The organism is Geothrix mesophila (genome assembly GCF_022808835.1).
Lineage (GTDB): Bacteria > Acidobacteriota > Holophagae > Holophagales > Holophagaceae > Geothrix > Geothrix paludis.
The window spans coordinates 52,038-499,085 of sequence record NZ_JAKZLD010000001.1 but is presented as its reverse complement, the minus strand read 5'-3'; the positions used below and the strand labels follow the sequence as shown (position 1 = coordinate 499,085).

Sequence of the window (447,048 nt, the reverse complement as noted above, 5' to 3'; positions counted from 1 at the left end):
ATCCCCGGTTCGTCACGCGGTTCGCCATGATCCACCGGCGCTTCAGCACCAACACCCGGACCTCCTGGGACAAGGCCCAGCCCTTCCGCCTCATCGCCCACAACGGCGAGATCAACACCATCGCGGGCAACCGGTCCCGGGCCATCTCCCGCGAGATGTCCATCGGCCTCAAGGCCGATCAGCTCGTGACCCACGGCTCCATCAGCGATTCCGGAAGCCTGAACGAAATCGCCGAGGCCCTGCACTACCGCAGCAGCATCCCGCACATGGAGGACATCCTCGCGATCATGATGCCTCCCGCCGAGGGGCAGAGCGCCTTCTACACGTTCTGGAGCCGCGCCATGGAGCCCTGGGACGGCCCGGCCTTCCTGGTCTTCTCCGACGGCAGCAGCGTGGGGGCGCGGCTGGACCGCAACGGCTTCCGCCCGGCCCGCTGGGCCATGACCGATGACCGCTTCTACCTGGCCTCCGAAGCCGGCTCCTTCCCCATCGACGAGGGTGCCGTGCGCCGCAAGGGCATCCTCTACGCGGGCACCGGCGTATCGCTCGACCTGGCCAGCGGCAGGGTCCACTTCCGCGACCCGGGCCGCTCCCGCGAGCACCGGGACGCCACCTTCGACGCCCGCACCCGGCCCATCGGGTCGCTCCCGGGAACCGACGCGCCCGGCCCTGTCAGCGCCTTCAAGAAGACCCTGTTCACCTGCTCCCGCGAGGAGCTGGAGAAGATCCTCTATCCCATGGCCGTCACCGGAAAGGAGGCCATCGGCTCCATGGGCGACACCGCCCGGCCCAACGTGTTCTCCTCCGAGCCGCGTCCCTTCTTCGACTACTTCTACCAGCACTTCGCGCAGGTCACGAACCCGCCCCTGGACTACATCCGGGAGGGCAACATCACCGACCTCCGGGTGTTCCTCGGCCGGGCGCCGAACATCTTCTTCCCCAAGGACCTGGTGCCCCTGAACGAGGCACTGGAGCTGCCGCGGCCCATCCTCGACCTGGGGCAGATGCGCTTCCTGGAGCGGATGCAGAGCCTGCGCCCCTCGGAATCCCACATCATCCCCCGCACCTTCCCCATGGTCTTCCGGCGGGAGGACGGCGTGGCCGGCTTCCATGCGGCCGTCGAGCAGCTGGCGGTGGACGTGCGGAAGGCCGTCGAACAGGGGACCAGCGTCATCATCCTCAGCGACCGGGAGGCCAGCGTCGAGCGGCCACCCATCCCGGGTCTCATCGCCCTGCGGGCCGTCGTGCACACCCTCAACGAATCGGGGCTGCGCCTCAACGCCGCCATCGTGATGCACACCGGCGAGGCCCGCACCTCCCACCACCTGGCCGCCCTCATCAGCTTCGGCGCCTCGGCGGTCTGCCCCTACCTGGCCCTGGAGATCGCCCGCCAGGACCAGCACCCCAGCTTCGGGACCCTGACGCCGGACCAGCGCGAGAAGCATTTCGTCGGAGCCCTGGAATCGGGCCTCCTGAAGATCATGGCCAAGAGCGGGATCTCGGTGGTGCAGAGCTACATGAGCGCCAAGCTCTTCACCGCCGTTGGCCTGGGGCCCGAGCTGATGGAGACCTTCTTCCCGGGCCACGCGAGCCCGCTGGGCGGCATCGGCTACGAAGAGCTGGCCGGCGACGTGCTTCGGAAGACCAGCCTGGCGGCCCAGGCCGGCTTCATGGATCGCCTGCTCCACACCCACCAGTTCCGCGAATCGCCCCGGGCCGGCGAGGGCGAGCACCACGGGCTCACCTCCGCGCGCGCAAGGCTCCTCCATCGCCTGGTACAACTCGATCCCGGGACGGACGAAGCCAGGAAGCTCTACAGCGAGTACCTCGCCTCCCTGAAGGCCGACGAACCCATCAACCCGAGGCACCTGCTGGCCTTCCGGACCGCTGCATCGCCCCTGCCCCTGGAGGCTGTGGAGGACGTGTCGGCCATCCTCCACCGCTTCGGCGCCGGCGCCATGTCCTTCGGGGCCGTGAGCGCAGAGAGCCAACGCGACCTGATCCTGGCCATGGAGGCCGTCGGCGGCCGCAGCAACAGCGGCGAGGGCGGCGAGAACCCCTTCTACTGGACCGACGGCATCACCGCCTCCACCAAGCAGGTGGCCTCGGCCCGCTTCGGCGTCACGGCGGAGTACCTCGTCTCCGGCGAGGAGATCCAGATCAAGGTGGCCCAGGGCGCCAAGCCCGGCGAGGGCGGCCAGCTCATGCGCGTGAAGGTGGACGCCACCATCGCGAAGGCCCGGTTCTCTCTGCCCGACGTGGACCTGATCTCCCCGCCGCCCCTGCACGACATCTACAGCATCGAGGACCTGAAGGAACTCATCCACGAGCTGCGGCAGGTCCATCCCGGCGCGAAGATCAGCGTGAAGCTGGTGTCCGGCACGGGCATCGGCACCATCGCCGTGGGCGTTGCCAAGGCCGGTGCGGACATCATCTACATCGCCGGCGGCGACGGCGGCACGGGCGCAGCCACGCTGGGCTCCATGAAGCATGCGGGCCTCCCCTGGGAGTTCGGCCTCATCGAGGCCCACCAGGCCCTGCGGGAGAACCAGCTCCGCGGCCAGGTGGAGCTGCGCGTGGACGGCGGCCTCCTCACGGGCAAGGACCTGGTGACCGCGGCCATCCTGGGGGCCGAGGGGTTCGAGTTCGGCAAGCTCCTGCTGGTGGCCGAAGGCTGCATGATGGCCCGCATCTGCGAGAAGAACACCTGCCCCGCGGGCATCGCCACCCACGACCCGAAGTTCAAGGCCCGCTACACGGGAAGCCCCGAGGCGATCCAGCGCATGCTCGTCCACCTGGCGGAGGATGCGCGCCGCCACCTCGCCTCCCTGGGCGTCCGCTCCCTTTCCGAGCTGCAGGACCGCGTGGAGCTGTTCCAGGTGGCCCCCGAGCATGCGACCTTCGTCAGGGATCGCAAGCTGGACCTGTCGGGCTTCCTGGAGCCCCGTCCCGCGGCGAACGGAGCCTCCCCGATCCCCTTCAACCAGGAGGGAGTCGCCCCTCTGAACCAGCAGATCCTGGCAGCTGCGGAGCCCTTCCTCGCCGGAGGGGGCGCCCATCACCACATCTACGCCATCACCACCGGCGATCGGGGCATCCTGGCCACCCTGGCTGGAGCCATCGCCCGCAAGGTGCGCGAGCGGCGCCGGCAGGGCGAGGATCCGACGGTTCCCGGCCAGCTGCGGCTCGACTTCACCGGCAGCGCAGGCCAGGGATTCGGCGCCTTCCTCACGGAGGGGCTCGACGTCCGCCTGCAGGGCGAGGCCAACGATTCCGTCTGCAAGTCCATGTCCGGCGGCCGGGTCATTCTCGTGCCTCATCCGGAAGCCTCCTATACCCCCGAGACCAACGCCATCGTGGGCAACGGCGCCCTGTACGGCGCCACGGGCGGAACGCTGCTGGTGCTCGGCCTGGCCGGCGACCGCTTCGCCGTCCGCAACAGCGGCGCCTCGGCCGTGGTCGAAGGCGCGGGCCACCACGCCTGCGAGTACATGACCCGCGGGGCCGTGGCCATCCTCGGCCCCGCCCTCACCAACGCCGGAGCCGGCATGACCGGCGGCTGCCTGTTCCTGCGGCGGGAGCGCGGCGACCAGGTGAACCGCGACTACCTCGCCCCCATCGCCTGGCGGCCCGAAGACGAGGCTCTCTTCCGCGACCTCCTCGAGGCCCATGCCGCTGGCACCGGGAGCCGCACCGCCGCGGCCCTGCTGGAAGACTGGCCCGCGGCCCTTGCCGCCTTCGCGCCCTTCGTGCCCGTGGCCGTGGCGAAGGCCGCCAGCCCCCAGGCCCAGGTTCTCTAGAGGGTCGCATTGGAAGGGAGGTTCTCCCTCTGTCCGCCCCTACACCGCCCTAGCCCACCCGGTCGAACAGGCCGGGCTGGCGGATGGGCGGCGGCGGGGGTGGCGCAGGCTTCACGGGCCGCTCCCGAACGCGCCGCCTCGCCGGGAACGCGGTCCCGAACGCCTCCCGGATGCCCTCCGCATAGGTGGGATCCAGCACCTTCAGCCAGCCATGGTCCGCCAGCACCTTGTAGAAAGGATCCTGCTTCAGGAGCCGGAGGCCGCCCACCCAGGCGCCGGAAGCTCCGCTGGCCTTGGCCCGTCGGGCGAAGGCCTGGGCGTCATGCACGGCCATGAGGGGGGTCACGGCCACGGTCACCCTGATGCCGGCGGCGGCCAGGCGCTCGACGGCGGCCCATCGGCTCGGGATGGCGGGAGCATGGGGCTCCACCGCCTGACGCACGGTGTCGTCATCCGTGGGGATGGACAGGCCCACGGACAGCCGGTCACCAAAAGCCCGCAGCAGGTCGAGATCCTGGAGCACCAGGGGCGACCGGGTGTGGACGATCACATCGGTGGTGGGGCAGAGCAGCAGCACCTCCAGGCAGCGGCGGCTGAGGCGGTACTGCCGTTCCAGCGGCTGGTAGGGATCCGTGGCCGAGGCCATGAAGACCCGCTCGCCATGCAGTCGGTGCCGCTGGGACCAGAGCAGCTCCGGGGCGTTCAGCTTGGGCGTCACCCAGTTGCCCCAGTCCTCGGGTCGGTGCAGGGCATTGGGGTATTCACGGACGTAGCAGTAGCGGCATCCGTGGCTGCAGCCGCGGTAGGGGCTGAGGGCGAAACCGAAACCGTAGCGTTCGTCCTTCTGGGGCCGCAGGATGGACCGCGCTTCTTCAGGCTCCACCAGCAGGCCCTGGAAGAGGGGGGGCGGTTCTGAAGGCAGCGGCAGCGGCGTCATGCCTCTAGTTTTCGCTTTTTATTCGTCAAGTCAAGGGGTGGCTGGCGGTTTGGGGATCACGTTGATGCGGCCGTTGGTCTCGAGGATGGCCACCCGCACATCCGCGAGATCCGCCACGCCCGCCTGCCGGACCGCCGCCATGAGCTCATGGTGGGTGATCCGCTCGGCCGCGAGCATGGCCTCGTCCGGGACGCCGTGATGCACGAGGATCTGGGGCCTCCCTTCCAGGAAGGTCTCCGCCCGCTTGCTGCGCCATGTGAGCCAGGCCATCAGGGCGTTCAGCACCAGGAGGGTGCCCACCAGGATGAAGCCCGCGGACACCGTGTTGTCGCCAGCGTTCATGCTGTTCTGGACGGCGTTGCTCAGGACCAGCAGCATCACGAAGTCGAAGGGGGCCAGCTGGCCCACCTGGCGCTTGCCCGTGAGGCGCAGCATCACCATCAGGAACCCGTAGACCAGCAGGGCCCGGAGGACGAACTCCCACCAAGGCTGCGCGAGGCGCCACATGGAAGAGCCCACAGGCAGGGCGTCGAGGAGCGCGGCGACGGGCATGGGCCCTCCCACACGAAGGGACGGTGCCGGTCGCGGCACCGCCCTTCTCGGACATCAGGATCGAGCCTGGCTTCCTACTGGATCTCGACGGTGAAATCCGCCTTGCCCAGTTCCGTTCCGTCCGCGCCCAGCACCTTCACCGTCCAATCGCCGGCATCGCCGGCCCGGAACGTGCGATAGGCGTTGGTGCGATAGGGCGAGCGGGGCACCTTCAGTTCCTGCTTCGAGGTGCGCTCGCCCTTGCTGAACACCACCGTGACCGTGCTGTCGGCGGCGCCGGCGACCTTCGTCCAGGCATAGATCTTCGTGCCGGCGGGTACCTTGAACGAGGTGGATTCGCCCTGGATCTCCATCTTCTCCACGCCGGTGCCGACCTTGACCTCGGCGCTGGCCTTGGCTTCGGCCCTGGTTTCGGCCTTGGGCGCGGGCGCCTGGGCGATCAGGGCCGCACAGGCAAGCAGGGGGAGGAGGACCTTGCGCATGGGAAAGCTCCTTGGAAAGGAAAGACGCCCCATTCTGCTCCCGGCCGCCCCGGATGTCATCAGAAGGTGATGACCAGGGAGGTGGTGAACACGGTGTCGGTCTTCTTCAACTGGAACGGTGCGTCGCCCAGGATCACCGGCGGCGTGGACACCGGTGTCTGGGCCACGGGCACCCCCACGAAGGCCGGCTTGTTCTTGTAGGTCACGTCGTAGCCCACTTTCAGGGCCAGCCTCGTAGAGAGGCTGGTGGTCAGGGCGTTCCGCCACACCCCGAGGTAGTTCTGCGAGTCCTTGAAGCTGTCGGAAATGTTCAGTTCGGAGGTGAACACCGAGGTGTCGAAGAGTTTCTTCTCGAACTTCGCCCCCACTCGGAACGTGGCGAAGCGGTCATCGGTGCCGGCCGGGCGGAACACCAGGTTCTCCTTGGTGTAGCCCACGCCCGCGTCCGTGAAGAACTTCGTCCGGTCCGCTTTGATCCACCAGTAGCCGAGCCCGCCCAGCCCGGTCATGCGGGCCTCCAGCCCGGCGGGGATGTTCCGCTCCCAGCCCGCGGCTCCGAACCACTGAAGCCGGTCCGTGATGTTGTGGTCGTAGCGGAGGTTCGCGTAGTAGGTCTCGGTGCTGGTCTTGGTGGTGCGGGTCTCGACGACCGTGGCGGCGTCGAGGTTGGGACCCGAGGCCGTGCGGTCGATGGTGGTGGTGGACACGCGGACGCCTCCCGCGTTGAAGGCGAAGGTCGCGTCCGTCCAGGTGTACTTGTACTCGTTCGAGAATCCCAGGCTCTGGCTGGAGGCGTTGCCGCCCACGGCCACGTAGCTCAGGGCCGCCTTATCCGACCAGGGCCGCTTGGGAGCTGCCTCCTGGGCCCAGGAAGGGACGAGAAGGCTCGAAGCCAGAAAGACCTGGAGACAGGCATGGCGCATACTTCCTCCTGGAAATAAGCGACCATATCACCCTTCTGGATCTCTCAGCCGATCCAGGCCTCCAGCCCCTCCAGGATGTCGCGCACCCCGGGCCCGAAGCGGGCGTTGCTCAGCCAGTCCACGCCAGCGGGCAGGCCCTCCAGGGCCGTCCGGACCCGGGCGCGGTGGCCCAGCTCGGGGCGCGGGATGGCCCGCTCGGCGCGCTCGTGGCGCACGGCCGCAGGGTCGCTGAGCGAGGGCACCCAATGTTTGAGGCGGGCGTACACGCCCTCCCAGGCCTCCAGGTCCGCTGGCTTTCCGAAGGCTCCGCCGATGAAGCTGCGGAGCTGCATGGCGCCCTCCGGCGCGCTCTGGGGATCCATCCAGGAGGGCACCAGAGAACCCAGGTAGCCACGCCCTTCGGGGGGATGGATGAGGAAGCCGAAGCTGTCCTTCAGCGCGGGCAGCGGCGCGTGGCGGCTGTGCCAGAGATCCACGGAGGTGTAGGGGATGGCCGCCAGAGCCTCGGCGCTCGTCGGCGCCACAGGCCCGAGGAGGGCCGCCGCCTCGTAGGCCGGCAGCGCCAGCACCACGCGATCCGCCTCGCGCACCTCGCCCCCGCCGCTCACGCGCCAGCGGCCGCCCGGCAGGGCCTCCAGGCGCTCGGCCCGCAGGCCCGCGCGCACGGCGGCGAGCTTCGAAGCCAGGCGGATGGGCAGCTGTCCCATGCCGCCCTCAGGCACCACCATGTGGCTCACGCCGCCCTTGCGGATGCCGTTCACCAGGCTGCCGGTGGCCTCCCACTGGCGAAGCTTGGGGATGGCGTCCACAGAGAGGATCTCCGCCGGAGCCGCCAGGACGCCCGCGATCATGGAGGGCAGCAGCTCCGTGGCCACGCCCTTGCCCAGGCGCCGCTCGATGAAGGCGCTGAGGCCCTCCTCGGGTTCCGCGGCGCGCACGGGCTGGAAAGGTTCCAGCATCATCCGGAGTTTCGCGCCGACAGACATCAGCGGCGAGGTCATCAGGCCCACGGGCGACGCGGGGACAGGAACCAGACGCCCGCCCTTCCCCACCCAGCGGGCGCCGGTGCCCGGCGACTTGAAGGGCAGCTCGATGGCGCTGAAGAGACGGTCCACCGCCGTGCCCTTCTGCCACAGCACGCCCTGGGGGCCCGTCTCGAAGTGGCCGCCTTCCCAGGGCAGGGTCTTCATCCAGCCGCCCACGGAGGTCGCGGCTTCCCACACTTCGACGGGTTCGCCCTTCCGCTGCAGGTGCCAGGCCGCGGCCAGGCCCGTCACGCCGCCGCCGAGAATGAGGGTGCTCATGGGAGGATCTCCAGGACGCGCCGCGTCAGGCAGCGGATGTAGGCCGGATCGGTGCCGGGGGTGGGCACGCGGCGGTAGGTCCGGATGCCCGCCTGGTCGGCCACGTGGCGGTATTCGATATCGAGTTCGTGCAGGGTCTCGATGTGCTCGCTCACGAAGCTCATGGGCACGACGATCACGTCCTTGCCGCCCATGGACTCCAGCACCGACTTCAGGGGCGGCTCCAGCCAGCGCACCGGGCCCGTGCGGCTCTGGTAGGCCTGGAGGTAACCCCCGGGGATGGGCCCGATGCGGGCGATCAGGGCTTCGCGGGTGGCCACGATCTCCTTCTCGTAGGGATCGCCGGCTTCGATCTGGCGCACGGGAAGGCTGTGGGCGCTGAAGATCACCGTGGCCTCGGGCAGGTCCTCCAGCGCCGCGCGCAGGGGGCGTTCCAGAGCGTCCAGGTAGTCGGGGTCCGTGGCGTAGTGCTCAATCCCCGGCAGGATCTCGATCCCCGCCTTCGCGGCTTCCACGACCAGCTCGCGCAGGCTGGAACCCGTGGTGGCGCGACAGTCGTGGGGATACAGGGTCACGGGCACCAGCTTGCGGACACCGTCGCGCTTCAGGGCCTTCAGCAGGCCCTCAGCCCGCGGGGCGGCATAGCGGAAGCACAGCTTCACCAACTCGGGACGGCCGGCGGCGCGAAGGGCGGCACGCAGCTCCGCGGCCTGGAGGGCGCTCTCCCGAAGCAGGGGTGAGCCGCCCCCGATCTGCCCGTAGCGGACCTTCGCGCCGGGAGCCCGGAGCCGGGCAATGAGCCGCGACAAAGGGCCCTGGAGCCAGGCGGGCCCGGGCAGCCGGATCAGGTCCCGGTCGCCGAACAGGGCTGCGAGAAAGGGTTCGACCTGGTCCAGGTTCACTGGACCGCCGAGGTTCAGGAGCAGGATCGCCGTATCTCGCATCACCTTCCACCTTACGCGAGACATGGCGGAACTTTCGTCACGGAAACCCGGACTCGGCATGACGCCGGAATGACCGGCATCCCATAAACTGTTCTGACACTGGAGTCCGCCATGGCCATCCCCGCCTCCCTGTCCGCCTTCGCCGCGCTGCCCGACGAGGCCCGACTCTGGCTCGTGGCCTTCGACCGGCCGGTGGACGCGGCGCTCCTGGCCCCGGACCTGGACGCGCTCATGGGCCGCTGGCGCCACAAGGGCGTCCAGTACCAGGGAACCTGGACCCTGCTGGAGGATCGCATCCTGGCCATCGCGGAGCCCACCCTGGCTTCCAACCCCTCGGGTTGCGCCATCGACGGCATGCTCCGGAGCGTGGGACAGGCGGCCGGGCGCCTGGGCCTCGTCCTCCTCGATCCGCAAGTGGTGGTGGCCCGCCTGTCCGGGGCCCTGCGGACCTTCACCCGCCCGGAACTCGAGTCCCGCCTTGCGGATGGCACGCTGGACGCGGGAACGCCCATCCTCGACCTCGCCCTGCTCACCCTCGGCGACCTCCGGAACGGCCGCTTCGAGCGCCCCCTCTCAGCCACCTGGATCGGCCGGAAATTCCTTCGGCCCGCCCCCCTGGCTTGAGGCTGCGGGACTTCGCCCCGCATCACGAAAACGAGGCGGCAGAGCCGCCTCGTTTTGCATGAATGGATTGAGGCTAGAAGATCGATTCGCCCGGCTTGCGGCGCCAGGCTTCGGAGCGCTTGGGACTGTCGGTCTTGGGCTTGGCGTCCTTGGCGGCAGCCAGGGTCTGCAGCAGGGAGCCGCCCACCTTGGAGGCCACGCTCTTGGCCAGGGCCGGGGCGGCGGGGACCGCCGGGGCGCTCACCGGGCCAGCGGCGGGGGCTTCAGGAGCGGCGGCCTTCGCCGTGATCTCCTTCAGGCGCTTCTCGTACCAGACCTTCCGCTTGGGATCGATGGTCCGAGTGTTCGCGGCCTTCTCTCCCTTCTTGAGAACCTTGGGCTTGGGCTTCTCGCGGTCTTCACGCAATACGGAATCGGGCTTTGCTGCTTCTTCGAGGATTTTCGCCAGGTTTCCAAGGCCACGCAGGTTCATCATGTGCGGTTGCTTCTCCTAATGGGGCCACGGGCCACCGTGCATCAGAATAACGGCAACGCATTTGCTTACATAGTGATTTCAGACACGAGGTGCGGTTTTTTGCCGCCGACGCCCGCCTGCTGGGACACTGGACGGGATGGGAAACTCGCGCACCACCCTGAAATCCCGCCTCGATGGTCTGTGCGAACGATACGACACGGCCGGAGCTCTGGCCAAGGATCCCCTCTCTGTGGCTTTGGCCTATGACGCGCCGCTGGACCAGGAGGTGGCCGCGTTCGTGGCGGCCCATCTCGCCTACGGCCGGGTCGACCCCATGATCCGGGCCGTACGGGCCGCGTTGGCGCCCCTTGGCCGCGCGCCGGCCGCCTGGCTCCGCGAGCGGACCGAGGCGGAACTCAGGCGGAACCTGACCCGAGCGCTGGCCGGCTGGGCCTGGCGGTTCCACACGGCCGACGATGTCGCCGCCTGGCTGCTGGCCTGGAAACGGCTGGACGCGCAGAGCGGGAGCGGCCTGGAGGCCCATCTCCAGCCCCGGCCCACCGAAGATCCCGACCTCGCGCTCTCCCGGCTGGTGCAGCGCCTCCGGACCGAGCTGCCGGATTCCTACGGATCCCGCTTCTCCCTGCCCGATCCATTGGAAGGCGCCGCCTGCAAGCGCTGGCGCATGTTCCTGCGCTGGATGGTCCGCCCGGGCTGGCCCGACCTCGGCCTCTGGACCCGCTACCCGGCCCATCAGCTGGTCATACCCCTGGATACTCACGTGGCCCGCGTCTCGCGGTTCATCGGCCTCACCCGCCGTGCCACCCCCGACGGCAAGATGGCGCGGGAGATCACCGAGGCCCTGCGCCGCCTCGATCCCGCCGATCCCCTCCGCTACGACTTCGCCCTCAGCCACCTTGGCATCCTGGGCGATTGCCCCGGGGTGCGTCACCGGAGCACGTGCGCGGCGTGTCCGCTATATTCCGTCTGCCGCGCCGGCTCGGAATCCGCCATGCGGATTCCGAGATGAGAAAAACATAAGTCATCTTTTTATACGCTCTTGCGATCATTGGAACCGAAGGCCGGGCTTGCCATGTGCGCGACCTAAGTGGGTCGCGGAGCAGAGCCCGGGGGGCTCTGCGGAGCGGGGACCCACTGGGAGCGTAGGCCAGTGCCGACCCGTGAGCGCAAGCCGCAGGCGCCGCGCGAACGGATGGCAGGTCGGGTCCCGCCTGGCCTGGCCTGCCACGGCACGCGACCGCCGGGTGGCAGAGCAGGCTCCGGTGGAGCCGCGACCGCCGGCCCCCCGGTGAGGGGCCCATGCCAGTGCCGATTCGCGAAGGCGCAGCCTGAGCGATGGCAAGCCCGGCCCTTTTGCGCAGGCGCAAAAGGGCCGGGCTTGCCATGTGGGCGACCGCCGGGTGATGGAGCAGGCTCCCGCGGAGCCTGCGGAATCGGGACCCGGCGAGGAGCGTAGGCCAGTGCCGATTCGCAAAGCCAAGCCGAAGGCGCAGGCTGCGCGATGGTCAGCCTGGCCCCGAAAGGGGCCGGGCTGACCACGGCACTCGGGGGAACGACTTAGGGCTGCTTCTTCCGACCTGACCCGGTTCATCGCACCCCGATGCATGGGGCCCGGCTTGGGTACAGGGTAGTCCGGAAGGGGTAGGTCGCGCCAGGGAAAGGGGCCGTCGCGGAGGCGCACCGGCCCTCGAAGTGACGGATTTCATGGGCTTTTTTAATTGCTGGAAAAATCCGGTGGGGCGCCCTTGACACCCCCACATGTTGGGGCCATCCTTTTCTCCCGGCACAACCCATAGAGGTCACCCCCCAAAGCGCCCCGGAACAGGGGATGGCTCTGCGCGCCTCCGGGAAAGCCTTCTCCTCGAACCCTCCCCCCACCCCGACCCCCAGGACCGACCATGAAGATCTCCCGCCATTTCACCAAGGCAGGCCACGACCCCCTGGAAGGCTTCCGCTTCGTCCCCCGGACCAGCCGGATCTCCAAGCTCGACGGCACCGTGGTCTTCGAGGCCAAGGACGTGATGGTGCCGGAGGCCTGGTCCCAGGTGGCCGTGGACATCCTGGCCCAGAAGTACTTCCGCCGGAAGGGCATCGACGCCCAGAACGGCGGGGAGAAGGACGCGCGCCAGGTCTTCCACCGGCTGGCGGGCTGCTGGCGCCACTGGGGCGAGACCCACGGCTACTTCGATTCCGCTGACGACGCCCAGGCCTTCTACGACGAGCTGACCTACATGCTCGCCGACCAGATGTGCGCCCCCAACTCCCCGCAGTGGTTCAACACGGGCCTGCACTACGCCTACGGCATCGCGGGCCCGGCCCAGGGCCACAGCTATGTGGATCCGCGGACCGGCGAGATGACGCGATCCACCTCGGCCTACGAGCGCCCCCAGCCCCATGCCTGCTTCATCCAGAGCGTGGCCGACGACCTCGTGAACGAGGGTGGCATCATGGACCTGTGGACCCGCGAGGCCCGCATCTTCAAGTACGGCTCGGGGACGGGCACCAACTTCTCCAAGGTGCGCGGCTCAGAGGAGCCCCTCTCCGGCGGCGGCCGCAGCTCCGGCCTCATGAGCTTCCTGGCCGTGGGCGACCGCGCCGCGGGCGCCATCAAGAGCGGTGGCACCACCCGTCGTGCCGCCAAGATGGTCTGCCTCGACCTGGACCACCCCGACATCGAGGCCTTCATCGACTGGAAGGTGACCGAAGAGCGCAAGGTCGCCATGCTGGCCGCCGGCAGCGCCGTCGTGCGCCGCCACTGGGATGCCCTCTGCCAGTCCGTGGAGGGCTCCACCAGCAAGGATGCCGACCCCAAGACCAACGAGGCTCTGCGCAAGGCCCTGGCCCGCGCCAAGCGCGAGGGCGTGCCGCCGGCCTTCCTCACCCAGTGCCTGGGCCGCCTGGCCGACGGCGACTTCGACCGCGACCTCAAGGGCTATGACACCTCCTGGGATGGCGACGCTTACTACACCGTGGGCGGCATGAACTCCAACAACTCCGTCCGCGTGCCCGACGCCTTCATGCGCGCCATGGAGATCGATGGCGACTGGGACCTGAAGCGGCGCATCGACGGCAAGACCAGCAAGAAGCTCCGGGCCAGGGACCTCTGGGAGAAGGTGAACAAGGCCGCCTGGGCCTGCGCCGACCCCGGCATCCAGTTCAACACCACCATCAACGACTGGCACACCTGCCCCGAGGACGGGCCCATCAACGCGAGCAACCCCTGCTCCGAGTACATGTTCCTGGATGACACCGCCTGCAACCTGGCCTCCCTGAACCTGTGCACCTTCCTCACGGACGACGGCGGCTTCGACCTGGCGGGCTACCGCCACGCCATCCGCCTCTGGACCGTGGTCCTCGAGATCAGCGTGCTCATGGCCCAGTTCCCCAGCGAAGCCATTGCCCAGCGCAGCTACGACTTCCGCACCCTGGGCCTCGGCTACGCCAACCTGGGCGCCATGCTCATGCGCATGGGCATCCCCTACGACAGCGCCGAAGGCACCCAGTGGTGCGCGGCCCTGACGGCCATCCTCACGGGCGACGCCTACGCCGCCAGCGCGGAGATGTCCCGGGAGCTGGGCCCCTTCCCCAGCTACCAGAAGAACGCCCAGCACATGCTGCGCGTCGTCCGCAACCACCGCCGCGCCGCCTATAACGCCCCGGACTCCGAGTACGAGCAGCTCTCCATCGTGCCCCAGGGCCTCACCGGCACCGGCGTGCCCAAGAGCCTCGTCGAGGCCGCCCGCGAAAGCTGGGACACCGCCCTCGCCTACGGCGAGCAGTGGGGCTACCGCAACGCCCAGGTGACCGTGCTGGCGCCCACGGGCACCATCGGCCTGCTCATGGACTGCGACACCACCGGCGTCGAGCCCGACTTCGCCCTCGTGAAGTTCAAGAAGCTGGCCGGCGGCGGCTACTTCAAGCTGGTGAACCGCGCCATTCCCGAGGCCCTGGCCCGCCTCGGCTATGCGCCCGCACAGATCCAGGAGATCGAGCGCCACGTGGTGGGCTGGCTCCAGATCACCGACGAGACTCCCGGTATCACCCGCTCCATGCTGAAGGGGGCCGGCTGGGCGGAGGAGGAGATCGCCGTCGTGGAGCAGAAGCTCCCCACAGCCTTCGATCCCGCCTACGCCATCGACGTCGAACGCCTGAAGAAGGACTTCAGCGCCGAGCAGGTGGAAACCTTCCTGCTGGCCCTGGCGGGCACCATGACCGTGGAAGGCGCGCCCCACCTCAAGGATGAGCACCTGCCCATCTTCGACTGCGCCAACCGCTGCGGCCGCACCGGCAAGCGCTACATCGCCCCCATGGGCCACCTGAAGATGATGGGCGCTGCCCAGCCCTTCCTCAGCGGCGCCATCAGCAAGACCATCAACCTGCCCGCCGAGGCCACCGTGGCCGAGATCGGGAAGATCTACGAGGCCAGCTGGCAGCTCATGCTCAAGGCCGTGGCGCTCTACCGCGACGGCTCCAAGATGAGCCAGGCCATGGCCACCAACCTCGACCTGCTGGACGGCGCCGACACGCTGCTGGACGAGCAGGCCACCGCCACCGAGAAGGCCCCCGCCGTCGCCCAGGCGCTCACGCAGCAGCTGGTGCGCACCTACCGGCGCCGCATGCCCAACCGCCGGGGCGGCTACACCCAGGCGGCCACCGTGGGCGGCACCAAGCTCTACCTCCGCACCGGGGAATACGAGGACGGCAGCCTCGGCGAGATCTTCCTCGACATCCACAAGGAGGGCGCCGCCTTCCGCGCCGTGCTCAACTGCTTCGCCATCGCCGTGAGCATGGGCCTCCAGCACGGTGTGCCCCTGGAAGAGTTCTGCGACGCCTTCCTGTTCACCCGCTTCGAGCCCGGTGGCATGGTCATGGGCAGCGACACGATCAAGATGAGCACCAGCATCATCGACTTCGTGTTCCGCGAGCTGGCCATCAGCTACCTGGGCCGCTACGACCTGGCCCATGTGGAGCCCGAGCAGATCGTGAACGCCGCCACGGGCCTGCGCCCCGGCAGCCAGGCGCCAGGCCTGGCCGGCGCCCTGCCCAGCCTGCCCACGGGCACGCCCCTGCCCTTCCCCGAGGCCGGGGCCGAACCCGCCGCCGCTGCGCCCGCCCCTGCGCCGCAGCCGGTCCTCCAGCCCGTGCTCGTGGGCGCAGCCAAGGCCGTCTCCGCGGCGCAGGCTGCCCGCGAGAAGGGCTACACCGGCGACCCCTGCCCCGAGTGCGGCCACCTCACCCTCGTCAGAAACGGCGCCTGCATGAAGTGCCAGACCTGTGGAGCCACCACCGGGTGCAGCTAGAGGACGCCAACCGCAGAGAACGCGGAGAACGTAGAGGAAGACGGAAGGGCGGGAGCGATCCCGCCCTTTGTTTTCATCCGTGTGAATCCGTGTTCATCCGTGGCTGATCCGTCTTCCCCGCCACAGCGGCATCCAGCATCCATCTCGCGATGCTGAGGGGGGCGGGCAGGTCGGGGAGGGCGTCGAGGCGGAACCAGCGGGCGTCCTCCAGTTCGGCGGGATCGGGCCGCAGCTCGCCGTCGAGGTGGTCGGCCAGGAAGGCCACCATGAGGCCGTTGGGGAAGGGCCAGGGCTGGCTGCCGAAGTAGCGCAGATGATGGACGCGGATGCCCAGCTCCTCGGCCACCTCGCGGTGGACGGCCTGCTCCAGGGATTCCCCGGGCTCGGTGAAGCCGGCGATGGCGCTGTACACGCCGGGCTTGAAGTGGGGCGAGCGCGCCAGGGCCAGCTCCCGCTCCGCCCCTGCCCCGCGCTGGATGAGCACGATGATGGCCGTGGCGTTGGAGGGGAACACCGTCCGCCCGCAGGCCGGGCAGCGGCGACCATGCCCTGCCTCGGGCCCTTCGCAGGGCTCCAGGGCCGTGGCGCAGCTCCCGCAGAAGCGGTGTCCCGCCGCCCACTCCAGCCACTGGCTGGCCCGGCCCGCCCTGGCCCATGCCTCCGGGTCCATGCGGGGGAAGGCATCGCGCAGGCCCACGGCCTCCACGCCCTCGGGCACCGGATGATCCTCGGCCACCCTCAGCGCCAGATGTCCCTCGGGCAGGCGCAGCCGAAGCTCCGCCTCCACCTCGGGTAAGGACGCCTCCGGCGCGAGCCAGAGGCGGTTTCCCTGGAAGATGATCCGCTGTTCGCTCATGCCGCCTCGCCCAGGGGCCGGATCCTAGTGCCGGTCATGCCCCTTGCGCTCCCGGCCCTCACGCTCCCGACCCGCGCGCTTCTCCTGGCCCTTGTGCCTGCCGTGGTCCCGCTCCCGGCTGGGCTTCCGCTCGGCTCGGCGGCCATCCCGGCTCGGCGCAGGGCTCTTGGAGAGGCCCAGGGGATCCGGCAGGCCCAGCGGGTTGGGGAGCTGTGCCATCAGCAGGGTGCCACCGAACATCAGGGCAGCCAGGGTGCGGGCCATGCGGGTCACGAATCCTCCGGGAAGCGGCGGGCGGAGGGTCCGCCGCGCCAGTCGTCCATGGTACCCGGTCGCTACACGAACAGCACCGCATGCACCGGTGGCAGGTGCTCCGCGAGGGTGATCCAGTCGTCGCCGCTGTTCTCGCTGATCCACACGGAACCCGTGGTGGAGCCGAAGGCCAGGCGCTCGCCGCTGTCGTCGAGATCCAGTCCGTGGCGGTAGACCAGATCGTAGGCCCAGGACTCGGGCAGACCGCGACCCAGCGTCTCGAAGGTGCGGCCGCCGTCGCGGGTGCGGTTCACCACCACGCGGCCTTCCACGGGGATGCGGCGTTCGTCCTTGATCGCAGGCACGAACCAGGCCGTGTCGGGATCCTTCGGATGCACCACCACGGGGAAGCCGAAGACCGAGGGCTTCACGTTCTTGATCTCGGTCCAGGTCATGGCGTCGTCGGTGCTGCGGAAGATGCCGTTGTGGTGCTGGATCCACCAGACGTTCGGCGCCCCGGGGCACTGCACCATGCGATGCGGGTCCTGGGATTCCGGCGCCTCCACCAGCTCCGGCGGCGCGTAGTCGGCGCGCATGCCCTTGGTGTGGGCGCTCCAGGTCTTCCCCAGGTCCTTCGTGTGCCACACGCCGCCGCTGGAGACGGCCACCACCACGCGGTTCCCATCCCGGGGATCCACGCAGACGGAGTGGATGCCGGGCGAGTCGGCGCCTCCGCCGGCCCACTTGCGGCGCTCCGGCATGTGCCAGAGCGATTCCACCAGGTGCCAGGTGGCGCCGGAATCCTCGCTCCAGAAAAGGCCGCCCGGCAGCGTGCCCGCCCAGAGCAGGCCTGGTTGCGAGGCCAGCCCCGGCGTGAGGCACCAGAAGCGGATGAGACGCCAGGGAATCTCCCGGCCCAGGAAGTCCTTCTCCACATGGCCCTCGGGCGGGGTGGGATAGGCGGGCACGCCGAGCTCCTCCCAGGTGGCGCCGCGATCCTTCGAGCGGTGCAGCTTGGCCCCGAAGTGGCCGTGGTCCAGGGCCGCGTACCAGGCGCCGTCGCGGGGATCCTGCATGGCCAGAGAGACGTTGTCGCCCAGGAAGGACACCGACTCCAGGTCCCAGACACCCCGCTGGGTGCGGCGGGCGGAGAAGAGCCCCTTGCGGGTGGAAATCAGCAGCTGGTCCATCTCAGCCTCCGGAAAGGGCCTGCATGACGTAGATCTCGCTGGCCGTAGACACGGGATCGCTGAGCCCCCGGCGATCCGCGATGGGCACGCCGTCCACGAAGACGGCCATGTGGAACCTCAGGGCGCCATGCTCGTCCAGCACGTAGCCCCGCAGCCTCGGGTACAGGGTGAAGGCGGCCTCCAGACTCTCCCGCACCGTGCCGCCCGCCACCGCGCAGGGCGGGCAGGCCACGTGGCGCTGGAGGTTGCGGGTGAAGGCGACGTGGGCCATGGGCATCCTGGAAGCCCGGCCACTGTCCTCCAGGGACTTCTACCTGTCAAGACACGAAAGATCTAGTCGAACCAGTCCGGGTCATCCTTCGGTTCGCCTTTCCTGGCGGCCTTTCTCCTGGCCGCCTCGAGTTCGGCTTGGGCGGCCACGAACTCCTCGTCCTCCAGCCGCGTGGGGTCCGGCAGGGGATGTCCGGCCAGATCGTGCAGCGGCGCCGCCCGCCGCTCCACGCCGACGATCCGGCTCCAGGGCTTCTTGCGCCGTTCGACCTGTTCGATCATGGTCCACCTCCGGCTCAAACCAAGCATAGGTTCCAGGCCCCGGCCCGCCATTGTAAAAAAGCGCAAGGGGATCGCTCCCCCTGCGCTTCCACTTGGTTTCCCCGTTGGCGGGGATTCCTACTTGACCAGGCCCAGGTCCCTCACCGCCTGGCGCTCCTCTTCGAGTTCCTTGGCGGTGGCGTCCATCTTGGCGCGGCTGAAGGCGTTGATCTCCAGACCCTTCACGATCTCCACCTGGCCGTTCTTCACGGTGACGGGGTAGCCGTAGACCAGACCCTGGGGCACGCCGTAGCTGCCGTCGGAGGGGAAGGCCATGCTGGTCCAGTCGCCCTCGGGGGTGCCCAGCGCCCAGGAGCGCATGTGGGCGATGGCGGCGCTGGCGGCACTGGCGGCGCTGCTGAGGCCGCGGGCCTCGATGATGGCCGCGCCGCGCTTGGCGACGGTGGGGATGAAGGTCTTCTCGTACCACTCGTGGTCATTGACCAGGTCGTAGGCGTTCTTGCCGTCGACGGTGGCGTGGTAGAGGTCGGGGAACTGGGTGGTGCTGTGGTTGCCCCAGATGGTCATCTTCTGGATGGCGGTGACGGGCTTGCCGGTCTTCTCGGCGAGCTGGGAGATGGCGCGGTTGTGGTCCAGGCGCACCATGGCGTGGAACTGGCTGGGCTTCAGCTTGGGCGCGTTGGAAAGCGCGATCAGGGCGTTGGTGTTGGCCGGGTTGCCCACCACCAGCACCTTCACGTTGCGGCTGGCCACTTCGCTCAGGGCCTCGCCCTGGGGCTTGAAGATGCCGCCGTTGGCGCTCAGCAGGTCGCTGCGCTCCATGCCGGCCTTGCGCGGCAGGGCGCCCACGAGCAGCGCGTAATCCGCATCCTTGAAGGCGACCTTGGGATCATCGGAGGTGACGACGCCCGCCAGCAGGGGGAAAGCACAATCCTTGAGTTCCATGACCACGCCGTTCAGCGCCTTCAGGGCCGGGGTGATCTCCAGGAGCTGCAGGATCACCGGCTGGTCCTCGCCCAGCATCGCGCCACTGGCGATGCGGAAGAGGATGCTGTATCCGATCTGGCCGGCTGCGCCGGTGACGGCCACGCGAACGGGGGGCTTCATGAGATTCCTCCTGGAAGATGGTTCATTCTATACCTCGCGCTGACACTGAAAACCGGCAGGTCGGGAATCCGTGATCTAGATCCTCCCACTGCTCAGTCCCATGGAAAGATTCGGCCAACCCACCAATAGGAAAGATCCGGCGTCGATCATCCGATAGGATGGAATCTGACCGGTCCATGCGCCTCCTCCTCCACCTCGCCCGCCTCCTCCTGCTCGCCAGTCTCGCGCTGGGCGCCCCGGCTGCAGGCCTTCCCGTCTCCGGGCGCATGGTCTTCCGCAGCTACGGCCCCGCGGAAGGCCTGGAGCACACGAGCCTCAGCGCCATCGCCCAGGACGCGGAAGGCTTTCTCTGGGTGGGGACCGAAGGTGGCGCCTACCGCTTCGACGGGGCGGGCTTCCGCTTGTGGAGTCTCCCCGAAGGCCTGCCCTCGGCCTGGGTCCGCGCGTTCGGCCCCAACGAGGACGGCAGCCTCTGGATCGGCACCCGGGCAGGCCTCTGCCTGCTGCGCCAGGGCCAGATCCAGCCCCTCGACCCCACGGATCCCCTGGCCAGGGCGCAGATCCACCAGATCCTGCGCGACACCCAGGGCAACGTCTGGGTCGCCGCGGAGTCGGGCCTGTTCGAGAGCGAGGATGGCGGGCCCCGTTTCAAGCCGGCCGCGGGCTGGCCGGGAGGCCCGGCCTATTCGCTGGGCCTGGACGGCGAGACCCTCTGGGTGGGCGGGTCATCCATCCTCCACCAGCGCGGCGGAGATGGCACCTGGAAGGCCTGGTCGGCTCGCGAAGGGGTGCCCGCTGAGCAGGTGAAGGCCCTGCTGAAGACCCGCTCGGGCACCCTCTGGGTACGGACTCCCAGCCAGCTGCGCGTGCTCGCCCCCAAGGGCACGCGCCTGACCCTTCCGGCCCTGGGCCTCCCGCCCCTGGGCGTCAGCTTCTACGAGGAGTCCCTCTGCCCCGACGGCGACGGCGGCGTGTTCGTCCCCACCGCCAAGGGCCTGCTCCACTTCACCGACCGCTCCTGGAGGATCCTGGACGAAACCCGCGGGCTGCCCTCGGGTTGGGCCAACCAGGCCTTCGTCGACGCGGCGGGCAACCTCTGGGTGGCCAGCCTGGGCCTGCACCGCCTCCTCGGCCGCGGCGCCTGGGAGAACTTCACGCGGCTGGACGGCCTGCCCGCGGACAACATCTGGGGCCTGCTGCGGGACCGCTCCGGCGTGCTCTGGATCGACACCAGCGGCGGCCTCGCCCGCATGGAGGCCAAGGGCCCGGTGCCCTTTCCCGCCGCCACAGGGCTGGTGCTCTACGCGCTCCGGGAAAGCGCCGATGGCTCCATCTGGGGCGCCGGCGAACATCCCTTCCTGATCCGCATCAGCCCGGACCGGTCGCGGCTGACGCAGATCCCGCTGCCCCCCTCGAAAGCCTTGGCGATCCCCGTGGCATTGACCTTCGATCGGCACGGCGATCTGTGGGTGGGGACCAGCCATGACGGCCTGTGGCGCGTCTCGGATCCCGCCGGGCATCCCGAATTCCACCGGGCGGAGATCCCCGGAACCACCGCCGAGGACGCCATCACCGCCCTTCACGAGGACGCCCAGGGCCGCCTCTGGGCAGCCACGGGACAAGGACTGGCCCGCCGGGATGGCGACACCTGGCGGAGCTGGGGGCGGGACATCGGCCTCCGGCCAGCCCCTCTCGCGGCCCTGGCGCCCCTGCCCGATGGAACCGCCTGGGTGGCGTACCGGGAACCCATGGGGCTCACGCTCGTGGACCTCCGGGGCGAGGCACCCAGGGTGGTGCGGCACTGGACCCGCAAGGAAGGTCTCGCCAGCGATTCGGTCTACAGCCTGGCGGCGGATGCCGCGGGCCGCCTGTGGGTGGGGGGTCCCCGCGGCGTCCAATGGGTGGATGGGACGGAGCACCGCCTGTTCAGGCGGGAGGACGGCCTGACGAGCACGGATTGCAATCCCTTCTCCACCTGGGTGGACGCGGATGGCGGCGTCTGGTTCGGCTCCACGGCGGGGCTTCTCCACCACAGCCCCGAGCGGCGGTTCCAGGCCCAGAATCCGCCTTCGACCCTCTTTGTTTCCTTCCGGCTGGGGGACCGCCAATGGAGCCACCCCTTCGCTGGCCCGGTGGACCTGGGACCCGTGTCCTACGGGAACCGCACGCTGGCCGCCCACTTCACCTCCCTGACCTTCGAACACGAAGGGCGGATCCGCTTCCAGTCCCGCCTGACCGGTCTCGACGAGGGCTGGGTGGACATCCCCACCCAGGACCTCCGCTACCAGGCCCTTCCGCCCGGTCCCTACCGGCTGGAAGTCCGGGCCCTGCTGGATGACGGCACGGCCGGCCCGGTGGCCGCCGTGACCTTCCTGGTGCTGCACCCCTGGTGGCTGCGCTGGTGGGCCTGGCCCGTCTGGGGCGGCCTTGCCGTGTGCGCCGGGTTGATGGCCTTCCGGTGGCGGCTGCGTCTCCTGGAGAAGCGCAACGAGGAGCTGAAGGTCCTGGTCTACCAGCGCACCGAAGCCCTGGAGCTGAGCAACCTGGCCCTGGCCACCATCTCCACGACGGATCCCCTCACGGGCCTGCGCAACCGGCGCTACCTGGAAGAGGAACTGCCGCCGGTCATCGCCCTCGTCCTGCGCGCCCAGCGCGACCACCTGGCCGCGGAGCACAGCCCCAGCGAGACCTGCCTCGTCTTCGCCATGATCGACCTGGACCACTTCAAGCGCGTGAACGACACCTGGAGCCACGCCGCGGGCGACCTGGCCCTGAAGCAGGTGGCGGACGTCCTCCGCCACGAGGCCCGCGAGTCCGACTTCCTCATCCGGTGGGGCGGCGAGGAGATCCTCTTCGTGGGCCACACCGCCGATCTCGATGGCGCCGCCACGGTGGTGGCGCGCCTCCACCAGGCCATCCGGGAGCACGCCTTCAACCTGGGCCTGCCGCAACCGATCCAGATCACCTGCTCCATCGGCTTCTCGCTCTTCCCCTTCCAGTCGGACCACCTCGAGGCCGCCTCCTGGGAGGACCAGGTGCGCGTGGCCGACCGCTGTCTCTACGCCGCCAAGCGCTCTGGCCGGGACGGCTGGGTGGGCGTCGCGGCGCATCCCGGCCTGCCGGAGGGCCTGGCCCAGCGCTTCGATCAGGGCCCCGCCCTCTGCGCCCAGGCCGGCGCCGTCGAGCTGCGCCACAGCCCCCGCGAGGGGGATCTGGTCTGGCACTAGGTCAGAGCTTCGCCTCCATCTCCTTCACCATCTGCTCGCCGCCCAGCTGCCGCATCTGGTTCAGGATCCAGGCCTGGCGGCCCCGGACATAGTCGCTGGGGGCATTCGCGCGGAACTTGCGGGGGTTGGGGAGCACGGCCGCCAGCAGGGCCGCCTCGCCGGGCGTGAGGCGCTTGGCGGGCTTGCCGAAATAGGTGCGGGCCGCGGCCTCGGCCCCGTAGACGCCATCCCCGAACTCCACGATGTTCAGGTAGACCTCCAGGATCCGCTTCTTCGACCAGCCCAGCTCGATCATCAGCGTGAACCAGGCTTCCGCGCCCTTTCGCGTCCAGGAGCGGGTGTTCCACAGGAAGAGGTTCTTGGCCGTCTGCTGGGACACCGTGGAGGCGCCGCGCTTCTTGCGGCTGTGCTCGTTGTGCTGGACGGCCTTCTCGATGGCGTCCCAGTCGAAGCCGAAGTGGTCCGGGAAGTTCTGGTCCTCGGCGGCGATCACCGCCGCGCCCAGGCTGGGCGAGATGTCCTCCAGGGGCACCCAGCGATGATGGGAGACATAGGGCTTGCCGCTGGACCAGGATTCCACCCGGCGCTGCACCATGAGGGCCGACACGGGCACGGGCACAAAGCGGAACACCGCCACCAGCACCACGCTGATCCCCAGAAACAGGCCCAGCATCCAGCCCAGGACCACCAGGATCCGTCCGCCCCACCCGCGCTTCTTCTTCGCCATCCCTCCAGGATGCCAGCCCAGTCGCCCTGTGGCATCCTCGCAGGCGGAGGAAGGCATGAGCGAAGCCCTGACGGGACCCGAACTGGTGGCGCTGGTGCAGCGGGTGTTTCAGCCGCGGCCGGAGGACAAGGCCCTGGCCATCCTGGTGGACCTGCCGGACCTGCACGTGCCGGACGACGCCGGCTGGATCGAGCGCCGAGCGATCGCCCAGGCCTGGGCTGACTCGCTGAACGCCCACCGCCGTGAACTGGGACTGGAGACCCGGCTGGTGGTCTACCCCAACGTCCACACCAACAACGGCGACCTGCCCGAGCGCGCCTGGATCCACGCCGGCGGTCCCCTGCCCTCCGCCGATTCGCTGGACTCCGCGGCCTCCGTGAGCTTCGCCGAGCTCTACGCCGGCCACCCCATCCTCATCGCCCTCACGAAGTTCTCTGCCACGGCGCCCCTCAAGCTGGCCGCGAAGACCCACCCCATCCGCGCCGCCACCATGCCCGGCTTCCGCTCGGACATGATCCCCGCCCTGCGCCTGGATTACACGGAGGTGAACCGCCGCGTGAACCTCCTGAAGGATCTGCTGGACCGGGCCGAGGGCGCGAGCTTCCGTTTCGGCACCCCCGACGGCCCCTGCGAGCTCTTCGTGGACCTGCGCCACCGCACGGGTCACGCCTCCGGCGGCCTGCTGCCCGCGCCGGGTGTGGCGGGGAACCTGCCCTCGGGCGAGGCCTACATCGTGCCCTACGAGGGCGAGCGCGATGGCGACCCCAGCCGCACGGCGGGCGTCATGCCCGTGCAGTTCGGATCAGAAGTGGTGCGCTACCGCATCGAAGGCAACAAGGCGCTGGAGGTGATCAGCCAAGGCCCCAAGTCCCGGGAGGAAGCCGCCCACCTCGCCCAGGAGCCCGCCTACGGCAACCTGGCGGAGCTGGGCCTGGGGGTGCTCGCGGCCTTCGGCGTGAAGCCCATCGGCGAGATCCTCCTGGACGAGAAGCTGGGCCTCCACCTCGCCTTCGGCCGCAGCGACCACTTCGGCGGCCAGGTGGGACCGAAGGATTTCAGCGGCCCCGAGGCCGTCATCCACATCGATCGCGTCTACGTCCCCGAGACCCAGCCCGACGTGAAGGTGTTGGTGGTGGACCTCGCGATGGCCGACGGCAGCGCCGCGCCGCTCATGCGGGATGGAGCCTACACCGTGGGGTTCTGATCCCGGCAGCCTTCAGTCCCGAAGGAACAACTGATTCACCACCAAGACACCAAGGCACCAAGAACTGCAAAAGCGATTCTTGGCGTCTTGGCGGTGCTCTTTGTGACTTGGTTATTGGCTTCTGTCTGCCTGGAATGATCGAACCGCGAAAGACGCGAATCGCCCTGCGGGCGCGCGAACGGCGAACGATGCCGCTTCCGTCTCCACGCGCGGGGCGGGCCTGACGGTCTTCAGGAGCCGACGTTCCCGCCCCGCGTGTGGCCAGTCGCGCATTGCGCGCCTGGGGGCCGAAGGCCTGGGCGGCCCATCCCCGCCGCATTTCGCGCCCTTTCGCGTCATTCGCGGTTCCTTGCTTTCCTGCCTGGGTCAGGCCGAAAACAAGACTTTGTTATTTCAGCCGATCAGCCACGGTGCTCTGTCGGCGGCGCCTCGGCGCAGCGGCGGCAGAGACAGACCACGTTCCGGAGCTCCTCGGGGACCAATGCCAGCGAAGCCGGGTTGAAGGTGACGGTGGTGCACCAGCAGGGCGCATCCAGACGGCCACAGGCGGCGGGGGCGCACCCGTTCGGCCCGCCGCAGAGGGGGCAGGTCTGTCTCTGGGCGGCGGTCAGGCTCTGGTAGTCGAGGGGCATGGTCGGAACTCGGAACGGCGGTTCAGGAACGCAGGGTGGCGATGGTGGCCTGCATGAGGGCCACCACCTTTTACTGGCGCAAGATCTTGTCCATGGATTTGCCCTTCGCGAGCTCGTCGATGAGCTTGTCGAGATACCGGATCTTCTGCGTGATGGGGTCCTGGATGTCCTCGACGCGAACGCCACACACGACACCCTTGATCTTGGAGCTGTTCGGGTGGATCGCCGGGGCCTGATCGAAGAAATCCTGGAAATCAATGTTCACCGCGGTGTGGCGGCGGAGCTGCTCGCGGCTGTAGCCCGTCAGCCAGCAGATGATGGTGTCCACCTCCTCCTTCGTCCGGTTCTTGCGTTCGGCCTTCTGCACGTACAGCGGATAGACCGTCGTGAAGAGCAGCTTGGAGATTTCGCGTGGGGGCATGGTGGCGTCTCTTGGCTTGATCGTTTCAGAGATGGCTAACGGATAATACCGGCCCCGCATGCGGAGAGGTGATGAGCGGAGCCGTGGAACCGGGACGCTGAGAGGGGGCGGAAGGAAAGCAAGTGGGATCCGGGTTGAGCGCAGGGTTGGGCCTTGTTTGCATGCAGTAAGACCGATTGCGTCATGGATGGGGCTTTCCGCCATCACTTAGCATTTCAATGAATTGAGTGATCTTCTTCGCACGTGTCTCGGCCTTCTTGACGTTTTGAATTCGGAACAAGATGGCATACCTATTTTGGCTGTTGAGCGTTGCAAAAAACGCTTTTGCTTTTAGGTTTGCATCAAGAGCTTGCTGCAAGTCGTCAGGGACGGTCGAAGCGCTCGCTGATGAGTACGCCGCATCCCATCTTCCATCCAGCTTTGCGCGTTCTATTGCGACCAGACCCGCTGGCCGCATCCTTCCCGCTGTGATGAGTGCCTCCGCCTTTTCCTTGTTGATCTTCGACCAGATGCTCTTGGCAGTTCTCGGTGTAAATCGCTGAAGCCAATAGTGCTGATCTTCTAATTGCTTTTGGCCATCAATCCAACCATGGCAAAGAGCACTTTCCAGCGCTTCTGCATAAGTGACCGTTGGTTGCTCGGCAGACTTCTTTGCCAAGCGAAGCCATACGCCGGTCGAAGTGCCGCCATTGCCCTCAAGCCAAGCTTCCCACTCTGATTGCGTTGCGAATGTAAGTCTTGATTCGCTCATGGTGCTTTCACGAAAAGCCTAGCCACATTTAGACACCGATGAACGAAGAGGACGGTAATGGGACCACTTTCCCACCACCGTCCGTCCGTCGTCTATCAGCAGCTTGCTTTGTCTTTTCTTGGTGCCTTGCTGGTGGACCTTATTTCAGTGAGAACGAGTCATCGCTTTGGATACGCCGGCACCGCCGGAAAGCTCGGTGTCGGGTTCTCCTTGAGCTGCTTCAGCAGGGTCTCGATGCCCACTTCGAGCTGGCGGTCGTGGCCCTGCAGGAGGCTGGCGGGGTCGTTCTCCACGGTGAGGTCGGGGTCGGCGCCGTGGTTCTCCACCCACCACTTCCCTTCCTTGCCGTAGAAGCCGTTGTTGCTCTGCTCGACGCGGCCGCCGTCCAGGGTGAACTGGGTGTTGATGATGCCCACCAGGCCGCCCCAGCTGGGCACGCCCACGATGGTGCCGAGCTTCCGCGCCTTCACATGCTCGAGGAAGGCCTCGCCGTCGCTGCCGTTCTGCTCATTCGTGAGGAAGACGTAGCGGCCGTCGCTGGCGGTGCCGGGGTAGCGGAAGGGCCCCATGCCGCGCAGCACGTTGAAGCCCACCTGCTTGCGCTCCAGCTTGTCGATCATGAAGAACTCGGTCCAGCCGCCGCCGTTGCCGCGCACGTCCACCACGATGCCCTTCTTGTAGCGGAAGGCGCGCCAGTACTTGTCGAACTGGCCGATGTTCTGGTCGCCCATGGCCGTGATGTGCATGTAGCCGAGCTGGCCGTTGGAGGCCTTGTCCACGGCGGCGATGTTGCCGGCCACCCAGTGCTCGTAGCGCAGGGACCCGTCATTGGGGACGGGTTCGACCTCGATGGTGCGGGCGCCATCCATGGTGGGCTTCGCGTTCACCGTCAGCGTGACCTTCTGGCCCTTGATGACCTGGAGGCGCGACTCGATGGCCTCGGGGGCCTTGAGGGGTTTGCCATCGATGGCCAGCAGGTAGTCGCCCTCCTTCACCTTGGGCGCGGGGTCAGCCAGGGGCGCCTTGAGGTCGCGGGCGTAGGCCGTGGGGCCATACACCTTGGCGAAGCGGTAGACGCCGTTCACGACCTTGAAATCGGCGCCGAGGAACCCCGGATAGACCGGGCTCGGAGCCAACTTGGCCGGGCCCAGGTCGCCGCCGGACACATAGGTGTGGCTCACGCACAGCTCGCCCACCATCTGGCTCAGCAGCCAGTTCAGTTCCTGCCGCGAGTTCAGCTCGGGGAGCCAGGCGCGGTACTTGGCGCCGATGGCGGCCCAGTCGTTGCCGTTCATGGCCGTGTCGTAGAAGAAGTCCCGGTACCAGCGCCAGGTGTCCTCGAAGATCTGCTTCCACTCGGCCCGGGGATCGGCGGTCATGATCATCCGCTCCAGGTCCAGCTTCTCGGGCAGGGCCTTGGAGGTGAACACGGCCGCGGCCTCGCCCACATGGAAGTTCGGCCCCTTGCGGAGGAGCAGGCGCCGGCCCTCGGCATCGAAAGTCCAGTCGCTGATGGCGTCGGTCAGCACCACCTCCTTGTCCTTCTTGGCGGAGGCGTCATAGAGGTGCAGCTTCCACTTGTCGGCGCCGCGGGGCGCGTAGAACTCCTCCACCACGTTGTCATCCCAGCCCTCGACCTCGTCCCAGCCGACGATGCCGCGGCCGGCCTTGAGGTGGAAGAGGTTGCCGGGCTTCACGGGCAGGGGCGCGATGCGGTCGGACAGCCCCGCCACATCGATGCGGAAGGCGCCGGATGCGGAGGAAGAGGAGCCGGCCTTCTCCTCGCCGGCCCGCAGCTTCACCGCCATGACCTGCACGGGCGTGGACTGGATGTGGTTGTCCTGGCTGGGGTCGAGCCTCGTGTGGAAGTTGCTGTAGCTCAGGAAGTAGAGGGTGCTGCCGTCCTGGTCGAAGGTGGGGTTCACGCAGTCGTAGAACCCGTCCGTCAGAGCCACCTTTTGCTTCGTGGCGAGGTTGAAGAGAACGATCCGACCGTTGCGGCTGGGCTCCACCACCGAGTAGGCCACCCACTGGGAGTCCGGCGCCCAGGCGTAGTCGCTCACCTCCCAGGAGAACTGGTCGTTCTTCAGGTCGTGGAACTCGTCCACCTTGGTGAGCTTCTTCGTAGCCACGTCCATGACATAGATGGCAAAGCTCTTGTCGCCGAAGAGGACCTTCGTGCCGTCCGGGCTCCACTCCAGGTGGTAGAGGGCGGTCTTGAGGCCCGTGGGGATGCGCTCTGCCGCGCCGCCGTCCGCGGGCTGCACGTAGAGGTCGTAGTCGCCGCTGGCGTCGCTGAAGTAGGCCACGCGCTTGCCGTCCGGCGACAGGCGCGGGAACCGCTCGCGCACGCCCGGCGTCTGGGTGAGGTTCTTCGCGGGCTTCGCCGCGTCCGTGGGCAGGAGGAAGACTTCTCCCCGGGCCTCGAAGACGGCGGTCTGGCCCGTCAGGCTCATGGCCTGGATCCACTCCTTGGGGTTCACAGGATGGGGCGCCACCTTCCAGCCGTCGCTGGCGGTGATGACGGGGACAGCATGGACGGCCTTCGTGGCTAGATCGAGAGCCTGGAGGCGGCCGCCCTGCACGAAGACGACCGTGCGGCCGTCCGTGCTGGGCTGCTGCACGTCGAAGTCCTTCAGGTCCGTGAGCTGCTCCACGGCCTTGGTGGCGGGATCGACAGCATAGAGGTTGGTGATGCCGTTGGCGCCGCGGTCGGACTCGAAGAGCACTTTGCCGTTCGCCCAGATGGGGGCGCCGTTGCGGCCCACGTAGTCCGTCAGCTTCGTGAAGCCGCCAGTCTTCAGGTCCGCCAGCCAGAGGTCCTGGTGCAGGCCGCCCTTGTAGCGCTTCCAGTAGTACTCGACATGTCCCTTGGAGCTGTAGGCCAGGCGCTGGCCATCCGGCGACAGGGTGCCCTGGACCGCCCGCGGGACCGCGAGGGCGGCGGGCTCGTGGCCTTCCAGATCGACGGTGAAGAGTCGTTCGATGGGGCGGCGGTCGTACCCGCCGAGGGCCTTGACCACCACCTGGAGGCTGTCCGGCGTCCACCCCTGCACGGAGGCGTACCCGCTCCAGGTGAGGCGCTTCGGCATGCCGCCTTCGGCGGGCATGACGTAGGCCTCGGTGGCCCCGTCGTACTGGGCGGTGAAGGCAATCCACTTGCCATCGGGGCTGAAGCGGGCCGCGGTCTCCAGGCCGGGATGCGACGTCAGGCGACGGGCCATGCCGCCCTTGAGGGAGCCCAGCCAGAGGTCGCTTTCCCAGGTGAACACCACGCGATCGCCATGCACATCCGGCGAGCTGACGAAGCGGGGAGCGCGATCCTGGGCCACGAGGGCGCAGGCCACGAGAAGCACGGCGGAAGCACGGAAGCGCAGCATCAAAGACTCCGGTGAGCGGTGGACCACTATACATCGCTTCACGAGGAAGGAGCGAGTCCCTCGTGGACGAACCCCTGAATCGCCTTGTGGCGCCTGGGAATCGGTGCTAGTTTGACCTTCCAACAGGCTTTCCATGTCCCACGCCGGTTCCGCCATCATTTGCGCCGCCATCGCGATTATTCCGTCGCGCGAGGGGGCATAGGCCGGATCCGATCCACGATTCCAAGCCCCCCGCACCGCAAGGTCGGGGGGTTCTTCTTTATCCCGGAGTGCCCATGAGCCCGGACCCAGTCCAACTTCCCCAGGATCTCCTCGAGCGGATCCTCACGGCCCTCGTCTACGACGTGGCCATCGAGTCGCCCTTGGAGGCGGCGCCCCGCCTGTCCAGCCGGGTGGGCTGCCCCGTGTGGCTGAAGCGCGAGGACCTCCAGCCGGTGTTTTCCTTCAAGCTCCGGGGTGCCTACAACAAGATCGCCCGGCTCGACCCCGCAGAGCGGGCGAAGGGCGTCATCGCCGCCTCCGCCGGCAACCATGCGCAGGGCGTGGCCCTGTCCGCCCGGAAGCTGGGCTGCGAGGCGGTGATCGTCATGCCAGTGACCACGCCCCGCATCAAGGTGGACGCCGTGCGCCGCCTGGGCGCTGAGGTGGTCCTCCACGGGGACTCCTTTGACGAGGCCTATGCGCACTCCCAGGCTCTCATGGCCGCCGGGGGCAAGGTCTACATCCACCCCTATGACGATCCCGACGTGATCGCGGGTCAGGGCACCATCGGCCTGGAGCTGCTGCGCCAGATGCCCCGGGGCCTGCGAGCGGTCTTCGTGCCCGTGGGCGGCGGCGGCCTCATCGCGGGCATCGCCGCCTACCTGAAGCGGCTCCGGCCGGAGATCCGGATCGTCGGCGTGGAGCCGGTGGATGCCGACGCCATGACCCGCTCCCTGGCGGCGGGCCACCGGGTGAAGCTGGAGCGGGTGGGCCTCTTCGCGGACGGCGTGGCCGTCAGCCAAGTGGGCGCCCTGCCCTTTGAGCTCTGCCGGCGGCACGTGGACGAGATGGTGAGGGTGGACACGGACGAGATCTGCGCCGCCATCAAGGATGTCTTCGAGGAGAACCGCTCCATCCTGGAGCCCTCCGGGGCCCTGGCCCTGGCGGGACTCAAGGCCTGGGTGGCCTGCCAGGGCGCGGACCCGGCCGACGGCAACCTGGTGGCCATCCTCTCCGGCGCCAACGCCAACTTCGACAACCTGCGCTTCGTGGCGGAACAGGCGGAGCTGGGCGAGAAGCGGGAGGCCATCCTCGCCGTCACCATCCCCGAGCGGCCGGGCAGCTTCAAGGCCTTCTGCGAGCTCATCGGCGCCCGCGCCATCACCGAGTTCAACTACCGCTTGGCGGACCCGGACCGGGCTCATATCTTCGTGGGCCTGCAGATGGCGGACCGTTCGGAACTCGAACCGCTGCTGGCGCGCCTGCGGGCCAAGGGGCTCGAGGCTCAGGATCTGAGCGAGAACGAGATGGCCAAGCTCCACGTCCGCCACCTGGTGGGCGGTCGGGCCCCCGCGGCCACCCACGAGCGGCTCTACCGCTTCGAGTTCCCCGAGCGTCCCGGCGCCCTGCTCCGGTTCCTGGAGCGCATGAGCCGCGGCTGGAACATCTCCCTCTTCCACTACCGCAACCACGGCGCCGACTACGGCCGCGTCCTGGCCGGCATCCAGGTCCCCCCCGAGGACCAAGCTCCCTTTCAGGCCTTCCTGGACGGCCTGGGCTACCGGTTCGTGGATGAAGGCGACAACCCGGCGTACAAGCTGTTCCTGGGTTGAATGTTTGAACCCGCGAAACACGCGAAAGAACACGAAAATAGACCTGTCAACTTTTCGCGCGCCCGAAGGGCGATTCGCATCTTTCGCGATTCTAGGTGCTTCTCTAGAACAGCTTCCCCACCAGCGCCGCCAGGGCAGTCTCGGTGCGGAGGATGCGGGGGCCGAGATCGAGGGGGTGCAGGCCTGCCTTGAGGAGGCTCTGCACTTCGGCCTCCACCCAGCCGCCCTCGGGGCCGATGGCCAGGGTGACGGGAGCGGCCAGGACCTTCGGGGCCCCGGCGCCGGTGCCGGGGTGGGCCATGAGGCCCGTGCCGCCCGCCAGCAGGCCGGGCAGCTCGTCCTCCACGAAGGGCCGGAAGAGCCGCGCCAGGCGAAGGTCCGGCAGCACCGTGTCCTTGGCCTGCTCCAGGCCCAGGATCAACTGCTCGCGCAGGTTCCCGGGCTTCATCCTCGGGCTGGCCCAGTAGGCCTTCTCCACCTTCCAGGCGTTCAGCAGGACGATGCGGGCGGCGCCCAGGCTGGCGGCCGCGGCCACCACGCGGTTCAGGACCTTGGGTCGCGGCACGGCGATCAGGAGCGTCAGCGGCAGCTTGGGCGGCGGCGTCTGGTCCAGCGTCAGCTCCAGCTCAAGGGCCTTGTCGTCCAGGCGCAGCACCCGGCCCCGGCCCATCTTCCCGTTTAGCAGGCCCACGACCAGCTCATCGCCCACCGTGGCGCGATGGACCTCGCGGACATGGGCCAGGCGCCGACCCGTGAGGCGGGCCCGGGCCGGCGCCACCAGGTCCTCCGGCAGCAGCAGCACCAGGTTCAAGGCAGGTCCCGGGCCAGGAGCAGGTCGCGGTCGGTCTGGTTCCCCACCTGGAAGATGTGCTCGCCCACCTCGCGGAAGCCCGTCCGGCCGTAGAAGGCCAGGGCCTTGAGGTTGTTCTCCCACACGCCCAGCCAGAGGACGTCCGCGCCCCAGGTCCGCGCCATCTCCACCGCCTCCGCCATCAGGGCCGCGCCCCGGCCGCCGCCCTGGGCCGCGCGCAGCACGTAGATGCGCTGCAGCTCGACCGGGCGCTCGCCGGGGACGCCCGGCTCCCGATGGCCCAGGCGCAGCTGGAGGAAGCCCACAGGCACCCCATCGACCTCCAGGATCCGCGCGGGCCGGGAGGGATCCTCCAGCTCGGCGCGCTGGATGGCCTCGCCATAGGCGGTGGCCAGGAAAGCCTCCAGGTCCGGACCGGAGATGTACTGCTCGAAGGTCTCGTGGAAGGTGCGGGCGCCGAGATCCGCGAGGATGGCGGCGTCCTCCGGGGTGGCGGGTCGGATGGCGATGGCGGGCATGGACGCTACTTTCACTTGGGGTTGGAGCGGGGCTTCGTCTTGGCGCGGACGGCCACGGCGATGGCCTTGGCCATCCAGACCGCGAGCTGGTCCGGGTCCTCCAGCACCTCGACAGGCAGCTCGTAGTACTGCATCGGCCGCGCGGGATCGCCGAAGGGCATGAAGGGTCCCATGCCGGCGGCCTCGAAGTCGGGGCGGTTCGTGTCGTCCGCCTTGAAGTAGAGCGTGTCCTCCGCGGCCAGGGCGAAGGCGCGTCCGTCGGCGAAGAAGCAGAGACCGCCGAACATCCGCCGGGAGTCCACGGGGCGGATCTGCCCCATCTGCTCCAGGAGGTATGTGCGGTAGCTCACGGAAACGGCCATGGCGCCATGGTACTCTCCTCGCGGCACTGCCGGGACGCCCGGCGTTTTCACAGGATCCCCCATGCGGATCAACACCCTAGACGATCTCCTCCGCGCCGTGAAGGACCGCCCCCGCAAGCGCCTGGTGGTGGCCTGGGCCAACGACGCCCACACCCTGGAAGCCGTGAACGCCGCCGTGGAGGCCGGTCTGGTGGAGGCCATCCTCGTGGGCGACGAACCCGTCATGGTGAAGGTCTGTGGCGAACAGGGCATGGCGAAGGAGCGCTTCCGCATGGTCCACGCCGCCACGGACACCGAGGCCGCGGACAAGGCTGTGGCCATGGTGCGCTTCGGCGAGGCGGACCTCCTGATGAAGGGCCTGCTCAGCACCGAGAAGTACATGAAGGCCATCCTGAACAAGGACCAGGGCCTGCTGGACCCCGGCGCCATCCTCAGCCACGTGACCGTGATGGAGCACCCGGGCCATCCCAAGCTGCTCATCGCGGGCGACGTGGCCGTGATCCCCGAGCCGGAGTTCAAGGAGAAGGTGGCCATCCTCGGCTACCTGGTGCGGACCGCGAAGGCCCTGGGCGTCGAGACCCCCAAGGTGGCCGTGCTGGCCGCCTCCGAGCAGGTGCAGCCGAAGATGCGCGCCAGCGCCGAGGCCGCCCTGCTCTCCAAGATGGCTGACCGCGGCCAGATCAAAGGGACCCTCGTCGACGGGCCCATGGCCCTGGACGGCGCCATCGACCCTGAATCCGCGCGCATCAAGGGCATGACCGGCCCCGTGGCGGGCGACGCCGACTGCCTGCTCTTCCCCAACCTGGAGGCCGGCAACACCTTCTACAAGGCCGGCACCAAGCTGGGTGGCGCCGAGATCGCCGCCGTGGTGGCCGGAGCCAGGGTCCCCTGCGTGCTCAGCAGCCGGGGCGACACCGCCAAGACCAAGCTCAGTTCCATCGCCCTGGCGGCCCTGCTGGCTTAAAGCATCTACTTCTTCTCGACGTTCAGCTCCGAGAAGGTCATGAGGATCTGCTGCCTGTTCGCGCTCCCCATCCAGACGCTGAGATCGAGCGCCACAGGAAGCGGAAGCTCCTGGATGGCCTTGTTCTTGATCTGGACCTTCAGGCGTAGGGAGGATGCAGTGGACAGATACTCGGCGTCGTAGCCGGCCAGCACCAGCCCTCCCGGCTGGCGCTCGAAGGCGGGCCGGATGGTGGAGTCGAAGGCCGGGCTCTTCACCTTCATCTCGGTGATGGTGAAGGTCCGGTCCATCTGGAGGTGGACCTTGATGTCCCCCGTCTCCTCCCAGTCCACCAGGTAGTGGGAGCCTGCGTCCTCCAGCCGGGCGGAGGTGCCCGCGGGCGGGAACGGAGTGTTCACCATGAAGGGGGCCCAGGTCTGGAAGAAGCCCGTGAGGGTCTGCTCCATGCCGTTGTAGACCTGGTTCAGCCCGGCCGTGGTCTGGGGATTCGGGCTGTCCACGGTGTTGTGCGAGACCTGGGCGTCGCCCTGGGGGCCCACCAGCACGTCGAAGCGGACCTTCGCGAAGAGGTCCAGGGCCGCCCGGTACCCCTCCGGGTTCGTCTTCGCCTGCTCCGCCAGCATGGCGGCCCAATCCGGCGTCGCGACAAAGCGGTAGCGGTTGAAGCCCTTCCCGGCCAGGTTCACATAGGCCGCACGGGCCTTCTGGAGCACCGCTTCGGGGTCGGCCACGACCTTAGGCGCCGTGGCTTTCGGCGCGGCCTTGGGGGGCGCCGCCTGGAGTGCGGGTCCCCAGGCCGTCAGGCCGAGTCCGGCCGAGGCGAGGAGGAGGATCGGGGCAAGGCGGCGGCGGTGGCTCAAGGGGCCCTCCGGGAGGTCAGGTTTCGACGATGGATGGCCCCAGTCTAAGGGCGTTCTCAGGCTGGTGGGTAATCCTTGGCCATTTCCCGGCCGGAGAGGACGCGCAGGGCGCCCTTGGCGAGGGCGGCCATCTCGTTCTCGCCGGGATAGACCTTCACGGGGCAGCCGAGGGCGGCGGTCAGGCGAGTCAGCTCCGCCACCAGCTTCGGGGAGCGGGCCATGCCTCCCGTGAGGAGGATGGCGTCGATGGAAGCGCCCTCGAAGGCGGGTGCCAGCGCCGTGATGGCCTTGGCGATCTGGTAGATCATGGCGTCATAGACCAGCGTGGCTTCGACGTCCCCGGCCTCCACCCGGCGCTCCACCTCGCGCATGTCCGAGGTGCCCAGCAGGTCGATCATGCCGCCCCGGCCCTTGTTCTTGAGCTTCAACTCGGCCTTGGTGTACTTGCCGGAGAAGCAGAGGTCGATGAGCTGGCCCGCGGGCAGGGTGCCCGTGCGCTGGGGCGAGAAGGGCCCTTCCCCGTCCAGGCCGTTGTTCACGTCGATGTAGCGGCCCTTGCGGTGGGCGCCCACGGTGATGCCGCCTCCCATGTGGGCCACGATGACATTCACGCGCTCGTAGAAGGTCTCGTGCTCCTCTGCGTAGCGCCTGGCCGTGGCGATCTGGTTCAGGGCATGGCTGATCACGCGGCGGGGCAACTCCTTCAGGCCGGATACCTTCACCTTCGGATCGGCCTCGTCCACCACCACCGGATCCACGATGTAGGCCGGGGTACCCGTGCCGGCCACCAGCTCGGCGGCGATGAGGGCTCCCAGGTTCGAGGCGTGCTCTCCGCGCGACCCTTGTTTCAGGTCCTCCAGCATGGGAGCTCCCACCCGCCAGGTGCCGTGGGGGATGGGCCGCAGGAGGCCCCCCCGCCCGGCCACGGCGTCGAGGTCCGCAGGGGTGAAGCCCCGGTCCCGCAGGAAGCACAGGACCGCATCCTTGCGGAAGGCGAACTGCTCGGTGATGGGGTGGCCCTCGAAGGGCTTCAGCTCTTCGGCGGGATGCTGGAGCTCCTCCGTGAACCGCTCCTCATCGCCTTCGAAGATCGAGGTCTTGGTGGACGTCGATCCGGGGTTCAGCACCAGCACGCGATGGCGCCGGAAGAAGGTGTCCTTGGGCGTCCGCTTCCACTCGCCGTAGGCGTGCAGGCGCATGACGGAGGCCTTGATGGCCAGGCGGATGTCCTCGGGCGTGCAGTCCATGGGCAGGTCCACGCCCTGGAACCAGAGGCCGAACATGACGGGGAACTTCTTCGCCTCCGGGAACCGCGTGGCGTAGAGGTGGTAGAGCAGGTTCCCCATGTCCAGGTTGGGGCAAACGATCACATTGGGGACGCCTTCCCAGGGCAGGCCGTCCGCATGGTACAGGTCCGCGGAGCGGCGCGAGAGGGCCACGCTGACCTTCACCTCCCCACGGATGTGGATGCTGGCGTAGCGCGTGTGGTGGGCGATGCGTTCCGCGAGGATCTCCGGCACCAGCTCGGCGGCCTGCCGCACCAGCTCGGGCGATGGTCCCTCGTCGCTGCCGCGGTTGGAGTAGGACACCATGGCACAGCGGATCTCCGGCAGCACCTCCTCGGGGATGAGGTCGCGGGCCACCGCGCAGGTGCCCACAGCCACTTCCGCCAGCGTGCGCGGCGTCATCGTCGCGTTCACGCCCACGTCGCCGAACACCACGATGTTGCGGGGGTAGACCTCCTCGGGATGCTCGTCCGGCAGCACGAACACGCCCGCCTCGCAGGCGACGCTGCGCTGGGACAGGATGTCCACCATGGGGCGGAAGAAGGCCTTGGGCTCGTGGATGGCACCGCCCACCACCAGGTCGGCGTGCCCGAGCTTCACCGCCCAGATGCCGAAGCGGCCGGGCTCCCGGACCAGGTCCCGGGCCTCCGCGATCCCGATGGGCCGCTGGTGGGTTCTTCCGAACTCCACGCAGGCTGCGGCGAAGGACTCCACCAGGTCCGGCCGGGAGGCGGGATCCACGAAGGCGCTCTCGGAGAGGGTGTAGGCCACCCGGTCCGCACCCAGGTGCGCCAGCCGCTGGGCGGCCACGGCCCGGACCTCGGCCTCGGGCGCGAGGAAGACCGGGCGGATGAAGCGCCCGAGGAAACAGGCGGCTTCGAGTGTGCGGGGATCCAGGGCCTCCGGGAACATCACCGTGGGACGGTTCCGGGGCACGGCCAGGAGACGACTGTCGAGGGACGCTTCGATGTCAAACATGGGGCTCCGCATCGCTTGAAAAGCCTTGCAGCGCAGAGTCTAGCAGGCAGCGGATTCTATTTTGCCGATCCCGTGGTCACATATCCGGCGACCGGTCTGCGACTTGGGCCGACTCCACCCAGATCACCTCGCAGGACCCGTCCCCGGTATCCGTCCGGCTCAGGCTGCTCATCCAGTGCCAGCCGTCCTTCCCGTCCGCCCGCACGAGCTGGCCCTTCAGGTGGACCAGCTGTCCGACCCGGGCCGCTTTCAGGCGCCGGGCGACACCCCCGTTCGCGGGGATCATGTGCATGTTGGCGCTGTGGCTGACGACCTGGGTTTCCAGTATGGGCATGCGCGCCGATCGCCAGAAGTACCAGCGGTCCCGCTGGTCGATGGTGAAGGCCTCCAGGACGCGCGAATCGGACATGGGGCCCCATCCCAGGGCCAAGTCCACGGGCGACAGCTCCGCCGCCCGATCGAAGCGGTAGCGTTCCTTGCCAAGGATGCGCGCATGGATGTCGAAGGCGGCGAGTGGCGTGATGGTGTGGTTCTTGAAGGTCCACGTGGCCGTCGATTCCAGGGGTTCCTGGATCGGTTCCTCCGGCGCGAGGGCGCCTGCAGGCTGGGATACGGCCCGCTGGTCCCACCACAGGAACGCGGCGATCAGGACCAGACCCGCCATGATCAGGCTTCCTCGGCGCTCACGCCATCCCTCGAGCCATTCATCCATGGCCCAAGGCTACCCTGACCGGAGGCCCGGGCCCCGGATCAGAACTTCACGACATCCGTGGCGACGAACTGGTGGTGCTCCGTGCCCGGCTCCCGGACCAGCGGGTAGGCGATGGTCAGCAGGAACACCCGCCCGACCGAACTCTTCAGGTTGCCGAGGCGCAGGCCACCCCCCACGTCCACGTAGGTGCGGCTCCATCGCCCGGTATCGGTCCGATGGATGGCGCCGGCGTCCGCGTAGGCCACGAACCCGAGCCGCAGGATGCCGAGCCAGTCGTAGGAGGTGTTGACGCGCTCCTCGAGGGAGGCCATCCATCGGCGATCCCCCAGCAGCAGGTGGTTCCCGTATCCCCGCATCCCGTCCATCCCGCCCAGGTAGAGGTAGGACTCGGGCTCCGGCCGGCGGACCGCGTCCAGCTGCACATAGGCCGCCTGGGTCTGCGCCCGGAAACCCTGGTAGTAGGTGGTCAGGCTGAGCGTCGCGAAGGCGTCCCGCCAGCCGTCGGGTTCATGCCGGGCCGCCCCCTTGGTTCGGAGCAGGATGAGGGAACTGTCCCCCGGCGCCCACCCCTTGGAGGCGCTGATCCGGACAAAGGGCGAGTCGAGGTCACTCCCCAGGCTCTTCAGATGGGAGCCCACGCTGACGCTCGCCGCCCACCCGAGGTTGTAGTCCTCGGAATGGGTCATGCCCGCGAGGTCCCGGAACGTCCGGAACTGGTCCTCGAACAGGCTCCACGAGACGTGGAGGCCCCGCAGCCGACGATTCGTCAACGAGGGGACGGGGAGGCTCCCGGCATCCAGGGTCTGGATCGGGCCGTGCTCGGATCGGCTCAGGTCCAGCCCCCCGCCCAGCCGCACAGCCCGGCCGTCCAGCACCGCCGTGGCCATGGAGCCTTCGGCCAGGAGGCCCTCCTGCCGGGAGGCGAAGGCGTAGGCGGTGAGCTCCTGGTTGTAGACCGACTGGATGGCGTCCGAGGAGGAGGCCCTGAATGTCATGGACCAGGGCGTTTCCAGCCCCCGATACGGCTTCGAGAGCTCGAGGTAGCGGGTCTTCCCGTCCGAGAGCACCTGGTAGCGCGAATCCAGCGTCCATTGGGTGCCCAGGATCTGCCGGTCCAGGTACTGCATCGTCTCGATGGAGCGCTCGGGCGTGCGCTCGTGGGACAGGATCAGGTCTTTCCCGTAGCCCAGGAAGTTGGCCTCGTGAAGGGAGAACCCGAAATTCCGCTGGCCGCCCACCTGGGTGAAGCCCGCGCTGCCCTTCAAGGTCCAGGCATCCCGGGTGCGGACCACCGCCCTGACCGCCCCGGTCTCGTCCACCTGGGGGTCGATCTGGGCGTCCTTGAAGAACCGGAAGGTCCGCAGGTTCCGCTCAGCCTCGTGGATCAGCCGGGCATTCACGGGATCCCCAGGCTTGAAGGGGATCTCCCGGCGCACCACCTGCTCCCGCGTCTGGATGTGCAGGAAGTTGGCGGTGCGTCCGATCCAATGGTTCTCGTGGGGAAGGGAGAGATCGAAGACATCTCCCACGCGGATGTCGATGTCCGCGATACGCGCCTGCCGGGCCTCCAGCTCCTCCCAGGTGGGCGGCGCCTGGGCGCCGAGCATGGCTCCGACCAGGACCCCCGCCAGGGCAGCCTTCCGGCAGAAGCGATCCGGACGTCGGCCCCTCCCCTGCGCGATGGACATGCCCAAGCCTAGGCGAAATGGTGACGGCCGTCACGGCGGATAGGGGGGATCCGCCTATGATTCGTGCCTTCGTATGGTTCTTTCCGCGCAGGATCCCAGTCATCCGCTCCTCCCGGAGCCGGGACGCAGGACCGCGGAAAGTTCCCTGAATCCGGGCGGGACGGCGCGCCGGGTCGGTACACTCCCAGAAACCCGTCCTTTGGAGTCCTCATGGACCTCACCTGGCTTTCCGCCAACCCCGGCCCGACCCTGCTGGCCCTGCTCGCCATCACCTTCGTGGTGGTGCTCCTCAGCAAGTGGATCCGCTACATCCCCAACAACCGCGTGGGCATCGTCGAGAAACTCATCAGCCGGAAGGGCTCGGTCAAGACCGGCCTCATCGCCCTCAGCGGCGAGGCCGGCTACCAGCCCCAGCTCCTGCGTGGCGGCTGGCACCTGCTCACACCCTTCCAGTACCGCATCCACAAGATGCCCCTGGTGACCATCCCCCAAGGCAAGATCGGCTACATCTTCGCCCGGGACGGCCATGACCTGCCGCCCTCCCAGGCCCTCGCCAGCAATGCCCACGGCGCCGACTTCCAGGATGTGGTGGCCTTCATCCAAAGCGGTGGCGAGAAAGGCCCTCAGCGCCAGATCCTGCGCGAGGGCATCTATGCCATCAACCTGGTGCAGTTCGTCGTGCTCACCGAGGACCGGCTCTTCTACCTGCCCCTGGATCCCGGCGAGCTGGACACCTTCCAGAAGATGAGCGCCATTATCACCGAGCGTGGCGGCTGGCGCCCCGTGATCATCAAGGGCACGGACGACGCTGTGGGCATCGTCACCGTCCATGACGGTCCCAGCCTGGCCAGCGGCGAGATCATCGCGCCCACCGTGGGCGAGGATCCCCACCAGGCGGCGACCTACCACAACAACTTCCAGGACGCCGACAAGTTCCTGGTGGCGGGTGGCCAGCGCGGGCGCCAGTACCAGGTGCTGGTGGAGGGCACCTACTACATCAACCGTCTCTTCGCCACGGTGGAGCTGATCCCGAAGACCGTGGTGGAAGTGGGCACCGTGGGCGTGGTGGTGAGCTACACGGGCGCCATCGGCGCCGACATCAGCGGCCAGGAGTACCGCCACGGCGAGCTGGTGGCCAAAGGCAGCCGTGGCGTGTGGAGCGAGCCCCTGCTGCCCGGCAAGTACGCCTTCAACACCTACGCCGGCAAGGTGCTCATGGTGCCTACCACCAACTTCATCCTGAAGTGGTCGAAGGGCGAGGTGGGCAGCCACAAGTTCGACGAGAACCTGGCGGAGGTGAGCCTCATCACCAAGGACGCCTTCGAGCCCAGCCTGCCACTCTCCGTGGTGGTCCACATCGACTACCGCAAGGCGCCCCTCGTCATCCAGCGCTTCGGCGACATCAAGAAGCTGGTGGAGCAGACGCTGGATCCCATGGTCAGCGCCTACTTCAAGAACATCGGCCAGACGCGCACCCTCATCCAGCTCATCCAGGACCGCAGCGCCATCCAGGAGCAGAGCGGCACCCAGATGAAGGAGAAGTTCGCCCAGTACAACCTCGAGCTGCAGGAGGTACTCATCGGCACGCCCACCAGCGGCGCGCCCGGCGGGCAGATCGAGCAGATCCTCGTCCAGCTCCGCAGCCGCCAGATCGCCGATGAACAGGTGGAGACCTACGGCCGCCAGCAGAGCGCCGCGGTGAAGGAGCGGGAGCTGCGCGAGGCCGAGGCCCGGGCCAAGCAGCAGACCCTGCTGACGGAATCCGCCATCGGCATCGAGGTGCAGAGCAACCAGGGCAAGGCCGACTACGCCAAGGCCCAGCAGCAGGCGGCGCAGATCCAGACGCTGGCCGGCGCCGAGGCGGAGAAGGTGCGCCTCATGGGCGAGGGCGAGGCCAAGCGCATCAAGGTCATGGCCGAAGCCCAGGCCGAGCAGGCCGCCCGCGTGGGCATCGCCCAGGCCATGGCCATCGAGGAGCAGGTCCGCGCCTACGGCGGCCCCCAATTCCAGCTGGTGCAGCAGGTCATGAGCCGCTTCGCCGAGGCCATCGAGAAGTCCCAGGTGGATGTCGTGCCCAAGATCCACATGGGCGGCGACAAGGGCGGCGGCAGCCTCATCGAGAGCCTGCTTGGCCTCCTCCTCAGCGAGAAGGCCGGCCAGCTGGCGGGCGTGGTGCCCACCGCGGCCAATCCCGAGGCCGAGGCCCTGAAGGCAGCCCTGAGGCAGAACCTCACGAAGTAGGCCCGGATCGTCCTCCGGCAAGGGGCGGCATCAGCCGCCCCTTGCTCTGTGCTAGCTTGGGGGTCTCATCCCGGACGACCGCCCATGCTGCCTCTGCTGCCTCCGTTTCTCATGGCCCAGGTCCAATCCCAAGGGCTCATCATGCCCCTGCCCCCTCCGGCGGAGGCCCTTCTCAAGGCCCAGGACTGGGGAGGGCTCGCCGACTGGTTCGAGACGGTTTCGCCAGCCCTGCGCGGAACCCACTACGAACTCTGGATGCGCTGCCTCAACCGCAGCCAGCGGTGGAGCCGCCTGCTGGAAGTGTGCGAGGCCGTGCAGCCCCAGCTCGAGGCGAAATCCGGCCCCCGGCTTGGCACCTGCCGCCTCTACCGCGCCCAGGCCCTGAGCCAGCTCGGCCGCCATCGCGAGGCGGCCGCGGCCCATGCAGAAAACGGAAAGCTCGGCCATCCGGACGGGTACCCCAACGCCTGCGCCGAGGACCGGATGGCTCAGGACTGGCCCGCGCTGCTCACCCACGCGGAGGCCCTGCTGGCCCTGCGGCCGGGGGGCGCCACGGCCACCGCCTGGAAGGGCGAGGCCCTGGCCCGCATGGACCGCTTCACCGAGGCCGAGCCCTTCCTGAAGGAGGCGGTGGCGAAGGATCCCGGGATCGCGTACGCCTGGAACAACCTGGGCCGCTGTCTGAACGAACGGCAAGCCTGGACCGAGGCCGACGATGCGTTGAACCGTGCCCTGGCCCTGGAGCCGAACCAGCTCGAGGCGCTCTTCAACCGGGGCCGGGCCCGGTTCGAGCTGAAGCGCTACCAGGAGAGCCGGGACGACTTCCGTGCGGCCCTGGCCCTCCACCCGGATGATCCGGTGATCGCCGAGAACCTGCGGCAGGCCGAGCGCTACGCCGCCCTCCCGGCGCCGAAGATGAAGCGGCGCTGAGAGGGCGGCTGGGCCCTCGCGGTCGGATCAGTCTTGCCGGGTCAGCATGGCCATGGATTTCTTGAGGCTCACACGCATCCGCTCGAAGGCGCGGATGAGCAGGCCGATCTCGTCTTCACGGTCCGTCTCGAGCTTCAGCTCCACATTGCCCATGCTGATCTCTTTGGCCTGTCCGGCGAGCTGGACCAGGGGACCGACGATCTCGGCCCGGAGGTACGCCGCGCCCAGCACGAAGCTGCCCGCGAACACCAGGACCGTGATGAGGATCAAGGTCCACAGCGCCGTGCGCTCGTTCCGGACCTGGTCGGTCACGTCGTTGAGGGTGAGCACCACGCCCACCTGCTTGCCGGAGGAATCCTTGAGCGGGAAGGCCCCCTTGGCGAGGCTGGCCCCGCTCCGGTCCAGGGTTCCGAAGTACTCGGGCGCCGCCGTCTTGCGGAAGTCGTCCTCGGAGACCAGGGCTGCCGCGGTCTTGGCATCCGGCAGAGTGGTGCTGACCATGACGAAGCCCTTGAACTGGTTCCAGGTGTCGGGCTTGCCCGAGGCCTTCATGGTCTTGTGGTACTGCTCCTCGTCCAGGAAGCGCTTGTCGACCATCACGGCCACGTCCACGCCGGTCTCGCGCTTCACCAGCTGGTCGAAGTGGTCGATCTCCTCGCCGAATTCCAGGAACCCGATCAGGTTCCCAACGTGGAGGTACGGCATGACCACGCGCAGGGCGAAGGCGGTCTTCCCCAGCTCGATCCCGCTGATGGTCTTCCCCGCCGCCCGGGACTGGAGGAAGGTGTCCCGCTGGATCGAGTCGCCGAAGTTCCCCGGGTCATGGGCCCTCAGGAAGCAGGTGCCGTCCTTGTCGATGAAGTAGAGGTGCGTGATCCCGTAGCGGGACTTGTTCGTCCGGTAGACGTCCTGCACTGCATCCAGGAGCTTCTGGCGATCCTGGTGATCCGCGTAGATCTGCCGCACGGCCGCGTTGGTGGCGAAGCTGTCCATGCCCGCGGCCAGCATCTTGGCGTCGCCCTGGAGGATGAGGTTGTAGGCGCCCTGGGACCGTTCCACCGCCTTCGTGGCGTTCAAGGCCAGGTCCTTGCGCGCGGACACCAGGAGGACCCCTGAGAAGACCGCCACCATCAGCAGTTCCAGAATGAGGATTCCGCCCAGCATCTTGAAACGGATGCTTCGCTTGAGGGCTCCAAAGTCCATGCATGACCTCCAGGTGTCGGGTTCAGCCGAGGATGGCGCGGGCTTCCTGCAGGAAGGCCTTCTGGTCGGCGGGGTCGTCGAGCTCCTTCGCCAGGCGGGCCGCGAACTCACTTGGGTCCCCCGCTCCGGGGCCGGAGGACCAGTCGGCCTGGATCCTCGTGAAGAGGAGGTCGCCGATGGGACCGATGCGGACCATGAAGGCCTCCTTCAGCGCACCCAGGGCCGAGTACTTCGGGGGGGCTGACGGGGGCAGGGATCGTGATGGGGCCGCCTCCACCTTCTCGAGCCGGTGCGCGGCCTGGACCAGGGCCAGGCTCACGAGCTGGACATTGGTGGCGCCACCGCACAGAGCGAGGATCGCCCCCTTCGAAAAGGGGCGGAGAACCAGGCGTCCCCCGTTGTACCGGAGGTCCAGGCCGCCCTCGTCGCCCTGGAGGGCCTGCCGGACCATGAAGTCCTCCGCGAGGAGCTGGGCCATTCCCCGGAGGCTCTCCATGGGATAGCTGGCGGGAAAATCAGCGGCCAGGACCGCGCCTTCCGGACTGTAGGCCATGGCCCCGACCGCTCCGGGGATGCTGAGGACCTGATGGAGGATCTCGTGGGCGTCGGTCATCGACCGGTCCTGTGCGGCGCCAGGGCCTGCCGGATCCCGGCCTCCACGGTCTCAGGGGCGGCTCCTTCCGCCAGGCTGACCGCGAGGCTCGTCTCCTTGGACCGGAACAGCAGCATCCGCTCCGGCCCCCCGTGCGTCGCGGCAACCTGGAATTCGCCCAGGCCGAAGGCCTCTCCGAGGGGCGCCGCCACCATGCTCGCGAGATACGCCCCACGGGCAGCCAGCCCTTCGACGTCGGAGCCCGCGCGGCCGCGAGGCGACCCGTGGCGGTCCATGAAGATGCCGAGGGCGACGCCGCTGACGCGTTCGACGGCCTTCAGGGGATCGTTGGAATGGGCAGAGGGGGAATGGTCGTGAGGCACCCCGGCCCTGGGCTCGACCAGGCCACGGCGGCTCTCGTCAAGCCACTGGTGCGCCGACAGGAGCAGGTGCTCCCGGCGCTTCTGGATGGACCGGCGCAGGCTCGTCACATTGGGCTGCAGCCGGAAGTTCCCTCCGGGCCAACCCATGATGTGGTTGAAGGCCTCCTCACCGCTGAGGCTGCCCACCTCGGCATGCACCACCTCGCCCTGCTGGAAGAAGATCTGCCCCTCCCGCTCCTGGTAGGTGACGAGGATGGAGCCCGAGAACAGGTTCTGCCCCTCCAGCTGGATCACGTCCGCCAGGGCGAGGTGCGAGATGGCCCCTTCGAACCCGGCCCGATCCTGGTCTCCGGGCGCCTCGACCAGGCCGGTCGAAGGCTCGGGATGGGTGGGAAACATGTCCTTCGCCGCCATCGCCATGGGAATGCCTCAAGAGGAAGTTTTCGAGAGAGGCCCATCCAGGATCTGCTTCTCCCCAGCGGGAGGGCAGCCATATTCTTTACCCTAAGGTATTGTATTTTTCACCCCTCCGGGTGAACTGTGCCCAAAATCACGCCCTTTCATGCTTCGGTCGGCCCGGAACGGCGCTGCCTCGAGGCGGGCGCCCTACACTGGATCCCATGTCCGACGCCCTCCTCACCGACCTCCTCGACGGCTGCCGCCGGCTCCATGCGGGCGGTCTCCTGGCGGCCTCGGACGGCAACCTCTCGGTGCGCCTGCCCAACGGCCTCATCGCCATGACGCCCAGCGGCGTGCCCAAGGCCAAGGTGCGCCGGGAGGATCTGGCCCACCTCACGCTGGAGGGCGAGGTCCTCTCCGGCCGTCCCAGCAGCGAGCGGGCCATGCACCTGGCCATCTACCGGGCGGTGCCGGAAGCGAAGGCGGTGGTTCACGCCCACCCGCCCACGGCCATCGCCTGGAGTCTCGCCCGACCCGAGTTGGCCGAGCTCCCCTCGGACGGCCTGCCCGAGGTGATCCTCGCCGCGGGCCGCATCCCCATCGTGCCCATGGCCATCCCCGGCACCGAGGCCATGGGGACGAACCTCCTGCCCTTTCTGCCCGCCCACCGCCTCATGATCCTGGCCCGCCACGGCGGCCTCTGCTGGGGCGAGCACCTGGACGAGGCCGTGGGCGGCCTCGAGCGCCTGGAGCAGGTGGCCCAGATCCTGTGGAAGGCCGAGGCCCTGGGCGGCGCCAAGCCCCTGCCCGACTCCGACCTCGCGGACCTGCGAGCCCTGCGCGCGAAGATCGGGCCCCGGATCATCTGAATGAATGCAACCGAGAAAACACCCGCGGAGATCGCTGAGATCAAGGAGGCCGCGGAGGGAATCTGGATTCCTCTTGATGGCGTCCTACCATGCTTTCCTCTGCGATCCTCCGCCCCCTCTGCGATCTCCGCGTGTGTCTTTGCCGTTGGCTCGATCATTCATGGATAGGAATCCAGCATGAACCCCTTTGAATCCCTCGGACTGAAACACGACGGCCGCACGCTCTGGGTGCTCGACCAGACGCAGCTTCCGGATGCGGAGGTCTGGCTGGACGGCAGCGAGCCGGCGGTCATGGTGGGTCTCATCAAGCGCCTGGCCGTTCGCGGCGCGCCGCTCATCGGCGTGGCGGCGGCGGCGAGCCTCGCCACTTTCGCGCACCGGGGAGCCTCCGCCACTGGGTACGCCACGGCCTGCACGGCCCTGCGCGCCGCCCGGCCCACGGCCGTGAACCTCATGTGGGCCATGGACCGCATGAAGGATGCGGCCGATCCCGTGGCCGAAGCCCAGGCCATCTTCGAGGAGGACGTGCGCCTCTGCGAAGGCATGGCCCAGCACGGCGCGGCACTCATCCAGGATGGTGAAGGGATCCTCACCCACTGCAACACCGGTGGCCTCGCCACCGCGGGCATCGGCACGGCACTGGGCGTCATCCGGCGGGCGCATGAGCAGGGCAAGCGCATCCACGTCTATGCCGACGAGACCAGGCCCCTGCTCCAGGGCGGCCGGCTCACCGCCTGGGAGCTGCGCAAGCTGGGCATCCCCTCGACCCTCATCACCGACAGCATGGCGGCCCTGCTCTTGCGCGACGGCAAGGTGCAGCGCGTACTGGTGGGCTCGGATCGTGTGGCCGCCAACGGCGACTTCGCCAACAAGGTGGGCACCTACGGCGTGGCCGTGCAGGCCCGGCACCACGGTGTCCCCTTCCATCCCGTGGCCCCGTCCAGCACCGTGGATCTCGCCTGCCCCAACGGAGCCGCCATCCCCATCGAGCTTCGGGACGAGGCCGAAGTGCGAGGCTACGGAGCCTGGCGCTGGGCCCCGGAGGGCATGCCCACCTGGAACCCCAGCTTCGACGTCACCCCCGTGGACCTCGTCACCAGCCTCGTCCTCGACCACGGCGTGTATCCCCGCGCCGAACTCCAACGCGGCGTGCTTTCTGAAGCTCTGGGGAAGAAAAGAATCAGATAAGCAGAGGAAAGCAGAGCGACGGAGGAAAGCGGAGAAAGATCCATTTTCTTCTCCGCTTTCCTCCGCTTCTCCGTTGTCCTCCGCTTCAAGACTTCTTTTCTCAAAACCCTACCGCGCCTCCGGCGTGTTGGTCTTCGCTCTGAACCCCTCGGGCGGGTAGATGTAGTCCAGGTCGAAGCAGGCGGTGCAGAACTCCTGGCGACGGCCCGGCAGCAGGCCCTCGAAGTCGGCGACGTCCAGCCAGCGCAGGCTGTCGGCGCCCAGGTACTCGCAGATCTCCGCCTCGGACATGCGGTTGGCGATGAGCTCTTCGCGGGTGGGAGTGTCGATGCCGTAGAAGCAGGGGCCGATGACCTTGGGGGAGCCGATGCGGACGTGGATCTCCTTCGCGCCGGCGGACCTCACCATCCGCACGATCTTGCGCAGGCTGGTGCCCCGGACGATGGAGTCGTCGATGAGCACCACCCGCTTGCCCGGAAAGAAATCCGGCAGCGGGTTGAACTTCTGCTTCACGCCCTCGTCCCGGCTGGCCTGGGTGGGCTTGATGAAGGTGCGGCCCACATAGTGGTTCCGCAGCAGCCCCATGCCGAACTCGGCCTTCTTGGTCCTGGCGTACCCCAGGGCGATGAAGTTGGAGGAGTCCGGGACGGGCATCACCACCAGGTCCTCGCCGTTGGCCAAGGCCCCATCTTTGGCGGCCATGCAGGCTCCGATGCGCTCCCGGGCCTGGTAGACCGATTCCCCGAAGATGGTGCTGTCGGGGCGGGAGAAGTAGATGAGCTCGAAGACGCAATGCCGGGCCCGAAGTGGGGCGGAGGCCACGGACACCACGGGTCGGCCCTTCTCCAGGCGCAGGATCTCGCCGGGCTTCACCTCCCGCAGGCGGCGGGATCCGATGATGCCGAAGCCGCAGCACTCCGACGCGAAGACCGTGCCCTCGCTGGCGGGCTCGCCCTCCCCATCGTGCCCCAGGTGGCCCATGACGAAGGGGCGGAAGCCATGGGGATCGCGGAAGGCATAGAGGCGGTCCTTGTACATCAGCACCGTGGAGAACGCACCCTTCAGCTCGCCCTGGACCCGGGCGATGGCCTGCTCGATGCTCATCCCGTCCCGCACGTGGTAGAGGGCGATGAGCCGGCCGATCAGCTCGGCGTCGTTGTCGCTCTTGAAGACCACGCCGTCCCGCTCCATGCCCGCCCGCAGCTCTCCGTAGTTGATGAGGTCGCCGTTGGAGGCGATGGCCATGACCGGCCCCTCCGCCAGTTCGATGGCGTGGGGCTGGGCGTTCGCCACGTCGCTGCAGCCCGCGGTGGGATACCGGACATGCCCGATGGCGGTCGCGCCTGAGAGGCGGGCCTGGGCCTCCTCGTCGAGCACCTGCTTCACGAGCCCCATGCCCTTGTGGGCCACGATGCGGCCTGCGGCGTCCCTGGCGGCGGCGCCGCAGCTCTCCTGCCCCCGGTGCTGGATGGCGAAGAGGATGGAGGAGACGATCGACGTGGCTCCCTCGGCTTCAAACACACCTGCGATGCCACACACGCTCAGCCTCCCGGAACAGATCCTCCAGGATACCAAGCGATCCGCGGCCTCCAGAGACCGCGGCGGCTATTGTCCCCGGCCGCTCAGGGCCTGGAGGCCCACGCCGATGACGATGATCGTGAGGGCCACCCAGCGCATGGGCGTCATGGCCTCGCCGAGGAAGGTCCGGGCCATGAGCGCGTTGGCGACGAACCCGAGCGCCAGGAAGGGATAGGCGTAGTTCACCTGCACCATGGACAGGGCGCCAAGCCACACGACCACGCTCACCGCGTAGCAGGCGAGGCCGGCCAGCACCCAGGGTTCGAGCATCAGCCTGAACAGAGGGCCCACGGCCAGCTGCATGCCGCCAGCGGCCTGGAGGCCTTTCTTGAGGCAGATCTGCGCGGCCGCATTCAGCAGCACACCCAGCACGATCAGGGGAATGGCCTTCAAGTTGGGGCTCACGGGGTCTCCGGGACAGAGGCGGCGAGGTGGGCTTCCAGGGCGTCCCAGATGATGCCGGCGGGCACCTGGGTCATGCAGGGGTGGTCCGGCAGCGGGCAGTGCCACTTCTGGCACTCGAGGCAGGCAAGGTCCTCCTTGCGCACCACAGTCACCTTCGGCCCCCGGGGCGCCGTATGCCGCGGGATGGTGGGCCCGAACACCACCACCACCGGGGTGCCGACGACCGCCGCCAGGTGGGCCAGCCCGGAATCGTTGGCCAGCACCGCCTGGGCGCCCGCCAGCCATGCGGCACTCTGGGACCAAGGGATCCGCGCCGTCAGGTCCAGCGCCTCGGGCACGCGCTGGCGGAAGGCCTCGGCCCTGGTCACGTCGTCTCCGGGACCGCCCAGCACCACGATGCGCAGGCCCGCCGCCAGCGTGCGATGGGCGAGGTCCACCAGGAGGTCCAGGCCCAGGCGCTTGGCCCCCGCCGCCGCGCCCATGGCGAAGGCCACGTAGGGATCCCGATCGAGGCCATGGTCCCTGCGGACGGCCTCCACGAAGGCGAGGCTCTCCTCCCTGGGACGGAACGGGAGGAAGGCCGGAGCGCCCAGCTCGGGGTAGCCGAGCCGCACGATGTCGCGGTACCGGTCGAGGGAATGGTCATCCCGCTTCCAGTACTTGAGGCTGGACGTGAGCAGCAGGGAGGCCCCCCCGTCTCCGCAGCCCACCCGCCGCGGCACCCTCGCCACGAAGGCGGCGGCCGGGGCGCGCAGGCTCTTGGCCAGGGCCAGCAGGGAGGCCGGCTGGTGATTCCGCAGCAACCGGGCTCCTTCCAGCAGGCCCGCCTTCTTCGGGGGATCGGGCACAACGCCGACGTAGCCCGGGGATCCTTCGAACAGCTCCACCGTGGCCGCCGGGCCCCAGGCCACCAGGGGCTGGCCCGCGGCCAGAAGGGGCGCGGCAGCCTGGTGCATCAGGATGGCGTCGCCCACGAAGCGGGGCATGCGGATCCAGTGGGCGCCGGCCGGAATCACGGCCTCCTCCTGAGGAGCAGGATCTCGCCGCCGCCCGTGGGCACGGCCAGCAGCACCTCGAACCGGGCTCGCAGGGCGGGCGTCATGCCCCAGGCGTCCTGCTCCCACTCGCCGCGCTGGGCCACCAGCCGGGCCTCCGGGTCGAGAGTCTCCAGGGCTTCGGCCCGCCGCAGCTCGGGCATGAGGTGGTCCGTGTAGACCATGACCCCGCTGCGGATGGTCTGCCAGTAGAAGACCTGCCGCCCGGCGATCAGGGGCTGGACAGCCACGGTCCAGCGGCGGTAGCTCTTCTGCGGATTCAGCAGCCGGAAGCCCCAGGTGCCGCCCACCAGGTAGAGCAGGCCGAGGGCCAGAGCCGCTGTCGGAACGAGGTGCCTGGACCGCTGCCTCCAGGCCAGGACCGCCACGGCGACCGTCCCCGCCCCCAGGACCAGGGCCATGAGGCGGATGGGTCCCTGGAAGGCCGCCAACTGAGTCTGCACCTTCGCTCCGCCCGCTCCCGTCGCGACGGCAGCCAGGGCGAAGGCCGGCAGCGCGAGGCCGACCGTGAGCAGAAGGCCCAGCCGCCGGGCGCGGGAGTCCTCCAACCGCCGGAACAGATCGCCGACGAGCAGGGCCAGGAAGGGGTAGCCCATGAGCAGATACTTGCCCTGCTTGCTCTGCACGGCGCTGAGGAAGACGAAGGGCACCAGGAAGGCCAGCAGGGCGAAGCGCTTCGCGGGATCTCCCAGGGACCGCTCCCGGCGCAGGTGCAGGGCCAGGGCCGGCAGCAGGAGCACCCAGGGGAAGAAGTCGCCCAGAAGATACTCGAAGTACCGCCACCAGGGCTGGATGTGATCCCAGGCATGCGTGGCGCGCTGGAAGTTCTGGAAGATGATCAGCTCATAGGCATAGTGGGCTCCGCCCTTGAGGCCCGCGGCCACGTACCAGGGCGCCACCAGCAGCAGGGTGAGGCAGAGGCCCGCGACGATGCCGGCGCGCCGCAGCACCGCAAGGTCCTTCTGCCAGGCCAGGAAGGCCGCCAGCACCAGGACGGACAGCACCGGCGCCAGCGGCCCCTTGGCCAGGAAGGCCAGGGCCAGCCAGAAATAGGCCTTGAGGAACCAGCGGCGGTGTTCGCCGGGCGTGGCCTCGGCGCTGTGGCCGCGCAGGAGGAGGTAGCCCCCCAGCCAGGCCAGCCAGCTCCAGGCCAGCAGGGCGGAGAAGAGCATGTCGATCTGGATGAACTGGGCCTGCCAGAACCAGAGGGGCGTGGTGGCGAGCACCAGGGCCGCGGACTCCGCCGTCCCCGGTTCCAGGAAGCGGACGGCCCAGCGCCTGAAGGCGGACAGGAAGGCCACCGCGGCGATCACGGAGGGCAGGCGGAGGGCCCAGGCGGCCACGTCCTGGGTGAACCCGAACCCGCCGGTGAGCGCGTCCAGCAGCACCGAGGAACCCTTCATCACCCAGTAGTAGAGGATGGGCTTCTCGCTGTAGGGGACCCCGTTCAGGTAGGGCAGCAGCCAATCGCCGCGGAGGCGCATCTCCTTCACGCACTGGGCGAAGTCCGGCTCGTCCGGGGCCCAGAGATCGCGCATGGGCAGCACCGCCAGCAGCAGCAAGGCGAAGAGCAGCTCAGGCGCGTGGGCCCGCAGCCATTCCGCGAGGCGGCCCCCGGAGGGCGAGGCGTTCGGATGTCCGTCCATCCCTCCATCTTCCCCCATCGTGGGGAGATCCCCAAAGGGCTTACAATGAAGGCATGGCGCCCGCCCTCCTCAGCCTCCTGCTCCTGGCCGCCCCCGTTCCCGCGGACGGCGTGAAGGAAGACATCAAGCAGGCCGCCCGGCAGATCGGCCAGGGCTTCAAGAAGGGCGGCAAGGCGGTGGGCCACGCGGCCAAGGAAGGCGGCAAGGCCGTCGGCCGCGGCGCCAAGACCGCCGGCAAGGGCGTGGCCAAGGGCGCCAAGGAAGCCGGACACGGGGTCAAAGAGGCCGTGAAGTAGGCGCTCTTCCCACCAGAGCCGGAGTGAGAAGCAACCGACCCGCGAGGGGGACGGTGCGGACTTAGAGGTCGTAACAAAACCCCACGACGCGGGGCGAGGGGTTTTGTTACGACCTCTCAGCGCCGCCTGGCCACCACCGCCGCCTGGCTCTGGCCCACCACCTCCCAGCGCGCCCTTTCCGCCGGGGAGAGTCCCTTCCAGTTGGCAGCCTTGGCCATGAGGAACACGGGACGCTCCGGCGCCTCGGCCCTCAGGAGGTCGGCCATGGCGCCCAGGGCATCAGGGTTTTCATTGAACCAGCGGGGCGCCGCCAAGCCCAGGTGGTCCCGGCCGTAGGCCAGCTCACCGGTGCCCGCCACCACCACCGCCCGGGTGCGGGCGTAGAAGGGGAGGCCCTGGAAGTAGTTGCCGTAGCTGATCCACTGGGCTCCCGGCGGCGCAGAGCGGGCCAGATCGGCCACGGACTTGCCGGGACCGACGGCCACCTGGGCGGCGGCCGTCAGCAGCCACAGGGCGATCCCCATGGAGACCATGAGGCGCGGCCCGGTGAGGACCTTGAGGTGACGGGCCCAGAGGCCCAGCCCGATGAAGGCCAGACCCGGCAGCGCCAACCACCAGGATCCGTTCATTCCGGTGCGGAGGGCGGCGGCGGCCAGGAGGAAGAGGGCGCCGAGCCCCATCAGTTCCCAGCCCATGCGGCGCAAGGCCGCAGGCGCTTCGCCCTCGCGCTCGAAGGCGCAGGCCAGGGCGGCCAGGGGCACGAGGACGGGCAGGATGTAGGGCGGCAGCTTGGAACCGGACAGGCTGAAGAAGACCAGAGGCCAGAGGAACCCCACGAAGGTGGCGCCGACGATCCACCGGGCCAGAGGGTCCTGGCCCTGCGGTCCCCTGCCCTTCAGGAAGGTCCAGGCGCGCTTGAGGCCGACCATCGAGATCGACAGCCAGGGCAGCAACCCCACCGCGAGGACCCCGATGAAATAGAGCTTGTCCAGCAGCCAGTTGTTCGAGCCCTGGCGGGCATGTTCATGGGTCAGGAAGCGGGTGAAGTGCTCGTGGATGAAGAAGAAGTGCGCGTGGCCGGGATTGGCCCGGTCCACGAACCAGAACCAGGGCGACACCAGCACCAGGTAGAGCAGCCATCCCAGGGGATCGAAGGCCGTCCGCAGGATGGCCCGGCGGAGGGCGGCGTCCTTCCAGCCGAAGGGCAGCGAGAACACCAGGATGCCCCCCACGAGGATCACCTGGGCCAGCCCCTTGGTGAGCATGGCCCCGGCCATGAGCGTGAAGGCCAACAGCGTCCAGCCGAGACCGCCCTTCCCCTCTCGGCGCTGGGCCACGGCCTCGACCAGGGCCGCCAGGGCCGCCACCAGGAAGGCGCTGAACAGGGCATCCAGCGTGAGGAGCTGCCCCACGAGGAACGCCAGCAGTCCAGTCGCGGCCATGAAGGGTGCCCAGCGGGCATCCCGGGCGCCCAGGCGCCTGGCCAGCCGCCAGGCCGCCCAGATCATGAGGCCCGAGGCCAGGGCCAGAGGCAGCCGGGCCGCGGCGCCGTTCTGCCCGAAGAGCTTCATGCCGAGGGCGGACAGCCAGTACTGCAGCGGCGGCTTCTCGAAGTAGAGCACCCCGTTGAGGCGCGGCGTCAGCCAGTCGCCCGTGGCCAGCATCTCGCGCGGGATCTCCGCGTAGCGACCCTCGTCCGGCTCCCACAGCGGCCGCACGAGCAGCGGCAACAGCCCCAGGAAGAACCAGAGGGCGAGGAGGGTGTTCCGTTCGCGGCGCGTCATGGGCGCGGGTCGGGCCTAGTTCTCGGTCTCGACGACCTTTTCCAGCGCCTTGTGCTCTTCCACGAAGAAGTCGATGGCCTTCTTCAGGGAGTCCTTCATGGAGACCTTGGGCTGGAAGCCGAAGGTCTGTTGCATGCGCTTGATGCTGGGCGTGCGGCGGGCCACGTCCTGATAGCCCTTGCCGTAGAAGTCGCCACTGCCGGTCTCCACCATCGTCCCCTCGGGGATGCCGCGCTCGATGCGGAAGGGGTGGTCCTTCCAGATGGCGATCATCATCTCGGCGATCTCGCGCACACTGTAGTCGTTGGCGGGGTTGCCGATGTTGAAGATCTGGCCGTCAGCCTTGCCGCCTTCGTTCCGCAGCACGGCCATGAGGCCGTCCAGGGCGTCGGCCACATCGATGAAGCAGCGACGCGCCGTGCCTCCGTCCACCAGCTGCAAGGGCTCGCCGTTGAACAGGTTCCAGCTGAACTGCGTCACCAGGCGGCTGCTGCCCTCCTTGGCGGTGTTCAGGCTGTCGAGCTTGGGGCCCATCCAGTTGAAGGGGCGGAAGAGCGTGAATTTCAGCCCCTGCTGGAAGCCGTAGGCCCAGATGACGCGGTCCAGCAGCTGCTTGCTCGTGCTGTAGATCCAGCGGTTCATGGGGATGGGGCCCGTCACCAGGGGCGATTCGTGCTCGTCGAACTCCGCGTCGGGGCACATGCCGTAGACCTCGGAGGTGCTGGGGAACACCACGCGCTTCTTGTACTTCACGCACTGGCGCACCACCCGGAGGTTCTCCTCGAAGTCCAGCTCGAAGACCCGCAGGGGATCGGTCACGTAGACCTTGGGCGTCGCGATGGCCACCAGGGGCAGCACCACGTCGCACTTCTTGATGTGGTACTCGATCCACTCCTTGGAGATGGTGACGTCGCCCTCCACGAAGTGAAAGCGGGGGTTGGCCAGGTGGTCGGACACCTTGTGCGTGCCCAGATCCAGGCCGTACACCTCCCAGTCTGTGTCCTGCATGATGCGGTCCACCAGATGGGATCCGATGAATCCATTGACACCGAGGATGAGGACCTTCACGGGAGCTCCTTGCGCAAACGTTTCAGTCTAGCCGCTTGCCCGGACCGGCGCAGCAGGCGCCTATTTCAGCCAGCCCTTCCGGCGGAACCAGGCCCAGATGGCCAAGGCGGTGAGGAGCATGGCGCCGATGACCAGGGGGTACCCGAAGCGGTGTTCCAGCTCGGGCATCCGCTTGAAGTTCATCCCATAGACTCCTGCGATGAACGTGAGAGGCAGGAAAAAGGCGCTGAAGACCGTGAGCACCCGCATGACCTCGTTCGTCCGCTGGCTGGCCAGGCTGATCTCCAGGTTCATGAGGTGGGTGGCGCTCTCCAGCAGCTCGTCGGCCCAGGTGTGCAGGCGATCGGCCTCCTCCACCACGTCCGCCAGCAGGCCCTGGTCGTCCCGGGCCTGCTCCTTGAGCGGGCCCAGGGCCGTCGTGATGCGCCCGAGGGTCCGCTTGATGACCGCGCAGCGGCGCTTGAGCCCGTAGACCTGCCGGACCCCCTGGTGGGGGATCTTGCGGTTGAAGAGGGCGGCCTCGATCTGGTCCAGCTTCTCCTCGCTCTCGCGCAGGGGCTCGTCGAAGGAGGCCACGGCCTTGGCGCAGAGGGCCAGCACCAGCTGTTCCGGGCGGAGGGCCTGGCCCGTCGCCGCCCGCTCGGCGGCCTGGGCGAAGAAGGGCTGCTCCCGACGGTGGACGGTGATGACGGCTCCCTCCATCATCAGCACCACCAGGCGACGGGTCATGGCCTGGATGGTGTCGCCGCGCTTGGCCACTTCGTCGTAGGCCCGCAGGATGAGCAATTGCTGCCCAGGAAGCCGCTCGAATTTGGGCAGGTGGGGCTGGTTGAGCAGGTCCCGCACCGCCGCGGGGTGGAGCCCGTAGCGTCCAGCCACCTCGGCCATTTCAGCGGTCGTGGGGTCCACCAGATCCACCCAGGTGAAGGTCGAGCCTTCCGGAAGCGGCAGGTTCCTCAGCATCAGGGCACCCGGCACACCACCTTGCCGAAGCCCTGGCCGGCCTCGAGATGGCGCTGGGCCTCGGGATATTCCGCCAGGTCGAAGGTGCGGTCGATGACGGGCCGGAAGGGCGGGTTGGTGGGGTTCTTCTTCAGCAGGGACAGCAGGGTCCACAGGTGCTCGCGCCGGCCCATGTACGAGCCGCGGATCTGGATCTGCTTGGCGAAGAGGGCTCGCAGATCGAAGGACGTCTCGCGCCCCGTGGTGGCCCCGCAGGTGACGATGCGCCCCCCGCGCGCGCAGACGCTGAGGCTGGTGGCCCACGTGGCGGCCCCGGTGTGCTCGAACACCACGTCCACCCCCCGCTTGCCCGTCAGGTCGCGCACCTTGGAAGCCAGGGCCTTCAGATCGCCCCGGACGAGGACATGCTCGGCGCCCAGGTCCCAGCACTTCATGGCCTTGGCCTCGCTGCCCACCACGGCGATGGCGGTGCCGCCCAGGGCCTTCACGAGCTGGATGGCCGCACTGCCTACCCCGCTGCCCCCGCCCCACACGAGGGCGGTCTCTCCAGGCCGGAAATCGACTTTGTGGACCAGCATCTCCCAGGCCGTGAGGAAGACCAGGGGAAAGGCCGCGGCCTGGTCGAAGTCCCAGTTCGGGGGGATGGGCAGCAGGTTGGCGGCGGGCACCAGCACATGGGTGGCGGCCGTGCCGTCGCAGACATGGCCCAGGACGCCGTAGGAAGGGCAGAGCATGTCGTCGCCCCGCAGGCAGGCCGGACACACGCCGCAGCTCAGGCCGGGCGCGATCATGGCGCTGCCGCCCACCTCCACGCCCGGGGGCAGGACCGTCCCGTCGCCCGCGGCCGCCACCACGCCCGCGCCATCGCAGCCGGGCGTGAGGGGAAGCGGCAGGGGAAACCCCGGCAGGCCGAAGGTGGTCCAGAGATCCAGGTGGTTGAGCGCCATGGCCTTCAGTTCCAGACGGACCCAGCCCGGTTTCGGCTCCGCGGGGGTGAAGGCTTCGCGGACGGGCGAGCCCGCGGGACCGTGCTGGAGGATGCGGAAACGGAACGGATCGGCCATGGGTGCCCCTCAAGACCAGAAAAATACACTCGCAGAGGATGCAGAGACAGCAGAGAACGCGGAGGAATCAAGCCGACCCGGATCTTTTCTCAGCGAACCTCAGCCCCCTCCGCGACCTCTGCGTGAGTTTTTCAGGTCTGCCTTCATTCCGATTTCAGAGACCTCGTCATCAATCGCCGCACGGCCTCCTCGGGGCGCTCGCCGTTGAGGAGACGGTGGACCTCGGCGGCGATGGGCAGGTCCAGGCCGTGCTCCTTGGCCAGGGCCAGGGCCGCGTCCGTGGTGAACATGCCCTCGATGATCTGGCCGCCCAGGGCGTCCCGGGCCGCCTCCACGCTGTTCCCCTTCCCCACCAGTTCGCCGAAGGTGCGGTTGCGGCTCTGGGGGCCCGTGGCCGTAAGCAGCAGGTCGCCCATGCCCGCCAGGCCCATCACCGTGGACGGCTGGCCGCCCAGCACCTCCACCAGGCGGGCCATCTCGGCCAGGCCCCGGGTGATGAGGGCCGCCCGGGCGTTGTAGCCCAGCTTGAGGCCGTCCACCAGGCCCGCCGCGATGGCGAGGACGTTCTTGAGGGCGCCGCAGAGCTCCGTGCCCACCACGTCCCGGCTGAGGTAGATGCGCAGCTTCTCGGAGGAGAGCTGCGCCTGGAGCGCCATGGCCCGCGCGTCGCTCACGGTGGGCGGCAGGGCCATCACGATGGCCGAGGGCACCCCCCGGCTGACCTCGTCGGCGAAGGTGGGGCCGGAGAGAACGCCCACGGGGATGTCCAGCACTCCCGTCAGTGCCTGGGACAGGGTCTGGTGGGTGCTCTGGAGGATGCCCTTGCTGACGTGGATCACGAGCTCGGCCGCCTGTGGCGCCTTCGGACGCAGCATCCTCCAGGCCTCCGGCGTCACCTGCGTCGGCATGGCCGAGATCCACAGCGGGGCGCGGAAGGCTTCGGTCGGGTCGTCCGACGTCTGAAGGTTCTCGGGGAAGGCCACGTCCTTCAGGCGGAGGTGCCTGCGCGTGGCGGCCATCTGGGCCATCTCGTCGGGGAAATTGCCCCAGAGCGCCACCTTCGCGCCCGCGCGGGCCCAGGTGATGGCCAGGGCCGTGCCCCAGGCGCCGGAGCCGAAGACGCCGATGTCAGCCCTGGACATTCGCGTCCTCCTTCTTCGCGCCCCACAGCTTGGATTCGGTGCCCGCCTGCAGGCGCAGGATGTTCTCGCGGTGCTTCCAGATCACCAGGACGGCCAGGGCGGCCCAGGGAAGGACCGGCGCCGGCCCCTGGCCGAGCAGCTCCGCCACGGGGCTGTGGGTACCGCGATTCAGGAGGAGCTGCACGGGCACCATGGCCGCCGCCAGGATGCTTCCCAGGCTCACATGGCGGGTGAGCCAGAGGGCGAAGATGAAGATGCCCAGCGGCAGGAGGACCATGGCGGCGTCCGCGGCCAGGATCACACCCAGGGCCGTGGCCACGCCTTTTCCGCCCTGGAACTTCAGCCAGGGCGTGAACACGTGGCCCAGCACGGCGGCCAGGGCCATGAGGGCCAGCAGGTCGACGCCCACGCCCGCCTTCTTCGCCAGGAACACGGGCAGGAAGCCCTTGGCGATGTCCAGCAGCAGGGTGATGGCGCCCAGGGCCTTCCCGCCGACGCGACTGACGTTCGTGGCGCCGATGTTGCCGCTGCCGTGGGCCCGCACATCCCCCTTCCCCGCCAGCTTCACCAGCAGGAGGCCGAAGGGGATGCTTCCGCACAGGAAGGCGGCAAGGCACCAAATGAGCGGAGTGGAGGAGTGGATCGCAGGCATCCACTCAGGTTATCAGCAGTGGTCTCCCGCCTGAAATGCGCCGGAACCCGTCACCTCGGCCCTAGCCGCTCACCACCACCAGGGAGGCATAGGCTTGCCCGGCCGCGTTGATCTTCGTGCTGAGCGCGTGGATTTCCACTGTGACTCCCACCGTCACGGCACCGAACGAGGCCGGAGCCTCCCCCTTCACAAACAGGGTGGTACTGTCGGTCCAGAAGGTGGTGCTGCCCAGGCTGATGGTCCCTGCGGCAGCGTCGACGGCCGTGACCGTGCCCACCGTCTCCGTGTCGCTCGTCCCGCTGCCGCCCAAAGGAAAGCGCACCGTCACCTCCCGGGCCTTGAGGGTACTGGTCCCGGTCGGACCGGCGGTTCCCTCCACCTCCACCTGGGCGCCCTCCGCGAGGGTTCCTTCCACCTCGGCCGCGCTGTAGTCCACCTTGTAGGACATCAACAGGAAGGTCTTGGCAGTGGAGTCCAGACCGCTGATGGGCCCGGCCAGCTCCACCTCGGAATCGGATTCGGCCAGTTCGACCTTCACCCAGACCGCCGCGAAGGCGGCCCCGGAGGCGGTGCCGCGAACCTCGACCCTCACGCCGTTGGCGAGGGTGCCCGACACGGTGGCCGAACCGTACGAGACGAGGAACCCGCCAGCCTGGAAGGTCTGGGCTGCCGGGTCGAGGGCGCTGACGGTCCCATGGAAGGTGTCCGTGGCTTCGGTCCCGATAGTCTCCCGCTCAACCCGGGTGGCCAGGACAGTCCCGTCCGCTTTCTCCGATCCGTAGACCTCCACCTGGTCCCCGGTCTTGAGGTCGGCGAGGGTCAGGCTGGCCTGGGCGTCTCCGGGCCCTTCCTGGATGATGCGGGTGAGGGCGTCCACCAGCACCGTCTTCCCCAGAACCACGAAGCTGGATCCGGCCAGATCGATGCTGGTGATGGCCCCCTCCAGGTCATGGTGCAGGTTGACAGACACCAGCTGGAGCCCCTGGGACGTGCGTGTGGCGGTCCCCTGGATCACCGCGCCGGGCTGGATCTGGGCCGTGGTGCCGGGCTGGCTGTTGACCGTGACCGCGGCTCCCCCGGTGAGCAGGGGCTGCTGGTTGAAGGACAGCGCCCCGGTGGTTCCGGACACCAGGCCTGCGACCTTGACGGACGCCGACGGCGTGGGCTGGGACGAGGCGCTGGAAGCGGAACCGCTGCTGCACGCCACCGCGAGGGTGGCCAGTCCGGCGATGAGGATCTGCTGGATGACTTTCGACATGGTGCTCCTCCTTGGCTGGCGAAGACCCGCTGGCCAGAAGGATGACGCCCATTCATTTCATTTTTTGCAACAATGCTGTAACTTCTGTATCCAAAAATTGATATAAATAAACTAATGCTTTAGGTCTAGTTCGATTCCCGTCGCAGAAAATCCAGCGCCCAAGCCGTGCCCCGCAGCTGCACGTCCACCCGGTCACCGGGGATGGTCAGGGTCTTCGCGACCGTTCCCTCTGGTCCAGCCAAGGCGATGAACAGGGCTCCCACCGGCGCGCCTCCTTCGGCACCCGGGCCGGCATTGCCGGTGATCCCCAGGCCCCAGGTGGCACCCAGCGTAGCCCGAACCCGCTCGGCCAGCTCGCGGCTGGTGGCTTCGGACACGGGGCCATCCTGGGCCAGCTGGGTCGCATCCAGCCCCAGCAGGGCCACCTTGGCTTTCGCCGAGTAGACCGTGACGCCCCCCAGGAACACCTCGCTGGCGCCGGGAATCGCCGTGAGGCGGGAGGCCAGCAGGCCACCCGTCACGCTCTCGGCCAGGGCCAGCGTCTCCCCACGAGCCTTCAGGCCCGCCAACACCGCATCTTCGAGGTTGCCCGCCCCCACGCCCACCAGGTCCTCGCCCAGCACGGGCTGGAAGTCGGCCCGGGCAGCCTCCAGGGCCGCGGGATCGGAGCCGCGGGCCAGCAGCTCGACCTGGGTGAGGCTGGCGAGGATGGTCCAATCCAGGTGGCCGTGCCGCTCTCGGACCGGGCGGATGCGCTCGTCCAGGGCGCTCTCGGGCACCCCCGCCACCACCATGCGCAGCGTGTGCGTGGGGGTCCCCGCCAGGGCACGCAGGCGGGGCTCCACCTGGTCCTCCCACATGCGCTTCATCTCGCGGGGCACCCCCGGCATCATCACGACGCGCACGCCGGGATGCCCCTTCGGCCCCTCCCACCACACGCCAGGAGCCGTCCCCACAGGATTGCGCAGCGCCTCCGCCCCTTCCGGAAGCAGGGCCTGCTTGAAGTTGGAGGCCGGGGGCACCCGCTTGCGGGCGGCATAGAAGGCCAGCATGTCCTCGCGGCTCTGGGCGTCCTCGCGCAGCTCCGCGCCCAGTACCTCCGCGAAGCACTCCTTGGTGAAGTCGTCAAAGGTGGGCCCCAGCCCGCCAGTCGTAAGGATGAGGTCGGAACGCGTCAGGGCCTCGCGGAAGAGCGTGGCCAAGTCCTGATGGCTGTCTCCCACGGCGGTCTTGCGGTGGAAGGCCAGGCCCAGGGAGGCCAGGCGCTCCCCCAGCCACACGGAATTCGTATCCAGGCGGCGGGTGGTGAGCAGTTCGGTGCCGATGGCGATGCATTCGATGCGCATGCCTGATGGAACCATGGCCGCGGTGAAAGCTCAAAGGCCCGTCAGGACTCCAGCCACCGCTGCGCGGCCCAGCGCCCTGCCCAGATGCCGGCGCCCGTGCCCACCATGCTGAGCACCACTGCGGTCGTGATCCCGACGAGGTCACCCAGGTACCAGCCGACGAGGCTGCCCAGGGTGGCGCCGACGAACCCCATGAGCTTCTCCACGAAGCGGCCTCCAGGGAACTAGGATGAAGGAACTGAGCGAGGTGTTCCCATGATCATTCCGGATCTCGACGACCTGGTGCTGGAATCCGACGAGGAGTCCGGCATCCAGGAGCTGGGCCGGCGCTTCCTGGCCCGCGGGCCCTGGACCACGGTGGCGTTCCTCGTGAAGACGAAGACCGATCCCGAAGGCGACTGGGAAGGCCCTTCCCTCTGGCTGCACCGGTACCAGAAGGTGGCCCAGGGCTGGAAGCTGGTGAGCCGCTTCCGCACCACGGAGCCCGCCCAGCTCGAGAAACTGGCGGACGCCCTGGACGGCTGGAGAGGCTACTTCAGCACGGGCAGGTAGCGCTCGCGGATCACCGTCAGGTGGTGGGCCGCGTGGCCGAGGGTGATGTAGGGGATGCAGCGCGCCGTGATGGCCCGGTTGTTGGTGGTGCCCTGGTTCCCCCATGCGGCGTCCGGCAGGCTGCGGAACAGCGCGAGGCTGGCGGTCCGCAGGGCGCGCCATTCCGCGATCAGGTCGACCATGGTGCGCGCGTCGGCCTGGGCGGCGATGGCATAGGGATCTTCGTCGAAGCCCGGCATGGGAGTGGCGTCCCCCCGCCCGATGCGCAGGCAGCGGTAGGTGAAGATGCGCTCGGCATCGATGATGTGCTGGAGCAGGTCCTTCAGACTCCACTTGCCGGGGGCGTAGCGGAATCCGCCCTGGGCGTCGGACAGTCCCCCGAACAGGGCCGCTACCTCCTCCTGTTGCGCCTGGAGGGTGGCCAGCACATCGCCCTCGCCGGCCTCGGCGATGTAGATGGCGTAGCCTTCGGCGTATTCGCCGGGGAGCGGACGGGTGAGGCTCATGGGCCCTCCTTCAGAAGGTCATCACCTTCATGGTGTTCGTGCTGCCGGTCTTCCACAAGGGCAGGCCCATGGTCATGACGACGCGGTCGAGGCTCCCCAGCTCGTGCTTGGCCACCAGCAGCTCGCGCACCACGGACACCATCTCGTCCGTGCTGCTCACCCGGGGGATGAGCAGGGCCGTGACGCCCCGCAGGAGGCCCATGCGCCTGGCGGTGACTTCGTCCACCGTGGCGCCCAGTACCGGCGTACGGCCCGCTAGGCGGCTCACCATGCGGGCCGTGCCGCCACCCTCGGTGAAGGCCACGATCCAGCGGGCGTTGATCTCGTCCGCCGTGCGGCAGGCGGCGAAGGCCACGGAGATGTCCGTGCGGGAGAGCACCTTCTCGGCCAGCTCGTCGGGCAGCGTGGGGGTGCGCTGCTTCACGTTGCTGTCCGCCTCGGCGGCGATGCGGGCCAGCCACTGGACGGCTTCCACGGGATGGGCCCCCGTGGCGCTCTCGGCGCTGAGCATGACGGCGTCCGTCCCATCCCAGATGGCGTTCGCCACATCGCTGGCCTCGGCGCGGGTGGGCTGGGCGTGCTCGATCATGCTCTCCAGCATCTGGGTGGCGGTGATCACCGGCTTCAGGGCCTTGCGGGCGGCCCGGATGATCTCCTTCTGCAGGCCGGGAACCCGCTCTACGCCGAGCTCCACGCCCAGGTCGCCGCGGGCCACCATCACGCCCCAGGAGACGTCGAGGATCTCGCCCAGGTGGGCCAGGGCCGTGGGGTGCTCGATCTTGGCGATGATGGGCTGGGTTCCGCCCAGGTGCTGGATGATGGCCTGGAGCTGCTGCACGTCGGAGGCCCGGCGGACGAAGCTCTGCGCGAAGAGATCCACCTCGTGCTCCACGCCCCACCGGATGTCGGCGTGATCCTTTTCGGTCAAGGGGTCCACATTGATGTCCATGCCGATCGGATGGACGCCCTTCCGCGCCTTGAGGGGGCCGCCGATGACCACCTGGGCCTTCAGCAGGTCCGCGCTCTTCGCGAGGATCCTCACCGTGATGGCGCCGTCGTCCAGGAGCCAAAGCTGGCCAGGTTCCGCTCCCTCGAAGAGCTCGGGATGCGGCAGGGGCGCGGCCCAGGCCACGCCGGAGGGAACAGTGGCGCCGGGCGCGTGGAAGACCCCTTCGCTTCCCTCGGCCAGGTCCACGAGCGTTTCCAGCAGGCCCACCCGCCATTTCGGGCCCTGGAGGTCCAGGAACACGGGAATGGAGCGGCCGAGTTCCGCGGCCAGGGTCCGGACTTTCTGGAGGGCCTCCAGGCGCGTCGCGGGATCTCCATGGCTGGCATTCAGCCGGACCGCATCCGCCTCGCGAAGGGATTCCCGCAACCGGTCGCCTTGCATCAGGGCGGGTCCCAAGGTCATCACGAGTTTGGTCTTGCGCACATCAGCTCCCATTCCATGCACAGGCATTCCACACACTTTTCCACAGTCTGCGCCTGCGTTTTGAGGTTGTCACGGGGCTTTCACTCTTTTCATCGCGGTGCTACCTTCTTGGTCCCGAAACGGATGATGGAGAAGACGGAATGCGCGAGAAGCTGCGTATCCTCGTGGCGGAGATGGTGCGTGGCGGTGTGCCTCTGGAGCTGGCACGCCGCGAATTCGAGCGGGTGTACCTGGAGGAAGTGCTGGCGACCCACGAGGGGAACCACAGCGCCGCGGCCCGGGAATTGGGCATCCATCGGAACACGCTCGCCAAGAAGCTGGAGGCTCCGACGAGCCGGCTCAAGCGCGTCAGCCTCGCCAGCTGACCCCTGCTCCACCCGGGGACGAAAACCCGGCTCCGCCGGGTTTTTCATTTCGTAGACTGCGCCGGGTTTTCCTTCGACAGGACCGCCCCGGATCGGTACAACTGGGAATCGGAGGGCGCCATGAAGAAGGTGGCCATCAACGGGTTGGGACGGATCGGGAGGCTGGTGCTGAGGCACCTCATGAAGGTGCCCCATGTGCGCGTGGTCGCGGTGAACGACCTCACGGACGCCGCCACCCTGGCCCACCTGATGAAGTACGACTCCGTGCATGGCCCCGCGGACTTCCCGGTGGCCTCCGACGGGAACTACCTGGTGCTGGACGGGCGCCGCATCCGGGTCTACGCGGAGAAGGATCCCCAGCTCATCCCCTTCGGGGCCCAGGGAGCCCAGGTGGTCCTGGAATGCACCGGGAAGTTCACCAAGCGGGCCCAGGCCGCCGTCCATCTCCAGGGCAGCGTCAGCCACGTGATCATCAGCGCGCCTTCCGGCGACGCGGATCGCACCATCGTGATGGGCGTGAACGAAGCGACGCTGGATCCCGCGAACGAGCACGTGATCTCCAACGCGAGCTGCACGACCAACTGCCTCGGCCCCCTGGTGAAGGTGATGGACGAGGCCTTCGGCATCGACTACGGCTTCATGACCACGGTGCACAGCTACACCAACGACCAGCGGGTCCTCGACCTCCCCCACAAGGATCTCCGCCGGGCGCGGGCCGCGGCCCTCAGCATGATTCCCACCAGCACCGGCGCGGCCAAAGCCATCGGCCTGGTGCTGCCCCACCTCAAGGGCCGCATGGACGGCCTGGCGGTGCGCGTCCCCACCCCCGACGTGAGCATCGTCGACCTCACCGCCACCCTCAAGTCCGACGCCACCCTGGAAGCCGTGCAGGAGGCCTACCGCCAGGCCGCCGAGACCGGCCCCCTGGCGCCCTACCTGGAGGTGCTCGACGCGGAGCTGGTGAGCGCGGACCTGCGGGGACGGACCGCCAGCACCCTGTACGACCCCTACCTCACGAAGGTGCTGGGACCTCGGCTGGTCAAGGTCTTCGCCTGGTATGACAACGAGTTCGGCTACGCCGCCCGCCTGAAGGACCTCTGCGTCCACCTGCTGGAGCGCCTCTAGCCGATGACCGCCCTAGCCCTGAATGGCCTCGGCCGCATCGGCCGTTTGCTGGTGCGTCGCCTGACGGCGACCCAGCCCGGCGCCCTGGGCGCCGTGAACGACCCCGCCCCCATGGACCAGCTGGTCCACCTGCTCCGCTACGACTCCGTCCACGGCCCCAGCCTCGAGCCCATCGAAGGCCTCACGGAGGGCGGGCAGGATTTCCTGCTGCTGGGCGGGCGCCGGGTGCCCCTCTTCCACGCCGCGGATCCGGCCCTGATCCCCTTCCCCGCCGGCACCCGCCTCGTGGTGGAGGCCAGCGGTCGCTTCACCCGGAAAGTCGACGCCACCCGGCATCTCAAAAATGGCGTGTCGCACGTCGTGATCAGCGCCCCCAGCCCCGACGCGGACTACACCGTCATCGCCCCCGTGAACGGATCCGGACTCGACCTGACCCGCCACCGGGTGATCTCCAACGCGAGCTGCACCGCCCACGCCACGGCCCCCATGCTGAGGATCCTGGACGACGCCTTCGGTCTCGACCACGCGGGCATGAGCACCGTCCACGTGGTCACCAACGACCAGCGTCTCATGGATCTGCCCCACAAGGACCTGCGCCGCGCCCGGGCGGCCTTCCTGAGCATCATCCCCACCACCTCGAGCGCCTTCGGAGCCCTGCACCGGGTTATGCCGGATCTGCCGCCCGCGTTTGACGGCGTGGCCCTCCGGGTTCCGACCTTGAACGTCAACCTGGTGGACGTCGTGGCCACCCTCCACCGCGAGGCCGATGCCGCCGCCCTGAACGCGGCCTACGCCTCCGCCGTGGCCGGGCCCTGGAAGGGCCTCGTGGATCTGGCCCCGCCCCACGCGGTCAGCAGCGACATCACCGGCCGGGCGGAAAGCGTGCTGATGGACCTGGATCTCACCATGACCCTCGGCCCGCGCTTCGTGAAGGTCTTCGGCTGGCACGACAACGAGACGGGCTATGCGGCCCGGCTCTGCGAGCTGGTCCTGGATCTGGCCAAACAGGTCTAGATCGTCCCCGCCGCGTACCCGGTGCTGAACGCAGCCTGGAGGTTGTAGCCGCCCACGGGACCGTCGAGGTCCAGCAGCTCGCCGCAGACCCGCAAGTTCTCCCAACCGCGCAGCGCCATGGTGCGCGGGTCCACGGCGACCAGGTTCACGCCCCCCGCCGCCACCTCGCCCCGGGCCAGGGGGACGGGCTGAGGCGCGCCCAGCGGAAGGGCCGTGACGAGGCCCACCAGCACCCGCCGTCCGACCTTGGAGAGATCCTTGAGCATGAGGTCGCGACCGATCTCCGCCTCCCCCAGAAGATCTTCCACGAGCCGCTCCGGCAGGTGCCGCTGCAACCAGGTGGCCGCGCGCAGGCGCGGGTTGGCGCGGGCCTCAGCCTGGAGCGCGGCGTCCACCGCCTCCGGCGCCTCCAGGCGGCTGGCATGCGCCAGCCAGGCCGCGCCCTCTCGGCGGGCACGCTCCACGGCCTGGCTCAGTTCCAGGGCGGCGGGACCACTGATGCCGGTCCTGGTGAAGAGGACATCCCCCGCGAAGGCGGCCAGCCGGCGTCCGGCGGGCCCCGCGCACAGGCGCAGCTCGCCGTTCCTCAGGGCCACGCCCTCCCAGGCGGGGTGCGGACGTGCCAGCGGGATGGGCGCCAGCGCCGGGAACCAGGGCTTCACGGGGATGCCCAACGCTCTCAGCCACCCCAGCACCTCTCCCCGCGTGCCGGTCTCGGGATAGCTCGCTCCACCGGTGGCGAGGATGACATGATCCGCCTCCATCCGGGCCTCGCCCACGCGCAGGGCTGCCAGGCGTGGCGCGCGGCCTTCCAGCGCGGTCACGCGGGCCCCTGTGCGCACGGCCACGCCCACCCGGCGCACGAGGGTCTCGAAGGCGGCCACCACGGCCGCGGCGCTGCCGGGGCGGTCCTGGGGGAACACCCGGCCGTTCTCCCGAATGTAGGTTTCCACACCCTCCCGGCGCAGCAGGTCCAGCACGGCCCCATTGCCGAAGGCATGGAGAGAGGGGCGAAGGAAGCGGGCCTGATCCTTGGGAAAGGCCGCCAGCAGGGCCTTCGGTGGGCCGTCGTGGGTGATGTTGCACTTGCCGCCGCCGCTGATGCGGAGCTTCACGCCCAGCCGGCCGTTGGCCTCCAGCAGCGTCACGGCGTGCCCCTGCGAAGCGGCCCGCCAGGCCGCCACCAGCCCCGCCGCACCGCCGCCCACCACGATCACGCTCGCCATGGGTCCATGATGACGGAAGTGGTGGTCAGCTATCAGCTGTCGGCCAAAGATGCGGCGGCCCTCGGGCCGCCGTGCCGTTACTGATAGCTGACAGCTGAACGCTGACAACTCCCTACTGGAAGATCCCCTTGAAGAACTTCCGGATCTTTCCGTCACCGGCGCCCTTCTTCCCCCGGTGCTTCTGGAGCTGGATGGGATCCGGCAGCGACCGGTGCCGCTCCGGGACCGCGATCCAGGGCTGGTACCCCTCCAGCTCAAGCCGAAGCTGGTGGCTGCCTTCTCCGGGAATCTCGATGGCGGCGGGCGTCTTCCCCTTGGGCTCTCCGTCCAGCAGGATCGCGGCGCCCGCCGGCTCGGTGGCCACCTGGATCTGGAAAGGCGCCGGCTGAAGCCGGAGGGTCAGATCCTTGTCCTCGGCCTTCAGCCGATAGGCCAAGGGCAGATAGTCCGGCTTCTCCAGGCGGAGCAGGTTCGCCTTTCCCTTCACCACCACCTGGCGCAGCGGCGTCCGCCCCAGAGACGTCCCGTCGAGGAACACCTCGGCGCCCCCGGGCTTCGATTCGATGGACAGGACACGGCTGGGCTCGGGCCGAAGCACCAGGAACCCGAGCGCGAGCGCCGCCAGGAGGGCGCCCCCCGCCCAGAGCCATCGGCGCTGCGGAGAGGCGGCGGCCGGGTGCTCAAGCCTCAGCGTGCCCGTGGCCTTCACCGGAGCCGTGGAGGCCAGCTGGGCCAGGTGGGCCGCGCGGCGCTCCGGGGGCAGGGGCAGCGCCTCGATGAGAGCCGCCAAGAAGGAGGAGAGGTCCGGGTACCGCTTCTCCGGGTTCTTGTCCAGGGCCTTCCCGAAGACTTCGGCCAGGCGGGAAGGGAAATCCGGCGGCCAGACCGGGGCCTCATGCACGATCCGGTAGAGGGTTGCCCCCACACTGTCTCCCGCGAACGGAAGCGTGCCCGTCAGCATCTCGAAGGCCGTGAGCGCCAGGGCCCAGCGGTCCGCGGCCGGAGTGGCCCTCTCGCCGTTCAGCACCTCCGGGGCCGCGTAGGCCGGGGTGCCCAGGAAAGTCGACGTGGTGGTCAGCCGCCCCGTCTGGTCGCCCCGGGCGATGCCGAAGTCCATGAGTTTCAGGCGTCCGTCCTTGGCCACCATGAAGTTGTCGGGCTTGATGTCCCGGTGGAGGATCCCCAGGGCATGCACGGCGACCAGGGCATCCGCGGCCTGGATCAGCAGACCCGCCGTTTCGTCGGGATCCAGCGGGCCGCGCCGGATCCGGTCCGACAGGGATTCTCCCTCCACGTACTCCATGACGAGGTAGGGCCCGAGATCCTGCGCTTCCCCCACGTCATAGACCGTGATGGCGTTGGGGTGGTTCAGCCGGGCCGAGATCTCCGCCTCGCGCTTGAAGCGGAGCAGCACCTCCGCGTCCCCGGTGCCTTCCCGGACCACCTTGATGGCCAGGGCCCGCTTGAGCAGGGGGTCCTCCGCCAGATACACCGTTCCCATCGCGCCAGAACCAAGCGTGCCGAGGACCTTGAAGCGGCCAATGTTGGAAGGATCCAGACTCATCCTTCCAACGATCATGCCAGAGGCGGGGCCGGCCCGTCGCCCCGGCTACACTCGAGGCATGTCCGAAGTCGGCTTCTCCAATCCCCGTCCCGCCCAGCTCCGCCGGTTCGGACGGGTGTTCTATCCCGCGGGCCTCCGCATGCAGAAGGCCCTGGCCGCCCATGTGAGCGAGCCGGGAAATCCCGACCAGCTTGTGCTCCTGGAACACGATCCCGTCTTCACGCTGGGCAGGAACGCCACGCCTGCCGACATCCACATGAGCGACGATTTCCTGGCCGCCCAGGGCGTGAGCGTCCACCGCACCGATCGGGGCGGCGAGGTCACCTACCATGGCCCCGGTCAGATCGTGGCCTACCCCATCTGCAACCTCCGGGGCGGCCGGGAGGATGTGGGCCGCCTGGTGCGCGGGCTGGAGGAGGCCATGATCCGCACCGCAGCGGACTTCGGCGTGGTGGCGGACCGCCTCAAGGGCGCCCCGGGCATCTGGGTCGAAACTCCGCGGGGCCTGGAGAAGCTGGGCGCCATCGGCCTCCACCTCAGCCGCTGGATCACCACCCACGGCATCGCCTTCAACGTGCGCCCCAACCTCGACCACTTCCGCTGGATCACGCCCTGCGGCTTCACCGACAAGGGCGTCTGCAGCCTCCAGTCGCTGCTGGGCGAGGACGCGCCCAGCTGGGAAGTCGCGGCGGACCGCCTCCAGGCCCACCTCGTCGCCTGCCTCGCCATGGACCTGCAGCCGGTCCGCGAACCCAGCCGCAGCGTCTCCGCCATGACCTGGCGGCGCGGCGCGGCGGGCCCCGAGATCCTGATGATGCTTCGCGTCCCGGCGCACGGGCTCTGGTGGCAGAGTGTCACCGGCATGATGGAACCCGGCGAGATGCCCGAGCAGACCGCCCACCGGGAGCTGATGGAGGAGACGGGCCTCACCGGCACGCTGCGGCCCCTGGGCCTCTCCCACAGCTTCTGGGTGGACCCCGCCATCGTGCGCTTCCCGGACGCGGAGCCCAGGTTCAACACGGAGACCTGCTTCTCCATGGAGGTGTCCGCCGAGGCCCCCGTTCGCCTGGAGCCTCTGGAACACAGCGAGTTCAAGTGGTGCGCGCCCGATGAGGCCCTGGCCCTCATGAAATGGGAGGGATCCAAAGCCGCGCTGGGACTTCTGAAGAAGGACCTCGGCTGCTGAACATATCCCCCTCCCGGAAAGCTTGAGGTTCCCAAGGCCGGGGCGTGGGCGGTCTGTGGTTCCGACCCCGGTGGGGTGCGGCGCCAAAGCCGCCGGTTCCCGCCTTGCTAACCTGGGATATCCAACCGGAGCCGCCCATGTTCCCCCAGTTCACCGAGGATCAGACCGCCATCCGCGACGCCGCGCGGGACTTCGCGATGTCCGAGATCGAACCCGGAGCTTCGGCGCGGGACGCCAGCGGCGAGTTCCCCAGCGACATCGTGAAGCAGCTCGGGGAGATGGGCTTCATGGGCATGGTCGTGCCCGAAGCCTACGGCGGCGCCGGCGTGGACTTCCTCAGCTACATCCTGGCCCTGGAGCAGGTGGCCTATGCCGACGCCTCCGTGGCCGTGACCATGAGCGTGAACAACTCCGTGGCCTGCGGGCCGATCCTGGCCTTCGGCACCGAAGCCCAGAAGCAGAAGTACCTCAAGCCCATGGCGAACGGCGAGATGATCGGCGGCTTCATGCTCACGGAGCCCGACGCGGGTTCCGACGCCGCGGCCCTCAAGACTCGCGCCACCCGGGTGGACGGAGGCTGGAAGCTGAACGGCGCGAAGGCGTGGATCACCAACGGCGGCGTGGGCCGCTACTTCGTCACCATGGCGCGCACTGACCCGGACAAGGGCAAGAAGGGCATCAGCGCCTTCATCCTCGACGCGGATCAGCCGGGCGTGGTCATGGGCCGGCCCGAGGCCAAGATGGGTCTCCGCTCCAGCAAGACCGTGATGGTGGCCCTGGAGGATGCCTTCGTGCCCGAGGACGCCATGCTGGGCAAGCCCGGCGACGGCCTGAAGGTGGCCTTCGGCGGCCTCGACGGCGGACGCGTGGGCATCGCGGCCCAAGCCTTGGGCATCGCCCAGCGGGCCATGGACGAGAGCGTGGCCTACGCCAGGGCCCGCATGTCCTTCGGAAAGCCCATCGGCGAGCACCAGATGATCCAGACCTACCTGGCGGAGATGGAGGCGCGCCTCCAGGCCGCCCGCCTGCTCGTCTACCGTGCCGCCGCCCTCAAGGGGGCCGGCAAGCCCTGCACCGTGGAGGCCGCCACCGCCAAGCTCTTCACCACGGAAAGCGCGGTGTGGATCTGCGATCGGGCCGTCCAGATCCATGGCGGCTACGGGTACTCCCGGGAATACACCGTCGAGCGGCTCTATCGGGATGTCCGGGTGACCACCATCTACGAAGGCACCAGCGAAATCCAGCGCATGGTCATCGCCCGGGAGATTTTGAAGTAGGCGCTCTTTTCAACGCACGATGAAATAACACTTGCCCTCATCTTGCGAGGGAGGCATCCTGCTTGTGCGGGGCTACCTAAACGGGCCTGCAAGCTGGTCCGTAGGCACCTTGTCCCCGTGGCGGCTCTTTTTGTTCTTCTAAGGAGTGGTGATGACGCGTCCCCTGATCCTCCCGGCCCTGTTGGTGGCCTTCTCCCTGGTGGCGCAAGAAGCTCCCAAGGCGGACGCGGGCGCGCCCGCCCCCGCGAAGCTGACCCTCCAGGCCGCCATCGAGACCTCCCTGAAGAACAACCTACAGGTGCAGATCGCCGTCGAGACGCGCGACTACACGCGGGCTGGCCTGATGATCGAGCAGGGCGCCTTCGACTGGAACCTCACCAGCGGCCTGAGCGTGAGCAAGACCCGGGACGGCTTCCGCTATCCCAACGGCGACGGCACCTTCGGAACCCTGGAGGGCACGGCGTTCAACCGGAGCCTGACCGTGGGTTCCACCAAGGCCTTCGGCTGGGGCGGCAACCTGAGCCTCAGCTACGCGCCCCTCTACAGCTTCCACACCGGCAGCCTCTACACCGGCTCCACGACCAATCCCTATGACGGCAGCTTCTCGGCCACCTACTCCCAGAGTCTGCTCCGCAACTTCGGGCGTGCGACCACCGAGAGCCGCCTGATCGTGGCGCGCAAGAGCGCCCAGGCCGCGGACCTCAACTTCCAGAAGGCCATCATCGACCTGGTGGCCAGCACCGAATCCCTCTACTGGGATGTGGTGTTCGCCCAGCGGAACCTGGAGAACAAGCAGCAGGCCCTGGCCCTGGCCCAGAAGCAGCTCAAGGAGAACCAGATCCGCGTGCAGGTGGGCACCCTGGCCCCCATCGAGGTGACCTCTTCCGAAGCCTCCGTGGCCCAGCGCGAGCAGGACATCATCTCGGCGGAAGCCCAGGTTCTGAACGCCAAGGACGCCCTCATCCGCGCCCTCTATCCCTCGTCCGAGCGCCCCCCGGCGGGTCTGGAGCCGGCCGACTCGCCCAGCATCCAGCCCCTGGAGCTGAACGAGACCACCGCCGAGAAGCAGGCTCTCGCCAACCGCATCGAACTCAAGACCGCCCGCCTCGACCTGGAATCCAAGCAGGCCCTCGAGACCGCGGCCGACAACCGCATTCTTCCCCAGCTGGACGCCTTCGCCACCTACACCGGCAATGCTGCCTCCCAGATCCCGTCGGAAGGCCTCGCCGCCGTCAACAAGGACCTCACGAAGGGCACCTACCCCGGCTACACGGTGGGCCTCCAGTTCTCCATGCCCATCCAGAACCGGGCGGCCCGGGGCAACCAGGCCCAGGCCCGCGCCAACCGGCGCCAGAGCGAGCTGACCCTCCGCGATCTGGAGCTGGGCATCACCCTTGAAGTGCGCCAGGCCTTCCGCAACCTGGACGCCTCCGCCAAGGGCGTGGCCGCCGCCGAGAAGACGCGGATCTTCCGCGAGAAGGATCTCGAGGCCGAGCAGAAGAAGTTCGAGAACGGCATGAGCACGAATTTCCTGGTGCTCTCCAAGCAGAATGACCTGGACACCGCCAAGAGCAGCGAGCTCCAGGCCCAGATCACCTACGCCAAGGCCGTCACCTCGCTGGAGAAGGCCCTGGGGCACCTGCTGGAAGCGCGGAAGCTGGAAGTGAAGTAGGCTTCTTCTTCTGCTGAAAAGCGGGCCCCGGACGGGGCCCGCTTTTCAGCATGCTCCGCCGCACAGCGGCGAAGCCGAAAAGGGGGTCAATCCATTCGCAGGCTGAGGTCCACAGCCGGGGCGCTGTGGGTGAGGGCCCCCACGCTGAGGAAGTCCACGCCGGTCTCCGCGACGAGGCGGGCCCGGTCGAGGGTGATGTTGCCGCTGGCCTCCAGGAAGAGGCGCCGGCCGCTGCGGTCCCGCAGGGCCACCGCCTCACGCATCTGGTCGGTGGGCATGTTGTCCAGCAGCACGCCGTCCACGTCCGGCAGGTCCAGACAGGCCTTGAGCTGCCCCAGGTTCTCGACCTCCACTTCAATCTTCACCAGGTTCGGGGCCCCCCGGCGGGCCGCCTCCACGGCGGCACGAACCCCGCCCGCCGCGGCCAGGTGGTTCTCCTTGAGCAGCACGCCATCCCCCAGGGTCAGCCGGTGGTTCACGCCGCCACCGCAGCGCACGGCATACTTCTCGAGCAGCTTGAGGCCGGGCGTGGTCTTACGGGTGTCGAGGATGCGCGCGCCGGTGCCTTCCACCGCCTCCACGAACTTCCGGGTGAGGGTGGCCGTCCCCGACAGCCGCTGGAGGAGGTTCAGCATCACCCGCTCCGCCAGCAGGATGCCGTGGCTGGATCCGCGCAGGCGCATCACCTCGGTGCCCGGACCAACCCGCTGGCCATCGTTCCGCGCCAGGTCCGCGTTCAGCATCGGGCAGGTGAGGCGAAGGGCCTCCACCGCCATGGGGAGTCCCGCCAGCACCAGGTCGGCCTTGGCCACCACCCGGGCGGTCATGGGACGGTCGGGCACGGCGGCCGTGCTCCAGTCCTGGGTGCCCCAGTCCTCCCGCAGGAAAGCGCGCAGCTGGTCGCGGTAGGTCTCGGGGTGCGGGGGATGGAACATCGGTCACTCCGGCCCCAGCGTACAATGCTCGACACCGATCCCAAACCAGGAGCCTCCCATGCCCTTCGTCCTCGTCGAGAAAACCGACCGCATCGCCTGGGTCACCCTCAACCGGCCCGAGAAGCTCAATGCCCTCAACAACGAGGTATTGAAGCAGCTGGAGCTGGCCTTCGCGGACCTGGAGCAGGACGCCGAGGTGGGTGCCGTGGTGGTCACGGGCGCAGGGGAGAAGGCCTTCGTGGCCGGCGCCGATATCGCGGAACTGAAGACCCTCGACACCGCCAGCGCCCGGGTCCAGGCCCTGCGCGGCCAGGCGGTCTTCCAGCGCATCGAATCCATGCCCAAGCCCGTCATCGCCGCCGTGAACGGCTTCGCCCTGGGCGGCGGCTGCGAGCTGGCCCTGTCCTGCCACATCCGCATCGCCAGCGAGAATGCCAAATTCGGCCTGCCCGAGGTGAGCCTGGGCATCATCCCCGGCTACGGCGGCACCCAGCGCCTGCCCCGCCTCGTGGGCAAGGGCGTGGCCCTCGACATGATCCTCAGCGCCGAGATGACCGCCGCCGCCGACGCCCTGCGCATGGGCCTCGTGAGCCGCGTGGTCGCGCTGGCGGATCTCAAGGCCACCGCGGAGAAGCTGGCCAGGACCATCCTCTCCCGGGGCCCCCTGGCCCTCCGCAGCGCGCTGGCCGCCGTGAACGAAGGCATCGAGATGCCCCAGGACCAGGGTCTCCAGTACGAGGCCGCTCTTTTCGGCCTGCTCGCCGCCTCCCAGGACATGCAGGAGGGCATGGGTGCCTTCCTGGAGAAGCGCGCCGCGCAGTTCAAGGGGTTGTAGCTTTTCGCTCACTCCAAAAAACAGGCGGGCCATCCGGCCCGCCCGTTTTTTTGGAGCATGAAGCGGCTAGCGCTTGGCGCCCACCGCGCCAAGCGTGACCGCAGCAGTCTGTTCGTTGTTGTTCTGGTCCGCGACCTTCACGAGAACACGGTCGCCGCGGACGGCATCGCGGGGCACGACCACGTCGAAACGCTCGTCCTTCTGATCGAAGACCCGGTCCTCCGGCACGATCTGGAGCCAGTGCTCCCCATCGGCGCTGACGGCGGCCTCCTTCAGGGTGGAGGTCTCGTCCCGGGCCACGAAGCGGATCCGGACGCCCTCGCCTTCGGGCGCGGCACTCAGCTCGGAGATGACCGGCGGCGTGTGGTCGATGATGAAGGGAGCGGTGCGCCAGAGGCTGGTGAGGGCGGCGTTGAAGGCCGCCGTGGGGGCGTCCGAAGCGGTCACTTCGAGGCGGTACCGGCCATCGGGAACGGGCAGCGTGTCGAAGCTGAAGAACTTCTCCTTCCAGGCCTTTTCCAGGAGGATCGGCGCGCCCCGCTCGGGCACAAGCCGGATGGCGAACTGGAGGGTGTCGGCGTTGGGGTCGTTCACGCGGAACACGAAGCTCTGGGCGCCCCGGCGGAAGCTGCGCTTCTCGGCGCCCATGTAGCCCATGGCCGGGATGAGCTTCTGCGTCTCCAGGGGCACCCGTTCGATGCCGATGTCATCCGGAGGCGCCGTGCGCGTGATGACCAGGCCCGGCGGCATGGTGTCCACGCCCTCCCAGATCGGAGCCAGGTTGCGGTGAGCCCAGTGGACGGTCACGGTCTCCACCACCGGCGTGGCACCGCCCCGGGTGCTGCTGAGGCGCAGACGGAATTGGGCGAACCGTGAGGACGGCAGGGCCGGACGCTCGCCGCTACGCAGGGGAGGCGTCCATGGGCTCCAGGTGGCATCCGGCGTTTCCGTGCTCCCCGTACGGAACTGGAATTCCACGTTGGTGCCCGATGGCGTGTCTGCATCGAGGTAGGCTCGTCCCCAGTCAGCCAGGGGCGCGCCCTTGAGGATCCGGGATTCGACGGTGCCCTCCGTGGCCTGGGCTTCGGACAACAGGTGCAGCTCGGCGGGATTCGAGCCCACCACGAGAAGGTCCCCGCCCGAGGGCAGGAAGGCCGTGGCCTGCGCCGTGCCCAGCTCCTGCACCACGGCGAAGGGATCCGTATCGCGGACCTTGCCGAGGGGCAGAGAGAAGAGGCGGGACCGGTTGCCCGTGCCCACCAGCAGCTGGCCCTTCCATGGGGTCAGCGCGTAGACCTGGCTCTGGGCGCTCTGCCACAGGGTCTCGGGCACCCGATCGCGGTCCAGACGGATGACGGCCGACCGCGTAGCCGCGGCGGTATCCGCCTGCAGATAACCTTCGCGCCGCTCCAGTTGGCCGGTGCTGAACTTCGGCGTGAGGCCATTGTCCGCGCCGACGTACAGCAGCCCATCGGCCACGGCCAGGGCGCGAACCTCTTCAAAGGGGGTATCCATCAATGTCTCGAGGCGATCGCCCTGGCGGCTGTAGCGGAGCACCAGGCCCCGCCCGTGGCTGCCGAGGTACCAGCCCCCCTGCCCGTCCGGCGTCAGGGCTGTGAACGCCGTCTCGTCCGCCAGCTCCGCCAGGCGGCGGCTCGACCCGCTCCGGGCCTGGACCAGCACGGCGCCCTTCTCCGAACCGCCGGCGGCGATGACCGCATCCCCATCCACCGCCAGGGCCCAGACAATGCGGGCCTCGATGTCCGCGAAAGGCTTCACGTCGCCGGAGGGAGACACGCGGAAGAGCTTCCCCTCCCCTGTGGGCGCCACGATCAGATCCTGGCCCAGGCGCGCCAGGGCGAACACGATGCCGCCCTTCACCTGGCCCAGGGGCGTCACCTGGCCACCGGAGTAGTGGAAGAGCTTGCCGTCCGTGCCGGCGGAGAGGTAAGCGCCCCCGGAGCCATCCGGAACGGCCGCCCAGATCACGCCCTCGGGCAGCTGGCCCACGCGACGAAGGTTCGGCGCCAGGCGCAGCCGGCCGTCAGCCCCGATGCGGACACCGTGGGTCTCGGACCCCAGCCAGTCGTTGAACCCGGAGAAGGTGGCCACGGGCTGATCCGCCAGGGCTGCCACGCCCACGACCGCGGAGAGAAGAAACGTCATCCAGCGCATAGAGCCCTTTCGATTCATGTCCATCACTCGATTTCCACGTCCAGCTGGCTCAGCCCCCGCACCTCGCGGTCGAGCGGCAGGACGGCACGGCCCACGATCCGCCGCTGGAGCTTGTTGTCGCTGCTGGCGCCGTCGCCGCTGACCAGGGTCGCCACCGTGGGTGGGATGCCCTCGATGCGGCTGCCGCGAAGCCCCGCACCGGGCTGGCTCTGCACCAGCAGCGCGTAGGCGTGGTTGTTCCGGAGGGCCCCGTTCAGGAGCCGCACCACATCCCCCAGGTTGGCCACCTCGATCATGCGCTCATCCGGATCGGCCGCCATGAGGCTGAAGCCATCGCCAACCATCAGGGTCGCCTTGCCCTTGGCCGCGGAGGAGGGCACCTGGATGTTGAAGGTGGCGGTCTCGCGCACGCCCTGGATGTTCTGGAGGGTGACCAGCACCGGAAGAATCTCTCCTCGCTTGGCCCGGGCCTTGAGGAGGCGGACGCCCGCGATGGCCGAGAGATCCAGCCGCTCCTCCGCCTTGATGGTGAGGGAGATGCCCTCGAACACCGGCTTCTCGAAGGGATTGAGCGTGATGGCTTGGAGCATGGCGCCCACGTACTGGGAGATGCGCGAGGGGTTCAGGTCTGCGATGACGTTCTCGATCAGGATGGCCGGATGCCCGACCAGCTTGATGTTGCCCTGCATGGACAGGCTCTGGAGCCCCAGGCCACGGGTGTGGGCGTCCAGGGTCTGGGCCACGGCCGTGGCCACCAGGGCTGGCGTGGCCACGGGGTGGTCCATCAATTCGAACCGGAAATTCAGCGTGCGCTTGCCCCCCAGGTTCAGGCCGATCCGGAGCGGGACCATCCGCGCCTCGGCCCCCAGCAGGCCCGCGACGCCGGAGCTGCGGTCCAGCCGCAGGGCGCCGATGGGCGCCACGGGCATGGCCATCTTGAAGGAGCTCTGGTAGCTGGCCACGGTACTCGCCACCGTGGCGGACCAGAGGGGCAGGTCCACGGACCCCAGGTTGAACAGCTGGTGCCCGAAGAGCAGCACCCGCTTGCCCGAGACGTAGGTGATGGTGCCCGCGGCCGCCAGATCCAGGTCTCCCTGCATGAGCGTGACGGCCGCCATGCCGCCGGGCTCGAGGGGGCTGGCCTCCTCCCGCGCGCCTCCGGACAGGACCGGCGCGGCGGCAAAAGCGACCGGGAACCCGGCCCAGAGACGGCGGGCTTCAGGTCCAAGTGCGCTGCCGACGATGGACATGGGCATGGCCTGGGGATCCGGCTCACCCATCAGCGTCCGGAAATCCAGCATCTGTCCCGAGAGGGCCGCCTTGAGGACCTTGGGCGGCTCCAGCTTGGGCAGGATCAGGGGCGTGCGGCTGGGCGGGGTTTCCGGGATATCCCGGAGCTGATCCAGCATCTCGGCGATGGGGGTGATGCCGCCAATGGCCTCCTTTTCGAAGAGGATGCCCGTGCTCAACGCGCCGATGAGCTTCCCGTCGATGTAGCAGGGGCTGCCGCTCATGCCCGCCAGGATCCCCGTGTCCGTCAGGGGTCCTCCGGAGGCCCTGACCATGATGCGGCTTTTGCCCGGGGCGGCGTTCCGCTGCACCCCCAGCACTTCGAAATCGAAGCGCTCGATTTTGCCGCCCTGGAATACCGTCCGGCCGTACCCCTTCATGCCCGCCCGGATCTCCGCGACCGGGAGGGTGGCGGGCCCTTGGCCTGCCAGGGGCACCAGAGAAAAGAGGGCGAAGGCGAGGGCGACCAGTTTCATTGATATCTCAAGGAATGTATGAAGCCTAGCAGGACAGTCCCGGTGACCGGGACGGCCGCCGGCCGGGCGCCCCTGTGAATTTCAGATGCGGCATGTGACTTTTTCGTTCCTTGACCAACAGATCCCTTTTATTGCGATGCCCCCCTTGGCTATTCTTTGGGGAACACGGAGGAACTTCTCATGCGCTCAAGGCATTTCGCCGGCTCATCCCTTGTGGCCCTGCTCGTGGCGGCGGCCCCCATCATGGCCCAGGGTGTTTCCACCCAGCTGGGCGGTCGCGTGCTCGATAATCAGGGCGCCGGCGTCGCCGGAGCCACGGTGGTCATCCGGAACGCCGAGACCGGTCTCACCCGCACCCTGCAGACCAGCGCCGAAGGCCGCTATCTGGCCACCCTTCTGCCGGTCGGCCCCTACACCGTGACCGTCACCAAGGCCGGCTTCCAGACCGCGAGCAACGTCAAGGTGAACCTGAACCTCGGTGATGCCGCCCCCCTGACCATCAAGCTCGCCCCCGAGACCGGTGCCACCGTGGAAGTGGTCGCTGCCACGGCCCAGGTGGACACGGAGCGGGCCAGCGCCGCCGCCATCATCTCCCCCGACAACCTCACCAACCTGCCGGTCTTCAACCGCAACTTCACGAACTTGGCGACCCTGGCTCCCCAGGTCGTGGTGGACAGCAGCCGCGGCAACCTCGCCATCGCAGGCCAGCGCGGCGTGAACACCTCCATCAACATCGACGGAGGCGACAACAACGAGCCCTTCTTCGGCGGCGCCACCGGCGCGGCCGAGGGCAAGACGCCCTTCACCATCTCCATCGAGGCCATCCGCGAGTACCAGGTGATCACCGACGGTGCTTCCGCCGAGTTCGGCCGCATGGGCGGCGGCTACGTGAACGCCATCACCAAGAACGGCACCAACGACATGAGCGGCAGCCTCTTCTACTACATGCGCCCCCGGGGCTGGGTGGAAGCTGGTCCGACCCTGCGTCAGCCCAACGGTTCCACCACGGCCAATCCAGTGGGAGACTTCCAGCAGGAGCAGTTCGGCTTCAGCCTCGGCGGCCCCATCGTCAAGGACAAGCTCTTCTACTTTGTCGCCTACGACGCCCAGCGCCGAAAGGATCCCATCAATCAGATCTGGGGCCCGATCAGCAATCCCGCGGTCCTGAATCCCGCGACCTACCCCAATGATGCGGTCCTTATTGCCAAGAGCGGGAACTACTCGGCGAAGTCCGATTCAGACGTCTACTTCCTCCGTTTCGACTACAACCCCACCGTCGACCACAACATCCAGTTTCGGGTGAACCACTCCAGCTTCAAAGGCGTGACCGGGGCATCCCGGACGGCCGCCTACGAGAACCTGGCCTCCGACGACGTAACGACCAATGCCTATGTCCTCCAGTGGAACTGGGTGATCAGCGGGAACTGGATGAACGAGTTCCGAGTCAGCCATACCAAGGACGACATGCCGCGCTCGACCTACTCCCATTCGCCCGAAGTGGCCATCGGGAGCGGGAGCAGCACGGTCGGCTACTACGGCGCCTATCCCTTCGACCGTACCTACAACACCAAGCGCACGCAGATCCAGGAGAACATCAGCTACGTGACCCCCACCTTCCAGGTGAAGGCGGGTGTGGACTACAACGACATCAAGGTATCGGAGTTCTTCGCCGGCAACTGGCAGGGCGTCTACCAGTTCAGCTCCCTCGCGAACTTCCGGGCGGGCAACTGGTCCTACTACCGGCAGAACTTCGGCCTGAGTGGAGATGTCCACCAGGCGGGCCTCTTCGACACCAGCTACAAGCAGATGGCTGCCTTCATCCAGACCGAGTGGCGCCTCACCGACACGTTCAAGCTCGGTGCCGGTGTCCGCTGGGACCGCCAGGAGAACCCTGACTACCCGATCCTGGACATGACGACCAACCCCATGGCCAGCCCCATGCCCATCACGGCCAAGATCCCCTCGGACAGTCAGTTCTCGCCCCGCGTGTCCTTCACCTGGACCCCGGCCTTCGACCACGGCAAGACCGTGATCCGCGGCAGCGTCGGCCGCTACGTGAGTACCACGCCGGCCGTGTTCTTCTACCAGGCCTATGCCGCCAACGGCGTCCGGACCGGGTCCAAGGACTTCCAGCCTTCCGAAGCGGCCACCTACGGCATCCCCATCGGCGCTGCTTTCAACGCGGCGAATCCCTTCTGGCTCGCCTCGACGCCCACGGGCTTCTCCACCTTCAACATCTGGACCTTCAACCCGGACTTCAAGAACCCCTACACCGACCGCGTGAACATCGGCGCGGAGCGCCCCTTCTTCAACGACCTGGTCCTGGGCCTGTCCGCCACCTACGCCAAAGGCAAGCAGCTCGAGCGCACCGCCGACCTCAACCTCGGAACCCCGACCGCGAACGCCTATGGCCGCCTGATCTACCCGAGCACCATCGACGCTCAGGGCCGCTATACGGTCACCCGGCCCAATACGACCTACGGCACCATGGGCATGTATTTCTCGGATGCCACCAGCCTCTACCATGCCTATACGGCCAGCCTGAAGTACCACAAGGAAGGCAGCGCTTTCGACGCCCAGCTGTACTACACCTACGCCATCAACAAGGACACCGACTCCAACGAGCGCAACTACTCGGGCGTCAGCATCCAGGACAACGGCAACCTGGGCGGCCAGTGGGGCTACGCTGACACGGACCGTCGCCAGGTGCTGACCGGGTATTTCAGCTTCCTGGACAAAAATGTGACCGGCATCCTAGCGTCCGTGTCCGTCCGCTACCAGACCGGCACACCCTACACTCTGACCTATGGGGCGGATGTGAACGGCGATGGCAACAGCAGCAACGATCGCTACTTCGCCAGCGGCGTGGACTCGGGCCGGAATACCCAGCGTGCCGGATCCACCCTGACCTTCGACCTGGGCCTCCGCCGCGACTTCGCCTTCACGAAGCGCATCAAGATGACCCTGTCGGCCGACGTGTTCAACCTGCTGAATCGACAGGACACCTACCTCTCCAACCGGGTCTCCTACTCCAGCCCGGTCACTCCGGCCACAGTGGACGCCAACTCCGCCAGTAACCTCCAGCAGCAGCAGAACTGGATCGGCTCTGCCCGCCAGATCCAGATCGGCGCGCGCTTCGCCTTCTAGTCCCACTCGCACCACGAAAGGGCGGCGCTCCGGCGCTGCCCTTTTTCGTTAGGCTGGAAGCATGAAGATCCTGGCGTTGGGCGATGTCGTGGGGGAACCGGGGCGGAGGCTGGTGGAGGCGTTCGTGCCCGAGCTGCGCCGGGAGACCGGGGCTGACCTCGTGATCGTGAACGGCGAGAACGCCGCTCACGGCCACGGCATCACCGACACCATCGCCCGGGAATGGTTCGACCGCTTCGGGGTGGACGTCATCACCACGGGCAACCATGCCTTCGACGTGAAGGGGATCGAAAGCTACTTCCGCCTGGAACCCCGCCTGCTGCGACCCGCCAACCACCCCCCCGATACACCGGGGAACGGGTGGGTGAAGCTGCACACCCCCTCGGGGGCCGAGGTCCTCGTCATCAACCTCATGGGGAGGGTGCACATGCCTGCCTGCGACTGCCCCTTCCGGGGCGTGGACGGCATCCTCCAGAAGGAGCGGGCCGACCTCGTCATCGTGGACATGCACGCCGAGGCCACCAGCGAGGCCCAGGCCATGGGCTTCCACCTGGAGGGCCGGGCCGCTGCCGTCCTGGGCACCCACACCCACGTCCCCACCCTGGACGCCAAGGTGCTGCCCGGCGGCACGGCCTACGTCACCGACATCGGCATGACGGGCCCCTACGACGGCGTCATCGGCATGAAGAAGGAAGCCAGCATCGGCCGCTTCCTCAGGGTCCAGCGCCCCAAGTACGAGGTTGCCGAGGGCGACCTCCAGCTCCACGCCGTGCTGGTCACCACCGAAGGCCGGAAGGCGACCAGCATCGAGCGGATCCTGAGAAAGCTGTAGGGACCTTCGAGGGGTTCAGTCCTCGAGCTTGGGGAAGAGCCAGCCGGCAATGGCGGCACCGAGGAGGGGCGCCACCCAGAAGAGCCAGAGCTGGCCGAGGGCCCAGCCGCCCACGAACAGGGCCGGTCCCGTGCTGCGGGCGGGATTCACGGAGGTGTTCGTGACCGGGATGCTGATGAGGTGGATGAGGGTGAGGCAGAGGCCGATGGCAATGGGCGCGAAGCCGGGGGCCGCCTTCTTGGCAGTGCTGCCCAGGATCACCACGAGGAAGAAGAAGGTCATCACGACCTCGGTCAGGAATGCCGCACCCAGCCCGTACTTGCCCGGAGAGTGGTCCGCATAGCCGTTGGCCGCGAAACCGCCGATGGCGGACCCGTTGCCGGTGGCGATGACATAGAGGATGGCCGAGGCGGCCACGGCTCCCAGCACCTGGGCCAGCCAATAGCCGGCCACATCCTTGTAGGGGAAGCGCCCGCCCACGGCCAGACCCAGGGTCACGGCGGGGTTCAGGTGACAGCCCGAGATGGGGCCGATGGCGAAGGCCATGGTCAGCACCGTGAGGCCGAAGGCCATGGCCACACCATGGAGGCCGATGCCCACGCCCGGGAAGGCCGCGGCCAGCACCGCGCTGCCGCACCCACCCAGTACCAGCCACAGGGTCCCGAAGAATTCCGCCGCAAGCCGCTTGTTCACACATCCTCCATGGAAGAAAAAGCGTGATGGCTGGAAAGCTGGGGTCAGTCTATCCATCCGCCGGAAGGATGCCTACTCTTTCGGTCTTCAGAAGCCAAAGAGCACCGCCAAGACACCAAGAGAAGCCAAACCTGGTGATCGGCTTGCCTCAGCCCGGCATGATCGAACCGCGAATGACGCGAATCGCCCCTGCGGGCGCGCGAATGGTGAACAATCCTGCATCCGCCGCGTTTCACGCCCTTTCGCGTTATTCGCGGTTGCTTGCTTTTATGGCTGAGTCAAGCCAGCCGGGCCCATCCCTCCAGGTAGAGGTTGAAGGCCGGATCCACCTCAGCCTTCTGCTGGACCAGCGCGCGGATCTGGGCCTCCTCGGCCTCCATCTGCTCAGGCGTCAGGTGGCCCGAGAGCGTCATGGCCCGCAGCCACACCAGGAAGGTGGTGAGGGCGTCGAACTGGTTGTAGCGGACGATGCCGGCGATGTCCCCCGACCGCCAGAGGTCGATGACGCTCTTGCCGTCGGTGCCCAGCTTGCCCGGGATTCCGCAGGCCGTGGCCAACTCGTGGAGGGTGGAGGAGGCCTTGCCCCAGCTGCCCGTCACTTCGCGGAGGTCGATGTGCTGGTTCCCGTAGCGGTCGAAGAAGTCGCCCGCCGCCCACTTCTCCGCGCTGCGGCCCAAGCCCGGGATGGAGAGCCGGTGCACCATGGCCCGCTGGACCAGGATGGGCAGGTCCGCGTCCCGCGAGTTGAAGCCCACCAGCTGGGGCTTCTTGTCCCCCAGCGCCACCAGGAAGCGGCGCAGCAGGTCGTCCTCGGCCAGGGCCTCCGGCCCCTCCGGCAGCGCGAAGAGCTTGTGCTGGACGTCACCGTGCCGCACCGTGCGGATCACCGCGGCGATGGACACCACGCGGCAGAGGATGGTCTTCAGGTAGGGTCTCGGATCCGCCTCCGTGGCGCCGCCGTAGGCCCAGAGGCGCTCCGTCACCTCCTCGTCAGGCATCTCCTTCGGGAGGTCCAGCACCCGCCTCCCCGTGGCGGGATCCGGCACCCACTCGGCATCGAAGGCGAAGATCTGGTGGTGCGGGGGACGCAGCATGGGAACCCTCCTGGAATGCCTTCAAGTCTGGGTAATGCTCAAAAGCCTCCACGAAGGGTACGAAGGGAAAAGCCAGATCACGAAGGCGAATTCGTGGTTTTTAGATTCACCTGAAGGGTTTCTTCGTGTCCTTCGTGGAGATCCTTTGACGGCCGGGTTACTTCTCCAAAGCCCACTTGCCCCCGCCACCCACCGCGCAGGCCAGGCCCACGAGCAGGCGGAAGAGGGCGGGCAGGTTCGACAGGGGCCCGGCGCCGTGCATCCAGCCATGTACCAGGGGCCAGCCCAGGACGGCCACGAGGATGCCGCCCGCCAGGGCCACCCACACACCGAGCAGAATCAGAGCCCCGCATACCAGCTCGCCCAGGGCAAAGCCCCAGGTGGAGGCCTGGGTGAAGGTGATGGCCCCGTGGGCTCGGCGGAGGATTTCGAAGCCGTGCATCACGGCCATGCCGCCCACGGCGAGGCGCAGGAGGAAAAGGGCCCAGTCGGTGCGAGTCTTGGAAGCGGCCATGACTACCTCGGGAAACATCCATTGTAGGCTGGGGACTCTCCACGGAAACTGCCATGCGCCCCACGCTCGCCTTCGACGCCGACGACACCCTCTGGCACAACGAGACCCTCTACGCCGAAACCCAGGGGGCCTTCCGGGCCCTCCTGCACCCCTTCCACGACGACGCCTGGATCGACGCCCGTCTCCACGACACGGAGATGCGCAACCTCCGCCGGTACGGCTACGGCATCAAGGGCTTCACCCTGTCCATGATCGAGACGGCCCTGGAACTCACCGAGGACCGGGTCGACGGCCGGGGCATCCGCCAGGTGCTGGAGCTGGGGCAGGCCATGCTCGACAAGCCGGTGGAGCCCCTCCCCGGCGTGGCCGAGGTCCTGACGAAGCTGGCCGGGACCTTCGACCTGATGCTCATCACCAAGGGTGACCTCTTCGACCAGGAGACCAAGCTGGCCAAGTCTGGCCTCGGGCACCACTTCTCACGGGTGGAGATCGTCTCGGAGAAGGACGAGCCCACCTATGCCGCCCTTCTCGGGCGCCACGGCCTCCAACCCCGAGCCTTCACCATGGTGGGCAACTCGGTGAAGTCCGACATCCTGCCGGTCCTGGCCCTGGGCGCCCGGGCGATCCACATCCCCTACCACCTGACCTGGGCCCATGAAGTGGTCGCCACCCCGGTGGAATCCCCCTTTCCCGTGCTCGATTCCATCCGCGACCTGCCCGCCCTGCTCGCAGGCTGGTGACCCCGTCCTCCGCTATGCTGGGGAGACGGAGGGATTTCATATGAGCATCCAGAACATCGGCGTCATCGGTGCGGGCCAGATGGGCAACGGCATCGCCCATGTCTTCGCCCAGGCGGGCTTCAGCGTGCTGATGCAGGACATCACCGACGCCTTCGCCGCCAAGGGCGTGGCCACCATCGACAAGAACCTCCAGCGCGGCGTGGACAAGGGCAAGATGACCGCCGAGGAAAAGACCGCCGTCCTGGGACGCATCCGCACCACCACGAAGCTCGAGGATCTGGCCGGCTGCGACATTGTCATCGAGGCCGCCACCGAGAAGTGGGAGGTCAAGAAGCAGATCTTCGAGACGCTCGACAAGGTCTGCAAGCCCGGCGCCATCCTCGCCTCCAACACCAGCAGCATCTCGATCACCAAGCTGGCCGCCGTCACCAAGCGCCCCGAGGCCTTCATCGGCATGCACTTCATGAACCCCGTGCCCGTGATGCAGCTCATCGAGGTCATCCGCGGCCTGGCCACCAGCGACGCCACTTTCGAGGCGGTGATGGACCTCTCGAAGAAGCTGGGCAAGACCCCCATCCACTGCAACGACTTCCCGGGCTTCGTGAGCAACCGCGTGCTGCTGCCCATGATCAACGAGGCCATCTACGCCCTCTATGAAGGCGTGGCCAGCGTGGAGAGCATCGACGGCATCATGAAGCTCGGCATGAACCATCCCATGGGCCCGCTCACCCTGGCGGACTTCATCGGCCTGGACACCTGCCTCTTCATCCTCAACGTGCTGCACGAGGGCCTGGGCGATCCCAAGTACCGCCCCTGCCCCCTGCTCATCAAGTATGTGGACGCCGGCTGGCTCGGCAAGAAGAGCGGCCGCGGCTTCTACGACTACAGCAAGGCCTGATCTCCGCGGGCCATGCGACGCCGCGCGGCGCTTGCCCTCGTGGCTTTCCTGGGACTGGCTGCGGAGGAGCCCCTCCACGAGATGGGCCCCTTCCCCACCCGGGAGATGTTCCCCCTCTACCTGCCCACCATGGCCTACCAGCCGGTGGACCCCGTTCCCCTCGGGCGGGGCCGCTGGCGGTGGGCCCTGCACTGGATCGAGGCCAACACCTTCCAGTTCTCGGACATCTTCGAGCAGTATGCCCCGCGGGACGCCTCCGGCCGCGTGGCAGTGACCGAGGCGGTGTTCGCCTCGGCCGCCGCCGCTTTCCCCGATCTCCCGACCCTGTACTACTTCGACGAGGAGATTGCCCGGTTCGAGCTGGAGGGAAGGTACGGACTGTCGGACACGACCGACCTGTGGTTCCGGCTGCCGGTCCAGAACCACACCGGGGGCTTCCTCGATCCTCTCATCGAGGGGTTCCACAAGATCGGATTCGAACAGCCCGGGCGGGATCGCGTCATGAAGAATCAGGTGGCCCTTGCGGTGGCCCAGTACGGCAAGGTCGCCTTCTACAACGATGAACGCATCCTCGGAAAGACCCAGGATCCGGTCCTGGGGCTCACCCACCGCCTGCTGGCGACGCCCACATGGACACTTTCCGCCGCGGTCAGCCTCAAGCCCCCGCTCACCCATACCTACGACGCCTACCGATCCGGCTGGGACCAGACCTACGGGATCACAGGCGCCTGGAGGCCGGGGGGGCGGCATGCCTTCTATTTCGGCGGGGGTTTCGTCCGCCGGCCCCACGGAAGCCCGGAGTACACAGCCATCGGATTCCGGAACGGCGCCGGCGCCCATGCCACCTGGGAATACCGCCGCTGGCGGCGAGTTCAGCCCTTTCTCCAGCTCTATTGGCAGAGCGGCTACCTGCCGCGGCGGCCCTCCCAGCACTTCGACCAGCCCAGCCTCCAGCACGACCTGGGGGTGCACTGGCACTGGACGCCCCACACCACCCTGACCTTCCGCTACCTGAACAACATCTCCCACTGGGGGAACACCGCGGACATGGGCCTTGGCGCGAGCCTGACGACGCATTTCTAGGTAGAATGGCCGTTTGAATCCATGCGAGGTGCCCCATGGCCACGGCCAAAGTCCGCGAGATCCTGTCCTGGTACAGCTCTGAAAACCCCGGCGTGAAGGCCAATCTGGCCCGCATGATGAACACGGGCCGCCTGGCCGGCACTGGCAAGTTCGTGATCCTGCCCGTGGACCAGGGCTTCGAGCACGGCCCCGCCCGCAGCTTCGCGCCCAACCCGGCCGGCTACGATCCCCGCTACCACGTGGAGCTGGCCATCGAGGCCGGCTGCAATGCCTACGCCGCGCCCCTGGGCTTCATCGAACACGTGGCCTCCGACTACGCCGGCGACATCCCGCTCATCCTCAAGCTCAACAACAGCGACATCCTCAGCAAGGGCCACGAACCCTGCAGCGCCATCACGGGCAGTGTGGAAGACGCCCTGCGCCTGGGCTGCGCCGCCATCGGCTACACCATCTACCCCGGCAGCGGTGACCGCAACATCCAGTACGAGAGCCTGCGCGAGCTGATCCTCGAGGCCAAGGCGGTGGGCCTGCCCACCGTCGTCTGGTCCTATCCCCGGGGCGCGGGCCTGACCAAGGAGGGCGAGACCGCCGTGGACGTGGCCGGCTACGCCGCCCAGATCGCCGCCCAGCTCGGCGCCCACATCATCAAGGTGAAGCCCCCCAAGCAGCACCTCGAGGTGAAGGAAGCCGCCGCGGCTTTCGAGAAAGCCCAGATCCCCACCGAGACCATGGCCGACCGGGTGAAGGAAGTGGTCCGCAGCGCCTTCAACGGCCGCCGCATCATCATCTTCAGCGGCGGCGAGGCCAAGGGCACCGAGGCCGTGCTCCAGGAAGTGGCCGAGCTCGCCAAGGGCGGCGCCTTCGGCAGCATCATGGGCCGCAACGCCTTCCAGCGCCCCAAGGCCGAAGCCATCCAGCTGCTGCATGCGGTGATGGATATCTTCGCGAAGGCGTGAAGTAGAAAACCGCGAAAGACGCGAACAAAGCCGAAAAGAAACCGCCACTCGAACCGGAGGTGGCGGTTTTTTTTCGCGAGATTCGCGTCTTTCGCGGTTCCTATCCTTACTTCGGCGGATGTTCCAGGAAGGTCAGCCCGGGGCTCTTCTCCGCGGTGGTCCGTCGCTGCCAGTCATTCTCGAAGAGGATGGCGGGGTTGCCCTCGGCGTCTTCCACCAGGTCCCCCCAGAAGCGGCTGGGCTCGGGCCAGCCGCCTTCGATCCAGCGGGCCATCTGGAAGCCGCGGGGCTCCAGCAGCACGGGGCAGGCGTACTCATCCTTGAGGCGGTGCTGGAGCACCTCGAACTGCAGGCGGCCGATGGCGCCCAGGATGGGCAGGGGCGCGCCGCCCTTGGGCCAGAAGACCTGCACCACGCCTTCCTCGGCGATCTGGTTCAGACCCTTCAGGAAGCCCTTGCGGGCGCCGGGATCCGCCAGGCGGACCGACGCGAACTGCTCCGGGGAGAACCGGGGCACGGCATGGAACTCGATGGGACCTGCGGCGCTCAGGACGTCGCCGATCCGGAACAGGCCGGGGTTGATGAGGCCCAGGATGTCGCCGGGATAGGCCTCGTCCACGATCTGCCGCTCGCGGCCGAAGAACATGTGGGGGTAGTTCAGCTTGATGGACTTCTTCTCGCGCACGTGGAGGGCGTCCATGCCCCGGTCGAACTTCCCGGACACGATGCGGGCGAAGGCCACGCGGTCCCGGTGGGCCTTGTTCATGTTGGCCTGCACCTTGAACACGAAGGCCGTGAAGGGCTGCTCCGGAGCGATCTCGCCCCCGTTCATGAGGGGTCGCGCGCCCGGCGCCGGCGCCAGCTCCAGGAACTCCTCCAGGAACTCGGCCACGCCGAAGTTGTTCACGGCCGAGCCAAAGAACATCGGGGACTGCTCGCCGCGGAGGAAGGCCTCCCGGTCGAAGGCCGGGAGCACATGGTCCATGAGGTCCACATCGTCCTTGAGCTGCTGGAGCTCGGCGGGCGTCAGCAAGGCGGCGATCTCGGGATCGTCCAGCCCGCCCTTGCCCGCCACGCGGGCCTTCTGGCCCGCCTTGGCCCGCTCGAAGACCTGGATCTGGCCCGTGGCGCGGACGTAGACGCCCTTGAAGTCCGTGCCGGAGCCGATGGGCCAGGTCATGGGCACGGCGTGGAGGCCGAAGAGCTCCTCCACCTCGTCGATGAGCTCCACGGGCTCGCGGCCCGGGCGGTCCAGCTTGTTGACGAAGGTGAAGATGGGGAGCTTGCGCTCATTGGCTACGCGGAAGAGCTTCTTGGTCTGCTCCTCCACGCCCTTGGCGCAGTCCAGGAGCATCACGACGGCATCCGCGGCCGTAAGGGCCCGGTAGGTGTCCTCACTGAAGTCCTGGTGGCCCGGCGTGTCCAGCAGGTTGATGGCCCGGCCGTGGTACTCGAACTGCATGGCCGCCGAGGTGACGCTGATGCCGCGCTCCTGCTCGATGCTCATCCAGTCGGAATGGGCCGCAGCCCCGCCCTCGCGGGCCTTCACGCTGCCGGCCCGATCGATGGCGCCGCCGTAGAGCAGCAGCTTCTCGGTCAGCGTGGTCTTGCCGGCGTCGGGGTGGCTGATGATGGCGAAAGTTCGCCGCCGCTGGATCTCTTCGGAGAGGGACATGGGGTTCCGGAGCAAAGAAAGGCGCGGCGGATGCCGCGCCTTTCCATTGTCCCGCGACGGGAGGAGAGACTCAACCCCGGGCCGCCATCCGGCGCTGGACCTCGGCCTCGTCCACATCCTCGATGTGGGTGGCGATCCACCACTGGTTGCCCCAGGGGTCCTGCACGCCGGCATTGCGGTCGCCGTAGAACTGGTCGGAGGGCTCCATAAGTGAGACTCCTCCAGCTGCCAAGGCGGCCTGATACACCGCATCGGTGTCGGGGACATAGAGGTAGAACCCCGTGGGCATGGGCTTCCAGGGGTCCCGGGCCTGGGCCAGCATCACCATGGAGTCTCCGATGCGGACTTCGGCATTGGCGATGGCCCCGTCCGGGCGAACCACCCGGCTGCGTTCCTCCGCCTGGAAAGCGGCCCGGAGAAAGGCGATGAAGCCCTCCCCGTCCGGCACGATCACGTAGGGCGTGACCGTGTGGTACCCCGTCGGAACCGGCTGGACCATGGCCTCCTCCTTCTTTTCGTTCTCCAGAAGGGCGAGGATGCGCCCTTCTGGGGCATCGAGCGGCTATTTGGTGATGCCGACCTGCTGGAGCAGCCAGGCCGTCTCGAAGGCCTTGTCCTTCAGGGCGTCGTAGCGGCCCGAGGCGCCCCCGTGGCCGGCGGGGTCCATCTTGATCTTCAGCAGCAGCGGGTTGGCGTCCGTCTTGAGCGTGCGGAGCTTGGCCACGTACTTGGCGGGCTCCCAGTACATCACCTGACTGTCGTTGAAGCTGGTGGTGACGAGGATGGCCGGGTAGGCCTTCTTCGCCAGGTTGTCGTAGGGGCTGTAGGCCCGCATGTAGTCGAAGGCGGCCTTCTCGTTGGGATTGCCCCATTCCAGGTACTCGCCCACGGTCAGGGGCAGGCTGGCGTCCATCATGGTGTTCATCACATCCACGAAGGGCACGGCGCTGTGCACGGCCTTGAAGAGGTCAGGCCGCAGGTTGGTGACGGCACCCATGAGCAGGCCGCCGGCGCTGCCACCCTCGATCACCAGGCGGTCCTTGCTCGTCCACTTCTCCTTCACCAGGAACTCGGCGGAGTCGATGAAGTCGGTGAAGGTGTTCATCTTCTTCATGAGCATGCCATCGTCGTGCCAGGCCTCGCCCATCTCGTTCCCGCCGCGGATGTGGGCGATGACGTAGACCATGCCCCGATCCAGCAGGCTGAGGCGGGGAATGGAGAAGGTCGCGGACATGCCGAAACCGTAGGAGCCGTAGGCATACAGGAAGAGCGGCGCCGACCCGTCGAGCTTCACACCCTTCTTGTAGACCACGGACAGGGGCACCTTCGCGCCATCGCGGGCCGTGGCCCAGAGGCGTTCGGTGGCGTAACGGGACTTGTCGTAGCCGCCCAGCACCTCCGTCTCCTTCAGAAGGGTCTGCTTCCCCGAAGCCATGTCGCAGTCGTAGATGCTCTGGGGCGTGATCATGGACTGGTAGGCGAAACGGAAGGCCCTGGCGGTGTATTCGGGCGTCCCACCGGGGAAGGCGGCGTACACCCGTTCGGGGAACGCCACATCCTTCCAGGCGCCGGTCTTGACGTCCTGGATCCTGAAGCGGTCCAGGCCTTCGTGCTTCTCGGCCACCACCAGGAAGTCGCGGAAAGGCTCGAGGCCCTCGATCAGCACATCCGCGCGATGGGGGATGAAGGTCTTCCAGTACTTGGGATCCGGCGTCGCCACCGGGGCGGTGACCACGCGGAAGTTCTTCGCGCCCTTGTTGGTGCGGATGTAGAAGGTTCCTTCCCGGTGCTCCACGTCGTACTTGTGGCCCTTCTCCCGGGGCAGGAGAACCTTGAAGGCAGCGACGGGCTTAGATGCTGTTAGGTACCGGGTCTCCCAGGTATCCGTGGACTGGCTTTCCATTAGGAGGAACTTCCGGTCCTTCGTCCGCCCCACTCCGATGCGGTACAGCTCGTCCTTCTCTTCGTAGATCAGTTCAGGCTTGCCACCCTTGAGGTCCAGCCGCCAGAGCTGATTGGAGCGCTTGGTGACATCGTCCTCCGTGACGAAGAAGAGGTGCCGGGAACCTGCCGCCCAGGTGAAGGAGGTCACCCGCTCTGCGAGGGGGCCGCTGACCTTGCCCGAGGCCAGGTCCTTCGTGAAGAGCTTGTACTGGCGGAAGCCCGTGGCATCGGTGCTGTACAGCAAGGTGCGGTCGTCGTCGCTCACGGACATGCCGCCCAGGCCCAGGAACTTCAGCCCCTTTGCCAGTTCGTTCTGATCCAGCAGGACCTCCTCGGCGGCCTTCTCGTCGTAGGCCCCATCCTTCCCGGCCTTCCGGCGGCACTGGATGGGGTACTGCTTCCCCTCCTCGGTGCGTGCGTAGTAGTAGAAGGCGCCGCGGCGGACAGGGACGCTGAGATCCGTCTGCTTGATGCGGCCCAGCATCTCCTTGTAGAGAGCCTCGGAGAAGGGCTGGAGATCCTTGGTCATGGCCTCGGTGTAGGTATTCTCGGCATTCAGGTAGGCCACTACCTCGGGATTGGCCTTCTCCCGCAGCCAGAACCAGGGATCGTTCACCGTCTCCCCGTGCCAGAGGCTTGTGTGGGCCTTCTGGGGCGCGACGGGAGGCTTGGGGGCAGGATCGGCAGCCATGAGCAATCCACAGGCGAGCAGGGTAGCGGGAATATGAAATAATCGGTGCATGAAAATACCCTCACGACACAAGGTATCACACAAGAAGGGGCCCCGCAGGGCCCCTTCTTGTGTTCGTCCGCCTCGACGGCGGAGGTCCTACTTCGCTTCCACGACGGGGATGCGCATGCCGTAGAAGGAGCGCCACACGAACACGGCCGAGATCAGGAAGAAGATCAGGGCGGCGACGTGGGCCGTGGCGGGGTTGAGGGTGATGGCCAGTTCCACGGCCAGGAGACCGAAGAGGGTCGTGAACTTGATGACCGGGTTCATGGCCACCGAGGAGGTGTCCTTGAAGGGATCGCCCACGGTGTCACCCACGACGCAGGCATCGTGGAGCTCGGTGCCCTTGGCCTTCAGCTCGGTCTCCACGAGCTTCTTCGCGTTGTCCCAGGCGCCGCCGGCGTTGGCCATGAAGATGGCCTGGTAGAGGCCGAAGACGGCGATGGAGATCAGGTAGCCGATGAAGAAGTAGTGGTTCACGCAGGCGAAGGCCAGCGTGGAGAAGAACACGGCCAGGAAGATGTTGAACATGCCCTTCTGGGCGTACTGGGTGCAGATCTCCACGACCTTCTTGGAGTCCTCCACCGAGGCCTTCTCGGCGCCGGCGTCCAGGTTGATGTTCTGCTTGATGAACTCCACCGCGCGGTAGGCGCCCGTGGCCACGGCCTGGCAGGCCGCGCCGGAGAACCAGAAGATGACCGCGCCGCCGGTGACGATGCCCAGCAAGAACAGGGGGTTCAGCAGGGACAGGCCCTCCTGCACCGCCATCTGGCCCGGCAGGGTCGGCAGCACGGAGCCGTACTTCGCGGAGAGCACCTGGATGATCGAGAAGATCAGGGTGGTGGCGCCCACGACGGCGGTGCCGATGAGCACGGGCTTGGCAGTGGCCTTGAAGGTGTTGCCGGCGCCGTCGTTCTCCTCGAGGAACATCTTGGCTTCCTCGAAGTCGGGCTTGAAGCCGAAGTCCTTCTGGATCTCCGCCTCGATGCCGGGAAGGGTCTCGATGGTGGAGAGCTCATAGACGGACTGGGCGTTGTCGGTCACAGGGCCGTAGGAATCCACCGCGATGGTCACGGGGCCCATGCCCAGGAAGCCGAAGGCCACGAGGCCGAAGGCGAAGATGGCGGGGGCGGCCATGAAGGCGCCCAGGCCGAAGGTGGACACGTAGTAGGCGGCGCCCATGAGGAGGACGATCGTGAGGCCCATCCAGTAGGCAGAGAAGTAGCCCGCCACCAGGCCGCCGATGATGTTGAGCGACGCGCCGCCTTCCTTGGAGGCCGTGACGACCTCACGAACGTGGCCGGAGTTGGTGGAGGTGAAGGCCTTCACGAGCTCGGGGATCAGCGCGCCGGCCAGGGTGCCGCAGGTGATGATGGTGGAAAGCTTCCACCAGAGGCCGCCGGGCAGGTCGCTGATGAGGACCTTCGAGAGGGCGTAGGTCATCACGATGGAGACGATGGAGGTCAGCCACACCAGGGAGGTGAGGGGCACTTCGAAGTCGAACTTCTTGGCGCTGGCGAACTTGGCCTTGGCCCACAGGTTGTTGATCCAGTAGGAGACCGCGGAGGTCACGATCATGCCCACGCGCATGACGAAGATCCACACCAGCAGCGCCACCTGGATGGCCTGGTAGTTGGGCCCGGCGGTGGTGGGGTTGACGGCGAGCAGAATGAAGGTGATGAGCGCGACGCCCGTGACGCCGTAGGTCTCGAAGCCGTCCGCCGTGGGGCCGACGGAATCGCCCGCGTTGTCGCCGGTGCAGTCGGCGATGACGCCGGGGTTGCGGGCGTCGTCTTCCTTGATCTTGAAGACGATCTTCATGAGGTCGGAGCCGATGTCGGCGATCTTGGTGAAGATGCCGCCCGCGATGCGGAGGGCGGCGGCGCCCAGGGACTCGCCGATGGCGAAGCCGATGAAGCACGGGCCCGCGGCGTCACCGGGGATGAAGAGCAGGATGGCCAGCATGAGGACCAGCTCCACCGAGATGAGCAGCATGCCGATGGACATGCCGGCCTTGAGCGGAATGGCCATGGTGGGGAAGGGCTTGCCGCCCAGGCTGGCGAAGGCCGTGCGGCTGTTGGCGAAGGTGTTGATGCGGATGCCGAACCAGGCCACTGCAACTGAACCGAGGATGCCGACGATCGAGAACAGAAGGACCACGATCACCTGCGGCCAGGTCATGGCCGGGTGGGCCAGGAACCGGAAGTAGGCCACCATGATCACCGCGATGAAGGACCAGAGGATCGCGATGAACTTGATCTGGGTCATCAGGTACGTCTTGCAGGTCTCATAGATCAGTTCGGAGATCTCGAGCATGGACTTGTGGACCGGGAGGTTGCGGATCTGGGAGTACTGCACCAGGCCGAACCCGATGCCGAGCAGGCAGATGAAGAGGCCGATGAGCAGCAGGTTGTGGCCCGTCATGCCCATGAAGCTGCCCTGCAGCGCCGGGATCTTCAGTTCCGCCTCGCCGCCCGCGAAGGCCGGGGTGGAGAGCAGAAGGGCGAAGAGCGCCGTCATCCCCCCCTTGAAGAGTCTGGTCGATGCCAGAGAGTCAAGGAGACGTTTCATCGTCGCCATGGTTGTTCCTCCAGATGGGTTAAGGAGAGGGAGAATGGAAAGCTGGATCGGCTGGAAGCAGGACGGACATGATGGCCTGTGCGCAAGCTGCACGAGCCCCACGCGGGGGCGATCCACCAAAGATCGTGTCTAGATCGGGCTTGATTTTAGCGGACCGGGGATTGCAAACGCAAGACTTCAGGCCGGCCTCCAAACCAAGGTCCCATCGGGGTGGGACCGGGCGATGCCCATTGTCACAGCTTGCCTTGCTCCAGCATTAGCGCTTGGGAATCGAGGATCGTCCGAAGATAATCGGGTCAGATATGGCCCCGCCATTGAAAGAGGGCCCCGCCGCCAAACGCGGGCGCTCCGACCCACCTCCCCGTTTTTCAAAGGAGTCACCCTATGTCCGTTGCTGAACAGAGCATCGCGGGCGCGGAAGCACGCGGCCACGGTTTCCTGGCCTCGTCGGTCGGCCGCAAGGTCGTCATGGCGGCCACCGGCGTCATCCTCTTCGGATTCGTCACGGTCCACATGCTGGGCAACCTGACGTCCTACATGGGTGCCGAGGCGATGAACCACTACGCCGAGTTCCTGCACACCATGATCCACGGCATGGGCATCTGGGTGTTCCGGGCCGTGCTGCTCACCGCGGTCGGTCTCCACATCTGGGCCGCCACGACCCTCACGCTGGACAACATGGCCGCCCGTCCCGTCGGCTACCGCAACCAGAAGAACATCGCCTCCACCTGGGCTTCCCGCACCATGCGCTGGAGCGGCGTCATCCTCGCCGCGTTCATCGTCTACCACCTCCTGCACCTCACCACCGGCACTGTCCATCCCAACTTCGACCGCGCGAACCCCTACGCCAACTTCGTGAACGGCTTCAAGGTTCCCGCCGCGGCCGCCTTCTACATCGTGGCCCAGCTCTGCCTGGGCCTGCACATGTGGCACGGCGTGTGGAGCTGCACCCAGAGCTTCGGCCTGGCCCATCCCCGCTACGACAGCCTGCGGCGCAACTTCGCCACCGGCCTGACCGTCCTCGTGGTGGGCGTGAACATCTCCTATCCCATCGCCGTCCTGACCGGCTTCATCCACTGATCCCAGGGAGCGCTCCATGGAACTCAATTCCCGAATCCCAGACGGCCCGATCGACAAGAAATGGGAAAAGCACAAGTTTGACCTCAAGCTCGTGAACCCGGCCAACAAGCGCAAGTACAAGGTGCTGGTGGTGGGCTCCGGCCTGGCCGGCGGCGCCGCCGCGGCCTCCCTGGCCGAGCTCGGCTACGAGGTCGAGTGCTTCTGCTATCAGGACAGCCCCCGCCGCGCCCACTCCATCGCGGCCCAGGGCGGCATCAACGCGGCCAAGAACTACCAGAATGACGGCGACAGCGTGTACCGCCTGTTCTACGACACGGTGAAGGGCGGCGACTTCCGCGCCCGCGAGGCCAACGTGCATCGCCTGGCCGAGGTCAGCAACAACATCATCGACCAGTGCGTGGCCCAGGGCGTGCCTTTCGCCCGGGAATACGGCGGCCTGCTGGACAACCGCTCCTTCGGCGGCGCCCAGGTGAGCCGCACCTTCTATGCCCGCGGGCAGACCGGCCAGCAGCTGCTCATCGGTGCCTACCAGGCCCTGGAGCGGCAGATCGGGCTGGGCAAGGTGAAGATGTTCCCCCGCCACGAAATGCTGGAAGTGATCGTGGTGGACGGCGTGGCCAAGGGCATCGTCGTGCGCGACATGGTGACCGGTGAGGTCACCTCCCATGTCGCGGATGCGGTCTGTCTCGCGACGGGCGGCTACGGCAACGTGTTCTACCTGTCCACCAACGCCAAGGGCTGCAACGGCACGGCCGTCTGGCGCGCCTACAAGAAGGGGGCCGCCTTCGCGAACCCCTGCTTCACGCAGATCCACCCCACCTGCATCCCCGTGACCGGCGACCATCAGAGCAAGCTCACGCTCATGTCCGAGTCGCTGCGCAACGACGGCCGCATCTGGGTGCCCAAGCGCAAGGAGGACTGCGGCAAGCCCGCCTCCCAGATCCCTGAGGAGGACCGCGACTACTACCTGGAGCGCAAGTACCCCTCCTTCGGCAACCTCGCTCCCCGCGACGTCTCCAGCCGCGCCGCCAAGCAGGTCTGCGACGAGGGCCGCGGCGTCGGTCCCACCCGCCTGGGCGTCTACCTCGACTTCAGCGATGCCATCAAGCGCCTGGGCGCCGCCAAGATCGAAGAGAAGTACGGCAACCTCTTCGAGATGTATGAGCGCATCACGGATGAGAACCCCTACCAGACGCCCATGCGCATCTTCCCGGCCAGCCACTACACCATGGGCGGCCTGTGGGTGGATTACAACCTCATGAGCACCATCCCCGGCCTCTTCGTGCTGGGCGAGGCCAACTTCTCGGACCACGGCGCGAACCGCCTGGGCGCCTCGGCGCTCATGCAGGGCCTGGCCGACGGCTACTTCGTGATCCCCTACACCATCGGCGGCTACCTGGCCGGCATCAAGCCCGGCACCCGCATCAAGGCCGACGATCCCGCCGTGAAGGCCGCGGAGCAGGCGGTCACCGACCGCACGGACAAGCTCATGTCCATCGGCGGGAAGGAGACCCCGACCCACTTCCACCGCGAATTGGGCAAGGTTATGTGGGAGATGTGCGGCATGGGCCGCAACGAGGCCGGGCTCAAGAAGGCCCTGGAACTCATTCCGCAGATCCGCGAGGAGTTCTGGAAGAACCTCCGCATCCCCGGAACCGGGAACGACGTGAACCAGTCCCTCGAAGCCGCCGGCCGCGTGGCCGACTTCCTGGAGATCGGCGAGCTGATGTGCCTGGACGCCCTCGAGCGCCGCGAGTCCTGCGGCGGCCACTTCCGCGAGGAGTGGCAGACCGAGGAAGGGGAGGCCCTCCGCGACGACGAGAACTTCGCCCATGTGGCCGCCTGGGAGTACAAGGGCGAAGGACAGGCTCCGGTGCGTCACACCGAGCAGCTCACCTTCGAGAACGTCCACCTCGCGACCCGCAGCTACAAGTGAGGACCTGAGCCATGACCAAGAACCTCAATCTCACCCTCCACGTGTGGCGGCAGAAGAATGCCAAGTGCGACGGCAAGTTCGTCGAATACCCCGCCGCGGACATCAGCCCCGACATGTCCTTCCTGGAAATGCTCGACGTCGTGAACGAAGGCCTCATCCGCAAGGGTGAGGAACCCATCACCTTCGACCACGACTGCCGCGAGGGCATTTGTGGCACCTGCAGCATGGTGATCAACGGGCGTCCCCACGGACCCCGCGAGCGCACCACCACCTGCCAGCTGCACATGCGCAGCTTCAAGGATGGGGACAGCATCACCCTCGAGCCCTGGCGCGCCGAGGCCTTCCCGGTCATCAAGGACCTGATGGTGGACCGCGGCGCCTTCGATCGCATCATCGCGGCGGGCGGCTTCATCAGCGTGCCCACCGGCTCGCCCCAGGACGCCAACGCCCTGCCCATCCCCAAGCAGAGCGCCGACCTCTCCATGGATGCCGCCGCCTGCATCGGCTGCGGCGCCTGCGTGGCCGCCTGCCCCAACGCCAGCGCCATGCTCTTCGTCTCCGCGAAGATCAGCCACCTGGGCCACCTGCCCCAGGGCCAGCCCGAGCGCCACCTCCGCGTCCGCGACATGATCGCCCAGATGGACGCCGAGGAGTTCGGCACCTGCACCAACCATGGCGAGTGTGAAGCCGCCTGCCCCAAGGGCATCAAGATGGAGAATATCGCGCGCATGAACCGCGACTTCATCAAGGCCAGCCTCACCTACCGTCCCGCCACCAGCGGCGGCGGCGTGGGCTGAGCTAGCCTTGCACCGAAGGAAACGCCCGGCGACTGCCGGGCGTTTCCTTTGTGAGAGGACTTTACCGAATCGAAACGAGGGATGGCGGTCCCGTGCCAAGCCGAGATCTGTCCGAAGGTTCCGCAGTTTCACCCTTCCTTGATCGGATGCCCGCCGAATTCCTGACGCATCGCCGCCACCAGCCGGTCCGAGAACGACTCGGCATCGCGCGAGCGCAGCCGCTGGATCAGCGCCTGGGTGATCACGGGGGCGGGTACGTCCAGGTCGATCGCCTCGTCCACGGCCCACCGGCCCTCTCCCGAATCCGCGACGTAGGGGGCGATGCCGGCCAGGCCGCCCGGCTTCGCCAGCGCGCTGACGGTCAGGTCCAGCAGCCAGGAGCGCACCACGCTCCCGTGCCGCCAGAGCTCGGCGATCTGGCCCACATCCAACCCGAACGCCTCCTTGTGGCGGAGGATGGAGAAACCTTCCGCGTACGCCTGCATCAGCCCGTATTCGATGCCGTTGTGGATCATCTTGGCGAAGTGGCCCGCGCCGCTCGGGCCGACCCGACCCCAGCCGCCACCTTCTGCGGGGGCCAGGCTCCCGAAGACCGGACGCAGGCGCTCGATCACCGCCGGATCGCCCCCCACCATCAGGCAGTAGCCCTCGGTGAGTCCCCAGACGCCCCCGCTCGTCCCGCAGTCCAGGTAGTGGACCCGCCTTTCCGCCACCGTCGCCGCCCGACGCAGCGTGTCCTTGTAATGGGAATTGCCCCCGTCGATGATCACGTCCTCCGCCGACAGCAGCGGCAGCAGGGCGTCGATCGTCTGGTCCACCTTCTCCCCGGCGGGCACCATCAGCCAGAGGACCCGCGGCCCCGGCAGGCCGCCCGCCAGCGCCTCTAGGGACCCGGCGACGTCGAGCCCATGACCTTGCAGGCGTCCGCGGGCCCCGTCGTCCGGGTCGAAGCCCACCACGCGGTGGCCGGCTCCCGTCAGGCGCCGGGCCATGCCCGCGCCCATCCTGCCCAATCCGATCATGCCGATGTCCATGGTGGCGCTCCTTGGGTTCCGATTCCGGCTCCATGAATGTTGGGCCAAACGTGCAACGGTGTTGCCACAACCTTCCTGCGCGAGCTATGCTTCTCAATTGTATGGGATCCCAAACAAAAATACCCCCTGGCAGTGATCCGACGACCCACCGGGTCTTCCAGGCCCTGCGCGCCATCGTCAGGGACCTGCGTCTGGCCTCGACCTCCTGTGAGAAGCAGTTCGGTCTGAGCGCCGCCCAGCTGTTCGTCCTCCAGGCCCTCCGCGACCAGCCGGGCATGAGCTTGGGCGAGGTGGCGGCCCGAACGGTCACGGACCAGAGCTCCGTATCGGTCGTCGTCCGGAAGCTCGAGGAGAAGGGCCTGGTCCAGAAGCATGTCTCCGCCGAGGATGGGCGCCGGCTGGAACTGTCCCTGACGGCCGCCGGGCAGCGCCTTTCCGGGCAGGCCCCTCCGACAGTGCAGGACCTGCTGATCCGGCGCATCGCCGGCCTGGAGACCGGGGACCGGGCCCGGCTGGCCGAACTGCTCGAGCACCTGGTTCCCCCGAGCCTGGAGGCCCGGCCGATGTTCTTCGAGGACCCGCCACGCTCGATACGAACCAGGAGGAAGCCATGACGGGCGCAAGGTCACCGTTCCAGCAACCCGGAGACGGCCTCCCCGTGGCCCCGAGTCTCGCGCCGACCCTGGAGAATGCCCGGGTCCCCCTCGAGCGCGCCATCGTCGATGGCCGGGTCGCCCTCATCAGCCTGCTCGCCCTCGCCCTGGGCGTGGCCGCGGGTTACCTGGCGGAACTGCTCGTCCGGCTCATCGGGCTCGTCACCAACCTCGCCTACCACCATCGCTTCTCCACTGAGTTCGCCTCGCCGGCCGGACACCACCTCGGCTGGCCGGCCATCTTCATCCCGGTCGCGGGAGGGATCCTCGTCGGCCTGATGGCCCGGTACGGGTCCCGCGCCATCCGCGGGCATGGCATCCCCGAGGCGATGGAACAGGTCCTGCTCAACGAGAGCCGCATCCCGGCCCGCATCACCTTCCTCAAGCCCCTCTCCGCCGCCATCGCCATCGGCACCGGCGGCCCCTTCGGCGCGGAGGGCCCCATCATCGCCACCGGCGGCGCCCTCGGCTCCCTCCTCGGGCAGGTCCTATCGACCACCGCGCTGGAGCGCAAGACCCTGCTGGCGGCGGGGGCGGCGGCCGGCATGGCGGCCACCTTCGGGTCCCCGGTCTCCGCGGTGCTGCTCGCCGTGGAGTTGCTGCTCTTCGAGATGCGTCCGCGCTCCATCATCCCCGTGGCGCTGGCCAGCGCGGCCGCCACCGGCGTCCGTTTCTCGCTCGTCGGCATCCGGCCGGTCTTCCCCATGCCCACGCTCGCCACTCCCGGCGGCTCCGCCCTGGCCGTCTACATCGCGCTGGGCGCCCTGGTAGGCCTGGCCTCGGTCTACGTGACCCGCGCCATCTACTGGATCGAGGACGGCTTCGAGCATCTGCCCATCCACTGGATGTGGTGGCCCGCTCTGGGCGGGCTCGCCGTCGGCGGCATCGGCTACTTTGTCCCCCACACCATGGGCGTGGGCTACGACAACATCCAGGCCATCCTTTCGGCGAACCTCCTGGGGACCGGCCTGCTGGTCCTGTGCCTGGCCAAGTTCCTGTCCTGGTCTATCGCCTTGGGCAGCGGCACCTCCGGCGGAACGCTGGCCCCCCTCTTCACCCTGGGCGGCGCCCTGGGCGCGCTCCTGGGGGGCCTGATCGCCGCGGCCTTCCCGGCTGCGGGTGTGGACCCCCGGATTTGCGCGCTGGTCGGCATGGCCGCCATCTTCGCGGGCGCCTCCCGGGCCATGCTGGCCTCCGCCGTGTTCGCTTTCGAGACGACCCTGCAGCCGCTGGGCCTGCTGCCCCTGCTGGGCGGATGCTCCGCCGCCTACCTGATCTCGGCCCTGATGATGCGGAACAGCATCATGACGGAGAAGCTCGCCCGGCGCGGCATCCGGGTCCCGGAGGAGTACTCCGCGGATTTCCTGGATCAGGTCCTGGTCCAGGATGCGGCCTCGAGCCCCGTGGTGACCCTGGAGGCGAGGCAGCCGCTCGGCGAAGTGAGGAGTTGGATCGAGGGCGGCGCCGACGGCGCCTCCCACCACGGGTTCCCGGTGGTCGAGGAAGAAGGCTCTGTGATCGGCGTGCTCACGCGGCGGGACCTGCTGGAGGCCTCCCATCCTCCGGAGACGCCCATCCGGGACCTGATCCATCGGGATCTGGCCGTGGCCTTCGAGGGAAACTCGCTCCGCCAGGCGGCCGATCACATGGTCCGCGAGGCCGTCGGACGCCTTCCGGTCCTGGATGCGGAATCCCGGCTGATCGGCATCCTCACGCGGAGCGACCTGCTGGAGGCCCACACGGCCAGGCTGGCTTCCTCGGAGGTTCCGAAGCGCACCTTCCGGGCCGGATAGTCACTCCACCAGTGGCTCCACGTGGTAGGGGATGGAGATGACGATGGTCTTGGGTTTCAGCAGAAGGGTGCCCTTGATGCGCCAGGCCGTCTGGTTATGGAGCAGGTTCGCCCACCAGTGGCCGGTCACGAACTCGGGGAGGATGACGGTGATCGTGTACTCCGGTTCCGCCTGCCGCATGCGGTCCAGCTCGTTCACGATGGGTTCGACGATCTTCCGGTAGGGGCTGCGGATGGACCGGAGCGGAATCCCCTCGCAATACCGCGGCCAGTCGGAGCGCAGCTTCTCCAGGGCCGCGCTGTCCCGGCCGTGCTCGTCGGGAAAGTCGATGGTCAGGGCCTCCACCTCGCCATGTCCGGCGATGACCTTCGCGTAGTTCAGGGCCTGCACCACGCCGGCATGGATCCCCGACACCAGGACCACCACGCGGTTCCGGCGGGGCCCGATGAAGTCCACACGGCTGGCCGCGAGGATGGACTTCACCCGGATGTAGTGCCGGTGGATGTTGAAGAACGTGGTGACCATCACCGGCACGAGCACGATCACGATCCACGCCCCGTGGGTGAACCGCGTCACGGCGATAACCAGCATCACGATCAGGGTGGTCACCGCGCCCAGGCCATTGACCAGCGCCTTGAGCCGCCAGTGGGGGCCCCTCAGCCGGAACCAGCGGCGCACCATGCCCGTTTGGCTGATGGTGAAGCCGAGGAAGACGCCCACCGCATAGAGCGGCAGCAGGTGGTCCTCCTTCGCGCCGAAGAGCAGGACCAGGAACCCGGCCGCCAGGGACAGGATGAAGATCCCATTGGAGAAGACAAGGCGATCCCCCTGGCTGGTGAACTGGCGGGGCAGGAAGCCGTCCCGGGCATGAAGCGCCGCCAGCCGGGGGAAATCCGCATAGGCCGTGTTCGCCGCCAAGGCCAGGATGGCCATGGTGAAGCCTGTGGTGGTGAGGTAGACCAGCTTCGGAAACCCGTGTTCCGCGCCGCCCAGGATGATCCGGGTGAGCTGGGACAGAAGGGTCTCGGGCGAGTCTGGATGGTAGGTCAGCCAGTAGTGGTTCGTCAGGTAGGTGATGCCCAGGAACATGGAGCCGAGGATCACCACCATCCAGGTCATGGTCTTGGAGGCATTCTTCGACACGGGATCCTTGAAGGCCGTGACGCCGTTGCTGATGGCCTCCACTCCCGTCAGGGCGGTGCAGCCGGCGCTGTAGGCCCGGGCCAGAAGCCAGACGGCGGCCAATCGGGAGGTCCCTTCGAGATGGGCCGCGGCCACGTGAGCGGCGGCCGCCCCATGCCCCGTGGCCACGTTCCAGAAGCCCTTGAGCAGCAGGCCCACGATGCAGACCACGAAGCCATAGGTCGGCAGGGAGAAGACCAGGCCGCTTTCCTTCACCCCGCGAAGGTTCATCAGGGCGATGAAGGCGATGATTCCCTCGGCCAGCAGCACCCGGTGGGCCTCCAGCCCGGGGAAGGCGGAAACGATGGCCGAGACGCCCGCGGATACCGATACGGCCACGGTGAGGATGTAGTCGATCAGCAGCGAAGCGCCCGCCGTCTGGGCCGCGGCCTCGCCGAGGTTGTCCTTAGCCACCAAGTAGGCGCCGCCGCCGCTGGGATAGGCGTGGATGGTCTGGCGGTAGCTCACGTTGAGGACCAGCAGCAGGCCCACGATGCCGAGAGCCACCCACCAAGACCACCCCAGCACTCCCGCGCCGAACACGGCCACGGCCGCCGTGAGGGGCGCCATGATCTCCTGGGTGCCATAGGCCACGGACGATAGCGCGTCCGAGCTGAACACCGCCAGGGCGATGGGATTGCTGATCCGGGTCTCGTGGCTTTCCTCGCTGGCCAGACGCCGGCCCAGGAGAAGGGTTCTGTAATTGGGCATGACCGGGGTTCCTGGGATGGCGGGTCCAGACAGGATGACGATGAGACCGGCCCGGTCCGCCTGCTCCGGGGTCGGGCCAACCGACAAGAATGGCCAGGAACGGCGTTAAGAATGCGTTAGGAATCCAGCCTGGAACGCCTGCCCCGACGACACCTCGATCGGTCCGCCTCAACTCCTAACAGCGTCTTAACGGGGCTCGAACCATGCTGTCGGACCGGGTGCCCCCCCACGGACCAGGCCGCCCGCAGGAGTCTCTGTGCACCTCGTGATGCCTTGGTTCTTCCCATTCGCCGCGTTGGCAGCCTGGCTGGGCCTCCGGGCCGCGCGCGCACTCTGGAGCGAGGGGGAGGGCGGACGCACCAGCGGCTGGTGGATGCTGATCCTGATGCTTCTTCCCTTCTTCTTCTGGTTGATCGCCCAGATCCAACCCCGGGAAGGAATGCTCCGATGAACCTCACCCTCCTGCTGGCCTCTCTCCTGGCCCTGGGCCTTCTGGGCTACCTCACCTTCGCTCTGCTGAAGCCGGAGACGTTCCAATGAGCCATGCCTGGTCCCAGAACCTGCTGTACCTGGCCCTGCTCCTGAGTCTGGCCCATCCCCTGGGAACCCACATGGCCAGGGTCCTGGAGGGTGGGCGAACCTTCCTTCACCCGATCCTATGGCCCCTCGAACGAGGCCTCTATCGCCTGATGGGCACCCACGAGGACGAGGACATGGGTTGGAAAGCCTATGCCTGGTCCATCACCCTCATCAAGCTCCTCGGCCTGGCGGCTGTGTTCCTCCTGATGAAGACCCAGGCGACCCTGCCTCTCAATCCTGAGCATCAGGGCAATGTGGCGACAGGCCTTTCCTTGAACACGGCCGTGAGCTTCATCACCAACACCAACTGGCAGGCCTACGGCGGTGAAGCGACGCTGAGCTACCTCACCCAAATGCTGGGCCTCACGGTGCAGAACTTCATCTCCGCCGCGACCGGCATCGCGGTGCTGGCCGCGCTCGTCAGGGGCATCACGCGCCGCAGCGCCGCGGGCCTCGGGAATGCCTGGGTAGACCTGGTGCGCAGCACCCTCTATATCCTCCTACCCCTGTCCTTCGCCCTCGCCCTTTTCCTGGTCTCCCAGGGCGTCATCCAGAACCTGTCGGCCTACCTCCACACGGCAGGCGGTCAGGTGCTCGCCATGGGGCCTGCCGCCTCCCAGGTCGCGATCAAGATGCTCGGCACCAACGGAGGCGGGTTCTTCGGTGCCAACGCCGCTCATCCCTTCGAGAACAGCTCGCCGCTCTCGAATTTCGTCCAGATGTTGAGCATCCTCCTCATCCCCGCGGCCCTCTGCGTGACCTTCGGGCACATGGTGAAGGACCGCCGCCAGGGCTGGGCGTTGCTGGCGACCATGACCGTGATGTTCGTCGGGGCCCTGGCCGTCTGCACGCGGGCCGAGGTGAAGGGCAACCCCGCCCTGGACGGCCTGGGGGTGACCCAGGTGGCCAGCCTCGATCAGCCCGGCGGGAACATGGAGGGCAAGGAACTGCGGTTCGGGCCCGGCGGATCTGCCCTCTGGGCCACAGCCACCACGGCTGCCTCCAACGGCTCCGTGAACGCCATGCACGACTCCTTCACGCCCCTGGGCGGCCTGGTCCCCCTATGGCTCATGCAACTGGGCGAAGTGGTCTTCGGCGGCGTCGGATCGGGGCTCTACGGCATGCTCATGTTCGCCCTGGTCGCCGTCTTCATTGGCGGCCTCATGGTGGGCCGCACCCCCGAATACCTAGGCAAGAAGGTGGAGGCCTTCGAGATGAAGATGGCCTCCATCGCCATCCTCCTGCCTTGCGCCGCTGTGCTGATCGGGACGGCCATCTCCGTGCTCGTTCCGGCGGCCGTGGCCTCCGTGAGCAATCCCGGACCCCACGGCTTCAGCCAGATCCTCTACGCCTGGAGCAGCGCCTCCAACAACAACGGCAGCGCCTTCGCCGGGCTCAACGCCAACACCTCGTTCTACAACTACGGCCTGAGCATCGCAATGCTCCTGGGCCGCTTCGGCGTGATCTGGCCCGTGCTGGCCCTCGCCGGTTCCCTGGTGAAGAAGAAGCACACGCCCGAGGGTCTGGGCACCTTGCCCACGCATACGCCCCTTTTTGTCGGCGTGCTCGTCGGAGTCGTGCTCCTGGTGGGCGCACTCACGTTCATCCCCGCCCTGGCCCTCGGCCCCGTCGCGGAGCACCTGACCCTGAGGAGCATCCGATGACCTCCCACTCGCGGCAGGACAGGCCTCTCTTCGAATCCGCCATCGTGCGGCGCGCCGTGCTGGACTCCATCCGGAAGCTGAACCCCCTTCACCAGATCCGGAGTCCCGTGATGTTCACCGTCTGGATCTGCAGTGCCTTCGCCACGGGCCTCTGGATCCAGGCCCTGACGGGCCGCGGAGAGGGACGCCCCGGGTTCATCCTGGCCATCTCCCTCTGGCTCTGGTTCACCCTCCTCTTCGCGAATTTCGCCGAAGCCATGGCGGAGGGTCGGGGCAAGGCCCAGGCGGATTCCCTGCGCCGGTCCAAGCGCGGCGTGAAGGCCAGGCGGCTACTCGGGGCCGACAGGATGGGGCCGCACGAGGTGGTCGATGCGCCGGTCCTGCGCGTCAACGATCTCGTGCTCGTGGAAGCGGGCGAGACCATCCCCGGTGATGGAGAAGTCATCGAAGGCGTGGCGTCGGTGAATGAAAGCGCCATCACTGGCGAGAGCGCCCCGGTCATCCGGGAGAGCGGGGGCGACCGCTCCGCCGTCACCGGGGGAACGCTCGTGCTCTCCGACTGGCTGGTAATCCGCATCTCGTCCAACCCGGGCGAGAGTTTCCTGGACCGCATGATCGCCATGGTGGAGGGCGCCAAGCGCCAGAAGACGCCTAACGAGATCGCCCTCGACATCCTCCTGGCGGGGCTCACCATCGTCTTCCTGCTGGCCACGGCCACCCTGCTGCCCTACTCCGTCTTCTCTACCAGAGCGGCCGGACAGGGGCACCCGGTGACACTGACCGTGCTGGTTTCGCTGCTCGTCTGCCTCATTCCCACCACCATCGGCGGCCTGCTCAGCGCCATCGGCATCGCGGGCATGGATCGCATGATCCAGGCCAACGTCATCGCCACCTCCGGGCGGGCCGTGGAGGCGGCGGGTGACGTGGATGTGCTGTTGCTGGACAAGACCGGCACCATCACCCTGGGCAACCGGCAGGCCGTGGCCTTCCTGCCCGCCGATGCCGTGGACTTGAAGCGGCTGGCGGATGCGGCCCAGCTCTCCTCGCTGGCCGATGAGACCCCGGAAGGACGCAGCATCGTGGTGCTGGCCAAGGACCAGCACGGCCTCCGCGAGCGGGACCTCCACGCCCTGGACGCCCACTTCGTGCCTTTCACGGCCCAGACCCGCATGAGCGGCGTGAACCTCGGCGCGCGCCAGATCCGCAAGGGTGCCGCCTCGGCCATCGAGGCCTACGTCCAGTCCCATGGCGGCACCTTCCCGGACGACCTGCGCCGGACCGTGGACCAGATCTCCATGGCAGGCGGCACCCCGCTCGTGGTGGCCGAAGGACCCCGCGCCCTGGGCGTCATCCAGCTCAAGGACATCGTGAAGGGCGGCATCAAGGAGCGCTTCGCCGAGCTGCGGGGCATGGGCATCAAGACGGTGATGATCACCGGCGACAACCCCCTCACCGCCGCCGCCATCGCCGCCGAGGCCGGCGTGGACGACTTCCTGGCCCAGGCCACGCCGGAAGCCAAGCTCAAGCTCATCCGTGAGTACCAGGCCGGCGGGCGCCTGGTGGCCATGACAGGAGACGGAACCAACGACGCGCCGGCCCTGGCTCAGGCCGATGTCGCCGTGGCCATGAACAGCGGCACCCAGGCCGCGAAAGAGGCAGGGAACATGGTGGACCTGGACTCCAACCCCACCAAGCTCATCGAGATCGTGGAGATCGGCAAGCAGATGCTCATGACCCGCGGTTCGCTGGCCACCTTCAGCATCGCCAACGACGTGGCCAAGTACTTCGCCATCCTGCCTGCGGCCTTCGTGGCCACCTACCCGGCCCTGGGCGCACTCAACGTCATGCGGCTCCACAGCCCCGAAAGCGCCATCCTCTCGGCGGTGATCTTCAACGCCCTCATCATCGTCGCCCTCATCCCCCTGGCCCTGCGGGGCGTCGCTTACCGGCCGGTGGGGGCGGCGCAACTGCTGAAGCGGAATCTGCTGCTCTACGGGGCCGGCGGCCTGGTGGTGCCCTTCATCGGCATCAAGGCCATCGACTGGCTGCTCGCCGCGCTCCACCTCGTCGCCTAGAGGAGCTCCCATGGACTCGCAATTCCGCCCCGCCCTCGTCCTCTTCATCGCGCTGTCCGCCCTCACGGGTCTGGCCTACCCCCTCGGGGTCGCCGGGCTGGCCCAGGCGGTCTTCCCCCATCAGGCCGAAGGCAGCCTGATCCGCAGGGACGGCCAGATCATCGGCTCCGAGTGGATCGGCCAGTCCTTCACGGCCCCGCGCGACTTCTGGGGCCGCCCTTCCGCCACTGTCGACACCCAAGGCAGGCCCCTGCCCTACAACGGTGCCAACAGCGGCGGGTCCAACCTGGCGCCCAGCAACCCGGATCTCCGCAGAGCGGTCCAGGACCGGGTCGCCGCCCTCCGGGCCGCGGACCCGGAGGCCAGCGGCCCGGTTCCTGTCGACCTCGTTACCGCGTCGGGCAGTGGCCTGGATCCACACATCAGCCCGGCTTCCGCGCTCTTCCAGGCTCACCGGGTGGCCTTGGCGAGAGGGCTGGACGAGGCCAGGGTACGCGGCCTCGTGGCTGCCCATGTCGAAGGCCCGCAATGGGGCATCCTCGGCGAGCCCAGGGTGAATGTCCTGAAACTCAACTTGGCCCTCGACGACCCGTTTGGGGCAAAGAGCCACAAATCCAGATAGCGTAAGGGCATGGCCTTCCAACGCCCTGACCCTGATGCCCTGCTCCGCAAGGTCCAGGCAGAAGAAGCCCGGGAGAGTCGGGCGAAACTCAAGGTCTTCTTCGGCGCGGCCCCGGGTGTCGGCAAGACCTACGCCATGCTGTCCGAGGCCCGGGAGCGGAGAGCCGAGGGTGCCGACCTGGTCATCGGAGTCGTCGAGACCCATGACCGGAGCGAGACGGCCGCCCTGACGGAGGGGCTGGAGACGCTGCCCCGAAAGGAGCTGGCCTACGCCGGTCAGTTCTTTCCTGAGTTCGACCTCGACGCCGCCCTGGCCCGCAGGCCGGCGCTGATTCTCGTGGACGAGCTGGCTCACACCAACGTGATGGGGTCCCGCCACGCCAAGCGTTGGCAGGACGTCATGGAACTGCTGGACGCGGGCATCGACGTCTACACCACGATGAACGTCCAGCACCTGGAAAGCCTCAAGGACGTCATCGCCCAGATCACCGGCGTCACGGTTCGAGAGAATGTCCCGGACACCGTCATGGAACGGGCGGACGAAGTCGAGCTGGTGGACCTGGCCCCGGAGGATCTGCTCGTCCGGCTCAGGGAGGGCAAGGTCTATCTTCCAGAGCAAGCCCGTCATGCCCGCGATCACTTCTTCCGCAAAGGCAACCTTCTCGCCCTTCGCGAGCTGGCCCTGCGCCACACGGCGGAGAACGTCGATGCCCAGATGCGACGGTACATGGAGTCCGAGGGCATCCGGAAGACCTGGGCTGCCGGTGACCGGCTCCTGGTCTGTGTCGGTCCGGACGGGCTCTCCGAGCGACTCATCCGCGCCACGCGCCGCATGGCGGGTTCCCTGGGGGCCTCATGGGTGGCCCTCTACATCGAATCACCCCGGCACTTCAAATTCAGCGAGGAGGAGCGGAATCGCGTCGAGGAGAATCTCCGGCTGGCCGAGAAGCTGGGTGGGGAAACGGTCGTCATCGAAGGCGGCGGCCGGACGGACGAGGACATCCTCGCATTCGCCCAGGATCGAAACATCACCAAGATCGTGGTGGGCAAGCCTTCGCGCCCAAGATGGCTCGACGCCTTCGCGGGTTCGCCGGTAGATGACCTCATCCGCCACAGCGGGAACATCGACATCTACGTCATCACGGGCGAGACGGCGGAACAGGCGGGCCCATCGGCCCTCCGGCCCCGCATCACGAGCCCCCTGCGGAACTACCTCTTCAGCCTCATCACCGTGACCCTCGCGACGGCCGTCGCCGGTCTGGTCTTCCGGCGCACCGAGCTGGCGGACATCGTGATGGTCTACCTGCTGGGGATCCTGGTGGTCGCCACCCGCTTCGGCCGCGGCCCCTCGCTCCTGGCTTCGATCCTGAGCGTGGCGGCCTTCGATTTCATCTTCGTGCCCCCCTATTTCACCTTCGTGGTATCCGACTTCCGCCACGTAGGCACCTTCTCGGTGATGCTTCTGGTGGGGGTGGTCATCGGCAATCTCACCGAGCGGATCCGGGCCCAGGCCCGTCTGGCCCGTGGCCGGGAACAACGGACACAGGCCCTCTTCCGACTGGGGCAGGGACTGGCCCGCAGCGCGGGGTCCACAGCGCTGGTGGCCGCCGCGATCCAGAACGTCGCGGCCCAGTTCCAGAGTCATGCAGTGGTTTTGCTTCCGGACGGTTCCGGACACCTGGAGGCACCGGCTCATCACTTCGCCTTCCCGCTGAACGACCAGGAACGGGGTGTGGCCCAGTGGGTCTTCGAGCATGACGAGCCTGCCGGACTGGGCACGGGCACCCTGCCCGGGGCCCGGGCCACCTACCTGCCACTCAAGGGGTCCAAGGGTCCCCTGGGTGTGATGGGTGTGCTCCCGGAGGGTGCCCCCCGGTGGGTGGAACCGGACCAGCGCCAGCTGCTGGAGGCCTTCGCCACCCAGACCGCGCTCGCCCTGGAGCGCGCCCTCCTGGCCGAGCAGAGCGCTGCGGACCGCCAGCGGGCCGAGGAGGAGCGTCTGCGGAACGCTCTGCTCAGTTCCGTGTCCCACGACCTGCGGACGCCGCTGGGCGTCATCACCGGCGCCGTGAGCACGGTCCTGGAGACGCCCGACCTCTCGGACGCCACCCGACGCGACCTCCTGACCTCGGCCCAGGAAGAGGCTCAGCGGCTGCATCGCCTGGTGAGCAACCTGCTGGACATCACGCGCCTCGAGGCCGGGGCCCTGGAGCTCCGCACCGAGTGGATCCCCGTGGAGGAGGTGGTGGGCGCCGCCCTGGATCGCCGAGAGCTGGGAGCGGAGTCTGCGCGAGTGAAAGCCCACCTGCCCGATGATCTGCCGCTGGTGGCCATGGATCCCGTCCTCATGGAGCAGGTGCTGGTGAACCTCCTCGACAACGCACTGAAGTACTCGCCGCCGGGTTCCCAGGTGGACATCAAGGCCTGGGCTGCGGGGAAGTCCCTCACTCTGTCCGTGACAGACCGGGGCCCCGGAATCGCTCCCGGAGAGGAAGTGCGGATCTTTGAGAAGCTGGCCCGAGGCGGCGCCGCCGTGGGCCATCCTGGCGCGGGACTGGGTTTGGCCATCTGCAGGGGTATCGTGGCGGCCCACGGGGGCCGGATCCAGGCGGTCAACCATCCCCAAGGCGGCGCGCAGTTCCTCGTGAGCCTCCCCCTGGGCACGCCTCCGCCCATGCCCGAGGAGGGCGCATGACTTCCGAGGCCTCGCAGGTCCTCCTGGTGGAGGACGAACCCCAGATGCGCCGGTTCCTCCGGGTGGCCCTGGAGGGTGGCGGCTACCGCTACCTGGAGGCCGCTTCGGGCCGGGAGGGCCTTGCCCTGGCCGTGCAGCACCGACCGGACGTGATCCTGCTGGACCTCGGTCTCCCCGACATGGATGGTCTGGACCTCATGACCCGGCTGCGGGAGTGGAGCCGCACCCCGGTCATCGTCATCTCCGCCCGGGGGCGGGAGACGGACAAGATCGGCGCCCTGGACGTGGGCGCGGACGACTACCTCACCAAACCCTTCGGCACCGGCGAACTCCTGGCCCGCATCCGGGTGGCGCTCCGCCATGCGGACCCCGGGGCGGTGGAAGACCCGCTGTTCACCCTCGGGCGCTGGCGCGTGGACCTGGCCCGGCGCCAGGTCCTGGTGGCGGGCCAGGAAGTCCACCTCACCCCGCTCGAATACAGGCTCTTCACCACCCTGATCCGGCATGCAGGGAGGGTGGTCACCCACCGGCAGCTCCTGAAGGAGGTCTGGGGCGGCGTGGCAGGGGCCCAGCCCCTCTACCTCCGCGTCTATATGGCCCAGCTCCGGCACAAGCTGGAGGAGGACCCCTCCCGCCCCCGCTACCTCCAGACCGAGCCCGGCGTGGGCTATCGGCTGCGGACGGAGGATTAGGCCAACTGCCCCCCCAAGACAACGGCCCCGATTCGCTGGATCATGTCTTCAATGGACAGCACGACGCTCCCCCCTGAACAGCCCACCGGATCCGACCCGACTGGAACGGACCTGCCCGAGCCAGAGGCTGGGGAGCCTTCAGCACAGCCGGCCGAGCCATCGGCTGGGCGAGGCGGTTCCTCCTTCAGGCACTTGATGGAACTGCTCGACATGATCAAGTTCGAGCACACGGTCTTCGCCCTCCCTTTCGCCTTCCTGGGGGCGCTGGGAGCCGCCCAGGGGATTCCCCCGTTGCGGACCATCCTGTGGATCCTGGCGGCCATGGTGGGGGCGCGCACGGCGGCCATGACCTTCAACCGCCTGGTGGACGTGGACGTAGATGCGGAGAACCCCCGCACGGCGGGTCGGGCCCTGCCCGCGGGCCGAGTCTCCAGGGGCGGCGCCATGCTTCTGATGGGGGCGGGCATCGTCCTCTTCGGCCTGGCGGCCGGGGCCCTGGGACCTCTCACCTGGGTCCTGTCGCCCCTGGCCCTCGTGATCATCCTGGGCTACTCGCTCTGCAAGCGCTTCACCTCCTGGGCCCACGTGGTGCTGGGTCTCTCCCTCTCCGGAGCGCCGCTGGGGGCCTGGATTGCCGTGTCGGGACGCATCGAGGCCCCTGCCCTGTGGCTCTCCGGGGGCGTCCTGGCCTGGACCGCGGGCTTCGACATCCTCTATTCCCTCCAGGACCAGAGCTACGACCGCGGCAGGGGGCTGCATTCCATGCCCGTCAGGCTGGGCACCGGCGGCGCCCTGGCCCTTTCCCGCGCCTTCCATCTCCTGGCGCTGACTGCCTGGGCCATGTTCAACCTCCACATGGGCAGCCACCTGATTTCCTGGGCTGGATGGGCCACTGTGGCGATCATGCTCGCGAAGGAGCAGTGGCTGGTCCGGGGTGGCGACCTGTCCCGCATCGACCAGGCTTTCTTCACGTTGAACAGTCTTGTGGGACTCGTGTTTTTCCTCGCCCACGCCTTGGAGTGGTGGCTATCATGCTCGCTTCTGGCGCCGGTCTAGATCGTTCGTTGTAAGAAGGCGAGTCGATCCATCGCGGATTCCCAGGTATGCTGAGAGGCCATGTCCACTCACCAGCCCGAACGCCGACTCGCCGTGCGCTCCAGCCGCCCCGATCCCGTGGGGTGGCTCACCGTGATGGTCGTCTTCAGCCATCGCACCCTCCGCTGGTCTCTCACGCGCCGGATGCTGCTCTGGGGGATCGGCCTGGTGGCCGGCTTTTCAGCCCTGGCGATGATCGGTTCCGGCTACGGGTTCTGGGCCACCAAGAAGATCATGAGCTTCAGCCGGCTCCAGAAGGAGACGGTGGAGCAGCAGGAGCAGCTCCGATCCTCCCTGGATCAGGCCCAGGCCCTCGAGGCCGAAGTGACAACCCTCCGGCAGCAGCAGACGGAACTGCTTAAGCTCCTGGATCCGAAGGCCTCCACCACTTCGCCCCTGCCCCCGCCGCCCGGGCAACCTGTGCAGCCCGCCGCCCCGCCGCCTCCCGGAACCCAGGAGAAGCTGTCCCGCCTCAAGCAGGACCTCGACTACACCACCAAGCAGGCAGCCGTCGTGCGGGCCAGGATGGAGCCAGTGCTCCGGGCCTGGGCGCACACGCCCTCCATCCCGCCCACGGCCGGCTACCTCAGCTCGGGTTTCGGGGTGCGCGTCAATCCCTTCTCCCGACCCAACGAGGAAGGGGATGGCCTGCTGGGCTACCACACGGGCATCGATATCAGCAACGCCCTCGACACACCGATCCAGGTCACCGCTGACGGCGAGGTGGAAGAAGCCGGCTGGATGGACCGCTACGGCTGGGGCGTCCGCGTGCGGCACAACAACGAACAGGAGACCTTGTACGCCCACATGAACCACGTGAACGTCAAGGCCGGGCAGAAAGTGTCCCGCGGGGATATCCTGGGCACGATGGGACGCTCGGGAAACGCCACCGGGGTCCATCTCCATTACGAAGTGCGGCTGAACGGCAAGCCCACGAATCCCCAGCCTTACCTGCGTCTCCAGCGCCAGTGGATCCGGGCGCTGCGCAAATCGTCCTGACCCCCCGAAGGAGCAACCCATGGCCGTATTCCGCACCAACAAGCCCAAGCCCGATTCCGCCCCCGCCATCCACTCGATCCTCGGCAAGGACGTGATTCTCACCGGAGAGATCCACACGGGCTCCCAGAGCCTGCGCATCGAAGGCACCGTGGAGGGGATCATCCAATCCACCGGCGAGATCTCCATCGCCCCGGGCGGCATGGTGAAGGGGACCATCTACGCCAAGCACCTCGTGGTGACCGGCCGCGCCGAAGGGACCATGAAGATCACCGAGTGCCTGGAGATCCATGGCACGGGCTACGTGGAGGGGGACGTCGAGGTCGGCTCCCTGGTGGTCGACGAGGGCGGCACCCTCCAGGGCGTCTGCGTCCGCCGGGACCAGACCCGCACCCTGGAGCTCGCGAACGCCGCCAAGGGCGGAACCCTCGCCATGTCCTCCACCGGGTCGCAGGCCCAGGACACGATCGACGCCAAGTTCTGATCAGCGGAACAGCGGTCCCGGATCGGACTTCACCCCCAGGTAGGCGTAGGCAGCATCGGTGGCCTTCCGGCCTTGGTGGAGGGACCCGTGTCCGCAAGCGCAGGCCCGCAGGGCCAAACGAGCGGGAGGACAGCGCGGTGCGCTGTCCGATCCACGGGAGCGGAGTACGCCCCTATCGGAACAGCGGCCCCGGATCGGACTTCACCCCCAAGTAGGCGTAGGCGGCATCGGTGGCCTTCCGGCCTTGGTGGAGGGACCCGTGTCCGCAAGCGCGGGCCCGCAGGGCCAAGCGAGCGGGAGGACAGCGCGGTGCGCTGTCCGATCCACGGGAGCGGAGCACGCCCCTATCGGAACAGCGGCCCCGGATCGGACTTCACCCCCAGGTAGGCGTAGGCCGCGTCGGTGGCCTTCCGGCCCTGGGGCGTGCGATCCAGGAAGCCCACCTGCATGAGGTAGGGCTCCACCAGATCCTCGAGCGCCCCCTCATCCTCGCCCAGCGCGGCGGCCAGGGTCCGCAGGCCCACGGGGCCGCCACGATGCTTGTGGCAGATGGCCTGGAGATACTCCCGGTCCAGGCCGTCCAGGCCCAGGTCGTCCACCTCGTGAAGCTTCAGGCAGGCCTCGGCGGATTCCACGGTGATGGTCCCGTCGCCCTTCACCTCGGCGTAGTCCCGGCAGCGCCGGAGCAGGCGGTTGCAGATGCGCGGCGTCCCCCGGCTCCGGCGGGCGATGGCCTCGGCGCCCTCCGGGGCCAGGTGGATGCCCAGGAGGTCCGCCGACCGGCGAGCGATGATGGCCAGGTCCGCCCGGGTGTAGAACTCCAGGCGATGGACCATGCCGAAGCGATCGTGCAGGGGTTTCGAGATGAGTCCGGCGCGCGTGGTGGCGCCCACCAGGGTGAAGGGCCGCAGATCCACCTTCAGGGTCTGGGCGCTGGGTCCCTGGCCGATGAGGATGTCCAGCTTGCGGTCCTCCATGGCCGAGTAGAGCATCTCCTCGATGGGCGCCGACAGGCGGTGGACCTCATCGATGAAGAGGAACTCCCCCGCCTCCAGGTTCGTGAGGATGGCCGCCAGATCCCCCTTCTTCTCCAGCGCCGGGGCCTGAATGACCTTGCAGGGCGCGCCCATCTCGTTGGCGAGCACGTGCGCGAGGGTGGTCTTGCCCAGCCCCGGCGGGCCGAACAGGAGCACATGATCCATCACCTCCCCGCGCTTCGAGGCGGCCTGGAGGGCGATCTCCAGCCGGGCTTTCACCTTGGCCTGGCCGATATATTCCTGGAGGCGTTGGGGCCTCAGCGAGTATTCAACGGGGTCCTCCAGGTTCGTGGAGGGATCGAGGTCAGGATGCCGGTGCATGACTTCTATTCCCTCACGGGTCTTCCACTTGTGTCCAGCCGATGGCCGGATAATCTTGGGTTCGCAGTCCTAAGCCCCCCTTATCCCATGACGCCTGCCCGGGAGATGCCGTGGCCCAGCGCTACCAGCTCCTGATTCGAGACCGGCACGGGTTCGAGCGTTCCGTGCCCCTCGCCCGCTCGGTCACCGTGGGACGGCAGAGCCTCTGCGACGTGGTGCTGTCCGACAACATGATCAGCCGCAGCCACTTGCGCCTGGAGTTGCAGGACGACACCTGGTGGATCGAGGATCTCAAGACCACCCATGGCAGCTTTTACATGGGTCAGCCACTGACGGAGCGCCAGGCCTGGGAGCCCGGGACTCCCCTGCTCCTGGCGGACAGCGCCTACACGCTGACCCTGGTCCGCACGGACCACAGCAGCTCGGAGATCCACCTCCAGGCCATCCTCGATGCGGCCCAGCTCCTGGCCCAGGAATCCGATCTCGAGGACATGCTCGAGCAGTCCCTGGACCGCCTGCTCAGCATCTCCGGGACGGACCGGGGCTTCCTCATGCTCCTGGAGGATGGCGAGCTGGCCTGCCGGGTCCAGCGCAACCTGGGCCAGGAGCTCGAGGGCCAGATCCAGCTGTCCATGTCCAGCGTCCACAAGGTGTTCGAGACCGGGGACCCCATCTGGATCCTCAACGTCGCCGAGGACGGCCAGCTGCTCAGCCAGCACTCGATCCAGCGGCTGGAGCTGAAGACCATCCTCTGCCTTCCCCTGCTGCTCCAGGGGCGGCGCATCGGCGTGGTCTACCTCGACAGCCGACGTCCCATCATCGAGCCGCCGGACCGGCCGACCTTCGAGGCCATCGTCTCACTCTGCGCCATCGCCATCGAGCGTTCGAGGCTGTCCGAGGAGAACCTGCGCAGCCACGTGCTCGCCACGGTGGGACAGGTGGCCAGCTCCATCGTTCACGACTTCAAGAACGGCCTCTTCGTGCTTCGCGGCCACGCGGACCTGCTGGAGCTGTCCACCGAGGACACCAAGGTCCGCCACCACTGCCGCAAGATCCTGGAATGCGTGGATCGCCTCACGCACCTGAGCCAGGACGTGCTCGATTTCGCCAAGGTGCGCGAGCCCCGGAGGGAGACGGTGGACCTCCGACCCTTCCTGGAGGCGGTCATCGAGCCCCTGGTACCCCGCGCCGCCGAGATGGGCGTGACCCTCCAGGCCGAAGGCCCGCCCTGCCTGATCAAGCTGGATCCCGCCCGGTTCACCCGGGTCATGGAGAACCTCCTGGCCAACGCCATGGATGCCACCGTCGGCATGAGCGGCGAGATTCTCGTGAACTGGATCCAGACCACGGGCGGGGTTCAGATCCGGGTGAAGGATCAGGGCCGCGGCATCCCCAAGCGCGTGGTCAAGCGGATCTTCGAGCCTTTCTTCAGCTACGGGAAGAAGAAGGGGACGGGTCTCGGCATGGCCACCGTGAAGAAGATCGTCGAGGAGCACGGGGGCACCCTGGAGTTCCTCAGCGAGGAGGGCCAGGGGACCGAGGTCATCATCCTCCTGCCGGACCACCCCATCACGGAGGATCACCGGCTTCCGGACGAGTCCACGGGAGAGCACCGCAACCTGGGAGCAGAGCGGGTATGAACGCCTTCCGCACAGGCATGGGGTTCGACGTCCACCGCTTCGCAGCGCCTGAGGAAGGCCGCCCGCTGATGCTCATGGGCTGCCACATTCCGCATGACCGGGGCCTGGCGGGTCACAGCGACGCGGATGTCATGCTGCACGCCCTCATGGACGCGCTCCTGGGCGCCGCGGGCCTGGGCGACATCGGCCAGCATTTCCCCGACACGGACCCCGCCTATCGGGGCGCCGACTCGGCGGACCTGCTGGAGCGGGTGATGGGCGATCTCGCCGAGCGGGGCTGGCGGGTGGTGAACGCCGATGTCTGCCTCATCGGCGAGCGACCCAAGATCGGCCCCCACCGCCAGGGCATGCGGGATCGCATCGCCCCTGTGCTGGGCATCCACAGCGAGGCCCTGAACGTGAAGGCGACCACCACGGAGAAGCTGGGCTTCACCGGACGGGGCGAAGGTCTCGCGGCCCAGGCCGTGGTGCTGATCGAGAGGCGTTAGGGCTTTTCGAGCCTTCGGCGGGCCAGGCCCGCGAGGGCGTCCGGCGTATTGAGCGACGGGTCCTCCAGCACGGCCTCCAGCAGATCCCGCTGGAGCGCTCCCAGCCAGGGACCGCCCCCGCGTCCGGCCAGCGCCATGAGCGCCGCTCCGTCCAGGGCCAGGGCCTTCACCGAGAGAGGTGGAGCAGCGGCGGCCATGGCTTCAAGACGGGCCAGGATGGCGGCGTGCTCCTGCTCCCGGGCCTCCACCTCCAGGCCCTTGGCCCGTTGATCGGCCAGACGGAACGCCCCCCAGCGCGCCAGGGTCAGCCCATCTTCCCCGAGCCGACGCAGGAAGCGCCGGCAGGCCGTGTCGCTCCACTCGGCGGTGGGATGGATGCCATGGTGGCGGACCAGGGCCAGGACGTCGCGCCGGAGCGCGTGAGCGGCCTTGAGCCGTTCCAGGAGGACGCCCGCGAGCTCCAGGGACCGGGCCTCGTGCCCATGGAACCGTGCTTCACCGTCGTCTCCGAAGGTGCGGGCGCCGGGCTTCCCGACATCGTGCAGCAGGGCGGCCCAGCGCAGTCCAGGCTCGGCCGGGACCAGCCGCACCACCTCCAGCGTGTGGTCCCACACGTCCCATCGGTGATGCCGGTTCTGGCCGCAGCCGATCATGGGACGCAGCTCCGCCAGCCAGAGGTCCAGCAGCCCCGTTCTCGCCAGGAGGTCCAGTCCGCGGTGGGGCTCCAGGCCGCAGAGCAGCTTGGTGAGCTCCGCGAGGACCCGCTCCGCGGCCACCTTGCGGGCCACCTCCAGCCGCTCGGGAATGGCCGCCAGGGTCCCGGCTTCCACCTCGAAGCCCAGTTGGGCCGCGAAGCGGCAGGCCCGCAGGGTTCGGAGGCCATCCTCGGCGAAGCGGTGCAGCGGATCGCCCACGGCCCGGAGGGTCCGCGTCTCCAGGTCGGCCCTGCCGCCAAAGGGGTCCACAAGCTCGCCTCCGCCCACGGGAAGGGCCATGGCGTTGATGGTGAAGTCGCGGCGGGACAGGTCTTCCTCCAGGCTGACGCCCAGTCGCACCGTCTCGGGATGCCGCCCGTCCAGATAATCCCCATCGCTCCGGAATGTGGTGATTTCGATGGGCCGGTCCTCCAGCAGCACGGTGACCGTGCCGTGCTGCAGCCCCGTGGGAATCGCCTTCAGGCCCGCGGCCCGGGCCCGGTCCATCACGGCCTTCGGCATCAGCTTCGTGGCCAGGTCCCAGTCCGCGTGGGGACGTCCCAGCAGCTCATCGCGGACGGCGCCGCCGACCACCACCAGCTCCGCCTCGGGCCCCAGGGCCTCCTCGAGGCGGCGCAGCGGGGCCCACATCAATCCGCGCCCTGCGCCAGCCGGGCCAGGGCCTCGCCCTCCACGCGGCAGGTGAGCCAGGGCCGCATGACCTTGGCGCCATGGGCCTCGTAGAACTCGATGGCCGGCGTGTTCCAATCCAGCACCTGCCAGACGAAGCGGGTCCAGCCCTCCTTCACCGCCAGGGCCGCCAGATGCTGGAGCAGGGCCTTGCCAATACCCTTGCCCCGGAAGGCCGGCCGCACGAACAGGTCCTCGAGGTAGATGCCCGGCTTGCCTTCCCAGGTGCTGAAGTTCAGGAACCAGAGGGCGAAGCCCGCAGGCTGGCCGTCCCATTCCGCCATGGTCACCTTCACCAGGGGATGCTCCGAAAAGGCGTAACGATGGATGTCCGCCTCCGTGGCGACCGCCGCTTCCGGCTCCCGCTCGTAGTCCGCCAATTCGCGGATGTACTGCAGGATCAGCGGGGCGTCGGAAGGAACGGCAGGGCGCAGGTTCAGCATGGGTCTATGCTAACCGGATGGACCGCGACACCGCCCTCCGCCTTCACGAGGCCATGCTCCTGACCCGGCTCACGGAAGAGCGCCTGGTGAAGCTTTTCCGCCAGGGCAGGACCCTCGGCAGCATCTATCGCAGCCTGGGCCAGGAGGCCACCTCCTGCGCCACGGCCATGGCCCTCGGGCCCAACGACGTGATCGGCCCCATGATCCGCAACCTGGGTTCCATGCTGGTCCGGGGCGCCACGCCCCTCGAGATCTTCCTCCAGTACCTGGGCCGCGCCACCGGCCCCACCGCGGGCCGGGAGCACAACAACCACTTCGGCGCGGTGGAAAGGGGCATCCTGGCCCCCACCTCCATGCTGGGCGCCCTCATCCCCGTGATGGCGGGCGTGGCCCTCAGCTTCCGCCAGAAGGGCGAGCGGCGCGTGGCCATGACCTGGATCGGCGATGGCGGCAGCTCCACCGGGGCCTTCTACGAGGGGCTCAACTTCGCGGTGGTGCAGCAGCTTCCCCTGATCGTCGTCGGGGAGTCCAACGGCTACGCATTCTCCACACCCCCGGAGCGCCAGATGGCCGGGCGGATGTCGGCCCGGTCCCAGGGGGCCTTCACCCTCACGGTGGACGGCAACGACGCCGCGGAGGTGTACGCCGCCAGCCTGCAGGCCCGCCAGCACTGCCTCGAGGGCAAGGGCCCCGTCTTCCTCGTCTGCGAGACCTTCCGCATGAAAGGCCACGCCGAGCATGACGACCAGCGTTACGTGGATCCCAAGCTCCTGGCCCAGTGGGCCGCCAAGGACCCCCTGCCCCGCTTCGAGGCCTGGCTCGCCCGGAAGCGCTGGACCCCGGACCCCGATCTGCGCGCCCGGCTGGAAGGCCAGCTCCTGGAGGACGCGGAGACCGCCCTGGCGGCCCCCTGGCCCGACCCCGCCGCCTTGAATGCAGGGGTCTTCTCCGCCTGAAGGCCGACCCTCCCCGGGTTTATGCCTTTTTTGCCAGACTGGCATGACGACCCATCCATCCACAATGCGCCTTTGGTCACGTGATTTGGGCGCTAGACTTTCCCTGTTATGGGGGATGACGTGTACGTACTCGTTCTGAATGCAGGCTCTTCCAGCCTCAAGTTCAATCTCTTCGACATGGTGAAGGAGGTCTCCATCGCCGAGGGCATGGCGGAGCGCATCGGCCTGGCCGAAGCCAACCTGATCACCACCCTCGACGGAGAGAAGCGGAAGGAGACCCTTCCCCTTCCCAGCCACAAGGAGGCCCTCGAGGCCATCCTGGAGCGGCTCCACGCCAACGTGCTCCACGACACGCCCGTCCACGCCGTGGGCCACCGGGTGGTCCACGGGGGACCGAAGTACGGCGACTCCGTGCTCGTGACGGACGAGGTTCTCCAGGACATCGAAGCCTTCGCCATCTACGCGCCACTGCACAACCCGGCCAATGCCCTGGGCATCCGCGTCGCCAAATCGGCCTTCCCCGACATCCCTCACGTGGCGGTCTTCGACACGGCCTTCCACCACAACATCCCCGACCATGCCCGCACCTACGGCATCCCCTACGAGCTGAGCCAGAAGTACGGCATCCGGCGCTACGGCTTCCACGGCACCAGCCACGCCTATGTGGCCGCCCGCACGGCCATCCTGCTCTGCCGGCCCCTGCGCTCCCTGAAGGTCATCACCTGCCACATCGGCAACGGCACCAGCATCTGCGCCGTGGGCCAGGGCAAGAGCATGGACACCAGCATGGGCATGACGCCGCTCCAGGGCGTGATCATGGGCACCCGCTGCGGCACCATCGATCCCAGCGTGGTGGAGATGCTCATGGAGCACGAGCACCTGGACTACTCGGCCATCACGGACCTGCTGAACAAGAAGTCGGGCCTGCTGGGCATCTCCGGCGTGTCCTCGGACTTCCGCGAGATCGAGCTGGCCGCGGACAGCGGCAACGACCGCGCCCGTCTGGCCCGGGACCTCCTGACCTACAACGTGCGCCAGTTCATCGGCTCCTATGCCACGGTCCTGGACGGCGTGGACGCCATCACCTTCACCGCAGGCATCGGTACCCACAGCACCTACGTGCGGGCCAAGGTCTGCAGCAAGCTGGGTTTCCTGGGCGTGAAGCTGGACCCGGAGGCCAACGAGCACGGCACCGGCGAGCGAATCATCAGCACGCCGGATTCCCGCGTGGTGGTGACCGTCGTGCCCACCAACGAGGAACTGATGATCGCGCGGGAGACGGTGCGGTAACGTTCCTTCTGGCTCACGAAAGCGGCCCCCGCCCGGGGGCCGCTTTCGTGAGGGACGGAAAGACCTTACTTGCCCTGGGCTTCCATGTGCTCGCCCTTGCGCTCGATGCGCGTCCCGCGGCGCTCCTTGCGCTCGCCCCGGCGCTCATTCCGGGCCCCGCGGTGCTCCTGGCGCTCACCCTTGACCGCCTGGGCCGCACCCGCGGTCTCGCGGCGCTCGCCCTTGCGCTCCAGCGCCTGGCCGGCCTTCCCGTCGCCCTTGGCCTCAAGGGCCTCCCCACGCTTCTCCATCCGGGCCCCCTGGGCCATCTTGCGGTCGCCCTGGCGCTCGTTTCGAGCGCCCCGGCGCTCCTGGCGTTCGCCCTTACGCTCCTGGGCCTCGCCCCGACGCTCGACGCGCTCGCCCTTCTTCTCCACCTGCTGGCCAGTGGGAGGCGGGGGCACGGGGGCCTGGGCCATGAGGGAGGCGCCGATGAGACCCGCCGCCACGATGAGGGCCATGCGCTTCTGAAGGTTGGACATGGTGTGCTCCTGGTGCGGCAGGGCCGCGAAGGGGAATCGTCCCGGGATGGCCTGATGCCGCCCTCGTGCCAATTCACAACCTGGTTAGGCCCGAGCCATTTGGAGAAGGTTTAACCGGTTCGGCGTGGATCGTTGCCTCAAGCCCTGTGGCGGGATGCCACAGGGAGGTTCCCCCCGCCGACCGGTCCGTTGACCGGCCCCGGTCCACCGGCCGCCGGTTCCCGAAGGAGCCCCTCCCTAAACGACCCCAGACTCTGCTGCGTAGGCCATCCATCAATCCGGCAGGTCCGGCATCTTTCCCATCAAGGGGGTTCCATGCGAAAGCGATGGGTCATCGTCTCCGTGGCCGGAGTGGCTTTGGCGGCGGGCATGTTCTTCACCCTCAAGGGCGGCGACGGCAAGGGCAAGAAGGCGGAAGCCTCCACCCCCTTCCGCCTGGGCAAGGTCCAGGCCGAGGACCTCCAGGTGAGCGTCCGCGAGGTGGGCGTGGTGGACCCCCTGACCAAGGTGGACGTGAAGTCCACGGTCTCGGGCCGCATCGTGGGCCTCAAGGTGCGCGAAGGCGCGACCGTGAAGGCCGGCGAGGTGCTGGCCGAGGTGGAACCCGACGTGAACCAGGCCCAGACCCTCTCCGACGTGCAGGGCAGCGTGTCCCAGGCCCGGGTGAGCTTCCGCAACGCCGAGCGGGACTTCACCCAGCAGGCGGAGCTCTACAAGTCGGGGCTGATCTCGGATCAGGCCTACCGCAGCGCCAAGACCACCCGCGACCTGGCCGAAGAGGCCTTCAAGAGCGCCCAGACCCGCTACCAGATCGTGGAGGACCGAGGTATCCCCATCAGCGGCAACGCCTCCACCCAGAAGGCCCGGGTCACGGCCCCCATGAACGGCGTGGTCATCAAGAAGGGCGTGGAGCTGGGCGACACCATCACCTCAGGCGTGAGTTCCTTCAACGCGGGCACGGTGGTTTTCACCGTGGCCGACCTCCAGTCCCTCATCGTGAAGGTGAACCTCAACGAGGTGGACATCGCCAAGGTGAAGGTAGGCCAGCTCGTCCGCATCACCCTGGACGCCTATCCTCAGAAGGCCTTCACCGGCAAGGTGCGCTTCGTGGCCCCGGCCGCGGAGCTGGTGGAGAAGATCAAGGTCTTCAAGGTGGAGGTGGCCCTCGATGAGCTCACGGAGGCCTTCAAGACCGGCATGAGCGCCAACGTGGAGATCCTCGGCGAGAAGCGGGACAAGGCCGTGAGTGTGCCCCTGGAGGCCCTCCAGCGTCGTGACGGCCAGACCGTGGTCTACCGCCTGAAGGAGAACCTCCCGCCCCAGGACCTCACCAAGGCCAAGGAGGGGCTCAATGGTCGCGGCAAGTTCATCTGGCTCTCGGACCACTGGAAGGAGTACTTCGACGTAGTGCCCGTGAAGGCTGGCATCGCCACCCTGGAACGCGTGGAGATCCTCTCCGGCCTCAAGGCCAACGACCAGGTGAGCCTGGAGGATCCCAGCAAGAAGAAGGTCGAGAAGGACGATGAAAACAATTAGCTCTCGGCCATCAGCTGTCAGCTCTCAGTCACTGATAGCTGACAGCCGATAGCTGACGGCCTCGCGGAGCGACCATGTCCAGCATCATCCAGACCCAGGGCCTGACGAAGGTCTACGGCAACAACGGGACGGCAGTCCACGCCCTGCGAGGCATCGACCTGACCGTGACGAAGGGCGAGTTCGTGGCCCTCATCGGGCCCTCGGGCTCCGGCAAGTCCACCCTCATGGCCATCCTCGGCTGCCTGGACCTGCCCACCGAGGGCACGTACACGCTGGACGGTCGCCAGGTCCAGGGTCTCTCCGGCGGCGAGCTGGCGCGGATCCGCAACGAGAAAGTGGGCTTCGTCTTCCAGAGCTACAACCTGCTCCCCAAGGCCAGCATCGCCCGCAACGTGGAGCTGCCCATGCTCTACGCGGGCGTGGGCCGTAAGGAGCGCCGCGAGCGGGCCCTGGCCCTGCTCGAGAAGGTGGGCATCGCCGACAAGGCCGACAAGCTCCCGGGCACCCTGTCCGGCGGCCAGCGGCAGCGCGTGGCCGTGGCCCGGGCCCTGGCCAACGAACCTGCCCTCCTGCTGGCGGACGAGCCCACCGGCGCCCTGGACTCCAAGACCGGCGCCGAGGTGCTGGGCCTCTTCCGCGAGCTGCACCAGCAGGGCAATACCCTGCTGCTGGTGACCCATGATCCCTCCATCGCCGCCCAGGCGGAGCGGCAGGTCGAAATCAGGGATGGCAAAGTCGTGATGGGTGGCTCGGAAGAGGACTCGATGTCCTCTTCCGAGCCGGGCACCCATCCGGCTGAGCATCATGTCGGTGTGGGTCGATGATCACCTCCGGCGCCTTCCGCGAGCGGCTGCTCGGGGCCTGGGTGGAGATCCGCGAGAACCTGGGCCGCTCGGTGCTCCAGGCCCTCGGCGTGCTCCTGGGCGTGGCCTCCGTGCTGGGCGGCTTCTCCATCTCCGACAGCCAGCGCAAGCGGGCGGACGAGATGTTCGTGAAGATGGGCGGCCTGGACAAGCTCAACGTCCAGCCCAAGGCCGCCGTGCGCGACGGTCGTCCCACGGCCCTGCAGCAGGCCAACCTGGGTCTGCGCGACGAGGATGCCGTGGGCGGCGAGGCCCTGAAGGCCGATGCCATCCACGGCGTGAGCCGCCAGAAGTTCGCCCGGGCCCGGGTGGTGTCGGCCTACGGAGACCAGGACCGACAGATCAGCGGCATCGGCGGGGACTTCATCCCGGCCAACGGCTACGGCGTGACCCGGGGCCGGGCCTTCTCCGCCACGGAAATGGACACCGGGGCCCCGGTCGTCATCCTCGGCACCGAGGCCGCCCAGGTCTTCTTCCCCAAGGGCGATGCCCTGGGGCAGACGCTGCGCATCGGGAATGTCCCCGTCACCGTCATCGGCCTCTTCGAGGAGCGGGTCTTCCGCTTCCGCGAGGGGCAGCGCAACCAGTTCTGGTGGCGCAACCGCATCATCGCCGTGCCCGCCAACCTGGTGCAGCGCCGCATGAACGGCGACGCCTACCGCCGGGTGGACCGGGTCACCTTCCGCATCCCGGACCTGGGCGCCATGGGCGGCTTCGCCAAGCAGCTCTCGGACCTCCTCAAGTCCAACCACCGCCTCCAGGAGGACTTCCGGCTGGACGACGTGGCGGCCCGCATCCGCCGGCGCAACAGCCAGGGCGACGTCTACGACATCATCTTCCTGCTCTCCGGTGTGCTGGCCCTGGTGGGTGGCGGCATCGTCAACGTGAACATCCAGATGGCCGGCCTCAAAGAGCGTGTCCGCGAGGTGGGCGTGAAGATGGCTATCGGCGCTTCGGGTCGGGAGATCTTCAAGGGCTTCATGACCGAGGCCCTGCTGCTCACGGCCCTGGGCAGCCTGGCGGGTCTGGCGCTGGGCGTGGGCTTCTCCTGGATCATCACCAAGAGCCTGGGCATCCCCCTCTACGTGACGCCCGCCAGCTTCCTCTGGGCCTACGGCCTGGCCGCGGCCTTCGGCTTCCTCTTCGCTCTCTATCCGGCTTGGAAGGCGAGCAGGCTGTCTCCGATGGAGGCCTTGCGCTATGAGTGACGGCACCTTCCTCCTCCGCTCTCCTGGTCCATCTCTCCTGGATGGCGAAGCGCCCGCGCCCGCACCGAAGGTGCGCGGTTTCAGCCTCGGCATGCTCTGGGAGGTGGTCCGCACGGGCCTGGTGGAGCTGTGGGCCCACAAGGTGCGCAGCCTCCTCACCCTCACCCTGCTCATGCTGGGCGTCTTCGCCCTGGTGGTCATGACCTCGGTGCTGGACGGCGTCATGGACAAGATCAGCACCGGCTTCGCCGGCATGAGCTGGGACGGCACCGTGCGCGTGGCCCCGAAGACGGCTGAGACCGCCGAGGAGCGCAACCGCTTCGTCATGAGCCCCGGCCTGCGCTCCCAGGATCTCTCCCGCCTCACCGCTCCCCACCCAAAGGTGCTGGCCTTCCTGCCCCGGGCCCAGCGCACCTCCTCGGTTCGCATCACCGGGGACACCGAACGAATCTTCGTCACCGGCGTCACGCCGGACTACGCCGTCTGGATGAACCGGCCCATCGGCCTGGGCCGCAACCTCACGGAGGACGACCAGCGGCGGCGCTCCACCGTGGCGGTCGTGGGAGCCACCCTGGCCTCCAAGCTCTTCGGCGGCGCCGATCCCGTGGGCCGCGACCTGGTGGTGGAGGGCGTGCCCTTCCGCATCGTGGGTGTCCAGGCACCCGGCCAGATCTTCAACGAGGAGAACTACACGGACGCCAACGGCATCCTCATTCCGCTGGAGGCCTACATGGACCGCATGGACCCAGCCCACAAGCTGGCCCAGGTGACCGTGAAGCTGCGCCGGACCGAGGATGCGGGCGAGGTCTCGGCCATGCTCCTCAGCCGCGTGCGGCAGGCCCACCACGGCATCGAGGACGCCGAGATCGTGGACCTGGATGCCGAGGCGGCCAAGGCCTACCAGAACTTCCTGGAGCAGATGCACGGCTGGACGGTGGTGCTGCTGAGCCTGGCCGGAACCGTGCTGCTGGTGGGCGGCGTGGGCGTGCTGTCCGTCATGCTCATCAGCTTCAGCGACCGCCGCTTCGAGATCGGCCTGCGCAAGGCTCTGGGCGCCTCGGACCACGAGATCTTCATCCAGTTCCTGCTGGAGGCCGTGGTGCTGGCGGCCATCGGCGCCCTGCTGGGCACGGTGTCCGGCGGCCTGCTCTGCCAGGCCCTCTCCGCCAGCTTCCCCTACGGCCTGGTGGTGAACCCCATCGGCCTCGTCACCGCCTGGATCGTGGCTCTGGCGCTGGCGCTGGTGTTCGGCCTCTACCCCGCCTTCCGCGCCATGAGGCTCAGTCCCATGGAAGCCATGCGCTGAAAGGGGCGGTAGGATCGCCTCATGGCCGATCCCATCCCCGTCACCGCCACCGTCCGCATCCCCGGCGACGCCATCCGCTTCAAAGCGGTGCGGGCCGGGGGCGCCGGCGGGCAGAACGTGAACAAGGTCTCTTCCAAGGTGGAGCTGCGCATCGACCTCGGCGCCATCGAGGGCCTGCCGGAAGATGCGCTGGTCCGCCTGCGCCTGGCCCAGCGGAACCGCCTGGACGCCGAGGGTCTCTGGATCGTCGTCAGCGACCGCACTCGGGACCAGCTCAAGAACCTGGAGGACGCCCGGGAGAAGGCCGCCGCGGCCGTCCGCGCTGCCCTGGTGCGGCCCGTGGCCCGCCATGCCACGCGGCCCACGCGCGCCTCGAAGGAGCGCCGCCTTGAGACCAAGAAGCGGGCCTCGGCGCTCAAGCGGCGGCGAAGCGGACCTCTGGAGTAACCTGGAAGCCTTCCGGGAGATGACATGTCCGCGCCTCAGACCTACGCGACCCACCGCCGCTTCGATCCGCTGTACCACTTCGTCCTGCTCCCCTTCTTCCTGGTGACGGTGATCGCCACCATCACCACCTTTGTCCGGCGTCCGGCCCTGGCCACCTTCTGGATCGCCCTCCTGGCCCTGGCTGTGACCTTCCTCGCCCTGAAGGTCCGCGTCTACGCCCTCCGAGTGCAGGACCGCCTCATCCGCCTGGAGGAGCAGCTGCGCCTCGCCCGCCTTCTGCCCGAGGACCTGAAGGCCCGCATTCCCGAACTGAGCGTCAGGCAGCTCGTGAGCCTCCGCTTCGCGTCTGACGCGGAGGTGGCCGATCGCGTGCGGGAGGCCCTCCAGGAAAACCTCGACGGCGAGGCCATCAAGAAGCGGATCCAGACCTGGCGGGCTGACGAATACAGAGTCTGAGCCAGCCTCAGCGTGGACGGGGCGCTGGGAGCCTACGGGAGCTAGACGACCGCGCCTTCCTGCTGGCCCTTCAGGAGCTCGCGGCGCATGGCCTCGGCGATGAGGGCTGCGGCGTCCGATCCGGCCTCATCGCCGGAGACGAGGCGGGCCTGCTGGACCCGCTGGGCGATGGCGATGCAGGCCTCGACGGTCACCTTCTCGACCACCTTGGCGGGTGCTTTGGCGTGCGTGTTTCCGGGCGGCATGGTTCCTCCGGATTTTTTGGGCTGTTTGAACCGAAGATAACACGCACGCCAAAACAATCAATGCATCTATTTTCCTATTTCTCGTCCAACCTACGATCTATCGTGGAGGCAGAACCAGGCTCACCGGCAGCCGGAATTCCGTGCCGGAGCGTTCCCTAGGCCTTCAGTGGTCGCCGTAGTCCTTCTCGCCGGCCCGGACCGGCAGACGGAGTTCGTTCCGCTTCGGCGGAAGCGGACAGGTGGCGAAGTGCGAGAAGGCGCAGGGCGGGTTGTAGGCCCGGTTGAAATCCAGCACCACCTTCCCGTCCTTCGGCATGGCGGCGGCCAGGAAGCGCCCGGCGGGATAGGTCGCCTTCCCGCTGGTGGCATCGCGGAAGATGATGAACAGCTCGGGGTGGGCCGGGTCCTCGATAACGGGCTCCAGCGTGTAGATCCGGCCCTTGACCTTGAAGCGCAGCAGGCCCGGCGCCGTCATGGGCTCGGAGGTGCCCAGCACCGTGGGGATGGCCCGCGTCTGCGGCGTGGCGTAGGGCAGGAAGTCCGCCTCGATACGCCAGGCGGGATCCACGGGGAAGCGCGCCACGCCGTGGAAGGCCTTGCGCGCGGGAGCCTCGGGATCCTTCATCCGGATCCCAAACCGGTCTCCCCGGCGGATGACGTAGAAGGTGATGTGTCCCGCCCGCAGCAGGTCCGGCTTGCCGTCCGCATCCGCCTTCAGCGCGGCTTCAGCCACGACCTGCCCGTTGACGAGGATCCCGCTGCCCGCCGCGAGGCGGATCCGTACCTGGCCGCCTTCGAGCACGAACGTGCCCGCCTGGGCGGGGGCGGTCCCCTCCGGCAGCAGCACCGTCGACCCCGGTGCCGTGCCCAGGGTGTTCTCACCCGGCTTGAGCCAGTCGAGGCCCACCAGGGTCAGCCAGCCGTCTTCCGCCGCCAGCCGGGCCGTGCGTTCCGCATGCCAGGCATCCACCGTCTTCACGTAGGTCGCCGGCGGCGGAGCCGCGCCCAGCATGAGGCAGAGGGTGGCGAGGACCAGTGCGCGGCGCATGGGACCATCGTACCAGTGACGGGGTAGGATGGTGGGCACCCCATCCCACCGGAGTTCCCATGCGTCTGTTCGCCGCCGCCCTCCTGTCGCTCGCGCTTCCCGCCCACGCGGGCGAGGTCCCCCGCCGCCCGGTACATACCTACTCCATCGTGGCGCGGGACGTGACCACGGGAGACCTGGGCGTGGCCGTCCAGAGCCACTGGTTCTCCGTCGGGTCGTCCGTGCCCTGGGCGGAGGCCGGCGTGGGAGCGGTGGCGACGCAGAGCTTCACGGATCCCACCTACGGCGCCCTGGGCCTGGCCCTCATGAAGGCCGGCAAGCCCGCTCCGGAGGCCTTGAAGGCCTTGCTTGCAGCCGACCCGGATCGCGAGGTGCGCCAGGTGGCCATGGTGGACGCCCAGGGCCGGGTGGCCGCCCACACGGGCGCCAAGTGCATCCAGGCCGCAGGCCACGAGGTGGGTGAAGGCTTCACCGTGGAGGCCAACCTCATGGACAAAGCCTCGGTCTGGCCGGCCATGGCCAAGGCCTTCCGCGCCGCCAAGGGCGACCTCGCGGACCGCCTGCTGGCGGCCCTCCGCGCGGCCCAGGTCGAGGGCGGCGATATCCGCGGCCAGCAGAGCGCCGCCATCCTCATCGTGAAAGGCAAGGCCTCGGGCCAACCCTGGAACGACCGGCTCTTCGACCTGCGCGTGGAGGACAACCCCGATCCCCTGAAGGAGCTGGAGCGTCTCATCCAGCTGCGTCGCGCCTACCGCCTCATGGACGAAGGCGACGGCTACGTCACCGCCGCCAAGTGGCCCGAGGCCAAGGCCGCCTACGCCGCCGCCGCGAAGCTCGCCCCCGGCGTCTGGGAGATGCCCTTCTGGCAGGCGGTGGCCCTGGCCTCCAGCGGCAAGCGCGAGGAGGCCCTCCCCATCTTCAAGCAGGTCTTCACCGCCGAGCCCTTCTGGAAGCGCCTCGTGCCCCGCCTCGCCGACGTGGACCAGCTCCCCAGAGATCCCGTCCTGCTCAAGGCCATCGAGGCCCAGTAGCTTCTCAGCCACAGATGGACACGGATGGACACAGATGAACCCGATCCGTGTTCATCCGTGGCTAATTCTCCGTGGGCCAGTGTTCGGTCTTGGGCGCCAGGAGCATCCGGACGCCGTAGATCACGGCCCCCACGAGGATGAAGCTGTCGGCCACGTTGAAGGTCCAGTAGTGCCATGTGCCGAAAATGAAGTCGAGGAAATCGACCACGGCGCCCCTCACCAGCCGGTCGACGCCATTGCCCAGGGCGCCGCCGAGGATGAAACCCAGGGCCACGCGATCCCAGGTGGACGTCGCCTCCGCCAGGAAGTGCTTGCCGAAATAGACCAGGGCCGCCACACCCGCGAGGGCGAACACCGCGAACCGGGCGGGTTCCGGCATCCAGGTCAGGCTGCCGAAGATGGCACCCCGGTTGAAGTTAAGCGTCAGGTAGAAGAACCCCTTGATGACCGGCAGGGACTCGCCTTCCTTCAGGAGGCCCAGGATCCAGGCCTTGGACCCCAGGTCCGCGGCGAGAACCGAAGCGGGAAGCAGCAGCCAGAGCAGGCGGCGCATCAGGCCCCCACCACGGTGGCACAGCGCGCGCAGAGGGCCGAATCCTCGCCCTTGCCATGTCCGCCCTTGCGGTTCCAGCAGCGGGGGCACTTCTCGCCGTCATGGGGGGTGACCGTGACGAGCGGGGTGGCGGCGCTCGCATCGGCGATCCGGGTGAGGGAAGACACGACGAGGAGGTCGTCGAGCGACTCGCCGAGACCCTCCAGGAGGTCCCAGTCCGCCTGGCTGCCCAGGGTGATCGCCACCGCGGCATCCAGGCTGGTGCCGACGGTCTTGGCCGCGCGGTGGGGTTCCATGGCGGCCTGCACGGCCTCCCGCACCACCCAGAGCTTCTCCCACTTGGGATCAGCGGCGCGGCCGTCGACCTCCGGGAACCGCTGCTCGTGCACGCTGCCTTCGCACCCGGGGATCTGCTCCCAGGCTTCGTCGGCGGTGAAACTCATGACGGGGGCGAGGAGGGCGCAGAGGCCCTGCGCCAGCTCCCAGCAGGCCCGGCGGCAGCTGCGGCGTCGGGGGGAATCCGGCGCGTCGCAGTAGAGGCGGTCCTTGATGATCTCGAAGTAGCGGCCGGAGAGCTCCAGCTGGCAGAAGCCCAGGAGGGCCTGGGTGGCGCGGTGGAACTCGAAGCGGGTGTAGGCGTCGCGGACCTCGCGGGCCATGCGGCCGAAAGCGGCCAGCACCCAGCGGTCCAGGGAGGCGAGCTCCGCGTCCGGCACCGCGTCCCTGGCGGGGTCGAAGTCCGCCAGCGCCCCCAGGAGGAAGCGCAGGGTGTTGCGGGTCTTGCGGTAGGCATCGGCGCTGCGGTCGAGGATCTCCTTGGAGATGCGGATATCCTCGCTGTAGTCGCTGCTGGCGGCCCACCAACGGAGGATGTCGGCGCCCAGGGTCTTCAGGATCTCCTCGGGCGTGATGACGTTGCCCAGGCTCTTGGACATCTTCTGGCCCTTGCCGTCCAGCACGAAGCCGTGGGTGACCACCTGCTTGTAGGGCTTGGTGCCCGTGGCAGCCAGGTTGAACAGCAGGGAGCTGTGGAACCAGCCCCGGTGCTGGTCCGAGCCCTCGAGGTAGATGAAGTCCCCGTAGTCGGCGCGGTTCAGCTCCGGATGGGATTCGCACACCACCGAGGCGCTGACGCCGGAATCGATCCAGACATCCAGGATGTCCGTTTCCTTCTGGAAGGCCGTGGATCCGCACTTGCAGGTGCTTCCCGCAGGCACGAGCCCTTCCACGGGCAGGTTGGCCCAGGCCTCGATGCCGCCCTGTTCGATGGCGGCGGCTGCGGCCTCGAAGATGCTGTCGGCCACCAGCGGCTCGCCGCAGGCCTCGCAGCGCAGGACAGTGATGGGCGTGCCCCAGGCGCGCTGCCGGCTGATGCACCAGTCGGGACGGCCGGAGATCATGGCATGGATGCGGTTCTGCCCCTGGGCGGGCACCCACTGGGTCTGCTCCACGCCTTCGAGGCCCAGTTCCCGCAGGCTGCGGCCCTTCCCGTTGAGCTCGGAGTCCATGGTGATGAACCACTGCTCCGTGGCCCGGAACAGGATGGGCGTCCGGGTGCGCCAGCAGTGCGGGTAGCTGTGGGTCAGCGTCTCTTCGTGGATCAGCGCCCCGATGCGGCGGAGCTTCTCCACCACCAGGGGGTTGCAGTCGAAGATGTTCTTCCCCTCCAGCTCGGGATCGTTCACCGCGGGCAGGAACTTGCCATCGGGGCCCACGAGCTGGAGCAGGCCCAGGTGATGGGCCAGGTTGAAGTCGTCCACGCCATGGTCCGGCGCCGTGTGGACCAGGCCCGTGCCGGTGTCCGCGGTGACGTGGTCGCCCAGCAGGACGGGGCTGTCCCGGTCGATCCAGGGATGGCGCGCCACCAGGGTCTGGAATTCCTTCCCCTTGCGGATCTCCACCGTGTGCAGCGGCATCCCGAGCTTCTTGGCGAAGTCCTCGCGCAGGGTCACCGCCACGATGTAGTGGCGGTCGTCGGCGCGGACCACGGCGTACTCCAGGTCCGGGTGCATGGCCACCGCGAGGTTGCTGGGCAGGGTCCAGGGCGTGGTGGTCCAGATGGGCAGGAAGAGCGGAGTGGGCAGCTCCATGTGCTTTGCCGCGGCGTCCGTCACCGGGAAAGCGACAGTGATGGCGGGGCTGGTCTTGTCCGCGTACTCGACTTCGGCTTCGGCCAGGGCCGTGCGGGCGCCGTAGCTCCAGTGGACCACCTTCAGCTTGCGCGTCACCGAGCCGCTCTCGAAGAGCTTGGCCAGGTGGCGCACCGTCTCCGCCTCGTAGCGCGGATCCATGGTCACGTAGGGCTGCTCCCACGCGCCCAGCACGCCCAGACGCTGGAAGGCCGTTCGCTGGGTGTCGATCCACTTCTGGGCGTAGGCGCGGCACTTCTGGAGGAACTCCGCGCGGCTCAGCTCCCGGCGCTTCGGTCCCAGGTCCTTCTCGACGGCATGCTCGATGGGCAGGCCGTGGCAATCCCAGCCCGGCACGTAGGGCGACTCGTAGCCCTCCATCCACCGGGACTTCACCACCACGTCCTTGAGGATCTTGTTCAGGGCGTGGCCCATGTGGATGGCGCCGTTGGCGTAGGGCGGGCCGTCATGGAGGATCTCGCGCCCCCTGCCCTTCCCGGCCGCGTTGTCGGCCTTGCGCCTGGCCTCGATGCGGGCGTACAGGCCCTCGGCCTTCCAGCGCTCCAGGCGCTTCGGCTCGCGCTGCGGCAGGTCCGCCTTCATCGGAAAATCGGTCTTGGGAAGGAAGACCGAGTACTTTTTTACCGGAGCCTGCTCGCTCATCGGCGCCCTCGTGCGTCGGAGGGGCACACCCGAGCGCCCCTGAGGTTGAACCCCCAGTTCACCACGGGAACCCCTGCGGTTACAAGGGAAAGGGCCCGGAAACCGGGCCCTTTGGAATGGCTGGGTGGCGATCGGTCAGAGCTGGCTGGTGCAGTGCTTGCAGCGGGTGGCCTTGAGGGGCACCTGCTCCAGGCAGGCCGGGCATTCCTTGGTGGTGGGAGCGGCCGGGGCCTCCTCCTTCTTCATGAACTTGCCCAGGAACTTGACCAGGACGAGGAAGACCACCAGGGCGATGATCAGGAAGTTGATGGTGGCGCCGAGCACCGATCCGATGCGGAACTTGCCGAGGATCCACTCCTCCCATTTGATGTTGGCGGGCAGTACATAGCTCACCAGGGGCATGACCAGTCCGTCCACGAAGGCGGTGACGATCTTGCCGAAGGCACCGCCCACGACCACGGCGATGGCCAGGTCGACCACGTTCCCCTTCATGATGAAGGCCTTGAATTCGTCTTTCAGGGACATCGCGTTCCTCCAAGACAAAAAGGGGCGGGGGCCCCAAGGCCCCCGCCCTTCAACGGCTACTTCTTAGGGGCGGACTCCACGGTCTCCGTGGTGATCTGACGGACCTCGGCCTTGGCGCCCTTCACCTTCACGTCGATCTCGACGCGGCGGTTCTTGGCCTGGCCTTCCTTGGTCTTGTTGTCGGCGATGGGCTTGTCGGGGCCCACGCCCACGGTGGTGACCTTGGCGGCAGGGATGCCGGAATCCACCAGGACCTTGGCCACGGCGTCGGCCCGGCGCTTGGCCAGGGCCTTGTTCACGGCCTTGCTGCCCGTGGAGGAGGTGTGCCCGCTGACTTCCAGGGTGTAGTCGCCCGGATAGGCCTTCAGGCTGTCGGCCACCTTGCGGATGGCGGCGGTGGCGTCAGGGCCCAGGTCGGCCTTGCCGTTGGCGAAGTGCAGCACGGCCTCGTCGAGGACGATCTTGGCCGGCGGAGGCGGCACGGGCTTGACCACTTCCTTGGGCGGCTCGGGAGCTGGTGGCGGCGGCGGAGGGGCCACGGGTTCAGGCTTGGGCTCGGGCTTCGGTTCGGGCGCCGGCGGCGGGGGGGGCGGAGGCGGCACGGGAGCGGCCTTCTTGGCGCCGCCCCAGGTGTAGCCGAGGCCCAGGGTCGCCAGGTACTCGGTGCGGGACTTGGGCAGCTCCACGCGAACCGCCTTGGCGCTGATATCCATCATGAAGTGCTCGGCCAGCTTGCCCATCACGCCGAGGCCGCCGTGATAGTTGAAGCGGGTCGTGGCTTCACCCTTGCCGGAGTAGGGAGATTCGACGTTGGTTCCGCCGATGCCCAGGGCCGCGTAGGGATACCAGTTCTCCGCGCCGGGACGGAAGTTGAAGAGGCCCGAGGCCAGCAGGTGGGTCTGCTTGGCCGAACCGATGCCGAAGGGGTTCGGGTCCGGCTGCAGGTCATTCTGGAGCGCCCGAAGGTCGAGGCCCCACCGGTTGGTGTACCAGTGGCCCACGCCAAGCCCGTAGTGCATCTTGTCCTTGAGGTTGGCGTCATTCTCGAAGATCGTCTGGCCCAGGTGGCCCATGACCCAGGCCTGACCCTCTTGGGCCGACAAGGTGATTGCCGACCCAGCCAGCAAGAAAAGGAGCGTTTTTTTCATGCTACCTCCGCTAATGGTGATTCGCATCACGCCATAAACCTAGTCTTGAAGTCTCCTTTACATCAACAAAAAAAGAACCTAGATCCATTTTTATAGGTGTTCGGACCACCATTGACGTATCACATCACGATATGAAATAACCGTTTCCAGGCACTTGTCCCTAGCGAGCCGGTCGGCCAAATATGCCTTAAGGCTCAAGCAGGCAGGCCGAATCGGCCGCCCTTGTCACCCCGGGGTAGGCCCCAAGGTGAAGACCGGCCTCACGGCCTCGTGTTCTCGGTTATGACCCTGGACGGGGCGAGCCCCGCTGTCACCCCTCCGGCGCCACGGTGATGAGCGATGCTCCCGTCTCCACGGTGGCGCCCTCCTGCACATGAACCGTCGCGACGGTCCCGCTTGTGCTGGCCTTCAGCTCGTTCTGCATCTTCATCGCTTCCATGACGAGGAGGGTCTGGCCTTCCTGAACGAGATCACCCGGGTTTACGAGAAGCTTCACGATCTTGCCGGGCATGGGGGCTACCAGCAGGCCACCCGCGGCCCCTGCGCCGCCGCTGCCGGACAGGAGGGCCCGCCGGGGATCCACGAGCGCGAACTCGTAGGCCCCGTCGTAGAGCATGGCCCGATAGGCGTGGGTGTCCGGGTCCGGCGCTTTGGCATGGTCCAGGCGGACCTCCACGGAGCGGCCTTCCAGGATGATTGAGTAGCAGCCGGGCTCGAGCTCGATGATGTCGATGGGATGGCTCTGGCCTTCCCAGACCAGCGTGGTGGCGCCGTCCTGGTGGATGAGTTCCACGTCGTGGGAGTCCTTGCCGATGTGAAGGGTGCGTTTCATCTCATCCTCCCTACAACCGGTTGAACCGGCCCCAATGCTTCCAGGCGTCGGGTTTCCCGTCGGCGCAGGCGGCGGGCTGGGCCGCGCGGCGTTGCTCGGTTTCAAGTTCCTGGAGCAGGGCGGCCGCCACGGCGAACTTCAGGTCGGGCCCCTGCCCCTTCCGCTTCCAGAAGGGCTTGTCGAGCATCCCGGTGTGCAGGGCGCCCTGCCGGAACGGCTCGTGCTCCATGAGGGTCTCGTGGAAGGCGATGTTGTGGCGGATGCCGCCGATGCGGTACTCGCCCAGGGCCGCCCGCATGCGCTCGATGGCCTCCAGGCGCGTGGGGCCCCAGGTGCTCAGCTTGCTGATCATGGGGTCGTAGAACATGGGCACCTCGGCGCCCTCGTACACGCCCCCGTCGTCGCGCACGTTGCGGCCGCTGGGAGTGCGCAGGAAGGTGATCCTCCCGGGGCTCGGCATGAAGTTCTTGTCGGGATCCTCCGCGTAGACGCGGCACTCGATAGCCCATCCGTTGAGGGGGATCTCCTCCTGGGTCATGGGCAGCTTCTCACCCCGGGCCACGAGGATCTGCCACTTCACCAGGTCGAGGCCCGTGATCCATTCCGTGACCGGATGCTCCACCTGGAGGCGGGTGTTCATCTCCAGGAAGTAGAAGTTGCGGTCGGCGTCCGCCAGGAACTCCACGGTGCCGGCGCCCACGTAGTTCACGGCCCGGGCCACTTTCAGGGCCGCCTCGCCCATGGCCTTGCGCATCTCCGGCGTCACATGGGGACTGGGCGCCTCCTCGATGACCTTCTGGTGGCGGCGCTGCACGGAACATTCCCGCTCGTGCAGGTAGACGTGGTTGCCGTGCTTGTCCGAGAACACCTGGATCTCGATGTGCCGCGGCTGGACGATGGCCTTCTCCACGTACACGCTGTCGTCGCCGAAGCTGGATAGCGCCTCGCCCCGGGCCCGGGCCAGGGAGCTGGCGAACTCCTCGGGCTTGTGGACCAGGCGCATGCCCTTGCCCCCGCCGCCCATGGCGGCCTTGAGCATCACCGGGAAGCCGATCTTCTGGGCCGCGGCGAGTAGTTCCTCGTCAGCCATGGTCTCCTGGATGCCTGGCACCACGGGGCAGCCCGCGGCGATGGCCACCTCGCGGGCAGCGGTCTTGGAGCCCATGCTCACGATGCACTCGGGGCGGGGCCCGATGAAGGTGATGCCGGCGGCCTCGAAGGCCCGGGCAGCCTCGGCGTTCTCGGACAGGAACCCGTAGCCCGGATGCACCGCGTCGGCGCCGCTGCGCCTGCAGACGTCCAGGATCTTCTCCAGCACTAGGTAGCTCTCCCGGGCCGCGGCGGGGCCGATGAAGTAGGCCTCATCCGCCATGCGCACGTGCAGGGCGCCCCGGTCGGCTTCGGAATACACGGCCACCGTGGGAATGCCCATCTCGCGGCAGGTGCGGATCACTCTCACGGCGATTTCCCCGCGGTTCGCAATCAGGATCTTGGTCACGGACATCGGCTCAACCTCGCTTATTGGAATCGAATCGCAGGCCTGCGCGGGGACCTGACCCCGATCGCTCCGCTCTCGCTCCCTCGCTCCGCTCGATCGCGGAGGGGTCATCGTCCCCTCTGTTGGCAATGAGGATCTTGGTCACGGGCATGGATGGGCCTCGTCTTCGGGCATGATGGTGGGCGATGCGATTCTTCAGACTAGCAAACCCGCTGCTTGCCATCACGCTCGGACTCCTGACAGTCCGGTGCGGACGCAAGGGCGATCCCGTTCCCAGACCGCGGGCCTCGGCCCAGGCCATGGAGGTGCGCCTGGAGGGGCTCCGGAAGATCCGGCTGGTGCTGCCTTCCGCCGACGTGAACGGCGTTCCGCTGGCGGGCGTGGAGTCCTTGCGGGTGATCTACCTGCCCCTCGGCCTGACCAAGCCCACCGCCGAAGAGGTCTTCAACCGGGGCGAGGTGGTGCTGGAGCGCCGGCGCCCGGACCTGCCCGGACCTGGCGAAGCGCTGACCATGGATTTGAGATCCCTCCACCGGCCCCCTGGATGGATCGTGATTGTGGCTGTACGGCTGGGCGAGGTCGCCGGACGGCCCAGCGAGGTGCTTCCCTGGATGGATCCGGCCCTCTGAGGGAGGACCAGGTCAGGCCGATTGAACGGTTCCCCGGCCCTCGATCTGGAGGCCCCACCACTGCACCACGGCCCGGGCCAAGGCATCCTTGGACAGGGGACCGAGGGGCGCCTGGGGGCCCTGGGTGGTGACGGGGGTCAGGGTGTTGACCTGATCCCCGAAGGCCCGCCCTCCCTGGACATCGTTCACCAGCACACCATCCAACTGCTTCTTCTGCAGTTTGGCCGCGGCATGGGAGAGGTGGTTTTCGCTCTCGGCGGCGAACCCGAGGATCCACTGGCCGGGCCGCCGGGTGGCCGACAGGGTGGCCAGGATGTCCGGCGTGCGGACCAGGACCAGGTTTTCAGGCCCATCCCCCTTCTTCACCTTTTCGGGCGCGAAGGTCTCCGGGCGTTGATCGGCCACCGCCGCGGCCCCCACCAGCCCATCCGCCTCGGGCCAGCGAGCCTGGCAGGCCTCCAGCATGTCCTGCGCACTGCGGACGCGGGCCGTCTCCACCCCCCAGGGCGCCGGCAGATCCCCGCCCAGCACCAGCTGGACCTGCGCGCCCGCATCGCGGAAGGCCCTGGCCAGCTCGATCCCCATGGCGCCGGTGCTGCGGTTGGTCAGGGTTCGCACCGGATCCAGATCTTCGCGGGTCGGCCCGGCGGTGATGAGGACTCTCTTCCCGTTCAGGCTGCTGAGCTTGGCAGCGCCGTGCATCAGGATGGCTTCCGCGATGGCGTCCACCTGGGCGAGCTTGCCCGATCCCTCTTCGCCGCAGGCCAGGAGGCCATCGTCCGGGTCCACGACCGCGTGGCCGAAGGAGCGCAGGCGGGAGAGGTTGGCCTGGACGGCGGGGTGGGACCACATGCCCGTGTTCATGGCCGGGGCCCAGAGGACGGGCGCCCTCGTGGCCAGCAGCACCGTGCTGAGCAGATCCGAGGCCAGTCCGTTGGCCGTCTTTCCGATGAGGTCGGCCGTGGCCGGCACCACGGCCACGATGTCCGCCCAGCGGGCCAGCTCGATGTGCTCGATGATCGGATTGGCGCGCCACTCGCCCTGGTCGGGGTTCGCCCCATAGCAGGGCTCGCCCGTGAGGCTGCTGAGGGTCAGCGGCGTGATGAACCGGGCGCCGGCCTCGGTGAGGATGCAGCGGACCCGGTGACCCTGGTTGGTCAGCAACCGCGCCAGATCAGCGGACTTGTAGGCGGCGATGCCGCCCGGGATGCCGAGGATGATCTGCATCGGGGCTCCTGGAACGCTCCATGCTACTCCACGCTCGTTGATCCATGGCGCCACAGGTGTTATGCTTCCTGGTTCGGAGTGGCCCATGACCCAGCGCACCATCGTCCGTGTCCCGGAAGAAATCGGTAACAAGTACCGCTTCGTCGTCGTAGCGGGCAAGCGCTGCGACCAGCTCCAGCGCGGCGCCTTCCCCAAGGTCGAGGTGGTCGTGCCCGTGAACAAGCACGGTCAGGCCCAGGACGCTCCCAAGCTCGCGTCGTTCTGGGGCCAGGTGGCCATGGCCGAGGTCGAAGAGAACCGCATCGCCTTCGAGGAGCCCGAGATCATCACCATCGAGGACACCACGGTGGTTCCCATCTCCGGCGAATAGCTACCAGAGCTCACGTTCAAGCCCCCGGGTCCCCTGGGGGCTTGATCATGTACCATCCTGATTTCCACATTCGATGAAATAAGTCTTGCCAGATCCTGACCGCGGATCGCATGATTCAACATTCGTTGAATTGGATCCCCATGCCCCATGCCCCTCGCCCCCGCGGACCCAAACCCATCCGGATGGACCCGGACCGGATCCTGGATGCGGCTCAGGAGGTCTTCGCCCGGGACGGCCTCCGGGCAGCCAGCCTGCGGGCCATCGCCAAGCAGGCCGGTTGCGATCCGGCCCTGATCTACTACCACTTCGACAGCAAGGAGGCCATGTTCACCGCCCTGCTGGCCCGTCGCTTCCCCCCCATCCTCCAGGAGCTCGAGGTGGTGGCAGAGCCGGGGGATCCGCGCTCCACGGCCCTCAGGCTCTGGGAGGTCGTCCGGATCTACCACCGGCACCTCAAGGCCGACCCGGCGATCCGGTCCCTCATCCGGGGGGAGATCGTGCGTGGCGCCGAAGGGCTCTCCGACCTCATCGAGGTGCGGATCCGTCCCATCGTGATGGCCATCCGGGGCATCCTCGACCAGGGCATCGCGCGGGGGGACCTGCGGGCGGACCTCCATACCCTGCTGGGCACCTTCTTTTTCGCGAGGATGCACCTCGAGATCCTCGACCTGCTTCCCACCGTGCTTCCCCGCCTCATGGGGCTGCCCCGTGAACAAGCCGTGGAGACCGGACTGCACGTCTGGTTCGACCTGTATTGGCGGGGCATCTCCCGGGACCCGCTCGCCCCCATGCCGCCCCTGCCCGAGCTTGCGGCAGACCCCATCGCCATCAAGGAGACCCGTCCATGAGACCGACAGACCGGCATCTTCCCATCGCCATGATGGTTCTCCTCGGCGGAGCGGCCTTCCTGGCCACCGGCTGCGGGAACCATCCTGAGAGCCGCCTCAAGCTCTCGGGAAACATCGAAGTCATCCAGGTGGAGGCCAGCTTCCGGGTGGCGGGGAAGGTGATCGAGCGCCCCGTGGATGAAGGCCAGATGGTTCAGGCCGGCCAGCTGCTGGCCCGGCTCGACGCCCGGGACCTGGAGCAGCAGGTGGCCATGCGCCGGGCGGATGCGGCCACGACCAGGGCGGCCCTGGACGCGCTGCTGGCCGGATCCCGCAAGGAGGAGATCGCCGCGTCCAAGGCCGCCCTGGAGCAGGCCCAGGCGGATCTCAAGAGGCTGGAGCCCGACGAGGCGCGCATCCGCGACCTCCAGCAGAAAGGCATCCTCTCGGTGCGTGACTACGAGGCCAGTCGGGCCGCCCTCGAGGCCGCCCGGGGCAAGGTCCAGCAGGCCGACCAGCAGTACACCCTCGTCCGGAAGGGCCCCCGGAAGGAAGACATCGACCAGGCCCGCGCCCGCTACGACCAGGCCCAGCAGGCCCTGGCGCTGGCCCAGACCCAGCTGGGCTACGCCACCCTCACCGCCCCGAGCGCGGGCGTGATTCTCTCCAAGAACGTCGAACCCATGGAATACGTCTCACCGGGTACCGCCGTGGTGACCATGGCGGACCTGGGGCAGGTCTGGCTGCGCGCCTACGTGGAGGAGACCGACCTGGGCCGCGTGAAGGTGGGCCAGAAGGCGTTCGTCACGTCCGACTCCTTCCCCGGGAAGCGCTACGAGGGTCGGGTGGCCTTCATCGCCTCCGAAGCCGAGTTCACGCCCAAGACCGTCCAGACCCGCAAGGAGCGCACGAAGCTGGTCTACCGCATCAAGATCGACATCCCCAACCCGGCGATGGAGCTCAAGCCCGGCATGCCCGTGGACGCCGAGATCGCCCTGGACGGCCGGTGATGGAGACCGTCCGGACCCAGGCGCTCACGCGCCGATTCGGGGACCTCGTGGCCCTCGACCAGCTGAGCCTGGCCGTGGAGGAGGGGGAGATCTTCGGGCTAGTCGGACCGGATGGCGCGGGCAAGACCACCACCATGCGCCTGCTGACCGGGATCCTCGAGCCCAGCTCGGGCGAGGCCTGGGTCGACGGGCTGCACGCAGTCCGGGATGCCGAGGCCATCAAGGACCGCATCGGCTACATGGCCCAGCGCTTCGGCCTGTACCCGGACCTGACGGTGCAGGAGAACATCGACTTCTACGCCGATCTCTATGAAGTCCCCAAGGCCGGCCGGAGCGAGCGCCTCGAGCGGCTCCTGGCCTTCAGCAACCTCACCCCCTTCCGGCGGCGCCTGGCGGGAAACCTCTCCGGGGGCATGAAGCAGAAGCTCGGGCTCGCCTGCGCCCTCATCCACACACCCAGGGTGCTCTTCCTGGACGAACCGACGAACGGTGTGGACCCGGTCTCCCGCCGCGACTTCTGGCGAATTCTCTACCAGCTCCAGCAGGAGCGCGTGACCATCTTCGTCTCCACGGCCTACCTGGACGAGGCGGAGCGCTGCAACCGCATCGGCCTGCTCCACCAGGGCCGACTCATGGCCTGCGACACCGTGGACGGCGTGAAGGGTCTCCTGAAGGGCTCGCTCCTCGAGGTCCGTTGCGAGTCTCCCCGGCGGGCCGCGGTCCTCCTGCGTGCCGGGCAGGTCGGAAGTGTGGCCCTCTTCGGGGACCGCATCCATGTCCTGGCCGAAGATGCGGATCGCGGGCGCGCTACCGTGGAGGCGATCCTGCACACGGAGGGGCTCGCCTGCCACAGCGTGGACGTGATCGAGCCAACCCTCGAGGACATCTTCACCTCGGCCCTGCCCAGCGGTGCCGCATGAGCGCCGAACTGGGCACGTTCGCCGTCACGCTGCGCGACCTGGAGCGGCGCTTCGGAGACTTCGTGGCCGTCAACCGCGTCAGCCTCGACGTGCGCCAGGGGGAGATCTTCGGCTTCCTGGGGCCCAATGGTGCCGGCAAGTCCACCACCATCCGCATGCTCTGCGGTCTCCTGGAGCCCTCCGGTGGCCAGGGCACCGTGGCGGGTTTCGACATCCGCACACAGCGCGAGGAGATCAAGCGCAGCATCGGCTACATGAGCCAGAAGTTCAGCCTGTACGACGACCTCACCGTGGAGGAGAACATCGACTTCTTCAGCGGCATCTACCGGGTGCCCGCGGGGAAGAAGGCCGAGCGGAAGGCCTGGGTCCTGGACATGGCCCACCTTCAGGATCACCGCCGCACCCGGACGGGCCTCCTGCCGGGCGGCTGGAAGCAGCGCCTGTCCCTCGGCTGCGCCCTGCTCCACGAACCCCGGGTCCTCTTCCTGGACGAGCCCACGTCGGGCGTGGACCCCCTGAGCCGGCGATCCTTCTGGGACCTCATCTACCAGATGGCCAGCGAGGGGGTCACGGTCTTCGTCACCACCCACTACATGGAGGAGGCCGAGTACTGCGATCGCCTCGCCCTCATCTACCGGGGCGAGCTCGTGGCCCTGGGGACGCCGGGCGAGATGAAGGGCGGCCTCATGGCCGACCAGGTGCTGCGCGTCTCCTGCGACCGCTCCCACGAGGCCCTGGGCGTGGCCGCGACCGTGGCGGGCGTCCGGGACGCGGCCCTGTTCGGGCGGGACATCCACCTCATGGCGGAAGACGCCGAGGCCCTCGCGCCCCGCCTCCGTCAAGCCCTCGAAGAGAGTGGCTTCCAGGTGGGCACCGTGGAGCGCATCACGCCCTCCCTGGAGGATGTCTTCGTGTCCCTCATCGAGGCCCGCGACCGCGCGGACGGCGCGCAGAAGGAGTTCAAGGCATGAGCGGCCTCAACTTCCGCCGTCTCGGCGCCGTGGCACGCAAGGAGTTCATCCACGTCCTCCGGGATCCGCGCGCCCTCGGTATCGCCATCGTGCTGCCCATGATCATGCTGATGATCTTCGGGTACGCCCTGACCATGGACCTGGACCGGGTGCCCCTCGCGGTCTGGGACCAGAGCCGCACGCCCCAGAGCCGGGAGCTGGTGGCCCGTTTCGAGGGATCGCGCTACTTCTCCGTCGTGGCGCGACCGGGTTCCTACGGGGAAGTGGAGGGCGACCTCGCCCGGGGGCGGACGATGATGGCCGTGGTTCTCCCCGTCGAGTTCGGGCGGCGGGTCGCCTCCGGCCGGAAGGTCCAGGTCCAGGTGCTGACCGACGGCAGCGACGCCAACACCACAACCCTGGCCATCTCCTACGCCGAAGCCATCGTACGCAACTACTCCCAGGAAATCCTGGTGGAGAAGACCCGCCGCATCACGGGACGCCCCCCCGCCCTGCCGCTGGATCTCCGGTTCCGCGCCTGGTTCAATACGGACATGGAGTCCCGGATCTTCATCGTGCCGGGGCTCATCGCCGTGATCATGATGCTCATCGCGGCGCTCCTCACCTCGCTCACGGTGGCGCGGGAGTGGGAGACGGGCACCATGGAGCAGCTCATCTCCACGCCGCTCCGCGGAAGCGAGCTGATCCTGGGCAAGCTCGCGCCCTACTTCGCCATCGGCATGGTGGACATGCTGCTCTCCGTCCTGGCCGGCCGCTTCCTGTTCGAGGTGCCCATCCGGGGCAGCCTGCTTCTCCTGTTCGCCGTGTCCGCGATCTACCTGGTGGGAGCGCTCGCCCTCGGCATCCTCATCAGCGCCAAGGCCAAGACTCAGCTCCTGGCCAGCCAGTTCGCCTTCGTGGCCACCTTCCTCCCGGCCTTCCTGCTCTCGGGCTTCATGTTCGACATCGCCAACATGCCCAAGGCCCTTCAGGTGGTGACCTACCTCATCCCCGCCCGCTATTTCGTGACCTTCCTCCGGGGCCTCTACCTCAAAGGGACCGGGCTTGCGCAGCTGTGGCCCGAGTGTCTGTTGATGGTCGCCTTCGGCACGCTGATGCTCCTCTCCGCCATCCGCAGCTTCAAGAAGCGCCTGGCCTAGGAATCGCCCATGCTCGAACGCCTCTACCACATGCTCGTCAAGGAGTTCATCCAGGTCCTCAGGAATCCGAGGATGCGGGCCGTCCTGTTCGTCATGCCCGTGGCCCAGATCATCATCATCGGCTACGCGGTGAACACGGACGTGCGGCACGTGCCCATGGCCGTCTATGACCTGGACCGCACCCCCGCCACCCGCGACCTCATCGCCCGCTTCGAGGGCTCGGGATGCTTCGATGTCGTCCGGCGGATCACTTCGGAACCGGAGATCCAGAAGGTCCTGGATTCGGGGGAGGCCAAGGCCGTGCTGCGGCTCAACCGGGGCTTCGCCGAGGCCCTTTCCGGTGGCGACAGCGCCCAGGCCCAGTTCCTCCTCGACGGCTCGGACTCGAACACGGCCAGCGTGGCGCTGACCTATGCGTCCAGGATCTCGGCCGACTTCAACCGGTCGCTCCTGGAGCAGCGCTTCGCCCGGTCGGCCGGCGTGCGCCTGGACGCTGAACCCGTCACCCTGGCCACCCGCGCCTGGTTCAACGCCAACCTGGACAGCCGAAACTACTTCGTACCCGGCGTCCTGGCCATGCTCGTGGCCGTCCTCTCGATCATCCTCTCCAGCATGTCCATCGTGCGTGAGCGGGAAGTCGGCACCATGGAGCAGATCATGGTCACGCCCATCGGGCGGCTGGAGTTCATCCTGGGCAAGACCATCCCCTTCGCGGTCATCGGCTTCGCCGACGTCGCCCTCATCGCTCTCATCACCGTCTTCTGGTTCCGCGTTCCCATGCTCGGCTTCCCGCCGATCCTGTTCCTCGGCACGGGCTTGTACCTGCTGAGCACCCTCGGCGTGGGCCTCTTCATCTCCACGGTGAGCTCCACCCAGCAGCAGGCCATGATGACGGCGTTCTTCTTCATGCTGCCGGCCTTCATGCTCTCGGGCTTCGTCTATCCCATCGCCAACATGCCCAAGGTGGTGCAGCTGCTCACCTACCTGAATCCCCTGCGGTACTACCTCGTGATCATCCGGGGCGTGTTCCTGAAGGGGCTGGGTCTGGAAGTGCTCTGGCCCCAGATGCTGGCCCTGACCGCCCTCGGAACCATCATGCTGCTGCTGGCCGCTGGGCGCTTCAGGAAGACCATGGGCTGAGGTCTGCCGCAGCCTTCAGGCGAACAGGTAGCTCTCCAGGCTGAGGCTTCCCAGCTGCCAGCCTTCGAAGACCGGCTCGGGCGTGGACCGGGCCGCGCCAACGGCCACGAACATGGGATCCAGATGCTCGGAGGTGGGCACGGATTCCGCCGCTCCGGGCGCCTTCCGCCAGTCCGCGAGGGCCTCGAGATCCCCGGTTTCCAGGCGGCCGCGCACCCAGGCCTGGAAGGCCAGGCCCCAGGGCTGCGGGGCGGAAGCATCCTGCCAATCCAGGCGGCGCAGGTTGTGCACCACGCCCCCGCTGCCCAGGATCAGCACGCCGGATCGCCGCAGGGGAGCCAGGGCCCGGCCCGCGGCCAGAAGCCCTTCCGGGGTCCGGGGCCGAGGCAGCGAGAGCTGCACCACGGGAACTTTCGCGCCGGGAGCCAGGTAGCGCAGGGGCACCCAGGCGCCGTGATCCAGGGGACGGTGGTCGTCGAGCTCCGCCTCCAGGCCCGCGGCGTTCAGGAGGCCGACGGCCTCGGCGGCCAATTCGGGGGATCCCGGCGCTGGATAGTCGAGGGTGTAGAGTTCCTCCGCGAAGCCGCCGAAATCATGCATGACGCCCGGCCTCTTCGAAGAGGAGAGCCGCATCGGCCCCGCCGCCTCCCAGTGGGCGGAGCAGACGAGAATGCCCCTCAAGGGCGGCAGCCGGAGGCCAAGGCCGGACACGGCCCTGCCCCAGGCGCCGCCTTCCAGGGCCAGCATGGGTGATCCGTGGGCGAGGAACAGGGTGGGGAGAAGCGGGGAGTCTGCCATGAAACAAGCATGGTCTCCGAATTGAATGTTTCAACTCCTTTTTTTGAAATTCACGCTCGGCCTTTCTGCAGCCGATTGGAGGGTAAGCTAAGAGGCATCAGCTACTGGAGCCCGCATTGAACCTCAGGCTTGGCGTGAATATCGACCATGTGGCCACCCTCAGGCAGGCCCGCGGCGGCCACGAACCCGAACCCGTGGCAGCGGCTCTGCTGGCCCAGAGCGCCGGAGCCCACGGCATCACCGTGCATCTCCGAAGCGATCGCCGCCACATCCAGGACCGTGACCTCCGCGTCCTGAAGGAGGTTCTCGCCATCCCCCTGAACGTGGAATGCGCCGCGACACCGGAGACCCTGGAAGCGGTGGTCCCGTTCCGGCCCTCCTGGATGACGCTGGTGCCCGAAAGCCGCGAGGAACTCACCACCCAGGGAGGCCTGGACGCCATTTTCCTCCAGGGCATGCTGCGCCCGGTCATGCGGGAGCTCCACAGCGCGGGGATCCATGTGAGCCTGTTCGTGGATCCCGTGCTGGACCAGGTGAAGATGGCCGCCAAGCTGGAGGCCGACGCGGTGGAGCTGAACACGGGGATCTACAGCGACCTGCCCATGGATTCCGACCCGACGCTGGAACTGGGCCGGATCCGCGACGCCGCTCGTCTGGGCAGCCGGCTGGGCCTGCGCATCCTCGCCGGGCACGGCCTGACCCTCCAGAACGTGGGGCCCATCGCCGCGATCCCCGAGATCGAGGAACTGAACATCGGCCACAGCCTCATCGGACGGGCGGTGCTCGTGGGCCTGGAACGGTCCGTGGAGGAGATGCTGGCCGCCATGGCGGAGGCCAGGCCTTGAGCAATCTCCGCGGTACCCTGGAGAGCATTTCCCTCACCGACGTGGCGCAGCTCCTGCACGCCAACCGGAAGACGGGCATGCTCCAGGTCACCTCGGGGAAGGTCAGCGGCGTGCTCTACTTCTCCGGTGGCGAGGTGATCCACGCCGAGACCGTGGCGGCGCGGGGCGAGACAGCCGCCTTCGAGATCCTGGAATGGGTGTCCGGCCACTTCGAGTTCCTAGCCACCCAGATCCAGACCCCGGCCTCGATCCGCCGCACGGTGCCGGATCTGCTCATGGACTCCGCGCGTCTCCAGGACAGCCGCCGGCGCCTGCATGGCATCTTCCCCAGGCTCACGGCGGTGCCCTGGCCCACCCTGCGTCCGCCCCAGCTCCTGGAGGGCATCAAGGTGTTCGCCGAGGATCGGCGGGTCATGCCCTTCTTTGACGGCTACCGCGACTTCCAGGACATCATGGCCGCCACGGGACAGAACGATGTGACCGTGCTGCAGGCGGCCTCCCTGCTCAAGGAGGCCGGCCGCCTCGAAGTGCTGGAGCCGGACGCCCATGTCACCGTCGCCGAGCTGAAGACCGGCCTGTTCAAGAAAGGCGACCACCTCGGCCTTCCCGCCGCCATGGAAGGCTGGTGGACCGTGCTCGGCCCCTACCGCCACGGTGTCAGCAACCTGAGAGTCATCTGGCCCAAGGGGCCCGCCGTGGAGCGGGTGGAGTTCATGTCCGGGCTCGCCGAGAAGCACGTGGCCATTCCCCGGGAGCTGATGCAGGCCTGGGGGCTCTCCGAAGGCGCCCACGTGAAGGTGCGGCCGGCACCCTGATTCGAAATCAGATCAGGGTGATCGCCAGGTCGCCGATGCCGTCGATGCCGCAGGTCACGCGGTTCCCGCGCACCAGCGCCCCCACGCCCGAAGGCGTGCCCGTGAAGATGAGATCGCCGGGCGCCAGGGCCACGTAGGCGGAGAGGTGGGCGATCACCTCCGCCACGTTCCAGGTCATCTGGGAGAGATCGCCCCGCTGGCGATCCGCGCCGTCCACGGCCAGCCAGATGGCTCCGGTGGCCGGATGGCCGCAGCGCGCCGCCGGCATCACCGCGGACACGGGCGCCGACTGGTCGAAGCCCTTGGCCATCTCCCAGGGCTGGCCCTTGTCCTTGAACCTGGCCTGGAGGTCCCGGCGGGTGAGGTCGATGCCCACGGCGTAGCCGTAGACGCAAGCCAGGGCCTTCTCCGCGGGGATGTCCCGTCCGCCGCCGCCCAGAGCCACCACCAGTTCCACCTCGTGATGCAGGTTGGAGGTGAGGGGCGGGTAGGTGATGTCACCGCCGCGCGGCACCACCGTATCCGACGGTTTCCCGAAGAAGAACGGAGGCTCCCGGTCCGGATTCCCGCCCATCTCCCGCGCGTGGTCCGCGTAGTTCCGACCCACGCAGTAGACCCTGCGCACGGGAAACTGGCCGTCGGTATCCACGACCGGAAGCGTCGGTGCTGTGGGGGCGGGAATGACAAATGTCATGGTGGAACTCCTAGCCTTTCGCCCGGGGGTGGGCCTTTTCGTAGGTTCGGGCCAGCTCGTCCAGGCCCAGATGAGTGTAGCGCTGGGTGGTGCTCAGGCTCGCGTGGCCCAGCAGTTCCTGGATGGCACGCAGGTCCATCCCGCGGTTCAGCAGGTGCGTGGCGAAGCTGTGCCGAAGAGCATGGGGACTCACCCGCGATCGCACCGCCGCCGCCTCAAGGGCGGACCGCAGCAGGGCCCGCACGCTGGTGGGCGTGAGCCTGCCGCCCCGCTGGTTGAGGAAGAGGGCCGGGCTCGGGGGCAGCTCCTTCTGCGCTAGGAAGGCGGACCTTAACCCCAGGTAGGCATCCAGGGTGGCTGCCGCCTGCGCGTGGTAGGGCACCAGGCGCTCCTTGCGACCCTTGCCCAGCACCCGCAGCGTCCGCTGCTCCATGAGCAGATCCTGCAGGTCCAGGCCCACCAGCTCGGAGACGCGCAGGCCCGAGGCGTAGAGCAGCTCCAGCAGGCACGCCAGCCGCGCCGAGGGGAAGTCCACGGCGGGCGGAAGGTCCAGCAGGGCCTGACTCTCGCCCTCCGTGAGGAAGGCGGGCAGCCGCTTGGGCTGCTTGGGATTCCGCAGGCCCGAGGCGGGGTTCTTCGAGATGCGCCGGGTCTCCCACAGCCAGCGGAAGAAGGTCCGGGCCGTCGAGAGGATGCGGGCCTGGCTGGCGGCATCCAGCCCCCGGTCCCCCAGCTCCAGCGCGAAGCCCCGCACCGTGCGCGGGCTCACCTCCCAGCCATCCCACTGGCAGCGGACGGCGTGGTCCAGCAGCTTGTCCAGATCACCCGTCTGGGCGCGAGCAGTGTGCGGCGACACGCCTCGGGCGCGCTGTTCCAGGTGGAAGGCCTGGATGCCCTCTCCCAGTGGTGCTGCGCCCTTCCCTGCTACCATGTCCACACATCCCCAAGTGTCTGGAGTCATTGTGGCGCAGCCAGTAGAGACCATTGCCCAGCTTTTCTATGCCGCGGCGGAGAGGAACCTCCCGGATGCCTTGGCGTCCAAGCAGAACGGGGTCTACGTGCCCATCTCCCATGCGGAGGTGGTGGCCCGGGTCGAGCGGCTGGCGCTGGCCATGGCGGCCCATGGGCTCAAGGCCGGAGACCGGGTGGCCTTCATGTCGGAGAACCGCCCGGAGTGGGCCATCGCGGACTTCGCATGCGCCATCCAGGGCATCCCGGACGTCACCATCTACGCCACCCTGAACGCCGAACAGGCCGCCTACATCCTCAAGGACAGCGAGGCCCGCTGGGCCCTCTGCTCCACCCGCGAACAGCTGGACAAGGTGCTGGGCCGCTGGGGCGAGCTTCCCCGCCTCGAGGCCGCGGTCCTGATCGACGGCGAGCTGCCCGTGGACACGGGCCGCACCCTGTTCCTGTGGTCCGACCTCCTGCGCGAAGGAGAGGCCATGGATGCCCGCCGCTCCGAGGTCCGCGCATGGGGCGAGCAGCGGAAGCCTTCGGACATCCTCACCCTGATCTACACCTCGGGGACCACGGGCGATCCGAAGGGCGCCATGCTCACCCACGGCAACCTGGTGTCCAACGTCCTCGCCTCCCGCGCTACCGTGAGCAACATCGGGGAGGGCGAGCGGGCCCTGAGCTTCCTGCCCCTCACCCACATCTTCGAGCGCATGGCCGGCCACTTCCTGTGGTTTCATGCCGGCGCCTCCATCTACTACGCCGAAAGCGTCGCCACCGTGGCGGCCGACATGCTCGAGGTCCGCCCCACCCTCATGGCTTCGGTTCCGCGCATCTACGAGAAGATCTTCGCGAAGATCTACGACACGGTGTCGGCGGGCAGCTTCATCAAGCGCCTGATCTTCCACTGGGCCATGCTGGCGGGCCGCCAGGCCGTGCCCTACCTGATGAAGGGCCAGGAACCGCCTTCCTGGAAGGGCATGTGGTATCGCACCGCCAAGGCCGTGGTCTTCGAGAAGATCCGCCAGCGCACCGGCGGACGCCTGAAGATCGCCATCAGCGGCGGCGCGCCCCTGGGCGGCAAGATCATGGAGTTCTTCTGGATCATCGGACTGCCCATCCTCGAAGGATACGGGCTGACCGAGACCAGCCCCGTCATCACCGTGAACCGCCTGGGCGACGTGATTCCCGGTTGCGTGGGAAGGCCGCTCTACCAGGACTGGGAAGGGCGTCCCTTCGTGAAGATCGCGGAGGACGGCGAGATCCTGTGCCAGGGGCCGAACATCATGGTGGGCTACTGGAACAACGAAGCCGCTACGCGGGAGGCCATCGACGCGGACGGCTATTTCCACACAGGCGACATCGGCCACCTCGACGACCAGGGGCGCCTCTACATCACCGACCGCAAGAAGGAGCTCATCGTCACCAGCGGCGGCAAGAAGGTGGCGCCTCAGCCCATCGAGAACATGCTCAAGGTGGACAAATACATCTCCCAGGCCGTGCTCATCGGCGACAAGCGGAACTTCATCAGCGTCCTCATCGTGCCGAACTTCGACAGCCTAGTCCGCTGGGCCGGCTACAAGAAGATCACCTTCAAGAGCCACGCCGACCTCATCCAGAACCCCCTGGTGTACGCCAAGGTCGGCAGCCGCGTCGAGCGGATCAACGAGCGCCTCTCGAACTACGAGCGCATCAAGAAGATGACCCTCCTCTCCGAGGAGATGACCCTCGAAGGCGGTCAGCTCACCCCTTCCCTGAAGGTGAAGCGCCGCGTCATCAATGAGATGTACGCCAAGCAGATCGAGGCGATGTACCAGGAGCCCAGGATCTGAACCAGCTCAGGTCCGGCCCTGACGGGCCAGATACCGCCGCACGGCCTCCTGGGTTTCGGGGGCCTTCATGCCGGCCTCGGTGGTGATCCGCATCGCCTCGGCCACGGGCATGCCCTTATCCAGCACCAGCCACGGGCAGACGGCCGCGGCGGCACGGTTGCCATTGCTGCAATGGACGACGACCTTCGAGCCCTTGGGCATGTCCCTCAGCACCGACCTCAGGAAATCGAAGTCCGCGGCGGGGGGCGTCTTGCTGATGGCGTACCGCAGGTAGTGGATGCCCAGATCCTGCAGGCGGGAGGATTCGGACTCGCAGTCCAGATCAGGCTCGTCGTCCCGGCGGAGGTCGATGACGTGGGTGATGTGCTCCTTCTTCATGGCCACGCAGGTCGCCGGATTGGGCGGTCCCTTCAGGACGAAGACGCCGGAGCGCACTTCCACCGAGTTGGGGATGGCCGGCTCCTCAGCCTGGAGCACGAGCGCCGGGAGCAGGAGAAGCATGGTCCGGAACATGGAACCCTCCGCGAGATCGCCTGGATGTCCAGGCCGGTTCGCGGAGACCACCGGAGGAGCCTTCGGCTGCGGAGCCAAGGCCCGGGCGGGCGGGTCTCCACAGTCATTAATGTAGGCCTTGTGGTCAGCTATTCAATGCCGGACGTCACACCGTCCTGGAAAAAGGCGTCTTGGCGCTGAGCTTGGCCAGATAGGCGTCGAAGGGCTGCACCAGGTTCCGGACGAAGCGTCGGCCGAGCTGGGTGATGAAGACGCCCTCGGGCCGGACCTCCACGGTGCCCTGGGAAACCTCCTCCTCCAGTTGGGCCACGGCGTCGGCGAACAGGACGGGACCGTCCACGCCGAACCTGGCCTTCAGGTCGTCCCACTTCAGCTCGAAATGGCCCATGAGGTGGTGGATCACCCAACGGCGCAGCTCGTCGTCCCCGGACAGCCGGTGGCCCTTGTGGACCGCCAGGTGGCCGTCCGTGATGCTGCGCTCCCACTTGGCGAGGATCTTCTCGTTCTGGGAGTAGACGCCCGCCACGTTGGAGATGGCGCTGGGGCCGAAGCCCACCAGGTCCGTGCCGGCAGCCACGGCGTAGCCCATGAAGTTGCGGATGAGGCGGCCTTCGTTCACGGCCTTGGCCATGGGGTCGTTCGGGTGGGCGAAGTGGTCCATGCCGATGGCCACGTAGCCCGCCTTCTCCAGGATGTCCGAGGCCAGGAGGAGCAGGTCCAGGCGCAGGTCCGGCGAGGGCAGTGTCTCGGCAGGGATGCTCCGCTGGAAGGGCATGATGCTGGGCAGGTAGGCGAAGCCGTAGATGGCCATGCGGTCCGGCGACAGCTCCAGGGTGGACTCCAGGGTGCGGCGGAAGGTGTCCATGGTCTGGCCCGGCAGGCCGTAGACCAGGTCCAAGTTCACGCCTTCGAAGCCCAGGTCCCGGCACTGCTTCATGGCAGTCAGGGTGTGGTCCCAGGTCTGGCCGCGGGTGATGAGGGCCTGCACGTTCTCGTCCAGGTCCTGCACGCCGAAGGACACCCGGTTGAAGCCCAGCTTGCGGAGCGTCGGCAGCTGATCAGGCTCCAGGAAGGTGGGATCAACCTCGATGGCGATCTCGGCCCCGGGCTGGAACTCGAAGCGCTCCTTGAACAGGTTGAAGGTGCGCGTGAGATCCGCCGCCTTCAGGTAGGTGGGCGTGCCGCCGCCCCAGTGCAGCTGGAGGGCCTTGCGGCGGTCCTTCAGGCGGGCGCAGACGAGATCTAGCTCCTTCGTCACCGCGGTGAGGTAAGCCTCCACGGGATCGTACTGGGGGCTCACCACCACGTTGCAGCCGCAGTAGGCGCAGCGACGCGGGCAGAAGGGGATGTGCAGGTAGAGCGACAGGGCCTCGTCCTTGCGGGCGTCGGCGCGCTCCAGGGCCGAGAGCACCTCGGGCTCCGGGAAGTCGTCGGACCAGGCCGGCGGCATGGGGTAGCCCGTGTAGCGCGGCCCGGGGCGGTCGTAGCGGCGAATGAGATCGGCGAGCTGGTTCATGCCTTCACCTCGTCAAGGACGGCGGCCACCACGGCGGGATCGGTCTCGGGCACGAGTCCGTGACCGAGGTTGAAGATGTGGGGATGGCCCTTCATCGCGTCCACGATGGCCCGGGCCTTCCGCTTGGCGGTGTCCGCCCCGGCCAGCAGCGCGATGGGGTCGAGGTTGCCCTGGAGCACCATCTTCGGGAAGCGGCGGCGGGCCTCGGTGATGGGCACCTGCCAGGGCACAGCCAGGCCCTTGCAGGGCAGCTGGTTGAGGCTGTCCGGCAGGTAGCCGGTGCGAGCGAAGAACAGCGTGGGGGCGGCGCTCACCTGGGAGAGTGTGCGCTCCACGGACGGCAGGGCGAAGGTGGCGTAGTCGTCCGCGTCCAGCTCCCCGGCCCAGGTGTCGAAGAGCTGCACGCCCTGAGCACCAGCCTCGATATGCAGGTTCAACAGACGGGCGGCGGCGTCCGCCAGCTTGTCCAACCACTTGCGGGCCAGCACCGGCTCCTGGTGCAGGAAGGCCTTGGCCCTCGCCCAGGACCTGCTCCCCCTCCCTTCGATACCGTAGGCCAACAGGGTCCAGGGCGCGCCGGCGAAGCCGAGCATGGTCACCTTGGCGGGCAGATCCTTCTTCACCTTGCGGATGGCCTCGCAGACCGGCTCGAACACCGTCTCGTCCAGGGGCCGGTCGAGGTCGATCTGGTCCAGCGTCTTGCCGATGCGGGGCCCACCCTCGGGGATGGTCACCTCGCAACCCAGGGCGTCGAGGATCACCAGGATGTCGCTGAAGATGATGGCGCCATCGATCTGGGGGAAGCGGCGAATGGGCTGCAGCGTCACTTCCGCCGCCAAGTCCGAGTCGTTGAGCAGCTGCTCGAAGGTGGCTTTGGCCCGTACGGCGCGGTACTCGGGCAGGAAGCGCCCGGCCTGGCGCATGAACCACACCGGGGGTTTGTCGAGGGCTTCGCCGTTCAGGACGCGGAGGAGGGGCTGGGTCATCACATCACCAAGAACATGTCATCACAGAAACCAGAGAAGGCGCGCGGGGAAGTGACCGGCGCCTTGGATCATCAGGCGAATTCCTTGGCCACGGCGGCCACGGCCTGCTTGAAGTGGGCCAGCTCGGCCTCGCCGTGGGCGGCGCCCAGGAAGGCCACCTCGTAGCCGCTGGGCGGCAGGTAGACGCCCTGGCCCAGCAAGGCCTTGTGCAGGCGGTTGAAGCTGCTGATGGCCTCGCCCTTCACCGCGTCGCTGCGGCGCACGCCGTCCTGGAAGAGCGGCCAGAGCAGGCTGCCGTAGCGGGGGCAGTGGAGGCCGGGGATGGCCTCGAAGGCCGCGGCCCACTGCTCGGCGTTGGCCTCCAGCTTGGCGTAGAAGGCCGGGGTCAGCTTCTCCATGGTGGCGAGGCCCGCGGCCATGGCCACGGGGTTGCCCGACAGCGTGCCCGCCTGGTAGACCGGGCCGTCCGGCGCCACGACGCCCATGATGTCCTTGCGACCGCCGTAGAGGCCCACGGGCATGCCGCCGCCGATGATCTTGCCGTAGGTGGCCAGGTCGGGCGTGATGCCCAGACGCTCCGCCGCGCCGCCGGGGGCCACGCGGAAGCCACTGATGACCTCGTCGAAGATGAGGACCACGCCGTGCTTCGTGCAGAGCTCGCGCAGCCGCTTGAGGAACTCGGGGCGCTGCAGCAGGAGGCCGTTGTTGGCGGGGATGGGCTCGATGATGGCCGCCGCCAGCTCGTCGCCGATCTCGGCGAAGGTGCGCTCGAGGGTGTCCAGGTCGTCGAGCGTGACCACGGAGGTCAGCTCGGCGATGCCCTTGGGCACGCCGGCGCTGGTGGGGGCGCCGAAGGTGATGAGGCCGGATCCCGCCTTCACCAGCAGGCCGTCGCTGTGGCCGTGGTAGCAGCCCTCGAACTTCAGGATGCGGTCCCGGCCCGTGAAACCGCGGGCGGCCCGCAGCGCGGACATGACGGCTTCCGTGCCCGAGGAGACGAAGCGCATCTTCTCCACGAAGGGCACCATCTCCTTGATCTTGCGGGCCAGGGCCAGCTCGCGGCGGCTGGGGGCGCCGAAGGTGAGGCCCTCCTGCATGGACTCGGTCACGGCCGCCAGGATGTCCGGGTGGGCGTGGCCCAGGATCAGCGGGCCCCAGGACATGCAGAGGTCGAGGAACTTCTGGCCGTCCTCGTCCTCGAACCAGGCGCCACTGGCCTTCTTGAAGAACTTGGGCGTGCCGCCCACGGCCCGGAAGGCCCGCACGGGGCTGGAGACGCCGCCGGGGAAGTGGGTCAGGGCTTCCTGGAAGAGGGTGTCGTTGCTCACGAGATCCAGCCTTTCTCCACGGCCTCACGGCCGGCGTAGGTGACGATCATGTCGGCGCCGGCGCGCCGGATGGCGATGAGATGCTCGTACATCAGCTGGTCGCCGTTCACCCAGCCCAGGCGGTCGGCGGCCTTCACGCTGCTGAACTCGCTGGACACGTGGTAGGCGCAGATGGGCGCCAGGGTGGCCTGGCGCAGGCGCCAGATGAGGTCCAGGTTCGGCAGGGCGGGCTTGACCATGAGCATGTCGGCGCCCTCGTCGATGTCGAGCAGCGCGTCCCGCAGGCCTTCACGGGCGTTGCGGGGGTCCATCTGGTAGGTCTTGCGGTCGCCGAACTTGGGGCTGCTGTGGGCGGCCTCGCGGAAGGGGCCGTAGTAGGCGCCGGAGTGCTTGATGGCGTAGCTGAGGATGCTGGTCCGGGTGAAGCCGTGCTGGTCCAGCAACGCGCGGATGGCCGTGACACGGCCGTCCATCATGTCGCTGGGGGCCACCACGTCCGCACCGGCCTCGGCGTGGCGCAGGGCCATCTCCGCCAGAATCGGCAACGTGGGGTCGTTCACCACCACGCCCTCATCGTCCACCAGGCCGCAATGGCCGTGGCTGGTGGCGCCGCAGAGGCAGACGTCCGTCATGACGATGAGGTCCGCGCCGAAAGCCTGCTTCAAGGCCCTGACGGTCTTCGGCACCACGCCCTGGGCGTCCTTCACATAGGCCGCGTCGGCGCTCTTGAGCGCATCCTCGGGCACACCGAAGAGCAGCACGTTCGTGAGGCCCAGCTTCAGGTCCTTCTCCACTTGGCGCAGGGTCTCCTCCACGCCAGCGTTGAAGATGCCCGGCATGCTGGAGATCTCGGACAGGCCTGGCTGGGGCTGCACGAAGTGGCCCTGGATGAGGTGGCGCGGACGCAGGTCGGTCTCGGCCACCAGGTTGCGCATGGCGGCGCTGGTGCGGAGGCGGCGGGAGCGGTTCAACATGGGGACTCCTCCTTGTTCAGATGTTGGGCGAGCATGGCCCAGAGCAGGCTGGGCTTGGGCTCACAGTGGGCGTGCGCGGGCGCACCCGCCCGCGCGAAGGCCTCTGCGGTGGCTTCACCCCAGGCGAAGCGCTGCACGCCGAGGGCGATGGGCGCGAGGATCTCCGCCTGGAAGGGGCTCAGGGCCAGCACGCCTTCCACATCCGGCAGCGGCGGGAAGGGTTCGCGGACCACCTCGCGGTGGGTGATCCAGGGATGGATCCGCCAGGCGCTCCCCCGGGTCGCCGCCTCTAGGTACTCGCGGCTCCGCTCCCCACGGGCCAGGATGAAGTCGCCGCCCTCGGGGAACCGGGTGCGAAGGAGGTCCCACAGGGCCTCGGCCCGGGCCTCCGCGGGGAGGTGGATCTCCAGGTCCTCCCGCCCCAGGGCCTCGGCCGTGCCGGCTCCCTGGAGGAGGCAGACTGTTCCGGCCGGAAGGACCGCGGAAGCGACCTTGGCACCGGCGGGGCTCAGGGCCACGAAGGCCTGGGCCGCTTCGAACGGCATTGGAAGGGCCTGGGCCATGACCTTCAGGCTGGTGAAGGCATAGGGTACGGGATCCCAGCCAGCCTTGCGCACCGTATCCGCCAGCGGATGCTGGGCGGGCCTGGCCAGAGCCAGGCGGGGCGCGGCTGTGGAAGTCATGACAGGCCGATGCCCTGGAGGACGGTCTTCAGCAGGATGGCGTCATCCGAGCCACGCGCCTCGGCGCGGCGGAGCTCCCCGGCCGGCGCGTAGGCCGCGCGAAGCAGCAGGGTGCCGTCCGCCTGCGGGGTGGCCAGGGCGCCCAGGGGCTGCTGGCAGCCACCGCCGATGCCCGCCAGCACCTGGCGCTCCAGCGTGACGCAGCGGGCGGTCAGGGCATCGTGGACCTCGGCCAGGACCTCCACGAGATCAGGGCGGTCCGCCCGGGCCTCGGCCAGGAGGGCCCCCTGCCCCGGCGCCGAAGGCAGCTCGTCGGGCGTCAGCGGACGTACGGTGAGGCCGGACAGGTCGAGCCCCAGGCGCTTCAGGCCGGCGGCGGCCAGCAGCGTGGCGTGGATCGGCGCGTCCCGCAGGACGCCGTCCCGCACGCGCTGGAGGCGGGTCTGGACGTTGCCGCGGATCCAGGTGAACCGCGCCTTGGGGAAGAGCTGGCTGAGGACACGCTCGCGCCGCACGGCGCTGGTACCGATGGTGAGATCCTCGGGCGCGTCCGGTCGCATCACCAGCCAGTCGGAGGGGTCCTCGCGCTTGGGGATGCAGGCGGAGACGATGCCCACGGGGCGCTCGAGCGAGACGTCCTTCAGGCTGTGGATGAGGAGGTCGGCCGCGCCGGCGGCCATGGCGTCCTCCAGTTCCTTGGTGAAGAAGCCTCCGCCCACCTGCTTGTCCAGGGGGCCCTGGAGCCACTGGTCGCCGGAGGTGGAGAACTTCCGCCAAGACACTTCGTAGCCCTTCGATTCGAGAAACCTCACCAGAGGCTCGGCCTGGCCCACAGCCAGGGCGGATCCGCGGGTGGCGACGGTGACGTGCTTCATGGTTTGGTTGCCTCTCCGTTCGGGTCCGGTTTGGGCTGGGTCTGGATGAGGGCGCGGAAGGCCAGCGTGCGCCCCCGGGTCAGGATCTCCTTGAGGGCCTCGCGCTGGGCTTCGTCCAGCCCCTGCATGGAATCTTCCAGGGCCTTCACCTCGGCCTCCAGGGCGCCCCAGGCGGAATCCAGACGTTCCTGGGCGGAGGCGAGGTGGCGCTTGTGGCCCCGCGCATGGGCACGATGACGCAGGCGACCGGCGGCCCCCACCAGGAAGGCTTCGGCCTTGGTGGCCGCCTCGGCCCGCTGGGCCCGCGCCGTGGCGGTCTGGGCCAGGAAGGCCGAGAGGTCCACGCGGTGGACCCAGGGCAGCTGCTCCAGGCCGGGCTCGGAATCCGGCGGCAGAGCCAGGTCAAGGATGCGGAGGAGCGGACGCTTGAGGGTCTGCCAGGCGTCCAGCGTGAAGATCGGCTCGGGCGCGGCCGTGGCGCTCACGATGGCCTGGAATCCAGCGGGGTCGCGCTGAAGGAGGGGCAGGTCCACCACCGCCAAGCCCAGGGGGTCCGCCAGGTCGTGGGCCTTGCTCTTGGTGCGATTGGCGACGGACACCTTGAAGCCGCGCTCCGGCAGGCGCTCGGCCAGATACTGGGTCATGGGGCCCACGCCCACCAAGGCGATGGCCGAGCCCTCGGGCAGCCCCTCGCAGAGGTGCTTGAGGGCCACCGTGGCCACGCTGACGTTGCCATCGGCCAGGCCGAGGCGGGACCGCAGGCGCTGGCCTTCGCGGATCACGTCCTCGAACACCGCCTGGGCCTCGTCGCCGGCCACACCCACCTGGCGAGCCTGCTCGAGGGCGTCCTTCATCTGGCCGGGGATTTCGCGATCACCCAGGTTGGCGGACTCCAGCCCCGCGGACATGGCCAGGAGATGCACCCAGGCCTCTTCGCCTTCATAGCGGCGCACGCCCGGCCCCGGATCCAGCGCGGCGGGATCGCCACCCCACACCATCCAGAGCACCCGCTGGCAGGTGGCCAGGTACACCAGTTCCCGGGCACCGGTGGCACGCTGCCAGTCCCGCAGGCGGGCCGGCACGCCATCCCGCACCACATGCTGGGCCACCTGCTCCAGATCATGGATGGGAGCGTGGAAACTGAGGAGGACGGGTTCCATATCGGATCCGATTGTCAATTGGCCCTGGGCGGGCAAGGTCATCAGTTCGTCATGGCGCCATGAACGTGGCAGTCATCACAACGATCATCCCCGGAACAGTTCCTCGATGGCCTGCCAGTCCCATTCCGCCAGCGGCGCCGCCGAGCCCTCCCGAAGCGCCTGCTGGGTGAGCCAGGCATCGTAGACCACCAGGGCGCACATGGCTTCCGCCACCGGCACGATGCGCGGTGCGATGCAGGGGTCGTGACGTCCCTTGGTCGAAATGTCCGCGGCATGACCGTCGCGGTCGATGGTCTTCTGGGTCTTCGAAATCGAGCTAGTGGGCTTCACGGCCAGGCGCACCACCACCGGGGCGCCGGTGCTGATGCCGCCCAGGGTGCCGCCGGCATCGTTCTTGAGGGGCCCCTCAGGGCCCAGCGGGTCGTTGTTCTCGCTGCCGCGGCGGCGGGCGCTCTCGAAGCCGGCGCCCAGCTCCACGCCCTTCACGGCGCCGATGGACATGCAGGCCAGGGCCAGCAAGCCGTCCAGCTTGCCGAAGGCGGGATCGCCCAGCCCCACGGGCAGTCCCTCGATCCACACCTCGCAGACGCCCCCCACGCTGTCGCCGTCGGCGAGGGCGGACTCCACGGCGGCCCGCTGGGCCGGAAAGGTTGCGGGATCGGCCACCCGGAGGGGGTTCGATTCCACGAAGGCCCAATCCACCGCGGTCCCGGCGATGCCTGCGATCTCGCGGTTGAAGCCGCGCACCGTCACGCCCACGCCCGCGAGCTGCTGCCTGGCCCAGGCCCCGGCGGCCACGCGGGCCAGCGTCTCGCGGCCGCTGCTGCGCCCGCCGCCGCGGGGGTCGCGGATCCCGTACTTGCGGTCGTAGGTGAGATCCGCGTGGCCGGGCCGGAACAGGTCCGAGATGGCCTTGTAGTCTCCGCTCCGCTGGTTCTCGTTGAACACCACCAGCGCGATGGGATGGCCTGTGGTGCGCCCCTCGAAGACGCCACTGAGCACCTGCACGCGATCCGCTTCATTCCGGGGCGTCACCAGGTCCGACTGGCCCGGGCGGCGCCGATCCAGCTCCTTCTGGATGGCCTCCAGGTCGAACGGCAGCCCCGGCTTCACGCCATCCATCACCACCCCGACCGCCGCACCGTGGCTTTCCCCGAAGGTGAGGATGCGGAAGGTTCGGCCGAAGGAAGAAGGGGAATCGAAGAGCATCCCCCAGTCTAATTCACGCGGCCGGGATCAGGCTTCCGATAAAAGCGCCATGAGCTGGGGTCCCACAGCCTCGATGCCGTACCGGACCCGGCAGGCCTGGTCGGCGGCTTCCCGGCGCCGGTCCGCTTCGGCGTCGTCGAGGCGCCACACCTGCGCCAGAGCCTCCGCCAGCGCCTCCGGCGAGAAGGCGTCGACCACCCACCCGAGCCTGCCCCCGTCCAGGATCTCCAGCGGGCCGCCATGATCCGGGCCCACCATGAGGAGTCCCTTGGCCGCAGCCTCCGGATAGACCATGCCGAACGGCTCATCCAGCGTCAGCAGGGCCAAGACGTCGCAGGCTTCGTAGACGCGGCGGAGATCCGCGTCCGGGAGGTAGCCGTGAAACCGGACTGACCCTGCCCTGCAGCTCGCGGCCGCCAGCTGTTCCAGCCGCTCCTTGAGGGGACCCGTCCCCACCACGTGAAGCTCGCAGGAAACCGGGCTGGCGGCCTGGAAGAGGGCGAATCCCCGGATGACGGTATCGATGTTCTTCAACACCTCCAGGCGCGAATGGACCAGCACCCGGCGCACAGAGCGTTCCAGGCCCGCGCGGTTCCGACCACCTTCGGGGAACCGCACGATGGGATAGATCACTTCCTCCCGGCAACGGCCGTAGATGCGGCGGGCATTGTCCCGGCTGAACTCGCTGATGGCATAGATGAGGTCGAGGCCCTTCACCACCTCCAGGTCGTAGTCGTGACGGGCCCGCAGGCCAGTGTTCCCCGCCATGGCCCGATCATGCGCCTCCAGATCCTTCGCGAAGGCGATGGTGGCTTCTTCCGGGCCTCGCCCCCCCGAGGCCAGGACCCTGGCCACCAGGGCCGGGTTCGCCTCACGGCGGTGAATTCCGCGCGGGGGCTCGTTGCATTGCCAGATCTTCCGGGCGCGGATGGGAGCCGCCCCCAGCATGGCGCTGGACGGGAAGTTGTGGGCGATCACCAGGTCGTACGGCTTCAGGGCCGCGGCGGCACGAAGCCCGCGGCGCCGCAGCTTGGCCATCCGGGACCATCCGTAGAGGGCGTCGGTCCAATGCCGCTTCTCCACCGTATGTACCGGGATTCCCTTCAGGCGCTCCCCCCAGCGGTCGGCATCGAACCCAAGGGTGATGATCTCGGGTGCGGCGCCCTGACTCCGGAAGTGCTGGGCCTGGGCCGCCACCAGAAGCTCGGCGCCACCGACCGTCTCGAAAGCTGGGTGGAACACGCCAAGGCGCATCGAATTCCCCTCCGTGATCCGCCCACGCCTTGGGCCGAAAGACCTTGATGTTAGCATTTCCCCACCTTTTCGAATGGCGCGGTGCAGGACGGATTCCCGCCGCCTTGAACTCGTTTCTGCATGGATGGAGCCACACGCATGAAAGTTCTGGTGGTCGGAGGATCCGGATTCGTGGGGCGGGCCCTCATTTCGCGCCTCCTGGAAGCCGGCCATGAGGTCGAATCCTGGGATCGGGCCCGGGGCGAGGAGGCGCCTGGACTTTGCTGCAGGGCCGTGGACCTCCTGGGCCACGACCCGTTGCCGCGGCCTGGCGATCATCCCTGGGAGGCGGCCTTCCACCTGGCGGCCTACTCCGTTCCCGGCATGACCTGGACCCAGGACCTGGTCTTCGCCAACCTGCGCATGACCGCCCGGGTCTTCGACCACCTGGCGGCGGTCGCGCCGGGGTGTCGCGCGATCTTCGCCTCCAGCGCCTTCGTCTATGCCCCGAGCGACCATCCTCTCAAGGAGACGGATCCGCTGGGATCCACCCACCCCTACGCCCTCTCCAAGCACCTGGGGGAAACGTGGGCGCTGAGCCACCGGAAGGTCCTGAAGGTGTTCATCGTGCGTCCCTTCAACCAGCTCGGCCCAGGGATGGCCCCTGGCCTGCTGGTACCCGAACTCCTGGACCGCATCCGCCGCGGTGAGAATCCCGTTCGCATGCTGGGCCGCGACGACATCCGCGATTTCCTTGATTGGCGTGACGCCATGGACGCCTATCTGAGGCTACTGGAAGTCGATGCCCCCAGCGGCTCCATCTGGAACCTTTGCTCTGGCCGGCCCACCAAAGTGTCTGAGCTGGTGCATGGCCTGTTGAAGGCCTGCGGCCAGGATCGCCCAGCCTTGTTCGCGAAACATGAGGTGGAGACCTTGATCGGCGACCCCTCGCGGCTCATGGCGGATACGGGCTGGGCTTCCCGTCGCAGCCTCGAAGACACGCTTCAGGCCATCGCCCACGCCCGGTGAACCTCCGGCGATCGCCATTTCTCCATTCCCCCCCGGCAAGGTAGAGTGAACGTTTCCGCTTCGAGGACCCCATGCAGAAGACCGCACTCATCACCGGCGTGACTGGCCAGGATGGCAGCTACCTGGCCGAGCTGCTGCTGTCGAAGGGCTACCAGGTCCACGGCGTGGTGCGCCGGGCCAGCCTCTTCAACACGGACCGCATCGACCACCTGCACGTGGGCGAGACGCCGGATCCCGCGTTCTTCCTGCACTACGGCGACCTGTCCGACGCCGGGGCCCTGCGGAACCTGCTGGACGAGATCCAGCCCGACGAGGTCTACAACCTGGGGGCCCAGAGCCACGTGCGCGTGAGCTTCGACCAGCCCGAATACACCGTGGATGTGGTGGGTGTGGGCGTCATCCGGCTGCTGGAGGCCATCCGCAGCTACATGAAGCACACCAAGAAACAGATCCGCTTCTACCAGGCCGGCAGCTCCGAGATGTTCGGCAGCGCCAAGCCGCGGCAGCACGAGGGCACCCGCTTCGAGCCCCGCAGCCCCTACGCCTGCGCCAAGGTCTACGCCCACTACCAGGTGATCAACCACCGCGAGAGCTACGGGCTCTTCGCCTGCAACGGCATCCTGTTCAACCACGAGAGCCCGCGGCGCGGCGAGACCTTCGTGACCCGCAAGATCACCCGGGCCGCCACGCGCATCAAGCTGGGGCTCCAGGACAAGCTGTTCCTGGGCAACCTGGACGCAAAGCGGGACTGGGGCTTTGCGGGGGACTACGTGGAGGCCATGTGGCGCATGCTCCAGCAGGACGCGCCGGACGACTACGTGGTGGCCACGGGCGAGAGCATCAGCATCCGTGACTTCCTCGGACTCACGTTCGGACGCCTGGACCTCGACTGGCAGAAGCACGTGGAGATCGATCCCCGCTACTTCCGGCCCGCCGAGGTGGACCACCTGGAAGGTGATCCGTCGAAGGGCCGCCGCATCCTGGGCTGGGAGCCGAAGACCGACATCCGGGCCCTGGCGGCCATGATGGTGGATTCGGACCTCAAGCTGGCGCAAAAGGAGCAGGTGCTCCGCGAAGCCGGCCACGCCGAGGCGCCCCGCGCCGGGTACCGCTGACAGAATTCAGACCAGGGGACGAACCGCCACCAGGGCATAGTCCCTGGGCCCGAACAGGCCCTCAGCGACCTTCATGAGGGCCTTGTTCCCCAGCCATGCGCGCTTCGCCCTCGCCAAGTCGCGCTCGTCCGCCTGCAGCCTGAGGATATCTCCCTGCCTCCACCCGACCTGGGCGGCCAGGAAGGCCAGGAAGGCCGGCGGCACCGGGCTGCGATGGGTCGGGTCAAGGTAGAAGGTGTGGGCTCCCACCTGCAGATTCTCGGGGTTGGGCGTCTCCAGGATGAGGAGGCCGCCGGGCCTCACCACCCGCAGTCCCTCCTGGAGCAGCTCGACGAGCAGATCCAAGGGCAGGTGCTCGACGACGTGGAAGGCGCTGAGCCCGTCCACGCTCCCCGCCTCGCAGCCGCGGAGATGGTCCATCAGGTCCCCGACCTGGACCTCCAGGCCGGAGGCCCGGGCAGCCTCGGCCATGCCCGCATTGCCGTCCACGCCCACACCTCGGACGCCGGCCCCGGCCAGGACCCGGAGCCATTCCCCGCGACCGCAGCCGAGGTCGAGCCACAGAGGATCCCGGAGCCCCGAGAAGGCCTTCCGGACACGGGGAAGGTAGACCTCCAGCCGGGACTCGATCACCGCTTCGCTTCCGCGGAAAGCATCCTCGAAGGCCCGGTAGTACGGGTCGAACCGCTGTCCTTCCGGCCGGCTCTCTCCCACAACAGGGCTGACCGAAGGCATCCGCTGCTGGATCGCGCGGAGATCCTCCCGGAGGGTGCGGAGCGTCTCCTGCATCCCCTGGGGATGATCCGGCTGCCGAAGGGCCGTCTGGTGCAGGGAGACGAGCTCATCCATGGTGGCCGACAACTGCCGGAGTCCTTCCACCAGGGCGGCGTTGAACCGGGGCTGGTCCCCGTAGAGATCCTGTCCGCCACGCATGGCCGCGCGGGCCACCAGTCGGGAGATCCAGCGCCCCAGACCAGAACCCTTCTTGGAAGGTGGCCTGGAGGCCGCCTCCAGCTCCTTCAACCAGGCCGGAGCCTCCCCCTGAACCTTCTCGGTACGGGCCATCGGGGCAGCGTGGGACATGCGGAAACTCCGGATCTGGATGGGGCATGGGTGAGAATCCCCCAGGATAACCTGGACATCGGCAATGGCTATTCCGGGGTTCGCATAGACTTAGAGCCACCGACAACATCCCGACGAGACCACGAGGATTCATCCATGCCCCTTGCTTTCCCCCTCCCCCGGCTGGCAGCCAGTCTGCTCGCGGTGTCGCCCCTCTTTGCTCAGGGGCTCCGCTTCACCACCCGCGACGCCATCCGGGCCGAATGGGCTCGGCAACCTCTGGCTCTCACGGATGCCCAGAAGGCGGCCCTGGCGCCAGCGGACCGGGCCCGCCTGGAACGGGCGATCCGACGCATCGGAGCTCCCGGCGCGCCCGCTTTGCTGACGCCGGAGCTTGACCAGCCCACGGAGGCACTATGGCTGGCGAAGGCTGCCGAGGCGCGGACACCCCGCGAGCGCTTCGACGCCCTGTTCTTCCTGAACCGCTTCAAGAGTCCGAAGGCCCTCATGGCCCTCGATGGCCTCGTCGCCGCGGATGCCGCCACCTGGCCCGGACACCTGCACCTGGAGGCGTCCCTCGCCACGGCGCGTCTGAACGGCGCGGAGGTCTCCCCCGGCCTCCAGGCCTTCCTCGACGCCCTCCAGAAGGTCGGCAAGGTCGATCCCGTCCGCGCCCAGGCGGCCCGGCTGCGGCTGGTGATGGCGGGAAAGGAGAAGGAGCTCCTGCCGCCGGTGCCTGCCACGCCCGGGAGCATTCTGGCGCTGATGGATGCGTGGAACCGTGCGCCCTGGCCCCAGCGCCGGGGCCTGGCGCTGACGGCGTTCGCGTCGCTCTCGCCAGAATCCCCAGCCTGGGCCAGGCTCGGCCTTGTCCGTCCCGATCAGGCGACGCTGGACGTGGCCTGCGTGGGCATCCTCTCCAGGCTGGCCGAGGGCGTACCCAGGCCTGCGCCTGCGGAGGCTTTCAATGTGGAAGGTGGCCCCTGGCCCCGTGCGACCCATCCCCTGGCCCGGTGGTACGGCTTCCAGGCCCTGGCCAAGCTCGATTCCCCCCTGCCCGGCCTGCGGACGCTCATGGACCAGGAGGCTCCCTTCGGCGCCAGCACCCCCCTGATGAGGGGCGCCCTTCTTCCCGCCCTTCGGATCCAGAACCCGGTCCGGGCGGATCTTGTCCGGGCGCGTCTCCTCGCAGGAAGGGACGCCACCGCCCGCGCCGCCGGCATCGAGGACCTGCCATCGCCCCCCGCCGATCTGGAGGCCCTCACCAGGCGCGTCTGGAGCGACACCCAGTTCGAGTCCCAGCAGACGCTGATCCAGAGCTATGCCCGCTGGAAGCTGCCCCTGGAAGAACAGAAAGCCCAGCTCCGCCCCTGGCTGCAGCATCCCAACTGGACCTGCCGCCGGGAGGCCTATCAGGCCCTCGTGAAGCTGGATCCCGCCACACCGTGGCCCAGAGCCCCGAAACCCACCGCGACCGACGCGGCGATCCTCAGGGAAGCCGCCCGTCTCACCGAGCGTGGCAAGCCCCTCCGGCTCCGCATTTCCCTGAGCGGAAAGCGCCACATCACGCTCCGCCTCGACCCTGCCGTCGCCCCCATGAACATCGCCAACCTCGTCCTGCTGGCCAGGAAGGGCTACTTCAACGGCAGGCTGGTGCCCCGGGTGGTCCCGGACTTCGTGGTGCAGATGGGCTCGCCCTTCGACACCATGGACGGCGGACCCGGGTACACCATCCGCTGCGAGGACAGCCTTGATTGGTACGGCCCCGGCAGCGTGGGCATGGCGCTCGCGGGCAAGGACACGGGCGGCAGCCAGTTCTTCATCACCACCAACGCCACGCCCCATCTCACGGGGAAATACACGCGGATGGGCGAGGTGGAGGACCTGGACGCCGCCATGAAGATCCTCGATGACCTCGAGCTGGGCGCGAGGATCCTGTCCGTCAAGGTGCTGGAGCCGTGAGGCACTGGCCATCCCTCCTCGCCGTGATGGGCCTGGCGACAGGACTGTGCGCCCAGGCCCCCATGCTGCAGGATGGCGCGGCCGCTCTGAGACAGGCCCAGCGAACCTGGACCACCGGCGAGGAGCCCCTTCCGCCGCTGGCCTTCCCGTCCCTGGAAGTGGGCCTGGGAGGGGCGGGATCGGAGGGCCGATACGTGCCGCTGGTCGGGAGTGAGGGTCTGGGTCAGGCGGTGCAGGGCTGGGGGCTGGGCCTGCAGGGTCGCTACGTCAGCGGAGGTTGGTCCGTGGCCGCCACGGCCCTGGGCCTGCAGGACGGCGGGATGACCCGCGGCTATCTTCTCCGCGCCGAGGTCGCCTACCGGTGGGAATCCGGATGGCGGCTGGCCCTGGAACAGCAGCCGCTGGCCTGGGGAGCGGGGTTCGATGGCGGCGACCTGCTGGGCGATGCCGCGCGCCCCTTCCCCCGCCTCTCATGGAGCACCCCCGAGGCTTCGCTGCCCTTCGGGCGCTGGCGGGCAGAAGGCTTCGCCGGCCGACTGGAAGCCGATCGCCCCATCCCCGATTGGATCGCTGATCGCGAGGCCCGTCTCGCCGCCCAGGCCGGCGGGCTGAATCTGCGCCGGCCGTGGCTCTACGGAGGCATGCTCCGGGCGGCCTTCGGCCCCGTGCTGGAAGCCAGCCTCGGATCCGTCCGGATGGAAGGCGGCGAGGATTCTGTCGGTCGGGCGGCCCCCGCCTCGTCCGCCCGGACCTGGAGCCTGATGGAAGTGAAGGTGCGGATCCCCGCCCTGGCCCGCTTCGCCGGGGCCCGGGGCGCAGCCCTTCATCTATCCCGGAGCGCCGCCCCGGACAGCCGGGCCCTCACGCTGACCCCGGCCCGCACCCTCAGCGGGTTCCAGCTGGTCTGGGACCGCTGGGATGTCGGAGTCGAGTACGCCGGGGCCGCCCCGTCGGCCCCTTCTGGAACCTTCAGCCGGCCGACCTACCTCGCGGGCTCCTCCACCTTTGGCGACTCCCTGGGCGCCGCCTTCGGCCGCGAGGCCATCACCCGGACGGTGGAGCTCGGCATGCCCCTCTTCCTCGAAGGTCAAGGGCGCCTGCGCGGTGTGCGGGGCACATCGGCCTCTCCCCTCGCCCCGGGGTTCTGGTTCCTCCAGGGTGAGGCCCAATGGCGCACGCCCACGGGCCGGATCGGAGCCTCCCTGGCCTCGCGGCGGGACGAAATCCCAGGCTCCACCGTCCGCTGGGGCTGGACATTCAGCCTCTTCCAGAGCTTCCGCGTCTTCTGAGGCCCCGGCCGCCTGCGCTATCCTGGTTCCCCTTTTCGAGGTCCGCATGGCGTTGTCCCGCGATCAGCTCGTCCGCCGCGCGGCGCAGGAACTGCGCGACGGCTACTACGTGAACCTGGGCATCGGCATCCCCACCCTCATCGCCAACGCGATCCCGGAGGGCATGGAGGTCATCCTCCAGAGCGAGAACGGCCTGCTGGGCATCGGCCCCTTCCCCACGCCGGAGGAGGTGGATCCGGATCTCATCAACGCGGGCAAGCAGACCGTGACGACGGCGCCGGGCGCCAGCTTCTTCAGCAGCGCCGACAGCTTCGCCATGATCCGCGGCGGCAAGATCGACCTCAGCATCCTCGGCGCCATGCAGGTGGACATGGAGGGCAACCTCGCCAACTGGATGATCCCCGGAAAGATGGTCAAGGGCATGGGCGGCGCCATGGACCTCGTTGCCTCCGCCAAGCGGGTGGTCGTCGTGATGGAGCACACCAGCAAGGACGGCGAGCCCAAGATCCTCCGCAAGTGCAGCCTGCCCCTCACGGGCCAGCGCTGCGTCCATCGCATCATCACCGACCTGGCCGTCATCGACGTGGTGCCGGGCCGCGAGGGTCTGCGGCTGGTGGAGGTGGCCCCTGGGGTCACCCGGGAGGAGGTCCAGGCCCGGACAGAGCCTCCCCTGGTGATGGACCACGTGACCGACATGACCGGTGTGTGAGGTTTCCATGCTGATGCGCGCCCTGCCCTTCGCTCCCATCCTGCTGGCCCTCGCCTGCACCGCCCCGGGGGACACCGTGCCCGCCAAGCCCAAAGAGCCCTTCAAGCCTTCCCTGAGCCTCCGCCCCGTGGCCGTCAGTCTGGCCCGCGGCGCCACCCAGGTCTTCCAGGCGGAGATCAACTACCCCGAGGGCGTCCGCTACATGCGCCAGCCCGTCGGGTGGCGCGTGGTGGAACCCGAGGGGGGAACCATCACGGGCGCCGGCCTCTACACCGCCCCCGCCACGGCCGGAACCTACCACGTGGAGGTCCACCGCGAGGACTTCCCGGAGATCACCGCCACGGCCACCGTCTCGGTGAAGTGATGGATCTGTACGCCGCCCTGCGGCCCCTGCTCTTCCGCCTCGACCCCGAAACCGCGCACAACCTGGCCTTCCGCCTGGGAGCGGTGGCCTGCGCCTTGCCGGGCCTGCCCAAGCCGACGCATCCCGCGGCGCTGGGCCGGCGCGCCTTCGGCCTGGACTTTCCCACGCCCCTGGGCTTGGCGGCGGGCCTGGACAAGGGCGCGACCCTGCTGCCCCTGTGGCAGAGCCTCGGCTTCGGCCACGTGGAGATCGGCACCGTCACCCCGCGTCCCCAGCCCGGGAACCCCAAGCCCCGGCTGTTCCGCTTCCCCCAGGCGGGCCTGATCCTCAACCGCATGGGCTTCAACAGTGAGGGGGCAGAGGTGGTGGCCGCCCGGCTGAAGCAGCGTCCCGCCGGCCTGATCGTGGGCGGCAACCTGGGCAAGAACAAGGAGACGCCCGAGGTGCAGGCCCTGGACGACTACCGCGCGGCCTACCGGCTCATCGCGCCGCAGGTGGACTACATCGCGCTCAACGTGAGCAGCCCCAATACGCCGGGCCTGCGGAACCTCCAGGCGCCCGAGGCCCTGAAGCCCCTGCTGGCGGGCATGTTGGATCTGCGCAAGGAGATGGGCCTGGAGCGCCAGCCCCTGCTGCTGAAGCTGGCGCCGGATCTAGCGCCGGAGGACCTGGACGCCATCGTGGAAGTGGCCGTGGCCTCGGGCATCTCCGGCCTCATCGCCACCAACACCACGCTGGATCGCGGCGTGGTGGCCGAGCCCCTCAGGGCTCTCGTCGAATCCAAGGGCCCCGGCGGCCTCAGCGGCGCGCCCTTGAAGCCCAAAGCCAGGGAGGTGCGGAAGCGCATCCTGTCCGCCCTGCGCGGCCGGCTGCCCCTGGTGGCCTGCGGCGGCCTGGGATCCGCGGAGGACGTGCAGGGCGCCCTCGACGATGGCGCCGCCCTGGCCCAGATCTACAGCGCCCTCATCTTCGAGGGCCCCAGCCTCGTGCGCCGCATCCACCAAGGGTTGGAATAGGTCAAAAGAAGACGGAAATTGAAAAGCGGAGGAAAGTGGAGAAACGGAGGAGAGCGGAGGAAGGCGTGATCCTGGTGCCTCGGCTGCTTTTCTCTGCTTTCCTCAGCCCTTCCGCTTTCCTCCGCTTTCCCATGGTTCCTTTTCAGAAGGAGACCGATTCCTTGCCGGGGCGCTAAACTGATGGATCGAGGTTTCGATGTTGTCACTCCATTCGAAGATCCGTGACCCGCGCCTGCTGCCCCTGGCAGACAAGGTGCTGCGCGGCGAACGCCTGACCTATGACGACGGCCTGCTACTCTACGAGACCCCGGACCTGACGGGCGTCGGCGCCATGGCCCACCACGTGCGCCTCCAGAAGAACGGCCGGGCCGCCTACTACGTGATGAGCCGCCGACTGTCCTACACCAACGTCTGCTTCACCCACTGCCAATTCTGCGCCTTCCAGGCCAAGCCCGGCGACCCCCGGGCCTACGCTCTTTCGGCCGAGCAGATCATCGCCGAGCTGGAGAAGCCGGAGAACGCCGGCGTCCGCGAGCTGCACATGACCTCGGGCCACAACCCGAAGCTGAAGATCGACTACTTCGAGGACCTGTTCACGAAGATCAAGGCCCGCTTCCCGTCCATCCACCTCAAGGTCTTCACCATGATCGAGATGGACTACTACGCCCGCATCTCGGGCCTGAGCACCGAGGCCTTCCTGGACCGCTGCATGGCCGCGGGCCTGGAGAGCTGCCCTGGCGGCGGCGCGGAGATCTTCGACGAGCAGCTCCGCGAGCAGATCTGCATCGGGAAGAAAGACGCCCAGGTCTACCTGGACACCGCGGCCCTCTGCCACCGCAAGGGCCTGCCCACGAACTGCACCATGCTCTACGGCCACATCGAGGAGGCGCGCCACCGGGTGGACCACCTGCTGCGCCTGCGCGACCTCCAGGACCGCTCCCAGGCCGCGGGCTACCAGGGCTTCCTGGCCTTCATCCCCCTGGCCTACCAGAACGAGGACAACGAGCTGAGCGCCACCCATGTGATCCACGAAACGACGGGCACGCAGGACCTGCGTGAGATCGCCGTGGCCCGGCTGCTGCTCGACAACATCCCGCACATCAAGGCCTACTGGGTGATGATCTCGCCGGGCCTGGCCCAGACGGGCCTGAGCTACGGCGCGGACGACGTGGACGGCACCGTCATCGCGGAAGAGATCGCCCACGACGCCGGCGCCAAGACCCCCCAGGGCCTGAAACGGGACGAGCTGGTGCGGCTCATCGAAGACGCCGGCTTCGAGGCGCTGGAGCGGGACAATCTCTACAACGTCTATGCCCAGGTCTAGGTTGACCGCCTAGTCCACCTTCCGCTTTTCATAAACCTTCGCCGGGTCCAGCGGGAAGGCGTAGGAGCTGTTCCAGAGGCGGTCGTGGATGCGCACCGCCTGGGCGGCCAGCGGCGAGTCCCGGAAGATGAGCTCGACGTTCCGCGAATCCGTGAAGTAGCTCTCCTCCCAGTTGCTGGTGCCCAGGGCCAGGTGCATGCCGTCCACCACCAGGTACTTGCTGTGGATGGTGCGGGCGAAGGGAATGTGGCCGTCCTTGGCCTCGGGAATGGAGACCACCCTCACCTCCAGGTTGGGGATCAGCGTCAAGGCCTTGAGGTGCGGCAGGGCACGGCCGCCCAGCACCCAGTCGGACACCATCAGGCGCACATGGACCCCCCGCACCGCGGCGGCCCGCAGGGCATCGTCCAGCACCGGCCAGAAGCGGTCCTGTCCCGCGATGGGCGAATAGGTCAGCAGCTGCACCCGCACGCTCTGCCTCGCCTGGCCGATCAGCTCCACCAGGGCGTCGATGGCGGGCCGGATGTCCTTCGGCGTGAGGAAAGGCGGGCTGGCCACCAGCTCCGTGTCGGGCCGAAGGACGGGGACGGACCGGCCCGGAAGGTCCGGCAGTTTCCGGCTTCCGGCGAAGGCCCAGTCGAGGGTGAACAGCTCCGTGAGCCGGGTGACGATCCGGGGATCCGTGGTCCGGACGCCCAGCTCATGGATCTGCTCCAGGGCCCGCCAGTCGAAGTTCTGGCTGCCCAGGGCCGCCTCGCGGCCATCCACCACGAAGTATTTGGCGTGGAGGATGCCCCGGGAGACGCCGGTCAGGTCGAAGCTCCGCACCTCCGCGCCGGGAATGTGCCGGATCCGGGCCACCGAGGCGGGGTCCTGGTCGAGCATCTTCGCCGAGAGCAGGAAGCGGACCTTCACCCCGCGGGCCCCGGCCTTCTCCAGCTCCGCCAGCACGGGTTCCAGGGCGCTGCCGGGACGGTTGGTGACGTAGAATTCCGCCGCATCCACGCTGACCTTCGCCTCTCGGATCATCGCCACCCAGGCATCCTTGGCGAACGCCAGGGTGGGATCCGCCAGGCCGGTTTCGGCCGGAACGGACTGCACCAGAGAAGTGGTGGGGACCTGGTTCTGGTCCACGGGTTGCGCCCGGGCGGGCTGGAAGGCGCCGAGGGCCAAGCCGGCGGCGAGGGTCAGCAGCAGGGAACGTGAGGTCATGGCGGCGTCGCTCCAGGTGCGAGGATACTCCGTTGACGGGGCAGGCGCCGGTCTGGTGAGGTGAAGGCGTGGAAACCAAAGCCGAGTACCGCGCCCACCTCAAGGCCCGCCGGGACGCGCTGCCGGCGGCATCCCGCGCCGACTGGTCCGCGGCCATCGCCACCCACCTCGACCGCTTCTGCCGCGACCGCCGCCTGACCCGCGTGGGAGCCTTCTGGCCCTTCGGCTCCGAGATCGACCTGCGCCCCGCGGTGGCGGCCCATCCCGGCTGGCTCTGGTTCTTCCCGCGGGTGGCCTCGACCCAGCCTCCCCGGCTGGTCTGGGGTACGGAACCCCTGGAGAAAGGCCACTGGGGCCTCCTCGAGCCGGCCCTGGCCCAGCACTTCCTTCCGCCCGTGCAGCTGCTGCTCGTCCCGGGCCTCGCGTTCGACGACGAGGGCTACCGCATGGGCTACGGGCGCGGCTTCTACGACGCCCTTCTCGCAAAGCTACCGGAAGATATTCTGACCGTGGGCGTGGGCTTCGAGGCCCAGATGCACCTGCCCGTCCCTGTGGACCCCCACGACTGGCCTGTGCAGGCCCTCCTCAGCGAGCGCGGCTTCCGACAGCTGACAGCCGAGAGCTGAGAGCTCCCCTACCCCAGCTTCAGGATGCTCGACCCGTCCGCGTAGCCCTCCGTGGGCGCCTCCCGCATCTTCTGCAGCACCTGCACCAGGCTCTGGATGCGGTCGACCATCTCGCCGATCTTGGCGAGCTTGGCCTCCTCGGGGTATTTCCGCTGGAGCATCTCCACCTGCATCGAGATGACCGCCAGGGGATTGTTGATCTCGTGCTTGAGGGTGCCGGCCATCTGCCGGAACGATTCCAGGCGCTCGGCCGCCAGGGCCCTCTGCCTCAGCTCCGTGTGGCCCCGCAAAACCCGGAGGCGCTGGTGCAGCGTCTCCCACCGGAATCCGTCGGCGAGCCAATCCGTGGCGCCGGCTTCCATGAGGCGCTGCGTGTCCTCGTCCGAGCAGCGGACCACCAGGATGGGCGTGGTGGCGAATGATGGATGGCGCCGGTAGGCGCGGATGGTGTCTTCGGGTTCCTGGTCGCCCTTGGCGTCGATCACCAGGAACCGGTACATCGGCTGGGGCGGGGCGGGCGGCTCGGCCTCCAGGGGGTGGAGGGTCAGGTCCCCCGCTTCGGCCACCGTCTGGAACAGGCTCACCAGGCCCAGGTCTTCACTGACCAGGCCCAGGAGGGGTCGAGCGGGCTCCTCCGGCATGTCCTCGGGCCCTTCGGGCAGGAGCACCTCCAGCGCCCGGTCCGCCCAGCGCCACCGGAGGCCCGATTCCCTCAGGATCCGCTGGCTCCAGCCGTCGGCGGCGCCGCGCCCCGCGGTGGGGAGGCCGATCCGGAGCACGTGGTACCCCGGCTCGCGCTCCCACTGGAGGGCGACTTCGGCCCCGCGGGGCACGTGCATGATCAGGGGCTCGACCAGGCCGTCCAGGGCCTGGAGAAGCGGTCCTTCCGGCCACCATGCGGCACCGTCCGGCGGCGGGGCGGCCCTCCACTCGACCTGGCGGAGGGACAGGAGCGAGGCCCAGCGCCTGGCCAGCTCCTCCTGCAGAGCGGCGAGGGCGAAGGGATGGCCGCCCACTGCGCCGATCGGGTCATCGCATGGACTTTGGTCCAGCAGGGTGAACAGCCGCTCGAGCTGGAACCGGATGACCCCGCCGGCCGCCTCGGGCAGCTCCTGCACGCAGCTCTGGATGCGCCGGAAGGACGCCGCCATGGCCGCGAACAGTTCGCCTCGGCACTCTTCGGCACGCTGCGCCTGGCTCCGGAGGCGCAGCAGTTCTCCCTGCTGTTCCGCCTGGTCGATGGCCCGCCGCTGGAGCCGGGCCTGGTGGATCACCAGGGCCCCGCGGCGGGAGAAGGCCTGGAGGGTGGCCAGTTCGAGGCGGCTGAAGGGCCGCCCGCCGGGTTCGCGCTCCAGGTACAGGGCGCAGATGCCTTGGCCCTCCACCCTCAAGGGCGCGCAGAGAAAGGGACCGGGTCCCGTCTCCAGCGGATCCGCCCATTCAAACCTCGGGTCCGCGGGAGGCTGGTTGGACAGGACCGCTGTGTGTTCCCTCGCCACGTAGTCCAGGACGGAAGGCGGCGGCACGGTTCCCGCCCCGGCGGCGCCCACCTCATGAACGCTGCGCCAGCCGCCAGGTTCGTGCCGCATGGCCAGGGATCCACGCTCGCTTGCCGTCAGGCGCAGGGATTCCTCCAGGAGCGCCCTCTCCAGATCGCCCGAATCCACCTCCGCCAGCAGCCTCTCGGTGGCGCGGTAGAGTTGCTGCAGGTCGGCGAAGCACCAGTCGCCCCGTTCCGGATGGAGCCGGATCTCGTCGAAGAGGTCTCCCACCCGTTCCGCGAAGGTGACCCCATCCAGCCCCGGGAATCCCTCCGTATAGGATATCCGCCAGGAGCCGAGAACCAGCTCGTCCCCGTCCTTCAGGGGGTGGGCCTGGGAAGGGTCCACCGGAACCCCGTTCAGCATGGTGCCATTGGCCGATTCCAGATCCCTCACATGCCACACGCCACCCAAGAGGGTCAGGGCCGCATGGGCCGGCGACACGGTGCCGAGGGCCGGCTGTGCCACGGCGCTGGCCAGGGAATCGCGCCCCAGGACGCAGGGATCCTCCACCACGGCATGCCGGAAGGGCTGGTTCCCCTCCATCCATGACAAGTAGGGCATCGGAACTCCTCGGGCGGGCTCCTGGGGTGGATGGGCGTCGGACTCGGATCAGATGGGCAAAGGATACCGCGTGTCGCGGGTGCGGCTGGGCCGGAAGAACAGCATGGTGTGGCCGATGGTCCAGACATGTTCCAGCCCCGGCACGGCGGCGCACAGGGCCGCGGCGGCCGAGGCCTCGTCCTCGAAGCTGTTCTGGTTGATCTTGATCTTCACCAGCTCGAGGCTGTCCACCATCACGTCCAGCTCCGCGGCCTGGGCCGCCGACACCCCGCCCTTGCCCACATGCATGACGGGCTTCAGGTGATGGGCCTCGGCCTTGAGGAACTGGCGCTGTTTCGAGGTGAGCATTCGTGACTCCAGGGGACCAGTCTATCCTCGAAGGCGAGGAGCCCCCATGATCCGTCGCCTGCTGCTCTCCCTCACGGCCCTGGCCTGCCTGGCCGCCCCGCCCCGCACCCTGCGGGTGGACTACGGCCACACCGGCGACGCGGCCTCGGAACGCTTCGGAGTGGACCGCGTGGTGCTGGAGCCCCTGCCCTGGCCCGGTGACCTCGCCAAGGCCGTCGACGACAGCAACCTCGGGAAGTACTGCTTCGAGGTGGCCGACAAGGCGACGGGGAAGCTCCTCTATTCACGTGGCTTCGCCAGCATCTTCGGCGAATGGGAGACCACGGACGAGGCCAAGGCCCTCAGCCGGAGCTTCTCCGAATCCCTGCGCTTCCCGCAACCCGAAGCCCCGGTGCGCATCCAGGTGAAGAAGCGGGACGCCAAGAACGCCTTCCGCACCCTCTGGACCTTCGACCTCGATCCGAAGGACCCCCTCATCGAGCGGGCCCCGGCTCCGGAGGCCGGTGCCCTCATCGCCCTCCAGAAGGCTGGCGATCCGGCGGACAAGGTGGACTTCCTCATTCTGGGCGACGGCTACACGGCCGCGGAGCGCGGCAAGTTCGAGCAGCAGGCGCGCAAGGTCATGGAGCTGCTGTTCCAGCAGACGCCCTTCAAGGAGCATCGCAACGGCTTCAACGTGTGGGCCCTCTGCCCGCCCGCGAAGGAGAGCGGCATCTCCCGGCCTTCCACCGGCGTCCACAAGCGCTCTCCGCTCGGCGCCACCTACGACGCCTTCGGCAGCGAGCGCTACGTCCTGACCTTCGACAACCGCACCTGGCGCGACGTCGCCGCCCAGGCGCCCTACGAGTTCGTGGAGATCCTCGTCAATGCCGAGACCTACGGCGGCGGCGGCATCCACAACCTCTACAGCACAGCCTCCGCGGGCAACAGCACCATCGGCTACCTGTTCGTGCACGAGTTCGGCCATCACTTCGCGGGCCTGGCGGACGAGTACTACACCTCCGATGTGGCCGTCACCAACAGCCCTGATCGGCCCGAGCCCTGGGAGCCCAACGTCACCGCCAACCCGAAGCAGCCCAAGTGGGGCGCCCTCCTCAGCCCCGGGGTGCCCCTGCCCTCCCCCTGGAAGAAGGACGAGTTCGAAGCGCACAGCCACGCCTACCAGAAGGAGCGCCGCGCCATTCGCGCCGCGAACAAGCCCGAGTCTGAGATGGACGCCCTCTTCGCACGGGAGAAGGTCTTCGAGACGAAGCTCCTGGGCACCGACGCCCACAGCGGGAAGGTGGGCGCCTTCGAAGGCGCCAACTACGAGGCTAAGGGCTACTTCCGCAGCCAGGAGGACTGCCTCATGTTCACGCGCGACGAGGTCGGGTTCTGCGCCGCGTGCCGAGCCGCCATCGAGCGGGTCATCCGGCAGTACGCAAAATAGCGGGCAGGGGTCCGGAAGTTCGACTTGGATTTCTCTTTAATCAAAGCCACAATCTTCCCACTCCCATGCTCCCGCCCGGAACCCGGCTCGGCCCTTATGAGATCCAGTCTCCCCTTGGTTTGGGCGGCATGGGGCAGGTCTACCGTGCCCTGGATACCCGGACCCAGCTCCCCGTGGCCCTCAAGGTCCTGGGGCACGCCTCGGCCCAGGCCGACGAGCGGCTGGCCCGCTTCCAGCAGGAGGCGCGGACCCTGGCGGCCATCGAGCACCCCGCCCTGCCGGCGATCTACGGCTGGGACACGGATGGTGCGACACCCTACATCGCCATGGAGCTCCTCGAGGGCGAGACCCTCCATGAGCGACTGCTGCGCGGGGCCCTTCCCCCCGATGAGGCCATGGACCTGGCCCACCAGCTGGCCCTTGGCTTGGCCGCCACCCACGAGCGGGGGATCATCCACCGCGACCTGAAGCCGGGGAACCTGTTCATCACCACGGAGGGCCGCCTCAAGATCCTGGACTTCGGCCTGTCGAAGGCGCTCCCGACCCTGCTGGATGAGCAGACCCTGATCCAGCGCCCCGAGACGAGCCACCAGACGCAGGTCGGGACCATGATGGGCACCGTGGGCTACATGGCTCCGGAGCAGATCCGGGGGCGGGAGGTGGATCCCAGGGCCGACCTCTTCGTCTGCGGCATTCTGCTGTACGAAATGCTGTTCGGCCGCCGCGCCTTCTCGGGAGAGTCGCCCGTGGAAGTGCTCAACGCCATCCTCAAGGATGAGCCGCCGATGCGGACCGCATCCCCCAGCCCCTATTCGCCCGAGCTCATCAACCTCCTGAAGCATTGCCTGGAGAAGAACCCGGAAGACCGCATCCCCACGGCCCAGCAGCTGGCGTCGCGCCTGGCGGCGCTCCAGCGCAAGGGTGTGACGCTCCAGGGGCTGGCCCGGATCTTCCAGGGCCGGGTAGGCTGGGTGGCTCTCGCGCTGATCCTGGGAGGCCTGGGCTTCGGACTCGGCCATCATCTGGACCACCGGGAACCGCCCACGTTCAAGCGGCTCACCTTCCGGCAGGGGCTGATCAGGAACGCGCGGCTGAGCCCCGATGGCCAGGAGGTGCTCTACAGCGCCGCCTGGTCCGGCGGCCCGCTCAAGGTCCACTCCACCCGTCCCGACAGCCCCGAGAGCCGCACCCTTGAGCTGCCCGAAGCGGATCTCCTGGGCCTCTCCCGCACCGGAGAGCTCGCCATCGCCCTGGGCAGCCGCCCCATCCAGAGCTGGATGTGGCGGGGCACCCTGGGGGTGGTCCCCCTTGCCGGAGGCGCCCCGAGGGCCCTGATGGAGCAGGTGGTGGCCGCGGACTGGAGCCCGGACGGATCCGAGCTTCTGGTGGTCCGCAACGCGGACGGCAAGGCCCGCCTCGAGTTCCCGCTGGGACACCCCATCGCCGAATCCTCCGGCTGGATCAGCCATCCCAGGGTCTCGCCCAAGGGCGATCGGGTCGCCTACCTGGAGCATCCGGTGTCCGGCGACGATGCGGGCTATCCGGTCGTGGTGGACCGGCAGGGAAACCGCCATCCCCTGACCGGGGCCTGGCCCAGCATCCAGGGGCTGGCCTGGAAGGGGAACGAGGTCTGGTTCACGGCCGCCACGCACGGCGTGGCCAGGGGCCTTTATGCCGTCGGGTCAGGGGAACCAAGGCTCGTCCTGAATGTGCCCGCCCCCCTCACGCTCCATGACATCTCCCGCGACGGACGACGGGTGCTCCTCGCCAAGGAGGTGATGCGCACGGGCATCCAAAGCCTGCGGCCCGGTGCCGACCGCGAACGCGAGCTTTCCTGGCTGGACTGGTCCCTGGTGCAGGATCTCTCCGCGGACGGGTCCACCCTCATCTTCAACGAGCAGGGTGAAGGTTCGGGAATCCAGTACGACATCTACCTGAGGAAGACGGATGGAAGCCCGGCGGTGCGGCTGGCCAAGGGCGCCTACCCCATCCTCAGTCCCGATGGAGGCCGGGTGGCGGCGCTCGCTCCCGGAACCCGCAACAAGATCCAGATTTTCCCGACGGGGGCCGGGGAGGTCCTGACCCTAGCCTCCTCCGGCCTGGAGACCATCCACCGCCTGCGCTGGTTCCCGGATGGCCGCCGCCTGCTCGTGCAGGCCAACCGCCCCGGCGAGGGAACCCGGCTCTTCGCCATCCCCCTGGACGGACGGACGGCGGAGTCCCTGACCGCGCCGGGGTACCAGTTCTTCGGGCAGCCCATCAGCCCCGACGGGCGCCGCATCACCACCCGCCTCAGCGAGCAGGAGGACCGGATCCTCTCTCTGGAGGACGGCAAGTCCCAACCCATTCCGGGCCTCCACCCCCTGGAACGGGTGGTCCGTTGGGCACCCGATGGCAAGGGGCTATGGGTGGTGGATCTCCACGAGATGCCCTGCACCGTGACGCACCTCGACCTCACCACCGGCGCCCGGAAGAAGCTTCTGGAGATCGCCCCGGAAGACCTCGCGGGGATGACCGTCAGCAACTTCCTCCTCACGCCGGACGCCAGGGGCTACGCCTACGCCTACCGCCGCGTGCTGTCCGAGCTTTACCTCTATGAAGGGCTGCGCTAGGCCCGCCTTCCCACGAGGGAGCGGCCCCGGTCAGCGGAGCAGGCGCCGGAACAGCAGGCCCAGCAGGGCGGCACCCGCTGCCAGACCGAAGGCGAAAGCGCCCGTGAGGACCACCTCGAAGGGCCACAGGTTGTGCGAGGTCGGATCCTTCACGGTGTCCACGATCACCCGGACCATCACCGCCGCCGGCACCGCCGCGCCCGCGGCCAGGACGGTGCGGCTGAAGCCCAGCTCCGTCCCTCCGGCGAACCAGGCCGCCAGCACCACGAAGGCCAGGAAGCCGAGGATGGCCGCGGGATGAGAGAAAGTGAAGCGATTGTAGGGCGCCAGCCACCAGGGGATCCCCGAGGCCAGGAAGGCCCCTGCCATGCACGTTGCGAAGGTCCTGGACGGCAGGAGGTTGCGGTCCATCACTCCACCACCGGCCCGGAAGCCATGGCCAAGGGCGAATCGCCGGCGCCCAACAGCCGCTCCCGTCGGGCATGCAGGATGCGGTCGCGGAGCTCCGCGGCGTCCTCGAACTTCATCTGCGAGGCCAGCTCCTTCATGCGTTTCTCCAGCTTGGCCACCTCGCGCTCGAAGGCCTTGTCCTCCAGGTAGAGCAGCGGCTCCTCGGCGGCCCGCTCCTCCTTCGTGACGTTGATGAACTCCCGGGCCAGGGCCTCGCCCATGACGTCGTCCAGGTTGCGCTTCACGGTCTCGGGCGTGATGCCGTGGGCGGCGTTGTGGGCCAGCTGCTTCTGGCGGCGGCGCTCGGTCTCGCCGATGGCCTGCGTCATGGAGCCCGTCATCACATCGGCATAGAGGATGGCCTTGCCGTTCACATGGCGAGCCGCGCGGCCAATGGTCTGGATGAGGCTGCGGGTGTTGCGGAGGAAGCCCTCCTTGTCCGCGTCCAGGATGGCCACCAGGCTGACTTCCGGCAGGTCCAGGCCCTCCCGCAGCAGGTTGATGCCCACCAGCACATCGAAGACGCCGCGCCGGAGGTTCTTCAGCAGCTCCACCCGCTCCAGGGTGTCGATCTCGCTGTGCAGATACTCGGCCTTGATGCCCAGCTCCTGGTAGTAGGCCGTGAGCTGCTCTGCCAGCTTCTTGGTGAGCACCGTCACGAGCACGCGCTCGTCCCGGGCCACGGTCTTGCGGATCTCCTCCAGCAGATCGTCCACCTGGCTGCCCACGGGACGCACCTCGACGATGGGATCGACGAGACCCGTGGGGCGCACCACCTGCTCCACGAAGGCCCCGCCGCTCTGCTGCAGCTCGTAGTCGCCGGGGGTCGCGGAGACGTAGACCACTTGTTTGACCCGGCTCTCAAATTCTTCGAATTTGAGAGGACGGTTGTCGAGGGCGGATGGAAGGCGGAAGCCGTAGTCCACGAGGGTGGTTTTGCGGGAGCGGTCGCCGTTGTACATGCCGTGGAGCTGGCCCGTGGCCACGTGGCTCTCGTCCATGAAGACGATGAAGTCCTCGGGGAAGTAGTCCAACAGCGTGTGGGGCGGCTGGCCGGGCTGGCGGCCGTCCAGGAAGCGGCTGTAGTTCTCGATGCCGCTGCAGTGGCCCATTTCCTTCATCATCTCCACGTCGTAGATGACGCGCTGGTGGAGGCGCTGCAGCTCCACGATCTTGCCCGCGGCGCGGAATTCCTCCTCCCGGGCCTCCAGCTCGTCCTTGATGTCGCGGATGGCGGCCTTGAGCTTGTCTTCGGGCGTCACGTAGTGGGTCTTGGGCCAGATGGTGAGCTCGTCCAGCTTCTCGATCACCACCCCGCGCAGGGGGTCGATCTTCGAGAGGCGCTCCACCTCGTCGCCCCAGAGCTCGATGCGGTAGGCGACATCCTCGTAGGCCGGATAGACCTCCACCACATCGCCCCGGACGCGGAAGATCCCGGGCTCGAAGCTGAGGTGGTTGCGCTGGTACTGGATGGCCACCAGGTCCCTCAGCAGCATGGCGCGGTCGATGCTCTGGCCGGTCTTCAAGGTCACCGACAGGTTCAGGTACGAGCTGGGATCGCCCAGGCCGTAGATGCAGCTGACGGAGGCCACCACGATGGTGTCCCGGCGCTCCAGCAGGCAGCGGGTGGCGCTGAGGCGCAGCTTCTCCAGCTCCTCGTTGATCTTCGCGTCCTTGTCGATGAACAGGTCCCGCTCGGGCACGTAGGCCTCGGGCTGGTAGTAGTCGTAGTAGCTGACGAAGTACTCGACAGCGTTCTCGGGGAAGAACTGCTTGAACTCGCTGAAGAGCTGGGCGGCCAGCGTCTTGTTGGGCGCGAAGATGAGCGCCGGACGGCCGGCTCGGGCGATGGTCGAGGCCATCGTATAGGTCTTCCCCGAGCCCGTCACGCCCAGCAGCGTCTGGGCCTTGTCGCCCCGCTCCAGCCCCGCCACCAGCTGGGCGATGGCCTCGGGCTGGTCCCCGGCGGGCTGGTAGGGCGACACGAGCTTGAAGGGGATTGCCTTGGCCATGGGAAGAAAAGGAAAGCACGAAGACGCGAATAAAAAAAGAAAGAATAACCACTCAGGCAGAGGACCGCGGAGAGGGCGGAGACTGCGGAGAAAAGGCAGGCTTTCCTCTTCCGCGATCTCCGCTCATCTCCTCTTTTCTCTGCGAGTGTCTTCGTCCGTTCTGCTTTCGGTCTTCTTGGCGAATCGGCCTGCCGTTCAGACCTTCCGCAGGATCAGGCACCCGTTGGTGCCGCCGAAGCCGAAGCCGTTGTTCATGACGTATTCGGAATCCAGCTTGCCCGCCACGTTCGCGGTCACGTCAAGGTCGCATTCGGGGTCCTGGTGGTCCACGTTGATGGTGGGGGGGATCTTCCCGGTCTTGACGGCCATGACGGCGACAATGGTCTCCAGTCCGCCGGCGGCGCCCAGCAGGTGCCCGTGCATGGACTTGGTACTGCTCACCTTGATCTTCTTCGCATGGTCGCCGAAGACTTTCTGGATGGCCATGCACTCCAGCTTGTCGCCCACGGGGGTGCTGGTGCCGTGCATGTTCACGTAGCCCACTTCCTCGGGCGCGATGTCCGCGTCCTTGATGGCGGCGCGCATGACGCGCTGGCCCCCCTCGCCCTCGGGGGCCGGGCTGGTGATGTGGTTGGCGTCGCCGCTCATGCCGTAGCCGGCGACCTCGGCGTAGATCTTGGCGCCCCGGGCCTTGGCCAGCTCGTACTCCTCGAGGATGACAATGCCGGCGCCCTCGGCCATGACGAAGCCGTCACGGTCCACGTCGAAGGGCCGGGAGGCGCGCTCGGGCTCGTCGTTGCGGGTGCTGAGGGCCCGCATGGCGGCGAAGCCGCCCACACCGAGCTGGTTCACCACGGAGTCGCTGCCGCCGGCCATCATGCGATCCGCATAGCCGAAGGCGATGAGGCGGGCCGCGTCGCCGATGGCATGGGCGCCCGTGGCGCAAGCGGTGGCCACCGCGCTGTTGGGCCCCTGCAGGCCGTACTTGATGCTGGCCTGGCCGCTGGCCATGTTCACGATGAGGCTGGGAATGAAGAAGGGGCTGGTGCGGCGGGGGCCGCGGTAACCGTTGGCCTCGTCCCAGATGGTGCTGAGGCCGCCGATGCCGCTGCCGATGTAGGCCCCGAACACCTCCCGCTCGGCCTTGATGAGCTCCACCTGGTCGAAGCCCGCATCCACCCACGCCTCATGGGCCGCGCCCAGGGCGTACTGGATGAAGATGTCCATCTTCTTCTGTTCCTTCTTGTCGATGAAGGGGTCGGGGTTGAAGCCCTTCACCTGCCCCGCGATCTTGCAGGCGAAGTCCGTGGCGTCGAAGCGGTCGATGGGGCCGATGCCGCTTCTCCCCGCCAACAGGTTGTCCCAGGTTTCGGGCACGGTGAGGCCGCAGGGGTTGATGGTCCCCATGCCGGTGATGACGACGCGGCGACGCTGGACGGTCCTGGTCATGGATTCACCTCTTGGAACGGAAAACAAACGTGCCGCAGGGCCGTGGGGGCGCTGCGGCACGTCACGATCGCGATGGATCAGGCCTTCGCGTGCTTCTCGATGTAGGCGATGGCATCGCCCACCGTGCGGATCTTCTCCTGCTCGCTCTCGGGGATCTCGAGGCTGAAGGCCTCTTCGATGGCCATGATGATCTCGACGGTGTCGAGGCTGTCGGCGCCGAGGTCGTCCACGAAGTGGCTGGATTCGGAGATGGAATCTTCGGGCTTGGCCAGCTGCTCAGCAATGATCGCAATGACCTTCTTACGCACATCAGCCATCGTGGGCTCCTCCAAACGAACCTGGAAACCCTAACACACCCCCGACCCGTTGTCCAAACCCGGAGTAAAGACACCCGTCTCCCTCCCCGACGCGGCAGAAGGATTGCGCCGGGACCGGGGCCGTGGAGGATGGACCCATGCCCCGCCCCAAGACCCTTGAAGAACCCGAACATGGATGGCCCCTGGGATGGGGTGCCAGCCTGCGGGAGTTCCGCACGTTCCTGGCGGTGGAGCGGGGGCTTTCGCCCCACACGGCCTCGGGCTACCTCTCGGACCTGAACCATCTGGCCGCCTGGGCCTGCGGCCGGGAGGTCTCCCCCACAGATCTCACGCGGGACCACCTCACGACCTTCCTGGTGGCCCAGCAGTCCGAGGGCAAGGCTCCGCGCAGCCTGGCCCGGCTGAGTTCGAGTCTGCGCGCCTTCCTGTCCTTCCTGCGCATGGAAGGCGGCGAGGGGGCCGGTCCCGAGGCGGTGGTCAAGCCGCCGCGCCCCCCCCGCATCCTCCCCCGCACCCTGGGCGAAAGCCAGGTGGAGGCCCTGCTTCAGGCGCCGGACACCACCACCCCTCTGGGTGTGCGGGACCGCGCCTGGCTGGAGCTGCTCTACGCCTCGGGCTTGCGCGTGTCCGAGCTGGCCGAGCTCCCGGCCCTGTCCGTGTTCCTGGACGAGGGCTTCCTCAAGGTCATGGGCAAGGGCCGCAAGGAGCGCCTGATCCCCTTCGGGGCGGGCGCCGAGCACTGGATCCGCGCCTGGCTGGCGCTGCGCCCCGGCTTCAAGCCGAAAGGCGTGGAACTGTTCGTGGGCCAGCGGGGCGAGGGCCTCACGCGCCAGCACCTCTGGCGCCTGCTGAAGGGCTACGCGCGCACCGCGGGCCTTCGCCCGGAGGCCGTGAGTCCGCACGTGCTCCGCCATGCGTTCGCCACGCACCTCCTCGACCACGGCGCCGACCTGCGTGCCGTCCAGGCCATGCTCGGCCATGCCGACATCAGCACGACCCAGATCTACACCCACGTCCATCAGGCGAGGCTCCGCGCTCTCTATGACCAGATGCACCCAAGGTCAGCGCCCTGACCAAGAACGATCTGGGTCGGGCGAACAGGACTACCCCCCGATCGGGCGCGCCATCTAGGCGCGCCCTCCCGCTCCCGCTGCGCCTCCGGCTTGCGATCGCGGAGGGGGCCCCGTTGCCACGCACCTCCTCGACCACGGCGCCGACCTGCGTGCCGTCCAGGCCATGCTCGGCCATGCCGACATCAGCACGACCCAGATCTACACCCACGTCCACCAGGCGAGGCTGAGGGCACTTTACGATCAGATGCACCCGAGGTCGGCACCCTGACCAGGAACGATCTGGGTCGGACGAACTGGACTAACCCCCGATCCAGTGGATGAGAGGCCTCAGAGTTGCGTCAGCAACACGCCTCCCAGCACCAGCACGGCACCCACCGCGAAGGCCGGGGTGATGGCCTGCCCGTAGACGATCCAGGCAAGGATGGCCGTGGCCACGGGCTGGCCGTTGGTGGCGATGGCCACCCGGCTCGGTTCCTTGATGGAGAGGGCGTGGAACCAGAGCAGGTAGGACACCACGCTGGTCATCAGGCCCAGGTAGACCAGACCCACCCAGGCCACGGGAGGAACGGCGGCCACCTTCAGGCCCCGGAGGCCCAGGGCGCCGAGGGGCGCGAAGATCGCGAGACCGAAGAGGATGGACAAGGTGGTGGCCCGCTGGGCTCCATGCCTCTGCACCAGGGGCCGGCTCATCACGGTGTAGCCCGCCCAGGCGACCACCGCCACCAGCACCAGCAGGTCGCCCACGATCCACCGGGGCGGCAGGGCGCCGCCCGCCTTGCCGGAGAAGAGCACCAGCACACCGGAGAAGGCCAAGGCCAGCCCACCCAGCTTCCGCGGGCCCGGCCGCTCCTGGCCCCGGGCCCAGGCCAGCAGGAGCACCACGGTGGGTGTCAGCGCGTAGAGCAGGGCCGCATGGGAAGGCAGGGTGAAGGCCAATCCCCCGAGGAAGGCCAGCTGGTTCAGCGTCACACCCAGGAACCCCGCCCACAGGTAGGTCCGCCATTCCGACCGGGCCACGGACCACAGCTCCAGGTGTCGCAGCCACGCCAGGATCAGGAACCCCGCGCCGGCGATGAGGAAGCGCAACAGGCCCAGGGCGAGGGTCGGGATCGCGTCCGCGGCGGGCTTCCCCAACAGGTACGTGCCTGCGGAGATGAACGTGTGGAGCCCCATGACGGCGGCGAAGCGGAGGTTGCGATGGCCCATCCCTCCAGCATGGCCGCGGACGGGCAGGATGGCCGCCGAGGATTTGTGCATGGACCGCCCCTGGCGGAATGGGCGATGATGGGCCAGGAGCCGCGAACCCATGGCCGTCACCAAGACCCCCCGCAAGAAGCCCACCGCTGCAGCCGTCGGAGTGGAGAAACCCGCCCCCAAGGCGAAGGCCGCCCCCGCGAAGAAGGCCCCCGCCAAGAAGGTTGAGGCCACCGAACCCAAAGCCAAGAAGACCACCAAGGCCCCGGCGAAGGCCAAGGATGTGAAGGCTGTCGAGGTCGTGCCGGCGCCGGAACCCATCGCGCCTGCGGCTCCGGCCCCGAAGCCGGCCGCGAAGAAGGCCGCGCCCGCCGCGGCGCCGTCGGCCCTGGTGGATGCCCTCCTCGCCGCCATCCGCGAGGGGCGCGCCGTGGAGTTCATCTTCGCCGACGCGGATGCCAACGCGCCGCGCACCTTCGAACCCCGGCAGCTCACCTTCGACGCCCTCAGCCAGGCCTGGTACGTGTGGGGCTGGGACCGCCGCTACAACGCAGAGCGCCACCACCGGGTGGACCTCTTGGCTGAGGTGAACGAGGTGGAGGGCGTGGGCCGGGCGGCCCAGGGCCCCTACGCCGAAGGCACCCCCGCCAACCAGATCGGCGGCTGGCTGGGCGGTGAGCCCATCGCCGTGAAGGCCAGCCTGCTCAAGCAGTGGGTCTTCGCTGTGAAGCAGGCGCCTCCGGCCTTCCCCCGCTTCAAGATCGAGGAGCAGGGCGACGGCCAGGCCCTCGTGGCCTTCACGGCCACGGACCTCCGCGCCATCGCCCGCTGGGCCATGCAGTTCGGCGACGGCATCCAGGTGCTGGAACCCGCCCGGCTGGTGGACCGCATCAAGCAAGTGGGCGCCGTGTGGGCCGGCCGGGACCGTCAGGCCTCCGCGCCGGCGCCGAAGCCCGCGCCTCGGCCCGAGCCCGAGCCTCGCCGGCACGAGCCCAAGCATCACGCCGAAGCGAAGGCCGAAACGCGGCCCGAGCCCAGACCCCATCGCGAACCCCGCCCCGAGCGGGAGCGAGAGGAAACCCCCAAGGGCAAGCCCGGCAAGGTCGAGGTCATCCACTTCGACCGGCTGTAGGCCCGGTCAAGGCTGGGCGTCCTCCAGCTTCCAGCCTCGCTTGCCGGGCCAGAAGCCGTAGGCCTGTCCCAGCACATTGAAGGACACCCCGCGCAGCCGGGCGTCGGCCAGCACCCTCACCAGGATGTAGTTGAGGGGGATCACGGGCTTGTCCCGCCAGATGATCTCGGAGAGCTTCAGGTAGATCTTCCGGCGGGAGACCCGGTCCAGGGTGTAGCGCCCCTCCTCGAACAGTCGGTCCACCTCCGGATTCAGGTAGCTGCTCACGTTCGCCTTGGTGCGATAGCCCTCCTTGGTGAACAGGGGGGCATCCACGTCGGGATCCAGGGAGGTCGTCCAGCCGTACGACCAGATGTCCCCGTCGTGATTCGTGGACTTCTCCGTGAGCGCCTCGAAGGTCAGCCGCCGGACCTCGATGCGCATGCCCACCTTCGCAGCTTCCTCCGCGAGGAGGCGCGCCGTGCTGCGGCTGACGGAGGTGTTCTGCTCGTAGGCCACCAGGCTGAGGGGCCGGCCGTGCGCGTCATGCCGGATCCCATCGGCGCCCATCCGCCACCCGGCGGCCTCCAGGATCGCCTCGGCCCGCCCGATCTGGGGCAGCGGTCGCGGGGTGTCGTCGTGGGCCCAGTTCTCGGGGGGCCAGAAGGCGGAGGCGAGCCGGGCCGGGAAGAAGCGCCGGGCGCGCGCCAGCTCCTGCCAGGGCACCAGCTCCGCCAGGGCCTGGCGCAACGCGACATCGCCCAGCAGGCTCAGCTTGGGATCGCAGTTGAGGAAGAAGGCCCCGAAGGCCGCCTGGGGCACCGAGAAGGCCTGGAGGCGTCCCCCGCCCTGGGCGCCCTTCCGGACCAGGTAGTGCGGCAGGGCTCTCACCAGGGCGTAGTGGTACCGGCGCTCCAGAAGGGCCTGGACGAGGTTCGTCTCCTCTGACGAATCGATGAACTCGAAGGCGGGCCAGACACCAGGATGGGCCCCGCGATAGCCCGGCCAGAGCTCCAGCCTCAGGTGCGTGGTGGTGGCTTTGCCGACGACCCGGTAGGGCCCCGAACCCACCGGCTGGAAGTTCACGGGGTTGGACTGGGGCTTCGGGCCGACCTGGTAGTGGCGCCGGGGCACGGGAATGAAGTTGTAGAGATCGGAGAGGAGCGTGCCGCGAGGCCGGGCCAGGCGGATGCGCACCCGCAGGGGCCCCTCGGCCTCCAGGCGATCCAGGGAGGCCACCCCGCCGGCCGTATCGGCGATGGCCCGTACCTGGGGCATGCGGAGGGCCTTCCAGGTGAAGACGAGATCCTCGGCCTCGATGGGGGTCCCATCCTGCCAGGTCATGCCGGGGCGCAGGTCGAGGACGACCTCCCGCCCGTCCTTGAGGACCGTCCACCCCTGCAGCAGCCCGGGGATGAACGTCCCCTCGGCGTTCATGGTCACCAAGCGGTCGAAGACGAGATCCACCGCCTCGCCATCCGTGTCCCGGGTCATGAGGAGGGGGTTCAGCGTGGTCCAGCCGTCCACCGCCACCCGGATGGGCTCAACGGCGCCCAGGCCCCAGAAGAGGCAGACGGTCAGGAGGAGGGAACGCCATGGCATCGTGCCCCTTCCATCGGTCGAATCGCGATGGGACTGAAATCTACTCCTTGGCGGCGGTTTCCACCAACTCCACCAGGGCCTCCGCCATGCGCTCGCCGGCCCGGGGCGGATTCTCCACCACGGTCCCTACCAGCTTCTGCCCGCCTCCCGGCTGGGTGGCGAACAGGTAGAAGGTCGGCACGCGGACCACCGGCTGGGGGGCGCAGCCCTTGGGCCACTGGGCCTCCGTGAGCAGCTTGTCCCGATAGACGCCCAGGTAGTGGACCTCGATGAAGGAACTGGGCTCTGCTTCCAGGGCCAGCAGGTCCGGCAGCTGGTACTGGCTGTCCCCGCACCAGGACCCGAAGACGGCGACCAGCGTGAGGGGCCGGCGCACGGCCTTCCATCGAGCCGTCAGCTCGGTCGCCAGTTGGGTCCGGGCCAGGGTCTCCCGGAAGACGGCCCGGTGGGCCAGGATCTCCTTCGCGGTCGTGGGCCCCAGCAGCAGGGGCTGGTGGTCCCTCGCATCGCAGGGCAGGCCGCCCGGCGTGGTGGCGGGGATCGGGGGTGGCACCGCGGGCGGCTCCGCCTGCAATCCCAGGGTTCCTAGGGCCAGGAAGACAGCTTTCATGGGAATCTCCGGATGCCAGTCTAGCCTTGCGATAAACTTGACTCAATCACTCAAGAATACTAGCCTGGAACCTGGAGACGGTTTCGTGAAGATCTCGGCCCGAGGCAGGTACAGCATGCAGGCCCTGTTCGACTTGGCCCACCACAGCCACGGCCAGCCGGTGCCCCTGCATGTGATCGCCGAGCGCCAGAAGCTCTCCCTGCCCTTCCTGGAGCAGATCTTCAACAAGCTCAAGAAGGCCGGTGTCGTCGCCAGCGTCCGCGGCCCCAAGGGCGGCTACATCCTCACGCGGCCCTGCAACCAGGTGAGCGTGGGCGAGATCCTGCGCCTCACGGACAGCGGCTTCTATGCCGTGGCCAAGGAGGATCCCCAGGCGGCCGGCCAAGCCCTGGCGGCCGATGAGCGCATGAGCCTCATGCTCTGGAACCGCCTCTCCGACCACATCTCCGCCTTCATGGAGAAGGTGACCTTCGCGGACCTCTGCTCCGAGACCTCCAGCAACACCTGCCCCGACTGCACATGCCCCGAGTATGTGAAGGATGTCCAGGGCCAGATGATCCGAGGCGAGCGCAAAGCCTGCGGCGTCATCTGAGCCCACCGCAGGCAGTGCTGCTTCACCCCTTCCCCTTCACGCACAGGCACGAGGTCTCAGCCCGCACCTGCGCCCGGACCTGGGCGCGCCGGAGGTCCTCCCCCGCGGCGGAGGCCTCGGCCTCGCGGCCCTGGGCTGCCAGCGCCTTCTGGAGTCCCAGCAGGGACCAGTAGTTGGCTGGATAGGCGCGGAGATCGGCCCGGTAGACGGATTCAGCATCCTTGGCACGGCCCGCAGACAGGAGCACGGCCCCCAGGGCGTGGCGGGCGGGAACGACACAGGCGGGAGGCTCGTCGTACTTCAGGGCGTCCTCCAGGCGGACCGCCTCCTGCAGGCGCTGGACGGCCTCCTCCACCCGGCCCTGGCCGAAGGCGATCTCGCCCGCCAGGAAGGCGCGGGACACCTGCATCACCTGGCGGGCGTTGTTGGAACCCCAGAGGTGGCTCTCCGGAATGTGCGGGAGGGCCGCCTCGAAGGCCGCCTGCGCCTTCAGTGCCTCCTCATTTCGTCCCGTCGCGGCGAAGGCCGTGCCCCGCAACGCGTGCCAGCTGGCGGTGGCCAGAGGCAGCCGGGCGTCCGGCGCGGGCTCCGCCAGCAGCTCGTCCCAGAGGCCGAACCGCTTCAGGGCCTCCCAGTGCCGGGTGGCGAAGGCCTCGGCAAAGGTGGCGTTGGCCACCACCCAGTCCAGGGGAAAAGCCGTCACCACGGCCTTGGTCTGGGCCAGGGCCACCTCCTTGCGGCCTTCCATGAGGGCCGTGTAGGCCAGGAAGTCCGCGTTGTGCACCATGTAGATCCCGTAGAAGCCGATCTCCGGCTGCCGGGTCCGGTAGCGGCCATCGGCTTCCATGGCGCGCTCGTTGGCCTCGGCCGCCCCGCCCCAGTCGCCGATCCGCGCGTAGATGTGGCCGGGCATGTGGATCAGGTGCCCCGCGTCGGGCACCAACCGGCGCAGGCGGTCGGCCGCGGCCTTGGCCCGCTCGGGATGCGGCGAGCCCTCATAGGCGTGGATGGTGAGGTGGAGGGCCAGGGGATGGTTCGGAGCCAGGGCCAGGGCCCGGCGGAGGGCGGCCAGGATCTCGGTGGTGCCGGGCTGGGGCTCGCCGGCCCGGGTCCACTGGTCCCAAGGACGCACGTCCATGAGGGCCTCCGCGTAGAGGGCCGCCACATCGGCATCCTTGGGGAAGCGCGCGGCCACCCGGCCCATGGCCTGCGCGTAGGCCGCGTCCAGGGTGCTGCGGTCCGCGGGGTTGGGCATGGCGTAGCGGGCTCCCAAGGCCTCGATGAGGGCCCGCTCCACGGGCGGCGCCCCGCCCACACCCTTGCGAGCCTGGCCGAGGGCCTCCCAGGCGGCCTTGGCCTGGGCCTCGTCCATGACGGGGTTGTTGATGTGGGGGCCGTTCACCAGGGCCAGGCCCCACCAGGCCATGGCGCAGCCGGGATCCAGGCGCAGCGCTTCCTGGAAGGCCCGGGCCGCGGCCTCGTGGTTGAAGGCGTAAGCCCAGACCAGCCCCTGGTCGAAGGCCGCCTGGGTGCCCTGCACCTGAGTGGCGATGCGCCGGTGGTGCCGGCCCAGATCGTAGGGTCGCCAGGGGGCCGGGGCCGTCCTGGGTTCGGGAGGGGCGGCGGTGCCCAGAGTGCAGGCAAGGAGGAGCGCACAGAGGATGAAGCCCATGGTTTACCTCTCGAAACAGATCGGTGCCAACCATAGTTTGATAGGAGGAATAAGGCAATATTATCGTTTTCGGAATCAATAAGGACGCCTCGTTGCAATGGTATCGTTTTCATTTGGATGTACCCCGCATGAGCAACCCCTGCGCCCTCCCCAGCCTGGCCCTGCCACCCACAGAGGCTGAGCTGAAGACCCTGCCCCGGCTCGAGAAGAAGATCGCCCGCCGCCTGGGTGAGACCAACGCCGCCTACCGCCTCATCGAGGACGGCGACCGCATCCTCGTGGCCGTCAGCGGCGGGAAGGATTCCTGGGCCCTGCTCGACGTGTTGGAGCGGCTGCGGAAGCGGGCGCCCGTCACTTTCCAGGTGGAGGCCGTCACGGTGGATCCGGGTTTCCCCCAGTTCAACCCCGATCCCATCGCCGAGGTGTGCGAGCGTCTCGGCGTGCCCCACCACATCATTCCGGCCCCCATCGACAAGATGGTGCGCAGCAAGCCCGAGGAGCTGCCCTGCATCATCTGCTCCCGGCTGCGGCGCGGCGTGCTCTACTCCTTCGCCAAGCAGCGCGGCTTCTCGAAGATCGCCCTGGGCCACCACCTGGACGACCTGCTGGAGACCCTGCTCATCAACCTCTTCTTCGAGGGCCGACTCAGCACCATGCCCCTGCGGCTGGAGAGCGACGATGGCGCCAACACGGTCATCCGCCCCCTGGGCACCTGCGAGGAGAAAGACCTGCAGCGCTACGCGTGGCTGCGCGGCTTCCCCATCGTGCCCTGCGGCTGCCCCCTCTGCGGCTGCTCCAGCCTGGAGAGCCGCCGCAAGCAGGTGAAGGAGCTCATTGCGTCCATGGAGGGTGGCATCCCGCGCCTCAAAGCCTCGATGCTCGGCGCCATGGGCAACGTGAAGCTGAGCCACCTGCTGGATCTGAGCCAGGGGGCGCTGAGCGCGAAAGGCGTGGACGAGGCTGTGGAGCGGCTGGGGTAGACGCCTCGGAACCGGATCAGAACATGCCGGGCCGGGCCTGCCGGATGGCCTGCATGATGGTGTCCCCGGCGAACCAGAAGGCCAGGCCGAGGCAGGAGCCGAGGCAGAACAGGAAGATGAGGCCGGGGATCCAGGCGCCGGCCACTCCGCGCCAGGTCTCCACCCGATGGGTCCGCGCCAGCATGATCCCCTGGTAGGTCGTGGGCAGGATGAACAGCAGCAGCCCCGCCAGCGCCTGGAAGACCTGGCCCGCGAAGCCCGGAAGCGACTTCCCGAGGTTGAAGGGGAAGAGGATCCAGGCGAGCACACCGGCGGTGTACAGCGTGGACCGGAGGGATGAGCTCAGCCCGTGGCCATGCCTCGTGCCCCGCGCCATCCAGAGCCCCGCGTGGTTGAGGAGGCCTCCTACGAGGCCGCCGATCAGCAGACCCACGGGTGCGAACACCAGGACAGACACGACGGCCATGACCAGCAGGAATCCTTGGGCCGGGCGGCCGGGCGGCAGGTTCAGCCAGGCCATCCAGAACGGCGTCCGGGGCAGGAACACGGCCAGAAGGCCCGGGATCACGGCCGGCAGATATCCCAGGAGGCACATGAACCAGAGGGGCGATCCGAGGCCATCCGTCCCCCGAAGCGCCTCGCCCGCCCGCTCCCGGTCCCGGAGGATCCAGCGGAAGGTCTCCAGGATCCGCGTCCCCAGGTCCGGATAGGCAACCTTGTCTTCGAAGGGCACGAGCGGACCCGCGGATGGGGAAGGGACATCCTCCAGGAACGCCTGGGGGGGTGCGTAGTGATCGTGGTCCATGGAAGCCTCGGGGGGTGTCACTCCACCCTAAGCCACAGCCCCTTGAGATAGAACCCCTCCGGGTGGTTCAGCGCGTAGGGATGATCCGCGGGCTGCCCCAGATGGGCCAGGACGCGGGCCTCGCGGCCGCTCTCCAGCAGGGCCGTCCACACGGCCTCCTGGAAGCGCATGCGGTCCAGGTGCTGGCTGCAGGAAAAGACCCACAGGAAGCCCCCGGGGGCCGTGGCGCGAGCGCCCAGGCGGAAGACGTCCTTGTAGGCCTTGAAGGCCTTGTCCACGTCCTTGCGTTGCTTGGCGAAGGCGGGCGGATCCACGATGACGCGGTCCCAGCCCCCGGGTTCGAGTTGGCGCATGAGCTCGAAGGCATCGCCCTCCATGCGGACATGCACCGCGGGATCCAGACCATTCGCCACCCAGTCCCGCTCGGCCTGGTCCAGCGCCGGGGCGCTGATGTCGAGGGTGGCCACCTGCGAGGCGCCGCCCAGACCCGCGTGGATGCTGAAGCCGCCGGTGTAGCCGAAGGCGTTGAGCACCCGGCAGCCCTCAGCGTGGGCGCCCACCTGCAGCCGGTGCACTCGCTGGTCCAGGAAGAAGCCCGTCTTCTGGCCCCGCAGGAGGTCCACGCTCAGTTTCGCGGCGCCCTCGTGCACCGTCACGGGCCCGCCCAGGCTGCCCTTGAGCAGGCGGTTCACCGGCTCCAGCCCCTCTTCCTTCCGGCCGGACTGGCTGCGTTCCACGAAGGCGGTGATGCCCTCGCGCTTGCCGAGCTCGAAGAGAATGGGCCACCAGATGTCGCGCAGGGCCTCCAGGCCCGCTGTGCCCACCTGGAGCACCAGCGCCTGGGCATAGCGATCCACCACCAGGCCCGGCAGGCCGTCGCCCTCGCCGAACACCCAGCGGCAGCCGCCTTCGGGGCTCCACAGTCCCAGATCCTTGCGCAGCCTCAGGGCGGATTCGAACCTCGACCGGAAGAAGGCCTCGTCCAGGGGCGCGTCCTCGAAGCGGAAGATCCTCGCCGCCAGCGGGTTCGCAGGGTTCGCCGTGCCCACGCCCAGCACCTGGCCGGAGTCATCAGCCAAGCGCACCAGGGTCGATTCCGAGGGCCGCGCCAGGGCACCGGAGAACACCCAGGGGTGGCGCTTGGAGATCAGCCCCTCCTTGCCGGGCTTGAGGCGGAGCAGCGGGTAGGGCCAGCGGGGCGCGTTCATGGCTCCAGGGTACTTGATAGTCTTGAGGGATGCGCCGCTTCGCCCTGCTTGCCCTCCTCCTCGCCCTCCTGCCCCTGAGGGCCGATGCTCCGAAGCCCGAGGCGGGCCCCGTCCTGCTCATCAGCGAAGACGGCCTGGGCGCCGACCAGTTCCGCCCCGATACCATGCCGCTGCTCTGGGCCCTCGCGCAGGGTGGCCGACGCGGAGCGGTGCTCCCGCCCTTCCCCGCCACCACCTTCAATGGGCACGTCACCCTGGCCACGGGCTGCTGGCCCGAGCACCACGGCGTGGTGGCCAACGGCTACCTGCGGCCGGGGGATCGGCAGCGCGTCCCCGCCGCCAATCGGGTGGAGGACATCCTGCGGGAACCGCTGTGGGTGGCGGCCACGCGCAGCGGCATCCGTACCGCCGTCTTCCACTGGGTGGGCGCCTCGGGCCCATGGGAGGGCGTGGCCCCCTGGCGCATGCAGCCCTTCAAGCTCGGCGTGCCGGATGCCGAGGGTCTGGCCTTCTGCGAAGCGGCCCTGGCGGACGGCGCTCGGCTGGTGATGGCCTACCTCTCCGGCAGCGACGAAGAGGGTCACCTGAAGGGTCCCCAAAGCCCCGAGGCCGTCGCCAAGCTGCGGGCCATCGACGCCGAGCTTGCCCCCTGGCTGGCGCGCATGCGGGCCGCCCATCCGGACCTGCGGGTGATCCTCACGGCGGACCACGGCATGGTCCCCATGAAGCGGCGCGTGCACCTGCCCACTGTCCTAGACGGCATTCCTGTGGACCTCATCACCCACGGCGGCAGCGCCTACGTCTACCTGAAGCAGCCCGGGGACCGGGCCCGCGCCCTGGCCAGCCTCCGCAAAGCCGGCTTGAAGGCCTGGCCCCGCGAAGCGGTGCCCGCCCGCTACCACCTGGGCGGCAGCCCGCGGGTGGGCGATGTGGTCGTCCTGGCGCCCCTGGGCACCTGGCTATCGCAGGCCCGCAGCAGCCGCGAGGATGAATCCGAGCGCCACGGTCGCGCCGGCGCCCACGCCTACGGCCCCGAGTCCGCGCCCATGCGCTCCTGGCTGGTGGTGCTGGGCGCGGGTCAGGGCCTCCTGGCGGACGTGCCCGCCTGGGACATCGCCCCCACCGCGGCCGCATGGCTGGGCGTGACGTGGGCGCAAGTCCCGGACGGCAAGCCCGTGGCGGCGCTGGTCCGCTGATCGGCCTCTCCAACGGCAACCGAGGAACGCGAAGAGCGCGAAAACGCCCTAAGGGGCGTGCGAAGAGCGCAAAAAGAATCCGATCGAATTGGAGGTGCCCTTTCGCGTCCTCCTGCGTATGTCTTCGCGTCCTTCGCGTTCGTCTTTTCCAGCGGGAACGCTGAGTCAGCGGATGAGCGCCAACAGCACCTGCGCCAGGACGATCTTGAGAATGGTGGCCAGGGGGTAGACCGTGGCGAAACCCACGTTGGGCATCTCGTTGCCCGTCTGGTGGTTCGCGTAGCCCAGCACCACCGGCTGGGTGTGCGTGCCTGCCACGATGCCGAACATCACGTTGAGGGGGATGCCGAAGCCCTTGTGTCCGATGAGCATGGTGAGCGAATCGGCCATCAGGCAGACCAGGAAGGCGGCGCCCAGGAAGAGGGGCAGCACGCCGGCGTTGCCGGCCACGATGGCCCGGAAGCCCTCGCCGGAGATCACGCCGATGCCCGCCGCGAACAGCACCAGCCCGAACTGGCGGATGGTGTGGTTGGCGCTGTAGGGGAAGTTCCAGACCAGGGGCCCGATGCGGTGGAAGCGGCCGAGGATCAGCGCCACGGCCAGGGGCCCGCCCGCGAAGCCCAGCTTGAAGACGATGCCGTGGCCCAGCGGGATGGGCAGCTGGCCCAGGGCCAGGCCCGCCGCCAAGCCCATGGCGAAGGTGAGGAAGCTCACCTCGCTGAGGGCGCGGTAGCTGTCTCCGAAGAAAGTTTCGATGGCCTCGATGTTGTCTCGGCGCGTCGTAACGCGCACCCGATCGCCCAACTCCAGCACCGTGTCGCCGGCCGGCACGAACCAGAGATCCCCGCGCCGCACGCGGGTGATGATGGCCTGGCGCTTGTTCACCAGGTCCAGCTTGCCGAGGGGCACGCCCACCACCTCCCAGTTGGAGACGAAAACGCGGGTGGCATCCAGCGCGCTCTGGTCCCGGTCCAGTTCCACATGGCTGCGCTCGCCGATGAGCGCCGCCACCTGGACGAGATCGTCCGGCGAACCCACCACCGTCACCAGGTCGTCCAGCTTTAGCCGGAAGTCCGGCCCCGGCAGGAGCAGCTCCGCGTTGCGAAGCACCCGGCCGAAGACCACCTGGAAGCGGCCGGCGGCACGGATCTCCCGCTTCGTCAGGGACTCTGCCCCGGGTCGCGTCACCCTCAGGGTCCAGACCTCCAGCTTGTGGTGGCCTGTCTGGTAGTCCTTGAGGCCGTCCGCCTCCTCCCGCAGGTTCACGCGGAAGAGCCTCGGGCTCACGAGGATGACCAGCATGGGCACTAGGACGCCGATGGGGTAGGCGATGGCGGAAGCCACCGTGGGCTGGGCCAGTTCCAGGGGGCCCGCGCCCATGGACTTCACTCGCTCGATGACGCCCGCCAGGGCGGGCATGTTGGTGAAGCTGCCCGTGAGCAGGCCCGCCGCGTAGCGGGCGTTGAAGCCCATCAGGCGGGCCAGCAGCACCACGAAGGCCATGGAGGCCGCCATCACCAGGACGACCACGGCATTCTTCTTCATGCCCTCGCGGCTGAAGGCAGCCCAGAAACTGTGCGAGATGGAGAGCCCCATGGCGTAGACGAAGACGGCCAGGCCCAGCTCGTAGACCAGTTTCATCTCCCGGGAGATGTCCTTCTTGAGGCCCGGATCCAGGCCCGGCGCCATCACGAGCGCACCCAGGGCTATGCCCGCGAAGAGGATGCTGGCGATGCCGAAGGAGGCTCCTGCGATCCGGATCTTGCTGATGGGGTACCCGAGCGCTACCACCGCGAACAGCATCAAGAGCGGGTTGTGCGCGAAGAAGAAGAGGGTCTGCTCGATCATGGCCGCCCCGCTCAGGATCACCTGGGGATCATGTCAACCGCCGGATGGCCGCCGCCAGGGCCTCCACCTCGCCGGGTCGCGCATCCGGGAGCATCGAGAACCGAAGCACCGAGCGCGCGTCGTCCGAACTATACCCCAAGGTCATGATTGCGTGGCTGGGCTTCACGGCCCCGCTGTGGCAGGCGCTCCCCGTGCTGACGGCGAAACCCGCCAGATCCAGGGAGGCATGCAGAGCCTCGCCGTTGCGGCCCCGGAACAGGAGGCAGCTGGTATTGGGCAGGCGTGGCTGCCCCTGGCCGATGACCTCGATGCCCCGGTTCCAGGATGTGATTTCGGTCTCGAAGGCATCCCGGATCGGTGCCAGGACAGCGTTCATGGCTTGACGCTCCGTCAAGTGCCGGACGGCCGCCGCCAGGCCCAGGATGGCCGGCAGGTCCTCGGTGCCGCCACGTCGGCGGCGCTCCTGGGGTCCTTCCATGACGGCCTCCCAGGGCAGGCCCGGCCGCATCCACAGCAGGGCCGCGCCCCGGGGCCCGCCCATCTTGTGCCCACTGAACACGGCGGCATCGCAGTCCGACAAGTCCACCGGAACCTTGCCCCAGGCCTGACAGCAATCCTTGATGCGGACGGCATCCAGGACCGAAGGCATGGCGTAGAGAATCCCCGTCTCGTTGCTGGCGGCCATCTGCACCACCGTGGCGCAATCCGCCGGCACTTCCGGTAGCCAGGCCACCCGAGACCAGTCCCGCAGGGGGTTCAGGCAGGCGCTGTGCTCGCCGGGAAAGACCGCTGCCGGACGGTCGCCCAGGGCGCCGTGGAGCCCCCGGATGAGCAGATGCAGGGTCTCGGTGGCGCTGGCGCAGAACACCAGCTCCCCCGGCGCCACTCCCAGGGAGGCCGCGAGCTCCCGGCGGGCCTCCTCGAGATGGAACCGCGCCCGCTGGCCCTCCCGGTGCGTGCTGGTGGGGTTGGCCCAGTCTTCCGCCATGGCCCGCCGCACCGCCTCCACCGCGTCCGGATGGGGCGGTGTCGTGGCGTTGGCGTCGAAGTAGAGCCTGGACATGACATCAATGTACCCTGGGCCCATGCCCAAATCCCTGGAAGGCAAGCTCGTCGTCGCCATCTCAAGCAGGGCCCTCTTCGATTTCGAGGAGGAGAACCGGGTCTTCGAGGAATCCGACGACCGGGCCTACATGGAACTCCAGCTCTCCCGCCTCGACGTGCCCGCGCAACCCGGTGTGGCCTACCCGCTGGTGAAGAAGCTGTTGGCCTTCAATGTCGGGAACGAGGGCCGGGTGGCCGTGGTGATCCTCTCCCGAAACGACCCCGTGAGCGGCCTGCGCGTGTTCCGCAGCGCCCAGGAGGCCAACCTTCAGCTGGAGCGCGGTGTCTTCACCCGGGGCCGCAACCCCTACCCCTACCTGACCTCGCTAGGGGCGAACCTGTTCCTGTCAGCCAAGGAGGAGGATGTCCGCGCCGCCCTCAACGCCGGCTTCGCCGCCGCGCGGGTCTATCCCGACAGCGCCCTGGCCGCGGACCGGCACCCGGACGAGATCCGCATCGCCTTCGATGGTGACGCCGTGCTCTTCAGCGATGAGGCGGAGCGCGTCTACGCCGAGAGTGGCCTGGCAGCCTTCCAGGCCCATGAGATCAAGCACGCGGCCACCCCCCTGCCCCCGGGGCCCTTCAAGCCCCTCCTGGAAGCCCTGCAGCCCCTGCAGGCGGCGGTCCCCGACGCGCCCATGCGCATCCGCACCGCCCTCGTCACCGCGCGCAGCGCCCCCGCCCACGAGCGCGCCATCCGCACCCTCATGGCCTGGAACATCCAGGTAGATGAGGCCATGTTCCTGGGCGGCCTGGAGAAGGCCGACTTCCTGCGGGAGTTCGAGCCCGACTTCTTCTTCGACGACCAGACGGGCTACTGCGACACCGCCGCCAAGGTGGGGCCCACGGGGCATGTGATTAGCGGCGTGAAGAACGAGACCGGAAAAGGCTGAGACACCTCAGACACCTTCCGCGGCCTTCGCCAGGGCCGCGTGGAACTCGGCCTTGCCCATGAGCTTCCGGACAGCGCCCGGCAGGGCCTGCTCGTAGGCCTGCTTCACGTTGCCTCCCCCGAACACGCCGGCGGCGTGCTTGAAGGAGTCCATGACGGTGTCGGTGTACACCTCCCGTCCCTGGGCGTCCCGGATGCGCACCAGGAAGCTCACCTCGGCCAGGCTGTCGCCGGAGAAGAACCCTGAGTTGTACCGGTGGATGAAGGTCAGCAACTCGATCTGAAGGGGCACCTTCCCGCCTTCAAGGTCGTATCCCCGGGCCCGCAGTTCCATCTCGACCGCGCGCTTCAGCAGCGGGAGCACCTCCTCGTCGTTGAAGATGGGGGCGGTCTCGGCACCGAAGGCGTTGATCTTCTTGGCCACCTCCCGCGTCGGGTTGGGCCGCAGATCCTTGACCTCTACCTTGACCTTGATGGACTCGGCGCCCTTCACCTTCTCGACCGAGACGGGTCCCGGGTAGGCGATGTGGATGGTCTCCGTGGTGAAGGCGCAGCCCAGGCCCATCGCCAGGCAGATCCCCGCGCCAGTGCTTCTGAGGAACATGCCCGCGTCCATGGCTCCTCCTGGTATAAAACTGACTTCATTTTACACCTTGTCGTCAAATACGCCGGCTGCGGTGCGATTCAAACCCGCGCCACTGCTAGACTCGGACCATCCGGAGGATCCATGTCCCGCAAGCTGGTGGAGTGCGTGCCGAACATCTCGGAAGGTCGGGATGCCGCGAAGATCAAGCAGGTGACGGACGCCATCGCGGCCGTGCCGGGCGTGCAGATCCTCGACGTGGATCCGGGGGCGGACACCAACCGCACGGTCATCACCTTCGTGGGCGAGCCCGAGGCCGTGCTGGACGGCGCCTTCGCCTGCATCCGGGAGGCGGCCAAGGCCATCGACATGCGCCAGCACCACGGGGCCCACCCCCGCATGGGCGCCACGGACGTGACCCCCTTCGTGCCCGTGGAGGGCGTGACCATGGAGGACTGCGCGGAGCTGGCGCGGCGGCTTGGGAAGCGCGTCGCCGCCGAGCTGGCCATCCCCGTCTACCTCTATGAATCCGCCGCATCCCGGCCCGAGCGCCGCAACCTGGCCGAGGTGCGCCGGGGCGAGTACGAGGGCCTGGAGAAGAAGCTCCAGGATCCGGCCTGGCAGCCCGACTTCGCCGCCCCGCACAACCCCCAGGCCGGGGCCTGCATCATCGGCGCCCGGGAGTTCCTCGTGGCCTACAATGTCACGCTGAATTCCAACGACAAGGCTCATGCCACGGACATAGCCTTCGAGCTGCGCGAGAAGGGCCGCGTGGCCCGCCGCGGCCGCGTGAAGCCCTACTACCAGGCCGGCGAGCTGATCTTCTACGCCGAGGGAAGCTTCCCCTGCGGCAACTGCGACTTCACCGGCGCCACCTGGCAGGAGACCGTGGACCACTGCGCCGCCGCCCACGGCTACGACCTTCCGGCCCTCATGCGCCTGAACGACGCGGATCCCGCCAATCCCGTGGGCCAGAAGGTCCGCCGCCGGGGCCTCTACGATCACTGCAAGGCCATCGGCTGGTATGTGGACACCTACCGCCGCGCCCAGATCAGCATCAACCTCACGAATTACAAGGAGACGGCGCCCCACACCGTGCTGGAGGCGGCCCGCCGCCTTGCCGCCGAGCGCGGGCTCGTCGTCACCGGCAGCGAGATCGTGGGCCTCGTGCCCTTCCAGTGCCTGCTGGCCTCGGGCCGCCACTACCTGAAGGCCATGGGCAAGTCCACAGGGGTGCCCACCTCCGACATCCTCCAGACGGCTGTGTTCTCCATGGGCCTCGGCGACGTCGCGCCCTTCGAGGTGGAGAAGAAGGTGCTGGGCCTGCCCACCTACGATGCGAAGGCCCTCGTCTCCATGCCCGTCCACGCCTTCACGGACGAGGTCAGCCGCGACACCCCGGCCCCCGGCGGTGGCTCCATCGCGGCCCTGGCCGGCAGCCTGGGCGCGGCCCTGGCCAGCATGGTGGCCAACCTGGCCCAGGGTGGTCCCGATGCCGAGAAGGACGCCAAGCTCATCACCCTTGCCGAAAAGGCCCAGGCCCTCAAGGACCGCCTCATGGTGGCCGTGGACGCCGACACCAACGCCTTCAACGCCTTCATGGACGCCCGCCGCCTTCCCGACGCCACGCCCGAGCAGAAGGCCGCCCGGCACGAGGCCATGCAGGCCGGTCTCAAGGTGGCCATCGAGGTTCCCCTGGATACGGCGAAGGCCAGCTTCGAGGCCCTGGAACTGGCCGGCGAGGCCGCCCGCCTGGGCAAGGTGGCCTCCATCACGGACGCGGCCGTGGGCGCACAGATGGCCCATGCCGGCGTGCGCGGCGGCATCTGGAATGTCGTGATCAACCTCAAGGACATCACGGACGCCGCCTATGTGTCCGACATGCAGGCCCAGTGCTCGGATCTGCTCGCCCGGTCCACGGAGAAGCTGGCCGAGGTCGCGGCCTTCGTGGACCAGAAGCTGCTGGACCGACTGCAGAAGGCCAAGAAATAGCCAGGTCCACCCCCGAAGGCCTTCTCAAATCCCCGCCAGCGCCCGGCTCACGGCCTTCCCTCTGCCGGCCGCCCTTCCTGGAGTGATCAAGCATGAAGTTCATCATCGTGGGCGGAACCTCGGGAATCGGTCTGGCCACGGCCAGGATGGCCGTGGAAGCCGGCCATTCGGTGATCGCGGCGGGCCGCGATCCTGAAAAATTCGCCGCGGCCCAAGCCGTCGGGGCCAGCACGGCGCAGCTCGATGCAGGCGACCCGACGGCATGCAGCCGCCTGTTCTCGGCAGCGGGGCCCTTCGACCACCTGGTGCTCTGCCCTTCGGGCTCGGCCGGGGCCGGTCCCTTCCGCGACCTGGCTCTCGACGACCTCCGGAAAGGCTTCGAGGGCAAGTTCTGGCCGCAAGTGACCTGCGCCCAGGCGGCACTGCAGACGCTGAAGGTCGGAGGATCGATCACCTTCGTCGGCGCCATCTCCGCGCGCGCGCAGAAACCCGGGACCTCGGGGCTCGCCGCCATCAACGCGGCCCTGGAGGCAATGGTCCCCATCCTGGCTTCCGAGCTCCGGCCCACGCGGGTGAATGCGATCGTCCCCGGGGTGGTCGACACGCCCTGGTGGTCGCGTGTCTCCGAGGCGGCCCGGAAGGACCTGTTCGAGCAGCTCGCCCGCGAGGTCGCCGTGGGCCGGGTCGGAACCCCGGAGGATCTGGCCAGCGGGATCCTGTTCCTGGCGACCAACACCTTCATCACCGGCACCATCCTCGATTGCGATGGTGGATGGAAGCTGAAGAACGTCTGAGCCCGGGCGGCACCCTGCGGCTCGCCTCCGATTCAGTCCGCCATCCAGAAGAACAGGGCCGTCATGCGCTTGGTGGCGAGGTCATGGCCGAAGTAGCCGCTGGCGGAGTGCACCAGGTCGGCCCGGTAGAGCAGCAGGCGGTTGAACGCGTTCGGCACGGAGACATCCGGATGCCAGGCCTGCAGCGGCAGGCCGGTCACGCCCAGGGCCTCTCGCAGGTTGGCGTGCGGCGGCGGGCAGAGGTTCCCACCCAGGGCGCCGTTGGGATAGCGCAGGCGGAAGAAGGTCGTGCCCGCGGCCGCCGGCGCCTTCGGTGTCAGGTAGATCACGGCGGCGTAGCGGCAGAGCCGCCGGGAGTCCGTATGGGGCCGGGGCCCGGATTCCCGGGCGCCCACCACCTGCACCACGTTGTGGTTGAGGAAGGCCCCGTCCGGCGCGGTCTCCGACCACAGGCGCCGGGCGCCGGTCAGCTCCCGGACCTTGGCTTCGACCCGGGCCAGTTCCTCCGGGGCCAGGGCGTCCCGCGAGCGCATGCCCGGCCAGGTCTCCTGGGTGTACGGGAAGCCCATCTCCCAGGCTTCCAGGGCCCGGAAGCGCTCCACCAGGGCCATCGGATCCGGCAGGATGCCGTCCACGATCCAGTAGTCCCGCCCTTCGCTGGGCTTGCGGTAGGGAAGCCGCGGCGGAGCCGGCGGAGGCATGGTCATGGATCTCGCTCCAGTGCGGAAAACCCACAGCCTACCCTGGCCACAAAAAAAGGGGGGCTTTCACCCCCCCCACTCCCCCCCCCCGGGGAGAGTTTCTAGGAACCCTTGCGGCCAACCCCTGGACGTGGCGCTTCCTACCCTACGGCTTTAGAGTGGCGCAACTTGAGTAAAGGTGTCAGAAAAAAACGTGTTGTCATTTGCAATATTTAATCCCTATCCCAACACCTTTTCCGGGCTTAGCGATACCAAGGCATCATGGAAATCCGGCGAGTCCGGAGGGGCGGACCACCGCATGGGGCTCAACCAGGGCTACATCCACCGAGAGCAATTGGGTGCCGCGGCAGCCGGACAGACCTTGCTGGCCCACCTGGCCGCCCGGTACCCTCTGGCGGGCCCGGACCTGTGGCAGACCCGGATCCTGGAAGGCCAGGTGCGCCTCGATGGAGCCTCAGCGTTTCCCGATGCGGTCCTCCGGGCCGGCCAATGGATCACCTGGGCCCGCCCCCCCTGGGCGGAGCCTGAGGTTCCCCTCGCCACGGCGGTGCTCTACGAGGATGAGGACCTGCTCGCCGTGGCCAAACCCAGCGGCCTGCCCACCCTGCCCGGGGGCGGCGAATTCCTGGAGCACACCCTCCTGGCCCTGGTGCGCCGCCGGGCCCCGGAGGCCAGCCCCATGCACCGGCTGGGCCGGGGTACCTCGGGGCTGGTGCTCTTCGCGCGCACCGCGGCCGCCCGCGGCCCGCTCCAGGCCGCCTTCCAGGATGGACGGACCCGCAAGGTCTACCGGGCCCTCTGCCAGGGCCGTCCCGCCCAAGAAGCCTTCGAGATCGCCACGCCCATCGGGGAAGTGCCCTACGGCCCCCTGGGCACCCTCCACGCCGCCACCCCGGACGGACGTCCCTCTCTGAGCCGGGTCGCCGTCCTGGAGCGGCGGGCGGATGTTTCCCTGCTGGACGTGGAGATCCTCACGGGCCGGCCGCACCAGATTCGCATCCACCTGGCCTCAGCCGGGCATCCCCTGGTGGGAGACCCGCTCTACGGTCCCGGTGGAGGTCCGCTCCCGGGCACCGAGGCCCTGCCCGGCGACCCGGGCTACCTGCTGCATGCCCACCGGCTGGAGCTGAGACACCCCCACACCGGCGCCCGGCTCACCCTCGAATGCCCGCCGCCACCAGAGTTGCGGGTGCTTGATTTCAGCGAAAAGAGATCTGGAAGCGGAGAAGAACGGAGGAGCTGAGGAAAGCGGAAAAAAGAAGGGAAGTGAACCGCAGTCCCTCAGCTCTCCTCCGCATTTCAGCTCTCCTCCGCTTTCAAAATTCCTTATCCCTCACAGGCTCGGCGTGAAGGGTCAGGAAGCCTCAGTTGTGCACGCCCGGCGCCTCGCGGCCGGTGCGCTCCACGTACTCGGCGTAGGTGCCCGGGAAGAGCATCGGGCCCTCGTGCTCCTCGCCCGCCAGCTCCAGCACGCGGTTGGCGAGGCCGCGCAGGAAGGTGCGGTCGTGGGACACGAAGAGCATGGTGCCCTCGAAGTCCTTCAGGGCCTCGATGAGCATCTCCTTGGTGGCCAGGTCCAGGTGGTTGGTGGGCTCGTCCAGCACCAGGAAGTTGGGCGGATTGAAGAGCATGCGGGCCATCACCAGCCGTGACTTCTCGCCGCCGGAGAGCGCGCGGATGCGCTTGTCGACGTCGTCGCCGGAAAACTGGAAGGCGCCCAGCAGGTTGCGCAGCACGCCCAGGCCTTCCATGGGGAAGTCCTTCTGCATCTGCTCGAGCACGGTGAGCTCGGGATCCAGCAGGTCCAGGGCCTGCTGGGAGAAGTAGCCCAGGCTGAGGCTGGCCCCCAGCTTCACGGTGCCCGCGTCCAGCGGGACGGCCCCGGCCACCATCTTCAGCAGGGTGGACTTGCCGGCGCCGTTCCGGCCCATGACGCACCAGCGCTCGCCGCGGCGGATGTGGAGGGCGAACTGGTCGTAGAGCTTCTTCGGGCCGTAGGCCTTGCAGACGCCCTCCAGCATGGCCACGTCGTCGCCGGAGCGGCCGGGGATGCGGAAGTCCCACTTCACGATGCGGCGCCGCTTGGGCGGCTCCACGCGCTCGATCTTGTCCAGGGCCTTGATGCGGCTCTGCACCTGGGCCGCCTTGGCGGCGTGGGCGCTGAACCGCTCGATGAAGCGCTGCTCCTTGGCCAGCTTGGCCTGCTGGCGGGCGTAGGCGGCCTCCTGGTTGGCCTCGCGCTGCTCCCGCTCCCGCACGTAGAAGTCGTAGTCGCCGGAGTAGGTGACGATGTCGCCGCCGTCGATCTCCAGCACCTTGGTCACCACCCGGTTCATGAAGTCGCGGTCATGGCTGGTCATCAGCAGCGTGGCCGGCACGGACTTCAGGAAGGCCTCCAGCCAGAGGATGGACTCGATGTCCAGGTGGTTGGTGGGCTCGTCCATGAGCAGGACGTCGAAGTTGCCGAGCAGCACCTTGGCCATGGAGACGCGCATCTTCCAGCCGCCGGAGAGCGCGCCCACGTCGCCGTCGATCTGGGCGTCCTCGAAGCCGAGGCCGTGCAGGTAGGCCCGCGCCTTGGCTTCCAGCTCGTAGCCGCCCAGGTGCTGGTATTCCTCCTGCACGTGGCCGAAGCGCTCCAGGATGGCCTCCAGTTCCTCCGCCTTGTCCGGATCGGACATGGCATGTTCCAGGTCCAGCAGCTCGTGGTGCAGGTCGCCCAGGCGACCGCTGCCGGCGATCGCCTCGTCCAGCACGGGGCGTCCCGACATTTCGTCCACCTCCTGCCGGAAGTAGCCGAGAGTGAGCTTCTTGGGAAGCGTCACCGTGCCGTCGTCCGGCGCCTCCTCGCCCATGATCATGCGGAAGAGCGTGGACTTCCCCGCCCCGTTGGGCCCCACCAGGCCCACCTTTTCGCCGGGGTTCAGCTGGAAGTCCGCCTCGATGAACAGGACCTGCTTGCCGTACTGCTTGCTGACGCTGGAGAACGAGATCATGGGAATCCGATGCGCAGAATGGGTCGCCCGGCAGGCCTGGGCGGCGGAAGATCCAGAGACAGGGGATCGAGGTCGCGGAAAGCAGGATCCTCAAGCCTACGGTTCTTCCAGGGTACCACAGGGGCCCCGCCACGCCTGGACCCGCAACAACAGGCAGGAACACGGTGGAAGGGGGGTGCGAATCCCATCCAGGGTCAGGCCGGGGCGCCCCCGCGCGGTCCATGCATGAGCTCAACCACGGCCTGATTCAGGCGCAGGCGGGTCTCGTGGCGCTCGAAGGCGCGGGTGATGTAGCGGGCGCGGATCTCCACGCCGTTCAAGGTGGGCACCACGTTCAGACCCGGGGCGGCGGAGAAAGCCTGCACGCGATAGCGGGCTGTGGCGCGCTTCCACTCCTGCTCGGCCAGACGGGCGTTGGCCTCGGTCTGCTGCTCCACCAGCTTCTGGACGCCATCGATGACGGGATAGGGATCCTGGCCGGGCGGGATCAGCACCCGCAGCTCGTCCCACATCCACTGCCCCGAGGTGGAGAAATTGAAGAAGTGGCCCTCGATGGCGAAGTTGTTCACGAAGGCCACACGACGCCCCGTGGGGTGCCCGGCGTCGCTCCAGCTGCCCGTTTCCAGCACCACCGTGCGCAGCAGGCCGATCTCCACGACCTCGCCGCCCACGCCGCGGATCTCCACCCAGTCGCCCACGCGGATGCCGTTGCGGCCCATGAGGATGAACCAGCCGAAGAAGGCCACGATGAAGTCCTTGAGTGCCACCGTGAGGCCCGCGCCTGCCAGACCCAGCACGGTCGTGATCTGCCCCGGCATGCCGAAGATCACGAAACCGATGGCCAGGGCGCACAGCACCTGGACGCCGAGCTTCACCACGGTCCGCAGGGTTCCGGAACCCTTCTTGTCGCCCGCGGCCGCGCGGTGGAAAAGCTGGTCGATGGCCAATCCCGCCAGGTAGGCGGCCACCACCAGGCCCAGCACCCACAGGAGGCGCGAGAGCAGCGTGTGGAGGGCGGCATTCCGCTGGACATCGGCAATGCCCATCCAGTTGGCGTACACCTCCGCCAGCTCCTGCTGATCGAGGATGCGCCGGTTCATGCTGGCAAGCCGCTGCTGTACATCGCCATAGCGCCGCAGGTAGGAGACTGCTTCCTTCGCCTGTTCGCGTCCGGCGTCCGCCCCTCCTCCGGCCGCCCCCTTCACCAGGTTGGCCGCCCAGAACTTGGCGGCCTCCCGATCTTCTTTCTCCTTGTTGGCCTGGGCCTCGATGGTGGCGCGGCGCTGCGACAGGGCCTGGGCCTTGGCCTGGGCGGCCTGACGGGCCTGGACCAGACGGGCCAGCTTGCCACGCTGCACCCGCCATTCGCTCAGGCGGGCCAGGAGGCTCCCGGCCGGGAAGGCGGAGGCGGGGCGCCCCGCCGCGACGATCTGGGCGGATTCCTTGTCGCCGGCTTCGAACGCTTCCTTCAGCCGGCGGATCCGCGCCTGGGGATCGCCCCCGGCCCGGGCCAGGTCGTCGGAAGCCGCCTCCAGCTCGTCACGGTCCAGCTCCAGCTGGGCCTTGGCGACGTCCAGCTGATCCTCCAAGGGTCCCTTCTGGGATTCCCGGGCGGCAGCAAGCTGCTTGGTCAGCCGATCGATGGTCTGCTGGTCAGCCTCGAAGGTGGCCAGGGCCTTGGCTTTGAGGTCAGTCAGCTCTTTGAGCTCGGGCGTCTGCTGGATCTGGACGGTGGCCACCCGACGAAGCGCAGCGGCGAAGGCCAGATCCACCTCGTGATTGGCAAGCCGCTCGGCCTGCCGGGCCAGCTGCTGCTCCTCCGGCGTCGTGGCCAGGGTCAGGAGCATCCTCGCCGTGAGAAGGGGGCTCTGGTCCACCACCCACTCGCGCACGGGGGCCGCGCGGCGCGATCCCTTCTTCTTCGCGGCTGCTCCCTCCTCGGACTGCACCACCGGAGGCTGTTCGCGGGTCCACATCCAGCCGGCGACAGCCGCCCCACAAAGGAGCAGCAGGATGGCCGCGGGGACGAATGGACGGAGTTTCATCCCCTCCAGACAACCATGAACCGGGATGGAACGCAAAAACCCCGGAGGTCATCTCCGGGGTTTCTGCATCTCGGCCAAGGAATGGCGCAGCAGCGAGGGCTCAGCCCTTCTTCGGCGCGGGGGCCTTCTCCTTGGCACAGTCGGGGCAGCCCTTGCAGGAAGCGGCCTTGTTCTTTTCGCAGCAGGCCATCCCGCAGCCCTTCTTGGGCTCGGGCTTCTTCTCCTCGGCGGCGTAGCCCGCCAGGGCGAAGGAGCTCATCAGGACCAGCGCCAGCATCTTCTTCATGGAATTCTCCGTGGTCGTGGGACACGGCCCCACCGGAGCACCATAGCCGCACCCGGGGCTTTGTCCAAATGAATTGGGATCAGTGGCCGAACAGGTTCTTCAGCACCATGGCCGCCATGGCCGGATTGGCGCCCAGCCGGCGCTTCATGTAGGCGATGGCGAACTTCCAGTCCTCGGCGAAGGGCACGTAGAGGCGCATGATCTGTCCGCGCTTCACGATCTCCTGCTGGATCTCCGAGCGGGGAACGCCCATCAGCATCTGGAATTCGTAGGCATCCTTCGCCACGCCCTTCTTGTCCAGGTGATCGATGCAGCGCCGGATCAAGGGCTCGTCGTGGGTGGCGATCTCGGGGTAGTGGCCGTGGTCCAGCAGCAGCTGCACGTATTCGAAGAGCTTCTCCTTCATGTCGCGCTTGTCCTGCAGGGCCACCTCGGCAGGCTCCCGGTAGATGCCGATGCAGATGCGGACCTTGCAGGGCTTGAGGTGGAGGGCCTTGATGTCCTCGCCCGTGCGGAAGAGGCGGCTCTGCAGCACGATCCCGAAGTTGTCGAACTCGTTCCGGATGGCCTTGAACATCCGCAGGGTGACATCCGTGAAGTGCCGGTCCTCCATGTCCAGCGTGATATGGACGCCATGCACGGCCGCGGCGGCCACGATGCGGCGGAGGTTCTCCTGGCAGTAGGCCTCGCTCTCGTTGATGCCGAGCTGCGTGGGCTTGAGGCTGATGCTGGCGTTGGGACGGTCCTTCACCGCCTCGATCATTCGGAAATACACCTGGACCGTGGCTTCCACGTCCTCGCGCTTGAACACCTCCTCGCCCAGCAGGTCCAGGGTCGAGTAGAGTCCGGCCTTGGTGTGGATCTCGTCGACCTTGGCGATGCCACTGGCGATGCCCTTGCCCGCGCAGTACGGCGCGGCGAAGGTGCGAACCAGGCCACCCGGCATGAGGTCCAGAACGATGCGTTTCAGATCCACGGTGTTCCTCCCGTCATTCCTGCGTTTCCCGGTCCTTCGACACGACCGGACAGCCCTACAAATATACCGGCCTCCGTCCACGGCAGGGCGCCCCGCGCCGCGACATGTGACCGGGGAGACAGCACGAAAAAGCCCGCGGACTTTGGATCCGCGGGCTTCTGGTCTGGTGGTCCCTCCCGGACTCGAACCGGGGACCCTCTGATTAAGAGTCAGATGCTCTAACCAACTGAGCTAAGGGACCACGAGCAAAAGAAAGTCTACCAGGATGGGAACGGAACGCAAGCGCTCGTTCCCCGCCCCATTCCTAGAGGCTGGGCATCTTCATGGCCTGGCGGACTTCCACCATGGTCTCGGCAGCCACGGCGCGGGCCCGGGCGCTGCCGTCCTGCAGCACGGCTTCCAGGTCCGCCGGGTGGGCCAGGGAGGTCTCGATCTTCTCCCGCAGGGGCTCGATGCGCTGGATCATGGCCTCGGCCACCCGCTTCTTGCAGTCGAAGCAGCCGATGCCCGCGCGACGGCACTCGGTGTTCACCATCTGCACGGTGGCATCGTCGCTGAAGAGCTTGTGGAACTCGAAGACGGGGCAGATGTCCGGGTTGCCCGGATCGGTCTTGCGGACGCGGGCGGGATCCGAGGCCATCTGGCGGGTGCACTTCTCGAGGATGGTGGCGTTGGTGTCCCGCAGGTAGATGCAGTTCCCGTAGCTCTTGGACATCTTCCGCCCATCGAGGCCGGGCACCTTGGGCGTCGGGGTGAGCACGGCCTCGGGCTCCGGGAAGACATCCTCCTTGTAGAGGAAGTTGAAGCGGCGGAGTACCTCGCGGGCCAGCTCGATGTGGAAGAGCTGGTCTTCGCCCACGGGCACCTTGCGGGCCTTGTAGAGGATGATGTCGGCGGTCATCAGCAGGGGGTAGCCCAGGAAGCCGTAGCTGCCGAGATCCGCCACGGCGTTCTGCAGCTTCTCCTTGTAGGTGGGCACCCGCTCCAGCCAGGAGAGCGGCGTCACCATGGACAGCAGCAGGTGCAGCTCCGCATGCTCCTTCACCAGGCTCTGAACGAAGATCGTGGCCTTCTGCGGATCAAGTCCCGCCGCGAGGTAGGTGGCCGTCAGCTCCAGCGTGGCGGGCCAGATCTCCTCCACCGCTTCGTACTTCGAGGTCAGCGCATGCCAGTCCGCGATCATGTAGAAGGCCTCGCCCTGGCCCTGGAGCCGCGTGAAGTTGTCCAGGGCTCCCACCAGGTGGCCGATATGCTGGGAGCCCGAAGGCTGGATGCCGGAAAGGATGCGTTGCATGACGACTCCGAGGGTGCGCGTGGATCAGAAATGGAGGACGAGGCGGGCGACGAGTTCGATGCCGTAGAACACCAGTCCGAACACGGGGCCCAGGACGTAGCCCAGGAGGCCCGTGAGGGCCAGCACGATGAGGATGCCGCCCATCCAGGGCTGGACTCGGTCGAACTTCGGCAGCCAGCGCCAGGGCAGGAAGCCCCGCAGGATGCCGGCTCCATCCAGTGGTCCCATGGGCAGCAGGTTGAAGAGGGCCAGGCCGATGTTGATGAGCACCAGGCGGCCCAGGAGGGCCAGGAAGAGTGTGGTGGTCGTGCCCAGCTGAAGCACCTGGAGGCTCTCCACCTTGCCGGCCAGGAGCGACCGGGCGAAGACCCGGAATTCCTGCTCGGGGACGGGCGCCACGCCCTTCACCACCAGGAGCATGATCCCCAGGAAGACCACGGCCTGGACCAGGTTGGAGGCCGGCCCGGCGCTGGCCACGAAGGCGTAGCCCACGCGCTGGGTGAAGCGGCGGGTCAGCTTGCGGGGATCCACGGGCACGGGCTTGGCCCAGCCGATGAAGGGGAAGCCGGTGGCCATGCCCAGCAGGGGGAACACGAAGGTGCCCAGCAGGTCCATGTGGGCCAGGGGGTTCAGGGTCATCCGGCCCAGCCGCGCCGCCGTGTCGTCCTCCAGCAGGTAGGCCGCCGTGGCGTGGCTGGCTTCGTGCACGCTCAGGCTGAAGAGGAGGGCCACATAGCTGACGAGGATGGTGGGGATGGAAAGGCTGTCGAACACCTGGGCTCCGGCAATCCCTCAGTGTACAAGCTGCGGCTCAGAGCCCCAAAGCGGCCATGGCCGACCCCAGGTCCCCGGCGGCGCCGGCCAGCCCCAGCCGCAGGAGGAACTCCGTGTTGCCCTCCCCGCCCTTGATGGGGCTTTCGGCCAGGTCCAGGGGATGCAGGTCCGTGCCCTCGAAGAAGGCCCAGGTCTCCACCAGCACGCGCCGGTGGACGGCGGGATCGCGCACGATGCCGCCCGCGCCCACGTCCTCCCGGCCCGCCTCGAACTGGGGCTTCACCAGCAGCACCGCCTCGGCGCCGGGTTCCAGGCTCGGCAGCACCGGCGGGATGGCCAGCCGCAGCGAGATGAAGCTCAGGTCCGCCACCAGCAGGCTGCAGCGCTCGGGGATGGCGGCCGGGTCCCAGGTGCGGAGGTTCACCTGCTCCATGGACACCACTCGCGGATCGCTCCGCAGCTTCCAGTGGAGCTGGTTGGTGCCCACGTCCACCGCATAGACCTTCGCCGCGCCGCGCTGGAGCAGGCAGTCCGTGAAGCCGCCCGTGCTGGCGCCGGCATCGAAGCAGATCCTCCCGGCGGGGTCGATGCCCCAGCGGTCCAGGGCCCCGGCCAGCTTGAGCCCGCCCCGGCTCACGAAGGGGAGCGCATCGCCCCGCAGCCGGATGGGCGCGGCCTCGTCCACGGCGGTGCCCGCCTTGGTGACAGGGCGGTCGCCCACCAGCACATCGCCCGCGAGGATGCGCGCCTGGGCCTTGGCGCGGGTTTCGCACAGGCCGCGCTGCACGAGGAGCTGGTCCAGCCGGACCTTAACCACGAATCGCCTTCTTCTGCCGGGCCAGCTCCTTGCGGTAGGTCCCCACGTTCCGGTTGTGGTCGCGCAGGTTCGCCGCGAAGCTGTGGCCGCCCCGGCCCGTGGCCACGAAGTAGAGGTCCTTGCCGGAGAGCGGCTCCTTCGCCGCCGCGATGGCCGAGGGGCTGGGAACGGCGATGGGCGTGGGCGGCAGGCCCTTCACGGTATAGGTGTTGAAGCGGCTGGGCCGCCGGATGTCCTCCGGCGTGGGCGCCGTGAAGCGCAGGTCGCCGGTTACCCACCGGGCATAGAGGCTGGTGGGATCGCACTGGAGGCGCATGCCGATCTTCAGCCGCTTCAGGTAGACGCCCGCTACCTTGGGCTGCTCCTCGGGCAGCTTCGTCTCCTTCTCCACCAGGCTCGCCAGGATCAGGGTCTCGTAGGGCGGCAGCGCGCCCCCCTCGAGCCTGGGCCGGACCTGGTTCCGGAAGGCCTCCACGAGCATGAGCATGATCTCCTCGGGCTCCATGGCGTGGTGCAGCTTGTAGGTGGCCGGCGCCACCAGGCCTTCCAGGCTTTCCGCATCCTCGAACCCGGCGGTGCGGGCCAGTCGGGGGCTCTTCCACAGGGTCCAGAAGACATCCTCGGGCACGAAGTCCTTGAGGCGCTTCTGCACGGCCCAGGCGTGGGCCCCTTCGGGGATGGACACCTGGGTGAAGTGGATCTCCGCCCGGCGCAGCTTCCCCGTGACGTCCGACAGGCTGGCCCGGGGCTCGAACGTGTACTCACCGCGGATGAGCTGGAGCTTCCGGGCCCGGGCCCAGAGCTTGAAGAGCGAGGCGGATCGGATCACCCCATCCCGCTCCAGCTGGTCGGCGATCTGGTTGATGTTGGCGCCCTTCTTCACCAGGACGGTGGCCTCCTGGCGCAGGGGCCCCCGCCCTTTCCAGGCCCACCAGCCGCCCGCCGCCGGAGCCGCGGCCAGGATGAGGATGGCCAGGAAGAGCCTGAGGGACATGGAAGAACGCGCCATGCCTCCAGAATGCCGTGATAGCGTGGATCCATCCACCCAAGGAACCCAATGAGCGCCCCCGGCTACCGCCGCCACGTCGGATTGTTCTCGGCCACCATGCTCATCGCCGGCTCGATGATCGGCTCGGGCGTGTTCATCGTCGCCGCGGACATGGTGCGGACGGGGGGCTCGGGGGGCTTCCTGCTGGTGGCCTGGGGCCTCACGGCGGTGCTCACACTCTTCGCGGCCCTCAGCTACGGGGAGCTGGCGGGGATGTTCCCCCAGGCGGGCGGCCAGTACACCTACCTCCGGGAGACCTACGGCCCGGCCGTGGGCTTCCTCTACGGCTGGACCTTCTTCGTGGTCATCGAGTGCGGCACCATCGCCGCCGTGGCCGTGGGCTTCGGGAAGTACCTGGGCAGCTTCCTGCCGGCGGTCACGGATTCGGCCTGGATGGGCCCCCACCTGGACGTGCCCCTGATGAAGGTCACCCACGCCATCGCCGTGGGGCCCTACCACCTGGGCCTCACGCCCTCCCGCCTGTCCGGCATCGCGGTCGTGCTGCTGCTGAGCGCCGTGAACCTCTACGGCGTGAAGCTGGGCTCCCGCATCCAGGATCTCTTCACCGTGGCCAAGATCGGCGGCCTCGCGGCGCTGGTGCTGCTGGGCCTGCTGCTGAAGCCCACCGTGGCCCCTTCCCAGGCCCCCTTCGTCGCCGGCGACAGCGCCGCCCTGCCTTTCCTCACGGCCCTGCTGGTGGTGCAGACCGGAAGCCTCTTCTCGGCGGACGCCTGGAACGCCATCACCTTCATCGCCGGGGAGGTGAAGGAGCCGAGGCGGACCATCCCCTACGCCCTGCTCGTGGGCACCACGCTGGTCTGCGGCCTCTACATCCTGGCCAACGCCGCCTACCTGAAGGTGCTGGGCCCCACGGGCATCGCCCACGCCCCCCAGGACCGGGTGGGCAGCGCGGCCCTCCAGGCCCTGCTGGGCAGCGGCGGCGGCCTCATCATGGCCGGCAGCATCCTGATCTCGATGTTCGGCTGCCTCAACGGGCTCATCCTCTCCGGCGCCCGCGTCTACCAGCGCATGGCGGAGGACGGCCTGTTCTATCCGAAGGCGGCCACCCTCAACGAGCACGGGGTTCCGGGCTTCGGCCTGTGGATCCAGGCGCTCTGGACCTGCGCGCTCACCCTCACGGGCACCTACGGCCAGCTGCTGGACTTCGTGATGCTGCCCACGATCCTCTTCTACGTCCTGGCCGTGGGCGGGATCTTCCTCCTGCGCTGGCGGCGGCCCGACCTCGAGCGCCCGGTGAAGGTCTGGGGCTACCCCTTCGTCCCGGGGCTGTACCTCTTCGGCGCCATCGCCATCATCGGCGCCCTGTTCATCCACCGTCCCAGCTATTCCTGGCCCGGCCTGGCCCTGGTGGCCCTGGGCTGGCCGGTCTACCTCGCCGTGAAGCCCCGCGCCGCGGCCCCTGAAGGGAGTCTCCCATGACACATGTCGTCGTTCTCGGAGCGGGCCGCGTCGGCGGCGCCATGGCCAAGGATCTCGCCCCGGATTTCAAAGTCACCGTCGCCGACCGCTCCGAAGCCGCCCTGGCCCGCATGAGGGGCGCGGGCCTGGCCACGCGTCCCGGGGATCTGGCCACGCCGGATGGCGTAAAGGCCGCCGTGGCGGATGCTGACCTGGTGGTGGGGGCCGTGCCCGGCTTCATGGGCTTCGCCACGGCCAGGGCCGTCCTGGAGGCCGGCAAGCCGCTGGTGGACATCTCCTTCTTCGACGAGGACTGCTTCGAGCTGGACGCCCTGGCCAAGGCCCAGGGCCTCACCGCCATCGTGGACTGCGGCGTGGCGCCCGGCTGCGGCAACATCATCCTGGGCGACACCGCGCGGCAGTGGGACCACGTGGACACCTTCGAGTGCCTGGTGGGCGGCCTGCCCGCGGTGCGGACCTGGCCCTACGAATACAAAGCCGGCTTCAGCCCCATCGACGTCATCGAGGAGTACACCCGGCCCGCCCGCTACGTGAAGGACGGCCGCATGGTGACACTGCCCGCGCTTTCGGAGCCTGAGCTGCTGGATTTCGAGGGCCTGGGCACCCTGGAGTCCTTCAACACCGACGGGCTCCGCAGCCTCATCCGGAGCTTCCCCCAGGTGCCGGACATGAAGGAGAAGACGCTCCGTTACCCCGGCCACATCGAAAAGATGCGCATGCTGCGGGAATCCGGCTTCTTCCGGAAGGAGAAGCTGCAGTTGGCCGGCGTGGAGATCAGCCCGCTGGACCTCACCACCGCCCTGCTCTTCCCCATGTGGTTCATGGAGGAGGGCGACGAGGACTTCACGGTCATGCGGGTCACCGTATCCGGCCTCAAGGACGGCCAGCGCATGCGCCGGGAGCTGAACCTGCTCGACCGCTACGATCCCGCCACGAAGACCACCTCCATGGCCCGGACCACCGGCTACACCTGCACGGCCGCGGTGCGGCTCCTCGCCCGGGGCGGCTATTCACACCAGGGCGTCAACCCGCCGGAATTCCTGGGCCAGGAGCCCGGCGCCTGGGACTTCATCCGGGGGGAGCTCGCCAAGCGCGGCGTGGTGTTCACCGAATCCTGATCAGCCGTTCAGCTCCCGGTGGCGCACCGTGAGGGCGGCCACGTCGTTCCGGAGCCGGTGGGCGAGCAGCTCCACCAGGGCCACGGAGCGGTGCTGGCCGCCGGTGCAGCCGATGGCAAGGGTGTGGTAGGCGCGGCCCTCCTGGCGCACCAGGGGCAGGGACCAGCGCAGCCAAGACTCCGCCCGCTCCAGAAACTCCCGGAAGTCCGGGGATTCCAGCAGGTACTCCTGCACGGGGGAATCGCACCCCGTGAGCGGCTTGAGGGCTTCGACGTAGTAGGGATTGGGCAGGAAGCGGGCATCCAGCACCACGTCCGCATCCGCCGGCACGCCCTTCTTGAACCCGAAGCTGAGGAGGCGGACCGCCGTGCCCCGAGTCGGCAGCTGCGGCACCAGGGTCGCGATGCGCTGGCGCAGGTCTGCCAGGCTCAGGCCCGTGGTATCGAGAATGGTGGTGGCCAGGGCGCGGATCGGGGCGAGCAGCTCCCGCTCCCGCTGGATGCCTTCCCCCGCGGAGCCCAGCAGGGCCAGGTGATGCGGACGCCGGGTTTCGGAATACCGGCGCAGCAGCACGCTGTCGTCCGCCTCCACGAAGACCACCTGCACCGGAACCTGGCTGGCGGCCAGCCGCTCCAGTAGGGGGCCGAACGCCTGCGCGAAGTCCGCCTGGCGGCTGTCCATCCCCACCACCAGGCGCTCCCGGCCCGGCCGGAGCTTCGACTCCAGCTCGATCAGGGGCTCCAGGAGCCGGGGCGGGACGTTGTCCAGGGCCGTGCAGCCGCTGTCCTCCAGCGCGCCCAGCACCGAGTGGCGGCCGGCGCCGGAGAGTCCCGTGACGACGATGAGTTCCATGGACTAGAAGCTATCAGCTGTCAGCTGTCAGCCATCAGCAAAAACAGCGGGCCCCAGCCGGGGCCCGCCGCAATGCGTAACTGAGAGCTGACAGCCAGGAATTCAGTCTTCCAATCCGCCGGCCGTGAAGCGCAGCACCCGCTGGATGCCGTCGGGGGCGTTGCCCTGCTCGTCGGGACCCAGCTCGATGGTGTCGCCGGGACCCCGGAAAAGATCCTCGTCCGGCGTGTAGGCCGGCTGGGGCTCCACGCGGTAGAGGTAGGAGATGATCTCGTCCTCGTAGCCGAAGCGCATCTGCTCGAAGTACTCGTAGCTCTCGCGCTTGTACTCCACGAGGGGATCCTTCTGGCCGTAGCCGCGGAAGCCGATGGCCTCCTTCAGGTGGTCCATGACCAGCAGGTGGCGCTTCCAGGCCGCGTCGATGATCTGGAGGATGGACCAGCGCTCGTAGCTGCGCATGCCCTCGCCGCCCAGCCGCTCGTCCTTGCCCTCGTAGTACTTCTGCACCAGCGCGATCAGCGCCTCGGTAGCCTGGGCCTGGGGCATGTGGCCGACAGCGTCCACTTCCTCGCCGGAGAGGGTGAATAGCTGCTCCACGCGCTCGCGGAAACCGGCGAGATCGCGCTCCCCCTTGTCCTGCAGGAAGTCGTTGGCGAGCCCTTCGGCGATCTCCCCGGCCACGCGCAGCACGTAGTCCTTGGTGTTGCCCTTGAGGATCTCCGTGCGCAGGCCGTAGAAGAAGATGCGCTGCTTGTTCATCACGTCGTCGTACTCGAGCAGGTGCTTGCGGATCTCGAAGTGGTGGGCTTCCACGCGCTTCTGGCTCCGCTCGATGGCCCGGGTGACCATGCCGGCCTCGATGGGCTCGTCATCGTTCATGCCCATGGCGCCCATGAGGTTCTTGATCCGGTCGCCGCCGAAAATCCGCATCAGGTCGTCCTCGAGGGACAGGTAGAAGCGGCTGCTGCCGGGGTCGCCCTGGCGGCCGGCGCGGCCGCGGAGCTGGTTGTCGATGCGGCGGCTCTCGTGGCGCTCCGTGCCGAGGATATGCAGGCCGCCCAGGCCCACCACCTCTTCGTGCTCCGCCGCGGTCTGCTGGCGCATCTGCTCCACAAGGGCGGAGAACTCGGCGGTCTCGAGTCCCTCCTCGTCGTAGAGGGCGATGCCCTGCTTCTTGGCTTCCAGCCGGGCCATGCCCTCGGGATTGCCGCCCAGGATGATGTCCGTGCCGCGGCCGGCCATGTTGGTGGCGATGGTGACCGCGCCTTTGCGGCCCGCCTGGGCCACGATCTCAGCCTCGCGCTCATGGTGCTTGGCGTTGAGCACCACGTGGGGGATGCGGGCCGTCTTGAGCGCGTCGGCGAGGTCCTCGCTGCTCTCGATGCTGGCGGTGCCCACCAGGACCGGCTGCCCCTTGGTGTGGAGTTCCCGGATCTCCTCGACGATGGCCTTCTTCTTCCCCTTGCGGGTCGAGTACACCGTGTCCGCGAAGTCCTTGCGGATCATGGGCATGTTCGTGGGGACGATGATGACGTCGAGCTTGTAGATGGAGTGCAGTTCCGTGGCCTCGGTCTCGGCCGTGCCGGTCATGCCGGCGAGCTTGCCATACATGCGGAAGAAGTTCTGGAAGGTCACGGTGGCAAGGGTCTGGTTCTCCGCGTTGACCTCCACGCCCTCCTTGGCCTCGATGGCCTGGTGCAGGCCGTTGGACCAGCGGCGGCCCGGCATGAGGCGGCCCGTGAACTCGTCCACAATGACCACTTCCATGCCCTTGCCGTCCTCCTTGGGACGCACCATGTAATCCACGTCCAGCTTGTAGAGGTTGTGGGCCAGCAGGGCCTGGTTGAGGCCGTGCAGGGTCTCGATGCTGCCGGGATCGTAGAGGTTGGCCACGCCCAGCAGCTGCTCCGCGCGGTGGATGCCGTCATCCGTGAGCATCACCTGGCGGTCCTTCTCGTCCACCTTGTAGTCGGCCTCGAGTTTGAGCTTGGGGACGATGGCATCGATGCGGAAGTACTTGGAGGTGTCCTCCTCGCTGCTGCCGGCGATGATGAGCGGCGTGCGGGCCTCGTCGATGAGGATGGAGTCCACCTCGTCGACGATGGCGTAGTGGAAACCGCGCTGGGTGAATTCCTCCAGGTCCCACTTCATGTTGTCGCGGAGGTAGTCGAAGCCCAGCTCGTTGTTGGTGGCGTAGGTGATGTCGCAGGCGTAGGCGTCGCGACGCTCCTGGTCGTCGAGGCCGTGCTGGATGACACCGATGGTGAGGCCCAGCCAGGAGTAGAGGCGGCCCATCCACTCAGCGTCGCGCCGGGCCAGGTAGTCGTTCACGGTGACCAGGTGGGCGCCCTTGCCCGCCAGGGCGTTGAGGTAGAGGGGGAGCGTGGCGGTGAGGGTCTTGCCCTCGCCCGTCCTCATCTCGGCCACCTTGCCTTCGTGGAGCACCATGCCGCCCACGAGCTGCACATCAAAGTGCCGCATCTTGAGGACGCGCTTGCTGGCCTCCCGGGCCACGGCGAAGGCCTCGGGCAGGATGTCCTCCAGGGTGGCGCCGCTCGCCAGCTTCTCCCTGAGGTAGGGCGTCTTGGCCTTCAGGGCCTCGTCGCTCAGCGCCGAAATCTCAGGTTCCAGGGCGTTGATGGTCTGGACCTTGGCCCACAACCGCTTCAGCTCTCGGTCGTTCTTGGAACCGATGAGTTTCTTCAGGAGATTGTCGATCATGGACCCGTCCAGTCGCGTAAACCATTGATTGTAGCGTGACAGGTGGCCCATGCCCAGTGGAGGTGCGGCATCCCAAGCCTCCTTGGTTGCCGAAGTTACCCTGTCCAGGCAAACTGATCGTTTGGAAAATGGAGAAACCATGGCCCTCGAACGCACCTTTGCCATCGTCAAGCCCGACGCCGTCAAGGACGGCCACATGGGCGAGATCCTCACCGCCATCGAGCAGAGCGGCCTGAAGATCGTGGGCCTGAAGCTGACCCGCCTCACGCCCGCCATCTGCCAGGGCTTCTACCACGAGCACGTGGGCAAGGGCTTCTACGCCGAGCTGGAGGCTTTCATGACCGAGGGGCCCGTGGCCATCATGGTGCTCGAAGGCGAGAACGCCATCCTCCGCTGGCGCGACCTCATGGGCGCCACCAACCCCGCCAACGCCGCCGAGGGCACCCTGCGCAAGCGCTTCGGCGCCAGCATCGGCCGCAACGCCACCCACGGCAGCGACAAGCCCGAGAGCGCCAAGTTCGAGGTCAGCTACTTCTTCAACGCCTTCGAACAGTTCTGATCGTTTCGGGGCAGAGCCCCTTGCGAAAATCGGCGCCGAACGGCGCCGATTTTCGTATGAACGGAAGGTGGACGGAACCTCACCCCTCCATCACCGCCTGCAGGGCGGCCTGGCAGAGGCGCCGCACGCCCGTCTGCAGGTCCGCGCTCTGGAGGGTCTTCTCGCTGAGCCACTGGCCGCCGGTGGGCGGTGGAGGCACCAGATCCTCGGGCGCCTTGGTGCGGAGCAGGTGGCTCAGGTAGAGGCGCTGCTGCCCTTCGAGCCCTTCCAGGCGGAGCAGCCAGGGCGTGGGCAGACGGCTGGTGCGTTCGTCGAACACCACGGGAAGCTTGGAAGTGTCCACGAACCGATAGGGCATGCCCCAGCCGGCTTCGATCTGCGCGCTCAGCAAGGCCGTGGGCAGGAAGCCCGGCGACCATGGAATCTGGACCGGCATGAGCAGGCCCCGGTTCGGCGCGTGGGGCGAGGGCACGAGCAGCACGTAGGGCGTCCGTCGGCCGTGGACCAGCACCCCCTCGATGAAGGTGGTGAGATGGACCGGGCCTTCGGCCATCAGGGCCTCCCTTCAAATTGGATGCGAGCCGCGACGCCGGCCAGCCACGCCCCTGGCAAGGCGCCGGCCGCAGGGCGATGCGGGACATCGTTCAAGGCTGGCAACACCGCCAGAGGTGTGGCTGGCCACGTCCCGGAGGGCAAGGGGCGGCGCCCTGCGCGATACCGCGTCGAACTCCTCGCCGATAGTGCCGCTATCGTCATCGTCGTTCTCCTTGTCTCGCTTGGGCGGCGCCCCTTGCGCGACCGCACCCCAATTTGAAGGGAGGCCCTAACGTCCCCCCGCGGTTTCCAGTTCCTGCATGATGCGGTCGCGGGCGGCGGCAACCTCCGCGGCGGCGGCCTCGGGCTTGAGCTTGAGGACCTCCTTGGTGCGTCGGTCGCGCAGCTCCACGATGCCGTCCTTCAGGCCCTTGGCGCCCACCGTGAGGCGCAGGGGGAAGCCCAGCAGGTCCGCGTCCTTGAACTTGGCGCCGGGGCTCATGCCCTCGCGGTCGTCGTGCAGCACCTCGAAGCCGGCCTTCTCCAGATCCTGCTCGACCTGGGAGGCCACGCCAGACACCTCGGAATTGGCCGGATCCAGGCACACGATGTGCACCTGGTAAGGCGCGATGGGCCAGGGCCAGATGATGCCGTCCGCGTCGTAGTTCTGCTCGACGGCGGCGGCCACGGTGCGGGTGATGCCGATCCCGTAGCAGCCCATCACCATGGGGTTCTCCTTGCCCTGCTCGTCCAGGAAGGTGCAGCCCATGCTCTTGGAATACTTCAGCCCGAGCTTGAAGACCTGGCCCACCTCGATGCCGCGGAAAGCCTGGTACGTCCCCTTCCCGCAGCGGGTGCAGGTGTCGCCCTCGGCGGCCATGCGCAGGTCCGTGTAGGTGCAACCCGGCAGATCGCGCACGGGGTCCAGCCCGAAGTGGTGGTAGTCCGTGTGGTTCGCGCCGCAGGTGAGGTTCACCGCGCCTTCCAGGCTGCGGTCGATCAGGAACTGGACATCCTTCAGGCCCACGGGCCCCATGAACCCGCTCTTGGCCCCGGTGAAGGCCTCGGCCTCCTCCAGGGGCATCATCTCCATCTCGGCCGCCCCGATGGCGTTCTTCACCTTGACAGGATTGACCTCGTGGTCGCCCCGCAGCACCGCGCCCACCAGCTTCGTGGTTCCGTCCGCGAAGGTGGCCCGGTAGAGGAAGAACTTGCTGGTCTGGGTGATGGGCATGCCCTGGGGATGATCGGCGTCGATCATGCCCGCCGCCTGTTCCACCTGACCGACGACACCCGGCGTGCGGAAGTGGTCCTTCTTCAGTTCGAATGCTTTCCCATGATCGCCAGCGTGAAGCGCTGGCGCTTCCGTCTTCTCGATGTTGGAGGTGTAGTCGCAGGCATCGCAGCTGAGGATGGCGTCCTCGCCGCTGCCCGCCAGCACGTGGAACTCGTGGGTGAAGCTGCCGCCGATGGCGCCGCTGTCGGCCTCCACCGGGCGGAACTTCACGCCCAGGCGGCCGAAGATCCGCTTGTAGGCGTTGAACATGGCCCAGTACTCGCGGTCGGCGCAGGCATCGTCCGGATGGAAGGAGTAGCCGTCCTTCATGGTGAACTCGCGGCCTCGCATGAGGCCGAAGCGGGGCCGGCGCTCGTCGCGGAACTTGGTCTGGATCTGGAAGAGGTTCATGGGCAGCTGCTTGTAGCTGCGGACGTTCTTCCGGACGATGTCGGTGATCACCTCTTCGTGCGTGGGGCCGAGGCAGAAGTTGTAGAACTCCCGCTCGTCGGGCTTCTCGCCCCGGGCGCGGCGCTCGGCCATCTCGGCCTTGGCCTTGCGGTCGCAGAAGCGCAGCAGCTCGTCGCCGTAGAACTTCCAGCGGCCGCTCTCCTGCCACAGCTCCGCGGGCAGCACCGCGGGCATGAGCAGCTCCTGGCAGCCATCCTTGGCCAGCTCCTCGCGGACGATCTCCTCGAACTTGCGGATGCTCCGGAAGGCCAGCGGCAGGTAGCTGTAGATACCGGCGGCCACTTTCTGGATCATGCCGGCGCGCATCATGAGCTGCTGGCTCACCACGTCGGCATCGCGCGGCGTCTCGCGCAGGGTCTGGATCAGGAGCTTCGACTGCTTCATCAGGGGCCTCGAATCTCCAAGTCTAACCCAGGCAGCGGCCACATCCGGGCCAGGAATGCCGGACCGCGAAAGGCGCGATAGGCCCTGCGGGCCTATGCGGAAGCACCTTAGCGAAAAAGAACCAGGTCGCTTCCGGAGGTCAGAGATGGAAGCCCGGGCCAAGAGCCCGGCCCCCTTTCGCACCTTTTCGCGTGCTTCGCGGTTTCAATTCAAAAGGCTCTGCACCAGGGCGCTGGCGGCCTTGCCGTCGAAGGCGCCGCCGTGGGCGGCCTGGAGGGCCTTCATGACCAGGCCCATGTCTTTCTTCGTGGCGGCGCCGGTCTGGGCGATGGCGGCCTTCACGGCAATCTCCAGGGCCGGCCCCTCCAGCATGGCGGGCAGGTAGGGCTTCAACAGCTCGATCTCGGCCCGCTCCTGCGCCGCCCGCTCGGCCTGGCCCACCTTCTCGAACTGCGCGATGCTGTCCTCCCGGGACTTCACCAGGCGCTTGAGGACGGCCAGGGCGTCGGCCTCCTCCAGGGTCCCCTGCGGGCCCAGCCCCTTGGCCACCGCCTCGTTCTTGTAGGCGGCGAGCGCCATGCGGAGCACCTGGGTCCGGGCGGCATCCCTGGCCAGCATGGCGGTTTTCAGATCGGCCTGCAGACGGTTGAGCATGGGAACCTCCGGGGACTTCCATGGTGACGCAGTTGCATCTCGAAGTACAAAACGGGCGCCGATTGGCGCCCGTTCTCATCTGAAACGGCGAAGCCGTTTCAGCCTTAGGCCTTCTCGAACTTGATGACTTCCACGGGGCAGCCGGCCGCGGCGGCCTCGATGCTGGCCTCCAGGTCGGTGCCGAAGCTGCCGGAGAGGGGGCTCTGCTCGTCCCGGTTCTCGGAATCGATGCCGTCCTCGCGCACGGAGCCGTTGATGTTGCAGCTGGTGTCGGTGACGTGGAACACGTCGGGGCACTCGGCCTCGCAGGCATTGCACACGATGCAGCCTTCGTCGATCCAGACTTTGGTGATGGCCATGGTCGTCTCCTCGAGATTCAATGGGGGCCCTGGCAGGGGCGAACCCAATCAACCTAGCATCGCGCGGGCCTCTGACCAAGCATCGCCTGGCCTCCAGGGGCGTGGGAGACTGGAGTTGTGACGGAGGTCCGCCCATGCGCCTGAAGGAAACGGGAATTCTTGCCCGTATCCGGGAGCTTCTGCCCGGCGGCGGCACGCTCGCGGACGATTGCGGCGCCCTGCCCCCAACCCCGCCGGGTCAGACCCTGCTGGTCACCACGGACCTCATGGAATCCGGCCAGCACTTCCGGCTGGACTGGCACCCCCCAGACCTTCTGGCCCGGAAGCTGTTGATGGTCAATCTCTCCGACCTGGATGCCTCCGGTGCCCGTCCATTCGGCTACACCCTCACGCTGGCCCTGGGCCCGGAGATCGACGGGGACTGGCTGGAGACCTTCCTTGCGGGCCTGGCCGGGGCCTCCCACGAGGCGGGTGTCCAGGTGCTGGGCGGCGACACCGTGGGCCGGCCCGCGGGGCTGGGCCTGGGTCTCACGGCCTTTGGCTTCGCCGCCCGCTGGCTGCGGCGGGACGGCCTGCGGCCCGGTGACCGGATCTTCGTGGACCAGCACCCCGGTGCCAGCCTGCGGGGCCTGCGGAAGCTCCAGTCGGGTCAGCGCTGGAACCCGGCGAAGCCCGACGCAGATCTGGAGGCCCATCTGGCGCCCCACCCGCGTCTGGGCCTGGGCCCACGCCTGGCGGAGATCCCCGAGGTCCATGCCTGTCTCGACCTGTCGGATGGCCTCAGTCGGGACCTTCGCAACCTGGCGGAGGCCTCGGGACTCAGCATCGCCGTGGAACCCGGCCTGGACGAGGATGCGCTACGCGGCGGCGAGGACTACGCTCGCTGCTTCGGCGCCGCCCTGCCTCCGGCGGAATTGGAGAAGCGCCTCGGCCTGCCACTGATTCCCGTGGGCGCGGTCCTGCCCCGCGGGGAATCACCCCTCCTGGCCTATGATGGAGGATCGCTCCGCCCCCTGCCCGACCTCAGCTTCGACCACTTCGGACCTTCATGACGCACCACGACAAGACGCACATCTGGGCCCGAACCAAGCGGTTCCTGGCAGATCCCGACCTGGAGCCGCACCACCTGGCCTGGAGCTTCGCCCTGGGGTTCGCCATCGCCTGGAATCCGCTGCTGGGCACACACACTGGTCTGGTCGTCCTGTTCTGCGCCCTGGTGAAGAAACTGCACCGGCCCCTCGCCTTCCTGGGCGCCTTCACCAACAACCCCTGGACCATGGTGCCCATGGCCACGGGCTCGGCCCTGTTCGGCAACGTGCTGCTGGGACGCGGCCTGCACCTCGATCTCAGCGGCGTGGACTGGAAGAGCTTCGGCTGGCAGAGCTTCACCACCCGCGAGGGCTTCGAGGCTGCGGCCGCCATGCTCAAGCCCATCCTGGTGCCCTATCTGCTGGGCGGTTTCGTGTTGAGCGCGCTGGCCATCCCCGTGGGATATTTTCTGATGCTGCGGCTGGCGCACCGCCTGCGCGGCCCGAAACCGGTACCGACCCCTCTTTCCGGAGACTGACATGGACATGCGCTTCCTGATGAAACAGGCTCAGCAGATGCAGGCGAAGCTCGCCGAGGCCCAGGCCAACCTGCGCATCGAGGGCACCGCCGGCGGCGAGCTGGTGAAGGTCACCCTGAACGGCTCCAAGGAACTCATGGGTCTCTCCATCGCCAAGGACGCCATGGACCCCGAGGATCCCTCCATGCTCGAAGACCTCCTCATGGCCGCTTTCCGCGACGCCACCGCCAAGGTCGACGAGGCCATGAAGAAGCAGATGGGCGGCATGGGCGCGGGCCTGGGCATCCCCGGGCTGGGGCTCTGATGGCCATCAGCTGTCAGCTCTCAGCTGTCAGCTGTCAGTCCGCGGCTGGCATCGAGAAGCAGGGAGGTTCTTTGTGAAGCTTCCGCCGCCCCTCGAGGCCGTGGTGGAGAGCCTCCAGAAACTGCCGGGCGTGGGGGCGAAGTCCGCCCAGCGCATGGCCCTGCACCTGCTGAAGGAGGGGCCCGAGGCCATGGCCCACCTGGCCCATCAGCTCCAGCAGGCCGCCGACAAGGTTGGCTTCTGCCAGGTCTGCGGCGCCTTCACGGACCAGCCCACCTGCCCCATCTGCCTGGATCCGCGGCGAGACCCCTCCAGCCTCGTCATCGTGGCCGAGGCTTCCAACGTGCTGAGCTTCGAGCGCAGCGGCCACTTCCGGGGCCGCTACCACGTGCTGGGCGGCCTCATCTCGCCCCTGCGCGGCGTGGGCCCCGACCAGCTGCGCGTGCGCGAGCTGCTGAAGCGCCTGGAGGACGGCGCGATCCAGGAGATCATCCTGGCCACCAACCCCACCGTGGACGGCGAGGCCACCGCCAGCTGGCTGGCTCGCATCCTCGAGCCCATCGGTGTGCGCACCACCCGCATCGGCCTGGGTCTGCCGATCGGCAGCGACCTCGAATACGCCGATGAGCTCACCCTGGATCGCGCCATGGAGGGTCGCCGGCCCGTCGGGTAGCCTTCCCTTCCTGGCAGACGGAAATTACCTTCGAAGGAAGAACGCGAAGAGCACCAAGAGGAGCTTCGCTCCTGGCGAAGGGCACGAGGATAGCCCATCGCCTCGGCGGAGGACATCCAGGCCTTCGGCCTCAGGTCGTGTGCAGCGCGACCTGCTTCGAGGGCGGCGGATCGAGGCGGCCCCCGAAACCGCCCACATCCGACACCCTCGAAAGGATGTCCGGGATGGGTCGAGGCCCCATTCGCGCTCTTCGCTCGCCCAAAGGGCGTCTTGGCGCGCTTAGCGTTCTGCTTTTCGAAAACGATCCGGGTCAGTACTTCACGGAGACGTCGCCCCGGGCCCAGGCTTGGCAGGCGAGGCGCTGGTCGGGCCCGGCCTTGAGGACTTCGAGCACGCGGCTCTCGGCGTTGCCCTTCTCGCTCAGGTGCTCCGCGCCCTCGATGACGGTGACGACGCAGGTGCCGCAGCGGGCGTGGCCGCCGCAGCGGTGGTTCAGGGGCACGCCGGCCCGGGTGCTGGCCGCCAGCAGGGCGGTCTCCTGTTCGCACTCGGCGCTGCCGGGTTTCTTGCCGTCGAATCGGATGGTGTGCATCGGATACCCATAAGTCAATAAAGCAGAAGGGATAGCGGCGGACCGCTGCCTCCACTCTATCAGGGCGCCCCGGGCCCCAGATGCCCTTTCGCAGTGGCCAGGAAGCGCTCCCGGGCGAAGGCGTGATCCACGATGGGCTCGGGGTAGTCGAGGCGCTGGCGGACCGCCTGCGGCGCCTTCCAGGGCTCGTGGATGAAGGCGGTGGGGCAGTCGGCCAGCTCGGGCACCCAGCGCCTGACGTAGGCGCCCTCCGGATCGAACTTCAGTCCCTGCGAGGTGGGATTGAAGACGCGGAACCAGGGCTGGGCGTCGCAGCCGCAGCCGGCGCACCACTGCCAACCCGCGTTGTTCGCGGCCCAGTCACCGTCCGTGAGCCAGCGAAGGTAGTGGGCCTCGCCGCGCCGGTAGTCGAGCAGCAGGTGCTTCGTGAGGAAGCTCGCGGCCACCATTCGCGCACGGTTGTGGACGAAGCCTTCGGACTTCAGTTGCCGGGCCGCCGCGTCCACCACCGGATAGCCCGTGCGGCCCTCCGTCCAGGCCTCCCAGGCGGCCTCGTCCTCGCGCCAGGGAAAGCCCTCGAACGCGGGACGGAACGGGCGCTCCAGCACCTCCGGCCACTCCCACAGCAGGTGGTGGCTGAACTCGCGCCAGAGCAGCTCGTTGAGGTAGCGGCGCCCGGACTCCCCTGCTCCGGCTGCCGCCACGGCCTGCCAGAGCGCACGCACGGACAGGGTGCCGAACTTCAGATCGGCGCTGAGCCGAGAGGTGCCGGGCAGGTCCATGCGGTCCCGGCCCACCCCGTAGTCCGCCAGAGCCGCTTCCAGGAAGGCTTTCAGACGCTGGTGGGCTGCCCGCTCCCCACCGGCCTGGAGGCGGGGATTGGGTACGAGCCCCAGGGCCTGCGGCGAAGGGATCGACACCGTGTCGGCCCGGATGTCCCCGGGAACCGGCGGGAGCGACCGCGGGGCCGGCAGCGCCGGTTCCAGATCCAGCTTCGCCCCGCAGGCCCGGGCGAAGGGCGTGAACACCCGGAACATGCCGCCCTGCCCGTTCCGCACCGAGCCTGGCGGCAGCAGCGTTTCGCCTTCGAACAGGCGGAAGGCGATGCCCGCGCGGGCCAGGGCTTCGTCCACCCGGCGGTCGCGCTCCCGCGCGAAGGGCTCCACCCAGCGGTGGGCCAGCACCTGTTCCGCTTTCCAGGCCGTGGCCAGGCGGGGCACCACCTCCACGCTGCGGCCCGGCACCACCAGCAGGCGCGAACCCAGGTGCGCCAGGTTGGCCTCCAGGGACACGAGCGACGCCAGCAGGAACTGCATGCGGTGGGGCAGGCCCTGGGCCCGCTCCGTCGAGAAGAAGAAGGGATCCAGCACGAAGAGCGGGATCACCTCGCCCACGGCGGCGGCCGACGCGAGCGGCCCGTGGTCCGCCACGCGGAGGTCCTTGCCCCGGAACCAGACGATGCTGCGCATGCAGAAAGCCTAGCCCGGAAGCCGAGGATTCAGATGGCCTGGCCGCCCCGCTCGCCGGTGCGGATGCGGATGCACTCCTTCAGATCCTGGACGAAGATCTTGCCGTCGCCCACCGCGCCCGCCCCATGGCGGGCCGTGCGGATGATGGTCTCCACGGTGATGTCCTCGAACTCGTCGTTGCAGGCGATGGTGATCTGGACCTTGGGGATCAGGTTGGGCACGATCTTCTTGCCGCGCTGGACCATGATCTCCTGCTGCCGGCCGTGGCCGCTGACCCGGGAGACGGTGATGCGTTCGATCTCGGCCTCGATGAGGGCCTCGCGGACCTCGTCGAGCTTCTCCTCGGGGATGATGGCGGTGATGAGCTTCATCAGAGCCTCCTAATTCAGGTTGTTCAAGCCGTAGGCTCGCTCGCCATGGATCTCATGGTCGAGGCCGGTCTTCTCCACGCCCTCGGCCACGCGGAAACCGACCACCTTCTCCACCAGCCAGGCGATGAGCAGCGTCATGGCCACCGAGAAGACGATGGTGGTCGCCACCGCGAAGGCCTGGACCTTCAGCTGGGAGAGCAGGCCCCAGCCGGGGTGCTTGGCCGCGGCCTCGGCCCACCAGGAGCCGCGGATGAAGAAGGTGAGGCCCAGGGCCCCGACGATGCCGCCGGTGCCGTGGATGCCGAAGGCGTCCAGGGAGTCGTCGTAGCCCAGGCGGTTCTTCAGCATGATCATGCCGTAGCAGGTGCAGGAGGCGATGGCGCCCATGGCGATGGCCCCGCCCACCTGGACCACCCCCGCGGCCGGCGTGATGACCACCAGGCCGGCCAGGATGCCCGAGGCCATGCCCAGGCTGGTGGGCTTGTCCTCGCGGATGATCTCGATGAGCACCCAGGTGAGGGCGCCCGCGGCCGCGGCCACCTGGGTGACCGTGAGGGCCCGGGCGGTCTCCAGGTTCGAGGCGATGGACGAGCCCGCGTTGAAGCCGAACCAGCCCACCCACAGCAGGCCCGCGCCGATGAGGGTGAAGGTGAGGTTGTTCGGGGCCATGGCGGTCTTGGGGTAGCCGTGGCGGGCCCCCAGGAACAGCGCCAGGGCCAGGCCGGCCACGCCCGATGAGATGTGCACCACGGTGCCGCCAGCGAAGTCGATGGCCCCCTTGGCGCCGAGGTTGTAGAAATAGCCGTCCGAGGCCCAGACCCAGTGGCAGAGCGGGCAATAGACGAACAGCACCCAGAGCGTGATGAAGGCGACCCAACCCCGGAAGGAGATGCGCTCGGCCACGGCTCCGGCGATCAGGGCCGGCGTGATGATGGCGAACTTGCCCTGGAACATGGCGAAGGCGTACTCGGGCACGCCGGCCGGCCGGATGGTGTGGTCGATGCCCCGCAGGAGCACCAGGTCCCGGCTCCAGCCCACCAGGCCGCCGAGGGCGTTGGGTCCGAAGCTCAGCGCGTAGCCCACCACCGTCCAGAGCACGCCCACCACGGCCATGGCCGAGAACGAATGCATCATCGTCCCCAGCACGTTCTTGGTGCGGACCAGGCCGCCGTAGAACATGGCCAGGCCTGGCACCATCAGCAGCACTAGGGTGGTGGAGGTCAGCATCCACGCCGTGGTTCCGGTGTCGTTCACCGGGGCGGTCCCGGTGGCGGCCAGGGGGAGCCCCGCGCCCAGGATGGCGGCGAAACAAAGGGATCGCATCCAGGTCATCGGTTCCTCCGGGGAAGCGGGGTGGGCCTGCCGGTGAAATTGAAGATGGAAAGTCTACCTTTGAATCAATCCGTTTAATGGATTGAGCGCCAATCATTAAAATAATTGATACACGTATAACCGGCCCTCCGGGGACCACAGCGAGAAGCGGCCCCGTTCAGCTCCTGTTCAGCCCCTGCTCAGCCGTTGGCGCCGCTGGCCAGGGCCACCTGCCAGAGCCCTGTGGGATCCGGATGCATGAGCCATTCGGAGACCACGGGACGCCGCGTCCACGCGCCCACCTCCAATTCGTGGTCGAGCTGCCCCGGGCTCCACCCGGAGTAGCCCAGGAAGAGGCGGTAGCGCGCCGAGGGATCTGCCAGCAGGGACTCCAGCAGATCCTTGCGGTGGCTCACGAAATGGGTGAGGTCGACCACCGTGTCCTCCTCCGCCGGCAGGCCGCCCTGCACCAGGAGGATGCCCCGCTGGGGATCGACGGGGCCGCCGCGCCAGGCGGTGGCATCCTCGGAGCCTTCATAGGCCAGGCCGCCCTCCTCGCCGACCTGGGCCAACGCGAGGGGCAGAGGTCGGTTGAGGATGATCCCCAGCGCGCCCTCCTCGTCGTGTTCCACCACCAGCACCACCGTGTGCAGGAAGTTGGGGTCCAGGAGAGAAGGACTGGCCACCAGGAGGCAGGGGGCTTCAGGCGTCATGATGCCGAGAATGATAGCCCACGGGGCGCGCCCGGATAGCCTGGAGGGATGCGCACGCCTGCACCATCCCACCTCGGCGCCCTGGGCGAGGGTCTCGCCCTGCTCCGCCGCCACCCCCTGCTCTGCCTGGGGCTGGCGCTGCTGGCCATGGGCCTCTCCCAGCTGGGGCCGGCCCTGGAGCTTGCGGCCGGTGCCGGTCCCAGCCTGCCGGTCCAGGCCCTCTTCGGTCTGGCGGGCCTGCTGCCGTTGGAGATGTACTTCATCCCCAGGCTGACTGCGCGACTGGATGCGGAGCTCCGCAACCACCCGGCCAACCCCGTCGCTGCCTGGCACGACGCCTTCGAAGGCCGCTGGCTGCGCACCTTCCTGCTCCGCCTCGGCCTGAGCGTGGCCATCGGCCTGGGCCTGCTGTGCTTCCTGCTGCCCGGCATCCTCATCCTCACTCTCTTCGGCTGGGCGCCCCTGCGGATGCTGCTCCGCGGGGATTCCGTGCCGGCTGCCCTGCGCTGGAGCCAGGCCGCCATGGCGCGGCATTGGCCGCGGGTCGTCCAGGCGGTGCTCGCCCTGCTGCTGGTGGCCCTGCTCTACCAGATCGTCGCGGGCTGGGCCCTGGATCGCCTGCTGCCGCCCACGGACCCCGATCTGGGCCCAGGGGCGTTGCTTCGCCTGAAGCACCCGGCATTCTGGATCTTCAACCTGCTGGGCGGCGCCATGAACCTCTGGCTCAGCTGCTCCCTGCTGGCGCTGTACCACCGGCTGGAAGCCGCGGTAGCCACGCCTGCGGCCTGATCACTCCTCGTCGTCGAAGAAGCCCGGATCCTCGATCTCGACCAGGTCCCCGGCCTCCAGGGACCGCCGCTGCGCCGAGGTGAGAGGGGCTTCCGCCCAGCGCGGGTCCGTCTTGCCGTGGAGGAAGTGGGCCGAGGGCTCGGCTTCCTCGAAAGCCTCCCGGGTGCGCCAGAGGTGCACCCAGCCCACGTGGTTGATGCGAGCCCAGACCTTCACGTGCAGGGCCCTCCGGCGGATCCTTCCTTCCGCAGCACGGAGACGGCATGCAGGAGCAATGGCCAGGCCAGCTGGATCTGCTCCAGGGCCGCCGCGGGACGGCCGGAGAGGTTGAGGATCACCGTCCGCCCAGCGATGCCGCAGACGGCGCGGCTGGCGAAGGCCAGGGGATGGCCGCCCTTGGCGCGGATCAGCTCGCAGATGCCCGGTGCCTCACGCTCCATCACCCGGCGCGTGGCCTCGGGCGTGGTGTCCCGGGGCCCAAAGCCCGTGCCCCCGCAGGTCAGCACCAGGGGCGCACCCGCGGCGACCGCGGCCCGGAGGTCCGCCTCCAGGGCCGCGGGATCATCCGGCATCAGCGAGGATGTCACCGCCTTCACCCCTTGTCCCTGGAGCCAGGAAGTCAACATCGGTGTCGACTGATCCTGGTACTCCCCGCGCGAAGCGCGGTCCGAGAGGGTGATGAGGTGGACGCGGTCCATGTCAGGGCATCACGAGGTTGTCGTCCGCCAGGGCCTTCTCGGTCTGCGCCTGCCGGTAGGCCAGGTAGCGGTCGCGGATGCCGGCATCCGTGAGCGACAGGATCGAGGTGGCCAGCAGGGCGGCGTTGATGGCGCCGGCCTTGCCGATGGCGAGGGTGCCAACGGGGATGCCCGCAGGCATCTGCGCCGTGGAGAGCAGCGCGTCCATGCCCTCGGTGGCCCAGCCCTTCATGGGCACACCCAGCACCGGCAGGTGCGTCTTGCTGGCGCAGACGCCCGCAAGGTGCGCCGCCCCGCCCGCCGCCGCGATGATCACTTTCATGCCGCGGCCTTCGGCGCCCTTGCAGAACTCGACCACCTTCTCCGGCGTGCGGTGCGCGCTGGCCACATGGGCCTCGAAGGGAATCCCCAGCGCCTTGAACGTCAGCGCCGTGTGCTGCATGGTCTCCCAGTCGTTCTTGGAGCCCATCAGGATGCCCACCAGGGGAGTCGTCGTCATGGTCGCCTCTCAATCACCAGGGGCCAGGAGGGCCGCCTTGGGAAGGGCCATTCTAGCGGAGCCCGAGGACACCTCCTACCACCTCGACCATCCCAGCGCCCAGAGGATGCCCAGGAAGGCCAGGGCTTCCTGGTCCTCGGGATCCATGCGCTGGTTCCGTTCGCGGAGTTCCTCGGGGCCAGGACCGCGCATGACGACGCGGTGGGTGTCCTGGGCAGGATCCTCCAGCAGCACCCAGTCGGGGGCCGTGCGGCCCACCACGGCGGCGCCGATACGCGGGACGGCGCCCTGGGCGCCGGGCTTCCAGCGCACTTCCAGGGACTCCCACTGTCCCGCGTTCATCACGCGCCAGGAGCCTTCGGCCGGTACCGAGGCAAGGTCCAGCACCGCGTCGCGGTCCAGGAACCGCACGATGAGCCGCGCCTGCGGCGCCGCCAGGGCCTCCGGCTTCCGGCAGCCGAGGCCGGCCAGCAGCAGGCACATCACGAGCAGCAGTCGCATCCGGCCCTCCGCCCTCATTTTCGCGCTTTTCCCACGTCACAAAGGGCACCTTTGTGCCTCTTTACCACCACCGTGGTGGAGCCGTCATTTCCTGTAGTACGCCCGGATCGCGTTCACCACCGCCACGGCGTAGCGCTCGCGGAAGCCGGGGTCGCGCAGGTTGGCGGCGTCGTCCTCGTTGGTGAGGTTGGCCACTTCGATGAGGGCCTTGGTGGCGCCGGTGCTGTAGCGGATGACGGCGGGGATCCACTTGCCGCCGCCGCGGTGGATGACGTTGCGGATGGGGCGGTTGGCGTGGACGGGGATGCTGTCCTTCTGGAGGGCCGTCAGGAGGGCTTCCGAGAACTGGCGGGACCGGGCCTCGCCCTGAAGCTTCTCCCGGCCCGTGAAGGCCACGTGGCTGGAACGCCTCGCCTCGGCCACGCGGCCGGTCTTGGCGCCGCCCAGGGCGAAGGTCGAAGGCACCAGGGCGGCCCCGGGCACGTAGATCATCGATCCCCGCGCCGAAGGGTGCAGGCTGTCCGCGTGGAAGCTGAGGAAGAGCGTCTTCTGGGCATCGCCCCGGGTCTTCCGGAAGTCGGCGAAGAGGTCGTTGGCCAGCACCCAGCGCAGGTGGACGCTCACCGCGGAGGGGCTTTCGCCATCCACGGCGAAGGGCGGGCTGGTGAGGATCTCCGCGGCGCGGCTGGGCGTGCGGATCGTTTCGCGGCTCCTGAAACCCAGGCCGGGGTAGCGGATGGTGCTGCTCACCTGGGCCTCGGTCTCCTGCTCCAGGAGCCGGCGCACCCGCATGGTGATGTCGTAGACGAAGTCCGATTCCCACAGACCGTTTGCCCGGGCGCCGGGGTCTACGCCGCCGTGGCCGGCGTCCAGGATGATCCGCACGCCCTTGAGCTTGGGACCAGCCTCCACGCGGGCCGTGCGGCGCACCTCGGCGCGGACCTCGCGCTCCTCCGCCAGGCCCGAGCTGCCCTCGGACTGGAAGGGATCCGCCAGGTAGGCCACGGGAATCTTGACGAGCTGGCCGGGCTGGATGCCACGCACGTCGGCGATGCCGCTGCGCCGGGCGATGAGGTCCGCCAGTTCGTTCACGCCCTTGGGGTCCACCCGGTCCGTGTAGCGGATGACCAGGCTCGAATACAGCGCCTCGCCCTTGCGCATGCGGTAGGCGGCGTACTTGCCCTGGGCGTCCTCGCCGAAGGAGAGCAGCGCGCGATAGGCCGCCACACGGGCCTCGTCGTCCAGCTCGTCCTCGGGCTGGGACCGGTCGGGGCCGCGGCCCGCGCCGCCGAGGTCCGCCGACAGCAGGTTGCGGGGAATGCGCCAGACGTCGCCCTCCCGCAGCTTCTCCGGCAGGTCGGGGTTCTCGGTCATGAGCCGATCGTAGTTCTGGCCGTGACCTGTGAAGAGGGCCGCCAGGGTCCAGACGGATTCCACCTCGGGGTGGCGGACGGTGTGCCGCACCTCCTCCTGCCGCCACTGGTCATCCGGGAACAGCGCCGACAAGGCCCAGCGCTTGCCCTGGGGACTGAGTCCCTCGAAGGCCACCCAGCCCGTGGGATCTGCACCCTTGGCCAGGAAGGCCTTCGGCAGGACCTTCCCTTCGACGCTGAGGCCCTTGCGGAACTGGAGGCGGAGGAGGATGGCCCGGCCTTCCGGCGTGCGGGCCTGCGCAAGCACCGGCGCGGGCTCCTGCGCCACGGCGATCACCGCGGGCAGGAGCAGAACCGCCGCGCGCCCCAGGCCTGTCGGCATGCGGAGGCTCACGCCTGCCGGCATGCGGAGGCTCACGCCTCCCACGGGGCCTCGCCCGTGGGCAGCGCCTCGCCGGAGCGCCCCGCCCGCACCCAGGCGCGGAAGGATTCCTGGAGGCCCTCGGGATCCTCCGAGCGGGCGCGGAGGAAGATCGCCAGGCGGCGCTCCAGGTGGCCGGCGCCCTCCTCCAGCAGGAAGAGCCGGTCGTGGAGCCGCTCGTGGGGGGCCTTGCCGGTGCTGGGCGGCAGCTTGAGCGTGCCCATGTCCAGGGTGGCGGCGTTGAGGGTGAACACCCACTCCAGGTCGCCGGAGAGGATGCGCAGCTTCATCTTCGCGGGGCGCATGCCCCGGCCGAGCGCCTCGAAGGCCTCGCGGCTTTCCGAGGGGTTGCCCTTGCGGAGGCTGATTTCCTTCACCTCGCCGCGCTCGGAGGCCAGCTGGATGGCATCGTCCACGAAGCAGCCGGAGCCGTCGCCGTCTTCGCCGCTGGCGCCGCCCTCGGTCATGCTCTTCATCCACAACCAGAGCAGGAACTCTTCGCCGAGAAAGCGGCCCTGCTCCATCAGTTCAAGCGGCTTCACCTAGGCCTCCTCGACTTCGAGATCCAGCGGATCCAGGGCCATCAGGCCCTCCACGGGCAGTTCGGGGCACAGCCGTCCGGCCAGCACCAGGGGCGCCAGGGGATGGACCTCGCACCCGAAGGACTTGATGAAGAGGCTCGTGAGCGCGCCCTGGGCCTTGCTGGAGGAGGCCGTGGTCCAGAGGATGCCGCCCTTCAGGTCCCAGGCCACCTCCACCACCTTGGGCGTGGGCAGCACCTTGCGCAGCAGCTCGGCCTTCACCTCGTCCTGCAGGGAGATGCGGGCCTCCTTGCCGATGAAGGCCAGGTCCTTCTCCTTCTGGATGGTCTGCAGGCGGAGCTCCACATGGGCCTTCAGCAGCGTGGCCGGGACCCGGCGCGTATCGATGCGGAGGCCGAAGACGGCGAAGCGCTCCTGGCTGACCCAGTTCTCGTCAGGCGGGGTGATGAGCGGGTTGCGCCAGTCGCACCAGCCGATGCGCTCCTCTTCCGAGCCATCCTGGAAGGGGCGGAACTGGTCCTGTTCCAGGCCCGCCTGGAGGTCCTTGGGATCGGGCACGGGACCCAGCACCAGGAAGCGTTTGAGGGACACGGTCCCTTGAAGCATGCTCATGAGGCGCCGCCTCCGAAAAGTCCCCGCAGGCGGCCCCAGATACCGCTGGCGTGATCCCGGGCATCCGGGCGCAGCAGGTCGAGGGGCTCCCCGCTCGCGGGCAGGGGAAGGGAGGGATCGTTGAGGACCAGGACCACGCCGGTGACGTTGTCCCGCCCACCCCGCGCGATGGCCTCTTCCACCAGCAGCTCCAGGCTGCGCCGGGGGCTGAGGCTCTGATCCAGCACCGCCCGGATGTGGCCGTCACTCACCTCGCCGTGGAGCCCGTCGGAGCAGCAGAGGAGCCGGTCCCCCCGGCGCAGGGTGAGCCGGGAGAGGGCCACCTTCAGCGGCTGGGGCGAGCCCAGGGCCTGGGTGATCATGTTGCGCTGGGGATGGGTGCGCGCCTGCTCCCGGGTGAGGGTGCCCTGGGCGACCATGTCGTTCACGAGGGTCTGGTCCTCCGTGATCTGGTGGAGGGCGCCCTGGCGTAGCAGATAGGCCCTGGAATCGCCGATCTGGGCCACGTAGGCGCAACCGCCCCAGATGACCGCAGCCGTGAGCGTGGAGCCCATGCCCCGGGCCGTGCGATCGTCATCGGAGTAGCGCAGGACGGCATCGCTGGCCTCCCGCACCGCGGCCTCCAGGGCCTTGACCAGGTCCGCCTCGCGGCCCTGGCCCGGCGCAAGGCGCCCCCAATGCCCGAACAGGTAGAGGGAGATCGCCGCCAACCCCTCCCGGCTGGCCACCTCGCCGGCGGCGGCTCCGCCCATGCCGTCGGCCACAGCCACCAGCAGCCCCGGCTCGCCCACCTTCAACGAGCTGGCGGGTGCATTGATGATGGGCTCTTCGCCATCCAATGCGCTCAGCAGGTAGGCATCTTCGTTGTTCCTCCGGACTTTGCCCGGATGGGTGATCGCGGCGAAATCGATGAGCATGAGGAATGACAACCCTGGCGAGCGGCGGGTTCGGGGAGGTACGGAGGGCCCTTTCCGTTCATCATAGCGGGTGGAGGAGCGAATCTAATGGCTGAAGGCCCCACGGGAACGGATCTTCTGGACTTGTTGATCATCGGGGCGGGCCCCGCGGGCATCGCCACTGCCGTGGAGGCGCGCCGGGCCGGCATCCAGCGCCTGCTGCTGCTGGAAAAGGGGCCCAGCCACAGTTTTTCCATCGAGAAGCTCTACACCCCCGGCAAGCGGGTGGACAAGGTCTACCTGGGCCAGGACGTGGATTGCGAAGGCGCGGTCTGCATCGTCGACGGCACCCGGGAGACCGTGCTGGCGACCCTGGACGACTTTGTGCGCCAGTACGGCCTGGAGATCCGCAGCCACACGGAAGTCAGCCGCATCACCCCGCTGGAGGGAGGCGGGTTCGAGGCCGCGGACGCGCAAGGGACCCTCTACCGGGCGAAGACCGTGGTCATCGCCATCGGCGTGTTCGGCCGCCCCAACAAGCCGGACTACCCCATTCCGGCCAGCCTCAAGGGCCACGTCCGCTTCGACCTCACCGAGGCGATTCCCGAGGGGGAGCGCGTGCTGGTGGTGGGAGGCGGCAACACGGCGCTGGAGTACGTGGAATACCTCTATGCGAGGCGTTCCGTGACCCTGGCCTACCGCGGGGCAGAATTCACCAAGGCCAACGAGGTGAACCGCCGGATTCTCCAGGAACTGGAGGCCTCGCGCCAGGCCGCGGTCTGGCGGAACGCGGACATCACCTCGCTCAGGGACACCGGGGAAACCCCGCGAGTCGAGGTTCTCTTCAAGGACGGACGGATGGCCCGGTTCGACCGGCTGGTCTACGCCCTGGGCGGCGCCACACCGGAAGGATTCCTGCGCCAGGCCGGGGTGGAACTGGACGGCAGGCACCCCCAGGTGGACCACCGGTACCACTCCACGGTCCATGGCCTCTTCCTGGCGGGCGATCTGGTTGCGGGCGGGAAAGGCTCCATCGTGAAAGCCTTCAATACCGGCCGGGCGGTGGTCTGGGAGGGGCTCTGCCAGGGGCACCTGGAATGCCGGATTCCGGGGTCCGAGGCCCGGCTTTGACAGACTGCCTCGCCATCCTCGGCCCGGGCGCCCTCGGCCTGTCCACGGCCCAGTGGGCGGCCGAGTGCGGGCTGGAAGTGCGGCTTCTGGGCCGGGATCTGGCGCATGCCCGCCACGGGCTGCAAGAGGTGGAACGACGCTGGAAGCTGGCCCTGGAGAGAGACACCCTTTCGCCCGAGGTCCACGGGCAGGTCCGGAGCAGGATCCAGGCGGCCCCTTTCGGGCCGGAGGCCATGGAGGACGTGAGCATCTTTCTGGAGGCCCTGCCCGAAGACCCCGCCGTGAAAGCCCCGGCCCTGGCCGAGGCCGCCCGCTGGGGCGCCGTAAACCTGCTGCTGCTGTCTGGCACCTCAGCCCTGCCCATCTCCGGCCTGGCGGAAATCGCCCGGATCCCCGGTCGCCTCCTGGGCTTCCACCTCTTCGTGCCCGTGCCCCGCATGGCGGTGGTGGAAATCGCGGTGCCAGCTGGGACGACGTCGGATCTGCTGACCCGCGCCCGGACCCTCGGCCTGGTTCTACGCAAGCGGGTGGTGGTCGTGAGGGACCAGCCCGGATTCGCAGCGGCCCGCATGGCTCTGGCCCAGGGGCTGGAGGCCATGCGGCTGCTGGAGGCCGGCGTAGCCATCGCGGAGGACCTGGATGCGCTCATGACCCTGGGCTACGGTCACCCCACCGGGCCCCTGGAGCTGTCGGACCGTGTGGGCCTGGACCTGCGCCTGCGGATCGCGGAGGGGCTCTTCCAGAGCTCTGGAGACCCCCGTTACGAACCGCCGGCCCTGCTTCGGCAGCTGGTGGCTCGGGGAGAGACCGGACGGAAAGCAGGAAAGGGTTTCTACAGCTGGGGCCCAGACGGGAGGCGCCTATGAGCCCCACCATCCTCGTGGTTGGAGGCCTGATCTTCCTGTTCGTGATCTACGTCGCATATCGGATCGGCAAGGTGCTGCTGCGGGTCTTCGTGGGCCTGGCCGCGCTGGCTCTGCTAAGCTGGGGGCTCTGGAAACTGTTCCATTCCTGAATCTCCAGCCTTCCCGAGGAGCAAGCATGGCCGCCATCTCCTGCACCCACTGCGGCGCCGATCTGACCGCCCCCCAAAGCGTGCGCATCGCCGAATACCACTTCGGTCGCCTGGAGAAGGTCTCGGAAGATCCCGGGTTCAAGTACCACTTCGAGCAGGCGGACAACTTCACCATCCTCTGCAACAGCTGCAAGCGCCTCGTCCGCACCCTCCCCATCACCAAGTAGTTTCTTCCCCCCAAAAGGAAACGGCCCCGTTCGGGGCCGTTTCCTTTTGGGGGGCGCCGGACTACTGGCGCAGCACCCGTGGGGTGATGAAGATCAGCAGCTCGCTGTTCGACTCGGATTTCGTGTCCTTCCGGAAGAGGAAGCCCAGAAGGGGGATCTTCGACAGGAATGGGACACCCACCCGGCCGGCGGTATGGTTCGTGATATAGACGCCACCCAGCACCGCCGTTCCACCATCCCGCACGAGCATCTGGGTCTCCAGGGCCTTGCGGAGGATGGTGGGCGTGCCGTTCACAGTGCGGGTGAAATCCGCCTCGGCCTTCTCCAGCTTGATGTCCATGATGATGGTGCCTTCGTTGGTGATCTGGGGCGTGACATCCAACTGCAGGTTCGCATCCACAAAGGCCACCGTGATCGCGCCACCCTGGGCACCGCCCTGCTGGGTGGGATAGGGGATCTTCTCGCCGCTGAGGATGGTGGCCTTCTTGTTGTTCTGGGTCACCACCTTCGGGGAGGACACGATCTTCACGGTGCCGTCGGATTCCAGCGCCTGCAGGACCGCATTGATGCTCAAGCGGTTGCTGAGGAAGGAAAGCCACAGTTCACCCGCGGGAGCGGTGATAGAAGTCACTCCGGTCACGCCGGGTGCCCAGGCCACGGCGGCGTGTTGGCCTGAAGCTGTGCGGTTGAAGCCTTGGATGCCGTTCCAGAAAGGTGCCTGGGAACCTACCCAAGGTGTTCCAGAGGTGCCAGTTCCACCAGTGATGCTGGCAGTGGTACCGTTCGCCTGGGGCCACTTGACGCCGAACTGGCGCTGCCAATCCTTGTTGGCTTCCACCACGCGGGCTTCGATCTGCACCTGCTGGATCTGGACATCCAGGGTGTCCAGCAGTTCAGAGATGACGGGAATGCGGGAAGGCAGGTCCGTGATGATGAGGGTGTTGGTGCGGTCATCCAGGATGGCCGAACCGCGCTTGGTCATCATCTCCTTGAGGATCTTCTGGACATCGCTCACCTTCGCGTAGGAGAGGGGGCGAGTGATGGTCTGGAGCTCACCCGCCAGGGCCTTCGTCTCCTCCAGCCGCTTGCGTTCCTCCTCCTCCTTCTGGAGCTTCTCGATCTTGGCGACGCGCAGGACGCCGTTCTGGATCTCCTTGCCCAGGCTGGCGTTCTTGAGCACCACATCGAGAACCTGGTCCCAGGGGGTCTCGTTGAACTTGAACCCGTAGTTGCCCTGCACATCGGGGTCCATCACCAGGTTCAGCTTGCCGGTGTCCGCCAGGATGCGGAGGAAGTCCCGGATATCCGTGTTCTGGAGGTCGATGGTGATCTTGGCACCGGTGTACTTGGCGGTGGCCTCTCCCAGGGTCCGGCCCGTGTATCGGCTGTGGGTCGGAGCCTGGACCTTCTCGGCTTCGGGCAGCTGCACGGCTTCAGGACTCGCCACCGGAAGGGCAGTAGAGGCAGCCAGCTGAGGCAGAAGCTGGAAGGAACCACCCATGGCCGGGAGGCTGGCCAAGGGCTTGGGGGCGGCAGGAGATGTTCCAGGATTGAGCGAGGTCACCGGGACGGAGGCGACGACCGCAGGAGCCGAGGCCCTGACGACCGTCGGAAGCGGCAGGACCTCAGGGCGGTAGATGCCCTCAAGATGAGCCTGGACGGGACCCGCGCCCGGATTCAGCATCAGCTGGACCCCCTCGGGATTGCTGCCCACCACCACCTGGGTGCCGGGAGCCACCTCGAGCACGAGCCGTGTCACCGGCTTGGGCGCCATCGAGAACTGACCGAGACGGGCCTTCTGGACCAGCGGATGGGTCAGCAGGGCCAAGTCCTTCTTGGTGACAGCGGTTCCCCGCTCGACACCCGGAAGATCCAGGACCACCCGGAGGGGGCTGGAGAGCACCTGGATGGCGGGCTGCCCCGCCATGCCCGGAATCCGGAGCAGGACCTTGGCACCCGCTCCGGCGGGTTCCAGGGTGGCTGCGGCCAGCACGGCCTTCGCGGCAGCGGTTTCCACGGTCGGCGAGGCGTGGAGGGACCCCGTGTGGATCCCCGCCAGGACCACGCCCCCTGCGACCAGCAAGGAACTCAGGCGAGCATTCATCGTTTACCCTCCTCACGCTTGAACGGCTTCGTGATGGTGCGGAATACAGAACGGTTGGTGGTGTTCATGTCCCATTGGTGGAACGTCACGGCCTTGTCGGTGATGCTGGCGATCTCGCCATCCTTGAACCGGTGGCCGACTGGCAGCCAGCGGACAGTCCCGCGGCTGTCGGAGACGATGGCAAAATTCTTGCCGTCTTTTCGGATCATGCCCTTGACGGAGATATCGTCGATGAGGTCGAGCGCATCGGCGGGGCGGTCATCTCGGGGAGTGGAGAAGGGGTCCCGCTGGATGGTGGGCTTGTAGGGTGTGATCTTGATGACAGCCACGTCCTGGGCAGGTGCTTCGGGCGCCACCGTCGCTGTGGCGGGAGCCTCGGCGGGCTTGGCCGCTGGACCGATCTGGGCGGCCAGCGAAAGGCCGGCGAGCAAGGGGAGGGGCAGGAGTCGATGGATCATGGTGAGTTCCTCAATCCTCCTTGGCCCGGCCCTTGGCTGCTGGCGACGGGACGGGTTTCTTGGCGGGTGCAGCCGGGGGGGGCTCCGGGCTGTAGATGAAGGCGCTGATAGTGCACTTCACCGTGGCCGGGTAAAAGGTGCTGCCTTTCTCGACCTTGCGGCTGAACTCGATATTCGAGACGTTGATGATCTTGTCGTAGCCGGAAACCAGCGAGGTGAACTGGCCGAAGGTGTGGTACCCCGCCCGAAACTCGAATTCCACGGGCTTTTCGGTGTAGTAGGTGTCGCGCCGTTCGGGCTTGAGGACGAAAGAGACCTGGTCGATGCCGGCGTCATCCGCGAGCTTCTTGATGCGGTAGGGGATCTCGCCGTAGTCCGCCTCGGAGGGCATGATCTTGATCAGCTCTTCGATGCGTTTGTCCTGCTTGGCGACCTCGTCGCGCAGCTTCTCGTAGCTGGCCTTGAGAAGACGGCCCTTGTCCACTTCTGCCTGGAGGGTCTTCACCTCGGCCTGGACCGTTTCCAGCTCGCTCCGCTTCCCGCCGAGCAGGAAGTAGACCAAGCCGGCCACGACGATGCCCGCCACCGCGCCGACGCCGATCTGTTTCTGAAGCTGGGGATTCATGGCCTACCTCAGACAGCGTTCTGGAGTTCGAAGGAGATCGTGAAGTCGAAGGAGCCGGTGGTCCCGCGCTTCGCGCTCGGATAGTTGATCTTCTTGAACCAGCGGGTGCGGGACTGGAGGTTGCCGTAGAAGGCATTGATGGCCTCGAAATTCCGGCCTTCACCCTCGATGGTGATGAGGGCCCCCTTCTGGCTGATCTTCTTGAACCACACATCGTCCGGCAGGCTGTTGGCGAGCTCCTCCATGAGGTGCACCGGAAGCGACTGCTGCCGCTTGAGGGTGGTCATCACCTCTTCCTTCTTCTGGAGGGCGGCCTTCTTCTCTCGGAAAGTCTTCTCCAGGGCGATGTAAGGCTCGTACTGCTTCTTGTCGCGCTCCAGGTCGGCCTTCTGCTTCTCGGCCTTGGTGAGGAGGCTGTTCAGCCAGACGTAGTAGACGCCGCCGCAGGCCGCGATTGCCAGGCCCACCACCACGCCGGCGATCGGCAGGCTCGAGCGGCTTCCGCCTTCACCCGTGTAGACCTGGACGGGTTCGGCGGCCGCCTTGCTGGCCCCCTTCTTTCCCCCGACCTGAGCCAGAGCGTCACCCAGCAGGTTGATCTTGATCATCGGTCCCCCACTTGGCGCAAAGCCAGCCCGACCACGACGGTGGCACCGCCGCCGATCTCGCGAACCGTCATGGGATCCTCGGTCCGACCATCGATCTCAACGAGCTGGAAGGGATTGAAGCGGTCCACGGAAACCCGCAGCCGATCGCCCAGCACATCCATCAGTCCATGGATCATGGAACCGCCGCCGCTGACGAGCACCCGGTCGAGGCGGTCCACCTTGAAACTGCTCTTGAAGAAGTCAAGGGTCCGGCTGAGTTCATCCGCGAAGGCGTCCGATACGGCATTGATCGACGGCTGGACCTCGTCCGGCTGGTGCCCTTCGGCAGCCTGGTTGCGCTTCAACCGCTCGGCCCCCTCCCGGGTTACCCCCCAGTCCTCCATGAGCTTCTCGGAGTAGCGGCTGCTGCCCCAGGCCATGTCACGCCAGAACACCGATTTGCCTCCCACCATCATGGTGAGATTGGTGAAGGTGGCGCCCAGGTTGACCAGGGCGACGACCTCGTCGCGGCCACCTCCCATGGTGTTGGCTTCATAGGCGTTCTGGATGGCGAACACGTCGACGTCCACCACCTTGGGGCTGTACCCGGCCTGGGCCACGCAGCTGACGTAGGCTTCCAGCTTGTCCTTGCGGCAGGCCACCAACACCACATCCATGTTGCCGTCCGCCGCCCGCTCCTCGATGAGGTAGTAATCCAGGGCGTAGGAATCCAAACCTTGGCCCGCCGGGAAGAAGCTCTCAGCTTCCCAGCGGACGGATTCTGCCAATTCCGCCTGACTCATGAGTGGGAATGTCACTTTTTTGACCATCACCTGCTGACCTGACACGGAGATGGCCACATCCTTGGCTTTGATTTTCTGTTCCGCCATGACCTGACGGATAGCGGAAGCCACGGCATTACTATCCATGATGTCGCCGTCCACGATGGCATCGGGGGGCAGGGCGACCCGGCCCAGCTTCTGGAGGCGGTAGCGAGACTGGCCACCCTTTCCAATCTGCTGGAGCTCACAGACTTTCACCGAGCTGGATCCGATATCCAAGCCAACAAGACTTTTGGGTTTGCTTCCGAAGAGACCCACCGGATGCCTCACTTGGAGAATATAGGTATTGGAGATGGTACCGCTGGAATGGATTAGGTCAAGGTTAACTATTTTTGCGTCAGGTCGATTCAGGGCCAAGACCGACCAGGATGGCAGTGATATTGTCCTCGCCACCCTGCTCTCGGGCAGCCAGAACAAGTGATTCCACAGCCTCTTGAAGGTTCGAGGACTGCGTCACGATGTCCCAGATCTGTCTATCGCCGATCATTCCTGACAGGCCATCAGAGCAAAGCAAAAGTCGCTCCGTTTTGCCCAGCTCCAGGTTCTGGACTTCAATATCCAGGTCCCCCCCGTTGCCCAGCGCCTGGGTGATGACGTTCCGGAAGGGGTGAACCCGGGCTTCGGAAGGCGTCAGGATGCCGCTTGCCACCTGCTCGGCCACCCAGCTGTGATCCCGCGTCACCTGCCGGATGCCGTCGGGCCCCAGCAGGTAGGCCCGGCTGTCCCCCACATGGGCCAGGGTGACCTGCGAGTCATGGAGCAGACCGGCCACCACGGTGGAACCCATGGTCTCCCGCTCGGGGTTGCGGCGGATATCTTCGGCGATCGCGCGATCCGACAGAAGCAGTGCCGCCCTGAGTCGGTTCCCGTCGTAGGAGAGGTTGGGGTCGTACTCCATGGGCCAGGTGCGGTCCTTCTCCCGGGTGTCGCCCACGAACTTGGCCACGGTGTCCACGACGATCTGGCTGGCCACCTCACCGGCAGCATGTCCGCCGAGCCCGTCCGCCACGACGAAAAGCCCCAGGTCCGCGTCGGCCAGGTAGCTGTCCTCGTTGTGCTTCCGGACACAACCGACATCGGTCTTGCCCGCGGCGTGGATCCTCATGGTCAACCCTTTCCCGTCAATCGGCCCCAGAGGTCCTTCAGTTGATCCACGAGACCCGGTTGGCCGGCCGGGGTGGTTTGGGCCTTCCCCTTCTGGCCCGCGGCGCCAGGAGCCCCCTTCCCGCCCCTCGGGGCGGTCTGCCGCAGTTTCGGATGGTTGGGTGCGATCTCGCGAGCGGTCTGGAGGTGGCGCTGCGCGCGGGCCACCATCCCCAGCGTCTGGAAGTGGGTGGCCAGGCGGAGGTGGCTGTCCACATCCCGCGGGGCCAACAGGACCGCAGCCTCCAGCGCCCTCACCACGGTGCGGAGGTCGCCGCCGCTCTGCTCCAGGATGGTGGCCAGCAACGCGTGGTACTGCGGCTTCTTGCCGTCCATCCGGATCGCGTACTGGATGAGGGCCTGCGCCTGATCGACCCGGCCCCCCTCGAAAGCCTCCTTGGCGAGCGTCGCCCAGTCCTCGGCGGTGCGCTCCGATGCGGCCTCGGCATCCTTTTCCCTCCCGGATGGTGTGGAGGGCGCCACCGGAGTCCTGGGCAGCTGCTGCATCACGGCGAGGCGTTTTCCTGGATCCTTCAGAATGCTGAAGGCCTCCGCCAGGTCCCGGAACCTCGCTTCGGCCTCGACTTTTGCGGCGCCAGTGTACCGATCGGGGTGCCACTGCTTGGCCAGCCGGTGGTACGCGGCCTTGATGTCCTCAGGAGAGGCATCGGGAGGGATTTCCAGCACATCGAAAGGATTCATGGGGGTCCACAGGGCACCCTGCGCCAGCGCATCGCATGGGGATGGAAGAACAGGGCTTGAGCAGAGGATGGTAGCCTATTTCCAGCCCGCGTGCAGGCTTTTGGACCACGAAACATGGCGGAATCTCACCAGGACGCGGTGGTGGCCAGGCCCGTCCAGACTGGAAGAAGCTCCAGCGTGATGGCACAGTAGAAGGTTCCACGGGAGCGCGCATGGCGTTGGGCAAGGCAATGGATTGGCGCGAAGGCCTGGATGCCGGCGACCTGTCCTCCGAAAGCCTGGTGCTTGCCGCCTTCGATCGCATCCGGGACCTGGACGGAACCCTCCACGCCATCCTGGCCGTCGATGAACCGCGCAGCCTCGCATTGGCCCGGGAGGCCGACCGACGGCTTCGGACCGGCGAGCGGACTCCGGTACTGGGGTTTCCGATCATCCTCAAGGACAACCTCCACTGGTCCGGGCTCCCCATGACCTGCGGCTCCAGGGCGCTCGAAGGTTACGTGGCCCCATACGACGCCACCGTGGTTCGCCGATTGGTCCAAGCGGGGGCGGTTCCCATCGCCAAGGCCAATCTGGATGAGTTCGCCATGGGCTCCAGCGGCGAATACAGCGCCTTCGCTCCCGCCCGGAACCCCTGGGACACCTCCCGGGTACCCGGCGGCAGCAGCAGCGGCTCCGTCGTGGCCGTGGCCGCCGGCTACGCCCCCCTGGCCCTGGGCAGCGACACGGGGGGGTCGGTGCGCCTGCCCGCCAGCTTCTGCAACGTGACGGCCCTGCGGCCCACCTATGGTGTCCTCAGCCGCTACGGGCTCACGGCCATGGCTTCCAGCCTGGATCAGGTGGGACCCATCGCCGCCACCGCCGCAAACCTGGCGTTGGCCTTCGGCGTCATGGCCGGCGCCGATCCCCTGGACAGCACATCGATGGACCTGCCGGGCGTAGAGCGCCTGGCCAACCTCCATCCCCTGGACCTGAAAGGCCTCCGCATCGGCCTTCCGAGGGAGTACTTCGCGGATGGCCTGGAGCCCGGCGTCCGGACTCTCCTGGACGCCGCCCTCCAGGTCTTCGAAAACCAGGGCGCGAAGCTGGTGGAGGTGGACCTCCCCCATACCCGCTACGCCATCGATACCTACTACCTGCTCTGCACCAGCGAAGTCTCCAGCAACCTCAGCCGGTTCGATGGCGTGCGATACGGCCTCCGGGAACCTTCAGCCGAGGGCGGCCTGCCGGGGATGATCGCCCGAACCCGGGACGCGGGCCTGGGCGATGAAGTCAAGCGCCGGATCCTCCTGGGGACCTTCTGCCTATCGAAGGGCTATTATGACGCCTTCTACATGAAGGCCCTCAAGGCGAGGGCCCTCATCGCCGCCGATTTCCATGCCGCCTTCGCCGAGGCCGATGTCCTGGCCTCCCCCGTCAGCCCGGGCACCGCGTTCCCCTTCGGCGACAAGACGGACGACCCCATGTCCATGTATCTGGCCGATGTCTTCACCGTACCCACCGCCCTGGCGGGACTTCCCTGCCTGTCCATGCCGGCGGGCTTCTCCAACGGCCTTCCGGCCGGCATCCAACTCATCGGGCCGGCCCTTTCGGATGTCCGCCTGCTGGAGGCGGCCCACGCTTTCCAGTCCCTGACCCGCCACCACCTCGAAACCCCGACCCTGTCCGCATAGGAGCGAACCATGGCCTTTGATGTCGTCATGCCCCAGATGGGCGAGAGCATTGCGGAAGCCACCGTGCTGAAGTGGCACAAGAAGGCCGGCGACGTGATCGCCAAGGACGAGACCCTCTACGAGATCAGCACCGACAAAGTGGACGCGGAGATTCCCGCCCCCGCCGCCGGCACGCTGCTGGAGATCCTCGTGGAAGTCAACGCCACCGTTCCGGTCGGCACCGTGGTGGCCCGCATCGGCGATGCCTCGGAGAAGCCCTCCGGCGCAGCCGCGCCGGCCGCGACCACTCCCGCCGCGGCTCAAGCCCCTGTCGCCGCGCCCCCCGCCCCGCTGGCCGAGGAGGACGACAACAGCCTGGAAGGCCGCCTGCGCACCAAGAGCAGCCCCCTCGTCCGCGAGATGGCCAAGCAGCACGGCATCGACCTCGCCAAGGTCTCCGGAAGCGGCCAGGCCGGCCGCGTCACCAAGGAGGACCTGGAGACCTACCTGGCCAAGGGCCCGGCGGCCACCACCGCCGCCCCTGCCCTCTCCATCGCGCCATCCATCGCGCCGGCCCTGCCCGCGGTGCATGATCCTTCGGCGCCGACCATGGGCCTGGCGCCCAGCATGTCCATCGCCTCTGCCCCCGCCATGCCCGCCTTCGCTCCGGGCGAGCGGGTGAAGGTGGAGCCCATGAGCCGCATGCGCAAGATCATCGCGGACAACATGGTGGCCAGCCGCCGCACCTCGGCCCACGTCTACACGGTCTTCGAGATCGACATGACCCACGTGGCCCAGCTGCGCAACAAGCACAAGAAGGCCTTCGAAGCCCAGTTCGGCACCAAGCTGAGCTTCATGCCCTTCGTGATGATGGCGGCCTGCAAGGCCCTCCGCGCCTATCCCATCGTCAACGCCTCCGTGGACGGCGATAACATCGTCTACAAGCAGGACATCAACCTGGGCATCGCCGTGAGCCTGGACTGGGGCCTCATCGTCCCGGTGGTGAAGAACGCCGACATGATGAACCTCGGCGGCCTGGCCCGCAGCCTCAACGACCTGGCGGAGCGCGCCCGCGGCAAGCAGCTCAAGCCTGACGAGATCAGTGGCGGCACCTTCACCATCACCAACCCCGGGGTCTACGGCGACACCTTCGGCCTGCCCGTCATCAACCAGCCCCAGGTGGCCATCCAGGGCGTAGGCGCCATCGTCAAACGCCCCGTCGTCATCACCGGCCCCGACGGTACTGACTTCATCGCCATCCGCCAGGTGATGTTCAGCAGCCTCGGCTTCGACCATCGGATCATCGATGGCGCCATGGGCGACCTCTTCATGGCCTTCGTGAAAAAGGAGCTGGAGAACTCCACCTTCGGGTTGGAGTAGATCCTTCGTCGAGCCATACGAAAAAGCGGCCGGATGGCCGCTTTTTCGTATGGGAAGAGATGGAAGGAACCGTTTCCTTATGCGTAGGAGGAGGTCTCCCGCACCATCTCCCGATACATGGCGTACTCGCCCTGGAAGTGCAGCTGGATGATGGCGGTGGGGCCGTTGCGGTGCTTGGCCACGATGAGCTCGGCGGAGTTGTCGGGTTCCTCGTTGGCTGAGGGCATCAGCTTGCGGTGAATGAAGGCCACCATGTCGGCGTCCTGCTCGATCGCACCGGAATCTCTGAGATCGCTGAGCTGGGGCCGGCCGCCCTGGCGGTGCTCCACCTCGCGGTTGAGCTGGGAGAGCACCACCACGGGAATCCCGAAGTCCTTGGCCATGAGCTTGAGGCCGCGGCTGATCTCGCCGATGCGGACGGCCTCGTTCTGCTTGGCGCCCCGGCTGTTCTCGGGGCTGCTGAGCAGCTGGAGATAGTCGATGATGACAAACTCCACCCGCCGATTACTCTGGCTGCCCTGCTTCACGATCATGTTCTGGATCTGAGGGACGGTGATGGAGGCCTGGTCGCAGATGAACAGCGGCATCTGCACCAGCTCGTCCCGGGACCGCATCACGTGATCCAGCCGTCCGGTGGCGCGGCCGGACTGGAGGTCCTTCATGTTGGTCTGACTCTGGGCGGCGAGCAGGCGCATGAACACCTCCTCGTGGCTCATCTCGAGGCTGAAGAAGGCTCCGCATTGGCCCGGACGGCCGTCCCGCTCCTGGGCGGCCCGCAGGATCCAGTTGAGGGCCAGGGCGGTCTTGCCGACGCCGGGGCGGGCAGCCAGGACAATGAGGTTGCCGGGCTGGAAACCCTGGGTGAGCTCGTCGAAACGCTGGAAACCGACCCGCACGCCGGGCGACAAGCGTCCCTCCAGGCGATCGTGGAGACGCTCCATGGCATCGTCCGCCACCGATTGGATGGTGAGCAGGCCCTTGGCCTTGGCATCTCCCTGCGCCAGGTGGAAGAGGCTCTGGGCAGTCTGGTCCACCAGCACTTCCGGGGGTTCGTCTTCCTCCGCGGCCTGGCGCACCAGCTGGGCCCCCAGATGGACGAGGCGGCGCAGCTTGGCCTTGCGCCGGATGAGGTCCGCCAGCACCTGGGGGCGCTCCACGTCCTCGCCCGCCAGCAGCTCCACCAGGCCCGGGTAGCCCCCCACCTTGTTCAGGCTGTCGTCCTGGTCCAGGGCGTCCTTCAGGGTGAGGGAGTTGACCTCGACCTGGGCCTCGATGAGGGTGCGCAGGGCCCGGAACACGGCCCGGTGGGCCGGGTGGACGAAGTCCTCCTCGGCCAGGGCGAAGACGGCCTCGCTGGCCACGAACCCCGCGCCCGGGGCGCAGCAGGTGGCCAGGAAGGACCGTTCCGCATCGATATCCTCCGGAAGGCGCTCCGGAAGCCAATCCGCCATCACATCACCCCTGCCGACTAGAGTCCGGGAGGAGTGTACCCCCCGCCGTCCACATCCACAAAGATCGGGTTGGTGACGGCGAGGGGATAGATGCCCTTCATGATCTTGTTCCAGGGCGTTCCGGCCTGATAGGCCCCGGTGGTGGCCAGGGGCACACCCGCTTCGACCACCAGCCAGGCATCCTTGCCCGTGGGCATGGCCACGCCATTCAGGGTCGCCGTGCGGAGGCGGAAGTCCGTGGAGGAGGCGGTGAAGCTGCTCATGGGTACCACCTGGGCCACGCCATTCACGACCACGCGCACCTCATCCACCGGCACCCAGTCCGCCGCATAGAGCGAGATGGTGATGGATACGGTGGGGGCGGGCCCGGCCACCAGTCCCCCGGGGCCTACGCCGTTGACCGCCACGTCGAGCAGAGGTCCGGTGGAGGCCACGGCCGCGCCGCTGCGAAGCGCGGCCAGCAGAGGATCGAGGGTGTCCTGGGTCAAGGTTCCGGAACCGAGCTTCAGGTAGGTACGGGCCAGACCCACAGGCGTGTCGTAGCTGAACTTCGAGGCGGAGAGCCCCAGTGCCTTGGTAAAGGCCGTCGGAGCCTGCTGGCTGAGCAGGGAGAACCAGTCGCTCCGGACCGCCTTGAACTCGGCGAACCAGGCGGTGGGATCCGCGGGATCGCACCCTTCGGCCCGGATCAGCTCCAGGGCATCGAAATCCCCCTGATGCGCGCCGAGGGAAACAGGGCCGGTCTGGGTCCACCAGGCATTCGCTCCCGATCCGAGGGGAACGGCGGGATCGAACCCGCGGACGGTGAACAATCCCTGCGGCCCCCGGGGCCGGTGGACGATGTTGTAGCGTCCCTCTGCCTGGGTGATGAAGTCCGCCAGGGTCCAGCCCTTGGAGGGCCTGGCTCCGCCGTTGCGATCCCCGTTGGGAACGGGCGTGAACAGGGCCGTCGCGAACCCGTCCGCCAGCGTGGAGCTGCGGGCGCCGACCACCAGCGGGTCGATGCCGATGGGGATGCGCTGGGCGTCCGTGACCGCCGCGCTCTCGATCTCCGTCCGGAACTCGGTCCTGAGGGCCGTCGGATCCGTCAGGTGATCCTCTTCCGTGCGGGTCACCGCATCCACCCCCTCCGCGAGGGCGGAGCTGAGCATCTCGCCGGGGTTCAGGCCGCCGGTGGTCGCCTGGGTGGGGCTCGGAACATCGAAGGCCTTCCAGCCGGTCGGCAGGGTCGGGGGGAGGGTCACGAAGGTATGGCTCAAATCCGTCTGGCCGTCATAGGACTTCACGGGCAGCGCTTCCAGGTGGGACAGCGGACCGCGGGTGCCGTAGGCCAGGTAGTCTCCCGGAGGGAGGAAGACCGAAACCCCTCCGCCGGAATACCGGAAGGACGTCCCGAAAACCTGGTTCCCGGCGATGTACTGGTAGTCCGCCACGCTCGCGCTTGAGATCACCTTGGCCTTGTAGACCCGGTCGTAATATCCGGCCAGGCGGCGGGACCGTTTCATGGAGGGATCGGGCGCTCCTCCCTGGCCTGCCAGGGTGATGCGGAGGGGATTCAGGCCATCCATCTCCAGGGTTCCGGCCTGCCGGGCCACGAAGGAGTGCCGCTGCTGCTTGCTGCGGACCACGTTCCCGGACGCGTCCGTGACCTCGGCCCGCTCGGGACTCAGGTTCTCCGCCAAGGTCCAGATCTGGCTTTTGGACGGCGTGATGGGGGTGGGCAGGTAGGGCCGGTCGGCGTTGGACGTATTGGTGCCGAGATACAGCGTGTTGCTCTGGAAAGCGTTGCGCGCGGTCACCCGGTACGGCTGGCTGAGGCCCGTGCCGCGGGCATCCGCGACGGCCGGAAGGAAGACGCCGATGGCTCCGCTGGAGGAAGGGATGTCGCTGGGTTCGCGCCACTCCACGCGTTCGGTGACCCAATGGGAGGGATCGGCGTCGGTGGAGGGATCCGCGCTCGAGCCGGTGTAGCGATCGAACCGGAACTCGGTCTGGAGCGGACCCGTGCGGGCGGCCGTACCGAACGAGTCGAACGTGAGGATGCCGTATTCGCCGCTGTGGAACCCCAGCCGGGCCTGGACCATCTCGTTGAAGACCGCGGTCGCCTGGGCCGGCTGGGTGCCTGAGATGCTGGCATTCCCGACCTCTCCGCCCAGGACGTACAACCGGCGCCGGTAGGTCATGGGTTGTCCTGCCGGCAGGCTGGTCGCAGCGGGGCTCCCCACGACCAGTCGGCCCGGGAAGCGGGGACGGAGCTCGGTGAGCGCGGGTTGAGGATCCGAGGCCACCAGCACCTGATCCACGTCCAGCGGCAGAATGCCCAGGGTGGAGTGGGCATCCAGCGTGTCTCCGGAGGATTCCGAGCCCATGAGCGCCACCATGGGCGTCACCACGCTCGTCGTCAGAGGTGCCGTGAAGTCCGATCCCGGAATCTCAACCCCCCAGCTGCTGATCGGGGTCCCATCGAATGTCGTCACGGCGGGGACCACGAACCGGAATCCACCGCCATGCTGCGAAAGGAAATCCCCTAGGTTCCGGATGGGGAGGGCCGACGTTCCCTCGTTGGTGATCGTGGTCTCCAGGGTGAAGTAGGTATTGGCCTTGTTCAGGGTGATCCGGTGGGCGACGCTGACTCCCAGCACCCTCCCCTGGGCATCCGTGGCCACTCCGAGCTTCCCCTTGGGATCCAGGAGGTAGCCCTGCATGTCCAGGTACACCTCGTTCACACCCGTCCCGGGCGAGTACCGGTCGAAAACCAGCGGCAGGTCGGGGTCCTGGTTCACCACGGGACCCAGGCGCTCGACCATGTCCGTGGGCAGGGACACGCGCTTGTAGTTCTGGTCGAGGGCGACGTTGCCCACATCGAGGATGGCGCCACCGGAGGGCGCGCCGAACTGGCCCTCCCGGTTCCCGAACGCCGCGCCGTCCACGGCGATCTGGACCGCATCGTTGCCGAGGTAGAAGTCCCCGGGTCCCGAGGTCGCCTTCAGGCCGTGCAGGCGATCGCCTCCGGAAGCGGGGATTTCCTCCACCGCCACCGTGGGTCGGCCCACGCCCGTGGCCCGGAAGCAGCCCGTGACGCCCCCGGCCAGGACCAGGGCCAGCGGGGCCAGGGCCAACGGGAAACGCGGGGACAGACGAGGGGAACGGACTGCGGGATCAAGGCTCATGTTCATCAAGGCGTCTCGTTCAGGCGGGAGGTCCATGGGGCTGGGGCGTACGGAAGGTCTATGCTAACTCACGATGCCGATCTCCGCCTTTCTTCATCGCTTCAGGCCGCACCGGCGGACCCTGCTTCTGGCCCTGGCGCTTCTCCTCCTGGGAGACTTGCTCTGGACCCTGGGAAGGTTCCCGGCCATGCACCACCAGCAAATCTACCGGGCTGAGGAGCTTCCGCCGGTGAGCGGCCCGGTGCTCGTGCTGGGTGCCGGCGTCTACGGCGATGGAGAGCCCACCGAGCTCCTCCAGGGCCGCCTCCGCACGGCCCTGAGCCTGTATCAGAGCGGGAAGGTCCGCTGGTTCCTGGTGTCCGGCGACAACCGCCACCCCTCCTACAACGAACCCCAGGCCATGCGACGCTGGCTGGTCAAGCAGGGCGTTCCCCCCACCCGCATCATCAGCGACTATGCGGGCTTCCGCACCTGGGACAGCCTCAAGCGCGCGCAGGCCGTCTTCGGCCAGCAGAAGGTGGTCATCGTCACCTCGGATTTCCACCTGCCCCGGGCCCTCTATCTGGCCGATCACCTCGGACTGCAGGCATGGGGCGTCCCCGCCTCCACCGAGAGCCGCCCGCCCGTGAATCGGATCCGCTACTGGGCCCGTGAGTACATCGCCAGGCACCTGGCCCTCTGGGATGTCTGGTTCCCGCCGGATGCGCGGCTGGGCCCCCGGGAGCCCACACCAGATGATTGGGATCCGGCCTCATGAATGAAGCCCACGACCTGCTGATCCTCGCCGCGGGGAGGCTCCCGCAGGGTCGCTACGGTGGCAGCCTGGCGGGCCAGGGCGCCGTGGCCCTCGGACGCGCCGCCGTGGAGGGCCTCCTGGCCCGGCCGGACCTGCCCCGACCCGGCAGCCTGATCTGGGGCATGGCGCGGAGCCACACCCAGGGCATGAACCCGGCCCGCACCCTGGCCCTGCAGGCGGGCCTGCCCTTCGGCGTCCCGGCGTTCACCGTGAACATGGCCTGCGGCTCCAGCCTCCAGGCCCTCCTCCTTGCCGCCCAGCGCCTGAAAGACGGCGCGGAGGCCCCGGTGCTCATCGGCGGCAGCGAAGCCATGTCGGATACGCCCCATCTGGTTCCGGGCCTGCGCTGGGGGTTTCGCATGGGCCACCGCCAGCTGCCGGATGTCATGCACCACGACGGTCTGCGCTGCCCGGTGACCGGGCTTCTCATGGGGGAGACCATCGAGCGGCTGGCCGCCAAGCGCGGCATCACCCGGATCGAGGCGGACACCTGGGCGGCCGGGAGTCATCGGCGGGCCTCCCGGGCGGACTTCCGGGCGGAGCTCCTACCCCATCCGGCGCTGGATCACGACGAATGCGTGCGCCAGGAGATCGCGGTGGAGGACCTGGGCCGCCTGGCCCCGGTGTTCGATCCCCACGGCCAGGTCACGGCGGGGAATGCGTCGGCCCTGTCCGATGGCGCGGCGGGGCTCCTCATCGGCCGGCGCGAGCAGGCCGGCGGCGCCGTTCCCCTGGCCCGGATCCTGGGGTGGAGCGAGGCGGGCGTGGACCCGCTGGACATGGGCGAGGCGCCCGTTCCCGCCGTGCGGCGTCTGCTGGCGGCCCATGGACTGACCGTGGCGGACATCGACCTGTGGGAGCTGAACGAGGCCTTTTCGGCCCAGCTCCTGGTCTGTCAGCGACAGCTGGGTCTGCCGGAGGACCGCCTCAACGTCGCCGGTGGTGGCGTGGCCCTGGGCCACCCCATCGGTGCTTCCGGAGCGCGCATCGTGGTGACCCTCGTCCATCAGCTCCGCCAGCGGGGCGGAGGCCTGGGGGTGGCCACCCTCGGCATCGGCGGGGGGCTGGGGTCGGCCCTGCTCCTGGAGGTTCCGACTTAGGCCCCGGCCTCTTCCAGCATGGCCTTCAGGGCCCGGTAATCCGTCTTCCCCGTGCCCAGGGTCGGGATCTGGTCGATCTGCCGGACCACGCGGATGTTGTGCAACGAGGAAAGTCCCGCGGCACGGATGGCTGCGTTGGCGTCATCCCGGCCGATGCCCGCCACGGAGAAGAGGATCAGGTCGGGGTTGAGATCCTCCGGGGTGGCTTCCACCGCCAGCAGCGGCTCGATCTCGTCCTCCCCCTGGAAACGTTTGGCCAAGGCCTCCTCGATGGCCGGCAGGGAGACCATCTCACCGCCCAGCTTCACGAACCGCTTGAGGCGCCCCGCGAACACCAGCACGCCCCGCTCCTGGCGCACCAGGTCCCCCGTGCGATACCAGTCCCGACCTTCGAAGGACTCGAAGGGCGATTCCACATCGGGGTTGAGGTAGCCGGAAAAAATGCTCGGTCCGCGCACCAGGAGCATGCCGGCCTGGCCCGGCTCCACCCGGCGCCCCGCCTCCAGGTCCACGATGGCCCATTCCACGGACACCAGCGGCTTCCCGATGGTCCCGTTCCGGGGATCCTCCTCCCGGTTCACGGACACCACCGGCGAGCACTCGGTGATGCCGTAGCCCTCCAGCACGGTGGTCTTGGGCCAGCGCCGGGCCAGGGTGGCGTACACCTGATCCGGGCATTTCTCGGCGCCGGACACCACGATCCGCAGGGATTCCAGGTGGCGGTCCTCGGCCGTGCGGAGGATGCCGCCCAGGAAGGTGGGCGTCCCCACCAGCAAGGTGGCGTGATAGGCCTCAATGAGGCGGGCCAGCATCCGTCCCTCGGTGGGATTGGGATGGTAGACCACCCGCAGGCCCAGCAGCAGAGGCAGGATGGTGGTGGTGGTGAGGCCGAAGGCGTGGAAGGGCGGCAGGCATCCCAGCACCCGCTCATCCTCGTGGAAATGGATGGCCTGGGTGATGTCCCGGATGTTGGCCAGGATGTTCCCGTGGCTCAGGGGAACGGCCTTGGGGTGGCTTTCGCTGCCGCTGGTGAAGAGCAGGGCCGCCGTGGGAGGGACTTTCGCCGGATCGAGGGAGAACCGGCCGAGGCGCGCGCGGAGCGCGGCGGCTACCTTGGTCCGCAGGGTGATGCCTTTCCCGACCTCGTCCAGCAGCAGCAGACGGTCCTTCACGGCGGAGAGGTCCACGCCCTGGGCCTGGAGCCGATTCACCAGCGTGGACACGGTGACCACGTGCTTCACGCCCACCAGGTCCAGACCATAGGCCGTGCTGCGGGCCCCGGCGGTCCAGTTCACCAGCACGGGGGTCTTCCCCGCGAAGAGCAAGGCCAGGTAGAGGATGCTGGCGCCTCCCGAGGCGGGCAGCATCAGGCCCACATGGGTTCCTTCCAGGCGCTCGAAGATGGGCTTCAGGACCAGCACCGCCGTGATGACATCCCGGTAGGTCTTCACGCCGCCGAGCTGGTCCGCCAGGACCACACGGCCCGGGTCGCGCCGTGCCTGCTTGAGGAAGACCTCGGGGATGGTGTCGCCTTCGGGCATCTCGATGGGCAGGTCCGTGCGCGAATGGAACCAGGCATGCGGCACCGCCTTCAGTTCCCCCTGGCGCAGGGAGACGGCTGCTCCTGTGGCCGCCAGCAGCAGATCACCCACCGTCTGAAGGGAGGCCGGGTCGCTGCAGGGATAGCCGAAGGCCTGCTCGAGCCAGATCTCCAGCTCGCGATGACCCAGGACATCCAGGCCCAGGTCTTTCACCAGGTGATGGTGCTCCTGGATGTCCGGATGGCCCGTCACGGCCTGCAAGTGGCGCTTCACCGTATCCCTGACCTGGGGCGGCACGCTGCGGGGATTGCCTTCCACCCTGGGCCGGGGCGGCTCGGGGAGGGTGCGGGGCGCCTGATCCCGCCAGACCAGGTAGGGCACGAAGATGCGCGGCGTGGCGCCTTCGTTCAGGCGGGATTCCAGCACGTGGTTGATGGCCTCGCGCCCGGCCTGCGCGGGCAGGCCATGGAGCTCCTCGAAGGCCACCTGGACCTCCCGCCGCGGCATGAAGAACAGGGCATTGGCCAGCAGGTAGCCCAGCCCCTTCAACAATTCGGGCCCGACGGAGGGACGCCTTCCCGACGCGGCGCTGAAGCGGCTGCCCCAGAGCCCGTGCAGCCGCACCACCACCACCCGGGCGTCCGGGGCCAGGCGGAGGATCTCCGCGACGGCGCTGTTGTCGGCGAGATCCTGGGTCTTCTGCCGGGCCAGCCGGGCGCCCGGGAACATCAGGATGTTGCGCCCGGAGGCCAGGCGACCTGCCAGCGCCGCCAGTTCCCTGTCCAGGGCTTCCCGGGTGCGGTCCCCATGGTCCACGGGGTCCGGAAGGGGCCTGGCGCCCAGGACCCGGGCCAGCCAGCGCATGGGCGCGGAGGCGGCATGGTCGCGGCCCATCACCAGGGTGGGCGAGAACCGTCTGTGCAGTTCCGACCCCAGGATGAAGGGATCCACCAGGCTCGGGTGGGAGGCCAGGAAGAGGATCCCCGGCTTGGCACTCGGGGGAACGGCCTCCAGACCCTCGGTGTGGATTCGGTAGCGCAGCCGCAACAGCGGCTGACCCAGGGCTCGGATCAGGGAATCGATCATCGTGGCGGAACCTAACGGCAGGATGTAGGCGGATCAAGGATTGTAGCGGGAATCCAGGGAGGGCTCCCAGCGAGGCGTCCTGGGGTTTTGCCGGGAGCCCTAAACCTGGCCCGGGGCTTCTGCGAAGATGGACCAGGGCCTTCGGAGGCCCCTCGAGGATCCCATGACCGACGCGCCCCTGATCCGGCTCACCGACATCACCAAGGTCTATCAGATGGGCGACATGGAAGTTCGGGCCCTGGACGGCGTGTCCATGGAGATCCGGCGAGGCGAATACGTGGCCATCATGGGCCCCTCCGGATCCGGCAAGTCCACCATGATGAACGTCATCGGCTGCCTGGACACACCCACCAGCGGCACCTACGAACTGAACGGCAAGCTGGCCTCGGCCATGACGGATGACGACCTGGCCCAGATCCGCAACGAGGAGATCGGCTTCGTCTTCCAGACCTTCAACCTGCTCGCCCGCACCACCTCCCTCCAGAACGTCGAGCTCCCCCTGATCTACGCGGGGAAGACGCCCGCCGAGCGGCACCAGATGGCCATCAAGGCCCTGGAGAATGTCGGCCTGGGCACCCGCAGCGACCACATGCCCAACCAGCTCTCCGGCGGCCAGCGTCAGCGCGTGGCCATCGCCCGGGCCCTGGTGAACGACCCCTCCATCCTGCTGGCGGACGAGCCCACCGGCGCCCTGGATTCCAAGACCAGCGTGGAGATCATGGCCCTCTTCGAGGACCTCTACCAGAAGGGCAACACCATCATCCTCGTCACCCACGAGGAGGACATCGCCCGCCACGCCCACCGCATCATCAAGCTGCGCGACGGCAAGATCATCCACGACGAGCCGAACACCCCCATCAGCTCCGAGGAGCACCTGGCGCACCTGAATCTCTAGCCTACCTCCGGTAGACTGGAGGCATGCAGAAGCTCGTCCACGGCATCCACCAGTTCCAGACCCAGATCTTCAAGTCGCACAAGGACCTCTTCGAACGCCTGGGCAGGGATCAGGCGCCGGAGACCTTGTTCATCACCTGCTCGGACTCGCGCATCAGCCCGAACCTGATCACCCAGACCCAGCCCGGCGAACTGTTCATCCTGCGCAACGTCGGGAACCTGGTGCCCCCCTACGAGAGCCTGGGCAGCACAGCCGCGGGCATCGAGTTCGCGGTCGCCGTCCTCCAGGTCAAGGACATCATCGTCTGCGGCCATTCCAACTGCGGCGCCATGAAGGCCCTGCTGGAGCCCGAGCAGCTGGGGCAGCTTCCCGCCACCAGGTCCTGGCTGGCCCATGCCCGCAAGACCGAGCGGATCATGTGGGAGAGCTACGGGCACCTCAAGGGCCACGAGCTGTTGCATGCCACTGTCGAGGAGAACGCGCTCGTGCAGCTGGAGAACCTCCGCAGCCATCCGGCGGTGGCCAAGGCCATGGCCAATGGCGCACTGCACCTGCACGCCTGGGTCTACAAGATCGAGACCGGCGAGGTGTTCGCGTTCGATCCGGACCGGGGCCAGTACACCTCGGTCACGGGCACCGCGGGTCTCGCGCCGCTCGATACGGAGCACCGGGCCACGGACCTGTCGATTTGACCTAGAGGTCCAGGCGGTCCAGGCGATCGGGCCGGTCCCGCCAGCCTTCGTCCACCTTCACGAACAGCTCCAGGCGCACCGGGCGCTGGAGGAGCTTCCTCAACTCGCGCTGGGCGCTCTGGCGGATGTCCTTGATCATGTCGCCCTGGCTGCCCAGCAGGATCTTGCGGTGGCCGTCGCGGTCCACCAGGATGCGCGCAGCGATGAAGACGCCCTCGGGTCCCAGATCCTCCGGATAGTCCGCGTGGCCGGGCTCGACCCACTGCTCGATGAGCACCGCCACGCCGTGGGGAACCTCTTCGCGGGTCTTACGGAGGACCTTCTCGCGGATGAACTCCGCGGCCAGGGAGCGCTCGGTCTGATCCGTGAAGGTCTCCTCGTCGTGCAGCCAGCCGGGCTGGGCCGCATCACGCTCCAGCAGGGTCCACAGGGGATCCAGGTTCAGGCCCATCTTGGCGCCGATGGGCACGATCTCCTTGAAGGGGAGCAGGTCCTTGTAGGTGGCCACCTTCTCCAGGAGGCGCCCCTTGGAGAGCAGATCGATCTTGTTCAGCAGCAGGTAGGTCGGCCGCCCCATCTTGCGCAGGCGCTTGGCCAGGGCGTGCTCGCCGGTGCCCAGGTAGTCGTCCGCGTCCACCACCCAGAGCAGCAGGTCGGCCGCTTCCAGCGCCTGCTCCACATGGGCCATCATGCGCTCGTTGAGGGCGTGCTTGGGCAGGTGGATGCCCGGCGTGTCCAGGAAGGCCAGCTGCACGTCGCCGCGGTTCACCACGCCCAGAACCCGGGTGCGGGTGGTCTGGGGAACCTGGCTGGTGGCGGCGAGCTTCTGGCCCAGCAGGGCGTTCAGCAGGGTGGACTTGCCGGCGTTGGGCAAGCCGATGATGGCGATGGTCGCGTGACGCCGCTGCGCGTCCGTGCCGGGCTGGTCAGCCACGATGCACGCCCCGCTTGGCTTCCCGGATGAACTGCAGCAGGTATGCCACCTCGGCCACGTGCCCCACTTCCTTCTCGGTCTGGGCCATGGCCTCCTCGCGGAGCAGCCCGGCATGGAAGAGCAGGCGGTGGGCCTTCTTCAGGGCCTCGACGACCTCCACGGGGAAGCCCTTGCGCTGGAGGCCGATGGTGTTCACGCCGTAGCTCTTGGTGTCGCGGGCGCCGGCGGTCTTCATGAAGGGCAGCACGTCCTGGGTGGCCACGGTGAACCCGCCCATGAAGGCATGGTGGCCCACGCGGCAGAACTGGTGGACGGCGGAGAAGGCGCCGATGTTGCAGCCATCCCCCACTTCCACGTGGCCGGCCAGCGTGGCGCAGTTGGCGAAGATGTTCTTGTTTCCGACGTGGCAGTCGTGGGCCACGTGGGAACCCGTCATCAGGAAGTTGTCATCGCCCAGGGTGGTCAGCCCGCCACCGCCCTCGGTGCCGCGATGGAGGGTGCAGCCCTCCCGGATCACGTTGCGGTTCTCCACTTTCAGGCGGGTGGGCGCACCCTTGAACTTGAGGTCCTGGGGCCCCATGCCCAGGGTGGCGTGGGGATAGATGTCGTTGTCTTCGCCGATCTCGGTATGGGGGCCGATGACGACATGGCTGCGCAGCAGGGTGCGGGCGCCGATGACGGCGTTGCCCTCGATGACGCAGAAGGGCCCCACGACCACGCCCTCGCCCAGCCGGGCCTCCGGGCTCACCACGCTGCTCGGATGGATCTGCGTGCTCATCGTCCTTCTCCCTCGGCCAGGTCCATCAGCATGGACATGAATTCGGCTTCCGCGACCTTCTGGCCGTCCACGAAGGCCTCGCCGCGCATCTTGCAGATCCGGCCCTTGAGCTGGACCACCTTGACTTCCATCACCAGCTGGTCGCCGGGCAGCACCGGCTTCCGGAACTTCGCCCCGTCGATGCCCATGAAGTAGATCACCTTGCGGGCCCGGTCCTCGATGTCCTGGAGGAGCAGGCAGCCGCCGGTCTGCGCCATGGCCTCGAGGATGTAGACGCCGGGGAACACGGGGCGGCTGGGGAAGTGGCCCTGGAAGACCTGCTCGCTGAAACTGATGTTCTTGAGCCCCCGGATCCACTGCCCGGGCTCGAAATCGAGGATGCGATCCACCAGGAGGATCGGATACCGGTGGGGCAGCAGGTCCAGGATTCCTTGCAGGTCGATCGTTCGGGGTTCGCGTTCCGACATGGGCACTCCAATCCTATAGGTTACCGGCTCCGCCTCCCGCCCTCCAGCCTCAGGATCGCCGGGCCGTCCGCTCGTAGATCCGGGCCTCGATGAACAGGTCCAGCAATCCCCGGTCCAAGGCCCCGGCCCGGGCCTCGTCCTCCAGGATGGCCAGGCTCCGCTCCACGGGCACCGCGCCCTTGTAGGGCCGATCCTGGGCCGTGAGGGCATCGTAGACATCCGCAATGGCCATGGCCCGGCTCTGGACGGGAATATCCGGTTCCGTGAGCCTCCGGGGGTAGCCCCGGCCCGTCAGCCGCTCGTGATGGGCGTAGGCGATGTCGGGGATGCCGGCCAGGTCCCGGGTCCAGGGGATCTGTTCCAGGAACCGGAAGGTATGGGTCACGTGGCTTTCGATCTCGAGGCGCTCCGTTTCGGAGAGACTGCCCTTGCGGATGCGCAGGCTGGCCAGGTCGCCGGCTTCCACCAGGCTCCGGCGCTCGCCGCTCCAGTGGGTGAAGGTGAGGTCGTCCAGGAGCCCCAGCCCCTCCGCGACCTCCTGGGCCATCACCGTGGGTTCGTTGCTCTGGCGGACCAGATGGATGAGCCGCTCCGATTCCTCCCGGCGATCCCGGATGGCGCTTTCCCACAGGTCGATGCCTCCCCCGCCCTTCCAGGCCTGGGCCAGGGCCTCGAGGGCCTGCTCCAGCTCCCGCTGGTGCAGGCGCTGGAGGATGATCTCCAGCTGGCCGGGATCGAGCTTCTTGGCCTTCACCAGCACCTGCTCGCGGACGCCCACCTTGCCAAAGTCGTGCAGCAGGCTGGCATAGCGCAGCTCCCGCAACTGGCGGTCGCTGAAGGAGAGGCCTCCGTAGGTTCCGCTGGGTGTGGCGTTCACGGCCTCCGCGAGGCCGACGGTGAGCTCGGCGACACGCCCGGAGTGGCCGCTGGTGACCGGGTCCCGGGCCTCGATGGCCGTCACGGAGGCAGCCACGAAGCCTTCGAAGAGCCGCTCGATCTCCTCCCGCAGCTGGGCGTTCTTCACAGCCACCGCCGCCTGGCCGGCGAGGCTCTGGGCCAGCCGCTGGTCCGAGGCGGAGAAGGCGATCGCCTGCCCATCCTCGTCCAGGCGGTTGAGGAGCTGCAGGACTCCGAGGATCTCGCCTTCCGTGTCCAGCATGGGCACCACAAGCATCGAGGTGGTGCGGTACCCCGCCAGGCGATCGAAGCTGTCGTTGAACCGGTAGGGAGCCTCGACCGGGAGGTCGTAGACATCCGGCAGGTTCAGGCATTCCTTGCAGAGGGCGACGAAGCCCGCCAGGTTCTCCCGCGAGATGGGCAGGGCCTCCCGGTGGAAGGGGAACCTCACGCGGGCGTTCTGCGTGTGAGCGAAAAGCAGCTCGGGACGGTCCTCCTCGCCGGTGAGCAGGTAGATAGACCCCGCTTCGGCGTTCAGCAGTTCCCGCGCCTTGGTGAGGATCAGATCCAGCAGCCGGTCCAGGTTCTGTTCCGAGGCCAGGGCGCGGCCCACCTCGTGGAGCCGCTCCATGTCCCGGCGATCCTGCAGCCGCGCCCAGGCCGCGCGGACCAGGGCCTCGGCCGCTTCCAGACCCGGCCAGACCTCGCAATCGGCGAAGGTGCCGTCGCCGGGCACCCCCAGCACCACGTCGGCCCGCCCGCCCTCCACGAAGGCCAGAGCCTTCCGCAACTCCCCGGCCACGCGGTCCAGGAGGATGCTACGGTGCTCTGGGGGGACGGCGACAGTGAAGCGCAAGGCGGATGCAGGCTCCAGGAAAGCGAAGACGAAAGTCCCGTCAGCATATCGGAATTCCCCCGCCCCCACTGCGACCTGGCAGGGATCCGTGGATCGCCTGGCCTGGGGCGGCCGGGGCGTGGCCCACGAGGCTGACGGCCGGCTGCTCCTGCTGGAGGCGCCGCTGGCCCTCTTCCCCGGTGAGCAGGTGGAGGCCACCGTCATCTGGAAGGCCCGCCACGGCGAAGGGCGTGTCACCCGCTGGCTCAGCCGGGATCCCCGCCGGGCCCCCGCGGAATGCCCCGTCGCCGGAACCTGCGGCGGCTGCGAGCTGTGGGAGGCCGGTCGCCACGCGCCCGAGCTGAAGCGCCAGATGGTGGCCGACCTTCTCCGTCGCCAGCTGGGCGAAGAGGTGCATTGGGACTGGCGCCCCGCCCCGGAGGAGGCCCGCCGTCACCGCATCCAGCTCCACTGGGACGGCTCCGCCCTGGGCTACTTCCGTCGGCACAGCCATGCACTCGTGCCCGTCTCCGCCTGCCCCGCCGCCGCGGAACCCCTGTCCCAGGCCATCCCGCGCCTGCAGGAGGCGCTGGCGGCGCACATCCTCACCTCCCGCCCAGGCCGCTGGGAACTGTCCACCGGCACGCCCGCGAGCGAGGTGCTCGCCACGGATGAGCGGGGTCGCACCTGGCGCCTGGAACCCGATGGCTGGCATCGCAGCGAGGAGCCCCTCGCGCAGCGCCTCGGCGGCATCACGCTCCGGCATGAGCCTGGCGCCTTCTTCCAGGTGAGCCCGCCCTGGGCCGCCGAGGCCTTCCGCAGCCTGCTCGAAGGCTGGAACGTGAGGGGCCGCACCCTCTACGACCTCTATGGCGGTGTGGGTCTTTTCTCTGCGCTGCTCGGCAAGCGCTTCGACCACCGCGTGCTGGTCGAGTCCGGCGAGGCGGCTGTGGCCTGGGCCCGCCGCAACCTGGCGGCCCTGGGCCTGCCGTCGGAGTGCCAGGTGGGCGATGTGGCCGCCTGGGTGCCTGAGGGGCTGGGGCATCCGGAGGACGTGATCCTGTTGGATCCGCCCAGGGCGGGACTGGAACCGGCCCTCACGGAGCGTCTCTGTGCCGCCGGGGCCGGAAAGCTCGTGTTGGTGGGCTGCGACGGCGCCGCCTTCTGCCGGGACTTGAAGCGCCTGACGCCCGCGTGGAACCTCGAGCAGCTGGCCGTGCTGGACCTTTTCCCCATCACCAGCCACGTGGAGTGCGTGGCCCTGCTGGCCAAGCGGTTATGAGCGCCCCCGCGAGCGCCCTCGGCCGTCACCTGCTCGTGGAATACACGGGCTGCGACGCCGCCATCCTCGCGGACCTGGAGCGGATCACCACGGCCATGCTGGAGGCCGCCCGGGCCTCCGGCGCCACCATCGTCACCCACAGCTTCCACCACTTCAGCCCTCATGGCGTCAGCGGGGCCGTGATCATCGCCGAGAGCCACCTGGCCATCCACACCTGGCCCGAGCACCGCTTCGCCGCCGTGGACTTCTTCAGCTGCGGACCCGTGGACATGGACCGGGGCCTGGCGGTCCTCCACACCGCCTTCAAGGCCGCCGGGGAAACCCGGATGACGCTGGAGCGCGGGCCCCTGCGGGCGATCCATCCCTGATCGCCCCTTCGAGCCGCAAGAGCCGCTCCTTCATTCCGAGGCCGCCGGCATAACCCGTAAGGGTGCCGTTGGCGCCAATAACGCGATGGCAGGGCACGAGGATGGAGATGGGGTTGGCGCCGTTGGCGCGGCCCACCGCCCGGCTGAGGTTCGCGCCGCCCAGGGTTGTCGCCAGCTGGCCGTAGCTGCGGATCTCGCCGAAGGGGATGCGCTGGAGCTCGGCCCAGACGCGCTGTTCGAAGGGGCTTCCGTGGAGGCGGACGGGCAGCTCGAAGGTGCTTCTCCGGCCAGCGGCATAGGCCTCCAGCTGGTCGCGGAGGCGGGCCGCGGCGCGGGGATCTGGCGACGCCACCGGACCCAACCGGGCGACTTTCGCCAGCAGGGCTTCGCGGAATTCATGGCCCGCAAAGCCAAGGTAGATGACGGCGCCCTCGGCGTCGAAAGCGACCTGGACGGGACCGAGAGCGGTCTCGAGGCGGTGGATTCCCGTCATGCGGGCACTCCCTTCAGGCTGGCCCAGAGATGGAAGGTGGCGAGGCTGCGATGGGGCGCGAAGGACGCCATGAGCCGCTGGGTCTCCACGGGACCCGGCCGTGACTCGAGCTTGAACCAGCGCTGGAGGGCCAGGGTGAGCGCCGCGTCCCCCACGGGCACGCAGTCCCGGAAACCCAGGCCGCGCATCAGCACGTACTGGGCCGTCCAGGGACCGCAGCCCCGCAGGGCCAGGAGCGATGCCTCGGCCCGAGTCGCGGTCAGCAGGTTCTCCAGCTTTAGGTCGCCCTTCGCCACCAGGGCCGCAGCGTTCAGGACATATTCGGCCTTGCGTCGCGAGAAGCGCCGGGCGGTCAGGTCTGCGGGATCCAGGGCCGCGATGGAGGCAGCATCAGGGTGCGCGATGAGGCCGCCGACGGGGGTTCCCGCCAGACGGATCAGGTCGCGGCGGAGGGCGTAGGCGAAGGCCAGGTTCACCTGCTGGCCCAGAATGGCCCAGACCAGCGCCTCGAAGGGATCCAGGGTGAGGGGCACCCGCAGCCCTTCCCGCCCCCGGGCCAGCCGGGGATGCGCTTCTTCGAAGGGGGCGGCATCCCCGTGCCAGGCCAGCAGCCGCAGGGTCGCGCGGTGGGCTTCCGCCATGGCCTCGGGGCCGCCCGCGCCCGCCAGGGACACCACCACCTCCCCGGGACCGAAGGCCAGGCTGAGCACCCCGGGCCGACCGACGAAGTGAGCGGCCTTGCGAAGGATATTGCCCTGCACCTGCTCGGACACGCTCTCCGCATCCCGGCCATGGAACCGGAGCAGATCACCGAGCCGGGTGTGCTCCGGCAGCGGCAGCGTGAAGCGGTCGGAGCCCAGCAGGTCCCGATAGGCGCCGGGTGCCAGGCCCGTCTGGCGCCGGAAGGCCTCGTGGAAGCCGGAGGGGCTCTCGAAGCCCACGGCCGCCCCGACCTCCAGCAGGGGCGTGGCGCCCTCCCGCAGCCGGGCGTAGGCGGCGCGGATGCGGGCGCCCTGGAGGAAGGCGGCGGGCTGGGTATGGGCATGCTCGCGGAACAGGGCCTTCAGCTTCGTGAGCCCCACACCGGCCACTTCCGCCAGGGCCTCGGCTTCGGGGAAAGCGGCCGGGTCCGCCCAGGCGCGGGCCATGGCCTCCTCCAGCCGGGCCAGGTCCGCGTCCTCCCCCCGGTAGAAGGCGTCGGGTCGGCAGCGCTTGCAGGGCCTCAGCCCGGCCGCCCGGGCGGTAGCCTCATCCTGGAAGAACCGCACGTTGCGGGCCAGGGGCTTCCGCGCCGGGCAGGAAGGCAGGCAGTAGATCCCCGTGGTGAGGACGCCCGTGAGCACCCGTCCGTCGAAGGAGGCATCCTTCGCCAGGATCCGTTCATAGAGGTGTTCGTCCGACCAGCGCATGGCTCCATGCTAGGAGCCCGCCGCAGGGAAGTCCTCCGATGGACGTCGCCGGAATTCTTCCGGTCAATCCCAGGTCAGCGGCAGGCGGGGCTGGGGCGGAGCCTTGGGCAGCACCCCCTCGAGGCGCAGCAGGAACTCCTTCATGTCCAGGCCCCCGGCATAGCCCACCAGGGATCCGTCGGACCCGATGACGCGGTGACAGGGGATGAGGATGGAAATGGGGTTGGCGCCGCTGGCGCGGGCTGCCGCGCGGATGCATTTCTCATCCCCCAGGCGCCGGGCCAGCTCCAGGTACGAGATCGCCTGCCCATAGGGGATCTTCTGCAGTTCCTTCCAGACCCGCGTCTGGAAGTCGGTGCCTTCGGCATGCATGGGGATGTTGAAATTCCGGAGATTCCCAGAGAAGTAGGCCTCCAGCTGTCGCTTCAGGAAAGGGAGGCTCTTCGGTACTGGGCCGGCGGGAACCGGGGGAAGCTGGCCGTGCAGCCGAACCAGATGGGAGAGGCGCCCTTCCCCGTCGAAGGCCGCGCCCAGGTCCCCGAGGGGGGTGGGCAGCAGGTGTAAGGGCCCGTTCATAGGCACCAGCATGCCAGCATCACGGTTTTTTGTTGCAACGGATCAGGGATTTCGCCAACCCAGGCCCGATTCCAGTTCCCGCAGCGCCCTCGGGAGGGGCCCCTCGCCGGGCAGGACCACTCGGTGGCAGGGGACGAGCAGGACGATGGGATTCGTCGCGCAGGTCATGACGATGAGGTCCTCGTCCACTCCCAGCCAGGCGGCGAGGTCGGCAGGACGGCGGGATTGGCCGTAGGGGATCGTCCTCACCGTGTCCCAGATGCGCAACTGCATGGGCGACCCCTGGGGATCCACGGGCACCGTGAACGTCCGGAGGGTTCCCGCCAGGTAGGCGTCCAGCTGGCGGTCGAGGTAGCGCTTGGCCTCCCGCTGCTCCTTGGGCGGCAGCGGGCTGGTCTTGCGAGGATCGAGACCCTCCACCGCCAGCTCGCGCAGACGCCCACGCCCATCGAAGGCCGCACGCATCGGCCCCAGCAGGGTGTTCAGCTCGTAGTGCCAGAGGACCATCAGGGAATCATCGCAGGGTCGTTAGACTGTTTCCATGGCCACTGAACCATTTCGCCTGTCCATCATCGACTATCTGAACGCCGCCCCCCTGAACCACGGATTCAAGCATGGCCTCGGCTGGGAGCACTTCCACCTCAAGTTCCACTACCCCTCGGCTTGTGCGGACCGCCTGCGCTCTGGCGAGGTGGACGCCGGGATCGTCAGCTCCATCGAGTACCTCCGGATCCCGGACCTCCTGATCGTGCCGGGCCTCTGTATCGCCTCGCCGAAGCGGGTGCGCAGCGTGGTGATCCTTTCCAAGGTACCGCCGGAGCAGATCCGGACCCTCGCCCTGGACACCTCCAGCCGCACCAGCGTGGTGCTGGGTCAGCTCATCCTCCGGGAGCGCTACGGCGTGAGCCCCGAGATCACGGACATGGGACCGGACCTGCCAGCCATGCTCGAAGCCCACGACGCCGCCATCATGATCGGCGATTCGGCCATGCGGGCCCCCCGGCAGGGGCTCTTCGTGCTGGATCTGGCCGAGGAATGGCACGCCTGGACGGGCCTGCCCTTCGTCTTCGCCCTGTGGCTGGTCCGGAAGAACGCCCCGCAACTGCCCGTGCCCGGCGGTGTGGCCTCCTTCTTCCACAAGAGCTACGAGATCGGCATGGCCCAGCTTCCGGCCATCATCGAGGAGGCCCGGCGCACCATCGGCTGGACCAAGATCGAGCTGCACGAGTACTTGACGGAGAACATCAGCTACACCCTGGGCGAGGCCGAACGCGAAAGCCTCGCCCTCTTCTTCGAGAAGGCCGTACGGCACGGGTTCGCGCCTGAAGAAAAGCCGCTGCGGTTCCTCTGAGCACGCCCGCCACCGACACCCCCCACCAGGACACCCCATGACCTACCTCGCTTCCCTCTTCCACGCCCACATCGCCGAGCGCCAGCGGACCGCCGCCGAGGCCCTGGCCGAAACGGGCTTCGACGCCCTGGTGATCTCCAGCGGCCAGGTCTACACGCACTTCGCGGACGACCAGGACGCCCCCTTCCATCCGACGCCCCATTTCGCCCACTGGTGCCCCATGACGGGCCCCCACCACCTCCTCGTGGTCCGGCCCGGCCGGCGTCCCCATCTCATCCGGTACGCCCCCGAGGACTTCTGGTACGAGCAGCTGCCCCTGGGGAACCCGTTCTGGGCCTCGGCATTCGACATCGAGGAGGTGGGCACGGTCGAGGAGGCATGGAAACGCCTGGGGTCGCCCGAGCGGGCCGCCTACATCGGCAACGAGACGGAGCGGGCCGAGGCCGCTGACCTGGAGCTGAATCCGGCGGGCCTCACCGCCCGCCTGGATTGGAACCGCACGAACAAGTCGGTCTACGAGGTGCAGTGCATCGAGGAGGCGACGGTGCTGGCCGCGCGGGGCCACCTGGCCGCCCGGGCCGCCTTCCTGGCCGGCGCCAGTGAGCTGGAGATCCACTACGCCTACATCCAGGCCGTCGGCATCGTGGATCACGAGATGCCCTACGGCAGCATCGTGGCCCTCAACGAGAAGGGCGCCATCCTCCACTACGAGCACAAGCGCGCCAACGTCAGGAACGGCGACGTCCTCCTCATCGACGCGGGCGCCCAGGTCCGCGGCTACGCCGCGGACATCACCCGTACCGTGGCCGCCCCCCACTGCGACAGCCGCTTCGCCGATCTGGTGGACGGCATGGTGAAGCTCGAACTCGGCCTCTGCGACGCCGTGAAGCCCGGCATGCCCTACGGGGACTTCCACCACCTGGGTCACCTGGCCATCGCGGCCCTCCTGAAGGAACACGGCATCCTCAAGGCCGATCCCGAGGAGGCGGTGGAACTGGGCCTGAGCCGCCCCTTCTTCCCCCACGGCCTGGGCCACCACCTGGGCATCCAGGTGCACGACGTGGCCGGCCGCCAGGGCGCACCCGACGGCACCCTGGCGCCTCCGCCGCCCCAGCACCCCACCCTGCGCACCACCCGCACCATCGAGGCGGGCCAGGTGTTCACCGTGGAGCCCGGCCTCTACTTCATCCCCATGCTGCTGCGCCCCTTCCGCGAGAACGAGCACAAGGCGAGGTTCGACTGGAAACTCATCGACGAGCTCACCCCCTGCGGCGGGATCCGCATCGAGGACAACTTGCTGGTGACCTCCTCCGGGCACCGCAACCTCACCCGACCGCACCTCCCCAACTAGCCTGCGGATCTGGACTACCCCCCGATCGCACAGCGCCCCGCGCTGTGCTCCCGCTCAGCCTTCGGCTTCGCGGAGGGGGCCCCGTTGCATCGAGGACAACTTACTGGTGACCTCCTCCGGGCACCGCAACCTCACCCGACCGCACCTCCCCAACTAGCCTGCGGATCTGGACTACCCCCCGATCGCACAGCGCCCCCGCGCTGTGCTCCCGCTCAGCCTTCGGCTTCGCGGAGGGGGCCCCGTTGCATCGAGGACAACCTGCTGATGACCTCCTCCGACCACCGCAACCTCACCCGGCCGCACCTGCCGAACTGAGGTATTGGGCAAAAAAAGTTCCGACGCCCGGTCCGGACCGGGCGTCCGCACGTTTCATCCCGGTCCCATCTTGTGAGCCGACAACTCTTCGGGTCTGATGGGGAGATCACCCTTTTGATCTACCTCCCAACCAGGCCCTCGGCCGCCTTTCAGGAGTCTTCCTGTGTCCGCTCAGCCCTTCGACCCCTCCCGCGACCACCGCATCACCCACAAGGAGGCCGTCAGCCTGGTCCGGAACTTCCATGCCCGGGCCGAGGCCGGCGCCCACCGGGCCTCCGCCTTCAACCGCAGCGCCTTCGAACAGCTCCTCGCCCAGCCGGGTGCCGCGGGAATCCGCATCTACCGTGCCCAGCATGAGGACGGGTCACCCACCATGGTGATGGTGGCCGTGGATGCGAATGGTGTGGATCTGAACTCCCCCGAGGCCACCTACATCCAGAACTCACACGACTGCCCTCCCTTCTGCGCCGGATCCAGCCTCTCGGCCGGCTTCTGAACGGCAGGAGGCCGTGGCGTCCAAGTCGGTCTACTACTGGATCCTGATCTGCCTGATCGACCCGTGGATCCTGGCACCCATGCTGGGATACGCCTGGAGCCGTTTCAGGACCGGGTACCAGGAACCGCCCTGGATCCGTCCCTTCCTCTGGACCCAAGTCTTCGATCTTGTCCAGGGTTCGGTGTTCATCGCGCTGGCCCTTCTCCACCAGAACAACCAGTGGCTGCGGCATCTGACCCAGCCACTGGTATTCCTGGGTTTTCTCTGGACTCTGTTCCGCCTGGGCCCCGGGTCGCGCAATCGCCGGGCCCTCTACGGCGTGTGCCTGGCGGCTGGCCTGGCGGCCGCCGTCATAGGCTTCGAGTTAGACGGGGTGAAATGGCGCAACTCGGTCTTCACTTCCACGATGAGCCTGGTGTACCTCGGCCTGGTCACCTGGGAGCTGAAGACCCTCACCCAATCCGAAGAAGAGAACCACCTGGCGGGCCTCCCGGCATTCTGGCTGCTCGCCGCCCTGCTGGTGTACAGTTCAGGCACCCTGATCTTCAACGCCAGCTCGAATTATTTTCTCCGCACCCTCCCTCCGCACCTGCTTCCCATTCCCTGGGTGGTCGCGGGCTTCATCCACGTCATCCATGAAGTCATGCTCGCCAAAGTCTTCCTGTGTCCGAAGCCCACCTCGTCCTGATCTTCGTGCTCGCCACGTTTGCCGTGGTGCTGCTGAGTTGGCTCACGCTCTTCAGCGTGGTGTCGGCGAAATCCCGCATCATCCATGAGCAGCGCCGGACCCTGGAGGCGGAGCAGCGGCTGCGGCGGGCCCAGGAAGCCTTCACGGACAACGCGCACCACGAGCTGCGCACGCCCGTGCAGGTGCTGGCGGGGCACCTGCAGATGGTGCGGGACCTGGGGCTCGGGCCGGAGCAGACCGCGCTCCTCGAACGGGCCCAGGAAACGACCACCCGCCTGGGTCACTTGGTGCAGGGGCTCCTCGACTTCGCCAGTCTCGCCCAGGGGACCCTCAGGCTCCGGCCCGGCCCCACGGACCTGGGCTCCCATCTCGCACAGCTCGGGAAAGAGCTCGAAAGCCAAGCCAAGAGCAAGGACCTGGAGGCGAAGGTCGCGCTGGATCCGCTCCCTACGCCCCTGGTCTGCGACGCGGCCCGCCTGTCCCAGGCCCTGGAGGCCCTGCTGGACAACGCCGTGGGCTTCACCGAACGCGGCACGGTGTCCTTCCGCATGGTCGCCCGGCCTGAGGGCCGCGCCTGGCGCCTGCGCTTCGAGATCGAGGATCAGGGCCCCGGCCTGCCGCCGGACTGGGAGCGACTTCTGAAACCCTTCGAACAGGAGGAACGTAGCCTTCGCCGCCGGCGCGGTGGGCTCGGAATCGGCCTGCCCCTGGCGGCCGGCATCGTCCACCTGATGGGGGGTCAGATGGGCCTGATCCCGCTCGCCTCGGGAACCCTGGCCTGGGTGGGGATCCGGTTGGAGGAAGCAGAGGGCTGACGAAGCCTCGTTTTCCGATATACATGGATGATCCTCTGGAGCTTCCATGCCCGTCCGCGCCCTCCTGGCCTGCCTGATCCTCGTCCCTGCCCTGTCGGGACAGGGTTCGGGCCAGCTCACCCTCGAAGCCGTCGCGCATCCCACGAAGCGGGTGGCCTATGCTGGTCGGCCCGCCACGCGCCTGGACTGGCTGCCGGACGGCGCCCTGGTGGAAACCCGCCGGGAAGGCGATCAGGTGGCCCTCTACCGGATCGACCCCGCCACCTGGGAACGGAAGCCCCTGCTGGAGTCCACCCGTCTCCAATCGGCCCTCGTGACGGCAGGAGCCGGAGAAGCCGCCGCCAAGGAGGCCCTCGGGCGCGGCGCCTTCATCTGGAAGGACGACCACAGCGCCTTCCTGCTGACCGTGGCAGACGACCTCTTCCTGGTGGACGTGAAGGCGGCCACGGCCAAGCGGCTCGCGGGGGGGAATCCGGAAGAAGCGTCCTTCAGCCCCGACGGCCGGCAGGTCGCCTATCTCAAGGGCAACGATCTCTACGGGGTGGAGGTGGCCACGGCCCGGGAGACCCGCCTCACCACCGGTGGCGGGGAGACCGTGTTCAATGGGCGCCTGGACTGGGTGTACCAGGAGGAGGTCTATGGCCGGGGCAGCTTCCGGGCCTTCTGGTGGGCCCCGGATTCGAAGCGCCTGGCCTACCTCAGCCTCGACGAGACCAAAGTGCCGGTCTACACCCTCATGGATGACCGCTTCCAGCCCCAGAAGGCCCTGAAGGCCCGCTATCCCAAGGCCGGCGATCCCAATCCCACCGTCCGCCTGGGCGTGGTGGACCTCACGGGGGCCACCACCTGGATGGACGAGCCCTATCCCGGCCAGGAGACCCTCATCGTGCAGGTGGGCTGGGACCCGGCCGGCCACCTGGTGGCCACACACCAGGACCGGATCCAGAGCTGGCTGGACCTGCGCCGCTACGACGGTGCCGCATCCCGGTTGCTCATCCACGAGAACGGCCGCGCCTGGCAGGAGCGGCTGCCCCTGCCCCACTTCCTCTCCGACGGGGGTTTCCTGTGGGAGTCCGGACGCACGGGGCGCCACCACGTCTACCGCTACGGGAAGGATGGCCAGCTCATCGGCGCCGTCACGGCCGGGGACTGGGATGTCCGGCAGGTGCATGGCGTGGACGCCAGAACCGGACAGCTTTATTTCGATGCGACCGAGCGCAGCCCCATCGGCCTGGACGCCTACCGTGTGGGGCTCGATGGGAAGGGCCTCGTGCGGCTGACGGACCGGCCCGGCACCCACCGGGTGAAGCCCAATGCCGCGTTCACCGCCTTCCTCGACACCTGGAGCGACATCCACACCCCGCCCCAGCAGGCGCTCCACGACAGCCAGGGCAAGCTGGTCCGCCTCATCGACGCCAACCCCGCCGAAGCCTGGAAGGCCCTGAAGCTCGGCAGGGTGAGCTTCCAGCAGGTGAAGACCCGCGGCGGCTTCCCCATGGAAACGATGCTGGTCCTGCCCGTGGACTTCGATCCCGCGAAGAAGTACCCCGTGTTCCAGACCCTCTACGGCGGCCCGATGGCTCCCGAAGTCCGGAACCTCTGGCGCCGGGACATGCCCTGGTTCCAGTTCCTGGCCCAGCAGGGCATCGCCACCTGGGTCTGCGACAACCGCAGCGCCTCGGGGAAGGGCCTGGCCAGCGCCCATGGCATCTACCGCAATCTGGGGGCCCAGGAGCTCCAGGACCAGCTCGATGGCTTGGCCTGGCTGAAGGCCCAGGGCTGGGCGGACATGGACCGGATCTGCCTGGACGGCTGGAGCTACGGCGGCTTCATGACCACCTACGGCCTCACGCACAGCAAGGCATGGAAGCTGGGCATCGCCGGAGCGCCGGTGACGGACTGGCACCTCTACGACAGCATCTACACCGAGCGCTACATGGGCCTGCCCTCGGCCAACCAGGCCGGCTACGAGTCCAGCTCCGTGCTCAAGGCCGCGGCCAACCTGTCCGGCAGGCTCCTGCTGCTCCACGGCACCCTGGATGACAACGTCCATCCCCAGAACACCGTCATGCTCATCGACGCCCTTCAGAAGAGCGGGCACGCAGTCCAGATCGTCCTGCTGCCCGGTTCCGACCACAGCCCCCGCGCGCCCCAGCACAACTGGGCGCGCTTCCAGGCCATGTGGGACTTCCTGTCGAAGTACCTATAGAGTGCCTAACAAAACCCCGACAGGGTCGCGAGAAAGCCAGGTGGGATGCACCGCAAGGAAGGGCCCGCAGGGCGATGCGGGACATCGTTCAAGGGCCCTGACGCCGCGGGGCGCCCACCTGGCTTTCTCCCTCCAGGCGAGGGCCGGCGGGCGCCGCGATGCCGCGTCACGCTCGTCGCGCGTAGTACCCGCTACGCGTCTCCTCGCGTTCCTCGCCTCGCTCGCCCGGCGACCCTCGCGCGGCCCCGTCGGGGTTTTGTTAGGCACTCTTAGATCAGGCTTCCCGTGTCGCGGGCAGCATACGGTCGTACACCCAGAGCAGCACGGCCGTGAGCACGCCCACGCCGATGATCGTCCAGAGCATGCCCGCCGGCTTGTGCGTCACCTCGCCGAAGTGATGCATCAGTTTCCCGCCGAACCAGCCCCCGATGAGGGAACCAAGGCCGATGGGCAGGAAGGCGAAGCCCATGTAGGTCCCCTGCTGCCCCGGAGGGGCGAGGCGTGAGATGTACTCGTAGTAGCGCGGCGACTGCACGATCTCTCCCAGCGCGACGCAGATGAGCGTGACGATCACGCCCGTCACAGTCGGCCTGAAGATCAGCACGATCCAGGCGAGGGACGACATCAGGGTTCCGATGGTGACCGCCTTCACCGAGGCGATCTTCTGGGTAGCCAGGTTGATCAGGACCGTCAGGGAGATCACGACCAGCGGGCCCGTCATCAGCAGCAGCTCCGTGTCCGCTTTCGGATCGATGTATTTGGCGACATACAGGGGCAGCGTGATGAATTCCTGCCAGTACACCACCCAGTACCCCGTGAAGATCAGCAGGAACAGCATGAACTTCGGGTTCGAAAGGACCGTGAGGAAGTTCCTGCCCGTCTCCGCCAGAGAGGGAGGCGGCACATCGCCCTCTTTGCGCGGTTCCTTGAACAGCAGCAACACCGCGAAGAACATGAGGAACACGCTGATGGCCGCTACGCGGAATACATTCTCCACGCTCATGTGGCGGTGGACGTACGACGCGACAAAGGGGCCGGCGGCGCCGCCGATGTTCACCAGCGTGTAGTAGATCGAATAACCGATGGAGCGGACATTCTCCTTCGAGGCGCGCGCGGTGGTTCCGACCACGGCCGGCTTCACCAGCGCGATGCCTAGGGCCGGCAGCATCAGCAGGAACGCCACGAGCACGCCGAGCGGCACCAGGTCCCGCACCGGAGCCATCCAGGAGGAACCGAGCGATCCCAGAAGGAAATAGGAGCAGCTGAGGATCAGATAGGCGAGGGAGAGCGCGCGACGAAAGCCGAGGCGATCGGCAACCGCGCCTCCGAAGGCTGCCAGGAACCAGACCAGCCCTCCGAACAACCCGGCCAGGCTGCTGGCATCCTGGGTCGGAAAGCCCAGGGATTCGTTCAGGTACCTGGCCAGGGATGCGAAGGCGGCGTAGTAGGAGAGCCGCTCGAACAGCTCGCTGACGTTCGCGACCCAGAAGGGACGTTCGAATCCATCGCGGATCTCACGCAAGCGTCGAGCTGGGCTCAAGGGACCTCCTGGGGAAGGATGATGACCTTCGATCTTCCCGGGGAACCGGAGGCAGGGTCAACCCATGCCCTCCAGGCGCCTGCCTGGCAAGCGCCCGGGAGACCGCGCCTGTTCCATCGCGCGGCCCCCGTGGCGTATCGGGAGGGCTGCTACTTCCCGGCTTTCGCGAACTCCACCACGGCCTTGAGCATGTCGCCCACGGACATGATGCCCACCAGCTTCCCCTTGGCATCCACCACGCACAGGCCGTAGAGCTTGTGGTCGAGGATGGCCTGGGCGGCCGTGGCCAGGTCCGTATCCGGCGTCACCGTGATCGGATGCAGGTTCATGACCTCCTTCACGGCGGTCTTGGACAGCAGGTAGTGGACTTCCCAGGTGTCCAGCGAGGTCGCCTTCCCGGGGGTGTAGTCCTTGATCATGCGCTCGGTGATCAGGCCGACGAACGCGCCCCTGGCCATGACGGGAAGCCGCCGGATGCCCTTCTCCTTCATGAGGTGGATGGCCTCGATGATGGAGGCGTCCTCCTCGATGGTGATGGGGTTCTTGGTCATCCACTTTTCGACCGTGGTCATCGGCTGTCTCCTCACATGCCCAGGAAGGCTTTCTTGATGTGTTCGTTGGCGAGCAGTTCCTCCCCGCGGCCCGTCATGACCACGCGACCCGTCTCCATGACGTAGGCGCGATGCGCGATGCGAAGGGACTGGTAGACGTTCTGCTCCACGAGAAGGATGGTAACGCCCTGCTTGTTGATGCCGGTGATGATGTCGAAGATGTTCTTCACCAGCAGGGGCGACAGGCCCAGCGAGGGCTCATCCAGGAGGAGCACCTTGGGGTTGGCCATGAGCCCCCGGGCGATGGCCAGCATCTGCTGCTCGCCGCCGGACATGGTTCCGCCCAGCTGCTGCTCACGCTCCTTGAGGCGCGGGAACAGCTCGAAAACCCAGTCGATGTTCTTCTGACGATCCGCCCGGGTGGCCTTGACGTAGGACCCCATGCGGAGGTTCTCCATCACGGTCATCTCGGGGAAGATCCGGCGCCCCTCGGGCACCTGGACGAGCCCCGCCTCGACCACATGATGCGGGAGCATTTTGCCGAGATCCTTGCCCTGGAAGGTGATGCTCCCCGAGGCGGGCTTGACGAGCCGCGAGATGTTCTTGAGGGTGGTGGACTTCCCGGCGCCATTGGCGCCTACCACCGTGACGATCTCGCCCTCGTGGACTTCCAGATCCACGTCCCACAGGACTTTCAGATCGCCATAGGCGAAATTCAGCTTCTCGACCTTAAGCATGGCTCTCACCCAGATAGGCATCGATCACGTCCTGATTGCTCACCACCTCCTGGGGGGTGCCTTCGGTCAGCTTCTCGCCGGAGGTGAGGACGACGATCCGGTCGGAAATGCGCATGATGGCTTTCATGTCGTGCTCGATCACCATCTGCGTCAGGCCTTGCGCCTTGATGTCCAGGATGAGCTGGATGATCTCATCGCTCTCGGCGGGGTTGAGGCCGCCCATGACTTCGTCCAGCAGCAGGAGCTTCGGCTGCGTGGCCAAGGCCCGGGCCACCTCGAGCTTCTTCCGCTCGCCGATGGGCAGGCCCCCGGCCAGGAAGTCGGCCCGGTGCTCCATGCGGACCACCTTGAGCTGCTCCATGGCCATGTCCCGGGCGGTCTTGAGCGAGATGGTGCGGACCAGGGCCCCCACCATGACGTTGTCCACCACGGACAGCTTGGCCAGGGGACGGACCTTCTGCCACGTCCGGACCATGCCGAGCTTGCAGACCTTGTCCGGCTGGAGCCCGTTCATGCGCCGGCCATTGAAGATGACCTCGCCCTTGGACGGGGGGTAGTAGCCGGTGATGCAGTTGAAGAGGGTGGTCTTGCCCGCGCCGTTGGGCCCGATGAGGCCCATGATCATGCCCTGCTCCATGGAGAAGGACACATCGGAATTGGCCGCCAGGCCGCCGAAGAACTTGCTGACGTTCTTGATCTCCAGGATGGGCATCAGGCCGCCTCCCGCTTCCGGCGCAAAGCCAGTTTCTTCACGAAGCCCATGAGGCCATCCGGCATGAAGAGGATCACCAGCACCACGAGGATGCCGTAGATGAGGACGTGGGCGTGGGCGAGGTTCTCCTTGAGGAAGAGCCCCACCTTCGAATCCGCGCTCACGAGGCCGATCTTCACGAGCCCCTCGGTGATCATGTTGCTGCGGAGGGCCTCGGAGAGGGGGACGAGCAGCAGGGAACCGAGGACCGGGCCCCAGATCGTGCCCATGCCGCCGATGATGCAGATCAGCATGATCTGGACGGAAACATCCAGCCCGAGCACCGTGGGCGGATCGACGAATCCGACGTAGATGCCATAGAAGCTCCCAGCCAGCGACGTCAGCACCGCCGAGATGACCAGCCCGATGTTCTTGTAGACCGAGATGTGGATGCCCAGGGAGTGGGCGGCGTCCTGGTCCTCCCGGATGGCCTGGAAGTAGTAGCCCAGCTTGGAGTGCTGCACCCAGTAGGCGATCGCGAGGGTCAGCAGGGCCAGGAAGAGGCCGATGTAGTAGAAAGGCACCTTCGTGAGGAAGTCCGTGACCACCCGCTCGCCGATCTTGAAGGCGGGGATCTCGGTGACCAGGATGCCTTCGGCGCCGTTGGTGAGCGTGGTGAGGTTGATGGCGGACAGCCGCATGATCTCGGCCACCGCGATGGAGGCCAGCACGAAGTAGGGGCCGCGCAGCCTGAAGCAGATGCTGCCGATCACGAGCGCCACGACGATCACCGCCGCCACGCCGGCCCAGACGCCCACCCAAGGCGCCACTTGCTTGGAATACATGAGCATCATGGTGGTGTAGGCGCCCACGCCGAAATAGGCCGCGTGGCCGACGGAATACTGGCCCGCGTAGCCCCCGAGGATGTTCCAGCTCTGGCCCTGGGACACGCTGAGGAACAGCAGGATCATCATGTGCAGCGCGTACGGGCTCTCCACGAACCGCGGAACGACCAGGAGGCCCGCCAGTACGATGAGGCCGATCGCGGCCTTGAGCATGCTCTTGTTCATGTCGTCCTCCTCAGGTCCGCGACTTGCCCATCAGGCCCGAGGGCTTGAAAAGGAGTACGAGCAGGAAGAGCACGAAGACCACCACATCCTTCCATCCGGAGGAGATGTAGACCGCGCTCATGGATTCGGTGATGCCGATGAGGATCCCGCCCAGCGTGGCGCCCACCACGCTGCCCATGCCACCAAGCACCGTGATGACGAAGGCCTTCAGCGTGAAGGTGCCGCCCACCTGCGGGAAGATGTAGTAGGTCGGCGAGATCAGCGCGCCGGCCGTCCCGGCCAGGGCCGCACCGAGACCGAAGGCGATGACGGACATGCGGCTGACGTTGATGCCCATCAATTGGGCCGCGTCCCGATCCTGGGCCGTGGCCCGGATGGCCTGGCCCGTGTCCGTCTTCAAGAGGAACCAGCCCAGGGCCGCCGTGATGACTGCCGTGATCAGGAAGGAGACCAGCAGCGGGGTGGAGATCGACACTCCGCCGCCCACCTGGATGGTGGAGGAGGAGTACGAGGTGGTGAGGATCTTGTAGTCCGACGTGAAGATCAGCATGACCGTGTTGCTCATGACGAGACCCAGGCCGATGGTCAGCAGGATCTGATTCTGGGCGACGGCGTTGAGCACGCGGTTGATGAAGACCTTCTGGAGGAATCCCCCGAAGAAGAACATCAGCGGGAAGCTGATGAGCACGGACACGAAGGGGTCCACGCCCATCAGCGTGAACAGCAGGTAGGTGAGGTACATCCCCACCATCATGATGTCGCCATGGGCGAAGTTGATGACGCGCATCACGCCGAAGATGAGCGTGAGCCCGATGCCGATGAGCGCGTACACGCCACCGATCAGGACGCCGCTGATGAGGGATTGCAGAAATACAGCCATGTGCGTCTGGAGCTCCCGGAAGGTCTGGAATGGGAGGGCGCCCGGAGGCGCCCTCCGTGCTCAGGATCGGCCTACTTCCACTTGGGGAAGGGGAAGATCGGCTTCTTTGTGGCGAACTTGGCGGGCAGCACCGTCTCGTAGTTCCCGCTGATGATCTGCTGCACGAGCATCTGGTGGTTGTTCTGGTTGGTGAAGCCCTCGTAGTCGGCGAACTGGACCTCGCCCATGACGCCGTTCCACCTGCCGGCCTTCAGGCCTTGCTGGGTCTTGGTCCGGTCGCCACCCGCGTTCCGGGCGGTCTCCGCCATGATCATCATGGAGGCGTAGGCGCAGGCAGCGTGGTAGGTGGGCTCCTTGCCGAACTTCGCCTTGAAGCGGGCTTCGAACTCCTTGGCGCCGGGCCAATTCACGTCGCCGGTCCACTGGGTGCAGGAGATGACGTTCTCGGAGATCGCGCGCTCCTTGGCGAACTCGGGCGTGGTGAAGCCCGCGCCGGCGCCCAGGAAGGCCTGGGGCTGGAGGCCCACTTCCTTCGACTGCCGCATGAGCAGGATGGCGTCGGCCACGTACGACACCATGAACACCAGGTCTGGGTTCTTCGACTTCACCTTGGCCAGGGTGGACCGGTAGTCCGCGGCGCCCTTGGGGTAGGGTTCGTCGGCCACGACCTGCATGCCCTTCTTGGCTACGTACTCCTTGGCGGTCTTGGTCGTGGAGGTGCCGAAGTCGGTGTTCTCGTAGATGAAGGCGATGGATTTCGGCTTGCCGAGGGCGGCGGCGGCATCGATGAGGCTGGAGGCGTACTTGTCCGCGGGAGCGTTCATCCGGAAAACGTACTTGAGGCCCTGACGCGTGATCTCCTCTTTGGCGGCCGCAGGGATCAGGAGGGGGACACGGTACTTCTCCGCCAGCTTGGCGACCGCGTTGGAGCAGGCCGAGGTGTAGGGGCCCACCACGCCCACGACGTTGTCGCGCGTGGCCAGCTTCTCCATGGCGCTCATCGAGATCTGCGGCTTGCCCGTGTCGTCCTCCCACACGAGCTGGAGGTTGATGCCCTTCTTCTTGAGGTCCTCTTCGGCGAGCTTGATGCCGTTGGTGATGTGTTCCCCGATGGGTGCCTCGGGTCCGCTCATGGAGTTGATGACGCCGATCTTCTGCGCCATGAGACACGGAGAGAGGGCTAGAACGGCGCCCAGGGCCAAGAGGTGCTTTCGCATGGCAGCTCCAATGCAAAAGAGATGTGGTTGGAAGGTATGAAAAGTCTACACCTGCCGAGGCCCAAAAAAATCACGGAACCCGCGGGTTGTGACCCGTGAGTTCCGTGACCGTGCAGAGAGAAGGATCTGCTAGGTAGAACGTGCTCTGATCAGAAGCCGATCATGAGCGAGGCGACGAGGCTGTCACCGCCCTGCTCGCCGGTCTGGCCGGCGCGGGGAGCCAGGAAGTTCTTGCTGCGGTGGACGTAGTCGAGCTTCAGCTTGCCCGCGCTGTACTTCGCGGGGTTGAACAGGAAGTTGTAGCCCACGGTGACTTCGGTGTACTTGGGGCTGTAGTCGCCACCGGCGGCGGGCGTGTAGGGGCTGGTCGCGGTGTACCAGTCGTCGCCGGAGTTGTAGTTCATCATGTCGTAGCGGGCGGTGAACCAGTGGCGGCCCATCTTGTAGGCGCCATCCACGGCGATGCCCTGGAACTTCTGGTCGAGGTGCTCGCGGAGGGGATTGGTCGTGGCGGCCGCGAAGAGGGTGGGGAAGCGGCGGCCCAGCAGGCCCGTGGCGAACTCGGCGCTGGCGTGCCAGGTGGCGTTGTCGAAGGCGTAGTAGGCGCCCATCAGGGTGGTCTTGTCCTTGTTGTCCCTGATCTGGGCGGCGCTGACATAGCCGGCGGTCACCCAGGCGGAGGCGTTGTTGAAGGTGGAGTCCTTCAGGTTCGTCACGCCCTCGCGGTAGTAGGCGCCGAACTTGTGCTCGGGGCCGTAGGCGAACTCGAGGCGGGTGGTCCAGTCCTTCTGGGCGTTGCCGGACCCAGCCACGGTGTTCTCGTTGTTCTTGCCGCCGCTGCCGTCATCGGTGGTGCCGTTGGAGACGGCGAGGTTGATCTTGCCGTTCCAGCCCTTGGCGTCGCCCCAGCTGTAGATGCCCCACACGCCGCGGTCGCGCTTGTCGCCGAACACGCGGTTGATCTGGTTCCGCTCGAAGAACAGGATGTTCGTGGCGGCGACCATGGTGGCTTCATAGGTGGTCGGCATCTTGAACTGGCCGGCCTTCACGCTGAACCCGCTGCCGATGTTCCAGGTGATGACGGCATCGTGCAGCACGTTGTTGGGAACGGCGGTGGTGTTGCTGTTGTTCGGATCGAACATCAGGTTCCAGCTGACGTCGTCGGTGATCTTCCCGTTCAGGTAGATCTCGGCGCGCTTGACCGCGAAGTTGTTCTCCTGGAACCGGGAGTCGAGGCCGTAGTACTTCGAGGCACCGGCCGTGGCGGTCGCGTTGTTGCGCAGGTTGCTGTCCAGCATCTGGGTCTGCCAGAACTCGATGAGGACGCCGGTGAGCTTCACGTCCTGGGCCTGGGCCTGGGTGACCCCGGCGGCGAGAAGGGCGGCAACGCCAGCAAGGCGGGTGATCTTCATGGGTGGGCTCCTAATGAGGGAGGGTTGGGGGGATTGAAAAGAGAGGAGTTGAGCGGACGGATCAGGTCAGACCACCAGATGTCTGGGACATCAGTCGCGGAAAATCTGGGGGATGATCAAACGGATTCAAGCTAAACGGGGGAGTCGCTTGCGTCTATCAAAAATGAACCAAAAGTTCCGATGGTTGTGATGATAGGCACAAAGGTGTGGCGACACCCCGAGGGCCATGGGACTGGCAGGGGATCTCAGCCCTTTCGCAAGGACCGATCAACTCGGGTTCTTACTGGTCAAGAACCGTGGGTTGATTAGGTAAATTCAGGTTTCCATAAGCCTGCGCCACCTGGAGAAAACCGGGACCAGAAGGGGTTGGACTGAATTCACGTCTCAGACACAGGACCGTGCCAGGGTCTTCGCGAGCATGTCACAGGGAACCGGGAACCTTTCTCCCATCGGCCTGTCGGCCCCTAGGAGACCTCATGAAGCGCACGCGCACCCTCAGCCTGGCGGCCCTCGCCCTGGCCACCCTGCCCGCCTCGGCCCAGACCGCGAAGATCGGCGGTGACATCCAGCTCTGGTACACGCAGATGACGGACAGCAACCTGCGCTACAACAGCGCGGCTCCTGGCGGGTACTACAACCTCCGCAGCGAGTTCAAGGAGAACACCTTCACGGTGCGCCGCACGGAGATCAAGGTCTCCGGCAACATCGCCGAGGGTGTGGACTACGAGGTGATGTTCGATCCCTCCATCTCCACGGGGACCTCGAACCCCAGCATCCTCCAGGACGCGTTCGTGGTCTGGAAGCCCGTGGCCGGCATCGACGTGAAGGCCGGCCAGTTCAAGGACCTCCAGACCTACGAGGGCGTGACCAGTTCCACGGAGCTGCTCTTCGCCGAGCGCAGCCAGCTGGGCCGGATGTTCGGCGACAAGCGCGACCGCGGCCTCGCCCTGGGCTTCTCCTACGGTGATCCCAAGGGCTTCGCCGGCAAGGTCACCGCCGCCGTCTTCAACGGCATGAACGATGCCGCCTCCGGCAAGGCCAACGACACCAACGCCCAGAAGGACTTCATCCTGCGCCTGGACTTCAGCCTCGGAAAGGCGCACAAGTTCGGCGCCTACACGCTCCAGGGCGGCACGGACGTGGCCGACAAGGGGAATCCCCCCGCCTCCATCGCCGCGAACCCCGGGGGCCTCTGGCCGAGCCAGACCGCCATCTACGACAACAAGGACAAGACCACCAACCTGGGAGCCTTCTACGCCTACCAGGACGGCACCTGGACCTTCACCGCGGAGTACATGACCGGCCTGCTCGGCCGCCGCTTCGCCACCCTCGCCGCCACCGCCCCTGTGGTGAAGCGCGAGCACCTGGACCAGAAGTTCACGGGCTACTACGTGACGGGCGGCTACACCTTCGGCCCCCACAGCTTCCTGGCCCGCTACGACCTGATGAACCTCAACAGCGGAGACGACTGGTACACGGCCACCAACCCCTACACCACGAACGTGGCCACCGGCCTGCCCACCGGCGCCGACTACACCCCCAAGTACACCGAGGTCACCATCGGCTACACCTACGCCTGGATCCCCGAGAAGGTGAAGGCCGCCAACTTCAAGCTCAACTACATCGCCCGCAGCAAGAACTTCCTCCGGCCCTTCGGCACTGAGACCGGCGAGCAGGGCGGGAACACCGTCGTCGCGGCCCTGCTGGTGGCGTTCTAGGGAGTCGCAACAAATCCCCCGGCGATCCAGCGCAGGCCTGCCTGACCGGGCGGGCCTGCGCTCTGCCGTGTCGCTCGTGGGCGGGCCACGCCCTTGGTGAGGCCGGCCGCACAGTGGATACTTGAGCGGATGATGGACTGGACGAACTTCTCGTGGGGTCCGTTCGAAGGCAAGCTGCTGTGGGACATCCTCCGCAACCTGGCCCTCAACGGCATGGGCGCGTATTTCGTGACCCGCCTGAGCGCGGTGCGCCGCGCCCTCACGGGGACCCGCTCCCGGCGCCTGGACACGCTGGTGCTCATCCTGGTCTTCGGCCTGTTCTCCATCCTCGGCAACTTCCTGGGACTGCCCATCCACGGGGCCCTCGCGAACACGCGCATCGTCGGGCCCATCGCCGGCGGGCTGATCGGCGGCCCTTTGGTGGGAGCAGGAGCCGGCATCCTGGGCGGGCTCGTCCGCTATGGCATGGGCGGCTACACAGCCCTGGCCGCCCTCGTGGCGAACGTGCTGGCAGGCCTCGTGGGGGGCTGGGTCCAGACCGGGTTGGGCTACCGGCGGATTACGGTTCCCGTGGCCTTCCTCACAGGCGTGGCGGGGGAGCTGGTGCTGAAGGCGTGCATCCTGATTCTGTCCAAGCCCTTCGACATGGCCTGGAAGCTCGAGAAGACCATCGCCGTGCCCACCCTCCTGGCGAACGCCACCGCCGTGGCCATCTTCCTCCTGGTGGTGAAGGACGTGTACCGGGAGCAGGAGAAGGCCACGGCCGACGCCCGCACCCAGGCGCTCCAGGTCCAGGCGGAACTCCAGGCCCTCCGGGCCCAGGTGAACCCGCACTTCCTCTTCAACACCCTGGCCACCATCGGCGCCCTGACCCGCACCAGCCCCGACCGGGCGCGGGAGATCGTCAAGCACCTATCGGAATTCCTGCGGAGGTCCCTGCACCGCCATGAGGAGCAGATCCCGCTTGCCGAGGAGCTGAAGACGGTGGAGCTCTACCTGGGCATCGAGAAGGCCCGCTTCGGCCCCCGGATCGCCAGCCGGATCGAGGTGGACCCGGCCCTGTCCCGCGCCCTGGTACCCGTGTTCTCCGTCCAGGTCCTGGTGGAGAACGCCATCAAGCACGGGATCGGACCCCGGCCGGAGGGCGGCCAAGTGGCGGTGACAGCCGGGCGCGAGGACGGAAGGCTGGTCATCCGCGTCGAGGATGACGGGCTGGGCCTCCCCCAGGACCGGCTGGACCAGATCAACCGCCGGGAGCCAGAAGGCTACGGGGAAGGCAGCGGGTTGCGGAACCTGCAGCGCCGCCTCGAGCTGTTGTGCGGCGATCCCGCGGGCCTGACGCTCGCGCGGGCGCGGGAGGGCGCCGGAACGCTGGCTACCCTGGACCTGCCGCTGAGCGAGGAGGCCCCATGAAGCGCCTCAAGGCCGTCCTGGTGGATGACGAGCCGCTCATCTGCGGGGAGCTCAAGTGCCTGCTCGAGGAGCAGGGCTGGGCCTGGGTGGTGGGCGTGTACCACGATGGCCCCTCGGCCCTGGCCTTCCTCGAGGCGGAAGGCGCCGACCTGGTCTTCCTGGACGTGGACATGCCGGGCATGGATGGACTGGAGGTGGCGCGGCGCCTGCTGTCCCTGCCGAAGCCTCCCCGGGTGGTCTTCGTGACCGCCCACGCCTCCTTCGCCCTGGAGGCCTTCTCGGTGAAGGCCGTGGACTACCTGCTCAAGCCCTTTGACGCCGCCGACCTCCGGCGGGTGGCGGAGCGGGTGCTCCCCCAGCCGGCCCCGGCCCCGCACCCGGACCGCGAGCTCTGGGCCCGCACCCTCCTGGTGGAGCACGGGGCCAGCCTGGAGGTGGTTCCCGTGTCCGACATCCGCCTGCTGCTGGCGCGGGAGCGGGAGGTGCTCGTCGAGACCCTCGACGGCCGCCAGTGGCCCATCCGCGCCAGCCTGCGGGACCTGGAGGGACAGCTGGATCCCCGGATGTTCATGCGGTGCCACCGCAACTTCATCGTGAACCTCGACCAGGTCCAGCAGCTCACGCCCTGGTTCAACCACGGTTACCTGCTGAAGCTCCGTGCCCCCCAGGACCAGAAGGCCGTCGAGGTGCCGGTGGGCCGGGCCTACGCCGACCGGATCCGGACCCATTTCCATCTTTAAGTCTTCCGCAGGGCCGTTCGTAGGCGCCTGAGGGCCGTTCGTCGCCCGGGGCATTTTCTTGACCCCCTGGTCGCGATCTGATGCCTGTGGCGGGCCGAGGGGCCCGATTGCGCACCGACGAGGAGGATGGACATGGGTCCAAGGAAAATCGCATCGCTGGTGGCCGCGTTCGCGCTGCTCGCCGCGATCCTGTGGCTGACACCCGCCGTCAAGGGGCTCAGCCCCCAGGGCAAGGCCTCCATCGCCGTGGCGGTCTTCGCCATCGTGGTGTGGGTCACGGAAGCTCTGGAGGACGCCCTCAGCGGCCTGGTGATCGTGTTCCTGCTGGCCGTTCTGAACGCGGTCCCGCTGGCGGCGGCGTTCGGCGGGTATTCCAACACCGCACTCTGGCTCATCGTGATCGGCTTCATCATGGCCGGGGCCATGGAGAAGTCCGGCTTCTCCAAGCGGGTGGCCCTCTGGCTCGTGGCCCGGGCGGGAGGCAGCATCATCCGCATCTACTGGGCGGTGGCGCTGGTGATGGCGGTCATGACCTTCCTGGTCCCCTCCATCACGGCCCGCACCCTGCTGATGCTTCCGATCATCCTCGGCATCGGCCAGGCGGTGAAGGCCGAGCCCGGGAAGAGCAACACCATGAAGGCCCTGATGTTCATCGTGGCCATGAGCGGCACGATGATGAGCCTGGGCGTGCTCACGGCCCACGTGGGCAACCCCATCACGGCGGGCCTCATCGAGGCGGCCACGAAGCGCGCCGTTTCCTGGTCCTATTGGCTGAAGGTGGGCGGCATGCCGGCCTTCCTGCTGGCATTCCTCAGCGTGTTCGTGATCCGCTGGATGTGGCCCCCCGAATCCGAAGCCGCCAGCGGCGGCGCCGACTACATCCAGAAGGAGCTCGAGGCCCTCGGCCCCTTCTCGGCTGCAGAGAAGTACACCCTGGCGGTCTTCCTCCTGACGCTGCTCCTCTGGGCCACGGACGCCTTCCACAAGGTGAACGTCGTCCTCGTGGGGGCGGCCTCCGTCATCGCCCTGCTCTGGCCGGGCAAGGGCATCATGAAGTGGAAAGAAGCCCAGACCCGGGTGCCCTGGAACGTGTTCGTCCTCTACGGGGCGGGGCTTTCCCTGGGGACGGCCCTGGCGTCCTCCGGCGCGGCCAAGTGGATGGCGGGCGTCTTCCTGGGACCCATCGCGGGGATGTCCCATGTCCTGCAGGTGATCATCCTCATCTGGGTCGTGACGGCCCTCCAGATCTTCTTCACGGGGGGCGGCCCGAAGACCACGGCCCTCACGCCCATCGTCATCGCCCACGCCCTGGCCATCGGCGTGGATCCCATGGCCTTCGCCCTCGTCCTCGGCATGAACATGCAGCACCAGTACCTGCTGCCCGTCACCAACATGCCCAATGCCGTCGCCATGGGCAGCGGCCATGTCACCTCCCGGGAGATGATCCGCACGGGCGCCGTCATGAGCGTACTGGCGGCCACCTTCATGTCCCTGGTCGCCCTGACCTACTGGTACTGGCTCGGCCTGACGCGGTGATCCCATGACGACCTTCACCGCATTCGAACCGGAGGTGCTGGACGGGTTCCGCGATGCCGTCGGCCGCGAGCACGTCATCGAGTCGCCCCTGGAGGTCTTCGGGTACTCCTACGACGCCTCCTTCCTGCCCCTGGACCGGAACACCATGCCCCAGGCCGTGGTGCGCCCCCGGACCACCGCCGAGATCAGCCGGGTCATGGCCCTGGCCCACCAGCGGCGCATCTCCGTCACGCCGCGGGGGGCCGCCAGCGGCCGGACCGGCGGGTCCGTGCCATTGGAAGGAGGGATCGTCCTTTCCCTGGATCGCATGACCTCCATCCTGGAGCTGGACACCGCCAACATGATGGTGAGCGCCGAGCCCGGCGTGCGCACCGTGGACCTCCACGACCACTGCGCCCGCCACGGGCTCTTCTTCCCCCCGGACCCCGGCAGCTGGAAGTTCTCCACGCTGGGGGGCAATGTCGCGGAGAACGCCGGGGGCATGCGCGCCGTGAAGTACGGGGTGACCCGGGACTATGTGATGGGCCTGGAGGTGGTCCTGGCGGACGGCTCGATCCTCGAGACCGGGGGCAAAGCCGTGAAGAACGTCACCGGCTACGACCTCACGGGCCTGTTCGTGGGCTCGGAGGGAACCCTGGGCATCGTCTCCCGGGCCCTCTTCCGGCTTCGTCCGCTGCCGAAGGCCCGGGGCGTGCTCCGGGTGGTCTTCCGGACCATGGACGAAGCCTGCGCCGCCGTGCAGGAGATGCTGCTGGACGGAGTCACCCCCTCCGCCGCCGAGATCATGGACGCCACCTGCCTCGAGGCGGTGGCCCGGGCCCGGAACACCCAGGTGAAGGAGGGCGCCGGCGCCTGCCTCATCCTGGAGATTGATGGAGACGGCGGCGAGGCCCTGGTAGCCCAGTCCAGACGGATCGAGACCATCACCGACCGGGCCGGGCGCATCGCCTTCCGCTCCGCCGCCTCGAAGGAGGAGACCGAGGCGATCTGGGCCGAGCGCCGGGGCCTCAGCTCCGCCGTGGCGGCCATGGCGCCCAACCGGCTCGGCGAGGACATCTCCGTGCCCCGCAGCGCCTTCCCGGAAGTCGTGCGGCGCATCAACGCCATCTCGGCATCCTGCGGCCTCCGCATCCCCGTGTTCGGGCACGCCGGGGACGGCAACCTCCACCCCTCGGTGCTCTGCGACCTTGCCGACCCCGACCAGGCGGCCCGGGCCCACCAGGCGGTGGACGGCATCTTCCAGGCCGCCCTGGACCTGGGGGGAACCCTCTCCGGGGAGCACGGCATCGGCATCACCAAGCGGCCCTACTTCGCGGACGCCGTGGGGCCAGTAAGCCTGGAGACGCACCGGGCCGTCAAGCGGGCCCTGGATCCCCTGGGGCTCCTCAACCCGGGGAAGATATGGTGACCGCCACCACGAAGGCTGACCCGGGACCCTTCGCGGCGGCCCGGGCCAAGGTGCTGGGCTGCGACCGCTGCGGTACCTGCCTGCCGGTCTGCCCGCTGTTCCAGGTCCAGGATGTGGAGCGGGCCAGCGCCCGGGGCAAGAACGCCCTCGTGAGGGGGCTGGCCGAGGGCCTCATCCCGCCGGACCGGGAAGCCCAGGAGGCCCTGGAGTTCTGCCTCCTGTGCCGGGCCTGCACGGACGCCTGCCCCGGCAAGGTCCCCACGGACGAGGCCATGCTGCAGGTCCGCCAGGCCCTCGCCGACACGCTGGGCAGCACCTCGCTCCGCAGCCGCTGGATCGGCCGGGTGCTCCGCCGCCGCAGGCTGGTCGGCCTGGGCGCCGCCACTCTGGCCGGACTGCGGGCCGTGGGGCTCCACCGCCTACTGCCGTCCCAGCTGGTGCCCCGTGAGACCTCCCGGCAGGCCTACCTCGAGAAGCACGCGGGGCCCGCCCTGCTGGGCGCCCCCGCTCCGAGGCCGGAACCCGCCCTCCATCCCGGCGCCAAAGTCGCCTACTTCCAGGGCTGCGGCATGAAGCTGCTCTTCCCGGATGCCTCCCGGAGCACCCAGCGGATCCTCGCCCAGCTCTCGCCCGTCCAACGACCGGACCATCCCTGCTGCGGCCTGCCCCACCTCGCCCACGGCCAGCGCGAGGCGTTCCTCGGGCTGGCACAGGAGAACATCCGGGCCTTCGAGGGAGCGGACCTGGTAGTGACTGACTGCGCCAGCTGCAGCGGGACCCTCAAGCACCTGGCGTCGTGGTTCGCGGGGGATCCCGTCTGGGCGGACCGGGCCGCGCGGTTCTCCGCCAAGGTCATGGACCTGACGGAGTACCTCGCCGCGGCCGGCTACCGCCCCCAGGCGCTTCCCGGAGCCACCTTCACCTACCACGATCCCTGCCACCTGGCCCGGGGCCAGGGGATCCGCCGCCAGCCGCGGCAGCTCCTGGAGCAAGCCGGAAAGCTGATCGAGCTGAAGGAGAAGGAACGCTGCTGTGGCGGCTCCGGCAGCTTCCACCTGGAGCACCCCCGCGCGGCCGAGGCCATCCTCCGGCGCAAGCAGGAGGACATCCAGGGAACCGGAGCCCAGGTGGTCGTCACCGCCTGCCCCGGCTGCCTGATCCAGCTCACCCGCGCTGCCGAGCAGAGCGGCGGGGCGTTCCAGGCGATGCACATCAGCCAGGTCATCTGAGACCGGCTGCTGGACCGCACGTAGGCACGTAGATCGCAAGGTCCTTCCTCCTCTCGATGCCATTCGAAAGGAGGAAGGATCCCGGGCAAGGCTCAGGGCTGAGGCTTCCTTGCCGTCTTCACATAGGCGTCGAACCAGCGGACCATCTCGTAGAGGAGCTGCTCGTTCGATTCCCGGGCGGTGTACCAGTGGGGCTCGAAGGGGAGCATGACCAGGCGCGTAGTGCCGCCATTGCCCCGGATGGCCTCGTAGAGCTTGGTGGCCTGGAGCGGCGTGGTCCCCGGGTTGGCATCGTCAGCGCCATGCATGATGAGCAGGGGGGTCTTCAGCTTGTCGGCGGAGAAGAAGGTCGAGACCTTGCGGTACACCTCGGGGGCTTCCCACACGGACCGGCGTTCATTCTGGAATCCGAAGGGTGTCAGGGTCTTGTTGTAGGAGCCGCTGGTGGCCACGCCGGCCTTGAACAGGTCGGAGTGGGCCACCAGGTTCGCGGTCATCAGGGCCCCGTGGCTGTGGCCGGTGACGCCGATGCGGTCGCGGTCCACCACGCCCAGCTCTACCGCCTTGTCCACCGCCGCCTTGGCGTTGGCGACGAGCTGCTCCAGGTAGGTGTCGTAGGCCTTGGTGGGATCGCCCACGATGGGGAAGGAGGCGTTGTCGATGATGGCGTAGCCCGCCAGCAGGAGCAGGCGGTAGTTCCGGAGCCGCGTGAAGGTGTACTGGGAGCCGCTCACCTGTCCTGCCTTGGATGGATCCGCGTAGTCCAGGGGATAGGCGTAGAGGATGGCCGGCACACGGGTGCCCTCCTGGTAGCCCGGCGGGGTGTAGAGCGTGAAGGACAGGTCCACTCCGTCCGCGCGCTTGTACTTGACCAGCCGCTTCTTGATCTTCCGGATCTCAGGCGTCGGGTCGGGGATGTGCGTCACGGCACTCCGGGTGGACATGTAGGCCGCCTCGCCAGCCTCCGCCTTCACACCTTTTCCCAGGCTGCGGAGGTAGGCATTGGGCGGATCCAGGAGCGACTGGTGCCAGGTGAGGAACCGCTTCGAGTCCTTGCCCGTGAAGCCCACGAACTGCTCGAATTCCACCTTGCCGGAGCGGAACAGCCGCTCCGACTTGAGGGTGCGCAGGTCCAGGCTGTCCAGGAAGGGGCGGTCCCCGTCCGGCGAAGCGCCGCCGCCGCGCAGGTAGATCGTGTCTCCCTCCTGCCGGAGCACCCAGGTGCCGTCAGGCCGGATGCTCATGACCGGGGAACCCGGATCGGCATACTGCTCCTCTGTGGACATGTCCCAGAGCTTCCGGGGCGCCTGCTTCGGATCGTCCGGGTTCACGATGAAGGTCCGCTGCCAGTGGCGGTTGTGGTCGTATTCGTACCTCAGGGCCACGCCGGGCTTCGCGGCCCACTGCAGGCCCTGGTACCGCTGCTCCGTGCGGAAGAGCTCGACCGGCGCCCCGGTGAAGGGTGCCTTCAGGGCCATGACCTTGTCCCGGTGGGGCACCTTCACCTTCCAGTCGCCGCCATCGAGGGCTTCCACCCAGAGCAGCGTCGCTGGTTCCGTGGGCCGCCAGGAGAACTGCCGGGGACCGAGGGGCTCGCCATGGATGGGCACGCGGTCGGCCAGCGGCAGGGAGGCGATGGGCTGTTTCGCGACGGACCCGGGAACCGTGATATCCCACACCGCGACATCCTTGGGGAAGCGGTCAAAGGTCGTCACATAGGAGTAGGGCTTTCGCAGCGCGGTCACCAGGAGGTGCCGCCCGTCCGGCGCCGAGCGCACCTGCACATAGCGGTCGGGGGCCCCGATCGGGGTCGCGGCACCCGTCTCCGCGTTCACCAGCAGCAGCTGGGCGGTGGCGTAGTGATCGAACACATCCTCGTCGTGGGGACTGCCCAGGGTATCCCGGGTCTCGTAGGTGCTGCTCTGCCCCTTCCCGCCCACGGACTCCTGGATACTCGGTCCCGGTGGCACCTCCGGCGCCGCGGGGGCCTTGCCGAGATCGGCGGGAACCGCCTTCACCAACAGGGTCTTTTGGTCGGGCATCCACTGGACGTCGCCGCCCAGCATCTGGTTGACCCAGACCCCGGGGATCTGGCGCACGGCGCCCGTGGTGCCGTCCCCCACCCACAGTTCCACGGAGTGGTCGGTCACCCGGCAGAAGGCGAACGCCGTTCCGGTCGCGTTCCACTGGGGGGCCTGCACGATGCCGCCCGGAGGGAGCTGCACCTTGGTGGCCGCGCCATCCGGGATGCGGACCAATTCAAAGCTGCGGGCCGCGGGCGGAATGCCGTAGCCTCCGGGCGTGTCGTGCTTGCTGTGGTTCCCGGGTTCGACGCGGACGCCCCCAAGGCGCAGGTAGGGCGTGGCCACGCGGGAAATGGAGGGATAGTCCTCCCAGGACACCAGCAGCATCCGGTCGAGGGAGGGGCTGATGCTGGGTGAGGCGGGCGAAGGGGCCCGCATGGCGTCCAGAATCGCCTTCGGGGGCTGGCTGTAGCCCGTCGTCGGCTTGGCCTGAGCCCAGACCAAGGCCGGAGTGAGGGCCAATAGGCCGACCCACACGGTCGGACGCCGGAATGGATGGTTCCTGAACAAAGGCTTCCTCCATGAGAAGGGGACCAGAGGCGATGGATCGGTCTCCGGACCGTGCTGTCATATTGGGCGGAACCTTATAAGTATCAGCCCGTTCCGGGCCCTACCGATAGATGTAACCAATGTCTCAGATATTAAAAAAATCCAAATGGTCCTGTCAGTTGACAGGAACTCGCGACAAGCAATCCGCAAGGAACCGTCGCGCGCTTGCACAACCTCTCCCAAGGGCGGGATGTGGTGCACCCAGGTGCATCTACCAAACAGAAAGGCCACCCGATGGGTGGCCTAAGCGTTGCAGTGATTGGTGGTCCCGGAGCGACTCGAACGCCCGACCCTCAGATTCGTAGTCTGATGCTCTATCCAGCTGAGCTACGGGACCGCACTGAAAGAATGATTCTACCGGATCTGCGCTGGCTGTCCATCCCAAACCCGCAGGGGCGCGGTACGCGAGGCGTCGCAGGGGTGGCCGGTGAGCTCGGTGGCCAGGCGGTCCATGAGGGCGCGGGCGGTGGTGAGCTTGCCGCCGAGCACGAGGGTGAGGTTCGGGATTTGGGGATGGCGCTCGAGCACGGCCTCCCGGCTGAGGTGGGTCGTGGCGCCCCGGGCCGCCACCAGCGGCCGCACGCCCAGCTCCTCGGCTCGCACCGTCATCTCGCGCCAGGGGAGGATGGGCAGGTTGGCTTCCAGGGCGCCCAAGAGTTCCTCCCGCTCCGCCTCCAGGATGGGCACCCAGCCGTCCGCCACCTCCCGCTCCGTCGTGCCCACCTGGAGCAGGCCGTCCCGGGGGATGACAAAGAGGATGCGCCCTTTGGGCCGCCGGATGGCCCAGGGTCGCTCGCATCCAGGCACCGCATCGAACCAGAGGTGGATGCCGGCGGACAGTCGCAGCCGCTTCCGCGTCTCGCCGAACCAGCGCGCCATGGCGCCGTCCGTCCAGGGCCCCAGGGCGAACACCCAGCGGCGGGCCGCGAGCTGGCGCAGGGACCCGTCCCGGCGATCCACGAGGTGGAGGAGCTTCAGGCCGCCGCTGTCCTGATCGAACCGCTCCGCCTCGTGGAAATCCAGGAGCAGCGCCTCGCTGGAGGCCGCCAGGTCCTTCGTCAGGTCCCGGTCCCAGGTCATGAGGTCGGCGTAGGCCGTGGCCCCGCGGAAGAGACCGAGGGTGGCCCGCGGATCGATCAGGAAGTCCGGCCGGGAAACGCGGCCCAGGCGCAGGTCCGCGGGCCAGCCGGGGCGCTCGGAGCCCCAGAAATCGTAGAGGCCAATGCCCACGCGATGCGCGAGCCCTTCGAGCCGCGATCGATGCGGCATCCAGAAGGCCTCCCAGCGGCAGCGATGGGGGGCGATGCGGGCCCAGGTCGCGCGCTCGGCCAGGCCTTCGCGCATCTGGCGGATGTCGCCGGTGAGCATGTAGCGGATGCCGCCGTGCAGGAGCTGACTGGACCACTGGCTGGTGCCGCCGCCCACCTCGCCCCGGTCCACGAGGGCGCAGGACACGCCGCGGAGCATCAACTCCCGGGCCAGGGCCGCGCCGTGGATGCCGGCGCCGAGGATGGCCACCTCGGCCTCCAGGCGGGCGGGGAGCGCGCAGGATCCCTCAGGTGGGGCGGGCCAGGCCATGTCCGACATGTTCACCTCGGAAGCAGTGTGCCGGGATCTCCCAAGGATTCGTATGGTTCAATGACCCTCATGCCCCAAACACGCCTCCGCGCCATCCTGAACCTCACGGTCCTCGTGGCCGCCCTGGGGTACTTCGTCGACATGTTCGACCTGCTGCTCTTCCCCATCGTGCGCCAGCCCAGCCTCACGGCCCTGGGCGTGCCCCAGGGCGACGCGCAGGTCTCGGCCACCTTCCTGCTGCTCAACGCGCAGATGGTGGGCATGCTGCTGGGCGGCATCCTCTGGGGCGTGCTGGGAGACAAGAAGGGTCGGCTGAGCACCCTGTTCGGCAGCATCGCCCTCTACTCCGTGGCCAACATCGCCAACGCCTTCGTCCACGGCATCCCCGCCTACGCGGTGTGGCGCTTCCTGGCGGGCCTGGGCTTGGCGGGCGAGCTGGGCGCCGCGGTCACCCTCGTGAGCGAGATCCTGCCCACGGACCTGCGGGCCTACGGCACGGCCATCGTGGCGGGCGTGGGGATCTTCGGGACCGTGACCGCCAGCCTGGTGGGCAAGTACCTGCCCTGGCGCGTGGCCTACCTCGCGGGCGGCGGCCTGGGCCTGCTGCTCCTGGCCACCCGCTTCGGGCTCCGAGAGAGCGGCATGTTCCGCGACCTGGGCCACCAGAACGTCAAGCGGGGCGACTTCTTCAGCCTGTTCACGAAGGGCGAGCGGTTCCTGCGCTACCTGCGCTGCATCCTCATCGGCCTGCCCACCTGGTTCGTGGTGGCCATCCTCATCACTTCCGCGCCGGAGTTCGCCCCCAAGATCGGGGTGAAGGGCCCCGTGAGCGCAGGCACGGCCGTAGCCTTCTGCTACAGCGGGATCACCCTGGGAAGCCTGGCCTCGGGCATCCTCAGCCAGGTGTGGGGCAGCCGGAAGAAGGTGGTGCTGCTCTTCATCCTCGGGGCCCTTGCCGGGGTGACCGTCTACCTCACCCTGCACGGCCTCACGCCGGCGGCCTTCTACGCCCTGGCTGGTTTCCTCGGCCTGGCCACGGGCTACTGGGCGGTCTTCGTCACCATCGCCGCGGAGCAGTTCGGCACCAACCTCCGCTCTACCGTGGCCACCACCGTGCCCAACTTCGTGCGGGGCGCCGTGCCCCTCATCACCAGCAGCTTCGTCATGCTGCGAGGCCCCCTGGGCTACATCGGCTCCGCCTGGACCGTGGGCGGCGTCTGCTTCGCCCTGGCCCTGGTCTCCCTGTGGGGCATGGCCGAGACCCACGGGCGGGACCTGGATTTCGTGGAGTAGGCCGCACCTCAGTAGACGGCTCCGCTCCCCCATCGTGAAGCGGATGCGGGTCGCGGGGGGGGGGGGGGGGGGGGCGCCCCCCCGGGGGCCCCCCCCCCCCCCCCAACACATGTGGAGCGCGGCGAATAAAACCGCGCGGCCCCCCCTTCTTTCCGGGGGGGGGGGCGGCGGGGCGGGGGGCGCGCCCCCCCCCCGCGCGGGGCCCCCGCCCTACCGAACATCACTTGGCTAGCGGGCCTAATAGACCGCGTCAGCCCCACCGTCGATCGGTATCACGGCCCCCGTCGTCCACCCACTCTCCGAGCCCAGCAGGTGCGCCGCCAGGGCGGCCACTTCGAGTTCGGTGCCCAGGCGCTTCAGGGGATTCACGGCCGACAGCGCGGCCAGGTCGCCGTCGGGATCCATGCTGGCGGCCAAGCGAGCCTCCACCATGTCCGTACGCACCGGGCCCGGGGCGATGGCGTTGCAGCGGATGCGCCGGGGCGCCCACTCCAGGGCCAGCACCTTCGCCAGCATGTGAACGCCGGCCTTGGCCACGCTGTACGCCGCGCTGTCCGGGATGGCCCGGAGGCCGATGTTGGAGCCCACCAGCACCACGCTGCCCCCAGGTTTCAGCCGCGGGCCCAGGTGGTGGGCCATGAGCCAGGGGCCCCGCAGGTTTGCCGCGATGGCCGCGTCGAAGTCGGCCGCCGGCGTCGATTCCACCGAGCCCAGCAGCAGCCCGCCGGCGTTCAGGAACATCCCGTCCAGCTCCGGACACTCGCGGGCGAAGGCGGCCACGGCCGCGTCGTCGGTGTGATCGAGCACCGCGTGGACCGCGTCGGGAAGCGTCTCCCGCAGCGTGTCCAGGCGTCGGCCCGCCAGGATCAGGTCCGCGCCGCGGTCCCGGAAGAGCCGTGCCGCCGCGCGCCCGATGCCGCTGCCGGCGCCGGTGACGAGGAGGCACCGCCCCTGGAGGGCGCTCACGGCTTCCCCGGCATCCGGAAGGAGCCCGTCCCCGGACGGGGCGGGGTCACCACACCGCCGCTGATGGCCCAGGTCAGGGCCTGGTCGGCGCTGAGGTCCGCCGGCTGCACCTTGGAGGCCTCGATCATCACCACGTAGCCCGAGGTGGGATTGGGAGCGGTAGGGATGTAGACCGCGATCAGGTTCTGCCCTCCCGGGATGGCCCAGGAGCAGTCCCGGCTGGCCACGAAACCGAGGGTGTGGGACCCGGGATGCGGCCACTCCACGATCACCACTTCCTTGAAGCTGCCCCCCTGCCCCGACTGGATGGCGCCCATGAGCTGCCGGGTGGCGCCGTAGACGGTCTTCACCACGGGAAGGGACATCATCAGCTCGTCCATCCAGCCCAGCAGCTGGCGGCCCATGAAGTTGCCCATCAGGGCGCCCACCACCACCAGCAGCAGGATGGTGACCAGGGCGGAAAGCGCGGCCAGCGCCCAGGTGGGCGGGTCCGGCATGTGGGTCAGGTGGGCCACCCAGGTGAGCGGTTCGCGCGAGATGCCCACCAGGGCCGTGAAGATGCCCTTGAGAATCCAGAGCGTCACGACGAGGGGCAGCAAGGTGAAGAGACCTGCGAGAAGGTACTTGCGGATCATTCAGTGTCCTTCGGTGTCCTTGTTTCCAGTCAGGCGGCCGTCCTCGGCCATGATGCTGGGCCCCACCACCTTCCAGAAGCCGTGGAAGTAGGAGATGGCGCTCCAGATGGCGAGGATGACGGCGCCCCAGAGCAGCAGCACGCCCATGCCCCAGAAGAAGCTGTAGGGCCGGTTGAGCTGGATGAAGAGGTGGAAGATGTCCTTGCGGGTCCACTCGTAGAGCCAGTAGTCGAGCCTGGGGCCGAGGATGAGGCAGGAGATGGCCGCCACCTGGAACCCCATCTTCCACTTGCCGATGGTGCCGGCCGGAATGGTCATGCCCTCCTCGCTGGCGATTCCGCGGAGCCCGGTCACGGCGAACTCCCGGGCCAGGATGATGAAGGTCATCCAGGCCGGCGCCAGGTTCAGCTCCACCAGGGAGATCAGGGCCCCGGACACCAGCAGCTTGTCCGCCAGCGGATCCAGCAGCTTGCCGAGGGTGGTCACCTGCTTCCAGCGCCGGGCGAAGTAGCCGTCCAGGGCGTCGGTGATGGAGGCCGCCCAGAACACCAGCACGCCGATGACCTCGTGGTTCGTCACTTTGGTCATGAGCACCACGACCAGGACTGGGACCATGAGGATCCGCGCGAGCGACAGGACGTTGGGCAGGTTCATGGCGGGCGTTCGGCTCCGCATCCAGCCTACCGCCTTTTCCCCTGGGAGCCGCCGCCCAGGCCCGGAAGGCCGTGACATCCGGGGATCCGGGGGCGAGGATATCTCCGGGAGGACACCGCCGCGTGCCAGTCGAACCGCCGGAACCGCTGGCATTCAGGGATTGGCTTCGATCCGAGGCCCTGGCCGCCGGATTCGCCCGGGCGGGGTTCGCCGCCTGCGGCCCCTTCCGGGACGAGGAGGGACATCTCCAGGCTTGGTTCCAGGGAGGCCGCGGCTCCCTGCTCCCCTATCTGGATCCGGCCACGCTGCTGGATCCGCGGGCCCTCTGGCCCCAGGCCCGCACGGCCCTGGTGGGCTTCTTCCCCTACGCCCGGCCCGACGCCATCCCCGGCGCGGCCCCCGGCAGCCTCAGGCTCAGCCGCTACCTCTGGGGCCCCGACTACCACATGATCCTCAAGCCGCGGCTGGCCCGGCTGCTGGAAGCGGCCCAGGCCCGCTGGCCGGGCCTGGAGGGTCGGGTCTGCGTGGACACGGCCCCCCTGCTGGAGCGGCAGCTGGCGGCCCGGGCGGGCCTGGGATGGCAGGGGAAGCACACCCTCCTCATCGCGGAGAAGGACGGCTCCTGGGGCTTCCTGGGGGCGCTGCTGCTCTCCGTGGATCTGCCCCCGGACGAGCCCTTCGGAACCCAGCAGTGCGGCACCTGCACCGCCTGCCTGGAGGCCTGCCCCAGCCAGGCCCTCTCGGCCTTCCGCCTGGATCCCGCCCGCTGCCTCACCACCTACACCATCGAGACCGAGACCGAGCCGCCCCCGGATATCGCCGCCGCCCTGGCTTCGAGCCGCTGGGCGGCGGGCTGCGACGCCTGCCAGGAGGCCTGCCCCTGGAATCGGGCCCCGGTCTGGGGGGATCCGGCCCTCTGGGGCGGCCCCAGCCCCCTTCACACCCGCCCGGCGGAGGATCTTCCCCGGGGCGCGGCCCAGTGGCGGAAACTCACCCGGCGGACCGCCCTGAGGCGCGTCCGGGACCGCCACTGGCGGGCGACCCTGGCCAGAATTCTGAACTCGTGAATTTTCATTGGTAATGCTTGGCTTTTTTTCCTATAAACAAACTTCCGGCCAAAGGTGGCCGCCTTGGTATTGAGGAGGCACCTCGGATGCCCATGAAGCACTGGACGGTCCAGGACGCCGCGACCCTGTACGGCGTGAAGGAGTGGGGGAACGGCTACTTCGGCATCAATGCCAAGGGCCATCTGGAGATCACGCCCACCAAGGACGAGTCCCTCAGTTGCGACGTCTACGAGATCGTCCAGCACCTGAAGAAGAAGGGCATCCGCACCCCCGTGAACCTGCGTTTCCCGCAGGTGCTGGACCACCGCGTGGTGGAGGTCAACGAGGCCTTCCGGCGCGCCATCATCGAGTTCGGCTACGAGGGCGGCTACCAGGGCGTCTACCCGGTGAAGACCAACCAGACCAAGGAAGTGGTCGAGGAGATCATCCGCTCGGGCAACAAGTACCACTACGGGCTCGAGGCCGGCTCCAAGCCCGAGCTGATCATCGCCCTCAGCCAGGACCTGCATCCCGAGGCCCTGGTGCTCTGCAACGGCTACAAGGATGAGTCCTTCATCCGCATGGCCCTGCTGGCCCGCAAGGCCGGGCGCAAGGTGGTCATCACGGTCGAGAAGATGACCGAGCTGCCCCTGATCCTGAAGGTGGCCAAGGAGCTGAAGGTGGAGCCCCTCATCGGGCTGCGCGCCAAGCTCAACGCCCAGGGCTCGGGCAAGTGGGAGACCAGCGCCGGCGATCATGCGAAGTTCGGCCTCACCACCCGCGAGATCCTGGACGCCGTCGAGGTGCTGGAGAAGCGCGACCTGCTGGACAGCGTCATTGAATTGCACTTCCACATCGGCAGCCAGATCACGGACATCCGCAAGATCAAGTCGGCCATGAAGGAGGCCACCCGCATCTACGCCAAGCTGCGGAAGCTGGGCGTGCCCATCCGCTACCTCAACGTGGGCGGCGGTCTCGGCGTGGACTACGACGGCAGCAAGACCACCTTCAGCAGCTCCATGAACTACACCATCGCCGAGTACGCGGCGGATGTCGTGTACACCACCAAGGACATCTGCACCCAGGAGCAGGTGCCCATGCCCGACCTGCTCAGCGAGTCCGGCCGCGCCATCGTCGCCTATCACGAGGTGGTGGTCGTCGACATCATCGGCCTCATCGACACCACCCACACCAAGTACACGGTGACCCTCACCGGCAATGAGCCCCAGATCCTCAAGGAGCTGGCCTATACCCGCGACAACATCTCCGTGAAGAACTTCGCCGAGATGTACCACGACGCCATCACCCAGAAGGACGAGCTGCTCACCCTCTTCAACCTGGGCTACCTGGGCCTGGAGGATCGCAGCAAGGGCGAGACGCTGTTCTGGGAGGTCTGCCGCAAGCTCTCCCGCATCCTCAGCAGCAAGAGCCTGAAGTACGTCCCCGAGGAGTTCCAGGATCTCAACAAGAGCCTGGCGGACAAGCTCATCGCCAACTTCAGCATCTTCCAGACCATGCCGGACCACTGGGCCATCGAGCAGCTCTTCCCGGTGATGCCCATCCACCGGCTCAAGGAGAAGCCCGGGCTGTCGGCCACCCTCTGCGACATCACCTGCGACAGCGACGGGAAGATGGAGAAGTTCATCGACCTGAAGGACGTGCGCGACGAGCTCCCCTTCCACGAGCCCCGCGGCGGCGAGTCCTACTACGTGGCCTTCTTCCTGACCGGGGCCTACCAGGACATCCTGGGCATGCGGCACAACCTCTTCGGCGCCCCCAACGAGGCCCACATCGTGGTGCACGAGGACGACACCTTCAAGGTGCAGCACCTCGTCAAGGGCGACACGGTGGACCACGTGCTCCGCAGCGTCCACTACGATCCCGACGTGCTCGTCCAGGGCCCCCAGACCAAGCGGAGGGCCAGCGCCAAGAGCGACGCCGCCGAGGCCCTGCGAGCCCTGCTCACCGAAGAGCGGAACCTGCACACGTATCTGGAAATATAGCTATCAGCCGTCAGCTATCAGCTGTTAGCCATCGGCTGTCAGTAGGGGATCTTGTCCGTCTTGGCGTCCCAGGCGTGGAAGACGGGCAGGGCCTCCTCGCGGAGCAGCTGGAAGGCGGGCAGGCTGCGCGCCTCGAGGGGGAGGGCCACCTCCCGGTAGAGCCAGTCGTCGTCGAACTGGATGGCGGCCGCATCCGCCCGGCCGTTGGCGAACCACACGCGGTCCAGGCGGGCCCAGTAGATGGCCGCCAGGCACATGGGGCAGGGCTCGCAGCTCGTGTAGATCTCGCAGCCCCGGAGCTCGTGGGTGCCCAGGTGAGCGCAAGCCTGCCGGATGGCCATCACCTCCGCATGGGCAGTGGGATCGTGGCTGGTCGTGACCCGGTTCCAACCCTCCCCCAGGATCTCGCCGCCCCTCACGATCACCGCGCCGAAGGGCCCGCCGTCGCCCGCCTCCATGTGGACGCGGGACAGGTCGATGGCGCGTCGCATGAACCGCAGGGCACTCCCGTCTATCCTCATCGGCTTCCCCAGAGATGGCTCCATTCCATGTTCAACGCGTTCAAAGATCCCAGCGCGGTTCGGGCCGCTGCTTCCAGAGCCAGATGATGTAGTCCACGTTCTTCGCCCCGGCCCCCAGGGCTTTGAGGCGGGCCATGTTCTGGGCGCGGTGGTGCTGGGAGTGCAGGCAGACCTGGGTCAGCGCCTCTCCGACGGAGACCAGGCAGGGCGGATCCGGGAACCAGGGCACCCGCACGACGCGGGCCAGGGAAGCCTCGTCGAGGCCCCGGCCCAGCGCCCGGAAGGCTTCGTGGGCAGAGCGGCACCGGCGCAGCAGGTCCGGGAACGCGCCCACAGGAGGCTCTTCCGAAGGCGGCATCCCGCCTTTGAGGATGTCCAGGAAGGCCTCCTGGACATCCACCTGATGGCTGATCCTGGCCCGCAGTTCGGGATCCTCCGTGAAACTCGATTTGCCCCAGGCATGGAAGAACATCGCATCCGCCCAGGCCTGGTGGCCAAGCAGGTCTTTCAGTAGGCCGGTCATGGGCACCCCCCGGGCACTGGCCGATCATAGCGGAAGCACCCTACTCAAGGTCACCGCTCCGCCCGGACCTCAATCGTCGGAGAATGGAGACCAGACCATCACCATTCCAACGGGAGAGCGACATGGACATCCAGCGCATCGGCATCGTCGGCTGCGGACTCATGGGCTCGGGCATCGCCCAGTGCGCGGCCGAGGCGGGCTGCGAGGTCTGGGTGAAGGAGGTGGACGAGTCCCTGCTGGCCAGGGGCCTGAAGCGGATCCAGGACACCTGGGGCCGCGCCGTGGCCAAGGGAAAGATCACCGAGGACCAGAGCACCACCTTCGCCCGGCGTCTCCACGGCACCCTCACCTTCGCCGCGCTGGCCGGCTGCGACCTGGTGGTGGAGGCTGTGCCGGAGCGCATGGATCTCAAGCTGGAGACCTTTGCCGCGCTGGACAAGGTCTTGGAGCCGAACGCCGTCCTCTGCACCAACACCTCCAGCCTCACGGTCGCCCACCTCAGCCCGGTGCTGTCGCCGGGCCGCCTGCCCAACCTGGCGGGCCTTCACTTCTTCAATCCGGTCCCCGCCATGCCGCTGGTGGAGATCGTCCGCACCCTGGCCACGGACGGCAACACGCTGGCCGCCCTGAAGGGCTTCGTCCAGCGGCTCGGCAAGACCGCCGTGCTGGCGCCGGACGCCCCGGGCTTCGTGGTGAACCGCCTCCTGGTGCCCTACCTGCTGGACGCCATCCGCTGCGCCGAACAGAGACTCGCCACCGTGGACGACATCGACACGGGCATGAGGCTGGGCTGCGGCCATCCCATGGGCCCGCTGCACCTCAGCGATTTCATCGGCCTGGACACCATGCAGAGCGTGGCCGAGGTGCTGTTCGAGGCCTTCGGGGAGCCCCGGTTCAAGGCGCCCTCGGTGCTGCGCCAGCTGGTGGCCGCCGGCCGCCTGGGCCGCAAGTCCGGCGCGGGCTTCTACCGCTGGGAGGGCGAGAAGCGCATGGAAGCGCTCCCGCTCTGAGCCACCTGGGGTACCCTGGCCCGGATGCTGGATCTCCTGCTCATCCCCGCCGCCATCCTGCTGGGCTTCGCCCTGCGCGCCGTCCAGCGGGGGGACCATCGGCTCCATGGGCACCTCATGGCCGCCACCGTGACCGTGGTGCTGCTCCGGGTGGTCCTGCACCCCCGGGCCCTGGCCCTCCGCCACATCCTCATGTGGCTGGCCCTGCTGACTGTGGCCGGGACCACCCTGCTCCTGGGCCGGGCGGCCCTCGCTTGGCGCGAAGGCCGCAGCACCCGGGCCACCATCCCGCGGATCCACCGCGCGGCCGGGGCCCTCACCCTGATCCTCGCGCTCCTCACGCTGGCGGCCTGGTTCCTCCGGAACCGCTAGGGAACCGGCCTCACCAGCCCTCACCAGCTCTTATCAGGGATCACCAGCGGTCCCGGACGGTCTTGCCCGCCTGGGCGTGCCGCAGGGCCTTGAGACCGATGTCGCGGCGAACCTGCATGCCGGGCCAGTGGACCTGCGGCAGGGCCGCCTCGATGGCAGCGCGGGCCGCGGCCAGATCCGGCGCGGACGTGGCCAGGTTCAGGACGCGCCCCCCGTGGGTGAGCCACTGCCCGGCCTCCTTGCGCGTGCCGGCGTGGATCACCGTGACGCCGGGCGCCCCGAGAGAGATGGGCACCCCCTTCTTGGCGCTCTCCGGATAGCCCTCCGCCGCCAGCACCACGGTGATGGCGGTATGGGCCTTCAGTTTCAGATCGCGGGAGGCCAGCCGCCCCTCGGCCACCTCCAGCAGCAGGGTCGCCAGGTCCTCGTCCAGCAGCTGCATGAGCACCTGGGTCTCCGGGTCGCCGAACCGGACGTTGTATTCCAGCAGCCTGGGACCCGCCGCCGTCCACATGACACCCAGGAACAGTACGCCCCGCCCCGAGAGGCCATCCTTCTGGAGGCCGCGCACCGTGGGCTCCACCAGCTCGACCCGCATCCGCTCGACATCCTCGGACCGCAGGAAGGGGATGGGCCCGAAGGCGCCCATGCCGCCGGTGTTGGGACCATGGTCGCCTTCGAAGATGCGCTTGTGGTCCTGGCAGGCGGGCAGCATGGCGTAGGCCGCGTGGCTGGCATCCACGTCCACCAGCACGTGCAGGGAGAGCTCCATGCCATGCAGGGGTTCTTCGAAGACCACGGTGCGGCTGGCATCCCCGAACTGGCCCTCCAGGAAGGCCCGGAAGGTCTCGAGCGCCTCGGCCTCGCTCTGGGCCAGCACCACACCCTTTCCCGCCGCTAGGCCGTCGGCCTTGAGGACGATGGGATAGCCGTAGGACCAGCCCCGGATCAGGGCGACGCCCTCGGCGAGGTCGGTCAGGGTCTCGCTCGCGGCGCAGGGAATGCCATGGCGCTGCATGAAGGCCTTGGCGAAGGCCTTGCTGCCCTCCAGGCGGGCCGTGGCGGCGTCGTGGCCGAATACGGGGATGCCCAGGGACCGCACCAGATCGGCCACCCCGGCCACCAGGGGCAGCTCGGGACCGACCACCACCAGGTCTGGCCGGTTCGCGGAACACCAGGCCGCCACGGCGGCCGGCGAGGCCAGATCAAGTGCGACGCAGGTCCCCAATTCCGCCAGCGCATCGCTGCCCGGAGCGGAGACCAGTTCCACCGGGGTGGCCGAAGCCTTGAGCTTCAGCGCCAGCGCGTGTTCCCGTCCGCCCGAGCCGAGGATCAGGATTTTCATGGGTGCCTCCGAACCCCAAGTATCGCCCGGAGCAGGGCCGGGCCCACCCCCGGAAAGAAGCCCCTCACCCCCATCCCGGTCCGTTCGTCCCAGATCCGTGGTCTGGGCTGAGACGGCCGCTCATGTTTGGCGGCGTTCACCCCGCCCGTCGGACACCGTTCGGGCTCCCTTCCATCCCTCGCCGGGGATCCGTCCCCGACCGCCTTTCTTCCGGAGGCATCATGAACCGCATGTCCGCATCCCTCGTGGTGGCCGCGGCGGCCCTCGTCGGCCTGACGCTCCAGGCCGAGGACTTCCGCCCGCTGATGAAGACCACCCAGGCCACCTGGCCCGCCAAGCAGCACATCGGCGTGATCTGCGACTACCCGGCCAGCCAGGACGCCGTGCTGGCCCTGGCCCGGGCGGCTGGCGAAGGCGCCTTCATCACCGTGGTGGACGCCCGCAGCTGGGACAAGGCCGTCCCCGCCGCCCATCTCATTGCCAACCATCATGCGGACTACCTGGTGCTGCTGCCCGGGGACCGGATGTTCCGGGATGGTTCCATCGGCGCCACCCAGGCCATCTCCCAGCTCGGGAGGCGGGGCGTGCCGGCCATCGCCACCACCCCCGTGGCCCTGAGGCAGGGGGCGGTCTTCAGTGTGGGTGATGCCACCAACGGCGACCTGCTGGTGACGGACCGCCTCATCGGGACCGTGGACGTGATCCTGCCCAGCCGCGCCATGACCGAAAAGGGCGCGCTGGTGCTCCGCGAGGCGGGCATGGCCACCGTCGCGGTCCTCACTCCCGAGTGACCGGCCCCCGCTTGCAGGAAGGCCCGGCCCGGCGCCGGGCCTTCCTGCGTCAGAGCCACTCGCCGAACTGGTCCCGGTAGGTCCGGCTGAGGGTCAGACGGGTGCCGTCGCGCATGATCACCAGGTGGTCTCCCCCGCTCCAGGGCTGGAATTCCCGGATGCAGTCGAGGTTCACGATGGCGGAGCGGTGGATCCGCCGGAACCGGGCGGGATCAAGCCTCGTGAGAAGCCCGGCCATGGTCTGCCGGATCAGGTGCGAGGTGCCCTCGACGTGAAGGCGGACGTAGTTGTCCTCCGCCTCGATCCACTGGACGGCGTCCGTCCTCACCAGAAGATGGCGGTCCCCCTGCCGGACCAGGAGGCGATCCGCCCACGGCCGGTCCCGGCGCAGGCCGGCCATGAGGGCTTCCAGATCCTGCCCCTTCTCGCGGGCGGACGACCGGCACCAGCGCCGCGCGCGCTCCAGGGCGTGGTGGAACCGCTCCGGCGAAAAGGGTTTCAGCAGGTAGTCCACCGCATGGACCTCGAAGGCCCGGAGGGCGTGCTGATCGTAGGCCGTGATGAAGAGGGTGGGCGGCATGCGATCCGCGCCCATGGCCTCCACCACGCCGAAGCCATCCAGCTCGGGCATCTGGATATCCATGAACACCAGGTCCGGAGCCAGCTCCTCGATGGCCTTCACCGCCTCCAGGCCGTTGACGCACTCCCCGACCACTTCGATGTCCGTGGACCGGCGGAGCAGGTGGCGGATGCGCTGCCGGGCCAGCGTCTCGTCATCCACCACCAGGGCCCGGAGGTTCACGACACGCCCCCGGCGGCATCCCCGAGGGGCAACCGGAGCGCCACCAGGGTGCCGCGGTCAGGCACACCGAGGATGTCCAGGTGATAGAGCCCTTTGTAGATCAAGCCCAGGCGGGCTCGGACGTTGCCCAGACCCACCCCTTCCCGGCCCGGTCGGTAGCCCGCGCCATCGTCCCGGACTTCCAGTACGAGGCATTCCGAATCCCGCGAGGCCCGCAACCCGAGCGTGCCGCCCTGCTGCCGGTCGGAAAGACCGTGCTTGAGGGCGTTCTCCACCAGGGGCTGGAGGATGAAGCTGGGCACTCGCAGGTTCTGCACCGTGGAAGGGGCATCCACCTCGACCCGCAGGCGACCCTGGAAACGGACCTGCTCGATGGAGAGATAGGCCTGGATGAAGGCCAGTTCCTTCCACAGCGGCACCATCTGGTCCGGCGGTGCCTCCAGGGTCATCCGGAGGAAGTCCCCCAAGCGGCTGATCATGTCGTCCGCCCCATCGGGGTTCGTATGGACCAGGGCGGAGATGGAGTTGAGCGTGTTGAAGAGGAAGTGGGGCTGGAGCTGCATGCACAGGGCCTGGTTCCGGGCCTCGGCGAACCGGGCCTCCAGTTTGGCCGCCTCGATCTCGCGGATCTGGTACTTCCGGTAGATCCGCAACCCGTGGAAAGCCGCCACCACCGCCCACATGAACAGCAGGTTGGTGTGGAAGTAGGCCCGGTAGAACCGGGGCAGCCCCTTCCTGACCGCCGCCAGATCCAGGTGCCTCCCCCCTCCTTCCATGGCCAGGGAGATCAGGTACGCCAGGAACAGCCCCAGGGTGGCCGCCAGGACGCTGGCCAGCAGGTGCAGACCCCAGGTGCGCCACTGGCTCCACGCGAAGGATTCGATGGGCTTCCGATCCGCCAGCCGGATGAGGAGGAGGCCCAGCAGGCCCCAGGTCCCGTTCTGGAGGAGGTTCATCCCCAGCAGCCGCAAGACCGGCGCGGCCGGATACATGGCCATATCCCAGGTGGCCATGTAGAGGCCCATCAGGCCCCAGATGCTCCAGTACCAGCGCCACTTGCCGAGCGTGGGTTCCATGGTTCAAGACTAGGAACGCGAAGCTGTCTCCGCCAGGAAAGGTGGGGCGAACCGAGGCATATCAGGGGCGAGCCCGGTCCGTGGCTCCCGCTCGGCCAAGAATTCGTGCCGGAATTCTCCATTGGGAGTAGCATGTGCGCGCCGGGAGGTCCCCATGGCCACGATCACCCTGAACGGCACCCCCACCCATACCTGCGGCGAGCTGCCCGCAATCGGTTCCCCCACCCCTGCGTTCGCCCTCACCCGCACGGACCTGCGTGACACCACGAGTGTGGATCTGGAGGGGAAGCGCGTCCTGCTGAGCATCTTCCCCAGCCTGGACACGCCGACCTGCGCGGAGAGCGTCCGCAAGTTCAATGCCCTGACGCAGGATCTGAGCGACACGGTGCTGCTGTGCGTCTCCATGGACCTGCCCTTCGCGCAGGACCTCTTCTGCGGCTCCCGGGGGCTGGAACGGGCGCACCCGATGTCCGCCTTCCGCCACCCCGAGTTCGGGGCGCAGTTCGGGGTCACCCTCATCGACGGGCCCATGCGCGGCCTCCTGGCCCGGGCCGTGGTGGCGCTGGACGAGAACGGCACGATCATCCACACCGAGCTTGTTCCGGAGCTCACGAAGGAACCCGACTACGACCTGGCCGTCCACGCCATCCGGAGCCACCACCATCCGTGCCCCGAGGATGCGCTGGAGACTTCGGAATAGGCGCAGCGGCGACCGGAAAAGACATCCACGAAGGGCACGAATGCGCCCCGCGGGCGCAGGAAGGGCACGAAGCAAGGCCGGTCGGCCGTTCTTCATGCCCTTCCGTCTGCCTTCGCGCCCTTCGTCGAGTCCTTGCCGGATCAGGCCCTGGCCATCAGCCGCGCCCGGGTGTAAGGGATCAGACCGCCGGCGTCCATGATGCCCTTGCGGGCGGCGGGGAGCTTCACCTGGTCGTAGGCCTTGCCGGTGGTCTTGTTGAGCACCTGGTCCGCCGTGATCTCCAGCTCGTCGCCCTCCGAAGCCTCGATGTCCGGGCAGATCACCACCTGGAGGCCCAGGTTGATGCTGTTCTGGAGGAAGATCCGGGCGATGCTGCGGGCGACCACGGCCACCTCGTGGCCTTTCAGTGTCGAGCAGGCCTGCTCGCGGCTGGAGCCGCAGCCGAAGTTCTCGCCGCCCACGATGATGGAGCCCGGCGCGAAGGCCTTGGCCTTGAGCTGCGCGTTGAACTCCGTGCGGTCGAAGAAGGCGAACTGGGGGGTTTCCGTGGGCAGCACCGTGGCCATGAAGCGGCCCGGGTAGATGTCGTCGGTGCTGATGTCGTTGCCGAGCGCGATGATGACCTTGGACATGGATCAGCCCTTTCTCGGATCGGTGATGACGCCGGTGATGGCGGAGGCCGCGGCCACGGCCGGGCTGCAGAGGTAGACCTCGCCCGTGGGATTGCCCATGCGGCCCTTGAAGTTCCGGTTGGTGGTGCTGAGGGCCACCTCGTGGTCGCCCAGGGCGCCCTCGTGCACGCCCAGGCAGGGTCCGCAGCCGGAGTTCATCACCACCGCGCCGGCCTTCATGAGGTCGTGGACGATGCCCTTGTCCAGGGCCTTCGCGAAGATCTTGCTGGAGGCGGGGAACACCAGCATGCGGGTGCCTTCGGCCACCTTCTTGCCGCGCAGGATGGCGGCGGCGGCCTCCAGGTCGTCCAGGCGGCCGTTGGTGCAGCTGCCGATGACGATCTGCTGGACCTTGGTGCCCGCGACCTGATCCACGGGCTTCACATGGTCCACCATGTGGGGGCAGGCGATCTGCGGGGCCAGGGCGGACACATCGATCTCCACGACCTGGCAGTAGACGGCATCCGCATCCGGCGTCGTGCAGGGGATGGCCTCGGTGACGCCCGCCTCCTCCCGCAGGTAGCGCACGGTCTCCTCGTCGCCGGGCACGATGCCGGATGTGGCGCCCGCTTCCACGCTCATGTTGCAGATGGCGATGCGCCCGCTGGTGCTCATCTTCCGGATGGTCTCGCCGTGGAACTCCAGCACCTTGTAGTTGGCACCTTGCGCGGTGAGCTTCCCGATGAGATGGAGGATCAGGTCCTTGGGCCCCACCATGGGTGGGAACTCGCCCTTCACCACCACCTTGATGGTGGCCGGCACCTCGATGTTGACGGCGATGCCCAGACTCCACACGGAGGCCATCTCCGTGGCGCCGATGCCGAAGCTGAAGGCGCCCAGGGCCCCGTGGCTGGTGGTGTGGGAATCGGTGCCCACCACCACGAACCCGGGACGGACGTAGCCGTACTCAGGCAGGATCTGGTGGCAGATGCCGCCCACGTCGCCGCGCACGTCGTGGAACTTGGTGATGCCGTGGGCCGCCACGAACTCGCGGATCTTCTTCTGGTTCGTCGCAGTCTTGGGGGACTCCGCCGGCACACGGTGGTCGAAGATGATGGCGATCCGCGAGGGATCCCACACCTTCGGCGCCAGGCCCGTGCCCTCGAACACCTCCCTGTGCTGGTTGATCACCAGCGCGGCGTTCTCGTGGGACATGGCGAGGTCCACCTTCGGTTCGGCCACATCTCCCACCTTCACCGTGGCCTGGCCCGCCGCGCGGGCCAGGATCTTCTCGACAACGGTCATGCCCATGGGAACCTCCTCAGATCACACCCTTGGTTTTCAGTTCGACCAGCTCGGATTCGCCCAGCCCCAGCGCGCCGTAGACTTCGGCGTTGTGCTCGCCCAGCGCCGGGGGCGGCGTATCCACGGAACCCGGCGTCTTCTCGAAGAGCGCCGTGAGGCCGAAGACCTCGATCTCCCCCACGCCCTGGACCTGCACCTTCTTCAGCACATCCCGGTGCTTCACCTGCGGCTGCCGCAGCGCCGCTTCCAGCCCCAGGATCTCGCCGCTGGGCACATCCTTGGCGTTCAGGGCCTCCACCCAGTGGGCGGTGGGCCGGGTGGCCAGGGGGGCCTCCAGCAGGGGCGTGAGCTCCCTCCGATTCCGCTTTCGGATGTCCCGCTCCTGGAACCGGGGATCCGTCTTCAGCTCGGGGACCTCCAGCACGTCACAGACCGCCTCCCACTGCTCCTGCTTGTTGGCGGCGATGTTGATGTGGCCGTCCTGGGTGCGGAAGGTTCCGCTGGGCGCGGCGGTGAAGTTGTCGTTGCCCATGAGCACCGGCTGCTCGCCGCCGATGAGGAGGTTCGCCGCCACCCAGCCCATGAGGGGCATGATGCTGTCCAGCAGGGCGATGTCGATGGCCTGCCCCTGCCCCGTGCGCTCCCGGTGGAAGAGGGCCGCCATGACGGCGAAGGCGGCGTTCAGGCCGCCCACGGTGTCGCAGACGGGAAAGCCGGTGCGCAGCGGGCTCAGCCGCTCGTCGCCATTGACGGCCATCTCGCCCGAGAGGCCCTGGATGATCTGGTCGTAGGCGGGCTTGAAGGCATCGGGTCCGGTCTGGCCGAAGCCGGAGATGGCGCAGTAGATCAGGCGCGGATTGATCTCGGCGAGCGCCTTGTAGCCGAGGCCCAGCCGGTCCATCACGCCGGGCCGGAAGTTCTCCACCACCACGTCCGCGTCCTTCACCAGCTTCCGGAACAGCTCCTTGCCCTCGGGGGCCTTGGTGTTCAGGGAGATGGACTTCTTGTTGCAGTTCTGGGCCAGGAAGCTCGTGCCCATGAGCTTCTTGTTCAGGTCTGGGACGATGCCCAGCTTGCGGGCGAGGTCGCCATCCTTGGGGTTCTCCACCTTGATGACCTCGGCGCCGAGCAGGGCCATGTGGAGCGTGGTGAAGGGCCCGGACAGCACGTTGGTGAGGTCCAGGACCTTGATGCCTTCGAGGATCTTCCTGCTCATGCCGTCACCTTCGCTGCGATGGGACCGGTCTTGTAGACACAGCCGGGGAGCTCGCGGCCGAAGTGCGTGGCCACATCCCGGGTGACGCCGATGAGCGTCGCCAGATTGATATCCAACCGCTGTCCAGTCCGCTGGAGGCCATGGACCAGATCCTCCGTGGCCACATTGCCGGCCGCCACCTTGGTGAAGGGGCAGCCGCCGAGGCCACCGAAGCTGGTCTCGATGGCCTTGGCTCCAGCTTCCATGGCCGCGTAGACGCTGGCCATGCCCAGTCCGTAGGTGTTGTGGATGTGGGCCGTGACCTCCGCGGCCGGGTCGAGCTCCAGTACCTTCTGCACGTAGCGCCGCACCTGATCCGGGTGCGAGTGCCCCGCCGTGTCCGCGAGGCTGATGGCGGTCAGCCCGGCCTCCAGGTAGGCGGAGACCAGATCCAATACGCGGGCCTCGGGAATCGGGCCCTCGAAGCCGCAGCCGAAGGCGCTCTGCACGCTCACCTGCACCTTCCGGCCGGCGCGCTTCGCCTCCAGGGCCGTGGCGATGATGCGCGCCTGGGCTTCCTCGCTGCCCATGCCGGTGTTCTTGCGGCTGTGGGTCTCCGAGGCGGAAACGCCCAGGCAGATGAGCGGCACGCCCACGTCGAGTGCCCGCTCCAATCCCTTCTCGTTGAGCACCAGGCCGGACAGCGTGGCCCGATGGGATTCCTGCGCGAGGATGCGGAACAGGTCATCGGTGTCAGCCATCTGGGGCACCTTGTCGCCCCGCACGAAGGAGCCCACCTGGACGATGTCCACGCCCGAATCCGCCACGCGGCGGATCCAGTCGAGCTTGACCTCCGTCGGCACCACCGCCGCTTCGACCTGGAGGCCGTCGCGGGGGCCGACTTCATGGATGAGGATGCGGTCCATGGCGTGCCTCAGAGCTTCCGCGCGATGGCCTCGCCCATGTCGAGCGTGGTGGCCTTGCCGCCCATGTCGTAGGTGCGAACCTGGCCCTCGGCGATGACGGCGGCCACGGCCTTCTCGAGGCGGGCGCCCTTCTCCGTCTCGCCCAGCCAGTCGAGCATCATCTTGGCGGCCAGGATGGTGGCGATGGGGTTCACCTTGTACTGGCCGGCGTACTTCGGCGCGCTGCCGTGGCTGGGCTCGAAGACCGCCAGCTTCTCGCCGATGTTGCCCGAGCAGCCGAAGCCCAGGCCGCCCACCATCTGGGCCGCCAGGTCGCTGATGATGTCGCCGAAGAGGTTGGTGGCCACCATCACGCCGTAGTTCTTCGGGTTCTTCAGCATCCACATGGTGATGGCGTCCACATTGGCGTCGTCCATGGCGATGCCCGGGTATTCCTTCGCGATGCGCTTGCCCGTCTCCAGGAACATGCCCTCGGTGGCCCGGACCACATTGGCCTTGTGGATGACAGTGACCTTGGGGTAGCCGAACTTCTTCGCGTACTCGAAGGCCGCGCGAATGATGCGGTCGCAGCCCTTCTTGGTATTCACCTTGCAGGTGATCGCGAATTCGTCGCCCGGCAGGTCCGCGAAGTGGCCGAAGGGCTTGCTCAGCGCCTTGAGGGTCTGCTTCAGCTCGTCAGGCACAGGGCTGAACTCCACGCCGGAGTAGAGGTCCTCGGTGTTCTCGCGGAACACCACCATGTCGATGCCGTCCTGGTAGTTCAGGGGGTTGCCCGGGTAGGCCTTGCAGGGACGCAAGCAGGTGTAGAGGTCGAACATCTGGCGCATGCGCACGATGGGACTGCGGTACACCAGCCCCTTGCCCTTCAGCTCGGGCACCAGCTCGGCCTCGGCGTCCTTCACGGGCTTGGAGGTGATGGCGCCGAACATGGCGGCGTGACTGCGCTTCAGCAGGTCGATGGTGCGCTGCGGGAAGGATTCGCCCTCCTTGCACCAGAACTCCCAGCCGATGTCCCCGTGGGTGTAGGCGGCGTCGAACTTCAGGGCATCGAGGCAGATCTTCGCCGCCTCCATGACTTCCACGCCCACGCCATCTCCGGGCAACCACGCGATGTTGAACTGGCTCATGATCAGGCTCCTGCGCAAGGGGTCTGCGGGCACGGCGCCGCCGGCGCCGGAAACGCCCAATCATGACTTCCTCGTTAAGTTCAGGCCCGGGCCGGCATCACAAATCCTGCCGAAAACGTGCGATTCGGCTCTCCGGACCTACAGATCGTCAAAACTATTTGGCCGCCAGCCAGCTGTCGCCGGTGCGCACCTCCACCGCCAGCTTCACGCCCAGGGGGCCCAGGTCGTCCGCCCCCTCCATGGCCTCCTTCAGCAGGGCCGAGGCCCGCTCCACCTCCTCCGGCGGCGCCTCCAGGAGGAGTTCGTCGTGGACCTGGAGCAGCAGACGCGCCTGGAGGCCCGAGGCCTTGAGGCTGTGATGCAGCCGCACCATGGCACGGCGCATGAGGTCCGCCGCCGTGCCCTGGACGATGGTGTTCACGGCCTCGCGCAGGCCCTGGGCCTGGAACTGCTTGTTGGGGCTCTCCAGCTCGGGGATGCGCCGGATGCGGCCCCAGTGGGTGCGCACCAGGCCCTCGGCCAGGGCCTTCTCCTTGGCGCCCTCGATCCAGGCAGCCACCTTGGGCATGCGCTCGAAGTATCGCTCGATGAAGGCCTTGGCCTCCTTCTGGCTCACCCCGATGTTGGCGGCGAGGGCGAAGGCCCCTTGCCCGTAGAGCAGGCCGAAGTTGACGGCCTTGGAGGCGCTGCGCTGGTCGGCGGTGACCTGGTCCATGGACACGCCGAAGACCTCGGAGGCCGTGCGCCGGTGGATGTCCTCGCCGGCTTCGAATGCACCCAGCAGCACCGGATCCTCGGCCAGGGCCGCCACCACACGCAGCTCGATCTGGCTGTAGTCCGCGTCCAGCAGCACCCAGCCGGGCTCGGGCACGAAGGCGCCGCGGATGAGGCGGCCTTCTTCCGTCCGGATGGGGATATTCTGGAGGTTGGGATCGCTGGAGGCCAGCCGCCCCGAGGCCACCGCCGCCTGGTGCAGGCGCGTATGCACCCGCCCGGTGACAGGGTTCACCATCTGGGGCAGGGCTTCGACGTAGGTGCCCAGCAGCTTGACCATCTGCCGGTGGCGCAGCAGCTCGCTCGCGATCTCGGCACCCTGCTTCTCCGCCAGCTCCTGGAGTACATCCTCGTCCGTGCTGGGCGCCTTGGTCTTGCCGGTGTACTTCACGGGCTTGAAGCCCAGCTTGCCGAAGAGGATGCCGCCCAGCTGCGTGGGGCTGTTGAGGTTGAAGGGCTCACCGGCGAGCTCGAGGACACGGGCTTGCGCCCGCTCGCGCTCGGCGCGCATGCGCGCACCGAGCCGGGAAAGGACGTCAAGATCCAGGCGGACGCCGTGGCCTTCGAGGGCCGCCAGGGCGTCCACCAGAGGCAGGTCCACCTCCTCGTAGAGCCGCTTCAGCTGGTTGTCCGTGAGGCGCTCCCGCAGCTTGCCACAGAGCTGAAGGGCCAGGTCGGCGTCCTCGGCGGCGTACTGCACGGCGTGCTCGAAGACCGCCTCGTCGAAGCGCTTCTGGGCCTTGCCCTTCCCCACCACCTCCTCGAAGGCGATGGGCTTCACGTCCAGGTGGCGCACGGAGAGGTCGTCCAGGTTGTGGCGGACGCCGCTGTCCAGCAGGAAGCTCAGCACCATGCTGTCGTCCGCCAGGCCCGCCACGGGCAAACCGTGGCGCGAGAGCACCTGGAGGTCGTACTTGAGGTTCTGACCGCACTTGCCCACGGCGGGATCCGCGAACAGCGGGCCGAGGACGTTCCGGGCCTCCGCGAAGGGCACATTGCGGGGGTCGAGGTGGGGCGCCAGCTCGGCGAAGAAGGCCTCCGGATCTCCCCGCAGGTCCAGCAGCGCGTCGGGCAGGCCCGAGTCCGGCAGCAGGCCCGGGAGCGCCCCCTCGGTGTCGGCCGTGGCCGGCTTCAGGTGGGCCAGGGGCACGTAGAGGCCCTCGTTGGCGGTCCAGGCCAGACTGAGGCCGACGATGTGGCCACGCGTGGGATCGATGCTTGTGGTCTCCGTGTCGAGGCCGAAGTGGCCTGCGGCGCGGCAGGCGGCCACGGCGGCTTCCAGGTCCGCCGCGGTGGCCGCGGCCCGGTAGGTCCGGGCGCTGCCCGCCTCCTGGGCGCTCTGCGTGAACTCCTTGGTGAGGGTCTGGAAACCGAGGGCCTTGAAGGTCTCCCGAGCCTTCGCCTCGTCCACCCCCGGGTACGCGAGATCCTTGGGGTGCAGGGGCAGGTCCAGATCCGTCACCACCGTGACCAGGCGCCTGGTCAGGTCCAGCCACTCAGCAGCAGTCTCGAGGCCCTCCCGCTGCTTGGGCTTGAGGTCCGTCTTGGCGGCGATGACGCCGTCCAGGCTGCCGTGCTTCTCCAGCAGCAGGGCCGCACCCTTCTCACCGATGCCGGGCACGCCCTTCACGTTGTCCGAGGCGTCCCCCACGAGGCTGAGGAAGTCCACCACCTGCTCGGGCCACACGCCCATGCGGGCTTTCACGCCCTCGCGGTCATGCCAGATCTCGCCGTCCTTGGTGTTGAGCACCTGGATCTTCAGGCCGTCGTCCACCAGCTGGAGCAGGTCTTTGTCCGGGCTGACGATGACCGCCGGAAGGCCATGGGCGGCCGCTTCCCGGGCCAGGGTGCCCATGACGTCGTCGGCCTCGTAGCCGGACAGCTCCACGATGGGGATGGAGAGAGCCTCCACCAGCTGGCGGATCATGGGGATCTGAGGGCGCAGATCCTCGGGCATCTCCGCCCGGTTGGCCTTGTATTCGGGGTAGATCTCGTGCCGGAAGGTGGGGCCCGGCGTATCGAACACGCAGGCCAGATGCGAGGGCTTGTGCTTCTCCAGCAGCTGGAGGACCAGCCGCGTGAAGGTGTAGGCGGCGCCGTTCTTCAGCCGCGGATTGGCGAAGTACGCCCTGAAAATGAAGGCGAAGGTGTCGATCAGGTAAAGGCGATCTTCACCCATGAACCACCTCCATGCCGAACGGCGAGGTCTCGCGTATCCGCGCAGCGGATACCGAGAAGATGAAGGCGAAGGTGTCGATCAGATACAGGCGGTCTTCGGTCATGCCCCCAGTGTCTCAGAATCCTGCCGCATGAAGGTCCGATGGGTGGTCCCGATGGATCCCTCCAGGCCCAGCCCCGGCGGATCCTTCTGGTGGTTTTCCGCAACCAACTTGACAGCACGAACGATCGTTCTATTTTTATTGAATCGATCTGGAGTGCTTATGCCCAGCACGGCCTCGAAGCCCCTTCTTCCCCTTCCGGCCGGCAAGGGCGCCCTCACCCGGCAGGCCATCCTTCAGGAGGCCATGGATCTGGCCTCCGTGAATGGCCTGGAGGGGCTCACCATCGGTTCCCTCGCCAAGGCCACGGGCCTGAGCAAGAGCGGGCTCTTCGCCCATTTCGGCTCCAAGGAGGAACTCCAGCTGGCCACAGTGCAGGCGGCTCGAGGCGTCTTCCAGGACCAGGTCTTCGCACCGGCGCTCAAGACCCCCCGTGGGCTGAGGCGCCTCTGCGCCATCCTCGCCGCCTGGCTGGACTACGCCGAGCGCGAGATGTTCCGCGGCGGCTGTTTCTTCGCCTCCGTGTCGGCGGAATTCGACAGTCGTCCAGGCCCCGTCAAGGATCTGGTGGCGGCCACCATGGGCCTCTGGCGCGACAGCCTCGCCCGTCTGGTGGGCGACGCCAAGGATGCCGGAGAACTTTCCCGCGCCGCCGACCCTGAGCAGCTGGCCTTCGAGTTCGTGGCCCTGGCCCTGGGCGCCAACGGAGCCTTCCAGCTCCACCGCGACCACCGCAGCTTCACCATGGCCCGCCGCGCCATCAAGGAGCGGCTCAGGGTCTTCACCCCGCCTAGCACGCGGCTTCCCGCCCTGTGAGACCACCATGACCCGCCATAGCCACTCCGACCTCCGCATCAAGGCCCTGCGGCTGGGTTTCCAGACCCTTCGAGCCCTGTCCACCGACCTCGCCCACCGGGGCGCAGAGCACCTGTTCTCCAGCCCCCGCCGCCACCGGGAACCCGAGGCGGAACGATGCGCCCGGCAGCGGGGACGGGTGTTCCACTTCATGTCCAAGGGCCTTCGATTGCGGGGCCATGCCTGGGGCGAGGGACCGGCCATCCTGTGCCTTCATGGCTGGGAGGGCCGCGGCACGCAGTTCCAGGCCTTCATCGAGCCCCTGACGAAAGCCGGATTCTCCATCCTCACCTTCGACCAGCCGGGCCACGGCGGCTCCCAGGGAAGGAGGAGCGGGCCCCTGCAATGGGCCCAGGCCACGCGCGACCTGGTGGCCCAGGTCGGCCCCATCCATGGCCTGGTAGCCCATTCGCTGGGCGCCGCGGGAGCCGCCATCGCCATGGACCACGGGCTCCAGGCGCCGCGGGCCGTCTTCCTCGCGCCGCCAGCCAGACCCGATCCCTACTACGACCGGGTCCTGTCCCTCCTCGGTTTTCCGGATGCCGAACACCCGGCGGCCTTCCAGGCCTACGCCAGGCGCACCGGGCTTCCCCCGGAGCGCATCCGCCTTCTGAGTCTCGCCTCCCGCCTGTCTACGCCGCTGCTGGTGATCCATGACCGCGGCGACCGCGAGGTGCCCTGGTCCGATGGGGAGGCCATCGCCTCGGCCTGGCCCTCCGCCACCCTCCTCACCACCGAGGGCCTGGGCCACCAGCGGATCCTGAGGGACCCGGCGGTCATCGAGCAGACCGTAGCCTTTCTTCAGCGGGCCGAAGCCCCCCATCCCCTGCCCTTTCCCCTGCCCTTTCATGGGGAGGGCCCCCGCAGTCTGGAGTGGCATCTCTTCCACCGCGACCTGCGCAGGTACGGGCGTACATGAGGGTCGAGAAGCTCGACACCCACACATTACGGGCAGGTCAGCCCACCTTGTAGATCCGACGCAGGATCGCCTCCCACCAGGCCGCGGGCAAGAGGGCCTTCAGCTTGCCCGCCCAGAAGGCGTCCCGGCCGATGACCACGCGCCGCGGGGGGCGCTCGGCCACCAGGGCCTTCAGGATCTTCCGGGCGCAGCGATCCGCGTCCATGGCGAAGCGCTCGCCCTGATGTTTCCGCGTCGCGAGGTAGCGGGCGAGGATGGCTTCGTAGTGGGTGCCCCGGGCCCGCTTGGGCAGATCGCCCCAGACCTTGGTCAGGGTTTCGCGGAACTCCGTCTGAATGGCGCCCGGCTCCACCAGCACCACGGCCACCTCCCCGCCGATCTCCAGCCGCAAGCTCTCCGCCAGGGCCACCACCGCATGCTTGGAGGCGTTGTAGGGCCCCGCCAGCGGGATGGACAGGCGCCCCAGCATGGAGGCCACCTGGACGATCCGCGCCCCGGATTCGCGGCGCATCAGAGGCAGGAAGGCGTTGGTCACCTGGTGCAGGCCGATGACATTGGTCTCGAACTGCGCGCGGAGTTCCTCCGCGCGGAGGAGCTCGAGAGGCCCCACTTGGCCGTAGCCGGCGTTGTTCACCAGCGCTTTCAGGTGCAGGTCAGTGCAAGCCGTCGCGGCCGTCGCGATGCTGGCCTCGTCGGTCACATCGAGCGAAAGCACGCGCAGGTCATCGCCCGGAGGAAGATCCGCCAGCGTCTCCACCCGCCGCGCCGTGGCCACCACGCCCCAGCCCGCCGCGCGGCAGAGCGGCACCAGGGCCCGCCCGATGCCCGTCGAACATCCCGTGATGAGAACCCAATTCCGCATCAGTACATCTTTTCACATGCCTGAAAAACGGGGCGCCGTCGGCGCCCCGTTTTTCAGTTACCGCCTTCGGCGGGCCTACTTCTTCTTTTCGGTATGGCCTGCGGCCATACGCGAGACCGCCGAGGCACCACCCATCATCGTGGCCTACTTCTTCTTCGCCGGAGCCTTGGCGGCGGCTTTCGCCTCGATCTTCGTGGCCACCTGCTTGTAGGTGACGGTCACCTTGTCGCCGACCTTGAGGGCTTCCTTGCCGGCGGTGCCGCCGTCGGTGTAGAAGCGCCAGGCCTCCTTGCCGAGGTCGAGGGTGAAGCTGTCGGGGGCCACTTCCTTCACGGTGCCGGTCTTCTGGTAGCTGGCGGCCGCGGCGGCCCAGCCGAGGGCGGCGCCCAGGATGGCCGTGGCCGAAAGGACGGCAAGCGACTTCATGCGCATAAGGCTCTCCTTGAAAAGGTGCCCCAAGGCTAACAGTCTCTTGCGAAAGGGCAAGAATTACACGAGGGCAAGAACTATACGAGCGCCAGCAGTCCCACCAGCCAGAAGCTCAGGTCCACGCTCAGCTCGAAGCGGTGCTTCCCCGCCGTGAAGCGCTCGTGGTAGAGCCACAGGTAGAGCACCGGATAGGCCGCGCAGGCCACTAGCACCAGGGCCACAGCCAGCGGATGCCCGTGCTGGCGGTTCTCGAAGGTGAGCCAGAGGGTGCCTGCCAGCAGCGTTCCGAGGAGGCCCACCAGCACCACTTTGGTGACGGATTTGCCCATGAAGATGGGCAGGGTCTCCTTCCCCACGATCTGATCGTTCTGCATGTCCCGGATTTCGTAGATGACCGTCCGGACGAACGTGATAACCCCCACCAGGAACATGGCCGCGAAAGCGCGGAGGTCCCACGCCCGGCCCTCCTGCCAGACCGGCATGATGACGGCCACCGTGGCCAGGGCCAGGGCCACCACCACATCCTTGGAGCCGGGAACCTTCCTGAGGCTGAGGATCCACCCGCCGACGTGGAAGCGTCGCTTGTAGCCCGCGCCCACCAACGAAGCGGCCGCCGCCACGGTCAGGGCCTTCAGCCCCAGGCTCGCCGCGAGCCCCAGGGTGAGCATCAGCGCCACCACCCCCAGGGCCACGAGAACCCTGCGGTTGCGCTCCAGGAACCGGGCCCGCGCGGGCCCCTTGGCACCCAGGCCCAGGGGATCCAGGAAGGGCGTCAGCAGGTACATGGCCAGCACATAGGTCCCCGTCAGGAGCGGGTAGCGCCAGCCCATGCGAAGGTCCAGCCACTTGTGGACGCCGAGGGTCATGAGCGCGGCGCCCACCGCCATCAGCGAGGAGCTGCCGAAGGTCGCCTGGAGGAAGCTGCGCCAGCGGCTCGGGCCGTCCCCCAGCTGCTCCAGCACATCCACCACCTCGTCCACCAGCCAGGTGGGGGTGGATGCGCCCGCCAGCACGCCCACGGTCTCGCGGCCCGTGAAGGCGCCCAGATCCAGTTCCACGGCTGTCTCAACGTACTGCACGGGCTTGCCGTAGTGGTGGGCCAGCTCGGCCAGATGCTTGGTGTTGCTGGAGGTCTTGCCGCCCACGACGATGACGGCATCCACCGTGCGGGCCAGTTCCCGGGCCTCGTCCTGGCGCATCCAGGTGTCTTCGCAGATGGTGTTCTCGAAGACCGCATCCACCGCCCGGGAGCGGAGGTAGTCCGTGATGGCGTGATAGTCCTTCACGGTGAAGGTGGTCTGGGCCACCACCAGGACCTTCTTCAGCTGCTCGTCCGTGAGCGCCTCGGCCTCGGCCATGTTCGAGACGATCACCGATCCGTTCTCCGCGAAGCTGCGGTGGGCCACGCTCTCGGCGTGCCCGTGACTGCCCAGGATGACGGTGAAGTACCCCTTGGGGCTCCACTTCTTGATCTTGTTGTGCACCTTCGCCACCTCGGGACAGGTGGCGTTCACGATCTTCAGCTCGCCTTTCTTCTGCCGCTCCTTCAGGCCCCGCAGGTCCTGGATGGGAATGCCGTGGGCCCGGATCACCACCGTGCCGTTCTGCACCTTGTCCGGCGCCTCGGCCACTCCCACGCCGCGCCGGCCGATGAGCTCCAGGGCCTGGGGATTGTGGATGAGCGGGCCCAGGGTCTGCACGCTGCGGCCGTCGTTGCGCACGGAGGCCTCCAGCACCGCGTCCATGGCGCGCTTCACTCCCCAGCAGAACCCTGCGGTCTTGGCGACGATGACTTTCATGGGAGCCCCATAAACCTGACCGGGTTGGTCAAGATATTCATCATACCGCGAGTCGGGCGCCTGTCAGGCGGGCGGGATGGGATCAATCGGCTACTCTGGCTCCACTCCGCCCGACTTCCGTTTCCAGGGGATTCCCGTATGGACGTCACGCCCTCCGACAAGGACCTGCCCCTGAAGGAGGACATCCGCACCCTGGGGCGCCTGCTGGGGGACGCGGTTCGGGAACAGGAGGGCGAGGAGGTCTTTCAGCTCATCGAGCGGATCCGGCAGAGTTCGGTGCGCTTCCGCCGGACCGGGGAATCCGGCACCGACGACGAGCTGAAGGCGATCCTGAAGCGCCTCAGCCCCAGCCACGCCATCCTGGTGGTCCGGGCCTTCAGCTACTTCTCGCAGCTGGCCAACCTGGCGGAGGATCAGCATCACATCCGGCGCTCCCGGGCCCACCACATGGAGGACGCCGCGCCCAGGCCCAGTTCCCTGGAGCATGCCCTCGACCGGGCCGCCGAGGCGGGGCTGGATGCGGCGGATCTGCGCGCCTTCTTCAGCGGGGCGCTGGTCCGGCCGGTGCTCACCGCCCATCCCACCGAAGTCCACCGCAAGAGCATCCTCAACGCCCACCTGGGCATCGCCCGGCTGCTGGACGAGCGGGACCGCCACGCCTGGACGCCCAGGGAAGCGGCCCTGCGGGACGAGCACCTGCAGCGGCTGGTCCTGCTGCTGTGGCAGACCCGCATGCTGCGCCCCCAGCGCCCCGCGGTCGCCGATGAAGTCTCCAGTGCCCTTTCCACCTTCGACCGCACCTTCCTGCGCGAGGTCCCGGCCCTCTATGCGGACCTGGAGGACCGCCTGGGGGAGGATCCCGCCTGGGGCGACACGGAGCTCCCACCCTTCCTCCAGATCGGCAGCTGGATCGGCGGCGACCGGGATGGCAACCCGTTCGTGACGGCCGAGGTGCTCCAGCAGACCCTGCGCACCCAGTCCCGGGTCATCCTCGAGCACCTGCTGCGGGAGACCCGGGCCCTCGCCGAGGAGCTTTCCCTGAGCCTGCAGGTATCCAGCGCTTCCCAGGAGGTCCTGGAGCTGGCGGAACGGTCTCCGGACCAGGCCCTCCAGCACGCGGACGAGGCCTACCGGCGCGCCCTGTCCCTGATCTTCGACCGGCTGTCGGCCACCCACCGGAAGGAGGCGGTCCCGGAGACAGGCGTCACGCATGGTTCCCAGCCCTACGATTCCCCTGCCCAGCTCAAGGCTGACCTGGCCGCCCTGGACCGCTCCCTGCGGACCCACGGCGGGCGCCGGCTGGCCCGGGGGCGCCTGCGGGAATTGCGGCGGGCCGTGTCCGTTTTCGGCTTCCACCTCGCTCCGCTCGACCTGCGGCAGAGCTCCGATGTCCACGAGCGGGTGGTGGCCGAGCTCCTGGAGGCGGTGCGCCCTGGCGCCCGATACCTGGGCCTTGGCGAAGCGGAGCGGGTGGCCCTCCTGGCCTCCGAACTGGAAAGCCCCCGCCCCCTTGCCTCGCCCTACCTGGCCTACAGCGCGGAGACCCGGAGCGAGCTGGACGTGTTCCTGGCCGCCGCCGGAGCCCAGCGCCGCCTGGGCCCTGAGGCGCTCCCCAGCTGCATCGTCAGCCACACGGAAAGCCTCTCCGACCTCCTGGAAGCGGCGGTGATGCTGCGGGAGGGCGGGATCCTGCGCCCGGCGGAGGGCCGCCTGGACCTCAACCTCATCCCGCTCTTCGAGACCATCGAAGACCTCCAGCGCTGCGGCAGCATCCTGGATGGCCTGCTCGCCCTGCCCCTCTACCGGCGTCTGCTGGACAGCCGCGGGGGCGTGCAGGAGGTGATGCTGGGCTACTCGGACAGCAACAAGGACGGAGGCTTCCTCACCTCGCGCTGGGAGCTCTACAAGGCCGAGCTGCGCCTGGTGGAGGTGGCCGAACGGCACGGCATCCGCCTCCGGCTCTTCCACGGTCGGGGCGGTTCCGTGGGCCGGGGTGGCGGCCCCAGCTATGAGGCCATCCTGGCCCAGCCCCCCGGCGCCGTGCAGGGCCAGATCCGCCTCACCGAGCAGGGCGAGGTGATCGCCGCCAAGTACGGCCACCCGGCCGTGGGGCGCCGGAACCTCGAAGTGCTGGTGGCCGCCACCCTGGAGGCGAGCCTTCCGGGCGCCGATGGCTCCGGGCTGGATCCGCGCTTCGTCCGGGCCATGGATGAGCTCTCGAACGAAGCCTGCCGGGCCTACCGCGAGCTCGTCTACGGCACCGAGGGTTTCGAGCGGTTCTTCTGGGAATCCACCCCCATCGCCGAGATCGCCCGGCTCAACATCGGATCGCGGCCCGCCAGCCGGAAGGCGAGCCGGGCCATCACCGACCTCCGGGCCATCCCCTGGGTCTTCAGCTGGAGCCAATGCCGCGTGATGCTGCCGGGGTGGTACGGATTCGGCGCGGCGATCTCGGCGTTCGAGCAGAAGCACGAAGAGCGTGGCCTGGTCCTGCTGAGGGAGATGCACGCCCGCTGGCCCACCTTCCGCAGCCTGCTTTCCAGCATGGACATGGTGCTGGCCAAGGTGGACCTCGGGATCGCGTCACGCTACGCGGCCCTGCTGGAGGACGCGCGGCTTCGGAACGAGATTTTCGAGCGCCTCCAGAAGGAATGCGATGCCTCCATCCGGGCCCTGAAGGCCATCACGGGGCAGGACCAGCTGCTGGAGGACAATCCCACCCTGAGGCGCTCCATCCAGCACCGCTTCCCCTACATCGACCCCCTGAACCACCTCCAGGTGGAACTGCTACGCCGCTACCGCGCCGGTGATCAGGCCCGCGACGGCGACGACCTCACCGTGCGCAGCATCCTGCTCACCATCAATGGCATCGCCGCAGGACTGCGGAACAGCGGGTGAAGCCGGGCCTCAATGCAGAAGGCTCCGGCTTCACCCGATCCGGCTTGGAGATCAGAACCCTCCGGTCCCCTGGGGCGAGCCCACGCCCGTGACGTAATCCCACCCCACCAGACACGGGAAGCCGTTGTTCCCGGAGGTGATGTCCCGGAAGACCGGCGTGGTCGGCGGGTTGAGGTAGTTGGTGTAGATCGCCGAGAGCAACTGGGTGGTGTTCGTGAAGGCTCCGCCGCCCAGGTTCACCATGCCGGCCATGCAGGGCGAGGAGACGCTCGTGCCGCCCACCACCCACCATCCGGACCGTCCGTGGTAGGACGTGGTGTCGTAGACGGCCACCCCAGTGTTCGGATCCGCATCCGAGGAGATGTCGGGCACGCCGCGGCCGGAACCTGTCATGGATACGGACGCCTGCCAGCTGGGCTTCGCTTCGTACGGGCTGTTGCCACCCCCTCCGGAGCTCCAGCCGGTCTCGCCGGTGAAGGCGCCGTTGGCATCCGTGGCGACGCTGGTCCCCCCCACGGCGACGACGTACGGCGAGGTGGAGGGGTAGATGGTCTTGCCGCCGGTGTCTCCGCTGGCGGCGAAGAACACGGGCCCGTTCACATTGAAGTGCGTGTCGTTGGCAGTCTCGCCCGAGGATTCACTGCCGCCCCAGCTCATGGACACCTGCTTGACGCCCGCGAGAGACACCGCCAGATCCACCGCCGCGTAGAGGTTCGCGTTGCTGTTGGACTGGGCCTCCACGAGGACGATCTTGGCGTTGGGCGCCATGGCGTGGGCCCACTCGATGTCGAGGGCGGCCTCCAGGGCCCAGCCGGAGTTGGTCCGGGGCTTCTTGCCTCCCTGGTAGACGACCTGGAAAACGGTGTTGGTGGAGGCGGTGGGGTCGGTGGATGCCTCCTGGGGCAGCCCGAACTGGGCGGAGAAGGTGTTGAAGTCGCTCAGGGCAGTCGGGTAGTGATAGGCGTCGATGATGGTGATGACGTCGTGGCCCCCGGTGGCGGGGAGGTTGTAGAAGTCGCGGAGCTGAGTCGGGGACATGCCGCCCCCAGGGCCCAGCCCTCCGGCAGGACGGAGCAGCACCAGGTGGTTCGTGTGGGATCGGAGGCCGACATCCTCCCGGGCCTCGAGGCTGGTATCGGGAATCAGGATGTCCCCGTGGATGACTGGGAGAGCCTCCTGCCCGGCAAGGCTGGCCACACCCAGCCCGAATCCGAGGATTACCGAACGTGCTTTCGTCCACCTCATGCCGCCCTCCGTGATGCCGTCCGGGGCATCCGGACGCGATTCAGGACCGAATGGTTATTGATACCGTGTCTCATTATTTTGAAACGGCACGGAAATCTACATTCGCCAACCTTGGGCGTCAATGCATCGTGATGGGATAGACAACAAGGCCCCCACCTCTCGGCGGGGACCTTGTCTGTGGGCGGAAAGCCTCAGTCCTCGTTCAGGGCGAAGGCGGGGGCGCCGTCCACGGCCTCACGGGCGGGCTTGGTCTCTTCCGCAGTCCGCCAGTTCCAGGCGCCGATGACGGCCTTGAAGGTGAAGACGATCACCGCCAGGGCGCCAAGGCCGAAGAGGGTGTCACCAGGCATGCGCAGCCAGGTGAAGGTGCGCATGAGCGGGCTCTGCACCACTTCGGCGCTGCGGGCGTACCAGGTGCCATGGTTCAGGCTCTGGGTGATCTGGTAGAGGCCGCTGGGAACCAGCGACATCGCCAGCATCAGGACCAGGCCCAGGTTCAGGCCCCAGAAGCCCCACTTCAGCCACTTCTCGTCCCAGGCCTTGTCCGGCGTCATGCCGCGCAGAGCGAAGAGCATGAGGGAGATCGCCAGGAAGCCGTAGACCCCGAAGAGCGCAGCGTGGCTGTGGATGGGCGTGGTGTTGAGGCCCTGGCCGAAGTAGAGCACGGAGGGCGGGTTGATGAGCATGCCGAAGACGCCGGCGCCCAGCAGGTTCCAGAAACAGACCGCCGCGAAGTACTTGAACGGCCACTCGTAGCCGCTGCCGAGGGCCCGGCCGGCCTTGAGGCTCATGGCGATCTCGAAGCCCACGATGGTGAGGGGCACGATCTCCAGGGCGCTGAACACGGAGCCCAGGGCCGAGATGGAGGCCGGGGAGCCGGTGTAGTAGAGGTGGTGGAAGGTGCCGATGACGCCGCTGCCCAGGAAGAGGCCCATGGAGAGGCTCACGGCGCGGAGGGCGGTGCCCTCGCGCAGCAGGCCCATACGGGTGGAGAGCAGCGCGATGGCGACGGTGGCGAAGACCTCGAAGAAGCCCTCGACCCAGAGGTGGACCACCCACCAGCGCCAGTACTCGGCCAGGGCGATGTGGGTCTCGCGGGTGTACATGAAGCCCGCGGAGTAGAAGAGCGGGATGGCGATGGCGGACAGCACGAAGAGCTTGAGCAGGCCCAGGCGGCCCTTCTCGCCCTTGAGGGCGGGGATCAGCGAGCGCAGCACCAGCACCAGCCAGATGACCATGCCGACCGTCAGCAGGATCTGCCAGAGGCGGCCCAGCTCCACGTACTCATAGCCCTGGTGGCCCAGCATGAAGGAGCCGGAGAGCTTGCCCACGATGGCCTGGTGCGCGCCGGCGAGGGCACCGACCACCACCACCACGAGCGCCGCCAGCAGGCCGGCCACGCCCAGCCACTGGCCCTTGGGCTCCTTGGCGCTGAGCTTGGGGCCCAGGTAGAGGCCCGTGGCCAGCCAGCAGGTGGCGATCCAGAAGACGGCCAGCTGCAGGTGCCAGGTGCGGGACGCGGCGTAGGGCAGGATGTGCGAGAGATCCAGACCGTAGAGGCCGTTGCCCTCCACCGCGTCATGGGCGGTCATGACGCCCATCCCGATCTGCACCAGGAACAGGGCCATGGCCACCGCGAAATAGATGGCGGACCAGCGCTGGCTGGGGGTCGCCGGGGCGGGCAGGATGGGCTTGGGGTCCGGGAACTCCTCGGCGGGCTGGCTGGCGTGGTGCCAGACCATGAGGCCCACACCGAGGATCAGCAGGATGATGGACAGGATGCTCCAGAGGTGGCTGATGGGCGTGATGGTGTTGCCCACCAGAGGCTCCTGAGGCCAGTTCTGGGTGTAGCTGTGGTCCGCACTGGGACGGCGGGCCGCAGCCGTCCAGGCCGTCCACAGCCAGAAGTCGGCCACGCGCTCGCCTTCCTGCATCGTGGGGATCCAGCGGGCGGGAATGGCCGCCCCCTTGTCGCCTTCCACGGCGACCTTGGCCAGTTCCTCCCGGGCCTTCAGGTAGGCCGCAGCCTGGGCGGCATTCAGCTTCAGGGTTCCCGTGGAATTTTCATACTGATTGCTCTGAAATATGGACACAGTGGTGGCCTTCGCGTCCGCGAGGGATGCCCCCTGGGCCTTCACGCCGTCCAGGGTGTGGGCGGCCCACTGGTGGAGCGCCTTGGCCGTCCAATCCGGCGCCAGGTAAGCCCCATGGCCCCAGATGGAACCGATGTGCTGGCCGCCGTGACCCAGGTAGCTCACCTGGCCTTCCAGGATCTGGCCGGGGCCCACCAGCTCGGTGCCATCCTCGGCCACCACGTGCTGCGGAATGGGCGGGGCGTTCTGGGCGATCTGCTTCCCCCCCAACCCCAGCACGCCGAAGCCCGCCAGGAGCACCAGCAACACCAGCCACCACCTTGCCTTCATGGGAACCTCCGTCTTGCCCGCTCTGGGCGCCGGACAGCAGTGTTCCACAATTCTCCATATTTAGGACCATTAATTCTTAATTGTGATCTCCGACACGCGCCCCACCCTCCCCGGATGCCTGTCGGGACATGGCAAAACCTCTGGCTTCGGAAGGCGGATTCCAAGTACCTTGACCTTGGCATGCCTGATCTCTGAAAGGGAATTCCCGTCCCATGGCCCACCCCGCCCTTCTGCCCGTCGTCCTCACCTGCAACACGGACCTGCGCTTCATCGACCTCATCCAGGTGGTGGGCGCGGAGTTCCTGAAGCACCTGAGCTTCACCCAGGAGGATGGTGAGCGCCTGTGGCTGGCGATCCAGGAAGGCATCGCCAACGCCATGCGCCACGGCAACAAGCTGGACCGGGACAAACCCGTGAAGGTCACCTTCACCCCCAAGACCGACCGCTTCGAGATCCGCATCGAGGACCGGGGGCCCGGCGTGGACCTGGAGGCCCTGCCCGATCCGAACCTGCCCGAGAACCTCCTGAAGCCGGGTGGCCGGGGCGTGTATTTCATGCGCCAGGTCATGGACGAGGTCCACATGGAATGCCATCCCCAGGGCTCCACCCTGGTGCTCGTGAAGGCCAGGAAGGTGCGGGAAGCCCACGCATGAGCGGGCCGGACTGGCACCGCCGGGCACTCTGGCTGGCAGGCTTCACGATCGCCTACAACCTGCTGGAAGGCCTGGTCTCCATGGCCTTCGGCTGGGCGGACGATTCGGTCGCCCTCTTCGGCTTCGGCGCCGACAGCTTCATCGAGGTGGCCTCGGCGCTGCTGGTGCTGTGGAAGCTCCTGGACCACGGCAATCTCGAGCGCGAGCGCAAGGCCACGCTCGGCATCGGCCGGCTGTTCCTTTTCCTCGCCGCGGGCATCGCGGGAGGCGCCGTTCTCCAGCTCACGGCCCGCGCCCATCCGCCCACCACGGTGCCCGGGCTCGTGATCTCGGCGCTCTCGCTGGCCTTCATGGTGTTCCTCTGGCGCGCCAAGCTCCGGGCGGCCCAGGCCCTGGACAGCGCCACGGTGGCGGCGGACGCGGCCTGCAGCCGGGCCTGCATCCAGCTTTCCGTGGTGCTCTTCGCCGGCAGCCTGCTCTTCCTGCTCGTCCCCGCCCTCTGGTGGGTGGACGCCGCCGCGGCCCTGGGGCTGGCGTTCCTCATCGGAAAAGAGGGCCTCGGCATGACGCGCGCGGCGAAGAGCTCCTGCTTCACCGGCGGATGCGGCTGCGGGCACTGAGCACGCCGGACAGGATCCACCCCTAGGAGCGCACCTGCTCGTTGATGAAGCCGCACTCGGCGGGCACGGAGATGTAGAACATGGACTGGCCTTCGGCCTGGATGAAGGCGATGAGGCGGTTCGCCTCCTCCTCGGTGGCCATGAAGGTCACCTCCACGGGCAGATCGCCCGCCAGCTCGATGAAGTGGTCCGCATGGATGAGCCCGTGGCGGCCGAAGCCGGCGATGGCCTTGAAGGCCGTCCCGCCCTTGAGGCCCAGCCGCCGCGCCTCCTTCAGCAGCCACTCGTAGACCAGGATCCCGTGGTGGGTCCGGTCCTCCTGGACGAAGAAGGTCAGGTAGGTGCCCTTCATGACGCCTCCTCAGGCTTTCACGAACGCCTTCACCGTCAGCAGGCCCAGCAGGGTCATGGAAAGGGATCCTGCCAAGTGGACGGCCATGTGGCCGGCCGCCCATCCGTATTCACCGCGGCTCAGGAGATGCACCGCCTCGGCCGAGAACGTCGAGAAGGTGGTGAGCCCCCCCAGGAAGCCCGTGATGACGAGGAGCCTCGCCTCGGGAGCCAGGCCCGGATGCTGGGTGAACACGGCGACGGCCACGCCCACAAGGTAGCCCCCCAGCAGGTTGGCCGCCAGCGTTCCGAGGGGCAGCGAAGGCACGAACGGATTCAAGAGCGCGCCCAGGCCCCAGCGCAGCCACGCGCCCAGGGCAGCCCCGACGCCCACCGCCAGAAAGGAATAGATGGCCATGCCTGTGTCCTCCAGGATCCACAGGCGTCATCAGCCGTTTGGGCGGTTATGGGGCGGACGCCATCGCCAGCGTCAGCGTATCACTTCGCCAGGTCCCCCGCCTTCACGAAGCGCACCTGCCCCTTGGTGCGGGGCACCAGCTTCTCCAGGGCCTCCACGGTCTCGGGGTAGATGTGCCCGATGATGAGCACGGAGCCATCCTTCTCCGCGAGCTTGAGGGCCCGGTCCCACTGCTTCTCCATCTCGGGGAAGGCCTTGTCGTCGTCCAGGAACACCTTGCGCTGGACCGCCGGGATGCCAAGCTCCTCCGCGACGTCATAGGCCACGCTGTCTTTCTCCGTGCGGCTGTCCACGAAGAAGAGCTTGCGGGCCTTGAGCTCCTGGAGCACCCAGGTCATGCGGGTGCGGTCCGGCGTGATGCGGCTGCCCATGTGGTTGTTCACGCCCGCGCGGTGGGGGATGCCGTCCAGCGCCATGCGCACGCGGCGGCGGACCTCCGTCTCCGGGAGGTTGAAGAGGATGGCATTGGGCCCAGGATCGCGACCCGGTCCCGGGTAGCCGATGGGTTCCATGGGCAGGTGGAGCATGACCTCCTTGCCCAGGCGGTGGGCGATGTCCGCGCTGTCCCGCGTGAACTCCTGGTAGGGCAGCACCGCCACGCTGAAGGGCACGGGCAGGCTGCAGAGCCGCGTCACCAGCTCCGGCTGCATGTAGCCCAGGTCGTCGATCACCAGGGCAAGGCGTGGCAGCGGGCGCTCCGGTTCGGGACTCTGAGGCTTGGCGGTCTCGGAAGGCGGCTTCGCCTTCGGCTCAGCCTGTTTTCGTTCGGGTTTCCTGGATTCGGGCGCAGGGGCCTCCCGCTTCGCGGGCGCCTGGCGCCTTCCGCAGGCCTGCTGGCCGAGCATCAGGCCCGCGCCCAGACCCAGGAGCAGGGTGAAGGTGCCCCAGCCCAGCAGGGCCAGGGTGGACGTGCGCTTCCCCTTGCCTCGGGCCAAGCTAGGCGGCCTTCGTCGGCGTGGGGTTGGCGGGCGCCGGAGTCTCGAGGGCGGCCATCACCTTGGCCAGGGCGTCATCGGAATCCGTGAGCTTCAGCACCTGGTCCGGGGCCACGCCCTGGCGATCAAGCTTCTCGCCACCCAGGCCCACCCAGCGGCGGGACACCAGCTCCACCGCCCCGCCCTGCTTCAGGAGGAAGCGGCTGCGTTCCACGCCCAGGCCCGGGGTCTTCTCTCCGAAAGTCCGGGCGCCGCCCTTCTTCAGGCAGGAGGCCAGCACTTCCGGAAGGCCCAGGGTGGAGCGTCCCACCAGCAGCGACAGGCGGGCGAAGGGAGCGCCCGTTCCGGCCAGCGGCACCTCTTGGTCGGGCTTGCCCGCTTCCTGGACGGTGCCGAGGGACCCCTTGGCGCCCAGGAGACCCGCCACGGCGGCGGCCTCGTCGGGCGTACCCTTCACGCACTGGCGCAGGTCCAGCACCAGCGTCTGCTTCCGGTCCACCGGTGCCAGCAGCTTCTTGAGCTCCTCGGCCCGACCGGCATTCAGGTCCGGCAGGGACACCATCAGGGCACCCGCCCCCTGCTTTAGGGTCACCGGCGCCTTGGGCAGCCGCTGCATCTGCAGGGTGGTCTTGGTCAGGTCACCGGTGGCGTTGTAGCGGTAGAGGTCCACGGCAGTGCCTTCGGCGCCCCGAAGGCGACGCTCCAAAGTCCAGGCGCTGAGCCGGCCCACCGAATCCCCATCCACCTTGCGAATCACGTCACCGGGCTGGATGCCGGCCTTGGCGGCCGGGCCGCCGGGCGTCACCGCCAGCACCGTGGCGTAGATGCCCCGCTTCACCACCACCAGACCCGCCTCGGCCGGGCCGGGATCCGGCAACCGCAGGTCGTCGGCGGACAGGTAGGCGTTCATGGGATGCGAGCGTTCGAGCACGGCCTGGATCCCACCGGAGACGACCTTCTCCATGTCGGGCGGATCGACGTAGTTCTGCTGCACCAGGGACAGGACGTCCTGGATGTCGGACAGGCCCGCCAGAGGGTCCTGGGGCGGAGCCTTGACTCCTGGCTTGGGCTGCGAGGCAGGCTGCTCGCCCCGCTGGATCACCGGCAGGGTGAATACCGCGACGAGCGGGAAGGAGAACACCGAGAGCCAGGTACGGGCGTGCATGGGGACAGTCTACGTGGAAAGGGCTGTCAGCTGTCAGCTATCCGCTGTCAGCGGAAAGCCGATCTCCAGGGCATCTGCCTCTAGCCCTGGCTGCCCCGGAACCAGTCGCTGCCGGACCGGAAGCCCTTCTGCTTGGTGGCGGTCTGGGCGTGGCGGGCCAGGGCCAGGTTGATGAGGCGCGTGAGCAGCTCGGCGTAGGGCACGCCGCTGGAGGCCATCATCTTGGGATACATCGAGATGCTGGTGAATCCGGGGATGAAGTTCAGCTCGTTGAGGAACACCCGGCCCGTGAGCCGCTCCAGGAAGAAGTCCACCCGGGCCATCCCGTACCCATCCGAGGCCGCGAAGGCCTTGGCGGCCAGCTTCCGCACCAGGTCCGCCAGCTCCTCGGGGATGTTCGCGGGGATCTCCGTGCGGCTCTTGCCATGGAGATACTTGTCCTCGAAGGTGTAGAACTCGTCGGCCACGATAACTTCGCCGGGCTGGGACACCAGGGGCTCGTCGCCGCCCAGCACCGCCACCTCGATCTCGCGGACATCCAGGCCCTGCTCCACCAGCACGCGCCGGTCGAAGGTGAAGGCCCGGTCCAGGGCCGCGGGCAGGTCCTCGGCGCGCTTCACCTTCTCCACGCCGATGCTGCTGCCCAGGTTCGCGGGCTTCACGAAGAGGGGCAGCCCCAGCTTGGCGCAGTCCGCCAGGCAGGTCGGTTGTTCCCGCCGCCACCGCTCTTCTGTCAGGCCCACGTAGGGCACCACGGGAAGGCCCTCGGACTCCCAGAGGCGCTTGGTGATCCACTTGTCCATGCCCGCGGCCATGGCCAGCAGGCCGGCCCCCGTGTAGGGCCGGTGCAGCAGCTCCAGGTAGCCCTGGATCTGGCCGTCCTCACCACCGGCGCCATGCAGGGCGTTGAAGAAGAGGTCCGGCAGGGGCGTGGCCTCGGCGCCCTTCTCCAGGGGCAGGAAGGGGTGGCTGCTGCGCTCCGGCAGCTCCCCGGCCGCCAGCCGCGCGAAGGGATCGCCGGTCACCACCCACACGCCATTCCGGGCGATGCCCATGGGCCGCACCTCGAACCGCGCGGGATCCAGGTGCTCCGCGATGGCCCGGGCCGTGACGATGGAGACTTCGTGCTCGGGGGATTCCCCGCCGAAAAGGAGGCCGACGCTCAGTTTCTCGCTCATGCACCTACTCTAGCACTCGCCCCTGGCGGGCTCTCCGGCGATGGAACCCAGGTCCGGTGCGACGATGGTCACATTTAAGAATTCTTGATCATTTTTATCTGATATTAGTGAACCCCGGGGACGGCCCCCACGGAAAGCCACCATGAGCGAACTCCTCAACAACCGGGAACACCGGATCGCCACCCTCAAGGAGGTCATCCTGCACCTGCACCGGGGCGAGGCTCCCGAACAGGTGAAGGGGCGCCTGGCCCAGCTCGTGGGCGAGGTGGACGCCAGCGAAATCGCCGCCATGGAGCAGTCGCTCATGGCGGACGGCATGAGCCCCGAAGAGGTGAAGTCCATGTGCGACCTCCACGCGGAGGTGCTCCAGGACACCGTCACCCCGGCCAAGGCCCGGGAGCTGCCCGCGGGCCACCCCGTGGACACCTTCCGCCGGGAGAACCGGGCCCTGGAAGCCGCCATCGGCACCGCCCGACAGCACGTCGCCGCCCTGGAATCCGTGGCGGATCAGGCCTATCCCACGGATGAGCGCCTGGCCGTGCTGGGCGCCTTCAACGCCCTCATGGATGTGGACAAGCACTACCAGCGCAAGGAGCACCTCGTGTTCTCCATCCTGGAGCGCCACGGCAATACCGGCCCTTCCAAGGTCATGTGGGCCAAGGACGACGAGGTGCGCGAGCTGCTCAAGGGCGCCATCGAGGTGCTGCGGGAGGAGAGCCTCAGCGGCGCCGAACTGAAGATCCTCGTCCCCACGGTGTTGCGTCCGGCTCTGGCGGCGCTGGAATCCATGATCTACAAGGAGGAGACCATCCTCCTGCCCATGTGCCTGGGCCTGTTCACCGAGGAGGAATGGGGCGAGGCCTGGCGGGACAGCCCGCGCTACGGTTGGTGCCTGGTAGAGCCAGCCACGGGCTACGCGCCGCCGGTGGCCACCCTGCCTGATGATCCCATCCGCCTTCCAGACGCTTCCGCCATGGCCTTCCCCAGCGGCGCCCTCAGCGTCCAGCAGCTCATCGGCATCTTCTCCAGCCTGCCCGTGGACATCACATTCGTGGACGCGGACGACCGTGTGGCCTTCTTCAGCGAGGGGCCAGACCGGGTCTTCGCCCGCAGCCGCACCATCCTGGGCCGCGAGGTGAAGCACTGCCACCCGCCCAAGAGCGTGGACGTGGTGGAGCGCATCCTCAACGACTTCAAGACCGGCCGCCAGTCCGTGGCGGAGTTCTGGATCCAGATGCACGGGAAGTTCGTCCACATCCGCTACTTCGCCGTGCGCGACGAGGCCGGGGCCTACCTGGGCACCCTGGAGGTCACCCAGGACCTCACGCGGCTGCGCGCCCTCGAAGGCGACCGCCGCCTGCTCCAGTACGACGAAGCATGAGAGGGCGTCTGCAAATTCCCGCGAGCCGCGACGGTGGCCAGCCGCGTGATCCGGCAAGGAAGCGCGCGATGGGCGATGCGGGACATCGTTCAAGCACGGTGACGCCGCCGGGCGCACGGCTGGCCACCGTCCCTCCGGGTTGGGGCGGCGGGCTGCGCCTGGCGTCGTCCTCGGCCCTCGACATGGAACCACCATGCCTGCGGGCCTCCTCCTCGCCATGCTTGCCCGACGCTCCCAGCGCAGCCCGCGCGAATTTGCAGACGCCCTCTTAGGCATCCCATGGCCATCACGCCCGAAACCAAGATCGGCGACTTCCTGGCAGCCCATCCGGACCAGCAGGAGGCCCTCATCGCCCGCGTCCCTGCCTTCGCTAGGCTCCGCAACCCTGTCCTCCGCCGCACGGTGGCGAAGCTGGCCACCGTGGATCACGCGGCCCGCATGGCGGGCCTCCCCACGGCAGAGCTGGTGCGCTTCCTCCGGGAGCTGGCCGGCGAGGCCGCCGGCCCCATGGCCGAAGGGACGGCCCCGGTGGAGGATCCCCGCCCCGACTGGGCGCGCCCCAGCGCCGTGCGCTCCACCCTGGACGCGGATGCCCTCATGGCGGCCGGCGAGCACCCCCTGGCCCGCGTCCGCCGCGCCCTCCTGACCCTGGCCCCCGGCGAGGCGATGCAGCTCCTGAGCCCCTTCCGCCCCGAGCCCCTGCTGGACCAGTTCCGCCAGGAAGGCACCCCCTGCTGGTGCGAGGCCGAGGGGACAGGCCGGTTCCGGACCTGGATCCTGAAGCCATGAGCACCGGGAGCACCTTTGACCCGGCTTGCGGCCCGGTTGCGCTAGGCTGATTCACCCTTCCTTCGGAGCGCCCGTGCGGTCGGCCATCTATCCAGGCTCCTTCGATCCCGTGACCCTGGGTCACTGGGACCTCATCCAGCGGGCGGCGAAGCTCGTGGACCGCCTCGTGGTGGCCGTCCTCCACAACCCGGCGAAGTCCCCAGCCTTCAGCGTGGACGAGCGGGTGGCCATGCTGAAGGAACTGACCGCCGCCCTGCCCCAGGTGGAAGTGACCACCTTCGACGGTCTGCTGGTGGATTTCGCCAAGGCCCAGAACGCCCAGTTCATCATCCGGGGCGTGCGGGCCTTCAGCGACTTCGAGTACGAGTTCCAGATGGCCCTCATGAACCGCAAGCTGGCCCCGGAGCTGGAGACGGTCTTCCTCATGCCCAAGGAGAAGTACAGCGCCGTGAGCAGCCGCTTCGTCCGCGAGATCGGCAGCATGGGCGGCAACCTGGCGGACCTGGTGCCGGAGACGCTTCGCAGCCGCATCGTGGACCGGCTGATGAACCGGTCTTAGAGGTCGCAACAAAACCCCGCGATGCCGCGATGAAGCCGGGCGGGATGCACCGCAGATATCAGTTCGTCTCGTGTATCGCTACAGGCGATACCGAGAAGGAAGCGCCCGCAGGGCGATGCGGGACATCGTTCAAGGGCGGTGACGCCGCGGAGCGCCCGCCCGGCTTCATCCCTCCGGGCGAGGGGTGGCGGGGAGGCTCCGCCTCCGCGAGGAACGAGCGGGAGGACCCTGCGAGGCAGGGCCCGTGAGGTGGAGGGCGATGCTGCGTCAGGTTTGGATCGCGTAGTCCCTGCTACGCTCACCTCGCCTTCCTGGCCTCGCTCGCCCGGCGCCCCTCGCGAGGCGACGCGGGGTTTTGTTACGACCTCTTAGAGCCCTCTCAGCCCAGGATCCGCTCGACCTTCGTCACACGCATCACCACCGCCCCTCGGCACCAGGGATGCTTGACCTTCATCCGCTCGTGGAGCGCCTGGCCCGACTGCACCTCCGCCGTCCCCGAGAGCCGGAAGCCGATCGCCGGGCCCTCGGCGCTCCGCTGCCGGCCGATGATCATCTGGACGGAGGGATCGTGGGAGAGGTTCGTCTCGGTCACCCGGTAGCCTCCGGCGGGGAACACCAGGGTCGTGGCGTCGACCGCGTCGAGGTAGCTCTGCCAGGTCGCCACCAGGTGCGGACCCTCGGGCCCCTTGGTCACGAAGGTCGCGGACCCTTCCGCTTCGAGCACGGCAAGAACGGTCGCATCGAGCATCGTCGGCCTCCCCTCCCACGGTAGCACCCAGGCGCAGCCGGGGCCGGCCAGGGCCGGCCCCGGGAGGGTCCATCAGCCTTCAGGGTTCAGCGCAGGGCTTCCAGGGCGTTCACGCGACCCCGGCCCGAATAGGGATCGGCGCCGGGCTTGAGAATGTCGTCGGCGCGCTGCTCGATCCTCCGCTTCAGCTCGGCGGGCGGCATCTTGCCGTACTTGCCCACGATCAGGGCGGCCACGCCGGAGACATGGGGCGCCGCCATGGAGGTCCCGGCCGCGAAGAAGTACTGCCAGGTCCCTCCGCTGGTGCGGCCTGCGGGGCTGATCACCATATCGAAGGGATAGCCCGCGGCGGAGGCGAAGTCGCCACCGGGAGCGGCCACGTTCACGGCTGAAACCCCGTAGTTGGTGTACGAGGCGGCCCGGTCGAAGTCGGCCAGCCCGTACGGCCCGGTGGCGGATACGGCCATGCCGTTGCCCGACTGGGCCGGGATCGCCCAGAGTCGGCTGTCGAGGTTCACGCCTTCGTTGCCCGCGGAGGCCACGCACAGGGTGCCGGCGGCCGTGGCGTAGGTGATGGCTCGGTTGAGGGCGGCGATCAGCGGGCCGGCCCCGCTGCCACCCGCATTGATGCGATCGAAGGTGGCCCCCAGGCTCATGTTGATCACGTCGGCCCGGACCTCAGGCCCGGCCGCGTACAGGATGCCGGAGATGATCCACGAGAAGGACCCGTTCCCCGTGTCGCTGCGCAGCACCTTGACGGCGACGATCTCGGCCTTGGGCGCCACGCCCTGGGTGCCGCGGTCGTTGATGGGCGCGGCGATGATCCCGGCGACATGGGTGCCGTGGTTGAAGCCGTACACAATGGGGTCGATGTTGGGTTCGGTGGGGACGAAGGACCGGCTCAGCGCCAGGTTGACGTTGGGCCCGATGTCGGGATGCCCGCTCCAGATGCCCGCGTCGAGGACCGCCACCCGCGCCCGCGCCACGCCCCAGCCCTGGTCGCCGTTGAGCGCTGCCTGATCCGCCTGGATCTGGCGGATGTTCCACTGGTAGCCCCATGAGGGTTCGCTGTTGAGCCCATTGGCCTGGAGGCCGGAGTCCTGCGCCGCCGTGGCATGCACGTCGGGAAGCCATGGCACTTCGATGTCCTCGGCGGCCTGCTGCACCCGGGCATCGGCAGTCACCTGCGCCAGGAAATCCGGGTTGGCGGATGTCGCCAGCACCACACCGATGTCGGGGAGGCGACCCGTGATGGCGCCACCGGCGGAGGCCACCAGCTCGTCCAGGTTCGTGCTGCCGCGGCCCTGCCCCCGGGCCAGGATCAGGTAGGCGCGCGGGGCGTCCGCAGCCAGGGCGAGGCCCCCGGCCAGGGCGAGGGTCAGGAAGAGTCCGGCGGGAAGGGACTTCATGGTCCATCTCCTTCTAGGACTGCCGGGATGCCGGCAGCAGGGTTGCATCGAGAAGCCTTCATCAAGAAAAAACAATGATGTTATTTCGACACCATGGTCATTTACAAAGGCCATGTCAACAAACCCGTGGATCCACTGAACGAGTGGTGGCGTTTAGTTCATCGGCGCCTGTTCTCCGGCCCGGAGGTCAGCTCACCTCGGCCAGCCTCAGCCGCACCTGCTCGCGTTGCAGCCAGGCGGCCTGGGCCTCGCTGAGGCCGTGCGCCAGGGCCCGATCGGCGGCCTCGCGGCACCGGGCGAGCAGGCGGCGGTCGCGCACCAGGTCCGCCACCTGGAACTGGGGCAGCCCCGCCTGCCTCACGCCGAAGAACTCGCCGGGACCCCGCAGCTCCAGGTCCCGCTGGGCGATGCGGAAGCCGTCCTGGGTTTCCACCAGCGTCTGGAGGCGCTCGGTCTCGGAGCCGCTGATCATGAGGAAGTGGCTGCGATGGGCGCCTCGACCCACCCGGCCCCGCAGCTGGTGGAGCTGGCTGAGGCCGAAGCGCTCGGCGTGGTCCACCACCATCACCGTCGCGTTGGGCACGTCCACCCCCACCTCGATCACCGTGGTGGCCAGCAGGATCTTCGCCTCGCCGGAGGCGAACCGCGCCATGCGGGCGGCCATCTCATCCGTCCGGACCCGGCCGTGCACCACCTCGAGCTCCACCTCCGGGAAGATGCCCCGCAGCAGGGCCTCCATGGCCTGGATGTCGCGGAGCTGGACCTTGCCTTCGTCGGAAGGGTCGATGCTCGGGCTCACGACGAAGGCCTGGCGGCCTTCCGCCAGCTCCCGGCGCACCTGCTCCCAGGCCCGCTCCGCGAACTCGGGCTTGTGCAGCTTCGTCGTGATGGGCTGCCGGCCCGGGGGCAGCTCATCGAGCACGCTCTGGTCGAGGTCGCCGAAGATCGCCAGGGCCAGGGAGCGCGGGATGGGCGTGGCGCTCATGACCAGCCAGTGCGGATCGCCGCCCTTCTCCTTCAGGGCCTCGCGCTGCTTCACGCCGAAGCGGTGCTGCTCGTCCACCACCACCAGCTGCAGCTGATGGAAGGCCACCGCCTCCTGGAAGAGGGCGTGGGTGCCCACGATGTAGCGGGCCTCGCCGCTGGCGATGCGGCCCAGGGCCGCGCGCTTCTCCGCGACCTTCATGCCGCCCAGCAGGAGCTGGAGGCTGTCTGCGCGGTCGCCCAGGTAGCGCCGGAAGCTGGCGGCGTGCTGGCGCGCGAGCACCTCCGTGGGCACCAGCAGGGCTCCCTGTCCGCCCGTCTCAGCCACCATGGCCATGGAGAGCAGCGCCACCAGTGTCTTGCCGCTGCCCACGTCGCCCTGGAGCAGGCGGTTCATCACGCGGCCCGAGGTGAGGTCTTCCACGATGTCCTTGAAGGCGCGGCGCTGGGCGCCGGTGAGGGGGAAGGGCAGGAAGGACTTCAGCCGCTCGCGGAGTTCCGGCGAGGTGGGCACCACCAGGCCGCGGCGCTTCAGGCGCCCGGCGCGGCGCAGGGCCACGCCCAGGGAGAAAGCGAACAGCTCCTCCGCCGCCAGGCGCTCGTGGGCGGGCGACTGGCCCTTCTCCAGCAGGGCCGGATCGCTGCTGTCCGGGGGATCGTGCAGCAGCCGGAATGCCGTCATGGCGTCCGGAAGATCCTTCGCCAGCTCCAGGGGCAGCCACTCCTCCGCCGCATGGGCCCGGCCCAGGGCCTCCTGCACCAGCCTCTGCCGCGCCCGGCCCGGCAGGGGTCCCAGCTTGCGGTAGAGGGGCAGGAAGCGCCGGACCCAGGCGAGATCCTCGCCCCGACCCATGACCTCGAACTGGGGCGCACGCATCTCCAGGCCCTGGCGGCCCACGGAGAGCGGACCGAAGGCCAGCAGGCGGTCTCCCACCTTCAGCGACCGGCCCAGGTAGGGCTGGTTGAACCAGATGAGGCGCAGGGTGCCCGTGCCATCCTCCAGCAGGGCCTCGGTGAGGGCCATGCGCTGCACGCGCGTGGTGCTCTGGCGCAGATCCCGCAGGGTGCCCAGGACGGTCACGATGCCCGAATCCACCGGCTCGAAGCCCCGCAGGTCCAGGCTGCCCAGGGTCCGCAGGCTGCCCCGGTCCACGTAGCGGTAGGGCAGGCTCCACAGCAGGTCCCGGAGGGTGTCGATGCCGGCCTCCTGCAGCGCCGCCGCCCGCGCCGGTCCCAGGCCCCGGAGGACCGTGACCTTGGTGGATAGGGGCAGGGGCGCGAGCGTCATGGCGGCTGTTTCAGCCTAGCCGCGCCTCTATGGACTCCACCATCTTGGCGACGTAACGATCTCCGTACCAGGCACCGTGGCGGGGATCCTCCAGCTTCCGGAGGCCCGTCATCAGGGCCGGCAGATCCAGGATCCCGCGGTCCACGAGACCCCGGATCTGGGTCCGGGTCCGGCCGGGGCCGGCGACGGGATGATCTTCCGCAAGCCGAGCCAGGGCCCGGGCCATCCAGGGAAGGGCCGGGATGCCGCAGCCGGCCAGCGCCCGCCAACCCCCTTCCAGGAAGGCGCCCCAGAGTCCCCGGGCCTCGGTCAGCGTCTCCTCCTCGAGCAGGACCCGTCCGGCGAACAGACCCGGCAGGGCGGCCGGCGCGGTCTGTGACACGCCCCGATCCAGGGGGACCAGATCGGCGAGGGTGCCCTCGGGCAACTCCGCCAGCACCCACAGCAGGCAGGCCTGCTCCCAGGGATCCGGGCCGAACCAGAGGACGGGCTCGGCGGTGCCGCCCAGGTCGTCCAGGATGAGCCTTGGCGAGTCCTCGCCCTCGGGCAGATCCCACCAGTCGGCCCTCAATCCGGGCAGCCGGGAGGCCTCGGAGGTCCAGGGACCCACCGCCGGGGAATCCCGGCAGACACGCACGGTGCCCGGCAGGCCGGACCGCCGATGCACCGCGACTGCGGCATCGCCACAGTGGAGGTGGATCAGACTGTCGCGTGAAGCCATGGGCCTCCCCGACATGGAGACACCCAAAGCATACGACCCGGGTCAATCGATCTGCCGACCCGAATCTTGGGCGAACGCAACCTTCAGCGGGTGGCGCCGACGGCCTGGCGGGCCATGGCCTTGGCCAGGGCCTGCTCCAGGTCGGCCCACAGGTCCTCGGGACTCTCCAGGCCCACAGAGAGGCGCATGAGGGACTGGGACACGCCACTGTGCTCGCGGGCCGCGGGATCCACCACGCGGTGGGTGAGGGCGGCCGGGTGCTGGATGAGCGTGTCCACGCTGCCCAGGGACACGGCGGCCGTCATGAGCTTCACCTCGGCCATGACCACGGAGGCGGCCTCGAAGCCCCCCTTCAGCTCGAAGGCCATGAGGGAGCCGGGTCCCTTCATCTGGCGGCCGAGCAGGCCCTTGGGGTCCTGGCCGGGCAGGCCGGGGAAGTGGACGGCGGAGACGGCGGGATGCTTCGCCAGGCGCTCGGCGATCACCTGGGCGCCCGCCTGCTGGGCGCGCACGCGCAGGGGCAGCGTGGGCAGGCCGCGATGCAGCAGGTAGGCCGCCAGGGGGTGCAGCACATTGCCGGTGATGACGCGGACCTTGCGCAGCTCCGTGGCCCAGTCGTTGTTGGTGGCCACGATGCCCGCCAGCACGTCGCCGTGCCCGCCCAGGAACTTGGTGGCGCTGTGGAGGACCAAGGTCACGCCCTGCTTGATGGGGTTCTGGAGGATGGGGGTGGCGAAGGTGTTGTCCACCAGCACGGGGACCTTGCCCGCCTGACGGACCACGTCGTCCAGGTCCACCATCGCGAGGGTCGGGTTGGCGGGCGTCTCCACGATCACCATCGCCGTGTCGGGGCGGAGGGCGGCGGATATGCCGTCGGCCTCGGCCCAGGTCACCTCGAGGCCCAGCATCCCGGAGGCCAGCAGGTGGTCCGTGCCGCCGTAGAGGGGACGCACGGCCACCACGTGGCCGCCGCGCTGCTTGGCCGCCATGAGGCAGGCGGTCACCGCCGCCATGCCCGAGCCGAACGCCACCGCCTCCTCGGCGCCCTCCAGCTGGGCCAGGGCCTGCTCGTAGCGGGCGGTGGTCGGATTGTAGAGGCGGGAATAGACGGGGCTCCCGATGGGCAGTCCGCCCATGGCCATGGCCTCCAGGCTGCGGCCGCCCTCGTCCAGGTCGCGCAGGGGATAGGTACTGCTGAGGTCGATGGGCAGGGCATGGACGCCCTGTTCGTGGAGCACCTCGCGGCCGGCGTGGACGGCCTGGGTCTCGATGGACAGGGCGGTGTTGGGCTTGGACATGGGGACACTCCTGTCCCCAATGTAGGTTTCATGAATTCGGCAATCCCCCGAATCTTTTTCGTGGAATGATGTCATTCATGGAACTTGACCGAATTGACTGCGACATATTGAGCTATCTACAGAAGGATGCTCGGCTATCCAACAAGGAACTGGCCGCCGCCGTGGGTCTGGCTCCGTCCTCCTGCCTGGCTCGTGTGCAGCGCCTGCGTTCCGAGGGCGTGCTGAAGGGCGCCCATGCGGACGTGGACCCGGGGGCCCTGGGCGTGGGCCTCCAGGCCCTCATCGCCGTGCAGCTGCGCCAGCACAGCCGGGCCCAGGTGAAGGCCTTCTGGAAGCACGCCATGGGCCTGCCGGAGGTGCTGGCGGTGTTCCATGTGGCCGGCACCCACGACTTCCAGGTGCATGTGGCCGTGCGGGACGCCCACCACCTGCGCGACCTGGCCCTGGACGCCTTCACCACCCGCGCCGAAGTGGCCCACATCCAGACCAGCCTCATCTTCGAGTGGGCCAAGGGCGCCGCGATGCCGAACTACCGGGCCTGATCCTCGGCGTCCACGATCTGGGTTCCCCACTGGGTGACGGCCTCCACCACCTGGCGGAAGCCCTGCCCCTTGCAGGTGAGCTCGTACTCCACCCGCACGGGCGTGGTGGGCAGGACACGGCGCACCAGCAGGCCCTGGCACTCCAGCTCCTTCAGGCGGGCGGAAAGGACCTTCTCCCCGATGCCGGGAACCCGGGCGCCCAGCTCGTTGAACCGGAGAGGACCCTCCTGGAGGACCCACAGGATCTGCCCCGTCCAGGGCTTGCCCAGCAGGTCGATGGCCATGCGGAAGCAGCGGCAGCTGGAGGATTCAGGAAGGTTCATGAGGCGGTCCAGGACCCCGGGGAAACCCGGCGGCACCACAAAACTATCCCAAAGAAAGCTGCTTGACAAGGGGAAGCCGTGATCCCACTATTGCTTTCATAGGGAAATAGGCTTCCCGAAAGAAAGCACGAACCGGACGACTCCGGCACCCAATCACCCATCGCCAGCGGCGCCCCGCCTGGCGTGGGAGGGTCATCGACCCGTCTTCACCAAGGAGCACCTCCCATGCGCGCCGTCCTCGCGCTGGCCCTCGGCCTGTCCCTCCAGGCCCAGGACGAGCCCTACCCCGAAATGGGCCCCCTGCCCACCCGGAACATGTTCACCCTGCTCCAGGCCCCCATGACCTATCAGCCCCAGGCGCCGCGCCCCATCGGCCCGGGTCGCTGGCAGGTGACCCTCACCCACGTCCGGGCCAACGTCTTCGAGTTCTCCGACCTGATCAAGGACCATCCGCCCGCCTGGTTCCAGGGGCGCCACCGCATGGACCGGGCTTCCCTGGAGGCCCTGGCCGCCGAGTACCCCACCGCCCCCTTCGTCTTCTACTTCGACGAGGAGATTGCCCGGACCACCCTCCAGGTCCGGCGCGGCCTCACCGACCGAACGGATGTCTGGGCGGAGCTGCCGGTGGAGCGCCACGGCGGAGGCGATCTGGACGCCCCCATCGAGGCCTTCCACAAGACCTTCGGCTTCGAGCAGTGGGGGCGCACCGAGGTGGCCCGCAACCAGGCCGTGGTGGCCACCATCCGGTACGGACGCCTGGATTTGGTACGAGAGGGCGCCCAGCCCACCCGCGTCCAGGACCCTCTGTTCGGCCTGGTCCACCTGATCCACCAGGACGCGTCCACGGGCCTGAGCGCCACCCTCACGGTGAAGCCTCCCCTGGCCCGCACCTACAACTCGTTCAAGTCAGGCTGGGACGTCGAAGGCGGGCTCAGCGGCTGGTGGCAGCCCTCCGCCACCCAGGTAATCTACGCCGGCGCCGCCTACACCCACCGGGGCCGCGGCAACGCCGCCTACAACCAGCTCGACTACACGTCCGACCTGGGGGCCCACTTGACCTGGCAGGGACGCCGCAACAAGGTGATCCAGCCCTTCCTCCAGCTCTACTTCCTGAGCGGCTTCAGCACGCCCCAGCCCTTCGCCAAGCTGCACGACAACAGCCTCCAGCACGACCTGGGCTTCCATGCCTACCTGAACCGCCGGACCACCCTGACCTTCCGCTACGTGAACAACATCACCCACCACGAGAACACCGACGACGCCTCCTTCGCGCTGAGCGCCACGTACCGGTTCTGACCTAGATCCCGTCCTCTCCCGTCAGCGCCTGGAGCCGTCCTCTCCGGCAGCCTCATGGGCCAGGATCTTCTCGATGCGCCGGTCCGGCACCAGCCAGATGAGGGCGACCACCCAGTAGAGGGCGAACCCGGCCCAGCGGTTGACGAAGGACAAGCAGATGGCAGAGGCGTAGATCGCGATGGAGATCTTCCCCTTGAAGTCCCCGCCCACGGCAGCCTCAAGGAGCGATCCTCGGCCGTGGTGGTGGATGAGGCACTGGCTCAGCAGGTAGTAGGCCAGCGCGGCCATGAGCAGGACGGCCCCGTAGAGGGCCACGGGTCCGGCCGCGAAGTGGTTGCCCCCCATCCAGGCCGTGGCGAAGGGCACGAGCGAGAGCCAGAACAGCAGGTGCGTGTTGGCCCACAGGATCGGCCCGTTCACCTTCCTGGCCGCGTGGAGCATGTGGTGGTGGTTGTTCCAGTAGATGGCGATGTAGATGAAGCTCAGCGCATAGCCCACGAAGGTGGGCAGGAGCGGCCGGAGGGCCGTGAAGGAGTCGCCGCGGGGCGCCCTCAGCTCCAGCACCATGATGGTGAGGATGATGGCCATCACACCATCGCTGAAGGCTTCCAGCCGGTTCTTGCCCATGGACTCCTCGGATCCGCGATTGTTTCACGACCTGGCTAGGACAGGTGCTTGGCCACCAGCCGCTGGAGCGTGGGAAGGCCCCGGAACGTGGCCTTCAGGCCCAGGGCCTTCTCGAAGACCGCGTTGGAGAAGGCGGACTGGCTCTGCTTCGTGCGGCAGCGCCACCATACCTCACGGCCGTGGAAGCGGAAGTCGTCCTCCGCCGTCTCCAGGCCCCGGACGCGGGCCGCCTGGGTCCCCGTGAGCGGCGCCGCGAGGAAGATCACGTTCATGGCCCGGGCCTCCGCCTGCTCCGCGGCATCGTAGGGGCAGCCGGCCACCAGGGTTGTCAGTTCCGCGCCGGAGCGCAGGAACACGGCCACGGGAAACCCCAGCTTGGCCTCCAGGTGCGTCTCGAGGCGCGCCGCCAGGGACGCCTCGCCGACCCGGCCCGCCTCGAAGACCACGTTCCCGCTGGCGATGAATGTCTCCACGCCCCGCAGGCCCAGCTCCTGGAACCGCGCCTTCAGGTCGGCCATGGTCACGGTATGGCCTCCGACATTGATGGCGCGGAGGAAGGCGAAGGTCTTCGGCATGGCTATCCCAGCGCCCGGTCGGCCAGCCGCCCCAGGTCGCCGCTGCCCTGGCTGTTGGCCAGGCTCTTGGCGAGGGCCACCAGCATCGCTTCCTGCGCGGGAGGCGGCAGATCGGGCAGCAGGTCGGCGGCGGCGGCCACGGCCAGCACCTGGTGGGCGTGGTTGAAGGTGGGATCGTCCTGGGCTGCCGCTTCGGCCAGGGCCGCCAGCGCCGCCTCCGCGCGACCGGTCTGCGCCAGCCCGCCGGCGTGGGCCATGGCCAGGGCCGGCTCCACGTCCAGGATCGCCTCCGTGAGGGCCCCGGCGTCCGGACTCCCGATCCGGACGGCCCGCACCCGCTCCTCGGGCTCGTCCGTGGGGAAGAGGTTCACCAGGGCCGCGGCCTGGCACCAGATGCGCGGGTCCGCGGGGCGGGCGCGCGCCACGGCGGCCAGGTAGACGTACGTCCATGCGGTCTTGCCCTCCAGGTCGCGCCGGGCGTCCAGCTGCTTCTCGGAGGCCGCCAGCACCAGGGCCGCCAGCGTGTCCCCGCTTCCCTGGCCCGCCTTCAGCCGGGCCGTGAACGGATCCAGGAGCGCCACGAGGCCCAGGTCGCAGATCTCGCGCACCTGGGGTTCCCAGGCCGCCTCGTCGAGCGTGGCCGGCATCCAGGGCACGGACACCGCCGCGTCCCCCAGCCGCTTGGCGGCGCGGCGGGCCCAGAAGGTGTCCTCCGGCGAGGCCGCTACCCAGGCCGCCAGGCCAAAGAGCCTCCGCCCGGTGGCCTTGGGCCGTTCCAGCCGCTCGTGCAGGTCGGCGAGATGGTCGCACACCACCGCCTTGTGCCCGACCGTGGCCATGTCCAGCTCGGTGAGTCCTCGAAGGCGCTGGAAGTCGGCCTCGGCGGGAGCGTCGAAGCCCTGGGCCTCGGCGTAGGCCAGGCCGGGCCGACGGGACTGGATGAAGGCCTCCAGGTTCGGCCAGTGGCCGCTGCCCTTGGCCGCCGACACCTGCGCCAGGATCTGGGGCGACCGGCGCCCCTCGTGGGCGGCCATGTGCAGCTGCGTGGCCAGGGCCCGCTGGAAGCCCGCCTCGCTCAGCAGCGGCTGCAGGCGCAGCACTGCCCGCAGGCCGAGGATGCCGTGCGGCACGTGCGGCAGGTAGGCCTCCCAGTCGATGCGGGGGACGAGGATCTTCACTGCCTCGCGCACGCCGTCGCGCACGCCGTCCGGCTGGGCGAGCTGGACCGCGAAGGCCCCGAAGAACCGCTCCGTGGGAGCCTCCAGCTCCTTCTGCCAGCGGGGATCGACCGTCATGCGCCCTCCAGCGGCAGGTTCCAGGCGGTGCCCACGAGACGGGCCCAGTGGTGGTTCCAGGCCCGCTTCCACACCAGGCTGCCTTCCTTCATGTCGGAAGCCTCCAGGCGCTGGCGCAGTTCGGCCTTCAGGCCTTCGGCGGCCGGCCCGAGGGCCGCCTCGGCCAGGGCCAGCAGGGCGGCGCGGGCCTCCCGCTCCTGGTCGTGGTGTGAAAGGTAGCCGGCGGATTCCGGCGAGGGTGCGGCGGCCCGCAGGCGCTGCCAAGCCTCGAAGGCCGCCTTCGCGGCGGGGTCCTCCCTCAGAGGCTTCTTGACCTGATCCCAGCCCTTGCCCGCGTCCAGCTCCGGGCCTGCGCGGACCACGGCCTCCCGCAGCTTCACGGCCTTGGCCACGTCGTGGTCGAGGTGCTTGAGGGCCACGAAGGTGCGGGGCTTCTCACGCTTCCCGCGGCGATCGAAGAACGCGTTGAGGGCGGACACCACCAGGTCCATGGGCACGCCTTCGGCTTCCCAGGCCAGCACCTGCCGGTAGTCGTCGGTGCTGAGCAGGCCGGCGCGGCCCCAGGCCCGGAAGGCCCATTCGCGCTCCAGCCAGTCCTTCTCCTCGCGGGTGTAAGAGTTCATAACAAAACCCCACGGGGCCGCGCAAGGGGCGCCGGGCGAGCGAGGCGAGGAAGGTGAGGAGACGCGTAGCAAGTACTACGCGCGACGAGCCTGACGCTGTATCGCGATGCCCGCCGCCCCTTGCCCGGAGGGATGAAGCCAGGCAGGCGCCCCGCGGTGTCAGGTCCCTTGAACAACGAACCACGTTGTCCTGCGGGCCCCTCCTTGCGGTGCATCCTGCCTGGCTTCATCGCGGCCTCGTCGGGTTTTGCTATGAACTCTGAGGCATCAGGGCGCGGCCGGGGCTTCCTGCACCAGCACGGTGCCGTCCTTCAGCTGCAGGACGCCGTTCTGCCAGGACACCACTTCCTCGGGTACGATCTTGGCCTTGGCGAAGCCGCGCAGCCGGAAGGAGCCCGAGGCCAGGGCGCGGCCCTGGCGGTCCCAGATCTCCAGCTGCCAGAGGGTGCCCTGGTGGCCGCCCACCTTGAGGAAGATCCCTTCCTTCGATTCCGGGCACCACATGGCCTCCTGGGAGACCGAGGCGGGCCTCGCCGGAACGCCGCGGCAGGCCAGCAGGCCCGCCATCAGGGCGCAAGCCAGCAGGGTTGTCGTCACCAGGATCTTCGGAGGTCGCGCCATGCCGACATTCTACCGCCACCCCGCTAGACTGGTGACCGAGGGCAAGATGGTCCTGATCCGAGAACAGATCCGCTACAAGAGCCGCAAGGAGATCGAGAAGCTCCGCGAGGCGGGCCGGGTGGCCGCCAACGCGCTCCGTCTGGCCGCCCGAGCCGCGAAACCCGGCGTGAGCCTCCTGGAGATCGACCGCGTGGCCGAGGCCTACATCCGCCAGCAGGGCGCCAGCCCGAGCTTCAAGGGCTACCACGGCTTCCCCGCCACCCTCTGCACGTCGGTGAACGACAAGGTGGTGCACGGCATCCCCTCCAAGTACGTGCTCCAGGAGGGCGACATCATCGCCATCGACTGCGGCGCCAAGCTGGACGGCTATCACGGCGACACCTGCCTGACCGTGGGCGTGGGGAAGATCAGCGAGGAGGCGCGGCGCCTCATCCAGACGGCCCAGCTGGCCATGTTCGTGGGCATCGAGCACTGCCGCCCCGGCGAGCGCCTGGGCGACATGGCCACGGCCGTGCAGACCTTCGCCGAGGAGCGCGGCTACTCCGTGGTGCGCGAGTACATCGGCCATGGCCTGGGCCGCGACCTGCACGAGGATCCCCAGGTGGTCTTCGCGGACCAGCGCCCGGGTACCGGCTTCCGCATGGAGCCGGGCATGACCATCACCATCGAGCCCATCCTCAACATCGGGAGCCACCGGTGCCTGGTGGAGCCCGACGGCTGGACCGTGCGCACCCGCGACGGCCAGCTCTCTGCCCAGTTCGAGCACGACATCGCCATCACCAAAGACGGGCCGGAGATCCTCTCGATCCCCGATCCTGAATTCGAGCTGGAGGACGGGCTGTAGCTATCAGCTCTCAGCTATCAGGCGCATCAGGCGCATGGGCTGTGCCTGTGCGCCTACGAAAAACGCGGCTGCGTTTTTCGCGTTACCCCTTCGCCCACCGCCTGATGGCCTCAGGAACTTCGAGCTGGGGCCCTTCGTAGTCCATCAGGCGCAGCACCTCGGCCATGGGGACGTTGCCCGCCTTCCCCCGGAAGAGGGCCTTCACCACGCCTTCGGCCGCGAGGTCGCCGTCCCGCTTCAGGAAGCGCTGCTCCAGGAAGACCCACTTGTCGTCCCAGCCCAGCAGGCGCGTGTGGAGGGTGAAAGGCTCGAACAGCTCGAGGCTGCGGCGGTAGCGCATGGTGATACCGCCCACGAGAGGCTTCCAGCGGTTCCGCAGCATGGCCCGGCCGAGCTTCGTCCGGAAGGTGAGGTCGAACCGCCCCAGGTCCATGATGCTGAGGAAGCGCCCGTTGTTCATGTGGACGTTCATGTCCAGGTCATTGGGCCAGACACGGAAATGCAGCACGGAGACCGCCAGGGGATCCAGTCCCGGGCGGCGCCAGAGCGTGAGCAGCTTCCAGAGGGTGCGGAAGAACAGAACCATCCCCTCAGGCTACCGGGACGGTGCGCTACCGTGGAGCCATGGGATTCACGATCCAGGCCCCCGCCAAGCTGAACCGGTTCCTCGCCGTGCTGGGCCGGCGCGCCGACGGCTTCCACGAGCTGGAACTGGTCACCACCGTGCTGGAGGGTGTGGCGGCGCTGACGGACACGCTGTCGGGCGAGCCGGCCCCGGCGCTGACGCTCGAGATCGCCGGCCCCACGGGCCAGGGCCTGACGGCGGACGAGTCGAACCTGGTGATCAAGGCCTGGCGCCTGCTGGAGGAGGCCGCGAAGCGCCCCCTGCCCGCGGCCCTGCGCCTGGAGAAGCGCATCCCCCACGGCGCGGGTCTCGGCGGTGGCAGCAGCGATGCGGCAGCGGCCCTGCGGCTGGGGAACCGGATGTTCGACCTGGGCCTCACCGACACGGTGCTGCTGGGCCTCGCCGCCCGCCTGGGCAGCGACGTGCCCCTGTTCCTCCTGGGTGGCACCGTGCTGGGCCTGGGCCGGGGCGAGCGGGTGTTCCCCCTGCGGCCGGTGCCGCTGGAACCCATCCTGCTGGTCCATCCCGGCCTGCACGTGAGCACGCCCAGCGTGTACCGGGCCATTCAGGACGTGGGCTACCCCTTCCCCGAGGCCCTGGCCTCGCAACCCGAAAGCGCCGCACCGCCCTGGCGCAATGACCTCACGGGCGCGGCCCTGTGGGTGTGCCCGCCCCTGGCGGAAGTGCGCGACGCCCTGCACGACACTGGCGGCGCGCCCCTGCTCTGCGGCTCGGGCAGCTGTTGGGCCGCCCGGTACGACAGCGTCGAGACCCGGGACGAGGCCGCAGCGCGGATCTCCGACCTCCGGCCCGACTGGGGCCTCTGGCGCATCTGACCCGCTCCAGGGACTCCAGGAGTAGGATGACCCGGTCCCCTAGGGAGGGCTCGTGCCGGCATCCTCGGAACAGCGGACCCGCCGGATCCTCGTGATCCTGGGCCATCCTCGCGTGGACAGCTTCTGTGGGGCCCTGGCCGGGGCCTACGAGGCGGGCGCCCGGGCGGCGGGCTTCGAGGTGCTGCGCCTGGACCTCGCGAGTCTCGCCTTCGATCCCAACGTGCGGCTGCCCTCGCCCCGGGACCAGGCCCTGGAGCCGGACCTGGTCCGGGCCCAGGCGCTGATCCGCTGGGCGGACCACCTGGTCTTCGTCTACCCGGCCTGGTGGGGCACCCTGCCCGCCCTGCTCAAGGGCTTCCTCGACCGTGTGCTCACGCCGGGCTTCGCCTTCGAGGCCCAGGACGAGAACCCCGCCACCTGGGCGAAGCTGCTGAAGGGGCGCTCGGCCCACCTGCTGGTGACCCTGGACACGCCGTCCTGGGCCTACCGGCTCATCTACCGCCAGCCCGGCCACCAGGCCATGCGGCGCGCCACCCTGGGCTTCTGCGGCGTGGCACCCACCTTCATTTCCACCTTCGCCCCCGTGAAGCCCGCCACCGCCGAGGTGCGGGCCCGGTGGCTGGACCAGGCCCGGGCCGAAGCGGCCCGGCTGCCCGGCCGCCTCCGCCGCCGCGCCCTCCTCCGGCGCGCCGGAGCCTGGCTGCGCCTGCTCCGCCTGCAGTTCTACCCCATGGCCTGGGTGGCCTACACCATCGGCGCCCTGGCGGCGGCGAGGCACGGCGCCTTCTCGCGTCCCGTCTACTGGCTCGGCTACCTGTGCCTCTTCCTGATGGAGGCGCTCACCGTGGTCAGCAACGAGTGGTTCGACCAGGGCACGGACCGCCTCAACCGCCATGCGGGCCCCTTCAACGGCGGCAGCCGCGTGCTGGCGGACGGCGACCTCGACTCGCGGAGCGTCCAGCGAGTCATGGCCGGGCTGGCCGTGGCGCTGGGCGTGGGGCTGACATCCCTGGGCGCCGCCCTGGCTCCGGCCGGGCCGGGCCTGGCGGCCATGACCGCCCTGGCGGTGCTCGCCGCGGGCTACACCGTGCCTCCCCTGAAGCTCGTCTACCGGGGCCTGGGAGAGCTGGACGTGGGCCTCACCCACAGCTTCGCGGCCATTTTCGTCGGGGGCCTGCTCCAGTCCGGCATCTGGCGGGACCCATTCCCCTGGCTCATGGGCCTGCCCCTGTTCCTGGCCACCCTTTCCGCCATCACGCTCTCCGCCCTGCCGGACCATGAGGCGGATGGAGCCGTGGCCAAGCGCACGCTGGCGGTGCTCCTGGGCCGGCGAGGGGCAGCCTGGGCCGCCCTGGGATTCGCGATGGCGGCCGCCATCTGCGGGGTGGCCTGGCAGTGGCGCGGAATCTTCGGCGGGATCAGCGGGCTCGCCATCTTCCTGGCCGTCCCCCACGCCCTGCTGCTGGTCCGCGCCATCCTCCGCTACCTTCGCCGCGGCGCGCCCTGCGAGCGCATCGACGGGATCATGGCCCTGGCCCTGACCTACCTCCTGTGGTTCGGGATCATCCCCCTGGCCCACTTGTCCTGAGCGCCACGGACGGGATCACGCATCTGCATCCTCCACCCGGAAGAGCCAATAGGCCTTGGGCAGATGCTCGATCACGACCAGCGGGAAGTAGATCTTCTCGTAGAAGGCCATGCTCATGAGCTGGATGTCGGCGTAGGTCAGCAGCCGGACCGTCATCCGCGCGACGGCGATCGCCATGACGGCCTTCAGGGCCCAGTGGATCCGCGGGCTCCCGGGGAACAGGAAGTACACCCCCAGGCTGCCCAGGCAGGGCGCGAGCATCAGGGGGAAGTAGAGGGCATGCTGGACTGACTGGAAGGTGGCCACCTTGTCGAGGATTCCCGCGCGGACCGCCGGTTCCGTCGCCTTGAGGTACTCCGCCGGGAGCTGGATCTGCGTCCAGAAGAGTTCGACCGAGCGCAGGGCCACCTCGAACAGGCCGAACATGAAGAACCCAAAGAAGGCCGCCCAGGCCAGGATCGGACGCCGGCGCATCCCCCGGGCGCAGATCACCCAGGCGATGAAGATCAGCGCGAACATCCAGACCAGCATGAGGGCGGAGCGGGCGAGGTGCAGCCCCGCGGCGCCCTGCAGCAACTCCTCGGCCGCGTTCGCCGGTGCCTGGAAGACGGCGAACACGTAGTCCTGGAAACCCTGCACGGCGACATAGCCGAGTGCGAGGAAACCCGCAGCCAGCCGGAAGGCCCTCGCGGCCGGATCGAAGCCTGGCGCCGGGAGGGCGGCCGGCGGCGGCAGGGCCGGGGAGCTCGATGGTTCCATGATCCTGCCTCCATGGGGATGGACGGGTCCGTCAGGGTGGCACCGCATCCACATGGTGTCCACACAGGAAGATGGAGGCGGAAGCCGGTACCATCGGGCTCACCGGCCCCAACCCTCAACCGGCCGGTGGGTTCCCCCCCTTCGCCGATCAGGGGTGGTCACGCGCAGGGCATCGTGGAAATCTGAAGGATCGAGGTGGCCATGGCCGAACTTGCCTTGCACGTGAGGGGGCTCAGGAAGCAGTACCCCAAGACGCTCGCGGTCGATGGCGTGGATCTGGAGGTTCCCAGGGGCGAGGTTTTCGGCCTGCTGGGACCCAACGGCGCCGGAAAGACCACCACGCTGGAGATCATCGAGGGCCTCACCACCGCGGACGCCGGCGACATCGAGATCCTGGGCCTGACCTGGGCCGAACGCGGACAGGAGATCCGCGCCCGCATCGGGGTGCAGCTCCAGAGCACCAGCCTCTTCAACAAGATCACGCCCCGGGAGGCCCTGGACCTCTACGGCAGCTACTACCCCAAGCGTCGGAGCACCTCGGAGCTGCTGGACCTGGTGCAGCTCCAGGAGAAGGCCGACGCCTACCACATCACCCTCAGCGGCGGCCAGCAGCAGCGGCTGGCGCTGGCCCTGGCCCTGGTGAACGATCCGGAGCTGGTCTTCCTGGACGAGCCCACCACGGGCCTCGATCCCCAGGCCCGGCGCAGCCTCTGGGACGTGGTGCGGCGCATGAAGGCCGAGGGTCGCACCGTCATCCTCACCACCCACTACATGGACGAGGCGGAAGCGCTCTGTGACCGGCTGGCCATCATGGATCACGGCAAGGTCATCGCCACGGGCACGCCGGCTTCGCTCATCTCGGACCTGGCCATTCCCAGCGTGGTGGAGCTGACCTTCGAGGGCGACGCACCCGAGCCCGCGGCCTTCGCGGCGCGGCTGGACCAGGCCGTGGAGCGGCGCGCGGACCTCTGGGAGATCCCCACACCGGATCCCAAGGCCCTGCTGCCGCGGCTGTTGGAGGCCGCCGAAGCCGCCGCCGTCCCCTTCCAGCAGGTCCACATCCGGCGGGCCACGCTGGAGGACGTCTTCCTGCACCGCACCGGCCGCAGCCTGAGGGAGTAGTGATGATGCTCTGGCGCCAGTTTGCAATGGAATGGCGGCTCTACCGCCGGGACCGCGTGGCCATGTTCTGGACCTTCGCCTTCCCGGTGGTGCTGCTGCTGGGCTTCGGCACCATCTTCCGGGACGGCGGCGGGCCGAAGCTCTCCGTGGTCCGCGTGCAGGCCCCGGCTCCGGGCCCGCAGGACACCGCCCTGGACCTGGCCCTGGCCGACGTCCAACTCAAGGTGCAGGCCCTCCCGAAGGCCGAGGCCGAAGCCCGCTGGACGAGGGGCGAGACCGCCGCCCAGTTGGAGACCGATGGCGCGGGCTACCGCCTGCGCCTGAACAGCTACCTCATGGCCCAGGCCGGCGCCACGGCGGGGCTGGTGAACCAGGCCTGGCTCATGGCCCAGGCGCGGTTGAACGGATCGCCCGAGCCCCAGCGGATCCCCGTCTCGGTGGAGAGCCCTGGCCACAAGCACTCCGCCAACTACGCGGCCTTCCTGCTGCCGGGCCTGCTGGGGCTGAACCTGGTGAGCATGGGGCTCTTCAGCGTGGGCATGGTGAACGTGTCCTACCGCGAGAAGGGCAAGTTCCGCCGCCTGGCCGTCACGCCGCTGCCCAAGTGGATCTTCCTCCTGGGCCAGGTGCTGCACCGTCTGACGGTAACGGTGATCCAGGCCGCCATCCTGCTGCTGGTGGGCCGCCTGGTCTTCGGCATCGAGAACCAGGGGTCCTTCGTCGACCTGTTCCTCATCATGACCCTGGGCACCGGCTGCTTCATGGCCTTCGGCTTCGCCCTCAGCGGCTTCGCGGATACCTCCGAGGGCTACGCCGCCATCTCCAACCTGGTGTTCTTCCCCCTGATGCTGCTCAGCGGCGTGTACTTCACGCTGGATTCCGCCCCGGCCTGGCTTCAGCACGCCGTGGCCATGGCGCCCCTGGCCCCCTTCCTGCGGGCCCTGCGGGCCGTGTTCAACGATGGGGGCTCCCTGGCTGGACACGGGGCCGGGCTGGCCATCGTGGCCGCATGGGGCCTCGCCGCCTTCGCCCTGGCGGTGCGGCGGTTCCGATGGGCCTGAACCCGTCCAGTTCTACAGCCGGGTGGCAGATGACCCGATAACAGACCCATGCATCCGCCAGGGGAACCCCAGGATCCTGCCGAGGCCTTGGCCTTGGTCCGCCGCTACCTGAAGGCCACCTACCGCATCGCGGAGGCGGCGCTCCGCGCCACCGACCTCCAGGAGATCTACACGCGGGTCCACACCATCGTGCGGGACCTCATGCCGGCCGAGAACCTCTACTTCGCTCTGTGGGACAAGCCCTCCGACACCGTCTCGTTCCCCTACTTCGCGGATGCCCGGGACCCCAAACCTGAGCCGAGGCAGCTCCGGCGGGGGCTCACGGAGTACGTGCTCCGCACGGAGAAGCCTCTGCTCCTGGACACGGAAATCCTCCTGGGGCTGGAGGCCTCCGGAGCGGTGGAGCCATTCGGGACGAATTTCCTGGACTGGCTGGGGGTGCCGCTGGTGGGCAGCGAAGGCGTGTTCGGCGTCCTGGCCATCCAGATCTACGAAGGCGACCGCCGGTACACCCCGGAGGAGCGGGATCTGCTGGTCTATGTGTCCGGCCAGGTGGCCATGGCCATCGAGCGGAGGTCCGCCGAGGACGCCCTCCGCCTCAGCGGCGAGAAATTCACCAAGGTCTTCCAGGCCAGCCCGGACGCCATCAACCTGACCAGCCTGGACGACGGCACCTACCTGGATATCAGCGACGGCTTCACGCGCCTCACGGGATGGACGCGCGAGGAAACCCTGGGCCGGACCACCCTGGACCTGAAGATCTGGGCTCAGCCCGAGGACCGGGAGCGGGCCGTCCGCCTCATCCGCGACCACGGGGAGTTCACGGGCCTCGAGGCCCCCTTCCGCCGCAAGGACGGAAGCCTCCTCACGGGCCTCATGTCCGGGAAGATCATGGAGGTGGATGGCACGCCCTGCCTGCTCTCCATCACCCGGGACATCTCGGATCGCAAGGCCGTCGAGCAGGCGCTCCAGGCGGAGCGCGGGCTCTTCGTGGGCGGGCCCGTGATGGTGGTGCGCTGGCGCACCGCCGAGGGATGGCCAGTGGACTACGTGTCCCCCAACGTCCAGGCCATCCTGGGCTACTCCCCGGAGGACCTCGTCAGCGGCCGGGTCTCCTACAACAGCCTGGTGCATCCCGATGAACTGGAGGCCATCCACCAGGCCGCGGCGGCCTTCAGGGCCCGGGGCCAGACCCACTACGAGCAGCAGTACCGGCTGCGGACGGCCGCTGGGGAGTACCGGTGGTTCTACGACTTCAGCACCTCGGTGGCGGGACCGGGGTCGGACCCCGGCTACCACCTGGGCTACCTCCTCGACATCACGGATCGCCGGCGCGCCGAGGAGGCGCTGCGCCAGAGCCAGAAGCTGGAGAGCCTGGGCGTGCTGGCGGGGGGCATCGCACATGACTTCAACAACCTGCTTACCGTGGTGCTGGGCAACCTGAACCTCGCCCAGCTCAAGCTCCCCGAAAACGCCCCGGTCCGGCCCTACCTCGCCAACATGGAGGCGGCCATCCTGCGCGCCACCGAACTCACAAAGCAGATGCTGGCGTACTCCGGGCGGGGCCACTTCGAGGTCCGGCCGCACGACCTCAATGCCGTCGTCCGGGACCTCACCCACCTGCTCGAGGTATCCATCTCCAAGAAGGTCCGCCTCCACCTGGAGCTGGCCGCCGACCTCCCGGCCATCCAAGCCGACGCGGCACAGTTCCAGCAGGTGATCATGAACCTGGTCACCAACGCCTCCGACGCCATCGGTGACCGGGAAGGCACCATCCACATCACCACCTCGGCCCGGGATCTCGATGTCTCGGCCCTCCGGAACGAGTTCAGGCTCGAGGCTCCCAGGCCGGGGCGCCACGTGATTCTCGAAGTCGAAGACACGGGCTGCGGCATGACGCCCGAGGTGATGGACCGCATCTTCGATCCCTTCTTCAGCACCAAGGCGGCGGGCCGGGGGCTTGGGCTCTCAGCCATGCTCGGGATCCTCCGCGGCCACGGCGCCGGCCTGAACATCACCAGCCAAGTCGGCCGGGGCAGCCGGTTCAGACTCTGTTTCCCCGCCGCGGACGAGGTCCCCGTCTCCGGATCCAGGCCGGCCTCGCATCCCGAGCCGGCACCCTTCCGCGGACTCGTGCTCCTCGTGGACGACGAGGAGCAGATCCTTCGGACCACGGGGACGGCCCTCGATTCGCTTGGATTCCAGGTGCTGGTCGCCCAGGATGGCCTCGAGGCCCTGGAGCGATTCCGTGAACACGGAAAGAACCTCCATCTGGTGATCATGGACCTCACCATGCCGCGCCTGGATGGCCGGGAGGCCTTCCGGACCATGCGGAACCTGGATCCGACCATCCCCGTGGTCCTCAGCAGCGGGTATTCGGAGCAGGACTCCCTCCAGACTTTCCCCGAAGGCGGACCGACGGGTTTCCTCCAGAAGCCCTACCAGCTCAAGGACCTGAAGGCCGCCATCCAGAGAGCCCTGGGAAGCTGAGACGCATCCCAAGCTAAACTGGTCGGCTGGAGATCCTCATGCCGTCTTCCAAGCGCGCCAGGCTGGCCATCTTCCTCACCGTGTTCACCGACCTGCTGGGCTTCGGCATCGTCATCCCGATCCTGCCTCTCTATGCCAAGGAGATCGCGGACCACCCGAGCGCCTGGATGGAAGGTGTCAACCGCTTCCTCGGCCTCGGCGGCACGGGCACCACGCCGGGAGCCTTCTGGGCGGGCGTGGGCTTCCTCAGCTTCAGCCTCATGCAGTTCATCGCCTCGCCCATCCTGGGCCGCACCTCCGACAAGGTGGGCCGCAAGCCCGTGCTGTGGATGAGCCTGGTGGGCTCGGCCATCGGCTACCTGATGCTCGCCCTCACAAGCCGCTTCGAGTGGATGCTGGCGGCGCGCATCCTGGATGGCATCACCGGCGGCAACATCTCCGTGGCCCAGGCGGCCATGGCGGACAGCTCGGCGCCGGAGGAGCGCTCCAAGGCCATGGGGATGATCGGCGCGGCGTTCGGCCTGGGCTTCGTGCTGGGCCCGGCCCTGGCCGGCATCCTCAGCGGCAGCGCCTTCGGGCACCACCTGCTGGCGACCCGCGGCTGGCACCTGCCCTTCTTCGTGGCGGCGGGGCTGTCCCTGATCGCGTCGCTCCTGGTGGCCCTGTGGGTGCCGGAGACGCTGGATCAGGAGGCCCGGGCGCGGTCCCGCGAGACCCGGGGCCATGCCCTGGTGAAGGCCTTCAAGCGCCCGGGTATGCCCCAGCTGCTGATCGTGTCCCTGCTCGCCATGGCGGGCTTCTCCATGATGGAGGGGACTTTCGCCCTGCTCGTCCATGCCCGCTTCGACTTCCACCAGCGGGAGGTGGGCTTCCTCTTCGCGGGCATCGGCATCCTCATGGTGATCTACCAGGGCGGCCTCGTCCGGATGGTATCCAAGCGCATCCCCGAGCGGCTGGCCCTCATCGCCGGGCTGCTCCTCCTGGGCATCACCCTGCCCCTCATGCCGAAGGCCGCCTGGATGTGGCCTTTCGTGCTGTTGTTCATCCCCCTCTCCTGGGGCAGCGGCATGAGCAACACCGCCGGCTCGGCCCTCGCCAGCCGTCTGACTCCGCCAGAGGACCAGGGCAGCCTCTTCGGCGTGCTGAACGCCATGACGGGCCTGGGCCGCATCATCGGCCCGGCCGTCGGGACCTTCGCCTTCGCCCGCTGGGGCGGCCAGGCCTCGTACACGGTGGCCGGCCTCACCATGGGCCTCGCCCTCCTCCTCGCACTCACCCTCTCCCGCAAGGTGCCCGCATGATCCGCCTCGATGGACGCTCCCTCACCGCCCCCCTGCTGGCGCGCATCGCCGCCGGCGAGGGCGTCTCCCTCGACGAAGGCGCCCTGGCTCTCGTGGCCGAGAACCGGGCCGTGGTGGACCGCATCGTGGCCGAGGGCCGCACGGTCTACGGCATCAACACCGGCTTCGGCCAGTTCGCCACCGTGGTCATCCCCCCCGACCAGCTCCAGCAGCTCCAGCTCAACCTGGTGCGCAGCCACGCCGCAGGCGTGGGCGAGCCCCTGCCCGTCGACCAGACCCGGGCCCTGATGGCCGCCCGCATCAACTGCCTGCTGAAGGCCCACAGCGGCATCCGCCCCGAGCCCATCCGCCTGCTGGCGGAGTGCCTCAACCGCGGCGTCGTGCCCGTGGTGCCCAGCCAGGGCAGCGTGGGCGCCAGCGGCGACCTGGCCCCTCTGGCCCACATGGCGCTGCTCCTCGTGGGCGAGGGGCTCGCCTGGTCGGCCGACCGGCACGTTCCGGGCGGCGAGGCCCTGGCGAAGGCGGGCCTGAAGCCCGTGACCCTCCAGGCCAAGGAGGGGCTCGCCCTCATCAACGGCACCCAGCTCATCACGTCACTGGGCAACCTGGCCGCGGAGAAGTTCGCGCGCCTGGCGGACCTGGCCGACGAGATCGCCGCCCTGAGCCTGGAGGCCCTGCGGGGCACCCGCGCCGCCTTCGACCCCCGCATCCACACCGCGCGGCCCCACCCCGGCCAGATCGCCGTGGCCGAGCGCATGCGCGGCATCCTGGGCGCCTCCAGCGAGATTTCGGAGAGCCACAAGGACTGCCACCGCGTGCAGGACGCCTACAGCCTGCGCTGCATCCCCCAGGTCCACGGCGTGACAAGGGACGCCCTCCAGTTCGCCGGGGCCATTCTCGAGCGAGAACTCAACAGTGCCACGGACAATCCGATGATCTTCACAGACACCCAGGAGTCCCGTTCCGGTGGCAACTTCCACGGCCAGTATCCCGCCTTCGCCTGCGACGTCCTCGCCATCGCGGCCGCGGACCTCGCCAGCATCTCCGAGCGTCGGCAGGAGCGCCTCGTGAACCCGGCCTATTCGGACCTTCCCGCCTTCCTCACCCAGAACGGCGGCCTCGAATCCGGCTTCATGATGGCCCATGTCACCTCGGCCGCCCTGGTGAGCGAGATGAAGGGACTGGCCCATCCCGCCTGCGTGGACACCATCCCCACCAGCGCCGGGAAGGAGGACCACGTCAGCATGGGGCCCATCGCCGCCCGCAAGCTGCTCCGTGCCGTGGACGCCCTGGAGCAGGTGCTGGCCATCGAGGCCCGCATGGCCCTCGAGGGGCTGCGCATCCTCGGGCTCGCCCCGGCCACGGGCCTCCAGCCCCTGGTCGCCCGCCTGGCGGAGGCCTGCGCCCCCTGGACCGACCGGGTGATGTTCCAGGAGATCGACGCCACCCTCGGCGCCCTCCGCGCCCACCAGGAAGTCTGCCCATGACCACCCCCTGGCGGCCTGCCTGCGAACTGGCGCTCCGGCGTTTCTCCGATGCCGACGCCATCCGGTTCTGGGGCATCGGCCACCAGGTGAACGGCGAGTATCAGCCCATCTTCAACTACCGCTTCGAGCACACCTACGCGGCGGTGCTCCTGGCCCGGTGGCTGGCGCCCCTGGTGGGCGCGGACCTGGAGGTGGTGGAGTGCGCGGCCTGGCTGCATGACGTGGCCAAGCGGCTGAAGGATCCGCACGCCAAAGACACCCACGCCCAGGACGCCTCGGCCCAGGTGGAGGAGATTCTCTCGACCACGGATTTCCCGCCGGGGAAGATCCCCGCCGTGCGCCACGCCATCGAGCACCATGTCGGCCTCAAGCTCACGAAGCGGCTGGAGCCCATCGAGACCGCCTGCCTGTGGGACTGCGACAAGCTCAGCAAGATCGGGGCGGCCAGCCTCATCCACTTCGGCTGCATCAGCGGCGCCTTCCAGCCCATCACCACGGCGGAGATCCTGAGGCGCGGCGAGGCCTGGCTGGACCTGGCCCGGGGCATCACCGCCAGCTTCAACACCGAGCCCGCCCGGGAGGAGGGCCGCCGGCGCCTGGCCTTCCTGGAGGCCCACTACGCGCAGCTGCGCCGGGAGTGGTCGGATCCCATGGAGGCGACGCCCCCATGAGCGATTTCCTCCCCCTCGCCCAGACCCTGGCCCTGGCCTTCAAGGCCCTTCAGATGTACACCGCGACCCACCCGCGGGCCAAGGATGCCGTGGGCGCCGCCCATACCGAGCTGGAGCGCTGGCTGGGGGAGACCGGGCACCTCCAGTTCGTGGTCACCGGCGCCAAGGCCTTCGTCGATGGCGCGGTCCAGGATGGCCGCAATCCCCATGTCGCCGTGCTGGTGCGGCTGGTGTCCGAACGGGGCGTGGGCGGCCTTGTCTTCGAGCGGGGGGTCACCGAGGCGGAGTGCCTCGCCTTCCTCCAGGCCCTCGCGCTCAAGCCCCAGAAGCTCGAGGAGCAGGGGGGCCTCGAGTTCCTGCTGCAGGCGGCGGACGTGCGGCACATCAAGGTCTCCCAGATCCGCTACCAGGCGGTGCATGAAGGGCAGGAGGATGCCGTGGTCCAGCCAGCGCCCTTCACGCCCCCGCAACCCGCCGAGGATCCTCTGGTGAAGGCGATCCGGGAGGCCCTGCTGGCGGTGCTTCCGGGTCTCCCGGGACCTCCCGGGCCCGGCGGGCGGCGGGGACTCGGATTCCTGCAGGGCTTCCAGGCCACGGATCTGGGCGGCCTCGGTCCCCTCGGCCATGAGTTGGGGCTGGACGACACCATGCCCTCGCCGGCCCATCTCGGCACCCTCCGCCAGATCCTCATGGGCCTGGAGCCGGACGTGCAGCTGAGCATCCTGGGCGGGTTGGCCTCGCTGCCAGCCCATCCCGCGGGGCTGGCCCTGGGCATCAATGCCCTGGCGGGCGAGATCCTCTCGGTGTCCGTCACCTCCGCCCTGGCCCTGGGAGCCACCTGGCCCCAGCTCCGGGGCCCCCTCGAGCGCATCCTGCGCCCGCTGCCTGACCGGGAATCCCTCGTGCGCATCCTGGCCGCCCACCTGCGAAGTGCCGGCCACGACGCAAGCCAGGCCGAGCTCCTGCTCCGCCAGGCGGACTGGGAGGCCCTCAGCCTGGAGGCCAAACTGGTGAAGGTCCTCGAGGAGGGCCACCTGTTCGAGCTGAGCCTCGTCCAGCGCCTGGCCTTCCTTCGCGAACTGCTGGATCTCCGCCAGTTCGACGCCTTCCTCCGGGTGCAGGACCTCCTGCTGGACACGCTCCGCGAGGACCGGGTGGAGATCCGGCTCAAGGCCGCCCAGACCCTGGCCGGGGTGGCCAAGTGGGCCCAGGAACCGGGGCTGCCACCTGGCGGCGAAGGCGCCCTGACCGAGGCCCTCCGCGCCCATTTCGCCTGGGAACCAGAGCCCCCGGTGCATCGGTGGGCCACGGAGGCGCTGGACGCCCTCCTGGCGGCCACGGTCCTGCGGGGCGAGTTGGGCCGCGTGGTTTCCGAACTGCGGGAGCTCGAGGAGCTGTGCGCCTTCCTGGAAGAGCCGCAGCCATGGCGCATGGAGGCCGCGGGGAGGCTGCGGGCGGCCCTGGCGAGACCCGAGCTGCTGGATGCCGCCGCGACGCACATCCTGGGCGTGGACCGGCACCAGATGGTCGCCGAGGTCCAGCCCTACCTGGAATTCCTCGGGGCCCCCATGGCCCGCCACCTGGTGGCCCGACTCGAGGACGAAGGCGATCGAACCCGGAGAGGCCGCCTGGTGGAGGCCTTGCGCAGCCTGGGCCCGCTGGCGCTTCCCCCCTTGCAGGAGGCCCTAACCTCGCCGGCCTGGTACCTGGTGCGGAACGCCCTCACGCTGCTGTCGGACCTGGGGGATGCAGGTTGCCTGCCCGCCATCGCCCCCCTTCTGCGCCACACCGAGCCCCGCGTGCGCCGCACGGCGGTGCGGGCCCTCTGGCGGCTCGGAGGACCGGCCTCGGAGTCGCATCTCCTGGCCCAGCTGGGCGAGACGGATTTCGAGACACTCCAGGAAATCCTGTTCGCGCTGGGCCAGCTCCGCGCCGAGGGAAGTGTCGCCCAAGTGGCCGGGCTGGCCCAGGACCGGCGCGTCCAGGAGCGCCTCCGGGTCCAGGCCATCGACACCCTGGGCCTCATCGCGTCCCCGCGGAGCCTGCCCGCCCTCGCCGACCTGCTGCGGCGGAAGGGGCTGTTCGCCGGCTCCGAACCCCCGCCGGTACGCTTGGCCGCCGCCCGCGCCCTGGCGCGACTGGACCTTCCCGAGGCGCAGGCCACGCTTCGCCGGGTGATCGAGGCTGAGCCCCGGGGCGAGGAACGCGAAGCCTTTCTCAGGTTCCTGGAGCGGACCACCTGACCGCGTGACGCCCATCACAGGATATGTGAAAATCGAGGTCCACGCGGAGCTTCCATGTCCCTGGTCCACCTTGATCCCGGCAAGCAGGCGCCCGAGATCGTCAACGCCATCATCGAGATCCCCACGGGCTCCCGGATCAAGTACGAGATCGACCACCACACGGGCCTGGTCCACGTGGACCGGGTGCTGTTCTCGCCCTTCCACTATCCGGCCGAGTACGGGTTCATCCCCGGCACCCTGGCGGAAGACGGCGACCCGGCGGACATCCTCGTGCTCATCAACGGCGCGACCTATCCCGGCGTGGTGATGCGCGCCCGACCCATCGGCCTGCTGCGCATGAGGGATGACAAGGGCCTGGATTCGAAGGTTCTGGCCGTGGCCACGGACGACCCCACCTATGCCCACGTGACCTCCCGCAGCGACCTGCCCCCGCATTTCCTGCTCGAGGTGGAGCACTTCTTCCTCACGTACAAGGATCTTGAGCGCAAGAGCGTCTCCAGCGACGGCTGGGGCGGCAAGGACGAGGCCCACGCCTTCGTGCGGGCCGCCATCGAGGCCTTCGACAAGAAGAAGAAGTAGGACGCCGATGACCGCTCCGGAGGAGGCGCCCGGCCTCGTCTGCTTCGACCTGGACGGAACCCTGGTGGATCCCCTGCTGGGCGTCCGCAACTGCCTGCGGAAGACCTGCGACGCTTTCGGCCTGGCCCTTCCGGACGAGCCCACCGTCCGCGGCTGGATCGGCTTCGGCATGCGAGAATCCCTGGCCACCCTCCAGGGCCTGGAGAATCCGGAGCGGCTGGAGGAGGCCCTGGACTTCTACTGGGAGCGGTACCGGGAGGACGGCGTCTTCGAGCACGAGCTGTATCCGGGCGTCTTCCATCTCCTGCACCGGCTGAAGCGCCAGGGGCACCGCATCTACATCGTGTCCGCCAAGCCGACCCTCTTCGCCCGCCGCATCGCCTACCAGTTCGACCTGAACCTCATCTTCGATGACATCTTCGGCAGCACACTCAAAGGACGGTGGCAGCCCAAGACCGACGTGGTGGCGGGCCTGGTACGCCAGGGCGCCCTCTGGCCCGGCGGTGTGTTCATCGGCGACCGGGGCGTGGACATGGTCGCGGCCAGGGATCACGGCCTCGAGGCCATAGGGGTGGGCTGGGGTTACGGCAGCCACCAGGAGCTGACGGCGGCCGGGGCCGAGCGCATCTTCGACACGGTGCCGGAACTCGACGGTTGGCTAAGAGAGCGGTTCCCGCAGGCCGAAGTGTTCGACGCCTTCAGCCGTTCGGAGTAGCCCAGCGGGTGCCAGCCGGCACTTGGGCCTTGAAGGCCGAGGCCGCGGGCGGCGGCGGAACCTTCGCGTCCAGCAGTTCCAGCCGCTGGCGGGCTCCCGTGGGATCGGTCCACTCGAGGGTGTGCAGCAGACCCTTCCGTCCCGTGGCGGTCAGGGCGGGGATGTCCGGCGCCCGGGGCACCAGCTTGACGGCCTCGCCGCCGCCGGATTCGGCCCGGTAGAGGGCCCCGATCCGGGCGGGATCCAGCAGGATCCCCAGCAGGGGGAAGTCGCGCACGGCCCGGGCCAGCTCCACCCGCTGGGCCGTCCGCGTGTCCGGGTCGTACTGCACCAGGTGGCGGCCATCGGAGGTCACGGCCAGGCCCGAGTCGTAGGTCACCTTGAGCTTCCCGCCCCGGGCCAGCAGCAGGTTCCCCTCCCGAGCCATCTTCCCGAACACGGCGCTGTCGCTCTCCTGACGGAAGCGGCTGGTCAGGACCGGCACCTTCGGGAAGGCGGTCCACCACCCGGGCAGGGCCGCAGCCAGGGGTTCCGCGAGCAGGGTCGCAAGGCAGAAGGCATGCGGGCGGAAGGCCATGGTCAGCTCCGCTTCAGCTCGACGCTGAGCTTGGCCGTGCTGCCCTTGGCCGGGGCCGGCCGCTGGATCTGCCCTTCGGCCAGCACCGCCCCCTGGTGGCGCAGCTGGACGACCACCTCGATCTCCTGGCCTTCCAGGTCTGAGGGAACCTCGATCCGCAGCACCGACGGGGCGCCTTGGCGACCCACCTGGGTCAGTTCCTCGAGCAGCGAGGAAATGGCGTCCTTGGGATCTGGGTTCCTGGAGGGCGGGGCCGGCCGCCGGGCCTCGACCTTCAGGGAGGCCAGGGCCGCCAGCGGATCGGCCTTCACGGCAGGCTTGGGCACGGGCGGGAGGACGGCGGGCGCGGGTTCCCAAGGCGTCACGGGCTCCGGATCCGGCTTCGCGGCCTCTGCGACCGGGGCTTCCCCCTGGAAGGCCGAGAAGGCTTCGGCATCGAACCCGGGCTCGCCCTCCTCCATGAGGAAGGCCAGACCGTCGTCTCCCGCAGGAGGTTCCGGCAGATGGGGCGCCTCGATGAAGATGCCGGTATCGTCGTCCAGATCCGGCAGCGGGCCGATCCCGGACGGCTGGACGGGCCCATCCATGTCGAGGAGATCCGTGACGGAGGGCAGGTCCGACAGGGTGAGGGCCTCGATCTCGGATGATTCCGGAGTCACCCTCGGAGCCATGGGGGCGGGAGCCGCCTGGGGCTCCTCGAGCACATGGGTCTTGATGTGGGACAGGGCCAGCTTGGTGATGCCGCGCAGGGTCTCGAAGACGCCCGTGCCGTCCGACGCCACGGACTGGAAGCTGGGCACGCCCCGGGGGTTGAAGACCGCCTCCAGCTCATCCACGGAGACCACGTTCTTGAGGTCCCGCTTGTTCCACTGGAAGACCACGGGGATGTCCTGGAGGTTGAGCCCCAGCTCCCGGATGTTCTCCTCCAGGTTCATCCAGCTCTCGCGGCAGGCGTCCAGCATGGGCACTTGGCTGTCCACCACGAAGACGATGCCGTCCACGCCTTTGAGCACGAGCTTGCGGGTGCTGTTGTAGAACACCTGGCCGGGCACGGTGTAGAGCTGGAGCTTGGTCCTGAAGCCTGCCACCACACCCACATCCATGGGCAGCAGGTCGAAGAAGAGGGTGCGGTCGGTCTCGGTGTTGAGGCTGACCATCTCGCCGCGAGCCCTCTGACTCGTCTTACTGTAGATGGTGTTGAGGTTGGTCGTCTTCCCGCACAGGCCGGGCCCGTAGTAGACGATCTTCGCCGTCATCTGCCGGGTGGCGTGGTTGAAGAAGACCATTCCTGAACCTCTTGGGAGAAATAAGTTTAGCCCGGAAAACCCGCCGGGCTCAACGCAAATGCGGCTTTTCCGCCTTCAGGACAGGTTCTTGAGGAGGGCCAGCACCTGCTGATCGTGATCCTTCGCACGGACATCCGTGATGACCTTCCGGACGATGCCCTGGCGGTCAATGAGGACCGTGATCCGCTTGGCCATGCCAAGGAGGGGCATCTTCACCCCGTAGGTTTCGATGATCCGCCGGTCTGGATCCGCCAGGATGCTGAAGGGCAGGTGGAACTTCTCGGCAAAAGCCCTGTGGCTCTGCGTCGTGTCCGCGCTCACCCCGAGGATGACCGCCCCCGCGGCCTGGATGGCCGCGAACCCGTCTCTCAGGCTGCACGCCTCGGCGGTGCAGCCGGGCGTGTCGTCCTTGGGATAGAAATAGAGCACCACGGCCGACTTGCCCTGGAAATCCGCCAGGCGGACGAGGGCTTCGTGCTGGTCCCGGGCCTCGAAGGCCGGGGCCTTCATGCCCTCCTTGACCACCCCTGCGCTGGCCGCGCCGAAGATCGCCAGGATTCCCATCGCCATCCTCCATCCACGACCCATGGCCGCCTCCCGAGGGGTGGGAGTGTGGCACCATCGGCTTGGCACAGAAACAGAAAACGGAGCAGACACCTTGGATGTCGCGACACGCATTGCCCTCATCCCCGGCGACGGGGCCGGTCCAGAGGTCATGGCCGAGGCCAGGCCTTTGCTGGACTGGGCCAGGGTACGGGGACGCCATCTGGAGGCCGTCCCCATGCCCTACGGGGCGGAGCACTTCCTCGCCACGGGCGAGACCCTGCCCGAGGCCGCCTACGCGGATCTCCGCGATGGATTCGACGCCATCCTGTTCGGGGCCGTGGGCGATCCGCGGGTGCCGGACGGGCGTCATGCCGAGGCGATCCTCCTGCGCCTCCGGCAGGGGCTGGAACTCACCGTCAACTTCCGCCCCTGCCGGCCCCTTCCCGGTACCGGACCCGAAGGGCTCCACCTCGAGGTCTTCAGGGAGAACACGGAGGGAGCCTACTGTCTCCAGGGATCCACAGAACCTGAGCGGGCCGTGGATTTGGCCGTCCACACAGAGCCTGCGGTTCGCCGCCTGCTGGAGGCGGCCTTCGTCAGGGCCGCGCAACGGGGCTGCGTTCTCACCCTGGCCCACAAGGCCAATGTGCTCAAGCACGGCCACGGCCTCTGGGTGCGGCTGTTCCAGGAGGTCCAGGCGCGACATCCCGAGGTGTCCGCCCGCGCCATGCACGCGGATGCCCTGCTCTGCGCCCTGGTGCAGGATCCCCGCTCCTTCGGCGTCATCGCCGCCGACAACTACCTGGGGGACCTCATCAGCGACCTCACCGCGGCCTTCGCCGGCGGCATGGGCACGGCTCCCTCCCTGAGCTGGGCACCGCACCAGCCCTTCCGCTGCGCGGTCCTGGCGGAACCCGTGCATGGCTCCGCACCGGACATCGCGGGAAGAAACCTGGCCAACCCCGTGGGCATGATCCTCAGCACCGCCCTGCTCTTCCGGCACCTGGGCTGGGAAGCCGAGGCCGAAGCGGTGGAAACCGCCGTGTCAGGCGCTCTGGCGGACGGCGCGAAGACACGGGATCTCGGCGGCACCCTCGGCACCTCCGCGATGGGCCGGGCCATCCGCGATCGGCTGTCCTGACCCGACATTCCGCTGTTCAAGGAAAAGGCGTTGATAAGCGGAGGTCTGCGGAGAAGCGGAGGAAAGCGGAGAACAACACGAATTCTTTTCTCCGCTTTCCTCAGCGCCTCAGCTCTCCTCCGCTTTCATCAGTTCTTTTGGCGTCAGCCCGGCCCTCAGCAACTGCGCATAACGCCGACGAGCACACCCTGGATGTCGATGTTCTCGGGGGCGTAGCAGCGGGGCTGGAGTTCGGGGTTGTGGGGGATGAGCCACACGCCCCGGTTGTCCCTGCGGAATTCCTTGAGGGTGACCTCTTCCTGATCGATGAGCGCCACCACGCGGTCGCCATTGCGGTACTCGCCCTTGCGCTGCAGCACCACCAGATCCCCGTCGAGGATGGCGTCGTCCACCATGGAATCGCCCCGCACCCGCAGCACGAAGAGCTCCTCCTTCTGCCGGTGGATGCTGTTCGGCACTTCGATGGGGAGGGCCCGGCTCTCGGGCAGGATGGGGGAACCGGCCGCCACATCCCCACAGAACGGGAAGATCCGCACGGGGCTCGGGGGCTCGGCGCGCTCCGTCCGCGGGGACACCTCGTCCATCACCGGACCCGCGGCCACCACCAGGTTGTTCCCCTTGCCGTGGCTGCGAACGAGGAACCCCTTGTCCATCAGGTGCTGGACATGTTTGTGGATGGTGGAGACGGCGCTCGACCCCACCCCCTTCGCGATTTCCGCCAGGGTCGGGCTTCGCCCTTCCTCCTGCACGAAGGTGCGGATGAACATCAGGACGGCCTGCTGGCGTTTGGTGAGATCGCTGGCTTTCATGCTCTTCAAAGTAAGAGTCGATCCCCGGGTCGTCAATCCCTTTTTTTTCGCTTTATTTCAGATCCCTCCCAGAGGCCGTTCCGACACCTTGCCTGGATGCCCTCGGTGGCCTCTGCCATACTCGAGGATGCTTTGGTGAACCTAGTATTTACGCCCTCTTCGTCGCCATTGCCCCGCTGAGAAAGGAGTCCTATGACTGCCGCCCTTGCCGCCCCCTCGCCCGTCGGTGGAGCGAAAACCCGGATCAATGATTTTTCCATCCAGGTGGCCACGGTCAACGGATCGGGTTCCCAGACGGCCAACACGGTCCTCCTGCGCGCCATCTTCCAGATGGGCGTGCTCGTCAGCGGCAAGAACCTCTTCCCCTCGAACATCGCGGGGCTGCCCACCTGGTTCACCATCCGCGCCAGCGCCAAGGGCTACGTGGCCCGCAAGGCCAGCAACGAGATGCTGATCCTCATGAACCCCGAGACGGCCAAGGAGGACATCGCCAAGGCCGACCCGGGCGCCCTCGTGATCTACGACGAGCCCCTGCAGCTCGACAAGCTGCGCAGCGATCTGGCCTACACGCCCGTGCCCTTCCAGAAGCTGGTGACGGCCTCCTGCCCCGAGCCCAAGCTGCACAAGCTCGTGAAGAACATGATTTACGTGGGCGTGGCCGCCCGCCTGCTCGGCATCGACATGGAGGAGGTCAAGAAGGCCATCGCCAAGCAGCTGAAGGGCAAGACCAAGGCCATCGAGCTCAACCAGAACGCCTGCGTGGCCGGCTACGACTGGGCCATGGAGAACCTGGAAGACCAGGATCACATCAAGGTCGTGCGCGACAACAAGACCCAGGGCCTCATCATCATCGACGGCAACGAGGCCTGCGCCCTGGGCGCCCTCTTCGCCGGCGTGACCGTGGTGGGCTGGTATCCCATCACCCCAGCCTCAAGCCTGGTCGAGACGTTCATCGAGTACGCCGAGGAGTACCGCAAGGATCCCAAGACCGGGAAATCCACCGTTGCCATCGTGCAGATGGAGGACGAGCTGGCCTCCGCGGGCGTGGTGCTGTCAGCCGGCTGGGCCGGTGCGCGCTCCATGACCTCCACCGCGGGGCCCGGCGTCTCGCTGATGAGCGAGTTCATCGGTCTGGGCTACTACGTGGAGGCCCCCGGCGTGTTCTTCAATGTCGCCCGCACGGGCCCCAGCACGGGCCTCCCCACCCGCACCCAGCAGTCCGACGTGGAGCTCTGCGCCAAGTGCAGCCACGGCGATACGCTGCACGTGAACCTCTACCCCGGGACCATGGAGGAGTGCTTCCAGTTCGCCTACGACGCCTTCGATCTGGCCGAGCGCTTCCAGACGCCGATCTTCGTCGTCACCGACCTCGACCTGGGCATGCAGAACTGGGCCTCCAAGCCCTTCGCCTATCCAGCCAAGCCCTACGATCGCGGCAAGGTGCTCAACCAGCAGCAGCTGGCGGAAGTGAAGGACTGGGGCCGCTACAAGGACGTGGACGGGGACGGCATCCCCTTCCGCAGCCTCCCCGGCACGCCCGGCGGCAAGGGCGCCTACACCACCCGCGGTTCCGGCCACAACGCCTACGCCCAGTACTCCGAGAAGCCTGAGGACTACCTTGAGGTGGTGGACCGCCTGAAGCGGAAGTACGAGACCGCCAAGTCCCACGTGCCGGGCCCCGTGTTCCGCAACCAGGGCTCGGACAAGGGCGTGCTGGCCTTCGGTTCCAGCGACCCCGCCGTCATCGAGGCCCAGGACATCCTCGCCGAGGGAGGGCTCAAGACCGACTACCTGCGCCTGCGCGCCCTGCCCTTCACCGCGGAGGTGGACGCCTTCGTGAAGGAGAAGAAGGTGGTCTACGTGGTCGAGCAGAACCGCGACGGCCAGATGGCGAACCTCTTCCGCGAGACCTATCCGGAGCACGCCACCAAGTTCAAGAGCGTCCTGCACTACGACGGCCACGCCATCGACGCCAAGAGCATCGTGGATCAGATCACCGCCTTCGAGCAGAAGTAACTGAGGAGCCGACCATGACCACCACGACTTCTGCCACCCCCACGCCCGCCGCTCCCACCAACAAGCTCGGCTTCACCAAGCAGGACTACGTGGGCTCCAAGTCCACCCTGTGCGCCGGCTGCGGCCACGATTCCATCACCGCCCAGATCATCAACGCCGCCTTCGAATCCAGCATCGAGGGCCACCGGGTCACGAAGTACTCCGGCATCGGCTGCTCGTCCAAGACGCCCGCCTACTTCATCAACCAGGGCTGGGGCTTCAACAGCGTCCACGGCCGCATGCCCTCCGTCGCCACCGGTGCCTCCCTCGCCAACCGGAAGCTCATCAACATCGGCGTCTCCGGTGACGGCGATTCCATGTCCATCGGCATGGGCCAGTTCGTCCACGCCGTGCGGCGCAACATCCCGATGATCTACATCATCGAGGACAACGGCGTCTACGGCCTCACCAAGGGCCAGTTCTCCGCCACCGCCGACAAGGGCTCCCACCTCAAGACCGGCGCGGTGAACGACTTCCCCTCTATCGATCCCTGCACCCTGGCCATCGAGCTGGGCTGCGGCTTCGTGGCCCGCAGCTTCTCGGGCAACCCCAAGCAGCTGAACGCCCTCCTGAAGGCGGCGTTCGCCTACCAGGGCACCGTGGTCCTCGACGTCATCAGCCCCTGCGTCACCTTCAACAACCACGACGCCTCGACCCGCTCCTACAAGCACGTGAAGGATCACGACTTCCCCCTCCATGACCTGGGCTTCATCCAGTACTCCGAGGTGGAGGAGGTGGACATCCCCGCCGGCGAGACCGAGATCGTCACCTTCCCGGACGGCTCCAAGGTATCCATCAAGGCCATCCACGAGGGCTACGACCCGACGGACCGCTTCGGCGCCATGAAGGCCATCCACGAGTCCATGGCCAAGGGCGAGTTCCTCACCGGCCTGCTCTACATCAACCCCACCCAGCCCCCCCTTCCCGAGGTGCTGAACCTGGTGGACGAGCCCCTGGCCACCCTCGGCGAGGACCTGCTCAAGCCCAGCCCCGCCGAGCTCGACAAGATCATGCAGGCCTTGATGTAGGCAACCCAGGTCAAGCCGACAATGCAGGAGGCCGCCGAAAGGCGGCCTCCTGCGCTATCTAGAGTGGGCTTCAGTCGTCATCATCCTCCGACGGGTGGACATCACCCCGCTCAGCTCCCTCCCCGAGCTGCAGTTTCACCTGCGTTCCGGGTAGGACCAGGGATCCGGTTCGGGCATCGAAGGAGGCCGCCAGGGCAGCGCCCCATCCGCTCAAGAGCAGGAGCACAACCAGTGCCGGAATGGGGTGGAACGAGGAGATTCTCTCCTTTCCCATGCCCCGTTTCAGGCCAGTCACCATGCTCCCGATCGTCCGGTCCCGGTGGCGGAAAGCATGGAGTCCCAAGCCCAGGAGATGGGCCGCCACGACCGCCAACATGCTGTAAGCCATGGCCTCGTGCAGATCCTCAAAGATCTCCTTCCTCCCTTGCATCATCAGACCTGTCGCAACAATCGCCAGCGGCAGAACCAGCATGGCGATGGCCCCATAGGCAGCCCCTGGGTTGTGGCCGGCTTGGCGGGCATCCCTCCCCTTCAGGCTGTCTCCCAGGTAACGCAACAGCGCCCCCGGGCCACACAAAAAGGAACCGAACCTGGCATATTTCGATCCGAAGAGCCCCCACACCACCCTCAGAGCCACAACCGCGACCATCACCAGGCCTGCGAGCATGTGCCACCGGAATGCGGGGTTGTGCTCCGACGTCAGCGCGGCCAGGACCATCGCGGCCGCAAAGAGGCCTGCCAAGGCCCAATGCAGCAGGCGAGTGGGCAGGTCCCAGACCCGGATCGTCACGTGGGATGCTGGATCATCCTTGGATTCCGTTGAAGTCGGACCATTCCCGGTCATGGTAGCCTCCCGCCTGAGCAGCATCAGCCACAGCGAAAAGACGGGCCATCCAACGCATGGCCGATGCAGGAGGGCCTCATGGGGCAAGGCATAGGACTGGCGGATCCGACAGAAGGCCGATGGCACCCGACCCGCGCCTTCGCCTTGGCGCTGCTGGCGGTAAGTGCCCTGCTCATCTTGGATCTGGCCACCGACCGCCTGCTCCGCTCCGCGGGCTGGGGTCATCTCATCGTCGAAGGATTGGCGGCGGTCCTGGCGCTCACCATGTCGCTCTGGATGTTCCGCGCACTCCAGGCGCGTAGCCAGGATGTCCATCGGCTGCGTCGCGACCTGGCCAAGGTGCAGGCCGAGGCCAACCACTGGCGCGCGGAGGCCGCCGATCTGCTCCGAGGGCTCTCGGAGGCCATCGACCAGCAGTTCGACCGGTGGCACCTGACCGACGCGGAGCGGGAGGTGGCCCTGCTCCTGCTCAAGGGATTGAGCACCCGGGACATCGCCGCCCTTCGCGACACCCGGGAGCCCACGGTCCGCCAGCAGGCCCAGGCCATCTACCGCAAGGCTGGGCTGGAGGGCCGAGCAGAGCTCGCCGCCTTCTTCCTGGAGGATCTCCTGGCCCCCCATCCATTGCATTGACGCGAGGCGAGAGCCCGCTAGACTGGAGGATCCAGGGCCTGTAGCTCAGCTGGGAGAGCGCTGCGTTCGCAATGCAGAGGTCGTCAGTTCGATCCTGATCAGGTCCACCAAGGAAAAGCCCCCTGTCGCCAGGGGGCTTTCTCATGGACGGTCGAGGACGGGCGGGAACCTAGAACACCGCCTCCATGGGGGCGGTCTCGCCGGCGCGCAGGGCCACGGCCTGGGCGGCCACGAGGGGCAGGCCCCGGTGGGCGAAGTGGATCGCCGCCTGCACCTTGTTCTGGTAGAAGGCGGCCTCGGAGCTGCCGGCCAGGAGGCCCTGCACGGACTTGGCATCGGCGGCGTCCACGCCTCGCTCCTGCAGGAGCGCGGCGAGTTTGCCCTTGGCCAGGGCGGCCTGCTGGAGCAGCAGGTGGCCCGCCACAACATGGCCGACCATGTCCAGGAGGGGCACGGCGTTCAGGCCCGTCAGCAGGGCGGCGTTCGCGTGGGCGGGAATCTCCTGGAGCACCGTTCCCAGCGCCTTCGCGGCCTCGCCCAGCTGACGGGCGGAGGGACCGAGGACAGGATCCGCGGCCAGGGACTGGACCGCGGCCCCCACCTGGCCCATCAGGGCCTTCACGGGACGGCCCTCCTGCATGCGGAACTTCCGGCCCACCAGGTCGAGGGCCTGGATGCCGTTGGTGCCTTCGTAGATTGAGGCGATCTTGCAGTCGCGGAGGTACTGCTCCGCGGGGTACTCCATGGTGTAGCCGTAGCCGCCGAAGGTCTGGAGGGCCCATTCCGTCACCCGGAAGCCCCAGTCGGAGCACCAGGCCTTGCAGACGGGCGTGAACAGCTCCACCAGGCCCTGCCAACGGTCCTTCTCCTCCCCGGCGGAGACGTGGGCCATGTCCATGCACCAGGCCGTGTAGGTCACGAGGGCGCGCATGGCCTGGACGTAGGCGGACTGCATGAGGAGCATCCGGCGCACGTCCGGGTGGTCGACGATGAGCGACTGCCCAGCGCCCTTGGCAGCCCCGGGAGCGCGGCCCTGCAGGCGCTCCTTCGCATAGGCCAGGGCCGCCTGGTGGGCGGCGGAGGCGTTGCCCAGGCCCTGGACGCCCACCTCGTACCGGGCGGCGTTCATCATCACGAACATGTGGGCGAGGCCCTGCCCTTCCTGTCCCAGCAGGAAGCCCTGGGTGCCGCCGTTGGTGCCGAACACCAGGCTGCACGTGGGCGACCCGTGGATGCCCAGCTTGTGCTCGATGCCGGCGCAGGCCACATCGTTGGGGGCGCCGAGGCTGCCGTCGGCATTGACACGGACTTTGGGCACCACGAAGAGGCTGATGCCCTTGGGACCCGCGGGGGCGTCCGGTGTGCGGGCCAGCACGGCGTGGACGATGTTCGGCACCAGCTCGTGGTCGCCGCTGGTGATGAAGATCTTCTCGCCGGTGATGAGGTACGACCCGTCCGCCTGCTTCACGGCCTTGGTGGTGAGCGCGCCCAGGTCGCTGCCGGCGCCGGCCTCGGTGAGGCACATGGTGCCGGTCCATTCCCCGGTGTACATCTTTTCGCAGTAGACCGCCTTCAGCTCGTCGCTCCCGAAGGTCTCGATGAGGTGGGCGGCGCCGCGGGTGAGGAGCACCTTGAGGCCCAGGGCCGTGTTCGCGCCCATGAGGTACTCGCTGATGCCGGTGCCCACGACTTCCGGCAGGCCCATGCCGCCGAATTCGGGGTTCATGGTGGCGCTGATCCAGCCGCCGGAGGCGAGGTCCTGGAAGGCCTCGGCGAACCCATCCGGAAGCCGCACCTTTCCGTTCTCCCACTGGGCGCCGACCCGGTCGCCGATCTCGTTGCAGGCGGCCACGCTGCCCTTGGCCACCTTGAGGGCCTCGTCCAGCACCATGGCCAGCTGGTCGCGGTCGACCTCCTGGTAGGGCTCGGCCTTCAGGACCGCATCCAGATCCAGCCACTCGAGGAGGTTGAACTTGATGTCACGGGCGTCGTCCAGGTACTTCATGGTGTCCTCCAGGAAACATGGGGCGGGGTGGAACGGGCGGCAAGGGACGGGGATGTCCCTTCATTCTTCGATGGGGAGCCCGCCCTTCCAATACCTGTCCTCAGGTAAGTTGGAGCGGGCCTCCCAGGGCGATGGCTACTTCAGTTCGGGGAACTGCTCCTCCCGGAACTCCAGGGCGGACGGCGTGGGATCCGCGGCCCGTTTCCGCAGCTCCACACGCCGGATCTTGCCGGAGATGGTCTTGGGGAGGTCACCGAACTCGAGGATGCGGATGCGCTTGTAGGGCGAGATGCGCTCCCGGATGAACCGGAACAGGGCCAGGGCTGTGTCGCGGTTGGGCTCGAAGCCCGCCCGCAGGATGATGTAGGCCTTGGGGACGGTGAGCTTGAGGGGATCCGGGCTGGGCACCACCGCCGCCTCGGCCACAGCCTCGTGCTCGATGAGGAAGGACTCCAGCTCGAAGGGGCTGATGCGGTAGTCGGAGCTCTTGAAGACATCGTCGGCGCGGCCCACGAAGCAGAGGTAGCCGTCCGCATCGCGGGTGGCCACGTCCCCGGTGCGGTACCAGCCTTCGGCCTCGGCCTTCCGCATCTTCTCTGGATCGTCCTTGTAGCCGGCCATGAGGCTCGTGGGCCGGGGGTTCAGCTTCAGGGCGATCTCGCCCTCCTCCGCCTCGTTCCCCTCGGAATCCAGCAACGCCACATGGAAGCCCGGCAGGGGGCGGCCCATGGAGCCGGACTTCACCGCCTGCCCGGGCGAGTTGCCCACGATGGCGGTGGTCTCCGTCTGGCCGTAGCCGTCGCGGATGGTGAGGCCCCAGGCCTTCTCCACCTGGCTGATGACTTCGGGATTCAGGGGCTCGCCGGCGCCCACCAGGGCCCGGAGCTTCACCTTGTAGGCCGCCAGGTCCTCTTGGATGAAGAGGCGCCACACGGTCGGGGGAGCGCAGAGGGTGGTCACGCCCTTGTCGACGATGGTCTTGAGGGTGGCGGACGCGCTGAAGCGGGCCGCGCGGTAGACGAAGATGCAGGCCCCGGCGTTCCAGGGCGCGAAGAAGCTGCTCCAGGCGTGCTTGGCCCAGCCCGGCGAGCTGATGTTGTAGTGGACGTCGCCCTCCTGCAGGCCGACCCAGTACATGGTGGACAGGTGCCCCACGGGATAGGACTGGTGGGTGTGGACCACCAGCTTGGGCTTGGCCGTGGTGCCGGAGGTGAAGTAGAGCAGCATGGGGTCCGTGGCGCGGGTGGGCGCGTCGGCCGCGAAGGCGGTCGAGCCCGCGTAGAGCTCGGACACGTCGTGCCAGCCGGACACCGGAGCGCCCACGCAGATGCGGGTGAGGCTCGCGTCCAGGCCGTCGAACTTGGCCGTCTGGGCGGAGTCCACCACCAGGTGCCGGATACCGCCGCGCTCGATGCGGTCCTGGAGGTCCGCCTGGGAGAGCAGCAGGGTGGAGGGAACCAGCACCGCGCCGAGCTTGATGCAGGCCAGCATCACCTCCCAGAGGGGCAGGACGTTGTCCAGCATGATCAGCAGGCCGTCGCCGCGCCTCACCCCCATGGCCCGCAAGGTGTTGGCCACCTGGTTGCTGCGCCGAGAGAGCTCCTGGAAGCTGACCTTCGTCTCCGCCCCGCTCTCCTCGACGATCCACAGCGCGGGCCGGTCGTTGCCCGCAGCATAGGTGTCGAAGTAGTCCAGGGCCCAGTTGAAGGTGTCGAGGACGGGCCAGCGGAAGTCGCGGCGGGCATCGTCGTAGTCGTCCCGGTACTGGACGAGGAAGTCCCTGGCCTGGAGAAACGCTTCGCGACCATTCATCTGGTCCTCCTGATTCGCTTGGGGGGTATAGAGCAATCTAGGATGGCCATGACCGGCCGTCCAGGATGAAAAACGACATGCAGGGGGAGAAAGGATCTCAAGTAGGGCCCGGCCCCGGGAGCGCATGATAGGGTGGTCGCATTGCACCCCGATCCGCGAGGCACCCTGTGTTCAGCATCATCCCTGACGGCGCAGGCTACCGGGAATTCGTCCTCCTGAAAGACGGCCAGGGCGTCCTCCTGCGGATCGCCTCCCCGGAAGACGCGGACCGCGTGGAGGCCTTCATCAGCGGGCTCTCGCGAGAGAGCATGGCCATGCGCTTCATGGGCGGCGTGTCGAGCGTCTCCCGCAAGTTCGTGGAGGATCTCTGCGACGAGAACCGCCGCCAGCGGGCCTGCCTCCTGGCCATCGAGGGCGAGGGGGCGGAGCAGCAGGTGCTGGGCCTGGGGAACTACGTGGGCGATGGCGGGGCCGTCGCCGAGGTCGCGTTCATGATCGCGGACGCCCACCAGGGCCGGGGCATCGGCACGCTGATCCTCGAGCGGCTCGCGGGCCTGGCGGCGGGCGCGGGCTACGTCGGCTTCGAAGCCGAGGTGCTCCATGAGAACCAGAAGATGGTCAACGTCTTCCGTGATTCCGGGTTCGAGACCACCCGGGCCATGGAGGGCGGCATCATCCATGTGCGCTTCCCCCTGAGCGCCCCCGAGGCCCAGCGCGAGCGGGCCGAGATCCGCGAGCGGGTGGCCACCGCCAACTCCCTGGTGCCGCTCCTGCGACCGGGCAGCGTGGCCGTGGTGGGCGCCTCCCGGGATCCCGGCTCCGTGGGGAGCACCATCTTCCGCAACATCCTCCGGGGCGGCTTCCAGGGCGCGGTCTATCCGGTCAATCCCAGGGCCAAGGCCATCGAAGGCGTCCAGGCCTATCCCTCCCTGGCCTCCCTGCCGGAACCCCCGGATCTGGTGGTCCTGGCGGTACCGGCGGCCAAGGTGTCCGCCCTCGCCCGGCGGGCCCTGGACAAGGGCGCGCGGGGGCTCTTGGTGCTCACGGCCGGGTTCGCCGAAACCGGTCCGGAGGGGGCCCGCCGCCAAGAGCGGCTGGTGCGCCTCGCCCGCAGCCGGGGGGCGCGCCTGGTGGGCCCCAACTGCCTGGGGCTGCTGAACACCCATGCGGCGGTCCAGCTCAATGCCAGCCTGGCCACCGTGATGCCCCCCCGCGGGCGGGTCGGCTTCTTCAGCCACTCCGCGGCCCTGGGCGTGGTGATCCTGCAGTACGCCGCGGAACGCGGGCTGGGGTTCTCCTCCTTCGTCTCCGCCGGAAACCGCGCTGATGTCTCGGGCAACGACCTGCTCCAGTACTGGGAGGAGGACCCGGACACGGACCTGGCCCTGCTCTACCTGGAGACCTTCGGGAATCCGCGCCGCTTCGCCCGGCTGGCTCGCCGGATCTCCCACCGCAAGCCGGTGCTCTGCGTGAAGAGCGCCCGGAGCCACGCCGGGCGGCGCGTCGCCCAGGCCCACATCGCGGCGAGCCCGCAGAATGACGCCGAGGTGGAGGCCCTCTTCCACCAGGCCGGCGTGATCCGGGCGGACACCCTGGAGGACCTGTTCGACATCGCGCTGCTGCTGTCGCACCAGCCCCTGCCCCGGGGCGACCGGGTGGCCATCGTCAGCAACTCCGGCGGCGTAGCCACCATCTGCGCGGACGCCTGCGAATCCCACGGCATGCGGATCGCCGGCCCCGGCGTAGTGGACCTCCATGCCATGGCCACGGCGGAGCACTACGAGCGGGCCTGCCGGGAGGCCCTGGAGCATCCCGAGGTGGATGCCCTCATCGCCTCCTTCGCCTGCCTGGGGGACTGCGACCCGGCCCTGGTGGCCCGGGCCATCCGGCGGGCCGCCGTGCGGGCCGAGCAGACCACGGGCATCGCCAAGCCGACCCTGCTCTCCCTCATGGGCGTGAGCGGGGCCATCCCCGTGGGATCAGCCGCGCTGGGCGAGGGGGGCGCCATGCACCGCACCTTCCCCTCCTACCGCTTCCCGGAGTCGGCGGCCCTGGCCCTGTCCAAGGTGGTCCAGTACGCCCACTTCCGGCGGCAGCCCCCGGGCCGGTTCCAGGGCTACGCGGACATCAACGCCGGCGAGGCCCGGCGGCGCGTGGAGCAGCTGGTGGAGAAGCTGCCCGATTCCGCCCACGCGATCCTCTCCGTGACCCAGGCCCGGGAGCTCATGGGGCTCTTTGGCGTCCCCGTCACGAACCTCCCGGAACCCGCGGAACGGCGTGGCCCCAGGGTGGGGCTCAACCTCTCCACGGATCCCGACTTCGGGCCCATCTGGCGCTTCCACCGCCAGGGCGTGGGCTCCATCCTGCGCATCACCCCGCTCACGGATCTAGACATCGCCGACGTCCTCGAGCGGATGCACCTGCCGCCCGGCAACGGCCTGGGCGAGACCCTGGGCCGCCTGACCCAGCTCGTGGAGGAGCTGCCCTGGCTCCACACCCTGGAGGCCCAGGTCGCCGTCCACGGCGAGACCGGCGCCCTCAGCCCCCTGCCCCTCCAGCCGGACCTGCGCCTGACCTTCACCCAGGTCGGCTTCCGCAAGTCCTGAACCCCGAGCCTGAATCCCGAGGAGAACCGCCATGCTCGTGAAGGAGATGATGCGCCGGCCGGTGACGGTGGTCTCCGCGGAGGCCACCATCGGGGAGGCCTACCAGCTGCTCCAGGACCGCGGCTTCCGCCACCTCCCGGTGGTGGACCGGGGGCGCCTGGTGGGCGTCCTCACGGACCGCGACCTCCGCCTGGCCACCAGCAGCCTCTGCCAGAATCCCCACCCCGCCGGGGATCCCGTCTCCGCCGTCATGAGCAGCCCGCCGCTGACGGCGGATCCCCTGGATCCCGTGGAGGACGCCGCGCGGATCATGCGGGAGCACAAGATCGGCTGCCTGCCCGTGGTGGACGGCGGCGAGCTGGTGGGGATCCTCACGGGCATGGACCTGCTGGACGCCCTGATGATCCTCACCGGAGTGACCAAGCCCTCCTCCCGGCTCGAGGTGGCCCTCGCGGACCGTCCTGGCGAGCTGGCCCGCCTCACGGCCTTCCTCGCGGAGCGCCACGTCAACATCCACTCCATCCTCACCTACCCCTCGCCCGAGGCTGTCCGCACGGTGCTCCGGGTGGATTCCAACCAGATCCGCCCCCTCGCGGACGAGCTCCGGCGGGCGGAGTTCGAGGTCCTGTGGCCCATCCAGAAGCCATGGCAGCACTGATCTACCGCCCGGAGTACGCCGGGTACGACTTCGGGCCGGAGCATCCCTTCACGCCGGCGCGGCTCGCCATGCTCCTGGACCTGATCCACACCCTGGGCCACGCCACCTCGCCCATCGCGGCGCCCGCGGCCACCCGGGACGAGATCCTCACGGTCCACGACGAGGCCTACGTGGCCATGGTCGAGGCCCTGGATCGCGGCGAGTCCAGGCCCGAGGCGGAGCAGTTCGGACTGGGGACGCCGGACAACCCCATCTTCCCGGGCATGGACCTCGCGGCCCGCTGGCTGGTGGGCGGAACCCTCCATGGGGCGCGGCTCCTGATGGAGGGAGCCGAGACCCGCGTGCTCCAGCTGGGCGGAGGGCTGCATCACGCACAGAAGAACCGGGCGGCGGGGTTCTGCATGTACAACGACCTGGCCGTGGCCATCCGGGCCATGGTGCGCCACGGCTGGCGTGTGGCCTACCTCGACATCGACCTCCACCACGGCGACGGTGTCCAGAGCCTCTTCTACGACAGCGACCAGGTGCTGACCATCAGCCTGCACGAGACGGGGCACTACCTCTATCCCGGTACCGGCCACATCCAGGAGCTGGGCGCCGGCACCGCGCGGGGACTCAGCGTCAACATCCCCCTGGAGCCCTTCACGGAATCCGAGAGCTACCTGGAGGCCTTCGACGCCGTGGTGCCCCGGGCCCTGGAGTGGTTCTCGCCCCACGTCCTGGTGGTGCAGGCCGGCGCGGACGCGCACTTCGCCGATCCCCTCGGGGACCTGGCCATGACCACCCAGGCCTTCCAGGCCCTCTACCGCCGGATTCTCGACCTGGCCGCCGAGCGCACCCAGGGCCGGGCGCTCTTCACCCTGGGCGGCGGCTACGAAGCCCAGGTCGTGGCCCGCGTCTGGACGATCCTCTACCTCACGCTGATGGACCTCCCCATTCCGGAAAAGCTTCCCGATGCCTGGCTGGACCGCTGGCGCGAGCTGCTGGGGCCGGAAGTCGGGCGGACCCTGCACGATCCCGTGCCGGCCTATCCGGAGCTCCCCGGCCGCGAGGAACGCAACCGGCGCAACGGCGACGTGGTCGCGCGGCTGATGGACTCGCTCTTCCGCTACTGGATGTAGCGGCAGGAAACGCCGCAGGCCCGGGGGTTTTCCTTCCGGTATCCTCGAAGCATGATCGGACGCCTGCGCGGGGAACTCATCCAGAAGCTGCCGAACCTGGCCCTCGTCGAGTGCGGGGGCGTGGGCTACGCCGCGGCCATCAGCCTCTCGACCTATGGCCTGCTGCCGGAGGCGGGCACCCAGGTGGTGCTGCACACGGAGCTGCTGGTGCGCGAGAACGAGATCGCCCTGCTGGGCTTCTCCTCCGCCCAGGAGCGGGAGCTCTACCGGCTGCTGGTGAAGGTGGACGGCGTGGGGCCAAAGATGGCCCTGGCGGCCCTGGGCGCCCTCAGCCCCGAGGACCTGGTGCGCGCCATCCGGGGCCGGGACGTGAAGGCCCTCACGCGCATCCCCGGCGTGGGGAAGAAGACCGCCGAGAAGATGTGCTTCGAGTTGTCGGAGAAGCTGGGCGGCCTGTCGGGCCTGGACGGCCTGGCGGGCGGGCCCGCGGGCGACCCCTGGGAGGAGAGCCTGCGCTCCGCCCTGACGAATCTTGGCTTCAAGGAGGACGTGGTGCTGCCCGTGGTGGCAGACCTCCGCACCTCGAAGCCGCCCCTGGCGGAGGCCATCCGTCTCGCTTTGAAGGCCCTGCAGCGATGAGCACGCGAATCCTCTCCACCTCTCCCCTCGTCGGTCCCGCCCTGGCCGAGCTCGGCGCCCGCTTCCCCGATCTCCGGCTGGCCGCCTTCCGCTCGCCGGAATGGAACGCCGCCCTGCCCGAGGCCGAGGCCCTGGTGGTGATGCTCTCCGAGCCCGTCACCGAGGCGGATCTCGACGCGGCGCCGAAGCTGAAGGCCATCGGCACCTACTCCGTGGGCGTGAACCACCTGCCTGTGAAGGCCTGCCAGGCCCGCGGCATCGCCGTGGTGAACACGCCCGGCGTGCTGACGGACGCCACCGCCGACATCGCCCTCGCCCTGCTGATGGCCGTGACCCGCCGCGTGGTGGAAGGCGAGGCGCTCGTGCGGTCCGGCGCGTGGAAGGGCTGGGCGCCCGACCAGCTGCTGGGCCTGGGTCTCTCGGGCAAGGGCTGCGGCATCCTTGGCAGCGGCCCCATCGGCCAGGCCTTCGCCCGCCGCGCCCAGGCCCTGGGCATGACACCCTTGTTCTGGGACCGCGAGGGCCGCGGCGGCGAGGTGGATTTCGGCGTCGGCAAGGCCCCGCGCCTGCCCCTGGTGGACCTGCTCCCGAAGAGTCTCGTGCTGTCCCTCCATTGCCCGCTGACAGACCAGACCCGCGGCATGCTGGACCGCGTCGCGCTGGAGAAGCTGCCCCAGGGCGCGGTGATCATCAACACCGCGCGCGGCGGCATCATGGATGAGAACGCCGCCATCGACCTGCTGGAATCGGGCCGCCTCGGCGGCGTGGGCCTGGACGTCTACGAAGGTGAACCGCGCCTCAATCCGCGTTGGTTGAAGGCGCCCCGTGCCGTGCTGCTGCCCCACCTGGGCTCGGCCACGGTCGAGACCCGCGGCGCCATGGCGCAGCTCCTTTGCGACGGACTCGCGGCGGCGCTGGCTCCATCGCGGTGATACCCTGGACTCCCTCACGAGGCATCCCATGGCACGCCCCTGGATCAAGCTGCTCGACCCGGACCTGACGGCCATCAAGACCGCGGCCGGAACGTCGTTTGCTGACCGCCTCAAGCTGGCTCGCGCCCTCAACGGCCGCGCCCGGCACACAGAGGCCCAGGAGATCCTGGACCAGCTGCTGGTCGAGGACCGCTCCCACGCGGAGGCCTGGTTCGAACGCCTGCTCTGCTTCAGCGACACCGCCGAGGAGGAAGAGGGCCAGGAGCTGCTGGCCCAGCTCGAATCCCTCCGGGATGAGCACCCCGAGTGCGGCGGGCACCTGCGCAACCTGGGCTACCTGCGCCTTCTCCTCCAGGACATCGACGGGGCGGAACTCGCCCTCCACCAGGCCCTCGCCCTCGACGGCCAGGATCCCAAGGCCCTCGAGCTCACGGGCCTCGTGCACCTGCATCGCGGCCAGGCCGCGGAGGCCAAGGCCTGGCTGCTGAAGTCCCTCAGCCTGCGGCCCACGGATCCCCGCACCCTGCGTCTGCTCGCCATCGCCATGGACCAGCTCTCCGACTGGAGCGGCGCCGAGGCGCAGCTGGTGGCCGCGCTCCAGACGGACGGGTCCTACTACTGGGGCTGGCACGCCCTCGGCGAGATGCTACTCAAGCGCGGCGAGCTCGCGGAAGGCCTGCGCTGCATCCAGCGGGCCCGCAGCCTGCACGTGTGCGATCCGGCCAGCTACTTCATCCTCGCGGAGATCTTCAGCGAGCAGGGGCATCTGGAGCTCGCCCAGGGCCAGCTCCACACGCTGATGCTCCTCGCGCCCCCCGCGCCGGTGCTGGCGGAGGCCCAGGCCCTGCTGGGCGAGCTGAAGCGCGACATGGGGGACCGCGAAGGCGCCGTTTCCTACTTCAGCCTCGCCACGGAGACCGATCCGGAGGCCGCGAACCCCTGGGCCGCGCTGGGCGACATGGCCCGCGAGGAATCCCGCTGGGAGGACGCGCTCCGCTGCTACCGCGAGGCCATGATGCGGGAGCCCGATGCTGCGGATCTCCAGGTCCAGCTGGGCTATGCCCTCATCGAGACCCGGCAGGGGCCCGCCGCCGAGCAGGCGTTCCTGAAGGCCCTGGAGACGGATCCCGGCGAGTACAGCGCCTACCTCGGCCTGTCCGAGGTCTACCGTTTCGCCAACCGCCCCGAGGACCAGATGGGCATGGTGGACCAGGCCATGGCCCTCGCCCCCGATGACTCGGATGTGTGGAACGCCCGGGGCGTGGCCCTGGAAGTCGCGGGACGCCTGACGGAGGCCACGGAGGCCTATGAGAAGGCCCTGGCCCTGGAGCCCAGCCATCGCAAAGCGGCCAACAATCTCGGCTTCGTGCTGGAGAAGCGCATGGACCAGGGTGAGCCCGAGCTGCGGCATCGCGCCCTCGAAGCCTGGAAGCAGCGGCTGCTCATCTGCCGGGACGCGGGCCAGAGCATGAAGATGGCCACCGAGCATCTCACCAAGCTGGGCGTGGGGGAGGAGACCCTCCGCGAATGGCTGCGGCCCGAGTTCCTCGCGGCCGAGCTGGAAAGCTGACACACCGAAGTCACCCCAGCATTACCAGATAGTTACAAACCGACGGGGCACGTCTGTGGAAAAGCCTGTGGATTGATCCTTCCCGGGAGGGCTAAATCCTGTTCCTGGATGGACTTCGAGGGTGTTTTAATGTCGATTTGCGTCTATTCAAATTGAATCAAATCAATTTTTAAATTAAATACGTCTGACGGATCTGCCGGACAATTCCGATCCGGGGTTTTCCACAATTTACGCTTTCTTTCGCATTGACAGGCCGATCGCCCTTGCAGGGCATGGACCGGAGGGCGAAAAGGGGGTTCACCACCCATTCCGTCACACCGGATGCTCAGACCAGGGCCTCGGCCTCCCGGAGCTGGACGCTCACCAGCCGCGAGCAGCCCGCCTCTTCCATGGTGACGCCGTAGAGCGTGTCCGCGGCCACCATGGTGGGCTTCTGGTGGGTGATGACGATGAACTGGGTGTCGACCTTCATCTTCTGGACCATGGCGGCGAAGCGGCCCACGTTCGCCTCATCCAGCGGGGCGTCCACCTCGTCCAGCACGCAGAAGGGACTGGGCTTGAAGTGGAAGATGGCGAAGAGGAGCGAGATGGCCGTCAGCGCCTTCTCGCCGCCGCTCAGAAGTGTGAGGGCCTTGGCGCTCTTGCCCGGGGGCTGGGCGGTGATCTCGATGCCGCACTCCAGCAGGTTCTTGGGATCCTCCAGGCTCAGCTGGGCCTGGCCGCCACCGAAGGCCTCCCGGAACACCTCCTGGAATCGCGTGTTCACGAAGTCGAAGGCTTCCCGGAACCGCTCCTCGCTGGTGGCGTTGATCTCCTGGATGGTGGACTCCAGGTTGCCGATGGCCGCGGTGACGTCGGCTCGTTGTTCGTTCATGAAGGCCAGGCGGGTCTCCGCCTCCTCCAGTTCCTGGATGGCCAGGGGGTTCACGCCGCCCAGATCCATGCGCCGCCCCTGGAGCTCGTTGAGCCGGGTCTGGTGCACCAGCCCGCCCTCGGCCCAGGCCTCCCGCTCGGCCTCGGTGATGCCGGCCAGGAAGGCGGGGATCTCCAGCCCCAGGGCCAGCTCGACCTCCTTGGCCAGCGCCTCCTGGCTGCCCTGGACCTGCGCGCCATGGATGAGTACTTCCTGGTGCTGGGCCCGGGCATTCTCCAGGGCCTCCTGAAGCTCGCGGGCCGCCCGCTCCTGCACCCGGAGGGTCTCCTGGTCCAGCTCGAGGTGGGGCTGCGCCTCCTGGGCTTGGGCCTGCACCTCCTCCCGGTCCTTCAGCAGGCCCTGGGATTCCGCTTCCAGCTCGGCGAGGCGCTGGGCGCAAGTCTCCATGCGGCTGCCCTGCTCGGAGGCCTCCACCTCCAGGCGCTGCCGTTCGGCTTCCAGGTCGAAGCGGCCCCGCTGGGCCAGCTGAAGGTGCCGCTCGTGGCCGTCCCGCTCCGCCCAGGCCGCGTCACGGGCGCGCGCGACCTCGCCGCGCTGGTCCCGGCGCTCATCCAGTCGATGTCGCGCCTCGCGGACCAGATCCTCGGCCTGGCGGATGGCCTCTTCCAGGGCGGTGTCGTTGGCCTCCTCCGGGTGGGATTCCAGGTCCCGGAGCTGGCCCTGAAGACCTTTGATCTCGGCCTCGATCTGCTCCCACAGGGCGTCCGCCCGCTCGCTGGCCGCCCGGATCTCCGACAGCTGGTTCAGCAGCGAGGTCCGCTGCGCCTTCAGGGTGTCCGCCCGCCGCCGGAGGGCCCGCAGGTCCTCGTCGATCTCGACGGACCGCGCCCGGGCGGCGCGGCTGTCGTCGCCGCCCCTGCCCCGCCGGGTCTCCAGGTCCTCGATGCGATCCAGCAGGGCCTCGCGGGTGGCCTTGGCCTCCTCCTGCTCCGCCCGCAGCTTCAGGGGAGAGGCGGCGGGGGCGGACACGCCAAGCTGCACGGGGCCGAAGGGCAGGCGCACGAAGGCGGGCGAGACGAAGGCCAGGTCCGGATGGGCTGCTGCCAGTGCGGGCAGGGCCGCGTCGGCGCATCGGAAGGCCCGGCCCAGCAGGGCGCCGAGCGGACGGTTCGACCCCGTCCACCTGAGGTGGTCCCGCAGGGCTTCGCAACCCTCCGGGACGGGCGGCAGGTCCCCCTTGTCCTCCAGGGCCAGCAGCAGATGGCCCGGAGCCTCGGCGGCACGGCCCGCCAGGGACGCCTCGACGGCCAGGACCTGGAGCCAGTTGCCCAGCAGCCGCTCCAGATCCGGCCGCAGGGCCTCGTCCACCGTGAGCAGATCCACCAGCGTCTGGGGGCGGACACCCTGTTCCCGCAGCCAGGCGAGCCCCTTCTGCAATTCCGCCTCGCCGAAGCTCTTGGCCAGCAGGTCGGAGATCTGCCGCAGGCGCCGTTCGGCGGCGTCCAGCTCCGCCTCGGCCCGATGGTGATCCTGGGCCAGGATGCGCTGGGCTTCCTCCAGCTGCTCGGCCCGACGGCGCTGATCCAGCGAAGCTTCCTCGGCCTGCTCGAGCTGGGACAGCAGCCCCTCCAGCGCCCGCTCCACCTGGCCCGACTCGGCCTCGAGGCTTTCCAGGCGCGGGGCGCGGACGGATTCCTCGTGGTTGAGGGTGTCCAGGCGGCCCTCCAGCTGGGCGATCTGCGTCTGGAGCCCCAGCCGCTCCTTCTGGCGGGCCAGGGCCTCCTTCTGGGAGTCGGCCTTCCGCTCGCGATGGGCATGGAGCTCCGCCTCCGCGTGGCGGAGGGCCCCCTGGGCGAGGGCCACGGCTTCCTCGGCCTTGGCCAGCTCTGCCTCCTGAAGCGCGAGGCGCTCGCCGGCCTCCTTCAGCTGGGCTTCCAGCGCGGTGAAGGAATCGCCGGATTCGGCCAGCCGCGCCACCAGCATCTGGATGTGCTCTTCCAGGCGGGCCCGCTGGTCCCGCGCCTCGGTCCTCCGGTCCTCCTGGAAGCTGCGCTCCTGGTCGGCCAGCTGAAGACGCTGGTCCAAACCGAGAATGGCGCTCGCCCGCTTGGCCTGGGCCTGCTGCCGCTCATCCACGGACAGGCGCAGGGCCTCCACTTCGGAGGCCTTCTCGGAGACCTGCGCCGTGAGCTCGGCCACCCGCCGCTCGACCTCGTCCAGGTGGTCCAGGATCCGCTGCTTGGCCTCCTCCAGTTCCACCGCCTTCCCCGCCAGCAGCACCCGCTGCGTGGCCTTGATCTCCGCGTCCAGTTCCTTAGCCTTCCGGGCGCGGGCCGCCTGGCGGCGGAGCGAATCCATCTGCTTGGTCAGCTCGTAGAGGATGTCATCCAGCCGCTGGAGGTTGCCGCGAGTCTCGTCCAGCCGCTTTTCCGCGTCGGCCCGGCGCAGCTTGTAGCGGGTGATGCCGGCGGCCTCCTCCAGCAGCAGGCGCCGGTCCTTGGGCTTGCTGCTGAGGATCAGGTCGATCTGCCCCTGCTGGATGAAGCTGTAGGCCCGGGTGCCCATGCCCGTGTCCAGCAGCAGGTCCTGCACGTCCTTGAGCCGTGCCTCCCGGCCGTTGATGCGGTACTCGCTGCCGGTGTCCCGGTAGAGGCGGCGCGAGATCGTCACCTCCCGCGTGGAGCCCGGCAAGGCGGGGTCCGGCATCTCCAGGGCCAGCTTCACCTCAGCCAGGCCCGTGGGCCGGCGCTGGGCCGTGCCCGCGAAGATCACGTCGGCCATCTCCGCGCCACGCAGCATGGAGGCCCGCTGTTCACCCAGCACCCAGGCCAGGCTGTCGGAGATGTTCGATTTGCCGCAGCCGTTGGGCCCCACGACCGCGGTCATGCCTCCTGGGAAACTGAGCTTCTGGGCGTCTGCGAAGGACTTGAAGCCATGGAGTTCAAGGGAGATCAGGCGCACGCGATCAGCGCTCCAGGAGAAGGGGTGGGGAACATCTGCCTCCATCATTCCATATCAGACGTGCTGTCCGTCCCTTGGGAATCCGGAGCAGGCCCGTTAGACTCGATTCCTTCCCCTGTCCTGTCAGGAGCCGTCTGTGCATCCCCTCCGTTTTCTCCTGTGCGACCCGGCCACGGACGCCCGGTCGGGAGCGCCGTGCCCGAAACGCAGGGCCGGAAACGCGGGGGCAAGGCCATGAGGTTGCCCTTCCTCCAGGCCCCTGCGACGACCCTGGTGTGGCTGGAAGCCCATCGCATCCACGCTGGCCTCCACCGGCGCACCCTTTCAGGCCCCCCCACGGAGGATCAGCTGGCCCAGGCCCTGTCCTCCCTGCCCCAGGGCCCCACGCGCTGGGTGCTGGACGACCTCTGGACCCCATCGGTCCTGATGAGGGACCTGGCCGAGCTGCCCAAGGGCGCCGAGGCCCAGGAGGCCTTCTTCCGGTGGCGGTTCAACCAGACCCTCGCCCTGGAAGAGCCCCACTTCGTCCAGGCCCTGGAGATCGAGCCCGGCATCTGGCTGGCCTCGGGGATCCGTGAGGAATTCCGCGAGACCCTCCTCCAGCTGGGCCTCCGCCTCGACCGGAACCTGCACGGGCTCGTGCCGCGCTGGCTGCACCTCTACAACCTGCTGGCCCCGTCGCTGGAACTCCCGGGCATGCTCCTCTCCCTGAGCCCTGCCGGCCAGGGCCGTTACGCCGGCACCCTGGTGGCCTGGGGACGCACCCTCTGCCTGCTCCGCCAGTGGACGGAACCCCTGGATCCCCAGGCCTGGAACGAAGAGCGCATCACGCCCAGCGCCGCCTTCCTCCAGCGGGAATCCCGGACCCCGCAGAGCCTGGCGGTCTGGGGCGCTCCGGCGTGGCCTGACACGGGCCTCCCCACGCGCATCCTGGATGACCGGTTCGCCTTGGTGGAGACGTCCTGATGGCCGTTCCCGTCCTCCACCTCAATCTGGCGCCCCGGCCAACCCTGTGGCGGCAGCACCATCGCGCCCTCGGCTGGGCCGCCCTCGGCCTCGGCGGCGCGTTCCTCCTCGGCTCTCTGGGGCTCACCTGGCGGGTCTACCACCAGGCCAGCCGCGCGGGCCGCGACGCCGTGAGCCTGACGGAGGAGACCCGGCGGGCCGCGCGTTCCGAAGCCCAGATCCAGGCCGCCCTCCAGAGCATGGATGCCACCCGCGAGCAGGCCCGGTGGAAGCTGGCCGAGCGCATCCTCCAGGAGCGGAGCCTGCCCTGGTCCCGCGTCACCGCGGAACTGGAGCAGTGCATGGCCCCGGGCATGCGGCTGAAGAGCCTCCAGCGGACCCGGGGCAACGGCCAGCAGGTGGTGATGAAGCTCAAGGCCGAGGCCCAGAGCCGCGTGGCGGAGGCCGCGTTCGTGGATGCGCTCAGGACGGCTCCCGTCTTCTCCGAGGTGATCCTGGAGCGCGAATCCGAGCGCCAGGGCGGCGGCTGGGACTTCGAGCTGAGCGTGCCCGCCGCGGCCGTGCCCCCGCCCTTCGAGCTGCGCCCCGTGAAGACCGGCCCCGCCTCCACCGCCCCGGCGACCCCGCCCAAGCCGGCAGCCCCGCCCAAGCCGGCAGCCGCCGCGCCACGCCCGGCGCCCGCGCCTGCGGCTCCGGGGGCCGCGCGCCTCACGCCCCCGCCGATCGCACCCGCCACTCCCCTGGCGCCGCGTGACAAGGCCGGGGCCCAGACTCGCCCCATACCGGTGCCGAACGACGACGAGGAAGCGCGTCCGCCCAGAGGCTCGCGCCTGTCGAGGAGGCCCCCCCGATGAACAGCCCCCTCCGCGCAAGCCGACTTCGCCTGGGGCTGGGCATCCTGGGACTGGCCCTGGGCCTCGGCGTGGCGATCTTCCTGCTCCCGGACGCTTCCCAGCAGCGGTCCCAGAAGGTCAAGGCCAAGCAGGAGGCCGAGCGCAACCGGAACCAGCAGGTGCAGCAGCTCCAGGAACTCCAGCAACTGGCCGACCGGATCCGCCGGGGACAGGAGACCCTCGAGAACCTGGAGGCCCGCCTGCCGCGCGGCTCCGCCGGCGAGCTCCAGTGGAACCTCAGCAAGACTTTGCACGAGCTGGCCAAGAAGCATGACCTGCGACTCCAGATGGTGAAGTACGGCCTGCCCAGCCGGGAGGGAACCCGCGGATCGGATCTGGAAGCCGTGGACGTGGAATTCGTCGCCGTCGGCATCTACGCCAACCACAAAGCCTTCATGCTCGACCTCGAGGGGTCCGGGCTTCCCTTCGCCGTGAGGGACGGCCGCCTGGAGGAAAGCCCCGAAGGCGCCCGCATCGACATCGTGCTGCGCGCGTTCCGCAAGGCCGGCGCCCCGGATCGCGAGGAGGAGGCATGACCACCCCGGCCCGCGCCTTCGACTTCCAGGCCATGGTCCAGGAGCTCCGGGCCAACCGCCGCACCCAGGCCGCCCTCGTGGCCTTCGCCCTGGTCCTTGCCTTCGCCCTCTACACCATCCTGGCCCCCGAGGCCCCCCGGACCCGGCGCGCGACGCCCGCGGGAACGGGGCCGAACCTGGACCCACGCCAACTGGCGGGGCTGAGGAAGCTCCCGGACCTGGCCGCCCTCGACCGGGCGGGGGAACTTCCTCCCGGGGCCAAGGTGCAGCGGGACCTCTTCCTTTTCGAGGCCCCTCCGCCACCGCCCAAGCCCGTCAAGCCGCCCCCACCTCCGCCGCCCCCCACGCCCGAGGAACTGGAGCGCCAGCGGCTGGCCCAGGAGAAGGCCGCGGAGTTCGCCGGCAGGCCTCAGAACCTCCGCTACCTCGGCTTCTTCAAGGGCAACCCCGCCGGCCTGGTGGGCGCCTTCATGAAGGGCGAGGAACCCGTGACCCTGGTCCAGGGAACCCTCGTCGGGGACCGCTGGAAGCTCGTGTCCATCCTCGAGACCCGGGCTGAGTTCCAGAACACCAAGTATCCAGACCTGCGGATGGTCCTGGAGGCTCGCGATGCCTCCGGCGGCGCACCCGTCAATCAATTCTGATCCGAAGGATGCCACCGATGCCGCTCTCCTCCTTCGCACCCGCCCGCAAGATCATCGCCGCCGCCGCGATGCTGCTCCTGGCCCTCGGCTGCAGCCTCCACAAGGCCAACCAGGCCTATGACGAAGGCCGCTACGACGATGCCGTGGCCTCCTACCGCGAGGTCCTGCGCCGAGATCCCTCGAACACCAAGGCTCGCATCGGCATCAAGCGGGCCTCCCAGCGTGCGGCGGAAGGGCATATCGCCCTCGCCCGCCAGGCGGAACAGCGGGGCCTGACCGATACCGTGCTGACGGAAGTCAAGAAGGCGCTGGTGCTGGATCCCGACAACCAGATCGCCCAGGACTGGCTGATCCGGCTGGAGCAGAAGGCCGCCCAGGACAAGGCCGAGGCCGATGCCGCCGATGACCTCGAGCTCTTGAAGGCCAAGGCCGACACCGTGAACGCCGTCCAGCTGAATCCGCGGTCCCTGGAAGGCCTTGATCTCAACTTCAGCCGCCGGACCAGCCTGCGCGAGATCTTCGCCACCCTCAGCCGCGCTTCGGGCGTGAACATCATCACCCACTCGTCGTTCCAGGATCAGAACATCTCCATCGACCTGCGGGGCCTGCCCTTCCAGCGCATCCTGGACACCCTGATGCTGCAGAACGACCTGTTCTACAAGGTGATCGACAAGAACACCATCATGGTCTTCAAGGCCACCCCGCAGAACCGCGACCTGTACGAGAACCAGCTCCTCAAGACCTACTACCTGTCCAACGCTGATCCCACGGAGCTGCGCTCGACCCTCACCACGCTCAACCCCCAGCTCCGGGTGTTCACCGACAAGCGCATCAACGCCATCATCGTGAAGGCCAAGCCCCTGGAGCTGGCCGTCGTGGACCAGGTGATCCGCAGCCTGGACAAGGCCAAGGCCGAGGTCATGGTCTACATGGAGCTGATGGAAGTCACGGAGAACAGCCTGGAGCAGGTGGGCCTGCTCCCGGTGATCAACGCCTCCGACACCTCCGGAACCTTCCGCCTGGGCGCCACCACGGTGAACAACACCTCGGGCATGAACACCAACTCCGGATTCACCAAGATCCACACCGCCGACATCCGCGTGCTCTTCCCGAACCTGGCCCTGGACTTCCTGAAGGGCAACGGTGACGCCCGCCTGGTGGCGAGCCCGAACGTCCGGGTGCTCTCGGGCGAGACCGGCGAGGTGAACATCGGCGAGAAGATCTCCACCACGCAGAGCCAGCTGTCCCTGCCCACCACGGGCACCACCAGCACCACCTCCACCTCGTCGCTCCTGGGCGGCGTGGGCCAGACCTCCTTCTCCTACGAGGACGTGGGCGTGAAGATCAAGGTGGAGCCCCGCGTCCACCACAACGGTGAGATCACCCTCAAGATCAACAGCCTCGTCACCACGCTGAAATCCGGCTCCACGCCGGGCCGACCGGACCTCGGGAAGCGGGAGATCATCACCTCCGCCCGACTGCGCGATGGCGAAACCGCCATCTTCGGCGGCCTGCTGAAGGACGAGGAGCAGAAGAGCCTCCAGGGCATCTGGGGCCTGGCCGACATCCCCCTCATCGGCCGCCTGACCGGGAACACCCGCAACAGCAAGGCGAAGACCGACGTGATCCTCACCATCCGCGCCGTGCTGGTGCGGAAGCCGGTGCTCACGGAGCAGGATCTCGCCGCGTTCAACCCCGATGACGCCGCGTCCCAGACGGGGATGTTCGCCCCCAAACCCGCCAAGCCCACCAAACCCATTCCCGCAGGAGCCACGGCCCCTGTGCCCGCTCAGCCCGCCCTCACGCAGCCCGGTTCCTCCGCCGCTCCCGCTGCGCCGGTGCCGGTCCCCCCCGCGCCTTCCACCGCGATCCAGGAGAAGAAGCCCGATACGCCTCCCGTCGATCAGGCCGCTCCCGCCGCCTCTGATCTGGTGATCTTCATGACGCCGGTGGCCTCCGAGATCAAGGTCGGGGAGCGTGTCCAGATCGGTCTCACGGTCAGCGGCGGCAAGGGCCTCAGCTCGGGCCAGGTGGAGCTCCGCCTGCCCGCGGGCCTGAAGCTCGGCTCGGTGTCCCCTGGTGATTTCATCACCACGGAAGGCGGCAGCCTGGAACAGGTCCCGGGGAAGGACGGCACGCTGAAGCTCGTCTTCAAGCGCAACAGCCCCGAGGTGGACAGCGGACAGCTGGCCACCCTCGAGCTGACGGGCCTCACCCCCGGCAACGCGCCAGTGCTCATCCAGAGCGGGCAGTTCCTGGCGGGCACCAGCCCCATCTCCGGGCGCTGGTCCAACGCGCTTGTGACGGTGCAGTGAGCCGCCAGGGGGGATTCACCCTGCTGGAGCTGGTGGTCACGGCCACCGTGCTGCTGATCCTCGCCTCTGTGACCGTGCCGTTGGCCCGCAACGGCCTCAAGCGCGAGAAGGAGCTGGAGCTGCGCCGGGACCTGCGCGAGATGCGGCTGGCCATCGACGAGTACAAGAAGCAGGCGGACCAGCAGAAGATCAAGGCCCCGCCGGCGGAGGCCAACGGCTATCCCGAGAGCCTGGAGGTCCTGGTGGAAGGCGTTCCCGCGGCCGGTTCCCTCAGCCGCAAAGTGCGCTTCCTCCGCCGCGTCCCTGTGGATCCCTTCACGGGGAAGGCGGAATGGGGCCTCCGGAACACCAACGACGACGCCAACAGCTCCAGCTGGGGCGGTGGTCACGTCTACGACGTCTACAGCCTCGCGCCGGGGACCGGCATGAACGGCATCCCCTATCGCGAGTGGTAGGGGCTCTGCCGAGAATCACTGTTGCCTCGAAGCGTGGACCACGCTAGGCTTGGTGTTCGGCATGACCGGAACCTGCGGGGCCCGGGACGCTCTTTCAAGCGGATATGGCGGAATTGGTAGACGCGCTAGTTTCAGGTACTAGTGTTCACAAGACGTGGGGGTTCGAGTCCCTCTATCCGCACCATTTTCTCGCCGGCGTCGCCGGCAAGAAAATGGTCGTTGAAAACAAACGGGCACCTGGCCTCTCCAGGTTCGACCCATCCTCGGTACGGGACTGAGGAACGGGTGACGGGCGATCCCCCGAAAAGGAGCCGACATGGCCCTGAACGTGGAACAGAAGAAGATCATCATCGACGACTACAAGCAGCACGAGTCGGACACCGGTTCGCCCGAGGTGCAGGTCGCGATCCTGACCAAGCGGATCAACGACCTGACCGAGCACTTCAAGACCCACACCAAGGACTACCACAGCCGCCGCGGCCTCATGATCATGGTCGGTCAGCGCCGCCGCCTGCTCGACTACCTCAAGAAGAAGAGCAAGGAGCGCTACGCCACGCTGATCGAGCGCCTCGGCCTCCGTCGGTAGGGAAGGCTTCTTCTCCCAAAACGCCCGCGCAAGCGGGCGTTTTGCTATGTTCAGAAGATGGACCTGAAGCCCCTGCCCCGGCCCGAGCATCCGGACCCGTACACGGTCACGGGCCGGCGGTTCATCTACGACTCGCCCTGGATCCGCATCCGCGAGGACCGCTTCCGCCACCGCCGGGGCGCCGAGGGGCGCTACGCCGTCTGCGGGTTCCATCGCACCGCCTGTGGGGTTCTGGCGCTGGACGACCAGGATCGTGTGGTGCTCGTGGGCCAGTGGCGATATCCGCTGGAAGCCTATTCCTGGGAGATCCCCGAGGGCGGCGGCGACGTCTCCGAGAGCCCCTTCGAGGCCATGCGGCGGGAGCTGGCGGAGGAGGCCGGCCTCGCGGCCCAGGTGTGGGAGCCCCTGGCCTTCTTCCACACCAGCAACTCCTCCACGGAAGAGGAGGCCTTCCTCTTCCTGGCCACGGACCTCAGTTCCGCCGAGGGTCACCATCCCGAGGACGACGAGGAGCTGATGCTCCACCGCGAGCCCTTCCAGGACTGCCTCCGCCGCGTGCTGGCCGGAGAGATCACGGACAGCCTCACGGTGGTGGCGCTGCTGGCCCTCCATGGACGGCGGACCGGCGTGGCGGTGGCCCTGGATCCGGCGCTGGTGGAGCGCTTCTTCCAGCGACCCCAGGACCATCCCTCCGCCGGTCGGGCCCGCTGGCGGGAGCTGGACACGCCATGATCCTCACCCTGCACCCCGAGACGCCCCAGGTGCGTCATCTCGAGCGCCTCGCGGAGCTGCTGCGGAAGGACGGCGTCATCGCCTACCCCACGGACACGCTGTTCGGGCTGGGCTGCCTGGTGTCCCACAAGAAGGCCGTGGACCGCATCCACCAGCTCAAGGGCCGCGACCCCAAGAAGCCCATGTCGATCATGTGCTCGGACATGGAGATGCTCTGCCGCTACGCCCGCCACCTGGACACGCCCACCTTCCGCATCCTCAAGCAGCTGCTGCCCGGGCCCTACACCGTGCTCCTGCCCGCCAGCCGCGAAGTGCCGCGCTACCTCCAGAACAAGCAGGTGGTGGGCCTCCGCATCCCGGACCAGCCCTTCTGCCACGCGCTGGTGGCGATGCTCGGCGAGCCCATCATCACCACCAGCGTCGCCCTGCCGGACCAACCCATCCTGAACACGGCCTGGGAGATCGAGGAAGAGCTGGGCCACGCCCTGGACATGGTGGTGGACTGCGGCCAGCCCCTGGGCATCCCCAGCACCATCCTGGATCTGAGCGGCGAGGAGCCCGTCCTCCTGCGCGAAGGCGCGGGGGCCTGGCCTATCTAGGCGATCCGGCCTTCTCCTCCGCCTTCTTGCGCAGGGCCTGATATTCCTCGTCGCTGAGGAGGCCGTCGCGCCGGAGGCCCTCGATGCGGCTGAGGGCGCCCTGCAGGTCGAAGGCGGCGGCCCCGGCGGGTACAGGCTTGGCGACGGCGGGCGCCGGCAGGGCGGGAGGGGCGGGTGTGGGAGCGGGCGCCTGAACGGGTTTGGCCGCTTCCTTCGGTGCCGCGGGGACGGCGAGCAACCGTCCCAGATCCTCGCTCCAGCGCTCGAAGCGGCCCGGGATGTAATCGGGGGCTCCGCTTTCGAGCGTGTCGTGGAACGCGCCCAGCAGCTCGCCCGTCTTCCCGTCCACGAGCTTGAGGTCGAAGGACAGGGCGACCCGGCCCGCGGCCATGTAGTCATCAGCCTGGCCGATGGCGTCCACGATCCGCCCCACCAGGTGGACGTCGCCGGTGGTGGCCGAGACGGGCACGCTTCCCTTCAGGCCCCGGCGGAGGCCCCGCTCCAGGGCTGCGAGAAGAGCCCCTTCGACCCGGGTCAGGAAGGTCTGGTCCTTGAGATCCCGCTTGCCCAGGACCCACGCGGGCGCCTCCCAGGATCCCAGCTGGACCGCCCTGCCCCGCAGGTCCAGGCCGGGCTTCAGCCACTGGAAGCCCAGGGCTTTCGACGGCTGGAACGCGGCTCCAGGGCCGAACCAGGCGGGATCGAGCCGCCCGCCGTCCAGACCTCCGGCCTGGGCCGAGAGAAGGGCGGGGACCAGCAACAGCAGGGCGGCGGACGGTCGCATCAGCACTCCGGCAGGTTCACCGTGAAGTCTAGCGGCATTTCGAGCACGTTCACGGCAAGGCCGCCCCGGGCCGTCTCCTTGTACTTGCTCTTCATGTCGGCCCCGGTGTCGCGCATGGTCTTGATGACCTTGTCCAGGCTCACGAAGTGGTGGCCGTCGCCGTGCAGGGACATGCGGGCGGCGTTGATGGCCTTCACGCTGGCCATGGCGTTGCGCTCGATGCAGGGCACCTGCACGAGGCCGCCGATGGGATCGCAGGTGAGGCCCAGGTTGTGCTCCATGCCGATCTCCGCGGCGTTCTCCACCTGGTCCGGCGTACCGCCCATCACCTCGGCCAGGGCTCCGGCGGCCATGGAGCAGGCCACGCCCACCTCGCCCTGGCAGCCCACCTCGGCGCCGCTGATGGAGGCATTCTCCTTGTAGAGGGCGCCGATGGCCCCGGCCGTCAGGAGGAACCGCGCCACCCCTTCGTCCGTGGCTCCCGGCACGAAGCGCCGGTAGTAGTGCAGGACGGCGGGGATGATGCCCGCGGCGCCGTTGGTCGGAGCCGTCACCACGCGGCCCCCGGCCGCGTTCTCCTCGTTCACCGCCAGGGCGTAGAGGCTCACGAAATCCAGGGCCGTGAGGGGATCCTTGAGGCCCGCCTCCGGAGATTCGGTCAGGCGCCGGTACAGCGCGGGTGCGCGGCGAGGCACCTTCAGGCCACCGGGCAGCAATCCCTCAGTGGCGCAGCCGCGCCGCACGCAGGCCTGCATCACCGACCAGAGCTCCTGGAGGTCCGACCAGATCGCCGTCTCGGAGCGCCAGGTCCGCTCGTTCGCCAGCATGATCTGGCTGATGGGCAGGCCCTGCGCCCGGCAGTGGCCCAGCAGGTCCTTGGCCGTGTGGAAGGGGAAAATCGGCTCCGGGCCGGCGGCCACCTGCACCGGAATGCCTTCCTCCACCACGAACCCGCCGCCCACGGAGTAGTAGACCTGGGCGCGGAGCACCCCGCCGGTCGCGTCCAGGGCCGTGAAGCGCATGCCGTTCGGATGAAAGGGCAGGCTCTTGTGGAGCAGGTGCAGATGGTCCGCCTCGCGGAACGGGACTTCTCGCCTCCCGAGAAGGGCCAGCCGTCTGGACTCGCGGACCTTCGCTACCAGGCCCTCCACGGCCTCCACATCAACCTCTTCCGGGGTCTCTCCCAGCAGGCCGAGGATCACCGCCTTGTCGCTGCCATGGCCCCTGCCCGTGGCGCCCAGGCTGCCGAACAGCTCCACCCGCACCTCCTCTGTGGCCTCGAGCAGACCCGAGGCCTCCAGCCCGAGGGCGAAGCTGCGGGCCGCCCGCATGGGCCCCACGGTGTGCGAGGAGCTCGGCCCGATGCCGATGCGGAAGAGATCGAAGACGGACAGCACCATGCCCCATTGTCCCGCGACCGGCAATCAATCGATGCGGTAATGGCAGCCGCGGCTTTCGGGGTTCTGGAGGGCTGCGTTGAGGATCAGGCGGGCGCAGAGGATGCCACTGCGCAGCTCCAGCAGCTCCCGGCTGAGGGGGGTTTGGTGGTAGAAGCGCTCGATGCGGTGGGCCAGGTAGTGCAGGTCCGACCTTGCCCGTTCCAGGCGGGCGCTGCTGCGGACGATGCCCGCGTAGTTCCAGAGGGTGCTGCGGATGAGGCGCCAGTCCTGGTCGATGAGGAGGGGGTCGGTCTCCTCCGGTTCCTCCGGCATGCGCCAGGCGGCCAGCTCGCCGGGATCCGGATCCACGGTCTCCCGCAGCTCCCGCGTGGCGGCGTCGGCGCTGTGGAAGCCCCACACCAGGCCCTCCAGCAGGCTGGTGGAGGCCAGGCGGTTGGCGCCATGGAGCCCCGTGCAGGCCACCTCTCCGGCGGCGAAGAGGCCCGGCAGGCTGGTGCGGCCCTCCAGATCCACCAGCACGCCGCCGCAGAAATAGTGGGCGGCGGGCACCACGGGGATGGGGTGGCGATGGGGATCGATGTCTTCGGCGCGGCAGGCCGCCATGATCGTGGGGAAGTGTTCGTCCAGGTCCAGCCTCGCCGCCACCGGGGCCAGATCGAGGTAGGCGCAGGATTCCCCGCTGACCGCCATCTCCTGGAAGATCGCCCGGCTCACCACGTCGCGGGGCGCCAGCTCCATCTGATCCGGGGCGTACTTGGACATGAACCGCTCGCCCTTGCGGTTGAGCAGCTGCGCCCCCTCGCCCCGCAAGGCCTCGGTCAGCAGCGTCCGCGGCTTCCCGGGAACGTACAGGGTGGTGGGATGGAACTGGAGATACTCGCAGTTCACGATGCGCGCGCTGGCCCGGTAGGCGGCCGCCAGGCCGTCTCCCGTGGCGCCGGGGGGGTTCGTGGTGTGCAGGTAGAGGTAGCCCAGGCCGCCGGTGGCCAGGATCGTGCGGCGGGCCAGGAGGCCTTCCACCTCGCCCGTGGTGGGGTCGAAGAGGTAGGCGCCGTGGACGCGGATGGGCTCATAGACCCGCACCGGACTGAGGCTGTGGTGGGGGCTGGTGATGAGGTCCACCAGGCAGAGCCCCTCCCGCAGGCGGATGTTCGGGTGCTTCCGGACGGCCTCGCTGAGCGCCGTCTGGATGGCCAGCCCGGTGGCGTCCTTGGCGTGGTAGATGCGCCGAGCGCTGTGGGCCGCCTCGGCCGTGGGATCGGGGGTCCCGCCGGTCCCGAGGTCGAAGGGCACGCCCAGCCGCTCCCAGAGGAAGCTCCGGCAGAGTTTCGGGCCCTCCTCGGCCAGCTGGCGCACGGCCGCGGACCGGCAGAGGCCCGCGCCTGCGGCCTCGATGTCCGCGGCCAGCAGGTCCGCGGAGTCGCCTTCCTCTGGCGGCGGCTGGCCGATGATGCCGCCCTGGGCCCAGGCGGTGTTGCTGCCGCCCAGCTCGTCCTTGGCCACCAGCACCACGGAGATGCCCTGATCCGCCGCGCGCAGGGCCGCGGAGCAGCCCGCGATCCCCGCGCCCAGCACCAGCAGATCGACCCCATCCTTCATGCCAGCTCCCAGGTAGGGCGATCCAGGGCCCACAAGGCCGACAGGTCCCCGCCATCCTTCGTGCGCCTTCCATGGTCCAGCCGCCGCACCGTCAGGTCCAGCGCAACCTCGGCCCGCACCTCGCCCCAGGGCGTGGGAACGCGCCCGCCGCAGGCCTCCAGGCGGCCGACGGCCTCCTCCCACAGGGCCACCATGCCCGGCAGGTTGTGCTGCTGGAGGTGGTGGTATCCGCCCGTCAGCAGGATGAGCCCCTGGAGCTGCCCCTTCAGGTCGCCCTCCGCCGCGTCCCACAGCGGTTCCAGGGCGTCGTGGCACTCGTGGTAGAGGCCGTGGTTGAAGAGGGACACGCCGCAGGCCAGCGGGTACCGGGCGCCCAGGGGCAATGGCGTGAGGGCGGCCAGCTGCCAGCCGCAGCGAAGACTCACCAGCGGACCCCAGGCGCCCCAGGCCGCAGCCGGACGCCAGCCGGTGGGACCGGCTTCCGCCGTGTCCGGCCAGGCCGCCCGGTGAGCCTTCCAGGCGGCCACTGGATCGTGATGGCCCAGGGCGCTCAGCATGCGGGCGGCGTGAGTCAGCAACTCAGCCTCGGGGAGCCCGTCGGGATGAGCCTTCCGCAGGCCCGGCGCGCCGAGGATCGTGGGCCAGACCAGGACCTGGCGGGCCTCCGGATCGCCCAGGGCCGCCTCCATGCGGGCCTGGAAGAAACGCTGGATCTCCAGGGGAAGCCGGGGCTGGCGCTGCCAGAAGGGGGTGCGATTGCAATCGTCGCTCATGGTTCCACCAGCAGCCGGAGGGCCAGCCCGCCCCGGTCGTTCTCATCCACGCCAGCCCACTGGCACCCGGGAATTCGCCCCCTCAGCACCTTCCGGGGATCGCCCTGCTGGTGCGCCAGGATCCAGCGGGCCACCAGGCCGCGGTACTTCTTCGAGAAATGGCTGACGGCCTTTCCCCGGGCATCGAGAATCTCCACCGTATGGCGGGGGCGGGTCCAGTCCTTGAGCAGGTCGGCGGAATCGCCTGGGAGCAGCTCCCACACGGAGCCTTCCGGCAGCGCCTCCAGCTGCGCCAGAAGCGACTTCCGCCAGTGGGCCTTCAATCCCGGGATGGCCGCCAGCTTGAGCTTGTAGGGCGGCACGGGCTCATCGCCGCGCACCAGGCCCCGGAGGTTGGACAGGATGAACACCTGCCGCCAGGCCTCCGGTGGCAGCGAGGCCGCGTCTAGCGCCTGGAAGGCCACGCCGGTGTACCGGGACAGGGCGGGCAGCAGGGGCACAGGCCGCGCCAGCGCCAGCGCCTCGGTCCGGGCCCTGTCCAAGGCCAGGTCCTTCACGTCGAAAGCTTTCTTGAGGGCTTCCGGCGATCCGGTCCGGGCGAGGGCCAGCAACCGCTCTCGCACCCAGCGCTGGGCGGACGTCTCCGGCAGCTTCCCGCGGACCCCGCCGGAAGCCTTGTCCTCAGAAGGGGCGAGGAAGATGAGCGGCGCAAGGGTCATCGCTCCGCCACCCAGGCCTCGAGGGTCGTCAGGCGGAACCCCGCGAGCAGATCGCGAAGGTGCGTCCCGTGCCCCTTCAGGCCCGCGCTGTGGGCGAAGCGGTGGCCGAAGGGAGCTCCCGGCAGCTCCGGCTGCCCCTCGTCCAGCTCCCACGGGTGCACGGTCAGCGGGGTGCCGGCGTCATCGAGGGCCAAGGCCTCAAGCTCCCGGCGGACGAGGCTGAAGGGCAGCACCCGGGGGCCCCAGCCCCAGAGGGGCGAGCGCGGTGGACCGGACCAGAGGACGGGCGGCGGCAATTCCCATAGGCCTTCCACCAGCAGGTGGGGCCGCCGGGGCCAATGGGGATCGCCGATGACGGCAAGGGGCGCGCGACTGGAGTCGTAGCGGAATCCCAGTTCCGGCAGGTCCCGCCACCAGCCCTCGGCAGGGCCGCGAAGGCTCCACTCCGGGGCCCGATAGCCCACCACGGGCTGCCCGGTGAGATCCTCCAGCAGCGCCTTGCCGTCGCGCACCGAGGCGCGCCACTGCCCCCGATTCATCTCGAAGGCCCGGCGGTGCGTAAGCCCATGCAGGCCGACCCCGTGGCCTTCCGCCACGATGCGCCGCAGCAGCGCGGGGTGCCGGCGGGCCTGGTCACCCAGGCAGAACCAGGTGGCCTGGGCCCCCAAGTCCGCGCAGAGGGCCAGCGACAGCTCCGTGGCCTGCGGCAGGCGGCACTCGAAGCGGTCCAGGGCCTCGGGCTGGTCGTAGGGCGGGCAGCAGAGCTGGAACCAGTCCTCCCAGTCGAGGGAGAGCGGCAGGCGTGGGCTTCTCAGGTGAAGTTCCGTTCCGAGAGGCTGATGAACTCCAGGGAGAAGTCGTCGAGCTCGGTCTGGAACTGTTTCAGCTGGCCCTGGAAGAAGTTGTAGGCCATGAGCGCGGGAATGGCCGCCACCAGGCCGATGGCAGTGGCCACCAGGGCCTCGGAGATGCCGGGGGCCACGGTGGCCAGGTTGGCGTTGCCCGTGGCGCCGATGCCGCGGAAGGCGTCGATGATGCCCCACACGGTGCCGAAGAGGCCGATGAAGGGGCTCACCGCGGCCACCGTGGCCAGGCCGCCCAGGGACCGCTCGAGCCGTCCCATCTCCACCACGCTGGCCCGCTGGAGGCTGCGCTCCACGGCCTCCATGCTGCGGAGCTGGGGTCGCCCGTCCGGGCCCACCTGGCGGAGCTGGTAGGTGACCTCGCCGTAGCCGGCCACGAAGAGGCCCACCAGCGGGCTCATGGCGAACCGCTCCACCTGCTGTTTCAGGTCGCGCCAGTCCGTGGCCCGCTTGAAGGCGCCGCGGAAGCGCTCGGACACCTCGCGGCTACGGCGGTAGAGCAGCGCCTTCCGGATGATCACCACCCAGCTCAGGAGCGAGAAGGTGAAGAGGATCGCCAGCACGGACTTGGAGACGGGACCCGCATGGAGCATCACCTCCAGCAGGTTGACCTCATTGCCCGTGGGTGCCGCCAGGATCGCCATGCTGCTGCCTCCGTCCGGGAAATGATAGCAAGCGGGGATGCGGCTACACTGGATGCTTTGCGCGGGGACGCCATGCAGGTGCTGGTCATCGGATCGGGGTACGTGGGATTGGTGGCTGCCGCCTGTTTCGCTGAGGCGGGGCACCGCGTCCTCGGCGTGGATGTGGATGCCGCCAAGGTCGCCGCCCTCAGCCGGGGCGAATCCCCCATTTTCGAGCCGGGCCTGGACGATCTGCTCCGGAAGCATCTCGCGTCGGGCGCCCTGCGGTTCACCACGGACCTCAAGGAAGGCATCGCGGAGGCAGCTGCGGCCTTCATCTGCGTGGGCACCCCCCAGAGCGAGGACGGCAGCGCGGACATGAAGTACGTGCTGGCCGTGGCGGGCCAGATCGGCGGGGCCATGACTCTGCGCGCCGGGGATGCCGCCCCCCTCATCGTCGTGGACAAGAGCACGGTGCCAGTGGGCACGGCGGCGCGGGTCCACGCTGAAATCGCCTCCCACACGGATCGCGCCTTCGAAGTCGTAAGCAATCCCGAGTTCCTCCGCGAAGGCTCAGCCATCGGCGACTTCCTGGAACCGGACCGCGTGGTGGTAGGTTGCCGCACGGACCACGCAGAGAAGGTGATGAAGGGGCTCTACCAGTCCTTCCTGGACCGCAGCGGCGGCAAGTGGTTCCGCATGGATCCCCCCAGCGCGGAGCTCACCAAGTACGCGGCCAACGCCATGCTGGCCCTGCGCATCAGCTTCATCAACGAGATCGCCAACCTCGCCGAGTGCGTGGGCGCGGACATCGACCATGTGAAGACCGCCATCGGTGCCGACCATCGCATCGGCCCCGCCTTCCTCAACCCCGGTCCCGGCTTCGGCGGTTCGTGCTTCCCCAAGGACCTGCAGGCGCTCCTGAAGGTGGGCCGCGAGCACGGCCATCCCATGATGACCCTGGCCACCACGGTGGAGGCCAACCGGCACCAGAAGCAGGTGCTCCTCCGGAAGGTGAAGACCCACTTCGGCGTGAAGCCGGGCGTGCCCGCTCCCCTGAAGGGCAAGCGTTTCGCTCTGTGGGGCCTGGCCTTCAAGGCCAACACCGATGACATCCGGGAGAGCATGGCCCTGGAGCTCATCGACGGCCTGGTGAACCTGGGCGCGGACGTGGTGGTGCACGACTTCGCCGCCATGGAGGCCGTGAAGGCGAAGGTCGGCGACAAGGTCCGCTACGCCGAGACTCCGCTGGCGGCCTGCGACGGCGCGGACGCCCTGCTCATCGCCACCGAGTGGGCGGATTACAAGTCGGCCGACCTCGAGGCCGTGGCCAAGGCCCTCAAGTCACGTTGCATGTTCGATGGCCGCAACCTCTTCCGGCCGGAGGCCATGGAGGCCAAGGGCTGGACGTACCATTCCCTGGGACGCCGTTCCGTGGAGGTCAAATGACCCGCATCCGCCTGGAGGACATCGCCCACGCCCGCAGCGGCGACAAGGGGGACGGTTCCAACGTGGGCGTCATCGCCTATACGGAAGCCGGCTATCACCTGTTGCAACAGGAGCTTACGCCCGAGTGTGTCAAGCATCACTTTTCAACCATATGCAAAGGTAGTGTTGAACGCTTCGAGGTTCCTAACCTCAAGGCTCTCAACTTCATCCTGCACGACTCCCTGGGCGGGGGCGGCAGCGAAAGCGTGAAAACCGATGCCCAGGGCAAGACCCACGGGCAGGCCCTGCTTAGAATGGAACTCGACCTTCCGGCCGGCCTGACGCTGGCGGATCTCAGACCCTGAAGGGCATTCCCACCTCGCCAAGGAGCACCAACATGGGCAATCTCGGAATGATGGAAATCCTGCTGATCGGCATCGCGCTGCTGATCTTCTTCGGTCCCTCCCGCCTGCCGGAACTGGGCAAGAGCCTCGGCAAGGGCATCCAGGAATTCAAGAAGGCCAGCCGCGAACTGACGGATTCCGTGAAGGCGCCCGACCCCCCGCCGCGCGCCCCCCCTCCCTCCAACACCAACAATTCGTCCCCCCCCCCCCCCCCCCCCCCCCCCCCCCCCGCGGCGCCCCCCCTTCTCTCCCCGTTGAGGACCATGGCGCTTCCGGCCACGCCGCCCGACAAGATGAGCTTCTGGGAGCACCTGCAGGAACTGCGGGTGCGGATCGTCCGATCCCTCGGCATCGTGGCCGTGGGCTTCGCCATCACCTATGCCTACCGCTTCAAGCTCTGGGCCTGGGCGCAGAAGCCCTTCCTCGAAGCCATGGCGCGCCAGACAGGCAAGCCCGTCGGAAGCCTGGACCCCTTCGCCTTCACGGATCTCACCGAGCCCTTCTTCAGCATGATGCGGCTCTCGCTGTGGGCCGCGGCGGTGTTCTGCGCCCCCTTCCTCTTCTACCAGCTCTGGGCCTTCATCCGGCCCGGCCTGCTGCCCAGGGAACGCCGCCTCGTCATCCCCTTCGTCTTCGTCACCTCGGCCTGCTTCCTGGCCGGCGCCGCGTTCGCCTACTACCAGGCGTTCAAGTTCCTGGGGGACATCCTCTTCCAGGAGGCTGCCCAGGCGGGGCTGCGCGCCAACCTGCACGCCTCTGACTACCTGGACCTGTTCATCTCCACCACGCTCATCACCGGCGTGATGTTCGAGTTGCCGGTCCTGTTCTTCTTCCTGGCGAAGTTCCGCATCGTGACCGCGCGTCTCATGCTGAAGTATTGGCGTCACGCCACCATCGCGATCCTCATCTTCAGCGCGTTCTTCACGCCGGGCGACGTGGTGGTGACCACCGTCTTCTTCAGCGTGGTCCTGCTCGGTCTCTACTTCATCTCCGTGCTGGTGGCCTGGGCCGCGGAGCCCCGCGCGAAGTAGGCCCCCAGGTCATCCAGGCTGAGCCTCACGGCCTGGTTGGGCTCAGGTGGGGCGGTCAGATTCTTCCGCGCGTCCACCGCGGTCATGTGGAGCGCGAGGGACGCGTGGAGTCGCGCCGGGAACTCCGGGCTCTGCTCGACCACGGCGGCTCGGCCCTCCGAAGCCAGGGCCAGGGCGTTCATGCGCTGGTGATCATTGGCACTGGTCGGCAGGGGCACCAGGATCGCCCCCCGCCCCGCGGCCTTCAGCTCCGCGCAGGTGCTGGCCCCGGATCGGCTCAGGACCAGGCTGGCCGCCTCCATGGCCTCATCCATGCGGCTGATGAAGGGGACCAGCGCATGGCGGGGGTGGCGCGGCCGGTCCTTCAGCCGCTCGAACTCCGCGGGGCCGGCCTGATGGAGCAGCTCCCACTCCGGGGCCGCCTCCAGCAGCGGAGGCGCGATCTCCAGCATCGCTTCGTTGAGGGCCCGCGCGCCGCCGCTCCCCCCCAGGACCAGCAGCCGGAAGGGCGGCTCCAGCGCGGATGCCGCCCGGAAGTCCCGCAGGAAGGCCTCCCTCACCGGCGTGCCCACCACCAGGCAGTCCGCCCCGGGAAGCAGGGAGCGCACGCCTTCGAGACCGCACCAGACTCGCCGGGCCTTTGGAGCGAGGAGCTTCACCAGGGCGCCCGGCGCGGCGTTGCTCTCATGCAGGAAGTAGGGGATGCCTAGCGCCCGCGCGGCCAGCAGCGCCGGAGCCGCGCCGTAGCCGCCGGTGCCGATCACCGCCCAGGGCCGGGCGGAGCGCCACAGGGCCTTCAGGCGGGCTGTAGCGCGCCAGAGCTTCCAGGCGGATCTCGCGGCCCGCAGGGGCGACCGGCCCAGGAAACCCTCCACATCGAGCAGCAGGTGCGGCCAGGGACTGGCCGGCAACTCCCGGGCCTCGATGCCCCGGCGGGCTCCCACGAAGGCGATGGGCCGCTGCGGCCATCGGCGGCGCGCGCCTTCCGCCAAGGCCATGGCTGGGAAGAAATGCCCACCCGTCCCTCCGCCGGTGAGGACGAGGGCTCCATCGAAGCTCGGCGTGCGATCGCTCATGATCCGACCACCATACCGGAAGGCGGTCGCTTCCTACCCAAAGGCAAGCGCAACTTACCTGGAGACAGACACGTGATTCCAGGCACAAAGATCCTCAAAGGCCGGTAAAGTGGAAGGTCACGCCGCGCTAGAATCCATTTTTCCGCCGGTTCCCACCGGCCTATCCATGACGCATCAGGGAGCGCCCATGAAGATCCTCGTCGCCCTCAAACAGGTCCCCGATACTGAGACCAAGATCAAAGTCGCCGCGGATGGCAAATCCCTCGATCCTGCGGACGTCAAGTGGATCACCAGCCCCTACGACGAGTACGCCCTCGAGGAGGCCATCCGGCTGAAGGAGGGCAAGGGCGCCGAGGTGGTGGCGCTTTCTGTGGGAGGCGACACCGCCAAGGATGTGCTGAAGAACGCCCTGGCGCTCGGCGCCGACAGCGCCGTGCTGCTGAAGGGTGACGGCCAGGGCGACGCCTTCGCCGTGGCCCAGATGATCGCCGCCTACGCCAAGGACAAGGGCTTCGACCTGATCCTCTGCGGCAACAAGGGCCTCGGTGGCGACAACGCCGCCATGGGCCCCATGCTGGCGGAGCTGCTCGGCATCGCCCAGGCCAACGTCATCGTGAAGCTCGAGCTCGGCGACGGCACCTTCAAGGCCGAGCGCGAGATCGAAGGCGGTTCTGAAATCGTCGAGGGCGCCCTGCCCGTCGTGGTCACCGCCCAGAAGGGCCTCAATGAGCCCCGCTATGCCAGCCTCAAGGGCATCATGGCGGCCAAGAAGAAGACTATCGAGGAGCTGGATGCCGCCGCCGTCACCGCCGGCGCGCAGGTGAGCGCCCTGGCCCTGCCCCCCGAGCGCCCCGCCGGCCGCCTGCTGCAGGGCGACGCCGCCCAGCAGGCCCAGGCCCTGCTCCAGGCCCTCAAGGATGAAGCCAAGGTCTTCTAGCCGGTCCTCCTCCGCTGACTGATCCGATATTCGAAAGGACGATATCCATGATTCTCGTGTTCTGTGAACTGAAGGACGGCCAGATCCGCAAGCCCAGCGCCGAGGCCCTCAGCGAAGGCCGCCGTCTGGCCGACGCGTCCGGCAAGAAGATCGGCGCCCTGTTCGCCGGCGCCTCCTGTGCCGGTGCCGCGGAAGCCGCCAAGTTCGGCGCGGACGTGATCCTCACCGCCGAGGGCGCCACCCTGGCCTCCTATTCCAGCGATGCCTTCGCCCAGGTGCTGGCGGACGCCGTGAAGGCCAAGGGCGCCACCGTGCTGCTGGCCGCCGCCACCGCGGTGGGCAAGGACGTGCTGCCCCGCGCCGCCGCGCGTCTGGGCGCCGGCTATGCCTCCGATGTCACTGGCCTCTCCATGGCGGATGGCAAGCTCCAGGCCGTGCGCCCGGTCTACGCCGGCAAGGCCTTCGCCACCACCACCTTCTCCAGTGCGGTGCAGACGGCCACCACCCGTCCCAACGTGTTCCCCGCCGCCGAAAAGGCCGGCGCCGGCGCCGTGGAAACCCTGGCGGCCCCTGCCGGAGACTTCAAGTCCGTGGTGAAGGAGATCCTCGCCAAGGCCGGCGGCAAGGTGGACCTCAGTGAGGCCAACGTGATCGTGAGCGGTGGCCGCGGCATGAAGGACGGCGCCAACTTCAAGATCCTGGAAGAGCTGGCGGACGCCCTCGGTGGCGTGGTCGGCGCCTCCCGCGCGGCCGTGGACGCGGGCTGGGGCCTGCCCCACAGCATGCAGGTGGGTCAGACCGGCAAGGTCGTGAGCCCCACCCTCTACATCGCCTGCGGCATCAGCGGCGCCATCCAGCACATCGCCGGCATGAGCGGCTCGAAGTTCATCGTCGCCATCAACAAGGACCCCGAGGCGCCCATCTTCAAGCTGGCGAACTACGGGATCGTGGGGGATCTGTTCGAGGTGGTTCCCGAACTGACCAAGGCCGCGAAGGCCATGGGCATCGGTTCCAACTAGGCCCGATCCCTTGCCCCGTCCGCGCCCGGCATTCGCCGGGCGCTCTCGTTCAGGCTGCGCCTCTGGCTTGCCTTCACGAACGGGGTTACCCTCCACCTATCGGGCGGCGCCCCACGCCGCCCTCCTGCTCCCCAGCTTCGCTGGATCGCAGAGGTGGAGCCTCCGTGGGGGATCTGTTCGAGGTGGTCCCTGAGCTCACCAAGGCCGCGAAGGCCATGGGGATCGGTTCCAACTGATTCTCTGCGGGGGTCCCGCGCTGCGCGCACACCCTCGCACCCCCTCGCAAAGGCCGGGCCGAGCCCGGCCCTTGCTCTGCCTTCCCCCATCTGAAAAATCGCCCGGCGAACGCCGGGCGATTTTTCAGGCAGGGAAAAGAGCTAAACGCCGAACTGCCTCAGGTGATGGTCGAAGTGCTTGTAGATGAGGCGGCCCCACTGGTCGCCGCTGAGCCGCCCGAAAAAGGGGTGGATCCGGCCTTCCGTCTTGGCGGCGCCGCGCTGGACGACGCGGTCGATGAGGGTGGCCAGCCGGGTTCGCTCGGTTTCGAAATCCTGGGGGCTGGACACCACATAGATGGGGTCGGTGGGGGAGTTGCGGCGGAAGGGTTTCTCCCCGAAAACCTGGCCCCGGATGAAGGGTGTGATCAGCTTCCCGAGGAAGAGTTGCTTCACTTGGCGGTCGCCCAAGGGATCGCCCAGGGCGAGGGCGCAGTGCTTCATCATCTGGGCGGGATCCATCTTCCCCCACTGACGCTGGGCCCCCGGCTCCAGTTCCGCGAACCGCCGGGCCAGGGCATCCCGGTCGACCGGGTTGAACAGGGAATTCATGGGTGGTTTCCTCCGGCAGTTCGTCGTTCACGGCTTCGGAATGCCGCTCGGCTGAGTTGGGCGGCATTCCGGAAATAGGAAAAGCTATACGGGTTCGAAACCTTCATCACGGAGGAAGTCCCGGGCGTCCTCGGGATCCCCGAACCGGGCGACGACCATGTCGCCCTCATTCACGTCGCCGTCGAGGGCGTCCAGGCTGTTCCGCTCCCGGATGACGCAGGCGCCACCGATCTCGTCCAGGCCGAACTGCACTAGCTCCCGGATGACGCCGTGCTCATCCCGCCACAATTCGACGTGCAGGTCCGTACCCATGGCCACCTCCCGCGCTCCGTCCGGTGGAAAGTTAGCTCTTTTCGAAGAAGAGCACCACCATGCCGAAGCCCACGCGGTCCCCGTGCTTGAGCTCCCGGGGCTCGCCGGGCTGGATGCGCTCGCCCCGGACGAAGGTGCCGTTCGCCACGCCCGGCTCCTCCAGCAGGAAGTAGCGGCCGTGTTCGCAGAGGATGCGGGCATGGCGCCGCGACACGCTGAGGTTGTGGTCCTCCTCGGTCAGGTCGATGTCGGGATGCACGCCCGTGGTGGGGTCGAAACGGCCGATGAGCGAACCGTGGGCCAGGATGGGATGGGGCTTGCCACTGAGCACGGACACCAGGTTCGCCACGGGCGTGCCCGCGGCCTTGGCCGGGCGGCTGGCATCCAGTTCCTCCACCCGCTCGCCCAGCTCGCGATGCCGCTGCGCGAGGCGCTGCATCATCTTCACGGACACTTCGGGGTTCTGACGGATCATGCGCATGAAGGTGCCGCGGTTGATGGCGATGAGATCGGAATCCTCAAGGGCGAGGGCCGTGTGCTGGCGCGGCAGGGCCTCCAGCAGGCTTCCCTCCCCGAAGAAGTCCCCCTTGGACAGCTCTTCCGTCCATTCGCCCTTCGGCTCCTCTGAGACGTACAGCCGGACCCGGCCCGCGAGGATGATGTACATCTGCTGGGCCATCTCTCCCTTGCGGAAGATGACCTCGCCTTCGCGGAAGCGCAGCTTGCTTTGATCGATGAAGCTGGGTTCAGCCATGCAGATCCCGGGGAGTGTCTTAGGTTAACCCAGCCCAGGCGATGGGTGAACCGCCTCCGAGAAGACCCGGGCCATCAGATCTTCGAGGATCCGGGCTTCGGCCGCCGAAAAACCTCCGATGTGGGGTGAATCCAGGTCCAGAACCGCCCGGAGACGGCCCCCGACCGTGATGGGTATCACGAGCTCGGACCGGGTCGCGTCATCGCAGGCGATGTGGCCCGGGAACGCGTAGACGTCGGGCACGAGCTGAGTGGCGCCGGTCCGGGCGCAGGCCCCGCACACGCCCCGCTCGAACGAGATGCGGAGGCAACCCATGCCGCCCTGGTAGGGACCGACCGCCAGCATCCGGTCGGCCACACGACGGTAGAACCCGCACCAGTTGGTCTGGGGCATCGTCTCCCATAAGAGGCAGGCCAGTGTCGCCTGGAGAGCCACCTCGTCCGTCTCGCCCTCAAGGGCCGCCAGGATCTGCGGAACGGCCGTCCGGAGGCGCTCCACCCGCGCCGATTCAGGCAGCAGCGTGCCCCGCGCCACCAGCTCCAGCAGGATCCCCTCGCTCATCACCACCTCCGCTACCCTGGTCGACCCCGTGGGGCTTTTGTTGGACACTCTGATCCATGTCCATTCTGCGCTACATGGCCGCTCCCTTGTCCCCTCTCTACGGGATGGTGGTGCGCGCCCGGAACCGCAGCTTCGACGCCCATCCCGAGCGGATCTCCCGCGTCACCGTCCCGGTGGTGTCCATCGGCAACCTCAGCGCCGGGGGGACCGGGAAGACGCCCCTCACCCTGTTCCTGGCCGAGGGCCTGGAGGCGGCGGGCTGGCGCAATGCCGTGCTGTCCCGGGGTTACGGCGGGCGGCGGGATATCGATCCCATGAGCGTGGAGGCGGATTCCGACCCTCGCCAGACCGGCGACGAGCCCCTGCTCATGGCCCGCCGCCTGGGTCCCGAGCGGATGGTGGTGGGGCGGAAGCGACATGCGGCCGCCCTCCGGGCCCTGGCCCAGCGCCCGAACTTGAGCTGCCTGCTGCTGGACGACGGTTTCCAGCACCGGGCCCTCCACCGGGACCTGGACCTGCTGGTGCTCGATGGCGTGAGGCTATGGGGAAACGGACGGATGCTGCCCCTGGGAGACCTGCGGGAACCTGTGGACAGCGCCCGCCGGGCCCATGCGCTGGTGATCACGAGAGCCGCCCGGGTGAAGAATCGCGCGATGGTCGAGGCCTGGTGGGCCCGCCACGGCAGCGGCGGACCCCTCTTCTGGGTGGATTTCACCCTGGGGGCGCTGCGCCGGTGGGGCACGGGCGACCACAACCCCCTGCCCCTTCCCGGGATGGGGCCAGCCTTCGCCTGGTGCGGCCTCGGCCACCCGGAAGCCTTCTACGCCGACCTGCTGGTGGCCGGCCAGGCGTGGGCCGGAACCCACAGCTACCCGGACCACCAGGGCCCCTCGCCCGGTGGCCTGGCCTGGCTCCAGGCCAAGGCGCGGGAAGCGGGCGCGTCCTGGCTCGTCTGCACGGAGAAGGACGCGGTCAAGCTGGGTCCGGAGCACCTCTCCGCACTGGAGCTTCCCCTGTACGTGGCGGAGCAGCACGTGGCCGGCGGAGAGCCCCTGCTGGCCTGGGTGCTGGCTGGCCTGGCCGGTCTGGCCGCCCGATCGGCCTCAGCGGATCAGCAGCCGCTCCTTGAGCTGGGGCAGGAACCGGCGGCTGACGGGCACGAGCTTCCCTGACCGGGTCCGGATGAGGGACGACGCGTCCTGGCGGAGGATCTCGTCGATCTGGCGGAGGTTCACCAGCACCTGCTTGTGGCACCGGGCCAGGGACGGCACCTTGGCCTCCAGGACCGTCAGGGTGAGTTCCGTGAGGAACTCGCCCTTCTCGGTCACCAGGTGGACGCCGCTTTCGCTGGACCGCACGAACTCTATCTCCGCCACGTCCACGAGCTTGATGCCGTGGCCCGAGATGCACGGGATCCGCTCGATGGAAGGGCTGTCGTAGGCAGGCTTGCTCCCCTCCCGGAGGAACCGCTTCAGCTTCTCGGTGGTGCGGGCGAGGCGGTCCGCCTGGACGGGCTTGAGCAGGTAGTCCAGGGCGCTCTCCTCGAAGGCCTTGAGGGCGTACTCGTCGTAGGCTGTCACGAACACGACCAGGGGCATCACGTCCGGATCGAGCATCCCCAGGAACTGGAAGCCATCGATCTTGGGCATGTGGATGTCCAGGAACATCACCTCGGGCCGCATGGCCTTCACCGCGCGCAGGGCCTGGATCGCGTTGGAGCAGGTGCCCAGCACCAGGTACTCCCCGGTCTCGGACAGCAGCGTCTCCAGCTCCTCCCGCACGTGCATCTCGTCGTCGACGATCAGGGTCCGCATCATGATGCCCGGGCCTCCTCCGCGGGAATGCGGATCGACACGCAGGTCCGCACATGGGGATCGCAGGTCACGGTCAGGCCGGATCCCCCCTTCAGGAGGTTCCGGATGCGCTTCTCCACGATCCCGAGCCCGAGCCCGTCCTTCCCGCGCTCCTTGCGCTCGAAATAGGTGCCCGCGTCATCCTCCACGTCGATCCGGGCGGCGCCGTCCTCCCAGAAGGCGTGGATGCGCGCCGCGCCGGGCTCCAGCTTGTCGGCGATGCCGTGCTTGATGGCGTTCTCCAGGAGGGGCTGGAGGGTGAAGGTGGGCAGCTTCACCTGGAGCAGGGTGGGATCCACGTCGATCTCCACGGTCAACCGCTCCTGGAAGCGGGCCTTCTCGATCTCCAGGTAGGCGTTCACGTGGGTGAGTTCCTCTTCCAGGGTGGAGAACTCGGGACTGCGCTTGAGGTTCATCCGGAAGAAGGTCGAGAGGTGGTTCAGCAACTCCCGGGCCCGGTTCGCGTCGCGGCGCATGATGGCCTGGATGGTGGTGAGCGAGTTGAACAGGAAGTGGGGATTGATCTGGGCGTGGGCGAGCTTCAGCTCCGCCAGCACCAGCAGGTTCTTCTGCTCCTCGTAGCGCGCCCGGAGCAGCTGCGTGGCCAGGAGCTGCGCGAGCCCTTCGCCCAGGGTGCGGTTGATGCTCAGGAAGCGCTTGCTGGCGGGCTCGAAGAGCTTGATGGTCCCGATCACCTCGCCATCCACCTGCAGCGGGATCACCAGCACCGAGCCCAGCGGGCACTGGTCCGAATACCCGCAGTGATAGGCCTCGTGCGCGCCGTCCATGAACTGGACATCCCGATGGAGGATGGCGCGGTGGCACTCGGGCGCGAGGGTCATGCCCGGCTTGTGGTGGTCCGACCCAATCCCGACGAAGGCCAGCACGGTCTGGGTGTCCGTGATGGCCACGGCTCCGACCCCGGTCTCCTCCAGGATGATCTTCGCGAGCTCCGGGGCCACCTCGGGCGTGAAGCCCTTGGCCAGCGGGCCCAGGGTCCGTCCGGCGATACGGAGGGCCCGGGCCGTCGAGGCGGCTCCCACCTGGTCGTAGAGGTCCCGACGGTCCCGCAGAATGCTCATGAAGATCGCGGCCCCCAGGGAATTGGCCGCGATCATGGGGAAGGCGATGGCCTGCACGAGCTGGAGGGCATCCGGGAAGGGCCGGGCCACCAGCAGGATGATGATCATCTGCAGGGCCTCCGCCACCATCATCGTGACCAGGGCCGTGAGGGGACTGAGGGGACGTTCCGCCCCGTACCGCCGCGCCAGGTAGAGGTGGACGACGCCGCCCAGGGCGCCCTCGACCGTGGTGGACAGGCCGCAGGCAAGGGCCGTGAACCCCCCATAGAAGTACCGGTGCAGCCCCCCGGTGAGCCCCACCGCCAGCCCCAGGTACGGTCCCCCCACGAGCCCGGCCAGGACGGGCCCGATGGCACGGGTGTTGGCCAGGGCCCCATGCACCGGAAGGCCGAGGTAGGTCCCCCCAATGGAGATCACCGAGAAGAAGAGGTACATGACGGCCTGGTCCCGGCGCGAGGCGGCCTCCAGGCGGCGCATCCGGAACATGGGGGAGTTGCAATAGGCGTAGGCCACGAACAAGAAAAAAGACGCCACCTGGATGAGGGAGAACAGCAGCTTCATGGTCCCTCCTTTCCTGTGGGTGTCCCCTACGATACCGGGTTCCCGCCTGCCTCGAGCCGGGCGCGGACCACGGTCGGCAGGCCATTCCGACCGCTCCCGGCCGGATTCCGGCCGGACGGGAAGTCCCAGCAGCCGGTGGGCCACCTTTCCTCCCCTCGCCCCCTCGGGCCCGTACGAACATGGGTGGCAGATCACCCCTCCCAGCTCCGTGTGCAGCCCCGCGCGACCGGCCCCCCGGGCCCTGTGGAAACCAAGGCGCAACCGCAGGCCTCCGAGACCCCACCCCCTGGCGCAACCTGCCATAATCCGTCCCAATTCCCCACAACCTGCTTCCAAGGAGACTCCCATGCTCAGGCAGACCCTCTATGGATCCCTTCTCTTGGCGGCCTTCGGCCTCCACGCCGGGGACACCGTCAAGCTCGCCATCACGGGCCCCTTCACCGGCGGCTCTGCCCCCATGGGTGCCTCCACGCGGGACGGCGCCAAGCTGGCCATCGCGGAGATCAACGCCGCCGGCGGCATCCAGGTTGGCGGCAGGAAGATGAAGATCGAGATCATCGAGCGCGATGACGAGGCCAAGAACGAGCGTGGCGCCCTCATCGCCCAGGAGCTGGCCGCCATGGGCGACCTCTCCGGCGTCATCGGCACCGTGAACACCGGCGTCTGCATGGCCGGCGACAAGCACCTCCAGGAGAAGGGCGTCACCAAGATCATCTGCCCCGCCGCGGGTTCCGCCTCCATGACCCAGTGGAGCAAGGCCGGCGTGAAGGACAACTCGATCTTCCGCTTCGCCGCCCATGACGGCATCCAGGCCGCCATGGTGGTCGAAGAGGCCATCAACCGCCACTTCACCAAGGTGGCCGTGATCTTCGACTCCACCAACTACGGCGTGTCCGGCCGCGACGACATGCTGAACCAGATCAAGCTCCAGGGGAACAAGCTCCAGGTGGTGGCCCAGGAGAAGTTCAACATCGGCGACAAGGACATGACCGCCCAGCTGCTCCGCGCCAAGGCCGCCGGGGCCCAGGCCGTCCTCATCTGGGCCATCGGCCCCGAGCTGGCCGCCGTGTCCAACGGCATGGCCAAGATCGGCATGAAGGCGCCGCTCATCGGCGGGTGGACGCTCTCCATGTCCAACTACATCGACAACGCCGGCAAGAACGGCAACGGCACCCTGATGCCCCAGACTTTCATCGAAGAGCCCATCACGCCCAAGGCGAAGGCCTTCATCGACGGCTACCACAAGGCCTACAAGGTGGACCGCATCCCCTCCGCCGTGGCCGCCGCCCAGGGCTACGACGCCGTACTCATCTTCGCCGCCGCGGTGAAGCAGGCTGGCACCACGGACACCCACAAGATCAAGGAGGCCCTGGAGGACCTGAAAGAGCCCGTGAAGGGTGTCATCGCCACCTGGAACCACCCCTACACCAAGTGGAATCCCGCGGACGTGACCACCCATGAGGCCTTCCGCCGCGAGCAGGTCGTGATGGGCATGGTGCAGGACGGCCGCGTGGTCTTCGGCAATGCCTCGGACAAGGCCCGCCTCATCAAGGAGGCCGCCGGCACCCCGGCCAAGGCCCCCGCCAAGCAGGCCCCCAAGGCCAAGGGCAAGACCAAGTAGACCAGCCATCACCGCACATCCCGGGGGGCTTCGGCCCCCCGCCTTTTCCGCCCCGCCCCGAGGGCCACCGACATGAATCCTTCGATCATTGGACAGATGGCCGTCAGCGGCGCCCTCATGGGCCTCGTCTACGCCCTCATCGCCTACGGCTTCCAGCTCACCTACGCCACCAGCAAGAGCATCAACTTCGGCCAGGGCGAGCTGGTGATGGTGTCCGCCTTCTTCAGCCTCACCCTCACCAACCTGGGTCTGCCCTACTGGCTGATGGTGCCCGGGGGCCTGCTCTTCGGCGCCCTGCTGGGCCTGGTCGTGGAACGGGCCGGCGTCCGGCTGGCCCTGGAGCAGAAGAGCGAGGGCTGGATCCTGCTCTCGATCATCCTGGGCCTCTTCTTCTTCTCCGCGGCCGAGAACATCTGGGGACGCGACGACCGCCCCTTCCCCACGCCCATCTCCGCTGATCCCATCCATGTGTTCGGCGTGGATGTCACCCGGCTGGAGCTCTCCGTGGCCGTGGGCGTCTTCGCCATCATGGGCCTCATCGAGCTGTTCAAGCGCCGCACCCTCCTGGGCAAGGCCTTCGAGGCCGTGTCCGCGGACAGGGACGCTGCCGAGCTCATGGGCATCTCCGCCACCCGGACGGTGATGCTGTCCTACGCCCTGTCCGGCGTGGTCGCCGCCCTGGCCGGCATCCTCGTCTCCCCCATCACCACCGTCGGCCCCACCATGGCCTCCGCCCTCATCCTCAAGGCCTTCTCCGTGGCCGTGGTGGCGGGCCTGGACTCGGGCTTCGGCGTGGTGCTCATCGGCATGGCCCTGGGAGCACTGGAGAGCCTGGCCAGCTTCTACCTGGGCAGCGGCTGGCGCGAGGCGCCAGGCCTCACCCTGCTGATCCTCGCCCTGGCCGTCCGCCCCACCGGCGTCTTCGGCAAGGCCGTCATCCGGAAGGTATGAGATGAAGCGCGTCCTCTTCCTCCGCGGTGCGGAGCTCCTCGTCTTCGCCTTCCTCGCCACCATCCCATTGATGGTCGTCAACCCCTACGCCCTGGGCCTGCTGACGCTATTGGCCATCTACGGCATCCTGCTCATCGGGCTCGACGTCACCGTCGGCTACCTGGGCCAGGTGAACCTCGCCCATGTGGCCTTCCTGGGCCTGGGCGCCTACACCGCCGGCCTGGTCGTCACCAAGCTGGGCCTCGGCCTGGTGCCGGCCCTCGCCGCGGCCACGGCCGTGGGCCTGGCCCTGGGCGGCCTCCTCGCGCTGCCCGCCCTGCGCCTCGAAGGACCCCAGTTCGCCCTGGCCACCCTCAGCTTCGCGGCCCTCAGCACCACGGCCCTCAACGAACTGGAGAGCCTCACCGGGGGCGCGCAGGGCCTGAGCCTCACGCGCCCGGCCCTCTTTGGAGTCACGCTCACGCCCCCCATCTTCTTCTGGCTGTGCCTGGTCCTGCTGGCCATGGTCTGGATGGTGATGCGGAACCTGCTGGCCTCGCAGTGGGGCCGGGCCTTCGAGGCGCTGCGCGACAGCCCCATCGCCACGGACGCCATGGGCGTGGGCACCTACTACCACAAGGTCGCCGCGTTCTCGCTGGGGTCAGGTCTCGGCGGGCTCGCGGGCGGGCTGTACGCCTTCAACTTCCAGTACCTCCAGCCTCAGAGCTTCGTCTACGAGCTGATGATCATCCTCCTGCTGGGCGTGGTGCTGGGCGGGCGCAAGAGCCTCTGGGGCGCCTTCGTGGGAGCCACCGTGGTGGTCCTGCTGCCGAACCTGCTCTCCAACGCCCTGCTGTTCCACATCTTCAGCGGGGCCGGGTTCGCCCTTGCCCTGGCGGCGGGCCTGCGGGGCCTGATCAAGAGGACCACCCGCCCCTTCCAGGCGCTCGCGCCCGTGGTCGCCATGGGCATCCTGGCCATCGGCGGCTTCTTCGTGGAGAACACGGAAGATTGGCGCAAGGGCATCTTCGCCCTGATGCTCTTCTCCGTGGTGGTCGGCCTGCCCGAGGGCCTGATGGGCTTCCTGGCCATCTTCCTCGCCAAGCTGTTCCGCGTGCCCCCCTCGCCCCTGCCGGAACCTTCGGACCTGGAGGCGGTCCTCCCGCAGCGCGCCCAGGGCGACGGCTCCCTGCTCGTCCTGGAGGACCTCAAGCGGCACTTCGGCGGCGTGAAGGCCGTGGACGGGCTGTCCATGCAGGTGCGCGCCGGCACGATCCACGGCCTCATCGGGCCGAACGGCTCGGGCAAGAGCACCGTGGTGAACGTGATCTCCGGCCTCTACACACCCTCCTCCGGCGGCGTGACCCTCCGCGGCGTCCCGCTGCCCCAGGGGAGCCTCACGGGGGTGGCCCGGGCCGGCGTGGCCCGCACCTTCCAGAACCTCCAGCTCTTCAGCGAGCTCACGGCCATCGAGAACGTGATGGTTGCGCTGAAGAACGTCTACAAGATGCCCCTCCCCCTGGTGCTGCTGGGCTTCGCCCGCGCACAGGAGCGGCGCGCGCAGGCCGACGCCCTCGCCCTGCTGGACCTCATCGGCCTCAAGGACCAGGCGCGCACCCGGGCGAAGGATCTCACCTACGGCGCCCAGCGGTTCCTGGAGATCGCCCGGGCCCTGGCCCGCAAGCCCGACCTGCTGATCCTCGACGAGCCCGCGGCGGGACTCTCCCATCCGGACGTCCTCCAGCAGATCGAGATCATCAAGCGGGTCCACGCCCGGGGCGTCACCATCATCCTCATCGAGCACCACATGGATGTCGTGAGCGAGCTTTGCGATCAGGTGACGGTGCTGGACGGCGGCAAGGTCATCGCCGAAGGCGCCCCGGAGGACGTCAAGCGCCATCCCAAAGTTATCGAGGCCTACCTGGGCCAGGCCAGCGATTCCGCGCCTTCCAGCGGCGCCGAACCCCTGCCCGCGTGAAGGAGACCGGCATGCTCATCGTGGATGACCTTCATGCAGGCTACGGCGCCAGCGAGGTGCTCGTGGGCACCACCCTCACCGTGAAACCCGGCGCCGTGGTGGCGCTCATCGGCGCCAACGGCGCGGGCAAGACCACGACCATGCGCGCCGTCTCCGGGATGGTCCGTCCCTCCCGCGGACGCGTCGTGCTGGACGGCAAGGATGTGCAAGGGCTCGACGCCTCCCGCATCGCGCGGCTGGGCCTCGCCCATTCCCCGGAAGGCCGCAAGGTCTTCGGCCCTCTCTCGGTGGAGGACAACCTGCTGCTGGGCGCCTACGGCCGGCTGCCCAAGTTCCTGGGGTTCAAGTCGGGCGCCCAGGCGGATCTGGACCGTGTCTATGGGCTCTTCCCCCGGCTGAAGGACCGGGCCCGCCAGGCCGCCGGCACCCTCTCGGGCGGCGAGCAGCAGATGCTCGCCATCGGCCGCGCCCTCATGGCCCGGCCCAAGGTAATGCTGCTGGACGAGCCCTCCATGGGCCTCGCCCCGGTCATCGTGCAGGAGGTCTTCCGCACCATCCGCCGCCTGAAGGAGGAGGGCATCACGCTACTCCTGGTCGAGCAGTTCGCGAAGAGCGCCCTCGAGGTGGCCGACTACGCCTACGTCATGGAGCGTGGCCGCATCGCCGTCGAAGGCACGCCCGAGGAGCTGGGGCGGAACGAGCGCGTCATCGCGGCCTACCTGGGCTGAGCAGGGCTGGCCTCCGGCCCCGCCTTGCGCTAGCATGAACCCCTGCCGCGGGCGTAGTTCAGTGGTAGAACGTCAGCTTCCCAAGCTGAATGTCGTCGGTTCAATCCCGATCGCCCGCTCCAAACCAGAAGGCCCGCCGCATGGCGGGCCTTCTGGTTTGGAGATGGAGAAAGGCGGGAATTGATTTCCTGTCACAACATGTGGATCAGGGAATCCAAAGGACCGCAGGTTTCAACATGGGAGGTTTCGATGGCCGGTAGGAAGCTGTCCACCCTGGCCCTGGTCTCGCTGGTCTCAGCCCTCCCGGCCTTCGCGGCCCTGAAGGTCGGAGACAAGGCCCCCGATTTCCAGGCCCAGGCCTCGCTCGGGGGCCAGGTGTCCTCGTTCTCGCTGGCCGCGGCCCTCCAGAAGGGGCCCGTGGTCCTCTATTTCTATCCGGCGGCCTTCACCCCCGGCTGCACCACCGAGGCCCACCTGTTCGCCGAAGCGGTGAGCACATTCCACCAGCTTGGCGCCACCGTCGTCGGCGTATCCCATGACGACATCGACAAGCTCAACAAGTTCTCCGTGAGCGAGTGCCGGGGCAAGTTCGCGGTGCTGTCCGATTCCGACCAGGCCATCATGAAGGCCTACGACGCGGTCCTGGCCGCCAAGCCGCAGCTCGCCAACCGCACCTCCTACGTCATCGCCCCGGATGGCCGGATCCTCCACGCCTTCACGGACCTCAAGCCCGACCAGCACGTGACCCTGGCCCTGGCCGCCCTGCGGCAGTGGAAGACTCAGGCAGACAAGCAGCCCTAGCCCTTCCCCTGCGACTTCATCTCCAGGAACCGCTTGGCTTCGCGACGGAGGAGCTCGGCCACGTTGCGGTCCTTCATGAGCAGCTTCATGTCGCTCTCGAGCAGGCGCTTGAAGTGGGTCATGGCCAGGGGGAGCGGTGTACGCGGGTTCAGGACCAGGGCCTTGGTGATGGTGTATTTCTTCATCCACTCGCGGTTGCCCGCGATGATCCGGAGCACCTCGTCGTTCACGGTGCGCATCTGGGCGATGTAGGCCACCTCTCCCTCCGTGATGCGACCGTTCCGCATGACGTTCACCTGGATGAGGCGGTTGGCCTCGCGGATGAGGATGGTGCGCTCCTCCTTGCCGCCCTTGATGGCGAGCATGATCTTCTGGTTGGTCCGGAGTCTCGCCACCCGCTGGGAGAGGGTGAGGACGATCTCCTGGCCCTGGTCGTCCACCAGGGGCTTCTGCGCCAGCAGGCGCCGCTCGGCGGCCATCTCCTCGGATTCGATCTCCGCCTCAGCCTCTTCCTTGGAGGTCTCCTTGGGCAGGGGCAGCTCCGCCCAGGCCTTGTCCAGGTGCCCGGCTTCCACCTCGTCGAGGATCTCCAGGCGCTCCTTCTTGACCTCCTCCGGGACCAGGCGCAGCACATCGAAGCGGTACTCGTTCACGCGGCGCTTGATGACGTATTCGCCCTCGGGGTGCTCCTCCAGCAGATCGAGGATCCTCGGCCGCTCCATCCACAGCACCTGGTTGTTCAGCACGATCTCCAGCACCGAGCCCGGCAGGCTGGGCACCGAAGCCTCCACGACCGCCGCGGTCAGGGAGGGGTTCAGCAGGGCCTCTTCCAGCAGGGTCGGCTCTTTCCGGTGGCAGAGCACCAGCTGCAGGGGCCCAGGCGGCTCGACAGGCCCCAGCAGGACGCCCGAGAGCATGGATTCCGGCATGGAGGCGAGGCATTCGAGGGCCTTGGCCGTGTAGGGGGTCTCCTGCAGCGCGGCATGAGCCAGGGCCTGGAGCAGGTCCTTCGTGGGCACAGGCAGGCTTCCGCCCACCAGGGTCATGGCCATGGGCTCGGGCAGGGTGCCCTGCAGGAAGCGTTCGACGATGGGATTCATGCTCATGGCTCGGTTCCATCTTCCTGGTCATCGGGCGGCTGGGGTTCCGCCGGCGGGGGGGCAGGCGCGGCGGGCGGGCGGAGCCAATGCCCTTCGGCATCGAACCGGCCGGACCAGGCCTCGCCCACATTCTGGCCGTGGGCGATCCGCACCCCGGCCACCTCCACATTCACCACGCCCGCGTTGTCGAGGCTGAGGGTGAAGGGACCCTTCGCGCGCAGCCGCCAGGGTTCGGAGACCCGCAGCGTGTGGACCTGAACCTGCCCGCCGGTCTCCGGGGCGGGTTCCAGGCGCACCTCGCAGGTGTCCATGGCGCGCAGGCTGATCAGGATCCCCTGATCGTTGAGGGGGGCCTCCGGCAGGAGCTCGCCCAGCACGGGATAGGGGGAGGTGGACGGGGGCGGCGGAGGCGGCAGGGTGGCCTTGGGCAGGGTGGTCAGATAGCTGGGAGCCAGCTTCCGGCCGAGGCTGGGACCGGGCACCACCAGCCAGGCCGCCACCAGGACCGAGGCGACGGTGAGGAGGCCCATGACGACGCGCTCCAGCCGCTCCTGCCGGGGGTCCGGCGTCGGCAGTTCCTGGGCTCCGGGCACGATCTGGAAGGCGCTCGTGTGGAACTCCAGATCCACCCCCAGGCGCTTGGCCAGCTGGCGGGCCAGAGGCCGGGGACGCCCCGGCGGCAGGGAGGCCCAGTCGTCGGATTCGATGGCCTCGATGTGGCGGAGGGGCAGCTTCAGCTCCACCGCCAGGATCTCGCGGGACAGTCCCTTGGCCACGCGCGCGTCCCGCAGGATCTGGCCTACGGTCTCGTCCTCTCTCATCCCGCCCATCCCACAGGCAGGTCCTTCAGCAGGCGGGCCAGCTGCTCCCGGCGCTCGGCGCGGTTGAGGCGCCGGTCGTCCAGGCTCCCCCGATGGGCCATGGTGTCCGCCAGGGTGGCCTGCAGGTCGTCCGGCGTGATGAAATCGCGCCCCTCCAGCCACGCTTCGGCCTGAGCCAGGCCGAGCCAGTGCTTGACCGCGCGGGTCGAGCAGAAACCGCCCCCCGTCCGGATGCGCTCCACCATGCGCTCCGCGTAGTCCATCACCGCGTCGGATACCCGCACGGTCCGCACGGCGGTCCGGGCCTGCCGCCAGCCCTCCAGGTCCAGGGCCGGGCGCAGGGCATCCAGGCGATCCGAGCCCGCCTCGCCCTTGAGGATCCGGCGCTCGGCCTCGCGGTCGGGGTAGCCCAGGTGCAGGGAGCAGGAGAAGCGGTCCAGCTGGCTCTCCGGCAGGGGGAAGGTGCCGGCGTGATCCATGGGGTTCTGCGTGGCGATGACGAAGAAGGGGTCCGGCAGGCGGTGGGTGCTGCGGTCCAGGGTCACCTGCCCTTCCACCATGGCCTCGAGCATGGCGCTCTGGGTCTTGGGGCCGATGCGGTTCAGCTCGTCCAGCAGCAGCACCTGGCAGAAGATCGGGCCGGGCTGGAACCGGAAGGTCTGGTCCTTGGCATCCCACAGGTGCACGCCCAGCAGGTCCGAGGGCAGCAGATCGTTAGTACCCTGCACCCGCTGGAAGCTGCCGCCCAGGATGCGCGAAAGGCCCTTGGCCAGCGTGGTCTTCCCCACTCCCGGCAGATCCTCCAGCAGCACGTGGCCGCCCGCCAGCAGGGCCGCGAAGGCCCGTCGGACCTGGGCGTCCTTCCCCACCACCACGGCCTGGAGCGCGGCCAGGCCGGCCCTCACCGCGGGACGGACGGCCTCCGGCGATCGCGCGGGAGGGGCGACGACGGGAGGGGCCTGGGCTGGATCCTGGATCATGGGGCCTTCCGGGGCACGGGGCTGTCTCTATCTTCCAGAGGGATGCCATGGTCCCGCAAGCGCTGAGCCAGGCTGCGCAGGGTGAGCCCCAGTCCCTCCGCCGCCCGCGGCAGGTCCCCATGGGCCTCGGCCAGGGCGCGCCGCAGAAGCTGGCCCTCCGCGGCGCGCGAAGCGGTCCGCAGCATGGCCTCGAGGGGCCCCGGCTCGGGCCAGGGCAGGCTGAGGATATTCGAGCAGCCCAGTTCCAGGTCCGGAAAGGCCCGGATGGCAGGTCCGTCCGAGAGGCTCAGGGCCCGGGCCAGCAGCGCCTCCAGCTCCCGCACATTCCCAGGCCAAGCATGGCCGAGCAGCTGGCGCTCCGCCGACCGCTCGAGCCAGGGCGCCGTCCGGCCTTCCAGGCGGGCGGTCCGCTCGAGCAGCGCCCGGGCCAGGGCCAGGAGGTCCTCGCGGCGCTCCCGCAGCGGGGGCACCCGGAGCTCGAGGGAGCCCAGGCGCTGGGCCAGCTCCGGCGAGAGCCCCGCGCCCTCGTCCAGCCCGGCCATCCAGCGGAACCCGGTGCCGGCGGCATCGATGACCCGGACCAGGGGCGCCACGGCCTCCGGTGCCAGATGCTCCAGTCCCGCCAGATAGAGGCTTCCGCCCTGGACCAGCTCGAGAAGGCTGGGGTCCGGGCCCTCCGGCCCGAGGGTTGCGGCGGACAGGCTCAGGTAGGGGGCTCCGGGATGGCGGAGGGCGTGCAGGCGGCGGGCGCAGCGGCCCTTCCCCGCCCCGTGTTCTCCCACGAAGAGCACCGGCAGCGCCGTGCCTGCGGTCCGCCGCAGGGCCTGGTCCAAGGCCTGCATGGCCGCGCTGTGGGCGACCCAGGGCTCCGTGGGGTCCGGCGGTGGCGCGCCCACCAGGGCCCGGAGGCGGTCCAGGAGGGCCAGGAAGGCATCCAGGTCGAAGGGCTTGGGCAGGAAGTCCTCCGCCCCCAGGCGCATGGCCTCCACGATGTCCCGGGGTTCTCCGAAGGCGGACATCAGCACCACCCGAAGGGCGGGATGCAGCTGCCGGGCCCGCCGGATCAGCTCCAGCCCGCTCATGCCCGGCAGCCGCAGATCCGTCACCAGGACATGGGACGGCGCCGCCTCCAGGGCCCGCAGGGCCTCCTGCGGATCCGCCACCGCCCGCACCGACCAGGCCGAACCCTCCAGGGCCTGGATGAGCAGGCGCCGGAAGCTGTCCTTGTCCTCGACCAGCAGAAGGTCCATGGGTAGAAGCTATCAGCTGTCGGCTATCAGCTGTCAGCTATCAGCCAGCTCGGCCGCAGTCGGCGATGAAGCGGCGGCTCTGGGCCTCGGCCTGGGCCTCGAAGAGGGAGGCGCCGGGCACCAGCGTGAGGCCGGCGTGGCGGGCCCAGGTTCCGAAGGCCGTGTCCTCCTTGTAGATCCACTCCACCGCCCAGCAGGCCGACGGCAGCGCGGCCTCCAGGAGATCGGGGAACGGCGCGGGATCATCGGCCTTCATGCCCAGGCTCGTGGCCTGCACCACGCCCACGGGCGCGAAGGCGGCCACCGCCGCGGGGCTGGCCGGCGCCTTGCGGGAGGCCTGCAGCACGGGCCGGCCCGCGACTTCCAGCACCTGGCGGCTCGTGCGCCCCACCCCGCCCCCGCCGAGCAGCAGCACGGGCCCGGGGGCGAGATGCGACAGCGCTTGTCCAAGCGCCTCGGCGTCCGTGTTGGCGCCGCTCCAGGGGCCGTCCGGTCCCCGGCGCCACAGCGTGTTCAGCGGGCCTTCCAGGCCGAGGGCCCGGGGCAGGGACAGCTTGAGGGGGGCGGTGATGCTGAGGCCGAGGATGCCGAGGGCCTCCAGGGCCTCCGTGGCCTCGGCGGCCTCCCCGCACAGGAGCGGGACATACAGCAGATCCCGGCTCGCTGCCTGGAACCGGGGGTTGTGGAAGGCGGGGCCCCGGGAGTGCAGCACCGGATCTCCGATGACGCCACAGACGCCGCAGGTCCGGGGCAGGTCCGCGCAGCGCCAGGCGCGGAGCGTGGCGAGCGGAAGCTGCCCCGGGGCCGCCGCGGGCCCGTTGTCCGGAGCGGCATAGGTGAAGGCGCCGCCCCAGGCGGCCTGCAGGGCCCGGGTGGCGAGGCCCTTGGGCCCCATGAGGAAGGCCGACAAGACGATCCCACGCTCCCGGGCCCCGGCGAGAGCAGGTCTGAGCCGGCCGCAATCCCCGAGGCTCCCGGCCCAGCCCACCCACTTGAAGGCATCGCCTTCGGGGAGGGCCGCCAGCCGCTGGTCCAGGTCGAAGACGCCGGGCGCCACATGCACCGAGCGCAGCAGGCCCATTCCAGGCCGCGCGGCCTGGAGCTCCGCGGGAACCGGCAGGTCCCACTCCAGGTCCACCCAGGCTGGTCCGGCCGCCACAGCCTCCAGCAGGCGGGCCATCCGCCCTGCCTCGTCCTCATCCGGCCAGCGGCCACCCTCGGACTGCCGCCGGCAGGTCGCGAGGCAGCGACCCCCGAGTGCCCGGACCAGGTCCCCGGGTTCAGCCCCGGGAAAGAGGTCCAGCCTCAGCTCAGGCAGCGCCTCCGGACCCAGGCTGCGGGCGCAGGCGAGGGCCCGGTCCCAGGTGGCGTGGGTCAAGGTCACCAGATGGAAGGGGAGGGGCATCACCGGGAGGCGCTCACAGGTCATCGTAGCCTGCCCCGGAGCCGGCGCGGGACGGGCCCGGCGTCCTCCTGCCACCTCTGGGGAAGGTTTACCAACTAAAGAAAGTGATGACAGCGACCATTCATTACCGATCGGTCTGCTACGCTCGCCGGGCGAGGGGTTGAGAAACCCAACCTCCTCGATCTCAAGGAGAATTCATGTTGTCCCCCGCGTTGATGTTCTGGATCCAATTCATCCTGGTCCTGGGCGCCATCCTGATTGGCATCCGCAAGGGCGGCGTCGCCCTGGGCCTCATCGGCGGCCTGGGCGTGGCCGTGCTGGTGCTGCTGTTCCGCGTGGCCCCCGGCACCCCGCCCGTGGACGTGATGCTCATCATCCTGGCGGTGGTGACGGCCTCGGCCACCCTCCAGGTGGCGGGCGGCCTGGACTACCTGGTGCAGCTCACCGAGCGCCTCCTCCGCGCCCACCCCAAGTACGTGACCATCCTGGCGCCGCTCTCGACCTTCTTCCTCACGGTCTGCGTGGGCACCGGGCACGCGGTCTACGCGCTGCTGCCGGTCATCTCCGACGTGGCGCTCAAGACCCGAATCCGGCCCGAGCGCCCCATGGCCATCTCCAGCGTGGCCTCCCAGATGGGCATCACCGCCAGCCCCGTGGCCGCCGCGGTCACCACCTTCCTGGCCATGGCCGCCAAGAACGGCCACCCCGTGGGCCTCTTCGACATCGTGCGCATCACCCTGCCCGCCGGCATCATCGGCGTGCTGGCCGCGGCGGCCTGGAGCTTCAACCGCGGCAAGGAGCTGGACCAGGATCCCGAGTTCCTCGAGCGCATGAAGGATCCCGAGTTCGCCAAGGGCCTGGAAGGCGACGTCACCACCCTGGACAAGGTAATCCCCTTCAAGGCCAAGCTCTCCGTGGGCCTCTTCTTCGCCGGCGTGCTCACCATCGTGCTCATCGCCCTCAAGCCCGGCCTGCTGCCCATGGCGAACGGCAAGCCCATCCCCATGACCACGGTCGTGCAGGTCATCATGCTGGCCTTCGGCGCCTTCATCCTGTTCGCCACGGAAGTGAAGGCCCCCGAGATCGCCCGCTCCAGCGTCTTCATCGCGGGCATGATCGCCGTCGTCTCCATCTTCGGCATCGCCTGGATGAGCGAGACCTTCATCAAGGCCAACGAGGGCTACCTGGTGGCCCACATCAAGGCCATGGTGCAGATGGCCCCCTGGACCTTCGCCATCGCCATGTTCGCCGTGTCCGCCTTCGTGAAGAGCCAGGCCGCCACGCTCACCATCATGCTGCCCTTCGGCTACGCCCTGGGCCTGCCCACGCCCCTGCTGCTGGGTCTCATCCCCGCCAGCTACGCCTACTTCTTCTTCGCCTTCTACCCCAGCGACCTCGCCGCCATCAACATGGACCGAACCGGCACCACGCGGATCGGCAAGTACCTCCTCAACCACAGCTTCATGATCCCTGGCCTCATCGGCGTCAGCGTCTCCACCTGCGTCGCCTTCGGGCTGTCGAAGCTCTTCGCCTGAACACCGTTCCCATGCGAAAAAGCCCCGCCGTGGCGGGGCTTTTTCGCATGTGGAACAGCTACCAAAGACCCAGCACCTTCCACCACAGGCCACCGAGGCCCACCCAGATGATGATGTTCACGACGCTCACGATGAGCCCCGTCCGCCACCAGGTTCCGAGCTCCACATAGCCGGTGCCGAAAAGCACCGGCGCCGGGCCTGTCCCGTAGTGGGTCATCCCCGCGAAGAGATTGCTGAAGAAGGCGAGCACCAGGGCCGCCAGCACGGGCGGCGCGCCGGCCACGATGGAGACGCCGAGGAACGCGGCGTACATCGAGGCCACGTGGGCCGTGTTGCTGGCAAAGAAGTAGTGGCTGTAGAAATAGACCAGCGCCAGCACGAGGAAGGCGGCGATCCAGCCCTTGCCGGCCACCATGCCGCCCATGGTCTTGCTGAACCATGGCACCATGCCCAGCTTGTTGAGGAAGCTGGCCATCATCACCAAAGCGGCGAACCACACCAGGGTGTCCCAGGCGCCGGTCTCGGCCTTGATGTCGTCCCAGGTGAGGACGCCGGAGATCAGCAGCACCGCCAGCCCCGTGAGCGCCGAGGTGGTCGCGTTGAGGTCGCCCAGCTGCTTGGCGAAGATCCAGAGGATCAGCAGCAGCACGAAGACGCCCAGCATCATCCACTCCTGGCGCTTGACGGGACCGAGGTCCCGCAGGTGGCCCTTGGCCATCTCCACGGCCTCCGGCGTCTCGGTGATCTCGGGCCGATGCAGGCGGTAGATGATGAACGGGATCAGCAGTAGCGCGACGACGCCCGGGACCACGGCCGCCAGGGCCCAGCCCACCCAGGTGATGTTCACCTTGAGATCGCCCGCCAGCTTCTGCGCCAGGGGGTTGGCCGCCATGGCCGTGAGGAACATGGCGCTGGTGATGCAGTTCACCTGGTAGGCCGCCAGCGTCAGGAACGAGCCCATCCTGCGGGCGCTCCCATCCCCGGGGTTGCTTCCATAGGCGCGGGCCAGCGAGGCCATGACCGGCATGACGATGCCGCCGCCGCGGGCCGTGTTGCTGGGGATGGCCGGGGCCAGCACCAGGTCCGTGGCCGCCAGCCCGTAGCTGAGGCCCAGCGTGCGCTTGCCGAGCAGCGCCATGAAGTTGTAGGCGATGCGGGCGCCCAGCCCCGTCTTGATGAAGCCCCGCGAGATGAAGAAGGCCAGGACGATGAGCCAGATCGTCACATCGGAGAACCCGCTGATGGAATCCGCGATGCCGAGGGTGCCCGACAGGGCCGTGATCGCGATGCCGACCATGGCCACCGCGCCCATGGGCAGCGCCTTGACGATGATCCCCACGATGGTGCTCACGAAGATGGCGAAGAGGTGCAGCCCGCGCACCCAGTCCGCCTTCCGCTTGGCCTCGGCATCCATCCTGGCTTTGGCCTCAACCTCGGCCTTCACCTTCGCCTCGGCTTCCGCCTTGGCTTTGGCCTCAGCCTCGACCTTGGCCTTGGCTTCCGCCTCCGCCTTCGCCTTGGCTTCCTGCTGGGCCTTGGTCAGGGCCTTGGCCGAAACCGGAGCCGTGACCGGCGCCACCGCCGGCGCGGCGGGCTTGGCCGCGGGTTTCGCGGGCGCAGCCGCAGCCGGCTTGGGAGCCGCGGGCTGGCCGGTGAAGAGCTTGGCGTCCGGCACCGATACCATCTGAGGCAGCCCGAAGTACAAGATCAGGCCGAGGGCCAGGGTGGCCAACGCCGGAACGGGCCTGGCGCCCTGCCAACCAGACAGGCCTCCGCCCGGGGCCGTTCCTGAAACGGGTTCGTGGCTCATGAGGAGCCTCCATGTATGGAAAGGGGGTCGAATTTCGGTGCGTAGTCTACCCCTGAGTCGCATAGTGTGAAGAGGTATCTGTGCAGCCTTTCGGCCTCATACCGTCGTCGATTAGATACATTTGCAGCTTTTTCACAGGAGCGCCCCATGCGCGACTTGAGGATCGCGGCCATTCCTGGCGACGGCATCGGCAAGGAAGTGGTGCCCGAAGGCATCCGGGTGCTGGAGGCCGCCGCGGCGAAACATGGCCTCCGTTTCCAATGGGATCAGTTCCCCTGGAGCTGCGAGTACTTCCTGGAGACCGGCCGCATGATGCCCGAGGACGGCCTCGACCGGATCCGCCACCACGACGCCATCTTCCTCGGCGCCGTGGGCTTCCCCGGCGTGCCGGACCATGTCTCGCTCTGGGGCCTGCTCATTCCCATCCGGCGCGGGTTCAAGCAGTACGCCAACGTGCGCCCGGTGAAACTCATGCCCGGCGTGCCCTGCCCCCTCGCCGGACGCCAGGTGGGCGACATCGACTTCATCGTGGTCCGCGAGAACAACGAGGGCGAATACTCCAGCATCGGCGGGCGCCTCTACGAAGGCACGGACCAGGAGATGGCCACGCAGCAGACGGTTTTCACCCGCCAGGGCGTGGACCGCATCCTGAAATACGCCTTCGACCTGGCCCAGAAGCGCTCGAAGAAGCACCTCACCTCGGCCACCAAGTCCAATGGCATCGCCATCACCATGCCCTACTGGGACGAGCGGGTGAAGGCCATGTCCTCGAAGTACCCCGAGGTGAAGGTGGACCAGTTCCACATCGACATCCTCTGCGCCCACTTCGTGCGCAACCCGCACTGGTTCGACGTGGTGGTGGGCTCCAACCTCTTCGGTGACATCCTCTCGGACCTGGGCCCCGGCTGCACGGGCACCATCGCCATCGCTCCCAGCGCGAACCTCAATCCCGAGCGGGAGTTCCCCTCCATGTTCGAGCCCGTCCACGGCTCGGCGCCGGACATCTACGGCAAGGGCATCGCCAACCCCGTGGGCCAGATCTGGGCCGGGGCCATGATGTTGGATCACCTGGGCTGCCCCGAAGCTGCCGCCTCTGTCGTGGCCGCCATCGAGAAGGTCCTCGCCACCGGCCCCCGCACCCCCGACATGGGCGGCAAGGCCAGCACCTCCGACATGGGCAAGGCCATCGCCGACGCGGTGTGACTCAGCGCACCACCCATCGGCCGCCTCGTGCGCCTCGGCTGATTAAAGAAGCCTGCGCAGGCGGCCGAGAAGCCACTCACAGACACGAAAAGCTCGCCCATGTTGGATGCGGGTTCGAAGGACTCGCCGGACTCCATCTCGGGGGACTTTCGCCGTGTGCGCTCCGTTGCGCTTAAAGCAGACATTCTTGTATTTTTTTGTTTCAGTGAACTTTCAAGTTATTTAAATTCCCATAGGAGCCGATAGCAGGGCTGAAGGAGACCGCCATGCGCATCTGCCTACGTGCCTTTGCCCTCGTCCTCGCACCGACCCTTCTCCTGGCGCTTCCCCCCGTCACGGGCGTGGACGGAACAGCCCACGACCTGAGCATCACGGGATTGAACTCCGTGACCCTGGCGACCAGGTCCTGCGTGTTCTGCCACACAGTCCACAACTCCGGTGGCGGAAGCAGCTCAAAGCTCATCCCAGACTGGAACCACACCACCACCGTCGCGGCGTTCACGATGTACAACAACACGAACCATGCTGGCGCGGACCTCAAGGGCACTGTGGACTCGCAACCCACGGGGCCCAGCCTGGCCTGCCTATCCTGCCACGACGGCTCGGTGGCCGTGGGTTCCTTGGTGGTCGCTCCGCTCGGCGGCGGCAACGACACCTACGTCAGCGCCAGGGGCGGCGTCAGCCCAAGCACCGGTCGCATCAGCAGCGGCAGAGCCCTGGTCGGGACCGACCTGAGCAACGATCACCCCATCTCCATCACCTACCAGGACAACCTGGACACCGGTCTCCAGCCGGCGGCTTCCCTCGTCGCCGTGCGCCTCTATCCGGAGAACGTCACGGGCGCGAAGGTGCAATGTTCCTCCTGCCATGACGTCCACAACTACGGCACACCCGGAACCACGGCACCGTTCCTGCGAGCGACCATGGAGGGCTCTTTCCTCTGCCGGAGCTGCCACAAGAAGTGATGCCCGGGTTCTCGATCGCACCCCCGAGGGTGTGCAAGGACGGGCCGCCGCCGGGTCGGGCGAATCGTGACCGGCATCACCTGCCGCGGAACGTGGATCACCGGACGGGGAAGATCAGACGGCTCACCGACCGTCGACCCAGAAGCACCTCCAAAAATGTTGTCTTCGGAAACCAGATGGCATGGAGTGAGGCTCGGACAATCCCGTGACCCTCCCATGACAGTCCAAGGCTCATCATCCATCCCCCCACCATTCGGCATACCGGAATTAACCAAATCCAGGCGACTTTTCGTGGGCAAGACCTTCGCCGAGAACCTGCGTGAGGTCTTGGTCAAAGCAAAGATGACACTAAGATGAGGTATGCCCATCCCCCCCACTGGGCACCTTTCTGAGACCGCCGACGCCATGACCCCCCCACGCCGGACCCTCGCTTTCCTTCTGTTTGCCCTGCTGGCGGGCCTCGTGCCCTGCCGGGCCGCGGACACGCCCCGAACCTGCCAGGACTGCCATCCCAAGGTTCGTCAGGCCGCCTCTCCCGCCACGGCCCACAAGCCCTTGCTCGACGGGAAGTGCCAGTGGTGCCACAGGCCCCACGGCGCCGCGAACGTCAACATCCTCCACGAGGGCGGTGGCCGGGCTCTTTGCACCATCTGCCACAAGGGCTTCAAGCCCGCCGCGGACGAGCGCCCGGCGCACCGGTTCGAGTCCAAGGGCGAGTGCGGGGCCTGCCACGGCACCCACGACACGGGACGGAAGCGCCTGCTCCGGAAGGACGCGCAGGAGCTGTGCCTCTCCTGCCACGCGGACATCAAGGCCCGCACCACCTCGGCCCATCCCCATCCCGCGACGGACGACTGCCTCGCCTGCCACCAGCCCCATCCCTCCGCCACGCGCAGCCTCCTGAAGGCGGGTGTCCCGGGCCAGTGCGACACCTGCCACGACGTGGCCGGCCTCTCGAAGACGCATGGCGGCTTCCCCCTGAAGGCGGCGGCCTGCGCCACCTGCCACAACCCCCACGGCGGCGCGGCCAAGGGCCTGCTCCGCGACCGCGTGCACGCCCCCTTCGCGCCGGGCTCCTGCGCCGACTGCCACGCGCCCGCCGCCGGCGGCGCCGTGAAGCTGGCGAAGGCCGTGCCGGAGCTGTGCCTCGACTGCCACGGCCCCCTGCCCGGCCCCGGCGTGCAGCACCAGCCGGCGAAGGACGGCGACTGCCTCACCTGCCACCGGCCCCATGCCGGGGACGCCAAGGGCCTCCTCACGGCCCCGCCCCAGGAGCTGTGCGCCGGCTGCCACACGGACCTCGCCAAGGGGAAGTCCCTGCATCCGCCCTTCCGGGACGGCGCCTGCATGGACTGCCACCGCCCCCACGACTCGAAGGAGAAGGCCCTCCTCACCGCGCCCGCGAAGCAGCTCTGCCTCACCTGCCACGCGGACCTCGTCAAGGGCAAGAGCCAGCACGCGCCGGCCGCCCAGGGCGACTGCCTCACCTGCCATGAGGCCCACGCCAGCGCCACGGCTCCCGTCCTGAAGCAGCCCGGAGAGACGCTCTGCGCCACGTGCCACACGGGCGTGGCGAAGGGCGAGGTGGCCCATGCTCCGGCGAAGAAGGGCCAGTGCCTCGCCTGCCACACGCCCCACGCCTCAGATTCCGCCAAGCTCATCAAGGGCGGCGAGCTGGCCGCCTGCGGCGCCTGCCACGAGAAGATCGTGAAGCGCAAGGTGCTCCATGCCCCCGTGAAGAACGGCCAGTGCAGCGCCTGCCACACGCCCCACGGCGGCGCCCTCGTGAAGCTCCTGAAGGACGACACGGAGAAACTCTGCACCACCTGCCACGGCGACCTCATGAAGGGCGACGCCAAGCACCAGCCCGCCACTGGCAAGCGCGGCTGCCTCGCCTGCCACGATCCTCACGGCGGCGACCAGGCCAAGTTCCTCAAGCGCGACCAGCCCGAGGGCTGCTACGCCTGCCACACCCGCAAGGACAAGTTCCAGGTCGTGCACTCCCCCGTGAACGATGGCCAGTGCAGCAGCTGCCACAGCCCCCACTCTGGCAGCGGACCGGCCCTGCTGGCCTCCCCGAAGATCCAGGAGACCTGCGCGACCTGCCATGACCTCGCGGACGAGGCCCTGGGCCGGAAGCACCTCACGGGCTCCCTCGCGAAGGTGGACTGCCTGGGCTGCCACGAGCCGCACACCTCAACCAAGAAGGGCCTGATCCTCAAGGGCGCCCATCCGCCCTTCCTGGAGAACTGCGCCAACTGCCACACCTCACTGGCCCCCGGCGCCAAGCTCCCGGCGGGCACGCCCCGCCTGGACCAGCCCGTGCCCCAGCTCTGCCAGGGCTGCCACCCGGACCTGGAGCCCAAGGCCGGCGCCACCCAGCACCAGCCCTTCAAGGGCGGCGAGTGCCTGTCCTGCCACCGGCCCCACGCCTCGAAGAGCGAGGCCCTGCTGGAGAAGCCCGGCAGCCAGATCTGCCTCACCTGCCACGAGAAGGCCGAGGCGCCCAAGGGCGGCTGGGGACACAAGCCCTACCTGGAGGGCAGCTGCCGCGACTGTCACGCGCCCCACCAGACCGAGGCCCAGCGCCTGCTCCGCCAGAAGCCCCTCGACCTCTGCCTCGGCTGCCACACGGCCATCGCCACGGCGGTGAAGTCGAAGCACGCCCACCCGCCCGCGGCGTCCGGCGAATGCCTCAGCTGCCACGCGGCCCACACGGGCAAGCTGGCCAAGGGCCTCCTCCAGCCCGTGGAGGAGCTCTGCGTCAGCTGCCACGACGCCGGGGACCTGAGGAAGGCCCACAAGGGCTACCCCGTGTCCGCCAAGGACTGCGCCACCTGCCACGATCCCCACGGCTCGAACAACGGCGGCATGCTCAAGGCCACGGCCCACCCGCCGGTGGCGGAAGGTGGCTGCAGCACCTGCCATGCGGACGCCGCCTCGACCAAGCCCTTCGCGACCAGCGAGGCCATGCCCGGACTCTGCTTCAACTGCCACGACGGCGTCGCCGCCGCCGCCAAGAAGGCCTTCCCCCATCCTCCCGTGGCCAACGGCGAGTGCACCGCCTGCCACACGCCCCACGCCTCCAGCCGGCCCTCGCTGCTGGCGGGCAATCCGCGGGACCTCTGCCTCCAGTGCCACGACGGACTGCGGGACGAGGCCACCAAGGCAGCCTCCCGACACAAGCCCGTGATGGACGGCCAGTGCGCCACCTGCCACACGGCCCATGGCGGCGACGCCAAGGGCTTCCCCCGCGGAAACGTGCAGAGCCTCTGCCTGAGCTGCCACAAGGACAAGAAGGCCAGCCACCCGGTGGCCAACCATCCGACCTCGGACCGCACCATCAAGGCCACGGGCAAGCCTTTGACCTGCCTCTCCTGCCACCAGCCCCACTTTTCCAAGAGTCCGAAGCTGCTGGCCGTCTCCGGCTGCGGTGCCTGCCACGCGTAGGACCGCATTCCCAGGGGAGCTGTCCGCCCCCACGCCGAAGCCCCCGGTCACCCGGGGGCTTCGGCGTCTTCCCAGCGGCTTTCAGTCGCCCAGACTGCGCTCCACCAGATCTTGGCCATGCGCCTTGAGGTAGTCCGCCCGCACGGCCTCCCGGCACTCCTCCAGGGACATCACGGGACCGGGGCGGCGCTCCAGGGCGTTGAAGATCATGTAGCCGTCCGGACCCAGCATGGGGCCCACCGGCTGGCCCAGGGGGCCTGCCAGGAGAGCCTGCATGAGCGTGGGGGGCACCAGCGTTTTGAGTGAGGCTACCTCCACCCAACCGGGTTCGGGGTTGCCCGTGGCCTCGGCGTTGGCGTACTGCGCCACGGCCTCCCGCCAGGGCAGGCCGGTCCGCACCCCATTCAGGGCCGCATCCACCTCGTCCTTGGAATCGGCCACCAGCACCTGCAGGCGCAGACCGCCCACCTGCCGGAACCGATCGGGGAAGGTCTCGTGGTGCTTCGCCAGCTCGACCTCGGACACCTGCACCTCGGCGAGGAAGGCCTCCGCATACCGGGCGTAGGCGCGTTCCCGCTCTTCCAGCCAGAGAGTGGCCTGGATCTCGGGGCGGCGATCCAGCCCCTGCTTGCGGGCCGCTTCGGACAGACGGATGTCGTCCGCCACGCCTTCCATGAACCGGGCCTTGGTGGCCGCGCCCAGGGAGTGGCTCGAACCCATGGTCTTGAGGACATCCACCAGGTGGCGCTTGAGGGTCCGCAGGCTGATGGCCGTCCCAGCCACCCGGCCCGCGACTTTCTTCTCATCGCCTGGCAGAGTCTCCGTGGTACGGTCCGCGCCAAGCACGGCCAGATCGGGAACCAGGGGATACCGTGGGCGGAGCGCCTCCAGGGCCGCCTCCCGCCTCATCTTCATCTGGGTGGCCGCCGCCTCCTTCAGCAGGGCGTCCCGGCGCACGGCGAAGTCCGCCTCCGTCTCGCGCCGGGCTTCCCAGGCCTTGGCGACATGCCAGCCGAACTCACTCTGGAGGGGGCCCACCAGCGCCCCCACGGGTGCGGCGAACACGGGATCACCGAAGGCGGTCACCATCTGCTTCTGGCGGATCCAGCCCAGGTCGCCGCGGTTCTGGGCCGCGCTGGGATCCACGGACACCTCCGCCGCCACCTTCTCGAAGGCCTCGCCGGCCTGGAGGCGCTTCAGGGCGGCCGCGGCCTCCTCCCGGGTCTTGCACAGCAGGTGCGAGACCCGGCGTTCCTCGCCCTGGGCCAGGAAGGCGGCCTTGATCTGCGCCTCGGTCATGGCGCCGTGGCTTGGCCGGGTGTCGAGGTAGGCCTTCCCCAGCACAGCCTGACGCCCCTCCTGACGCCGCTCCTGCCACTCGGGCGTCTTCAGGAGCCCCTTGGCCGTGGCCAGCGCCCAGGCCTTCTCCAGCCGGGCGAGCCTGACTCTCGCCGCCTCGTCAGATAAGCCCGGCGCCGCCGCCCGGATGACTTTCAGGCGCTCCGACTCGGCATCGACCGTGCGGGCCGGGCGCCGGGTGGGCGCCGCCGTCACGGTAGGACCCAGCCCGAGTGCGCCCGCCAGGATCGCCATCTGGATCCGGGTGAAGCCGTTCCGTAGCGAGGGGGCGTCATGCATGGAAAGCTCCTGGAAGAACGCCTGGATGGCCCGCGATCAATAGCGCGTCTGCACGTGGTCGTAGCCGTGGCAGCTGAGGGTGCAGGTGCCGTGGCCGAGGCCGGACCGCTGGAAGGAGGGCGCGCCCACGGAGGAGGCGCCCACCACGGACCGGTCGAACTCGATGAGGGAGGCCTGGCGCAGGGAACCGTGGGAAGCATGGCAGGTGGCGCAGGTGGTGGGCTCGCCGTAGCCGGGCTGGAAGGCCCCGCTGCGCCCGGGCCGGAAGTCCCGGGGCGAGCGCAGACCCAGCACCGCCGCCGCCTCGGAGAGGGCCGGGGCCCGCCGCTGGGCCGCCACGGAGCCGCTGCCGGTGAAGCCGCTCAGGTGCTGGGCATGGAAGGGGAAGGATTGGTTGGCGAGGATGGACTGCCGGTCGTGGCAGAGGAAGCAGAGGTCGCCGGCGCGCTCTCCCAGCCGGGCCAGGTCCTTCTCCCGGCCGAAGGCGGCCTTCAGGAGGGAGGCCTGGGAGGAGACGTGGGGCCCCTTGGCGCCCGTGGGGTCCGGATTGTCGTGGCAGGATCCGCAGTCGAGGGGGTCCCGGAAGGTGGAGGTCCGCAAGCTGGGAAGGTCGGGGCGGCCCGCGGCCGTGGCTCCGATGGCATGGCTGGAGGCGGCGCCCTTGGCGAAGAGGGCGCCCAGGTCGGCGGGCCCGGACAGCAGGGGCGCCGCCTCGGAACCCGCGTGGCAGCCGAAGCACACCTCGGCCACGGACTGGGGCCGGCGGTCCAGGAGCTGGCCGCGGGTGTCGAAGGCCGTGAGGCGCAGGCGGCCCCGTTCCTTGCCATGGGGGTCGTGGCAGCCCGTGCAGTCCTGGGTGAGCGTCAGCACCTTGCCGCCATTCCGGACGATCCGCTTGTAGTCGGTGGACCGGCGGGCGCCGAGGCGGTCCCTGAGGTGGCCGGAGCCCTGGCCGCTCGCGGGGGTGAGCTTGGGGGCCCGGTCCGCGGTGGTGGCGAGGTTCGTCCCCTCGTGGCAGGCCAGGCAGGCCCGGTCGGGGTTTCCGCGGCCGGCCTTGGACCGGGCGGGCGTCACGGCCCGGTGGCCCTGGTGGCAGGCGGCGCAGGCCGCGTGGGCGAGGGAGGGGCCGCCCCGGGCCTGGACGGGCTGGGGCGGCCGGATGGCCTGGCTCCGCACCGGAACCAGCGCCAGCCCCACAATCGCGGCACCCAGGAGGAATCGCCTCATCGCCAGGACCTCGAGCAGATGGTGTCGAACCAGCGCAGCAGGTCCACCGTGACGCGGCTGCTGCGGAGTCCATTGTCCATGCGGGTGGTCTCGTAGCGCACCCGGAGCGAGACCTGCCGGAAGCTGAAGTCCGCCCAGGTGTAGAGGGTCGTGGCCGCCGGGGTGAGGACCGCATCGAAGCGCTGGGCCAGGGCGCCCACGGGGACCTTTCCCAGGCGGGTGGTGACTCCCAGCGAATAGTGGCGGCTCGATTCGTCCTGGGCGCCGGTCCAGGTCGTCATGGAGGTCGCCGCCCCCGGGGTGAGGCGCTGGCTGTTGCTGGAGTAGCCGGCGGAGGCGGTGATCGACGTGATGCCCAGCTGGTAGGAGCCGTTCATCATCAGGTCGGTGTTCCGCGCGTCGACGCCGGGCTGGGAGAGGCCGCGATCATCCTTGTAGTCCCCTGCCATATAGAGCGTGAGGCGCCCACGGGTCTGGACCTGGCCCGTCACCCGGGCCCAGTCCACCCGGCCCTGGCTGGCATTGTCGGAGATGCGCCAGAGGTCCGCCGTGAAGCCGAAGTTGCCCGACTGCCGCATGCGCCGCTGGAACAGCTCCTGGGCCAGCTCCGAGGGCACGTAGTCGGGGGGATACTCGTCCCGGGTCCGGCGGGTGAAGGTCCAGTCGCTGAGGAAGAAGAGGGTGTGCCGGATGAGCTCGGGCACATCGCCGCCGCGGGCGATGCCGAGGTTCATGGTCGTGGTGGTGCGCCGGAGGGTGAGATTCGGCAGGCCCTGCTCGAAGGCCGAGACGCCCACGTCGCCGTGGATCCGCCAGTCCTGGGTCAGTGTGTAGGTGCCGCCGAGGGTTCCGGAGTCCATCCGGGTGTCCTGACCCGCGGCATCCGTGAGGGTGCGGCTCATGGCGCCGGTACCGTAGGCGTTCCAGCGTCCGGCGGCATAGACCAGGGATTCGGAAGCGAAGGTGTGACCCGTGCGGGTGTCCCCGGCGGTGCTGGCTCCGGCGGAGGCGTTGGTGAGGGAATGCCAGGCGCCGCTGATGGGACCGTAGAAGGTGGCGCCGAGATCGAACCAGCTGCTGCTGATGGAATCCTGGAACTGGGACCGGGTCCGCAGCGTCCAGTCGGCGGCCGAATGGGTTTCGGTGTCCAGGTTCGCCTGGAAGTAGCGCCAACCCTGGCCCGGGATGCGGGTTTCGTAGTCCTGACGGAGGGACTGGAAGGTCACCTGGGTGCCGCCCACGCGCTGATTCGCCTCCAGCTTCCACTGAGACCAATCCTCGCGCTCGTCTCCCAGCTTCGAGTCCCCGTGCCGGTAGGAGAGGCGGACATCCTGGAGGATGCGGCTGTGGTAGGTGACGCCGGCGCCCCAGGTATCGCCCTTCACGCGGCCGGAATCGAAGAGGTCCGGCGACTGGGAGTGCTGGTAATCCAGATAAAGACGAAAGGGGCGGTAGGGGAAGAGGCTGAGGCGCGCCCCGTAGCGGCTGATTCCGGCATCGGAATCCGTGGCGTCGCCGTAGGCCAGCCGGTTGTATTCCAACGCGCCGTTGAGGGCCAGGGCCCCCAGGCGGTAGGTGAAGACCGGAACGCCCGCGTCCACTTCGTAGACGGCCTGCGTGGTCGCCATGGTTGGCGCCTGATTCGACTGCCACTGGTTGTAGTGGAGCTGGAACCGCTGGTTGAGGATCAGCGGGCAGTCCTCGGCCCGGGCCGCGACGGACGCGCCCACGAGCACCAGGGTGAGAAGACAGAGCTTCACAACAGACCTTCGGGAGGGAGGCCAGAAGAAAAGCGGAGGGCGGGTGGAGGCCCACCCCCCGCGGGTCTAGACCGACGTTCCTGCTACTTGAGGTGGCAGGAGGTGCAGAGAGCGGAACCGACCATGCTCACGCGCAGGAAGGGCGCGGTGGTGCCGGCGGTGCCGTAGTTGTGCACGTCGTGGCAGGAGGCGCACTGCACCTTGGAGCCGTTCGCGTTGGTGGGGAACAGGCGAACGGTGCCGGCCGCGAAGGTCGTGGGATCCTTCAGGGTCGAGTCCAGGTTCTGCTGGTAGGTGATGGAGATCGGGTGGTCGTTGGTGAGGTCCTTGCCGAGCAGGGCGGTGCCGGACACGAGGCCGGTGCCGAGCAGCTGGCCGCCGGCCGTGTAGGTGACGGAGGCGATGTCGTTGGGCAGGTTGATCATGTTGCCCACGGCCTGGGTGCCGTCATGGCAGGTGAAGCAGGCCATGGAAGCGCCGGTGGGGGTGGCGTCCGTGGTGCCGTTCAGCGTCCCGCTGGTGTACATCGAGAAGCCGGTGGTGACCGTGGTGGTCTTGTTCCACAGGGGCACGATCTGGGCGGCGCCGCTGGCGGCTCCGTGGGGGGTGTGGCAGAACACGCAGACCTGGGTGGTGTTGGTCTTGCCGCCAGGGCCCGTGCTGCTGAGGTCGTGCTTGGAGCCGACGATGGTCGCGTTCAGGCTCAGCGAGCCGACGGCCAGGAGGGCGACGAGAAGGGACTTCATGGTTTCACCTCATGGGTGGTTGGGGGGGGGGTGGGGGGGAGAGAACAGCGTGTTGCTGTTATTGCGGGGCGGGTTGGGGGGCCGATGCCCCCTTCTCCTCCCGCAAATACTGGAATTTCTGGATGCGTCCGTTGATCTGATCGGCCACGTAGATGCCGCCGCTGGCGTCGATGGCGATGCCGGTGGGCACCTGGAACTGGCCCTTGCGGGTACCGCCCGTGCCCACGGGCAGGAGGATCCGGCCCTCCTGGTCGAAGATCTGGAAATTGCAGAAGGCGCCGTCCGCCACGTAGAGGTGCCCGTCGGGATCCACAGCGATGCCCTTGGGCCGGGACACCTGGCCCGGCATGTCGCCGGCCTTGCCGAAGGCCCGGATGAAGCGGCCGTTGAAGTCGAAGATCTGGATGCGGAAATTGCCGGTGTCCACCACCGCGAAGCCCACCCCGGGCACGATGCAGGCGTAGGACGGGAAGTTGAACTGGCCCTCCTCGCTGCCCCGGCCACCGATGGTCTTGAGGAGTTTGAGACTCCGGTTGTAGAGGCGCACCGTGTGCTCACCCCCGTTCACCACGAGGAGGAGGTCCCGTGCCTCGTCCACGGCCAGGCCCACGGGCCGGTTGATGCCGTCGTTCTTCGTGAGGGCGCTGAGCTGGCGGCCCTCCTTGTCGAAGACCACCACCTGGTTCGTGTTGGCGCTCGCGGCGTAGACCAGCTTGGAGTCCACGGCCAGGCCCGTGGGCGTGGCCAGGGTGGTGCCGCTGAGTGTTGAAAAAGCCCAGATCTTCTTGGCGGCGGGATCCATGGCCACCACGCCGGCCGTGAAGTCGCCCACGAAGATCACGCCCTTGTCATCCACCGCCACCGAGAGGGGCCGCTGGAGCCAGATCACGTCCTCGGACTTGCCGGCCAACCGGTCGATGAAGCTGCGTTTCTTCTTGGCGCCCACATCGAAAGCGTTGCGGTACTCGGCTACCCACTTGATGCGGGTGGGAGACGGCGGTGGCGGCCAGGCCAGGACCTCGTCCTGCGCCACGGGAGGCGCGGCGGGCTTCTGCGCGGACAGAGGCGCCGTCGCGCTCGCGACGCACGCGAGGGCAACGGACAGCAGGGTGGAACGCTTGAACATGGCTTTTTTGCCTCGCGGATGTCTTGCATCGGACAACGTCACAGGAACCTGTCAGCCGACCCCCGAACCATAGGGCCCATAAGCGAACTATGGGTCATCTATTTTTGTGATTTTTGTCATCTAGGTGTTTTTTCCTGGCCAAAACCAACCACCACCCTGCTTGTTGGCAACCACAACCCAGGCGCGTTACACGGCATAGATCACATCGTCATCGTGAAAAGCAAAATCTCTCTACGCTCAAGGGATCCAGGTCCACAGATCTGGGGGGGGGGGGGGGGGGGGGGGGCGGGGGCGGGGGGGGGGGGGGGGGGGGGGGGGGGGGGGGGGGGGGGGGGGGGGGGGGGG

At 68.3% G+C, this 447,048-nt stretch carries 403 protein-coding genes, 5 tRNA genes, 1 other RNA gene, 3 pseudogenes and 1 riboswitch (1 of these 413 cut by a window edge); of the genes and pseudogenes, 182 read left to right on the top strand and 230 right to left on the bottom strand.

The window, feature by feature from the left end:
- On the top strand, positions 1–3,800 hold the 3' portion of the coding sequence (gltB, locus tag MLG87_RS02310; RefSeq protein WP_243293612.1) for a glutamate synthase large subunit. Its footprint begins 598 nt before the window's first position; only the last 3,800 of its 4,398 coding nucleotides appear in the window; the start codon falls outside the window, past its left edge; it ends in the stop codon at positions 3,798–3,800.
- A 49-nt stretch (positions 3,801–3,849) separates the two neighbouring features.
- Here the strand turns inward: gltB and MLG87_RS02305 are convergent, their stop codons facing one another.
- The 6 genes from MLG87_RS02305 to hemH form a co-directional block, all read right to left on the bottom strand.
- Positions 3,850–4,737 (bottom strand): SPL family radical SAM protein, encoded by an 888-nt coding sequence (locus MLG87_RS02305; protein ID WP_243293611.1) that lies wholly within the window; start codon positions 4,735–4,737, stop codon positions 3,850–3,852.
- A gap of 30 nt (positions 4,738–4,767) precedes the next feature.
- Positions 4,768–5,244: a DUF421 domain-containing protein gene (locus tag MLG87_RS02300; protein WP_425250879.1), complete on the bottom strand. Its 477-nt coding sequence runs from the start codon at positions 5,242–5,244 to the stop codon at positions 4,768–4,770.
- Positions 5,245–5,363: 119 nt separating this feature from the next.
- Positions 5,364–5,771: a DUF2914 domain-containing protein gene (locus tag MLG87_RS02295; protein ID WP_243293609.1), complete on the bottom strand. Its 408-nt coding sequence runs from the start codon at positions 5,769–5,771 to the stop codon at positions 5,364–5,366.
- Between the two features lie 59 nt (positions 5,772–5,830).
- On the bottom strand, positions 5,831–6,694 hold the full coding sequence (locus MLG87_RS02290; RefSeq protein WP_243293608.1) for a DUF481 domain-containing protein: 864 nt from the start codon (positions 6,692–6,694) through the stop codon (positions 5,831–5,833).
- 44 nt (positions 6,695–6,738) lie between these two features.
- Entirely contained in the window at positions 6,739–7,998 is a 1,260-nt protein-coding gene (locus MLG87_RS02285; RefSeq protein ID WP_243293607.1) for a protoporphyrinogen/coproporphyrinogen oxidase, read from the bottom strand.
- Positions 7,995–8,942 (bottom strand): ferrochelatase, encoded by a 948-nt coding sequence (hemH, locus tag MLG87_RS02280; RefSeq protein ID WP_243293606.1) that lies wholly within the window; start codon positions 8,940–8,942, stop codon positions 7,995–7,997. The genes MLG87_RS02285 and hemH overlap by 4 nt, the downstream gene beginning before the upstream one ends.
- A gap of 111 nt (positions 8,943–9,053) precedes the next feature.
- Between hemH and MLG87_RS02275 the strand changes: the two genes are divergently transcribed.
- Positions 9,054–9,566: a hypothetical protein gene (locus tag MLG87_RS02275; RefSeq protein WP_243293605.1), complete on the top strand. Its 513-nt coding sequence runs from the start codon at positions 9,054–9,056 to the stop codon at positions 9,564–9,566.
- 73 nt (positions 9,567–9,639) lie between these two features.
- Here the strand turns inward: MLG87_RS02275 and MLG87_RS02270 are convergent, their stop codons facing one another.
- A complete protein-coding gene (locus tag MLG87_RS02270) occupies positions 9,640–10,041 on the bottom strand; it encodes a hypothetical protein (protein ID WP_243293604.1) in 402 nt (133 codons plus the stop codon).
- Positions 10,042–10,177: 136 nt separating this feature from the next.
- Between MLG87_RS02270 and MLG87_RS02265 the strand changes: the two genes are divergently transcribed.
- Positions 10,178–11,050 carry a TIGR02757 family protein gene (locus MLG87_RS02265; protein ID WP_243293603.1) on the top strand — a complete coding sequence of 291 codons (873 nt, stop codon included), beginning with the start codon at positions 10,178–10,180 and terminating at the stop codon, positions 11,048–11,050.
- A 512-nt stretch (positions 11,051–11,562) separates the two neighbouring features.
- On the opposite strand, the gene ffs is transcribed toward MLG87_RS02265, so the two are convergent.
- Positions 11,563–11,658: signal recognition particle sRNA small type (gene ffs / locus MLG87_RS02260), an RNA gene on the bottom strand.
- 281 nt (positions 11,659–11,939) lie between these two features.
- On the opposite strand from ffs, the gene MLG87_RS02255 reads away from it, so the two are divergent.
- Positions 11,940–15,341 carry an adenosylcobalamin-dependent ribonucleoside-diphosphate reductase gene (locus MLG87_RS02255; protein ID WP_243293602.1) on the top strand — a complete coding sequence of 1,134 codons (3,402 nt, stop codon included), beginning with the start codon at positions 11,940–11,942 and terminating at the stop codon, positions 15,339–15,341.
- Positions 15,342–15,414: 73 nt separating this feature from the next.
- On the opposite strand, the gene nudC is transcribed toward MLG87_RS02255, so the two are convergent.
- From nudC to MLG87_RS02225, 6 genes are all read right to left on the bottom strand, one after another.
- The gene (gene nudC, locus MLG87_RS02250; protein ID WP_243293601.1) at positions 15,415–16,197 is read right to left on the bottom strand and encodes an NAD(+) diphosphatase; all 783 of its coding nucleotides are present in this window, start codon (positions 16,195–16,197) and stop codon (positions 15,415–15,417) included.
- Between the two features lie 24 nt (positions 16,198–16,221).
- Positions 16,222–16,470: a hypothetical protein gene (locus MLG87_RS02245; protein ID WP_243293600.1), complete on the bottom strand. Its 249-nt coding sequence runs from the start codon at positions 16,468–16,470 to the stop codon at positions 16,222–16,224.
- 62 nt (positions 16,471–16,532) lie between these two features.
- Positions 16,533–17,639: a WD40/YVTN/BNR-like repeat-containing protein gene (locus MLG87_RS02240; RefSeq protein WP_243293599.1), complete on the bottom strand. Its 1,107-nt coding sequence runs from the start codon at positions 17,637–17,639 to the stop codon at positions 16,533–16,535.
- A gap of 1 nt (position 17,640) precedes the next feature.
- Complete coding sequence (locus MLG87_RS02235) at positions 17,641–17,910, bottom strand: MoaD/ThiS family protein (protein WP_243293598.1); 270 nt, start codon at positions 17,908–17,910, stop codon at positions 17,641–17,643.
- 62 nt (positions 17,911–17,972) lie between these two features.
- Complete coding sequence (locus tag MLG87_RS02230) at positions 17,973–18,191, bottom strand: hypothetical protein (protein WP_243293597.1); 219 nt, start codon at positions 18,189–18,191, stop codon at positions 17,973–17,975.
- Positions 18,192–18,308: 117 nt separating this feature from the next.
- Complete coding sequence (locus MLG87_RS02225) at positions 18,309–19,298, bottom strand: malate dehydrogenase (protein WP_243293596.1); 990 nt, start codon at positions 19,296–19,298, stop codon at positions 18,309–18,311.
- A gap of 176 nt (positions 19,299–19,474) precedes the next feature.
- Here MLG87_RS02225 and MLG87_RS02220 point away from each other — a divergent pair, with 176 nt between their 5' ends.
- Positions 19,475–22,525, top strand: a complete 3,051-nt coding sequence (locus tag MLG87_RS02220) for a ligand-binding sensor domain-containing diguanylate cyclase (RefSeq protein ID WP_243293595.1) — start codon at positions 19,475–19,477, stop codon at positions 22,523–22,525.
- 1 nt (position 22,526) lies between these two features.
- Here the strand turns inward: MLG87_RS02220 and mtgA are convergent, their stop codons facing one another.
- The gene (gene mtgA, locus MLG87_RS02215; RefSeq protein WP_425250878.1) at positions 22,527–23,198 is read right to left on the bottom strand and encodes a monofunctional biosynthetic peptidoglycan transglycosylase; all 672 of its coding nucleotides are present in this window, start codon (positions 23,196–23,198) and stop codon (positions 22,527–22,529) included.
- Between the two features lie 109 nt (positions 23,199–23,307).
- Between mtgA and MLG87_RS02210 the strand changes: the two genes are divergently transcribed.
- The gene (locus MLG87_RS02210; protein WP_243293593.1) at positions 23,308–24,456 is read left to right on the top strand and encodes a M29 family metallopeptidase; all 1,149 of its coding nucleotides are present in this window, start codon (positions 23,308–23,310) and stop codon (positions 24,454–24,456) included.
- Positions 24,457–24,857: 401 nt separating this feature from the next.
- Here the strand turns inward: MLG87_RS02210 and MLG87_RS02205 are convergent, their stop codons facing one another.
- The 4 genes from MLG87_RS02205 to MLG87_RS02190 form a co-directional block, all read right to left on the bottom strand.
- Positions 24,858–25,088 (bottom strand): cysteine-rich CWC family protein, encoded by a 231-nt coding sequence (locus MLG87_RS02205; RefSeq protein WP_243293592.1) that lies wholly within the window; start codon positions 25,086–25,088, stop codon positions 24,858–24,860.
- Positions 25,089–25,158: 70 nt separating this feature from the next.
- Positions 25,159–25,509 carry a DUF2200 domain-containing protein gene (locus tag MLG87_RS02200; RefSeq protein WP_243293591.1) on the bottom strand — a complete coding sequence of 117 codons (351 nt, stop codon included), beginning with the start codon at positions 25,507–25,509 and terminating at the stop codon, positions 25,159–25,161.
- Positions 25,510–25,690: 181 nt separating this feature from the next.
- Positions 25,691–26,260 carry a YdeI/OmpD-associated family protein gene (locus tag MLG87_RS02195; protein WP_243293590.1) on the bottom strand — a complete coding sequence of 190 codons (570 nt, stop codon included), beginning with the start codon at positions 26,258–26,260 and terminating at the stop codon, positions 25,691–25,693.
- Positions 26,261–26,418: 158 nt separating this feature from the next.
- Positions 26,419–29,640: a S41 family peptidase gene (locus MLG87_RS02190; protein WP_243293589.1), complete on the bottom strand. Its 3,222-nt coding sequence runs from the start codon at positions 29,638–29,640 to the stop codon at positions 26,419–26,421.
- A 275-nt stretch (positions 29,641–29,915) separates the two neighbouring features.
- Between MLG87_RS02190 and ilvA the strand changes: the two genes are divergently transcribed.
- Positions 29,916–31,454, top strand: a complete 1,539-nt coding sequence (gene ilvA / locus MLG87_RS02185) for a threonine ammonia-lyase, biosynthetic (protein WP_243293588.1) — start codon at positions 29,916–29,918, stop codon at positions 31,452–31,454.
- Between the two features lie 103 nt (positions 31,455–31,557).
- Here the strand turns inward: ilvA and MLG87_RS02180 are convergent, their stop codons facing one another.
- The 3 genes from MLG87_RS02180 to MLG87_RS02170 are packed head-to-tail and all read right to left on the bottom strand — an operon-like array spanning position 31,558 to position 33,145.
- Positions 31,558–32,265 (bottom strand): 16S rRNA (uracil(1498)-N(3))-methyltransferase, encoded by a 708-nt coding sequence (locus MLG87_RS02180; RefSeq protein WP_279341042.1) that lies wholly within the window; start codon positions 32,263–32,265, stop codon positions 31,558–31,560.
- Positions 32,262–32,783 (bottom strand): GNAT family N-acetyltransferase, encoded by a 522-nt coding sequence (locus MLG87_RS02175; RefSeq protein ID WP_243293587.1) that lies wholly within the window; start codon positions 32,781–32,783, stop codon positions 32,262–32,264. Before MLG87_RS02175 ends, MLG87_RS02180 begins: the two co-directional genes overlap by 4 nt.
- An 11-nt stretch (positions 32,784–32,794) precedes the next feature.
- Entirely contained in the window at positions 32,795–33,145 is a 351-nt protein-coding gene (locus MLG87_RS02170) for a TfoX/Sxy family protein (protein ID WP_243293586.1), read from the bottom strand.
- Between the two features lie 61 nt (positions 33,146–33,206).
- On the opposite strand from MLG87_RS02170, the gene MLG87_RS02165 reads away from it, so the two are divergent.
- Positions 33,207–34,109: a bifunctional enoyl-CoA hydratase/phosphate acetyltransferase gene (locus MLG87_RS02165; RefSeq protein ID WP_243293585.1), complete on the top strand. Its 903-nt coding sequence runs from the start codon at positions 33,207–33,209 to the stop codon at positions 34,107–34,109.
- 5 nt (positions 34,110–34,114) lie between these two features.
- Here the strand turns inward: MLG87_RS02165 and MLG87_RS02160 are convergent, their stop codons facing one another.
- The 5 genes and pseudogenes from MLG87_RS02160 to MLG87_RS02145 all read right to left on the bottom strand — a co-directional run bounded on the left by MLG87_RS02160 (position 34,115) and on the right by MLG87_RS02145 (position 39,633).
- Positions 34,115–34,969, bottom strand: coding sequence for a hypothetical protein (locus tag MLG87_RS02160; protein WP_243293584.1), 855 nt, complete (start codon positions 34,967–34,969; stop codon positions 34,115–34,117).
- A 56-nt stretch (positions 34,970–35,025) separates the two neighbouring features.
- The gene (buk, locus tag MLG87_RS16350) at positions 35,026–36,168 is read right to left on the bottom strand and encodes a butyrate kinase (protein WP_425250877.1); all 1,143 of its coding nucleotides are present in this window, start codon (positions 36,166–36,168) and stop codon (positions 35,026–35,028) included.
- A 36-nt stretch (positions 36,169–36,204) separates the two neighbouring features.
- Positions 36,205–37,233, bottom strand: a pseudogene (locus tag MLG87_RS16345) (phosphate acyltransferase); the annotation flags it as partial.
- 76 nt (positions 37,234–37,309) lie between these two features.
- Positions 37,310–37,897: a hypothetical protein gene (locus MLG87_RS02150; RefSeq protein WP_243293582.1), complete on the bottom strand. Its 588-nt coding sequence runs from the start codon at positions 37,895–37,897 to the stop codon at positions 37,310–37,312.
- Between the two features lie 86 nt (positions 37,898–37,983).
- Entirely contained in the window at positions 37,984–39,633 is a 1,650-nt protein-coding gene (locus MLG87_RS02145; RefSeq protein ID WP_243293581.1) for a BamA/TamA family outer membrane protein, read from the bottom strand.
- Positions 39,634–39,843: 210 nt separating this feature from the next.
- Between MLG87_RS02145 and MLG87_RS02140 the strand changes: the two genes are divergently transcribed.
- Positions 39,844–41,874, top strand: coding sequence for an SPFH domain-containing protein (locus tag MLG87_RS02140; RefSeq protein ID WP_243293580.1), 2,031 nt, complete (start codon positions 39,844–39,846; stop codon positions 41,872–41,874).
- A gap of 84 nt (positions 41,875–41,958) precedes the next feature.
- Positions 41,959–42,804, top strand: coding sequence for a tetratricopeptide repeat protein (locus tag MLG87_RS02135; protein ID WP_243293579.1), 846 nt, complete (start codon positions 41,959–41,961; stop codon positions 42,802–42,804).
- A 27-nt stretch (positions 42,805–42,831) separates the two neighbouring features.
- Here MLG87_RS02135 and MLG87_RS02130 read toward each other — a convergent pair whose 3' ends face one another.
- The 3 genes from MLG87_RS02130 to MLG87_RS02120 are packed head-to-tail and all read right to left on the bottom strand — an operon-like array spanning position 42,832 to position 45,402.
- The gene (locus MLG87_RS02130) at positions 42,832–44,007 is read right to left on the bottom strand and encodes a cache domain-containing protein (protein WP_243293578.1); all 1,176 of its coding nucleotides are present in this window, start codon (positions 44,005–44,007) and stop codon (positions 42,832–42,834) included.
- 22 nt (positions 44,008–44,029) lie between these two features.
- On the bottom strand, positions 44,030–44,620 hold the full coding sequence (locus MLG87_RS02125) for a DUF8082 domain-containing protein (RefSeq protein WP_243293577.1): 591 nt from the start codon (positions 44,618–44,620) through the stop codon (positions 44,030–44,032).
- On the bottom strand, positions 44,617–45,402 hold the full coding sequence (locus tag MLG87_RS02120; protein WP_243293576.1) for a DUF4388 domain-containing protein: 786 nt from the start codon (positions 45,400–45,402) through the stop codon (positions 44,617–44,619). Before MLG87_RS02120 ends, MLG87_RS02125 begins: the two co-directional genes overlap by 4 nt.
- Positions 45,403–45,602: 200 nt before the next feature.
- On the opposite strand from MLG87_RS02120, the gene MLG87_RS02115 reads away from it, so the two are divergent.
- Positions 45,603–46,250 carry a class II aldolase/adducin family protein gene (locus tag MLG87_RS02115; RefSeq protein ID WP_243293575.1) on the top strand — a complete coding sequence of 216 codons (648 nt, stop codon included), beginning with the start codon at positions 45,603–45,605 and terminating at the stop codon, positions 46,248–46,250.
- 177 nt (positions 46,251–46,427) lie between these two features.
- The gene (gene mtnA, locus MLG87_RS02110; RefSeq protein WP_243293574.1) at positions 46,428–47,438 is read left to right on the top strand and encodes an S-methyl-5-thioribose-1-phosphate isomerase; all 1,011 of its coding nucleotides are present in this window, start codon (positions 46,428–46,430) and stop codon (positions 47,436–47,438) included.
- A gap of 108 nt (positions 47,439–47,546) precedes the next feature.
- On the opposite strand, the gene purF is transcribed toward mtnA, so the two are convergent.
- The 4 genes from purF to MLG87_RS02090 form a co-directional block, all read right to left on the bottom strand.
- Positions 47,547–48,977, bottom strand: coding sequence for an amidophosphoribosyltransferase (gene purF, locus MLG87_RS02105; RefSeq protein ID WP_243293573.1), 1,431 nt, complete (start codon positions 48,975–48,977; stop codon positions 47,547–47,549).
- Between the two features lie 66 nt (positions 48,978–49,043).
- Complete coding sequence (locus MLG87_RS02100) at positions 49,044–49,421, bottom strand: DMT family transporter (protein WP_243293572.1); 378 nt, start codon at positions 49,419–49,421, stop codon at positions 49,044–49,046.
- Positions 49,418–50,437, bottom strand: coding sequence for a glycosyltransferase family 9 protein (locus tag MLG87_RS02095; protein ID WP_243293571.1), 1,020 nt, complete (start codon positions 50,435–50,437; stop codon positions 49,418–49,420). The genes MLG87_RS02100 and MLG87_RS02095 overlap by 4 nt, the downstream gene beginning before the upstream one ends.
- Positions 50,434–52,122, bottom strand: a complete 1,689-nt coding sequence (locus tag MLG87_RS02090; protein ID WP_243293570.1) for an ArnT family glycosyltransferase — start codon at positions 52,120–52,122, stop codon at positions 50,434–50,436. Before MLG87_RS02090 ends, MLG87_RS02095 begins: the two co-directional genes overlap by 4 nt.
- A gap of 53 nt (positions 52,123–52,175) precedes the next feature.
- Here MLG87_RS02090 and MLG87_RS02085 point away from each other — a divergent pair, with 53 nt between their 5' ends.
- Entirely contained in the window at positions 52,176–52,418 is a 243-nt protein-coding gene (locus MLG87_RS02085) for a hypothetical protein (RefSeq protein ID WP_243286307.1), read from the top strand.
- 116 nt (positions 52,419–52,534) lie between these two features.
- On the opposite strand, the gene MLG87_RS02080 is transcribed toward MLG87_RS02085, so the two are convergent.
- The 9 genes from MLG87_RS02080 to MLG87_RS02040 all read right to left on the bottom strand — a co-directional run bounded on the left by MLG87_RS02080 (position 52,535) and on the right by MLG87_RS02040 (position 61,901).
- A complete protein-coding gene (locus MLG87_RS02080) occupies positions 52,535–54,202 on the bottom strand; it encodes a glycosyltransferase family 39 protein (RefSeq protein ID WP_243293569.1) in 1,668 nt (555 codons plus the stop codon).
- A 15-nt stretch (positions 54,203–54,217) separates the two neighbouring features.
- Entirely contained in the window at positions 54,218–55,270 is a 1,053-nt protein-coding gene (locus MLG87_RS02075) for a bifunctional UDP-4-keto-pentose/UDP-xylose synthase (protein WP_243293568.1), read from the bottom strand.
- A gap of 60 nt (positions 55,271–55,330) precedes the next feature.
- Positions 55,331–56,233, bottom strand: a complete 903-nt coding sequence (locus MLG87_RS02070; protein ID WP_243293567.1) for a CorA family divalent cation transporter — start codon at positions 56,231–56,233, stop codon at positions 55,331–55,333.
- On the bottom strand, positions 56,233–57,297 hold the full coding sequence (locus MLG87_RS02065; protein WP_243293566.1) for a zinc-binding dehydrogenase: 1,065 nt from the start codon (positions 57,295–57,297) through the stop codon (positions 56,233–56,235). The genes MLG87_RS02070 and MLG87_RS02065 overlap by 1 nt, the downstream gene beginning before the upstream one ends.
- 143 nt (positions 57,298–57,440) lie before the next feature.
- Positions 57,441–58,439, bottom strand: a complete 999-nt coding sequence (locus MLG87_RS02060; RefSeq protein ID WP_243293565.1) for an NAD(P)H-dependent glycerol-3-phosphate dehydrogenase — start codon at positions 58,437–58,439, stop codon at positions 57,441–57,443.
- A complete protein-coding gene (gene plsY, locus MLG87_RS02055; RefSeq protein ID WP_243293564.1) occupies positions 58,426–59,091 on the bottom strand; it encodes a glycerol-3-phosphate 1-O-acyltransferase PlsY in 666 nt (221 codons plus the stop codon). Before plsY ends, MLG87_RS02060 begins: the two co-directional genes overlap by 14 nt.
- A gap of 61 nt (positions 59,092–59,152) precedes the next feature.
- On the bottom strand, positions 59,153–60,349 hold the full coding sequence (locus MLG87_RS02050; protein ID WP_243293563.1) for a DUF5666 domain-containing protein: 1,197 nt from the start codon (positions 60,347–60,349) through the stop codon (positions 59,153–59,155).
- Between the two features lie 125 nt (positions 60,350–60,474).
- Positions 60,475–61,695: a CinA family nicotinamide mononucleotide deamidase-related protein gene (locus MLG87_RS02045; RefSeq protein ID WP_243293562.1), complete on the bottom strand. Its 1,221-nt coding sequence runs from the start codon at positions 61,693–61,695 to the stop codon at positions 60,475–60,477.
- 41 nt (positions 61,696–61,736) lie between these two features.
- On the bottom strand, positions 61,737–61,901 hold the full coding sequence (locus tag MLG87_RS02040) for a hypothetical protein (protein ID WP_243293561.1): 165 nt from the start codon (positions 61,899–61,901) through the stop codon (positions 61,737–61,739).
- A gap of 49 nt (positions 61,902–61,950) precedes the next feature.
- Here MLG87_RS02040 and MLG87_RS02035 point away from each other — a divergent pair, with 49 nt between their 5' ends.
- A complete protein-coding gene (locus MLG87_RS02035; RefSeq protein WP_243293560.1) occupies positions 61,951–62,247 on the top strand; it encodes a hypothetical protein in 297 nt (98 codons plus the stop codon).
- Here the strand turns inward: MLG87_RS02035 and MLG87_RS02030 are convergent.
- Together MLG87_RS02030 and pyk are read right to left on the bottom strand one after the other, a co-directional pair.
- Positions 62,226–62,753 carry a DinB family protein gene (locus MLG87_RS02030; RefSeq protein WP_243293559.1) on the bottom strand — a complete coding sequence of 176 codons (528 nt, stop codon included), beginning with the start codon at positions 62,751–62,753 and terminating at the stop codon, positions 62,226–62,228. The two genes, MLG87_RS02035 and MLG87_RS02030, sit on opposite strands and share 22 nt — an antisense overlap.
- Positions 62,754–62,763: 10 nt before the next feature.
- Positions 62,764–64,185, bottom strand: a complete 1,422-nt coding sequence (gene pyk / locus MLG87_RS02025; RefSeq protein WP_243293558.1) for a pyruvate kinase — start codon at positions 64,183–64,185, stop codon at positions 62,764–62,766.
- A gap of 140 nt (positions 64,186–64,325) precedes the next feature.
- Between pyk and MLG87_RS02020 the strand changes: the two genes are divergently transcribed.
- From MLG87_RS02020 to MLG87_RS02010, 3 genes are all read left to right on the top strand, one after another.
- Complete coding sequence (locus tag MLG87_RS02020) at positions 64,326–64,550, top strand: helix-turn-helix domain-containing protein (protein ID WP_243286319.1); 225 nt, start codon at positions 64,326–64,328, stop codon at positions 64,548–64,550.
- Positions 64,551–64,670: 120 nt separating this feature from the next.
- Positions 64,671–65,675, top strand: coding sequence for a type I glyceraldehyde-3-phosphate dehydrogenase (gene gap, locus MLG87_RS02015; RefSeq protein WP_243293557.1), 1,005 nt, complete (start codon positions 64,671–64,673; stop codon positions 65,673–65,675).
- A gap of 3 nt (positions 65,676–65,678) precedes the next feature.
- Positions 65,679–66,689 (top strand): type I glyceraldehyde-3-phosphate dehydrogenase, encoded by a 1,011-nt coding sequence (locus MLG87_RS02010; protein ID WP_243293556.1) that lies wholly within the window; start codon positions 65,679–65,681, stop codon positions 66,687–66,689.
- On the opposite strand, the gene MLG87_RS02005 is transcribed toward MLG87_RS02010, so the two are convergent.
- Both MLG87_RS02005 and MLG87_RS02000 read right to left on the bottom strand, forming a co-directional pair.
- Positions 66,686–67,915, bottom strand: a complete 1,230-nt coding sequence (locus MLG87_RS02005) for a BaiN/RdsA family NAD(P)/FAD-dependent oxidoreductase (RefSeq protein WP_243293555.1) — start codon at positions 67,913–67,915, stop codon at positions 66,686–66,688. The two genes, MLG87_RS02010 and MLG87_RS02005, sit on opposite strands and share 4 nt — an antisense overlap.
- Positions 67,916–68,027: 112 nt before the next feature.
- Positions 68,028–69,479, bottom strand: a complete 1,452-nt coding sequence (locus tag MLG87_RS02000) for a serine/threonine-protein kinase (protein ID WP_243293554.1) — start codon at positions 69,477–69,479, stop codon at positions 68,028–68,030.
- Positions 69,480–69,537: 58 nt separating this feature from the next.
- Here MLG87_RS02000 and lipB point away from each other — a divergent pair, with 58 nt between their 5' ends.
- The 3 genes from lipB (at position 69,538) to MLG87_RS01985 (ending at position 73,614) form a co-directional block, all read left to right on the top strand.
- A complete protein-coding gene (gene lipB / locus MLG87_RS01995; protein ID WP_243293553.1) occupies positions 69,538–70,665 on the top strand; it encodes a lipoyl(octanoyl) transferase LipB in 1,128 nt (375 codons plus the stop codon).
- A gap of 137 nt (positions 70,666–70,802) precedes the next feature.
- A complete protein-coding gene (locus MLG87_RS01990) occupies positions 70,803–71,942 on the top strand; it encodes an acyl-CoA dehydrogenase family protein (RefSeq protein WP_243293552.1) in 1,140 nt (379 codons plus the stop codon).
- 151 nt (positions 71,943–72,093) lie between these two features.
- The gene (locus MLG87_RS01985) at positions 72,094–73,614 is read left to right on the top strand and encodes a TolC family protein (RefSeq protein ID WP_243293551.1); all 1,521 of its coding nucleotides are present in this window, start codon (positions 72,094–72,096) and stop codon (positions 73,612–73,614) included.
- Between the two features lie 86 nt (positions 73,615–73,700).
- Here MLG87_RS01985 and nadC read toward each other — a convergent pair whose 3' ends face one another.
- Positions 73,701–74,549 (bottom strand): carboxylating nicotinate-nucleotide diphosphorylase, encoded by an 849-nt coding sequence (nadC, locus tag MLG87_RS01980; RefSeq protein ID WP_243293550.1) that lies wholly within the window; start codon positions 74,547–74,549, stop codon positions 73,701–73,703.
- A gap of 58 nt (positions 74,550–74,607) precedes the next feature.
- Between nadC and MLG87_RS01975 the strand changes: the two genes are divergently transcribed.
- On the top strand, positions 74,608–75,384 hold the full coding sequence (locus MLG87_RS01975) for an enoyl-CoA hydratase-related protein (protein WP_243293549.1): 777 nt from the start codon (positions 74,608–74,610) through the stop codon (positions 75,382–75,384).
- A 66-nt stretch (positions 75,385–75,450) separates the two neighbouring features.
- Here the strand turns inward: MLG87_RS01975 and MLG87_RS01970 are convergent, their stop codons facing one another.
- Positions 75,451–77,583, bottom strand: a complete 2,133-nt coding sequence (locus MLG87_RS01970; RefSeq protein ID WP_243293548.1) for a hypothetical protein — start codon at positions 77,581–77,583, stop codon at positions 75,451–75,453.
- A complete protein-coding gene (locus tag MLG87_RS01965) occupies positions 77,583–79,325 on the bottom strand; it encodes a SpoIVB peptidase S55 domain-containing protein (protein ID WP_243293547.1) in 1,743 nt (580 codons plus the stop codon). Before MLG87_RS01965 ends, MLG87_RS01970 begins: the two co-directional genes overlap by 1 nt.
- Before the next feature lie 180 nt (positions 79,326–79,505).
- Between MLG87_RS01965 and MLG87_RS01960 the strand changes: the two genes are divergently transcribed.
- Positions 79,506–82,472: a TonB-dependent receptor gene (locus MLG87_RS01960; RefSeq protein ID WP_243293546.1), complete on the top strand. Its 2,967-nt coding sequence runs from the start codon at positions 79,506–79,508 to the stop codon at positions 82,470–82,472.
- Between the two features lie 61 nt (positions 82,473–82,533).
- Positions 82,534–83,304, top strand: a complete 771-nt coding sequence (locus MLG87_RS01955; RefSeq protein ID WP_243293545.1) for a TIGR00282 family metallophosphoesterase — start codon at positions 82,534–82,536, stop codon at positions 83,302–83,304.
- Positions 83,305–83,319: 15 nt separating this feature from the next.
- On the opposite strand, the gene aqpZ is transcribed toward MLG87_RS01955, so the two are convergent.
- From aqpZ to MLG87_RS01940, 3 genes are all read right to left on the bottom strand, one after another.
- Positions 83,320–83,997, bottom strand: a complete 678-nt coding sequence (gene aqpZ, locus MLG87_RS01950) for an aquaporin Z (protein WP_243293544.1) — start codon at positions 83,995–83,997, stop codon at positions 83,320–83,322.
- 278 nt (positions 83,998–84,275) lie between these two features.
- The gene (locus MLG87_RS01945; protein ID WP_243293543.1) at positions 84,276–85,091 is read right to left on the bottom strand and encodes a 3'-5' exonuclease; all 816 of its coding nucleotides are present in this window, start codon (positions 85,089–85,091) and stop codon (positions 84,276–84,278) included.
- A 157-nt stretch (positions 85,092–85,248) separates the two neighbouring features.
- Positions 85,249–85,605, bottom strand: coding sequence for a hypothetical protein (locus MLG87_RS01940; protein ID WP_243293542.1), 357 nt, complete (start codon positions 85,603–85,605; stop codon positions 85,249–85,251).
- A 53-nt stretch (positions 85,606–85,658) separates the two neighbouring features.
- Here MLG87_RS01940 and MLG87_RS01935 point away from each other — a divergent pair, with 53 nt between their 5' ends.
- From MLG87_RS01935 to MLG87_RS01920, 4 genes are read left to right on the top strand one after another with little or no spacing between them, the layout of a single operon-like run.
- The gene (locus MLG87_RS01935) at positions 85,659–86,345 is read left to right on the top strand and encodes an HAD family hydrolase (protein WP_243293541.1); all 687 of its coding nucleotides are present in this window, start codon (positions 85,659–85,661) and stop codon (positions 86,343–86,345) included.
- Between the two features lie 40 nt (positions 86,346–86,385).
- A complete protein-coding gene (locus MLG87_RS01930; protein ID WP_243293540.1) occupies positions 86,386–87,243 on the top strand; it encodes a 3-hydroxybutyryl-CoA dehydrogenase in 858 nt (285 codons plus the stop codon).
- 12 nt (positions 87,244–87,255) lie between these two features.
- Positions 87,256–88,326: a DUF3187 family protein gene (locus tag MLG87_RS01925; protein ID WP_243293539.1), complete on the top strand. Its 1,071-nt coding sequence runs from the start codon at positions 87,256–87,258 to the stop codon at positions 88,324–88,326.
- A 35-nt stretch (positions 88,327–88,361) separates the two neighbouring features.
- Positions 88,362–89,282 (top strand): class I fructose-bisphosphate aldolase, encoded by a 921-nt coding sequence (locus MLG87_RS01920; RefSeq protein ID WP_243293538.1) that lies wholly within the window; start codon positions 88,362–88,364, stop codon positions 89,280–89,282.
- Between the two features lie 106 nt (positions 89,283–89,388).
- Here the strand turns inward: MLG87_RS01920 and MLG87_RS01915 are convergent, their stop codons facing one another.
- From MLG87_RS01915 to MLG87_RS01900, 4 genes are all read right to left on the bottom strand, one after another.
- Complete coding sequence (locus MLG87_RS01915) at positions 89,389–90,957, bottom strand: peptide chain release factor 3 (RefSeq protein WP_243293537.1); 1,569 nt, start codon at positions 90,955–90,957, stop codon at positions 89,389–89,391.
- 70 nt (positions 90,958–91,027) lie between these two features.
- The gene (locus MLG87_RS01910; RefSeq protein ID WP_243293536.1) at positions 91,028–91,456 is read right to left on the bottom strand and encodes a VOC family protein; all 429 of its coding nucleotides are present in this window, start codon (positions 91,454–91,456) and stop codon (positions 91,028–91,030) included.
- Positions 91,457–91,519: 63 nt separating this feature from the next.
- Entirely contained in the window at positions 91,520–93,592 is a 2,073-nt protein-coding gene (locus MLG87_RS01905; protein WP_243293535.1) for a S9 family peptidase, read from the bottom strand.
- Positions 93,593–93,730: 138 nt separating this feature from the next.
- Entirely contained in the window at positions 93,731–96,154 is a 2,424-nt protein-coding gene (locus tag MLG87_RS01900; protein ID WP_243293534.1) for a sodium-translocating pyrophosphatase, read from the bottom strand.
- 444 nt (positions 96,155–96,598) lie between these two features.
- Here MLG87_RS01900 and MLG87_RS01895 point away from each other — a divergent pair, with 444 nt between their 5' ends.
- Genes MLG87_RS01895 through MLG87_RS01885 form a run of 3 tightly spaced genes read left to right on the top strand, consistent with a single transcriptional unit; the run spans position 96,599 to position 100,027 of the window.
- On the top strand, positions 96,599–97,294 hold the full coding sequence (locus tag MLG87_RS01895) for a succinate dehydrogenase cytochrome b subunit (RefSeq protein WP_243286345.1): 696 nt from the start codon (positions 96,599–96,601) through the stop codon (positions 97,292–97,294).
- 16 nt (positions 97,295–97,310) lie between these two features.
- Positions 97,311–99,230 carry a fumarate reductase/succinate dehydrogenase flavoprotein subunit gene (locus tag MLG87_RS01890; protein WP_243293533.1) on the top strand — a complete coding sequence of 640 codons (1,920 nt, stop codon included), beginning with the start codon at positions 97,311–97,313 and terminating at the stop codon, positions 99,228–99,230.
- A gap of 11 nt (positions 99,231–99,241) precedes the next feature.
- Positions 99,242–100,027, top strand: a complete 786-nt coding sequence (locus tag MLG87_RS01885; protein WP_243293532.1) for a succinate dehydrogenase/fumarate reductase iron-sulfur subunit — start codon at positions 99,242–99,244, stop codon at positions 100,025–100,027.
- 128 nt (positions 100,028–100,155) lie between these two features.
- On the opposite strand, the gene gnd is transcribed toward MLG87_RS01885, so the two are convergent.
- Positions 100,156–101,061 (bottom strand): phosphogluconate dehydrogenase (NAD(+)-dependent, decarboxylating), encoded by a 906-nt coding sequence (gene gnd, locus MLG87_RS01880; RefSeq protein WP_243293531.1) that lies wholly within the window; start codon positions 101,059–101,061, stop codon positions 100,156–100,158.
- Positions 101,062–101,147: 86 nt separating this feature from the next.
- Here gnd and MLG87_RS01875 point away from each other — a divergent pair, with 86 nt between their 5' ends.
- Both MLG87_RS01875 and MLG87_RS01870 read left to right on the top strand, forming a co-directional pair.
- A complete protein-coding gene (locus MLG87_RS01875; protein ID WP_243293530.1) occupies positions 101,148–101,675 on the top strand; it encodes a MarR family winged helix-turn-helix transcriptional regulator in 528 nt (175 codons plus the stop codon).
- Entirely contained in the window at positions 101,672–103,507 is a 1,836-nt protein-coding gene (locus tag MLG87_RS01870; RefSeq protein ID WP_243293529.1) for a chloride channel protein, read from the top strand. Before MLG87_RS01875 ends, MLG87_RS01870 begins: the two co-directional genes overlap by 4 nt.
- Here the strand turns inward: MLG87_RS01870 and MLG87_RS01865 are convergent, their stop codons facing one another.
- Positions 103,508–105,400: an APC family permease gene (locus MLG87_RS01865; protein ID WP_243293528.1), complete on the bottom strand. Its 1,893-nt coding sequence runs from the start codon at positions 105,398–105,400 to the stop codon at positions 103,508–103,510.
- A 447-nt stretch (positions 105,401–105,847) separates the two neighbouring features.
- Here MLG87_RS01865 and kdpF point away from each other — a divergent pair, with 447 nt between their 5' ends.
- The 9 genes from kdpF to MLG87_RS01820 all read left to right on the top strand — a co-directional run bounded on the left by kdpF (position 105,848) and on the right by MLG87_RS01820 (position 116,301).
- The gene (gene kdpF / locus MLG87_RS01860; protein ID WP_243293527.1) at positions 105,848–105,940 is read left to right on the top strand and encodes a K(+)-transporting ATPase subunit F; all 93 of its coding nucleotides are present in this window, start codon (positions 105,848–105,850) and stop codon (positions 105,938–105,940) included.
- Positions 105,937–107,643: a potassium-transporting ATPase subunit KdpA gene (kdpA, locus tag MLG87_RS01855; protein ID WP_243293526.1), complete on the top strand. Its 1,707-nt coding sequence runs from the start codon at positions 105,937–105,939 to the stop codon at positions 107,641–107,643. Before kdpF ends, kdpA begins: the two co-directional genes overlap by 4 nt.
- Positions 107,640–109,718, top strand: a complete 2,079-nt coding sequence (gene kdpB / locus MLG87_RS01850; protein ID WP_243293525.1) for a potassium-transporting ATPase subunit KdpB — start codon at positions 107,640–107,642, stop codon at positions 109,716–109,718. Before kdpA ends, kdpB begins: the two co-directional genes overlap by 4 nt.
- A gap of 10 nt (positions 109,719–109,728) precedes the next feature.
- Positions 109,729–110,340, top strand: a complete 612-nt coding sequence (gene kdpC, locus MLG87_RS01845) for a potassium-transporting ATPase subunit KdpC (protein ID WP_243293524.1) — start codon at positions 109,729–109,731, stop codon at positions 110,338–110,340.
- A gap of 9 nt (positions 110,341–110,349) precedes the next feature.
- Complete coding sequence (locus MLG87_RS01840) at positions 110,350–113,034, top strand: sensor histidine kinase (RefSeq protein WP_243293523.1); 2,685 nt, start codon at positions 110,350–110,352, stop codon at positions 113,032–113,034.
- The gene (locus MLG87_RS01835) at positions 113,031–113,726 is read left to right on the top strand and encodes a response regulator (protein WP_243293522.1); all 696 of its coding nucleotides are present in this window, start codon (positions 113,031–113,033) and stop codon (positions 113,724–113,726) included. Before MLG87_RS01840 ends, MLG87_RS01835 begins: the two co-directional genes overlap by 4 nt.
- 195 nt (positions 113,727–113,921) lie before the next feature.
- Positions 113,922–114,782, top strand: a complete 861-nt coding sequence (locus tag MLG87_RS01830) for a UbiA-like polyprenyltransferase (RefSeq protein ID WP_279341037.1) — start codon at positions 113,922–113,924, stop codon at positions 114,780–114,782.
- Between the two features lie 60 nt (positions 114,783–114,842).
- Complete coding sequence (locus MLG87_RS01825) at positions 114,843–115,820, top strand: M23 family metallopeptidase (RefSeq protein WP_243293520.1); 978 nt, start codon at positions 114,843–114,845, stop codon at positions 115,818–115,820.
- A gap of 19 nt (positions 115,821–115,839) precedes the next feature.
- Positions 115,840–116,301 (top strand): bactofilin family protein, encoded by a 462-nt coding sequence (locus MLG87_RS01820; protein ID WP_243293519.1) that lies wholly within the window; start codon positions 115,840–115,842, stop codon positions 116,299–116,301.
- Between the two features lie 344 nt (positions 116,302–116,645).
- Here the strand turns inward: MLG87_RS01820 and ruvB are convergent, their stop codons facing one another.
- Positions 116,646–117,659, bottom strand: coding sequence for a Holliday junction branch migration DNA helicase RuvB (ruvB, locus tag MLG87_RS01815; RefSeq protein WP_243293518.1), 1,014 nt, complete (start codon positions 117,657–117,659; stop codon positions 116,646–116,648).
- Positions 117,660–117,769: 110 nt separating this feature from the next.
- Between ruvB and MLG87_RS01810 the strand changes: the two genes are divergently transcribed.
- Positions 117,770–119,299, top strand: a complete 1,530-nt coding sequence (locus tag MLG87_RS01810) for an ATP-binding protein (protein WP_243293517.1) — start codon at positions 117,770–117,772, stop codon at positions 119,297–119,299.
- Positions 119,296–119,787, top strand: a complete 492-nt coding sequence (gene ispF / locus MLG87_RS01805) for a 2-C-methyl-D-erythritol 2,4-cyclodiphosphate synthase (protein ID WP_243293516.1) — start codon at positions 119,296–119,298, stop codon at positions 119,785–119,787. Before MLG87_RS01810 ends, ispF begins: the two co-directional genes overlap by 4 nt.
- On the opposite strand, the gene MLG87_RS01800 is transcribed toward ispF, so the two are convergent.
- Positions 119,784–121,133 carry a CCA tRNA nucleotidyltransferase gene (locus MLG87_RS01800; protein WP_243293515.1) on the bottom strand — a complete coding sequence of 450 codons (1,350 nt, stop codon included), beginning with the start codon at positions 121,131–121,133 and terminating at the stop codon, positions 119,784–119,786. The two genes, ispF and MLG87_RS01800, sit on opposite strands and share 4 nt — an antisense overlap.
- Complete coding sequence (locus MLG87_RS01795) at positions 121,133–121,615, bottom strand: GNAT family N-acetyltransferase (RefSeq protein ID WP_243293514.1); 483 nt, start codon at positions 121,613–121,615, stop codon at positions 121,133–121,135. Before MLG87_RS01795 ends, MLG87_RS01800 begins: the two co-directional genes overlap by 1 nt.
- 17 nt (positions 121,616–121,632) lie before the next feature.
- Between MLG87_RS01795 and MLG87_RS01790 the strand changes: the two genes are divergently transcribed.
- Complete coding sequence (locus MLG87_RS01790) at positions 121,633–122,571, top strand: thiamine pyrophosphate-dependent dehydrogenase E1 component subunit alpha (protein WP_243293513.1); 939 nt, start codon at positions 121,633–121,635, stop codon at positions 122,569–122,571.
- 120 nt (positions 122,572–122,691) lie between these two features.
- Complete coding sequence (locus tag MLG87_RS01785) at positions 122,692–123,861, top strand: acetate/propionate family kinase (RefSeq protein WP_243293512.1); 1,170 nt, start codon at positions 122,692–122,694, stop codon at positions 123,859–123,861.
- Between the two features lie 65 nt (positions 123,862–123,926).
- Here the strand turns inward: MLG87_RS01785 and MLG87_RS01780 are convergent, their stop codons facing one another.
- Positions 123,927–124,382: a hypothetical protein gene (locus tag MLG87_RS01780; protein ID WP_243293511.1), complete on the bottom strand. Its 456-nt coding sequence runs from the start codon at positions 124,380–124,382 to the stop codon at positions 123,927–123,929.
- A gap of 315 nt (positions 124,383–124,697) precedes the next feature.
- On the opposite strand from MLG87_RS01780, the gene MLG87_RS01775 reads away from it, so the two are divergent.
- The 6 genes from MLG87_RS01775 to MLG87_RS01750 all read left to right on the top strand — a co-directional run bounded on the left by MLG87_RS01775 (position 124,698) and on the right by MLG87_RS01750 (position 130,198).
- On the top strand, positions 124,698–125,918 hold the full coding sequence (locus MLG87_RS01775; protein ID WP_243293510.1) for an efflux RND transporter periplasmic adaptor subunit: 1,221 nt from the start codon (positions 124,698–124,700) through the stop codon (positions 125,916–125,918).
- A gap of 74 nt (positions 125,919–125,992) precedes the next feature.
- A complete protein-coding gene (locus tag MLG87_RS01770) occupies positions 125,993–126,742 on the top strand; it encodes an ABC transporter ATP-binding protein (RefSeq protein ID WP_243293509.1) in 750 nt (249 codons plus the stop codon).
- On the top strand, positions 126,739–127,989 hold the full coding sequence (locus tag MLG87_RS01765) for an ABC transporter permease (RefSeq protein WP_243293508.1): 1,251 nt from the start codon (positions 126,739–126,741) through the stop codon (positions 127,987–127,989). The genes MLG87_RS01770 and MLG87_RS01765 overlap by 4 nt, the downstream gene beginning before the upstream one ends.
- Positions 127,982–129,295, top strand: a complete 1,314-nt coding sequence (locus MLG87_RS01760; RefSeq protein WP_243293507.1) for an ABC transporter permease — start codon at positions 127,982–127,984, stop codon at positions 129,293–129,295. The genes MLG87_RS01765 and MLG87_RS01760 overlap by 8 nt, the downstream gene beginning before the upstream one ends.
- A 21-nt stretch (positions 129,296–129,316) precedes the next feature.
- Positions 129,317–129,742, top strand: a complete 426-nt coding sequence (gene arfB / locus MLG87_RS01755) for an alternative ribosome rescue aminoacyl-tRNA hydrolase ArfB (RefSeq protein WP_243293506.1) — start codon at positions 129,317–129,319, stop codon at positions 129,740–129,742.
- 24 nt (positions 129,743–129,766) lie between these two features.
- Complete coding sequence (locus MLG87_RS01750) at positions 129,767–130,198, top strand: DUF6526 family protein (protein WP_243293505.1); 432 nt, start codon at positions 129,767–129,769, stop codon at positions 130,196–130,198.
- Positions 130,199–130,239: 41 nt separating this feature from the next.
- On the opposite strand, the gene MLG87_RS01745 is transcribed toward MLG87_RS01750, so the two are convergent.
- Together MLG87_RS01745 and MLG87_RS01740 are read right to left on the bottom strand one after the other, a co-directional pair.
- Positions 130,240–130,443 (bottom strand): hypothetical protein, encoded by a 204-nt coding sequence (locus MLG87_RS01745; protein WP_243293504.1) that lies wholly within the window; start codon positions 130,441–130,443, stop codon positions 130,240–130,242.
- A gap of 163 nt (positions 130,444–130,606) precedes the next feature.
- The gene (locus tag MLG87_RS01740) at positions 130,607–131,491 is read right to left on the bottom strand and encodes a DUF1684 domain-containing protein (protein WP_243293503.1); all 885 of its coding nucleotides are present in this window, start codon (positions 131,489–131,491) and stop codon (positions 130,607–130,609) included.
- A 59-nt stretch (positions 131,492–131,550) separates the two neighbouring features.
- Between MLG87_RS01740 and MLG87_RS01735 the strand changes: the two genes are divergently transcribed.
- A complete protein-coding gene (locus MLG87_RS01735) occupies positions 131,551–132,522 on the top strand; it encodes a DUF1028 domain-containing protein (RefSeq protein WP_243293502.1) in 972 nt (323 codons plus the stop codon).
- 61 nt (positions 132,523–132,583) lie between these two features.
- On the opposite strand, the gene lspA is transcribed toward MLG87_RS01735, so the two are convergent.
- The 6 genes from lspA to accC all read right to left on the bottom strand — a co-directional run bounded on the left by lspA (position 132,584) and on the right by accC (position 139,876).
- Positions 132,584–133,075 (bottom strand): signal peptidase II, encoded by a 492-nt coding sequence (lspA, locus tag MLG87_RS01730; RefSeq protein ID WP_243293501.1) that lies wholly within the window; start codon positions 133,073–133,075, stop codon positions 132,584–132,586.
- Positions 133,075–135,867, bottom strand: coding sequence for an isoleucine--tRNA ligase (ileS, locus tag MLG87_RS01725; protein WP_243293500.1), 2,793 nt, complete (start codon positions 135,865–135,867; stop codon positions 133,075–133,077). The genes lspA and ileS overlap by 1 nt, the downstream gene beginning before the upstream one ends.
- A gap of 135 nt (positions 135,868–136,002) precedes the next feature.
- The gene (gene mscL / locus MLG87_RS01720; protein WP_243293499.1) at positions 136,003–136,392 is read right to left on the bottom strand and encodes a large conductance mechanosensitive channel protein MscL; all 390 of its coding nucleotides are present in this window, start codon (positions 136,390–136,392) and stop codon (positions 136,003–136,005) included.
- 56 nt (positions 136,393–136,448) lie between these two features.
- Complete coding sequence (locus tag MLG87_RS01715) at positions 136,449–137,540, bottom strand: OmpA family protein (protein WP_279341036.1); 1,092 nt, start codon at positions 137,538–137,540, stop codon at positions 136,449–136,451.
- Positions 137,541–137,850: 310 nt separating this feature from the next.
- Positions 137,851–138,372 (bottom strand): acyl-CoA carboxylase biotin carboxyl carrier protein subunit, encoded by a 522-nt coding sequence (locus MLG87_RS01710; RefSeq protein ID WP_243293497.1) that lies wholly within the window; start codon positions 138,370–138,372, stop codon positions 137,851–137,853.
- Positions 138,373–138,382: 10 nt separating this feature from the next.
- Complete coding sequence (gene accC, locus MLG87_RS01705; protein ID WP_279341035.1) at positions 138,383–139,876, bottom strand: acetyl-CoA carboxylase biotin carboxylase subunit; 1,494 nt, start codon at positions 139,874–139,876, stop codon at positions 138,383–138,385.
- A 179-nt stretch (positions 139,877–140,055) separates the two neighbouring features.
- On the opposite strand from accC, the gene MLG87_RS01700 reads away from it, so the two are divergent.
- A complete protein-coding gene (locus MLG87_RS01700) occupies positions 140,056–140,499 on the top strand; it encodes a hypothetical protein (RefSeq protein WP_243293495.1) in 444 nt (147 codons plus the stop codon).
- A 12-nt stretch (positions 140,500–140,511) separates the two neighbouring features.
- Here MLG87_RS01700 and coaBC read toward each other — a convergent pair whose 3' ends face one another.
- Positions 140,512–141,726: a bifunctional phosphopantothenoylcysteine decarboxylase/phosphopantothenate--cysteine ligase CoaBC gene (gene coaBC / locus MLG87_RS01695; RefSeq protein ID WP_243293494.1), complete on the bottom strand. Its 1,215-nt coding sequence runs from the start codon at positions 141,724–141,726 to the stop codon at positions 140,512–140,514.
- Between the two features lie 85 nt (positions 141,727–141,811).
- On the opposite strand from coaBC, the gene MLG87_RS01690 reads away from it, so the two are divergent.
- The 7 genes from MLG87_RS01690 to MLG87_RS01660 all read left to right on the top strand — a co-directional run bounded on the left by MLG87_RS01690 (position 141,812) and on the right by MLG87_RS01660 (position 148,103).
- Complete coding sequence (locus MLG87_RS01690; protein WP_243286391.1) at positions 141,812–142,096, top strand: DNA-directed RNA polymerase subunit omega; 285 nt, start codon at positions 141,812–141,814, stop codon at positions 142,094–142,096.
- Positions 142,097–142,236: 140 nt separating this feature from the next.
- Positions 142,237–142,944, top strand: a complete 708-nt coding sequence (locus MLG87_RS01685) for a TetR/AcrR family transcriptional regulator (protein WP_243293493.1) — start codon at positions 142,237–142,239, stop codon at positions 142,942–142,944.
- Positions 142,941–143,933 carry an HlyD family secretion protein gene (locus MLG87_RS01680; protein ID WP_243293492.1) on the top strand — a complete coding sequence of 331 codons (993 nt, stop codon included), beginning with the start codon at positions 142,941–142,943 and terminating at the stop codon, positions 143,931–143,933. Before MLG87_RS01685 ends, MLG87_RS01680 begins: the two co-directional genes overlap by 4 nt.
- Positions 143,933–144,853: an ABC transporter ATP-binding protein gene (locus MLG87_RS01675; RefSeq protein ID WP_243294552.1), complete on the top strand. Its 921-nt coding sequence runs from the start codon at positions 143,933–143,935 to the stop codon at positions 144,851–144,853. Before MLG87_RS01680 ends, MLG87_RS01675 begins: the two co-directional genes overlap by 1 nt.
- A complete protein-coding gene (locus MLG87_RS01670; RefSeq protein WP_243293491.1) occupies positions 144,850–145,824 on the top strand; it encodes an ABC transporter ATP-binding protein in 975 nt (324 codons plus the stop codon). The genes MLG87_RS01675 and MLG87_RS01670 overlap by 4 nt, the downstream gene beginning before the upstream one ends.
- Positions 145,821–146,963 carry an ABC transporter permease gene (locus MLG87_RS01665; protein WP_243293490.1) on the top strand — a complete coding sequence of 381 codons (1,143 nt, stop codon included), beginning with the start codon at positions 145,821–145,823 and terminating at the stop codon, positions 146,961–146,963. Before MLG87_RS01670 ends, MLG87_RS01665 begins: the two co-directional genes overlap by 4 nt.
- A 9-nt stretch (positions 146,964–146,972) precedes the next feature.
- Complete coding sequence (locus MLG87_RS01660) at positions 146,973–148,103, top strand: ABC transporter permease (protein ID WP_243293489.1); 1,131 nt, start codon at positions 146,973–146,975, stop codon at positions 148,101–148,103.
- Between the two features lie 15 nt (positions 148,104–148,118).
- Here MLG87_RS01660 and MLG87_RS01655 read toward each other — a convergent pair whose 3' ends face one another.
- Entirely contained in the window at positions 148,119–148,901 is a 783-nt protein-coding gene (locus MLG87_RS01655) for a DODA-type extradiol aromatic ring-opening family dioxygenase (protein ID WP_243293488.1), read from the bottom strand.
- A 116-nt stretch (positions 148,902–149,017) separates the two neighbouring features.
- Between MLG87_RS01655 and MLG87_RS01650 the strand changes: the two genes are divergently transcribed.
- Positions 149,018–149,746 (top strand): pyridoxine 5'-phosphate synthase, encoded by a 729-nt coding sequence (locus tag MLG87_RS01650; protein WP_243293487.1) that lies wholly within the window; start codon positions 149,018–149,020, stop codon positions 149,744–149,746.
- Positions 149,743–150,561: a DUF4388 domain-containing protein gene (locus tag MLG87_RS01645; protein ID WP_243293486.1), complete on the top strand. Its 819-nt coding sequence runs from the start codon at positions 149,743–149,745 to the stop codon at positions 150,559–150,561. The genes MLG87_RS01650 and MLG87_RS01645 overlap by 4 nt, the downstream gene beginning before the upstream one ends.
- Before the next feature lie 7 nt (positions 150,562–150,568).
- Here the strand turns inward: MLG87_RS01645 and MLG87_RS01640 are convergent, their stop codons facing one another.
- Positions 150,569–151,255, bottom strand: coding sequence for a fumarylacetoacetate hydrolase family protein (locus MLG87_RS01640; protein ID WP_243293485.1), 687 nt, complete (start codon positions 151,253–151,255; stop codon positions 150,569–150,571).
- Between the two features lie 10 nt (positions 151,256–151,265).
- Positions 151,266–152,186 (bottom strand): tyrosine-type recombinase/integrase, encoded by a 921-nt coding sequence (locus tag MLG87_RS01635; protein ID WP_243293484.1) that lies wholly within the window; start codon positions 152,184–152,186, stop codon positions 151,266–151,268.
- 31 nt (positions 152,187–152,217) lie between these two features.
- On the opposite strand from MLG87_RS01635, the gene MLG87_RS01630 reads away from it, so the two are divergent.
- Positions 152,218–154,044, top strand: a complete 1,827-nt coding sequence (locus MLG87_RS01630; protein WP_243293483.1) for an AMP-dependent synthetase/ligase — start codon at positions 152,218–152,220, stop codon at positions 154,042–154,044.
- Between the two features lie 6 nt (positions 154,045–154,050).
- Here the strand turns inward: MLG87_RS01630 and MLG87_RS01625 are convergent, their stop codons facing one another.
- The 10 genes from MLG87_RS01625 to MLG87_RS01580 all read right to left on the bottom strand — a co-directional run bounded on the left by MLG87_RS01625 (position 154,051) and on the right by MLG87_RS01580 (position 164,542).
- Entirely contained in the window at positions 154,051–154,557 is a 507-nt protein-coding gene (locus tag MLG87_RS01625) for a protein-tyrosine phosphatase family protein (protein WP_243293482.1), read from the bottom strand.
- 145 nt (positions 154,558–154,702) lie between these two features.
- Complete coding sequence (gene hemN, locus MLG87_RS01620; RefSeq protein ID WP_243293481.1) at positions 154,703–156,073, bottom strand: oxygen-independent coproporphyrinogen III oxidase; 1,371 nt, start codon at positions 156,071–156,073, stop codon at positions 154,703–154,705.
- A complete protein-coding gene (hemE, locus tag MLG87_RS01615) occupies positions 156,070–157,059 on the bottom strand; it encodes a uroporphyrinogen decarboxylase (RefSeq protein WP_243293480.1) in 990 nt (329 codons plus the stop codon). The genes hemN and hemE overlap by 4 nt, the downstream gene beginning before the upstream one ends.
- Before the next feature lie 71 nt (positions 157,060–157,130).
- A complete protein-coding gene (hemL, locus tag MLG87_RS01610) occupies positions 157,131–158,387 on the bottom strand; it encodes a glutamate-1-semialdehyde 2,1-aminomutase (RefSeq protein ID WP_243293479.1) in 1,257 nt (418 codons plus the stop codon).
- Positions 158,384–159,361 carry a porphobilinogen synthase gene (gene hemB / locus MLG87_RS01605; protein WP_243293478.1) on the bottom strand — a complete coding sequence of 326 codons (978 nt, stop codon included), beginning with the start codon at positions 159,359–159,361 and terminating at the stop codon, positions 158,384–158,386. Before hemB ends, hemL begins: the two co-directional genes overlap by 4 nt.
- Positions 159,355–160,044, bottom strand: coding sequence for a uroporphyrinogen-III synthase (locus MLG87_RS01600; protein ID WP_243293477.1), 690 nt, complete (start codon positions 160,042–160,044; stop codon positions 159,355–159,357). The genes hemB and MLG87_RS01600 overlap by 7 nt, the downstream gene beginning before the upstream one ends.
- Positions 160,041–160,919 carry a hydroxymethylbilane synthase gene (gene hemC, locus MLG87_RS01595; RefSeq protein ID WP_243293476.1) on the bottom strand — a complete coding sequence of 293 codons (879 nt, stop codon included), beginning with the start codon at positions 160,917–160,919 and terminating at the stop codon, positions 160,041–160,043. The genes MLG87_RS01600 and hemC overlap by 4 nt, the downstream gene beginning before the upstream one ends.
- A complete protein-coding gene (locus MLG87_RS01590) occupies positions 160,916–162,079 on the bottom strand; it encodes an NAD(P)-binding domain-containing protein (protein ID WP_243293475.1) in 1,164 nt (387 codons plus the stop codon). Before MLG87_RS01590 ends, hemC begins: the two co-directional genes overlap by 4 nt.
- 84 nt (positions 162,080–162,163) lie before the next feature.
- Complete coding sequence (gene aroC / locus MLG87_RS01585; protein WP_243293474.1) at positions 162,164–163,288, bottom strand: chorismate synthase; 1,125 nt, start codon at positions 163,286–163,288, stop codon at positions 162,164–162,166.
- Between the two features lie 27 nt (positions 163,289–163,315).
- Entirely contained in the window at positions 163,316–164,542 is a 1,227-nt protein-coding gene (locus MLG87_RS01580) for a glycosyltransferase family 4 protein (protein ID WP_243293473.1), read from the bottom strand.
- A gap of 138 nt (positions 164,543–164,680) precedes the next feature.
- On the opposite strand from MLG87_RS01580, the gene MLG87_RS01575 reads away from it, so the two are divergent.
- Both MLG87_RS01575 and gmd read left to right on the top strand, forming a co-directional pair.
- The gene (locus MLG87_RS01575; protein ID WP_243293472.1) at positions 164,681–165,550 is read left to right on the top strand and encodes an NAD-dependent epimerase/dehydratase family protein; all 870 of its coding nucleotides are present in this window, start codon (positions 164,681–164,683) and stop codon (positions 165,548–165,550) included.
- Between the two features lie 71 nt (positions 165,551–165,621).
- Positions 165,622–166,665 (top strand): GDP-mannose 4,6-dehydratase, encoded by a 1,044-nt coding sequence (gene gmd, locus MLG87_RS01570; RefSeq protein WP_243293471.1) that lies wholly within the window; start codon positions 165,622–165,624, stop codon positions 166,663–166,665.
- 6 nt (positions 166,666–166,671) lie between these two features.
- Here the strand turns inward: gmd and MLG87_RS01565 are convergent, their stop codons facing one another.
- Positions 166,672–167,748: a class I SAM-dependent methyltransferase gene (locus tag MLG87_RS01565; RefSeq protein ID WP_243293470.1), complete on the bottom strand. Its 1,077-nt coding sequence runs from the start codon at positions 167,746–167,748 to the stop codon at positions 166,672–166,674.
- Between the two features lie 135 nt (positions 167,749–167,883).
- Between MLG87_RS01565 and MLG87_RS01560 the strand changes: the two genes are divergently transcribed.
- From MLG87_RS01560 to mqnE, 6 genes are all read left to right on the top strand, one after another.
- Positions 167,884–169,689, top strand: a complete 1,806-nt coding sequence (locus MLG87_RS01560) for a peptidylprolyl isomerase (RefSeq protein WP_243293469.1) — start codon at positions 167,884–167,886, stop codon at positions 169,687–169,689.
- Complete coding sequence (locus MLG87_RS01555) at positions 169,686–170,978, top strand: capsule assembly Wzi family protein (protein ID WP_243293468.1); 1,293 nt, start codon at positions 169,686–169,688, stop codon at positions 170,976–170,978. Before MLG87_RS01560 ends, MLG87_RS01555 begins: the two co-directional genes overlap by 4 nt.
- A 46-nt stretch (positions 170,979–171,024) precedes the next feature.
- Positions 171,025–171,687: a CoA transferase subunit B gene (locus MLG87_RS01550; protein ID WP_243293467.1), complete on the top strand. Its 663-nt coding sequence runs from the start codon at positions 171,025–171,027 to the stop codon at positions 171,685–171,687.
- Between the two features lie 7 nt (positions 171,688–171,694).
- Positions 171,695–172,051 carry a hypothetical protein gene (locus MLG87_RS01545; protein ID WP_243293466.1) on the top strand — a complete coding sequence of 119 codons (357 nt, stop codon included), beginning with the start codon at positions 171,695–171,697 and terminating at the stop codon, positions 172,049–172,051.
- Complete coding sequence (locus tag MLG87_RS01540) at positions 172,051–173,067, top strand: quinone-dependent dihydroorotate dehydrogenase (protein WP_243293465.1); 1,017 nt, start codon at positions 172,051–172,053, stop codon at positions 173,065–173,067. The genes MLG87_RS01545 and MLG87_RS01540 overlap by 1 nt, the downstream gene beginning before the upstream one ends.
- A gap of 196 nt (positions 173,068–173,263) precedes the next feature.
- Positions 173,264–174,391, top strand: coding sequence for an aminofutalosine synthase MqnE (gene mqnE, locus MLG87_RS01535; protein WP_243293464.1), 1,128 nt, complete (start codon positions 173,264–173,266; stop codon positions 174,389–174,391).
- A 9-nt stretch (positions 174,392–174,400) separates the two neighbouring features.
- Here mqnE and MLG87_RS01530 read toward each other — a convergent pair whose 3' ends face one another.
- Positions 174,401–175,603: a phospholipase D-like domain-containing protein gene (locus MLG87_RS01530; RefSeq protein WP_243293463.1), complete on the bottom strand. Its 1,203-nt coding sequence runs from the start codon at positions 175,601–175,603 to the stop codon at positions 174,401–174,403.
- Positions 175,604–175,671: 68 nt separating this feature from the next.
- Between MLG87_RS01530 and MLG87_RS01525 the strand changes: the two genes are divergently transcribed.
- On the top strand, positions 175,672–176,229 hold the full coding sequence (locus tag MLG87_RS01525; RefSeq protein ID WP_243293462.1) for a 5-formyltetrahydrofolate cyclo-ligase: 558 nt from the start codon (positions 175,672–175,674) through the stop codon (positions 176,227–176,229).
- 8 nt (positions 176,230–176,237) lie between these two features.
- Here the strand turns inward: MLG87_RS01525 and MLG87_RS01520 are convergent, their stop codons facing one another.
- Positions 176,238–178,334 (bottom strand): FHA domain-containing protein, encoded by a 2,097-nt coding sequence (locus MLG87_RS01520; protein WP_243293461.1) that lies wholly within the window; start codon positions 178,332–178,334, stop codon positions 176,238–176,240.
- Positions 178,335–178,382: 48 nt separating this feature from the next.
- Complete coding sequence (locus tag MLG87_RS01515; protein ID WP_243293460.1) at positions 178,383–178,682, bottom strand: YhbY family RNA-binding protein; 300 nt, start codon at positions 178,680–178,682, stop codon at positions 178,383–178,385.
- 46 nt (positions 178,683–178,728) lie between these two features.
- Between MLG87_RS01515 and MLG87_RS01510 the strand changes: the two genes are divergently transcribed.
- Positions 178,729–180,111: an IgA Peptidase M64 gene (locus MLG87_RS01510; RefSeq protein WP_243293459.1), complete on the top strand. Its 1,383-nt coding sequence runs from the start codon at positions 178,729–178,731 to the stop codon at positions 180,109–180,111.
- 65 nt (positions 180,112–180,176) lie between these two features.
- Positions 180,177–182,723, top strand: a complete 2,547-nt coding sequence (locus tag MLG87_RS01505; protein ID WP_279341033.1) for a serine/threonine-protein kinase — start codon at positions 180,177–180,179, stop codon at positions 182,721–182,723.
- Positions 182,724–182,753: 30 nt separating this feature from the next.
- Here the strand turns inward: MLG87_RS01505 and MLG87_RS01500 are convergent, their stop codons facing one another.
- The 4 genes from MLG87_RS01500 to acpP all read right to left on the bottom strand — a co-directional run bounded on the left by MLG87_RS01500 (position 182,754) and on the right by acpP (position 186,951).
- Complete coding sequence (locus MLG87_RS01500; RefSeq protein ID WP_243293457.1) at positions 182,754–183,134, bottom strand: hypothetical protein; 381 nt, start codon at positions 183,132–183,134, stop codon at positions 182,754–182,756.
- Positions 183,134–185,185, bottom strand: coding sequence for an excinuclease ABC subunit UvrB (gene uvrB, locus MLG87_RS01495; protein ID WP_243293456.1), 2,052 nt, complete (start codon positions 185,183–185,185; stop codon positions 183,134–183,136). Before uvrB ends, MLG87_RS01500 begins: the two co-directional genes overlap by 1 nt.
- Before the next feature lie 195 nt (positions 185,186–185,380).
- On the bottom strand, positions 185,381–186,634 hold the full coding sequence (gene fabF / locus MLG87_RS01490; RefSeq protein ID WP_243293455.1) for a beta-ketoacyl-ACP synthase II: 1,254 nt from the start codon (positions 186,632–186,634) through the stop codon (positions 185,381–185,383).
- Positions 186,635–186,711: 77 nt separating this feature from the next.
- The gene (gene acpP, locus MLG87_RS01485; protein WP_243288255.1) at positions 186,712–186,951 is read right to left on the bottom strand and encodes an acyl carrier protein; all 240 of its coding nucleotides are present in this window, start codon (positions 186,949–186,951) and stop codon (positions 186,712–186,714) included.
- A gap of 137 nt (positions 186,952–187,088) precedes the next feature.
- Between acpP and MLG87_RS01480 the strand changes: the two genes are divergently transcribed.
- Both MLG87_RS01480 and MLG87_RS01475 read left to right on the top strand, forming a co-directional pair.
- Positions 187,089–188,024, top strand: a complete 936-nt coding sequence (locus MLG87_RS01480) for a site-specific tyrosine recombinase XerD (protein WP_243293454.1) — start codon at positions 187,089–187,091, stop codon at positions 188,022–188,024.
- Between the two features lie 115 nt (positions 188,025–188,139).
- A pseudogene (locus tag MLG87_RS01475) lies at positions 188,140–188,292 on the top strand (tyrosine-type recombinase/integrase); the annotation flags it as partial.
- 59 nt (positions 188,293–188,351) lie between these two features.
- Here the strand turns inward: MLG87_RS01475 and MLG87_RS01470 are convergent.
- The gene (locus MLG87_RS01470) at positions 188,352–189,281 is read right to left on the bottom strand and encodes a DMT family transporter (protein ID WP_243293453.1); all 930 of its coding nucleotides are present in this window, start codon (positions 189,279–189,281) and stop codon (positions 188,352–188,354) included.
- A gap of 49 nt (positions 189,282–189,330) precedes the next feature.
- Between MLG87_RS01470 and MLG87_RS01465 the strand changes: the two genes are divergently transcribed.
- Positions 189,331–190,350, top strand: a complete 1,020-nt coding sequence (locus tag MLG87_RS01465) for a helix-turn-helix transcriptional regulator (RefSeq protein WP_243293452.1) — start codon at positions 189,331–189,333, stop codon at positions 190,348–190,350.
- A gap of 6 nt (positions 190,351–190,356) precedes the next feature.
- Here MLG87_RS01465 and MLG87_RS01460 read toward each other — a convergent pair whose 3' ends face one another.
- On the bottom strand, positions 190,357–191,931 hold the full coding sequence (locus MLG87_RS01460; protein ID WP_243293451.1) for an ABC transporter substrate-binding protein: 1,575 nt from the start codon (positions 191,929–191,931) through the stop codon (positions 190,357–190,359).
- A 40-nt stretch (positions 191,932–191,971) separates the two neighbouring features.
- Positions 191,972–192,541 carry a thioredoxin domain-containing protein gene (locus tag MLG87_RS01455; protein WP_243293450.1) on the bottom strand — a complete coding sequence of 190 codons (570 nt, stop codon included), beginning with the start codon at positions 192,539–192,541 and terminating at the stop codon, positions 191,972–191,974.
- Positions 192,542–192,626: 85 nt separating this feature from the next.
- Between MLG87_RS01455 and MLG87_RS01450 the strand changes: the two genes are divergently transcribed.
- The gene (locus MLG87_RS01450) at positions 192,627–193,133 is read left to right on the top strand and encodes an Rrf2 family transcriptional regulator (RefSeq protein ID WP_243293449.1); all 507 of its coding nucleotides are present in this window, start codon (positions 192,627–192,629) and stop codon (positions 193,131–193,133) included.
- Positions 193,134–193,155: 22 nt separating this feature from the next.
- Here the strand turns inward: MLG87_RS01450 and MLG87_RS01445 are convergent, their stop codons facing one another.
- Positions 193,156–194,805, bottom strand: coding sequence for a tetratricopeptide repeat protein (locus MLG87_RS01445; protein ID WP_243293448.1), 1,650 nt, complete (start codon positions 194,803–194,805; stop codon positions 193,156–193,158).
- Between the two features lie 128 nt (positions 194,806–194,933).
- Between MLG87_RS01445 and ttcA the strand changes: the two genes are divergently transcribed.
- Positions 194,934–195,785: a tRNA 2-thiocytidine(32) synthetase TtcA gene (gene ttcA / locus MLG87_RS01440; protein ID WP_243293447.1), complete on the top strand. Its 852-nt coding sequence runs from the start codon at positions 194,934–194,936 to the stop codon at positions 195,783–195,785.
- A gap of 16 nt (positions 195,786–195,801) precedes the next feature.
- On the opposite strand, the gene MLG87_RS01435 is transcribed toward ttcA, so the two are convergent.
- The gene (locus tag MLG87_RS01435) at positions 195,802–196,590 is read right to left on the bottom strand and encodes a hypothetical protein (RefSeq protein ID WP_243293446.1); all 789 of its coding nucleotides are present in this window, start codon (positions 196,588–196,590) and stop codon (positions 195,802–195,804) included.
- A gap of 17 nt (positions 196,591–196,607) precedes the next feature.
- The gene (locus MLG87_RS01430) at positions 196,608–197,798 is read right to left on the bottom strand and encodes a class I SAM-dependent rRNA methyltransferase (RefSeq protein WP_243293445.1); all 1,191 of its coding nucleotides are present in this window, start codon (positions 197,796–197,798) and stop codon (positions 196,608–196,610) included.
- A gap of 29 nt (positions 197,799–197,827) precedes the next feature.
- On the opposite strand from MLG87_RS01430, the gene MLG87_RS01425 reads away from it, so the two are divergent.
- Positions 197,828–198,994 carry an alkaline phosphatase family protein gene (locus MLG87_RS01425; RefSeq protein ID WP_243293444.1) on the top strand — a complete coding sequence of 389 codons (1,167 nt, stop codon included), beginning with the start codon at positions 197,828–197,830 and terminating at the stop codon, positions 198,992–198,994.
- A 165-nt stretch (positions 198,995–199,159) separates the two neighbouring features.
- Here the strand turns inward: MLG87_RS01425 and MLG87_RS01420 are convergent, their stop codons facing one another.
- Together MLG87_RS01420 and MLG87_RS01415 are read right to left on the bottom strand one after the other, a co-directional pair.
- Positions 199,160–200,842 carry an aspartate:alanine exchanger family transporter gene (locus tag MLG87_RS01420; protein WP_243293443.1) on the bottom strand — a complete coding sequence of 561 codons (1,683 nt, stop codon included), beginning with the start codon at positions 200,840–200,842 and terminating at the stop codon, positions 199,160–199,162.
- A 28-nt stretch (positions 200,843–200,870) separates the two neighbouring features.
- Positions 200,871–201,905, bottom strand: coding sequence for a cysteine desulfurase family protein (locus tag MLG87_RS01415; RefSeq protein WP_243293442.1), 1,035 nt, complete (start codon positions 201,903–201,905; stop codon positions 200,871–200,873).
- Positions 201,906–201,927: 22 nt separating this feature from the next.
- Between MLG87_RS01415 and MLG87_RS01410 the strand changes: the two genes are divergently transcribed.
- Positions 201,928–202,839 carry a 5'-nucleotidase gene (locus MLG87_RS01410; RefSeq protein ID WP_243293441.1) on the top strand — a complete coding sequence of 304 codons (912 nt, stop codon included), beginning with the start codon at positions 201,928–201,930 and terminating at the stop codon, positions 202,837–202,839.
- Positions 202,840–202,845: 6 nt separating this feature from the next.
- Here the strand turns inward: MLG87_RS01410 and MLG87_RS01405 are convergent, their stop codons facing one another.
- On the bottom strand, positions 202,846–203,442 hold the full coding sequence (locus tag MLG87_RS01405; RefSeq protein WP_243293440.1) for a YajG family lipoprotein: 597 nt from the start codon (positions 203,440–203,442) through the stop codon (positions 202,846–202,848).
- Between the two features lie 123 nt (positions 203,443–203,565).
- Here MLG87_RS01405 and ftcD point away from each other — a divergent pair, with 123 nt between their 5' ends.
- Positions 203,566–205,413 carry a glutamate formimidoyltransferase gene (ftcD, locus tag MLG87_RS01400; protein WP_243293439.1) on the top strand — a complete coding sequence of 616 codons (1,848 nt, stop codon included), beginning with the start codon at positions 203,566–203,568 and terminating at the stop codon, positions 205,411–205,413.
- A gap of 92 nt (positions 205,414–205,505) precedes the next feature.
- Complete coding sequence (locus tag MLG87_RS01395; RefSeq protein WP_243293438.1) at positions 205,506–206,207, top strand: SDR family oxidoreductase; 702 nt, start codon at positions 205,506–205,508, stop codon at positions 206,205–206,207.
- A gap of 32 nt (positions 206,208–206,239) precedes the next feature.
- On the opposite strand, the gene MLG87_RS01390 is transcribed toward MLG87_RS01395, so the two are convergent.
- Positions 206,240–206,914 carry a DUF6445 family protein gene (locus MLG87_RS01390; protein ID WP_243293437.1) on the bottom strand — a complete coding sequence of 225 codons (675 nt, stop codon included), beginning with the start codon at positions 206,912–206,914 and terminating at the stop codon, positions 206,240–206,242.
- Positions 206,915–207,206: 292 nt separating this feature from the next.
- Between MLG87_RS01390 and MLG87_RS01385 the strand changes: the two genes are divergently transcribed.
- Positions 207,207–208,151 carry an RluA family pseudouridine synthase gene (locus MLG87_RS01385; protein ID WP_243293436.1) on the top strand — a complete coding sequence of 315 codons (945 nt, stop codon included), beginning with the start codon at positions 207,207–207,209 and terminating at the stop codon, positions 208,149–208,151.
- Positions 208,152–208,272: 121 nt separating this feature from the next.
- Here the strand turns inward: MLG87_RS01385 and MLG87_RS01380 are convergent, their stop codons facing one another.
- The 9 genes from MLG87_RS01380 to mltG all read right to left on the bottom strand — a co-directional run bounded on the left by MLG87_RS01380 (position 208,273) and on the right by mltG (position 217,105).
- Complete coding sequence (locus tag MLG87_RS01380) at positions 208,273–209,904, bottom strand: ABC-F family ATP-binding cassette domain-containing protein (protein ID WP_243293435.1); 1,632 nt, start codon at positions 209,902–209,904, stop codon at positions 208,273–208,275.
- Positions 209,905–210,098: 194 nt separating this feature from the next.
- The gene (locus MLG87_RS01375) at positions 210,099–211,949 is read right to left on the bottom strand and encodes a mechanosensitive ion channel domain-containing protein (protein WP_243293434.1); all 1,851 of its coding nucleotides are present in this window, start codon (positions 211,947–211,949) and stop codon (positions 210,099–210,101) included.
- 100 nt (positions 211,950–212,049) lie between these two features.
- A complete protein-coding gene (locus tag MLG87_RS01370) occupies positions 212,050–212,235 on the bottom strand; it encodes a hypothetical protein (protein WP_243293433.1) in 186 nt (61 codons plus the stop codon).
- A 79-nt stretch (positions 212,236–212,314) separates the two neighbouring features.
- The gene (locus tag MLG87_RS01365) at positions 212,315–213,211 is read right to left on the bottom strand and encodes a proline dehydrogenase family protein (RefSeq protein ID WP_243293432.1); all 897 of its coding nucleotides are present in this window, start codon (positions 213,209–213,211) and stop codon (positions 212,315–212,317) included.
- A 164-nt stretch (positions 213,212–213,375) separates the two neighbouring features.
- Positions 213,376–213,452: transfer RNA gene (locus MLG87_RS01360), tRNA-Lys, on the bottom strand.
- A 63-nt stretch (positions 213,453–213,515) separates the two neighbouring features.
- On the bottom strand, positions 213,516–214,505 hold the full coding sequence (trpS, locus tag MLG87_RS01355; protein ID WP_243293431.1) for a tryptophan--tRNA ligase: 990 nt from the start codon (positions 214,503–214,505) through the stop codon (positions 213,516–213,518).
- Positions 214,506–214,529: 24 nt separating this feature from the next.
- Positions 214,530–215,279, bottom strand: coding sequence for a site-2 protease family protein (locus MLG87_RS01350; RefSeq protein WP_243293430.1), 750 nt, complete (start codon positions 215,277–215,279; stop codon positions 214,530–214,532).
- Between the two features lie 37 nt (positions 215,280–215,316).
- Entirely contained in the window at positions 215,317–216,096 is a 780-nt protein-coding gene (locus MLG87_RS01345) for a TlyA family RNA methyltransferase (RefSeq protein ID WP_243293429.1), read from the bottom strand.
- Positions 216,089–217,105: an endolytic transglycosylase MltG gene (gene mltG, locus MLG87_RS01340; protein ID WP_243293428.1), complete on the bottom strand. Its 1,017-nt coding sequence runs from the start codon at positions 217,103–217,105 to the stop codon at positions 216,089–216,091. The genes MLG87_RS01345 and mltG overlap by 8 nt, the downstream gene beginning before the upstream one ends.
- Before the next feature lie 48 nt (positions 217,106–217,153).
- Here mltG and MLG87_RS01335 point away from each other — a divergent pair, with 48 nt between their 5' ends.
- Positions 217,154–218,584, top strand: coding sequence for an APC family permease (locus tag MLG87_RS01335; protein ID WP_243293427.1), 1,431 nt, complete (start codon positions 217,154–217,156; stop codon positions 218,582–218,584).
- Positions 218,581–219,702, top strand: a complete 1,122-nt coding sequence (locus MLG87_RS01330) for a saccharopine dehydrogenase family protein (RefSeq protein WP_243293426.1) — start codon at positions 218,581–218,583, stop codon at positions 219,700–219,702. The genes MLG87_RS01335 and MLG87_RS01330 overlap by 4 nt, the downstream gene beginning before the upstream one ends.
- Here MLG87_RS01330 and rapZ read toward each other — a convergent pair whose 3' ends face one another.
- Together rapZ and secA are read right to left on the bottom strand one after the other, a co-directional pair.
- Positions 219,703–220,554, bottom strand: a complete 852-nt coding sequence (rapZ, locus tag MLG87_RS01325) for an RNase adapter RapZ (RefSeq protein ID WP_243293425.1) — start codon at positions 220,552–220,554, stop codon at positions 219,703–219,705.
- 102 nt (positions 220,555–220,656) lie between these two features.
- Positions 220,657–223,275, bottom strand: coding sequence for a preprotein translocase subunit SecA (gene secA / locus MLG87_RS01320; protein WP_243293424.1), 2,619 nt, complete (start codon positions 223,273–223,275; stop codon positions 220,657–220,659).
- Between the two features lie 139 nt (positions 223,276–223,414).
- Here secA and ndk point away from each other — a divergent pair, with 139 nt between their 5' ends.
- The gene (ndk, locus tag MLG87_RS01315; protein ID WP_026853946.1) at positions 223,415–223,834 is read left to right on the top strand and encodes a nucleoside-diphosphate kinase; all 420 of its coding nucleotides are present in this window, start codon (positions 223,415–223,417) and stop codon (positions 223,832–223,834) included.
- 79 nt (positions 223,835–223,913) lie between these two features.
- On the opposite strand, the gene MLG87_RS01310 is transcribed toward ndk, so the two are convergent.
- The 4 genes from MLG87_RS01310 to MLG87_RS01295 all read right to left on the bottom strand — a co-directional run bounded on the left by MLG87_RS01310 (position 223,914) and on the right by MLG87_RS01295 (position 227,512).
- A complete protein-coding gene (locus tag MLG87_RS01310; protein ID WP_243293423.1) occupies positions 223,914–224,387 on the bottom strand; it encodes a hypothetical protein in 474 nt (157 codons plus the stop codon).
- Positions 224,388–224,657: 270 nt separating this feature from the next.
- A complete protein-coding gene (proS, locus tag MLG87_RS01305) occupies positions 224,658–226,499 on the bottom strand; it encodes a proline--tRNA ligase (RefSeq protein WP_243293422.1) in 1,842 nt (613 codons plus the stop codon).
- 204 nt (positions 226,500–226,703) lie between these two features.
- Complete coding sequence (locus MLG87_RS01300; protein ID WP_243293421.1) at positions 226,704–227,153, bottom strand: GatB/YqeY domain-containing protein; 450 nt, start codon at positions 227,151–227,153, stop codon at positions 226,704–226,706.
- Between the two features lie 104 nt (positions 227,154–227,257).
- Positions 227,258–227,512 (bottom strand): ferredoxin, encoded by a 255-nt coding sequence (locus MLG87_RS01295; protein WP_026853950.1) that lies wholly within the window; start codon positions 227,510–227,512, stop codon positions 227,258–227,260.
- 134 nt (positions 227,513–227,646) lie between these two features.
- On the opposite strand from MLG87_RS01295, the gene MLG87_RS01290 reads away from it, so the two are divergent.
- From MLG87_RS01290 to recR, 4 genes are all read left to right on the top strand, one after another.
- Entirely contained in the window at positions 227,647–228,564 is a 918-nt protein-coding gene (locus MLG87_RS01290; RefSeq protein WP_243293420.1) for a thiamine-phosphate kinase, read from the top strand.
- Positions 228,561–229,079, top strand: a complete 519-nt coding sequence (locus tag MLG87_RS01285; RefSeq protein WP_243293419.1) for a DUF2062 domain-containing protein — start codon at positions 228,561–228,563, stop codon at positions 229,077–229,079. The genes MLG87_RS01290 and MLG87_RS01285 overlap by 4 nt, the downstream gene beginning before the upstream one ends.
- A 1-nt stretch (position 229,080) precedes the next feature.
- A complete protein-coding gene (locus MLG87_RS01280; protein ID WP_243293418.1) occupies positions 229,081–229,383 on the top strand; it encodes a YbaB/EbfC family nucleoid-associated protein in 303 nt (100 codons plus the stop codon).
- Positions 229,384–229,456: 73 nt separating this feature from the next.
- On the top strand, positions 229,457–230,056 hold the full coding sequence (recR, locus tag MLG87_RS01275; RefSeq protein WP_243293417.1) for a recombination mediator RecR: 600 nt from the start codon (positions 229,457–229,459) through the stop codon (positions 230,054–230,056).
- A gap of 310 nt (positions 230,057–230,366) precedes the next feature.
- On the opposite strand, the gene MLG87_RS01270 is transcribed toward recR, so the two are convergent.
- The 5 genes from MLG87_RS01270 to MLG87_RS01250 form a co-directional block, all read right to left on the bottom strand.
- The gene (locus MLG87_RS01270; protein ID WP_243293416.1) at positions 230,367–230,648 is read right to left on the bottom strand and encodes a 2Fe-2S iron-sulfur cluster-binding protein; all 282 of its coding nucleotides are present in this window, start codon (positions 230,646–230,648) and stop codon (positions 230,367–230,369) included.
- A gap of 59 nt (positions 230,649–230,707) precedes the next feature.
- Positions 230,708–232,117 (bottom strand): cryptochrome/photolyase family protein, encoded by a 1,410-nt coding sequence (locus tag MLG87_RS01265; protein ID WP_243293415.1) that lies wholly within the window; start codon positions 232,115–232,117, stop codon positions 230,708–230,710.
- Between the two features lie 29 nt (positions 232,118–232,146).
- Positions 232,147–232,488, bottom strand: a complete 342-nt coding sequence (locus MLG87_RS01260) for a P-II family nitrogen regulator (protein WP_243293414.1) — start codon at positions 232,486–232,488, stop codon at positions 232,147–232,149.
- A gap of 9 nt (positions 232,489–232,497) precedes the next feature.
- Complete coding sequence (locus MLG87_RS01255) at positions 232,498–233,820, bottom strand: ammonium transporter (RefSeq protein WP_243293413.1); 1,323 nt, start codon at positions 233,818–233,820, stop codon at positions 232,498–232,500.
- A 179-nt stretch (positions 233,821–233,999) separates the two neighbouring features.
- Positions 234,000–234,512, bottom strand: coding sequence for a YqgE/AlgH family protein (locus tag MLG87_RS01250; protein ID WP_243293412.1), 513 nt, complete (start codon positions 234,510–234,512; stop codon positions 234,000–234,002).
- A 48-nt stretch (positions 234,513–234,560) separates the two neighbouring features.
- Between MLG87_RS01250 and MLG87_RS01245 the strand changes: the two genes are divergently transcribed.
- The gene (locus MLG87_RS01245; protein WP_243293411.1) at positions 234,561–235,301 is read left to right on the top strand and encodes a hypothetical protein; all 741 of its coding nucleotides are present in this window, start codon (positions 234,561–234,563) and stop codon (positions 235,299–235,301) included.
- On the opposite strand, the gene MLG87_RS01240 is transcribed toward MLG87_RS01245, so the two are convergent.
- From MLG87_RS01240 to MLG87_RS01205, 8 genes are all read right to left on the bottom strand, one after another.
- Entirely contained in the window at positions 235,302–235,517 is a 216-nt protein-coding gene (locus MLG87_RS01240; RefSeq protein ID WP_243293410.1) for a hypothetical protein, read from the bottom strand.
- Positions 235,514–235,999, bottom strand: a complete 486-nt coding sequence (locus MLG87_RS01235) for a MogA/MoaB family molybdenum cofactor biosynthesis protein (RefSeq protein ID WP_243293409.1) — start codon at positions 235,997–235,999, stop codon at positions 235,514–235,516. Before MLG87_RS01235 ends, MLG87_RS01240 begins: the two co-directional genes overlap by 4 nt.
- Before the next feature lies 1 nt (position 236,000).
- Positions 236,001–236,498 carry a 5-(carboxyamino)imidazole ribonucleotide mutase gene (purE, locus tag MLG87_RS01230; RefSeq protein ID WP_243293408.1) on the bottom strand — a complete coding sequence of 166 codons (498 nt, stop codon included), beginning with the start codon at positions 236,496–236,498 and terminating at the stop codon, positions 236,001–236,003.
- Positions 236,499–236,573: 75 nt separating this feature from the next.
- The gene (locus MLG87_RS01225) at positions 236,574–236,999 is read right to left on the bottom strand and encodes a hypothetical protein (protein WP_243293407.1); all 426 of its coding nucleotides are present in this window, start codon (positions 236,997–236,999) and stop codon (positions 236,574–236,576) included.
- A gap of 84 nt (positions 237,000–237,083) precedes the next feature.
- On the bottom strand, positions 237,084–238,790 hold the full coding sequence (locus tag MLG87_RS16255) for an N-acetylmuramoyl-L-alanine amidase family protein (protein WP_243293406.1): 1,707 nt from the start codon (positions 238,788–238,790) through the stop codon (positions 237,084–237,086).
- Positions 238,787–239,335, bottom strand: a complete 549-nt coding sequence (locus MLG87_RS01215; RefSeq protein WP_243293405.1) for a hypothetical protein — start codon at positions 239,333–239,335, stop codon at positions 238,787–238,789. The genes MLG87_RS16255 and MLG87_RS01215 overlap by 4 nt, the downstream gene beginning before the upstream one ends.
- Entirely contained in the window at positions 239,336–239,947 is a 612-nt protein-coding gene (gene rdgC, locus MLG87_RS01210; RefSeq protein WP_243293404.1) for a recombination-associated protein RdgC, read from the bottom strand.
- Positions 239,944–240,864, bottom strand: coding sequence for a PP2C family protein-serine/threonine phosphatase (locus MLG87_RS01205; RefSeq protein ID WP_243293403.1), 921 nt, complete (start codon positions 240,862–240,864; stop codon positions 239,944–239,946). Before MLG87_RS01205 ends, rdgC begins: the two co-directional genes overlap by 4 nt.
- An 87-nt stretch (positions 240,865–240,951) precedes the next feature.
- On the opposite strand from MLG87_RS01205, the gene MLG87_RS01200 reads away from it, so the two are divergent.
- From MLG87_RS01200 to MLG87_RS01185, 4 genes are read left to right on the top strand one after another with little or no spacing between them, the layout of a single operon-like run.
- Positions 240,952–241,974: an NAD(P)-binding domain-containing protein gene (locus MLG87_RS01200; RefSeq protein ID WP_243293402.1), complete on the top strand. Its 1,023-nt coding sequence runs from the start codon at positions 240,952–240,954 to the stop codon at positions 241,972–241,974.
- Positions 241,971–242,840 (top strand): 3-hydroxyacyl-CoA dehydrogenase family protein, encoded by an 870-nt coding sequence (locus MLG87_RS01195; RefSeq protein ID WP_243293401.1) that lies wholly within the window; start codon positions 241,971–241,973, stop codon positions 242,838–242,840. Before MLG87_RS01200 ends, MLG87_RS01195 begins: the two co-directional genes overlap by 4 nt.
- Entirely contained in the window at positions 242,837–242,989 is a 153-nt protein-coding gene (locus tag MLG87_RS01190) for a hypothetical protein (protein WP_243293400.1), read from the top strand. The genes MLG87_RS01195 and MLG87_RS01190 overlap by 4 nt, the downstream gene beginning before the upstream one ends.
- A 26-nt stretch (positions 242,990–243,015) precedes the next feature.
- Positions 243,016–243,216, top strand: coding sequence for a hypothetical protein (locus MLG87_RS01185; protein WP_243293399.1), 201 nt, complete (start codon positions 243,016–243,018; stop codon positions 243,214–243,216).
- Positions 243,217–243,277: 61 nt separating this feature from the next.
- Here MLG87_RS01185 and MLG87_RS01180 read toward each other — a convergent pair whose 3' ends face one another.
- From MLG87_RS01180 to MLG87_RS16000, 7 genes are all read right to left on the bottom strand, one after another.
- The gene (locus tag MLG87_RS01180; RefSeq protein ID WP_243293398.1) at positions 243,278–245,320 is read right to left on the bottom strand and encodes a type IV pilus secretin family protein; all 2,043 of its coding nucleotides are present in this window, start codon (positions 245,318–245,320) and stop codon (positions 243,278–243,280) included.
- On the bottom strand, positions 245,317–245,778 hold the full coding sequence (locus MLG87_RS01175) for a pilus assembly protein PilP (protein ID WP_243293397.1): 462 nt from the start codon (positions 245,776–245,778) through the stop codon (positions 245,317–245,319). Before MLG87_RS01175 ends, MLG87_RS01180 begins: the two co-directional genes overlap by 4 nt.
- A 10-nt stretch (positions 245,779–245,788) precedes the next feature.
- Positions 245,789–246,403 (bottom strand): type IV pilus inner membrane component PilO, encoded by a 615-nt coding sequence (locus MLG87_RS01170; protein WP_243293396.1) that lies wholly within the window; start codon positions 246,401–246,403, stop codon positions 245,789–245,791.
- An 8-nt stretch (positions 246,404–246,411) separates the two neighbouring features.
- Positions 246,412–247,011: a PilN domain-containing protein gene (locus MLG87_RS01165; RefSeq protein WP_243293395.1), complete on the bottom strand. Its 600-nt coding sequence runs from the start codon at positions 247,009–247,011 to the stop codon at positions 246,412–246,414.
- Complete coding sequence (gene pilM, locus MLG87_RS01160) at positions 247,008–248,090, bottom strand: type IV pilus assembly protein PilM (protein WP_243293394.1); 1,083 nt, start codon at positions 248,088–248,090, stop codon at positions 247,008–247,010. Before pilM ends, MLG87_RS01165 begins: the two co-directional genes overlap by 4 nt.
- Positions 248,091–248,169: 79 nt before the next feature.
- Entirely contained in the window at positions 248,170–248,937 is a 768-nt protein-coding gene (locus MLG87_RS01155; RefSeq protein WP_243293393.1) for a Stp1/IreP family PP2C-type Ser/Thr phosphatase, read from the bottom strand.
- Between the two features lie 2 nt (positions 248,938–248,939).
- Entirely contained in the window at positions 248,940–249,677 is a 738-nt protein-coding gene (locus tag MLG87_RS16000) for a J domain-containing protein (protein WP_279341031.1), read from the bottom strand.
- A 212-nt stretch (positions 249,678–249,889) separates the two neighbouring features.
- On the opposite strand from MLG87_RS16000, the gene gatA reads away from it, so the two are divergent.
- Together gatA and MLG87_RS01135 are read left to right on the top strand one after the other, a co-directional pair.
- Entirely contained in the window at positions 249,890–251,350 is a 1,461-nt protein-coding gene (gene gatA / locus MLG87_RS01140) for an Asp-tRNA(Asn)/Glu-tRNA(Gln) amidotransferase subunit GatA (protein WP_243293392.1), read from the top strand.
- A gap of 9 nt (positions 251,351–251,359) precedes the next feature.
- Positions 251,360–252,709: a dihydrolipoamide acetyltransferase family protein gene (locus MLG87_RS01135; protein WP_243293391.1), complete on the top strand. Its 1,350-nt coding sequence runs from the start codon at positions 251,360–251,362 to the stop codon at positions 252,707–252,709.
- A gap of 77 nt (positions 252,710–252,786) precedes the next feature.
- Here MLG87_RS01135 and MLG87_RS01130 read toward each other — a convergent pair whose 3' ends face one another.
- The gene (locus MLG87_RS01130) at positions 252,787–254,160 is read right to left on the bottom strand and encodes a replicative DNA helicase (protein ID WP_243293390.1); all 1,374 of its coding nucleotides are present in this window, start codon (positions 254,158–254,160) and stop codon (positions 252,787–252,789) included.
- A gap of 17 nt (positions 254,161–254,177) precedes the next feature.
- Entirely contained in the window at positions 254,178–257,330 is a 3,153-nt protein-coding gene (locus MLG87_RS01125) for a CehA/McbA family metallohydrolase domain-containing protein (RefSeq protein WP_243293389.1), read from the bottom strand.
- A 187-nt stretch (positions 257,331–257,517) separates the two neighbouring features.
- Here MLG87_RS01125 and MLG87_RS01120 point away from each other — a divergent pair, with 187 nt between their 5' ends.
- Positions 257,518–258,087 (top strand): SanA/YdcF family protein, encoded by a 570-nt coding sequence (locus MLG87_RS01120; RefSeq protein WP_243293388.1) that lies wholly within the window; start codon positions 257,518–257,520, stop codon positions 258,085–258,087.
- The gene (locus MLG87_RS01115) at positions 258,084–259,226 is read left to right on the top strand and encodes a thiolase family protein (RefSeq protein WP_243293387.1); all 1,143 of its coding nucleotides are present in this window, start codon (positions 258,084–258,086) and stop codon (positions 259,224–259,226) included. Before MLG87_RS01120 ends, MLG87_RS01115 begins: the two co-directional genes overlap by 4 nt.
- Here MLG87_RS01115 and MLG87_RS01110 read toward each other — a convergent pair.
- Complete coding sequence (locus MLG87_RS01110; protein ID WP_243293386.1) at positions 259,223–261,853, bottom strand: AMP-binding protein; 2,631 nt, start codon at positions 261,851–261,853, stop codon at positions 259,223–259,225. The two genes, MLG87_RS01115 and MLG87_RS01110, sit on opposite strands and share 4 nt — an antisense overlap.
- 163 nt (positions 261,854–262,016) lie before the next feature.
- Between MLG87_RS01110 and MLG87_RS01105 the strand changes: the two genes are divergently transcribed.
- Positions 262,017–262,748, top strand: a complete 732-nt coding sequence (locus MLG87_RS01105) for an ABC transporter ATP-binding protein (RefSeq protein WP_243288184.1) — start codon at positions 262,017–262,019, stop codon at positions 262,746–262,748.
- 23 nt (positions 262,749–262,771) lie between these two features.
- Positions 262,772–263,440: a carbonic anhydrase gene (locus MLG87_RS01100; RefSeq protein WP_243293385.1), complete on the top strand. Its 669-nt coding sequence runs from the start codon at positions 262,772–262,774 to the stop codon at positions 263,438–263,440.
- A gap of 1 nt (position 263,441) precedes the next feature.
- On the opposite strand, the gene era is transcribed toward MLG87_RS01100, so the two are convergent.
- Genes era through MLG87_RS01080 form a run of 4 tightly spaced genes read right to left on the bottom strand, consistent with a single transcriptional unit; the run spans position 263,442 to position 267,372 of the window.
- Positions 263,442–264,374 carry a GTPase Era gene (gene era / locus MLG87_RS01095; RefSeq protein WP_243293384.1) on the bottom strand — a complete coding sequence of 311 codons (933 nt, stop codon included), beginning with the start codon at positions 264,372–264,374 and terminating at the stop codon, positions 263,442–263,444.
- Positions 264,367–265,152: an acyl-ACP--UDP-N-acetylglucosamine O-acyltransferase gene (lpxA, locus tag MLG87_RS01090; RefSeq protein WP_243293383.1), complete on the bottom strand. Its 786-nt coding sequence runs from the start codon at positions 265,150–265,152 to the stop codon at positions 264,367–264,369. The genes era and lpxA overlap by 8 nt, the downstream gene beginning before the upstream one ends.
- A complete protein-coding gene (gene fabZ, locus MLG87_RS01085) occupies positions 265,149–265,619 on the bottom strand; it encodes a 3-hydroxyacyl-ACP dehydratase FabZ (protein ID WP_243288180.1) in 471 nt (156 codons plus the stop codon). The genes lpxA and fabZ overlap by 4 nt, the downstream gene beginning before the upstream one ends.
- 49 nt (positions 265,620–265,668) lie before the next feature.
- Complete coding sequence (locus MLG87_RS01080; RefSeq protein ID WP_243293382.1) at positions 265,669–267,372, bottom strand: HD family phosphohydrolase; 1,704 nt, start codon at positions 267,370–267,372, stop codon at positions 265,669–265,671.
- An 88-nt stretch (positions 267,373–267,460) separates the two neighbouring features.
- Here MLG87_RS01080 and MLG87_RS01075 point away from each other — a divergent pair, with 88 nt between their 5' ends.
- Together MLG87_RS01075 and speD are read left to right on the top strand one after the other, a co-directional pair.
- Entirely contained in the window at positions 267,461–268,633 is a 1,173-nt protein-coding gene (locus MLG87_RS01075) for a class I SAM-dependent RNA methyltransferase (RefSeq protein WP_243293381.1), read from the top strand.
- Positions 268,630–269,001 carry an adenosylmethionine decarboxylase gene (gene speD, locus MLG87_RS01070; protein ID WP_243293380.1) on the top strand — a complete coding sequence of 124 codons (372 nt, stop codon included), beginning with the start codon at positions 268,630–268,632 and terminating at the stop codon, positions 268,999–269,001. The genes MLG87_RS01075 and speD overlap by 4 nt, the downstream gene beginning before the upstream one ends.
- Here speD and MLG87_RS01065 read toward each other — a convergent pair.
- From MLG87_RS01065 to MLG87_RS01050, 4 genes are all read right to left on the bottom strand, one after another.
- Positions 268,937–269,494 (bottom strand): methylated-DNA--[protein]-cysteine S-methyltransferase, encoded by a 558-nt coding sequence (locus MLG87_RS01065; RefSeq protein ID WP_243293379.1) that lies wholly within the window; start codon positions 269,492–269,494, stop codon positions 268,937–268,939. The genes speD and MLG87_RS01065 overlap by 65 nt on opposite strands.
- On the bottom strand, positions 269,491–270,903 hold the full coding sequence (locus MLG87_RS01060; protein ID WP_243293378.1) for a DNA-3-methyladenine glycosylase 2: 1,413 nt from the start codon (positions 270,901–270,903) through the stop codon (positions 269,491–269,493). Before MLG87_RS01060 ends, MLG87_RS01065 begins: the two co-directional genes overlap by 4 nt.
- Positions 270,904–270,966: 63 nt before the next feature.
- A complete protein-coding gene (locus MLG87_RS01055; RefSeq protein ID WP_243293377.1) occupies positions 270,967–271,479 on the bottom strand; it encodes a methylated-DNA--[protein]-cysteine S-methyltransferase in 513 nt (170 codons plus the stop codon).
- Between the two features lie 42 nt (positions 271,480–271,521).
- The gene (locus tag MLG87_RS01050) at positions 271,522–271,986 is read right to left on the bottom strand and encodes a methylated-DNA--[protein]-cysteine S-methyltransferase (RefSeq protein WP_243293376.1); all 465 of its coding nucleotides are present in this window, start codon (positions 271,984–271,986) and stop codon (positions 271,522–271,524) included.
- A gap of 34 nt (positions 271,987–272,020) precedes the next feature.
- On the opposite strand from MLG87_RS01050, the gene MLG87_RS01045 reads away from it, so the two are divergent.
- The 6 genes from MLG87_RS01045 to MLG87_RS01020 all read left to right on the top strand — a co-directional run bounded on the left by MLG87_RS01045 (position 272,021) and on the right by MLG87_RS01020 (position 278,704).
- The gene (locus MLG87_RS01045; protein ID WP_243288172.1) at positions 272,021–272,830 is read left to right on the top strand and encodes a menaquinone biosynthetic enzyme MqnA/MqnD family protein; all 810 of its coding nucleotides are present in this window, start codon (positions 272,021–272,023) and stop codon (positions 272,828–272,830) included.
- Positions 272,831–272,867: 37 nt separating this feature from the next.
- Positions 272,868–274,181: a Xaa-Pro dipeptidase gene (pepQ, locus tag MLG87_RS01040; protein ID WP_243293375.1), complete on the top strand. Its 1,314-nt coding sequence runs from the start codon at positions 272,868–272,870 to the stop codon at positions 274,179–274,181.
- 478 nt (positions 274,182–274,659) lie between these two features.
- On the top strand, positions 274,660–274,992 hold the full coding sequence (locus MLG87_RS01035; RefSeq protein ID WP_243293374.1) for a hypothetical protein: 333 nt from the start codon (positions 274,660–274,662) through the stop codon (positions 274,990–274,992).
- A gap of 13 nt (positions 274,993–275,005) precedes the next feature.
- Positions 275,006–275,680, top strand: a complete 675-nt coding sequence (locus tag MLG87_RS01030; protein WP_243293373.1) for a hypothetical protein — start codon at positions 275,006–275,008, stop codon at positions 275,678–275,680.
- Positions 275,656–276,495: a sensor histidine kinase gene (locus MLG87_RS01025; RefSeq protein WP_243293372.1), complete on the top strand. Its 840-nt coding sequence runs from the start codon at positions 275,656–275,658 to the stop codon at positions 276,493–276,495. The genes MLG87_RS01030 and MLG87_RS01025 overlap by 25 nt, the downstream gene beginning before the upstream one ends.
- A 46-nt stretch (positions 276,496–276,541) precedes the next feature.
- Positions 276,542–278,704, top strand: coding sequence for a S9 family peptidase (locus tag MLG87_RS01020; RefSeq protein ID WP_243293371.1), 2,163 nt, complete (start codon positions 276,542–276,544; stop codon positions 278,702–278,704).
- Positions 278,705–278,978: 274 nt separating this feature from the next.
- On the opposite strand, the gene MLG87_RS01015 is transcribed toward MLG87_RS01020, so the two are convergent.
- The 8 genes from MLG87_RS01015 to MLG87_RS00980 form a co-directional block, all read right to left on the bottom strand.
- Positions 278,979–280,244, bottom strand: coding sequence for an MFS transporter (locus tag MLG87_RS01015; RefSeq protein WP_243293370.1), 1,266 nt, complete (start codon positions 280,242–280,244; stop codon positions 278,979–278,981).
- 149 nt (positions 280,245–280,393) lie between these two features.
- Positions 280,394–280,816, bottom strand: coding sequence for a CBS domain-containing protein (locus MLG87_RS01010; protein ID WP_243293369.1), 423 nt, complete (start codon positions 280,814–280,816; stop codon positions 280,394–280,396).
- 11 nt (positions 280,817–280,827) lie between these two features.
- On the bottom strand, positions 280,828–281,532 hold the full coding sequence (locus MLG87_RS01005) for an ABC transporter ATP-binding protein (protein WP_243293368.1): 705 nt from the start codon (positions 281,530–281,532) through the stop codon (positions 280,828–280,830).
- Positions 281,525–282,244, bottom strand: coding sequence for an ABC transporter ATP-binding protein (locus MLG87_RS01000; protein WP_243293367.1), 720 nt, complete (start codon positions 282,242–282,244; stop codon positions 281,525–281,527). The genes MLG87_RS01005 and MLG87_RS01000 overlap by 8 nt, the downstream gene beginning before the upstream one ends.
- The gene (locus tag MLG87_RS00995; RefSeq protein WP_243293366.1) at positions 282,244–283,293 is read right to left on the bottom strand and encodes a branched-chain amino acid ABC transporter permease; all 1,050 of its coding nucleotides are present in this window, start codon (positions 283,291–283,293) and stop codon (positions 282,244–282,246) included. Before MLG87_RS00995 ends, MLG87_RS01000 begins: the two co-directional genes overlap by 1 nt.
- 10 nt (positions 283,294–283,303) lie before the next feature.
- On the bottom strand, positions 283,304–284,173 hold the full coding sequence (locus MLG87_RS00990; protein WP_243293365.1) for a branched-chain amino acid ABC transporter permease: 870 nt from the start codon (positions 284,171–284,173) through the stop codon (positions 283,304–283,306).
- A gap of 71 nt (positions 284,174–284,244) precedes the next feature.
- Positions 284,245–285,390 carry an ABC transporter substrate-binding protein gene (locus tag MLG87_RS00985; RefSeq protein ID WP_243293364.1) on the bottom strand — a complete coding sequence of 382 codons (1,146 nt, stop codon included), beginning with the start codon at positions 285,388–285,390 and terminating at the stop codon, positions 284,245–284,247.
- A 149-nt stretch (positions 285,391–285,539) separates the two neighbouring features.
- Positions 285,540–286,802 (bottom strand): porin, encoded by a 1,263-nt coding sequence (locus MLG87_RS00980; RefSeq protein ID WP_243293363.1) that lies wholly within the window; start codon positions 286,800–286,802, stop codon positions 285,540–285,542.
- Between the two features lie 476 nt (positions 286,803–287,278).
- On the opposite strand from MLG87_RS00980, the gene MLG87_RS00975 reads away from it, so the two are divergent.
- From MLG87_RS00975 to MLG87_RS00950, 6 genes are all read left to right on the top strand, one after another.
- A complete protein-coding gene (locus tag MLG87_RS00975) occupies positions 287,279–288,520 on the top strand; it encodes a porin (RefSeq protein WP_243293362.1) in 1,242 nt (413 codons plus the stop codon).
- Positions 288,521–288,652: 132 nt separating this feature from the next.
- Positions 288,653–289,933, top strand: coding sequence for a sensor histidine kinase (locus MLG87_RS00970; protein WP_243293361.1), 1,281 nt, complete (start codon positions 288,653–288,655; stop codon positions 289,931–289,933).
- Positions 289,930–290,673 carry a LytR/AlgR family response regulator transcription factor gene (locus MLG87_RS00965; protein ID WP_243293360.1) on the top strand — a complete coding sequence of 248 codons (744 nt, stop codon included), beginning with the start codon at positions 289,930–289,932 and terminating at the stop codon, positions 290,671–290,673. The genes MLG87_RS00970 and MLG87_RS00965 overlap by 4 nt, the downstream gene beginning before the upstream one ends.
- 132 nt (positions 290,674–290,805) lie before the next feature.
- Positions 290,806–292,209 carry an SLC13 family permease gene (locus MLG87_RS00960; protein ID WP_243293359.1) on the top strand — a complete coding sequence of 468 codons (1,404 nt, stop codon included), beginning with the start codon at positions 290,806–290,808 and terminating at the stop codon, positions 292,207–292,209.
- A 4-nt stretch (positions 292,210–292,213) separates the two neighbouring features.
- Complete coding sequence (locus MLG87_RS00955; protein ID WP_243293358.1) at positions 292,214–293,617, top strand: FAD-binding oxidoreductase; 1,404 nt, start codon at positions 292,214–292,216, stop codon at positions 293,615–293,617.
- The gene (locus MLG87_RS00950) at positions 293,614–294,846 is read left to right on the top strand and encodes a (Fe-S)-binding protein (protein WP_243293357.1); all 1,233 of its coding nucleotides are present in this window, start codon (positions 293,614–293,616) and stop codon (positions 294,844–294,846) included. The genes MLG87_RS00955 and MLG87_RS00950 overlap by 4 nt, the downstream gene beginning before the upstream one ends.
- A gap of 92 nt (positions 294,847–294,938) precedes the next feature.
- On the opposite strand, the gene MLG87_RS00945 is transcribed toward MLG87_RS00950, so the two are convergent.
- The 3 genes from MLG87_RS00945 to MLG87_RS00935 form a co-directional block, all read right to left on the bottom strand.
- The gene (locus MLG87_RS00945) at positions 294,939–297,392 is read right to left on the bottom strand and encodes an alpha/beta hydrolase family protein (protein ID WP_243293356.1); all 2,454 of its coding nucleotides are present in this window, start codon (positions 297,390–297,392) and stop codon (positions 294,939–294,941) included.
- A gap of 347 nt (positions 297,393–297,739) precedes the next feature.
- Positions 297,740–297,816: transfer RNA gene (locus MLG87_RS00940), tRNA-Arg, on the bottom strand.
- 17 nt (positions 297,817–297,833) lie between these two features.
- Positions 297,834–299,066, bottom strand: a complete 1,233-nt coding sequence (locus MLG87_RS00935; protein ID WP_243293355.1) for an FAD-dependent oxidoreductase — start codon at positions 299,064–299,066, stop codon at positions 297,834–297,836.
- 51 nt (positions 299,067–299,117) lie between these two features.
- On the opposite strand from MLG87_RS00935, the gene MLG87_RS00930 reads away from it, so the two are divergent.
- Positions 299,118–300,350: an MFS transporter gene (locus MLG87_RS00930; protein WP_243293354.1), complete on the top strand. Its 1,233-nt coding sequence runs from the start codon at positions 299,118–299,120 to the stop codon at positions 300,348–300,350.
- Positions 300,351–300,587: 237 nt separating this feature from the next.
- On the opposite strand, the gene MLG87_RS00925 is transcribed toward MLG87_RS00930, so the two are convergent.
- From MLG87_RS00925 to pgsA, 3 genes are read right to left on the bottom strand one after another with little or no spacing between them, the layout of a single operon-like run.
- Positions 300,588–301,316 carry an SDR family NAD(P)-dependent oxidoreductase gene (locus tag MLG87_RS00925; protein WP_243293353.1) on the bottom strand — a complete coding sequence of 243 codons (729 nt, stop codon included), beginning with the start codon at positions 301,314–301,316 and terminating at the stop codon, positions 300,588–300,590.
- Positions 301,313–301,951, bottom strand: coding sequence for a DUF502 domain-containing protein (locus MLG87_RS00920; RefSeq protein WP_243293352.1), 639 nt, complete (start codon positions 301,949–301,951; stop codon positions 301,313–301,315). The genes MLG87_RS00925 and MLG87_RS00920 overlap by 4 nt, the downstream gene beginning before the upstream one ends.
- Positions 301,952–302,605, bottom strand: coding sequence for a CDP-diacylglycerol--glycerol-3-phosphate 3-phosphatidyltransferase (gene pgsA, locus MLG87_RS00915; RefSeq protein ID WP_243293351.1), 654 nt, complete (start codon positions 302,603–302,605; stop codon positions 301,952–301,954).
- Between the two features lie 122 nt (positions 302,606–302,727).
- Here pgsA and queG point away from each other — a divergent pair, with 122 nt between their 5' ends.
- On the top strand, positions 302,728–303,672 hold the full coding sequence (gene queG / locus MLG87_RS00910; RefSeq protein ID WP_243293350.1) for a tRNA epoxyqueuosine(34) reductase QueG: 945 nt from the start codon (positions 302,728–302,730) through the stop codon (positions 303,670–303,672).
- A gap of 92 nt (positions 303,673–303,764) precedes the next feature.
- Positions 303,765–305,654, top strand: coding sequence for a biosynthetic arginine decarboxylase (gene speA, locus MLG87_RS00905; protein WP_243293349.1), 1,890 nt, complete (start codon positions 303,765–303,767; stop codon positions 305,652–305,654).
- 38 nt (positions 305,655–305,692) lie between these two features.
- Here speA and MLG87_RS00900 read toward each other — a convergent pair whose 3' ends face one another.
- Positions 305,693–306,145 (bottom strand): nucleoside deaminase, encoded by a 453-nt coding sequence (locus MLG87_RS00900; protein WP_243293348.1) that lies wholly within the window; start codon positions 306,143–306,145, stop codon positions 305,693–305,695.
- A gap of 70 nt (positions 306,146–306,215) precedes the next feature.
- A complete protein-coding gene (locus tag MLG87_RS00895) occupies positions 306,216–306,698 on the bottom strand; it encodes a DinB family protein (protein WP_243293347.1) in 483 nt (160 codons plus the stop codon).
- A 122-nt stretch (positions 306,699–306,820) separates the two neighbouring features.
- Between MLG87_RS00895 and MLG87_RS00890 the strand changes: the two genes are divergently transcribed.
- On the top strand, positions 306,821–307,708 hold the full coding sequence (locus tag MLG87_RS00890) for a 3-hydroxyacyl-CoA dehydrogenase family protein (RefSeq protein WP_243293346.1): 888 nt from the start codon (positions 306,821–306,823) through the stop codon (positions 307,706–307,708).
- A gap of 24 nt (positions 307,709–307,732) precedes the next feature.
- Positions 307,733–308,080 (top strand): hypothetical protein, encoded by a 348-nt coding sequence (locus MLG87_RS00885; protein ID WP_243293345.1) that lies wholly within the window; start codon positions 307,733–307,735, stop codon positions 308,078–308,080.
- Between the two features lie 40 nt (positions 308,081–308,120).
- Here the strand turns inward: MLG87_RS00885 and purD are convergent, their stop codons facing one another.
- Positions 308,121–309,425, bottom strand: coding sequence for a phosphoribosylamine--glycine ligase (gene purD, locus MLG87_RS00880; protein ID WP_243293344.1), 1,305 nt, complete (start codon positions 309,423–309,425; stop codon positions 308,121–308,123).
- Positions 309,426–309,646: 221 nt separating this feature from the next.
- Here purD and MLG87_RS00875 point away from each other — a divergent pair, with 221 nt between their 5' ends.
- The gene (locus MLG87_RS00875; protein ID WP_243293343.1) at positions 309,647–310,216 is read left to right on the top strand and encodes a hypothetical protein; all 570 of its coding nucleotides are present in this window, start codon (positions 309,647–309,649) and stop codon (positions 310,214–310,216) included.
- A 49-nt stretch (positions 310,217–310,265) separates the two neighbouring features.
- Here MLG87_RS00875 and MLG87_RS15995 read toward each other — a convergent pair whose 3' ends face one another.
- Positions 310,266–311,018, bottom strand: coding sequence for a LytR/AlgR family response regulator transcription factor (locus MLG87_RS15995; protein WP_341848565.1), 753 nt, complete (start codon positions 311,016–311,018; stop codon positions 310,266–310,268).
- On the bottom strand, positions 311,015–312,094 hold the full coding sequence (locus MLG87_RS00860) for a sensor histidine kinase (RefSeq protein ID WP_243293342.1): 1,080 nt from the start codon (positions 312,092–312,094) through the stop codon (positions 311,015–311,017). Before MLG87_RS00860 ends, MLG87_RS15995 begins: the two co-directional genes overlap by 4 nt.
- Positions 312,095–312,248: 154 nt before the next feature.
- Here MLG87_RS00860 and tpx point away from each other — a divergent pair, with 154 nt between their 5' ends.
- Positions 312,249–312,794: a thiol peroxidase gene (gene tpx, locus MLG87_RS00855; RefSeq protein ID WP_243293341.1), complete on the top strand. Its 546-nt coding sequence runs from the start codon at positions 312,249–312,251 to the stop codon at positions 312,792–312,794.
- A 140-nt stretch (positions 312,795–312,934) separates the two neighbouring features.
- Here the strand turns inward: tpx and MLG87_RS00850 are convergent, their stop codons facing one another.
- The 6 genes from MLG87_RS00850 to polA form a co-directional block, all read right to left on the bottom strand.
- On the bottom strand, positions 312,935–313,426 hold the full coding sequence (locus MLG87_RS00850; RefSeq protein ID WP_243293340.1) for a 3-isopropylmalate dehydratase small subunit: 492 nt from the start codon (positions 313,424–313,426) through the stop codon (positions 312,935–312,937).
- Positions 313,427–313,429: 3 nt separating this feature from the next.
- A complete protein-coding gene (locus MLG87_RS00845) occupies positions 313,430–314,716 on the bottom strand; it encodes a 3-isopropylmalate dehydratase large subunit (RefSeq protein WP_243293339.1) in 1,287 nt (428 codons plus the stop codon).
- Between the two features lie 10 nt (positions 314,717–314,726).
- Positions 314,727–315,926, bottom strand: coding sequence for a CaiB/BaiF CoA transferase family protein (locus tag MLG87_RS00840; RefSeq protein WP_243293338.1), 1,200 nt, complete (start codon positions 315,924–315,926; stop codon positions 314,727–314,729).
- Entirely contained in the window at positions 315,923–316,831 is a 909-nt protein-coding gene (locus MLG87_RS00835) for a hydroxymethylglutaryl-CoA lyase (RefSeq protein WP_243293337.1), read from the bottom strand. The genes MLG87_RS00840 and MLG87_RS00835 overlap by 4 nt, the downstream gene beginning before the upstream one ends.
- 8 nt (positions 316,832–316,839) lie before the next feature.
- A complete protein-coding gene (locus tag MLG87_RS00830; protein ID WP_243293336.1) occupies positions 316,840–317,958 on the bottom strand; it encodes an isocitrate/isopropylmalate dehydrogenase family protein in 1,119 nt (372 codons plus the stop codon).
- Between the two features lie 154 nt (positions 317,959–318,112).
- The gene (gene polA, locus MLG87_RS00825; protein WP_243293335.1) at positions 318,113–320,911 is read right to left on the bottom strand and encodes a DNA polymerase I; all 2,799 of its coding nucleotides are present in this window, start codon (positions 320,909–320,911) and stop codon (positions 318,113–318,115) included.
- A 262-nt stretch (positions 320,912–321,173) separates the two neighbouring features.
- On the opposite strand from polA, the gene MLG87_RS00820 reads away from it, so the two are divergent.
- Together MLG87_RS00820 and MLG87_RS00815 are read left to right on the top strand one after the other, a co-directional pair.
- Positions 321,174–321,827, top strand: a complete 654-nt coding sequence (locus tag MLG87_RS00820; protein WP_243293334.1) for a TetR/AcrR family transcriptional regulator — start codon at positions 321,174–321,176, stop codon at positions 321,825–321,827.
- Between the two features lie 7 nt (positions 321,828–321,834).
- On the top strand, positions 321,835–322,785 hold the full coding sequence (locus tag MLG87_RS00815; RefSeq protein ID WP_243293333.1) for an alpha/beta hydrolase: 951 nt from the start codon (positions 321,835–321,837) through the stop codon (positions 322,783–322,785).
- A gap of 37 nt (positions 322,786–322,822) precedes the next feature.
- Here MLG87_RS00815 and MLG87_RS00810 read toward each other — a convergent pair whose 3' ends face one another.
- The 3 genes from MLG87_RS00810 to ispH form a co-directional block, all read right to left on the bottom strand.
- A complete protein-coding gene (locus MLG87_RS00810) occupies positions 322,823–323,647 on the bottom strand; it encodes an SDR family oxidoreductase (RefSeq protein ID WP_243293332.1) in 825 nt (274 codons plus the stop codon).
- A gap of 144 nt (positions 323,648–323,791) precedes the next feature.
- On the bottom strand, positions 323,792–324,073 hold the full coding sequence (locus tag MLG87_RS00805; RefSeq protein WP_243293331.1) for a hypothetical protein: 282 nt from the start codon (positions 324,071–324,073) through the stop codon (positions 323,792–323,794).
- 80 nt (positions 324,074–324,153) lie between these two features.
- Positions 324,154–325,875 carry a 4-hydroxy-3-methylbut-2-enyl diphosphate reductase gene (gene ispH, locus MLG87_RS00800; RefSeq protein WP_243293330.1) on the bottom strand — a complete coding sequence of 574 codons (1,722 nt, stop codon included), beginning with the start codon at positions 325,873–325,875 and terminating at the stop codon, positions 324,154–324,156.
- 138 nt (positions 325,876–326,013) lie between these two features.
- On the opposite strand from ispH, the gene ppc reads away from it, so the two are divergent.
- Positions 326,014–328,773 (top strand): phosphoenolpyruvate carboxylase, encoded by a 2,760-nt coding sequence (gene ppc / locus MLG87_RS00795; RefSeq protein WP_243293329.1) that lies wholly within the window; start codon positions 326,014–326,016, stop codon positions 328,771–328,773.
- A 51-nt stretch (positions 328,774–328,824) separates the two neighbouring features.
- On the opposite strand, the gene MLG87_RS00790 is transcribed toward ppc, so the two are convergent.
- Positions 328,825–330,018 carry a S53 family peptidase gene (locus MLG87_RS00790; protein WP_243293328.1) on the bottom strand — a complete coding sequence of 398 codons (1,194 nt, stop codon included), beginning with the start codon at positions 330,016–330,018 and terminating at the stop codon, positions 328,825–328,827.
- Positions 330,019–330,209: 191 nt separating this feature from the next.
- The gene (locus MLG87_RS00785) at positions 330,210–332,441 is read right to left on the bottom strand and encodes a nitric-oxide reductase large subunit (protein WP_243293327.1); all 2,232 of its coding nucleotides are present in this window, start codon (positions 332,439–332,441) and stop codon (positions 330,210–330,212) included.
- A 212-nt stretch (positions 332,442–332,653) separates the two neighbouring features.
- On the opposite strand from MLG87_RS00785, the gene MLG87_RS00780 reads away from it, so the two are divergent.
- Positions 332,654–333,094 (top strand): ATP-binding protein, encoded by a 441-nt coding sequence (locus tag MLG87_RS00780; RefSeq protein WP_243288121.1) that lies wholly within the window; start codon positions 332,654–332,656, stop codon positions 333,092–333,094.
- The gene (locus MLG87_RS00775) at positions 333,091–333,714 is read left to right on the top strand and encodes a cation efflux transmembrane domain-containing protein (protein ID WP_243293326.1); all 624 of its coding nucleotides are present in this window, start codon (positions 333,091–333,093) and stop codon (positions 333,712–333,714) included. The genes MLG87_RS00780 and MLG87_RS00775 overlap by 4 nt, the downstream gene beginning before the upstream one ends.
- A 22-nt stretch (positions 333,715–333,736) precedes the next feature.
- Here MLG87_RS00775 and MLG87_RS00770 read toward each other — a convergent pair whose 3' ends face one another.
- The 5 genes from MLG87_RS00770 to MLG87_RS00750 all read right to left on the bottom strand — a co-directional run bounded on the left by MLG87_RS00770 (position 333,737) and on the right by MLG87_RS00750 (position 337,800).
- Positions 333,737–334,066, bottom strand: a complete 330-nt coding sequence (locus tag MLG87_RS00770; protein WP_243293325.1) for a DUF190 domain-containing protein — start codon at positions 334,064–334,066, stop codon at positions 333,737–333,739.
- Positions 334,067–334,075: 9 nt separating this feature from the next.
- Positions 334,076–334,462 (bottom strand): fluoride efflux transporter CrcB, encoded by a 387-nt coding sequence (gene crcB, locus MLG87_RS00765; RefSeq protein ID WP_243293324.1) that lies wholly within the window; start codon positions 334,460–334,462, stop codon positions 334,076–334,078.
- Between the two features lie 14 nt (positions 334,463–334,476).
- A riboswitch (Fluoride riboswitch) is annotated at positions 334,477–334,539 on the bottom strand.
- Positions 334,540–334,542: 3 nt separating this feature from the next.
- Entirely contained in the window at positions 334,543–335,457 is a 915-nt protein-coding gene (locus MLG87_RS00760; protein ID WP_243293323.1) for a divergent polysaccharide deacetylase family protein, read from the bottom strand.
- A gap of 1 nt (position 335,458) precedes the next feature.
- On the bottom strand, positions 335,459–336,622 hold the full coding sequence (locus tag MLG87_RS00755; protein ID WP_243293322.1) for a S41 family peptidase: 1,164 nt from the start codon (positions 336,620–336,622) through the stop codon (positions 335,459–335,461).
- Between the two features lie 80 nt (positions 336,623–336,702).
- On the bottom strand, positions 336,703–337,800 hold the full coding sequence (locus tag MLG87_RS00750; RefSeq protein WP_243293321.1) for a D-alanine--D-alanine ligase family protein: 1,098 nt from the start codon (positions 337,798–337,800) through the stop codon (positions 336,703–336,705).
- 142 nt (positions 337,801–337,942) lie between these two features.
- Between MLG87_RS00750 and MLG87_RS00745 the strand changes: the two genes are divergently transcribed.
- The 3 genes from MLG87_RS00745 to coaD all read left to right on the top strand — a co-directional run bounded on the left by MLG87_RS00745 (position 337,943) and on the right by coaD (position 340,529).
- On the top strand, positions 337,943–339,181 hold the full coding sequence (locus MLG87_RS00745; protein WP_243293320.1) for a DUF438 domain-containing protein: 1,239 nt from the start codon (positions 337,943–337,945) through the stop codon (positions 339,179–339,181).
- A 279-nt stretch (positions 339,182–339,460) separates the two neighbouring features.
- On the top strand, positions 339,461–339,970 hold the full coding sequence (locus tag MLG87_RS00740) for a DUF1858 domain-containing protein (RefSeq protein WP_243293319.1): 510 nt from the start codon (positions 339,461–339,463) through the stop codon (positions 339,968–339,970).
- Between the two features lie 73 nt (positions 339,971–340,043).
- Positions 340,044–340,529, top strand: coding sequence for a pantetheine-phosphate adenylyltransferase (gene coaD / locus MLG87_RS00735; protein WP_243293318.1), 486 nt, complete (start codon positions 340,044–340,046; stop codon positions 340,527–340,529).
- 379 nt (positions 340,530–340,908) lie between these two features.
- Here the strand turns inward: coaD and MLG87_RS00730 are convergent, their stop codons facing one another.
- The 5 genes from MLG87_RS00730 to MLG87_RS00710 all read right to left on the bottom strand — a co-directional run bounded on the left by MLG87_RS00730 (position 340,909) and on the right by MLG87_RS00710 (position 346,977).
- Positions 340,909–341,277, bottom strand: coding sequence for a pyridoxamine 5'-phosphate oxidase family protein (locus tag MLG87_RS00730; RefSeq protein ID WP_243293317.1), 369 nt, complete (start codon positions 341,275–341,277; stop codon positions 340,909–340,911).
- 86 nt (positions 341,278–341,363) lie between these two features.
- Positions 341,364–342,686, bottom strand: coding sequence for a S8 family serine peptidase (locus MLG87_RS00725; protein WP_243293316.1), 1,323 nt, complete (start codon positions 342,684–342,686; stop codon positions 341,364–341,366).
- Between the two features lie 187 nt (positions 342,687–342,873).
- Positions 342,874–344,958: an ATP-dependent DNA helicase RecG gene (recG, locus tag MLG87_RS00720; RefSeq protein WP_243293315.1), complete on the bottom strand. Its 2,085-nt coding sequence runs from the start codon at positions 344,956–344,958 to the stop codon at positions 342,874–342,876.
- A 10-nt stretch (positions 344,959–344,968) separates the two neighbouring features.
- A complete protein-coding gene (locus MLG87_RS00715) occupies positions 344,969–345,679 on the bottom strand; it encodes a hypothetical protein (protein WP_243293314.1) in 711 nt (236 codons plus the stop codon).
- A gap of 83 nt (positions 345,680–345,762) precedes the next feature.
- A complete protein-coding gene (locus MLG87_RS00710) occupies positions 345,763–346,977 on the bottom strand; it encodes a trans-sulfuration enzyme family protein (RefSeq protein WP_243293313.1) in 1,215 nt (404 codons plus the stop codon).
- Between the two features lie 77 nt (positions 346,978–347,054).
- Between MLG87_RS00710 and MLG87_RS00705 the strand changes: the two genes are divergently transcribed.
- Positions 347,055–347,519, top strand: coding sequence for an Lrp/AsnC family transcriptional regulator (locus MLG87_RS00705; RefSeq protein WP_243293312.1), 465 nt, complete (start codon positions 347,055–347,057; stop codon positions 347,517–347,519).
- On the opposite strand, the gene MLG87_RS00700 is transcribed toward MLG87_RS00705, so the two are convergent.
- Entirely contained in the window at positions 347,507–347,842 is a 336-nt protein-coding gene (locus MLG87_RS00700) for a winged helix-turn-helix transcriptional regulator (protein WP_243293311.1), read from the bottom strand. The two genes, MLG87_RS00705 and MLG87_RS00700, sit on opposite strands and share 13 nt — an antisense overlap.
- Positions 347,843–348,067: 225 nt before the next feature.
- Between MLG87_RS00700 and MLG87_RS00695 the strand changes: the two genes are divergently transcribed.
- Positions 348,068–349,138: a DUF3187 family protein gene (locus MLG87_RS00695; protein WP_243293310.1), complete on the top strand. Its 1,071-nt coding sequence runs from the start codon at positions 348,068–348,070 to the stop codon at positions 349,136–349,138.
- Positions 349,139–349,159: 21 nt separating this feature from the next.
- Here the strand turns inward: MLG87_RS00695 and MLG87_RS00690 are convergent, their stop codons facing one another.
- The 5 genes from MLG87_RS00690 to MLG87_RS00670 all read right to left on the bottom strand — a co-directional run bounded on the left by MLG87_RS00690 (position 349,160) and on the right by MLG87_RS00670 (position 352,879).
- A complete protein-coding gene (locus MLG87_RS00690) occupies positions 349,160–349,765 on the bottom strand; it encodes a TMEM175 family protein (protein ID WP_243293309.1) in 606 nt (201 codons plus the stop codon).
- 35 nt (positions 349,766–349,800) lie between these two features.
- Positions 349,801–350,340, bottom strand: coding sequence for a DUF1697 domain-containing protein (locus tag MLG87_RS00685; protein WP_243293308.1), 540 nt, complete (start codon positions 350,338–350,340; stop codon positions 349,801–349,803).
- Between the two features lie 2 nt (positions 350,341–350,342).
- Complete coding sequence (locus MLG87_RS00680) at positions 350,343–351,635, bottom strand: hypothetical protein (protein WP_243293307.1); 1,293 nt, start codon at positions 351,633–351,635, stop codon at positions 350,343–350,345.
- A complete protein-coding gene (locus MLG87_RS00675) occupies positions 351,632–352,258 on the bottom strand; it encodes a hypothetical protein (protein WP_243293306.1) in 627 nt (208 codons plus the stop codon). The genes MLG87_RS00680 and MLG87_RS00675 overlap by 4 nt, the downstream gene beginning before the upstream one ends.
- Before the next feature lie 267 nt (positions 352,259–352,525).
- Positions 352,526–352,879, bottom strand: coding sequence for a hypothetical protein (locus MLG87_RS00670; RefSeq protein WP_243293305.1), 354 nt, complete (start codon positions 352,877–352,879; stop codon positions 352,526–352,528).
- 46 nt (positions 352,880–352,925) lie between these two features.
- Here MLG87_RS00670 and map point away from each other — a divergent pair, with 46 nt between their 5' ends.
- Positions 352,926–353,723 (top strand): type I methionyl aminopeptidase, encoded by a 798-nt coding sequence (gene map / locus MLG87_RS00665; RefSeq protein ID WP_423748239.1) that lies wholly within the window; start codon positions 352,926–352,928, stop codon positions 353,721–353,723.
- Positions 353,724–353,805: 82 nt separating this feature from the next.
- Here the strand turns inward: map and MLG87_RS00660 are convergent, their stop codons facing one another.
- Complete coding sequence (locus MLG87_RS00660; protein ID WP_243293303.1) at positions 353,806–354,309, bottom strand: thioesterase family protein; 504 nt, start codon at positions 354,307–354,309, stop codon at positions 353,806–353,808.
- A 38-nt stretch (positions 354,310–354,347) separates the two neighbouring features.
- On the opposite strand from MLG87_RS00660, the gene ispE reads away from it, so the two are divergent.
- Positions 354,348–355,184, top strand: coding sequence for a 4-(cytidine 5'-diphospho)-2-C-methyl-D-erythritol kinase (gene ispE / locus MLG87_RS00655; RefSeq protein ID WP_243293302.1), 837 nt, complete (start codon positions 354,348–354,350; stop codon positions 355,182–355,184).
- Between the two features lie 52 nt (positions 355,185–355,236).
- Positions 355,237–356,772: an NAD(P)H-dependent oxidoreductase gene (locus tag MLG87_RS16250; RefSeq protein ID WP_243293301.1), complete on the top strand. Its 1,536-nt coding sequence runs from the start codon at positions 355,237–355,239 to the stop codon at positions 356,770–356,772.
- Between the two features lie 15 nt (positions 356,773–356,787).
- Here MLG87_RS16250 and MLG87_RS00645 read toward each other — a convergent pair whose 3' ends face one another.
- Positions 356,788–357,531: a hypothetical protein gene (locus MLG87_RS00645; RefSeq protein ID WP_243293300.1), complete on the bottom strand. Its 744-nt coding sequence runs from the start codon at positions 357,529–357,531 to the stop codon at positions 356,788–356,790.
- Positions 357,532–357,732: 201 nt separating this feature from the next.
- Between MLG87_RS00645 and MLG87_RS00640 the strand changes: the two genes are divergently transcribed.
- The 9 genes from MLG87_RS00640 (at position 357,733) to MLG87_RS00600 (ending at position 369,200) form a co-directional block, all read left to right on the top strand.
- Positions 357,733–358,653: an ABC transporter ATP-binding protein gene (locus MLG87_RS00640; protein WP_243293299.1), complete on the top strand. Its 921-nt coding sequence runs from the start codon at positions 357,733–357,735 to the stop codon at positions 358,651–358,653.
- 2 nt (positions 358,654–358,655) lie between these two features.
- Entirely contained in the window at positions 358,656–359,714 is a 1,059-nt protein-coding gene (locus MLG87_RS00635; protein ID WP_243293298.1) for an ABC transporter permease, read from the top strand.
- A gap of 87 nt (positions 359,715–359,801) precedes the next feature.
- Positions 359,802–362,204, top strand: a complete 2,403-nt coding sequence (locus MLG87_RS00630) for a hybrid sensor histidine kinase/response regulator (protein ID WP_243293297.1) — start codon at positions 359,802–359,804, stop codon at positions 362,202–362,204.
- A 38-nt stretch (positions 362,205–362,242) separates the two neighbouring features.
- Entirely contained in the window at positions 362,243–363,505 is a 1,263-nt protein-coding gene (locus MLG87_RS00625) for an MFS transporter (RefSeq protein ID WP_243293296.1), read from the top strand.
- Positions 363,502–364,992, top strand: coding sequence for a histidine ammonia-lyase (gene hutH, locus MLG87_RS00620; RefSeq protein ID WP_243293295.1), 1,491 nt, complete (start codon positions 363,502–363,504; stop codon positions 364,990–364,992). Before MLG87_RS00625 ends, hutH begins: the two co-directional genes overlap by 4 nt.
- Complete coding sequence (locus MLG87_RS00615; protein WP_243293294.1) at positions 364,989–365,663, top strand: HD domain-containing protein; 675 nt, start codon at positions 364,989–364,991, stop codon at positions 365,661–365,663. The genes hutH and MLG87_RS00615 overlap by 4 nt, the downstream gene beginning before the upstream one ends.
- On the top strand, positions 365,660–367,906 hold the full coding sequence (locus tag MLG87_RS00610) for a HEAT repeat domain-containing protein (RefSeq protein ID WP_243293293.1): 2,247 nt from the start codon (positions 365,660–365,662) through the stop codon (positions 367,904–367,906). Before MLG87_RS00615 ends, MLG87_RS00610 begins: the two co-directional genes overlap by 4 nt.
- Before the next feature lie 54 nt (positions 367,907–367,960).
- A complete protein-coding gene (locus MLG87_RS00605) occupies positions 367,961–368,485 on the top strand; it encodes an inorganic diphosphatase (RefSeq protein WP_243293292.1) in 525 nt (174 codons plus the stop codon).
- A gap of 7 nt (positions 368,486–368,492) precedes the next feature.
- Positions 368,493–369,200, top strand: a complete 708-nt coding sequence (locus tag MLG87_RS00600) for an HAD hydrolase-like protein (protein ID WP_243293291.1) — start codon at positions 368,493–368,495, stop codon at positions 369,198–369,200.
- On the opposite strand, the gene MLG87_RS00595 is transcribed toward MLG87_RS00600, so the two are convergent.
- The 3 genes and pseudogenes from MLG87_RS00595 to MLG87_RS00585 form a co-directional block, all read right to left on the bottom strand.
- Positions 369,184–369,777 (bottom strand): LolA family protein, encoded by a 594-nt coding sequence (locus MLG87_RS00595; RefSeq protein WP_243293290.1) that lies wholly within the window; start codon positions 369,775–369,777, stop codon positions 369,184–369,186. The genes MLG87_RS00600 and MLG87_RS00595 overlap by 17 nt on opposite strands.
- Positions 369,778–370,487: 710 nt before the next feature.
- Positions 370,488–371,063: pseudogene (locus tag MLG87_RS16340) on the bottom strand (GTP-binding protein); the annotation flags it as partial.
- 75 nt (positions 371,064–371,138) lie between these two features.
- Positions 371,139–371,633, bottom strand: a complete 495-nt coding sequence (locus MLG87_RS00585) for a peroxiredoxin (protein WP_243293288.1) — start codon at positions 371,631–371,633, stop codon at positions 371,139–371,141.
- 88 nt (positions 371,634–371,721) lie between these two features.
- Between MLG87_RS00585 and MLG87_RS00580 the strand changes: the two genes are divergently transcribed.
- A complete protein-coding gene (locus tag MLG87_RS00580) occupies positions 371,722–372,750 on the top strand; it encodes an isocitrate/isopropylmalate dehydrogenase family protein (RefSeq protein WP_243293287.1) in 1,029 nt (342 codons plus the stop codon).
- Positions 372,751–372,905: 155 nt separating this feature from the next.
- Here MLG87_RS00580 and lexA read toward each other — a convergent pair whose 3' ends face one another.
- Positions 372,906–373,559, bottom strand: coding sequence for a transcriptional repressor LexA (gene lexA / locus MLG87_RS00575; protein ID WP_243293286.1), 654 nt, complete (start codon positions 373,557–373,559; stop codon positions 372,906–372,908).
- 192 nt (positions 373,560–373,751) lie between these two features.
- Between lexA and MLG87_RS00570 the strand changes: the two genes are divergently transcribed.
- The gene (locus MLG87_RS00570) at positions 373,752–375,575 is read left to right on the top strand and encodes a 2-oxoacid:acceptor oxidoreductase subunit alpha (protein ID WP_243293285.1); all 1,824 of its coding nucleotides are present in this window, start codon (positions 373,752–373,754) and stop codon (positions 375,573–375,575) included.
- A 14-nt stretch (positions 375,576–375,589) separates the two neighbouring features.
- Positions 375,590–376,642: a 2-oxoacid:ferredoxin oxidoreductase subunit beta gene (locus MLG87_RS00565; RefSeq protein WP_243293284.1), complete on the top strand. Its 1,053-nt coding sequence runs from the start codon at positions 375,590–375,592 to the stop codon at positions 376,640–376,642.
- Between the two features lie 70 nt (positions 376,643–376,712).
- Here MLG87_RS00565 and MLG87_RS00560 read toward each other — a convergent pair whose 3' ends face one another.
- A complete protein-coding gene (locus tag MLG87_RS00560; protein ID WP_243293283.1) occupies positions 376,713–377,432 on the bottom strand; it encodes a cytochrome b/b6 domain-containing protein in 720 nt (239 codons plus the stop codon).
- Between the two features lie 132 nt (positions 377,433–377,564).
- On the opposite strand from MLG87_RS00560, the gene MLG87_RS00555 reads away from it, so the two are divergent.
- Both MLG87_RS00555 and MLG87_RS00550 read left to right on the top strand, forming a co-directional pair.
- Positions 377,565–378,119 (top strand): helix-turn-helix transcriptional regulator, encoded by a 555-nt coding sequence (locus MLG87_RS00555; protein WP_243293282.1) that lies wholly within the window; start codon positions 377,565–377,567, stop codon positions 378,117–378,119.
- A gap of 34 nt (positions 378,120–378,153) precedes the next feature.
- Positions 378,154–378,229, top strand: a tRNA-Ala gene (locus MLG87_RS00550).
- Between the two features lie 59 nt (positions 378,230–378,288).
- Here MLG87_RS00550 and MLG87_RS00545 read toward each other — a convergent pair.
- Complete coding sequence (locus MLG87_RS00545) at positions 378,289–380,124, bottom strand: acyl-CoA dehydrogenase (protein WP_243293281.1); 1,836 nt, start codon at positions 380,122–380,124, stop codon at positions 378,289–378,291.
- A gap of 135 nt (positions 380,125–380,259) precedes the next feature.
- Positions 380,260–381,936 carry an AMP-binding protein gene (locus tag MLG87_RS00540; protein WP_243293280.1) on the bottom strand — a complete coding sequence of 559 codons (1,677 nt, stop codon included), beginning with the start codon at positions 381,934–381,936 and terminating at the stop codon, positions 380,260–380,262.
- Between the two features lie 167 nt (positions 381,937–382,103).
- On the opposite strand from MLG87_RS00540, the gene MLG87_RS00535 reads away from it, so the two are divergent.
- The 6 genes from MLG87_RS00535 to MLG87_RS00510 are packed head-to-tail and all read left to right on the top strand — an operon-like array spanning position 382,104 to position 389,462.
- A complete protein-coding gene (locus tag MLG87_RS00535) occupies positions 382,104–384,542 on the top strand; it encodes a bifunctional acetate--CoA ligase family protein/GNAT family N-acetyltransferase (protein ID WP_243293279.1) in 2,439 nt (812 codons plus the stop codon).
- Between the two features lie 31 nt (positions 384,543–384,573).
- Positions 384,574–385,200: a CBS and ACT domain-containing protein gene (locus tag MLG87_RS00530; RefSeq protein ID WP_243293278.1), complete on the top strand. Its 627-nt coding sequence runs from the start codon at positions 384,574–384,576 to the stop codon at positions 385,198–385,200.
- On the top strand, positions 385,188–386,321 hold the full coding sequence (locus tag MLG87_RS00525; RefSeq protein WP_243293277.1) for an acetoin utilization protein AcuC: 1,134 nt from the start codon (positions 385,188–385,190) through the stop codon (positions 386,319–386,321). Before MLG87_RS00530 ends, MLG87_RS00525 begins: the two co-directional genes overlap by 13 nt.
- Positions 386,322–386,372: 51 nt before the next feature.
- A complete protein-coding gene (gene ruvA, locus MLG87_RS00520) occupies positions 386,373–386,960 on the top strand; it encodes a Holliday junction branch migration protein RuvA (protein WP_243293276.1) in 588 nt (195 codons plus the stop codon).
- Complete coding sequence (locus MLG87_RS00515) at positions 386,957–387,892, top strand: 2-hydroxyacid dehydrogenase (protein ID WP_243293275.1); 936 nt, start codon at positions 386,957–386,959, stop codon at positions 387,890–387,892. The genes ruvA and MLG87_RS00515 overlap by 4 nt, the downstream gene beginning before the upstream one ends.
- A 28-nt stretch (positions 387,893–387,920) precedes the next feature.
- Positions 387,921–389,462: a tetratricopeptide repeat protein gene (locus MLG87_RS00510; protein WP_243293274.1), complete on the top strand. Its 1,542-nt coding sequence runs from the start codon at positions 387,921–387,923 to the stop codon at positions 389,460–389,462.
- Between the two features lie 325 nt (positions 389,463–389,787).
- Here MLG87_RS00510 and smc read toward each other — a convergent pair whose 3' ends face one another.
- Positions 389,788–393,342, bottom strand: coding sequence for a chromosome segregation protein SMC (gene smc, locus MLG87_RS00505; protein WP_243294550.1), 3,555 nt, complete (start codon positions 393,340–393,342; stop codon positions 389,788–389,790).
- 189 nt (positions 393,343–393,531) lie between these two features.
- Here smc and MLG87_RS00500 point away from each other — a divergent pair, with 189 nt between their 5' ends.
- The 10 genes from MLG87_RS00500 to MLG87_RS00455 all read left to right on the top strand — a co-directional run bounded on the left by MLG87_RS00500 (position 393,532) and on the right by MLG87_RS00455 (position 401,023).
- On the top strand, positions 393,532–394,263 hold the full coding sequence (locus MLG87_RS00500) for a hypothetical protein (protein ID WP_243293273.1): 732 nt from the start codon (positions 393,532–393,534) through the stop codon (positions 394,261–394,263).
- On the top strand, positions 394,263–395,117 hold the full coding sequence (locus MLG87_RS00495; RefSeq protein WP_243293272.1) for a hypothetical protein: 855 nt from the start codon (positions 394,263–394,265) through the stop codon (positions 395,115–395,117). The genes MLG87_RS00500 and MLG87_RS00495 overlap by 1 nt, the downstream gene beginning before the upstream one ends.
- Positions 395,114–395,692, top strand: a complete 579-nt coding sequence (locus tag MLG87_RS00490) for a hypothetical protein (RefSeq protein WP_243293271.1) — start codon at positions 395,114–395,116, stop codon at positions 395,690–395,692. The genes MLG87_RS00495 and MLG87_RS00490 overlap by 4 nt, the downstream gene beginning before the upstream one ends.
- Positions 395,689–396,336, top strand: a complete 648-nt coding sequence (locus MLG87_RS15980; RefSeq protein WP_279341026.1) for a hypothetical protein — start codon at positions 395,689–395,691, stop codon at positions 396,334–396,336. Before MLG87_RS00490 ends, MLG87_RS15980 begins: the two co-directional genes overlap by 4 nt.
- Positions 396,337–396,353: 17 nt before the next feature.
- On the top strand, positions 396,354–398,651 hold the full coding sequence (locus tag MLG87_RS00480; RefSeq protein WP_243293270.1) for a secretin N-terminal domain-containing protein: 2,298 nt from the start codon (positions 396,354–396,356) through the stop codon (positions 398,649–398,651).
- Positions 398,648–399,106, top strand: a complete 459-nt coding sequence (locus tag MLG87_RS00475; RefSeq protein ID WP_243293269.1) for a type II secretion system protein — start codon at positions 398,648–398,650, stop codon at positions 399,104–399,106. The genes MLG87_RS00480 and MLG87_RS00475 overlap by 4 nt, the downstream gene beginning before the upstream one ends.
- 98 nt (positions 399,107–399,204) lie before the next feature.
- Positions 399,205–399,290: transfer RNA gene (locus tag MLG87_RS00470), tRNA-Leu, on the top strand.
- 132 nt (positions 399,291–399,422) lie between these two features.
- Complete coding sequence (rpsO, locus tag MLG87_RS00465) at positions 399,423–399,692, top strand: 30S ribosomal protein S15 (protein ID WP_243293268.1); 270 nt, start codon at positions 399,423–399,425, stop codon at positions 399,690–399,692.
- Positions 399,693–399,749: 57 nt separating this feature from the next.
- On the top strand, positions 399,750–400,424 hold the full coding sequence (locus tag MLG87_RS00460; protein WP_243293267.1) for an NUDIX domain-containing protein: 675 nt from the start codon (positions 399,750–399,752) through the stop codon (positions 400,422–400,424).
- On the top strand, positions 400,421–401,023 hold the full coding sequence (locus tag MLG87_RS00455; RefSeq protein WP_243293266.1) for an L-threonylcarbamoyladenylate synthase: 603 nt from the start codon (positions 400,421–400,423) through the stop codon (positions 401,021–401,023). The genes MLG87_RS00460 and MLG87_RS00455 overlap by 4 nt, the downstream gene beginning before the upstream one ends.
- On the opposite strand, the gene MLG87_RS00450 is transcribed toward MLG87_RS00455, so the two are convergent.
- The 7 genes from MLG87_RS00450 to MLG87_RS15975 form a co-directional block, all read right to left on the bottom strand.
- A complete protein-coding gene (locus MLG87_RS00450) occupies positions 401,016–401,807 on the bottom strand; it encodes a hypothetical protein (protein WP_243293265.1) in 792 nt (263 codons plus the stop codon). The two genes, MLG87_RS00455 and MLG87_RS00450, sit on opposite strands and share 8 nt — an antisense overlap.
- Positions 401,807–403,207 (bottom strand): L-serine ammonia-lyase, encoded by a 1,401-nt coding sequence (locus MLG87_RS00445; protein WP_243293264.1) that lies wholly within the window; start codon positions 403,205–403,207, stop codon positions 401,807–401,809. The genes MLG87_RS00450 and MLG87_RS00445 overlap by 1 nt, the downstream gene beginning before the upstream one ends.
- Positions 403,208–403,231: 24 nt before the next feature.
- Entirely contained in the window at positions 403,232–404,806 is a 1,575-nt protein-coding gene (gene nadB, locus MLG87_RS00440) for an L-aspartate oxidase (protein WP_243293263.1), read from the bottom strand.
- The gene (locus MLG87_RS00435; RefSeq protein WP_243293262.1) at positions 404,803–405,579 is read right to left on the bottom strand and encodes a DUF309 domain-containing protein; all 777 of its coding nucleotides are present in this window, start codon (positions 405,577–405,579) and stop codon (positions 404,803–404,805) included. The genes nadB and MLG87_RS00435 overlap by 4 nt, the downstream gene beginning before the upstream one ends.
- Positions 405,576–406,298: a peroxide stress protein YaaA gene (gene yaaA, locus MLG87_RS00430; RefSeq protein WP_243293261.1), complete on the bottom strand. Its 723-nt coding sequence runs from the start codon at positions 406,296–406,298 to the stop codon at positions 405,576–405,578. The genes MLG87_RS00435 and yaaA overlap by 4 nt, the downstream gene beginning before the upstream one ends.
- Positions 406,295–406,990, bottom strand: a complete 696-nt coding sequence (locus MLG87_RS00425; RefSeq protein ID WP_341848581.1) for a DUF3473 domain-containing protein — start codon at positions 406,988–406,990, stop codon at positions 406,295–406,297. Before MLG87_RS00425 ends, yaaA begins: the two co-directional genes overlap by 4 nt.
- A gap of 119 nt (positions 406,991–407,109) precedes the next feature.
- Complete coding sequence (locus MLG87_RS15975; protein WP_243322114.1) at positions 407,110–407,805, bottom strand: MotA/TolQ/ExbB proton channel family protein; 696 nt, start codon at positions 407,803–407,805, stop codon at positions 407,110–407,112.
- 72 nt (positions 407,806–407,877) lie between these two features.
- Here MLG87_RS15975 and MLG87_RS00410 point away from each other — a divergent pair, with 72 nt between their 5' ends.
- The 3 genes from MLG87_RS00410 to tatC are packed head-to-tail and all read left to right on the top strand — an operon-like array spanning position 407,878 to position 410,647.
- Entirely contained in the window at positions 407,878–409,233 is a 1,356-nt protein-coding gene (locus MLG87_RS00410) for a UDP-glucose dehydrogenase family protein (RefSeq protein ID WP_243293259.1), read from the top strand.
- Positions 409,230–409,577, top strand: a complete 348-nt coding sequence (locus tag MLG87_RS00405) for an AtuA-related protein (RefSeq protein WP_243293258.1) — start codon at positions 409,230–409,232, stop codon at positions 409,575–409,577. Before MLG87_RS00410 ends, MLG87_RS00405 begins: the two co-directional genes overlap by 4 nt.
- A gap of 32 nt (positions 409,578–409,609) precedes the next feature.
- Positions 409,610–410,647, top strand: a complete 1,038-nt coding sequence (gene tatC / locus MLG87_RS00395; RefSeq protein WP_425250872.1) for a twin-arginine translocase subunit TatC — start codon at positions 409,610–409,612, stop codon at positions 410,645–410,647.
- Here tatC and MLG87_RS00390 read toward each other — a convergent pair.
- Entirely contained in the window at positions 410,596–411,723 is a 1,128-nt protein-coding gene (locus tag MLG87_RS00390; RefSeq protein ID WP_243293257.1) for a UDP-N-acetylglucosamine--N-acetylmuramyl-(pentapeptide) pyrophosphoryl-undecaprenol N-acetylglucosamine transferase, read from the bottom strand. The genes tatC and MLG87_RS00390 overlap by 52 nt on opposite strands.
- 187 nt (positions 411,724–411,910) lie before the next feature.
- On the opposite strand from MLG87_RS00390, the gene MLG87_RS00385 reads away from it, so the two are divergent.
- Both MLG87_RS00385 and MLG87_RS00380 read left to right on the top strand, forming a co-directional pair.
- On the top strand, positions 411,911–412,660 hold the full coding sequence (locus MLG87_RS00385; protein WP_243293256.1) for an electron transfer flavoprotein subunit beta/FixA family protein: 750 nt from the start codon (positions 411,911–411,913) through the stop codon (positions 412,658–412,660).
- A 41-nt stretch (positions 412,661–412,701) separates the two neighbouring features.
- Complete coding sequence (locus MLG87_RS00380) at positions 412,702–413,679, top strand: electron transfer flavoprotein subunit alpha/FixB family protein (protein ID WP_425250876.1); 978 nt, start codon at positions 412,702–412,704, stop codon at positions 413,677–413,679.
- A 377-nt stretch (positions 413,680–414,056) separates the two neighbouring features.
- Here the strand turns inward: MLG87_RS00380 and MLG87_RS00375 are convergent, their stop codons facing one another.
- From MLG87_RS00375 to MLG87_RS00360, 4 genes are all read right to left on the bottom strand, one after another.
- Positions 414,057–414,506 (bottom strand): DUF1569 domain-containing protein, encoded by a 450-nt coding sequence (locus MLG87_RS00375; RefSeq protein ID WP_243293254.1) that lies wholly within the window; start codon positions 414,504–414,506, stop codon positions 414,057–414,059.
- An 84-nt stretch (positions 414,507–414,590) separates the two neighbouring features.
- Positions 414,591–414,818 (bottom strand): hypothetical protein, encoded by a 228-nt coding sequence (locus MLG87_RS00370; protein WP_026853291.1) that lies wholly within the window; start codon positions 414,816–414,818, stop codon positions 414,591–414,593.
- Positions 414,819–414,849: 31 nt separating this feature from the next.
- Positions 414,850–415,572 carry a cyclic nucleotide-binding domain-containing protein gene (locus MLG87_RS00365; RefSeq protein ID WP_243285893.1) on the bottom strand — a complete coding sequence of 241 codons (723 nt, stop codon included), beginning with the start codon at positions 415,570–415,572 and terminating at the stop codon, positions 414,850–414,852.
- A 24-nt stretch (positions 415,573–415,596) separates the two neighbouring features.
- The gene (locus MLG87_RS00360) at positions 415,597–416,133 is read right to left on the bottom strand and encodes a GAF domain-containing protein (RefSeq protein WP_243293253.1); all 537 of its coding nucleotides are present in this window, start codon (positions 416,131–416,133) and stop codon (positions 415,597–415,599) included.
- Between the two features lie 56 nt (positions 416,134–416,189).
- On the opposite strand from MLG87_RS00360, the gene lpxK reads away from it, so the two are divergent.
- Positions 416,190–417,305, top strand: a complete 1,116-nt coding sequence (lpxK, locus tag MLG87_RS00355; protein ID WP_243293252.1) for a tetraacyldisaccharide 4'-kinase — start codon at positions 416,190–416,192, stop codon at positions 417,303–417,305.
- Here lpxK and btsR read toward each other — a convergent pair.
- Positions 417,237–417,950 carry a two-component system response regulator BtsR gene (btsR, locus tag MLG87_RS00350; protein WP_243293251.1) on the bottom strand — a complete coding sequence of 238 codons (714 nt, stop codon included), beginning with the start codon at positions 417,948–417,950 and terminating at the stop codon, positions 417,237–417,239. The two genes, lpxK and btsR, sit on opposite strands and share 69 nt — an antisense overlap.
- Positions 417,947–419,629: a sensor histidine kinase gene (locus tag MLG87_RS00345; RefSeq protein ID WP_243293250.1), complete on the bottom strand. Its 1,683-nt coding sequence runs from the start codon at positions 419,627–419,629 to the stop codon at positions 417,947–417,949. The genes btsR and MLG87_RS00345 overlap by 4 nt, the downstream gene beginning before the upstream one ends.
- 346 nt (positions 419,630–419,975) lie before the next feature.
- Here MLG87_RS00345 and MLG87_RS00340 point away from each other — a divergent pair, with 346 nt between their 5' ends.
- From MLG87_RS00340 to MLG87_RS00315, 6 genes are all read left to right on the top strand, one after another.
- Entirely contained in the window at positions 419,976–421,250 is a 1,275-nt protein-coding gene (locus MLG87_RS00340; protein WP_243293249.1) for an ABC transporter substrate-binding protein, read from the top strand.
- A 72-nt stretch (positions 421,251–421,322) separates the two neighbouring features.
- Positions 421,323–422,201 (top strand): branched-chain amino acid ABC transporter permease, encoded by an 879-nt coding sequence (locus MLG87_RS00335; protein WP_243293248.1) that lies wholly within the window; start codon positions 421,323–421,325, stop codon positions 422,199–422,201.
- Between the two features lies 1 nt (position 422,202).
- Positions 422,203–424,158, top strand: a complete 1,956-nt coding sequence (locus MLG87_RS00330; protein WP_243293247.1) for a branched-chain amino acid ABC transporter ATP-binding protein/permease — start codon at positions 422,203–422,205, stop codon at positions 424,156–424,158.
- A gap of 11 nt (positions 424,159–424,169) precedes the next feature.
- On the top strand, positions 424,170–424,886 hold the full coding sequence (locus MLG87_RS00325) for an ABC transporter ATP-binding protein (protein WP_243293246.1): 717 nt from the start codon (positions 424,170–424,172) through the stop codon (positions 424,884–424,886).
- Between the two features lie 47 nt (positions 424,887–424,933).
- Positions 424,934–425,008: transfer RNA gene (locus MLG87_RS00320), tRNA-Gly, on the top strand.
- A gap of 127 nt (positions 425,009–425,135) precedes the next feature.
- A complete protein-coding gene (locus MLG87_RS00315) occupies positions 425,136–425,687 on the top strand; it encodes a peroxiredoxin (protein WP_243293245.1) in 552 nt (183 codons plus the stop codon).
- Here the strand turns inward: MLG87_RS00315 and MLG87_RS00310 are convergent.
- The 5 genes from MLG87_RS00310 to MLG87_RS00285 are packed head-to-tail and all read right to left on the bottom strand — an operon-like array spanning position 425,684 to position 431,243.
- Positions 425,684–426,793 (bottom strand): hypothetical protein, encoded by a 1,110-nt coding sequence (locus tag MLG87_RS00310; protein WP_243293244.1) that lies wholly within the window; start codon positions 426,791–426,793, stop codon positions 425,684–425,686. The two genes, MLG87_RS00315 and MLG87_RS00310, sit on opposite strands and share 4 nt — an antisense overlap.
- Entirely contained in the window at positions 426,790–427,608 is an 819-nt protein-coding gene (locus MLG87_RS00305; protein ID WP_243293243.1) for a helix-turn-helix domain-containing protein, read from the bottom strand. The genes MLG87_RS00310 and MLG87_RS00305 overlap by 4 nt, the downstream gene beginning before the upstream one ends.
- Positions 427,605–428,588 carry an AAA family ATPase gene (locus MLG87_RS00300; protein WP_243293242.1) on the bottom strand — a complete coding sequence of 328 codons (984 nt, stop codon included), beginning with the start codon at positions 428,586–428,588 and terminating at the stop codon, positions 427,605–427,607. The genes MLG87_RS00305 and MLG87_RS00300 overlap by 4 nt, the downstream gene beginning before the upstream one ends.
- Positions 428,585–429,838 carry a sigma-54-dependent transcriptional regulator gene (locus tag MLG87_RS15970; protein WP_279341025.1) on the bottom strand — a complete coding sequence of 418 codons (1,254 nt, stop codon included), beginning with the start codon at positions 429,836–429,838 and terminating at the stop codon, positions 428,585–428,587. The genes MLG87_RS00300 and MLG87_RS15970 overlap by 4 nt, the downstream gene beginning before the upstream one ends.
- Before the next feature lie 40 nt (positions 429,839–429,878).
- Positions 429,879–431,243 (bottom strand): bifunctional type I 3-dehydroquinate dehydratase/shikimate dehydrogenase, encoded by a 1,365-nt coding sequence (locus MLG87_RS00285; RefSeq protein ID WP_243293241.1) that lies wholly within the window; start codon positions 431,241–431,243, stop codon positions 429,879–429,881.
- Between the two features lie 197 nt (positions 431,244–431,440).
- On the opposite strand from MLG87_RS00285, the gene MLG87_RS00280 reads away from it, so the two are divergent.
- On the top strand, positions 431,441–432,778 hold the full coding sequence (locus MLG87_RS00280) for an anaerobic C4-dicarboxylate transporter (protein ID WP_243293240.1): 1,338 nt from the start codon (positions 431,441–431,443) through the stop codon (positions 432,776–432,778).
- A 58-nt stretch (positions 432,779–432,836) separates the two neighbouring features.
- Here the strand turns inward: MLG87_RS00280 and MLG87_RS00275 are convergent, their stop codons facing one another.
- Positions 432,837–434,192, bottom strand: a complete 1,356-nt coding sequence (locus tag MLG87_RS00275) for an anion permease (protein WP_425250875.1) — start codon at positions 434,190–434,192, stop codon at positions 432,837–432,839.
- A 543-nt stretch (positions 434,193–434,735) separates the two neighbouring features.
- Here MLG87_RS00275 and MLG87_RS00270 point away from each other — a divergent pair.
- From MLG87_RS00270 to MLG87_RS00260, 3 genes are all read left to right on the top strand, one after another.
- A complete protein-coding gene (locus MLG87_RS00270; RefSeq protein ID WP_243293238.1) occupies positions 434,736–435,791 on the top strand; it encodes a tartrate dehydrogenase in 1,056 nt (351 codons plus the stop codon).
- 266 nt (positions 435,792–436,057) lie between these two features.
- Positions 436,058–436,756 (top strand): cytochrome c3 family protein, encoded by a 699-nt coding sequence (locus MLG87_RS00265; RefSeq protein WP_243293237.1) that lies wholly within the window; start codon positions 436,058–436,060, stop codon positions 436,754–436,756.
- A 405-nt stretch (positions 436,757–437,161) separates the two neighbouring features.
- A complete protein-coding gene (locus MLG87_RS00260) occupies positions 437,162–440,206 on the top strand; it encodes a cytochrome c3 family protein (protein WP_243293236.1) in 3,045 nt (1,014 codons plus the stop codon).
- Between the two features lie 81 nt (positions 440,207–440,287).
- Here the strand turns inward: MLG87_RS00260 and MLG87_RS00255 are convergent, their stop codons facing one another.
- The 5 genes from MLG87_RS00255 to MLG87_RS00235 all read right to left on the bottom strand — a co-directional run bounded on the left by MLG87_RS00255 (position 440,288) and on the right by MLG87_RS00235 (position 446,703).
- Positions 440,288–441,844 carry a peptidylprolyl isomerase gene (locus MLG87_RS00255; RefSeq protein ID WP_243293235.1) on the bottom strand — a complete coding sequence of 519 codons (1,557 nt, stop codon included), beginning with the start codon at positions 441,842–441,844 and terminating at the stop codon, positions 440,288–440,290.
- Positions 441,845–441,880: 36 nt separating this feature from the next.
- A complete protein-coding gene (locus MLG87_RS15965; RefSeq protein ID WP_279341024.1) occupies positions 441,881–443,071 on the bottom strand; it encodes a cytochrome c3 family protein in 1,191 nt (396 codons plus the stop codon).
- Positions 443,068–444,831 (bottom strand): hypothetical protein, encoded by a 1,764-nt coding sequence (locus MLG87_RS00245; RefSeq protein ID WP_243293234.1) that lies wholly within the window; start codon positions 444,829–444,831, stop codon positions 443,068–443,070. Before MLG87_RS00245 ends, MLG87_RS15965 begins: the two co-directional genes overlap by 4 nt.
- 83 nt (positions 444,832–444,914) lie before the next feature.
- Complete coding sequence (locus MLG87_RS00240; protein WP_243293233.1) at positions 444,915–445,577, bottom strand: cytochrome c3 family protein; 663 nt, start codon at positions 445,575–445,577, stop codon at positions 444,915–444,917.
- A 58-nt stretch (positions 445,578–445,635) separates the two neighbouring features.
- The gene (locus tag MLG87_RS00235) at positions 445,636–446,703 is read right to left on the bottom strand and encodes an NHL repeat-containing protein (protein WP_243293232.1); all 1,068 of its coding nucleotides are present in this window, start codon (positions 446,701–446,703) and stop codon (positions 445,636–445,638) included.
- Positions 446,704–447,048: the final 345 nt, after the last annotated feature.

Excerpts from the sequence above, each read along its gene's own strand:
- yaaA (WP_243293261.1), bottom strand. The coding sequence starts at position 406,298 with ATGACCCTTGCGCCGCTCATCTTCCTCGCCCCTTCTGAGGACAAGGCT.
- MLG87_RS00365 (WP_243285893.1), bottom strand. The coding sequence starts at position 415,572 with ATGGCTGAACCCAGCTTCATCGATCAAAGCAAGCTGCGCTTCCGCGAA.
- MLG87_RS01565 (WP_243293470.1), bottom strand. The coding sequence starts at position 167,748 with ATGTCCCACGCTGCCCCGATGGCCCGTACCGAGAAGGTTCAGGGGGAG.
- MLG87_RS02285 (WP_243293607.1), bottom strand. The coding sequence starts at position 7,998 with ATGAGCACCCTCATTCTCGGCGGCGGCGTGACGGGCCTGGCCGCGGCC.
- MLG87_RS00830 (WP_243293336.1), bottom strand. The coding sequence starts at position 317,958 with ATGAGCCAGTTCAACATCGCGTGGTTGCCCGGAGATGGCGTGGGCGTG.
- MLG87_RS01960 (WP_243293546.1), top strand. The coding sequence starts at position 79,506 with ATGCGCTCAAGGCATTTCGCCGGCTCATCCCTTGTGGCCCTGCTCGTG.
- MLG87_RS00780 (WP_243288121.1), top strand. The coding sequence starts at position 332,654 with ATGGCCCACCCCGCCCTTCTGCCCGTCGTCCTCACCTGCAACACGGAC.
- MLG87_RS01800 (WP_243293515.1), bottom strand. The coding sequence starts at position 121,133 with ATGTGGGCCCCGCTGCGCCGCCTCGAGGAGGCCCTGGGGCCCGAGGCG.
- MLG87_RS02305 (WP_243293611.1), bottom strand. The coding sequence starts at position 4,737 with ATGACGCCGCTGCCGCTGCCTTCAGAACCGCCCCCCCTCTTCCAGGGC.
- MLG87_RS01200 (WP_243293402.1), top strand. The coding sequence starts at position 240,952 with ATGGCTGAAGGCCCCACGGGAACGGATCTTCTGGACTTGTTGATCATC.
- MLG87_RS01105 (WP_243288184.1), top strand. The coding sequence starts at position 262,017 with ATGACCGACGCGCCCCTGATCCGGCTCACCGACATCACCAAGGTCTAT.
- MLG87_RS01970 (WP_243293548.1), bottom strand. The coding sequence starts at position 77,583 with ATGGACATGAATCGAAAGGGCTCTATGCGCTGGATGACGTTTCTTCTC.
- smc (WP_243294550.1), bottom strand. The coding sequence starts at position 393,342 with ATGGAGGCAGATGTTCCCCACCCCTTCTCCTGGAGCGCTGATCGCGTG.
- MLG87_RS00640 (WP_243293299.1), top strand. The coding sequence starts at position 357,733 with ATGGCCGAACTTGCCTTGCACGTGAGGGGGCTCAGGAAGCAGTACCCC.
- plsY (WP_243293564.1), bottom strand. The coding sequence starts at position 59,091 with ATGCCTGCGATCCACTCCTCCACTCCGCTCATTTGGTGCCTTGCCGCC.
- MLG87_RS01225 (WP_243293407.1), bottom strand. The coding sequence starts at position 236,999 with ATGCGACTGCTGCTCGTGATGTGCCTGCTGCTGGCCGGCCTCGGCTGC.
- MLG87_RS02030 (WP_243293559.1), bottom strand. The coding sequence starts at position 62,753 with ATGAGCCTCACCCGTCCGCTCCCCGGCGAATACGCCGAAGGCTACGCC.
- MLG87_RS00305 (WP_243293243.1), bottom strand. The coding sequence starts at position 427,608 with ATGAGAGAGGACGAGACCGTAGGCCAGATCCTGCGGGACGCGCGCGTG.
- MLG87_RS00980 (WP_243293363.1), bottom strand. The coding sequence starts at position 286,802 with ATGAAGATCACCCGCCTTGCTGGCGTTGCCGCCCTTCTCGCCGCCGGG.
- MLG87_RS00490 (WP_243293271.1), top strand. The coding sequence starts at position 395,114 with ATGAACAGCCCCCTCCGCGCAAGCCGACTTCGCCTGGGGCTGGGCATC.
- MLG87_RS01510 (WP_243293459.1), top strand. The coding sequence starts at position 178,729 with ATGATCCGTCGCCTGCTGCTCTCCCTCACGGCCCTGGCCTGCCTGGCC.
- MLG87_RS01675 (WP_243294552.1), top strand. The coding sequence starts at position 143,933 with ATGGAGACCGTCCGGACCCAGGCGCTCACGCGCCGATTCGGGGACCTC.
- MLG87_RS00390 (WP_243293257.1), bottom strand. The coding sequence starts at position 411,723 with ATGAGCGATCGCACGCCGAGCTTCGATGGAGCCCTCGTCCTCACCGGC.
- MLG87_RS01155 (WP_243293393.1), bottom strand. The coding sequence starts at position 248,937 with ATGAGGATCCACGCCGCGGGCAAGACCGATGTCGGTTGTGTCCGGAAG.
- MLG87_RS00605 (WP_243293292.1), top strand. The coding sequence starts at position 367,961 with ATGTCCCTGGTCCACCTTGATCCCGGCAAGCAGGCGCCCGAGATCGTC.
- MLG87_RS01560 (WP_243293469.1), top strand. The coding sequence starts at position 167,884 with ATGCCCCTTGCTTTCCCCCTCCCCCGGCTGGCAGCCAGTCTGCTCGCG.
- MLG87_RS01580 (WP_243293473.1), bottom strand. The coding sequence starts at position 164,542 with ATGCGCCTTGGCGTGTTCCACCCAGCTTTCGAGACGGTCGGTGGCGCC.
- MLG87_RS01575 (WP_243293472.1), top strand. The coding sequence starts at position 164,681 with ATGAAAGTTCTGGTGGTCGGAGGATCCGGATTCGTGGGGCGGGCCCTC.
- ttcA (WP_243293447.1), top strand. The coding sequence starts at position 194,934 with ATGAGCAACCCCTGCGCCCTCCCCAGCCTGGCCCTGCCACCCACAGAG.
- MLG87_RS02080 (WP_243293569.1), bottom strand. The coding sequence starts at position 54,202 with ATGACGCGCCGCGAACGGAACACCCTCCTCGCCCTCTGGTTCTTCCTG.
- MLG87_RS01175 (WP_243293397.1), bottom strand. The coding sequence starts at position 245,778 with ATGATCCATCGACTCCTGCCCCTCCCCTTGCTCGCCGGCCTTTCGCTG.
- MLG87_RS00280 (WP_243293240.1), top strand. The coding sequence starts at position 431,441 with ATGTTGTCCCCCGCGTTGATGTTCTGGATCCAATTCATCCTGGTCCTG.
- MLG87_RS01285 (WP_243293419.1), top strand. The coding sequence starts at position 228,561 with ATGACGCACCACGACAAGACGCACATCTGGGCCCGAACCAAGCGGTTC.
- MLG87_RS01000 (WP_243293367.1), bottom strand. The coding sequence starts at position 282,244 with ATGCCCATCCTGGAGATCAAGAACGTCAGCAAGTTCTTCGGCGGCCTG.
- MLG87_RS00265 (WP_243293237.1), top strand. The coding sequence starts at position 436,058 with ATGCGCATCTGCCTACGTGCCTTTGCCCTCGTCCTCGCACCGACCCTT.
- MLG87_RS01710 (WP_243293497.1), bottom strand. The coding sequence starts at position 138,372 with ATGAAACGCACCCTTCACATCGGCAAGGACTCCCACGACGTGGAACTC.
- ilvA (WP_243293588.1), top strand. The coding sequence starts at position 29,916 with ATGAGCCCGGACCCAGTCCAACTTCCCCAGGATCTCCTCGAGCGGATC.
- MLG87_RS00740 (WP_243293319.1), top strand. The coding sequence starts at position 339,461 with ATGGCCATCACGCCCGAAACCAAGATCGGCGACTTCCTGGCAGCCCAT.
- MLG87_RS00815 (WP_243293333.1), top strand. The coding sequence starts at position 321,835 with ATGACCCGCCATAGCCACTCCGACCTCCGCATCAAGGCCCTGCGGCTG.
- MLG87_RS01665 (WP_243293490.1), top strand. The coding sequence starts at position 145,821 with ATGAGCGGCCTCAACTTCCGCCGTCTCGGCGCCGTGGCACGCAAGGAG.
- MLG87_RS00260 (WP_243293236.1), top strand. The coding sequence starts at position 437,162 with ATGACCCCCCCACGCCGGACCCTCGCTTTCCTTCTGTTTGCCCTGCTG.
- speD (WP_243293380.1), top strand. The coding sequence starts at position 268,630 with ATGAGCGCCCCCGCGAGCGCCCTCGGCCGTCACCTGCTCGTGGAATAC.
- MLG87_RS01920 (WP_243293538.1), top strand. The coding sequence starts at position 88,362 with ATGGCCACGGCCAAAGTCCGCGAGATCCTGTCCTGGTACAGCTCTGAA.
- MLG87_RS15965 (WP_279341024.1), bottom strand. The coding sequence starts at position 443,071 with ATGAGGCGATTCCTCCTGGGTGCCGCGATTGTGGGGCTGGCGCTGGTT.
- MLG87_RS00930 (WP_243293354.1), top strand. The coding sequence starts at position 299,118 with ATGACCCTCATGCCCCAAACACGCCTCCGCGCCATCCTGAACCTCACG.
- MLG87_RS02150 (WP_243293582.1), bottom strand. The coding sequence starts at position 37,897 with ATGGCGGGTCTGGTCCTGATCGCCGCGTTCCTGTGGTGGGACCAGCGG.
- MLG87_RS00480 (WP_243293270.1), top strand. The coding sequence starts at position 396,354 with ATGCCGCTCTCCTCCTTCGCACCCGCCCGCAAGATCATCGCCGCCGCC.
- ispH (WP_243293330.1), bottom strand. The coding sequence starts at position 325,875 with ATGAAAGTCATCGTCGCCAAGACCGCAGGGTTCTGCTGGGGAGTGAAG.
- MLG87_RS01005 (WP_243293368.1), bottom strand. The coding sequence starts at position 281,532 with ATGCTTAAGGTCGAGAAGCTGAATTTCGCCTATGGCGATCTGAAAGTC.
- ppc (WP_243293329.1), top strand. The coding sequence starts at position 326,014 with ATGGACGTCACGCCCTCCGACAAGGACCTGCCCCTGAAGGAGGACATC.
- MLG87_RS00375 (WP_243293254.1), bottom strand. The coding sequence starts at position 414,506 with ATGAATTCCCTGTTCAACCCGGTCGACCGGGATGCCCTGGCCCGGCGG.
- MLG87_RS01180 (WP_243293398.1), bottom strand. The coding sequence starts at position 245,320 with ATGAATGCTCGCCTGAGTTCCTTGCTGGTCGCAGGGGGCGTGGTCCTG.
- MLG87_RS00385 (WP_243293256.1), top strand. The coding sequence starts at position 411,911 with ATGAAGATCCTCGTCGCCCTCAAACAGGTCCCCGATACTGAGACCAAG.
- MLG87_RS15970 (WP_279341025.1), bottom strand. The coding sequence starts at position 429,838 with ATGGACCTTCTGCTGGTCGAGGACAAGGACAGCTTCCGGCGCCTGCTC.
- MLG87_RS01530 (WP_243293463.1), bottom strand. The coding sequence starts at position 175,603 with ATGACCTCACGTTCCCTGCTGCTGACCCTCGCCGCCGGCTTGGCCCTC.
- MLG87_RS02220 (WP_243293595.1), top strand. The coding sequence starts at position 19,475 with ATGCGCCTCCTCCTCCACCTCGCCCGCCTCCTCCTGCTCGCCAGTCTC.
- ispF (WP_243293516.1), top strand. The coding sequence starts at position 119,296 with ATGAACGCCTTCCGCACAGGCATGGGGTTCGACGTCCACCGCTTCGCA.
- MLG87_RS00805 (WP_243293331.1), bottom strand. The coding sequence starts at position 324,073 with ATGAAGTCGCTTGCCGTCCTTTCGGCCACGGCCATCCTGGGCGCCGCC.
- tpx (WP_243293341.1), top strand. The coding sequence starts at position 312,249 with ATGGCCACGATCACCCTGAACGGCACCCCCACCCATACCTGCGGCGAG.
- MLG87_RS00625 (WP_243293296.1), top strand. The coding sequence starts at position 362,243 with ATGCCGTCTTCCAAGCGCGCCAGGCTGGCCATCTTCCTCACCGTGTTC.
- MLG87_RS01910 (WP_243293536.1), bottom strand. The coding sequence starts at position 91,456 with ATGGTCCAGCCGGTTCCGACGGGGTACCACACGGTCACGCCCTACGTG.
- MLG87_RS01905 (WP_243293535.1), bottom strand. The coding sequence starts at position 93,592 with ATGGCTGCCGATCCTGCCCCCAAGCCTCCCGTCGCGCCCCAGAAGGCC.
- MLG87_RS00975 (WP_243293362.1), top strand. The coding sequence starts at position 287,279 with ATGAAGCGCACGCGCACCCTCAGCCTGGCGGCCCTCGCCCTGGCCACC.
- gap (WP_243293557.1), top strand. The coding sequence starts at position 64,671 with ATGAAGAAGGTGGCCATCAACGGGTTGGGACGGATCGGGAGGCTGGTG.
- MLG87_RS00965 (WP_243293360.1), top strand. The coding sequence starts at position 289,930 with ATGAAGCGCCTCAAGGCCGTCCTGGTGGATGACGAGCCGCTCATCTGC.
- MLG87_RS01975 (WP_243293549.1), top strand. The coding sequence starts at position 74,608 with ATGCCCTTCGTCCTCGTCGAGAAAACCGACCGCATCGCCTGGGTCACC.
- MLG87_RS02140 (WP_243293580.1), top strand. The coding sequence starts at position 39,844 with ATGGACCTCACCTGGCTTTCCGCCAACCCCGGCCCGACCCTGCTGGCC.
- MLG87_RS00545 (WP_243293281.1), bottom strand. The coding sequence starts at position 380,124 with ATGAAGTACCTGGACGACGCCCGTGACATCAAGTTCAACCTCCTCGAG.
- MLG87_RS01835 (WP_243293522.1), top strand. The coding sequence starts at position 113,031 with ATGACTTCCGAGGCCTCGCAGGTCCTCCTGGTGGAGGACGAACCCCAG.
- MLG87_RS01670 (WP_243293491.1), top strand. The coding sequence starts at position 144,850 with ATGAGCGCCGAACTGGGCACGTTCGCCGTCACGCTGCGCGACCTGGAG.
- MLG87_RS00705 (WP_243293312.1), top strand. The coding sequence starts at position 347,055 with ATGGAACTTGACCGAATTGACTGCGACATATTGAGCTATCTACAGAAG.
- MLG87_RS00615 (WP_243293294.1), top strand. The coding sequence starts at position 364,989 with ATGACCACCCCCTGGCGGCCTGCCTGCGAACTGGCGCTCCGGCGTTTC.
- MLG87_RS01935 (WP_243293541.1), top strand. The coding sequence starts at position 85,659 with ATGCGCCCCACGCTCGCCTTCGACGCCGACGACACCCTCTGGCACAAC.
- MLG87_RS01370 (WP_243293433.1), bottom strand. The coding sequence starts at position 212,235 with ATGAAGAAGATGCTGGCGCTGGTCCTGATGAGCTCCTTCGCCCTGGCG.
- MLG87_RS00710 (WP_243293313.1), bottom strand. The coding sequence starts at position 346,977 with ATGTCCAAGCCCAACACCGCCCTGTCCATCGAGACCCAGGCCGTCCAC.
- MLG87_RS01110 (WP_243293386.1), bottom strand. The coding sequence starts at position 261,853 with ATGATCGATTCCCTGATCCGAGCCCTGGGTCAGCCGCTGTTGCGGCTG.
- map (WP_423748239.1), top strand. The coding sequence starts at position 352,926 with ATGGTCCTGATCCGAGAACAGATCCGCTACAAGAGCCGCAAGGAGATC.
- mtnA (WP_243293574.1), top strand. The coding sequence starts at position 46,428 with ATGAACCCCTTTGAATCCCTCGGACTGAAACACGACGGCCGCACGCTC.
- MLG87_RS01420 (WP_243293443.1), bottom strand. The coding sequence starts at position 200,842 with ATGATCGAGCAGACCCTCTTCTTCTTCGCGCACAACCCGCTCTTGATG.
- MLG87_RS01120 (WP_243293388.1), top strand. The coding sequence starts at position 257,518 with ATGCACCACCAGCAAATCTACCGGGCTGAGGAGCTTCCGCCGGTGAGC.
- mtgA (WP_425250878.1), bottom strand. The coding sequence starts at position 23,198 with ATGCTGGGCCTGTTTCTGGGGATCAGCGTGGTGCTGGTGGCGGTGTTC.
- MLG87_RS00745 (WP_243293320.1), top strand. The coding sequence starts at position 337,943 with ATGAGCGAACTCCTCAACAACCGGGAACACCGGATCGCCACCCTCAAG.
- crcB (WP_243293324.1), bottom strand. The coding sequence starts at position 334,462 with ATGGCCATCTATTCCTTTCTGGCGGTGGGCGTCGGGGCTGCCCTGGGC.
- MLG87_RS00325 (WP_243293246.1), top strand. The coding sequence starts at position 424,170 with ATGCTCATCGTGGATGACCTTCATGCAGGCTACGGCGCCAGCGAGGTG.
- speA (WP_243293349.1), top strand. The coding sequence starts at position 303,765 with ATGAAGCACTGGACGGTCCAGGACGCCGCGACCCTGTACGGCGTGAAG.
- MLG87_RS01060 (WP_243293378.1), bottom strand. The coding sequence starts at position 270,903 with ATGCGCTGGTCGGACGAACACCTCTATGAACGGATCCTGGCGAAGGAT.
- MLG87_RS01745 (WP_243293504.1), bottom strand. The coding sequence starts at position 130,443 with ATGCCGCCCGGAAACACGCACGCCAAAGCACCCGCCAAGGTGGTCGAG.
- MLG87_RS01750 (WP_243293505.1), top strand. The coding sequence starts at position 129,767 with ATGTCCGCGCCTCAGACCTACGCGACCCACCGCCGCTTCGATCCGCTG.
- MLG87_RS00820 (WP_243293334.1), top strand. The coding sequence starts at position 321,174 with ATGCCCAGCACGGCCTCGAAGCCCCTTCTTCCCCTTCCGGCCGGCAAG.
- MLG87_RS00600 (WP_243293291.1), top strand. The coding sequence starts at position 368,493 with ATGACCGCTCCGGAGGAGGCGCCCGGCCTCGTCTGCTTCGACCTGGAC.
- hemB (WP_243293478.1), bottom strand. The coding sequence starts at position 159,361 with ATGTTGAACCGCTCCCGCCGCCTCCGCACCAGCGCCGCCATGCGCAAC.
- MLG87_RS00255 (WP_243293235.1), bottom strand. The coding sequence starts at position 441,844 with ATGCATGACGCCCCCTCGCTACGGAACGGCTTCACCCGGATCCAGATG.
- MLG87_RS01540 (WP_243293465.1), top strand. The coding sequence starts at position 172,051 with ATGGATCTGTACGCCGCCCTGCGGCCCCTGCTCTTCCGCCTCGACCCC.
- MLG87_RS01895 (WP_243286345.1), top strand. The coding sequence starts at position 96,599 with ATGTCCGTTGCTGAACAGAGCATCGCGGGCGCGGAAGCACGCGGCCAC.
- MLG87_RS01245 (WP_243293411.1), top strand. The coding sequence starts at position 234,561 with ATGCGCACGCCTGCACCATCCCACCTCGGCGCCCTGGGCGAGGGTCTC.
- gatA (WP_243293392.1), top strand. The coding sequence starts at position 249,890 with ATGGCGTTGGGCAAGGCAATGGATTGGCGCGAAGGCCTGGATGCCGGC.
- MLG87_RS01825 (WP_243293520.1), top strand. The coding sequence starts at position 114,843 with ATGTCCACTCACCAGCCCGAACGCCGACTCGCCGTGCGCTCCAGCCGC.
- MLG87_RS02255 (WP_243293602.1), top strand. The coding sequence starts at position 11,940 with ATGAAGATCTCCCGCCATTTCACCAAGGCAGGCCACGACCCCCTGGAA.
- MLG87_RS00995 (WP_243293366.1), bottom strand. The coding sequence starts at position 283,293 with ATGAACAAGAGCATGCTCAAGGCCGCGATCGGCCTCATCGTACTGGCG.
- acpP (WP_243288255.1), bottom strand. The coding sequence starts at position 186,951 with ATGGCTGATGTGCGTAAGAAGGTCATTGCGATCATTGCTGAGCAGCTG.
- MLG87_RS01290 (WP_243293420.1), top strand. The coding sequence starts at position 227,647 with ATGCGCCTGAAGGAAACGGGAATTCTTGCCCGTATCCGGGAGCTTCTG.
- MLG87_RS00920 (WP_243293352.1), bottom strand. The coding sequence starts at position 301,951 with ATGATCCGCAAGTACCTTCTCGCAGGTCTCTTCACCTTGCTGCCCCTC.
- MLG87_RS00270 (WP_243293238.1), top strand. The coding sequence starts at position 434,736 with ATGCGCGACTTGAGGATCGCGGCCATTCCTGGCGACGGCATCGGCAAG.
- MLG87_RS01435 (WP_243293446.1), bottom strand. The coding sequence starts at position 196,590 with ATGGACCACGATCACTACGCACCCCCCCAGGCGTTCCTGGAGGATGTC.
- MLG87_RS02230 (WP_243293597.1), bottom strand. The coding sequence starts at position 18,191 with ATGATCGAACAGGTCGAACGGCGCAAGAAGCCCTGGAGCCGGATCGTC.
- kdpA (WP_243293526.1), top strand. The coding sequence starts at position 105,937 with ATGAGCCATGCCTGGTCCCAGAACCTGCTGTACCTGGCCCTGCTCCTG.
- MLG87_RS00595 (WP_243293290.1), bottom strand. The coding sequence starts at position 369,777 with ATGGCCTTCCGCCCGCATGCCTTCTGCCTTGCGACCCTGCTCGCGGAA.
- MLG87_RS00445 (WP_243293264.1), bottom strand. The coding sequence starts at position 403,207 with ATGGTGCTGTCCGTCTTCGATCTCTTCCGCATCGGCATCGGGCCGAGC.
- hemN (WP_243293481.1), bottom strand. The coding sequence starts at position 156,073 with ATGAACCAGCTCGCCGATCTCATTCGCCGCTACGACCGCCCCGGGCCG.
- MLG87_RS01830 (WP_279341037.1), top strand. The coding sequence starts at position 113,922 with ATGGAACTGCTCGACATGATCAAGTTCGAGCACACGGTCTTCGCCCTC.
- MLG87_RS01930 (WP_243293540.1), top strand. The coding sequence starts at position 86,386 with ATGAGCATCCAGAACATCGGCGTCATCGGTGCGGGCCAGATGGGCAAC.
- MLG87_RS00845 (WP_243293339.1), bottom strand. The coding sequence starts at position 314,716 with ATGGGCATGACCGTTGTCGAGAAGATCCTGGCCCGCGCGGCGGGCCAG.
- MLG87_RS02225 (WP_243293596.1), bottom strand. The coding sequence starts at position 19,298 with ATGAAGCCCCCCGTTCGCGTGGCCGTCACCGGCGCAGCCGGCCAGATC.
- MLG87_RS00585 (WP_243293288.1), bottom strand. The coding sequence starts at position 371,633 with ATGGCGATGGGAATCCTGGCGATCTTCGGCGCGGCCAGCGCAGGGGTG.
- uvrB (WP_243293456.1), bottom strand. The coding sequence starts at position 185,185 with ATGGCCAAGGCAATCCCCTTCAAGCTCGTGTCGCCCTACCAGCCCGCC.
- MLG87_RS01390 (WP_243293437.1), bottom strand. The coding sequence starts at position 206,914 with ATGACCATGCCTCCGCCGGCTCCGCCGCGGCTTCCCTACCGCAAGCCC.
- ileS (WP_243293500.1), bottom strand. The coding sequence starts at position 135,867 with ATGAGCGAGCAGGCTCCGGTAAAAAAGTACTCGGTCTTCCTTCCCAAG.
- MLG87_RS01985 (WP_243293551.1), top strand. The coding sequence starts at position 72,094 with ATGACGCGTCCCCTGATCCTCCCGGCCCTGTTGGTGGCCTTCTCCCTG.
- MLG87_RS00410 (WP_243293259.1), top strand. The coding sequence starts at position 407,878 with ATGCAGGTGCTGGTCATCGGATCGGGGTACGTGGGATTGGTGGCTGCC.
- MLG87_RS01055 (WP_243293377.1), bottom strand. The coding sequence starts at position 271,479 with ATGAACGGGCCCTTACACCTGCTGCCCACCCCCCTCGGGGACCTGGGC.
- lspA (WP_243293501.1), bottom strand. The coding sequence starts at position 133,075 with ATGCGCCGCCTGCTCTGGCTGCTGCTTCCCGCTTCGGTTCTCGCCGCG.
- ispE (WP_243293302.1), top strand. The coding sequence starts at position 354,348 with ATGGGATTCACGATCCAGGCCCCCGCCAAGCTGAACCGGTTCCTCGCC.
- MLG87_RS00885 (WP_243293345.1), top strand. The coding sequence starts at position 307,733 with ATGCTGGATCTCCTGCTCATCCCCGCCGCCATCCTGCTGGGCTTCGCC.
- trpS (WP_243293431.1), bottom strand. The coding sequence starts at position 214,505 with ATGCAACGCATCCTTTCCGGCATCCAGCCTTCGGGCTCCCAGCATATC.
- lpxA (WP_243293383.1), bottom strand. The coding sequence starts at position 265,152 with ATGAGCACGCAGATCCATCCGAGCAGCGTGGTGAGCCCGGAGGCCCGG.
- MLG87_RS01550 (WP_243293467.1), top strand. The coding sequence starts at position 171,025 with ATGGCGTTGTCCCGCGATCAGCTCGTCCGCCGCGCGGCGCAGGAACTG.
- MLG87_RS01955 (WP_243293545.1), top strand. The coding sequence starts at position 82,534 with ATGAAGATCCTGGCGTTGGGCGATGTCGTGGGGGAACCGGGGCGGAGG.
- MLG87_RS01130 (WP_243293390.1), bottom strand. The coding sequence starts at position 254,160 with ATGGCGGATTGGCTTCCGGAGCGCCTTCCGGAGGATATCGATGCGGAA.
- MLG87_RS00750 (WP_243293321.1), bottom strand. The coding sequence starts at position 337,800 with ATGAGCGAGAAACTGAGCGTCGGCCTCCTTTTCGGCGGGGAATCCCCC.
- MLG87_RS00775 (WP_243293326.1), top strand. The coding sequence starts at position 333,091 with ATGAGCGGGCCGGACTGGCACCGCCGGGCACTCTGGCTGGCAGGCTTC.
- MLG87_RS00235 (WP_243293232.1), bottom strand. The coding sequence starts at position 446,703 with ATGTTCAAGCGTTCCACCCTGCTGTCCGTTGCCCTCGCGTGCGTCGCG.
- MLG87_RS01865 (WP_243293528.1), bottom strand. The coding sequence starts at position 105,400 with ATGCCCAATTACAGAACCCTTCTCCTGGGCCGGCGTCTGGCCAGCGAG.
- MLG87_RS01020 (WP_243293371.1), top strand. The coding sequence starts at position 276,542 with ATGCCCGTCCGCGCCCTCCTGGCCTGCCTGATCCTCGTCCCTGCCCTG.
- MLG87_RS01310 (WP_243293423.1), bottom strand. The coding sequence starts at position 224,387 with ATGGCCGAAGGCCCGGTCCATCTCACCACCTTCATCGAGGGGGTGCTG.
- MLG87_RS02125 (WP_243293577.1), bottom strand. The coding sequence starts at position 44,620 with ATGACCGACGCCCACGAGATCCTCCATCAGGTCCTCAGCATCCCCGGA.
- MLG87_RS01735 (WP_243293502.1), top strand. The coding sequence starts at position 131,551 with ATGCGTCTGTTCGCCGCCGCCCTCCTGTCGCTCGCGCTTCCCGCCCAC.
- MLG87_RS01900 (WP_243293534.1), bottom strand. The coding sequence starts at position 96,154 with ATGACGGCGCTCTTCGCCCTTCTGCTCTCCACCCCGGCCTTCGCGGGC.
- aroC (WP_243293474.1), bottom strand. The coding sequence starts at position 163,288 with ATGCTCTTCGATTCCCCTTCTTCCTTCGGCCGAACCTTCCGCATCCTC.
- MLG87_RS01045 (WP_243288172.1), top strand. The coding sequence starts at position 272,021 with ATGGCCACTGAACCATTTCGCCTGTCCATCATCGACTATCTGAACGCC.
- MLG87_RS00790 (WP_243293328.1), bottom strand. The coding sequence starts at position 330,018 with ATGAGGTGGACGAAAGCACGTTCGGTAATCCTCGGATTCGGGCTGGGT.
- MLG87_RS02190 (WP_243293589.1), bottom strand. The coding sequence starts at position 29,640 with ATGCTGCGCTTCCGTGCTTCCGCCGTGCTTCTCGTGGCCTGCGCCCTC.
- ruvA (WP_243293276.1), top strand. The coding sequence starts at position 386,373 with ATGATCGGACGCCTGCGCGGGGAACTCATCCAGAAGCTGCCGAACCTG.
- MLG87_RS02170 (WP_243293586.1), bottom strand. The coding sequence starts at position 33,145 with ATGGCCGTTTCCGTGAGCTACCGCACATACCTCCTGGAGCAGATGGGG.
- MLG87_RS01925 (WP_243293539.1), top strand. The coding sequence starts at position 87,256 with ATGCGACGCCGCGCGGCGCTTGCCCTCGTGGCTTTCCTGGGACTGGCT.
- MLG87_RS01765 (WP_243293508.1), top strand. The coding sequence starts at position 126,739 with ATGATCACCTCCGGCGCCTTCCGCGAGCGGCTGCTCGGGGCCTGGGTG.
- MLG87_RS01470 (WP_243293453.1), bottom strand. The coding sequence starts at position 189,281 with ATGCACAAATCCTCGGCGGCCATCCTGCCCGTCCGCGGCCATGCTGGA.
- MLG87_RS00455 (WP_243293266.1), top strand. The coding sequence starts at position 400,421 with ATGATCCTCACCCTGCACCCCGAGACGCCCCAGGTGCGTCATCTCGAG.
- MLG87_RS02050 (WP_243293563.1), bottom strand. The coding sequence starts at position 60,349 with ATGTCGAAAGTCATCCAGCAGATCCTCATCGCCGGACTGGCCACCCTC.
- MLG87_RS01300 (WP_243293421.1), bottom strand. The coding sequence starts at position 227,153 with ATGCTCAACCGTCTGCAGGCCGATCTGAAAACCGCCATGCTGGCCAGG.
- MLG87_RS00850 (WP_243293340.1), bottom strand. The coding sequence starts at position 313,426 with ATGTCCAAGGTCATCATCGCGCTCGGCAACGACATCAGCACCGACGAC.
- MLG87_RS01770 (WP_243293509.1), top strand. The coding sequence starts at position 125,993 with ATGTCCAGCATCATCCAGACCCAGGGCCTGACGAAGGTCTACGGCAAC.
- MLG87_RS00450 (WP_243293265.1), bottom strand. The coding sequence starts at position 401,807 with ATGCGACCGTCCGCCGCCCTGCTGTTGCTGGTCCCCGCCCTTCTCTCG.
- MLG87_RS00675 (WP_243293306.1), bottom strand. The coding sequence starts at position 352,258 with ATGAACTCTTACACCCGCGAGGAGAAGGACTGGCTGGAGCGCGAATGG.
- MLG87_RS00725 (WP_243293316.1), bottom strand. The coding sequence starts at position 342,686 with ATGAAGTCCCTTCCCGCCGGACTCTTCCTGACCCTCGCCCTGGCCGGG.
- MLG87_RS00970 (WP_243293361.1), top strand. The coding sequence starts at position 288,653 with ATGGACTGGACGAACTTCTCGTGGGGTCCGTTCGAAGGCAAGCTGCTG.
- MLG87_RS02010 (WP_243293556.1), top strand. The coding sequence starts at position 65,679 with ATGACCGCCCTAGCCCTGAATGGCCTCGGCCGCATCGGCCGTTTGCTG.
- MLG87_RS02135 (WP_243293579.1), top strand. The coding sequence starts at position 41,959 with ATGCTGCCTCTGCTGCCTCCGTTTCTCATGGCCCAGGTCCAATCCCAA.
- MLG87_RS00835 (WP_243293337.1), bottom strand. The coding sequence starts at position 316,831 with ATGGACCGCATCCTCATCCATGAAGTCGGCCCCCGCGACGGCCTCCAG.
- MLG87_RS02090 (WP_243293570.1), bottom strand. The coding sequence starts at position 52,122 with ATGGACGGACATCCGAACGCCTCGCCCTCCGGGGGCCGCCTCGCGGAA.
- MLG87_RS00990 (WP_243293365.1), bottom strand. The coding sequence starts at position 284,173 with ATGGCTGTATTTCTGCAATCCCTCATCAGCGGCGTCCTGATCGGTGGC.
- MLG87_RS01885 (WP_243293532.1), top strand. The coding sequence starts at position 99,242 with ATGACCAAGAACCTCAATCTCACCCTCCACGTGTGGCGGCAGAAGAAT.
- MLG87_RS01780 (WP_243293511.1), bottom strand. The coding sequence starts at position 124,382 with ATGTCCAACCTTCAGAAGCGCATGGCCCTCATCGTGGCGGCGGGTCTC.
- MLG87_RS00695 (WP_243293310.1), top strand. The coding sequence starts at position 348,068 with ATGCGCGCCGTCCTCGCGCTGGCCCTCGGCCTGTCCCTCCAGGCCCAG.
- MLG87_RS01775 (WP_243293510.1), top strand. The coding sequence starts at position 124,698 with ATGCGAAAGCGATGGGTCATCGTCTCCGTGGCCGGAGTGGCTTTGGCG.
- tatC (WP_425250872.1), top strand. The coding sequence starts at position 409,610 with ATGGGCAATCTCGGAATGATGGAAATCCTGCTGATCGGCATCGCGCTG.
- MLG87_RS02300 (WP_425250879.1), bottom strand. The coding sequence starts at position 5,244 with ATGTGGCGCCTCGCGCAGCCTTGGTGGGAGTTCGTCCTCCGGGCCCTG.
- hutH (WP_243293295.1), top strand. The coding sequence starts at position 363,502 with ATGATCCGCCTCGATGGACGCTCCCTCACCGCCCCCCTGCTGGCGCGC.
- MLG87_RS01265 (WP_243293415.1), bottom strand. The coding sequence starts at position 232,117 with ATGCGCAGCATCGTCTGGTTCCGGGGCAAGGACCTCCGCGTGGCGGAC.
- hemH (WP_243293606.1), bottom strand. The coding sequence starts at position 8,942 with ATGCGAGATACGGCGATCCTGCTCCTGAACCTCGGCGGTCCAGTGAAC.
- MLG87_RS00960 (WP_243293359.1), top strand. The coding sequence starts at position 290,806 with ATGGGTCCAAGGAAAATCGCATCGCTGGTGGCCGCGTTCGCGCTGCTC.
- MLG87_RS02270 (WP_243293604.1), bottom strand. The coding sequence starts at position 10,041 with ATGATGAACCTGCGTGGCCTTGGAAACCTGGCGAAAATCCTCGAAGAA.
- MLG87_RS02210 (WP_243293593.1), top strand. The coding sequence starts at position 23,308 with ATGAGCGAAGCCCTGACGGGACCCGAACTGGTGGCGCTGGTGCAGCGG.
- MLG87_RS00530 (WP_243293278.1), top strand. The coding sequence starts at position 384,574 with ATGCTCGTGAAGGAGATGATGCGCCGGCCGGTGACGGTGGTCTCCGCG.
- MLG87_RS01460 (WP_243293451.1), bottom strand. The coding sequence starts at position 191,931 with ATGCCATGGCGTTCCCTCCTCCTGACCGTCTGCCTCTTCTGGGGCCTG.
- MLG87_RS01680 (WP_243293492.1), top strand. The coding sequence starts at position 142,941 with ATGAGACCGACAGACCGGCATCTTCCCATCGCCATGATGGTTCTCCTC.
- MLG87_RS02035 (WP_243293560.1), top strand. The coding sequence starts at position 61,951 with ATGATCATTCCGGATCTCGACGACCTGGTGCTGGAATCCGACGAGGAG.
- btsR (WP_243293251.1), bottom strand. The coding sequence starts at position 417,950 with ATGATGCGGACCCTGATCGTCGACGACGAGATGCACGTGCGGGAGGAG.
- MLG87_RS01270 (WP_243293416.1), bottom strand. The coding sequence starts at position 230,648 with ATGCACACCATCCGATTCGACGGCAAGAAACCCGGCAGCGCCGAGTGC.
- MLG87_RS01625 (WP_243293482.1), bottom strand. The coding sequence starts at position 154,557 with ATGTTCCGGACCATGCTTCTCCTGCTCCCGGCGCTCGTGCTCCAGGCT.
- MLG87_RS00610 (WP_243293293.1), top strand. The coding sequence starts at position 365,660 with ATGAGCGATTTCCTCCCCCTCGCCCAGACCCTGGCCCTGGCCTTCAAG.
- MLG87_RS01795 (WP_243293514.1), bottom strand. The coding sequence starts at position 121,615 with ATGCTGAACCTGCGCCCTGCCGTTCCTTCCGACGCCCCGCTGATCCTG.
- MLG87_RS00540 (WP_243293280.1), bottom strand. The coding sequence starts at position 381,936 with ATGAATGGTCGCGAAGCGTTTCTCCAGGCCAGGGACTTCCTCGTCCAG.
- MLG87_RS00670 (WP_243293305.1), bottom strand. The coding sequence starts at position 352,879 with ATGGCGCGACCTCCGAAGATCCTGGTGACGACAACCCTGCTGGCTTGC.
- MLG87_RS01455 (WP_243293450.1), bottom strand. The coding sequence starts at position 192,541 with ATGAAAGCTGTCTTCCTGGCCCTAGGAACCCTGGGATTGCAGGCGGAG.
- MLG87_RS00935 (WP_243293355.1), bottom strand. The coding sequence starts at position 299,066 with ATGTCGGACATGGCCTGGCCCGCCCCACCTGAGGGATCCTGCGCGCTC.
- MLG87_RS02085 (WP_243286307.1), top strand. The coding sequence starts at position 52,176 with ATGGCGCCCGCCCTCCTCAGCCTCCTGCTCCTGGCCGCCCCCGTTCCC.
- MLG87_RS00345 (WP_243293250.1), bottom strand. The coding sequence starts at position 419,629 with ATGAAGCTGCTGTTCTCCCTCATCCAGGTGGCGTCTTTTTTCTTGTTC.
- mqnE (WP_243293464.1), top strand. The coding sequence starts at position 173,264 with ATGTTGTCACTCCATTCGAAGATCCGTGACCCGCGCCTGCTGCCCCTG.
- MLG87_RS01330 (WP_243293426.1), top strand. The coding sequence starts at position 218,581 with ATGACACATGTCGTCGTTCTCGGAGCGGGCCGCGTCGGCGGCGCCATG.
- MLG87_RS00495 (WP_243293272.1), top strand. The coding sequence starts at position 394,263 with ATGGCCGTTCCCGTCCTCCACCTCAATCTGGCGCCCCGGCCAACCCTG.
- MLG87_RS02200 (WP_243293591.1), bottom strand. The coding sequence starts at position 25,509 with ATGCCCCCACGCGAAATCTCCAAGCTGCTCTTCACGACGGTCTATCCG.
- MLG87_RS01685 (WP_243293493.1), top strand. The coding sequence starts at position 142,237 with ATGCCCCATGCCCCTCGCCCCCGCGGACCCAAACCCATCCGGATGGAC.
- MLG87_RS01425 (WP_243293444.1), top strand. The coding sequence starts at position 197,828 with ATGCGCCGCTTCGCCCTGCTTGCCCTCCTCCTCGCCCTCCTGCCCCTG.
- MLG87_RS01135 (WP_243293391.1), top strand. The coding sequence starts at position 251,360 with ATGGCCTTTGATGTCGTCATGCCCCAGATGGGCGAGAGCATTGCGGAA.
- MLG87_RS02165 (WP_243293585.1), top strand. The coding sequence starts at position 33,207 with ATGCGGATCAACACCCTAGACGATCTCCTCCGCGCCGTGAAGGACCGC.
- MLG87_RS02195 (WP_243293590.1), bottom strand. The coding sequence starts at position 26,260 with ATGAGCGAATCAAGACTTACATTCGCAACGCAATCAGAGTGGGAAGCT.
- MLG87_RS02295 (WP_243293609.1), bottom strand. The coding sequence starts at position 5,771 with ATGCGCAAGGTCCTCCTCCCCCTGCTTGCCTGTGCGGCCCTGATCGCC.
- MLG87_RS01465 (WP_243293452.1), top strand. The coding sequence starts at position 189,331 with ATGGCCGTCACCAAGACCCCCCGCAAGAAGCCCACCGCTGCAGCCGTC.
- MLG87_RS00860 (WP_243293342.1), bottom strand. The coding sequence starts at position 312,094 with ATGGAACCCACGCTCGGCAAGTGGCGCTGGTACTGGAGCATCTGGGGC.
- mltG (WP_243293428.1), bottom strand. The coding sequence starts at position 217,105 with ATGGCGCGTTCTTCCATGTCCCTCAGGCTCTTCCTGGCCATCCTCATC.
- nadB (WP_243293263.1), bottom strand. The coding sequence starts at position 404,806 with ATGAAGGATGGGGTCGATCTGCTGGTGCTGGGCGCGGGGATCGCGGGC.
- MLG87_RS02235 (WP_243293598.1), bottom strand. The coding sequence starts at position 17,910 with ATGGCCCACGTCGCCTTCACCCGCAACCTCCAGCGCCACGTGGCCTGC.
- arfB (WP_243293506.1), top strand. The coding sequence starts at position 129,317 with ATGGCCGATCCCATCCCCGTCACCGCCACCGTCCGCATCCCCGGCGAC.
- MLG87_RS00715 (WP_243293314.1), bottom strand. The coding sequence starts at position 345,679 with ATGGCTTCACGCGACAGTCTGATCCACCTCCACTGTGGCGATGCCGCA.
- MLG87_RS01280 (WP_243293418.1), top strand. The coding sequence starts at position 229,081 with ATGGACATGCGCTTCCTGATGAAACAGGCTCAGCAGATGCAGGCGAAG.
- MLG87_RS01170 (WP_243293396.1), bottom strand. The coding sequence starts at position 246,403 with ATGAATCCCCAGCTTCAGAAACAGATCGGCGTCGGCGCGGTGGCGGGC.
- MLG87_RS01185 (WP_243293399.1), top strand. The coding sequence starts at position 243,016 with ATGGCCGCCATCTCCTGCACCCACTGCGGCGCCGATCTGACCGCCCCC.
- MLG87_RS01445 (WP_243293448.1), bottom strand. The coding sequence starts at position 194,805 with ATGGGCTTCATCCTCTGTGCGCTCCTCCTTGCCTGCACTCTGGGCACC.
- MLG87_RS02275 (WP_243293605.1), top strand. The coding sequence starts at position 9,054 with ATGGCCATCCCCGCCTCCCTGTCCGCCTTCGCCGCGCTGCCCGACGAG.
- MLG87_RS01740 (WP_243293503.1), bottom strand. The coding sequence starts at position 131,491 with ATGCGCCGCGCACTGGTCCTCGCCACCCTCTGCCTCATGCTGGGCGCG.
- MLG87_RS00300 (WP_243293242.1), bottom strand. The coding sequence starts at position 428,588 with ATGATCCAGGATCCAGCCCAGGCCCCTCCCGTCGTCGCCCCTCCCGCG.
- MLG87_RS00730 (WP_243293317.1), bottom strand. The coding sequence starts at position 341,277 with ATGCTCGATGCGACCGTTCTTGCCGTGCTCGAAGCGGAAGGGTCCGCG.
- MLG87_RS02060 (WP_243293565.1), bottom strand. The coding sequence starts at position 58,439 with ATGTCCAGGGCTGACATCGGCGTCTTCGGCTCCGGCGCCTGGGGCACG.
- MLG87_RS01545 (WP_243293466.1), top strand. The coding sequence starts at position 171,695 with ATGCTGATGCGCGCCCTGCCCTTCGCTCCCATCCTGCTGGCCCTCGCC.
- MLG87_RS01915 (WP_243293537.1), bottom strand. The coding sequence starts at position 90,957 with ATGTCCCTCTCCGAAGAGATCCAGCGGCGGCGAACTTTCGCCATCATC.
- MLG87_RS02115 (WP_243293575.1), top strand. The coding sequence starts at position 45,603 with ATGTCCGACGCCCTCCTCACCGACCTCCTCGACGGCTGCCGCCGGCTC.
- MLG87_RS01965 (WP_243293547.1), bottom strand. The coding sequence starts at position 79,325 with ATGAAACTGGTCGCCCTCGCCTTCGCCCTCTTTTCTCTGGTGCCCCTG.
- ruvB (WP_243293518.1), bottom strand. The coding sequence starts at position 117,659 with ATGCACCGGCATCCTGACCTCGATCCCTCCACGAACCTGGAGGACCCC.
- purE (WP_243293408.1), bottom strand. The coding sequence starts at position 236,498 with ATGACGACGACTCCCCTGGTGGGCATCCTGATGGGCTCCAAGAACGAC.
- MLG87_RS01405 (WP_243293440.1), bottom strand. The coding sequence starts at position 203,442 with ATGTTCCTCAGAAGCACTGGCGCGGGGATCTGCCTGGCGATGGGCCTG.
- MLG87_RS01100 (WP_243293385.1), top strand. The coding sequence starts at position 262,772 with ATGCAGAAGCTCGTCCACGGCATCCACCAGTTCCAGACCCAGATCTTC.
- MLG87_RS00435 (WP_243293262.1), bottom strand. The coding sequence starts at position 405,579 with ATGAGCGACGATTGCAATCGCACCCCCTTCTGGCAGCGCCAGCCCCGG.
- MLG87_RS01690 (WP_243286391.1), top strand. The coding sequence starts at position 141,812 with ATGACCCAGCGCACCATCGTCCGTGTCCCGGAAGAAATCGGTAACAAG.
- MLG87_RS01480 (WP_243293454.1), top strand. The coding sequence starts at position 187,089 with ATGCCCCGCCCCAAGACCCTTGAAGAACCCGAACATGGATGGCCCCTG.
- rapZ (WP_243293425.1), bottom strand. The coding sequence starts at position 220,554 with ATGGAACTCATCGTCGTCACGGGACTCTCCGGCGCCGGCCGCCACTCG.
- MLG87_RS01335 (WP_243293427.1), top strand. The coding sequence starts at position 217,154 with ATGAGCGCCCCCGGCTACCGCCGCCACGTCGGATTGTTCTCGGCCACC.
- MLG87_RS01870 (WP_243293529.1), top strand. The coding sequence starts at position 101,672 with ATGACGGGCGCAAGGTCACCGTTCCAGCAACCCGGAGACGGCCTCCCC.
- MLG87_RS01415 (WP_243293442.1), bottom strand. The coding sequence starts at position 201,905 with ATGTCCAGGCTCTACTTCGACGCCAACGCCACGACACCGCCCCATCCG.
- MLG87_RS00525 (WP_243293277.1), top strand. The coding sequence starts at position 385,188 with ATGGCAGCACTGATCTACCGCCCGGAGTACGCCGGGTACGACTTCGGG.
- lexA (WP_243293286.1), bottom strand. The coding sequence starts at position 373,559 with ATGAAAGCCAGCGATCTCACCAAACGCCAGCAGGCCGTCCTGATGTTC.
- hemE (WP_243293480.1), bottom strand. The coding sequence starts at position 157,059 with ATGACCCAGCCCCTCCTCCGCGTCCTGAACGGCGAAGCCCTCGACAAA.
- MLG87_RS00755 (WP_243293322.1), bottom strand. The coding sequence starts at position 336,622 with ATGCACGCCCGTACCTGGCTCTCGGTGTTCTCCTTCCCGCTCGTCGCG.
- MLG87_RS00810 (WP_243293332.1), bottom strand. The coding sequence starts at position 323,647 with ATGCGGAATTGGGTTCTCATCACGGGATGTTCGACGGGCATCGGGCGG.
- MLG87_RS01700 (WP_243293495.1), top strand. The coding sequence starts at position 140,056 with ATGCGATTCTTCAGACTAGCAAACCCGCTGCTTGCCATCACGCTCGGA.
- MLG87_RS01010 (WP_243293369.1), bottom strand. The coding sequence starts at position 280,816 with ATGACCACGGTCGAAAAGTGGATGACCAAGAACCCCATCACCATCGAG.
- MLG87_RS00370 (WP_026853291.1), bottom strand. The coding sequence starts at position 414,818 with ATGGGTACGGACCTGCACGTCGAATTGTGGCGGGATGAGCACGGCGTC.
- MLG87_RS00460 (WP_243293267.1), top strand. The coding sequence starts at position 399,750 with ATGGACCTGAAGCCCCTGCCCCGGCCCGAGCATCCGGACCCGTACACG.
- MLG87_RS02000 (WP_243293554.1), bottom strand. The coding sequence starts at position 69,479 with ATGAGTCTGGATCCTTCCAACATTGGCCGCTTCAAGGTCCTCGGCACG.
- MLG87_RS00955 (WP_243293358.1), top strand. The coding sequence starts at position 292,214 with ATGACGACCTTCACCGCATTCGAACCGGAGGTGCTGGACGGGTTCCGC.
- accC (WP_279341035.1), bottom strand. The coding sequence starts at position 139,876 with ATGTCCGTGACCAAGATCCTGATTGCGAACCGCGGGGAAATCGCCGTG.
- polA (WP_243293335.1), bottom strand. The coding sequence starts at position 320,911 with ATGGGTGAAGATCGCCTTTACCTGATCGACACCTTCGCCTTCATTTTC.
- MLG87_RS01500 (WP_243293457.1), bottom strand. The coding sequence starts at position 183,134 with ATGGACCGCAACCTCCTGCCGTCCAGGACCTTCGCAACGTGCATGGCA.
- MLG87_RS16000 (WP_279341031.1), bottom strand. The coding sequence starts at position 249,677 with ATGAATCCTTTCGATGTGCTGGAAATCCCTCCCGATGCCTCTCCTGAG.
- pgsA (WP_243293351.1), bottom strand. The coding sequence starts at position 302,605 with ATGAACCTGCCCAACGTCCTGTCGCTCGCGCGGATCCTCATGGTCCCA.
- MLG87_RS02265 (WP_243293603.1), top strand. The coding sequence starts at position 10,178 with ATGGGAAACTCGCGCACCACCCTGAAATCCCGCCTCGATGGTCTGTGC.
- MLG87_RS01410 (WP_243293441.1), top strand. The coding sequence starts at position 201,928 with ATGCCCAAATCCCTGGAAGGCAAGCTCGTCGTCGCCATCTCAAGCAGG.
- MLG87_RS01250 (WP_243293412.1), bottom strand. The coding sequence starts at position 234,512 with ATGACGCCTGAAGCCCCCTGCCTCCTGGTGGCCAGTCCTTCTCTCCTG.
- MLG87_RS00310 (WP_243293244.1), bottom strand. The coding sequence starts at position 426,793 with ATGAGCATGAATCCCATCGTCGAACGCTTCCTGCAGGGCACCCTGCCC.
- MLG87_RS00660 (WP_243293303.1), bottom strand. The coding sequence starts at position 354,309 with ATGGTTCTGTTCTTCCGCACCCTCTGGAAGCTGCTCACGCTCTGGCGC.
- MLG87_RS00285 (WP_243293241.1), bottom strand. The coding sequence starts at position 431,243 with ATGCCCCTCCCCTTCCATCTGGTGACCTTGACCCACGCCACCTGGGAC.
- MLG87_RS01375 (WP_243293434.1), bottom strand. The coding sequence starts at position 211,949 with ATGAAACTCCGTCCATTCGTCCCCGCGGCCATCCTGCTGCTCCTTTGT.
- MLG87_RS01940 (WP_243293542.1), bottom strand. The coding sequence starts at position 85,605 with ATGGCCGCTTCCAAGACTCGCACCGACTGGGCCCTTTTCCTCCTGCGC.
- MLG87_RS00500 (WP_243293273.1), top strand. The coding sequence starts at position 393,532 with ATGAGGTTGCCCTTCCTCCAGGCCCCTGCGACGACCCTGGTGTGGCTG.
- nudC (WP_243293601.1), bottom strand. The coding sequence starts at position 16,197 with ATGAGCGAACAGCGGATCATCTTCCAGGGAAACCGCCTCTGGCTCGCG.
- MLG87_RS01520 (WP_243293461.1), bottom strand. The coding sequence starts at position 178,334 with ATGCCCTACTTGTCATGGATGGAGGGGAACCAGCCCTTCCGGCATGCC.
- kdpF (WP_243293527.1), top strand. The coding sequence starts at position 105,848 with ATGAACCTCACCCTCCTGCTGGCCTCTCTCCTGGCCCTGGGCCTTCTG.
- MLG87_RS01660 (WP_243293489.1), top strand. The coding sequence starts at position 146,973 with ATGCTCGAACGCCTCTACCACATGCTCGTCAAGGAGTTCATCCAGGTC.
- MLG87_RS00985 (WP_243293364.1), bottom strand. The coding sequence starts at position 285,390 with ATGCGAAAGCACCTCTTGGCCCTGGGCGCCGTTCTAGCCCTCTCTCCG.
- MLG87_RS02175 (WP_243293587.1), bottom strand. The coding sequence starts at position 32,783 with ATGCCCGCCATCGCCATCCGACCCGCCACCCCGGAGGACGCCGCCATC.
- MLG87_RS01515 (WP_243293460.1), bottom strand. The coding sequence starts at position 178,682 with ATGCTCACCTCGAAACAGCGCCAGTTCCTCAAGGCCGAGGCCCATCAC.
- MLG87_RS01125 (WP_243293389.1), bottom strand. The coding sequence starts at position 257,330 with ATGAGCCTTGATCCCGCAGTCCGTTCCCCTCGTCTGTCCCCGCGTTTC.
- MLG87_RS01050 (WP_243293376.1), bottom strand. The coding sequence starts at position 271,986 with ATGGTCCTCTGGCACTACGAGCTGAACACCCTGCTGGGGCCGATGCGT.
- rpsO (WP_243293268.1), top strand. The coding sequence starts at position 399,423 with ATGGCCCTGAACGTGGAACAGAAGAAGATCATCATCGACGACTACAAG.
- MLG87_RS00340 (WP_243293249.1), top strand. The coding sequence starts at position 419,976 with ATGCTCAGGCAGACCCTCTATGGATCCCTTCTCTTGGCGGCCTTCGGC.
- MLG87_RS01945 (WP_243293543.1), bottom strand. The coding sequence starts at position 85,091 with ATGCTGCGTCCCCCGCACCACCAGATCTTCGCCTTCGATGCCGAGTGG.
- MLG87_RS01235 (WP_243293409.1), bottom strand. The coding sequence starts at position 235,999 with ATGGACCGCGTCCACCTCATCACCCTCTCGGACCGCGCTTCGCGCGGG.
- MLG87_RS00330 (WP_243293247.1), top strand. The coding sequence starts at position 422,203 with ATGAAGCGCGTCCTCTTCCTCCGCGGTGCGGAGCTCCTCGTCTTCGCC.
- MLG87_RS00680 (WP_243293307.1), bottom strand. The coding sequence starts at position 351,635 with ATGACGGTCGATCCCCGCTGGCAGAAGGAGCTGGAGGCTCCCACGGAG.
- MLG87_RS01715 (WP_279341036.1), bottom strand. The coding sequence starts at position 137,540 with ATGAAAAAAACGCTCCTTTTCTTGCTGGCTGGGTCGGCAATCACCTTG.
- MLG87_RS15975 (WP_243322114.1), bottom strand. The coding sequence starts at position 407,805 with ATGGCGATCCTGGCGGCACCCACGGGCAATGAGGTCAACCTGCTGGAG.
- MLG87_RS02290 (WP_243293608.1), bottom strand. The coding sequence starts at position 6,694 with ATGCGCCATGCCTGTCTCCAGGTCTTTCTGGCTTCGAGCCTTCTCGTC.
- MLG87_RS02145 (WP_243293581.1), bottom strand. The coding sequence starts at position 39,633 with ATGTCCATCGCGCAGGGGAGGGGCCGACGTCCGGATCGCTTCTGCCGG.
- MLG87_RS01260 (WP_243293414.1), bottom strand. The coding sequence starts at position 232,488 with ATGAAGCTCATCACCGCCATCATCCCCGAGGAGAAGCTCGACGAGGTC.
- MLG87_RS01205 (WP_243293403.1), bottom strand. The coding sequence starts at position 240,864 with ATGCTCATCGATTTCGCCGCGATCACCCATCCGGGCAAAGTCCGGAGG.
- MLG87_RS01760 (WP_243293507.1), top strand. The coding sequence starts at position 127,982 with ATGAGTGACGGCACCTTCCTCCTCCGCTCTCCTGGTCCATCTCTCCTG.
- coaBC (WP_243293494.1), bottom strand. The coding sequence starts at position 141,726 with ATGCAGATCATCCTCGGCATCCCGGGCGGCATCGCCGCCTACAAGTCC.
- MLG87_RS01590 (WP_243293475.1), bottom strand. The coding sequence starts at position 162,079 with ATGGAACCCGTCCTCCTCAGTTTCCACGCTCCCATCCATGATCTGGAG.
- MLG87_RS15980 (WP_279341026.1), top strand. The coding sequence starts at position 395,689 with ATGACCACCCCGGCCCGCGCCTTCGACTTCCAGGCCATGGTCCAGGAG.
- MLG87_RS00645 (WP_243293300.1), bottom strand. The coding sequence starts at position 357,531 with ATGGAACCATCGAGCTCCCCGGCCCTGCCGCCGCCGGCCGCCCTCCCG.
- MLG87_RS01640 (WP_243293485.1), bottom strand. The coding sequence starts at position 151,255 with ATGACATTTGTCATTCCCGCCCCCACAGCACCGACGCTTCCGGTCGTG.
- MLG87_RS00555 (WP_243293282.1), top strand. The coding sequence starts at position 377,565 with ATGGGGCAAGGCATAGGACTGGCGGATCCGACAGAAGGCCGATGGCAC.
- MLG87_RS01635 (WP_243293484.1), bottom strand. The coding sequence starts at position 152,186 with ATGGTAGCAGGGAAGGGCGCAGCACCACTGGGAGAGGGCATCCAGGCC.
- mscL (WP_243293499.1), bottom strand. The coding sequence starts at position 136,392 with ATGTCCCTGAAAGACGAATTCAAGGCCTTCATCATGAAGGGGAACGTG.
- hemC (WP_243293476.1), bottom strand. The coding sequence starts at position 160,919 with ATGAAGCACGTCACCGTCGCCACCCGCGGATCCGCCCTGGCTGTGGGC.
- MLG87_RS00690 (WP_243293309.1), bottom strand. The coding sequence starts at position 349,765 with ATGGGCAAGAACCGGCTGGAAGCCTTCAGCGATGGTGTGATGGCCATC.
- MLG87_RS01505 (WP_279341033.1), top strand. The coding sequence starts at position 180,177 with ATGCTCCCGCCCGGAACCCGGCTCGGCCCTTATGAGATCCAGTCTCCC.
- MLG87_RS01385 (WP_243293436.1), top strand. The coding sequence starts at position 207,207 with ATGGGGCTCAACCAGGGCTACATCCACCGAGAGCAATTGGGTGCCGCG.
- MLG87_RS02205 (WP_243293592.1), bottom strand. The coding sequence starts at position 25,088 with ATGCCCCTCGACTACCAGAGCCTGACCGCCGCCCAGAGACAGACCTGC.
- MLG87_RS00510 (WP_243293274.1), top strand. The coding sequence starts at position 387,921 with ATGGCACGCCCCTGGATCAAGCTGCTCGACCCGGACCTGACGGCCATC.
- MLG87_RS02070 (WP_243293567.1), bottom strand. The coding sequence starts at position 56,233 with ATGCTGAGGAACCTGCCGCTTCCGGAAGGCTCGACCTTCACCTGGGTG.
- MLG87_RS01115 (WP_243293387.1), top strand. The coding sequence starts at position 258,084 with ATGAATGAAGCCCACGACCTGCTGATCCTCGCCGCGGGGAGGCTCCCG.
- nadC (WP_243293550.1), bottom strand. The coding sequence starts at position 74,549 with ATGTTCCATCCCCCGCACCCCGAGACCTACCGCGACCAGCTGCGCGCT.
- MLG87_RS00900 (WP_243293348.1), bottom strand. The coding sequence starts at position 306,145 with ATGCGACGCGCCATCGACCTGTCCCGCGTCCACATGGAGGCGGGCGAC.
- MLG87_RS02020 (WP_243286319.1), top strand. The coding sequence starts at position 64,326 with ATGCGCGAGAAGCTGCGTATCCTCGTGGCGGAGATGGTGCGTGGCGGT.
- MLG87_RS00405 (WP_243293258.1), top strand. The coding sequence starts at position 409,230 with ATGACCCGCATCCGCCTGGAGGACATCGCCCACGCCCGCAGCGGCGAC.
- MLG87_RS01395 (WP_243293438.1), top strand. The coding sequence starts at position 205,506 with ATGAAGTTCATCATCGTGGGCGGAACCTCGGGAATCGGTCTGGCCACG.
- gnd (WP_243293531.1), bottom strand. The coding sequence starts at position 101,061 with ATGGACATCGGCATGATCGGATTGGGCAGGATGGGCGCGGGCATGGCC.
- MLG87_RS01840 (WP_243293523.1), top strand. The coding sequence starts at position 110,350 with ATGGCCTTCCAACGCCCTGACCCTGATGCCCTGCTCCGCAAGGTCCAG.
- MLG87_RS00275 (WP_425250875.1), bottom strand. The coding sequence starts at position 434,192 with ATGGATGCCGAGGCCAAGCGGAAGGCGGACTGGGTGCGCGGGCTGCAC.
- MLG87_RS02240 (WP_243293599.1), bottom strand. The coding sequence starts at position 17,639 with ATGGACCAGCTGCTGATTTCCACCCGCAAGGGGCTCTTCTCCGCCCGC.
- MLG87_RS02065 (WP_243293566.1), bottom strand. The coding sequence starts at position 57,297 with ATGGCCGATCCGTTCCGTTTCCGCATCCTCCAGCACGGTCCCGCGGGC.
- recG (WP_243293315.1), bottom strand. The coding sequence starts at position 344,958 with ATGACGCTCGCGCCCCTGCCCCTATCCACCAAGGTCACGGTCCTCCGG.
- MLG87_RS00895 (WP_243293347.1), bottom strand. The coding sequence starts at position 306,698 with ATGACCGGCCTACTGAAAGACCTGCTTGGCCACCAGGCCTGGGCGGAT.
- MLG87_RS00565 (WP_243293284.1), top strand. The coding sequence starts at position 375,590 with ATGACCACCACGACTTCTGCCACCCCCACGCCCGCCGCTCCCACCAAC.
- kdpC (WP_243293524.1), top strand. The coding sequence starts at position 109,729 with ATGGACTCGCAATTCCGCCCCGCCCTCGTCCTCTTCATCGCGCTGTCC.
- MLG87_RS01790 (WP_243293513.1), top strand. The coding sequence starts at position 121,633 with ATGGACCGCGACACCGCCCTCCGCCTTCACGAGGCCATGCTCCTGACC.
- MLG87_RS01430 (WP_243293445.1), bottom strand. The coding sequence starts at position 197,798 with ATGAACGCGCCCCGCTGGCCCTACCCGCTGCTCCGCCTCAAGCCCGGC.
- MLG87_RS00570 (WP_243293285.1), top strand. The coding sequence starts at position 373,752 with ATGACTGCCGCCCTTGCCGCCCCCTCGCCCGTCGGTGGAGCGAAAACC.
- MLG87_RS00335 (WP_243293248.1), top strand. The coding sequence starts at position 421,323 with ATGAATCCTTCGATCATTGGACAGATGGCCGTCAGCGGCGCCCTCATG.
- ndk (WP_026853946.1), top strand. The coding sequence starts at position 223,415 with ATGGCCCTCGAACGCACCTTTGCCATCGTCAAGCCCGACGCCGTCAAG.
- MLG87_RS01380 (WP_243293435.1), bottom strand. The coding sequence starts at position 209,904 with ATGATCTCGTTCTCCAGCGTCAGCAAGCAGTACGGCAAGCAGGTCCTG.
- MLG87_RS00515 (WP_243293275.1), top strand. The coding sequence starts at position 386,957 with ATGAGCACGCGAATCCTCTCCACCTCTCCCCTCGTCGGTCCCGCCCTG.
- MLG87_RS01890 (WP_243293533.1), top strand. The coding sequence starts at position 97,311 with ATGGAACTCAATTCCCGAATCCCAGACGGCCCGATCGACAAGAAATGG.
- MLG87_RS00240 (WP_243293233.1), bottom strand. The coding sequence starts at position 445,577 with ATGAAGTCCCTTCTCGTCGCCCTCCTGGCCGTCGGCTCGCTGAGCCTG.
- MLG87_RS00890 (WP_243293346.1), top strand. The coding sequence starts at position 306,821 with ATGGACATCCAGCGCATCGGCATCGTCGGCTGCGGACTCATGGGCTCG.
- proS (WP_243293422.1), bottom strand. The coding sequence starts at position 226,499 with ATGAAGCAGTCGAAGCTCCTGATCCAGACCCTGCGCGAGACGCCGCGC.
- MLG87_RS00700 (WP_243293311.1), bottom strand. The coding sequence starts at position 347,842 with ATGAACCTTCCTGAATCCTCCAGCTGCCGCTGCTTCCGCATGGCCATC.
- MLG87_RS02005 (WP_243293555.1), bottom strand. The coding sequence starts at position 67,915 with ATGGCGAGCGTGATCGTGGTGGGCGGCGGTGCGGCGGGGCTGGTGGCG.
- MLG87_RS00785 (WP_243293327.1), bottom strand. The coding sequence starts at position 332,441 with ATGAAGGCAAGGTGGTGGCTGGTGTTGCTGGTGCTCCTGGCGGGCTTC.
- MLG87_RS01165 (WP_243293395.1), bottom strand. The coding sequence starts at position 247,011 with ATGATCAAGATCAACCTGCTGGGTGACGCTCTGGCTCAGGTCGGGGGA.
- MLG87_RS00360 (WP_243293253.1), bottom strand. The coding sequence starts at position 416,133 with ATGAGCGAGGGGATCCTGCTGGAGCTGGTGGCGCGGGGCACGCTGCTG.
- MLG87_RS01255 (WP_243293413.1), bottom strand. The coding sequence starts at position 233,820 with ATGACCTGGATGCGATCCCTTTGTTTCGCCGCCATCCTGGGCGCGGGG.
- MLG87_RS00635 (WP_243293298.1), top strand. The coding sequence starts at position 358,656 with ATGATGCTCTGGCGCCAGTTTGCAATGGAATGGCGGCTCTACCGCCGG.
- lipB (WP_243293553.1), top strand. The coding sequence starts at position 69,538 with ATGTCCGAAGTCGGCTTCTCCAATCCCCGTCCCGCCCAGCTCCGCCGG.
- MLG87_RS00770 (WP_243293325.1), bottom strand. The coding sequence starts at position 334,066 with ATGAAGGGCACCTACCTGACCTTCTTCGTCCAGGAGGACCGGACCCAC.
- MLG87_RS01600 (WP_243293477.1), bottom strand. The coding sequence starts at position 160,044 with ATGACTTCCACAGCCGCGCCCCGCCTGGCTCTGGCCAGGCCCGCCCAG.
- secA (WP_243293424.1), bottom strand. The coding sequence starts at position 223,275 with ATGATCGACAATCTCCTGAAGAAACTCATCGGTTCCAAGAACGACCGA.
- fabF (WP_243293455.1), bottom strand. The coding sequence starts at position 186,634 with ATGACCAGGACCGTCCAGCGTCGCCGCGTCGTCATCACCGGCATGGGG.
- MLG87_RS01990 (WP_243293552.1), top strand. The coding sequence starts at position 70,803 with ATGTTCCCCCAGTTCACCGAGGATCAGACCGCCATCCGCGACGCCGCG.
- MLG87_RS01820 (WP_243293519.1), top strand. The coding sequence starts at position 115,840 with ATGGCCGTATTCCGCACCAACAAGCCCAAGCCCGATTCCGCCCCCGCC.
- rdgC (WP_243293404.1), bottom strand. The coding sequence starts at position 239,947 with ATGAGCATGCTTCAAGGGACCGTGTCCCTCAAACGCTTCCTGGTGCTG.
- MLG87_RS00685 (WP_243293308.1), bottom strand. The coding sequence starts at position 350,340 with ATGCCGAAGACCTTCGCCTTCCTCCGCGCCATCAATGTCGGAGGCCAT.
- MLG87_RS02130 (WP_243293578.1), bottom strand. The coding sequence starts at position 44,007 with ATGGACTTTGGAGCCCTCAAGCGAAGCATCCGTTTCAAGATGCTGGGC.
- ftcD (WP_243293439.1), top strand. The coding sequence starts at position 203,566 with ATGTCCCGCAAGCTGGTGGAGTGCGTGCCGAACATCTCGGAAGGTCGG.
- MLG87_RS00315 (WP_243293245.1), top strand. The coding sequence starts at position 425,136 with ATGGCCGGTAGGAAGCTGTCCACCCTGGCCCTGGTCTCGCTGGTCTCA.
- lpxK (WP_243293252.1), top strand. The coding sequence starts at position 416,190 with ATGTCCATTCTGCGCTACATGGCCGCTCCCTTGTCCCCTCTCTACGGG.
- MLG87_RS00840 (WP_243293338.1), bottom strand. The coding sequence starts at position 315,926 with ATGAGCAGGAAGATCCTCGAAGGCATCAAGGTCCTGGACCTCACCAAC.
- pepQ (WP_243293375.1), top strand. The coding sequence starts at position 272,868 with ATGACCTACCTCGCTTCCCTCTTCCACGCCCACATCGCCGAGCGCCAG.
- kdpB (WP_243293525.1), top strand. The coding sequence starts at position 107,640 with ATGACCTCCCACTCGCGGCAGGACAGGCCTCTCTTCGAATCCGCCATC.
- MLG87_RS01190 (WP_243293400.1), top strand. The coding sequence starts at position 242,837 with ATGAGCCCCACCATCCTCGTGGTTGGAGGCCTGATCTTCCTGTTCGTG.
- MLG87_RS01295 (WP_026853950.1), bottom strand. The coding sequence starts at position 227,512 with ATGGCCATCACCAAAGTCTGGATCGACGAAGGCTGCATCGTGTGCAAT.
- MLG87_RS02045 (WP_243293562.1), bottom strand. The coding sequence starts at position 61,695 with ATGCGCATCGAATGCATCGCCATCGGCACCGAACTGCTCACCACCCGC.
- MLG87_RS01655 (WP_243293488.1), bottom strand. The coding sequence starts at position 148,901 with ATGGCAGACTCCCCGCTTCTCCCCACCCTGTTCCTCGCCCACGGATCA.
- gmd (WP_243293471.1), top strand. The coding sequence starts at position 165,622 with ATGCAGAAGACCGCACTCATCACCGGCGTGACTGGCCAGGATGGCAGC.
- MLG87_RS01875 (WP_243293530.1), top strand. The coding sequence starts at position 101,148 with ATGCTTCTCAATTGTATGGGATCCCAAACAAAAATACCCCCTGGCAGT.
- MLG87_RS02120 (WP_243293576.1), bottom strand. The coding sequence starts at position 45,402 with ATGGCGATGGCGGCGAAGGACATGTTTCCCACCCATCCCGAGCCTTCG.
- purD (WP_243293344.1), bottom strand. The coding sequence starts at position 309,425 with ATGAAAATCCTGATCCTCGGCTCGGGCGGACGGGAACACGCGCTGGCG.
- fabZ (WP_243288180.1), bottom strand. The coding sequence starts at position 265,619 with ATGTCGGAACGCGAACCCCGAACGATCGACCTGCAAGGAATCCTGGAC.
- MLG87_RS01065 (WP_243293379.1), bottom strand. The coding sequence starts at position 269,494 with ATGACGGGAATCCACCGCCTCGAGACCGCTCTCGGTCCCGTCCAGGTC.
- buk (WP_425250877.1), bottom strand. The coding sequence starts at position 36,168 with ATGCGCCTGCACGCCTACGGCGAGTGGAAGCGGACGCCCAAGGACACC.
- MLG87_RS00875 (WP_243293343.1), top strand. The coding sequence starts at position 309,647 with ATGAACCGCATGTCCGCATCCCTCGTGGTGGCCGCGGCGGCCCTCGTC.